Raw genomic sequence first — 461,373 nt, 5'->3', positions numbered from 1 at the left:
GGCAGCGTGACGGTCGCCATCTGTCCGCTGACAGGCTCGCGTGCGACCGCCAAATGCCCCAAAAAAGAAGCGAAGACCTTCCGCCCCGGCACCGAGCCCAAAGATTTTTGCACCTACCACCGGTAGATCTTTGGTCCTTTTTAAAATGACCGATCGTGTTTTTTTATGTGTTTGGTCCAAATTGTGGTACGTACCACAAATAGATCAACAAAATTGATAAAAATGCTGTAATATCACGTTCTGCGACAGTTTTTTAGGGGGTTAGCGACAGTGTTTTCGGGGTCTTGCAACAAGAAAAAACAGGGTCAGCGACAATAAATAGAAGCCCAGCCACAATTCCAAATCTTGTCTAAATCAGTGTCGCTGCCTGTCGCCCGGTTCAAATTCCAACAAAGCCCCAACATCGTCCATCATTCCCATCTGAAAATGGCGATCTCCGCAAACCCATCAACACCACCAACCGGACCACACTCCCCATTCGCCCATCCACGTCCATCTCGCCCAACACTCTTGGCGTGGACGTCCTGAGGCAGAAACACGTGCTCCCCTCCTGCCGGAGGAGGGGTGCCCAAAGGGCGGGGTGGAGGGAGTAGGGCGTGTGTCTTCCTGTCGGTCAGTGCTCAATGATGCCGCAGCAGGAACACCCGCCCTACCGGTTGGGTTTCCGCCTTTGATAGCTCGCAACCGTCTTTCCGCGTTGCGTGCCAAATTGCACGGCACTATTCAGGGTCCGGTTTAACGCTTATGTTGTCTAATCCTCGCCGCCAATGGATTCGTCCCGGATGACGAGTTTCTGGATCATTGCATTGAATCCGCGATGGGCCGTCGCTTTGTCGGATTTGAATTGTGATATTCTCGTCTTGTAAGGAGAGATACAGCCATGGCTATGAATAAGAATCTCTTTTCCGCCGCGATCGTCCTGCCTTTAGTGCTTGGTTTCGGGCTTGCGTGTTCGAACATCGGCGGCAATTCGACGTCGAATACGTCGAAACCTTCGCCTGAATCGACAAAACAGTCCGACTCAAAACTGGCGAAACTCGACTCGTATACGATCAAGGGTATCAAGTTCGCCTATTTCAAGATCCCTGCCGGACTGAAGGAGAACGAGCTGATCGATGTTGCACAGAAGCTGCATGAACAGGAACCGGACACGCAGCTGGTACTTGTCGACGACGACTCGGAACTGAAAGACTACATCAGCTACGTCAAGGCGATCAGCGGCCAGGGCGAGATCGACAAACCGATGCCCGCCGCATGGGCCGACAAACATATCGTCGCCAACGTTCAAAAGTATATGAGCGGCAAATTCGTCCTCTGCAAAGGAAACGGCTCGAGCGAGATCGCCGACCTCAAATGATCACTTCTAATTGAAACAACCGCCGGGGACAACGAAAGACCACGAAACGTCGGAGTCGGACCGCTGAGTTTCCGGATGATCTCCGGGAGCTTTTCGCGGGGCACTTACGTGAAGGAATTTTTGTGTGCCGCGTAAACAGTGTGTAATATTCCGCAGTCTGCTCCTTCCGCCATTCATATCATCCAATAATAATGCCCTTATGCGGCGGCACAGATGTTGCGGTTCCTATTGCAGGAGGATAAATATATGCGAGGTTCTGTACGCCATTATCATTTCCATTCTGTTCGTAGGCGGCATCACCGCACAGTCGGCACCGCCGTCGATCTTTGTTTACGAGTCCAGCCAAGGAGGCACGAAGGCCGAAGCGGCCGCCTCAAGCCTCGAGATGCAGATATTTGACGGATTGTTCAAGAAATATCCGTGTATGGATCTAGCGGACAAACAAGGCATCGTAGCGATGCTCGGGTATCAGCGCATGCAGGAGCTTTTGGGTACTGCCGAGCCTAACGAGGAACTTCTGCGGGAACTCGGCGGTGCCGTCGGGGCGAGATACGTAGTGAAAATAAATGCGACCCAACTTCCGAACGGTACCGTCTATCTTCAGGTCCTTGTTCTGGACACCGTTACAGGCAAAGCTGTTGCCCGGCGAGACGCCCCGCCGGCGACCGATCAGACCGTGAACTCAACGATCGAGACACTAAAGGCCCAGGCACTTGCGGATATGGCCAATTTCCTGCAGGGTAAATGCGACGAACATTGGACCGGTTACATAAGTTATGCCTACAGCTTTGATGAATCCAGCTCGAAGGGGGACGAGGGGACGCCGGGCAGCTCGGCAGTCGCCCAGACCAAATTCACGGAAAGCACTACCGCGAATGACACGTTGTACGTGATGCTGAGGGCGATGACGCTTGGCTCAACTGATCCCTCGAGGCCAAAAGCTCAGTTCACCAGAGAGTTTGAGTATCACCACACGTCGACCACCGAGACTCGGGAGCAGGTACGCTGCCGGCCTCGCGGAGCCAACAGTTACTTACGCACAACGACCGAGCGTCGGAGCGAGAAAATGGATGAGACGGGCAATGTAAAAGGCACCCTTACCGTGTCCGTCTATGTGTTTGAGACCGGCGAATACCAGATCCGCCTCGTCGACCGTCCCGATATCACTACTAAATGGACCCGTGAGGATTTTGAACAGCGTCCCGGCGGCTGCGAGGATCCGCCTCCGATGACCGCTACCAGCACGGGCGAGGACAGCGTTTTCGCCGGCCCTTACAAACGTGCCGGGGCCGACATCGCGGGCAAGGTCGATCCGAAGAAGCCTGACATACTCGCGGGCACATTAAAGTTAGGCAACAAGGATGTGGGGATCGAGACCGTCACATGGAATCTCCGCCGCGTACGGCCCAAGGGCCGGAACGAGAAATAAGATCGAGGCTGAAATCAACCCCGCGACGGGAAACCGGAGTCATATCGTGCGCACATCTGCGAACCACGCCGATATAATTGTATCGGCGTTTCGCACAATGATCTGCTGATCCACTGATCCTCAAATCACGCCTAAAGGCATAATTCTTAAATTTACTGATACTTTTTTGCGAAGTCCTACGCCTTTACGGTCGTAGGATTTTTTTTTATTTGAGGAAAGGATTATGCGAGCAATATATAAACGTGACGGTTTTGGGCGAAAGGCCTTGTGTGTTGTGTTCTTTACGAGCATGGTCTTGCAGAGTGTCAGCGTGTTCGGGCAGCGTAGGCCGGCGGGGCAGACGACCGCGGCGAACAAGCCGGCGGCGGGCAAGTGCAATGGTGCCTGGACGGGCAAGATCACCTATACGCGATCAGTCGATGAACGACACCAAGACGACCCAGCGTGTCAGCAACCGAGGCAAGGACACGCGCACGATGGAGATGCGTTACAACTACAAGGCGTCGGTCGCGGTGCTCGAATCGCCCGAGCGTAACGGCACAAATATCGGCAAGGCCAATATCGACCATACATTCGTAAGCAGCGACAAGACCGAGGCACGCGAAGAGAATTCGTGTGATCAGGGCAAGACGTGGCGGGTGATGTTCGGCGAGTTTGAATCAAAGAGCGAGGCTCGCGGTCAGGCTTCGGGCGTCGAAGCGAATGTCAGCGTCGGGGTCAACAGCGACGGCACGTATGCCGTCAGCGTCGGCCTTCCGCCGATACAGGGCATGCTGAAAGGCGAGGAAAAAGCTTCGTTCTCGGGCCAGTGTAAACCGAAAGAAGGCAAAACCCACACGATGCCTTCGACACCGACCAATATCGAAGGCAATTCGCTCACCTCGGACGGCCGCGACCGCGTTGATCCGAGCGATCCTAACCAATTGAGCGGCAGCTACACCTCGTCAGGGCCCGGATTCACCGAAACGATCACATGGAGCCTCAAGAAGTGCGGTGCCCCGCTGCGCATTACGGACCTGCAATTCGAGGATATGAAATTCCCGAATTGGAACGACTGGCACGCGATCTCAGAGCAAAAAGGCACCATCGACGGCAATCTCGTCAAGATCAAAGCCAAGGTCCTCAACGAATCAGGAGAAACGAAGTACGCGAATGTCCGATTTAAGGAAACCTACAAAGGCGACAAATGGGACGGTGCCCGGCCCGATGCCGAACTCAAGGACGCCGAAGTGGGCGTGAGGATCGACGCGAATTCGGAACAGACGGTCGAGCTGTTGTGGGATTCGAGCGGCTACTCGTGGTTCGATGACGGCCGCCCGCGATTGCTGCAGCGTGTCAAGGCCGAACTCGAGGAGAACAACAAAAAGATCGACGAGATGACCAAAAATCTCAAGGTCGCACCAAAACCGCTTGTTCTGGTCCACGGCCTTTGGAGCAACGCCCAGGCCTGGTCGAGCTGGCAAAATATCCTGACGACGTCACACTCGTACGATTGGAAGGCGTACGCCGTTGGCGAGAAACCGGAAAAGGGTTTGATGAATACGGGCGGCTCGTTCCTCTCGACGCAGAAGACAAATTCGATCGGCGAGAATGCACGTGAGCTCGAAAAATACATCAGATACGCTCAGGAAGACCGCAACGCGTGGCACGTCGACCTCGTCGCTCACTCGATGGGCGGGCTGATCTCGCGCTATTACATTTCGCAGATCATGGAACCGAACACCGCCGAAGATCCGCGGCCAAAGGTCTCGCATCTCGTCATGCTCGGAACGCCGAATATGGGCTCGCCATGTGCGGATGTGATGAACGTGGTGTTTGAAATGCTCGGCGATAACGTCGAGGCGATCCGACAGCTTCGGCAGGATCAGGTCGAGAACTTTAACCGAACGAATAAGGCCCGCAAAGGCGTCAAATTCTCGGTCCTGGCCGGCAATCCGCTGCCGACAATGTGTAAGCAGATCGTCTGGAACGACGGCGTCGTGCCGGTCGCATCGGCAAAATGGAAGATCAAGGACAATGCCGAATCAAAGAGCATTCACACCGATCTGACCGGAACGTCGGACTTCTCGGCGTTCGTCAAACCGCGGCTCGCGATCGGCCCGAAAGGCGACCATATGCCCGAGGCACCGGACGCGTCGCAGTACACGGGACAGTTAGAACCACCTGCGTTAGCGGGTGGTTTAAGCCGCGGGCCATCAGCCGGTCCGGTCGAAGAGACCGTCCCTTCGCTTGAATACGGTATGAGTTCGTTTGAGATGATGAACGTTCAACCACCCGCTGCCGCAGGTGGTACTGACTCGCCGTTTGCAAGGTCGGTAAAACTCGCGGCGAAGCAGTCTGTCGAGATCGACGTACCGGTTGCGGCTGCCGCGAATTTCGGTATCACCTTTATGGCCGATCCAAAGGTGTCGGTGGAGCTGATCGACAGTAGCGGTGCGGTCGTCGGCAAGAATCTCGCGTCGTCGCCAGAGGCCCGCGGTTGGTTTCGCTCGATCTTTTACGATAAACCAACGAACGCCGGAACGTGGAAACTGCGGCTGGCTAACGAAGGCGATCTCGAATATCGAGCGGTCGTCACCACTTGGGCCAACGCGCAGTAAATCGTCGCTGTTCGCATAACACAAAAGGAGGCGGCCCCTATTGGGATCGCCTCCTTTCGTCCGTTATAAGCAGTTCTTTCGAACCGAGCTATTTGATCTTCATATCCAGGCTTTTGACAAGGAAGCCGTAGATGTCGGCTTGTTGTTGGATCTGCAGAGCCGTTGGCAAACCTGCTCCGTGGCCGCCGCGGACCTGGATGCGGATCAGGATCGGCGCATCGCCTGCCTGAGCGTACTGCATCGCAGCTGTGTATTTGAAACTGTGAGCCGGATGCACACGGTCGTCGTGATCGGCGGTCGTGACGAAAGTCGGCGGATATTTCGTGCCGGGCTTTGCGTTGTGGTACGGCGAATACGCGTACATTACCTTGAAATCCTCAGCATTCGTCGGATCGCCATAGTCGCTGCGCCATGCCCAGCCGATGGTGAACTTATCAAATCTGATCATGTCCATCACGCCTACTTGCGGGATTGCGGCGCCGAACAATCCGGGATTCTGATTGAGCACGGCTCCGACGAGCAAGCCGCCGTTCGAGCCGCCTTGTATGGCAAGTTTCGGCGTCGAGGTGTATTTGTTCTCGATCAGCCATTTCCCTGCCCACGCGAAATCGTCGAATGTGTTCTGCTTGTTCAGACGCGAACCGCCACGCCACCAGTCTTTACCGTATTCGGCTCCGCCGCGGATACACGCTACGGCATAAACGCCGCCCATGTCGAGCCACGCAATTCGCGAAACTGAAAAGCCGGGAGTCTGAGAGATGTTGAATCCACCGTAACCGTAGAGCAGTGTTGGATTTTTTACCGTTGAGCTTGATTCCCTTTTTTATAGGTCAGGAACATCGGGACCTTGGTGCCGTCTTTGCTCGTGTAAAAGACCTGTTTGACCTCATATTTCGTTGGGTCCATTTTCACGCCGGCCGTGCGGAACATCTTGCTTTGGCCCGTTTTCATATCGTAACGATAGATCGTCGGCGGCGTGTTAAAGCTAGAGTAGGTGTAAAACGTCTCGCTGTCCGACCGCTTGCCGCCAAAGCCGCCGGCCGAACCGATGCCCGGCAGTTTTACGTCGCGGACGAAAGAACCATCGGTATTGTAGATCTTGATCGCGGTCGCGGCGTCCTTTAGATAATTCAGGACGAACTGGTTGTTGATGAACGAAACGTTGCCTAGCGTGTCGGCGGATTGCGGGATGATCTCTTTCCAGATCATCGAACGGTCGAGCACGTTTCGCGAAACAATGCGGCCGCGAGGTGCGTCTTTGTCGGTCTGGAAATAGAACGTCGAACCGTCGTTGCCGAGGAAATTCCAGCTATTTTCGAGATTTTCAATGAGCGGAATGAACGGAGCTTTCTCCATGGTCAGATTCTTGAAATAGACCATGTTCATTCGCTCGGTTCCCTTGCCGACGGTGATGAGCAGCCAGTTGCCGTCTTCGCTTACTTCGGCTCCGCTGAAATAATCGCCGTTGTCGGGGCGTTCGTAAACGACGTAATCTGCGGACTGCGGCGTGCCGAGTTTGTGGAAATAGACCTTTTGAAACTTCGTTGCCTGCTTGAGTTCCTGGCCTTTCTCGACCGGAGCATAGCTGCTATAAAAGAAGCCGCTGTTGTCCTTTAGCCAGGCCGAAACCCCTTGACGATTAGGTGCGAGCGTGTCGGGCAGGTCTTTGCCGGTCGTCGTATCGCGGACACGCCACGTCGTGCGGTCGCTGCCTGCTTCCGATACGCCGTAGGCCCAGAGCTTGCCGTCTTCGGTGAAATTCGAACCGTTCAGAGCGGCAGTTCCATCTGCACGAAGCTTGTTCGGATCGAAGAAAACCTCGCCGACATCATCGATCGATTTTGCACGATAGATGACGCTCTGGTTCTGCAGGCCGTCGTTTTTGGAATAGAGATAAAAGCCGTCAGCTATCTTGGACGGAGCACTGAAACGCTCGTAGTTCCACATCGCCGTGAGTTGATCCTTGATCTTTGCACGCTCGGGAATTCCGCCGAGATATGCATCGGTGATCTTGTTTTCAGCCGTGATCCAATCGTTCCACTCAGGCGTGTCCGATTCCTCCATCCAACGATACGGATCGGCGACGCTAACGCCGTGGAACATATCCACCTGATCGACGCGTCGCGGCTTAGGATACTCAAACTTCCCCTGTGCCGGCACACTCGCCGCCACAAACGCACAGACCAGCAACAAAGCAAAGCTTCTCTTTAACAACATATCTCGCAAATTCTCCTGTGTGAATAGATCTGCGATAAGTATAATCCGTGCGGTGTTGATTTCAAAAACGGGACGGAGTTCGGACGGTCTCGTCCGCATATGTGCAAAGCACGAGGAAGTTATCGCCGGAGGAACCGGCGATGCGGACAGGAGTGTCCGAACTCTGTGGCGATCCTCTAAAATACCGGCAGATTTGCGTCAGCTATGGATTCTTGCGTTGGTTCGTCGACACGCATGAGCGGTACGGGAAGCCACGTTTTGCTTTCGTAGAGAAGTTTTTCGGCCGCGTCGGCGTTCTGTGGGCGTGCGAGCAAGTAGCCCTGGCCGTAGTCGCAGCCGAGGTTTTGGAGCAGGTTGAGCTGCGTTTCGGTCTCGATGCCTTCGGCAATGACCCGCATTTTTAGGTTCTTGGCGAGCGAGATGATGGTTTGCAGGATCTCGCTGTTCTCGCCGTTCTCGCCGACGCTGTAGACGAACGAGCGGTCGATCTTGAGGCTGTCGAACGGCAGACGGTGCAGAATGCTGAGGCTCGAATATCCGGTGCCGAAATCGTCGATCGAGAGTTTTACACCAAGCTGTTTTAGGCGATTGAGAACATTGATCGTGTGATCGGCGTTTTCCATCGCGACGCTTTCGGTGATCTCGAGTTTGAGCGAAGACGGTGACAGCTTGGACATCTCGAGGGCGTGTTCGACGTCCGCGATCAGGTCGCCGTGCATCAGATGTTTGCCCGAGATATTTACGCTGACGATCATGTCCTTATATGCCGGACCGATCTTTTGCCAGCGGGCGAGCCGCGTGCAGGTCTCTTTCAAGATCCAGATCGTGATCGGGATGATGAGGCCGCTGTCTTCGGCGATCGGTATGAATTTGTTCGGCGGGACGTTGCCGAATTCGCTGTGGTTCCAGCGAAGCAACGCCTCGAAACCGAGCAGATGGCCATCCTGCAGGTCGACCAGCGGTTGATAATTCATCGACAGCTCGCCGCGGTCGATGGCATGGCGAAGGTCGTTTTCGGTGCGAATGCGCTCAAGGAACCGATACCTCAGTTCCTTAGTAAATATAGCTACGCCGTCCTCCTTTTCCTTGGCGTAGTGCATCGCGATGTCGGCGTCGCGGAGCACCTCTTCGGGCGTGTTGTATTCGGCATCGCACGGTGCGATTCCAATGTTTACACTAATCGAGATGCTATTACCGCTTAGTGAGAAAGGCTGCGAGATGCTGTCGTAGATTCGGCGTGCGACCTTTTGAGCTTTGCCGGTGGTCTTTACGTTGCGGAGGATTATGGCGAATTCGTCTCCGCCGATACGGGCGACCATGTCGTTCGGATTGAGCATCCGGACAAAACGCTTTGCCGCGATCATCAGCACCTTGTCGCCGATCGTATGGCCGAGGCTGTCGTTGATGTTCTTGAAACGGCTGATATCCAAAAACAATACGTGAAACGATTCGGACGGATCGCGTCTGTAATCGTTTATTAACCCTCGCAGCATATCGCCGAGGTGCTTGCGGTTCGGCAGACGGGTCAGCGAATCGTGCAATGCGGCATGTTGAAAATCTCGTTCGCTCTTTCGCAGGGCGATATTCGCGTTCTCTTCCTTTTCGAGAGTGATCTTTAGCTGGTCGGCATGCTTTTCGGCCTCGCGGCGGCGCTCGCGTTCCAACTCGGACTTTTGCCGTTCGGCTTCTTCGACCTGATCGATCGCATCGTTGATCTCGCCGATCGATTGCCGATAGCTGACATACATCAATATCAGGCCGACACATGCGATCCCGGTAACCAGCACATCGGCGTAGTTGATCAGCTTGAAAACCATGCCGGCCAGTGCAGCTCCGGTGAATTGGGTGAGCGAACTCGAAAGTCCCTGAGTTTTCCAGATCTGCCAAATACCGGCTCTTGATTTGATGTTTTGGTAAACCGATACAAGGATCGACGATCCAAAGAACTGCGTCAGAGCAAACAGCCCCATTACCGTCACTAATGCCCGCGTATCGCTTTTGTTTTTTTCAAACGCCGGCAGCAGTGAGGACGCGATCAGCACACCATAGCTGATGGCGGTCACGACAGCAGCAAGTGAAGAGTTGAACGGTACGATCCAACGGCCCGTGAGCCGGCCTTTGTGTTTAAGGTATAGGCAATTTGCCAGCGTTTCGACGAACGCGGTAAAGATCGCCATCTCGCCGCCATAGACCAGGAACGCGAGGAATACGATCGAATCCGAAAAACTGATCGAGAATTTTGATCGCGGGAGCGTGAGGCTCATTCGCGGTGCGATCAGAATCGCGAACGACATCAGCAGCACATATCCCCAGCCAAACGAATCGGCCGGGAGCGTAAATAAAGAAAGGCCAGTGGCAAGAATGCCAACGCCTATCACTATTACCTTTATGTGATCCAGTATCTGATTTCTTTCCATAGAGGCATGGCCGAATTCGGCCGCCGGGCGAGGTTGTGAGGTTATGGTCGGAATGAAGAGCCTTTGCTCAACCAACATAGTTTAACATTTTTGTTTCTCGTTTATCCACATATTTATTAGGCAAAAATAGGGCCGAGTGTATACGACGTATGCACCAACAGAGTGTGTATTTTGTATACAACCTCACAAGTTACTGTAAATGCGTATCTTACGGTTTTTTAGGTTATTAGTTGGATACTAGGTATGCAGTTTAATTTTTCAATATTTATCAGCTCGAACCTATGCGACAGGGTCTGTAACTGCTCTATCTAATGATGTTAGCGGAGTGCAAAAATATTTTTCCGGCATTGGCACGGCGATTGTAATAGAGAGGGCAGAACGGAACAAGGGGTTTCGAAAAAAAATTAAAAACTGAAAACTTAGGAGAAGAAAAATGAAAAACACAATCGCAGCATTCGCACTCACGGTCATCATGGCAGCATCGGCATTCGCAAACGGCGGCATCATCGTCAGCGACCTGAACGGAGACGCACCGAAAGATCCTTGCAAAGAAACCGTCAAAGTTGACTCAGGCATCATCGTCTCCGACATCATCGGAATCATCGTTTCGGATTTCACCGGAATAATCGTCTCGGACATCCGCACATCGACGACCGTCAACTGCGGCATCATCGTCAGCGACTAACCTCACAGACCACTTTCTAACCGGGGTGCCCCACCAGTGAAACAGCTCGCCGAGAGATCGACGGGCTGTTTTTCAATTGGATGTTGTCTGGGAACGGGGCGAGAGTTTTCGAAGGGTCTCGACGGCGTTGGGCAAGACCTCGAGCAAGCGGGCGATGTCGTCGGCGGTGTTGAATCTGCCGAGACTGAATCTGATCGCATTACGTGCAACATCGTCACCATGCCCGAGTGCACGAATGACCGCTGACGGTTCCAGCGAACCCGATGAACATGCAGAGCCGGTTGAAACCGCAATTCCCTGCATATCCAAATTTATAAGCAAACCCTCACCTTCGACGCCAAGGAACGAGATGTTTGCAATGTTCGGCAGACGTGATTCACGTTCGCCGTTGAAAACGAGGTCGGAGATCTTCTCGCCGATCTCGTTTTCTAATTTTTGACGGAGCGTCATCAGCCTTGCCGATTCATCGGCAAGGTTTTCTTTTCCCAATTCGGCGGCTTTGCCAAGAGCGACGATGTTGGGAACCGATTCGGTGCCGCCGCGTAGCCCTCGTTCCTGTCGGCCGCCGATATTCTGAGAGTGAAGCCGCGTTCCGCGACGCACGTATAGTGCTCCGACGCCCTTCGGAGCGTGTATCTTATGTCCCGAAAGCGAGAGAAGATCACAGCCGATCGACTCGACATCTATTTCGATCTTGCCTGCCGCCTGAACGGCATCGGTGTGAAACCAGATCTTTTTGCCGCTTTGTTTTAACTCGCGAATACGCCGGCCGATCTCTTCGACAGGCTGCAGAGTGCCGATCTCGTTGTTGGCGGTCATTATTGAGATGAGTATGGTCTCTTCGCGTATCGCGTTGATGACATCTTCGACGCGAACAATGCCATTTTTGTAAACAGGAAGATAAGTAACCTCGATTCCCTGCTTTTCAAGGTCTTCGCAGACGCTTTTGACGGCAGAGTGCTCGATCGCAGATGTAATTATGTGAGGGATCGAGTCGCCCTTATTTCCTTGCTGACCACTGACGAAGGCTTCGATGAGGCCGCGAATGGCGAGGTTATTCGATTCGGTTCCGCCGGACGTAAAGATTACCTCGTTCGGCCGCGAATTTATAAGTCCGGCAACCTGGTGACGAGCCTTGTCGACGGCACCGCGAGCTCTCTGACCGTAAAAATGGATGCTCGATGCATTGCCGAAATCTTCGGTCAAAAACGGCAGCATCGCCTCGACCACCACCGGATCGACCCGCGTTGTTGAGCTGTTATCCAAATATATCCGCCGAAACATACGCAGATTTTAACACAACAAAAAACGGGCCGCTCCGGAGAACGCGGCCCGTATCAGCTTCAGTCGGACGTTCCTAACGCAATTTCATCGACGGATCGCCGAAGAGCATCCACGTTTGCCGCACCTCTCCGTTGAAGACGAGGCCTTTTGCACGCAGATGGGCTTCGCCAAGTGTCTGTCCTGCGAGGAGCGAAATATGTATCTCGCGTGTCAACGTTTCGTAGGAATCCGGCAGTGTAGTGCCGCTTGAGGCCCAGACCGCCACGGCCCCGCCGTTCGGATTCTTCAGGAGAGCTTCCGAAATACTGTCGGTCGAAACGTGATGACTAAAGCCGTTAAGACACGTCAGTGTGAGGAAGACCGGCAAACGGCCTGTGTTTGTCAAAGCCTCGGCGTCGAATCTGGTGAAGATATTTCCTCTCCAGATCCCGGTCGAACCGTGTCCCGAATAGCTGACAAAACGCTGACCTGAGTCGATCGCCGCCAGAAGATCGGAGCGTACTGCGGCGTCGTTGGTACCATCGCGGATGAGTTCGACCGCCGTCATCGTTGGAGGAAGTGTCTGTCGAGCGGCCGCATTAACATTGGCAAAATCAAAGCCATCCGATCGGTCCGCAGCGAATACAGCTGAATTTGACGGCGATTGCTGTTCGTAGGCGATGATCTTGGCAACCATTGCACTCAGTTGACCCGCGGTTGCGGCCGGCAGGCGGCCGATCGCCATCTCTGCCACGCCGTCATTATTTAGATCACCAAACCATTCGTCGCTCGCAGTTTCCATCGAGAGCGTATCGACGAGCCGCGTCTGCAAATGGTCAGTGTCGCTGACATAGCCTTTTTGGTCGTAGCTCGCTTCGCCCGCAAACAAGACATATCTGGGCTTCGTCCGCCATGTCGCGAACGCATGTTCGATGAATTGCCGCACGGCATGTGACGATTTCGCCCCGAAACTATATTCGTCGTAAATATCGGCAATATCTACGAGTGCAGCTTTCAGCCCTTGTGCCTGCCGGCGAGCCGTTAGAGGCTGAACCGAATCGAAGAATTCGCGAGTAGTGATCACGACAAGGTCCGCTCCATTTAACGCTTTGATGTTAGATGCGAAGTTGGGCATTAATTTCGCAGCTGAAGCCATGTCTGTGATCGCGATCAACGATCTTGTGCCGCTGCCGACGGGCGTTGCAGTCGCGGTGAACGTTCGAACATCGCCGACCGTGCTTGCTTCGCGGGCCAAGCGGACGGGGAGCTCGACCGGTTCGGCGATATCCGTGACGTCATACATACGCATTCCCTTTCGCATGAACCCGCCAACCGTCACGCTCTGTCCGCCTGCTGCAGTAAATCTGAGAGAGCCGTTGACCGCCTTGAGCAGCCGCGGATACCGGATCTGTATCCGATCGACCACGCTGACGTCGCCTGAGCCTCCAAAGGACGTGAGCCTGATCGTGTTATCACCATTACGCAGCTGTTCCGGATCAACGCTTACGCGGGCCTCGCCCTTCAACAGATGAGTGAAATCGATCGCGCCGATCGATCGGCCGTTGAGTTCGACACGAACGTGATGCGGGGCCTTGGTGATGCCCTGCAGACGGACCAGGATCTCCGCCGGCATTCCGTCAGCGACATCCGGCAGATCGATCGTTTGATCGACGCCGGCTGAGGTTACGATCGCGCCGAAGAAATTCTCTTCTTCGCCGTTGAGCAAGTTCGAGATATATATCGAACGGTCCTTTCGTTCGACGGTGGACATAAATGCCGCGGCATTTGACGGCCCGCCTTCAAGATCGGCAAATTGCGTCCGTTTGCCGATCTCACCGGAAGCGACCACGTAATATACGCGGTCCGCAGTTTCCGGCATGTCGGCACCGACGCCGTAAAATTCGATCGAATCTGAGGGATCGAACCGCCCGTCCTCGCCGCCATTGACCGTGATCGGCTGTTCGATGCCATCAGCGAATATTCGGAGGAATCGAGGATCGCTTCCGGGCTCAAGTCCATTCGCAAACAGGTCTGAGCCTGAGACGCGATAATATCCCGCGTTTCGAATGAGTATCTTTGAACCCGAGAAACCGGACAGTGCATTCTGCACGGCAGACTGATGGTTAGTTGGTTTCGACGGCGACTTTGCCGTTTCGTCTGCATCGTTGGCAGTCCCGACGATCGCCGAGTTCAATTCACGAAATGTGGGAGAATTCGATACATCAGTCATCCGCCCTTGGGGGGAAGCCGCCGAAAACCCGGGCGATGTTTCACGCTCGCCGGCCAGATCGACCGATTCGATCGTGTACGCTGCGTCGGCTGGGGCTTCGGCGTCGAACCATCTGTAGTTCTGTTCGGCGCGAAGGCTGGCACTGGTCATGAGCGCCGAGCCGGCGACGAGATTCGGCGTGACAAGCACCCGTTTGCCGTCTGTCTCGCGATATACATTGAAACCAAGATTGTCGGTCTCAAGGCCTGTTTGCCATTCGACCAGATTGCCGCGGCCGGCGTAGTGCGTCGCCTTTCCTCCGTTGAATGCAACTGCCGTCGGAGCTAAAACCTGCTTGATGGCCGAAAATTCGGACGTGTCGTTTGTCGTCAGGTCGGTCGCCGTTGCGGAGATAAAACCGCCGATCGGTATCGGATTTGGTACCGAAAAATTTACGTTTCCTGCTCCATCCGTCGATACGTTAGTGCTCGTTATGAATGTCTTTCCTTCGCCGTATCCTGACGGATCGCCGGTGGTCGAGTTAAAGAACTCGATGCGAAACGTTCGGAATGGTGTTGAATTAAGCGATCCATCGATCACGGTGGTGACACTGTTCAAAACCGGAAAATTCTGTAGGTTGTTTGCCAGATCGATATCGCCGGGATCATTTTGCGTCGGTCCGTCGTCGCCGAGATCGATGCCAAATTGAGCATTGTCGTAGATCGAATTCTGTCGGATCATGTTGCCGATACCGCCTCCGTTTATCACGATACCGGTTCGTGTGCCGCCGGCGATGGTATTCGGAGCGGCGTTTGACGAAGCGTCTTCGCCGATCTTAACGTTTGACGAATCAGTCAAATATATCGAGTAGCCATTGCCAAGAAGTGATGTGCCTGCGGCATTGGTACCAAATTTATTGTTTGTGATGATACCGCCGTTCACGTTGCCAAGGAGAACTCCGTAGAACGAACCTGAAATTAGATTTGAGTCGATGACGACGCCGCTGCCGCTGCATGTAATGCCTATACCGTTGAACAAATAGTCATCACCATCGGCATTCGTACCGATGTAGTTGTTCTGGACCATTGTCGAGATACCGGTATTGGCGATCACAATACCGTTGTACGAACTCGCGACCTGTCCTGATATGACGTTTCGGTGTGCAGTCGTGCCTCCCCCGATCGTATTTTGCGGCGACTCGATCCGAACTCCGTAAACGTCATTCTGAAGATAGCCATTGCCGGTCGCGTCGGCTCCGATGTAGTTGCCGGCGATGACATTTGACAAGGTGGTCGTCCCGGCTATGCGAACACCGCCATTATTATTTCCCGAAATGATGTTCCTCTCTGCCGCGGTCAGGCCTCCAATGACATTGTTAGTTGTGACGTTTCCGACGACTCCGCCCTGTAGTATCTCGACACCGCGAAGCCCGTTTCCGAGATCGATCAAGCCGGTCAGATCGGTCCCGATCTTGTTCCCCGCGATCTGATTGGTGTTGGCACCGTCATTGAGGACGATGCCGCTGTTAAGGTTGCCCGAGATCACGTTTCCGGCGTTCGCTGCACTGCCGCCGATCATATTGGTGTTCGCCCGGTCAAACAGTGCAATGCCGTTCGAATTGGGAATTGCGGCATTTCCGTTGGCATTGAGGCCGACGATGTTGCCTTCGATGCGGTTGTTGTTGGCCAGAGCTGAGAGTTGGATTCCCGTCTGCAAGTTCCCTGATATGACGTTTCCGGCACCGGTTGCCGTTCCCCCAATAACATTCCCTGTTGTGCCGCCAGACTCGATATTGACCCCTGTTTGATTTTGTAATGACGAGAGGCCGTCGATTTTCGTACCGATGTAATTACCCTGGATGATGTTGTTTTTCGAACCGCTCTGCAGGCTTACGCCGTGAAGAGCATTGCCGGAGATGATGTTCCTTGCAGCGGCCGTCGTCCCGCCGACCGTATTGTTGTCAGCTCCCTGCATTAGAACGCCTTGCGAACCGTTGCCCATCGGGTTCATTCCGGTCGGATCAGTGCCGATCAGATTGCCTTGCACCAGATTATTGGTCGTCGGCGAACTGTTAAAGATCAAACGCACACCAAAGTTATTGTTCGAGATCACATTGCCCGCTCCGGCAGCAGTGCCGCCAACCGTGTTGTTTGTCGCGTCCTGAATAAACACACCATTTGCGTTACCGAGCGGCATGCCGGCACTCGTCAGGCCGATGTGGTTGCCGAGGATCTGATTTCCGCTTGAAAACGCTACGGCAATACCAAATTGAGGATGTCCGGCGATGTAATTCCTCGCACCGGCAGTGGTTCCGCCAACTGTATTGCTGCTCGCAAGGATTCGAACTCCGTCAGCCTGCGGCCGAGCCGCTCCAAAGAAATTGAAACCGATCATGTTCCCCTGGACGGCATTGTTAGATGCCCCGACGCCGCTTATCTGAACTCCGAACTGATTGTTTCCGGCGATCCAATTGCCTTCGCCGGACGCCGATCCGCCAACTATATTGTCAGCAACACCGGTAATTGCGACACCGTCGCGGTTGTTTCCGAGATCATTGACTTTTGAGATGTCAAGGCCGATCGTGTTGCCGCGAACAGCATTCGTCATCGCTCCGGAACCGGTAATATTTACTCCGTCAAATGTGTTTCCGGAGATCAGGTTGGAAGCACCGGACGCTCCGCCGCCGATAGTTGTGTTTATCGCCCCGAAAATGCGGACACCGTGGGACATGTTTGGCCTTGCGAAAGTACCATTGGGATCGGTACCGATGTAATTGCCCTGGATCTTATTACCGGGCGATTGAGCAACAATGTCTCCGAGAACCGATATCCCGCTGCCGTCGAGGTCGCCGAGAATGAGTTGGCCATTGGACGATATGACGTTTCGCACATTCGAGGACAGGCCGCCGATCGTGTTATTGCTCGATCGGAAAACGCTAATGCCGCTTTCGCCGTTCCCGACCGGATTTGAAAAATTATCGAGTCCGACGTAGTTGTTTTGGATAAAATTGTTGGATGCGGGTTCGGTCATTGCGACACCGAATCGCGTATTTCCGATGATTATATTGCGCGAGACCAGCGTCGAACCACCGACGAGAACGCCATTTGCAAAGATCGAAACTCCGAGCCTGTTGGCGAGGCCCGAACCGCCGATAAAGTTACCTTCGATCACGCTTCCGTTACCGGTTCCAACTTCGATCCCGGCATCGGTCCAACGAATGATGTTGAGTCCGCGGATCATCGAATTGACGGCGTTGACCGTCAGTCCGTCGCTGAAACCCCCAACGCTCGCGCCATTCAATGTGATGCAGATCGTCGCATTGCTGCCGATCGCAGCCGTGTTCGGCAAAGCTCCCGGCTGCGAATATCCGTTGATCGTCAATGTCTCAGTAATCACAGGCAGCGGCACCGCCGGCTGAATGTTCTGATAGCAGCCGCCCGGGATATTAAAGTCGATGTTGTTGGCTCCCGGCATCGCGTTCGCCTCCTCGATAGCGGCCCTCAGTGAACATCCGCCGCCGCCGTCGTCACAAAACCCGTCTCCCGGCACCAGATCACTTCCGTCCCCAACGGTATTGACGACCAACACCGAAAATGGTGCCGTCAAAGGCGAACCGTTTCCCTGAACGGACGGGATTATCTCCGTAAGGAACGCCGGTTCGGCGTCCGACGCCGCGATCACGCCCGGCATCATACCGGCGGTCAATATTAAGCCTGAGATAATTGAAAAATATCTAATGAACTTCAAATTATTTACGATCCTCATTTCAAACTCCTTTGAATTGTCTTATCCGTTGCGGTCATTGGACAGCGGTAAATCCGGCCAGCGGATTACCGTAAAAAGCATCGGTCTGCCAGGCGGCCGAGCTAAATTTACCGTCGGCCGGGCCAACGATCTTGATCGGGGTCAGCATTCTGATACCGCCGATCTTGTTGATCTTCACGATCCCGTTGTCGGCGATCGTTTTATCCGGACCGACCGTGAACTTCAACGAACGCGTCAGTTCGCCGTTTCGAAGTACCTTGATCTCATAGTCACCGGGATTTTTGTCGATAAAGAATGCATCGCGATAGGCATCAGGAATGGAGCCGCCGTTCGCCGTCCGGACGGTTGCGAAATAGAACGTCCGCAGCGTGTACCGGTACGGTCGTTCGTCGACGCCGTTGGTCAGAGTATCTTCGGTTGAGAGACTGCGATTTGAGGCTATCTGTTTGCCGTTGTAAAAGAGAAACGCCTCGATATTATCGTTATTTTCCGAGTTCTTGAACCAGATCTGGGCATTCATTATCGGACCATCCTCGTTGTCGACCGGATTCATCCAGAGCCATGCCATTGGCAGCCGCCAGTCTTCGTCGATATAGAATTCCTTTTTGCCGCGATACTCGGGGATCTTCTGGTCCGGAGCGTATGTCGATATCTTGTATTTACCCGAGAAGAGCACAGTATCCGCACCGGCGAGGGCATTCTTCAGCCGAATTTTGAAGCCGAAGGTCCCTGTTGTCGCGGTGATCGCCTTTTTCTCAAGTTGATCAAAATCCATATCTTCGGCATTTTTGACGTCTTCCCAGAAGTCGGCTTCGAGCGTCGGGGTCTGCATCCGCTGCGAAAACCAGAGTTTGCCGTCAGCCGTTTCAAAATCGACATAGATCTGACTGCCGGAAGCGACCGGGCCGTTGATCGCGAATCTGATCTTCGGTGCCCAACTCCAAGTGTCGTAGACCGGTTCGGCAGCCGTTGGCACTTTCCACCAGCGAAGGAACCGATGCGGTGTAACGACAACAGTTCGTTTCAGAATATTCGGGCCCTGGGCGTTTGCGGCAAGAAGCGGTCCCGAGGCCAAAACCAGAAATAAAACTGCGATGGAAGGTAAGTGTTTTGAATAGACGTTGTTTCTCATTTTGAAGTTTGTTCCTCTAATTCCAATGATCTCGGCGATAGGCATTCGACGACTTCGGCATCGATAAAGGCTGGTAACTCTCCTTGTTCGAGATCGCCAGGACCGCTAGTAAGTAGTTCGTGACAATGCGGACAACGCTGTTCGCGAATACCCTCGCCTTCCGTGAATTCGACCGACCGTTCGGTGTGGCGGATCGTGATCCGTTTTCGTCTGATGATCCTCATATGTGTTTTCGCCGGCGGCACTTCGGTCAGCACGACGATCTTCGCAGGGTAGCGATCGAGAAGTCGTTCCCAAACGGTGAAAAATCGTGTAACTTATGGTGAAATAGTTTGGTGAAAATACGTGAATTCCGACAGATCCGGCTAAGTGCTGTGTTTGTATAAGTATATGAAGGCGTCCGGTGTGAGATTTTATCGATTTGGCGAGTTTGAACTCGATGCTCGGCGGCGCGTTTTGACAAAGAACGGCGGTTTGGTCGACATTTCTGCCAAGAATTTTGATCTGCTATCGGCTCTGATCGAGAACGAAGGCAAACTTCTGACACACGACCAGTTGCTCGACATCGTCTGGGCCGGAACGTTCGTCGAACAATCAAGCTTAAAAAAGGGCATTTCCACGCTTCGCCACATTCTCGATGAATCGCCGGACGAAGGCCGCTTTATAAAGACAATTCCGAGGCAGGGATATAGCTTTGTCGCGGACGTAACGCGTGTCGAGAGCCCGGCGATCGCCGCTATCCGCCAGACTCAAACCGAGATCATCGTAGAAGAGACGGAGGAACTGATCGACGATGACGCAGAGACGGGCCGGAGACTGATAGGCCCGGTGTCGTCGGGGCGGCGATGGATAGTTCTTGCGGTCGGCCTCGGGATCTTGTTGATTGCCGTACTCGGCATTTCCAGGTTTTACACAGGCGGCACACGGGCACAGTTTTCAGTCGAGCGCGTTCGACAGGAGAAGCTGACCAACGACGGCAATTGCCCGGGGGCGATCTCGCAGGACGGCAACTATGTCGCATGCATGATGAGGTCCGGTACGACTGGCGTTGCTATCGAGATCAAACAGCTTGCGACCGGTTCGCGTCGTCGCCTGATCGAATACACAGACGCACATTTGTATGCACTCGCCTTTTCGCCGGACGGAAATTTTGTTTATTACGTTCTTGATGATACTGAAGAACCGGACCGGACCGGCCTTCATAAGATCTCGGTCTTCGGCGGCGATGACCGAAAGCTTTCAGACCGCGTCGGATCTGTGACGGTGGCACGTGACGGGCGCATTGCCTATACAAGGGCCGGCACGAACGTCGTCGAGGTCGTTGTTGGGGGTCCGAACGGCGAATCTCCGGCGGTTGTCGCCTCATTGCCATCGGAAATTCGGCTTTGGGATTTTAACTTTACGCCGGATGGCGGCTCACTGCTTTGTTCGATCCGCAAGCAAATCTCAGATCTGAAGAACATCTTTTATGTTTCCGAATTCACGATCACGGGCGGGGTTGAAAAACAAATTGTCCCCGACCGCGAAACACTTATTGTCTCTGCGGTTTGGCTGCCGGATAAATCGAGTTTGCTAATGGCGATCAGAGAGCCGAACGCCGACATTAAGCAAATTTGGCAATACACGCCGTCAACCGGCCAATATGTCCGAGTAACAAACGATAACAACTCCTATAAAAACATATCGATATTGCCTGACGGCAGATCGCTGGTGGCTCTAATGGAAAGCGCGAAGGCGTCGATCTGGATCTCAGACGACGAAGGCTTGAATTTTCATGAGTTGGAATCCGGGCCTCAGCATGTCGAACGGGTCTTTTGGCTGCCGGACGGGCGGATCGGTTATTCGACGACGGAAAACAGTTCCGAATTGGTAAGGGCCGTTTCGCTGGACGGCAGATCGAATACACGTTTGACCGAAGGCACCGACGGTCTCTGGATCCAGCCAAGCATGTCAGGTGATGGCAAGGCAGTTGTTTTCAATTCTACGCGATCCGGCCTGATCCAACTGTGGCGGGTTGGCATAGATGGAAAAGGATTAACTCAACTCACGAGTGCCCCGACGCCGATTTTCAATGGCGTTCAACTCTCGGATGGAACCGTGATCTATAAGACCCAGACCCCGGAATCTGGCTGGATATTATCGAAACGCGGCCCTGACGGTAATTCGACCAGGTTCAATGCGGATTCCCCCGATCTATGGGCCGTTTCGCCGGACGAGACGCAGATCGCTTTTTACGTTAACGATGCTGACATGAAAAAGCGGCGCATTTCGATTTATTCGATGACGACAGGTGCACTTATTCTGACCTTATTCCCGGAACTAATCGCAGTTCGAAGGATCTCATGGACACGTGACGGAAAAGCGATTTCATTCGACACCGTTGAAAATGGCTCCGGCGAGATAGCCATCCAACCGATAGACGGCACAAAGGTAAAGAAACTCACGAGTTTCCGCTCGGAGTCGCTCTTTTATCACGATTGGTCATTTGACGGTAAAAAGATCGCAGTAGTTAGGGGCAAGGTCTTTTCCGATACCGTGATGATAAAAACGGCCGCCACCAATTAACGAACATTACTAAGAATAAAGCGTATATCGTCTTAACGGGCTCTAAGCGATCACCGTTGTAACGGCAACGAACATTGCCGATTTCACGCGATTAGCGTAAATTAGAGAATGGTAGACTGCGTGCTGCAAAATCAAATTTTGCGGCACGCTGGCCGAGGAAAAAGTAATGGATTTTGCAACAAAAGAGATTTTTAAGAGATACGCAAGCATTTTGGTCGGACGTCCGATCTCGCCTGTGTTTCTCAATATTTTGGTCACGAGCGTCTGTGATATGCGCTGTACGCACTGTTTCTTTACGGAGGAACTCGACGACCGACCGCGTAAGAAATTGCAGATGAAGACCGACGAGATCGCCAAGATCTCAGAAACGCTTGGCGGAAACCTCGGCGTCCTTGTACTTGCCGGCGGCGAGCCTTTCACGCGTAAGGATCTGCCTCAGATCGTGCGTGCTTTCTACGAAAACAACAAACTCGATTCGGTCTATCTGATGTCGAACGGTCAGATCCATCCGCGTATCTTCCCTGACGTCGCTCAGATCATGGACGAATGTCCCAATCTGAACGTCAGCGTCGCCCTCGGCATCGACGGGATGAAAGACGCCCACGAAAAGATCCGCCGCAAAGAAGGCAGCTGGGACAAGGCCATTCACACTGCCCGCACTTTGCAGCAGATGAAGAAAGAGCAGTATCCCAAGCTCGACATTCAGACCTGCACCTGCGTGATGCATTCGAATGAGGACACCATCTTCGACTGGTACGATTTTCTGAAATACGACCTCAAACCGGACAAGGTGAATATCAACTATATTCGCCCGCCGTCAGCCGATCCGATCGAGCTGCAGTTTGACCACAATCGTTATATGCAGCTCTCGAACATGATCCTTGAGGACACTAAGAGTGCTGCTCTTAAAAACAATTACGGAGGCGAGTCCGGCTTTTTCAAGGCAGCAGTCGATATTTATATGCACGACCTCATCGCCAAAACGAAAGAGGAGAACAAGGCACAGCTCAAATGCTACGCCGGCAGTGCAGGTGCCGTGATCTACGACAACGGAGCCCTCTCGTCGTGTGAGAACAAGGCCGATGTGCTCAATTTGCGTGATTACGATTGGGATTTCCAGGCTGCCTGGAACACCGACATGATGGACGCCCGGCGTAAAGAGGCCGGTGCGGGCTGCTTCTGCACGCACGAATCGAACTGCTTCTATCCGTCGCTTCCGTTCAACGCCGGACATTTGGTCAAGATCAAGAAACTCGAAGGCCAGATGAAAAAAGCTTCGAAAGATGCAGGATTTTTGGCAGCGAAGGAAGTTGCGTTGAAAGCATAGGTCCTCAGCGGAATTAGATGTCGCAAACCACTCCAAAAATTCTCATAATCTCATCCGACACCGGCGGCGGGCATCGCAGCGCTGCGGCGGCTATCGCGGACGGGCTGAATAAATTTTGGAAGGGCTCATCGCCGGTGGTTCGCGTGATCAAGGCCGTCGAGGAATCGCACCACATCACCGAAAAACTCGTAAAGGTTTACAATTGGGTGCTCAAGAACAAGCAGCATTGGATGAAATATCTCTACTGGGCGATGAATAAGATCAGGCCGGAGACCCGAGAGTTTTTTCACAAACGCTGCGTCGGATACGTCCGCGATCAATTTGAAAAATGGTGCCCGCACGTGGTTGTCAGCGTACATCCGCTGACGCAGCATATCTTCGGACGCATATTGCGCGAATTGAGTCTGAGTGAGCAAGTGCCGCTCGTAACGGTCGTTACAGATCCGTGTTATGGATTTTGGAAAGGCTGGGCGTGCGATGACGTTTCACTCTATCTCGTCGCCAATGAAGACGCCCGCGACCAATTGCTCGATTACGGCGTTTCGCCCGAAAAGATAAAGATCTCGGGCATGCCGGTCAATCCTAAATTTCACGAGGTCGATGAGAAAGACGCTCAGGAAGCCCGCCGCATTTACGGCCTCGATCCTGACAAATTCACCGTATTCGTGAACGCCGGTTGGGTCGGCGGCGGCAATATTCCGCAGATATTCAAAGAGCTCGTTCGCGGCGAACTCGACGTCCAGGCCATTTTCCTGGCCGGCAAGAACGAAGAGCTTCGGCTCGAGGCCGAAGAGATCGCTCGAACGGCAAAATTTCCTGTCAAGGTCATCGGTTATTCAAATGAGATCGAAAAGCTGATGCAGTCCGCGAATGTCATGGTCTCAAAACTAGGCGGGTTGACGACCTTCGAGGCTCTTGCGTGCCGATTGCCGATAATCGCCGATGCTACGACCGAACCGATGCCGCAAGAGGCCGGCACTGTCCAACTCCTGCAGCGGCGAGGCGCCGGAATACTGCTTCATCGTTCTACCGACATTGTGCCGACGATCCAAAACCTCCTTTCGAACAACGGCGACTATTCTCGGATGAAGGCCGCAACGGCCGGAATGACGATACCCAATTCGACCGATTCTATTATCCGCGAGATCAATGCTCTGCTGCCGCATCCGTTTACCACGGCCCGTGCCGCCGCTTAAAGCATATCGATCATCACAATTTTGCTCACTAACGCTTGTCGATATCGGCTGATTTTATTAACCTTATCTACTTAGGTTTGCGATAGTTACTTACGGGAGAACACTGCTTGAGTCTTTTACTTGAAGGAAAACGTGCGTTTGTGTCGGGTGGAACCCGCGGCATCGGCGCCGCCATTTGCGAGGTTTTTGCCCGCGAAGGTGCGGACGTTGCATTCAATTATCATTCGAGCGACGCACTCGCTGACGAAGTACGCGCCAAGATCGAGGCACACGGCCGCAGGGCTTTGAGTTTCAAAGTGTCGGTCACCGACCGCTACGGTATGAAACACGTTGCCCGTGAGATAAAAGAGGCGTGGGGTTCGATCAACATCCTTGTAAATAACGCCGCTGTAAACAAACCTGACAATTTCGCCACGACGACGGATAAGAGTTGGGATTGGGTTGTCGATACCAATGTCAACAGCCTTTTTGCGGTCACTAAGCCTTTCTACAAACAAATGATCCGCGAACGAGCCGGGTCGATACTCAACATCACATCGGTCGGAGCGATCCGCTCATTGCCGACATCTGTTCATTACGCGACCTCAAAGGCCGCAATGATCGGCTTCACAAAGTGTCTCGCCCGCGAAGCCTCTAATTTTGGTATCTCCGTCAACGCCATCGCCGCAGGCATCTTCGACACCGACCTCGGTCAAACCTTACCGGAACGCCTGCTCCAAATGCACGATTTCTGGGTCGCCAAGGGCCGCCTCGGCCGACCCGAAGAACTTGCCGAATACGCCGCCTTTATGACCAGCGACCGCAACAGCTTCATGAGCGGCGAAGTCGTGATCGTCGACGGCGGAGCCATCACGTAACCCAATTTGAGTCTATTTAACAATTAGTTGCCGCCGTAGATAATCGAGTGCGGCCTGGCTTGATCGCCACCGGATGAGATACCTATCTCCAGGCAGGACGAGATGGACCGATTTAGTAATATTTCGGCCGGAATACCCAATATAGACCGTTCCGACGGGTTTATCGTCGCTCCCGCCATCGGGGCCGGCGATGCCGGTGATCGAGATCGCGTGGTCGGTTCCCGCGTATTCTCGCATTCCGGCGGCCATGGCTTCCGCACATTCGGCACTAACGGCTCCGTGCTGTTCGATGATCTCGGCGGGAACATTGAGCGTTCGCATTTTAGCCGCGTTCGAATAGGTCACCGCACCTTCCATAAAATAAGCGGACGAACCTGGAACGGACGTAACGCTGGCCGATCAAACCGCCGGTACAGCTTTCGGCGATGGAGACGGTCTCGCCGCGAGCGGTCAGCAGCGCCCCAACGATCTCTTCCATCGTCTCGCCGTTTGTCGAAAAGACCGCCTTGCCGAGTGCCGAGATGAGTTTATCAGCGACTTCGTCTGCGGTCCTTTGAGCATCCTCTGTCGAATCAGCCCGAGCGGCGACATGCAGTTCGACCTCGCTCTTATTGAACAGGATAGAAGTTTGAACCGACGGATACGATGTATAGATCGGAGCAGCGATCTCATCAACTGCCGATTCGCCGAGTCCCGAAACTCGAAGCAAACGCCGTCGAACATGCGTTTCACCGGCGATCGCTTTCAATCGCGGCAAAACGTGTTCATTGAACATCGGCTGATTCTCCCGGGGCGGGCCCGGTAAAATTACCAACAATTTACCGTCTATCTCAGCCAACATCCCAACGGCCGAGCCGTGCGGATTCGGCAGGATGTCGGCACCGTCGATCACATACGCCTGACGTTTGTTGATATCAGGCATCTCGCGGCCCCAGGCTTTGAAACGCTGCCGAAGGTGCTCCTCGATATCGTCGTGATATTTCAATTCACGACCGATCGCCGCCGCCGTGCAGACGCGGGTGATATCATCCTCCGTCGGCCCGAGCCCGCCGGTTGTGATCACGATATCAGAACGCCGCATCGCGTCCTTTACCGTTTCCTCCAGCCGTGCGCCGTCATCCCCAACGATCGTCTTTAGCATCACCTCAATGCCAATATCGTTGAGCTTCTCCGTCAGCCAAAGGCTGTTCGTGTCTGTCTTGGTCGGCGTCAAAAGCTCCGAACCAATTGCGATGATCTCTGCACTAAGCATAGGATTCTAACCGCGAAATACGCGAAAATAGCTAAAAATAGAAATCTTGATATTTCGTCCTTTCCGCATGTTTCGCGGTTGAAAATTGCTACTTGTATATCTCTACAACGGGCTTTCCGTTCACGTCGATGTATGCCCGGTACATGCCTTCGGAGTTGAACGAGATCGCCATGTTGCCAAATTTGTCCATCGCGATAACGCCTCCGTCACCGCCCAATGTCCCAACTTTTTTGATGACCGCATCAGCAGCGTTCTGAACCGGCAAACCGCGATATTCCATCATTGACGAGATATCTCGGGCGACGCCCAAGCGTATAAAATACTCGCCCCAGCCGGTCGCCGAAACGCCGCATGTATCATTGTTCGCATACGTTCCGGCTCCGATGATCGGCGCGTCCCCGACGCGTCCGTAACGTTTATTCGTCATTCCGCCGGTCGAAGTTCCTGCCGCGAGATTGCCGTCCTTATCGAGTGCGACCGCTCCGACGGTGCCGAATCGATTTTGCGGCTCCTGCGAAGCAGGCATTTCCGAGACGGTTCCCGGTTTCTTGACCGATTCCTTTTGTTTTTCCTGCTTCAACACCCGTTGCAGCCCGTCCCAACGGTCTTGCGTAAAGAAATATTTCTCATCTACGATCTCGATCTTCTGCTCTTTCGCGAACAGCTCGGCACCGTCGCCGGTCATCATTACGTGCGGCGACTTTTCCATGATCGCTCGAGCCAGCGTGATCGGGTTTTTGACATGCCGCAAACCTGCCGCCGAACCGGCGGCGAGCGATTTTCCGTTCATTATCGAAGAATCAAGCTCATTCTTGCCATCGTGCGTAAACACAGCACCTTTTCCGGCATTGAACAGCGGCGAATCTTCCATCATTCTGATCGCTAGTTCTACCGCATCGAGGCTCGATTTGCCGGATTGCAGTGCTTTGTAACCAGCCAGCACGACCTCGGCCAGCTTATCTCGATACGCTTTTTCCCTTTCCGGCGTCAACGAACCTTTAGTTATCACGCCCGCTCCGCCGTGAATGATGAACCCGAGCCTCGGCGACTGCGGCGATTGCAGCTGCTTGACCTCGCCAAAACTTCCTTTCTGCGAAAGAACGCCGAGCGGAAAAATGGTAAATGCGAACAACAAGATAACCGAGATAATTTTCTTCATCGATTGATACGCTCCGACATAATTCGTTGACCCAAAACAGATTATCATAAGGCCTTGTTTCCCTTCGCGGACTTTGCTTACTTTGCGGCTTTGCCGGAAAGTTCCCGGGTCGTTAAGACATCTACTAATGCCGCAACGAGATCTCGCCAAAGAACGCCTTGAATTCCTCGTTAGCCGTTAGCAGTTCAACCTCCTCGACCGCCCACGGCGAAATGTCCGTGTCCGGCGATGCCGCGTCTGCCCGAAACTCACTCCAATCTACCCATTTCAACGCCCCGACCTCGTCGGGATTCGGTCGCGGGAGTTTATCGGTGACGCCGACAAAGACCGGGCAGATCTCATTTTCGACAATGCCGTCTTTTTCGGCGCGATATCGAAAATCAGGCAGCATCAATTTCAGATCGACTCCGCTGATGCCGAGTTCGAATTTCAAACGCCGTTTCGCCGCATCAACGGTCCTTTCATGCAGCATGACGTGTCCGCAACACGAATTTGACCATACGCCCGGCCACGTTCTCTTGGTTAGGGCTCGTTGCTGAAGAAGCAGTTCTCCTTTGGAATTGAATAGGAATATCGAGAACGCGAGGTGCAGTCTTGTTTCGGCATGATGGACAAGCGGCTTCGCTTCAGTTGCCAGCGGCGTGCCCGCATCATCGACATACACGAGCATTTCGTCGAAGCGATAATGGTATTTGAACCAATATATTGCCAGCCAAATGACAATTGCCAGACCAATAACGGCCGGCCATACCATGCCGCCGAACGCTGCGATAGCGGTCCAAAAGAACACGATAAGAAAAGCACTCGACGCCAATTGCACCGGAACTCGGAGCAATGGTTTCGCACGCCGCAGGAAGAGCTCTATCACGATAGCGGCCAGCGAACCGGTGATCAGCCAGCCGACAAAATTAGATATCGGCACGCCGTAGAATCCGATATTTGCCGCATATTTCCAAAATCCTAGCCTGACAGCTCCGGGATCGAGCACGAGGTCGAAGCACGTCGCCACGGCCGCCGTTGCAAGGACGCGAACGACGATGTTGCCAAACAGCGTTCGCGAGACCGCGTATGCACCGATGATCAAGGGGGTCCATGCCAAAAACACCGTCCACGGCGTCAAACCAAATAATTTTGCACCCAAAAGCCCGGAATAGCCGAAATGACCATAGGGAAAGCCGGTGAAGATGGCCAATGTCTCGATCAACAATGCGTAAACGCCAAGAATTGCCCATAAAAGCGAAGCGTCACGCCACCCAAGCCATCGCCGAGTCGCCCAAAATGCCGGTATTGCGAACAGGACGACATTGAGCCCTGACAGCCAATGCGACCACGGCGGCAGCGGGACATTGACCATGAAAAAGGCCGACACTGCCAAAAGCAACAGCGTTGCGGCGATCAATATCTCTTTTGTTCTCTTCGGCGTAATCATTCGCATCGTTCGAAGTGCGAGACAAGCCCGCCTTCAGTACTGTGAGATCCTTACAAGTTTGATCTCGCTCGAGCGGCGTATCCATCGACGGTCAAGAAGGCGGGCTTGCCGCCGCTCTTACGCTATAATCAGACTATGCCCGATCTCAGATTTTTACTAAAGGCCAGCCGTCCGCGATTTTGGATCTATATCTTCGGCCCGTATCTGATCGGGCTGATCGCGGCCGTCGCTGACAAACGAGAACTGATCGACTGGCGGATCCTCGTTTTCGGTCTATTTTTCACGTTTCCCGCTAACCTCCTGATTTACGGCATCAACGACATCTTTGACTACGAGACCGACAAATTAAATCCAAAGAAAGCAGGCTACGAGGCACTCGTCACTCCCGAACGCCGCGGCGGGCTGATCGCGGCGATCGTCATAACGACAGCTCCTTTCCTTTTGATCGCCGCAACTCTCGGTCTACAGCCGATCATTGCCTTCGGAGCGTTTCTCTTCTATTCAATATTCTACTCGGCTCCGCCGATACGTGCGAAGGCTTGGCCGTTCCTCGATTCATTATTTAACGTTCTTTATATCATGCCCGGAGTTTTTGCGTTTGCGATGCTGACCGGCGATCAACCGCCTAATGCCGTATTCTTCGCCGGCGGCCTTTGGACGGCCGCAATGCATGCATATTCTGCAATTCCCGACATCGATGCCGACCGCGAAGCTAAATTGTCGACCATCGCGACCGTTCTCGGCTCGACAGGTACGCATCTGTTCTGCCTCGCCGCCTACATCGGCTCTGCGATCCTAACTTATCAATACCTCGGCAAAAGCGTGATCTGGATCGGCCTCTTGTATGTCGGAATTATGCTGGTTTCAATGATAAGCAAAGACAAAGATTCCGTATTTGGCATCTACCGCCGCTTTCCTTTGGTCAATGCGGGTGTTGGCTTCGCGATCTTTTGGTATTTAGCGATTTCGAAATTCTACTTGTGCTTTTTCATGCCCTGCCATCCCGGCCCATAGTGTAGATCACAAACTCTCCATCGGCCCGGCCGATCTTATGCCGTGAACACGCTTGAACGCCAGTTCCGCCGAGATCAGACAGATCTGAGTTCCAATGCCCGGATTAACTCCGGCACCGACGTAATACAAGCCTTTCACTTTCTTCGAGTAGTTCTTCGGACGAAAGATCGCGGTCTGCATTAGATTGTGAGCTAAACCTAGCGCTGAGCCTTTGAATGCGTTATAGTCAGCAGAAAAATTTTCGACCGTGTAAATTCGCTCGTATTCGAGTTTTTCCCGCAGGTTTGGCAGGTTCATCTCCGTTTCCATCAGCGACAAGACGCGATCGGCATAAGCTTCTTTTTCAAGTTCGGTGATCGTTAGATCGGACGCGATCGGCACCAGCACGAACAGATTCTCTTTGCCCTCAGGAGCAACGCTCGGGTCGGTCACGCTCGGTGCACAAACGTAAAGCGACGGTTCCTGCGGCAGGTTAGGATGTTTGTATATATCGTCGAAATTCTTCCGCCAATCCTCGCTGAACAGCAAATTGTGATGCACCAGGCTCGGAAGTTTTTCACTGACACCGAGATACATAATGAATGCTGACGGCGCCATCACGCGTTTGTTCCAGTAGCGTTCCTTGTGCGTCTGCCACTTCGGAGCGAGCATTTTCATCTCGGTGAACGCCATATCAGCGTTCGAGATAACGATGTCTGCATCATGGACCTCGCCATTTTCGAGCCTCACGCCTTTCGCGACGCCATTCTCGACCAGGATCTCGGCGACCGGCGAATTCGCGTACAGCTTCGCACCGTTCTTTTCCGCCATATTCGCTAGTGCCTTGATCAGCCCATAGAAGCCGCCCTGCGGATAAAACACGCCCTGGTTAAAATCCATGTGCGACATCAGGTTGTACAATGCCGGTGCTTCGTACGGCGATGTGCCGAGAAAGACCATCGTGTATTCCATTACCTGCCGCAGCTTTTGCGATTTGAAGAACCGCGACACGAACGTGTGCATCTTCGAAAAGACGGACAGCTTTTGGCCTTCGGTCGCGACACGTTTATTCAGAAAATCGAATATCGTGTCGTAATTCTTATACATGAAATGCTGCGTCGCGACCTCATATTGATATTCGGACTGAGCAAGATACTGACGCAATTTCTCGCCCGCACCGGGCTCGATCGCCTCAAATGTCGCGGCGTCGATCTCAATGTCTGAATGTATATCGAGCCGGTCCGAATCTTTGCGAAAGAAGATCCGGTATGAAGGGCCGAGCCGTTTGAGATCGAGATGATCTTCGACGCGTTCACCCATGAGGTTGAAGAAATGTTCGAACAGATCAGGAGCGAGGTACCACGACGGGCCCATGTCGAATTTGAAACCGCCCGATTCAAAGATATTTGCGCGTCCACCGAGATTTTCGTTCTTCTCAAAGACCGTGACGTCATAGCCCTTTTTAGCAAAAAGGCCGGCCGTTCCCAGCCCGCCGATCCCTGCTCCGATGATAATTACTTTCTGTCTCGGCATAAATTTACAGGATGAACAGGATGATCAGGATGAAAAGAGGTTGATGCCAATCAACCCTTTATCCTGCCCATCCTGTGTATCCTGTTTGAATTCTTCTCTAGCTCCAAACTACTCGTAAACACCCGCCAGAGCCAGCAGCGATAACCTTACCTTCTGACGAAAACCCGTCCGCACACGCTCACGATAGACATTGTAATCCGCACGCTCGATCTCGCCTAAGATGGCCTTGTAAAGCACATACGAGATCTTGACCGCCAGACGGCCTCGCCAATGGAGCAGTTTAATGCCCGGAAAAGCCTCCCGATAGACCTGTTTGTTTCGCTCGATCTGGAACTTCATAAAATCGACGAACCGCTGGTCATACACTTTCCGCCGCAGATCGACCGGCTCGAGGCCAAAACGTGCGAGTTCGTCCTCGGGCATGTAAACGCGGCCGAGTTCGTCAAAATCTTCGCGGATGTCGCGGAGGAAATTTGTCAATTGGAACGCGTAACCCAATTTTATCGCATGCGGAAACGCATCCGGCGTCGAAAAACCGACGATCCGCGTCACCATCAGCCCGATCACGCCGGCCGAGCCGTACATATATTCTTCGAGTTCGGCGTAATTTGCGTAAGATTTTTTGTCCTCGTCCATGAACATCGACTTGAGAAACGCCTCGCCCGTTTCAACATCGATGCCGTATTTGTTGAACGAATACACGATCGCCGCCATCACCGGATCGTCCGATGTTCCCGTCCGCATTGCCTCAAGCCAGGTTTGCCGCCAGGCTTCGAGTTGCTGCACACGCTCGTGCCTCGTTGAATTGCCCGGGTCGTCAACGATCTCGTCCGGAATACGCGCGAAAGCGTAGATCGCATAGATCCCGTCACGTGTCTCCCTCGGAAAGAACTGCGTCGCAAAATAGAAACTCGTCCCGTAACGACGCGTTATCGCCCGGCACTCAACGAGTCCGCGGCGGATCATGTCTGAATTTTCGGAAATGTGTTTCATGCTCGAAAACGAAAGCCAAAGATACAATTTGCTGTTGTTATAGTATTTTTCGAGCAAAAACGCGAGTTGGATTCAGCGAACGGTAATTTATTTCGACGACGCGAGGTAGTCGCGAACCATCTTCATATCTTCCCAAACCTCACGCTTCTTGTGCGGGTCGCGGAGCAGATATGCCGGATGAAACGTCGGCATCACCTTAGTGCCAAGATAGTCGTGAAAATGCCCCCGAAGCTTGCCGATCGGCACCTTGGTCTCAAGCAAATTCTGTGCAGCGGTCGCGCCGAGAACAACGATCACCTTGGGCCGAACCACAGCGATCTCGCGTTTTAGAAAGGGTTTGCATGCAATGGTCTCGTCCGCTTCCGGAGCCCGATTGCCCGGCGGACGGCAGCGGTTGATGTTGCCGATAAATACATCTTTCCGCGGAATTTGCAGGCCCTTTTCGATAATATCCGTCAGCAATTGCCCCGCACGCCCAACGAACGGAAACCCTTGCTCATCCTCATCCGCCCCCGGAGCTTCGCCGACGAACATCAGATCCGCATTGAAATTGCCCGTGCTATTGACCACTTTAGAACGCCCAAGGGTCGCGAGCTTACACCGCGTACAATCCGGCCCGATCCCAGCCCTAATTTGTTCGATCGTTTCGGTCGGCTCGGGCAATACGGACGCGACCACCGCGGCTAATTTGGTTGGTTGTTCTGTCACAATTATCTCTGCAGCAGGCACAGTATTCGATCCGCTTACTGCTTCGGTCGCCGGTTCATTATTAATTACCTCTGCCGCCGACTCAGGTTTCTTCGCGACAACCGGCGGCGTCACGGTCTGCGGCTTCTTCGACAAACTCGCCAGCGATGGCAGCGAAGCCAGCCTGGATTGCCCCGGCACACTCGGTTCCGCGGGCTTGGTCGATTGAATATTCGGGATCTCGACCTTCGGAATTTCAGATCTTACGCCTGGCTGGTTTTGAACCGGCACTGGCGGTTTGATGACGCCGGAATCTGAGATCGACCCAACGTCGGAAAGCTCAACATCCATCGCCTCAACGCCCAGTTCGCGCAAATAAAGCACTTGCTCACGCACGTCTGCGATAAGGTTGTTCAATTCAGAATTCGGCATTTATTACTTATTCAGTTAATTTTTGAACGCGGATCGAACGGATCCGGCGGATGGGAGCAGATAAATCCCCAAATATTTCTTAATTTCTGATCCGTCTTTATCCGCCTGATCCGCTAAATCCGCGTTCAATTATTCCGCAATAACAAGACCTCATCCAATATCCGATCCGCCATATCGCGTTTGGACATTAGCGGCAATTCGGTCTCGCCGGAACGCGTGATGATCGTCGCGATATTCGTGTCGGTGTTAAAACCCGCACCTTTCGCGGTGATGTCATTGGCAACGACCATGTCGAGTCCCTTTTTTTCCATCTTCGAACGCGCATAGCCGATGACGTCGTTTGTCTCGGCCGCAAAGCCGACGACCAGCAGCCCGTCATGCCGTTTTTGCGAAACACCGGCGAGAATATCAGGCGTCTTTTTTAATTCCAGCGTCATCGTGTCGCGGCCTTCTTTCTTGATCTTAGCGTCCGCCGCATTTGCAGGGGCGTAATCCGCAACCGCCGCAGCACCTATAAAAACGGTCGAGCCTTCGAGCTCGCCCATCACCGCCGTGTGCATCTCTTCCGCCGAAACACCGCGTAAAACCTTAACGTTCGCAGGCGGTTCGACCGTCGTCATCCCGGCAACCACCGTCACCTCAGCCCCACGCGCCGCCGCCGCCTCAGCAACGGCAAAGCCCATCTTCCCCGACGAATGATTAGAAATAAACCGAACCGGATCGATCGCCTCGCGAGTCCCGCCGACGGTGATCAATATCCTCTCGTTTGTTAGGTCTTCGGTCTTCGGTCTTTGGTCTTCGGTTTTTGTCTCCCCTTCTCCTCTTCTCCCCTTCTCCCCTTCTAAAAGCAGAAGAGCCTGGCTTACTATATTCTTAACATCTTCGAGTTTCCCCGTCCCCACAGTCTTACACGCCAATTCCCCCGACGCAGGTTCCACAAAATGCACGCCGTCCTTTCGCAGCTGCTCGACATTTCGCTGGGTCGCCGGCTGGTTCCACATTGTGGTATTCATCGCCGGAGCGATCATTACCGGGGCGTTCGAGGCGAGATATGTCGAGGACAGAAAATCGTCTGCCACGCCGTTGGCAAATTTGCCGATGATATTGGCGGTCGCCGGAACGATCAGCAGCAGGTCGATCTCCTGCGAAAAATTGATATGCGCGATCGGATCGGGATTCGCCGGATCGTAATCGTCAACGATCACATGAGCGTCCGTCAAAGCCCTAAACGTCAGCGGCTGCACAAACTCCGTCGCATGCCGCGTCATCGCAACCGACACCTCGCACCCCGCCTTCTGAAGTGCGCGCAAAACCTCCACCGCCTTATAAGCCGCGATCCCGCCCGTCACACCTAACCCAACGCGATATTTCATACGAATAAGAGTTTCCCACGAAATGCACAAAATAACACGAAAGGAGAATCGAACTCGACTAACTTAGCTGAACGAAGTTATCGCTAAATTGAAGCAAATGTGCTTCGAGCAATGAATTGAGGGAAATTTTGCATTTGTGGAACTGCCTGTCAAACTCTTCCAGATCGCCTTCCAATGCAGTTGCAACGAACTCCTCGACGGTTTCTGGATGATTTCTGTAAATGCTCGTCCATTGTTTGCCCGCTTCAATTAGGATCTTCATCTGACATTCGGCACCGAACAGTTCAAGAGCCTGAATCGTTTCCGGAAGCCGTTCAGTTCCCCAATTTTCAAAGTATTGAAGATGGCCTCCGTTTTCAACCTCGCTCTCATACCAGAAAACCAAATGCGCCGGACGCTGCTCCGCCGTTAGGACATCAAAGTCTTCGATTGCCAGAAGATCGATAAAATTATTCCATAGTAAATTTGGATCTTCGGCTAGTTGTTGATTTGTTATTGAACGAAGTATCACGGACTCTCGACCATTTTATATGAGTACTCTTGAGTACTCTTTTACACTTTAGCTATATTCGTGCATTTCGTGGGAAAATTATATCCGAATGAAACCACAAACCCTATCATCCGAGACCATCTTCAAAGGCCGCATCTTCGATCTTCGCGTGGACACTATCCGCGAGGGTGATGTTGAGTACAAGCGAGAGATCGTGGTGCATCAGGGCAGTGCTGTGATCGTGCCGGTATTTGAGGACGGGACAGTTGCTCTTGTGCGGCAGTATCGGCATGCGACCGGCGGTTACCAACTCGAACTCCCGGCCGGCTGTATCGAGCCCGGCGAAACATTTGAGCAGGCCGCGACCCGGGAACTCGAAGAAGAGACCGGTTTCCGTGCCGGCAAGATCGAAAAGCTAGCCGAATTCTACGTCTCGCCCGGCTTCCTGACTGAGAAAATGTATGTTTTCCTCGCTACCGAGCTAACGGAGTCTGTCCAAACCCTCGACGACGACGAGATCGTCGAGATGGTCCGCTTCACTCTCGTCGACGCCATACAAATGGTTCACGACGGACGCATCGAGGATGCCAAGACCATCGCCGGCATACTTCTTACTGCCGCCCGCTCTTCCTAGCTTATTCGACTGTGTCGAAACCGGTAGCGGCCACGCTGCGATGACCAGGCCGACGAATTCGGAGAATTTGATAATGTCGAGGTCGGCGAAGAAAAGGGTCCGGCGGTCCAAGATGTAGATTGTCGCCAGGGCGGTTTTGAGTGGAACCAGGGCAGTTTTTGGGTGTCGCCAGAGCCTCCGGGAGTGTCGCCAAAGTGCATTTTTGTATGTTTTGAGCGGTCATTCGCAGTTAAGCCTCGTGTTTGCAATGGTTTATCCGGTCGCACTAGCACCAAATGCGGCTGCAAAGTGATTCGTTCCTGTTATCAACGCCGGTTAGCAGTAATATTTCACCGTCGCCGTGTTCGCCATCGTGTTGCTTACGGATCAGGCCGTATAGCGCGATATCTTGCCGTTTGGGCTTGACCTCGCCGACGCATTTCGATATTCTATGCGTTCGCATTTTTGCGGAGATTTGTATCAGTGTGTGTGAATATGAGTACTACTTATTTTCCTAGCGGAAAAGGTTTAGCAGAAAATCGTAAATGGCTCGTGGTTGATGCCAAGGGCAAGACTGTCGGCCGCCTCGCGACCGAGGTCGCCCGCATCCTTTCGGGCAAGAATAATCCGGCCTGGACGCCGTTCCTTGATATGGGCGATCACTGTGTGGTCATCAACGCCCGTCACGCCGTATTTACGGGTGCCAAGGACGATCAGAAGATCTATTATCGCCACACGCTCTATCCGGGCGGTCTGCGTGAAACGTCGGTCAAGGAGATGTTCGAGAAGAAGCCTGAAAAGGTCATCGAACTCGCCGTCCGCGGCATGCTACCGAAAACAAAGCTCGGCAAGGCAATGGCTAAGAAACTCAAGGTGTACGCCGACGCAGAACATAAACACATCGCCCAGAAACCGGAGGCGAGAGAACTTTAAATATAGAATTAAGAATATCGAATATTGAATCGCAAGATTCCGTTATTCGAAATTCATCATTCATCGTTCGAAATTTGATATATGGCAGACATACAGTATTACGGCACCGGCCGCAGAAAGACCTCGACCGCACGCGTTTACCTTCGTCCGGGCAATGGCAACATCGTCATCAACCGCCGCGAATTCGACGCTTACTTCCCCAACGAAGCTCTGCGAATGATCATTCGCCAGCCGCTCCGTTTGACGGAGACGGCAGAGCAGTTCGACATTCTAGTAAACGTCGACGGCGGCGGCCAGGCCGGACAGGCAGGTGCTGTTCGCCACGGCATCACGCGTGCGTTGATGGAATTTAACGCTGACCTGCGTCCCGCTTTGAAGAAAGCAGGCCTCGTCACACGCGACCCGCGTCAGAAAGAACGTAAAAAATACGGTCAAAAAGGCGCCCGTGCGAGATTCCAGTTCTCGAAGAGATAATTAGAGTTCAGAGTGCAAGCTTTAGCTTGTTTCTCCATTGAGTGGATACAAGCTAAAGCTTGCACTCTGAACAAAATCCATCGACAAGACACTTTGGTTAAACACCGTCTTGCCGAGTACATAAACCAAGGAGATATAAAGTTTTGGCTACAGTAACGATGAAAGAGCTCCTCGAAGCAGGAGTTCATTTTGGTCACCAGGTCCGCCGTTGGAATCCGAAGATGAAAGAATACATCTTTGGCGAACGCAACGGCATTTATATTATTGACCTCCAGAAAACGCAAAAGCTTTTCCGCGACGCTCTCAACCACGTCACCGAATCGCTCACCGAACGTCCGAATCAGAAGGTCCTGTTCGTCGGCACCAAACGCCAGGCTCAGGACGCCATCAAAGAGGAAGCCGAACGCTGCGGGCAGTTCTACATCAACAACCGCTGGCTCGGCGGCCTTTTGACGAACTACGAGACCGTCAAAAAATCGATCAACAAGCTAAAAGAGATCGAAACGATGCGCGAAGACGGCCGTTTTGAGATGCTCACCAAAAAAGAGCGTCTCCAACTCGACCGCGAGCACGAAAAATTGATGAAGAATCTTGCCGGCATCAAAGACATGAACGGAATGCCCGACATGATGTTCGTAATTGATGTCCGCAAAGAAGATATCGCGATCAAAGAAGCAAACCGCCTCAACATCCCGATCGTAGCGGTCGTCGATACAAATTGCTCACCCGAGGGCATCGACCTCGTAATTCCGGGCAACGACGACGCTCTGCGTGCGATCAGATTGTTCGCTTCGCGTATCGCCGACGCCATCATCGAAGGCCGTCAGGTCGGAACCGAAGGCCGCACGGCTGAGATCGAAGCCGAAGAAGGCGGCGAGGAAGCTAACGCTCCTATCGTCGAATCTACGATCTCGATCCCCAAGCAGTTCCTCAGCGAAGATGACGTTGCCGAGATCGAATCGGTCGACATCCCTGAGGAAGTTGACGAGGACGACGAAGTAGAAGTAGTCGCCGAGACGGAAACTGTCGAAACCACGGAAGTCGAAGCTGCGGCGGTCGAACCTGTGGATGCCGAAGCTCCTGCGGTCGAAACAGCCGCTGCTGAAGCTCCTGCTGAGGCATCTGGATTGGTCGAAGAACCTGCGGCAGAAGTTCCGGCCGCCGAAGAAACGGCCGCGGCAACAACCGAAGAGAGCACAGAAGCGACAGCAAGCTAAGTAAATTTTTATCATTGATAGCGTAGCTCGTTTCCGTTCACAGCGAAATGGCTACGCTTTTTTACAAGCAGACATTATTATTTAGAGGTAGTTATGGCAGAAGTTACAGCAAGCGCAGTTAAATCGCTGCGTGAAAAATCAGGTGCAGGAATGGTCGATTGCAAAAACGCTCTCGTCGAAGCAAACGGCGACGAGAACGCAGCAATGGACATCCTTCGCAAAAAAGGCATGGCACAGGCCGGCAAGAAAGCCGGTCGTGTCACCGCTGAGGGTGCGGTCGGTTCGTACATTCACATGGGCGGCAAGGTCGGCGTACTCGTCGAGATCAATTGCGAAAGTGATTTCGTCTCACGCGGCGACGAGTTTCAACAGCTCGTCAAGGACGTTGCGATGCACATCGCGGCGACCGATCCGCGTTACACGAACCGCGACGAAGTTCCGGCAGCCGATCTCGATAAAGAACGCGAGATCCTGATGGAGCAGCTCAAAAATGACCCGAAGAACGCCAGCAAACCCGAAGATGTTCTCAATAAGATCATCGAAGGCCGCCTGAACAAATTTTATGAGGACAACGTTCTCGTCGATCAGGCGTTCGTCAAAGATCCTTCGAAGACGGTCGGCGAACTCGTTGCCGAAAAGATCGGTTCGATCAAAGAGAACATCTCGATCCGCCGCTTTTCACGTTTCAAAATGGGCGAAGGTATTGAGAAAAAGGCGGACGATTTCGCCGCCGAAGTCGCGTCGATGGTCGGCTAGTATCGTTTGGCGGTTGGCCGAGGGCAGTTACCAGTACATGAACTGTCTGCCTTCCGCTAACGGCCTACTGCCTACATACTTATGGAGCCTGCATACAAACGTATTCTGCTTAAGCTTTCGGGCGAAGCCCTTGTGGGTTCGCAGAACAACGGCATTGACACCAAGGTCGCTGCCGCTGTAGCGAAAGAGGTCAAGGCGGTCCATGATCTCGGCGTGGAGATCGCCATCGTCATTGGCGGCGGCAATATCTTTCGCGGCGTGTCAGAGTCGGCAGGAAACATGGATCGCGCGGCCGCCGATTATATCGGAATGCTCGCGACTGTGATGAATGCCGTTGTGCTGCAGGACTCATTGGAACAGCTGGATGTTTATACACGCGTGATGTCGGCGATAGATATCCCGCAGTTGGCCGAGCCCTTTATTCGCCGGCGTGCTGTCAGGCATCTTGAAAAGAAACGGGTCGTCATCTTTGCTGCCGGAACAGGAAACCCCTATTTTACGACCGATTCCGCTGCAGCCTTGAGGGCACTCGAGATCGAATCTGAGGTCATTCTCAAAGGTACTAAGGTCGATGGAATTTATTCCGCTGACCCGATGAAAGACCCGACAGCGACCAAATTTGACAAGATCTCGTATCAGGAAGTTCTCGAAAAACAACTAAAAGTGATGGATGCCTCGGCGATATCGCTTTGTATGGACAATAATTTGCCGATCATGGTCTTTAACATGCAGCGGTCCGAAAATATTATCAAAGCCGTTTGCGGCGACCTTTCGATCGGAACATTAGTGAGTAATTAATTATGAGCGCACAAGACGTAATTAAAGAGACCGGCCCAAAAATGGACCATGTGGTCGAAGATTTTAAGCGAAAGCTATCTAACATCCGCACGGGCCGTGCAACTGTCGGTCTGCTCGACGCGGTCGTCGTCGACTACTACGGCGTCCCGACGCCGCTCAATCAGATGGCATCTATCGCCGTTCCGGAGCCGCAAATGATGACGGTCCAACCGTGGGATGCGACCGCGATGGCTGGGATCGAAAAGGCGATCACTGCCGCCAATCTCGGACTTAACCCTTCGAATGACGGCAAGATCATTCGCCTGAGTATTCCCGCTCTTACCGAAGAACGCCGTAAGCAGTTCGCCAAACAGGTTCACGAGGTCGCCGAGGAACACCGAATTGCCGTCCGCAACGTACGTCACCAGTCCAATGATCTGCTCAAAAAGATGCTTAAGGACAGAGAGGTCTCCGAAGACGAAGAGCGCAGCGGCCTCGAAGACGTCCAGAAATTGACAAACACTTACATCGCCAAGATCGATGAGCTTTCCAAAAACAAAGAAGCTGAGATCATGGTCGTTTAATTTGCGATGGTACGTGTGATCCGTATTGTCCGGAATTGGATAGCAACGTCACATTTGGATTTTGAATCAGACCCTCCGAAACACTTCGGAGGGTTTTTCCATGCACCGAACTTTACTTTCCATCGTTCCTGAATTGGAGTATATTTGTACAAAATCTTCGCTCGGCCGCTTACGACAATGAACCGCATATACCAATTTACGATCTCGCTTGTTTTGCTCGCCGCTTTTATGACAAATGCCCTTCCCTGCGGGCCCGGATATATCTCGCCGGTCTTTGACCAGACCAAGGCTCCGGAGAATCCGTACGCAAATTATGCAGCGGGGCGATTGGGCATTATCAAGACAGGATTCAACCGTTCGATCCTCTTCGCGGCATATCGATATCTAAACGGCGGCAGTTTTTCGGCGGATGATCAACGCTTGCTCGTCGAACTGTGGAAAGCCGAAGTAGACCGTGATTATCCGCAGCAGGATGATGTCGGCGATGCGGTAAAGGCCTGGGTCGCACAGCGCAAGGTCGTCCTTGAAAAAGAGGAAAAGCCGCCGGAGATCTATGTCGAACGTTCGTATGGCGGCTATGACTTTTTTCCGAACTGCACCAAAAACGCATTCGAGGTAGCCGCGGAAACACTTTCAAATCGTATTTCAGAGCATGGTGCGACCGATTCGGCCGTCGCGAATTGGGTCGCCGCTCAGGATCAGGTCTTCAAGAATTGTGCCGCCGGAAAACAAGCACCCGACGATGCCCCGATGGGTGCCCCGGTCTGGCTTCAAAAAGATCGTGCGTACCAAAAGGCCGCCGCCGAGTTCTATTCGCTTGATTATGCGAATGCGAAGAAACATTTTGCCGAAATAGCTCAGGACACCGAATCGCCGTGGGCCGAGACAGCCGATTATCTTGTAGCCCGCACGCTCATCAGACGTGCCAGCCTTTCCCCGTCTGCTCAATCAGCGAAGCCCTATTATGAGGAAGCTGAGATCCATCTGGAACGCTTTGTTTCGAAGACCGGTAAATTTGCCGCGTCCGCAGACCGCATGCTCGGCCTGATCAAATACCGCCTGCACCCTAAGGAACGCGTCGGTGAGCTGGCCAAAACACTTTCGTACAGATCGGGAAACGACAATTTCAAGCAAGATCTGATCGATTACACGTGGCTGCTCGATAAATTTGAATCGGAAGCGATACAAGCTGAAGAAAAGCGAAAGATAGCTCTCGCTGCCGCGAAGGCCGGCAACACAAATACAGTACCGCCCGCCAATACCGAGACTGAGACCGAAAAGGTGCCGGATGACGGCATGCTGCAGATCAATCTCTATTCTGAGAGCTACGCTGAGTCATGGAGTTTTAAGGTCAAGCCCGAGGCGACCGATGCCGAATTGATCGCGGCCGCGGAAAAGGCAGTAGGCAAGCCATTGACCGATGCGATGAAAAAGAGCGTTCGCGAATCCAAACAGTTAGCATACGCCTCGCGGTTCAGCGACAGCCAGCGTTCAGACTACGAAGGCGGTTATTACACAGAAGAAGAACTGAATCTATCGGCACTGCCGGCTTTTTTGCGAAACGATGACCTGACCGATTGGCTTTTCACGTTTCAGACCCGAACGCCCGAAGCGTATCTGTATTCATTGAAGCGATTTCGCGAATCGGGATCGGAACTCTGGCTGATGACGGCGATCTCGAAGGCCGAAAGGAACTCGACCGATGTCGCACGCCTGCTCGAGGCCGCAAACAACACCAGCCGGACGTCAACCGGCTATCAGACTATCGGCTTTCATCAGGCACGCCTGCTCATCGATCTGGGCAAGACGGCAGAGGCCAAAACCTTGATCGATGACGTTCTGGCGATCGGCGATGATCTGCCGATTTCGACTCGCAACAACTTTCTCGATCAGCGAAGACGCATCACCGAATCGCTCGACGATTTTCTCAGATTTTCGCTGCGCAAACCGTACGCTTGGGATTTCAGCGGCGACGTCGGCAGCATCGATGAGCTGATCGCAAAGGAAAAGATGTACTACGACCCGGAGTATCACAAGGACGGACAAGAGGCCTATAACAAAGAGGTCGAAGACCGATATAAGGAACAGCGCGAATGGCAAAGCCGCGACATGCTCGATACCGCCGCTATCGACCTGATGAATCGCACTTTCCCTCAGCCGCTGCTCATCGAGGTCGAACGTTCAGAGGCTCTTCCTGATTATCTGCGTGCAAAATTTGTTGTTGCGATCTGGACGCGGGCATATTTACTTGACGACACCGCGACATTGCTCAAAATGACGCCCGAAATGGCCAAACATTTCCCGGATCTCGAACCGCAGCTCGAGAAGATAACGGCCGCGACGACCCAAGCTGCCCAAGACAGGGCAATTCTGTATTTCATTCTCAAAAATCCGCTATTGAGTCCTTATATCGAGGACGGCATCGGCAAATCTGATAATGAATTTGGCGATTGGGACTCGAACGACTGGTGGTGTTCGTCGTATCTTGAGGCTGACGAACCCGGCACCGACGCGTCCGAGGAGGTCGACCTTGGGTTCAAGCGTCTGCCTGCTCCTAAGTTCCTGACCGCTGCTCAGCGTCAGGCGGCTATCGCTGAGAGAAAGAAGCTGATCGCCCTCGGCGATGCACCTGAGATGCTCGGAAAACGCGTTATCGATTGGGCAAAGCGTTTTCCCACGGACAAACGCGTTCCCGAAGCACTTTATATAGTCCAGCGTGCAAACGGATGGACCAAATACGGTTGCGGAAGCAACGAAGACCTGCAAGCTCAGATCACGGCGATCATGAAAAAGAGCTTCCCGTCCAGCGAATGGACGCGAAAGCTCGAATCTGATGAATCAGAGAAAAGCCAGTAAAAACGGCTCTACTGGCTTTTCTTTTTATCTTCTTCTGCCTTGAATTTGTCGAGTTCTTTTTTGAATTCGCTGCAGTTCTTGGCAAGTTCGGTCTTGTCGTTCTTGTTCTTTTCGACACTGTCCTTGATCGACTGTTTGATCTTGTTCAGCACCATCTGCTTTCCGGCCTTAACTACAAAATTATCGTCCGGATTGTTCATCTCGGCGGTTAGCATGTCCATGACCTGGTCACATTCCGGAACGCCGATCTTTTCATCGCCGACAACAGTGTCAACGCCCTGATCCGTCAGAGATTTGTTCGACGACTGAGTGTTGCCGGTCTTTCCTTTGTCCGCGAACGGATTCATGCCGCAACCGAGCACCGCCGCAAACAGCAGTGTGCAAACCAAGAGTATCGCAAATTTGTTTTTCATATTCGTTTTTCCTGATCGAGTTACGCCTGATCGACGTTCAACGTTCACACTTTTTGCAGATTAGCATATTTTTCGATCAGCTTCTTTTGGCCGAAACCGGGAAAGCTAACGGTCAGCTTTGTATTATCCCCCGAACCCTCGCGTCTGAGCACGAGCCCGCGTCCATATTTAGCATGCATCACATGCGACCCAGGGATCAGCCCGCTTTTATTCTCAGATATGATACTCGACGCAGCAGGTGGTTCAGGCCTACGTTCCGGAACTTCTGGCGTCTGGGACCTCAAATTTGAAATCTCCGATATCGTCTTCCGGTACAGAGGCACGTTGCCGGAATTCTGAGAATCGGGCGGCTCGGCCCCTCGCTCCCCTTCTCCCCTTCTCCCCTTCTCCCCTTCTCCCCGTCTTCCTACGGGCGTGATGTCTTTCTTTTTAAAAAATTCCGCGATCGCTTCGGCATTGTTGTACGTCTTGCCCGTATAGACGTTCTTTGGCTTTTCCGGTGGGCTTTCGCCTCGCAGGGCACTCTGAGTGGCCTTCGCCGCCATTGTCGTCGTACTTCGGGCATATGAGAGCCAGGACGAACCCGGCGATAGATCTTCGATCAGTTCGAGCGGCATTTCGTTCAAGAATTGTGACGGCTCAGCCGCGATCTCCTCGCCGTAAACGCGCCGCCGCATCGAATGGGTCACGTACAAGATATTCTCCGCCCGCGTGATCGCCACATATGCCAGCCGACGCTCCTCTTCCAGTTCCTTCGGATCGTTGATCGAACGCGAATGCGGAAATATTCCGTCCTCCAAACCAACGAGAAATACGACCGGAAACTCCAGGCCCTTTCGACGAATGAACCGTCATCAGCGTCACCGGAGCATTTCCGTCGAATTTATCGGTGTCCGATGTCAGCGCCGCGTGGTCGATAAAATCACGCAACCCGTCGATCTCCTGCTTGTCGTAATCGACCGCAGCGTTGACGAGTTCTTCGAGATTCTCGAGCCTTGCTTCGGCCTCGTCCGAATTCTCGATCCGCAGCGAACTTGCATAACCTGTATCCTCGATCGCGGCAACCACGATGTCCGATACCGGCTTGTCCGCACCGTTCGATTCCGCAACCTTTTTGATCAGGTTTTCGATCACCTTGCGAAACGAACGCATCGCCTCTTTGGCCCTCGGCGTCAGGTTCACCTGCAAAGGTAGATCAGGATCGGTTATCGAGGCGATGGTCATCCAAAGCGACGACCCGGCGGCCTTTGCCTGCCGCTGCAGTTCATCAAGACTGGTCTTGCCGAGCCCTCGAGTCGGCGTATTTATGACGCGGAGCAAGGCTATATCATCGAATGGATTCATCGCGGGCGTGACATATGCGATCACATCCTTGACCTCGGCACGCTCGTAGAACGAAAATCCACCGACGATGTTGTATTCGATCCGCATCCGACGAAGCGATTCTTCGAACAGACGTGATTGCGCATTAGTGCGATACAGGACTGCGATCCGCGAATCGCCCCGCCGGCGTTGATGCTCTTCGATCTTTGACGCGACAAACCTTGCCTCGCTGTCGCCGTCGAATGCCTGATAGTAAAAGATGCGTTCGCCGCCGGGATTTGCGGTCCATAGCTTTTTCTTTTTTTGATTGATGTTCTTGTCGATGATCGCGTGGGCGACGTCGAGGATCGTCTGCGTCGATCTATAATTCTGCTCGAGCAAGATGACCTTTGCGTCCGGAAAATGCTCTTCGAACCCGAGAATATTACGAATATCAGCCTGCCTAAAACCGTAAATACTCTGAGCATCGTCTCCGACCACACAGATATTCTGTTGCTTTTCGGTCAAAAAGCTGATCAACGCAAATTGCAGTGCGTTTGTGTCCTGATATTCATCGACCAGAATGTACTTGTACCGCTCGTTATATTTCTGGCGTGTTTCGGGTGATATCCGCAGCAATTTCACGGTTTTGATCAGGAGATCATCAAAATCAAGTGCGTTAGCGGTATTCAGCCGCTGATCGTACATCTTAAAGACCTTCGCCATCGCCGCCCGTTTTTCATCACCGTATTCGATCTTGGACGCGAACATTTCCGAGTCTTCGCCGCGGTTCTTTCCGGCACTGATCGCGGCCCGAACGACGCGCGCGGATTGATCTGCTTTTCGTCGAGTCCGAGGTCCTTGATGCATGCCTTTACGACCTTGTTCGAGTCGTCGGTGTCATAGATCGTGAACGACTTTGTATAGCCCTCATCAAGCTTGTCGATATCCTGCCGCAGGATGCGCACGCATAGGCTGTGAAACGTCGAAATGAGCGGATTTGAGTTGAGTTTTTGATCCTTTATCAGCTCCGCAACACGCGAACGCATCTCGCCCGCGGCCTTATTCGTGAAGGTGACCGCCAAAATATTGTGCGGTGCAACCTGTTTTTCCGCAATAAGATACGCGATCCGCACCGTGATCACACGCGTCTTGCCCGAACCGGCACCTGCCAGTATCAAGAGCGGCCCGTCGGTCGTCTTAACGGCCTCGACCTGCTGAGGATTTAGGGAAGCTAAAATATCCATTAAAGAGTGGCTGTAATCGGCATTCTGATCATTTGATCAGAGACTGAATTTCCTTGAATTGTTCGTGCTTCGAGTCTCGCATTAGTTCGAACAATGCCATCTCGATCGAGGACGAGATCGCACCGCTCGCCAGCATTTTCGTGAGTCCGGCTTCCCTGTTGTACTCGAACCGTGTGCAAACACAGTCGGTCAAAACATGGACCTGAATCCCTTGATCGAGCAGGTCATGGACGGTCTGGTTTACGCAAACATGCGTTTCGAGCCCGCATATCACGGCCTGTTTGATGCCTAATTCACCTAGCTTTGCAGCGAACGCATCTGATCCGCACGAGCTGAATGCCGATTTTTCAAATACTTCGCCGGAATCAGCCATTACGAGTTTGATCTCTTCAGCCGTATGCCCGAGTCCTTTCGGATACTGTTCGGTCACTAAGACCGGCAAACCAAGAACCTGAAACCCGCGAACAACCGTCGCCGCCCGCGACGCGATCAATGCAAAATCAGGTATCGCATTGCGAAAGCCCTCCTGAATGTCGATGACGACGAGTGCCGTGTGCTTTGGGTCTAGAATGTTGGGATGCGGCATTGCTCTCTACACGTCGGATTCTACTTGTGCAGTTTCCGCATCGCGATCTTTAGCCTGCTTTCTCAGCTCTTTATCGCGCATTTCCTTTTTGTATGTTCTGAAAAAAATGTAAACCGCCGCGATCGAGAGGATCAATATCAAGATCATCATCGCGGCGACAAATATTACTTCAGATCGTCCGGTTCCGGGCATAGGTCGAGTTTTAAAGTTCAAAGTTCAAGGTTTCAAGTTCGAAATCCAACTCCCCGCAAACCTTGGAGTCTGTACCTCGGAATTTGAACGCTGAACTTCGAACTAGCTGGGTGCGTGACCTGCAGGAAAAGCGTTTTCGGCCTTTTGAAGAAGCCGGTCGCGGTAGTATTCGGGCAGGCGTTTTACGTTCTTGTCATGATCGGTCACGACGTGATTCGTTTCGCCTTCGGCTATCAGCACATCGTCTGACGAACGGTGAACCTCGTAAAAAAAGCGTAGGCTGCGGCTGCGGATCTCGCCGACCTTGGTGCGGATCGTTAATACGTCTTCGTAATAAGCGGGTGATTTGTGGCGAACGTAGGTTTCGGCGACGACCATCAGAGCGTCGTCCTGTTCTTCCATCTCTTTGTAGGAAAAGCCTCGGGCCCGGCACAGGTCGCTTCGGCCGGCCTCGAACCAGATAAGGTAATTGGCGTGATGCACAATGCCCATCTGGTCGGTTTCGGCATAGCGAACGCGAACCTCAGTTTCGTGCCAGCCGTCCATAGAATTTTTGGCTGGGAGACAGGGATTCGAACCCCGATAGGCAGATCCAGAGACTGCAGTCCTACCATTAGACGATCTCCCAGCGTAGTTATAATTTACGGGGCGGACAGGCCGATTGTCAAACAACGTACTTGCGGTAACTGTATTGACGTTAGACAATTAAAGTTTCGGGCGAAACGTAGGCTTCTGCCTACTGACTACCGACAACAGGCTACTGACCTATGAAGATGCAGACCGAGATACTCAATAACCGCCAGGCCTATCACGAATATTTCATTATTGAAAAATTCGAGGCCGGTGCCGCTTTGCTCGGCACTGAGGTCAAGAGCATTCAGGCCGGCCGAATTCAGCTCAAGGAATCGTACGTCCAGATCAAGGACGGCGAGGTTTGGCTGTTCGGGTCGCACATCTCGCATTATTCGCACGGCAATATCAATAACCACGACGTCCTGCGTCCGCGAAAGCTGCTGCTCCATCGTAAAGAGATCGAAAAGCTTGAAAAAGAGACCACGCAAAAGGGCATGACGCTCGTCATCACCAGCATTTATTGGAAAAACGGCCGGATAAAATTTGAGATCGGCGTCGCGAAGGGCAAGAAACTATACGACAAACGCGAGACCGAAATGAAGAAAGCGGTCGCGAAAGACACTGCCCAACAGTTGAAAGAAAGGCTTAGATAAGTTATAGATATTAAAGAGCTTTAATAGTTTTCAGACCATTTACATTGAGGTATCGATGAAATTTACGGGAATCTCGGGCAATTTTACCGAGGCTAGTGCAGATGCATTGGCCGTCACAGTTTTTAAGGGCGAAAAAGCAGCCAGCGGCATTCTTCACGATCTGGACAAACTGACCGGCGGCCTCGTCTCGTCGGTCATGAAGTCGGAGGAGTTCAAGGGCGATTCCGGACAGACCGCTTTGCTTCGGTTTGCTCCTAGCGGCAAGGTCAAGGCGAGCCGCGTTTTGCTGATCGGCGTCGGTGACAAGGCAGATTACAAAACGTCCTCAGTCGGTGTCGTCGCGGGAACGGCGACGCGATATCTGCGATCACGCAACATCAAGAGTTTTGCGCTCCTGGCCCGCAGCGAAGCCTCGGCTGCCGATGTGGCTCAGCAGGCTGTGTGCGGATTTATCACCAGCCAGTTCGACCTCGATAAATACAAGACCAAAGACAAGCAGAGCAAAACGGTCGACAGCCTTGTCGTCTGTGTTGACGACGCAAAGCCTGCCGATCTGAAGAACGGCATTGCCCGCGGCCAGGCGCTCGGCGAATCGATGAATCTGACCCGCGACCTCGCCAACGAGCCTGCCAACGTTCTGCCGCCGGCCGAAATGGCAAAACGAGCTCAGGCAATGGCAAAAGAGGTCGGACTCAAATGCGAGATCCTCGACGAAGCCAAGATGACCAAAATGGGCATGGGCTCGCTGATGAGCGTGACGCTCGGATCGTCCCAACCGGCGAAGATGATCGTGCTTCGCTACACACCTGTTAAGAGCACCGCCAAGAAAGGCGAAATGCTCGCTCTCGTCGGCAAGGGCATCACGTTCGACACCGGCGGCATCTCGCTCAAACCGGGCGAGAATATGGACGCGATGAAGTACGACATGTCCGGCGGAGCGACCGTCATCGGCGCAATGCGTGCGATCGCTCTGCTCAAACCGAGCGTTCCGGTCCTCGGCGTTATCGCCGCGGTCGAGAACATGCCTGACGGCGGGGCTTCGCGTCCGAGCGATGTTGTCACAGCAATGAACGGCAAGACCGTCGAGATACTCAATACCGACGCCGAAGGCCGCCTCGTGCTCGCCGACGCCGTCGCTTATGCCGAGAAACAGGGTGCGACCAGCATCATCGACATGGCAACGCTCACCGGAGCCGTGATCATCGCTCTCGGCGATCAAAATACCGGCCTGATGGGTAACGATCAGGGCCTCATGGACGAGATCATCGCCTGCGGCAAAGAGAACGGCGAAGGCTTTTGGCAGCTTCCGGTCAGTGCCGAATACAGCAAACAGATCAAATCGGACATCGCCGATATCAAAAACATCGGCCCTCGGGGCAAAGCCGGCACCATAATGGGCGCCGTCTTTATTCAGGAGTTCATCGACAAAGCCAAATGGGCCCACCTCGATATCGCCGGAACCGCATGGCTCGACAGCGGCAAACCCCACACATCCAAAGGCCCGACCGGCGTCGCCATCCGCACCCTGATCAGCCTCGTCGAAAAGTCGCAGTAGATGGAAATTACAATCGATTAAGCGGAAATTTTTAACCGTGAACAAAAGGGAAAGGCTGCCTAGAGAAGGCAGCCTTTTCAATTATCAAGAATCGCGATATCGCAGGTCTGATCTTAATTTTTACGCTTTCACTGGTATCCGCTTAACCAGACTCAGTGTTTTTTAAACGGATTTTTTACCGCTCAAGAATTCATCTCGCAGTTGTTTGATTGCTGTGCCTTTTCTTTCGCGGTTGTTTTCGCCGGATCCTGCTCCCATCATCCTTACCGACATTATATGGTGTGGCCCTTTTCGTTTTTCTCCGAATAATCGGATCAAGTCCATTCCAATCGTTCCATTGTGTTTTTCGTGCAGCCCGTTTGATCCTTGGGGTAGGGGTTGCAGTTGGCACAACGCCATTGCTTTCTTCGGTCGTGGTTGGTTGAAACGCGAACATTGAAACTACAAATGTGGCGATGATGGTTGCGATTATTGCTAAATTTACTCTTTTCATTTTTCTTTACTCCCTGTTCTCCACAAGCGTGCTGATACACTGCGATGTAAAAGACCGAATTGCTTGCCAGTCAGCACAAACCGCCATAGCGAAAAATATATCACGGATCATTGATTTAGCGGCAAATTCTGTATGTATTAACAAAATCAACCGGGGTCGAACATCAGCAGCGGTTTGGCCCGCTTTCGTGCGATTCTCTTTACATAGTCCTGTTTAGTCGAAGTCGATCTTTCCAAATTCTACCACCGCTATCGAAAACTTTTAGAAAATTCGCTGCGATTGGCGGCTGGGTGCGACGTGGGCTTGCGATGGGATGGTGGAGATCCTTATTTTGATGGGAATGTTGGGGGGCGATGGGATTTTCGTTGTGCCTGGATAGCAACAGCAGATCGGGCAGCCAGCGACAGTTTTTAGAACCCGTTCTGCGATTGTCGCTCGGGGTCTTTTTTATTGTCGCTGACCCCGTTTTTTACTGTCGCAAGCCCCCTAAAACATTGTCGCCATGCCCCCTAAAAACTGTCGCAGAACTCATCATTACGGCATTTTCTCCAATTTTGTTGATTTAATTGTGGTACGTACCACACTATTGTTGGTGAGGTAAAAAATACACGTTTCGTCTTCCCCCAAAAATCGATTATTAGTGGATAATAATTGACACGCGACCGACAATCTTGTCTAATCCTCTTATCCAAAACATCACCAACGGATAATGCACCGAAACCTAACAAATCTGATCATCGTGGCAGTCGTAATATTTTTTGTTACGGCATGCTTCTGCCGTTCGAACCGCGACCAGCCCAATGATCCGGGGACGACGGCAAACAAGGCGTCAGGCTCAACGCCGACACCGAACAGCGACAAGAAACCTTCGTCCTCGCCCGACACTTCGGCCGGAGATAAGGAGGACAAAGGCGATTTCACGGTCGATCACATCGCGGTCAAATCTTCGAAATACGTCGAGATCGATAAACAGGTCAAGTCCGAACGCTTACTCGAAAAGGCCGCAGACCAACTCAACAAGAACCTGATCCTGCCGTATGACCTCGAGCTTCGGACCGAAGAGTGCGGCCAGGCGAACGCGTTTTATGATTCGAACGATACATCGGTGACCGTCTGTTACGAGCTGATGGAGCATTTTTACGACACATTCCGCGGTACCGGAATGGCCGATGATAAGGCATACGATAAGATGTTTGACGCCGTCAGGTTTGTCTTCCTGCACGAGATAGGCCATGCTCTGACCGACACGTACAAACTGCCGATCACCGGCAACGAAGAGGATGCTGCGGATCGCTGTTCGGCGTTCATCAATCTGACCGAGCTTGGCGACGACGGCGTCAGGGCCGTTCTCGCAGCGGCCGATTCGTTCAAGATCGAGTCGAAACGACGAACTGCTGACAAGAGCGACCTCGCCGACGAACATCTGCTGCAGGAACAGCGGTTTTACAACTCGCTATGTATGATCTACGGATCAAATCCGTCGAAGTATTCGAACATCGTGACCGACGGATATCTGCCCAAGGCTCGAGCCGAACGCTGCGAATCAGAATTCACGCGTACCGCCGAAAGTTGGGCGACGCTGCTAAAACCCTGGCGTAAAGGCTGAGAACTTAACAACTAAGGAGAAAATATGAAACGAAACGTTATTACTGTCACATTTGCACTTTGTGCTCTCTTACTTGTCGGACTCGCGTGCGGCGGCAGCAGTGCCGCTGCGGACGAGAAACAGGCCGGGCCCGAATTCGTCGGAGCCTGGACATCGAAAGACGGCTCGTCGATCACCATTCGCTCCGACGGCAGTGCCGATTATAAGATCGGCGGGACGTCCGTCACCGGAGGCAAGGCCCTAGTGAGCGAAAAAGAAAAGACGCTCAGGATCGCCATGTTGGGCATGGGCTCGCCGATGAAGATCGACAAGGCACCCTAAAATGGCGAAATGACCATTGACGGCGTCGTTTATAAGAAATAGACGCGTTCAAAATTGGGATCAAAGACGGCTGCGGAGCCGTCTTTGATTTTTGCGTGTATGGACGCTAAACTCTTTATTTCAAACACCTATGAAAATCCACGAATATCAAGGCAAAGCCATCCTCAAAGAATACGGCGTTCCTGTTCCCCGCGGCATTGTCGCCCGCACGCCGGACGAAGCCGAAGCGGCCGCACGTGAACTCGGCACCGACGTTGTTGTTGTTAAGGCTCAGATCCACGCCGGAGGGCGAGGCAAGGGCGGCGGCGTAAAGATCGCCAGATCGCCCGCTGAGGCCCGCGAAATGGCATCTCAGATCCTCGGCATGACCCTCATAACGCATCAGACGGGACCTGAGGGCCGTATCGTCAAGACGCTCCTCATCGAAGAAGGATTGCCGATCGACCGCGAGTTCTATTTAGGTATCACGCTCGACCGCGTAACAGGCCGAAACGTCTTTATGGCGTCGTCCGCCGGCGGAATGGACATCGAAAAGGTCGCCGAAGAAACTCCCGAATTGATCCTCAAGGAAACGATCGATCCGGCCGTCGGGCTTCGTGGATTTCAGGCACGCAAGCTCGCTTTCGGCCTCGGCATTCCGGCGGAATTGATCGGCCAGGCTACGAAATTCATGCTCTCGCTCTACGATGCGTACGAGAAGATCGACGCGTCTTTGGTCGAGATCAATCCTTTCCTTTTGACCAAAGACAACCGCCTGATCGCTCTCGATGCCAAGGTGACCTTTGATGATAACGCTATGTTTCGGCATAAGGATTTCATCGAGCTCCGGGACCTCGACGAGGAAGAACCGCTCGAGATCGAAGCTTCAAAATACGACCTGAATTACATCAAGCTCGACGGTAATATCGGCTGCATGGTCAACGGAGCCGGCCTGGCAATGGCGACAATGGATATTATCAAGCTAGCAGGCGGTGAGCCTGCCAACTTCCTCGACGTAGGCGGCGGTGCCAGTCAGGAACGAGTCGAACAGGCATTCAAGATCCTGCTCGCCGATAAGAATGTAAAAGCCGTGCTGATCAACATTTTCGGCGGAATTGTCCGCTGCGATATGGTCGCCAACGGCGTCGTCGCAGCCTACAAGAACCTGGGGATGACGATACCTATCGTCGCCCGCCTCGAAGGCACCAACGTTGAAGAAGGCCGCCGCGTCCTACGAGAATCAGGCATCGGCATCCAAACCGCCGAAGGCATGCAGGACGCCGCCGAAAAGGTCGTTGCAGCCGCAGGGTAAGAATGCAATAGCCGCAAAAAGGCGCAAATAACGCAAAAGTAGAAATGGTCTTCTTTTGCGTTTTTTGCGCCTTTTTGCCGCCAATTCCTCCTAAACTCTTATGTAGATCTGCTTTCGATATAAAAGCCACATCAGGAAAAGCCAAAGCAAAATAAAGCTGATGGCATAGGCGAGAGACGCATCGATCGGATTGAAAATTGGGAGATAGATGTTATTCATTGTCCACCGGCCGAGCGAAATCGGCGTGCCTTCGGGGCCGGTGACGCGATAGGCAGCGATCATTCGGGCGAAGAAGCCGGTGAACACGAAAAGCGGCAGAGCATTGACACCGAAGATAACAAAGGGCTGAGCCCATTTTTTGTAACCTTGAATATCTATCAGCCAATAACAGAACCCGAGCACGAGTAATGCTAATCCAGATGTCGCGAGGACGTATGAACTCGTCCACAGTGCCTTGTTCATTGGGAAATAGCTGTTCCAGATAAGGCCGAGAGCTAGCAGAGCAAGGCCAAAGAAAAACATTCCGCTGGCCTTATTCAGTGCAGAATGCTGCATGATGAATGATGAATTCGGAGGCTGCGATTCATCATTCTGTATTCTGAATTCAGTATTTCGAATAAGCCACTTTCCGGTCAGTACTCCCGATATGCACGTCACGATCGCAGGGATCGTTGAGAGAATCCCTTCGGGATCAAAGACCTTTCCGCCCCGCCAGATGTGGTTTTCAGTCAGGATCAGGCGATCTAGATACGCGGCGAGATTGCACGCCTTGTCGCCGATGCTCGTCACTTCGCAGCCCGGAACAGGGATCGTGGTCATTATTAACCAATAACCGAGCAACATCACGGCGCCAATGCCTACCTGCTGTTTCCACGTCGTATGCAGAAATATGATGGACGTGATCAAATAAACGACCGCTATACGCTGCAGGACACCAAAAATACGCAGTGTTCCGTAGTTGTAGGGCACCACGTTATAACCCGCGAGGTTCATTCCCGCAATTCCGAGCAATGCCGCCACACACAATACGGCCGCTATCTTGAAATTTCGAAGCAGCAGAAAGAACAACGACGCCGTAAACGCCAGCCAGATCAGCATCTTTAGCGGATCGGGAGCATCTGTGGCCTGGAATTGAAAAAAAGGAACGATCGAGATCGCGGCCCCGAGCAGGTAGATCGAAATGGCCCGCTTACCAATCCGCCAATATGCGGAGACATCCGGTTTCTCGCCGACGCGTTTGCCCAGGCTAATTGCGATCGAAACACCAACGATGAAAATAAAGAAAGGAAATATCCAATCGGTCGGCGTCAGGCCGTGCCATTCGGCGTGTTCGAGCGGCCAATAGACCGGCGATCCGCCCGGATTATTGACAAGCACCATCCCCGCGATGGTCATACCGCGAAATACATCGAGGGAAACAAGTCTTTGGGTTCTTTCGATCATGTTCTGACTTTCGAGAGGACAAGAAATACTTGATGGCTATCAACGCAAATGACGCAGGTATTAGGAAAATAATCGGAAATTTCCTGATCCGCGCATGCTGCTCTGATCTGCGGCTAAAATATCCGTTACCAACCCTCGCGTTCACGCAGATGCGTGATATGAGCCGTGTGATGCAGCGAATGCCAAGCATAGAGAGCCAACGCACCTTCGAGCGGCCACTCGCCGGTTTCCGGATGGATAAATGTCTTTTGGTAGTCAGCATCCGTCATAGAATCGAGCAATGCCACCCAGCGAATGTGCAGCGAATCGATCATTCTAAGCGATATATCAATCGGTAATTTGCTATCGGCAAGCTCGGCCCAGCGATCTTCGTAATATGGCCTGATCGTCGGAGGTTCGTCCTCGGTAAGAGCAAGTTTGAATCGTGTCAACGAATTTGAGTGGCTGTCCGCAATGTGATGAACCGTCTGCCGAACCGTCCAACCGTCAGGACGATATTCAGTGTCTAGCTGGTCTTCATTAAGCCCCGCGACCGCAGCCGCCACTGCAGATTGTAGGTCTTTGATAATCTGAATACGAGCAGCCCTGGCGGCCGTCGAAACTTCGTAATCCCGATCAAATTCGCCGATCGGATAGCGTAGATCGTTTGTCATAGTACGTCGGTTACACAAGCCCGCACGATAGTACGGGCGAAACATTCAAGTTGGTTGGCTTAAACCACCCGCCACCGCAGTTGGGTCTGACTACCCGCCGATGTAATTCTCAAACCTGGTGAATTCCTTTAGGAACGCTAAACGCACGGTCCCGGTCGGCCCGTTACGCTGCTTGGAGATTATCAGCTCGGCGAGGCCCTTGTTTTCGTCCGTCTCGTTGTAATAATCCTCGCGGAAAATGAACGCCACGACATCGGCGTCCTGCTCGATACTTCCGGATTCGCGAAGGTCGCTCATCAGCGGTTTGGGCGGATTTCGTGCCTCCGGAGCTCGAGAAAGCTGCGATAGTGCTACGACAGGCACATTTAGCTCCTTTGCAAGAGCTTTTAGCTCACGCGAGATCTGCGACACTTCCTGCTGTCGCGATTCAGTGCGTTTTCCGCCGGACATTAGCTGCAGATAATCGACAACGACAAGGTCGAGGCCTTTTTGTTCCGCAGCGAGACGGCGGCATTTGGCACGCATTTCGAGCACCGAGATGCCGGGCGTGTCATCGATAAATAGCCTGGCGTCCGAGAGTACGCCGATCGCCTCTGCCAGCTTTTCCCATTCTTTTGTCATCAGATGGCCCGTGCGGAAACGGTGAGCATTGACGCGAGCCTCTGACGAGAGCATACGAGTTACGAGTTGCTCCTTAGACATTTCGAGCGAGAATACGGCAACGATCGCGTTGGAATTTAGAGCGGCGTTCTGTGCCAGATTCAGACAAAGGGCCGTTTTGCCCATCGAAGGACGAGCCGCGACGATGATGAGATCCGTACGCTGAAGCCCCGACGTGATCTCGTCTAGCTCGTAGTAACCAGTCGAAAGCCCAGTGATCCCTGCAGAACCGCCCTTTTCAGCGTGCTCTCGAACACGGACGATCACACGGTCGGCAACAGGTCCGATACGTGAGAAACTCTGCGATGTTCGAGCCTCGGCAATGGCGAAGATCTGTTGCTCGGCATGGTCGAGTATGTTCTCAGCATCGTCCTCTTCCGCTAGCGCTTCGCCCGTAATGGCGTTGCAGGTGCGGATAAGATTGCGGACGACCGATTTGTCGCGGACGACCTTGATATACTCTTCGACATTCGAAAAATGCGGCAGACCAAACGTGAGATTCGTGATCGTTGATGTTCCGCCGATCGATTCGAGCGAGCCTTCTTTTTTGAGTTCTTCGCCGATCAGAATAGGATCGATCTGCCTTTGTTTTTCAAAAAGAGCGATCATCGCCGCAAACACCCGGCGATTAAGCGGCGAGTAAAAATCCTCGGGCTTGAGATGCTCGACGGCTTGGGCAATAACTGAATTGTCGAGCAGGATCGCACCCAGAATGACGCGCTCACTTTCCTCGTTGCTGGGAAGTGGCTTTTCCAAATACTGTTCTCGCCGGGATTCGGGATATACGCTCGCCATCGGTTGAAAATGCTCCAAAAGAATCGAATATGAAGGCAAACGGGCCTGGGAGATTGCCGTTCACGCCAGAAAAAAGACCGCAAATTAGGAATTGCAGTCTCTAATATTACTCCCATCGAGAGACCCTGACAAAGAATCTGAAACGATTTTTCGTCAGTTCATTTCCGTCTCGTGAAAGTCCATCGCATCCATATCTTCGTCAGTATCTTCGGGCTTTCCAAACAGTTTGAGCCAGATGAACCCGATCGTCCCGGCGGTCAGTGATGCAAGCAGGATCGCCATTTTGGAGCCAGTTATTTCAATCGCATTTCCGGCGAAGGCGAGATTCGTTATGAAGATCGACATCGTAAATCCGATACCGCCGAGCAGTCCGGCGCCGAAAACGTGTTTCCAGTTCAGATCGAGCGGTAGCCGGCAGACGCCGAGCGTGACAACGATAAAGCAAAGCAGCGTTATCCCGAGCGGCTTGCCGAGGACAAGTCCCGCCATTATGCCGATCTCGTTTGGATTTGCGAGCGTCTTCAGTGATTCTGAGCCGATGATGATACCCGTATTAGCGAGGGCGAATATCGGTAAGATCACGAACGCAACAGGCGTGTGTAGAAAATGTTCGAGACGATGAGATGGAGATTCTTCGTCATCCTCTTTCGTAGAAAACGGTATCGCAAACCCAAGCAGCACACCGGCGATCGTCGCATGTACGCCCGATTTGAGCATTAGGTACCACATCAGAACACCGCCTATCAAATAAGGGACGAGCGAAAGAACTTTGAAGTAGCGATTGAGGACAATAAGGAAAGCCCATGTCAGCAACGATAACCCGAGGTAGATCGCCGACAATTTTGCCGTGTAAAATACTGCGATAACAATGATCGCACCTAGATCATCCATCACGGCAAGTGCCGTCAGAAAAACCTTGAGCGAAGCGGGAATCCGGCTGCCGATCAATGCCAGTACACCCAAAGCAAATGCAATATCCGTTGCCATCGGAATGCCCATTCCGGCTTGTGTTTCCAGACCGCGATTAAAAAAGAAGTGGATCAACGCCGGAACACAAATTCCACCGATTGCAGCAAAAATGGGCAATAGTGCGTTTTTTAGGCTCGAAAGTTCACCGTTGTAGAGTTCGCGTTCCAGTTCGAGGCCGATAAGCAGAAAAAAGACTGCCATCAAAGCATCGTTTATCCAATGCTCGATGCTGAGGCCGCCCAGATACATTTGCCACATGCCAAGGTAGCTCTCACCCAACGCCGAATTTGCCAGCGCTAGCGATATCAGCGTGCAGATAATAAGCACGATCCCGCTCGATCTTTCGGAATCGAAAAATGCTTTGAACGAATTGGAAAGTTTTCGTTGAACGACACTCATTATCGTGGCATTCTAAAGATTATAGCGACGTGAACGCGACTTAACGAATGCCGAATTTATATTCGACCGAAATAAAAAGCCCGAAACCTCGCGTTGACGAAGTTTCGGGCTTATTAACTATTCCCTAAATAACTATGCCGCAGCTTCGTCTTCGGAATTTTCGATTGCCGGTTCGTCAGTTGCGACTTCCTCGGCGACTATTTCTTCAACCACTGGTGCCGCTTCGACCGGAGTTTCGATTTTCGGCTCTTCGACCTTAACAGCTTCTTCCTTCACCGGCATTTCGCCGCCTTCGCCTGTTACACGGACAGGCACTGCGAGCGTGACTTCGCGATGAAGTTTGACGCTGACGGTATATTCGCCTGTTTCCTTGATCGCTTCCTTGAGGACGATCTTACGCCGGTCTATCTCGTAGCCTTTGGCGTTTAGAGCCTCGGCGATGTCCATTGACGTGACAGAACCAAAAAGCGTTCCGTGTTCACCGGACTTTCGTTCGAACGTAAGCGCGATGGTCGACATCTGCTCGAGTTGAGCTTCAGCAGTCGCTTTTTCGATCGCGGCCCGCTTTAAGAGAGCCGCACGTTCCTGTTCGATCTGTTTGACGTTACCTTTGGTTGCGAGCGTCGCAAACTTTTGCGGCAACAGATAGTTTCGAGCGTAGCCGGCCTTGACCTTCACGATCTCGCCGCGTCCGCCGACATGCTCGATATCTTCGCGTAATAAAATTGTTGTATTTGCCATGATAAATGTTCTCCTCGTCTTAGTCCGCGACAAACGGCAGCATTGCCATCGCTCTTGCACGTTTGATCGCCGTCGCGAGGCGGCGCTGATCTTTTGCAGAAATGCCCGAAATGCGTCTCGGCATGATCTTTCCGCGTTCAGGAACAAACTGCCTTAAATAATCGACATCTTTCCAGTCTAGATAATCAGGCACCATCTGCTTGGGACGGCGACGCTGATATCGACGCGGGCGATCGCCAATGACGTCTTCGCCGACACCGAGGCCGTCTCTGTCATTCATGATTTCCATTTCTCTTTCTCTTTCTGCCATAACTTTCTCCTTTCGCCAAGGGCGTTTATGCCTCGGCCGGTGCCTCCGCTGCTTCTTCCGTATTGCGGAATTTAGCCGTCTTCTTCGAATTGCGGGCTTCGCGCTTCGCCTTTATCGCTTCTGCCTTTTTGCGATCCTCGTCAACGCGGACAGTCATATACCGAATGATCATGTCATTAACGCGCATACGTCGTTCGAGTTCGAGAATTTCTTGGCCCGAACCATTGATCTCGAAAAGGACATAGTGTCCGGTTTCTTTCTTTTGGATAGGATACGCAAGATTGCGAATGCCGATATCATCCATACGAACGATCTCGCCGCCTTCTTTCTCGATCAATTTACCAACAGCTTCGTTTAGCTTCTCGATCTTTTCGCCTTCCGTTTCCGGATTGACGATGTACATTACTTCGTAAGTTCTCTTTGCCATTTATTTCCTTATCTCCTTTCGGCTTACCAACCTCATCTTCGAGAGATGAAGTAAGGATCTATCTCAAATCTGCAATTTGAGATCAGATATTTTAATTAAACTTGCCCATTGCAGCATCTACACCGTCAGTTATGATCGTGCGAACAGCATCGGCACCCGTTTCTAATATATTTTCAAGCGATTCGGTCTCTTTCTTTGAGAAATTTTCCAAAACGAATTTCGCCGCATCACGAATTGGATGTTCCGGCTGGATACCGATCCGCAAACGCGTAAACTCTTGTGTTTTCAAACGATCGATGATCGATCTCAGTCCATTCTGCCCGCCGTGACTCCCCTTGGGACGTATCCTGATGCTTCCAAACGGCAATGCCAGATCGTCAGAGATCACGACCAGTCTATCTATCGACCTCTCAGGCTTCGCGAGCAATCCGCCAACTGCTTCGCCGCTCAGATTCATATATGTCTGCGGCTTGGCGAGTTCGACCGTTCGTCCACCCAATTCCGACCTTCCGATCAAAGCTCGGGCTTCGCCGCGCTGTATCTGCGCCTGCAATTGGGTCGCGAGCAGATCGACGAGCATGAAACCGAGGTTGTGCCTCGTTTTTGCATACTCAGGACCCGGATTTCCGAGTCCCACGATCAACCAATTATGAGTTCCAGCTTCAGCCGGCATTTTTTTAACGCGAGCCAACTAATGTTGGAACTCAAAACGATAAAACTATTCGCCCTCAGGTTCAGCCGGAGCTTCACCAACGACCTCAGGTGCTGCACCTTCCTCGGTCTGAGGCTCAAGGACGTCTTCGCTGACCGTTACGATCGTGGCGATGACAGTTTCCGGTGCGTCGTGGATCTCGATACCAGCTCCGATTTTCAGATCGGAAACGTGGATCGATTCACCCGCGCCCAGATCCGTGATGTCGACGTCGATCGAATCAGGAGTGTTTGCTGGCTCGCAGAGCACTTTGATCTCACGCATCATTTGCGTGAGAACCGCACCCTCGTCCTGCAAACCAGCGGCATTGCCGGTCAAATGGATAGGCACAGTCATTTCGATCTTTTCGCCCTTTGCAAAACGGCGAAGATCGGCGTGTATCATGCGGCCATGTACAGCGTGGATCTGACGATCCTGAAAAATAACGTCGTTAATGCCTTCGCCTTCGATATCGAGCGAAAACACCGTGTTTACGCCGGTATCGGTTCGAAGGATCGCCGCAAGTTCGGCCAACGATGCCGCAGCAGCGACGCTCTCAGAGCCTCCGCCGTATACGACGACCGGAATCTTGCCATCGACGCGAAGCCGACGCGAGACATTCTTACCACGCGTTTCACGCTTTTCAGCCTTTATTACAAATTTATCTGCCATAACTTTACTCTCAACCTTAAATAAACAGTGAAGAGACACTAGTCTCATCGTGAATTGACTTGATCGCCGAGGCCAAAAGCCCGGCGACGCTCAAAACTTCGATCTTTCCGCCTTCGACAAGCGGCATTCCGTTGTCGCGAATCGGGATCGTGTTGGTCACGATCACCTTTTTCAAATACGAACCGCTGATATTCTCGACTGCTTTGCCGGACAATACGCCATGCGTAAAGCACGCCGAGATCTCGTTTGCACCGGCCTTGTGCAGTGCTTCGGCGACCTTACAGATCGTGCCTCCGGTGTCGCACATATCATCAATTATCAAACAATTTTTGCCGCGGACATCACCGACGATATTCATCACGTCAGCCTCGTTCGCACGCTCCCGGCGTTTGTCGCAAAGTGCTAGGCCGGCATCGAGACGCTTTGCATAAGCTCTTGCACGCTCGGCTCCACCCGTATCAGGAGCGACCACGATCAGATTTTCTATCGGATTGGTCTTAAAATAATCGACTACGATCGGAGCAGCATATAGGTGATCGACGGGAATATCAAAAAATCCTTGAATCTGCGAAGCGTGCAGATCGATCGTCAAAATTCGCTGTGCTCCGGCGGTCGTGAGCAAATTCGCAACCAACTTTGCTGCGATCGGCACACGCGGGCGATCTTTCTTATCCGAACGAGCATAGCCAAAATACGGGATTACTGCCGTTACACGCTCTGCCGATGCTCTGACAAATGTGTCGATCATGATCAACAGCTCCATCAGATGCCGATCGCTCGGCGGGCAAGTCGGCTGGACAATAAAAATATCGTGTCCGCGGACATTTTCGCCGATTTGGAAATTGAATTCGTCGTCCGAGAATCGCTCAGTCGACGCCTTTCCAAGCTCAATTCCGAGATTTCTGCAAATTTCTTCCGCTAGATCCCGGTGGGCGTTGCCCGAAAATATTTTGATCTTTCCCGTGACGCTCATAAAAACAAAAACGGACAACCTGCATTCAGGTTGTCCGTTTCGATATTCAGAATTGGCTGGGGCGGGAGGACTCGAACCTACGAATGCCGGATCCAAAGACCGGTGCCTTACCACTTGGCTACGCCCCAATGCGAATTTCTTTTATACGACGCGGAAACAACCTTACGCTTTGATCGAAAGCGCTTCGCGATACTGGTCTCGCGAAATAGTTGCTACAGCAAACTTTCGCCATGTCGATTCATGATCGAGGGCTTTTATAGCAGTTTGCCGTGTCTCTTGTTTGTCAAATATTGCGAAGACCGACGCCCCGCTGCCGCTCATCGCGGCGTTTACTGCACCGAGTTCAAGCAGAGTTTCTTTAACTCTCTTGATCTCGGGGTAAGCGTCAAAAACACTCACTTCAAAGTCGTTCTTCAATACCGAATGGTGCAAATCACATGATTCCGCTTCCGAACGGCAAACAGGAAGAATACGATTCAGGGCACCATTTGTCAAGGTCGCCGCATTCATTGCGGCAAATGCATCCCGCGTTGACACGAAAGCATTTGGCGTGACGATCAACATAAACGGTTCGTTAGCATCGGGGGCTTGCTCAATTAGCTCACCACGTCCCGTGCCGACCGCGGTTCCGCCGTGTATAAAAAACGGAACATCTGACCCGATGGAGGCCGCGATTTGGAGCAAAGCCCCCATATCCATCTCGATTTTCCATAATCTCCCCAGCCCGATCAATGCGACCGCCGCATTCGACGAACCACCACCTAGTCCGCCAGGAGATGGAATTTTTTTTTCAAGATGTATCGCGGCGCCCTTTTCGGTGCCGTACCAATCAAGAAGTGCTATTGCGGTCTTATAGATCAGATTCCGCTCATCAACGGGGACCGCCGCATCATCACAGGTCAATGTCAATTCGTCACTCTCAACGAACGAGATCGTATCATGCAGAGATACCGTTTGAAACACTGTGAAGAGTTCGTGAAATCCATCGTGACGCTTGCCAAGAACGCGCAATTTCCAATTTATCTTGGCGAACGACGGCAATGAGAAACCAATTGGCATCCCTTAAGCATAAAATAGAAATTCCGGATCCGCTATCTGGTGCGTATCCGGAATCAAAATCCCAAATCCTATCGATCTCAAAATGCAGATCTGAAATTTGAAATTCCCGCTATTTTCTTACCAAAAACACCTGCGTAAAATAGTACGAACCGTCCGCTGCGACCGCCACGCCAATTGCCGACTCCTTCCATTTGTCGTCGAGCAGATTGCGCATATGTGTAGGCGAATCGAGCCAGCCTTCGACGGCTTTGGCGATCGGGTCCTGATATCCGCGGTTGAATGCGATGTTCTCGCCGATCGCTCGCCAATTACCGAGACCGCTATCATCGGCACGGTCACTGACCATTTTTCCGTCAAGGCCGCGATGAGCGAAGAACTGAAATTCGGACATATTCTGGGAATGCCCACGTGCAACGTTAAAGAGATCCGTATTCCAGACGAGCGGCTGCAGCCCGCGTTCAAGGCGTTTTTGATTCAATATCTCAAATGCCGTCCGTTCGACTAAGCCGACATTCACGAGAACAGAGGACTTGACCTTGGATTCCCTTACCTTCACAACCCGCGGCCGCGACTTTCCCGAGGCTATTTCGTCGTCATCGTCGTCGGCCTCAAGTATTCCGGCCATGTCTAACTCAAGAGCAGTGTTTCGAATGCTCAGATTTGGACCGGACTGATTTTGCGATGGAAAAGTTTGGGCTAGAGATCCTATAGCCAGAATTGCCAACAGACCCAATATTAGGAAGAGACGCTTGTTCATTAATACCTCATTTCGGCAGCCGGACGTTCCTCGATGGACGGTTCCTGGCTTTGCGCATCCCAATCATCGGGACTTGCCTTTTCGTGTAAGGCGGTAAATCAAAAAAGATTTACCTATTTATGCAAATGCTCAATGCTACTTCTCTTCCAATAAATTTTCATTGGATAGTCTAAAATAGCGTTACTTATGATGACTGCGTCAATACTCGCAAAACGGGCCGACGTACCGGTCTTCACGGTGCGTTATTACACTCGAATCGGACTGTTAAAACCATCCCGCGATCTTCGGAATGGTTACAAGATCTACAAGCCCGCCGACAAAGACCGTCTAAAATTCATCTCTGCCGCCAAAGAATTGGGATTTACCCTGGCCGAGATCGAAGAAATACTAGGCCACGCGTCGCACGGTGATTCGCCGTGCCCGATGGTCCGCGATGTCGTCGAAAAGAGGATCGAAGAGAACAAAGAGAAGATACGTCAATTGAAGCGCCTACAATCGCAACTCGAATCAGCAGCTAAGATGTGGAGCAGCATGAAAAATTCAGAGCCTGACGGGCATTCTGTCTGTCAACTCATCGAGTCTGTTGCTGAGACCGAGAACAGCGCTTGACCTGACACTTGCTCATAGGTTGTACAATGGTTTCGGAGGCAATTTTATTATGCACAACGCACATATCGATCCAATTTGCGGCATGACCGTGAACCCCGAAACCGCAGCGGGCAAACTGGAACACAACGGCGAGGTTATTTATTTCTGCAGCAGCGGCTGTCATGAAAAATTTCGGTCTCAACTCCCCGCACTTCCAAGATCAGGATTTGTTGGCATTAGCCGGCGAGGGCCAACTGACGAAGAAATGCGGATCGACACCGAAGACACGCACATCGATCCGGTCTGCAAAATGCTCGTCCGGCCCTCGACAGCTGCAGCAACCCACGACCACGACGGTGAAACGTATTATTTTTGTGCCGTGGGCTGTAAGGACAAATTTGTCGCCGACCCGCAGCAATATCTCGATCCGCAGCAGACTGTCGAACAGCCGCTCGACGTTGAGTACACCTGCCCGATGCACCCTGAAATTGTGCAGATCGGCCCCGGTTCTTGCCCTAAATGCGGCATGGCTCTTGAGCCTAAGGAAATATCGCTCGACGATGGACCGGACCCCGAATATATCGACATGAAACGGCGGTTTCGCATTTCGGCGATCTTGACGATCCCTGTGTTCGTACTGGCAATGTCGGAAATGTTCGTCGACTTTAACGCTCTGTTCCCGGCTTGGCCGCACGGACGGGCGTCGACAATTTCGCTGTGGATACAGTTCGTTCTTGCGACACCGGTGGTCCTCTGGGGCGGATTCCCATTCTTTCAACGGGCAGTGGAGTCGGTCAAAAACGTGAGCCCGAATATGTTCACCCTCATCGGCATCGGGACGGGAGCGGCCTATTTACTGAGTTTGGGGGCACTCTTCCTATCCGATCTGTTTCCGCCGGCCATGCGTGACGCTCATACGGGCCTCGTGCCCGGATATTTTGAATCCGCAGCGGTTATCACGACGCTCGTTTTACTCGGACAGGTTCTAGAGTTGAAAGCTCGCTCGCAGACGTCGTCTGCGATCAAAGAGCTTCTCCGTCTCGCACCTGAAAATGCGACGGTCGTTCATGACGACGGTAAGGAGGAGACGATCGATCTGCGTCACGTTCACGCCGGACAGACTCTGCGAGTAAAAGCAAACGAAAAGGTCCCGACTGACGGCGAGATCATCGAAGGCGACACCTCGATCGACGAATCGATGGTCACCGGCGAATCAATGCCTGTCGAGAAATCGACAGGTGCCAAGGTCATCGGCGGCACGATAAACGGCAACCGCACATTTCTAATGCGTGCCGAAAAGGTCGGCAAAGACACGCTGCTCGCTCAGATCGTCCGCATGGTCGGCGAAGCCCAACGCTCCCGAGCCCCGATCCAACGCCTCGCCGATGTCGTATCAGCGTATTTCGTCCCGGCGGTAATAGTCGTCGCGATCCTCGCATTCGGCGTCTGGCTTGCTTTCGGAAGCCTCGCTTATGCGATCGTGGCTGCAGTTTCGGTCCTCATAATCGCCTGCCCATGTGCTCTCGGCCTCGCAACGCCGATGTCGATCATGGTCGGCACCGGCCACGGAGCGAAGAACGGTGTTTTGGTCAAAAAGGCAGAGGCTCTCGAAACGCTTGAAAAAGTAAATGTGATCGTCGTCGATAAGACCGGAACGCTAACGGAAGGAACGCCGACGCTCCAGAGCGTCCAGGTATATGATGGCTTCGATGAAGACGAGATACTTCGCTTTGCAGCAAGCGTTGAAACTTTGAGCGAGCATCCGCTGGCTGCCGCGATCGTCGCGGAAGCAAAAACGCGTACATTGGCGGTTGCATCGGTAGAGAACTTCCAAAGTATCACGGGCAAAGGCGTGGTCGGTTTGGTCGAAGGCAAACTGATCGAGATAGGAATTCCCGGCTCAACGCAAGGTCCGAACGACCTCGAAGGCCGTTCACAAAATGCGGTCGAGACAATGCGTTTGGCAGGACTTACCGTCATTTCGATTTTTGTCGATCGACAGCCCGCAGCGTTTTTCGGTATTGCCGACGCAATAAAACCATCGGCAAGATCTGCGATCGAGGAACTGCATCGTCAAAACATCGAGGTCGTAATGATGACCGGCGACAATCGCGTTACCGCCAAAGCAGTCGCAAAACAGGTTGGCATAGATCAATTTTTTGCCGAAGTAATGCCCGAAGACAAAGCGGCAAAGATCAGAGAATTGCAAACGGAGGGTAAGATCGTCGCAATGGCCGGGGACGGCGTTAATGACGCTCCGGCTTTGGCTCAGGCAGACGTTGGCATCGCCTTTGCCAGCGGCACCGACGTTGCGATCGAATCGGCCGATATTACGCTGTTAAAATCCGACCTCGACGGCATATTGCGTGCAAGAAATCTGAGCAAGGCAACAATGAGCAATATTCGTCAGAATCTCTTTTTTGCCTTCGCATACAACATGATCGGCGTCCCGATTGCGGCCGGTGTACTTTTTCCGGTCTTTGGGATTCTACTATCCCCGATGATCGCCAGTGCGGCAATGACCTTCAGTTCCGTATCGGTGATCACAAATGCGCTCAGGTTGAGAAAAACAAATTTAAAGTGATGACATAGATAAAATGGATAAGAAATGGCTTTATGGACCTCCGTTGTCCATTTCATCCCTGTTAACATCTTCTTATGGTAAAGCTAGCACTTGCAATTCACGGTGGGGCGGGAACAATACTGAGATCGCAGATGACGCCTGTTCTTGAATCGGAATATCGCGGCGGGCTCGAAAATGCGTTAAAAGCCGGATGGAACATTCTCGAAAATGGCGGCAGTTCGCTCGACGCGGTTGAGGCCGCGGTTTGTTCGCTTGAGGATTTTCCTCTTTTTAACGCCGGACGCGGTGCCGTTTTCACACACGAAGGCCAGGTCGAACTCGACGCAGCCATAATGGACGGCCACAACCTGAAAGCGGGTGCGGTAACGTTCGTCAAAAACATCAAGAACCCTGTAAAACTCGCACGCTTGATAATGGAAAACACCGAGCACATTCTACTCGCAGGCGAAGGTGCAAACCAATTCGCCGAGCAAATGGGCGTAAAGATCGAACCTGACGAATACTTCTTCACCGAACACCGCTGGCTCCAACTCCAGGAGGCCATGGCCGACGGCCGGGTTGAACTCGACCATTCAGTTGCAAAACCGATCGGAACTGTTGGAGCAGTCGCTTGCGACGCCCAAGCACGATTGGCTGCCGCCACATCGACGGGAGGTATGACCAACAAAAAGTTCGGCCGTGTCGGCGACACAGCGATAATCGGTGCAGGAACATACGCCGACGACACTTGCGCCGTCTCATGCACCGGGCACGGCGAATACTTCATGCTCGCCGCTACCGCTCATGACGTCGCCGCGAGAATGAAATACAAAGGATTAAATTTGTTTGAGGCCGCTCAGGAAGCGATCGACCATCTCACCGCAATAAACGGCGAAGGCGGACTGATCGCGGTTGATAATCGAGGGACTGTCACGCTTCCGTTCAACTCCGAAGGAATGTATCGAGGAAAGATCGAATCAAATAATAGCGCACCGCTGATCGAGATCTACAAATAACAATATATAAATGGGAGAGGGCACCGAATGGGTGCCCTCTCATTAAATAAACATCTTGCATTTATTTATTCCGGTACGACTCTAAATGACGAGATCTTGTCATTCCATCCATTCGACACAAGTGTCGAGATCCAGCCGGGACCTGGCACCGTGTAGGAACCGCCCTTGTAGTTAATGTCCTTGTAAACAATTAACTTGACGCCGGTACCGACTTTGATGGATGATATCCGGTCGTTCCAGTTCTTACCACCGCTACCTGTCGGATATGATCTCAGATCAGGTACGTCCCTAATGCCGTTAAACGACACTACGGCGCCCTTATAGTCAATATCCTCGTAGAAATAAACGCGATTTGCTGTTTGAGCTGACGCAATAAACGGTAATGACAGCCCAATAATGAGTGTGAACAAAATTGTCTTTGTGTACTTTTGCATCTTCTTGACCTCCCTATTCATCGTTAGATCAGGGGTCAAGTCCTACGCAATTCGTGTCCAACCGGATGGGCGAGGCATGAGTCCGCAGGACCTATGACCTCAACATAAGAATACTCTCTTTTGAATGTGCGTGCAATACGATCGCCGCCTACCAAATGGAGAAATTCCCCACGCATTTTTTCATTCTATGCGAACCTTTGATATCCGAACGACTCCTTCCACCTATCCTGTCTTTTCGTTTACCATGTCCCGATATTCCTGGACATAACTAATATCGTCCGGCACGCGGTCGGCAAGCGTGACCACCAGTTCGCCCTTGCGGCCGTATTTTATCGCGTGGTGTATCGCCGCACGTCCATCGGGAATGACTCGGACGGTGGGTGTTTTTTTGCTCTGTGCAATTCCTTCCTGCAAGAGCGTGTGAAGTTCCTCCGGGGTTCGACCACGGAGATAGTTGCCGGTCCGGATAACGATGCGTTCGAATGTGTCAGCCGCGATCTTGCCGAATTCACGAATATCGTCGTCGCGACGGTCGCCTGTTCCGTTCAAAACGACCGTATGATACTTATTAGGTAGTTTCGAGATAAAGTCAGCTAAGCCTCTGAGTCCAGCCGGGTTATGGGCGTAGTCCATGAGGACCGTAACGTCGCCGACCTCGACAAAATTCAAACGTCCCGGCGTTTGTGCGGTACCAGCGTTGAATGTCGTCAAACCAACCCGTAGATCCTCGATCGATACACCGTGAACAAAACACGCGAGCGTTGCCGCGAGCACATTCTGTACCATGAACTCGGCTCGTCCGCCATAGGTGAGCGGAATATTGGTCGCCTTTTCAATTCGTACCTTCCATTTGCCCTTGAGAATAGTGACATAGCCATTTTCGTAAACGCACGACACGCGGCCCCGTTCAGCCCGGCGCTTGATCACAGGATTGTTCTCATCCATCGAAAAGCAAACAACTTTGCCATCGACCAACTCTTTCATTTTGTAAACAAGGGGGTCTTCGGCATTCAATACGGCGTAACCCTTCTTGGAAACCGACCGCGGCACGACCGATTTTACGCGAGCGAGATCCTCGAGCGTATTTACGTCTTTCAGACCAAGGTGGTCTGCAGCGATATTCATAACAACACCGATGTCACAGTAGTCAAAGCCAAGCCCAGACCGGATAATACCGCCGCGGGCGGTTTCGAGTACCGCGACGTCAACCGTTGGATCTTTTAATACTAGCTGAGCAGAGACCGGCCCCGTATTGTCCCCGGCAGTGATCTGCTGGTTGCCGATATACGTTCCGTCAGTAGTAGTAAAACCAACCGTTCGTCCACTATTTTTGAGAATATGAGCGATCAAACGTGTCGTGGTTGTCTTTCCGTTCGTTCCGGTGATCGAAAAGATCGGAATACGAGCTGGAGTTCCCGGCGGGAAGAGCATATCGATGACGTGTTCTGCCACATTTCTGCCAATACCTTCGCTCGGGCTGAGATGCATGCGAAAGCCCGGAGCCGCATTCACCTCGATGATCCCGCCGCCATTCTCACCTAATGGCTCGCTTACATTCGGAGCAATAACATCAACACCTGCAACATCTAGCCCTATTATCTTCGCAATTCGCTCAAATAAAAATACATTCTCAGGATGCACCTCATCGGTGCGATCGATCGCCGTTCCGCCGGTCGAAATATTCGCTGTGGTTTTGAGAAGCAGCCGTTCGCCTTTTCTCAAAATCGACCCCAGCTCGTAGCCTGCCTTCCGTATACATCGCAAGGTCTGATTGTCTATATCGATCTGAGTCAGAACATTTTCGTGGCCATAACCACGCCGCGGATCTTCGTTTGTTTTGTCGATCAACTTTTGGATCGCACTTTTTCCGTCGCCTACAATATGGGCCGGTACGCGTTCAGCGACCGCGATGAGCCTGTTGTTCACAACCAAGGCACGAAAATCTTCGCCGATCAATTGTTTTTCGACGATGATAAAACGGGAATATTCTTTTGCCTTTTCCCACGCGATCTTCGCATCATCAAGCGACTTGATCCCGACCGTTGCTCCTTTGCCATGATTACCATCAAGTGGTTTAATCACAACAGGATAGCCAACACTTTCTAATGTATCTTCTAGGTCCTCGATATCACGAATTCGATATCCTTTCGGCACGGGTACACCCATGTCGCCGAGGAGCTTTTTGGTCGCGTGCTTATTTCCGGCGATATCGACCGAGATCATGTTTGTATTAACGGTAGTCGTCGCCTGTATGCGCTTCTGGTGGACTCCATAACCGAGTTGGACTAGAGACTGGTCATTTAGGCGAATGAACGGAATATCACGATTATCCGCTTCCTCGACAAGTGAACCTGTGGATGGCCCGAACCGCACATTCTCGCGAATCTCGCGCATTTCCTGAATGGCTTCTGCAATACCTTCTTTGATTCCTCCGAGGTCTTGGCCCTCCGCGAGATCAAGCCACAATCTAACGGCCGTCCTACCGGCAAATCGCCCCACCTCTTCTTCGAGATAGCTGTAAACAACGTTGTAAATTCCTTTTTCGCCGGTCTCGCGCGTCCGACCGTAGCCCGTGTCCATTCCCGCAAGTGTTTGCAATTCCAACGCGAAGTGCTCGATGGCATGCCCGGCCCAGGTACCTTCGACAACGCGTTTTAGAAATCCGCCCTCTTCGCCATAGCTACAGCCGTGCGATTGAAGCGAAGGCAGCACTTCGACCATACGATCGTAAAATCCCTTTATCTTGTTCGTTGGTTTTTTCTCATAAACGCCAATATCAAGGCGCATGATTATGAGCTTTTTCCAATACCCGCTCCAATAATTGGGGCCGCGAAGAGTACGTGTTTCGAGAATTTCCATAGTTCGTTTGCGAATCGCCGACTTTATTCAAGCTGGAAAGTTTAACCGAGATCAGGCAATAAGAATTCGTTTGTCGGCTGAATCGGATGACGGTCAAGATAGTTGTAGACAAGACCGTCACGTAATACATGAAACTGAACGCCACATATGCTAAATGCCTCTTTGTCAGCAACTTCGGCTATTTCGTTAAACGTGATCTCTGAACCGTCGACAATCGTCGCGGAGCCCTGGCCATAAACCTCAAGTATCCCTTGACCATCCAAAATAATGGCCGTATTCTCATCGATACCGATACCTAGATTGTATGGGTTATAAGCTACTGCCGTGATCAAACGGCTGATGCGCCCGCGCTCACTAAAGTGCTGATCGATTATAATATTTTTTAGGAATCCGAGTCCCGGTGAGAGCTTTACAGCGTCTTTGTGCGGATGCGAACTTGGCTCGCCGCGGACGATCATCGACGTACTCATCGCCGCCGCTCCGGCGCTCGTGCCGGCCATCACGACGTTCGTATCGCGAACCTTTTTCCGGAGTGCTTCGGCGAGTTTAGTTCCACCTAGCAGCGACACAAGCCGCATCTGATCGCCACCCGTCATGAAGACGCCGGTAACTCCGTTGGTCAACTTCTCGACATCCGCATGAACAATGTCCTGCCTTGACGTCGCTCGCAGTACACGCGGATTCGCGATTCCTAGATTCCTAAACGCCTGGGTATAAACGTCCGCCGCAAACTCCGGAAAGTCCGAAGCCACGGGCACGATCAACACCTCAGCCTTTTCACCGCCGGCCAGTTCGAGAAATTTTTTCAAGATACGCCGTTCGTTATATTTATCCTCTGCCCCACCGATCACGAGCAGATGCCCACCAATGATCTCGCGGTCATGCGATTCACTCATTTATTAAATTTTGCAGCTAAATTAAAGAAAACTTAACACTAAGTTATTGAAAAGTTTGGCGTTGGTCAAGAATGAGATGCGGATGAGGTTCCCGTGTGGATCTCCTGCAAGCTCCGCACCGTCACATGTTTCTGTGAGATCTTTGTCCCGATTGCTTCGACCAACGCCTCAGCACCAGTCATTGTCGTTACACACGGAACATTGAATTGCAGAGCGGCCTTGCGAATAGCCTTTTCATCGTAGAATGACGTCTTGCCAAGCGGCGTATTGATGATCAATGCGATCTCGCCTTGTTTGATCAGATCGGCTATGTTCGGACGGCCCTCGTTTACCTTGAAAACTGACTCACACGCTAAACCGACCTCGCGAAGTCGATTCGTCGTTCTATAAGTCGCAACAAGTCCGAAACCCATTTTGCTTAATCGGCGGGCGAGCACGACCGCTTGCCCTTTATCTGAACTATTTACCGAAATAAAAGCTTTCCCTTTCAGCGGCAAAGTGAGGCCAGCTCCCTCCATCGCTTTCCCGTAAGCCTCGCCAAACGTCGCCCCAACGCCCATTACTTCCCCGGTAGAATGCATTTCAGGCCCAAGGATAGGATCTACGCCTGCGAACTTCTTGAACGGGAAAACCGGGGATTTGACGAATATCTTAGGCACCGGCAAAACGTCCGGAAGATTAAAATCAGCGAGAGTTTTGTGGCCCGCCATGACAAGCGAAGCGATCTTTGCGATCGGTACGCCGGTAGCTTTCGCAACGAAGGGGACCGTTCGAGAAGCACGAGGATTGACCTCGATAACAAAAACGCGATCATCCTGGATCGCGAATTGAAGATTCATCAATCCGACAACCTTGAGGGCTTTTGCCAGAAGTTTTGTGTAATGCTGGATCGTTTCAAGGTGCTCGGAAGCGATCTTCTGCGCGGGCAAGACGCTGGACGAATCGCCCGAGTGAATTCCGGCTTCCTCAATGTGCCCTTGAATCCCGGCGATCACAACCGTCTCTGCATCGGCCAAGGCATCCACGTCGATCTCCGACGCACGCTCCAAAAACTTGTCGATCAAGATCGGTTTTTCGGGCGACGCATCAACTGCAGAACGCATATAGTCGTCCAATGATTCATCGTCATAGACGATCGCCATGGCCCGTCCCCCAAGTACAAAACTAGGCCTAACTACGACCGGATAACCTATTTTATTCGCAACAACTTTAGCCTCATCTGCTGAGGTAACACTTGAATTCTGTGGGCATGGAATTTTCAGTTCGTCCAACAACGCACCGAACCGCTTGCGGTCTTCCGCGAGATCGATCGAATCAGGTGATGTTCCGATTATCGGAACGCCCGCCGCGTATAAACGATCGGCAAGATTCAAGGGCGTCTGCCCCCCAAACTGCACGATTACGCCATCAGGATGCTCGACATCGACGATGTTCATTACATCTTCAAAGGTCAGCGGCTCGAAATACAAGCGGTCCGATGTGTCATAATCCGTTGAGACGGTTTCTGGGTTGCAATTGACCATGATCGTCTCAAAATTTGCAACATGTAGGGCGAAGCTCGCATGACAGCAGCAATAGTCAAATTCGATTCCCTGCCCAATTCGATTCGGCCCAGAACCTAAGATCATTATTTTCTTACGGTTAGATGGCTCAGCTTCACACTCTTGTTCATATGTTGAATAAAGATAAGGTGTAAACGATTCAAACTCGGCTCCGCAGGTATCAACACGTTTATATACGGGAGCGATACCATTCGATTTGCGATATTCGCGGATCTCGTTCTCAGATGTTCCGGTGAGGAAGAACAAGCGGCGGTCAGACAACCCGGACTCCTTAGCCGCTCGCAACAATTCCAACGACACGTCCGACATCGGTTTCGAGTCGATCTCGGCCTGCAATTCCATAACCTGAGACAACTGGTCCAGGAACCATGGATCAATCCTGCTTAATCGGTGAACCTCTTCGATCGACTTCCCATTCTGCAAGGCGTACGTTAGATACGAGAATCGCTGCGAGTTCGGGCGGGCCAACTTTCGCTCTAGTTCGGAATCGCTAACATCCTGTAAACGCAACGGTGTAACCGCCTCGAGTGAACGTAACCCCTTAAACAGAGATTCCTTAAAGGTCCTGCCGATCGCCATCACTTCGCCGACCGATTTCATCTGCGTTCCGAGTACATCTTCGGCTCCGGGGAATTTTTCGAACGCCCATTTCGGGATCTTAGTTACGACATAATCGATCGTCGGTTCGAATGACGCGGGAGTCTTTTTTGTGATGTCGTTAGGGATCTCGTCTAGCGTATAGCCGACGGCGAGTTTGGCAGCGATCTTAGCGATCGGAAATCCAGTGGCTTTCGACGCGAGAGCTGATGAACGCGACACCCGCGGATTCATCTCGATTATCCTCACATCACCGTTTGCGGGATTTACGGCAAATTGTATGTTAGATCCTCCCGTTTCGACACCTACTTTTCGAATGCATGCCTTCGACATGTCGCGCAAGTTTTGGTACTCGCGGTCGGTCAATGTTTGGGCCGGAGCGACGGTGATCGAATCGCCCGTGTGAACGCCCATCGGGTCAAAATTCTCGATCGAACAGATGATGACTACGTTATCATTAAGATCGCGCATCACCTCCAGCTCATATTCCTTCCAGCCGAGGATCGATTCTTCGACGAGTATCTGCGAATTTGGCGATGCCGCAAGGCCACCTCTCGCGATCTCTTCGAATTCTTCGGGGTTGTACGCCGTCCCGCCTCCTGTGCCGCCAAGCGTAAAGCTTGGTCGAACGATCGCCGGATACCCTGTCATCTCGACTATCTGCCGTGCTTCTTCCCACGTATGCGCAAATCCGCCACGCGGGCTCTGTATACCGATCTCGTCCATCGCGGCCTTGAACAATTCACGGTCTTCACCGACCTTGATCGCGCTTATGTTCGCCCCGATCAGTTTTACGCCGAATTTGTCGAGAATTCCCTGCTCGTGCAATTCTACTGAGAGATTCAATCCGGTCTGGCCGCCAACCGTCGGCAACAACGCATCCGGACGCTCTTTTTCAATAATTGCGGTGACAGTTTCGAGTGTCAGCGGCTCGATATAAGTGCAGTCGGCGATCTCGGGGTCGGTCATGATCGTTGCCGGATTTGAATTGACCAGCACGACCTCATATCCTTCTTGCTTGAGTGCCCGACAGGCCTGAGTTCCTGAATAATCAAATTCACAACCCTGCCCTATTACGATCGGACCCGAGCCGATGATCAGAATTTTGTGTATGTCTTCGCGTCTAGGCATCTTTTAAACTCTTCATTATACAAAAAAAGTGCGGTCTATCGAACCGCACTTTTCGAGTAAAGACAATTCCCAGTTAATAGGGAAATCTCGGAATATTGGGCACCTTGGGCACCTTCGGAATGTTTGTTACATTTGGAACGCCAACATTTCCCATACCTGGCATTGGAATCTTCCCGTTGAACACGTCGTTAAGCATACCCGCCAACCTTGGATCAAGCTTTTTGAGCCGGTCATTGATCTTTTTGGCTTCTTTCTTGTTTCCACTCGCGTTGTAAGCCTCGCCGAGCCTGAATAGTCCAAACAGGTTGTTACCATCGAGATCGGTTACTTGCTTAAAGATCGCTACCGCATTTGTAAGATCATTAAGCCCGCGATATCCGAGACCCAACTGATTTAATGCAAGCGTCCATCCTTTTCGGAGCCCGACAGCCGTATTCAGTACGCCAACCGCCAGTTGATATTCGCCGAGCCCGTTGTGCGTCGAACCTAGGTTGAGATATGCCGCATCGAGCTTCGGGTCCTGCTCGACTGCTTTTTGCAGAAATGTCTTTCCGACCGCATAATCGGCCTTTGCTCCTGCCTCATCTTTGTTTGCGGCCTTAGCCGTGCCGGAATTGTAATAGGCCCAACCAACATTCGAATTGTCCACAGCCGTCGGGCTCAATTCTCGGGCTGTCTGCAGCCTGGCCGCAGCCTTGTCCCATTCATTCGTCTTACCGAGGCAATAGCCCCATTCGCTATATAGATCCGCAGTCTTAATGCCATTCGAGGCCATAGCATATTCGGCATTTGCTTCAGGATAGCGCTCGAGCTGACGATACGTACTTGCCAGGTTCGCGTGAGCTTGATAGTTTTTCGGGTCGGCCTTTATCGCGCTTTGATAAAAAATCTCAGCATTCTTTAAATCGCCTGCATTGTAATAGGCAACACCGAGATCAAACGAAGCAGGTGCATAACCCGGCTCAGCCTCGATGGCCTTTTTATAGGCGGCAATAGACCTATCGTTTTGATCCAAACGCCCGAATGCCTGGCCACGATAATAGTTGGCGGCAGCATTTCGGTTGTCCAGTTCAAGAACACGGTCAAACGCGGCGATAGCCTCTTCGTTCTTATTCTGCTTGAAGAGTATAAGTCCCCGGAGTGTTCGAGTATCGACGGAATCCGACCCGCCGGCTTCACTCTTCTTCAAAGCGACTTCCGCCTTCGCGATGTCACCATTCTCAATGTAAGCAAGTCCTAATGTCGTTTGAAGTGCTGCAAGATCAGGATTGATAGCAATCGCCTTTTCGTAATTCGCGATCGCTTTGTCCTTCTGTCCCGATGAATCATAAACCGCTCCTAATTTGGCGTACGCAACGTCATTGGACTTGTCGTATTTGATCGCTTCTTCAAAAAGCGGGATCGCCGCCGTATTGTTCGTATCTCCTGCCACCGTAATGCCCTTTTCGGTCAAAGCATCGCTCAGACCGTTCATCGCACGTGTATTCTTAGGATTCTGAACTAGGGCCGAACGGAAGCTGGTGATCGCCTCATCATTTTGATCAGCGTCAAGAGCCTTCTCACCCTTGGCTGTCAATGTATTTGAGAGCTGTAGTTTTTTGTTTGCCGCCGCGATGATAGCCTTTTTACGTGCCAATGCAGCAGCGGCTTTGCGTTTTTTCGCCGCAGCGGCGATTTGGGCATTTGTACGGCCCGATCTGGCTCGGGCGGCTCCGCCGGCCGCTTCGCCGGAGGACGCGTACCCAATGCCCATTCGAGCCTGAGGAGCCTTTTTCGAACCGCGAAAAACAAACGCACTACCGCCACCTGAAATGCTCTCGGAGGCCACCATGTCTTGTCCGCGAACGATCGTCGCCGAAGGGAGCAGCGAAAATATCAACGCGAAAGAAACCACAAAAGTGATGAAGGAATTTGCTCGTCTCATATTAGAACCTCAAAGTTAAACAAAATTATACAAGAGTTATGACGAACGCGTAAGACTTTTTTGCACAAGCGTCAAAAACCGACAAAGATCGGTTCCGGCTCGAGGAGGATACCAAATCGGCTCTCGACCTCAGTCTGGATCTTTTCTTTGAGATTAACGATCTGTCCACTCGTAGCGTTGCCGCGATTGATCAATGCAAGTGTATGTTTTGACGAGATGGCGGCAGAGCCCAAAACAAAGCCCTTCTGAAACCCCGCGTTCTCGATCAACCATGCAGCCGGAATTTTTGCATTGTCGGCATCGACCGTAAAGCTCGGTACTCCAGGAAAAGACTTGCGGATCGCTGCAAGAATCTCGATGCCCACGATTGGATTTTTGAAGAACGACCCTGCACTTCGAGAATTGGGATCGTCCGCATCAAGCACCATCGACTTCGATCGGCGGATCGCCATAACAGCATCTCGCACTTCGGTGAGTGTCGGCGTTCGGTCGACAAAATAATCGCGGACATCCTTATATGCGATCTTTGGCTCACCGTTTTGTTTCAATGAGAACTTCACACTTAGGACAATATAATATCCTAAGTCGGTGGAGTTAAATATACTCCTTCTGTACGAGAAGCAGCAGTCTTCGTTACAAAGCTCACGGATAGCTAGACTATTCCGGTCGAGGCACCTCACCGAAACGATAGTTTCCGAAACCTCTTGCCCGTACGCACCGACGTTCTGCACGGGGGTTCCACCGACTTGGCCGGGAATACCGCTAAGACACTCGATGCCGGCTAAATTTCGTTCGACACAATTCGCCACAAAATCGTCCCAATCCTCGCCGGCTTGTACAGTCGCTGTAACACTTTCATCGGCTTTGCTGAACTCGACACCTTGGGTCGCGATGTGCATAACCATACCGTCAAACCCTTTGTCTGAAATCAACACATTGCTGCCGCCGCCAAGAACAAAAACGTCGAGACCTTTTTCATAAGCAAACCGCAAAGCATCGACAACGTCGTTTTCGTTATGAGCCTCGACGAAAAATCGCGCCCTGCCGCCGATCTTCATCGTGGTATAAGGCGCGAGGATTACGTTTTCCTGTATCGAGAGTTCCTTCACAAATATCTACTTATTTGCGAACCGCTCCGTTGGAAATTAATTCGAGCTGCGCGGCCAGATCTCCGCGGCCAAGTTTCACGAGCTTCTCGTAGCATTTTTTGGCATTTGCGGTGTTACCGTTTCGATATTCCGTTTCGCCGAGATTATAGTGAGCGGCCGCAAAGTTTTCGTCTCGGTCAACGGCCTTCTTAAAGTAGTTTATCGCTTCCTTGTAGTTCTTTTGCTGTCGATACGCGATTCCAAGTTCATTGAGTGCAAACACCCATTTCGGCTGTTTGGCGATCACTTTTGAGAGTGCATTCACCGCACCCGCAAAGTCACCAAGGTCGGTCAAAGTCATACCTAGATTAAGCAAAGGCCCCTCGACGTACGCCGGATTGGCGTCAATAGCTTTTTCGAGCATTGCCTTCGCTAATGCGAGCTTTGTCTGTTTGTCCGATTCACGCTTTTCGTAACCGTCTACGCGAGCTGCGTTGTAATATGCCCAACCGAGGTTGGCAAAATCCGCAGTGTTACCGCTGCCAAATTCGACCGACTTCTCCAATGCTCTGATCGCCTGCGGCCAAGCACATGCCTTTGCCTGCCTAAGATTTATCTGACATTGCTGGCCGATCACATATCCTAACTTGCTATAAATATCGGCAGCCTCGTTCTTGTCAAAATTCGGATCGCGGGTGATGAAGGTAATCGCCTGATTATAGCTTCCGGCGGCACCGTTGAAATCGCTCGACATTCGCTGAGAGTCGCCGAGTCCGACCAGGACGTCAACGTTATCATTTTTCAGCTTTCTGGCCTGGGTATAGGCCTTGACGGCTTCGACATAATTGTTGAGTTCATAGTATGCGTCCGCAAGACCTATCCATGCCTCTAGGTAATTCGGCTTCAGCTCGACGGCTTTTTGATATTCAGCGATCGCATCCTTTTCCCGGTCCAACCGAACATAAGCCTCACCTGATTGAAAGAAAACGTCGGCATTGGTAGGATCGAGAGCCTTGGCCTGCTGGAATGCGGCAAGAGCGTCCTGATTCCGGTTTTGCGACAGTCTAATCGATCCGAGGAATATTTGTGTTTCAGCGGATTCGGAGGCATTTGCCATCGCCTTTGTCAGCATTTCATCAGCCTTGGCAATCTCTCCGGTTTGAAAATAAAGAATGCCCAGCGGCACAAATATTTCAGTCAGTTTTGGGTTATTCGCCAATGCAGCCTCGAAACTCTTGATCGCCTCTTTCGATTGGTCTAGTTCCGAATAAACCTCGCCGAGGCCGAAATAAGCGGCCGAGTTCTTGGGATTGGTCTTGATCGCCTCAAGGAAATAACCCTTAGCGGTGCCAGCCTTGTCGGCCAATAGCAGTTCATTTCCCTTAGCAGCAAGAACCTCGCTCAAGCCTTCCTTAGCCTTTACATTTGCTGCGTCGAGGTCAACAGATTCACGGAAAAATTTCAGCGAGTTCTCAAGGTCATTATTATCGACATAATACTCACCAACACCCGCGAACAGCAGTGAGGCCCTTGCCGGAGCCATTGTCTTTATGTTCGTCGGCATTTTGTTGGGATCCACGACAGCCGCGCGCACGCGAATCGGTGTCGACTTGTTGATAGTATCGAATTGTTTTTTGATCTTTTTGGCCGACTCCAGCCGTTGTGCCTTGGTTCTCGTCGTTCTTGACGTCGAGAATCTACGAGAAGGCCGACCCGAACTTCGCAGAACAAAAACGCTTGAGCCCCCCGTTATATCACTCACAGGCACTAGGTCAGGCCCCTGAGCGAAGACAGGCGAGCATGTAAAGACAATTGTTGGGATCAACGAGAATGAAATTAAAGAACGCAGGGCTGACACTTTGTTGAACATTAGTATTCCTCGCTTTATGGGCGTCAAAACTTTCGACTCGGGGCGTAACAAATCATCTCGTTCGATGCCCGAACTATTAGTTGACGTTTACCGATGAGAATTTTGCGATTGTTCGACGTGGAACTTGCGCCGAAATCTTATCACGGATCTGTACCAAACCCACAAGCAAAGCTACTGACTCACATTCGACCGCCTAACCTTGATCAACGTCCGACGGATCATTCCAAATGGAAATCGTGTCGAAAATCGCCTGTAATTATCGTTGTATTGAAGAGAAGGCAAGAAACTCTGATAGTTATTGACAAGTCGCTCCATAACACGTTCATTCTTATGAATCGGAAAATCTCCAATCTCAATAACGAATGCGAAATTCGGCAGTGAATATGCTCGAAACGGCCGGGCATTGTCCTCAAGATACTTTACGGACGCCGCGATCCCGTTATATGTTATCTGCGAGTCGTGAAACATGATCGCCCCGTTTTCGGCAAGGACATCCAGACAAAAACGGAAATCACGGAGGACAGCTTCGTCGGTATGTTCGCCGTCGATGAAACAAAGGTCGATCTTTTCATCTACTTGTGTTGGTTTTATCTCGATCGTGTCGCCGTCGATGGTTGTCACTTTATCAGTCGGACCAACCTCTTTCAGCAATTCAAGCATCCGCTGTGTTGAATTATTCTGATAGACCCAATCGTAACCGCGGGCGTCAGGCTGTGTTTCAGGACGTTTGTCGATCGAATATACTCGTGCGCATTTTACGTCAAGTATGTACGGCTGAATGCTGCCGCCGAGATATGAACCTATCTCCAGGTAACTAAAACTACTTTTTAATTCACGAACGGCGAGTTGGCATGCGAGCAACGTCTGTTTGTCCGTATCAGTAGATTGGCTCGTTATCTTCTCAAAGAGCCCCGTGTCGAGGGCCGCGATCCGCTGATCAAAATCACTCATAATTGTGTTAATTTCAACCAGAATAATAACATATACATATTCGCCGCGCGGAATCGATATTAGAAAATCCAGGTCACGGTCGTGATCTGTTTCGCTTAACGATTGCGAACCATTCCTGAAGTCATACAACTCGATGTTAAATTTCCTTCCGCGACCACATCGGAACTGATTTTCAGTACGTGAGGATCAAATAAAAAACCATTGACCATAAGTCTAGATAGCAGATAGAATGTTAGTAGACCGCAGTGGCGACGACCGTTAGTTTTATCACGTTCGTGATCTTCGCAGTTGCCGATGCTCCCTTGGTCTCCTTATTATGCCGACCCGAATTGATGATCTGTTGCGAATGGCGATGAGCTTCGGCGCCTCCGACCTACACTTGCGTGCAGGTTCATTTCCCGTAATTCGGGTAACAGGTGAGCTAAAGCCGTTGTCCGGAGTCGCAAAAATGACTCAGGATGAGACTCTTGAGATGGCATTTTCGATGATGTCGAACCGGCAAAAGCAGCACTTCAAAGAAGTATTCGAGGTAGATATCGGGTATGGGGTCTCAGGCCTTGGTCGTTTTCGCGTCAATATCTTTCAACAAAGAAATTCGATCGGCATTGTCGCCCGCGTAATTTCCGGACACGATCCGTTCATTTGCCGAGCTTGGCCTTCCTCCGATCCTCAATAATATTGCCGAGGAAACTCGCGGCTTGATCCTAGTTACCGGCACGACCGGTTCCGGAAAATCTACGACGCTTTCAGCGATCGTTGATCACATCAATCAAAACCGTAATTGTCACATCGTAACTATCGAAGACCCGATCGAATACTTGCACAAAGATAAAGAATCCTTTGTGACTCAGCGTGAAGTAGATGTCGATACGCGTAGTTTCGCCGAAGCTCTTCGCGGCAGTTTGCGGCAGGATCCGGACGTGATTCTTGTTGGTGAAATGCGCGATCTTGAGACTATCGAAACGGCCTTGGTTGCCGCCGAAACAGGGCATCTTGTGCTTTCTACGCTCCACACGACCGATGCGTCGGAAACGCTAACCCGAATCATTTCAGCATTTCCGCCCTATCAGCAGCGATCCGTACGTATCCAGTTGGCCGGCCTTCTAAAGGCCGTTGTTTCGCAGCGTCTGATGAAATCAGTCAAGGGCAACAGCCGGATTCCGGCAGTCGAAGTTCTGATGTCAACACCGCTCATCCGCGATTATATACTGCACGAGGACAAGACGTCGGCGATTCGCGATGCGATCGCGGCGGGAACTTCACAGTATGGCATGCAGACGTTTGACCAGTCGCTATTTTATCTATATCAATCAGGTCTGATCTCTCTTGACGAGGCCCTTCGCGGATCACAAATCCTGACGAATTCCGTCTGCGTCTCGCCGGAATTCACAATACTACGACGATCGCCCGCGAGGAAATGGAACGCAGCGGCGGAGTCGGTCAGGTCGGCGATCTCATCACCCGCAACTAGCGAATTAACTGAATCACGCTAAAATATATATTCATCAACGTGTTTCGGCGAATAAGTCTTGACAGAAGGGCTTAATTGCGTGTAACTTTTAGGTTTACACAATCGAGCGGAAGGACCATTAGACCCACGCAATTTACGTTGCCCGCCGTTGCATTTAGCATTTCGAATGCACATTTAATGGTGAGCGATGCGATTTTGTTTGGTTGGGATTGATTGGAACAGTTGGTCGAAGGTGTAAATAGCTGTTTAGGCATTAGTTTATGCAGTGAATTAATAAATTAGGGAAGTTTAATTACCGGTAAATGACAAACGAGGTTACACAGGAAGTCGAAGAATCAACCGTCACTGATACTACGACTGAGAATACGGCGAACGCGACGGAAACATTGGCAGAAGCGCAATCAGCTCCGGCTGTTGCATTGGACGACGCTCAGGGCTCAGGAGACATCGATTTTGGTGCCATCCTGGAGCAGTTTGAGCAGGAGCAGACGGTATTTCATACGGGCGAACTTGTCGAAGGCAAGGTTGTCGGCGTGTCAGACCGCGGCATCCTGATCGACTTCGGCTACAAGAGCGAAGGCATCGCACCGGTCGAAGATTTCACCGGCGAAGATGGCCAACTCTCAGTCGCTGTGGGCGATGACGTCGAGGTCGTGCTCAAGAGCATGCACTCAGGCGACGGGCCGCCCGTCCTCTCTCGCGTCGATGCACTTGGCCGAAAGGCTTGGGATGACATCGAAAAAGCGTTCAATGAAGAGGCTACTGTCAAAGGTATTGTCGTCGACAAGACCAAAGGCGGTCTTCGCGTCGATATCAACGGAGTTGAAGCATTTTTGCCCGGCTCGCAGATCGATTCGCGTCCGATCTACAGCCTTGACCAGTACAAAGGCCAAGAGATCGAAGCCAAGATCATTAAATTCAGCCGCCGCCGTAACAACATCGTCCTGTCCCGAAAGGTATTGACCGACGAGGTCGTCAACGCTCAAAAGGCGGAAACGATGTCGAAGATCGATGTCGGCTACGTCATCGAAGGCACGATCAAGAACCTCACCGAATACGGTGCATTCGTCGATATCGGCGGCATCGACGGCCTGCTGCACGTCACAGATATGTCCTGGGGACGCCTCCACCATCCGGGCGACATGTTCAAGGTCAATGACCACATTCAAGTCAAGGTTCTCAAGTTGGAACGCGAACGCGACAAGATCTCGCTCGGTTACAAACAGCTTCAGCCCGATCCTTGGTCAACGGTGATCGAAGTTTATCCGGTCAACACAAAGCTTAAGGGCAAGGTTTCGTCCGTAACCGAATACGGTGTTTTTGTTGAACTCGAGGCCGGAGTCGAAGGACTCGTCCACGTTTCTGAAATATCGTGGTCACGACGATCGCAGAGCCCGAAACGACTGTTCAATCGCGGTGACGAGGTCGAAGTTCAAGTGCTTGGCGTCGATACTGTCGAAAAACGTATCAGCCTCGGAATGAAACAATTCCAGGAAAATCCCTGGGCGAATGTCGACCAGCGTTATCCGATCGGCACCAAGATCCACGGCCGCGTCCGCAACATTACTGATTTCGGTGCATTTGTCGAACTCGAAGAAGGTATCGACGGGCTCGTTCACGTATCGGATATCACGTGGGCCAAAAAGATCAAGCACCCGAAAGACGTGCTCAAGAAAGACCAGGAAGTTGATGCCATCGTGACCAGCATCGACAAACAGAATCAGCGTTTGTCGCTCTCGATGAAGGATCTCACGCCGAGTGCATGGGAAGGATTTGTCGCGACACATCGTGCGGGCGACACTGTCCGCGGCAAGGTCACGCGATTTACGAACTTCGGGGTGTTTGTCGAACTGGGCGAAGGACTCGAAGGGCTTTGTCACATCTCAGAGCTTTCTGATGATCGTGTCGATCGCCCAGAGTCGGTTGCCGAAATGGGACAGGAAATGGATTTCCGCATTCTGCGCATCGACCAGGCTGACCAGAAAATAGGCCTTTCACATCGTGCTGTTGGTAAGGAAGACGAGCCGATCGTCGATTCACGCATCTATTCATCCGAAGCGAAAGGCGGTATGGCCAGTTTGGGCGAGCTTGCTAAGTTGAACTTTGGCGGTGCAGCCGAAGAGGCTCCGGCGGAGATCGATCCTGAAGAAAAGAAACGGGCAAAGGCCGAGGCCAAAAAGATCAAGGCTGAGGAATTTGCAGCGAAAGAAGCTGAGGCTGCCGCGGCTGCCGAAATTGCAGCCCAGGAGCCCGCACCTGAGGCTCAGGCTGAAGAAATTGCGGATTCAGAAACGGCTGAAACGGAAGAAAGCACGGCTGCGGAAACCGAAACGGTGGATACTGCGACCGACGAAGCTCCGGAAACAGCAGCTATCGAAGAAGTTGCTGTTGAGGAAACAGTCGCTGAGCCCGAAGCGGCTGTCGCTGAAGAAATCGCCGCTGAAGACGTTGCCGCTGCGGAAGTAGTCGCTGAGCCCGAAGCGGCTGTCGCTGAAGAAGCCGCCGCTGAAGAAGCAGTCGCTGAACCTGAAGCTTCTGTCGCCGAAGAAGTCGCTGCTGAAGAAGCTCCGGCCGAGGAAACCACCGAAGAGGAAACTGAAAAACAGTCGGCCTAAATTTAAACTGACAACAAGGGAAATTGGGGCACATCGTCGTTGGAGAAGAACTGAAAAATGACAAAAGCTGATCTGGTTGAAAAAGTCGCGAAAGAAGCGGATATGACCAAAAAAGATGCGGAACAACTCGTCGAGATCATTTTCGATAGTATCACCGGTTCATTGAATAAGGGTGAGAAGATAGAACTTCGCGGTTTTGGCAGTTTTCGCGTCCGTGAACGCAATTCGCGAAAGGGCCGCAATCCGAAGACCGGTGAAGCTGTCGAAATTCCGGCAAAATGTGTTGCATATTTTAAGCCCGGCAAAGAGCTTAAGGAAATGATCAACAATATCTAGGTGAAAGCGTGGATGTACTCTGGAGTCCGTGGCGGTATGATTACATAACAGCGAGCAATGACGCCAACAAAGGCGGATGTGTTTTTTGTGGTATCTTGAACAACTCGGCCAGTGATGAAGAGAATTTTATTCTTCATCGGGCCGAGTTTAATTTTGTCATTCTCAACATTTATCCCTACACATCAGGACATCTGATGGTGCTCCCGTACGAACACATTGCATCGCCCGCGGACGCCGGCAAAGCGACCACCGACGAGATGATGGACCTCGTCAAGCATGCGGCCGCTGCAATAAGCGACATCTACCATTCTGATGGGATCAATATGGGAATGAACCTCGGCCGAGCTGCAGGCGCCGGTGTCGCTGACCATTATCACATGCATATCCTGCCGCGTTGGGTCGGCGATTCCAATTTCATGACCGCCATCGGCCAAACCCGGACGATCCCGGAAACGCTACAATCTACATACGACAAGCTGCAGGGACAATTTTAAAATATTCAACTGCAAAATATCCTAAAAGATGTAAAAGAAGGAATTTACTCCTGACTTTTTCGAATCGGTTCGCGATCAAATTTCTTCGACCGCCGACTCGATCTTTGGGATCACAATATAAGCCGCCAGCAGATTGATAAAGATCATGCCTGTGCAAATGATCGGCGGCAGGAAGGTGAAGACTGCCATCACCAGAAACACCACTCCGAATACAGCTACATTTATCGCTAGGATTCCCTTCATCAAGGTCGGTTCCGCATGTTTTATAAGGAGATAGCCGTTGGTCATTCCTGCAAATACGCATAAGAATGTGAAGCAAGAGCTGAGCGCAGTAAAAAGGTCGCCATACGTCGGCGAAAATCCAGCTCCGGCACTAATATGGTAGGTCGTGATCAGCGTTTGCAGTTGGGCCTCGGTGTCATTAGTTGGCGGAACCTTGATAAACAGGCTCAACGAATGTACTAACGCCGTTATGAACTGAAATAACACCGCAGCGGACAGCCAGAAAGTGTAGCGTTTCAACATTATTATCTTACCTATCTACTTAGCATTTGCCTCTGCCTTTTCAGGTTCATGGGTCCGGTCGATCGCCTCGTCCTCGATCTCGCCGCCGGGACTGATCGGTATGTCAGCCGGATTCGAGTATTTGGCGATACGTTCTTCTTTTTCAATTTCACTGCCGGCAAAATTAAACTGGCCCGAATTAGGCGGAATATAACCGGGATAATCGACTCGTGAATGATAGATCGCAACGAGCGATTTGATCATAGATTCGCGGATCTGGGTTAGTTCCCTGAGCGTCAGGTCGCATTCACCAAGTTGATCGTCAGCGAGGATCGCATCGATTATCTTGGTTACGATGAATCGAATATTTTCGGGATTCGGCTCAGCGAGAGAGCGGGCTGCCGCTTCGCAAGAATCCGCGATCATCATAATCGCAGCTTCTTTGAATTGAGGCTTTGGGCCGGGATAGCGAAAGTCGTTTTCCGATATTTCCGATTCGTCGCGAGCCTCAGCTTGAGCTTTCTTAAGGAAATAATGAAGTGTGCGTGTGCCGTGATGCTGTGGAATAAAATCGATTATCCGCTGCGGCAACCCCATTTCCTTAGCGAGCTTTGTACCGTAGGTTACGTGGCTGATGATTATCTTCGCACTCTGCGTCGGTTTGAGGCGGTCGTGCGGATTCTTCGATAATTGATTTTCAACGAAATGCTCCGGAGCCGCTGTCTTTCCGATGTCGTGATAAAGGGCACCGATACGAGCCAACAATCCGTTTCCTCCGACGACGCGGCAGGCTTCTTCGGCCAATTGTCCGACGGCATGCGAGTGCTGATTCGTTCCCGGAGCACGCAGGGCGAGTTGACCGAGGACCGGAAGATCGGCGTTTGAAAGTTCTAGCAGTTTAACGTCGGTCAGTATACCGAATGTATTCTCACATATCGGCAGAAGGACAGATGTAACCGCTGCCGTTATAATGCCGCTGGCAAGTCCGCACGCGATCGACAGCAATATCGTATTCAAGATGATCGGCTGCTGCGTAAATGCGATCAACGAGATCGCAAGTCCCGCGCCGCCGACTCCGACCAAAGCACCTGCGATCGTCACTGTTTGCCGATTGCGGTATCGCCCAATCCCGTATACGGCGATCGATGACACGATAGCTGCAAATACCGCAAATTCGAGACCTCGCGGAGCCAAGAAACCGGCGATCAGCGCATTCAAGAGTCCCGTAAACAAAGCTGTCGGCCGGTCGGCAAGGAGCGTCATCAGCAAACTGCCGGTCGCAAACGGAATGGCAAACGCCCATATCATCGGATCATTGAGTGGTGCCTTTTCATTCTGCAAGGCCGTGAACTCAGCAAGCCTGAACAACGCCGCGACCACTCCGGTCTGCACGATCACGACAAACCCGAGGAGTGCAAATGTCTTTCGCGGCGACAAAGCGAGACGCGGAACAATGCCGCGATTCTGGATAAATTTCCACGATACCCAGAACAACGCAGAGATCAACACTAAAAGTCCAAAAAAACGGTTCAACTGCCGATTCGAGTTGCTGTAATTGCGAACCGCAGCGATCTGAGACAGCATCTGCACCGTGATCTTTTCACCTTCATTCACGATCTTTTCGCCGCGTTTTAGAGTGACGTTGGGTAGTTGGGCACTATCGATCGCAGTTTGTCGTGCCGCCTCCGTAGCGACGCTGTCGAACGAAATGCTCGGCTCGAGAAGGATCTCCGTGGCCGTGTAAAATGCTTCTGATTCTTTTAGCGAAAAGCTCTTCACGCCGGCGATCTTGGTCTTCAGTTTGTCACGTGCGGTAGAAAGCGTGGTCCAATTGGTTTCAGGCATCGAAACGGAAGCTTGCTGGCCGGGCTTTGAGCGGTCAAATACGATCACCTCATTCTGAAGGTATTGCTTTTCCGAATCGTCATAAATATAACCTTCGCTGCTTTCGCGAAGTGCACTTTGGACTGCATCGGTTTCGTTGCGGCTGAAATTACGCGAAGCCAGAACTTTGCCAACCTCAGGTCCGCCGGCGCCGCTCCAATGGGTCTCGCTCTTTGAATCAGTGTTCGCCTGCTTGCCTTCCGTAAGCTCGCTGCCGTGCCGCTGGAGTTTCTCCCACGCCGAAACAAAACTGCGTACTGCTTGTTCAGCTTTGTTGGACTCGAAGCGGAAGATCGGCCTTACGCTGGCTCTCGCCTCCGCAATTTTTCGTTCCGCTTCCTCCGGATCTATGAAATAGATGTCCGCAGGCGATGTGATGCTTGCGCGTGCAATGTCGCCTTCTTTGTAAGTGGTTTCGTTTGACGAGTTCCACAACGGATTTTGGATCAGAAGCGTCGTGACAAGGCAAAGGACCGTAAATCCGAGCCAGAATTTATGCTCGTCGGAAAGCACCGAAAACGGTTTTGCGGCCGCCGCAAATACCTTTTCCCACCAGCGTGCAGCGGGCGATTTCAGATCTTTGATCCGTTTACTCATTCAAATCTCTTCTAACCGCGGAATATGCGAAAAATATCAAAAAAATCATCGCGAATGTTCATTGTCTGTCGCGGTTTGAAATTATCCAGGTGCCCCTGCCAGAGATTCTTCGCTCAATCCCTGAAAATTCGAATCCGGCACGACTATCATTTCCCCGATCGCATCTATCATCGGACGCAAAGATTCCCGGCGAATAGCTGAAATTGACACGCATCGTGCGTCGGTGTCAAGCGAAATTTGCCTCGTCAAGCTCGCGATCTCAGCCCGTTCGAGCAGGTCCGACTTATTCAATACGATCAGTTGCGGAATTTCGTTAAATTGCAGGTCGCCGATGATCTTGACGACCGATGCAATTTGCTGAGTAACTCGCGGGTGCGAAGCGTCGACAACATGCACCAAAAGGTCGCTGTCGGCGATCTCCTCAAGCGTCGCCCGGAATCCCGAAACTAGCGCCTCGGGCCGGTCGCGGATAAACCCGACGGTATCGTTTATGATCACTTCCTGATCGTACGGCAGCCGCAAACGCCGCGAAGTCGGGTCGAGCGTCGCGAACATCTTTTTTTCGGCATAGACCTCGCTTTGCGTCAATGAATTGAGCAGCGTTGATTTCCCGGCGTTGGTGTAACCGACCAGCGAGATGATCGGCAGATGTTTCTGAACGCGTTTCTTCCTGCGTTCCTGACGCTGGTGTCCGAGATTATCGACCTGCTTTTCGAGATTCGCAATGCGGTCGCGAACACGGCGGCGATCAGTCTCAAGCTTCGTCTCGCCCGGCCCGCGTCCGCCGATGCCGCCGGCTAGACGCGAAAACGCCGAATTTTGGCCGATCACGAGTCGTGGCAGCAGATACTTTAGCTGAGCAAGTTCGACCTGGAGTTTGCCTTCGCGGCTCTGAGCCCGTTGGGCAAAAATATCGAGGATCAACTGCGGACGGTCGATCACCTTTAGTTCGGTGGCGTCGCTGAGAGATCTGACCTGTGCCGGACTCAGTTCAGTATCAAACACTAGAATGTCAGCTCCTAAACGCATCGAGCGGATCAGCAGTTCGTCGAGTTTACCTTTTCCAAGCACGGTTTTCGGATCGATCTGCGGTCGGCGTTGGATGATGGTGTCGAGGATGACGACATCCGCTGATTCTGATAACTCTCTTAGTTCGGCAAGCGATTCGGCCGCGACATCGGTATCGCCGGTCGTTACGCCGACCAATATAGCGCGGTCACGGCCCGTTTGCCGGTTTCTCGCCGTCAGACGAATGCGTGCCATCTCGTCTTCGAGTGAATTGATCAATGAGGTGAAATCGGTGTCGATCTGCGACGGGATGTTTGGTTCGAGGAATTCGTAAGGAAGCGACTGGGCTTCGGCCTCGAGGCTTTCGGCGGCGGTCGGAACAAGGTGCGCGGAATATACCAATCCCGGCAGGCCGTCCTTTCGATCGACCTGGATGATCGACATCAGGTCGAGCCGGAGCAAAGCGAGATCGGTAAGATCGTCCTGCGTTAGTTTTTCACCGGCAAGATGCGTGTGAACGCATCTTAGGCCGCGAAAGCGGTCTTCGGACACGCGGGCACGTCCAAAATCGGGAAGCTCAATTCCCTTTGCCGTACCGACCATGACGTATTCGATCTGGCCCTTGCGGTTGATCAGCACGCCGATCTGACGGCCTGTCTCGTGCGAAAGCTCGGTCATCTGACGGGCCAATTCCGGCGAGATGACGGTATCAGCGGAAACCCGACGAGTACCCAATTTCTCGATCCGTCGAAGTTGGTTGTGTTTAAGGCCGCGTGTGAATCCGTGAACGATATTGATAAGGTACGTGTCCTCCAAGAACGTCTCAATTATAGCAAATATGCACCCTTAAGGCGTTCAAATGCCGCGTGTGATAAAATCCGTTAATACTATGGAAGACCTCGATATTGACCTGCCGAACGCCAAACTCGCGTACACCATCATTCAATCGCTCCTCGACGGCCATGAAGCCCTCAGTGACCTGCTAGTTCTAATGTCTCATGCTGTGGACGAGGATGTTCTGAAGGCAATGACGCTGACCGGCGAATGGGAAAAATATCTTGAATCTAAACGAAACATGGAGAATGTTGGCGCTCAGGTGGAAAAGCTAACCGAAGTTCTAAAAGCGTTGGAAAGCAAGAGTTAGAAAACAGTTATCAGCTGACAGCTATTAGCTAACCGCTGTATTTTATATGCCAGATCCAATTTTAGACCTGATCATCATCGGAGCCGGCCCCGCCGGGATTTCGGCGGCGTACGAAGCCAAGCAGTGTGGGCTGAGCTATGTCGTGATCGAGAAAGGCTTGATCGGGAATACGATCTATAACTATCCGGTCGGGCTGACCGTTTTTTCGACCGTAAATGAACTTGAGATCAACGAAGGCGAATTGAAACCGGCAAGGGAGAAGCCGACGCGTGAGGAACTGCTGTCGTACTATGTTCGCTTTGTGCTTGAACATGACCTAAATATCAAGACCGAAGAATCCGTAACCAATGTCACTGATATTACAAACGGGGTACAAGACGCTTTTTGGGTCGAAACATCCAAATATTCTTACATTGGCCTAAATGTGCTATTTGCAATTGGCTCAATGGATTACCCGCGGAAACTTAATGTAAACGGCGAAGATCTTCCTAAGGTCTACGATCATTTTCGCGAGACATATCCGTGGGTGAAAAAGCGGGCATTGATCGTCGGCGGCGGCAATTCGGCGGGCGAAGCGGCGTTGTTTTTGGCCCAGGAAGGTGCCGACACGACGCTTGCGATCTTTCGCGGCGACTGGGAGAACAACGATCCGAAACAGGGCTGTATCAAATATTGGGTCAAACAACCGCTTGAGAATGAACTTAAAGAAAACTGTCTTAAGTTATTCTTTTTAGGCAAGGTTATCGAGATCCGTGAAGATGAAGTAGAACTTGAAAGCGAGAACGGCGACCGTGTCATCTTGCCGAATGATGTTGTCTTTGTGCTGATCGGTTCTGACGCAGATCTTTCGATGATGAAAGGCCTCGGTGTAGAAACTACACAGGGTAAAGGCGGCGAGGTTCCGGTTTACGATCCGGAAACCTTCGAAACAAACGTCCCCGGCATTTATGTTGCGGGCCATTTCACAAACCACCGCCACATCAAAGGAGCGATCGACGCCCCGAAGTCACTGATCCCGCTGCTTAAGCAAAAGTTAACCGTCAAAAACTCTAAAAATGCCAAATAGAAAAGGCAGAAACGAAGATTCGTTCCTGCCTTTGTTTAGCGATCTTCGCCTATTTCGCGGTTAATTGCTATCCGGTTTCTTCGTTCGGATCATCACCCTGTTACTACCATTTCCGTTGAAACGATCCGCGATATCTGCGGGATTGATCTCATATGACGCGACATCGAACGTCTCTGCCGCCTTGTCGCCTATGGTTGTGGCCCAGCGATACGGCAGTTGGATGCCGCCGGTGCTGCGGTAATCGGTAAATCTGACTGTAAACTCTGCGGTTTCGGCCATTTCGTCCAATTTCTTCGTAAAGACCACAACGTCCTTCTCTTTCGAAGCGTCGCCCGTAGCCGCTTTACGCATCTTGATCACCTGCGGCATTTTATGGCCCGTATAGGTCATTGCAACCGGCAGGCTCGATGCCCGCGAAATGAGAAGTTTGTACGTCGCACCGCCAAATGTTGCATTTACGAGATCGCAAGCTATCCCATCGATCGACGTTTCGCCGCCATATGTGTACTCGACATCGATTCCCTGCGGAGCCGTCAACAGCAGAGAAAGTGTCGTCCGAAGCAGTTCGTTCTGCTTCATAGCTCCGTGATGAGCATCCGCCCCACCGGCAAGTCGGACATTGAAGGTCTTTCCGTCTTTCGACGTAAAGGTTGCATGGCCTTCGCCGCGGGCGGCGATCATTTTGTCAGCTTCGGCACCGGTCAATTCTTGGACAGTCCCGTCATCTTTCTTGATGACGATGCGTTTGACGTTTTCACCGGGCTTGCCGGGATGTGCGGCGATCATTTTATCGGCTTCGGCACCGGTCAGTTCCTGTGTTGTTCCGTCAGGACGTTTGATAACAACTCGCCGAACCGGGCCGTTACCGTTGTCCTCTTCGTTGACCATCACCTTCATCTGGCCTTTTGTGTCACCCTGGGGATCGACCGGTAAACCTTCGACCCTAAGCTTCGATTGTCCATTGGGGGCTCCCACAACGACCACGTCGATCTGTTTATCAATGATCGGTTCACCGCTAGCCGACTGGTCGCCGCTTCCGATCTTGACCATTCTCATCATCTTGTCCGGGAGCTGAAGTGCGATCTCAGTCTCGCCGACTTCGCCTTTATCACCGTGGACCGAACGCCCCTTTATCACCATACTGTTGATCTGTGCGATCGCGGCGTCACCGCCGATCGCGACACGTGCGCGACGCACAACGTCGAGAGCCTTTTCATCTGATTTGAATTTTGCTCCGGTCGTCTGGACGATCGAACCCAATCCCGCAAAAAACACCGCAACGCATAAAATAGAAAAAATGAATCGTTTCATAACTTGCCTCCACCAAAAGATATTCTTAGCGAACGAGCTAGAGAACTGATAATCACTCTTCAGGAGGAACAGTAGAAAATGACTTTTCGCTCGTTCGACATTTTTGATCATACGGCGGTCAAAAGCAAGAGTGATTAAGAGAACGCAAAGAATTTGTTAAGGATGTAAAATGTGGCGAAAAGTCATTGTTTGTCGCATTAGGATAGTTGCATAATGCAAATGACGGTTCGTAGTTCGTGGATCGTTGCGAGGAGCGATTCAGTTCTTTTGCAGCGATCAGCCAACCGCGAACAACGAACAAGGCTTTATGAGACGATCGTGGGTCACATATCTTTTGGTTGCGGGGCTGCTGATGCTGCTCGCGATATTAGGTGTGCTGCAATACCGCGGACTGACGCAGATCAACCGGACCGAGAGCGAAAAAGCACATCAACGCGTTCAGGAACAAGCAGATCGATTCGCGATGGACTTTAACCGCGAGATGCAGAATGCGTATTTCAATTTTCAAACGGACGCTGAAAGTTGGAAATCAAAAAACTGGGCTCCCTTTAACGAACGGCTCGATTATTGGCGGGAAAAGACGACGTATCCTGAGCTTATCGATGATTTTTATTTTTTCGAGGCAGATCCGCAATCCCCGCCGCTAAAATATGACAAGGCAACGCGGGCCTTTGTTCCGGCCGAATCTACGCCCGACCTGACGGTGATCCGAACACGAATTTCCGACGAAAAGAGTTTCCGTCCGGTCTTTGACGACATTTATACTCTCGCTTTGCCGATACACAGCGTCGGACCAAAGATGGAGCGGATCGTGATCCGTCCAGCCAACGGGCCTGCTCATGAGCGAATGACAATGCCGCCTCGATATGGCTTTCTCGCGATCAGGCTGAATGAAAAAACTATTAGGGAACGCGTCCTTCCTGATCTCGCGGCGAAGTATTTTGGAGACGGCGAGTACCGCGTTGCTGTGGGCGACAAGGCCGGAAACAATGTCTTTCAATCCATAAACGGAGAGAACCGCGACGCAAGCGCTCCGCTCTTAAATCTCGCGCCGGAAAATTTCATCCAATTTACAAATAAAAATATCCTCTCAGCTATCGACAGCGAACGCAAAGTAGCTCGAAGCGACGTGATGGTAAGTTCGCGGCTTGAAACGACAACACTCGTCGCCGGGCAACCGCTCGAATCCAAGCCCGAGACGTTCCAGATCGAAGTCAAAAAAGACGGCAAGCCGAAAACGGCTGTGTTTACCCGCACGTCGGCTGACGGCGGCAGCGATTCGCCATGGACGTTAGTGGTCCAACATTCGTCAGGCTCTCTCGATGCGTATTTGGCCTCGACGCTGAGGCAGAACCTGGCCATGGGATTCGGCATTTTGGCGTTACTTGCAGCTGCGGTTATTGCGATCATCTTTTCGGCTCACAGGGCAAAAATGCTGGCTCAGAGGCAGGTTGATTTTGTTTCTTCGGTTTCACACGAATTTCGTACGCCGCTCGCTGTGATCTACTCCGCCGGCGAGAACCTCGCCGACGGAGTAGCAAAAGAAGACGGCCAGGTTTCGCGTTATGGCGATCTGATCAAGGGCGAAGGCAAAAAGCTGTCGGGAATGGTCGAGCAGATACTCGATTTTGCCGGAGCGAACTCGGGACGCAAGCAATACAATTTTGTCCAAACAAATATCGCCGATGTCGTCGATGACGCTCTCGCGGAGTGCAATTCCCTGCTCGAAGGCAAAGAGATCAAGGTCGAGACTGACATCGCAGAGACGTTGCCGGCGATAAGAGGCGACCGCTCGGCTCTCAGTGGTGCGATCCAGAATCTGATCGTTAATTCAGTCAAATATGGCAACGGTGCGAATTGGCTTCGAGTTTCTGCCGAGAATGGCGGCGGCAATGTAAAGATCTCGGTCGAAGATCGCGGCATCGGCATTTCAAAGAGCGATCTGCGGCAGATATTCGAGCCATTCTATCGTTCCAAAACCGTCGTTGACGCCCAGATCCACGGGAATGGGCTTGGGCTGTCGCTCGTTCGGCAGATCGCAAAAGCGCATGGCGGGTGTGTGTACGCAACGAGCGAGGTTGGGATAGGAAGTAGGTTCACCCTCGAGATTCCGGCAAATGGCAATTAGCCACAGAGAACAACGAGACAAAGATTGAAAAAGTCTCATCCTTTTCTGTGAACTCTCTTGCGAAAAAATCTCTTATGAACATCCTTTTGGTCGAAGATGAAGAAGGTCTGATCATCACGCTGACCGACCGTCTGCGGAGTGAGGGTTTCGACGTGACCTCCGCGAACGACGGGAAATTAGGATTCGAAGCAGCCCTCGCGGGACATTTTGATCTGATAATTCTTGATGTGATGCTGCCGAAGAAAAACGGCTATGACGTCTGCCGCGATCTCCGGCAAAAGGGCATAAATACGCCAATCCTGATGCTAACAGCAAAGGGCGAGACCATCGACAAGGTATTAGGTTTAAAACTCGGAGCCGACGATTATCTGACCAAACCGTTCGAAGTGATCGAGTTGCTCGCCCGCGTTGAGGCTTTGCTCAGGCGTTCACCGCATCAGACCAATGGTGCGACCGCTGAGTCATTTAGATTTGGAAATATCGCGATCGATTTCAAACGAGCGGAAGTTACAAAACACAACGAACGTCTCGATCTCTCGGCGATGGAATTCAAACTGCTTCAGTATCTTATCGAAAATCGTGGCGACGTCCATTCACGCGACCAGCTATTAGACGCCGTCTGGGGCTACGACGCAATGCCGACTACGCGAACGGTCGATGTCCACGTCGCATGGCTGCGGCAGAAGATTGAAGAAAACCCGAGGCATCCGCACTATATTCAGACCGTACACGGCATGGGCTACAAGTTCATGGCCTAGTCTCGAACCTCATGAAGCATCCTCTGAAATCTCCCCGCATCCTCTTTCATCGTAATATTGTTAAAAAACACGTAGGAAAGTCGCTTTTTTGGCAGTAGCGAAACGAGTTCCATCAGCTCGTCGTCTTCGTACGTATATCGCCAGCGTGGAATGCCGTGGAGACGGTAGTAGCAACGATCCGGAGTGACCGTTTGACGTGAAAAAGGATCGACGCAGTGCCAAAGGCTGGCCTCGTCGCAGACTTCTTTTATAACATCGTCCTCCCATAATTTTCCACGCGGTTCCCAAGCGAAATTTAGCCCGCCGCGGTCAATATTGGAAAAGAACTGCTTGAGATTAAGTATGTTTTCCGGCAAAGGCTGAAATTTGGCCGGACACTGGAACAAGATCGTTCGGGCCCTAAGAGCTTTTGCACATTCGATAGTCAATTCGAGAGCTTCTCTGACGGTGTCTGTTGGTTTAAAGAATCCGGCTTCTTCCGTTTCTTTTTCCGTTAGCGGGCGTTTTAGGCGTCGATAGGTCGGGCTGCTCGATTCATGAGTGATCATTTGCCACGCCTTTAATGTGAATTCGAAATCGTCAGGGACCTCGGCCCTCCATTTTTCGAGGGTTTTGATCTGAGGCGGATCATAAAACGTATGCTGGATCTCGACCACCGGGAGAGAAGCGACATATTCGGGCCGTTTAGAACGGCCGAATCCGCACGTTCCGATCTTTATATTCTGTTCCACTACAATCCGAACGAATGCGGAACGACGTAGAGAACAACCGCCGCATAATGTATGATGCTGCCGAGCAGGATAAATACGTGAAAGATGGCATGATGGTGTTTGATGCTCGTCCACGGAAAGAAAACAACGCCAAGCGAATAAGCAACTCCGCCGGCGATCGTCAGTGCAACCGGCATCAACCCCAGAGCGTTAAATAGCGGTTGCACAGCGAACACACCTAGCCATCCCATTAGCAGATACGAGATGACGTTTATTGCAGGGAAACGGTCGCGTATCAAGAGTTTTACTAAGATACCAACTGCCGCAAAGCCCCAAATTCCTGCCATCAGGGACCTTCCCAGCGGATCGTCAATGATCACCATTCCAAACGGAGTATAGCTGCCCGCGATGAGCAGATAAATACAGCAATGATCTACAACCTGGAGATTTTTTTTAGCTCGATGGGACGTGGCACTGTGATAAAACGTCGAAGCTGCATAAAGCACCACGAGCGACAACCCATATACCACGCAGCTAAATAACGACCATCTGTCGCCGTTCAATCCAGCCAAAACTACCAGCACGGCGAGACCGATCACGCTCAACATAAGCCCGAAGCCATGTGTGATGGTGTTCGCCAGTTCTTCGATCGGTAAAACTTTGAGCTTTGCTTTGATCACAGATTATTCAACCTGTGTTCATATTATCAGAATAGCCGCTCTGAGAATGTAATAATTGCGTCGCCTTCGGCTAAAATTCCGAGTCCGCAGTCGATCGAAGCCGGCGAGCAACGCCCGAAGCGTACGCAGCTTCTTCGACCTTTGACGCTACAGCTTCACCGACCCGTCGGTCGAATACTGATGGAATGATGTAATCGGGATGGAGTTCGTCGGGGCCGATTATATCGGCGATCGCATTTGCCGCGGCGAGTTTCATTGCTTCATTGATTCGTGAGGCACGGCAATTTAGGGCTCCGCGAAATATACCGGGAAAGCAGAGAACGTTGTTGATCTGGTTTGGATAATCACTGCGTCCCGTCGCCATGACTGCGACGTGGCCCGCAGCGTCTTCAGGCATGATCTCCGGGGTTGGGTTCGCCATCGCGAAAATGATCGGGTCTTTTGCCATATTGGCGAGGTCTTTTTCGTCGATAATGCCCTGGGCCGAAAGACCGAAAAACACATCTGCTCCTTTGATCACGTCGTGGATCGTGCCGGTTTCGGCATCAGGATTGGTATTGCGGGCGTACCAATCTTTGACCCAATTCATATTTTCCTTGCGGCCCGGATAGATCGCACCTGTCGTGTCGCAGCCGATGATATTCTTTACGCCCGCGGCCATGACGATCTTAGAGCAGGCGACTCCCGCAGCTCCTATACCGTTGACAACTAGCTTGATGTCCTCCATCTTTTTGCCGACGATCTTGAGCGCGTTGATCAATGCAGCGAGAACGACGACGGCCGTTCCGTGTTGATCGTCGTGAAACACAGGAATATCAAGCTCCTCCTTTAATCTTTCCTCGATCTCAAAGCATCTAGGGGCAGAAATGTCCTCGAGATTGATACCGCCGAATGCGACAGAGATATTTTTGATCGTTTCGATGATCTCGTGCGGATCTTTTGTGTTCAGACAGATCGGAAATGCGTCCACCCCGCCAAATTCCTTGAAAAGCTGACACTTCCCTTCCATAACCGGCATCGCTGCTGCCGGGCCGATATCACCAAGGCCGAGAACTGCGGTTCCGTCCGAAACAACCGCAACCGTATTCTTTTTGATCGTAAGATTAAAGGCTTTCTCGGGGTCTTTCGCGATCGCTTCGCAAATGCGAGCAACTCCCGGCGTATAGGCCATCGAAAGGTCGCTGCGCGTCTTCAGCGGCATCTTTGACGTGACCTCGATCTTGCCGCCAAGGTGCATCAGGAACGTGCGGTCGCTTACGTTGACGACATCAACACCATCAATATCGCGGACAAAACTAACAATTTCTTGCGCATGGGTTTCGCTCGCCGCATTTACAGTAATGTCGCGGATCAGGAAATCTCTCCCGACGCTGACAATGTCAATGCCTTCGATATCGCCGCCGGCCTTTCCGATAGCGGTCGTGATCTCGCCGAGTTTGCCCGGTTGGTTATGTATTCTGACGCGAAGGGTAAGACTGTAACTGGCGTTCGGTGTTGGCTTGTGGTTCATAAAGCAGATGCCGCCTCTCAATACGGGCGCTGATCGCATTGCGAACTTAAAAGTATGACGAAAAAGACGGGCTAGGGCAAATTGGAGTGGTCAAACCATTGGCGAAACAAAGGGCAGATCAGTTACTGTCGCTCTTATGCCATTTACCGTCAATTCAGTGCCGACAGCCAGATGATCATAACGAACAAATGCAAGTGCAATATTTTTTTCTAACTTTGGCGAAAATGTGACCGACGTGACACGGCCGGCATTTTTCCCTTCGGCTGAGGTTAACTCGTGGCCCATCATGAATCCGGGCGCAAACGCTCTGGATTCTGACAAGATCACCCCTGTCAGCCGTTTGGCAACGTGCCCGCGAAAATGGATACGTGCAATGATCTCTTGTCCGATGTAGCAGCCTTTTTTGTACGAAATAAGGCCATCCATGCCTAGCTCGGGGACGATGGTCGTCTCGTCCATATCGACGCCATATTTTGCAATGCCGGATTCGATGCGGATAACCTCGTAGACGTCGTCGGAGATAGCGACGGCATTGGCGGCCAGCATTTCATCGCGAAAGACAGTGGAGTTATCGCTCTTAACAAACGCCGCCCTCTCGCCAATATTCACGCCGCCCGCTGACGCAGGAGGGTCTGACATGTTGAATAATTCGAAATATGAATAATTTGACGAGAGGTCCTCGACAAAAAATCGCCAGCGAAGGTAAATCGACATAAGTTGTTAAATACCTTTTCCCGTGTCGTTTCTTCGGTTTCAAATAAAAATCTATCGCCTTGCCTCAGCACTCTTACGACGGCAAGCAATCGTCCCTGAGCATTCGGAAATGCCGCAAGCATTATCTGTCCATCCACGAGCGTCTTCATGTCGTTAGATATCAAACCGTCGAGAAATTGGATGGCCTCTTTGCCCCAAACCGCTATCAGGCCGCGCTTCTGCTCGTAGGATCCAGTTCCGCCGCTGCGTATGTGGTTATAAATTTCCAGATCTTCTGTTTTCATTTCGTAGAGATAAGTTCACCGAATCGATAGTAAGCAAAAAGTGCGAAGTGTGACGCTTCACTTATCGTGTATCACCGATTCCGGATGTCTCAGTTCATTCTTTAGCAACAGCATTTGTTACAATACAATTTAACTCTATTACGTCGGACAGCATTTTACATAATGAATCAAATATCAGAATCAGTCGTCCTTGAATCGCTAAAGCAGATCATCGATCCAGATCTAAAAAAAGACATCGTCACACTCGGGTTCATTCACAACCTTGAGATCACAGACGGAAACGTCGCGTTCACCATCATGCTAACTACGCCGGCTTGCCCGGTAAAAGAGCAGATGGAAGCTCAGGCCATCAAGATCGTCAGCGGTCTCGAAGGCGTTACGAGCGTCAGCGTCAAAATGGACGCCGAAGTGCCGCAAGGACGAGGCATCGCTAATAATATAGCGATCGCCGGCGTAAAAAATATCATTGCCGTCTCAAGCGGCAAAGGCGGCGTTGGGAAATCCACTGTTGCCGTTAATATGGCGATCTCGCTCGCCAAAAATGGTGCAAAGGTCGGCATTATGGACGCCGACGTTTACGGGCCAAACGTGCCAATGATGCTCGGCAGCGGCTACACACAGCCCGATGTCGTTGATGGCAAACTAAAACCGATCGAGGCCCACGGCGTCAAAATGATCTCAATGGCAGTGCTCGTGCCGCCCGACAAACCGATGATCCTTCGCGGACCTATGCTGCACGGCGTAGTCCGGCAGTTTCTCTCGGACGTAAATTGGGGCGAGCTCGACTACCTCATAGTTGATATGCCGCCGGGAACAGGCGATGTGCAGCTTTCACTGGCTCAGCTCGTGCCTGTGCAAGGTGCAGTTTTGGTGACAACGCCGCAGGAAGTCTCGCTTTCGGACGTTCGCCGAGCAGTAAAAATGTTCGAGCAAGTCAACGTCCCGGTTCTGGGAATTATCGAAAACATGTCGTATTTTATCGCTCCCGACACCGGCAACAAATACGAAATTTTCGGCCGCGGCGGCGGGCAGAAACTGTGCGACGAATACGGACTCAATTTCCTCGGCGAGGTCCCAATGGGCATGGAGGTCCGCGAAGGCGGCGACAGCGGCGTTCCGGTCGTCGTATCCTTCCCAGAGTCGCTTCAATCAATCGCTTTCAACAAAGTCGCCGAAGAGGTCGCACGCCAGATCTCGATCGAGGCGATGAAGCCCGAACTAACAATTCTAACGCGAGCTCAATAGAGTGCCTTGTTTGATAGTTTACTTGTAATTTCCAACGGAAATCGCTAATATTTATTTTAATGTAAGGTTTCGCTTTTGCGGCCCCTCATATTTTGAAAACAGGAGATACCTAATAATATGTCAGCAGTTGCAGCACCGACCGTAGAATTGACCGTTACCGATCCAGCCGTTGAAGAGATCAAGAAATTTCTTTCGAGTGAAGACGATCTGCCGGAAACGGCCGGGCTTCGCGTACGTGTGGTTCCGGGCGGATGCTCGGGATTTCAGTACAGCCTTAACATTGAGGAAGAAAACAAGCCCGGCGATTTTGTGATGGACAAATCGGGTATTCGGCTGTTCGTCGATATGTTTTCGGCACAGTATCTCAACGGCATCACGATCGATCACACAACGAATATGATGGGGTCGGGCTTCACCTTCGAAAACCCGAACGCCACCGGCGGATGCGGTTGTGGAACGTCGTTCTCGGCTTAGTCTTACTTGGCACAAACCCGCACGTAGTAAGGGCGTAACACTCACATAGGATGTTACGCCCTTTCTACGTGTGGGCTTCTGCATTTTAACCAAGGCTTTTGCATTATTTTCGTATTTTGATGGAAGCACCTATCTATTCGGTGTGTCTTGAATCACACAGGACAACTCGGAAGGAAGAAAGGCGTAGGCAGGCGGCGGGGTTTACGAAAGCGGAGGTCGAAAGACCTCCGCCTCGGCGTGTCTTTAACTGCGTTTTATCATTTACTGCAATCATAATCCAAACCAGATGCATCCATACAAAACCGTTATGTTTGCATTATGCTAAGCAATCGGTCATAATATCGTTCGGGTCAAAATATCACGGTTCACAATTTGGGTCGTAACGTTTGGTCGAAATTGGCAAAATTTCGGGAATTGATATTGGTTTGGTTCTTTTTATATAGTAGGTGAGCCATTCACCCACTCTCTTCAGTCCCCCTTTTTTGCACATCAAAATATTGGAGAATAAGGTTTGAATAATTTAAAAAAGGTTCTATGTCTATCGGTGTGCGTCACGTTTGGCGCCGTATGTTTTACAGTTTCGGCAAATGCTCAGACGCGTGATCGCGTGGTCAAACCGACATCGAGCCAGCCAACCAACATGCCGCCCTCAGCGGCCGAACAGACAAGACCTCAACCGGCATCACGCCCGACACTGACCAATCCGATCATCGTCGTTAGCCCCGCACGAAGCGAAAGTAAACCACTAGTTACGCGAACATCATCATCGAAGGCAGTAAATTCGCCCGCCGCAATGGCATCAGCGGGTCGTTCTGTTTACGCCATGTCCACCTCGCTGAAGATCGACAACGCGATCAAATCGCGCTATGGCATTCGCTATGTTTACGGAACCGCCGGGCCAAACACATACGACTGTTCAGGATTCGTTTGGAGCGTATTCCAGGAAGCCGGAATTGATTTTACTCGCTCGAGTGCCCGCAGCATGTGGTCAATGTCTGATCCTGTTTACGGCGACGAGCGTTTCAAATACGGCACCCTCGTTTTCCTGAATAATTTCGGACACATGGGCATCGTAGCTGATGAAAATGGTTTTTATCACGCATCGTCGAGCAAAGGTATTACTTATTCACCGTTCGCCGGTTACTGGCAGAACCGCATTGTCGGGTTTGGCCGCCTGAAGCCGCAATATACCAACACGCAGTCCGGAAACCAGGACGATCGATAGTTTCGGATCACGAGATCAATAAAGCCCGGCACTCGCGAAATGCGAGACCGGGCTTTTGCTTTTCCACTTCACCTTACTAACTGATGAATCCGGGCCTGATCGACGGTTCCTTGCACTCATAAATGACGGCTATCTTGTCGATCGAAACATACGCGACCTTTTCCTCTTCGTCACGCAGATAAAGCACGCCGGAATTAACATCCATGACATCGCCGCGAAATGTTGCGTTCGTTCCGCAGGTAATATCTACCTTTTTGCCCATCAGACTTTTTAGCAATTCTTCCATATTTTTCACTATAACCTGTTATTCATCGCTGCGACACGGCCAGCCGCGGCCCATCGGCTCTCGACTCTCGCTATGTTTGCCTCCGGTTTCGCCTGTCTTGTCGAAAAGCTCAATGCCGACGCTATGATCGCAATGTCACGATCTGCCTCACTTACCTTCGCAGGCTTGTGCCTTTCATTAAAACGGGGAATAAAGCCGGTATCGAGCTTTCCGTCGATAAATTCCTGATCGCGCATTACGTCGCGGAAGAACGGCAACGTCGTCTTAATGCCGCCGACCTCGTATTCCTCTAGAGCCCGGCGCATACGGTCGATCGCCTCGGCCCGGTCTTTACCGTAAACCGCGAGTTTCGAGATCATAGGGTCATAATAGATCGAGACCTCAGCCCCCTCGTACACTCCGCCGTCATCACGAACACCAGGCCCCTGAGGCACTCGCAGCCGTGTGATCCTGCCAGGGCTAGGCATAAAATTGGCTTCCGGATCCTCGGCATAGACGCGGCATTCGATGGCGTGGCCTCGAATCTGTATGTCGTCCTGGGTGAACGACAGTTTTTCGCCCCACGCGACGCGTATCTGTTCCCGTACAAGATCGATGCCGGTGACGAGCTCGGTCACCGGATGCTCGACTTGGAGCCGCGTGTTCATTTCAAGAAAATAGAACGAGCGGTCGACGTCCGACACCAGAAACTCGACGGTTCCGGCACCAACATAATTAACGGCTTTCGCGACCTTGACTGCACATTCGCCCATTTCCTTTCGAAGCTCCGCCGAATTGATCGGCGATGGAGCTTCTTCGATCACTTTCTGGTGCCGTCGCTGGATCGAACACTCGCGCTCGCCCAAATAAACGTGATTGCCGTGCGTATCCGAAAAGACCTGTATCTCGATATGCCGCGGAGCAACGACAGCCTTTTCGACATACACTGCGTCGTCACCAAAACCGGCAAGAGCCTCAGATTGTGCACCTTCGAGTGCCGATCTCAATTCCGATTCGTCGAACACCAGCCGCATTCCCTTGCCGCCGCCGCCGGCCGAAGCCTTTAGCATCACCGGATAGCCGATCTCCGCCGATGTTGCCTTTGCCTCTTCAAAAGAACGCAGGGGCTCGGTCGTCCCAGGGACGATCGGCACATCGGCCTCGATCGCGATCTTTCGTGCCGACATCTTGCCGCCCAAGCCTTCCATCGCCTCAGGCGGTGGGCCGATGAATACGATCCCGGCGGCCGTTACATTGCGGACAAACTCGGCATTCTCCGACAAAAAACCATAGCCGGGGTGGATCGCTTCGACACCGGCCCATTTCGCCACTTCGATGATCTTTTCCCAGCGGAGATAGCTCTGAGCCGAAGGCGGCGGCCCGATGTGAAACGCCTCATCCGCCATGCGCACGTGCAATGCATCGCGGTCGGCATCCGAAAACACAGCCACTGTCGCGATATTCATCTCACGACAGGCACGTATCACACGACAGGCGATCTCGCCAAGATTAGCTATTAATATCTTCTTGAACATTTATTCAACGATCGAATCGTATTGATTCTTCGGATCGAACCTTATCCCGACCTTTGATCCGGGCACATAACGATCACCATTCAGCATCTGTTCGGACGTCAACTCATCAGCCGATTCGAAATCGACACCATTCAACGTGTAAACAAAGACGACAAGTTCGCGGCCTTCGCTGTCGGTCTTCGTATCGATAATAGAGCCGTCTGTAATGCGGCCATTAGCCAGCAAATTACGACGGCGTTCATCGGGATCGAACGGCTTCTTCCCAAATATCTTGTCAAAAACTCCCATTCTTAATCCAGAACAAGCGGCGGCTTTTCGTATTTCGCCCGAAGTTTATTGATCGCTGCGAGTACCGTGGGCCGTTGAATGATGCGTGCTTCCAGCGGACGTTTGCCCGGAATATCGACCATTATTAGGCCGAGCAAGATCGTCAACACACCCTGTCCCGGCACTCCCGGCAGTGAAAGTAAAATGCCTAGACAAATCAGGAAAACACCGAGAATATTCTTAGCGATCACTGCTCCCCAACGTACTAGCCACGGGCTATCCGGCAAAAAATCACGTTCGTGATGCGAACTAAAATAATGCGGTGGAATCTTAACCATCACGATACCTAGAGCGACAAAGCTGATCGTCAACGACACCAGAAAAACGACAACCCCAAGCAATACCCTTTGCCACGTCAGTGACTGCCAGAAACTGACCAACCAATCGATCAGTTGAACCCGGAACACAACAGCCGCCGATACTGCCAACACGACGACTAGAGCAGCTATGACGAACTCGGTCCAACTCACAGAATTCCAGAACCGACGCAATCGTTCGATCATTTTCCAGGCTCTCCCTCGATCCGCCGAAACTCTTTCCAGATATAGAACATACGGTGTACTAGTGTCCAGACCGAACCCACCGCGAGCACCCACAGAACCTGAGGCATGCGGTTAAAAGGAAAAAGTCCGAATCCCAATTCCAAGTTGAGAGTGCCCCGATGATGAGTAAGACAACACGTTCCGGCCGCTGCAGGAAACCGACATTTGCCTTTACGCCGAGGCTTTCGCTCCGTGCGGGCGCGTAGCTGACCATTACGGACGATATGAGGCCGACTCCGGCGAGAAAAACATTAAGGATCGAATGCTGAGGTGCGTTGCCCGCATAAAAGATCATTATGCCGAGAAATGACACCATATCTGAGAGCCGGTCGAGTGTTGAATCAAGAAAACTTCCGAATTTTGTGACGCGGCCGCTCAACCTGGCAACATTGCCGTCGAGCATATCAAAGAGGTTGGCAACTATCAGCACAATACCCGCCCAGAAAAACTCGCCGAGCCCGAACAACACGCCGCAGCCGATATTGATCGTTACGCCGATCCCCGTCAGGATATTTGGCGAAATTCCCGCAGACGCGAGTCCGCGCACCATCGCGTTGATGATCCGCATTGCCCCGCGTCCTATTTCTGCACCTAGCATTCAGCATTCAGCATTCAGCATCCAGCGAAAGCAATCCCGATGACTGCTTAGCGCTTATTGCTGAAGGCTTACTCCTTTTCGTGAATTGTCCTCAATCGGCTGATCTCAAAATTACGGAAACCCGTCGGCGTTCTTACTTTGATCTCGTCGCCTTCCTCTTTGCCCATAAGCGCTTGCCCGATCGGTGAAACAGTCGAGATCAGGCCTTTATCAGGATCGCTTTCTTCGGAGGTTACGAGCTTGTAAGTAACTTTTTCTTCCTTTTCAAGATCGAAAAGCACCAAGGTTGAACCATAGGCCGCACGATCGGTCGGGATCTTTGAAATATCGATCGATTCGATCTCCATCAACCGCTGCTGCAATTGACTGATCCTGACCTGAACCATTGTTTGTTTCTCTTTCGCGGCCTTATATTCCGCATTTTCACTTAGGTCTCCAAATTCGCGGGCGTGTTGTATCGCCTTTGGCAGGTCAAAATGTAACTGACGTTCCAGAACGTCCAGTTCCGCCTGCAATTTCTTCTTTATCGTTTCCATAGATCCTGTACTTTATGAGCCCAGCGTTCTAACCTCATACATCGCGGGTTCACCGAGCTTTGATTCCTTTGGTGCCGAAAACGAGATGCCGATATCACGTGCAGTTCGTACAAGCTGGCCGTCGATCGGAACGTTCTTTATATTTGCTATCGCCTCATGCAGCGGCACGGTGACGATCGTTCCTGCCTGCAGTGCAACCATCTTTCCGGTTTCGCCGCTGGCAAGAGCCCGCACCGCGCATGCTCCAAAATTCGTCCCGAGCATTCGGTCAAAAGCATTCGGGCTGCCGCCGCGCTGCAAATGTCCGAGCACAACGCATCGGGATTCTTTGTTGGTCATTGCCTCAATACGGCGTCGGATGTGTTCTCCGATACCGCCGAGCCGCAATTCCTGAGTGTCCGAGTACATCTCACCCTTTCCGACCTCCGTTGCACCCTCGGCGACCACGATATTCGTAAACCGCGAACCGCTCTGTTCGCGTGCCCGCACTTTCTGCACGATCGAATCGAACGAGAACGGAATTTCCGGTATCAGGATAATGTCAGCACTGCCGGCAAGTCCCGCGTGGAGTGCGATCCATCCCGTATTGCGGCCCATTACCTCGAGTATCATGACACGATCGTGCGACGCTGCCGTCGTGTGCAGCCGATCAAGAGCCTCGGTCGCGATATCGATCGCTGTCATAAATCCGAACGTTAATTCGGTCGCCGCGAGATCATTGTCGATCGTTTTGGGGACACCGATTACAGGAAATCCGCGTTTGTGAAACTGCTCAGCTATTGCAAGCGTTCCCTCGCCGCCGATAGCAACAAGTGCTTCGATCCCGAGAATGTCAAGATTCGCCAGTGCCTCGCCGATCGGCATTTGCGGAAAGCTGGGCTTGCCGTCGACCATCTTGACAAAACTACCGCGGTTCCGAGTACCGAGTATCGTGCCGCCGCGCGGCAGAATGCCGCTGACGCTCTTGGTATTCAATTTGTGCGTGTGCGTCTCACCGAGGATGCCTTCAAAGCTGTCCTCGATCCCGATGCAGCTCATTCCGAATTCGCCGATCGCCGTCCTGACGACTGCACGAATCGCGGCATTCAGGCCCGGAGCATCCCCGCCGCCGGTCAGTATTCCGATCTGTTTGTACATATAAAAAAACTATTTTGCCGCTCGAAAGAGACCGCCTGATTCGGTCAATTTCGCCGCTTCAGGCATCGATTCGATCGCCTTGGCCACCTGCGGATCTACCTCGAGCAGAACCTGTACGCCGGCCTCCGACGAATAATGCGCCGTCGCCAGTTCCTCGCGGATACGTGTTCTGGTGTGATCGAGTTGTGAGCTGACATTTTCTGCTGTTAGGCCGTAGACCTTATCGGCAGCAACAAAACTGCGAAATGCGTCGAGCATCTTGTCCGTCACCTGAAACTCATTCGGAGCCAAAACCTGTTTGAATGTCTGCTTCTCAGTTTTTAACGAGTCAAAACCTGCGACCTTGCCGGCCACCATCTGGCGTACAAAGAAGAACGCCGCCTCATTGATGCGCGAACGAAGCGGGCTCGGCTTTGTAGCCGCCACCTGGACATCAGGTTCGATCCCCCGTCCGCCATACAATACCCTTCCGTTTGGCAGTGTGACCGGACTGCCGGCCGGTTTCGGCGCAATGTCTTCGGTCGGTGTATCGGGCGAATCAGCGAGGTGTGAGTAATAATCGTAGATCGAACCGCTAGAATAATCACGCTGGAGCGAACGGCCGTACGGCGTGTAATAACGAGCGGTCGTAAGCGTCAACCCCGTACCGAACGGCAAGCGAAATACCCGCTGCACCAATCCCTTACCAAAGCTGTCGCTGCCGACGATCAATGCCCGATTGTAATCCTGTAATGCCCCGGCGACGATCTCCGACGCTGAGGCCGAGCCGCCGTTTATCATCACGACGATCGGAAACGTCTCTTTTGTTCCGCCGACGGTTTTGAGTTCGCGGGCGGCGGATGAGCGAGTTGATTTTACTGAAACGACGGTCTGCCCGGCCGGAACAAACTGGCTGACGATTCCAATGGCTTGTTCCAGAATTCCGCCGGGGTTGCCCCGCAGGTCCAGCACAAGCCCCTTCATACCTTGTTTTTTCAACTCCGCGATAGATGCTTTTACCTCTTCGGCAGAGGTCTGCTGAAAACCGCCGGTGAATCCGATATAGCCGACCGAATTGGGCAGCATGAAGTAATTGCGGACCGACGGCAGCGGCACGCCGCCGCGGACAATTTCAAAATCCTGGACCGCTGACCCGACCCGTTCAAGACTTACTTTAACCGTTGTTCCGCGTTCGCCGCGGACATTCTTAGATACTTCAGCGCTGGTCCATTCTGTCGCGTCTTTTCCGTCGACCGCCATAATTCGGTCGCCGTACCGCAAGCCGGACTTATCAGCCGGCGTGCCCGGTACCACCGATTGAATATAGACGCCGTTATGATGCTGCAAGATCGAGACGCCTATGCCGTAGAACTGCGAGGCTTGCTCCTCGTCCATCTTCCTTAACTCGGCTTGGCTAAAAAACGAGGAATGGGGATCAAGCGTCCAGAGCGTTGCCTGCATCGAGCTGTCGGTGATCCTCTCATGATCGACCTTGCCTGCATAATTCGCTTCGATGAGCCCCAACGCTTCATTATAATCGGCAGCTACACGTTCGGTCGTCACGCCGGCCTCCGCCGAAGTGCGAACGGGCATTTTGCCGAAGAATCCGCCGACTGCGGCTCCCACAGCGACCAACATCAATGCAATGACCGGGAATTTCTTGTCCATCGTCTACTCGTCCTAAACGTGAGATTATAGCATAAATGCCTCTTTGTTTTTGATGCAGTCGCGGCGTCAGGTTTGCAATTTACTTTTGTCCGCCAAAACTCTACTATTACCTTTTTGCTTGATGAGCATTGATCTATCAATCGTAGTGCCCGCATTTGACGAAGAGGCCCGCCCCGGCGTCACGATGACGAAAATTCTCGACTTTATCGATATCGATTCGATCAATGCCGAGTTGATCATCGTCGATGACGGCTCGGGCGACCAAACGGCCGAAGTGGCGCGCGAATCGGCCTCAGCGTTTCCCCGCATTGAAACCAATATCATTAGATACGAAGAGAATCGAGGTAAAGGTTTCGCCGTAAAGACCGGACTTTTAGCGGCGAAGTCAGATCTTGCCCTTTTCAGCGACGCCGACCTTTCGACGCCGATCGAGGAGATGGACAAACTGCTTGATCCGATCCGAAGCGGTGAATATGACGTCACATTTGGCTCGCGGGCCATCGACCGCAGCCTGATCGGCACACACCAACCGTGGCGTCGCGAACAGGGCGGCAAAGTGATGAACCTCATTATCCGCACAATGTCCGGCCTGCCTTTTGCCGACACGCAGTGCGGTTTCAAGGCATTTAACCTCGCCAAATTCCGGCCACTGCTCGATGTAATGCAGATCGACAGATTTGGATTTGACGTCGAATTTCTATTCGTCGCAAAGTATCACAATTTGAAGCTCGCCGAGATCCCCGTCCGTTGGAACGACGTCGCTGGTTCAAAGGTCAATGTCCTCCGCGACACGCGCCGTATGATCAGCGAACTAAACCAGATCCGGCGAAATGCTCGACAAGGCCTCTATGACCTAGAATAATTCACCACAGAGGCACGAAGGTCGCAGGGTTTGTTCTGCAAAGGTAAAGGAGTCGGCGTACTGTTTTGCTCTTTTTGCGGCTTTTCGCGGCAAATTCTTTTCCTCTCTCTGTGTCCTCCGTGCCTCTGTGGTAAATTCTTCTTATTATGGCCGCTAAGTTAAACGTCAACATCGATCACGTTGCAACTATTCGCGAAGCTCGCAAGACCATCGAGCCGAGCATCGTCACCGCCGCCGTCATCTGCGAACAGGCTGGTGCCAACGGCATTACGGTTCATCTTCGCGGCGACCGCCGCCACATTCAGGACCGTGATATCGAACTGCTGCGGGATGTCGTTACAACATATCTAAACGTCGAAATGGCCGCGACCGACGAGATGGTGTCGATCGCAACTCGAACAAAACCCGACGCCGTCTCTCGTCCCTGAAAGCCGAATGAGATCACGACCGAAGGCGGACTCGACGTTGCCGGTAATTTTGAGCCCGTTAGTTGGGCTGTTGGGCAATTGAAAGCTGCCGGGATCTTCGTAAGTATTTTTATTGACCCTGACCCGGCCCAGATCGACGCGGCTAAAAAGGCCGGTGCCCAGCAGGTCGAACTTTGTACCGCGGAATACGCGGAACTCACACTTTCAGCCAGAGCTGCCCACGGCGAAGGTGCCCAAAAGGCCGCCGCCGAGGTCAGCCGCATTCGCGAATCGTGCGTCCACGCGAGTTCGCTCGGCATGATCGTCGCCGCCGGTCACGGCCTCACTTACCGCAACGTCGCGGCCCTCGCCGCGATTCCCGAGATCACCGAATTCAACATCGGTCACAACATCATCTCGCGCGCCGTTTTTGTCGGATTGAACCAGGCAGTTAAAGAGATGATCGACGCTTGTCAGAACCGGGAGCGATAGCGACGTGGCTCTTCGCCCTCAAACAAGATCAAACATGAATAACAGCAAAATGTTCCTCGCAGTGGCGTTTGCCGTTGCTGCACAAATTACAATTGCGTCCGCGATAACGTTGCCGGAGATAGCTCTCATTTCAAGCGAAAGTTCGACGAGCTCGATTTTCTTCGACAAATGCGTTGCCGGCACCTGTGTGAACGGCAAAGGCACGATCGTCTATACAAATGGCGATGCCTACGACGGTGATTTCGTTAATAGCCAAGCGCATGGCAGCGGCACATATAGGACTAAAGCAGGCATTGTGTATGTCGGGCAATTTGCCAAGGGCACTTACACCGGCAAAGGCAAGATCACTTATCTGAACGGCGAAACGTACGAGGGCGGTTGGCTACTGAATCAGCGTAGCGGAAAAGGAAAGGCGATCTACCTCGATGGCGAGGTGTACGAAGGTGATTGGTTGCTGGACAAACGACATGGTATTGGACGCTGCGCTTACGCGAACGGCGACATCTATTACGGCAATTGGGTCAATAACAACAGAGACGGCAAGGCGACCTACTATTTCAAAGACGGTAGCTACTACATCGGCTTTTGGAAAAACAATTTGCAGCACGGCGAGGGGAAATATTACAACAAGAAAACGGACAATACGATAAGCGGAACATGGAAAGATGGCGTTTCTCCTAATGCACCGGCCCCAAAGCCAACTCCAAGCACAACCACGGGTCAGATGACCTTCGAGGGCGGAGCAAAATATGACGACGCGGTTCCGACTGCCAAGCCAATTGCCTCGACCACCACGAAATGCCTGTCCGGCAATTGCCTCAACGGCTTTGGGAAATACCTTTTTGCAAACGGAAACACTTACGAGGGCTATTTTGTAAATGGACGTGGAAGCGGCAAAGGTAAGGTCATTAATACGGACGGTTCGTCCTACGTCGGCGATTTCGTCAACGGCAAGATGGAAGGTCGCGGCATTTTCCTTTCCGCCAATGGAAATACCTACGACGGCGTCTGGACTAACAATGTTCGATCCGGCCAAGGAACCCAAACAGTAAAGAAAAGCGGCGAGGTTTATGTCGGACAATTCGCTAATGACAAACGTAACGGCAAGGGCAAGGTCACTTATACAAACGGCGACACCTATGACGGCGACTGGGTGAATAACCTCAGAGAAGGCCAGGCGACGTATACATTCAAAAACGGCAGCTACTACATCGGCGGATTCGTAAACGATAAGCAGCACGGCACCGGAAAGCAATTTAACAAGCTCGCCGGCATCACGATCGAAGGAATTTGGACCGATGGAAAATTCGTCAACACCGCCACGACAACTAAAGTAACACCGACCGCAACCGCAGTTAAACTCCCTATTGATGGTATCGCGACGCAATTACGCGAAACGTTGAACGGTAAATATGATTATTTAGATAGAAAGCCTCTCACGTATATATTGACCAATAAAAAGACGAAAGAGGTTTTACGTTACCGGATCGAATTTATCGAAGACGGCGGCAAGCTCGCTTTCCGTTGGAAAGAAAGCACGAAAAAAGAACAGTCCGAGAAACTCGTCATCACTGACGCAGCTTTATCTACGGCTAATAAATACGTCAACTTCTTCTCGACCAAAACCGCGATCGCACCCGACGGAGAGATCGCCTTCATCCTTAGTCAGAAGCTCCACAAAGAACTGAAAGATAGGAAGGAGATAAGTCTGAACCTCGGAAGCGGCGTCAAGCGTCTTACGTACATCATGCAGTTTACAGCCTCAAGCGGAACGTACACTGACAAAAACATAAAGGTTCTTCATTTCCACGCCGACGATCTAGCGACCAAAATCCAGATACTAGACGATCCGATATGCCCGCTGATCGTCAAGATCGAAACGGCGGAATACACGTTAACTCTAGTTTGAGGATCTTAATTGGAGAGAACTATTCCGCGCTCCGCAGGATCTTTTCCATCTTTTTGCCCTTCGCGAGCTCGTCGATGAGTTTGTCGAGCCAGCGGATCTTCTGCATTAGCGGGTCTTCGATGTTTTCCACACGGATGCCGCAGACGGTGCCTTTGATGAGCGGGGCGTTTAGGTTGAGCCGCGGGGCCTTGTCGAAGAAATCGCGAAAGCTGGTACGCGTCTCGATCTGCTTCGCGAGCCCGGCCTTCGTATATCCCGTCAGCCAGCGAATAACCTCGTCAACCTCTTCCTTCGTGCGGCCTTTCTTTTCGGCCTTCGCCACATAATGCGGATAAACCCCCGCAAAACTCATCGCAAAAACTCGTTCGTTTGTCATTTTGTCACCTCTCTCGAACCTTTTGGTGCTCTAAAGTGCACTCGTAATGCGTCCGCGAGCATGAATTATGGCGCCCCAACCTCCCCCCCCCACCCAGCAAACCGGACACCCGCACGCCGGCCCAAACCGCCCCCCGGCCCCGGGTGCGTGTTTGGTTTCCGGGGAAAACGCCCCCCCCCCCCGGGGGGGCCCCCCCCCCCCTTCGGTTCCTTTTTTTGAAAAATAATCTCTCCCCAAGCCCCCGCCACGGGCCAACGCCGCGGGGGCCACCTCCCCAATTCTTTTCAGTCCCCCGCTCCCCCGCCTCTAAACGGGGGACCCCCGGGGAGCCGCGGAAAAAACCGGAAATCCCCGCCAAACCCCCCCCCGCTCCCCCCCGGGGGGGGCGCCCCGTGTTCGCCTCTCTTTTCCCAAATACAAATGGCACCGGGAAACGCCCCCCCCCCTCGGGACCCCCCCACGTTGGGCCCCGCCCCCCCCTCCCCCCCCCCAGCACCCCCCGCCCCCGGAGGCCGCGGGGATGGACCCGGCCGCCGCCCCCGCCCGCGGCAGCGGCACCCCACGCGGGCCCGACCCCCCCCCGCCCCTGCCCCGGCCCCCCTCCCCCCCCCCGCGCTGGCCCGGACGCGCAAGACACCGCCCCAGCCCCAAGCGAACCGGGGGCCCGGGCGGAGAGACCCCCCCCCCGCCGGCTCCTCGCCCCCAGCGAAACTCCCCGGCCCCCGCCGGGCCAAACGAGAAGACCCCCCGGGCAGAGAAATTCCCGCGGGGGCGAGTTTTTAAAAGTTTTCCTCTTGTCTTTCATCAATCCTGAGCACGATTCCTGCCGTCCCGAGCACTCGGCATGGCGTCCCGAGCACGAATCTTGGCGTCATGAGCACGAATCTTCGCGTCGTGAGCACGAATCTTGGCGTCGTGAGCAGGAATCTTGCCGTCGTGAGCACGAATCATGGCGTCGTAAGCACATCTTTGTGCTTCGTATCGAACTTTTCATCCTTTATGAGCGACTTTCACCGCTTCGTTTCAAGTTTTTATGCCCTTGGTGAGCGATCGTTAGCGCTTCGTGAAGAACTTTTTGTGCTTCGGACGCGATTTGCGCCGCTTCGTGAGGCACTTTCACTGCTTCGTATCAAACTTTTCGGCCTTCGTACTCGATCTGTACCGCTTCGGACTCAAATTCTTTGGTCTACGACCGGTTGGGTACCTTGGTTACTTTTGGTTCAACTGGAGAGCCGTCCAGCTTCACAAGAATTGTGAAGCCACCCGTGGCCTTGTCGGAACACCCAATTTCAATGCACGTGAAATGAATCTCGTAATACCACTTCTTACGATCCGCCTGATGAAGATTTACAAAATCGACATCCCAGCCTTTCGTCTTTTTGATGAGTTTCTTGAGTTGAGCCTTCGCTATGTCTACTGCACGGACAATGGGAAGCGGCGGTTCGCCGTCAGATACATTCCATGAAGGGGTATCTTTGATAGCGTCTGTATTCAGTTCGTAACGGTACTCCTTTCCATCAAATTGGAAAGACGAACTCATCGAAAATCCGCGCAAGCCATCGGGAAACTCGCTATTAGCTTGCGCCAGGACAAATGATGTCGCAAAAAGACAGACCAGAATTGTCAGGATTGATTGGAATCTCATAGCTTTTTACCCCACACTTCACTCAACGCGGAACTGGACGACAAACTTACCCTTTACCATTTCCAGTGCACCCGTACTTGACCTCGCCGGCTTTGGTGACGTTGTACCAGAATTTTTGCATGTCCCAGGCGGCGGTGGGGCAGCGTTCCGCGCAGAGGCCGGAGTGGAGGCAGACCTCTTCGTCTTTGGACATGATGCGGCCGGTTTTGAGGCCGTCGGCGACGGAGATGTCTTGCCGTCCAAACATGCCGGAATTATACCTCAATTTGGCTATTTCAGGACAACTTTCAACGCCTGGCCGGTGAAGGACTTTTTGACTTTGGCGACCTCTTCGGGCGTGCCTGTGGCGACGACTTTGCCGCCGCCGGAGCCGCCTTCGGGGCCGAGGTCGATGATGTAATCGGCGGATTTGATGACGTCGAGGTTGTGTTCGATGACGATGACGGTGTTGCCGGTGTCGACGAGCTTTTGCAGGACCTCGAGCAGTTTGTGAACGTCGGCGAAGTGGAGGCCGGTCGTGGGTTCGTCGAGGATGTAGATGGTCTTTCCGGTCGCTCGTTTGCTCAATTCTTTGGCGAGTTTGATGCGTTGGGCCTCGCCGCCCGAGAGCGTGGTCGAAGACTGGCCGACCTTGATGTAGCCGAGGCCGACATCGAGCAGGGTTTGCAGCTTCTGTTTAATTGAAGGGATGTTTTCGAGCAGCGGCAGAGCGTCTTCGATGGTGGTGTCGAGGAGGTCGGCGATCGAGAGGCCTTTGAATTTGACGGCGAGCGTTTCGCGATTGTACCGGTGGCCGCGGCACACGTCGCAGGTGACGTACACGTCGGGCAGGAAGTTCATCTCGATGCGTTTCATGCCGCCGCCCTCGCACGCCTCGCAGCGTCCGCCTTTGACGTTAAACGAAAACCTGCCGGATTTATAGCCGCGAGTGCGAGATTCCGGAAGCATCGCGTACAACTCGCGAAGTGGCGTGAACAGCCCCGTAAACGTCGCCGGATTAGATCGCGGCGTGCGGCCGATCGGCTTTTGATCGATCTCGATGATCTTGTCCACGAGATCGAGGCCTTCGATCGAGTCGTGTTCGAGAGCTTCTCCCCCGACGGTAGATTTGTAAACGTGTTTGTAGAGTGCTGGATAGAGTATCTCTTCGACGAGCGTCGATTTGCCCGAGCCGGACACACCTGTCACAACAGTTAATAGCCCAAGCGGAAACTCGGCGTCGATGTTCTTGAGATTATAGCCTCGCGCTCCTAGGACCTTGATGCGTTTACCGTTCGGCAGGCGGCGAACGTCGGGAACGTCGATCTTTAGTTCCCCGCTCATGTATCGGCCGGTCATGGAGGTCTTGTTCTTCTTGATCTCCGCGGGCGTTCCGGTCGCGATGACCTCGCCACCGTGGGTTCCGGCGAGCGGGCCGAGATCGATGACGTAATCTGCGTGCTCAATTGTCTCTTCGTCATGCTCGACGACGAGAACCGTATTTCCAAGATCGCGAAGCGTATGCAATGTCTCCAGAAGCCGCTGATTATCACGAGGATGCAGCCCGATGCTTGGTTCGTCCAGAACATATAAAACACCGCGAAGCTGCGAACCGATCTGCGTCGCGAGCCTAATTCTCTGCCCTTCGCCGCCCGAAAGCGACGCCGACGAACGCGACAACGTCAGATATCCGAGGCCCACGGCATCGAGAAAACTCAAACGGTCGCGGATCTCTTTGAGGATCAATCCAGCGATCTTTTCATCGCGTGGACTGAGCTTAATGTCGGCAAATCGCTTTACAGAATCGGTGATCGGCTGCTCGGTGTAATCGGCGATGCCGAGGCCGTTGACCTTTACCGCAAGGCTTTCGGGCTGCAATCTCTGGCCGTGGCACAACGGACAGGGCATTGGGGCGATCAGCTCTTCGAGAGCGGCTTTTATCTTTTCAGACGGCGGATTTTCGATGCGTTCACGCATCGCACGCATCGCTCCGCTCCATTCGCGTTCGAATTTGTAATCTCCGTGACGAAACGTTAATCGCCGCTTCGTCCCGTAAAAGAACGCATCGCGTATCTCCTTTGGCAGCTCAGCGAAATCGGTGTCGAGGAATTGTTGAACGATGTCCGTCGTCTCACCATCGCGGTCACGCATTTTGCGTCCACGTTTCGCCGCAACAGCTTTGGATTTGGCTTTTTCCTCAACGACTTTCGGCGGTTCGAGCTTATCGCCGAAGGTAAACTTCTCGATGATCGCGAGCAAAGCGGATTGCAGAAACGTCGCACCCGCTTTATCGACACCGTTTAGAAAATTGACTTTCCCCGCCGGAACATCTTCGTCCGGCACTATCTTAGCGGCGTCGATCTCCATCACGGTTCCGATGCCCTGACAGCGTTTACACGCACCAAATGCGGAGTTGAACGAGAACGACCGCGGCTCGAGCGTCGCGATATTGATGCCGCAATCGACGCACGCCATCTTTTCGCTGTACAGCTTTTCGTCGCCGTCAATTATCGAAACGAGAACCGCTCCGCCCGTGAGTTTCAGTGCGGTTTTCACCGATTCGGACAGCCGTTCGCGAACGCCTTCCTTCATCAGCAGCCGATCGACGACGACCTCGATAGTGTGGTTTTTGCGCTTATCAAGGATGATCTCTTCATCCAGTTGGCGAAGTTCGCCGTCGATACGTGCCCGGTTAAAATCCTTTGAGAGCTTTTCGAGTTCCTTCTTAAATTCACCCTTGCGACCTCTCACGATAGGCGCAAGTATCATCACGCGTTCGCCTTCCGGATGATCGAGGATGCCAGCGACGATCTGGTCGAGCGATTGCCGCGTGATCGGAGCGTCGCATTGATGGCAATGCGGCTGCCCAATGGACGAGAACAGCAGCCGCATAAAATCGTAGATCTCAGTCACAGTTCCGACCGTCGAACGCGGGCTGCGCGAAACTGTTTTCTGTTCGATCGAGATCGCAGGGCTTAGGCCCTCTACCGAATCGACATCGGGCTTCTCTAGTTGATCTAGAAATTGACGAGCGTACGCCGACAACGATTCGACATACCGTCGCTGGCCTTCGGCATATATCGTGTCGAACGCCAGCGACGATTTGCCGCTTCCGGACAGCCCCGTGATCACGACAAATTTATCGCGCGGAATATCGACATCGATGTTCTTGAGGTTATGCTGGCGTGCCCCGCGGACACTAATTTGCTTGATACTCATCTAAGTGGCAAATTCGGCGCTTAGTCGAAACGAGTATTATAGCAGTCGCTAGGCAAACTTGAGAACTGCCCATAGTGAGATCGAGGCAATAATGATCCAGAGGATCGTACCCAGAAGAAACGGGCGGACTCCGACCTTTTTGAGCATCGCGACCGAGATACTGAGGCCGATCAGAAATAGCGTGACGGCGAATCCCGCTTTTGCGAGGTTGACGATGGCGTCAAATATGCTCGGCTGAATGATGACCGGAGCGAATGTCCGAATTGCGGCGGCTCCGACAAAAAGGAAGATGAACCACGGCACAGTTATCTTTGCCTTTGCGTCTTTTTCGCGAAACATGAACGCAAGGGCGAGGGCGAGAGGTGCGATGAATAGGGCCCGTGCCAGTTTAACGGTAGCGGCTACCGCGAGTGCGGCGGCCCCGTACGCGGACGATGCACCGACAACCGAACTCGTGTCCTGTATAGCCACTGCGCACCAAAGCCCAAACTGTTCCTGCGACATCCCTATCGAATGTCCGATAAACGGAAACGCGAACAGTGCGACGGCATTCAGGACGAATATCGTGCCAAGCGAGACGGACATCTCGTCATTCTCAGCCTTGATCGCCGGCCCGACAGCGGCGATGGCCGATCCGCCGCAAATTGCCGTGCCGACCGTGATCAATGTCGTGATACGCTTAGGCGTCGCGAGCAGTTTCCCAAACACGAACCCAAGTACCAACGCGCCGAAGACCACCGCCAGAATAAAAAGTATTCCACTCTGACCTGCTTTGACGATCGCCCCGAGATTCATCCCGAATCCAAGCATTACGACCGATGCCTGCAGCAAATACGTTGTCGGCTTGCCTTCGAGCTTCGGAAAAGGATTACCGAGCGTCAACGCAATCGCCAGGCCAAGCGTCAACGCCAAAAATGGCGAGCCCCACGGCGAAAGGACGAAGATCAGGACAAGAAAGAATAGGATCTTTGCGATGATCATACGAAGTGAACGAGTATAAAAGGAAAAAGGTGAAAAAGAAACTTGCCGCTTCCATTCACCTTTTCGATCAAACCCTAGGTGCTATTTCACCGCAATATTCCAAATACTTTTTTGAGAAGCGATGTCGTACGGCCTAGGGGGTCTTTGCGGATCTTCTTTTCTTCGTCGGCAATGAGGAGAAAAAGACCATCGAGGGCTTTTTGGGTGACGTAGCCGTCAAGGTCGGTGGCGTCTTTGCCCAGGAATTGGGCAGCGAAACCGGCTTTGCCGATCATAGCTTTGTATTTTTGTGTAACGCCGGTCTTGGCGGTGAACTCTTCGACTATCGGGCGAAACTTTTCACGCAGGGTCTCCTCGGAGGTGCGTCGAAAGAATTGCGTGGCTGAGTCTTGCTCTTTCGAGAACAAGATCTGCCGGGCGTCATCGAACGTCATCTTCCTGATCGAATCGACAAACACATCGACCGCGACGGGAACCGCTTTTTCAGCAGCTCGATTCATCGAAAGGACAAATTCATCAACGGCCCTTCCTTGACCGGCGACCCGAACGATCTTTTCGACCTTTTGCAGCGATTTGGGAAGCGGAATTTTAACGCGGACATTCTTAAAAAATCCGTCTTCTTTTCCAAGCGACTTGATCGCCGACCCGACGCCTTTAGACAAAGCCTCTTTGAGCCCGCCGGATATCTCGTTGTCGGAAACGTTCTTATTATTCTGCGCCGCAACGCTGAGCGTAAACGCCGCCATTACAAGTATTGCTGCGAGAATTTTCAACATTTTATTACCTTTGACCCATTTACTTTTGAATTACTTCGCCTTGCCTTGATTTGCTACGGCTTCTTGAGCCGCTTTGATCGCTTCGGCATCGCCGAGGTAGTAGCTTTTTATTGGCTTGAGATCGGCATCGAGTTCGTAGACAAGCGGCACGCCGGTCGGGATGTTTAGGTTGACGATCTCGTCGTCCGCGATGCCGTCCAGATATTTGACGAGAGCCCGCAAACTGTTGCCGTGAGCGGCGACTATCAAACGCTTGCCGCTTTTCACTTTTGGTGCGATCTCATTTTCCCAATACGGCACTACACGTTCAACCGTATCTTTAAGACATTCGGTCGCAGGAAACGGCCGAACGCCCGCATATCGCGGATCGTCACCCAAATAACGCTCGTCCGATGCGTCCAACTCAGGCGGCGGAATGTCATAGCTGCGGCGCCAGATCTTGACCTGTTCATCGCCATACTTTGCGGCCGTCTCTGCCTTGTCGAGTCCCTGCAAACCGCCATAATGCCGCTCGTTGAGTAACCACGATGTGGTCTGCGGCAGCCACATCAGATCCATCTCATCGAGGATCGTCCACAGCGTCCGAATGGCCCGTTTAAGCACCGACGTGTAGGCTTCGTCGAATGTAAATCCTTCGGCACGCAGCAATTCACCGGCTGCCTTTGCCTCAGATCTTCCCTTTTCGCTCAGGTCAACGTCGTACCAACCCGTAAACCGATTTTCCTTATTCCATTGGCTCTCGCCGTGACGAATCAAAACAATTCTGTACATAAATTTACTTTTTCAACTCTGTGATTTTTATTGATTTCACCAATCCCTCGAACTCAGCCGACAAATCGTTAACCGCAGGTTCGTCAACGAAACTAACCTGAAAAAAATAAGTATCGCGAGGAATCATATATGTCCGACTACGAACACGGTGCTTCGCCCCGCTCTGCGTCGTTATTGAAAACTCGGAGATGTGATAAACGGAAGCAACGTCCCCTATCCGTATTTCTGAGGGCTCGACAATATACTTTTGCTCACTGAATTCCTTAGCGATTCGTCTAAGTGCCGCCTCGGCTGCGGGCTTGAATGCCCGAAAAGTGATAGGCTCCGTCGTCTTCAACTTCAACACGCGGGCTTCGATCTTTGGGTTCATACCGTTGAACGAATCTGGCTTATACCGGACATATCCAAACAAGAGATGCTTGCCTTGATTCTGTTCCAAGAAGCGATTAAGGGAGCCCTCACTCATTTCGAGCCTCTTAAGACCGGCCGCAATCTCTTCTTTTCCAATTGAAAACCATCGCTCAGGTTGATTCATCACGAAACCGAATGGATTCGCCGGGATTAGGTCTTGCGAGACCACATTGGCCGCCGACAAGAGAAGTAGAAATAGTGAAAAGAACGCTCGCAACATTAATTTACGAATTCAACCGCTGTCCTACTTTAATTCGGAGCATCGAACTGTGTCAAAAGAATTTTCCGCACATCTCCAACCAAGTACAACGATCCCGTAACCAAAATGATCCCATCCTCAGGCGTCACCGTTTCTGCGATCGTCAACGCTTTCTCGACATTATCGGTCGCGAAGATGTTCGATCGGGAGATCTCAGACGGAATCTGCTCAAGCAATTCGTGATAGGTCAATGATCGCGAATTTTCCGGTTCGGTCAAGACGATCCTTTCCGCCAGCGGAAATAAGATCGACGCGATCTCAGCGATCTCTTTGTCACGCATTGCTCCGAAGACGATCGTTAGCGGCCGTTTTTCAAATTTCCTCAGATAATCGCCAAGTGCCTTTGCTCCGCCAACGTTATGTGCTCCGTCAAATAAATATTTGCCTGCATACTCAAGCCGTCCGGGATGCCTGGCGTTTTCAAGGCCCGCGACGATTGCTTCGTCACTGATATCAAAATGATCACGCAACGTGTGGGCAGCCAGTATCGCGACCTCGGCATTCTCGACCTGATGCTCGCCGAGCAGGCCAAGTCGCGGCAGGCCAAAGCCTTGTCCCAAAAACTCGGCGGTTGTCCGCTCCTTCGCCCCAACGGCCTTGCATCGATCGCGTATCACCTTCATCGCCACCCGCGACTGCTCGCAAACAACAACCTTAGAACCCGCGTGAATAATTGCGGCCTTTTCCGTAGCTATCGACTTAAGATCATTGCCAAGATATTCCTGATGATCGAGATCGATCCGAGTGATGGCCGCGATCTCCGCATTCGCTGCGGTCGTCGCGTCGAGCCGGCCGCCGAGCCCGGTTTCTAGGATGGCGAGTTCTACCTTTGCTTCGGAAAACGTAACGAGAGCTATCGCCGTCATTTGTTCAAAGAAGGTAGGCCGGTATTCGAGAGCGCCGTCGGCGAGTAGTTTCTCCGCAGTCTCGCGAACGACAGTTGCCAACCGAGCAAATTCGTCCTCACTTATATCCACACCATCAACCTTCACTCGCTCGGTGATCGAAACCAGATGCGGCGATGTATAAAGCCCCGTCCGAACACCGGCCTCGCGGCAGATCGAATCCAAAAACGCACAAACCGACCCCTTCCCGTTCGTCCCGGCGACCTGTACCTTCAGATATTCTTCGTGGGGTTTTCCGAGTGCGTCGAGCAGTGTACGGATGTTCTCGAGACCAAGCTTCATTGCAGAAACTTCGTTGCCGAGCGAAAGAAGATAATTTTGTGATTCTTCAAACGTCATGGACGTTTACGAGGCGATGCTCTTATTCATCATGAAATCCAGCATCCGAACGATGGTGTCTTTCATTTCGCGGCGGTCGACAACGATGTCGATCATGCCGTGTTCGAGGAGGAATTCGCTGCGTTGAAAGCCTTTGGGAAGCTTTTGGCGTATGGTTTGTTCGATGACGCGCGGGCCGGCAAAGCCGATGAGGGCCTTTGGTTCGGCGAGGATGACGTCGCCGAGCATCGCGAAACTCGCGGTTACACCGCCGGTTGTCGGGTCTGTCAGGACTGAGATGAATGGTAAACGCTCATCGTGGAGCCGGGCGAGTGCAGCAGAGATCTTGCCCATTTGCATCAGGCTGAGCGTGCCTTCCTGCATACGGGCTCCGCCCGAGGCTGCAAAAATAATGACCGCTCCGCGTTGGTCAACAGCATATTCGATCAATCTCGTGATCTTTTCGCCGACTGCCGAGCCCATCGAACCGCCGATGAACGACATGTCCATCGCACCTACGAACGTCAGATGCCCTCCTACCATTCCTTTGCCGGAGATTATTGCTTCCGGGAGACCTGACAATTCTTTGGCCTGTACGATTCGGTCTTTGTATGCTTTTGAGTCGGTAAAATTGAGCGGGTCGCCCGACGTCACTTCCTCGTCGAGCTTTTCGTATCGTCCATCGTCAAACAGATCTTTTAAGCGTCCTTCGGCCGGGTAGCGAAAATGATAATCGCAATGAGTGCAGACCTCGCTCGACTCTTTCAGTTCGCGCTTGTACAGAGCGTTGTCACACTCGGGGCATTTGACGAAAATGCCTTCGGTCCTGACGGTACGCTCTTCGTCCTCTTCCGGGCCTTCGATCTTCGGTTTGTCTCGGCGAAACCATGACATAATTAATACAATTTAACGAAAAATTAAGGTTAGCACACGGCCAATCGCAAGCAAAAGAGGTGCATCAGAATCCGTTGGTATGGATGCCCGTACTGTGCTAAATTTTAGGCAGTTCATTCAGGCCCATCACGTTGAGGATTATTTTTATGCGTTCACTTTTATTGTTCTTGCTGTTGACGGTCCCCGTGCTCTCAGCGAATGCGGCGATCAAAACATGGACCGGTGCCGGCGCTGATGCAAACTGGGGCACGAGTGCTAACTGGTCGCCGGCCGGTTCGCCCGTCGCGAATGACGATCTCGTCTTCCCTGCCGCCGCGCCGCAGCAATCCAACAATAACAACACTACGCTCTTCACGACGTATCGTTCGATCACCATCGAGGGCGGAACATACACGATCGGCGGCAATCCGCTTCGTTTGACCAGTGGGATCACGGTCAACTCCGGCACGCAAACACTAAACACCGCGATCACGCTCAGCGGCGCCCAGACTTTTACTTCCGCAAACGCCGCAACCGCTACGATCGTGATCTTGTCGGTCGGCCGCAACACCTTGACGATCGACGGCACCGGGGCACTCGGCATAGGCTTACTCTCGGGCAGCGGGAGAATTGTAAAGGCGGGAACCGGAGCAAGTTTGATCGCCGCGGCAACCGGATATAGCGGAGAAATAAACGTCAACGGCGGCATTTTGGTCAACGACGCTTCAACACCGTCGTCCTACGTCCTTATCAATACCGGAAACGCAAACCCGAATCCAAATTTGCCCAGCGGTTTTGGCGGAACGGGATCGGTCGGGATCGTTGACGTTTTTGTCGGTGCGATCAGCGCCGGAACACTCACTTCGCCGACCGGCGTTTTGAACATTAATGGAATTCTGCACATATATCCCGCCGGAACCTATGTTTGCAAGATCGCCGGGAGTTTACCCGGAGCGAACGGACACGATCAACTGAATGTTACCGGAACCGTGAACCTGGACAGCTCGACATTGATACCTTTGCCGTTCAACAATTTTCGCCCGGCGATCGGCGAGAGCCTCGTGATCATTCGCAATGACGGAACTGATGCTGTCATCGGCACGTTTCGCAATCTACCTGAGGGCGGTGTATTCTCGGGTGCACTGAACACCGCATACCAGATCACATATCAAGGCGGTGACGGTAATGACGTTGCCATCAAACGGATACCCAGGTCGCCGTTCGATTTTGACGCCGATGGCAAAACTGACGTTTCTACGGTCGATCAGCAAACTGCAACTTGGGACATAGATCAGAGCACCTCCGGACCACGCTCTGTCCAATTGGGTTTGCCCACTGACAAGATCGTTCCCGCCGACTACGACGGCGACAACAAAGCCGACATTGCCGTTTTCAGGAATGGCAGTTGGTTAGTGCTCGGCAGCATTTCAACGACCGTTGTGACAACTGCTTTTGGTTCACCGGGCGATATTCCGATCCCAAATGACTTCGACGGAGACGGACGTGCGGATTTTGCGGTATTTCGGCCATCGACCGGTATTTGGTATCAACTTCGATCGCTGGGAAATCAGTTCTACGCACAGCAATTTGGTGCGAATGGCGACATCCCGCAAATGGCGGACATTGACGGCGACGGACTCGGTGACCTGGCGGTCTACCGCCCGACCGGCGGCGAATGGCATTTCTGGCAAAGCGCCACCAACAGCTATCTCGCGTTTCCGTTCGGAATTTCGACCGACAAACCGGTCATCGCTGATTACGACGGTGATGGCAGATCAGATGTCGCGGTATTTCGAGGGACAGACGACTCGAACCTTCCGGATTTTTACATTTTGCTGACGAATGGCGGTGTTTATTACGGCTTGTCGTGGGGAATTACCGGCGACATTCCGGTCGTTGGTGACTACGACGGTGACGGCCGGGCCGATATCGGGATCTATCGCCCGGGCACAAATTTTTGGTACATACTTGGCTCGACTACCGGGCTCTCACAGCAGCAATGGGGAAATGGCCAAGTAAAGCCTATCCCAAGCGCGTACGTGCCTTAGGCTAGGATCTTTAACATTTGCGAATGGATCAGTCCGTTCGAAGCGCATATCGGCGGGGCGTAAATGCTGAACGGTGAACCGTCATAGTAGCTGACCTGGCCGCCGGCCTCTTCGATCAGCAACAGCCCGGCCGCTACGTCCCAGGCGTGGAGGCCTTCTTCCCAAAATCCGTCAAATCGTCCGCAGGCGACATATGCCATATCGATCGCCGCCGATCCGTCACGCCGGACCCCGCGTGACGACAGCAGCATCTCTGTCAGATGTCGTGCAAAATCCTCACGCTGTTTAATGTCATAAGGAAAGCCCGTGACGATCAGCGCATCACCGATTTTCTCGCAGCTCGACACCCTGATAGGTTTGTTATTGAGACTTGCCCCGCGGCCGCGTTCTGCGGCAAATAGCTCGTTTCGAGTCGGATCATACGTTACGCCGATCACGATCTCGCCGTTGTGTTCGAGGGCGAGCGTGACGCAAAACATGGATACCCGTGAGCGTAATTGGTCGTCCCGTCGAGCGGATCGATCACCCATTTCCACGTTGTGTCACCGCCAATGACAACTGCATCCCCCGATTCCTCAGCCAATATCGAATGCTTCGGATAATACGATTTGATCCGCTCGATGATCAGGGCCTCGCTGGCGAGGTCGGCCTCGGTCACGAGATTGATGTCGCCCTTTTTCTGCACCGCGATGCCGCGGTCAAATTTCTCGAGCAATAGGTGGCCGGCTTCTCGGGCCGTCTCAATAGCAAAATTTAGCATGGCGTATAGCAATAAGCGATAAGCAATTAGCGGTCCATTCTGACCTTTCGAATTAGTGAGGATAGCATTCGTTTGATCTCAATGACGTTTTCGAGGAGTTCGCGATACGTGACCTCGTCAACAATTTTTAAATCGAAAGCCAAAAGCAAATGATAGTCAACCTCGTTAACTGAACCGAACGCGATTTGCAGAAATCGTTGAAAGTCTCCATCGCTATCACGTCCACACCCTTCGGCGATATTGGCAGATATCGAAGAACTCGCTCGCCGAATTTGACTTGTCAAACCGAATAGCTCTTCCTTGGGGAAAGAGCGCGTAATTTCGTAAATCCGCAAAGTCAAACCATGAGATTTATGCCAAACACTCAAAGTCCGGAAATCCTTCATCGGCATAGATTATGTGCTCGACTCTTCGCTTATCGCGTATCGCTAATTGCTTGTCGCCTAGCCCTTCGTTCCGCGACGGCGAGGAACTCACGCACTTGTTCGTCCCAAAACGGCCACGTATGTCCGCCCGGATGCTCGCGATATTCGTGCGGGACTTTCTTTTCGTTCAACAAGGCAAGATATTCGCGGTTATTCTGGATGAGAAAATCCTCGGTCCCGCATGACTGATATATATACGGCAGAGCTTTGAGCCTATCAGGAGTCAGTTCACGGATCATCCGGAAGATATCATTGGACTTACGTGAATCGCCGTCCTCGGCTCCCATGATAACGTCAATTCCCTTGCCGATATTGCCGGCGGTTTTCTCAGTGAACGAGGGAGCTCCCAACGCCCCGCTGAACGAACCGACGAACGAAAACATCTCAGGGTATTTCAGCCCGAACTTCAAAGCACCATAGCCGCCCATCGATAGCCCGGCGACCATTCGATGATCGCGTTCAGCAAGTGTTCGATATTTTGCATCTATCTCGGGAATCAATTCCTTGACGATGTAGCTTTCGTATTTATCGTTGGCGGCCGTAACGCTGTCCGAGTACCAACCATTGTCGCCTTCGGGTGTGACGATGATGAAATCATGCTTTGCGGCGTACGCTACGAGACCGGTCTTGTCGATCCAATTGCTGTAGTGTCCGGTAAGCCCGTGCAACAAAAGAACGACTGGAAATCGTAGAGATGTTTGTTTTGGATCTGCATAACCCGTCGGCAATATGACGCGATACGGCATCTCACGAGCCATCATTTTGCTCTTTAGCTTTTCTTCGCTAAATCCGGTTTTGGCCGCCGACTGACCTATCGCCGCACACGCGAGCATTAGGACCAACCATACGATCCCAAAATATCTGCGTCTATCTGCGTTCATTTCTGGCTAATTCCTCCGGGCCTACCCAAATATCTTGCCAAAAAATCCGCCGCCTTTTTCGTTTTCCGTGATCTGAGCTAATTCACCGGGATCAAGCCACGCACCCGTGCATTTATTGCAAACGTCGATCTTGATCGATTCAAAATCGGTCTCGACCAGCGTACCGTCGCATTTCGGACATTTCAGCTCGGTCGCGACCGAAGTCTCTTCTGACATCTTCGCCTTCATCTTGGCGATCAGTTCCTGTTCTTTCTTGTAAAAATACTCATTCTCAAGGGCGTCGCCCCGCTTCTCCAGATCCATTGCCATAAATTCTCCTTGCTTTATTAGAAACTAATAATTAAGAGTGAAAACTATGGATCGAACTTATCCACAACTTTTCACTATCAACTTGTTCACTGTTAGCTTTTCACTAACTTTCAGTCTTATGAATAGAACGCACACGCTGTCGCGCCTTTTTCGAGCGGCGGATCGTGTTGCGGCGTTTAAGGCTGCTTTCAGCCCAATCGGAAACCTGTTTGAGCGGATGCCACTCAAAACTCTCGAGCGGTAATACCTCGCTCGAAGCGTCGCGCAATTTCAGCGTACTGAAAGCGACAAAGATGATCAACGCGTTGAAGAACGCACCCGATAAAACAACGAACCAGCCCGGCGCCAGCCCGACCGTCGCCCGTGAAAAGAAAATATCCCAAAAGATCTTGCGGTCCGCCTCGGTCGCTGTTGGAATGGGTGATGGATGTATATATACCTTCAGCGTCCACGACAATGCGAGCAGCACAAAGATCCACAGATAATTCGAACGCAGCCGCCGTCCGACCGCTTCCCATTCGCTGATCGTAAAATGCGGCGAGATCAGATCGGACGAGATATGCTCGGCCCACTCTTTGTCCGGAGCGACGGTCCGCTGCGACAGCATCGGGGCAAAATAGCCTGTTTCTAGAACACGCACGCGATTGGCCCAAACCTCGTAATAGCGGTATCGCCTTGCCTCCATGAACAGGAAGATCGAAACAAGCAGCGTATTGATCGGTATCGCAAAATGCGGATTGTCCGGCGAGCTAAAAACGAACGACAGCGTCGCACCGGCCGTGATCACGGCCCAGTTCGTCGTAGCATCAAGCCGTCCCCGCCAGATATTCGAACGCTGTATCTCGCCGCGGTAAAAATGCACCATCGCCGTGTTGAATTCGGCAGGTGCCAGCTTTTGGGCGATGGCTTCGGGTGTTGCTTTTGGTTTTTGGCTGCGCTTTTTTACTTCATCGGCGAAGGCGCGGAACGACGCCGGCACATTCGTGATGTGTATGTCGTCATCGACCAATTGGGTTCCGGATCGAACCTCGTCGTTCATAGCGTAATGTGCAGTTATGCTCTCGAAGGGGGCAAAAGCGTCAACATTATGTTTAACATTTTAGGTGTTCAGATGCAAGATTATCTCTGTTTCGCTACACTCAATTGCGATGAACGAACAAGATGAGAATTGGATGTACCGAGCGATCGGCATGGCCCGCGACGCAGCGAAGATGGGCGAAGTTCCGGTCGGTGCCATCATTATCGACGAAAACGGCGGAATTCTCGCAGCGGCGTCGAACCGCACGATCAAGAATATCGATCCGACCGCACATGCTGAGATCCTCGCCTTGCGGATCGCCGCGACCCGCATCGGCAACTATCGCCTTACCGGCACGACCGTCTATTCCACCATCGAACCCTGCGCGATGTGCGCGGGAGCCCTAGTAAATGCCCGCGTTGCCCGCCTCGTCTATGGAGCCGCAGACGAACGCTTCGGTGCCGTCGAATCAAAGTTCCGCGTTTGCGACAGCCCCGATCTAAACCACCGGATCGAGATAACCTCCGGCGTCCTCGCCGAAAACTGCCGCCGCCTAATGCAGGAATTCTTCCAGGCAAGGCGCAAGAGTTGATCACCGCGAAATAGACTAAAAGAGTGAAAGAAACTTCTTCTATTTTGTGTTTTTTTGGTGTCTTTTCGCGGTTAAACCTTTCTCTTCTTACCTAGCAACTTGAAATACCACCAACCAAACCTTTAGAATGGAACGTTCGCGGAGAGGTGCGAGAGTGGTTGAATCGGGCAGTCTCGAAAATTGTTGAGCCTTAACGGGTTCCGTGGGTTCGAATCCCACCCTCTCCGCCATTTGATATTTGAACGATCTTATTTTTGTTAGATGTAGCAGTTCTCGAAGTTTGAGAAAACCACAGGAGGAACGACTATGCCTTTACCAAAAAGATTGACCGCTGAGTTTCTTGGAACGCTCTGGCTCGTACTGGGTGGATGCGGAGCTGCCGTACTGGCTGCCGGCATCCCGAGCGTCGGCATCGGATACGCCGGTGTCTCGCTGGCATTCGGTTTGACCGTACTGACCGGTGCTTATGCCCTGGGGCATATATCCGGCGGGCATTTCAATCCGGCTGTTTCGTTCGGCCTCTGGGCCGGAAAACGGTTTGACGGTAAAGATCTGCTGCCGTACATAATTGCTCAGGTTCTGGGTGCGATCGCTGCAGCCGGGATCTTGTACCTGATCGCAAGCGGTAAGGCGGGTTTTAGCCTCAGCGGCGGATTTGCTTCGAACGGCTACGAGAGCCATTCGCCTACGCAGTATTCGATCGTTGCCGCGTTTGTTGCAGAGGTGGTGTTGACGTTCTTTTTTCTGATCGTCATTCTCGGCTCGACGCATCGAAAGGCTCCTGCAGGTTTTGCACCGATCGCCATCGGCCTTTGTCTGACGCTGATCCACCTGATCTCGATACCGGTGACAAACACGTCGGTCAATCCGGCCCGCAGCACGGGACCTGCGATCTTTGTCGCTATTTACAGCGATCCGTGGGCATTAAAACAGCTCTGGCTGTTTTGGGTCGCACCGATCCTGGGAGCATTGCTTGCCGGATTCTCGTACGGTTGGCTGGTCGGTGACGACGTAGCCGAGTCTGCAGAAGTGACCGAGGTCATAGTCGAAGAGATCATCGTCGAAGAAGAATAAAATAGAGTTCAAACGTAAAGTTTGCTCGTGGATATTTATCAATTCAATTTTCGGAAAGGTGCAAGAGCGGTTGAATTGGCTACATTGGAAATGTAGTGAACCTCAAAAGGGTTCCGTGGGTTCGAATCCCACCCTTTCCGCCAGATCGATTTTGGATTGGGGATTTTCGATTTTGGAGGCAAAAGAATGACCTGGTCATCTTGAAAATCCAAAATCCAAAATCTGAGATCCAAAATCCATATGGCCTCAGGCCCCGCACAATGATTGATCGTGAACTCCGCTAGGCGAGGAATCGAGCAACGGTAGCGAAACCAATTGTGTGTTGCGGTCAAGTCTGAGGCCGCCATTTTCTAGTCAAACCGCGAGCCGGAGTTTCAACCTCCGGCTCTTTCTGCGTCTCCACACAAGTATATTCTCACTAAGTGAGGTAACACACCGACACATCCATTCGCAGCGTTTAAACTCTGATTATAACTGTACAAACGCTTTGTGCTGCTATTGATTCACACACTTGCGCCGCTTCGGTAACTTAAGGACTAACAATGAAATACATAATGACTCGACTCGGACGCGGTCTAACGCGTTACCTCGGTTTTGGACTGGTATGCATCGCTTTCGGTGCGATCGGCGTTCACGCTGCCAGTTTGACCGTCAACACCACTGCGGACGCCGGCCCCGGCAGTCTTCGCCAGGCGATGCTCGACGCGACCGTCAACACCGAGGCAAACATTGTTACGTTCGCCGTACCGACGACCGATCCGGGATTCAATGCGGGCACGAATATGTTCACGATCTCGCTGCTCAGTCCGCTGCCCGACATTCCGCTTGCCGCGATGACCATCAATAATCTTCAATCTCAGGGAATTACTGTCAATGCCAACAACAGCTTTCGTGTCTTCACGCTCGTCAACAGCGCGGTCCTCACGATAAACAACCTGACGATCGCGGGAGGCTTTAGCTCGACCCTCGGCGGCGGTATTTTCATGGGCAACAGCGGCACTCTGACGCTCAACGGCTGCACCTTGCGGAATAACACCGCTTCGGCAAGCGGCGGCGGCATTTATATGGCGAATAGCGGCACGGTCACGCTCATCAATTCGACCATCCGGAACAACGCGGCCATCAATGGCGGTGCCGTCTATGTATTTGACAGCGGGACGATAAACGTCACCAACAGTACGATCAATGCCAATATCGCCAACAACGGCGGCAGCGGCGGCGGCATATATATCGGGACGAGCGGCACTATCAACGCGACGAACAGCACGTTCGACGGCAACTCGGCGTCGTTAAATGGCGGCGGCATTTACAGTACTTCAACGGCGGCGACGGCAACTCTGATCAACACCACCATCACGGGCAATACCGCAGCCAACGGCGGCGGATTTTACAACAGTGCGACCGCGACCCTGACCAACAACCTTATAGCTCTGAACACCGCATTTGACGGAAATGACGTCGTTGGCCGTGCCAGCCTCGGCCAAGGCATCACCGGCAGCTACAACCTGATCGGCAATGCCGACGGCAGCGAATGGACCGGTGCGAACAACCAGCTCGGCACGACCCAAAACCCTATCGACCCGCGTATCGGCGCCCTCAGAAACAACGGCGGGCCAACTGAAACGCGTGCGGTATTGACCCGCAGCCCTGCGATCGACCAAGGCAACAGCCCGACGGTTGCGAACGATCAGCGTGGTTCAATACGTCCCTACGACAACCTTTTTATTCAGAACGCTCCGGCGGGCAACGGCTCTGACATTGGTGCATTTGAACGCTCGTTCTCGCCGACGCCTTTCGATTTTGATGCCGACGGCAAAGCTGACCTTTCGATCTTTCGGCCATCTGCCGGCGAATGGTGGTTTCAGAAAAGCAGCGATGGCGGCAATTCGACCGTTAAATTCGGCACGGCGACTGACAAGCTCGTGCCTGCCGATTTTACTGCCGACGGCAAGACCGACGCCGCATTTTGGCGTCCGTCGACTGGCGAATGGTTCATTCTCCGCAGTGAGGACAACAGCTATTTCGCAACTCCGTTCGGCACCAATGGCGACGTTCCCGTACCTGCTGATTTTGATGGTGATGGAAAAGCCGACGTTGCGGTATTCCGTCCGTCCAATTCGACTTGGTACATCAACAGATCGTCCGGCGGCACGACCTTCGTGACATTCGGCACGAATGGCGACATACCGGTCACCGCTGATTATGACGGCGATTTCAAGTCTGACATCGCGGTCTACCGGCCTTCGTCGGGGCAGTGGTGGATACTGAACAGCTCGAATGGCAGTGTTAACGCTAACCAATTCGGAACGAGCACGGACAAGCCCATTAAGGGCGATTTCACCGGCGACGGCAAGGCTGACATCGCATTCTGGCGTCCGGCAACCGGCGAGTGGTTCGTTTTGAGGAGTGAAGGCCAGGGCTACTACGCTTTCCCGTTCGGCATTTCGACCGATTTGCCCGTTCCGGCCGACTACGATGGCGACGGCAAATTTGATGCTGCCATTTTCCGTCCTTCGACATCAACCTGGTTCGTCCAACGATCGACGGCAGGCACATTGATCCAACCCTTCGGCCAGAGCGGAGATATACCTGTTCCGAATGTCTACGTCCCGTAGTTCATGTTAGAACACCAAACAGAAAGCCGGGGCGGCTATCGCTCCTGCTTTTCCGTTTTTCTTCCGCCCTCACCTGCCGGCCAAGGGCATGTCTGACGCCAGCCCAAATTGAAAGTAGCTATAGCTATTTGTCGAGCTGTTGAGCACGTACCAGACGCCGCTGCGAAAGACCGCGATATCAGCTTTGCCGTCGCCGTCGTAGTCAGCCGCCACCGGTTTGTCCGTCGCGATTCCAAAACGCGTAATGCGTGTCGCGGTTCCCGAACGCTGATACCAGTTGCCTTCCGAATTACGATAGATATTCAGGTCGGCAACGCCATCGCCATCGTAGTCTCCGGTAATCGCTGTATCGGATGCAATACCGAATGTTTGGAACGTCAAATTTCCATCGGCGTTCGAACTTTTCTTTATCCACCAATCGCCGTTGCGATAGATGGCGATGTCGGTTTTGCCGTCGTTGTCATAATCGGCTGCGACAGGTTTGTCGCCGTTCTGCCCGAATGGCGTGACGACCGGCTGGCCATCGGTCGACCGCAATACGTACCACACGCCTGTCGTTGGTCGCCAAACCGACACGTCAGCCTTTTCGTCGCCGTCATAATCGCCAACCGTCGGCACATCGCCCGCAATACCAAATTGCACCGCCCACATTTGCCCGTCCGAACTGCGGTTAACATACCACGTTCCGCTGCGGTAAACAGCCTGATCCGTACGGCCGTCGCCGTCATAATCACCGGCCTGCGGAATGTCACCCGCCAGGCCGAATTTGACCGCGCTGAAACCGCCGCACGTACAATTCATGTACCATGTGCCGTCCGAAGGCCGAAATACCGACACGTCTTCTTTCCCGTCACCGTCAAAATCGCTATTCACCGCCGAAGCCTGGCCGCCGGTCGTATATCGCACGACCGCAAAATCAGCGCTCGTTGCAGCATTGTTCGATTCACCGACCGCGATGATCTTGCCGTCCGGTTGGATCGCCGCTCCATATGCTATGTCGACCGTCGTACCGAGATCCGTCATGACCTTGCCGCACGAACCGAAGGCCGTATCGAGCACACCGTTCACGGTGTAACGTGCGACCGCAAAATTACGATTGTTGCCCGTGAATGTAAAGCCAACGCCGACGATCCTCTTGTCGTTCTGCAGCAGCAGTTCGTGGATCTGCTCTTCGTTGTTCGTAAAATTGGTGAAGGTCTTGCCGCTCGTGCCGAATGTCGTGTCAAGCGTGCCGTCCGTGTTGTACCTGGCCAACGCAAAATCATTGTTCACCCCGACGCGGGCAAATCCTCCGATGACGATCTTTTCGTTTTGGATCACGACCGAACGAGCCTGAGCAAGTAGACCCATCTGAGTTATCACTTTGCCGTCGCCGCTAAAGCTGGTATCAAGCTGTCCGTTCGCCGTGAATCTGACGGCCGCAAAATCGTCACGAAAACTGCCTCCGCCCGCATCGAACCGGCTGGAACCTGCCGCAACGATACGATTTTCGCTATCGATCGCAATGTCCTGCAGAATGTCCGTGTTTCCGCCGACGGTCACGTTTTTGATGCCCTGTTCGCCGAATGTCGGATCGAGTTGGCCGTTCAGATCGAGCCGCGAGACCGAGAACATCGTCCCCGCCGTGCTGACATACCCACCAACAACGATCCGCTCGACACCGCCGATCGTTTGCATCGCGACGGTAACGGGAATATCCGTCGTCTGTGTCGGCGAATAGATGGTGACACCCTGATTGCCAAATGTCGTATCGATCAGCCCGTTTTGCAACAGCCGAACGACGAAATAATCTGCCCAGTTGGTCGGCTGTTGAAAATAGCCCGCGACCACGATTTTGCCGTCTGATTGCAGCGCGACGGCATTTGCGACCTCGCTCAGAGTTCCGAGCGAGAATGAGCTTTTGCCCTGATTGCCGAAAGCCGCATCAAGCGTGCCGTCCGCATTGTAACGCTGGACCACAAGATCCCACGTCGCGCCATTGACCGCTCCGCCGCCCACGACAACGATCTTGCCGTCAGGCTGTACCACCGCGTCCATTGCCTTTTCCGCACCGGCGACCGCCGACACATTTACACCGCCGCCGTTGAACGAACGGTCCAAATTTCCCTTCGCCGCCGACGCATCGACCGCGAGCAAACTCACCACTGCGAGCACCCCCATGAACAACATCACACCGCGAAATATTGAATTGATCGTATTTATTAATAAGTACATTTTCCTCGCTCCTTATGAAAGTAAAACTTCCTACACTCGATAAGGCGAGGTTCGCGGCAAATTGGTATCAGCCGAACAAGTATCGGACAGGTATTGCCGCGAAAACGCGGTTGCCCATTCAGCGGCAGCGAAATCGAACGGGACCAACCGCCGTTACCGACAAAAAAGCCGGAGTTGTAACGCTCCGGCTATTTTTACATTTCAGGCTCCGCGGCGGCTACGGGTAACGGACTATCAAATACTCGATCTCAAATTTCATCAAAGGTTTCAAATCGCCCACCTTCGAAGTGAACGAATTCGTAGTCAACGTCGGATCATCAAATTCGTAAGAACAGAACCTGACGGCCGGTTTCAACTACAACGCTCCATGTTTTTTTAACAACTCCGCGATCTCCTTATTCTTCGAATCGATCGCAAGTTGCAGCGGTGTCTTGCCGTCTTTGTTCTTTGCGTTAATGTCAGCTCCTTTTGCGATCAGCAATTCGACAGCCTCCTTATTAGAGTAAGAAACGGCATTATGAAGCAGGGTCCATTGATTGTTCGAAGGTGTCTTGATATCCGCACCTTTTTCGACCAGAAGCTTGAAAACTTGCATACATTTCGCTGCCCTGTAAGGCATGATCGACGCGATTGCTAAAGCTGTAAGAGCGGGCGTAGCATTTGTCTTATCTAATGCGTTAATATCTGCACCTTTCGTGATCAGCAGCTCAGCGACCGCGACGCTCCCAACATTCGCAGCAAAGTGTAGCGGCGTGATACCGTCCTTATCACGGGCGTTGATGTCTGCACCTTTGGCGATCAGCTGTTCAGCCGCGTCTTTTTGATCATTTATCGCAGCATTGTGGAGTGCGGTTTTTCCGGATTCATCTGGAAGGTTCACATTTGAACCGTCGGTGAGGGCTCCCTTTGCGATTAGCACCTCAGCCATGTTTTTTCGGTTGTTGATCTCAGCGGTCTGCAACGGAGTCAGGCCAGCCTTGTTCCTTGCGTTGATATCTGCCCCCTTCCCGATCAACAGATCGAACATTTCTCTTTTGTCACACTTCTCTTTGCTGCCGCAGTTGACGATCGCCGTATGCAAGGGTGTCGATCCACCGTTGTTTTTTGAGTTGATGTCAGCTCCTTTCAGGACCAGCAACTCGACCAATTCTCTTCTTTCACTGTAACTATGTCCGGAAACCGCCCGGTGGAGCGGTGTGTAGCCGTCATTGTCCCTGGCGTCGATCTCGGCTCGTACCCTGATCAACATTTCCACCAGTTCTATTCTGTTTTCAGATACTGCCTTGTGCAGTGGCGTTTCGCCTCGATTGTCTCTAACGTTGACATCTGCCCTGTTATTGATCAGAAACTCGGCAATATCGGACTTGTTTTCCGAGACCGCTCGATGCAATAGAGTTGATCCGTATTGATCTCGTTCGTTAACGTCTGCTCCGAGGCCGGTCAAAAATGCGACCTCGTCTTTACCATAAGCTCTTTGCAGACGCGTGTTGCCATACTTATCCTTTGACTTGATATCCGCACCTTTAGATATCAAGAATGCGGCCATTTCCTTTTTTCTGGCATTTATCGCCGCGTCTAACGGCGTACCTCCGCCTGTGTCTGCAGCAGTAATGTCTGCTCCTTTTGAGATCAAAAGTTCGGCAATGCCCGGATCGCCATAGTAAGCGATCTGGTGTAACGGAGACTTTCCGTGTTTGTCCTTTGCATTTACATCTGCCCCAAGGTCGATCAAAAGTTCAAATACTGACTTTTCAGTGTTTTGCGTCCACAAAGTGTTGCCATTTTTATTCCTTGCATTGACATCGGCTCCTTTTGAAACAAGGAGTTTTGCCACACCTTTGCGTTTTTGGCTGACCGCATTTTCGAGCGTTGAATTGCCGTAGCTGTCGACGGCCCGAACATTCGCCCCTTTCTCAATGAGCAAAGCAGCCACCTCCGCATGACCCATGAAGACGGCCGAGTGCAGAAGCGCGTCAATGCCGGAAATGTCCGCGCCTTGGTCGATCAGGAACCGGACGATTTCCGTATAGCCTCGATTTACGGCCAGTTCGAGCGGTGTGTCGTGCAGTTTGTCGTTGATGTTTATGTTTATGTCCGCACCTTGAGACAGCAGTGACTCGATCTCGGCAGTATCCCTTTTGTCGACCGCCCGGTGGAGAGCCGTTTTTCCATATGGATCCTTCTTGTCCAGCGGATTCGCGGGCCGATTTGGATCTTCGGTCAGTTCGACCGTGCATCGCGAGCCTCCGGAACCGGTCACGATCTGCCCGGGATTTTCGAGGATCGGTATATTTCTGGCGAATCGTGACTCAACGGTCTCGAGAACACGCGGCGGGTTCACCGAGATGATCTTTCCGGTCACATCGTTCACGATCTCCACCTCATAACCTGAGCTATAATCTATCCACCACGACCAAGTGTATCTGTAGCTGTCGCCATTAACTTCGACCGGTTCCCACAGGCTCCGTTGCTTATTCCAGGCTTGCCGGGTTTCGCCGCCCGACCCCGGATTCGGGGGATGTAGCTGGTGAAACGCAACGTCCTCGTTCTGAACCTCGATGCGGTCACCGACTTTCCGAAACCTGATAAGAAGGTTGTATTCACCAAAGGCACCCCACGTTTTGCCGGTCCTTGAGCAGTCGACCTCTTTTCGCTTTCCGTTGATAAGCAGATCGAAGACACGCTTAATACCCGTCTGCTTTTCACGCTTAAAGCTGATCTTGTTGATCAGGCTTCGCACCTCACCAGCGTCCGGTGACTCAGGCGATAGTTGAAGATACTTCCGAAAACTTCCGATCGCGTCGGTGTATTTCTCTGCGGCCTCCTGAACCTTGCCGAGATTAAAGAAGGCGTCGGCCCAATCCGGTGCGAGCACGGTTGCTTGCTTGAATTCGGTGATCGCAACACTAAGATCTTCGGGTGACTTGGCCGTCTCGACGGCCGCCATTCCGCGGTCGAAGTGGCGGCGGGCTTCGTTGGAAATATTCTGTCCGTCCGCGTACCCGTAAAGCGAAACAATGAACGTGAGTAACAGTACAAATTCGAGTTTTCTGATCATTTCACACCTCACTTCTTAGGCAGCGGCGGCAGTTGCATAGACTCACTCTCAATGACGTTTTTCTCGTATTTGGTCATTGCGTGACAGTTGAGAGGGTTCAACTCCAATTTGCAGTCAAAGCGTATGACTTGCAGACCGTATCGGCCGAGAGCACTAGTCATCGAGCCGGTTGTCCGGTCGTTCACGGACTGATAGATGGCGTCAACAACGAAATCGGGATCTGTCGATCGATCTTTCACCCATGCGGTATCTACCGTCTTGCCCATCGACATCGGCGGCGATGCGAATGCCCACGAAACCGCAGGCACAGGATCGCCGTTGTAGATAAACACAGTTACCTTAACGTTGTTCTTTCGAGCATATTCGTACCAAATCTTCGCCGAGGTCTCATTTATCTGCGGCCCGAACAATCGAACCTCTCTCGCCTTTGTGTCGCCGCTGCGAAGTGCAGCGAGACAGAGCATCGCTCCGTTGCTGTGGCAATCGAGCGTTTCAAAGTTCTTCCCCTTGAGGTCTTTGAACATCTCCTGATGCTGCCGCGAAAATTCACCATACGTCACGCTGTCAAACGCGACGCGTTCCGAAAGGTCCTTGAGCGGAGTGTTGTAGCTCGCCATCGATGTTACGAACGTATAAAGATCAGGTGTGAACGGCGGCCCTTCCTTGATGCAAGCCTCGGGATCAGGCTGTGCGGAGCAGTATTTGAGATGTTGTGCATAGACCTTACGCCTCATCAGTTCCTTGCATGCGGCGTCGCAATCGCCCATAGGGTGCTTGAAACCGTACGTCCACGTCGTGCCACCGACCAGTCCGTGACCGTCCGTTGGCGGTCGGCTCGTGTCTACCACCTTTCCGCCGCTGTTCATCGGCTCGAATCTGCTGGTCTGAAGTGCGAATAGAAAGTCGGACGCTTTGACGGTCGTATCCGTAATGCAGTTTCCCGCCGACGATATGGTCCCCGCCGGACACTGCTTCGCGGTCGTCGTTCCGGGTTTGAGTCCCAAATTATTATCGCTCGAAGTTCGACCAGACTTTAGGCTGGCGAGCAGATCGCGTTTTGACGCATCGAACGCCGCCTGTCGCTGTTTTCGTTCAGCTTCAGCCCTTGCTGCGGCGATCGCAGCAGAGTTGTCAACATAAACGCCCCCGGTGCCGGGATTCGGTGTTGGTCTCGAAACCGGCTCGCTTGGCCGATCGTTCGGCACACAAACAGGTTGGCTGGTCGAACTCGGACACCTACAAGTGTGCGTCGCCATATATCGAACGAGTTCCTGATCGCGCGTGTTCAGTTCCCAAGACCGAATTGTTCCTTGACAATCGATCGTTTGAGCCGCATCCGATGAAACGGCCAACACGACCGTTCCCGCAATGAACAAAGTCCTTGAGATCTTGGATATGTACCTTTTCATAACGTGCCCCCCTTGATCGATCTTCGACAAAGTTAGCTATTTTCCACGGTGTTTCATGAACTTTTTCGCGATCAAACGCTCGATCCGTGCCTTCGACACGGTTTACTCTTAACACGCGCAACTGCCGTACCAAATGCGGCATCCTTTGACACAAAAAAGCCGGAGTCTCTCAACTCCGGCTTTGATCCCAAATACGAAAACAGACCTACTGCAAATACACGCTCTGCGTCGGCACATCGCTGGCATTTCCAAATTGCAGGCCGGTAAATCCGGCGGTCGTTCTCAGCAAATACCAGATCCCGGTCGAGGGGCGGAACACACCCGGATCGGCCTTTCCGTCGCCATCGTAATCGGCGGCGACCGGCCTGTCCTCGGCGATGCCGAACGGAAAGATCGAATAGGCTCCACTGCTGCTATTGACGATGTACCAAACTCCGGTCGACGGTCGATAAACGGCAAAATCGGTCTTACTGTCGCCGTCGTAATCTGCCGGTGCCGGAATATCCGTCGCGATGCCCCAACGCGTCGCACGTTGAACATTATCAAAGCTGCTCCACCACCACCAATTGCCGTCTGACGGTCTATATATCGCCACGTCCGATCTGCCGTCACCGTCAAAATCTCCGATCAGCGGTTTGTCTCCCGGCACACCGAACGCTCGGTTCGACGCCGATCCGTTGGCACTGCTCGCCCTGACCCATTGGCTGCTCGAAGGCCTGAACAGTACATAATCCGCTCGGCCGTCGCCGTCGTAATCTGAAGGCATTGGTATGTCGCCGGCCAGGCCCCATCGAGCGTTGATCTGCTGACCGGTCGCCGAACTTAGATACCACCAGTCGCCATTTGACGGCCGGAATATTGCCACATCGGTCAGACCGTCACCGTCAAAATCAGCCGGCGCCGGAATATCGCCAGCGACGGCAAATATTGGCTGGAAAACTGTCGTATCACTGCTTCTGAGTATGTACCATTTATTCTCCGACGCCCTGAATACCGACACATCGGCCCGTCCGTCGCCGTCATAATCGAAAGGCGAAGGGCTGCTGAACGCTCCCGGCACGACCCTCGCCAAACCGCCTCTGACGATGGTGTCGATCCGCCAATAATCACCGCCGAGAATTGTCGTGCCGCCGGGCTCATTGAGCGATGCATACACTGTTCCGCCCGCACCTTTTTGGAAGAAAAGCTTGTCCACCTTACCGCTCGAATTAAGACGGACAAGGTTGTTTCGCGGCACGCCGCCCACCAAATTGAACAGGCCGCCGACAATGATGCTGCCGTCGCTTTGCACCGCAAGCGTATAGATCCTCAGATCGCTGTTCGCCGTAAACGTCGGAGCTGCGAACGTAGCATCGTTCGTACCATCAGCGTTGCGTTGGCCGATACCGCTATTTGCACCGTTGATAAAAAGATACCGGCCGTCAGGCTGGATATAGAGCCTTGCGATCGTCGGTGGGCTGCTCGGGTTGAACGCCGTGTCAAGCGTTCCGTTGGAATTAACACGAACGAAATTTGAGCGGTTAAAGCCGTCGACACCCGTAAAGCCGCCGCCGATGATTATCTTTCCGTCGCTCAACTGTTGGGCCGTATTGACCGTACCCGAAGTGATATTGGCGTTGAATGAAAGGTCGGTCGTGCCATCCGCGTTTAGCCGGGCGACGCGCGATCTGGCGTCACCGTTCAATGTTGAGAATGAACCTGCGATCAACAATTTTCCGTCCGTCTGAAAACTGACGCCGTTCACATTTGTAACGACCGGCGAAAATGTGTTGTCGAGCGAACCGTTCGAATTTATCCGGATCATTCCCGAAACGGCGGTGCCGTTGTACGTCGAAAATTGCCCGAACGCGATGATCTTTCCATCGGTCTGCAGAACGATGTCGGTCGGGGTTGAACTGAAACCCGTTCCCGGATCAAAGGTCGGGTCCGTCGTGCCATCCGGATCAATTCGCGCAAACGAAGGCCTTGCGGTCGTATTCATTTGACTGAATGTGCCGGCGACAATGATCTTTCCGTCGGTCTGCCGTGCGATCGCTTTGACGATGCCTATCGCCGCCGTGGACGAAGCGAAACTCTGATCCCACGATCCATTGATGTCCAGCCTGAAATAGTTCGTTCCCAGCGTCGATGTTCCAAAGAACACCGGCCTTTCAGAACCGTCGATCGCAAACTTATTGTTTACGCCGGTTATCGTAGGATCCATTACGAACGTACCGTCCTGCGAACCATCGGAATTCAAACGAAATATCCGCCCCGGATTACCTAGCCCGGACGACGCACCGATCAATATCTTCCCGTTTGAAAGCGGCCGAATCGTACCCACGGAAAAGAACGACGGACCGGAAAAACCCATATCGACGTTTCCGGCCGGCAATAAACGGACCAACTTAATGCGCGGAACGCCATTGACAGTGTCAAAATTTCCGCTGACCAATAAGTTGCCGTCACTCTGCACACTCAGGCTGCTGATCGACGTCTGGCTCGGTGAGCCGCCCATTGTCAGACTCGGAACTTCCCAGCTGTCGGCCGTCCCATTGGCATTGATTCGGCTAAGGGTCGCCGACGACGATGGGCCACTGTATGTCGTCCGGCCCAAATATATCTTTCCGTCCGGTGCGACCGCGAGACTGTTCAGATACGTCTGGATCAACTGGCCGGCTCCGATCGCGTAAGTCGTAAAAGTGCTGTCGATAGAACCGTCCGTATTCAAACGATATAGACTTCTCGATGAAAAACCTTGCTGCGATTCAAACCGTTCGACAAGTGTCTTATTGTCGGGCAGCACTGCCCAAATTATTGCGCTGCCGCCGCCGACCGGCGGAACCGCACCGGCGAATACCTGCCAATACGAACTGTCATGCGATCCGTCCGAATTTATCCGTGTAACCTGGCCCCGATTGGCGTCGTTCCTGCCTGACAGCAAGATCTTGCCGTCGTTCTGAACGGCGACCGATTCGATCGAACTTAACCCCTGACACGTGCAATAAGAAAATGAGGTGTCAACGCTGCCATCGGAATTGAGCCGTGCGACCTGTCCCTTTGCCAGTCCATTTACTGCGAGATAAGCACCCCAGATCAACATCTTGCCATCCGGCTGCAAAGCCTGGCCCATCGCTGAACCACCCTCGATCGGCCGCGACGTCACTGGATTGAACGCCGGATCTACTGTGGCGGCCGCGAACACCGAACTGCCGCTGAACAACAACGCGAACGCAAGGACTGCGAACGTCAAAACTCTCATTTTCTTAATATTGGATCGGGATCTCATGGTTCGATCTCCTAATAGGTACAAGCAGACAAACAATAGACGCTGAACTTTCCTAAATTATACGCCCATTTTCCCTCCAAAACCAATACTTTATGGCCCAATTCGACAATCTGACGGCCGCGGCGTTTCACCTCCTCAGAACACGCCCGGCTGGAACAAAGATGATCCGCAAAGATAGATCCTGACCGTCGAAGACATCACTAACGGCAAACAACCGGATCTCCGGCCGAATCTGGAAACCTACAAAAGACCTCAAAGACATGTCGCCAGGAGCAAAGATCAGGCCGCGTTAGGATTCGAATGATAGAATCTTGTCATGGAGGCGATACTCGTCGATACAAATAAAAGCGACTCAAAGCGTCATGGACGACGACTTGCTTACATCACGATCATTTGGAACTCGCTCGAAGGTATTATTGCCGTCGGTGCGGGAATTTTCGCAGGAAGTATCGCTCTCGTTGGGTTTGGTGTTGATTCCGTGATCGAGGTTTCGTCGGGTGCGATCATTCTTTGGCGGCTTGCTTCGGGCGAACACCGCGAACGTCTCGCTCAGCGGCTTGTCGGTGTCAGCTTTCTTGCACTCGCTGTCTATGTTGCGTTTGATGCGGTGAAATCGCTCTGGCTTCGTGAATTGCCCGAGACAACATACATCGGCATCAGTATCGCCGCACTTTCTCTCGTCGTGATGCCGTTCCTCGCGTATCAGAAACGTAAGGTCGCAGCCCAGCTGAACAGCGATGCAATGGCTGCCGATTCACGCCAAACCGATATTTGTGCATATCTCTCGGCAATTCTACTCGGCGGCCTTGTCCTCAACGCCGTTTTCGGCTGGTGGTGGGCCGATCCGCTCGCGGCACTAATAATGGTGCCAATGATCGCCAAAGAAGGCATCGACGCCCTACACGGCAAAACTTGCGACGATTGCCATTGCGGCTAAGGGTCCGTTACGTCGAAGTTATCCTTACTGGCAAGCGGCCCTATCTTGCTTCTGCGCCAAGCCGCGTCCCGGAGACACAAAATTATGGCATTTGTAGTTTAGTCTCCGATCAAGCCATTCCCCACTTTATCCTTTTGCCTTTATCCTTTATCCTTAAACAAATGTCGTATCAGGTCATAGCCCGAAAATGGCGGCCGCAGACCTTTGAAGAGGTCACGGGCCAGGAGATAATTACGCAGACGCTGCGTAACGCACTGGAATTTGACCGTTTGCACCACGCATATCTTTTCTCAGGTTCGCGAGGCGTCGGCAAGACCACGACCGCCCGCATTCTCGCCAAAGCCCTCAATTGCCATAAAACCACCGGCAAACCCAACCTGACACCGTGTTTACTCACCGACGCGGACATTTGTGCCTCTTGCATCGAGATCTCTGAAGGACGATCGATCGATGTGCTTGAGATCGATGCCGCATCGCACACCGGCATCGACGATGTTCGGGAAACTATCCTCGAAAGCATAAATTTTAATCCGGCACGCGATCGATATAAGGTATTTATCATCGACGAGGTCCATCAGCTCTCAAAACCGGCATTCAATGCCCTCCTCAAAACGCTAGAAGAACCGCCGGAGAACGTCGTTTTCATAATGGCGACGACCGAGCTGCACAAGGTGCCCGAGACGATACTGTCGCGGTGTCAGGAGTTCGAATTTCGCACTATCCCGCTGCCCAAGATATTCGACCGGCTCAAGCTCATCGCCGACGCCGAGAAGATCAATATCACCGACGACGCCCTCCGTGAACTAGCCCGTTCCGGCGAGGGTTCGATGCGTGACGCACAGAGTAATTTCGACCAGGTCATCAGCTTTTCGGGAGAGGAAATAACGTCCGAAAATGTCACCAAAGCCCTCGGTTTTGCCGGCGTTGAGACACTTTCGCTCGTGATCAAAGCTATTGCGGAAAAGGATGCGAAAGGCACGCTTGACGTCGTCGACGACCTCATCGGCCGCGGCCACGACCTCAGAAATTTCTGCCGCGATCTGCTCGGGCTTTTCCGCGACCTGCTCGTTTTCAAAGTCGCCGGTTCCGAATCGAAACTCTACGAATCAGCCCTGCTGTCGCCCGACGAGATGAAGGCTGCGAGCGAGCCTTTCACTGAGGCCGATCTGCTCCGTTTCTTCAATTCGCTCGCCGAGACCGAAACCAAACTGAAAGAAGCCTCGCACTCACGCCATATCCTCGAAATAGGCCTCATCCGCCTAATCGAAATGCGACGCGTCGTCGCCATCGAGGACATTCTCACTCGATTGTCTGCCCTCGAATCAGGAACGCCGCTCGCGGAAAAAAAAACTCTGATTCCTGATTCGCCGAAAACGGCGTTATCAGTTCCCGTTGCCGTGGTCGCGTCGGAGGCAACAAAACCGGAACCGGTCGCCGCCGATCCGCCGCCTGTCGTTCAGGAAACTGTTCCGCCGTTTCCGAATATCGAACCGTCCGCAGCGGCGGCACATCCATCTGTTGAGATCACAATTCCCTCTGCGATCTTCCATTCAGAGCCGCCCGAAGAGGCATCTGACCGAGACTTTTCACTGGACGAGCCGCCCGAGGACATGTCGTTCTATGACGCTCCGATCGATCTTCCGGATGAGCCGCCTGTCATCGTGCCAAAACACCGCGAGCGTGTGAACACCGCCGTTTCGATGCCAACGGCACGGCTCTCTTTACTTACCAGCGAGGAACTCGAACACTTCGACGATCCGCGTCTCGACAGCGGCTATGAGGACAAATTAACGCTGACGGGTGACGACCTTATGCCGCTCGCGACCACAAAGCAACTGGTCATCGACCTGTTCGGCGTCGAAGAAACGCTTCCAGTTCGCATAGCATCGGCCAACCGCACAGCCGCCGCGACGGCCCCAAGACGCGATATGTCGCACCTCATTCCCGACCTCGGACGCAGCGATAAGCCGGTCGAAATGCCGGTTCTATCGGCAGACCCGGATCCCGCCGAACTACTTAAATTCGCTGAGTCTCACCCAACGGTCCGCACCGCCATGCGCGTCTTTCGTGCAACCGTCATTGAGGCAAAACGCACATAATGCGAACATTGTAGTAGGTTCTGACGTAATACTCGCTTGATTGGGCATGATGAATTCACGCTTGATGAACAAAATTTGTTTGCCGGTTAAAACTAGACTCTTCCTCGCCGCCATCGTCGTATTTTTGGCCGCCTCGACCGGCCTTTCCCAGGAAAACCAACCGTGGTCCCAAAACGTGTCGCCGCTGCCGCCGCCCACCGGCTTCATCAATGACTATGCCGGCGTCATTGATCCCGCGACAAAACAGCAGCTCGAAACAAAGCTCAAGGCTTTCAAAGAATCAACGAATCCACCCGTCGAACTCGCCGTCGTCACCGTAAAGACAACCGGTGACCGTGCGATCTTCGATTACTCATTGGCCGTCGCCCGCGGCTGGAAGATCGGATCAAAATTGGACGACAACCCAAGCGCCCTCTTGATGATCGCGATCGATGACCGAAAATATTTCACCCAAGTCAGCAAAGACCTCGAAGATGAACTCTCGGATGGCACGGTCGGCAGTCTGCAGCGGCAATTCCTCGTCCCCGAGTTCAAAAAAGCCAATTACAGCAAAGGCATTTCCGACACACTCGACGCCTACATCGAGGCGATCAGAAACAAAGGCAACACGCCCGTAAATGCCAACCGAACAGCACCTACCACGGACACGAACAGCACGTCCGGCGTTAGCTTCGGAGGCATCTTCTGCTGCGCCGTAATAATATTGGTCATATTGCTTGTAATCTTCAGTCGGTCTAAAGGCGGCCCGTCAAAAGGCGATCGTGACCGTTGGGGAGGCGGGGGTTTTGGCGGAGGCGGAGGCGGCTCCGGAGGCGATATCGCGTCAGCGGTGATAGGTGGAATTATCGGATCGGCCCTTTCTGGCGGCGGTTCTTCAAGCTCGTCCAGTGATTGGGGCGGATCTTCGGGCGGGGGTTCGGATTGGGGCGGATTCGGCGGCGGTGGAGATTTTGGAGGCGGTGGGGCAGGAGGCGATTGGTAAACGATGCTTAATCAATTTTCGGCATTTATTGATGATCTGAGATCGACACATGGCGACAATCTTGCGTCGGTGATCCTCTATGGTTCGGCAGCTGCAGGCGACTTTATCGCGTCAAAATCGGATTATAATATCCTGATCGCCCTGAATAGGATCGGCACACAAGACTTGCGGAATGCACACGCCAGCGTCCGCGAGTGGCATAAAATGGGACATCCGGTTCCGGTCTATTTCACGGTTTCTGAGCTGCAAAATGCAGCTGACGTATTCCCCATCGAGTTTCATCAAATGACGGTCGCACACAAAGTTTTGTACGGCACCGATGTTCTCGCAGGGCTTGTCATTTCAGACCAGTTCCTGCGGCATCAGACCGAGTATGAGCTGCGCAGCAAGCTATTGTTGCTGCGGCGTCAATATATTCCGGCTTCCGTTTCGGCCGATGGTTTGAAGAGTTTGATGGCGGAAAGTCTGTCGAGCTTCTCGGCGTTGTTCCGAGCAGTGCTCATAATTCACGGTCTTGAGCCGCCCGCTACAAAGCATGAGATCGTCGCTTTGGCGGCAAAGCATTTAGGCATTGACGGAACGCCGTTTGAAAAAATATTTGATATCCGTGAGAATAAGTTCACGGAACAATTGGATGAGACGGCCGCGAACGCACTGTTCGGCGAATACATGGAGCAGATCGAAAAGGTCATCAATTCGGTCGACGCTGTCGGAAAGTAAGATCTTGAGATCAGGTTATTAGTTTTTCGATATTTAGGAGAACAAGAATGAAAAGAGCAATTTTATTATCAATGGTTCTATTCGCCGCTTTCGGACTAAGCGGCTGCAGCTACAACGATCTGACAGCTAAGCAGCAGCAGATCAAAGGTAAATGGGCCAACGTCGAAAGTGCGATGCAGAGACGAGCGGACCTCGTTCCGAATCTCGTCGATGTCGCCAAAATGACGGCAGTGCAGGAACAGGAGGTCTTCGGTCAGATCGCGGACGCCCGTTCCCGGTTGCTGAACGCACAACAAGCCGCACCTGCAGGTGCAGACGGTGACAAAACACCGGAGCAAAAGCAGGCTGTGATCGATGCGAATAATAGCTTTGGCGGTACGATCGGACGACTATTGAGTTTGCAGGAACAGTATCCCGCACTACGATCCAGCGAAGCGTTTATGAAAGTTCAGGACGAGCTCTCGGGCACCGAGAACCGTTTGAATACCGCGCGTATTGATTTCAATGATGCGGTGACCGCCTACAACACGACCCGCAACTCGTTCCCTGCCGTGCTGACTGCCGGCCTGCTAGGCTTTAAGGAAGAGCCGTTCTTCAAGGCTGAGGAAGGTGCAAAAACCGCTCCGAAGGTCGGAGATCCGAATTCACTGCGTAAGCCGGATGCTCCGGTCGCTCCCGTGGCTCCGGCAACCAAGTAACGGTCAAAACCCGCGGGAATTACACATCGAGCAATGGTCACAAGGCTTGTCAGGTTCAAACTGGCAGGCCTTTTCTTTTTGATAATGACTGAAAATACTATCGGCGATCGCCTCGGCGATATTGAGCTTGTCGAGACTGGGGTGGTTTAATTGAGAACTCGAAATTTCAGACCTCGAGTTTGAGACCTCAGAAGGGTTACCACTCTGCTCTATCTTGTCGAGCCGGTGATTGAGCTTTTCGATCGCTGCAAAAAGCGAGGCAAGTTCGTTCTTCGAGCTAGTTTGAATTTCAGTCATTTTCGCGTGACGTTTTGGATATCGATGCGGTTAATTTGATCATTTCGACACAATCGGTATTTATCGACTCAAAATATTTATCCTCAAGCCAGCCGCCTTCGTGAAGGAGAAACAACCAAAGCTCGGTATCTGAGGCCATTTGCATACCTTTGAACATCTCAGAGCCAAAGTTCCCGCGACTCTCGGCAACCGTCGCAGCCTTAACGTGCTTTGCTATAAACGTGCCGGAAACAAGCATTTGTTTGCTCAGCACAAACTCCTTCTTTTCTTCTGTCAGGTACTTGTAGAGCTTGACTATCCTCAGTGCAAATTGGATCGCCTTCTCCAACGCAATGCTTTTGGCCATGATTCTTTCAAAACTGTTAGACCCTAACAGTTGTCAGTTTTCTAGTTTGTAGTTAACAGTTCCTAACTGTTAACTGAGAACCTATGAACTATCAACTGTTAGATCGGAATGCTTGTTCGATTTCTCAGTTTCGAGCAGATCAACGTAATCCACCACCCCGACGATCGCCGAGTCAATTGCGGCTCCCGGCTTGCCGGTTGATGCAGTCGAGGCTGACCAGCCTTCTTGGGCGATGATCACAATGTCACCTTCGCCGGCACTTACCGAATCGAGAGCGATGCAGGTGTAGTCCATATCTTCGCCTTCGGGTGTGACCTGCCGGCAAAGCATCGCACGAGTTCCCTCGTAACGCTGGTTTTTCTGCGTAGCTACGACATTTCCGATGACTCTGGCAAGCAGCATTATCCTTGAAAAACGTGTGAGTCTGAATCGATTATCCCGACGATCGTACAATCGGTTGGCGTTTCGTCGCGTTTGAATGGGAATGATGCTTCCTTTCCGCGACACCAAAAAACTAATTCCCCTTCGCCCGCTCCGACGGCGTCAAGGGCGACGGTCGGCGAGCCTTTTGGTTTAAGGTCGGCGTCGAGCGTCTGCACGATCAGGAACTTTCGCCCTTCGAGAGCTTCGTTCTTGACGGTCGCGACAACCGTTCCGATGACGCGGGCGATCTGCATTTCCTATTTCTCTTTTCCGCGTTTCGATGCGAGTCGTGGCAATGCCTTAAACTCTTCTTCAACGATCTCCGTGATCATCGGAAGAATCTGTGGAAGCAAGAGTTTTTCAGCAATAGCCTGCGAATCCGCAAAAAGCTGCGGCATGGTTTCGATCACCTTCTGGCCGGTTGGTGACTTATAAAACTGGATCAGGTCCTTTAATTCCTGCTCGGAATAGAACTTGTCATAAAGTGGATAGATCGCCTCATCGATGTACTTTTTGAAATCAATAGCGGTCTTTATCCGTTCGCGAAACTTCGAGCTGATGCGTGCAAAAGTGGCGGCCTGTCCCCTTTTAAGCTCCGCTTTTTGCGTGGTAGTCAAACTTGGATTTGAGTCGATGGCCTGTGAGTAACCTATTGGAAATGTCGATTCCATCGATTTCAGAGTTTCATCGGTCATTTGCTCCATGAGGGTGTCCATCTTAAATATCAACACCATTTCGCCGATCAATTGCCGCTTCTCGGCTGAAATTGAAGGCTGGGCCGATGCCGATGCACATGTGATTATCAGAACAAAGAAAAGAGGCAATAGTCTGATACTCATAAAAACTCCCTTAATCTACAAAATCGATTTCATCTATCACGCCAATGATCGCTGAATCGACGGGGCAATCTTTGTTTCCTTCGGCGAGCCGGGCGGATGAACCGCTGACGACGATCACTTTTTCGTGAAAGCCAGCCCCGACCGTATCAACCGACACAACATAGCCGCTCTGGTCGGTGCCGTCGAGATTGATCGGCTTGACGATGAGCAGCTTTTTGCCGTGCAGACGTTCGTCTTTCTGCGTGGACACAACCGTGCCTAATATGCGGGCGATTATCATGTGGCAGTGGTCAGTTGTCAGAGGTCAGTTGTCGGCTCCAGAAAATCTGAACACCGGCCAATGACCATTGACCCCTATTTTTTGACGACAGGCAATGTTTCGTCAACACTTGAGTGCGGACGCGGTATGACGTGGACGCTGACGAGTTCGCCAACGCGTCTTGCGGCTGCCGCTCCGGCATCTGTTGCAGCCTTAACGGCGGCAACATCGCCTCGAACGATCGCGGTCACAAATCCGGCTCCGATCTTTTCGTAACCGACGAGTTGGACATTTGCAGCTTTGACCATTGCGTCAGACGCCTCGATCATTGCCACGAGCCCTTTAGTTTCAACCATTCCTAATGCTTCTTGCATGTAGTTTTACTCCTGAAATGTAATAGAAGATTACAATGTGTCCGATAAGTTTAACTCAAGTTGGCCGCCTTGCTCAAAAGCTCGATCAATTCTTCGCGGCTGAGTGAGATCTTTGTGCCGTTCGAGACAGTTTTTGCCGGATAACTTACGTCGAGGTTACAAACGATACCGGCTTCGTGCAAATAACCGCAAGCCTGACAGCGGGCGTTCGGGCCAAGGAAACCGGCCTTCTCCCTGATCTCTATCAGCTTTTCGACTGCTCCTTCGGGGAGGTCGTTGGCACCGCCGAGAGCTTTTGCCAGGATCGCGATCTTTGCGGTGTGCTCGAGTGTTTCGAGCCGGTCAAATGCCTGCCAGAGATGTTCACCATACGCGACAGCTCCGTGATTGGCCATTAAGAGAGCATTGTGATGCGGAACGTACGGCTTCATTGCCTCGGTCAATTCGTCGGTCGAAGGCGTTCCATAACCGGTCAGCGGCACACACCCAAGTGTCAAAACCACTTCGGAAAGTATTGGTTTATCGATCGCGAGCCCCGCAACAGCAAACGCCGTCCCATGAGCAGGATGGGCGTGACAGACCGCATGGATGTCCGGCCGCATCTTGTAGATCAACAGATGCATCGCGAGTTCTGACGAGGCACGGTTTTCATTTAACGGATTACCGTTGATATCCGTTAATGCCAGGCAATCTTCCGTCATTCGCCCTTTTGACGTCATGGTCGGCGTCGCAAGAACGGTATTTTCATCCAGCCGAATGCTGACATTACCATCGAACGCAACGACATAGCTCCGTTCGTAAAGCAGCTTGCCGACCTCAACGATCAGTTTTCTGGCTTGTGATTCGTCCATAAACAAGGAAACCACAGATTAACATACACCTGAGTGACACGTTAACCTGCGGTCTTAATTATCGGAAAATATTAGCGGTGTCGATGCGGAGCGGCCGGAGCGGCCGCGACAGGCGGCGGAACCGGCACCGAAAACTCAATATCGCCTTCCAAATTCACCGGAGTGTCCAATTTCGGAGCTTCCGACTTCATCCCTTCCAACTGCCTGCGAAGATCGCACTTCTCTTTGCGAAGTTGCTCGACCTCAACACGTAACGCACGGACCTCATTATGACGCCTCTCACGATGTCGGGAACCGAATTTTGGCAGCCCGATCGTTACAAAAAAGCTGGCGATGAAAAGGCCGGCTGCAAATGTCGCTACAAACGGTAAAAATCTTTTTATGAAACCTGTATACTGCATCGTGATCACCTCGAAAAATTAATTACTACTACTTACGTCGGTTACCCGATTTTGGATTCACGCCGTTTGCGGACGGCTGGCTAGCGAGAAAATATGACAGACTCTCAAGCGATGTCGTTAGATCGATCGACTTGATCTTGACATCCGAATCGGTCTTAAGCGGCACAGGAGCAAAATTCAAAACCGCTTTGATGCCCGCCTTTGCTACCATTTCGAGAGCCGCTTGAGCGGTCTCGGCAGGCACAGCAATGACGGCTACATCTATCTTATAACTTCGTGCAGCGGCAGCAAAGTTTTTTATGTCAAGAATCGCCACATCCCCAACTTTTTTTCCGATCTTTTTCGGATCAGCGTCAAAAAGTGCCGCGACTGTGAAATTCGCTTTTCGAAACCCGTAATAATCGGTCAGCGCAGTGCCCAGTCTGCCGGCACCAATAATTCCAACCTGATGCTCACGGTCGAGGCCAAGGATCTTGGTCAAATGATCTCGAAGCGTCTCAACATGATAACCAACACCGCGTGTCCCAAATTCGCCAAAATTGGCTAGATCTTTGCGGATCTGGGCCGAATTGAGATGAAACTTCTTCGCCAACTTCTCAGACGAGACCGACGCTTCGCCAGCCGCCGCGAGATCATTCAGACATCGCAAATATACGCTTAAACGCGTCGTTGTGAGCTCAGAGATCTTTTCGGCCTTAATCATGTGATAACTATCACAACAAATTGTGAAATCAAGCGCAAGCGTAGCGATAGTAATGATGACGGAAATGCTCCGATGCGTTGCCCAATTCGCGATTTTCCTTTACAATTCTCGTTTCAAGCGTGAAACAATGATCGCATATCTTTCCGGTAAACTATTAGAGAAGCAAGCAAATACGCTGATCGTCGATGTCGGCGGCGTCGGTTACGAAGTGTCGATACCGCTGTCAACATTTTACGAGATCGGCGACATCGGCAGCGACGTGCAGTTGAGGATCTACACGCATGTTCGCGAAGATGCGATCCAGCTATTCGGTTTCAAAACGAACCGCGAACGCGAGCTTTACCTTCGCCTGATCTCGGTCCAGGGCATCGGTGCAAAATCAGGCATCGCGATGTTGTCAGGCATGAGTGCGGACGAATTGATCCTCGCTCTCCGTACCGAAGACCTCGCAAAACTATCAACGATCCCCGGCGTGGGACGCAAAACGGCCGAGCGAATGGTGATCGAGCTTCGCGACAAGGTTGGCCAGACAAGCGTCGAGGGCACCTCGGCACTAGATGCAGCGACGACCGGTGCGACTCCGATGGACGATGTTTTCGAGGACGCACTGTCTGCTCTCGTTAATCTTGGCTATCAACGAAATGCTGCCGAAAAAGCACTACAGGTCGCCGCCAAGGAAGTGACCGATGCAACCGTGCAAAAACTGCTAAGGCGAAGTCTGCAAGTTTTAGCAAAGTAATGCAAAAGCCCGCACGTTAGTAAGGGCGATTCACTCAAGCTGAATGTTACGCCCTTACTAACGGGCGCGCCTTACGCAACAGATCATGCTCGAAATTGCCCGACAACTCCGCGACGACATCGCTCCTCTGGACCGGCGCGCGATCTTTGCACTTGTTTATGCGGCGGTCGGATTGACGTGCATCACGTACCTCAAAGACCCGAAATATCTGGCTGCGATCTTGTCGGGCACAAGATTCGATAGCGTCGGCGTCGAGGCAGTTTACCCGACGGCCAGCAATATCTACAGCCTGGTCTGGTGGGTCTTTATCTCGGTGGCCTTCTATTTCATCATTCCGGCCTTATTTGTCCGGTACGTACAGAAGCGAAAGCTCAGTGAGATCGGCCTGGCGTTATCGATCGAGAACGGCTTTTTCAAACTGCTCGTCGTATGCATCGCTATAATGCTGCCGCTCGTCTATTTGATGTCGCTGACCGGCAGCTTTTCGTCGAAGTATCCCTTTTTGCAGGTTTACAATGGCGATCCTTATCTGAGTTCGACGCTGCTGATCTGGGAAATGGTCTATTTCCTGCAGTTTTTCGGGCTCGAATTTTTCTTTCGCGGTTTTTTGGTTCACAGTCTCAAACCGTCGCTCGGTATCTATTCGATCTTCGCAATGATGGTGCCGTATTGCATGATCCATTTCCAAAAGCCGATGCCCGAGACGTTCGCGGCGATCTTCGCCGGCATCTTTCTCGGATGGCTCAGTTATAAGAACGGCAACATTTGGCTCGGGCTGGTGCTGCATTGCGCCGTCGCATTCACGATGGATATTTTGGCTTTGTACGCGAAGGGGCTATTATTCTAGGCAGTATTTAATATGCAGAGCAGTGAAGCAATCGATATTCGCTCGGGCGGCACGGATGAGGAAACTCAGTTCGATGCCAGTTTGCGCCCGGCGCAGCTCAGCGAATATATCGGCCAGCAGAAGGTGAAAGAGAACCTTCGTGTCTTTATGAAGGCAGCCCTCAAACGCCGCGAGGCTCTCGATCACATCTTGCTCACGGGCCCGCCGGGCGTTGGGAAAACGACGCTTTCAAATATTGTTGCCAACGAAATGGGTGCGTCGTTAAAAACAACGGCGGGACCGATCATCGAAAAGGCTGGCGACCTTGCTGCGATATTGACCAATCTCGAGGAAGGCGACGTGCTCTTCATCGACGAGATCCATCGCCTAAATCCGGCGATCGAAGAGATCCTCTATCCGGCGATGGAAGACTACAGCCTCGACATAATGATCGGTCAGGGCACTGCCGCTCGTTCGATCAAGCTCGAACTGCCCAAATTTACGCTCGTTGGAGCGACTACGCGGCCCGGAATGATCACGGCTCCATTAAGAGGCCGGTTCGGGATAATATTTCATCTGGATTTTTACAACGTCGACGATCTGCAAACGATCTGCGAACGTTCTGCCGGCATCCTCGACGTCGGTGTCGATGAACGCGGTTCGCACGAGATCGCCCGGCGAGGACGCGGAACGCCGCGTATCGTAAACCGTTTGCTACGCCGAGTGCGTGACTTTGCTGAGGTCGACCACGACGGGCATATTACCGAGATCGTCGCCGCCGACGCACTCAACCGGATGGAAGTAGACAGCTTCGGTCTCGACGAACGCGACGCCAAACTACTCAGAACCATCATCGAAAAATTCGACGGCGGCCCCGTCGGCCTCGGCACCCTCTCCGCCGCGATCAACGAAGAGCGCGATTCGATCGAGGAGATCATCGAGCCGTATCTCCTGCAGATCGGCTTTATCAACCGCACGCCCCGCGGCCGAATGGCGACCCGCCTCGCGTATGAGCATTTCGGTTTTGAACTCCCGCACCGCCGCGAAGAGCCAACGCTCTTTTCGTGATCATTCGCTTACCTTATCCAATTCGACGCCTTCTCGAACAACGGCGTTGACGTCGGCTCGCTTCCCGGAATTTCGGACAGTTTTGCCCTCATCAACGCTATGCGTGATAATGGAGGCATTATGTTAAATAGAATTGCCGCGATCGCGTTCGTTTTTTGTGTTTTTTCGATCAGTTCTGCCGCTCAAAATAAGTTTGAAGGTCATCGAGTGATCGTTGATGTTCCGACCAATCAAACGGCTACGGCGTGTGCGGTGCGATATGTGCCGCCTTCAACGACGATCACTGTTACCGACCTAAACTCGGCCACTCCGCTCAAGATAAACGCCTGCGGTGGTTCCGGCACGTCGCTGGTACAATCGAGCAGCGGAAGTGCGACATTTCGCTCCAATTCCGCTGACCAAAAATGGTGCTTCGAGGGTGAGGACAAGCGTTATCGGATATCTTTTGCGGGCGATAAGTTCTCCGGTCCGATCACCTACAATTGGATCGCCCACAATGACGAACGCACTCGCGGCTTTTACAATTTGCGGGACTTTGGGGCAGTCGGCGACGGGGTAACGGACGATACGATCGCTCTGAAGAGTGCGGTGGCATTCATCGCGTCACGCAACGGCGGCGTTCTTACAGTTCCCGAAGGCGACTATATCGTTTCCTCTCCCGTAGCCCTGCCTTCGGGATTGACGATCCAAGGGTCGAACGGTTTAGGCTCGAGGGCTCCGACAAGCGACCTGGCACGAAATAATCCTACGCGAATCACGCTCAAAGGTACCGGAGTTTCGCTTTTTCGAATCGGTGAATGCACCGAGAAGATCACCATCACCGATATTGAGCTCTATGCTCAAAACAATAACGGCACGACCGGCATAGAGGGCGTCGGAGCTTACAATTCGTCGCAGGATTTCAACGTCATCCGCGTGGCATTCAACAATTTTAATCGCGGGATAGACGTTCACGGCCTGCCTCAAACAAATCTTAATTGGCAGTTTGATTACGTGAACATCGAATCGTGCCGGTTTATCTACAACCGGGACGCAGGCATCTATACAAATCTGCGTAACACTGACTGGCGCATCAACGGCACGGTATTCATCAACCCTAAGAAGCAGCCCGGCCAGGATGCCGACTCGATGCATTTTGAACGTATGGGGGCGGTCGTCCTGACGGGAACATTTGGCGGCGGATTTCCGAATGCTCCGGGCGGCACCTTTCTCAACATACTCGACAGCGGCCAGACGACGATAATCGGCTCAGGTACGGAAGAGATGACCGCGTCGATCGTTTACAACGGCGTCGAAAATCCCAATGCCGGAGACTATTCGCATGCGATAAACATCGTCAATTCGGCGTTCGGCGACCCGATCATCTTCAAGGCCCGCCGGACCTTGGTATCGAGCGGCAGCAGCTATGGGCCGCGTACCTTTCAGATGGACGAACGTGTGCGTGTTTATTCGACAGGCGACCGGTTTTGTTACGACGGCAACATCCTGGGATGCCGCGGAGCCGTCAAGAACAATTTTGACCGAGCCACTGTCGTGTTTATGACCGGCCAGCCTTCGGAGGGATCGGTCACCGGACATCCGACGTTCTTCGGAACCGACGTCAAATTCGGAGCCGGAGTGCAGCTTCCGACCTTTCCGATCAGTGCCTTGCCCGTCGGCAGCCCGAACGGCAGCATGATCTACTGTACCGATTGCCGCCGTTCGACAACCCCATGCCAGGCCGGCGGAAACGGTGCCCCCGTAATGCGTGTCGCCGGGCAATGGAGTTGTTTGTAGCCTCCGCATCTTCCAGAACTGTAACTCGTCACGGACGGCGGAGAAACGCAATAATGCAGGAACGGCCCAGATTGCCGCCCATTTTCCAGAATCTTGTCAGGGTGATCCCATGAAACCGGTTTAAGGACAAATTCAAAAATGTGTTTTGACGGTTTCTTGGAAACCAGGAAATGATCTTTAAGGGTCGTAAATCCGATCTTATTAAGCTCTATTTCACATTTTCCATCAGGCAATTTCACCTCAACAACACCAAACTCGTCAGTCAGTAGCTTTTTTTGGATTTGCCGCACGCGACCCGAATTTGTACAGTCGAAAGCCGTGCACCCAATGGATCGGTGACTATTATCTTTATTCGAACTGTCGAATAACCCGAAAACTCAGTACTCGGATTTGGCATCGCCACTGTGAAACCCAGGAGAAAAATAATTAAGGTAATGGGGTAATTCATTAAAACTCCAGCACTTCCCAAAATAATCGGGTTGGCCTAAGTAGAACTCAGAATATCTGCCCTTCAAATCGCCGGCCCTGCCCTTTAAGAAAGAGGCATAACCAAGTCCGCCTGCTGTAGTTGAATCGAGCGTGTTCTTCACAACTATTCCGCTCGGATACTGCTGCTCGATCATCGCATCGCCGAGGTTGTAGGTGTATGTGATCGCACTATCCGTCGAGCGGAAAGAATCGCGGTGTCTGACCCCGTTCATTGCCTTTAACACACGCCCCACTCCGTCAAAGATCGTCCCGGTCGCAACTTCGTCCTCAGCCAGATCACCATCGCCGTCAGCATTTATTATCGGGCTGTAACTCGTCACGGACCGCTGAGAAACGCAATAAAGCAGGAACGACCCCTATCATCAAATTTAACTTTGTATTCGCTACGCTTGAACTGAGGTAAAGCTCGACGGCTCTTGAACTGAACCAATTAGCTGCCCGCTGGAACTGAATAGCGGCCGTTAAGTCTATCCGTGCAGGCACCAGACGAAAAGACCACTTCGATGATAACGGCATCCTGCCGAAATCTTGTATTCCCAAGATTATCGTGCTCACCTTTACCGAATAGAGCTTCCACATCCTTCTCGTCACTTTTCAATGGCGTCAACCCCTTCCACCCGTCGTCATCAAGATTTTGACACTGCACGTGTAGTACAGATACTAAAAGAACTAAAAATACGATCCTCATACCTATATGCTCCTATCCTAATGCTCCTTGAAAGCTATGTCAGGCCAGCGTTTTTGCGATCCTCATATTACACTTGACCATCGCCTGTTGCAAAAGAGCCTTTTTTCGACATTTCGAACGTGTTTTGTCCGGGCATTTTGTTCTTGACGGCCTATCACTGTCGTCCGTGTCGTCAAAGCGGTCGGATCCACCGGTCTCATCGGTGGCCGGCGGGCGGGGTTAGATGTTTGGGCTGTTCTTATGCGGCCGAGGCGATGTTTGGGCTTCGAATTTGATCGAATTCATCGGCTTGGTCAATTTCTTCGTTATCACCGTTTTTGTCGGAAAGCACAGAAAGGCCTTTTCGCTCGAACTCGGGCTCCGACAAGGCCAGCGACAGCTTTGATTCGTCCAAAAACGGATTGTCGCTGAGCCCTTTTTTATTGTCGCTGACCCCGTTTTTTACTGTCGCTAGCCCCCTAAAACACTGTCGCTAACCCCCCTTAAAAACTGTGGCAGAACGCGTTTTTTCGACATTTTCATCAATTTTGTTGATCAAATTGTGGTACGTACCACAATTCGAACACGGAGGTGAAAAATACACGATTGGTCTTCCCAAAAAACACTCCTCAACGCGGATCGACCGGCCCGTTCTGCCCGGGCAGATATACGAATACAAGTTCCGAGCCGTCGCCGCCACTAACACCTCGCACTTCTCAGACCGAGCCGTTATCTACGGTGCTCCTTAGATGGGTAGGCAAAAGAAATCCCGGCTTTGGTGATGATTCGCCAAAGCCGGGATCCTGTTTGAATGTTTCAACGCTTTGAAAAACGTTGCAATTGATACGGAGGTTATTCCTCGCCCTCGTCGTTATCAGCCGCCAATAGCGAGACGCTGGTGACGAGGTCGTCGTCGCCGGTTTTTATCAGCGTGACGCCCTGTGCCGAGCGGCCGGTCTCGCGGATCTTGTCAACGCCCAGGCGAATTAGTTTGGCCTGCTGCGTGATGATCATGATCTCGCTGTCGGGCTGGATCGGGAAGGCGGCGACGACCTTGCCGGTCTTGGCGGTGGTCTTCATATTGATAACGCCCTTTCCGCCGCGGCGCGTCAGGCGATAGCTGTCGACCGTCGTCTGCTTGCCGAAACCTTTCTCCGAAACGCTGAGCATCATCTCGGTTCCCGCCTGCGAGACCGCGCAAACGCTGACCACAAAATCGCCCGGGCGAAGGTTAACGCCGCGAACGCCGCGTGCGACACGCCCCATCGGACGCACGTCGCTCTCATTAAATCTCACCGCCATGCCGTCATGCGTCGCGATAAATATCTGACACTTGCCGTCCGTGCGAATAATGTCGAGCAGCTCGTCGCCTTCGTCGATGTTGATCGCATTGATGCCGCTCGCGCGGATGTTTTGATAGTCGGCGAGCGAAGATTTTTTGATAACGCCTTGTTTCGTGACCATCGTCAGATAAATTTCCTCGCTAAAATCTCGTACGGGCATGACCGCCACGAGTTTGCGCTCCTGCGAAAGCTGAACGAGATTCACCACTGCCTTTCCGCGAGCCGAAGTATCGCCTTCCGGGATCTCGTGCACCTTTATCTTTGAACACCTGCCCGTCGTCGGTAAAGATCATCAGGAAGTTGTGCGTCGAGGCGAGGAACAGATGCTCCACAAAATCCTCGTTCTTGGCCTTGGCCCCGAGTCGCCCTTTGCCGCCACGTCCTTGCTTGGTGTAAGCCGCGACCGGCGTGCGTTTGATATAGCCCGCGTTGGTCACAGTGATAGCGACCTCTTCGTCAGGAATGAGGTCCTCGATGCTAAGTTCGACGCCGGCGTCCACGATAACCGTCCGACGCGCGTCGCCGAATCGTTCGCGGATCTCTTCGAGCTCTTCGGTGATGACCTGACGCAGGACGCTCTCGTTCTGCAGAATGTTCTCGAGCTCTGCTATTAAACGGATGATCGACTCATACTCATCAAGGATCTTCTGCCGCTCAAGCGCCGACAGTCTCCGAAGTTGCAGATCTAAGATCGCCTGTGCCTGAATGTCCGAAAAGTCGAGCTGATTTACAACCTTCTCAAGTTCCTTGAGGAACGTCGCTTTCGGCTTGTCGCCCGTCACACCACGCCATGTGGCGATCTCTCCGGTCGTTGCGAGATTCGCCGTTAGCCAGGTCTTCGCTTCGTCAACGCTGCGGGAATTGCGGATCAACGGGATGATATAGTCGAGCGCGTCGATGGCCTTGTTCAAGCCCTCTAAGATATGCGCCCTGGCCTGAGCCTTGCGCAGTTCAAATTCCGTACGGCGGCGAACGACCTCGCGGCGAAACTCAACGAACGCCTCGATCATGTCCTTGAGCGTCAGCAATTTCGGCTGGCCATTGACGATGGCGATCGAAATGATACCGAACGACGACTGCATCGGCGTTAGTTTGTACAATTTGTTAAGAACGACCTGCGGCACGGCGTCGCGTTTAAGTTCGACAACTACGCGAATACCCTCGCGGTTCGATTCGTCACGGATCTCAGAGATGCCGTCGAGTTTCTTCTCATGGACAAGCTCTGCCATCTTTTCGATCAGCTTTGCTTTATTTACCTGATACGGCAGTTCCGTGATGACAACTGCATTCTTCGTCCGCTCGCCGCGTCCGATCTCGTCAACGACGGCCCGAGCACGCATTTGAATGATCCCTCGGCCGGTCTCATATGCCCGGTGGATCTCTTCGCGCCCATAGATAAAACCCGCCGTCGGAAAATCAGGCCCCGGAATGTGCTGAATGAGTTCGCTCAGCGTGATCTCAGGGTTCTTGATCAACGCGATCGTGGCGTTCAGGACCTCAGTCAGGTTGTGCGGCGGGATCTTGGTAGCCATGCCGACCGCAATTCCCTCGCTGCCGTTTACCAGCAGCAACGGTATCTTTGTAGGAAGCACTTTTGGCTCAGATAACGACTCGTCGTAGTTCGGTTGGAAATCAACCGTCTCTTTCTCGATATCGCCGAGAATGTCGCCGGTGATCCGAGCCATGCGGACCTCGGTATATCGCATCGCAGCGGCATTATCGCCGTCGATCGAACCGAAGTTCCCCTGACCGTCGACCAGCATATATCGCATCGAGAATTCCTGAGCCAAACGCACGACCGTGTCATATACGGCCGTATCGCCGTGCGGGTGATATTTACCTATGGTATCGCCAACAACACGTGCCGATTTTTTGTACGGCTTGTTGTACGTATTGCCAAGCTCGCTCATCGCCCACAATACGCGGCGGTGAACCGGCTTGAGACCGTCGCGAACGTCCGGCAGGGCACGGCCGATTATGACCGACATGGCGTAATCGAGATACGATCGGCGCATCTCGTCTTCGATATTTATCTGTGTGCGATCTAAGAGTGAATCCATTGTGATTATTTAACTTTAAGGAAACGAGCGAGCCCCAAATAAAGGCGTGCTTACTAAAAAACTGGAACAATGCCCGTCTTAACAATTTCTTAATTATACAGGCGTAGAGCCTGATTCGCAACCAAGGCGAAGTTCCCAAAGCGGCCCGTTTCTATGGCCGTCAGTCAAATAAAATGCATACTCCAGGCTCAGAACAGATGCGCGTCGCAGATCGCACAAATGCCGTTCCGGTTGTTGAAAAAGAGAACCGCCGAATACAGCGCATCTCGCTGCCGTTGCCTGTACGTATCGAGGTCAAGATCGACGCTAAGGTAAGTTGGAACGAGATCACCCGTTTGAGCGACATCTCGGCATTTGGTGCTGGGTTTACATTGAAACGGCCCGTCAAACGAGGACGCCTCGTGCTGCTGACTATTCCGATGCCCCGGCAGTTAAGGTGTTTTGACTATAGCGAACCGCAGTATAAGATCTGGGCATTGGTACGACGATGCATCGAGACGGGGCAGGTCCGTGCCGAGCCTTCGTATGCGATCGGCGTTGCTTTTACCGGCCAAAGACCGCCGGTTGACTATAGCGAACACCCTTCGCGGCTCTATGACATCAGCCATCGCGAACAGGAAGGCGAAGGATTTTGGCACTTGACTCCCGCTGACCTGATGGCGGATGACAGCGATCTGCCGAAGGATCTCCGCAAACAGACGCGTTTCTTTATCCCCGAATCGCTCAAACTTGAGATACTGGACGACGCCGGCAATGTAACCGCTTCGGAAACGACCGTGACCGAAAACCTGAGCCTCGGCGGAGCGGCCGTTTTCACACAATTTGAGTTGGATCCCGGGTCATTTTTACGTGTCACAAGCGAACGATTTGATGTTACAATAATATCGGTCGTCCGTGGCAAGCGTGTCGGCCCCGATGGTATCACCCGACTCCATCTGGAATTCATTGACCGTCACTTCCCGCTGCAGGGCATCGACTGATGCAAATGCGACACCACCCTCCTCAAATAAAACCCACAATTTATGAGCAGTTCAAATACGATCACATCTGAAAACAGACGCGTCCCTCGTGTCTCAACCGAATTAAAGACAATCGTTCAAGTAAAAGAAAGCCTTGAAGTAAGCTGGAAAGAAGTAACTGCGGTCACCACAGTTTCGCGAAACGGTGCCGGTTTTTCTCTTTCACGTAAATGCGAAGTGGGGCGGCTTGTTTCGCTCGTGCTTCCGATGCCAGATGAACTTCGAGCCTACAACAAGTACGACGAACTCTATCCTGTTCTCGGTCTCGTTCAGCATTGCAACCCGGTGACGGTCGATGGTGCGACCGTTTATCACGTCGGCGTAGGATTCATCGGCAAAGAGATACCCGAGAGCTTCAAAGAAAACCCAAAGCAGAACTATCGATTTTGCGGAATGAACGAGGATGGCCTTTGGGTCATCACCGAGGTGCAGACCGCATTTAAGGCGAGAAAGAACGCCCGCTTTTGGAAGTCGATCGAAGTCACGATCTCCCAAATGAAAAAGGGCAAAGGCGAATCCTCGAAAGAGACTGCAAAAACAAAGGACATCAGTGCCAAGGGGCTCTCCGTGCCCTGCTCGCTCGATATCGAGGTTGGTGACAAGGTCAAGGTCGCCAGCAAGGAATTTGATTTTTACGCGATCGCAGAAGTCCGAAACCGCAAGAAGAATAAGGACGAGAACCAGCCGCCCATGCTTCATCTGGAGTTTGTCGAGGAAGCATTCCCGATGCACAAAGTGTTATTCGAAAACGCGGCCTCGCCCGGGCTGAACTAGCTCTCTTGAGTTTCCGCCTCATTAATCTTATCCTGACAGACCGGAGCTTTGGCTCCGGTTTGTATTTGTGAAAGACGCGTTCAAATATCCATCGCCGGTCGTAATTTGGGTGCTGCTCAAGATCGCATACGTGATCAGCAAGAGTTGCTGGTTCATTCGATTTACAGGAAAGGATAACATTCCGCCCGCTGCTGACGGTGCTGTTCTTATCGCCTCTAATCATCAGACATATATCGATCCTGTGTGGATCTGTATACCGATGCAGCGGCGGTTTAGGTTCATGGCCTACGATAGGGCGTTCGAATGGAAATTCCTCGGTCCGCTCATCAAATATCTCGGCTCCTTTCCAGTAAAGCACCCGATCGACACCAGCAAACGGTTATTTAAAGAGTCAATTCGTTCTCTGAACGACGGATCGACACTTGTCATTTTTCCTGAGGGTGCGAGGGAGTTTGAGAGCGGTGAGTTCTTTGAATTCAAAAGCGGAGCTATGCACATCGCCTTGCGTGCAGGCGTGCCCGTGCTTCCGGTAACGATCCGCGGCGGCAATCATATCTGGCCTCAGGGACGTAAATATCCGCGGCTATTCAGGCGTGTCGAGATAATTTACCATCCGCTCTTGTTGGTTGATGAGACGCAGGATGCCGAGTATTGGACAGATCGATTGCGCGAGATCATTGAGGCTTCTTATCGGGCGGAATAGGCATCATTTCGGGCCGCTTTTGCTGGTTTCTTAAGATGGTCCGCAGCTTTCGCATCTGCTCAGGCGTCATGTTATTTGGATCAAATCCCGGCGGCAATTTCCTCATTCCCGGCTGCGGAGGATCCGGGCGTGAGACAAGAGTCCCGTCTTTAGTGATGATCGTGGTCGTGCCGTCGGCCGACTTCCTCATAGTGACGGGGCCTTGGCCGTCAGCATCAGGTGACGTGAAAACAAATTCATCCCCGCCAGCAGGCGTTTTTGGCGTGGCCTTGCCGGCCTTTGACGGATCTGCCGGTTTTTCGGCCGGATCGATTGCCTTTGGTTTTTCAGCTACGGCCGGGGCCTCGGTGATGGGTTCAGCTGCCGCGGCTGAATTTGAAGCACCGGTATTTGAGTTAACAAAAACCGATGCTGAGTTTGCGTTCGTCAGGTCGCCGGATGAGGTGTCAGAGGCCGGCGATGCGAATTGAGCCGTATTTGCCGCAGGAGCTGTGCCGAATATCTCGGGCTTCGTTACATACAATCCGGCTGCTGCCAAACCGCCGACGAGCAGCAGTCCGATGGCACTTGCGGCCGCCGCCCGGCTTTTTGGTCTTGGCGGCAGAGCAGCGGCTAGCGAACGTGCCTGCTCGGGTTCGGTCGTTACATTTCGAACCGACGTTACTTCCGACATAAAACCAGGCAAAACTTCGGTCTTCATGTCTGTTTGACGGATCGGCTCTGCCTGAGTACCCTCGGGCATGATCTTGGTCTGCTGAGCGAAAACGCGCGGATCGAGCGGCGGATTTATAACCGTTACGGGATCGGCGAGATAAGCATAATTCTCGCTCTCACGCAGCATCTGCCGCATTTCGGCTGCCGAAGCCGGACGTTCGCTGGCGTTGAGGTCCATCGCCTTGATCAACACGCCGGCGACGCCGCGAGGAACCTCGGGCCGCAGCGAGTTTGCAGGCACGAGCGGGTCGCTCTTTTGACTCAGAACAGCCATTGCCCGCGTCAGAGCGTCCTCGGGAGCAACGCCCGTCAACAAGTGATAAAGCGTTGCGGCGAGCGAATAGAGGTCGCTCCGCGGGTCTGTGCCTGTTCCCTGTATTTGCTCGAGAGATGCGTAATTTCGGGAATATCCAAAGATACTCTTGGCCGCCGTCTTATGGCTGGCATCGGTCGGGTTGCCTTTGGCGAGGCCGAAATCAAGCAGGATGATCTGGCCGCGTGATGTTAGTTTCAGGTTCTGCGGTTTGATGTCGCGGTGGACGACCGGCATTTCCTGCGTGTGCAGAAAATCAAGAGCATCGAGCAATTGGTCGGCCCAAGTGAGAACTTGTTCGACCTCGAACGGTGCCGCCTTTTCGTCAAGCACGTGCCCAAAATCCTCACCCGGAATATACTCCATTACGAGAAACAGGCCGTTGTCCTCTTCGAAATGATCGGTGACACGCGGCAGTGCTACGTGCTTTAGGCTATTGAGCAGTCGGGCTTCGCGTTCGATGGCTTTGCGGTAATGGTCGTCGTTGCAGAGTGTTTCTTTAATCGCGACCGTACTGCCAAAACGCTCGTCGGTCGCCACGTAGACCGCACCCATGCCGCCCTGGCCGATCTGCTTATCGATCCGGTACCGCTGCTGTAAAAATGTACCCGCTCCGATCATAAATCCCGGTCCTCAACCCCAATTTCGCCTATAATACTACAAAACCGCCAAGGCTAAACAAAAATACGGCAGGCATCTCGGCGAAGTTTCGTGAACACGAAAATTTGCACTTTGAACGCGTTTTTGGGGGTGAACCAAACGTGTATTTTTCGCCTCGGGTTTGAAATGTGGTACGTACCACAATTTTATCAACAAAATTGATGAAAATGTCGAAAAACGCGTTCTGCCACAGTTTTTAAGGGGGTTAGCGACAGTGTTTTAGGGGGCTAGCGACAGTAAAAACGGGGTCAGCGACAATAAACAAGACCCCTAGCGACAATCGTAAAACGGGTGTACAAAACTGTCGCCGGCCGCTGCTGCGGTCCAATTAAACCAAAGTCCCATCGCAGCCCAACATACCCATTCAAAAGTGCGATCTCCAACATCCCATCGGCCCCCACTACCCATCAGCTATGCATTTTCTTCTCGGGTTCAGAGTCGCTCCCGGTTCAGTTGACTCAATCAATGCTCAGTCTTGATCAAATAAAGAAAAGCGGACGATGGCGTCCGCGTTATGTCGATTTGATCGAACGTTTTTAGTTGTAGACCGACGATCCGACCTTGGCGAGGTTGTAGACGTCGGCGAGTGAGTTAAGTTCGTAGGTGACGCGGGACCAGTTCTTTTCGGTCGCAGTGCCGTAGCGGTAGTTCTTCATGTTGCGGTCGATGTCGCTGGCGATGTTGAGGCAGCGGCGGACCTCTTCTTTGTTTTCGATCCACGCGTCGCGGCGGTCGAATTCGCGTGAAAGTTCGTCGGTAGCGGATTCGAGATCGCGGGCACGCTTCATGAGCCAGTCTTCGCGGCTTGAGCCGTCGAGTTTGCTTCGGTCGAGCGACTTGTCAAAGTTTTTGGTGAAATTATCGACGCGATCCTCGACGCGGTTGATGATCGCCTTGACCTGAGCCTTGGACATTGCTCGGCCGCGTGATTCGCGGCGGTTACGCTGTGCACTACCGGTGTCGGCGAGGCCCAAAACCAACAGAATAGCTCCAAGACCGATGAATGCTCTCAATAAATTTGTTTTCATTGCTGTTTCTCCTTTTTTTGCCAAAAAATATAATTCCGTTCCGAAAATAAATCAAGCGAAACCATATCGCTTGTGTCATAAGACGAAGCCGAACGGCATTTGGCCGATAAAAAGGTGAGATTTCTCAGGAGAAAAATAATCTGTAAGTTATTACGCAAAAACGAGTTATGGGATACGTCAAGTAGGGTTTTGGCCTGGTGTTAAATCACGACGAATGGGTTATTTTATTTGAATTGTCCTTCATCGAGCCCTTACTAACGTGCGGGCTACCGACACTAACGGGTTTCGGTGAACCAATCTTCCGTCATGTCGCACCAGATGGCGAGGCCTTGCCAGGGGCCGAATTTGCGGTAGTGGCGGACGATCTTTTTGTCGTCGCACTTTTTGCCTTTGTTGTGCTTTTTGTAAAAACCGGCACGCAGCCAGCTGTCGAGGGCGAGGCCGTCATAGCGTCCGACGAGTTTGAGGAGGTTTTCGGCGGCGTAATCGCCGACGCCCTTGACCTTTTTCATCTCTTTTTTGAGATCGGCGGTTGGCAGTTCGGAGGTGAGCCAGCTTTCGGGATCGATGCGGCCCTCGGCTACCGAGACGGCGAGTTCGGCAAAATATTCGGAGCGGTAACCGGCACGGATGGTGTCCCGATAGAAAGTGCTATCGCGGCCAGCCATTGCATCCGCGGTCGGGAACGCTTTGCGGCCGCAGTTCGTCCGTTCCCCAAGTTCTTCGACGAGTTTGGTCGTCATATTTCGCGTGACGGCCCAGGTGCAATTGGTCGTGCAGATCGATTTGACGAGGTCTTCCCAGACAGTCGGCGAACGCAGCAAGCGGCCCGCATTTGCCTCGGCTGCCCAGACGACGTGCCCGGCCTTTTCGGCCGCGGCATAGAACGCGTCCATTTCGTCGTCGAGCCTGAGTATGTGCCGGACATCGCGAACGATCGCGTCGCGGTCAAACTTATCGGCATTTACATCGACCGAGAGGCCGCCGCTATTATCGCTGACGGTGACAAATACCGGTTCGCCTCCCGCCGAAACGAAGCTCAGCGTGCCTTTCTCTTCGTCGATAACGAACGGCAAAAGGTCGTACCAGCCGTGGCTGCGGATCGTATGTTTGAACGAAAAGCGGTTCGGGGTTACTATCTCTACTATTGGCATCACACAATTAATTTTGGTTTGCGACTGAAAGGATACAACAGTTCGCAACCGAGACCGTAAACGGAACACCTGTTTTGGAGGTAAAAAACGAAGATGCTCTCGATTCGCCCACACAGTTTCACGCTATCTCTCTTGTTCGGTCTGATAGCCCTCACGTTGTACGCATCACCCGCATATTGTAGGGATCTCAGCGTCCTGTTCGATTTTGACGGCGACGGAAAGACGGACATTTCGGTCTATCGGATGGGCGAATGGACGCCGACCAACCGCGGAACATCCTATTTCTATTATCTCAGCAGCCTCACCGGCGATATCGTCGCCCGTCCGTTCGGTGCCGGCGGCGACCGGCCGGCTGTTGCCGATTATGACATCGACGGAATGGCGGACCTTGCGGTCTTTCGTTCGTGGGACGACGCCCTCGAAAACCCGTGGGAAGCCAGTGACTATTGGATCAATCACAGCAGCACCGGCCACACTCAAGTAATTTATCATCTCGGCCACGGCACGATCGTGAACCGGAATTTTGTCGATACGCCTGCGCTCGAGCTCGGCGTTTACAATTACCGCGTCGAGGGCGACCCGCAGGACGGCTGTTACATACAGGGCTTTTTGCTGGCGGCGGGCGAGAATATCTATCAAAAGGACATTTCGGAAGATTGTTTCGATCCGGCTGTTTCGCGGGTGCCAGCTCTCGGCGATTACAATAACGACGGTTATTCGGACGCTGCCGTATTTGTCCGGAATCTTGCTGAGCGGCGACGTTCGCATTTTGAAATATGGCCGTCGCCGATGATCGCCGGCTATACGGAGCCGCCGATCGTCACGCCGTTCGATGCGGACTTTCCGACGCCGGGCGATTTCGATTGCGACGGAAAGACCGATCTCGCCGGCGGACGATTTGAGAACGGGCGTTTGATCTGGCGTATGAAATTCAGCTCGAACGGCACTTTGTGGACCGTTCCCTTCGGCATCGACGGCGATAAACCGGTCCCGGGCGACTATGACGGCGACTGCAAGTCCGACCCGGCCGTCTTCAGGCCAAGCACGGGTGTATGGTACATTTTCCGCAGTTCGGACTGGAACTGGGACGCCTATCAGTTCGGCATCGGAACGGACATCCCGATACCGCAGCCGAATGTGTTTTAATTCAAACTTTTTTCGGCCAAATCGCATCTTGCCGCGTCTTAGTTCGTAACGGAAACACCGCCATAATTGGAACAAATAATTTTGTTGAGATTTTTGGCGATCTGGTGTACGATATTCGTGTAAAACAACATTAAACGACGGCGCGTTCTATCTGTCCGTCTTGACGTTTTAAGCACATCACAATAGGAAGTCAGTTAGGAGGGATAGGTATGGTTAGCAGGACGTCTCGCTTCGTGCGGATAATTACTGCGGCTTTTGTCATAGCGATGGCTTCGGCCGTTTCGTTCGCACAGGACGATCCGGATCCGAATTCACCGCCGCCGATCTTGCTGAGCGAGAGCGGTTCGACGCGCGCTTTGGCGGTCGAGGACAACGGTTCAGGCAGTTATCGGGTTACAAAGATCAGATCCAGGGCTTTTGAGCCGAACGCTCGAATTGTGCTCTATCTGGCAAATCTAAGCCTTATGAAGGGCGAAGGAGCCGGAGCATTTCGCGTTTACGCGATCGATAAACGCGGACACCAATACCGCTTTCCGACCTTGAACCTTCAGCCTGTTACCGACGCCCGAAATGTCTGGGCATTGACCACCGTTTTGACCGATGAGATCGGCTATTGGCCGGCACCTGATGCTGACGGCGACATTGCAGTCTTCGTCACTTGGCGTGGGCTTGCGTCGAATACGGTCAAACTCGGCCTTGGCGAAATGGGCGGCGGCATTGGCGAGATCCCCAATGGGGTTCCCACGCCGGTCGGCACAAAGATCGCTAAAAACAGAACCTCCTCTGAAAATTTTGTCGGATACCGCTGGAGCAGCGACCGGATGAGGTTTCTCCAACAGGCGACATTCGGCCCGACCCAGACCCTAGACCAACGGCTTCGCCGTATCGGCTTGAGAACGTGGCTCGCCGAGCAGTTCGAGCTTGGCAACACTCCGATGCCGAAGGACGGTCTGCAGCCGGCAAACATCGGCACGAATCCGACTTGCGACGGCGGTGCGGACGATGTGCCGGCTCAGTGCGGCAGAGACGCGTATTCGATGTATAAACCGCAGACGTGGTTTATGAAAGAAGCGTATTACGGGCAGGCTCAGCTTCGTCTTCGTGTTTCGTGGGCTCTCGCCCAGATCTGGGTCACATCCGGCGTGGACGTGCAACAGGGTCGGCACATGGTCGAGTTCTTTGACATCCTGAACAAAAATGCCTTTGGTAATTATAAAGACATCATGACGCAGGTCACAAAGAACCCTGCGATGGGCACATACCTCGACATGGCCATCAGCACGCGAACCAATCCGAATGAGAATTATCCGCGTGAGATATTACAGCTATTTTCGACAGGCCTGTTCGTCCTCAAACCCGACGGCACGCTGCAGCTCGATGCTCAGAACAATCCGATCCCGACATACGATCAAAACGGCGTAAACAACCTGACAAAGATCATGACCGGCTGGTCGCTTTGTTCGGTTCCGGCAACTTGCCCAAATATCGTCGCCGGTACCCAGAATTACATCGACCCGATGATCCTCAATCCGGGACAGACCAACATCAACAACAACCGCCATGATCTGACGGCTAAGACCTTTACGCTGAACAGCTGGCCGACGACAAATTCATTGGTCATACCGGCTTGTACGAATTGTACGACCTTCCCAAATATCCTGAACTACGCCGAAGGTTCGCTGAGCCAAACGATCGACTATGTCTATCAACATCAGAATGTCGGCCCCTTCGTCAGCAAGATCCTCATACAGCATCTTGTAACGAGCGATCCGACGCCTGAATACGTCGGGCGTGTCGCAGCCGTCTTCAACTCGAATAAATCAAATCCTTCGCAGATGAAAGAGGTCATCAAGGCCATCCTGCTCGATCCCGAAGCACGCGGTGACGTCAAGACCGACCCGATGTTCGGCAAGCTCCGTGAGCCTGTCCAGTTTGCGACCAATGTTCTGAGAACACTCAACGTACGTGGTGCCGTGGTCGGAACTCAGAGCGACGGCTCATTCGGCGTGGTTGGATTTGGGCGGACGAACGGCCAGATCGGTGAATTCTACGGCATGGCACAAGCACCGTTCCTGCCGCCGACGGTTTTCAATTTTTATCCGCCTGATTATGTTGTGCCCGGAACCGCATTTCTCGGGCCTGAGTTTGCACTGTTGACGACGGGAACGTCGATCACCAGAACGAACTTCGTCAACCGAATCGTGATGAACGCGACACCGATCGCCGTTGCCGTACCTGACTTCCCTACCGGAACGGGCATCGACATCACGGATCTGATCCCTTTATCGACCGCCGACGCGACGGGCAATCTGCTGCTCGACGAACTAAATCGTCGAATGATGCATGGACAAATGTCCGCGGCGATGAAGAGCACGATACTCACGGCCGTCACGGCAGTTTCGGCTGCCGATCCGACGCTGCGAACACGGACGGCAATTTATTTGATCGCGACGTCGTCGCAATATCAGGTACAGAGGTGATAAATATGACAGAATCAAGACGCGATTTTTTGAAGAAATCCGGCGGCTGTGCCCTCGGAATGGTGTCGCTCGCGACGCAGATGCATCACCTCGGAACAATGAGTGCCATCGCTCAACGCTCGCTCGAGGTCAACGATGCCGCGACCAATTACAAAGCTCTGGTGCTTCTGTATTGGTCGGGCGGCAACGACGGCAACAACCTTATCGTACCTATGCATAACGATGCATCGGTCAGCAATTATGCGGCATATGCCGCTGCCCGCAGTGCTCAGGGATTAGCGTTGCCGACGACCGGCACCGGTGCCCTTTTGCCTATCACCGTCCCGCGTATGGGCGGCCTGGAATACGGACTGCATCCTTCGCTCGGGCCGGTTGCCGGCGGCATCAATAACGGTATCCACGACCTGTGGGGCCTAGGCAAACTCGCTGCGGTCGTCAACGTCGGCAACCTTGCCCGGCCGATGACAAAGGCACAGTATCAAAGCAATTCGGTGCTCAAGCCGTATCAGCTATTTTCTCACTCTGATCAGGTAAATCAGTCGCAGACGAGCATTTCCGGAACGCAGGCGTTCACCGGCTGGGGCGGACGAATCTCCGACCAGATGACCGGCGTTGGGCCGCTTATTCCGATGATCACTTCGATCGCGGGTGCCCAGTTATTTACCGCCGGCCAAACGACACTGCCTCTGGCGATCGCTGATTCGAACACGACGCTCGCGAACGTCTTGCATCCAGTCGGTTTCGGGACCAATCCGCCGACGGGCACGAATCTGGCTCGCTTTAACGCGTTCAATCAGCTTCGGCAGCACGATCTGCTTACTTCAAATCATCTCAAAGCCGCAAGTCATGTCACCGATCAGGCGATCGCGGCGGACAACGCTTTTCAGACGTCGCAGGAAACGGTCGTTCCGTTCCCGAATACGAGCATCGGGCGCCAGCTTCGTCAGGTGGCACGCCTGATCCGCAAACGTACTGACCTGTCGGTCACGCGGCAGATCTTTTATGTCCAGGTCGGCGGCTTTGACACGCATACCAATCAGTTGGCAGGACAGACGAATCTGTTCACGCAGGTAAGCCAGGCACTGCGCTCATTCTGGGATGAACTCGCCGCTATGACGGTCGTAGGCGGCGACAATATGCAGGAAGCCACCACCGTCTTTACGTTGTCCGATTTTAACCGGACGTTCAATCCGGCCGGAAGCGGCGGAACCGTCGGTTCGGATCACGCCTGGGGCAATCACATGCTCGTCATGGGCGGGGCGGTCAATGGCGGTAATTTCTACGGAAGCAAACGCCCCGACGGAACAGGTGATTATTTCCCGACAATGACCTTTGCCGGGCCTGATGACGTTGACTCCGGAGCAAATGCCCGCGGCCGCTGGCTGCCGACAACATCGGTCGATCAGTATGCGGCAAAACTTGCTCAATGGTTTGGACTTCCGCAGGATGCCGCGACGTTGAATGCTGTATTCCCGAATCTGCAGTATTTTTCAGGCGCAAATTCGGCTCTCGACTTTATGCAGCTGCCATAAAGAGATCTCGCCCAGTGGACTTTCCGGCGAGCCGATTTCGGCTCGCCTTTTTTAATATATTTGCGAGCGATCGTCTTTTGCACGTGTCGTCGATTGAGATTATCATTTAGGATGCTGTGAATCTACCGAACTACATAACACTTGGCCGTATCGTCGTCGTCCCTTTGCTGGTCGTCGTGATGCTGACGCCCACCGGGGAGACGTGGTTCGGATTCAGCAGCTATGCCCTCGCGATCGTTATTTTTCTGATCGCCGCGTTGACCGATATTGTTGACGGACAACTCGCACGCCGCCGAAATCAGGTCTCGACTCTGGGTAAATTCCTAGATCCGATAGCTGACAAACTACTTATTTCCGCCGCATTGATAGTGCTCGTTGAGAAGCATCTCGCGCCGTCGTGGGCCGTTTGTGTGATCATCGGACGTGAGTTCATTATCACGGGATTGCGCAGTGTTGCGGCGAGCGAAGGTATTGTCATTCAGGCCCAGAGCCTGGGGAAATTTAAGATGTGGGCTCAGTGTGTAGCCATCGTCGCCCTACTCGTAGCCGCGGCGAACGGCAGCGTGCCGGTGTCGAATTTCGGCATGGGCTATCCTGCATTCCTTTGGAATGTAGCCGAGGTCCAGACGGCATTCTCAAATCTCACGTCATTCTCGCTTACCTCCAACGACTGGAAGGTATTTGGCTACCTTGTCGGCCGCGGTGCTCTCTGGATCGCCGTGATCACCGCTGTCTGGTCGATGTATGGTTATTTTTCCTACTTCATACGCGAACGGAACCGAACAGCTCCGATCGACGACGAATCGCTCGCCAGTGATCTCGAGAACTAAAAAAGCGGGCAAGATCCGATCTCGCCCGCAGTTATTCATCTTATTGATCTCGACTACTACTGTACTTCGACCCAATCGCCTGTGTGGATCTCTTGGGCCGTTCGGGTTATGACCACTGTCGCGGTATGTTCTTTAACGTTGAGCACTACTGCTTCTCCGACGACCTGACGCAAGCCGATGGTTCGGCCGCGCTTGGCATCAAATGTTGTGACCACATGGCCGTCGGCCTTATCACCGCTTTTACGCGGGGTCTGATTTGAGATCTTTCCGCCGCGGTAAACATCGCTTTGGAATCCTTCGTCGCGTGCACTCGCCGTTTCGATTTCCGGAGTCTGCATCAAATTGCCCTTGCCCAACGGACGAAAGATCGTCAGATGATCGCCAACCTGCACATTGTTGTCGGCCCCAAGGTCAACGTAAACAATAAAATCTCGCGAAAGCATTTCTGCTCCGTCTCGTGACATTACGATGCGGCCCATCGCTTTGCCTGACGGGTCGCCGAACAGATCAAGCGGCGGACGCTTCTCGACAAGCGGGCTAGTTCGCTTTTCGGTCAGCTGGATCAGATCTCCGAGCAGGAAAGTGTCGCACGAGGCCTTAACGCGAACGACCGAGACTTCGTTCTTAACACGAACCACTTCGACCGCACCCACCTCTTGCACATAAAATCCGATGTCACCCTTTTTGGTCCAACGGCTCTCGACCTGCCCGCGGGGACGAACCACCGCGAAAACATCGCCGACATTCACGCCTTTGTTGGCTCCCATGTTGATGTAAAGAAAATCGTTCTGTTTGAAATTGTAGGCGTCAGCTTCGTTGTTCGATCCGACGATCTTGTTTGCCGTACTGATCCCATTCGACTGAATATAACCGGCACAATAAAGATTATTTCCGGCCGCAACACTTTTCGGGGCCCGTTCAGCACCGTAGTTAACTGTCGGCATCATTTTAGCCTGGCCAAAGCCCGCGGCTGTAAGCATTAAGAGAACAAAGCTGGAAAGCAGTAAACGCATGGTAAGTTGTTGAAAATTCACGATTTTCTCCTCTAATTTCTTGATGATCGATCGCCGCAGAAGGGCAGCGAAACATAGGATGGCAACGCCAACGGACACAAAATCCAATTGGCCTCAATTATTGTAGTATTTAAGACAGCAATTGGTCAACAAGTTTTTGCTGCGTTAAACTCAGATGTGATCTCAACCGTTCTCGCTTTAATTTGATAGCGCTGCCGTCTCGAATTGAGATCACTCACGGTCAGGCACGATTTGCACACGATTCCCTACATTTGCTAGTATCTTCGTTTGCGGTCAACGCCATGTTTACCGCAAATGCCGGTGTAGCTCAGTTGGTAGAGCAGTTGATTTGTAATCATCAGGTCGTAAGTTCGAGTCTTATCACCGGCTCCATTATTTTCAATAGTTAAGGGCAGCCTGAAGGCGGCCCTTTTTCTGTTTCGCTAAACAACACTTCCTGTACCGATCCAAGGGAACAAGTGCCGAAATCTCGCGTTCGATTGTTTACATTGTTGTAACACAAATGTAACATTTGAAAGTGTCCGCGAATAGATCTTGCGGCCGCACAAACACGAATTCATGCTTGCACGCTTCGCCTTGGCCGTCATTTTTTTTGCATTGAACGCGATCGCCGTTTTGGCGCAGGCCGACCTGCCGGTAAATGCCGGCGGTTCGTATGGTTACGAAGGTTATCATCCGTTTGTTGAGGGAAAGCCGTGGGGAGTGGTACTCGAAGGCTACTTCACTCGAAACAAGATCCTAATCGATCCGGCCAGTTATTTCTTACGAGTTGGATTGAACTACGATCTCAAAGGCGGCAATCGAATCTCGGGTGGGTATGCGGTGCAGTATTCGGAGCCGATCGACGCGGCGTCGGACCCATACAAGTTTCCGGAACATCGAATTTGGGAACAGTTTACCTGGAAACAAAAGTTTGGAAGCGGAAAGCGCCATCAGTTTGTCCAGCGATTCCGAATGGAACAACGTTGGATCGGGCGCAAGACAGCACCAGCATTCGACCGCATATCATCGTGGAACTTTGAGAATGCACTTCGTTATCAGGCAAAATTCATCACGCCGATAACTAAGAAGATATCGTTGAATATAAATGACGAGATCGCAGTTCGATTACCGCCACCGTCGGGACGGAAGTTTGTCGATTCGAACCAATTATATGCGGGCCTGATCTTCCCGCTTGATCAAAAACGACTCTGGCGGATCGAGGCAGGCTATTCACTGCAAACAATATTTAAGTCTTCGTCAACCGCTTCGGGCCTGAGGCGTATCAATCACGTTTTTTCGATCACGCTGAAATCTGATGCCCCGTTTCGAAAAAAGAACTGAGATACCCGCCGCTCGACAAACGTGATCCGAAGGGGCCCAATATCTGCATCCTAGCCCATTAGTAGCTAAATCCAAGGTGAATTTTCTGTCTTTGGTTAGTTTAACGAGGCATTCTTGCCAGCCGCTCTGAATTCCATCGTGCCGTCGTCGATGCGGCCGAAGCGCATCATTCGGAGGTCTTTAATGTAGTTTTGATGGAGCCGCCAAGGCGGTTTTGAACCCTGCGACGGCAAGGTGTCGAGTGCACGCAGAACGTAACCGGAATTGAAATCGAGGACCGGCTCGGGCGTTATCGACGGATCGCAGATCCTCGGTGTGCACTGGGCGTATCCGTGTTTGTCCATATATTTGAGCAGACGGCAAACGTATTCGGCGGTCAGGTCACATTTTAGCGTCCACGAGGCATTCGTGTAACCGAAAGCGGACGCGGCATTTGGGATGTCGCTATACATCATGCCCTTATATGCCATCGTTTTCGACATAACGACCGGTTTGCCATCGACGATCAACTGGAGACCCGCCATTAATTTCAGGACAAGTCCGGTCGCGGTTACGATAATGTCGGCCTGAAGCCGCTCCCCAGACTTCAGCAGCAATCCGGTCTCTGGGAGAGTGTCAATATGATCCGTAACGACTGACGCTTTGCCATCGCGGATCGAGCGAAATAGATCAGAATCGGGCACCAGGCAAAGACGCTGATCCCACGGATCATAGGTCGGTGTAAACTGCCCGAGATCATATTCTTCGCCGAGTTCCTTTTTCACCCCTTTCGAGATCAACCGCTTCATCGCCGACGGCCGTTTCCGCGATAGTGTGTATAGAAACAAGCCGATCAAAATATTTTTCCAACGCGAGAGTACATATGCCGCCTTTGCCGGCAGCACCGCACGCAAGAAATTCGCGATCTTATCCTCTGACGGCAGCGAAAGCACGTATGTGGGCGAACGCTGCAGCATCGTGACATGTGCCGCAGTCCCGGCCATTGCCGGAACAAGCGTAACGGCCGTGGCACCGCTGCCGATCACGACAACGCGTTTACCGGCATAGTCGATGTCATCGGACCATTTTTGCGGGTGGATGACCCTTCCGCGAAACTGCTCAACACCAGGCCATTCGGGCGTATAACCTTGATCGTAGTCATAATAACCGGTGCAAAGGTAGAGAAATCCGCAAGTCAAACTAACCGGCGTTCGATCAGGACCCGACTCGACCTCGACAGTCCATCGGGCATCGTCTGAAATCCATGACGCCTGTTTTACGCGGTGGTTATAGCGGACCTTGTTGTCCACAGCGAATTCTCGAGCCGTCTCATGGATATATTCAAGGATCGCGGGACCGTCGGCTATTGCCTTTGGGGCTTTCCATGGCCGCAGCCTGTACCCGAGCGTGAACATATCCGAGTCGGAACGAACGCCCGGATAGCGGAAAAGGTCCCAAGTGCCGCCCATTGCCTCACGCCCCTCCAGTATCACAAAGCTCTTATCGGGGCATTCGGTGCGCAATTGAGCCGCAGCACCAATTCCCGAGAGCCCCGCACCGACGATCAATACATCAAAATGTTCCATAAGATATGGTCTATCTTGCCACAAAATTGACACGTAAGAGTTCGGCGACACTCCAAGCCTGAGCGGCACAGCCGCGGGCCTTGTGTGGATGCTCGCCGTCGAATATCTCCGAGATCTGGCCAACCATAGTTCCGGAAATGTGAGCATCGAATCCCTCGAGGATCTGACTGATCCTCGCGTCTGCGATCGGATCCTTGGAATGGACCTTTCGAAACGCATCGACAAACGGGCCGATCAGCCAGCCCCATACCGTTCCTTGATGGTAGGCAGAGTCCCGCTCAATTGGCGACCCAACGTAAACAGGCACATAACGAGAGTCGAGCGGAGAAAGCGACCGCAGTCCGACGGGCGTCAGAAGCTCTGCCTCGACCTTATCAACGATCTTTCTCGCTCTTTCGGGGTCGACCATCGAATGCCGCAGACTTACCGCAAAGATCTGATTTGGCCTGACAGAGGGATCGCGTTCTACGCCATCGATCACATCATAAAGGCATTGAGCATCATCGTTCCAAAACTGTCCGTTAAAGCTCTCACGTGCGACCTCATCCATCTCCGAATACCTTGCCTGCTGGGCCGTATCACCGAATCGAACGGCAAGATCCGACATGATACACAGTGCGTTATACCAGAGTGCCTGTATTTCGACAGCTTTTCCTGTACGCGGGGTAATTACAAGATCGCCGATCTTTGCGTCCATCCAAGTGAGCTGAGTTCCCGGCTCACCGGCGTACAACAAACCATCGGTGTCGACATGAATGCCGTAACGCGTGCCGCGAACGTGCCAATCTATGATTGCCGCAAGCTTGTCGTAAAGTTTCACACGGACAAACTCAAAGTCGCCGGTGTTTTCCGTATAAGCCCGGATCGCCTCGAAGAACCAAAGTGTGGCGTCAACGGTATTGTAGTCGGGCGTTTCGCCGACATCGGGAAAGCGATTTGGAACCATCCCTTCGGAAATATGATTTGAGAACTCGGTCAAAATGCTCTTCGCGATCGCTGGCCGACCTGTAGAAAATGTCAGGCCCGGCAACGCGATCATAGTGTCGCGGCCCCAGTCAGAAAACCAGTGATACCCGGCGATGACGGTCTTGCCCGCGCCTCGGTCGACGATGAATTGATCCGCAGCCAGCACCAATTGACGAGATAGACTATCTTTTGCACCCGATCCGGCAATGATTGCGGCCCGCCGTTTCATCTCAGAGCGTCTCAAGATGTCGGCATCGGCTGCAACCCGCTGTTCGGTAGAAGCAATTACGACCGCAGGTTCAGTTAGATCAAATTTCAAACTAAATGGCTGGAACAGATCCTCGTGAAAATCAAATCCCCGTTCCCTCTCGATCTCATATTCGAGATCTTTGTACCAATAGCCTTGCTCCTCAACTTCAAACGCGTTGTGGGCAATATTGATACTCGGCATGTTTTCGACCGGCCGCACAGAAACTGCCCCATCGCCGATCTGAAAGCTCTTATCAAATCCGCCATGTTCGCTCCGCAAATGATGGTGATCGCGAAATGCTAGCAGCGGTCTTAGCTCGATCTCGATCTTCGATACAGAGATCTCAGGTTCGCCGGTCACTTTCCATTGGCAAACGGTCGTATTTTCACCGTTAACCATAAACACTGACTTTTCGATGACCGAACCGTTCACCTCATAGGTCCAAATTGGAAATGGATCGAGCCGAAGTTCGACCAGATATTTACAGCCGTCAGGATGGACCTTGCCGGGATATTGATTGCATGAAATTTCGAACCGTTCGCCATTGATGATCACAGTCTCTTCGAATTTAGACAGCATCACCACGCGGCCAAGCGGCGGCTGCGTTGCCGCAACAAGCAATCCGTGGTACCGCCGCGTGTTGGCCCCGGAAACGGTCGAAGACGCATAACCTCCGATGCCGTTGGTTTCAAGCCATTCCCTTGAAGAGGCCCTTTCGAAATCACTGCATATATCCTTTTTGAGAATGATCATTGTAAACTCTATTTTCCACCTTGTACGCACAGGTTGGCAACAACCCGTTTTGGCCGCCAAAAACGGATCACTCGCGGTCTATTTTGGTCAGATCGGGGACAGTTCTGAACGCTGCAGCCAATTGTCGGCCAAATATTGGGCATCCGGTGAGATCACGTGCAGTGTGTATGCCTGTCTAGACCGGTCGCTCGTGTTTGGACGGCTGTAATGCGGCAGCATTCCGTCGAGTACGATGCATGTACCCCTTTTAGCCTCAAGCGGGATCATATCCTCCAGGCAATACGGCGTTTCATCAATTACCTCAAACTCTGTGCCGCCGCCGGGTTTTCTTTTGAAGCGGGACCTCAGCGTTGTCCGGTGTCCGCCCGGCTTTGCCCAGAGGCAACCGTTCTCGATCGTTGCATCTTCCAATGCGAACCAAAACCCTACACACGACATTGGCTGAGTGTAAAGAAATGTTGAGTCCTGATGCGCATCCACTACTCCGCCGATCTCAGCGTACTTGAAAATGTGCATGCTCTGGATCAGAAGCGAACCGTTCAGTTCGAGGTCAACCGCAAGCTGCTTCATCTGTGGTGACCTTGAAAATCGCACATATTCGTGGTCAAGATCGTGAAGTGCATGGCCGATCTTGTTGAGCGAATGAAGTACGTCGCTCCTCAGTTTACCACCGGCATCGAACGCATCCTTCTCAAAAAAGAACGAGATGCGGCCGCTGGATTCGAGAAAATATTCGTCGCTCGTTCGTTCTTGTTCCGACGTTTGAAACACGGACGGGTGTCCGTCGTAATCAAATCCCGACGCGAGCTCCTCCGCCCGTGCGATCAATGCATCGCAATCTGCATCAGAATTAAACCCTTCGAGTACCAAAAACCCGTCGCGTCGAAATTTATCTAGCCGCTCGCCCATACCTAGCTAGTATTCATAAAACCCGCGTTCCCCGCAAGCATATTTATTCGACGATCGGCTTTTGATCTTTTCGTACACGTTTTGCGGCAAATTACCTTATTCTTAGGTATATGGATCGTGTTTCAGGATATGTACTTGCGGGCGGACAGAGTTCGAGGATGGGCGAAGACAAAGCACTGCTCAGTTTCCACGGACAAACTCTTATCGAGCGTGCCGCTGAAGCACTTGCATCGATCGCGGGATCTGTAACTATCGTCGGCCTCCGAAGCGATCACAGCGGTCGATTGGCAGTGATCCCTGATACTTACGAGGGACGCGGCTCGATCGTTGGGCTATACACGGCCCTCGCCGACTGCAAGACAGAACTCGCCGCCGTTCTGGCATGCGATCTGCCGTTCGTCGAGAGCGAACTTCTTACTCAGCTCGTCGCGGCGATCGGAGATCAAGATGCCGCCATTCCGAAGCAGCATGACGGCCACATCCAACCGCTATGCTCTGTCTATCGTGCGGAAAGATGTTTGCCTTACGTCGAAAAAATTATCACTTCTGACAATTGGCGCCTTCAACAACTGGGTGAAATGCTCGATGTCAGTATCGTAGAACCTAAGGGCGTCCGCTGGTCGACCAACGTTAACACGCCTGACGACCTCCGCCGGGCGAACGAGATAATTAGCTAAGGCTTTACTTTCTGCGTCCTGAACTTACGAAATCCAGTGTGATGGAGCATCACTTCGGAGATCCGCATCGTTCCGTCCGTATCATACAGAGCTAGCTCTATCACGGCACTGCCGCTGTAATCAGTCTTGGTTCCAAGTAATAGGTTTCGGCTCTCACGCCGGCTGCCGCCGGATGTGAGCAGACGAACCTTAAGAATTCCGGTTCGCCCGCTTGCCGCGTTCAAGAACCGATCGAGCTTTTCGGCTCGGACCATTGATCGAAACTCGGTATAGGCGGCCTTTTCCGCTGATGTCTCCGGTATCGGGTCCTGCTCGATCTTAAATGCAAGCAGATCCAGCTGCTTTTTAACGATCTTGATACTGGCGATGAGGCGGGCCGTTCCTTCGCTTCGCTGCTGCTTTGGCGGCATGTGATCGATCGCTTCCATCAGATAATCGACATATCCGGCGCTGGCCCGCAGACGGCTAACGGTTTGGTAGAACGAATTTGGATCGCCGATCCCAATATCATATTCCGGTACGAACTGCTCGGGATTGTAAATGATCTTGCCGCTCTGGCTACCAAGCAGTTTCCCGGCGATCACTGCATTTATTGACTTGGTATCGATCACGTTGATCGATTCGGAGATCGTAGTATCTGTGCGAAACAACGAGATCAGATCGGCCACGGATTTGACCGCCGCACCGGCGATTCCGGGCATACTTAACGCCGTGATCATACTGCCGCCGCTTCTGTCGATCGATTCAATGCCGACGACCTTCTCGACATCCTGTTTCTTGGCCTCCTCTTCGACGGCCTTGATCAGGGCTTCGTAATTGGCCAGCGCGAGTTTCGCTTCTTCGCGATACAGCCGGTAACGCGAGAGCGAAAGAAAGTCGGGCTCGTAGAACAGCACGATCCTGTCATAATTGCCCATAAACGGTTTGATCCTCGATTCGACGCGACCTGCGATCTCGTCGACGGCTTCGTAGCTGAGGGCGATCGTTTCGAGGATCGGTTCCTTATCGAGCTGAAAAGCCGTCTTGCCGCCGGTGTTGTCGCGGGTCGCACTGCTGGCTCCGGCAGCATCGGCGTAGGCCTTGAGGTATTTGGTGCGTGCCTCGAGCAGTTCGGTCTCCTTTTCGATGAGTTTTTTTTGCTCGTCAATTAGGTCGATCCTCGGGACGGGCGTCGGTGATGGAGTCGGTGTCTCACTCTGAGCAGAAGCGGAGATAGCAAAATAGATTATTGAGATCGTAACGAATAGAGCGCGTTTCATAATGATGCCTCCACGTAACTTGTGACACATTTTTTCAATTTCTTCAAGGACTATGAATCCATGGCCGACAATCTCGCGAGCTGTGGAAAACCACTGTGGAAATCGTTCGGGCTAAATATGACACAAACTATATTGTTATCAACGATCTACGGAGCAATAATTCATTTACAACATTAGGTAATTTATGTATGATGGACGATGAATTTGTGCAAATGCACATATTTAGCAACGTAAGACAACTGAATATCATCAATTTTTCGGTACGAAGCACGGCTCAAGTCACTGTTGGCCCCGCTCGCTCGCCCTTTGGAGGAAATATGTCAAATCGGCCCGGTCTTTTACGCATCATATGCTCACTTGTTCTGGTCTTATCGCTTTCGATGTTGGCATTTGCTGACACGATCAGGCTCAAGGACGGGAGCATTCTTAAAGGAAAGATCACTTCTTTTGCCGGCGGTAAATTTACCATAATGATCGGTGATGGCTCGCGCAGCCGTCAGATGACATATAACGCGTCAGAGATCGAATCGATCTCATTTGACTCACCGATCATGCCGAAAACCGGCGAGACCACGAACCGTAATGCTGTCTATAAACAGCCGGATAAACAGGTTGATCCGCCGCGTGTGATCACGTCGGACAACACGCGGACCACGCCGACCGCCCAACAGCCATCCAAAGCCGTAGCAAAGGCAAAACCAATATCGTGGAACATAAAGGTCCTCGCTGACAACACTGCCAATGGTTGGACGAACACAGGTTGGGTCGTCAAAAAGGGCCAACGGATCCACATCTCAGGGGATGGCAAGGTCTCACTTGGCGGAGGCAAAAGTTCACCCTCGTCCGGTGTCGGCGACCTTTCGGATCCCAACAAATTGCTTAAAAATGTTCCGACTGGTGCTCTGCTCGCGGTTATCGGCGATGATAATAACGATTTCATCTACGTCGGTGCGGACCGCGAATTCACTGCTACCCGCGACGGAGCCTTGTTCCTTGGAATCAACGAAGGCAACCTCGACGATAATTCGGGGGCTTTCGAAGTCAAGATCGAGGTCTACCCCGATGGCGGCGAATAGCCGGTAAAACGTATTTCTTCACTTGTCATTTTGGCCCGTGCATTTAGCCGCGGGCTTTCTCATTTTCGCACGTCATTTCGCTTGTGCATTTATTCACAAGAGGTATAGAATGGGGAGTAGTGGATCACATTTCCGTTACCGCTTGAAAACAAATGAATGACCCGCAATTTACGGGACGGCGCTTTTCATTCGACGAAGCCGGGCAAGTTTTTAGAGCAAACAATGGCAATGAAATAAGATTCGGCAAGACAGACCCAAGCAGTTTCAGCGGTACCGCCCATGTGGTTCGAAAGGAGCCATATGAACAGTCTGAGCCTACATACCGCCACCGCTCTCACATCGATCTTAATATCTCTGAGCCTCTTGCAGCCGGCAACTGCCCAGAACGATAACGTTGTTTTTGCAGCTGATACTGGAACCGGCAAGACGATCGGGACGAACATTCCGGCAAATCGCGGATCGATCGTCCGTCAGGCCCATTTGCCCAGACCGCAGCCCTCTACAGGCCTGACCATCAACGCGACCTTTGATGCGTCGATAATGACAAACCCAAATGCCGAGGCGATTCAAGCCTGTATTAACCGAGTGGTCGAAATGTACAGGACCCAATTTAAGGACGACGTTACAGTGTCGATACTGTTTCGATATTCGACCACTCAGCCGAATGGTTCGCCACTTGGATCCGGCAGCATCGGGGTTGCCAACTATGTCATATACTCCGTTCCCTGGAACTCGTACGTAGGAGGACTTCAAAGCGACGCAAAAACAACAGCGGACGTCACAGCCAACGCCAGTCTCCCCGGCAGTGCCCTCACTTCGTTGACATATGTCGCAAGCTCGAATGGGCGGGCGATCGGGCTTTCGACTCCCGGAACTATGACTGCCGGAGGGACAATTCCCGGCGGCACATTCGACGGGATTGTCACTCTGAACTCGGCCCAAGCTCTTTCCTTTACCCGTCCTGCCAATGGGAATTATGATGCTCAAAAGGTGTTGCAGCATGAGATCAATGAGATCCTGGGAATGGGTTCGTATATCAATATCTTTCCAAATGTCAGGCCAGCGGACATTTTCAGTTGGTCATCTCCGGGCACGCGAAACCTGACAACCAGCGGAAGTCGGTATTTTTCGATTGACGGAGGTGTCAGCAGAATAGTCGATTTTAACCAGGACCCCATGGGCGATCTAGGTGACTGGCTTAGCGGAAGCTGCCCCAATCCTGATCCATATGTTCAGAATTCATCTACTTGTCCGGGCGAATACGCTGACGTAATGGACTGGACACCGGAGGAAATAACTTTAGATGTTATCGGCTACGACAGCACCGCTCCGGTGTCGAAAACTCCATTCGACGTTGACGGCGACGGACGGACCGATCTTGCGATCTATCGTCCGGCTGCCGGCGAATGGTGGTATCTAAAAAGCAACAACGGTTCAAACGGTGCCGTTCAGTTTGGCACTTTGGATGACACTATCACGCCGGCGGACTTTACCGGAGACGGGCGGTTGGATCTGGCATTTTTTAGACCGGCGAGTGGGTTCTGGTATGTACTCAGGAGCGAAGACAGGACTTTCTTTGCGTTTCCGTTTGGAATGAACGGTGATGTGCCTCTGCCCGCCGATTATGATGGCGACCTCAAAGCGGATCCGACGATCTTTCGTCCTTCGACCGCAACTTGGTATATAAGCAATTCGTCCGGTGGTACCACCATACAACAATTCGGATTGACAACGGACGCGCCTGTCTCGTCAGACTTTGATGGTGATGGCAAAGCTGATATCGCTGTCTTTCGCAGAGCCGGCACGAATGGCGCCGAGTGGTGGGTACAAAAGAGCTCGGGAGGAGTCTTTGCCGCCCAATTCGGTACTGCATCCGACTATCCGGTACCGTCCGACTACACCGGTGATCGACAGGCCGATATTGCACTGTGGCGGCCATCGACCGGCGAGTGGTTCGTACTCCGCAGTCAGGACCTGACATATTATGCGTTTCCCTTTGGCACCTTTGGCGATAAGCCCGCTCCCGGTGACTATGATGGCGACGGAATGACCGATGCGGCGATATTTCGCCCCTCAACGTCAATATGGTATGTCAATCGGTCCACAGCAGGATATCTAATCCAACCGTTTGGTTCGACGGGTGACCAGCCGGTTCCGTCCGCGTACATCAAGTAGTTTAGTGTCATTTGGAATACTCTTTGGCCCGGCCATTCAAAGCCGGGCCATTTTCGTAGAAGCAGATGCGAGGAGTCTGAACACACCGATATTTCTTGATATTAACCAACCACAGGTGGACAATCGGTATCAAATATTTACGTCTCGTTATAAAGGATCCAATTATGTTCTTAGCCGTTTTTCGATTTGCTTTTGGTGTCACTTTGTTGATCGCTGTGCTGCTGTCGTCCGTCGCTCCGGTCACGCTTGCTCAATCAAAACCGCAAAGACCCGACACCCCCACAGGTGACGGTAAGAAGAACAATCGCCCGAAACAGCTTACCGAAGAAGAGAAGAAGGCAATCGAAGACGCTAAGAAGCGCGAAGAGGAAGAAAAGAACGCTATCATCGACGACACGGTCGAAAGGGTCGATACGAATCTTGTCAATGTTGATGCCGTCGTTATCAACAAGAAAACGGGTGGGATATTAACGGGGCTGAAAAAGGAAAACTTCGCTATCTTTGAGAACGGCGTCAAGCAAAGCATCAGCAGTTTCTCGACGCCCGAGGCTCCGATCACGGTGACTCTGGTCGTGGAGTACAGCAAATGGACCGAATTACTCGGGAGTGCGGCCGGCGGACGCTTTGAACCGGGCATCTATGAGGTGATAAAACCTGTCGCCTACTTTCTCTCCAATTTTATTAAGGCCCCGAACGACTACGCTTCGGTCATCGCGTTCGATATGCGTCCGACACCTATCACAGATTTTACAAATGACCCGCAGCAGCTGCGCAAGACCGTGGACATTTTGTTGAGAAATAATCCCGCCTTTCGCGAAAACAATTTGTGGGATGCGATCAAATTCACTTTGCTTGGCGGCAAGGGCGATTCTGTCGTTCTCGACCAAAGCGGCGATTATGATAAAGGAAAGCAGTCCGACTACAGCGGAATGGCCAATCTGAAAGCAAAACGAAAAGCAATCATTCTGGTCGCAAGCGGGATAGACACATTTAGCAAATCAAACTATGCCGAGGCTCGGCGGATCGTGCAAGAGGCCGGAGTTCCGGTTTATATAATTAGTACAGGGAATCTTTTTTACAAAAGATTCGAACAATACCTTGGACCTCTCGATGATATTAGCGGAACTCCCGGGAGACTTACTTTTCTCCAGGCACAAAATTCGATGAATACGATCGCTAAGGAGTCCGGCGGTAAGCACTTTCCAATGACATTTGAGGGCGAAGTCCCTGGTTATCTGCAGGAGATCAATGCGTTGATGCGTAATCAATACAGCCTCGCCTACGACCTTGCAGAAAAACGCCCGCCAGGCTCGCGCAACAAACTTGAAGTCAAGGTCGATGTTGACGGCGACGGAGTCTTCGATGATAAGGTATATCAGGTCCAGCACCGTCCGTATTACATTGCACCCGGAAAGCAAGAGAAGAAAAAGAAATAAAGCCAAACCCAGACAGTCTATCCTGCAACTCGGCGGAATTGTTTTGCTTTTATGTCAGGCTCGACAGGATCCACTTACTTCAGATCCGGAAATATTAACGAAACGCAACAGTGTAATGACAAGAGCGTTTAGCGCTAACCTCCACCTCACAAAACCTGCTATGCTCTAAGATTGTATTTATGAGCCGAAAGATCACAAAGAGTTACAAGAAGAAGTTAGCCGCGGAAGAAGGATATATCATCTCCCGCGGAGCCGAGCTTCGCATCGCTCTGTGTTATCCAAATACGCACGGAATCGGGATGGCCAATCTTGGTTTTCACACGATGTACGAACTGTTCAATGCGATTCCGGGCGTTGCATGCGAACGGGTGTTCTTGCCCGACACCGACGAACTTGCGGAATACGAAAAAAGCAACACGCCTCTGCTTTCGCTCGAAACTCAGAGCCGGGTCCGTGATTTCGATCTGGTCGCATTCTCGATCTCTTTCGAAACCGATTATTTGAACATGGCACGGATGCTCCAGCTTTCGGGCATTCCGGTTTGGTCAAAAGATCGAACGCATTTTGACCCGCTCGTCATTATGGGCGGTGCAGCATCGTTTCTCAACCCCGAGCCGATCGCCGATTTCACAGACGTTATTGCCGTGGGCGAAGGCGAAGTACTGGCTTACCAGCTGATCGATGCAATCATCGAAAATGACGGTAAGGACGAGATCCTGCTCGCCCTCGCCAAGATCGGCCGTGGTTTCTACGTGCCTTCGCTCTATGACGTGATCTACAACGATGACGGAACTGTCTTCGATTACGTTCCCAATGAAAAAGGCGTACCGAAACGGGTAGGCCGAGCGGTTGCCTCGGTTAATCCGAAAGAGGGAACGCTTCGGCGGGCACTCAAACGCGGCGAAACAGAACTCGCAGAGTTCCTTGTTAACCAAGACACATTTTGCCCCTCCACCGCGATCTGGTCACCTGAGGCCGAAATGGGTGATCGTTTGCTCGTCGAGATATCTCGCGGCTGTTCACAAGGTTGCAGATTCTGTTGGGCCGGATACAATTACTACCCGCCGCGTGTCGTGCCGGCAAAAGACATTCTCGCCAAGGCACGCGAATGGCGTCATAAGACGAATAAGATCGGCCTCGTCTCCACCGCGGTCTGCGATCATCCTGAAATTTCGACGATCCTTCGCGAACTTAGAGCGATGGACTATCGAATATCAGTATCCTCATTGAGGCTCGATCAGATCTCAGATGAACTTCTAGACGCACTTGTCGAATCTCGCGACCAGCAGATCGCTGTCGCACCCGAAACCGGCAGCGACCGTCTCCGCCGCGTCATCAATAAAAACCTGACCAACGACGAGATCGTTGATATTTGCGGGGCTGTCTTCGATCGTGGAATGCTTACCATCAAACTCTATATGATGGTCGGCCTGCCGACAGAGACGCAGGAAGATCTCGATGAGATGTTCGTGTTGGTTGAGAGAATAAAGGACCGCATGCTCGAAGCCGGAAAGAAATTTGGCCGTGCCGGCAAGATCATCCCGTCTCTCAACGGATTTGTGCCCAAGCCAAACACGCCGCTCCAATGGGACGCCATCTGTGACGAAAAAGAACTTAAAAAGCGCATCAAATACGTTTGCAAGGGCTTGAGCAAGATCCCGAATGTAGACGTCAGGTTCATGTCTGCCCGTATCGCCCACGAACAAGCCTTGTATTCGTCCGGTGACCGCACGGTTTCGAAGGTGATCGACACTGCCGCCAGAATGAAAGGCGATCTTGCCGGTGCAATCCGTCAAACCGGCATCGATCCAGCATTTCACACCTCACGTGACCGAAGTTACGAAGAATACCTGCCTTGGTCGATCATCGATTCGGGCTTGTCATTTGAGTTCTTGAAAACCGAACACGACAAAGCCCTCGAATCGCTGTCGAGTCTTCCTTGCCCTGCCGTCGAGAAATGCACTACGTGCGGTGTTTGTCCTTCGACTTGGCTCGCCGATGCACCGGAGGCACTCGTGCAGATCCAACCGCTAAAGATCCGACAAGCTCTCGCCGCTTCGCTCTAATTTATTGTTTCAGCAAGAATCCCGTTGGCGTCGCGGTATTATCAAATTGGTACTTGTACGTGTAAATGCCGAAAGGCAGTATCGACACATTTTTAGTGTAGGTAACTCGGGCCTGGATCACATTTCCCTGTTGAGTTACATTGAGCGTAGCGTCGGCGGGAGCCGAATTTACGACCATAGCCTTTTGTACCCGAGCCTTTACATTATCTACCGGATTGATCTTGCCGGGCATGGCAAGCCCCTGCAGCACCGCCGCAGACATGTCAGATTTGAGGCTTTCGGCCTCATACGCAACAGGAATGTAATTGATTCCGGCGTTCCCGGCTAGAATAAGTATCGTCAATACGATCGAAAACTTTACGCCGGCACTGCCACGTTCGCCGGAGCGGTCTTTCAAGGCTTTTCTCATCTTTGCACAACTCCCCAAAACGCAAATACTTCGATCACGTTTTGTCTAGAATTTCAGAAGTTGCTTGAGGGCTTTGGTGTGGGCAGATGTTGGAATGTCGTCGTCGTTAACGATGACCGGTTTGCCGATACCTTTCAGCAATACCATTTGCAGCGAACCTGCGGATCGTTTCTTGTCAAAACGAAATGCCTCAAACACTTCTTGCGAGTCGATATTGGTAAGCGACGGTAACGTACCGACGCTATGCACAACATCGTACAACAATTTTACATCTTTTTTGTCGCACAATGCAAGCGTTTTTGAAAGTTCCGCCGCATACAAGATACCGTATCCGACAGCCTCTCCGTGTTTGAAATACTTGTAATCGGTAACCTTTTCTAGGGCGTGAGCGAGAGTGTGGCCAAAATTGAGTATCTTTCGCGATCTCGAGTCGGTCCGTTTAGAAGATTCCCGCTCATCGCCGGCCACGATCGATACCTTGAACTCGACGTTTCGACAAATCAAATCTGAGTATTCAGATTTGAGATTGCTTTCTCTCTCGACGGGAACAAAGCGATCCAATGGATATTTTTTAAGAAATTCCGCCGTCTGATCGAACAACTTTCGCCCGCTCAATGCTCCGTGTTTTATGACCTCACAAAACCCGGCCGCCAGTTGCCTTGCCGGCAAGGTCGCAAGGACCGACGGATCGATCAAGACACCGCTCGGCTGATGAAACGCTCCGATCGTGTTTTTGCCAAACGCCGCGTTGACCCCTGTTTTTCCGCCGACCGACGAATCTACCATTGCGAGCAAAGTTGTCGGAATCTGCAAAAACCGAATTCCCCGCAGATAGATCGACGCCGCAAATCCCGCGAGATCGCCAACCACACCGCCGCCGAGAGCAACGACCGCGTCGGTTCGGGTCAGTCCGGAATCGCTGAAAAATGCAACGGCCTTTTCGACACTACGAAAGTTCTTATGCTCCTCGCCATCCTTCATCAGCCAACTCGAAACCGAATATCCGGCCTCCGCCAGGTTATCGGCGACAACTGATCCGTAAAGTTTGTAAACGGTTGGATTTGAAACGATAACTATCTTTGCGGCGTCCTTACCGAGACATTTACTTACCCATTTTCCGCATTCACGCAAATGCCCGTCACGGATCGATATTTGATACGACGATGCAGATCGCGGACATTCGATTGTTATGGTTTGGTCTTTCATTCGCTTTTGTCGAGCGATTCGTGATTTGGCAACAGAAAATCGGCCTCGACATCGAGCAAGACCTCGGGAAGTGATTCTTCGATCGCCTCGAGCATCGCGGCACGCGCCGGATGTTCGCCTCCCGCACCAAATGCCGTCGCCCGCTGCTCGATCGACGGCCACATCGCGTAACCGTAAAATAGCCCGTCATTTCCTCGATGAAGCCGGGATCCTAACGAGCCGTGATTTTCCCTGTAATACGAGGTGATCTCCGACCAGTGATCGATGAACTGCTGCTCGAGATCAGCTTTGATCTTCCAACGATATAGAGCGATCAGCATTTCTATCCTATATTCACCAAGATGACATTCGCGAGTCTTTTCGCCTGAGATTCGATCTCTGTTTGATCCTTACCCTCGATCATTACGCGCGCCAAGTTTTCGGTTCCGGAGTATCTCAATAGCAATCGTCCCTGGCCATGGAGTTCGCTCTCAATCTGTTTTGAGAGTTCGACGATTTCGGGAAGGTCACTGAACGGACGCTTTTCACGAACCTTTACATTTTTGAGTATCTGCGGATATTTAACAAAACCGCTGGTCGCCTCCGACAGCGATACTCCCAATTCGTTCACCGCGTGAAGCAGCAGTAGAGCGGTCATCATCCCGTCACCGACGAGGCTGATCTCGGGAAAAATGATGTGCCCAGACTGTTCGCCGCCGATCTCCGAGCGGGTCTCGAGCAGCTTTTCGAGAACGTATTTGTCACCGACGTCCGTTCGCAAAAGGTTGATATCTTTTGATCTAAGAGCCAATTCGAGCCCGATATTACTCATCACCGTGGCGACGACAGTTGAACTCGTTAGCTTGCCGTGAGCTTTCAGGTATTGAGCAACGATCCACAGCGTCGCATCACCATCGATGATCTCGCCGTGTTCATCGACGAATAAAGCACGGTCGGCATCACCGTCAAACGCCACGCCCAGATCGGCCTTCTCCTCAACGACTTTCTCTCGCAAACTGCCGATGTGCGTCGAACCGCAGTTCTCGTTGATATTTCGGCCGTCCGGTTCGCAATTGATCGAGACGACCTCGGCGCCAAGGTCGGTGAACAGCTTCGATGCAAGACCGGTGGACGCACCGTTGGCACAGTCAAGCACGATCCTCAGCCCGGCAGCCGAGAACTCACCGGCCGCTTCACGCAGATGTGAGAGATATGCATCGCCGAGCTCCGTCGAACGTGAGTCATCTATCTCGGGATCTTCGACGCAGCCGGCGGGTTCGGGGGACTCAAATACATCTGCCTCGATCAGGCGTTCAGTCATCTCGTCTATCTTTTTCCCGCTCGGTGTAAATACCTTTATTCCGTTGTCGTGATAGGGATTGTGCGACGCACTTATGACAACGCCGGCATCAAATTCGAATGAGCGCGTGAGAAATGCAACACCCGGCGTAGTGATCACGCCGGCCGATTCGCACTCCGCGCTTTCGCTCGCTGCTCCGGCGTGAAATGCCCGTTCGATCCAGCTGCCTGACTCACGCGTGTCGCGGCCGGTAATGAACCGAGGTGCTCGGCCGAGAGTTTCGGCGTATTGCCTAGCAAGCGAGGCTCCGACTTTCCTGACAGTGTTCGCGTCGAGTGGAAATTCGCCCGCAAGCCCGCGTATTCCATCTGTGCCAAAGAGCTGATCCATATACAGTTAACCGCGGCGCAGTTCCCGCGAAAAGCTTAGTTATACCTTAATGACCGCCGCGAAACAACCCGTCAAAGCCATAAGAATTGGTTGTAATATCAATAATATTTTCGAAAATGGTTGACAACCGTATGTCAATTGAGCGAATCTTATAGCTGCTGAAACTCTTCGAATCGACCAAAACCATCAGCCGCTCTCCTTTTCGTGAAATTATGAAAAACAGCCTGTTTCTTGCCGTCGCCGTTATCGCTGCCGCCGCAATTCCCTCGTTTGCACAGTCGAGCCAATTACAGCCCGTGCCCACGCCGTCACGTGTAGTTGTCACTAGCACGATACCTGCCGCGCAGCCGATGCGAACGCCAACACCGCAGTATCGTCCGGCGGCGACGCCGGCTTTGATGATCGTCGGGCAGCCGCAGCAGTCCAAGACAGTACTACAACAGCCCTCGACGGCAAGCAATCTGAATTACAAAGGACTCAGTTTCGCTCAGATCAAGGCGAAGATCGCCGAGGCCAAACGCCATTTGACGACAAAGCCGCTGACCATTGCATCCGTCGATTCGACCGTCCCAACGACACTTATTCGCGTAGCATTTTTTGATCAGAACACGCGGCAGATCGATTCGTATGTTTTAACAAAAGACCAATTTTTATTATCGGGCTCAGGCACGATGGTTCAGACGGCGGCGGGAAAACAGGTCCTATCGCGGACAATTCGCGGCAACGGCGTGAATACGCCGATAACGGTCACCGACACCGGCGGCCGAGAGCATCTCGCGTTGGTCGTCCAATATCCGCGTGAAAATCGCGGGGTTCTTCAGGAAATGGCGTATTACGTGTCGTCTCATCCTGGTCTCATCACACCTGAGGTCGTAAACGCGGGCAGATTTTATGTTCGTAATACGATCGACATTGCCCGCGAACAGCTCAAGAAGAAAGGCTACGGGATCGAGCCGAAGGTCGCTGATATTGCGGAACGCCTTTCGACCGTTGAGCACGTCGATCACCTGCGTTTCCGAACCGAACCCCACGCAAATATCTACAATGACATTTTCACGCTCTTCGCTTTGAATGAAGGCCAGACTTACCGCTATTCGGTCAGCTCGGCCGGAGCGGGCGGAATGGTACAGATGATACCGTCGACCTATCGGATGGTCCGTGCAAGATTTCCGCAGGCCAATCTAATGCCCGATTTTGTTGAAGGAATGCGTAACCACGTAAACGCTTCGCAGGCTATGCTGCTCTATATGCAAATGACCTGGAACGACCTGAAAGCAAGCCCGACCGTAGCAAATGCTTTGGCTACGGGAGTTGCAAAACAGGAATACCTAATGGCCGCCGGCTATAACTCAAATCCGGCAAAACTACCGGGCTATATCAATCGCGGCGGCGAATCTTGGACCTCGCTCATTCCGCGTGAGACAAAGATCTATCTTCAGATCTGGGATTCGCTCGAACGCACGGTTTCGCTGACTCCAAGAAAGCAGTAAGTTCGTCAGTGATCTTTGTAAAAAACTAAGCGGCCTCTGCGTTCGATAATTACCCAACGCAGAGGCCGCTTTACACTTGATCGATCCTCATTCTATTCGTCGGGCATCTCCGAAACCGGCGGCAGCTGCGAACCGATCCGTTCGACCTCGGCCCTTATTTCAACGTAATTTTTCGTCACCAGATTCTCGCCCGCAAAAAATGGATCGCCCGTGATCTCGATCAGTGCAAAAGGCGGAGGTGTGAACTCTATCATCTGCTCATACGAATCAAAATCGATCTTCGCGATATTCAACCCACGCGGCTCGCCGAGGTAAAAATCAAATGCCCACATAACTCGATCGAACTCGTGAAAGTACCGATTCTTGCGGATCTCACGGCCGCGAAACCGCTCAAATGCCGCGTACTCGGCGTCATTGAGATGTATCTCTGCGAGCTTGGTTACGGCCTGATCGCCGTCGTCCATCGCAAATCGTTGCTGCAGTATGCGGGTCCAGACGTTTGATGATGGATCGCGCATCAGACGCAGACGTATCCGCGTGTTTTCGATGTAGTTATCGAATATCTGCAGATGGCTGCTGGCGTGCGTGAGCGGATCGGGCAGGCTTTCGATCAGGAAAAGACGGTGAAATTCAGTTTGAGCAGTTTTGTTCATCTTTCTCAAATTTATTATACTCGTTGCTTCGCCAATTTTAGGAGAACGACCGACATGAAACTCAATATTTTAGCTATTTTTTCAATCATTATCTTTTCGATATTTATCGCCGCCTGCGGCAGTACGCCTGCAAACAATGCGGGGAACGGCAATGTCAATGCTCCAAAAGTTAACACCGCGAGCCCGGTAAATGCCGTTGCCGTGACTACGCCGACTCCGGCACAGACCACAAACGACGCACCGACGCTTTCGCCTGTTTACAAAGCTCTGTGCGACGCGCTGTTGAAGAAGGACGAGGTGGCTGTTCGAAAGGTCTATTCGGCTGACACGCTCACAAATTTTGCTCAGCAGATGAAAGAAAACAAGACCGCATCGCTGCTCAAATTTCTTGAGGACGACGTACCGACCGGTCCTTGCAGCACCAAGAATGAGGTCATCACGGGCGATAAAGCGGTCGCTGAGATCGTGAGCAATATCTACCCGAACGGATTCAAAGTCGTGTATGTCAAAGAGAACGGCGAGTGGAAAATGACCAATCAGAGCCCGACGTTCGACAACGTCAAACCCAGCGGTGCAAATCCGGCGGCGAAATAGTATTAAGAGTGCACCTATTCGCTTGCAATACACTACAAAAATGCTAGTATTTGCTCTTTGCCAAATGGCAATTAGGACATATACCGGAGTGTCCGAAAATACTAATAAAAAAGGAAAGAGAACAACAATGAGAACCAACGTAATTTTAACACTGAGCGTAGCGGCAACCGCTGCACTTTTTTCGGCTTGCGGAGCACCTGCCGCCAACAACACTAACGCTGTAAAGCCTGCGAACGCAGCACCTGCAACCGCGACCACGGCTAGCCCGGTGGCACCGGCAACCAAGGCTGATGCACCTGCGGCTGACGGCCAGGTCATCAAGATCGAAGAGGCCGGCATACAGATCACCGTGCCTAAAGGCTTCAAATTCAGCAAAGACGGCGAAGACACGATCGTGATGAGCGAAGACGAAGGCGTTGACGTTCGTTTTAGCGTTCCGAAAGACGGCGACTATGAAAAGCTGATGGCTGACGCCGGAGCTGAGATCGACAACTATCTCAAGAACGTCAAGATGGATTCGAAAGAAGGCCAAAAGCGTGACGTTAACGGTATGGAAGCCATTTCGCTGACAGGAACTGCCACGAATGATGGTGCTGATGTTGTGTGGAACCTCACCGTCATCAAGTCGCCGAAAAAACCGGTTCTTGCCAACATCTATGCTGACAAATCGAGCCTAGAAAAATACGCGGCTCAGACCAAGGCACTTCTCGATAGCGTCAAGAAGCTGTAAATTCATCTTCATCATTAATGAAGAAGGCTGTCCGATCCGGGCAGCCTTTTTTTTGTTTGATTGAGCGATCCCGGCCGCAGTAAGGGTTTGGTCTTTATCCGGTTCCGTTATATAAATTATGGATAGAGATCGATCGGGCATTCGGAGATCAATGAGTATGAAACACATCTATTTTGCCGTTGTCTTGTTGCTTGGGATATCATCGATCGGCTTTGGCCAGTATAAGAAAGGCAGCGTCGAGGACAAGCTGATCCGGATGGACAAGGCGTGGACGTTCGCCGAGCTTAAGGGCGACAAAAAGGCGGCCGCAGCCTACGTCGCTGACGATTACGTCGGCACCACCCAACGCGGCGAGATCGAGACCAAGGCCCAGTACCTCGCCGGGATCACCGCCAATTCCGACATGGTCAAGTCCGACGATTACAAGGTCACGATCCACGGCAGCACCGCGATAATGACGCACCGCGGCACTGTCGAGGGCGTCAGAAATATGCAATTCCGCAGCACACACATCTGGATGAAACGCAGCGGCAAATGGCAGATCGTCGCCCACCACGGCAGCCAAATATCACCGCCGATCGAATGATATTAGCCCGTGCCCGCTCATTTTCTTTCGTACTCTTTGCGATGTTTTATCGTGTTGTTGTGCAACGCTTTGCCGCGTGGTAACTTCAAAAGCGTTCTATGTCTACCACACTAAGGAAATATTGAAAATGAAAAGCAAGGTTTTAGGATTCGGAGCGGTTGCTCTGTTGGTTTTGGGAACTGTTTTCTCTGCGTTTGGACAGAGATCGGTCACTCTGTTCAGCGGGATGATCGGCGAGGCAAAGGTCGAGCTCGCCTTGACGCGTGACGGCGAAAACCTCACGGGCGACTATTACTATCGTAAGTCGGGCAGTGCGAACCGTTTGAAACTTAGCGGTAAGATCGGCGCGGACGGCAGCTTTACGCTGCAGGAGTCCACCGCGGCGGGCAAACAGACCGGCTCGTTAAAAGGTAAATGGAAAGAGGAAGCGAATGCGTCCGGCGCAATGCTCGAGGGCGAGTGGCTCAAACCGGGGCAAAAGGATGAGGGCCTTGGATTTTACGCGTGGCAGCAGATGATCGATTTCACGACGACCAAGATCACGACCCGCGAGATCAAAGAAGCGATGAAGCCCAAAAAAGCGACCCTTTCGGCCGAGTATCCCGAGTTGACCGGCAATGCTAACGCCGCCGGATTTAACGCTCTTGCCAAGGCCGAGGTAACGAAAGCTCTTGCGGGATTTCGAAAGGACATGAATTCGCTGACGGCCGCCGATGTCAAGATGATCGGTCCCGGTATGGGCAACTACATCGACGTCGGCTACGGGATCGAATACGCCGACGAAGATCTCATCAGCGTCAACTTTACCGAGAGCACATTCGAGGGCGGAGCCCATCCGAACAGCGGCACAACCACACTCACATACGATCTGAAAGCCGGCCGCCAGGTTAAGCTCGCCGACCTTTTTAAGCCCGGTGCGAAATACCTCGCCAAGATCGCCGACTATGCGACAAAAGATTTGCAAAACCGCAAAGACCCTGAGAGCGGCGAAAATATGGGCATCGCCCAGGACATCTGGCTCGACGGCGTCAAACCGACCGCCGACAATTACTCCAACTGGAACATCACCAAAAAAGGCCTCCTGATCACGTTCCCGGCCTACCAGGTCGCCGCCTACGCCTACGGCCCGCAGACCGTCATCGTCCCTTACTCGTATCTAAAGGACATCGCCAAGCCCGACGGAGCATTGGCAAAGTCGAAGTAGCAAGGACCATCTTCATCGGAAATAGAATTGGCGGCTGCGAATTAGTTTCGCAACCGCCTTTTCTTTGTCGTTCGACAGGTCAAATTGTAATGATTGCGGAGCTTTCCCCAATTCGTTGTAGTTCTTGAAAGACCGATCTTCGCGATAAGAGTGTGGAGCGAATTTAGGCGGATGGGTGTTTGGAGTCGATGGGTGCGAAGTGGAACGGCGATGGGATGTTGGAGATCGCACTTTTGAATGGGAATGTTGGACAGTGATGGGATTTTTCTTTGATCTGGACAACAACGGAGGCAACGGAAACCTGCGACAGTCTTTATGACGTGATTTTTGTATTGTCGCAAGACCGCTTTTTATTGTCGCAGACCCTGTATTTTACTGTCGCAAGCCCCCTAAAACACTGTCGCCAGGCCCCTTAAAAACTGTCGCAGAACGCATTGTTACGGCATTTTCGTCAATTTTGTTGATCAAATTGTGGTACGTACCACAATTTGAACGTGAGGTGAAAAACACACGTTTGGTCCACCCCCAAAAACGCACATTTCGGGACAAAAGCGGAGGCAATTGTCTACGGCTGGCAGTAAAGCCGGATGGCATAACGGATGGACAAAAAAAGAAAGCCGCTTCAGAGCATCGAAGCGGCTTTCTCATTCAGTACTCGGCCCCAAGTGGGCTAATTTGCGTTAGGCACTCGCCGACGCTGCATACGGCGGGAGGATGACCCTCGCGGCTTTTTCTTTCTTCGCACCCAAAGCCCAATCCGCCTGCATCAAGGTGTGGATGTCGCGGGTTCCTTCGTAGATGACGGCGGCCTTACAATTTCGCAGATAGCGTTCGACCGGATAGTCATTGGTGTAGCCGTTTGCACCGTGGACCTCGATCGCCATTGATGCGGCGGTCTCGCTGCGAATGGTAGCCTGCCATTTGGCGAGGCTCGCAGCACGCGCCGACGGTTTGCCTTCGTTCTTGAGATAGCCGCATTTCAGCCACAGCAGATGTGCCATCTGATAGTCGGCTTCCATGTTCGCGATCTTCTGTTTGACGAGCTGGAAATTGGCGATCGTCTGGCCCTGGACCTCACGTGTGTTGGCGTACGCGACCGAAGCGTCGCGTGCGGCACGGATAACGCCCGTAGCACCTGAGGCGACCGTATAACGGCCGTTCTCGAGGCTGAACATTGCGATCTTAAATCCTTCGCCTTCCTGGCCGAGCATATTCGCCGCCGGAACCCGAACGTCCTGCAGCGAGAAGTAGCCCGTGTTGCCGGCACGAATGCCGAGTTTGCCGTGCAGCGTGCCACTCGAAAATCCGGGCATGGTACGTTCCACAATAAAGCACGAAAGACCGCTGTGATCGCGGACCTTCTGCTTCTCAGGATCGGTCCAGCAGAAAAAGAGGAAATTGTCAGCGACGTCGGCGAGCGAGATCCACATCTTTTCGCCGTTCAATATCCAGTCGTCACCGTCGCGGCGTGCGTACGATTTCATGCCGACGACGTCGCTGCCGGCGTTCGGTTCGGTCAGTCCGAATGTGGCGAGTTTTTCGCCCTGGGCCTGCGGGACTAGGTATTTCTGCTTCTGCTCTTCGGTTCCCCACGAATATACGCTGAGGCTGTTGAGCCCGACGTGGACCGACATCGCCACACGCAGAAACGTATCGCATGCCTCGAGTTCCTCACAAACGAGGCCAAGTGCGACGTAGTCAAAACCGGCTCCGCCGTAATTTTCGGGAATACACACTCCCATAAGGCCAAGATCGGCCATCTTCTTAAATACCGACGGCTCGAAATAGGCCTTTTCGTCCCATTCCTTGATGTTTGGAGCAATTTCGCCCGCACAAAACTCGCGAACGGTGTTCTGCAATGCAATATGTTCTTCTGATAATTCAAAGTCGATCACGGTGTTTAATTTCCTCGCTTACTTAGGGTTGTATGATAGAATTTTCCTCGTAAATTCAAAGCATCAGTCTATCATTTCGATGATATTTCCGCTAAACGCTCGCGATTCATTCGCCTCACCTATGTCAATACGAAAGCTAATATTTACGGTCATTTGTGTCGCCGCGTTTGCTCAGTTTCTTGCCGCCCAGAACCGTTCGAACGAGCCCATCCCCAAAATGCCGAGACTGCTCTCGCAGCTCGAGCAGATGAACGTCCGCGAAGCATGGCTCAAGAAACGGCTCGACACACTGCTGCTGCCGATGATGCGAAAACACGGCATCGCGATGTGGATCGTCGTCAACGAAGAATTTAACAGCGATCCGGCGACCGAGTATATCGTGCCGCCGATGCCGATGGTCGGCAGCCGCGATTTCTTCATTTTTGCGGACACAGGCGAAAAGCTTGAGAAGATAGCGATCGTAAGATATTCCGAGGAGCGTCTGAAAAACCACTATCAGATGGTCAGCGTCTCGCGGGACAAACTAGGCGAAACTCTGCGAGCGACGATCGCTAAATACACTCCGAAAAACATCGCCCTCAATATGAGCGGACCGCGAGGCCAGCAGAACGGCCTATCACAGGCATCGTACAAGATGCTCGCTGAAACGCTCGGAGCCGAGACCGAAAAGAAATTTGTGCCGGCAGCGAATTTCCTTAGCGATTTTTTTGATACGAGGTTGCCTGAGGAACTCGAACACTACCGAGCGGCCGTCCTTGTAACCGACATTCTGACGCGGCGTGCATTCTCGAACGAGGTCATTACGCCCGGCAAGACGACTGTCGGCGATGTACGTTGGTGGTTTTTGCAGCAGATCAGCAACCTTGGGCTGACGACCTGGTTTCAGCCTGACCTGCGGATACAGCGTCGCTCAAAAGCGAGTACGACAAGCCAGCAGTTCCTCTCGGTCGCCGACGAAGCTACCGTTATCGAACGCGGAGACCTCATACATATCGATTGCGGCCTCAATTACATGGGACTGTCGACCGATTGGCAAAAACACGGCTATGTGCTGCAAAAGGGGGAACGTGACGTTCCGGCCGGAATGAAGACGGCTCTGGCAAATACGAACGCCCTGCAGGACGCGATATTTGCCGTTGCACGTGTCGGTATGACGGGAACTGAGGTTTACGACGCAGCAATGGCCGATATGAAACGCCGCAATATCGAGGCGATGATCTATTCGCATCCGATCGGCAATCACGGCCATGGGCTCGGAGCGTCGATCGATTTTCGCCGTGCGATCACCGGGTCTGAAGAACGGTTTCGGCTCGGCTCGTTCACCTCGATCGAGCTAAATACCTCGATGCCTCTAGCCGAATGGGCGGGCCAAAAGATAACGATCATGGCCGAAGACGACGCTGTGATGAGCGGAGCCGGCTATAAATTCATACGGCCGCGTCAGACGGAGTTTTATTTGATCAAATGACGATGATCGCCGTTAAGAAAGCACAAAACATCATCACGCGAGAAACCGGTTCGCTTGGCTCAGAACGCATCACGATCGCCAATGCGGTCGGACGCGTGCTGTCCGAGACGATCGTCGCGGACAGCGATCTGCCGCCGTTCGATCGCTCGCAGATGGATGGTTATGCGGTAGTTGCAAAAGACACTTTGAATGCTTCGGTCACGCTCGATCTCGTCGGCGAATCGGCCGCCGGACGCGGCTGGCATCACGAACTATTACGCGGCCAGGCCGTCGCGATCATGACCGGAGCACCCGTTCCAAAAGGTGCCGACGCGGTGCAAAAGATCGAACTGACTCGGCTGAACAATGAACGCTCTGTCGAAATACTCGAACCGACCGAAAAGGGCCGCTACATCATCCGCAAGGGAGATGAGATCAAAAAAGGCGAGACTATTTTCAGGGCGGGCGAGGTGGTCACCGAAAACATGATCGCCGCTATCGCCGCGTTTGGTTATGCAAAGGTCAAAGTCGCAAAGCAACCGCAAGTCGCCATACTCGGCACCGGCAGCGAGATCGTGGAAATAAGCAACAAGCCCGGACGCGATCAGATACGCAATTCAAATTCAGCAATGCTGGAGATATTGAGCCGCAAGTTTGGCGGATCGGCGACGATTCTGCCGATCGCGAAAGATGATATCTCAGACCTGAAATTCCATATTTCAAAAGCGGCAAAGCGAACGGATATTTTGGTGATCACCGGCGGCGTTTCGGTCGGGAAATACGACCACACGAAGACTGCACTTTCCGAGCTTGGGGCCGAGTTATTTTTTGAAAAGGTCAGGCTAAAGCCCGGTAAACCCGCGGTTTTTGCCCGCCTCGGCAAATGTTTGGTCTTCGGTTTGCCAGGTAATCCCGTTTCGGCGGCGGTCACGTTTCACTTGTTCGTACGGCAGGCGTTACTGCAAATGCAGAAAGCGGCCGACCCATCGGCAGACAACGGTTCTGCCGTCCTCGCAACCGACACCCGCGGGGCAAGGGAACGCGACACCTATCTGCCCGCCGGTCTTTCGACCAACGAATTGGGGCAGTTGATCGCACATCCGTTAAAATGGTCCGGGTCGTCTGATTTTGTCGGATTTTCGCGCGCCCGGGCATTGGTCCTTGTGCCGCAAGGCGCTGAATTGGCAAAAGGCTCGGTCGCCAAGATACTCTATCTTTAACAATGGAAATTCCATTCGCCATGGCCCATCCGGCCATATATGAGACCGTCGAGAGAATACTCGGCCCGATGCCTCGCGGCCGACTTCTCGACGTGCCCTCTGGGCGTGGGGCGTTGGCTGAGGGCTTGATCAAGATGGGATTTGAGGTGTCGTGTGCCGACCTTTATCCTGAGATATTCCAGCTCGAAAACGTCGAGATCCTTAAAGGTGACCTTGACGGCAAGCTGCCTTACAAGGACGATTCGTTCGATTATATCGTCTGCATCGAAGGACTCGAACACATCGAAAATCCGGCGAACGCGATACGCGAATTTTCGCGAGTGCTCAAGTCCGGCGGCACGCTGATCGCTTCGGTGCCGAATATTATGAACATCGAGGAACGGTTGCGTTGGCTTTTCTCCGGCTACACGTCACACTTCAAACCGCTGTCGAGTGATGTGCAGGCTGAGTATGTCGAGATCGTCGGTTCGATGGAGGAGATCGCGTTTCACATCAATCCGATCGGCTATTCCGAAATGCGGTACTTGCTTGAGAAGTCAGGACTCAGCGAATTCAAATTGCATTTGGATAAGGAAAAGAAAAATTCGTGGCGATTCCTGCCGCTGACGGCGTTGATTCGGCTTTCGACACGGTTCTCGTCCGAGGCAAAACGCCGACGCCGCTGGGCCAACGAGCTAAATAGTAACGAAGTCCTACTCGGCGGCAACACTCTGATATTCGAGGCAAAAAAACAATGAGCGAACTGTCACATTTTGACGATGCGGGTAAGATAAAAATGGTCGACGTCTCCGACAAAGAAACGACCACGCGCCGAGCCGTCGCGTCCGGAAAGGTTTTACTTAACTCTGAAACTCTTAAAACTCTGCAAACTTCCCGCAACCCAAAGGGCGATCCGCTCGAAATTGCCAGAATTGCGGGGATCATGGCCGCCAAACGCACTTCTGAGCTGATACCTCTTTGCCATCAGATCAATTTGTCTAAGGTCAATGTGACCGCTGAATTCAGCGAAAACGGCGTCAATATCACAGCCGAGGCTGTCACGAACGCTCAAACCGGCGTCGAAATGGAAGCCCTGACTGCGGTCTCGGTCGCAGCACTCACGATCTACGACATGTGCAAGGCCGTTCAGAAGGACATCGTGATCTCAGATATTAAGCTGGAATCGAAAACCGGTGGAAAGTCTGACTTTGTCAGTCGTCCGTAATCTATTGCATTGGTTAGAATCTTAGAACTGAGGACCCACGCTAACCGACTAAAGTTAGAGACATTCCACGAACTTTCGCATACAATAGTCGTATTCGCTTGTAGGAAAGTTAAGGAGTTTTTATGCCGATAAATTACAAGCTCGCCGAAGACGTCAAACCGCAATTTAAGCTGCTCATCGCGGCAACGGTCATGAGCATTGCCCTGTGGGCGATCGCGTGGTATTTTCCGATCTTTGGATATATCGCATATCCGCTGCAGCTTTTTGCGACGTTCATTCACGAGAGCAGCCACGCTCTGGCGGCGTTGATCACCGGAAATGCGGTCACGAGCCTGACGGTTTCGCCTGACACGAGCGTAGCGGTATGGTCGAGCGGTTCAGGGCTATCGGGGTTGTTCATCTCTAGTGCCGGATATCTCGTAGCGACGGCTTTTGGTACTGCATTGCTTGCATGGATCAGGTTTGGAAAATCGCCGCGAGCCGCGTTGTACTTTTCCGGTGGCCTTGTCGGAGCGATGACTATCGTTTTTGGGCTTATTCTGCCGTTTTGGACGTTTTTCTCGACTGCGACGGTCGTCGGAGTTGCCTTCACAGTGTTGTCCGGAGTGGTCTTGTCAGGCGGCCTCTTTGCCATTGCGCGATATGCACCGATACGCTGGGCGCATTTCGCACTCGCGGTTCTCTCGGTCCAGTGTTTGCTCAATGCGTTCTTTAGCTTAAAAGACCTCTTTGTCGTCACAGCCTCGTCCGATCAGCACACGGACGCCGCCAATATGGCCGCCGCGACCGGAATTCCCGGAATCGTTTGGGTGCTCGTCTGGTTCGTGATCTCGGTCGTAATGATCTCGCTCGGCCTCAGACTTTATGCGGTCGGCGGCAAAAATGCCGTGAGCGATTCTGTATTTGAGGATTAGAATGAAATTTCTTGGTGCGTTAACTCTCTCAGCTGTGATTGCGATAGCCGCGACCGCACAGGTCAAAACACCGGAGACTCCGGCAGTCAAAGCACCGTTCGAAAGCTCGCTCCAAGCGGTGGTTGTGACCACGAAAAGCTGGGACGCCATAACCGGAACAGCCCGTCTATTCGAGCGAAAAGACGCAAAGTCAAAATGGAAGGCCGTTGGTGATGAGTTCCCTGTCGTCGTCGGTTCAAAAGGCCTGGCTTGGGGCGACGAATCGCCCCGGCAAACCGCTGCAACGAAGGTCAAACAAGAAGGTGACGGCAACGCTCCGGCAGGGTTATTCCCGCTCACTTCGTCCTTCGGGACGAGCACGAAGCCGAGCGAACTTGAGCTTCCATACACCAAACTCGAGGAATATACGGAGTGTGTCGACGACACCCGATCGAACTTTTACAACCGCATCGTCAACCGCATGCAGGTTGGCAATTTTGATTGGAGATCATCGGAGAAAATGCTGTCGATCGGCGACCAATACGGGCTCGGCATATTTGTCGCGTACAATTCGTTTCCGGTCGTGAAAGGTAAAGGATCGTGTATTTTTATGCACGTCTGGAAAGATCAGAACACGGCGACCGACGGCTGTACGGCAATGGAACGCCGAAATGTCGAACGGATCGTGGCTTGGGCTTCGCTGACAAAGAATCCATATCTTGTTCAATTGACCGAAGAAGATCACAAGAAATACCAAAAACAGTGGAAACTGCCGAAAATCTAGTCAGGCTTGATACGCTCGTCACCGGCTCGCGGCTCGTGGTGCGTTCGAAAAAGGACTGGCGATTCGCGGCCGTGTCAAAAATGGACGAGGGCCTTGTAGTGCTCACCGTCGCCTCGCCGAGCGGCTATTCATATCGCCTCCGCCGCGACCCGGATACTGAGATACTTCTCGAAGGCACCATTCCCATCCTAAAATACGACGAAACCGACACCTGGCGTGACAATTTCGGTCAATACGATGTTCGCTGGTAAGTCCAAAGAATGCCAAAGCCCGAACGTCAGTAAGTGCGTTACACTCAACTCGAATGTTACGCCCTTACTAACATGCAGGCTTCTTCAACTCGCATCGATTTGGTAAAATACTCGTTTGCGTCAGGCTCGAATATCTTATCTATGCACGCTGCGAAAACAAAAGAGGAACAGATCGTCGTACGCGGTGCCCGCACGCATAACCTCAAGAATATCTCGGTCTCGTTCCCGGTCAACAAACTAACCGTCATTACCGGTGTTTCGGGCAGCGGCAAATCTTCGCTCGCATTCGACACGCTTTATGCCGAAGGACAACGGAGATACGTGGAATCGCTGTCGGCATACGCCCGTCAGTTTCTCGAACGGATGGACAAGCCGGACGTTGACGAGATCACAGGCATCTCACCTGCGATCGCGATCCGGCAAAAGAACGCGACAAAAAATCCCCGTTCGACCGTCGCCACGCAGACCGAGATCTACGACTATTTGCGGCTGCTATTCGCCCGTGCCGGCACCACGATCTGCCACGTCTGCCGCCGCGAGGTAAAAAAAGATTCGCCCGAATCCGCTGCCGACGAGATTCTCGCGTCGCTCGACGAAGGCACGCGCTTTTATGTCTTGTTTCCAATTCAAGAAGAAGTTTCCCGCGAACTTGTCCGCACCGCTCGCAAAGGTGTCAGAAGCACGCACGTAAGTAAGGGCTCGGCTGATAAAAAAAACCAAAACTTAAGCACCCAGGCGTTTCTCATTTCCCTGCTCCAGCAAGGCTTTTCCCGCCTCTTCCGCGACGGCGAAATGATCGAGCTGCAAAAGCCTGAGGATTACGCCTTCGATAATTTCGACAACACATACGTCCTCATCGACCGCCTAAAAGCGGCCCAAGACATTCGCCAACGCCTAGTGGATTCACTAGAAATATGTTTCCGCGAGGGCCACGCGGCGGTCATCGAAACGACCGACGGAAAGCCGTTAAAATTCTCCGACCGGTTTATCTGCAAATATGACGGCACGCGTTACGAAGAGCCTGAGCCGCACCTTTTCAGTTTTAATTCACCGTTTGGTGCGTGTCCGACTTGTCAGGGGTTTGGCAATACCATTGGGATCGATTACGGACTTGTGATTCCGAATCCGCTACTGTCGCTCAAGCAAGGTGCCATCGAGCCTTTCACGCGACCGACTCATGCCTGGGCACAGAAAGAGTTGGTGAAATACTGCGCGTCCGCAAATATCGACATGACCGAACCGTTCGCCGATCTGCCTGACTATCAGCAGAACTGCGTGATCTACGGCGACGAAGGCTGGCGCGGACTGAAAGGCTTTTTTACGTTTCTCGAAACAAAGAAATACAAGCTCCACGTCCGCGTATTCCTCGCCAAATATCGCGGCTACACGAAATGCCCTGATTGCGACGGCGAGCGTTTGCGCCAAGCCGCACGCGATGTAAAGATCGGGATGCGTTCGCTGCCGGAGATCATCGAGATGTCGATCGCCGATTCGCAAACCTTCTTCGACAAGCTCGAAATGGACAGCGAACGTTCGCAGATCGCCGATAAACTACTTCTTGAGATCCGCCGGCGTTTGAAATTTCTGGTCGAGGTCGGTCTTGATTATCTGACGCTCGGCCGCCTCGCGGCGACGCTTTCGGGCGGCGAAGCTCAACGTATACACCTCGCGACAAATCTCGGCTCGCTTCTCGTCGGCACGCTTTACGTCCTCGATGAACCCAGCATCGGCCTGCATCCGCGTGATAATTCGCGGCTCATCAAGATCCTCGAAAACCTACGCGACATCGGCAACACTTTGCTCGTTGTCGAGCACGACGAAGACACGATGCGTGCCGCCGATCATATCGTCGACATCGGCGTATTCGCGGGCGAATTCGGCGGAAATCTGGTGTTCGAAGGCGATTTCAAAGCGTTGTTAAAGAGCGAGACTTCTCTAACAGCAAAGTATCTTCGCGGCGATTCCGAAATAAAGGTGCCGCAGAAACGCCGCCCGATAACCAAAGAAAAGATCGAGATCATCGGTGCGCGCGAACACAATCTTCGCGATGTTTCGGTCGAGATTCCGCTCGAAATGCTGGTTTGCGTGACGGGCGTTTCGGGCTCGGGCAAATCGACGCTGGTCCACGACGTTCTCTACGCCGGCCTCAAGAAAAAACGCGGCGAGTGGAACAGCCATGTCGGATTTTTCAAGGAAATAAGGGGCGGTGAGAATATCGACGATATCATTCTCGTCGATCAATCGCCGATCGGACGGACACCGCGTTCGAACCCGGTGACGTACATCAAGGCGTACGACGCTATCCGCGAGGTCTTCGCCGCGACCAACGCCGCCAAGACAAAGGGCTACAACGCGTCGCATTTTTCGTTCAACGTCCCCGGCGGACGCTGCGAGATATGCCAAGGTTCAGGGACAGTAACGATCGAGATGCAGTTCCTCGCGGATGTCGAGTTGACGTGCGAAGATTGCCGCGGGATGCGGTTCAAGCAGGAGATCCTCGATATCAAACACAAGGGCAAGAACATCCATGAGGTCCTCAACATGACGATCCGCGAGGCCCTTCTCTTTTTCAAAGACGTCGCCAAACTGACCACCAAGCTCAAGGTCCTCGACTCGGTCGGCCTCGGCTACCTGCGTCTCGGCCAATCGGCCACAACGCTCTCCGGCGGCGAAGCCCAACGCGTCAAGCTCGCGTCGCATCTCGCACTAAAAACAAAATCGAGCACGCTCTTCATCTTCGACGAGCCGACCACCGGCTTGCATTTCGAGGACATCAACAAACTTCTGACCGCGTTCCGTGCACTCATCGACAACGGCGGCAGCATCCTTGTCATCGAGCACAACATGGACGTCATCAAAACCGCCGATTGGGTCATCGACCTCGGCCCCGAAGGCGGCACCGGCGGCGGACAGATCGTCGCAACGGGCACGCCTGAGGATGTTGCTACTGTGAAGGGATCTTTTACCGGGCAATATCTCAAAACCTACTTGAAATAGTCTGATGCCGGTTGCGGCGAGCCTATTTGAAGTTGCTTTTTGCGCAATGTTTGCCGAACGGGCATTCGCCGACTTGGACCCACTCGTAAAAGTCGTTAGTGTTGCCCTCGACCGCGTAGTAGACTTTTTTGATCGTCGGGAACTGCATCAGGGTTTTGTCGAACATTCCCCAATATTGGCCGCCGCCGCAGCTAGTGGTCGCGTTGCCCATTTGTACAGTCACGCGGCTAGTAAAATTGACGTATGCCGCTCCGTTTTTTACGTTAATGCTTTTGAGTATGCCGTCAGTCTCGGCAGCTGACATACCGCTGTAACCTTTCGCTTCTTCGGCTTTGGTCGGGCCCTTGAAAAGTTCAGTGAGTGCGGCTTTTGCAGTTGCTGTCGTCTTCGGTATCTTACGTGTGACCGGAAACACCTTGTTGCAATCGTCGATGTTCGGGTTTAACTTTTCATTAGACAGATAGACGTTGATCGTCATCGTCTTGGCGGTCTGTGCGAACATCGCTCCTGAAAAAATCAGTACCATCCACATCAAAAGCATCGTCTTCATAGTCTTCTAATCGTCTCCAAATGTTGCACGCCAGAGCGGAGCGATCTGCTCCATTACCTTGCAGTCGCAGTAGCCGCCATTTTCGTTGAGCCAGTTGGTGAGTTTTGGGAAATCGAGGCCGTTTTTCATCATGAACCGCATCGAGTGACGCAGGCTGTGATCGCACTCGGTCTCGTAGAGTTCGTCCTCGACGTAATCGAGCATCTGACTGACGGATTCTTGTCTCGCGGGCATCAGGTCCAAAAATGCCTCAAGCTGTTCACCGCTCATCTGCTCTAGATTTTCGATCTGTCTTTTACGTACAATTGCCATAATTTATAAATCCATTCACCTGTTTCGAATCAACGGTTATCTATTAAATTAAATGATAACTGATAGCTGCGAAAGCGCTCTTGATCAGTTGTCAGTTATCGTTTATCAGTTTTTTGGTATTTCCTTTCAGCAATGACCGGTATTCAATATCGGGACCTGCCCGGTACTCAAACATCGCCCGAGATCCATCGTTCCAGATAATTGGTCCAATGAAAGACCCAAGTCGCGTAAGCATTGGCAACGAACGACAGGCCGATCAGCGACCATTCGAGCGGCGTAAGGTGCCTTTTACCATTCTCTAACATGATGACAAAGATCCACGGCAGCAGCACCATCGCATATCGATAACCGAACTGCCATCCGCCCGAATTTCCGTGCGTCCAATGAAGAAAAGTGAGTATCACGATCGAAAACCACGACGCGAGTTTGAGCACTCTGTCGCGTGCACCCCTACGGAAGATCAGCAGCAGAAACGGGCTGCTAAAGAGAATTGACGAGCTGAATCCATCCGGCACGATGTAGGGGAAAGTCTCGCTCCAGTTCCACATTTTGAAAAGCATTTCCCACGCCTGTCGAAATAGGTACCATACAGAGAATATTCCGTGGTTGTACCATGGCTCATCCAAAACTCCCGGGATCCGCGAATAGCCAAAATCGGTGAATGAATGAAAACGTACGTAGTTATAGATCAACGTCGAGATGCCAAGCACGAAAGGTACTGCACAAAATAGGCTCAAGTCTCGAATCTTGAAAGGTGAAGCCCCCTGGAAGCCGGTCTTTACCGCTTCGGTGCCTGATCCCTTCTCTTCTTCTCCCAAACTCAATTTCTCCGGTTCTTCGGCACGGCACAATAGATACATGAACACCGGTGCGGTCAACAAATTCTCTGTCCGGTTACCAAATGCCAGTGCGAAGAAAAGACCGGCCAACAACGGCCTCCGGTCATAAACGGTAAAATAGATCGCCCCGAGCTGCCCGACCATCGCGAACCCAAGTGCCAGCTGCCACGCCCCCGCGAACGTCAGGTTCGTCCACATAAACGTGCCGAACAGGATCGCAAAGGTCAGAAGTATCCGGCGAGTCGCCGATGTGTCGTATTTTTCAGCGATGCTGAGCAGAAAATAACAGATAATTCCCGCCAGGATCGCCGCAACCCAGGCACCCGGCATCTGTGTCACTATCCCGGCTATCTTTAACGCCGCTTCCGGGATCATCGATACCACAGCACCAAGCGGAAAGACCGAGTACCATTCGCCCTCGAACGGCACAAACTCATTCAGCCACGGCGGCCGCTTTTCGGCAAATCCGATCGATCCGCGAAGAAAGTTCTCCGCAACGCGAAATGTGTAATCGTAATAACTCTGAGGATTGGGATTGGAAAAGAAGTAGACGGCCGCCGCCGCGACCGATAGCAGCCAACGCAATATGTGGCCGGCGAGCCACGAGTCCGGTCTCCCGACTCCTGATTCGAGTCTCGTTACGCCGCCCATATCTTCAATTTGAACTCATCGCCCGCCAAGTAGATCTCGGGTTTGCGGCCCGAAAAGCGGTTCGACTGCCGAAGGATCATCGGCAGGCCGCCGTGCGGGGCGTTGACTCCGTATTCGCGGCGAGTGAATATCGCCGCGATCTGCGGGTTTAGGCGTTGGGTGATGCCGTATCGGATGGCACGTGAAGCCGGCGGATTAAAGCCATTGGTCCGTCGTGGGTTAATAAATTCGATGGCGTTGTCGTAGATGTTGATCCTTGTTCGTATCTCACGCAGGGCGAGGTCGCGATGGACCAAGGCGTTGATGATCGCCTCTGAGATCGAGTAAAAGTGATAATTTGCCCGAGCCTGAACGACTGAATCTGTGACGAGTTCGAGTTTGCGTTTTGGCCGCTCCTTTCCGAGATCGGTGTAACGTTTGACGAACGCCATGATCGTCTCGTACTGCGAATGCAGATTTCCCTTGACCTCGATCGCCTCGATCAGCTGTGCAGAACCGTTCGAGCCTGAGAACCTGGCAACCGTCACATTCGAACGCGGCAGCAGTTCAGCCACGCGCTCGTCCTTGCCAAATAATAGAACAGCGGCGACCGTTGGGAAGAAATCGTCCACATTGCCGACCGCAAGCAGCAGGTCCTTGCGCAGAAAATCGCTGGTGTTGTACAGAGCGAGATTCGGGGCATTATCATCAAATCCGCTCGCAAATGACCACAGCAGAGCGTCGTCAAAATCATCCTCGGTCACCGTCTGCAAAGGTATATTCTCAAATCCGAGCGGCCTGATCTCGTCGAGCCAGCCAGATAATTCGTCACGCGAAACCTCGCGTTTCTCAGCACCGATCCGCAGATAAAAACGGCCGTCCTTTGTCCGGTATGGCCGCTTTTTGCCGTCGACGTCGAGAGCGACAATGCGTTTTCCGCTGTCAAATGCCATCGTGTCGATCATAGGAACAAGCGGCGGCACGATCTCTTCGCGGCAGATGCGTGCAAGCTCGGACTGAACCCATTCGGGATTCGAAACGCCCTCGATCCGGAGCTGGTCGTTGACGCCGAAAATGATCGTCCCGCCGTCTGTGTTCGCGAGCGCGACGATGCCCTGCGCGATCCGCTCCGAGTTCGACAGCTTGACCTTGAGCTCAAGGTACGTGTCCTCGCCTCCGCGGATCAGACGAAGCAGCTCGGACCGCGTTGTCTGTTGTGTTGGTTGATTTAAAAGATATTCCTGAAAGGTGCTGTCACCCGAAGACTCAAAACGCTGTGTATGACGAAATTTCCTTCGCGGCATCAGTGTTTGAACGTGCGATTTATGTAAAAGACGGCCACGTATCGCCGCCCGAATGCCGCATGTGGAACAGCATTACTGGTGTAAATTTTCAAACAATTCTATTGAAACACCGAAAGAGGGAAAAGTAAATCACCCTTGATTTATAGCGTGCGTTAGCGAGCGAAAGATGTCGCGGCCGTCGTTTGAGCCGAGGAGTTCTTCGCAGGCACGTTCGGGGTGGGGCATCATTCCCATGACATTGCGGTCGAGATTGCAAATGCCGGCGATGTTCGAACGAGCACCGTTTGGGTTTGACTCCGCGGTGACTTCACCGTTCTCGTCGCAGTAGCGAAAGACGATCTGGCCGTTCTCTTCGAGGTGTTGGTAAGTGACGTCGTCGCAGGTGTAATTGCCTTCGGCATGAGCGACCGGGATCGAAAGAACCTTCGTGGGATCTACCTCAGATGTAAACGGGGTGTTTGCATTCTCAACCCGCAGATTGACGTGCTTACAGATAAAATGGAGCCCAGCATTTCGCATTAGGACACCCGGAAGCAGGCCGGCCTCGCATAGGATCTGAAAGCCGTTGCAGATGCCGAAAACGAACTTGCCTTCGGCGGCAAATTCCTTGACGGACCGCATTACCGGCGAAAACCGAGCTAACGCGCCGGCGCGTAAATAATCGCCGTACGAAAAGCCTCCGGGCACGATGAGCGCGTCAAATTCGCTCAGATCGGTCTGTTGATGCCAGACAAAATCGACAGGCTGTCCAACATGCTTGGAGAGAACGTGATAAGCGTCGTGATCGCAGTTGGAACCGGGAAATACAATTACGCCAAACTTCACGCTTCCACCTCCACGCGAAAGTCTTCGATGACCGGATTTGCAAGAACGTCATTGGCGATCCGTTCGATGTTTGATTGGGCGACATCGAGCGGGATCGAGTCGTCGACCAACAGCTCAAAGTACTTGCCCTGGCGGATATCGCTAATGCCTTTATAGCCTAACGAGGCAACGCTGTGATGGATGGCTTTGCCCTGTGGATCGAGCACGCTGGGCTTGAGTGTGACGTAAACCTTTGCTTTCATATCGAGCTCCAAAATAAATTCTAGATTGTTACGCACTACGTTGTATAAATCAAAGTCTTATGGTAAATTTCACGTAAATTTCGCTTCATGCAATCGTTACAAATCAAAACCCTCTAAAGGAGAACACTTAAAATTATGCAAAACACTGATGGAAAATCCGCACTCGGACTTGATGCGAATGTCGCAGCCGGACTCGCTTACCTACCGATATGCGGTGTCAACCTAATAATGAGCATCATTATTCTCGTTACCGATAAGTCCAATAAACTCGCACGCTTCTCAGCATTCCAATCTCTACTGCTTATCGGCGTACTTATCGTTGGATACGTTGCGGGTATCGCGATCGTCGGTGTCGGAGCTGCCGCAGACTTTGGTCTTTTAGCGATACTTGGGGCTTTGGTATACATCGGTACATTCCTGATCTGGATAGTGGCTACGATCATATGCTGCATTCAAGGATTTATGGGCAAGATCTTCAAGCTGCCTATCATCGGCGGAATGGCTGATAACTGGTCAAACTAACACTTGGTTTTAGCAAAGGGCCTTTGTGTTCAGCCTTACGGGCTGTAGCAAGGGCCTGTTTTAATTTTGATGGAGAAAATAGTTATGAATGAATCAGGAAAATCGGCTTTCGGATTAGACGCAAATGTCGCGGCCGGCCTCGCATACGTTCCGGTCCTGTTTTGCCACTTGATCGTTAGTATTGGCGTACTTGCCACTGACAAGACCAACAAACTTCCACGCTTTCATGCTATTCAGTCGTTACTGCATTCGGCGATAATGGTCGTCGCTACCATCATCTTTGTGATCGCGGTCTTTGTGGTTATGGCGATAGTGGCAGTTTCGCAAATGCCGGCATTGGTAGTTCTGATCTTTCTGGTTTACATCGCTTTTTTGCTTTTCGTGCTCGTTTGGGTCATTGGACTTGTGATCGCTTGCATCAAAGGATTTCAGGGCCAGATCTTCAAGCTCCCGATCATCGGCAACATGGCCGATAAATGGTCGAATTAGTCAAATACCCGACCAAACACCGTTTCAACATTGCGCAGGTAATGTTTCAGATCAAAGACGCGGGCGATTTCATCAGCCGAAAGGTGCGAAGAGATGTCCGCGTCTTTCGTTACCAACTCAACATACACGCCGCCTTCGTCCCAGACCTTCATTGCGTTTCGCTGTGTCCAGGCGTAGGCGTCTTCGCGACTGATGCCTTTTTGCGTGAGAGCAAGCATTAGCTGGCCGCTGAATACAAGGCCGCGTGTTAGGTCGAGATTCTTGAGCATATTCTCGGGATAAACGATCAGCGTGTCGAGCAACGAAGTTGTTTTCGCGAGAATGTAATCGAGCGTTGCCGAGGAATCAGGCAACACGATACGCTCTGCCGAAGAGTGCGAGATGTCACGTTCGTGCCATAGTGCGACGTTTTCCAGGCCGACGATCGAATTCGCACGCACGGTCCTCGCCATTCCGCAGATACGCTCGGACAATATCGGATTCCGCTTATGCGGCATTGCCGAAGAGCCTTTCTGGCCGGTCTTGAATTTCTCCTGAGCCTCGCGAACCTCGGTCCGCTGCCAGTGCCGCACTTGCAAGGCGATCTTCTCCAGAGTCGAAGCGATTATCGCCAGCGTACACAGAAACTCGGCGTAACGGTCACGCTGAATGACCTGTGTCGAAACGTCCGCTGCCTTCAGACCCAAACGCTCACAAACACGCTCCTCCACGTCCGGCGCCAGATGAGCGAAAGCCCCGACGGCACCGCTGATCTTGCCGACAGCGATCTGTTCCTTCGCTTTCAACAGCCTCTCGCGGTTTCTCTGCGTTTCCGAATACCACAACGCCCACACCAGCCCAAACGAGGTCGGCTCGGCGTGTATCCCATGCGTCCGCCCGATCTGCGGCGTGTCTTTGAATTCGAACGCCCGCCGTTTTAACACCACGAGCAACGCATCCAGTTTCGCGAGCAGCAGATCGCAAGCGTCCTTCAACAACAAAGCGTTCGCAGTATCTACGACGTCGCTCGAAGTCAGCCCGTAATGCACAAACCTCGCCGCGTCGCCGATGTTCTCGGCCAGATTCGTGGTAAAAGCGATCACGTCATGGTCGGTCGTCTTCTCGATCTCATTGATCCGCTCAACCGTAAACGCCGCCTTGGCCTTGATCTGCTCCACAGCCTCAGCCGGTATGGTCCCGTCCTCAGCATGAACTTCGCACACGGCGATCTCAACATCCAGCCACTTCTGAAACTTATTCTCCAGCGACCAAACCGCACCCATCTCAGGCAATGTATATCTTTCGATCATAAATTTTTATGCCGGACTCTCTTCCGTAACCGCTTCGATCGGAACTTCTTTGTCGCCCAACACATCCTCAAAATAGACCATCTTAACTATCACGACGACCATTGCCAATAGCGGCGTTGCGAGGACCAGGCCGAGGCCGCCGATCATTGCTCCGAGGGCGAGTTGGAAGATGATGGTCAGCGCCGGTGCGAGTTCGACGGTTTCGCGTTCGATGATGGGCGTGACGACGTTCGACTCGATGACCTGCACGCCGCCGTAGAGCCCGAGCACGTACAACGCGCTGATCGGACTGTCGATGAACGCCAGCAGAATCGCCGGTATCGCCGACAGGATCGGCCCGAAATTTGGTATAAACGACAATAGCCCCGCGATCAGCCCGAGCGTGAGAGCGAGGGGCACACCCAATATCGACAACCCGATCCACGTGAGCACGCCGATAAACAGCATCGACGCTGCCTTCCCGATCAGCCACCAACGCAGCGTTTGGTAGATCGAACTAAGTATCTCACTAACACGTTCCCTTTTTTCTTTTGGAAACAACCGGATGATCCCGGCCGAGTAATATCGCGGTTCACTGGCAAGGTAGATAGCAAGAAGGATCGTGACCAAGACATTCCCAACGGCACCTACAGTCGACGAAAAGAATCCGCCGACACGCGACATCACGCTCGCCGCATCGAGCTTTGCCATTACATCGTCGGCACTCGGCAGTTGGGCGATCAGCGTCTGCCCCCAGCCAAACTGCGATAAATACTGCCCAGCATTCTGAGCCGATTTTGGAATTTCGACCCGTAGGACACGAACTTGTTCGGCCACACTAGGTGCAAGCACCGCGACTGCTCCGGCGACCACTAATAACAACAACACCGCGACGAGCATCACCAGCCAGCCTTCGCTGAGCGGAACCCACTTTCGCAGAATATCAGCGAGTCCGTGCAGAAATATTGCGAGCAGGGCCGCAGCGAAGATCAGCAAAATTACGTCGAACGTAAAATAGATCAGTGCTGATCCGAGTACGACCAGGCAAACCATCGCCACTACGATCATTACTCGGCTAATAAAACTTTTGCTGGTTTTCGGTGTTTCCGCCATTTTTGACGATCAGAACAAAATGCCGATTTCCGCCTGTGACTCGCTAGATCAACCCTTTCTTAATAAGCAGCTCGGCATTCAAGATCGCCGAACCCGCGGCTCCGCGGACGGTGTTGTGGCTAAGGCTGACGAAGCGATAGTCGAAGATGTTGTCCGGGAAAACGCGGCCGACGGTTATCGTCATTCCGTCGCCTGCGTCACGATCGAGACGCGTCTGAGGCCGCGAAGGTTCGTCTGTCACCTCGATAAAATGCTCGGGCGATGAATGGAGGTCGAGCGACGGGAATTCGCGCATCGCGGCGACCACATCTTCAAGGGTTGCTTTTTCCTTCAGATCGACCCGCACCGAGACCATGTGGCCGTCGATCACATTCACTCGAAAACACTGGGCGGAAACGGTGAAATCTGCGTGTTCGATGCTGCCGTTCTTCAGTGTTCCAAGGATCTTCTGGGCTTCGATCTCGACCTTTGGCTCTTCGCCGGCGATGTACGGAATCACGTTGTCCATGATATCCAGCGACGCCACACCCGGATATCCTGCACCGGAGATAGCCTGAAAAGTCGTCAGCACGACCGATTCGATGCCGAATTTTCGGTGCAATGCCGCGAGTGGTGGTGCGAATGAAATGACCGCACAGTTCGGATTGGTGACGATAAATCCTTTTGTGAAACCTCGGTTCACCTTTTGCTTTTCGATCAATCCGACGTGGTCGTGGTTGATCTCAGCGATCAGAAGCGGCACGTCCTCGTCCATGCGGTAGACGGATGAATTGGAGATGACAGGATAACCGGCACGAGCAAATGCCTCCTCGGTCTCGCGTGCGACATTGCCCGGCAGACTCGAAAACACGATGTCGCAGTCGAGCGGCGGCTCGATCGGCTGAACAATGATATCGCGAACGCTCGCCGGGATCTGGCCCGGCAGCTTCCACGCACACGCCTCAGCGTACCGCTTCTCCGCCGAACGGTCCGAAGCCGCCATCGCCGTGATCTCGAACTGCGGATGATCCTCCAAAAGCTGTGCGAAACGCTGTCCGACGGTGCCCGTAGCACCCAATATTCCTACGCGATAGACCTTTGCCATAATATTAACAAGGTCAGATTTTAGCCTAGTGTCGCCAAAACAGAAAGGACGAGCCGCAAATACAGCTCGCCCATCGTCGCCAAATCGCGGGTCAACTACGGTTCGGCGATGAAATCGACGCTTGTTAGATCGTCGGAAATTGATATCACACGATTCGGTTGAGCGAATGTGTAACGCTTCGAGTGGATCGAGAGCACCGCGGACTGTCCTGACTCGACATTGTCGAAACGATAGTAGCCGAACGACGAGCTTCGCGTCCGAACGACCGTTCCATCTGCTAACGAGAGTGACAGTATCGTGTTTTTGATCCCTTGACCATTCGCAGTTAGCACGCGTCCACTGACGCTGACGGTCGAAGAACTTGGCACCAGCGGTTTCGCGATCGCGAACGGCGAGAACGATGGAGTCAATGAACACAGCGTCGGATACACGTTGCCCGGAGCCGTTCGATCGACCCAAACGCCGGCCTCGAGGTGATAGACCTTAAGATCGGCAAATTCCGCAGGCGTGACGGTCGGCACCGCAAAGCAAACGGTCGCGTTACCGGTAAACGGTGCATTCGTCGAAATGTTAAACGCCAAGTGCAGCGCTTGACCAACAGGAAGCGGAGCCGGCAAAGCGGCTCCATCTATCGGCGTCTCGGTTGCAGTTCCGGTCGTTGCCACCGCAAAGTTGATCGTCGATGTGCCAAGCGTAGCGGTCGTCTGATTATTGATCGCCGCCGACTTGATCTTTGCCGATACGGCCCGCGTCGATGATCGATTTGACCTCGTCGTGAGTTATGGCTCGGTTATAGATCGAAACTTCATCGAGACGGCCTTGCCAATAGCCCATGACAGAGCTGCCGTTGTTGTAAGAACCGATTCGAAGCGGTGAACTATTCTGTCCGATACCGCTAATGCTGTTCGCCGAACCGGCGACCAACTGCCCAGCATCGGAGCCATTGATGAACAATCGGATCTCTTGCGTGGTTTGATCGAATGTGGCTGCAACATGTTTCCATTCATTTGCGGTCAAGAACGCCGCGGCACCGACGGTTCGAACACCTCTGTAAGTATTCGAGGAACCGTCGTAAACGTAGAATGTGATCGCTCCGCCTTCTTCCATATCGAGCGACCAACTCGCGGCACCGTTGCCGTTGTACTTCGAAGCTATCGTGCGATACCTCGGGGAAGGCGTATTCGGATCACCGCTCAAGGTCGTGGTGTTCACCCAAGCTTCGACCGAGATCGACGAGACGATGAACGACTCGCTTGCGGACGGAACCTCGACGTAGCGGTCGGTTCCATTCATGCTGAACGATTGTCCGGCGTAGTCGGTCAGATAAGTCGCCGTGCCGTTGAAAGTGCCGGTGCTATTGCCTTGCTGATTGCGAGTGTCGCCTTCGCCGGCATACCAGCCGATCAGTCCGCTAGGCGGCGTAACGCCTGGCACCGTTCGATCGGAATGCAGCGAGAGAGTGTAATTGCCCGTCGGCGAACCGCCGTTGCCCCAGTTTGAGGCAGAGATTATATAAGTTCCGGTTGCCGGAAGCGTGTAAAATCCGTAGCTGTTCGGGATACGTGCATCGTTCGCGGCTCCGCCAGTCGTGAACGTATAGATCGCGGTGTTAGCTTGATTGTGGAGAATAAGCGACTCGGCAAAATCACTTGAACTCAAGCGAATCAAAACGCGGTCGCCTACCGTCCCACTAAACGAAAACTGGTCGGTGTAGCGTCCACTGAGATCACAATCGCTGACGGCTAATGCCCCATTTAACGTCGTGCCATATGTTACCGGCGTGACCGTCGGGCAAGTTCCCATTCCCGTCTCCTGACCGATGAAGTGGCTTATCGCACCATTGATGAGAACGTCGCCGTACCGAAGTATCGACGTATTCGCTTCGACGGTATAATTAACAGTCCCGTTGCCGGTGCCGCTGGACGCACCGTTTATGGTCACCCAAGGGGCAATATTACTGCTCGCAGCCGCTGTCCATTGACAGCCCGGCTGCGTCGTAACGTTAAATGAACCACTGCCGCCAGCCGCAGTAAAATTGGCATTATCGGGGCTGAGCGAGAATGTGCATGAGTTTGCGCCTGTGAAATCAGCGTCGGTCATATCTGCCGCGAGTGTATTGTACGTCCGCGTTGGCGGCGTGAATGTGTGGTTCGCCAGCGTTGGCGTAACTATGTAATTCAAGCCGGATGGCAGATTTGCGAACGTGTAATTGCCATTCGCATCTGTCGTTGTCGAGGCATTTGTACCGCCCGATATGGTCACTGAGACGCCGCTCATATTGCTGGTTCCGTTATCTATGTTTCCTGAGATCGAATGCGTCGACCCGCAGCCTCCGGCCGACAACTGAATTCTGGCGATTGCTCCGCCGTAATGCTCGCCACCGTCATCTTTGAAGAATCTGAGAGCATTGGTCGCACTGATCACAGCATTGTTGCCGGTGTCGTTAAAGCTGAACTGCTCAACGCCATTCACGTAGCCTTTGACGATGCCGGCTGCCGTTCGCGTCAGTTTGATCTCAACGTAAACGCCCGGCGGAATGACAGGTCCGCCGTTGCCGCCCGGCAGGAAGATAAGCTGTCCGGATGTCACATATAGCCCCGAATCAGTCGTCCCGTCTTTGAAATCTAATATTCGGTTGTAGTTATAATTTTGATTCAAACGAGTAACAATCGTGATCTCGTACTGGTTCGAAGGGATCACGCCGGAAGTCGGACGCAATTCGACTGCATTGCCGCCGGTGTACGTCATTACACGCTCCGGCACACCGTTGACCGTCTCGGTCGCAAACGTCTGTCCCGTCCCAATATATGACAGTGCTAGTGCACCCGGAATAGTGCTGGTCAGGTCATCGTTGAACTGGTAATCTGCCGCATCGCAACCAAGCGTCGTACATTTGCCCACTGAGTCGGCATCGACGATCGATTGTATCTCGGGCGCCGAGAGAGCACGGTTGTAGATCGAGATCTCGTCTATCTTTCCTTGATTAGCTGCATCAGTTCCGTTGCTGAATGTGAGCGGCGAACTTGAATAGCCGACCGAGGCATTCGATGCTTGGCTGTCGACTTCGACGCCATTCACATACAATTTCATCTGGCCGCCCGCCAGTCTTGTGAACGCGATGTGATACCACTGTCCGGGCGTCGGATACAGCCCGTGAGACAGGCTATTGCCCAAATTTGCTCCATCCGTTGATTGAGCATTTAAAAGTCCGCCGTAAATGTACAGGCTGTACGAGCTGTAAGAAGGATCGGCAGATGGCTTGTTGAGCAGCGATCGAAATTCGTTCGAGTAGCCCGTAAAATTGAACCAGCCTTCGATCGTGAAGCTGTCCGGACGCAAGCTTGGTGAATCTGGAACGCTTACATTCGCGCTTGTGTCGCCAAAGTTGAACGCCTGACCGACTTTGCCCGATGCATATGTCACGCCGCCATTCGCAGTGCCGTTATTGGTGCCTTGCGAATCGTTGGCGTTGTTCTCAGCCTTAAATGTCGTGACCTGATTGGCCGGCGTTTCGGCACACTGAGGAGGCACGCATTTGCCTGCACTTCCGGCACTGTACATCGACGTGATCTCTGTCGGAGTCAATACTCGAGGATAAATGTCGAGTTCGTCGACCTTGCCTTTGAGATGACGGCCGCCGCCGCCCCAACGTCCGAGACGGAGAAACTGAGCTCCGTTATACGGAATCGTGCCAACGGTCGTGTCTTCACCAACGAGGGTGCCGTCGAGATAGACCTTGATCCCGGCCGTCGGATCGCGGATAACGGTCAGATGCTGCCATGTGTTTGGCGTCGGGACGAAAAAGACTTCGCCGCCCGAATTGTCTCCAAATGCATAGCGGTTTTCATTCGCCACGCGTTGCATCACCCAATTGGTTCCGCCGGTGTGGTTGTTATCTATTATGTTCGCAAATGTTGGCTGCTCGCTAAACGGAGCAACATTGATCCACATCGAAATTGAGAACGTCTGATAGTTAAACCAACTGCCGAGATCGACGCTGTCGTCCGCGCCGTCAAGGTTGATCGCCTGGCCAACTCTTCCCGCGACGTATGTAGGATTTCCTTGTGCTCCTGCGGGATGAAGATTAAACACATCGCTCGTGTTGCCTTGGAATCTATACCAACTTTGTAGGTCGGCCGGTGCAGTAACACATGCTCCATTCGGACATTTTCCTGCTCCGCCCGCCGTGTAAATGGATTGGATCTCAACCGCAGACATTGCACGGCCAAAGATCGAGACTTCGTCGATCTTGCCGTGGATCGAGCCGCCTGTATCATGACCAAGTATTAGCGGAGTATTCGCATACGCGATCGAGTTTGCTGTATCAGAATCGACCGCTTCTCCGTTAACATACAGTGTCTGCGAGCCGCCTTCCTGGCGTGTAAATGCGATGTGATACCACTGGCCGGGAATTGGTGCTAGTGAATAATTCAGCGAATTTCCAAGATCAACGCCATTTGTCGATGAAGCCGTAAGTAAGCCGCCATATATGTAGATCACGTATGAACTGTAAGACGGATCAGCGGAACTTTTGCCGATCAACTGCCGAAATTCATTGTTGTAACTTGAGAAATTGAACCAGCCTTCAACGGTGAAGTTCGTCGGTCGCATTGCTGCCGAATCAGGAACTTGAACGTGAGCATTACCGTCCGGGAGATCGAACGCTTGCCCGACCTTTCCTGCTGTGTATGTAACGCCATTGAATCCCGCACCATTGCCTGTTCCCTGCGAATCGTTTGCATTGCCCTCGCCGCGATACCAGGCTGTTTGGTCCGCAGGTGCTGAGACACACTGCCCCGTAGGACAAATGCCGGCAGTATTTGCGTTGAATACCGACTGTATCTCGGAGCCGGTCAATGCACGATCATAGATCGAGAGTTCGTCGATCTTGCCTTGAAGCGATGCATCGTATGAATTGCCGAACGTGAGCGGCGAGTTTGTGTATCCGACCGACGGATTCGATGCTTGACTGTCAACCGCGACGCCATTCACATAAAGCGTCATCTGGCCACCGGCCTGTCGTGTAAACGCAATGTGATACCACTGTCCCTCAACCGGATTTAGCGTATAGTACAAAGTATTGCCCAAATTTGACCCATCTGTTGACTGTGCATTGAGCGCTCCACCGTAGATGAAAAGATTGTATGAGCTGTACGACGGATCGGCAGACGGTTTGTTGAGCAGCATTCGAAATTCGTTCGAGTAGTTCGTAAAGTTGAACCAGCCTTCGATGGTGAAACTGTCTGGACGCAAGCTTGGCGAATCGGGAACGCTAACATTGGCTCCAGTGTCGCCAAAGTTGAACGATTGTCCTACCTTGCCGGCTGAATACGTGACTGTTCCATTCACTGAACCGTTGTTCGCACCTTGTGAATCAGTTGAGGTGTTTTCGCCCTTGAAGGTAGCTACTAGGCCCGTTGGCGCCGTTACGCATTGTGGCTCGTCATTGTCCGTGATCGTGCCGGTCGCATCGCCGTCGAGGACGGTGGCGTCAACGACTGAACTCAGGAATACGCTGAATGTCTCATTTGTCTCGTCCAAAGTGTCGCCTAGCACCGGGACGCTGACAACCTTTGCTGTTTCGCCAGCGATAAAGGTCACACTACTGCCCACCGACGTATAATCGACACCGCCAGTCGCAGTTTCGTCGTAGGACGAGAAGAAGACCGTAACGTCATTCACGTACGCCGTTGACAAGGTCACGTTGAAATTCGCGTTGACCGAGCCCGAATCTCCCTCGGTCACCGTAACATCGCTGATGGAAACTGTCGGCATCAAGGCCGCTGTGAAGTGTGCATTTGAAACGTTCTCGGACAACGCATTGTAATTACGATTTATTGGGTCAAAACTGTAGCCCGCGAGCGATGGTATTACGGTAAAGTTGCCGCCGCCGTTTAGACTTCCGAACGAGTAATCACCATTCGCGTTTGTCGTTGCCGTAGAGCTTTCATCGCCGCCGAGCGTGACAAGCACGTTTGCGAGGCCATTGCCGCCCGTCGTTACGCGTCCGCTGATGCCGTAACTCGACGGTGCGGTGCCCTCGACTATAACGAATGGCGATAGCGAACTGAGATTGTCGCTGCAGAAATTTGAGAGGCTGTTTCCGCTCGCGGTTCGGTCGATCCAATTGCCGCTTTCCAGATGCAGCAGCCGCAGGCCGCCCGCACCAATAGCCGAGAGAGCAGGCAAATTGAAACACACGCGAACGTCGTCCGCGTTTCCGTTTTGATACGCCGCCGTTGTCGAAATATTGTAAGCGAGGCCTGTGAAGGTCGTGTTCGGCGGAAGTGTGGGCATCAGGCCAAGGTCGATGCCGTTCTGCGAAATATAGCCACCTATTGTGACATTCGCAAAAGTTACGGTCGCATCTGAGATCTGCGTCGTGTCGTTTGTTCCGGCAAGGGTAGTCTTGGTCTTGATCTTTCCTGCAACACCTTCGTTGTAGACCGAAGCGATCTCATTTCCAGTGACCGCACGTTGGTAAATAGAAATCTCGTCGAGCATCCCATTGGCAAATTCGAATCTGTCGGACGGACTGGTGTTATAGCGCGCACCTAAAATTGCACCGGTGCTGCCGCCATTTAGCGCGTAGCCGGCACCAACGGATCTTGTTCCTACAGCAACACCGTCAAAATAGAAGGTGAATGCCGTCGTTGACCTGACGACCGCAAAGTGATGCCAAGTGTTCGGCCGAATAGCGATCTGATCCGACGAGAAATCCGAGTAGCTGCCGCTGCCGTTATGAACCGCAAGATTTATACGCTGACCGCAGCCCCAAGCACAAATGTCTCCGTAGCCCAATGACCAGAGATTATTTGGCCCATCGGACATAGCTCCCGCAGAGATTATGCGTTGGACGCCGGTGCCGCTCGGAGTGTTGATCCAGCCTTCGATCGCGAGATCGCCGGTGCCGAAATCCCATTTAGCATTGTCGGGGGTCGAGATATAGTCGCCGTTTCCATCGAGCTTGAACGCTTGTGCTACTTTGCCAACTCGATAGGTCGTATCGCCTTGTAACGTACCAACTATCGCCGACTCTTTCAGATCACGCGCGTCACCGTCGCCAGTGAACCAAGCGACCTGATTCGCCGTCGGATCGATCGGCGAAGGCTTGCATTTGCCGCTTTGCCCGGCATTGAAGAGCAATTGGACTTCGGGTGTTGTTAAGGCTCGATCATAGATCGAGGTTTCGTCAAGCACGCCGTTGAAAAAACCGCTAAACGGCACCTGCGAATTGCCCAGGTACAAGGGCGTGGTCCCGTAATCGATGGGGAATGTCGCGGTGCCTGCTCCTTCCAGCGTTCCATTAACAAAAAGTCTTATGTTCGTACCGTCGTGAGTTCCGACGACGTGATACCAAACGCCGGCTTGCATGACAGTTGTCGAATTCGCGAAATCTGTTCCGCCAACCGGACTGTTGAAACCGAGGCCAAGTCTATTGTCGGGATTCTTTACCAGACTATAACCGCCTTCAAACCCGCTTCCGGCAACACGCGAATTTTTCTTAAAAATAATATTTTGATAGCCCGACGGTGCACCTCCCGTTACCGTCGAGGTCAACGAATCGAATTTCACCCACGTTTCCAGAGTCAAATTCGCCGGCTTCAAATTTGCGTTGTCGGGAACTTCAACAAAATCGTTCACACCGTCGAACTTAAACCCTTGTCCGACTCTAGCGGTTTGAAAAACTGTTCCGTTTTGTAATGTGCCGTGATTATTCGATTTTGAATCAAGAGCGTTCTGCTCGCCCGCGAACCACGAAACGAGACCGCTCGGCGGTTCAACACAATTTGCCGGCGCACATTTGCCGTAGCTCCCCTGCTGGACTATGTCAAAGATCTCAGAACCCGATAATGCTCGTCCATAGACCGAAACTTCGTCCGCTTGGCCGTCAAGGAAAAACTGCGGATTGTTGTTTTCAAAATCAGCGCCGATAAGTAATGGGTGCGGCGGGTAGGCGTCATTGATCCCGTTGTAAAAGATCGGCAAACCTGCGGCACCCGAGAAGCTCTCGACGCCATTTACATACAGTTTTAACGTATTGGCGTTAGCTCCTGAATCATCTGTATTCAGTACCATCGCATAATGGTTCCAAGCACCGAGCGCAGGCACAAAACCTGTGTCATAGTACGTAAAAGTTCCATTGGTTTGGTAATATCCGATTCGAATATTTCCGGCGTCGAACCAGATCGCGTACGAGTTGAAATTGCTGATCTGAAGCGGTTTCGAGATAAGATGCGGGAGACCGCTGTGCGAGTTCATTTTGAACCAACCTTCGGCCGTTAGTTGATTCGCGGGCTTCTGCGCCGCATTGTCGTCGATGCGGACGTAGTCGCCGTTTCCGTCAAACGAGAACGCTCGGCCGACCTTGCCTTCCGTATAGGTCGCGTCACCAACCAGCGAAGCGTTGGTATTCACGCTCTGCACATCGACCGGCGAATTCTCTGCAGGAACGTTGACCTGCATATTTGCGGGCGCGGTCATACATGCGGTCACCGGCTCTCCGATCACTACGGCAAGTCCGGTGCCATCAGAATTCCAGGTTCCGTTGCCCCAGCCGAGCGAAAAATCGATCTTGTCGTCCGCTGCGACCGTCACCGTGAAGTTGAACGACTGTTGACCGTATCCGTTGATCACAATGTTGTTAAACGGCGCTATCACAGTTCCATTCTGGAGAATCCTGGCATCTCGGTACCCGCCGTTAGTGCCCTCGAAGACGCCGGTAACCTGATAAGTCCCACCGCTCGGCGCCGTCCACCGCAGGACTGACCGCTCGCCATTTTCTCCCGGATGCATATAGATCACGTCGGTAGGAGCGCGTAATGGGCCGCAGAAGAAGGTCGAGCCGCTAATGTTGCGGCCCATATGGGCACCGGTAGGGTTAGAGTTCGCCCAGCTTTGGAATCCGGTGCCCGGATTCGCGGTGCATGGGGTGAACGTGTTTGAATTCAAGTAGGGTTGGAAGATGTCGACTGATGGGCCGGCCGTATAGCCATACCTCCATATGTTTGTCGGAGCGTCCGGCGTCAAAGAAAACTCATTTACGGCATTGTATTCAGGCCCACCAAGTGCGGCCGGAGCAGTTTCGACCGTAGTTAGTTCACCGGAATCTTTACCGTTCGCAATGATCGCTTGTATCGCATTTGAGCTCCACGCAAAAGTTCCCGTAATAAACAACACCGTTAATATGATCGCCAAATAGAGTTTCGTTCTCATCACCTTTCTCCGTAGCCGCTAGGCCGCCGCTTACGGCAAAAATTTGCTATTTACCTAACGTGCGAAAACGGCGTGAAAATGGGCTCATTTTTTTGTAAAAAATGATTTGCTGTTTCGGAGGAACGGAATTATTCTGTGTTTCTAAATTTCTTATGTCGGAGCATTCGGACGGCGGTCCGATAACAAAGATCTTGAGCAGCTTGAGATCAGGCGGAGACGAGGCGTTCGAAGACTTGTTCCCGTTGGTCTACGATGAACTGCGCAAGATCGCGGGGGGCTATTTCAGCCGCGAACGCAGCGACCACACGCTTCAGCCGACGGCCCTGGTTCACGAGGCGTTTCTGCGGTTGTCAAAACAAAGCGCGATCGATTTTGAGAGCCGGACGCATTTCTTTGGCGTCGCTGCGAGATTGATGCGAGAGATCCTGATCGATCACGCACGTCGGCACAACAGCGAGAAACGCGGAGGCGAATCCAGAACGCGGATCACACTCGATGGAGCTGTCTATTTCGGCGACAAGAAACAGTTGGACGTGCTTGCTATCGACGAGGCGTTGACCATACTCGAATCACTCGACGAGCGCCAAGCTCGGATCGTGGAAATGAAATTTTTCGCCGGCCTCAATGTTGACGAGATCGCCGAAGTTCTTCAAATATCGCCCGCGACCGTAAAACGTGAATGGTCGAGTGCGAAACTGTTCCTTTCCCGAACACTTTCGACCGCAGCCTAAATTCCGACACTATGGACCGCGAACGCTGGCAAAAAGTAAAGCACATTCTCGAGGACGCGATCGAACTGCCGACCGAAGCCCGCAATGAGTTTGTCGCCAATGCCTGCGGAAGCGACGCCGAACTGGAATCTGAGGTCGTCTCGCTGCTTAACGAATCAACTGCCGCCGAGGCTCTCGAAACTCACGCTGTCGAACACGTCGCACCTCCCGAAGATAAGCTGCTAAACACGCAGATCGGAAACTATCGGCTCGACAAACTGATCGGTTCGGGCGGCATGGGACGTGTGTATTTAGCCAAACGTGCTGACGGCGCATTTGAGCAGAAGGTCGCTCTCAAACTGATACGCCGCGGGCTGTATTCCGACGAGATATTGCGGCGATTCGTGACTGAACGGCAGATACTTGCCAGTCTCGAACACCCAAACATCGCCCATCTGATCGACGGCGGCACCACGCCGGACGGCCTGCCGTTCCTGGTGATGGAATATGTCGAGGGCTCGCCGATCACGGAATTTGCGGACGCGAACGATCTCGACCTAAATGCTCGACTCGACCTTTTCCGCGAGGTCTGTGCGGCCGTTTCTTTTGCACATCAGAAACTCGTAATTCACCGCGACCTCAAGCCCGCGAACATTCTCATAACTCGCGACGGCAAAGCAAAGCTCCTCGATTTCGGCATTGCTAAGCTCGTGAAAACCGACGGCGTCGAGACGCGGACGCGGACGTTCGCGTTTACGCCGGACTACGCTTCGCCTGAGCAGATACGCGGCGAAAACCTCTCGACCGCGACCGATGTTTACAGCCTCGGCGTAATTTTGTACGAGCTGCTCACCGGCTCGCTGCCATTCAAGTTCGAAGACAAAAATATCGGCGAGATAGTTGCGACCGCCACAAACACAGTTCCGGCGGCACCCTCGCTCTCGGCACAACGATCGACCATCAACGATCAACGATCACTCAAAGGCGATCTCGACAATATCGTCCTCAAGGCTTTGCAGAAAGAGCCCGAACGCCGTTACACATCCGTCGAGCAGTTTTCCGAAGACATCGCCCGCCATCTCAAAGGGCTGCCGGTTTTCGCTCGGCCTGACACTTGGAAATATCGTGCCGAGAAATTCGCGGGACGCAATAAGCTCTTTGTCGGGGCGACGGCTCTTGCGTTTGCGATACTCGTCGCCGGAATTGCGACGACGGCGTATCAGGCCCGCATTGCAAACATCGAGCGTGCTAAGGCCGAGGCTCGTTTCAACGACGTGCGAACTCTCGCAAATTCATTCATGTTCGAGATAAACGAAGAGATCATGCGCAGCCCTGTGAAAGCTCGCGAACTGCTCGTCGCTCGTGCTCTCGAATACCTAGACAAACTCGCCGCTGAATCCGCCGGCAATATTGAACTCAAATCCGAACTTGCCTCGGCTTACGAACAGATCGGCGAGGTTCAATCGGAGCTATTCCGTCCTTTCGCGGGTAAAACCTCGGAGGCAGTTTTGAGCCAGCAAAAAGCTCTAAAGCTCCGGCATGAGATCTACGCCGAAAACCCTTCGGCGGAACATGCCACAAGCGTCTCCGCTAGCTACCAAAAGGTCGGCAACGTTCTACTAACAAGCGGTAAGATCGGTGAGGCTCGCGACAATTACCGTCAGTCGGTCGAGTTGCTAAAGCCGCTTGTCGCCGCGGAACCTGCGAAGACCGATACCCGCCGCCAGCTTGCCCGCAGCTACGCCGCTCTCGGCCAGTCTATCGTCCGGAGCGGCTCGCTCGGCGAAGCTCTTGCAAACTACCAAGCCTCGCTCGAGATCTTTCAAGAACTCTCGGTGGAGTCGCCGGACGACAACCGTGCCATACGCTCGGTCGGAATCGTCTTGTCGTACATCGGTTTCGTGAAGATGGAAATGGGGCAGTTGAACGAGGCTCTCGCGGATTACAAACAGTGGCTCGCGATCGAGAAACAACTTGTGATAAACGAGTCGAACAACATTGATTTCCGCCACGACCTCAGTAGCGCACACACGTGGCACGGCGTCGTTTTGAGCGAGCTTGGCAAGATTCCCGAGGCCCAAGACGATTTTCGCGAAGCGATCAAGATACAAAACGCGATATTCGCCGCCGACAGAGAAAGCGTCGGCGCAGCGTATTCGCTGGCCGATTGTCATCTGGAACTTGGCAAAGCGATGGCTCGCAACAAACTCGCTGACATTGCGATCGAAAATCTGACTATCGCTCTCAACAGCTACCGCAGCATTTTTGCCAAAGATAGCGAGAATCTAATGATGAAACATCGCATCGCGAACGCCCAGCGGTTTTTGGGCGACGCGTATGTGCAGAAAAACGACCTTGCTCGTGCGTCAGAGAATTACGAACAGGCCCACGCGGTCTTCGTCGAGATCACGAACTTCGATCCGCTAAACCTCGACTGGCAACAGGACCTCGCGATGACCTACACACGCCGCGGCGAGATCACCGCCGCAAAAAAAGACACCGCCGCCGCTCGTTCAAATTTCCAAAACGCACTGCCGATCTTCGAAAAACTAGCCTCAACGGTTCCCGACAACGCCACACGCCGCTCCGAACTCGACCATATTAAAAGGGTGCTTTTCGAACTAGATACCTAACGCCTTTTTCATCCTGCTGACGCCCTCGGCCATTTTCTCTTCGGTGTTGCAGAATGAAATGCGCAAGAAACCTTTGGCTTCCTGGCCGAAGGCGACACCTGGAACGGTCACGACGCGGTTTTGCAGGCATTTTTCAGCTACTTCGATATCGTCGCCAAGCGAGCGAACGTCGAGCATTGTGTAAAAAGCACCTTCCGGCGAGGTTGCATACAGGCCCATTTCCGTTTCGAACAATTTGACCAGAAATTCGCCGCGAGATCTGTACACTTCGCGAGCATGCTGTTTCGCAGCTTCGGCCTCCGGTGACCAACCAAGGAGAGAAGCCTTCTGCGTGATCGTCGAGGTACAAACTGTCGTAAAGCCATGCAGCACTTGAATCGCATCGATGATCTGCGGGTCGCTGCACGCCGCCCAACCGAGCCGCCAACCGGTCATCGAGAGCGATTTTGAAAGCCCGCTGACGATGATCGTACTATCGTAAAACTCACTCGCCGAATGCGGACGCTCGCCGAAATAGAGATCGCTGTATATTTCGTCCGAGATCAGCCAAATGCCCGTCCCGTCGAGTGCCGAGGCAATATCGCGGAGGTTTTGTTCGGTCAGGATCTTGCCGGTCGGATTCGAAGGCGAGATGACCACGGCTGCCTTTGTTTTATCCGTAATTTGAGATCTGAAATGTTCAATATCAAATCCAAAATCGTCATCCGCCGGCATTCGATAATAAACCGGCACGCCCTGTGCGATCCGTGTGCAGGCATCATAAGCCGGAAAACTTGGATCGGGCAGCAGCACTTCGTCGCCTTCGTCGATCACGCACATAAATGCGTCGGTCATCGCTTCCTGCGAGCCGCAGGTCACGACGACGCCCGTTCGAGGCAGATTCAGATGGGGATATTGCTCGGCGATCAGGTCACGTAATGCAGGAATTCCGGGGTGCGAAGTGTAGCCGTTCTGTTCGTCGCGGCTAATGCGGGCCGCCTCGTCACGCAGAAACTGCGGCGTCGGCAGATCAGGTTCGCCGAGACCGAAATTGATACTGTCGGGCAACGCCCGCTCAAAAAACTGACGAATGAGCGTCGGCTGCAAGCCCTGCATTCGTCGCGGCAATGTAAATCCTGTCGCTTTCTGTGCCGGCATCATTGCTTGTTTTCTTCCTCAATACCGTTATCTTCCAGATCTTCACGTATCTCGCCGACCTCGACGTTGAATTCGCCCTCGGCCTGAGCAAGCGGGTCGGCGTTTATGACACCGGCCAGCGACTCGATCTCGCCGATGATCTTTTGACCCAGGCCGGTAATATTCTCTTTGAATGTATGTTTGTTCTCTGTTTCGTTTTCGGCCATGTTTGGTTCCTCTGTATCTATCTTAGACAATTTCCCTGCTTAGTTGAAACGCGTGGATCCGGCGTAACAGTCAGGGTGGGACATCGATCATACTTCGTTCGGTGTAAACCTCTCTAAATACTACGGTTACACGCTTTGCACGGATCTCGCTGTCCCGCTTGTCCCGCCGTTGTCCCGCACTTGTCCCGCAGTCTGCAAACCTGCGTAAATATTGCGTTTACATCACTTACAGTCACATTTTGCGATCTGTGCGGCAAGTTTTCAAAAAAACGTAAGACGATATAAGACAGCTCGCAATCTACCGAAATTACAACCAGGAGTAATAGTCTCGGCGGTTCAAAGTCTATCACATTATTGCACACATATCAATAGATTTTATCTATGCAACAACTCCCAAGGTCAGCGGCGGGCCGCAAAATCAATAAAGCCGGTTCGCGGGTCGGCGGACAGAAGGCGGACATTGACCTTTTGGCCTACGTCAAGCCCTTGCTCGCCTTGTTCGATACGGCCGTCGACCGGCGGCCTTAGAATACGGGCGAAAGTGCCACTTGGCGTAATGCCGGTGACGATCGCCTCGAAATTCTCGCCAATGTGCCGCTGCATAACGGTCGCGGCGACGATCTTTCGCATCTTTCGCTCGACCTTTCGGGCTGCCTTTTCCTGGTTATTACAGTGGTTTGCGATGGATTCGATCTCTTCAGCCGAATACGGCGGCGGTTGAGCCGATATCACGGCTTTAACAAGCCGCTGGACGACGATATCAGTAAAACGGCGGTTCGGGGCTGTCGAGTGGGCATAGTCACGAACAGCAAGTCCAAAATGTCCGCCGGTGTCCTCGCCCGGCCGTTCAACTACGTATTCACCGCTGCCGATCAGTTTAACGACGGAAAGCGACAGATCGGGAAAATGCTCGGGGTCGGCGGCCCTGCGTTTCGCGAGAAACTCGGCAAGTGCCGGCTGGTCCGGTTCCGCCGGTAAATTCTCGCCGTATTCCGCGGCGATGCGGACGATGCCTTCCCATCGGGCCGGTGTTTTTACGACCCTTCGAAGCGAAACCGAGCCGTGAGCCTCAAGGAATTCGGCCATTTCGACGTTTGCCGCGACCATGAAATTCTCGATCAGTTTACGGGCAGAATTTGGTTGGACCGAGACAATGCCTCTGACCTCGCCATTCTCCATCACGGCCGAGGATTCGATAGATTCGAATTCGAGAGCTCCCTTTGCACGCCGATAGGCCGCAAGACGCTTGGCGGCCTCGCGCTGAAGTTCGATCTGGCCCTGCAATTCCGGCAGACGCTGCAGGTCTTCGGGCGCTTCTCCATCGTTGTCGAGAAAATCGCCGATCTTTTCGTACGATAGTTTCCCCTGATTGCGGACCAACGCCCTGTAGAATGTGCTTTCCGGCACATCGCCGTTTTCCTTGACGGTCATATCGGCAACGACCGCGAGCCGATCGAGGCCTTCGTTGAGCGAGGACATATCGGTCGAGAGCTCTTCAGGAAGCATCGGAAATATCATGCTCTCGGTGTAAACCGTCACCGTGTTTTGTGCGGCATGCATATCGATAGGCGAATACAACGGGACAAGGGCGTCAACGTCGGCGATACCCACAAGCACGCGAATATCGCCGTTCGGCAGCCTTTCGGCCCATTCGATCTGATCCAGATCGCGCGAACTCGCGTTGTCGATCGACGACCAAAGCAGCGAACGCAGATCCTTTATCGACGGATCGATATTAGGTTCACCCGCATTTTGAATGGCATTCATCTGATCTCGAACTGCTGCCGAGAATTCCGGCTCAAAGCCGTTGTCGATCATTGCCTGATGTGCTTTCTGCCGCAGCCAGCTTCCATGATTTTGATCGTTCATCTATTTTTCTTCACTATCTATTTGCTCCCACCCGTTTGCCCCTTTTTCGTAGGAACTCTGTTTCGAAAACTCAAATCCGACGCCGTGCGAATTACATTCGAATCGCTCAACATACAATTTCGGCCGGCAATAACGGATAAGATTAAATGAATTTGACTCGCCCCTTACCCTTGCCGATGCGGCGGTGCCTGCCTGAACGAGCAGTGCTGTTCGGCCTCCGGCGAGCTGATATCGAGCCGCAGTCGTGTCCGTATTACTGACGTGCAGGTGGCCCGCGAGAAATAGGTCCCCGCCAAGATCTGCGATCTGCGGCATCGCCCGTTTTGCCCTGCCCACGATCAGATTATCACTAAATCCCGCGGGAATATCGAACGGATGATGTGTCACGATCACCATCAGTGCCTCCGAATTATGGCCCGCCATCAACCTGCGAACATTCTTTACCTGTTCGTCGTTGATCCGCCCGCCCTTGAACGTGAGCGAGCGGGCCGTATTTACGCCAATGACCCCAAGTTCCTCGTCGAAATACGCCGGATTGAGATCGTCGCTGATGTAGCTTCGAAAGCGGTCGAGACCGCGAATGAAACGGTGGTAGACATTGTAGAGCGGGACGTCATGATTACCGGGCACAACGATCTGCGGCTGCGGCAGACGATCCAGGAATTGCCTCGCTTCGCGAAACTCACGGGGCTTTGCCCGCTGCGTCAGGTCGCCCGAAACCACTACAATGTCCGGTTCTAATTCACGGACCTTTTCGACAAGTCGGTCGACGACCGTCGGGTCGGCGGTTCCGAAATGAATATCCGAGAGATGGACGATCTTACGCATTTTCCTCCGTTTTGGCAGCAGGGACGATCACACGCAGGGCATGGGGCAATATTTTGTATCGCAGCGGCGTATCGACCAATTCAACCTCGCCGTCAAAGGCAACGTGCAGGCGTTGTCGCCTGGTCTGGATCGTCACGGACTCGGTCAAAACCTCTTCAAAATCCCGCCATTGTCTGACCGTGCCCGTGATCGTGCGAAGCAGCAGGGCGATCACGCCCAAACGCCCGCCGCGATGCAGAAAATATATGCTCAGCTTGCCCTTACCGAGCGCCGGACGGCGGCCAATATTATAGATCTCCATCTCGTATTCGTTGTTCCCGACAAAAACGAATGGCGTCTTGCGCAAGAACAACCTGCCGTTCACAAAGATCTCGACCTTCAAGAACGGCGACAGCCGGAACATACGTAACGTGGCCCAAAACGCAGCACTCCATTTGCCGCGGCCCAAACGATGCTGTTGCTGCTCACGCTTTCTGACCATCCGCGGATAAAGGCCGATGCTCGAATTGTTGATGAAAATGCGCCCGTTGACCTCGGCGAGATCGATCTCGGCGGTATGGCCGGCGGCTATGACACGGACGGCCCCGTCAATATCCTTCGGGATGCCAAGGTCCTTGGAGAAATTATTGAGCGTTCCGAGCGGAAGAACGCCAAAAGTTTTGCCCGAAGCCGCAACGATCGCAGCGACCGAACTGATCGTGCCGTCACCGCCCCCGGCCACTATTATCTCGGCATCGCTGTCAACTGCGGCATTTGTCAGCTCCGCGATCTGATCGCCCGACCTCGCGAGACGAATATTCGCCTCTATGCCGCACGCGGCGAACTGGTCCGCCAAAGACCGCTCGGTCTCGTCCTCGACAAAACTCCCGCCGCTGGCGTTAATGATTACTTCGATCGGCGGCATACGATAAAAGTTAACACATAGAGTTCTAAGCAACGTAACCTGCGGCACCTCGAAAACCGCAAAACATTGACTTGCCCCAAATATAAGCGATATGTTTAAGGGAAATAACGATCGGACCAAACCGTGCGTAACACACTATTGAATTATGAAAATCAGAAATAACTGCAAGCTCTTTCTAGCATTGGTTTCGATCTTTATATCGGCTGCGGTCGTGTTTGGTCAATCTGTCAACGTTATCGAACCGACCGGCGTCCGATCCACCGAACGACCGGCCGGCTGCGGCGACCAATGGGACACGACCTTTACGACCAACGGAGCAGATGATCAGGTAAACGCGATAGTTCCGGACGGGACAGGCGGCTTCTATATCGGTGGTGAATTCGACTCGGTTCAGGGTAGTCCCGCGGTAGGCATCGCCAGATGGAACGGGTCTTCTTGGACAGCTCTCGGTTCTGGTATCAACGGTCAAATTAACGCCATCGCGGTTTCCGGCAATGATGTTTACGTGGGCGGCGATTTTAACGTCGCGGTCACCGGCGGAATGGCAAGAAACGTCGCGAAATGGGACGGCAGCACATGGACGCCCCTCGGAGCCGGCCTCGGTGGCGGAACCCATACAGTCCGTTCTGTAGCAGTGTACGGCGGCGAAGTTTTCTTCGGCGGAAGTTTTAACACCGCCGACGGTTCCCCGGCGTCGGGCATCGTCAAATGGAACGGGACCGCTTATTCCGCCCTGCCAATTGCCGCCGGTGAGATCAGATCGCTCGTCGTGAACGGCGGCAATCTCTACGTCGGCGGAAACGTCGCACTAACTCCCGGACCGGGCATCGGCATCCTCAAATTCGACGGAACAACGTGGTCCGATTTCGGCACGGCAGCGAACACGATAATAACCTCGATCGCGTTCTCCGGTAATGATATGTATGTCGTCGGTGACATCCGGCTTACGGGACAGCAAAATTCCCACGTTGCCAAGTTTGACGGGACCGCGTGGACGCGGATGGGTTCATTCTCGAGCGGGATCATGAATGCGGTGGCGGTGAACAACGGCGAAGTCTACGCGGGCGGATCGATGGACGGCTTTAACAACATTGCACGATGGAATGGCACGAGTTGGTCAGCCCTCGGCTCGGGCATTAACGGCGGCACTAGCATCAGCGAACGCGTCATGGCCCTCGCGAGTATCGGCGGCACGCTTTACGTCGGCGGAAATTATACGACCGCAGGCGGACAGGGAGCTCGAAACATTTCAAAATACGCGTCCCTGATCTGGACGCCGTTCTCCGGGACTGGTTTAGATAGCGCCGCGAATGCGATCGCGGTCTCAGGTAACGATGTTTATGTCGGGGGCTCATTCACATCGGCCGGAACGATAACCGCAAACGGCATCGCAAAATGGAACAGCCTGACAAACACATGGACGACACTTGGTAGCGCGGGAACGCCATTGAGTATCAACGCGATCGCCGTCGCCGGCAGTAAAGTCTATGCCGGCGGCTCGTTTTCAAATATCAGCGGCACATCGGCAAATAACATTGCGGTTTGGAACGGTACTGCGTGGGCACCGCTAGGCACAGGAATAACCGGTGGTAATGGCAGAGTCAGCTTTATTATCGTTCGCGGAGATGACGTTTATGTCGGCGGAGACTTTGCTACGGCCGGAGGCGTTGCGGCGAATCGCGTCGCAAAATGGAACGGCACGGCTTGGAGCGGCTTAAATTCAAGTCATATCCCGACCGCCGTTACCGGAATGGCGTTTATGGGCGACGACCTTTATGTCACCACCGGTACCACGACCATCGCAAATCCGGCTTACTTTTCGAAATATGACGGGACAACCTGGACGATGCTCGGCGGTGCCCTCGGAGACCGCGGGGTTAGCTCGGTCGCGGTCATTGGTTCGGACGTTTATGTGGGCGGAGGGTTTGATTCGATCAACGGAGTGACCGTCAATCGCATTGCAAAGTGGAACGGCTCGTCCTGGTCCGCACTGGGCGGCGGCCTTCCCCCGGCAAGCTTTGGGATCGGCGGCCCCAGGCTCTCAGTTGCCGGAAATGACCTGATCGCAACCGGTGATTTCACGACGGCTACAGGCGGGCCGGCCAATCGGATCGCCAGATGGAACGGAACGGCCTGGACAGGCTTCGGCACCGGACTGAATGCAAACGGCAGTGCTGTCGTCGCTGCGGGCGGCGATATATTTGTCGGCGGACCATTCACGACCGCGGGCTGCAATCAGTCACCGTACTTTGCTCGTTGGCGTGAAAATGTATGGAACGGCGGCACCAGCCCTGACTGGCACACAGGCGCAAATTGGGGCAGCGGTACTGTTCCGGCCGCCAATTCGGGCATCAGCATCGGTGCGAACGACGTGTCGATCACGTCGGCAGATGTGACCGTGAGCAGTCTGATCGTCACGGGCGGCCGCAGCGTGATAATCGGTGCGGGACGCACGCTCACGGTGACCGGCAACCTAGACCTAAGCAGCGGTTCGATCGCGGGGCCGGGAACCTTGGTCGTAAACGACATTAGTTTGAACAACGGCAACATAACCGGACTCGCCGGAATGACCGTTAACGGAAACTTATATCTCACAAGCGGATCGATCGCGGGCAGCGGCCCTGTTGCGATTACGTCGTGTCGGATTTCCGCTCTCGTCGGCGGCAATTCCACCTCATTTATTAATTCGCCTCTTACGAGATGCGTGAACCGTTCCGGAACATTTCGGTTCCCCGTTGGCTCAAACGGTGTTTATGCCCCTGTTGAACTCTTAAATATCACGGGCACGGCCAACTTTACGGTCGAGCCAAAAACCGGTGCCTATTCAGGCACTGCGGCAGGACTTCCGTTAAATCGGCTCCAGCGTTGGTGGAATACGACCAACGGCGGTATTACCATGGCCGATCTTGTCTTCAATTATTCTGATCCTGAGGTCGTTGGCATCGAAGGCCGTTACAGGGCGTACCGCATCAACGGAGGACTTGGGGAACTCGTACCTACGATGCTGAATATTGCGACAAACCGGGCGACAGCAGCAGGCTTGACCTCATTCGGGGCATTTACGCTTGCCGAAGGACCGCCGACCTTTGAAACGCTAAAGGGCCGTATCACCACCCCGCAGAACCGGAAAGCAGACCGTGTGATCGTTACGTTGACCGATCAGTCAGGCAATGTTCGGTACGCTCTCACGAACCCGTTCGGTTATTATCGTTTCCTTAATGTGGAAACCTGGAAGACTTACATGATAAGGCTGCAGTCAAAGAAATATACATTTGCACAGCCGGAACGGACCTTGGAGTTTGTTGACAGCAACCCGGACGTTAACTTTGTCTCGACCGATCATTAACGAAGATAGTCTTCGAGCTTGGTCGAGGCATCGGTCTTGTCGTCGCGGTATTTGACGATGATCGGGCAATAGATCGAAAGTCCGTTCTCCTTGCCGAAACCGCTTGAGACCGCACGCGAACCCTGGACAACGACAGCTCCAGCAGGGATCTCGAGCGGTTTTTCGCCGTCAGATTTGATAACGCGGCCGTTTGGCAGGTCAAATACCGGTGTGGACCGTGTGAGTATTACGCCGCTGGCCAGAACAGCTCCTTCGCGGACTATCGTCCCTTCGTAAACACCCGTGTTCCCACCGACCAGAACGTCGTCCTCGATAATTACCGGCACGGCGCCAACCGGTTCGAGCACGCCGCCGATCTGGGCGGCCGCGGACAGGTGAACGCGTTTGCCGATCTGTGCACATGATCCGACAAGCGCATGGCTGTCGACCATAGTTCCCTCGTCAACGTAAGAACCGACGTTGATATAAGCCGGCGGCACGACCACGACACTCGGCGCCACATAGCTGCCGTCCCTGATCGCGGAGCCGCCCATCACGATCCTGACACCGTCCTCGAGCGTCATCGGGCGCAGCGGAAACGTATCTTTGTCAAAAAACTGCAGCGTCTCTGTCGGCTTGGACATCTCGACGATTTTGCCCATGCGGAATCCGAGCAGAATCCCCTGCTTGACCCACGCGTTCGCGTTCCATGTTCCGCCGGCGTCTTTCTCCGCAGAACGTATCTCGCCGCGCCGCAAGGCGGTCTTAAAATCCTCGTACACAGCGGTCATCGGTCGAAAACTCGGTCTGAGCGAACAGTGCAGTTATTTTTTCCTGTAGAGTCATGTCTTATTTTCTAAATTTATTGTAGATAAACGCCGCAACGGGCCAAATAACTATCTCGAGCGGTATCCAGATGTAGATCGCGAACTCGTCCAACTTCGCATATGCCGAATCGAAGCCGGAATCAACGAGATACCACATTGTCCCAAAGGCGGCGAGGTTCACCACCATTAGTATCGCGGCAACAGCAAAGTAACCGAACGCCGCGTGCTTCTTAACTCCGCCAGCTTTTACAGGGCCTCGAAAGTTGGCGACAAGTACACAGATGATACCGGCGACAAAAAATACCAAGGCCGACCAAAAGAAAACGACCAATGCCATCAGCCCGGAAAGATCAAGATCGAACATACTCAATTTATTCCCCGCCGGTCCGGCGGCACTCGGCTACGACGACAATTTGAGTCCGGCCATCACTTCGCGGAGTTTTTTCCTCGCGGCTTCGGACACAGGCACAAGCGGCAAGCGCAGGTTCTCTTCGAGCAAACCCATTTCCTTCATCACAAATTTGCATGGTGCGGGCGACGACTCGATAAAATTGGCCTCCATCAACGGCAGGATCTTGTAATGGATCCTGCGGGCGAAGTGAAACGAACCATTCAGTGCGTGTTCGACCATTTTTGCGGTTTCCTTTGGGATCTCGTTGGAGCAAACAGACACGAGGCCGTCAGCTCCGAGTGCGATCAGTGGGATCGTCGAAGCATCGTCGCCGGAAAATACCTTAAATCCTTTTGGACGGCCGTTAATTATGTGCGAAACCTGCGAAAAGTCGCCGGATGCTTCCTTTGTCGCGACGATGTTGTCGAATTTCTCAGCCAGACGCAGCGTGGTCTCGGCAGAGATGTTCGACGCTGTTCGCGACGGAACGTTGTACAGCATGATAGGAAAGCCCTTTACCGATCGAGCGATCTCGCTAAAGTGGGCGAACATTCCATCCTGCGTCGGTTTGTTGTAATACGGAGCGACGACAAGCGCCGCGTCGGCACCGGCTTCCCTCGCCCGGCGGGTAAAATCGATCGTCGCGGCGGTGTTGTTGCTGCCGGTTCCGGCGATTACGTGAGCCTTTAGACGCTTCGCGATCTCCACCGTCATTTTGATGACGTGCAGACGCTCGTCCGCCTCCATCGTCACGTTCTCGCCGGTCGTCCCGCACGGCACGAGCAATTTCACGCCGCTCTTCACTTGCCGTTCGACGAGTTTTTTAAAACACGCGTCATCGATCGAACCATCCTTCTTAAAAGGCGTAACAAGCGCCGTCGCACAACCTGTCAACCAATCACTTTTCATACTTGCCCCCATAGGATCGAGATAAGTATATTCCCAAGCACGCTATGGAACAAATTTACTTGTTCGTAAACGAAACGGTGCTATAATTCGCCTGTTCTGAACCAAACAAAACCTATGAAAATACTACTTATATCGTGCGTCGCCGTGGTATTGCTACTCGCGACCGATTCATTCGCTCAAAAGGCTTCGACAATGCGCGTCTGCGGCGATCCATCGGCTGCGTGCACAAAACGGGCCGTGTTCAAGGACGAAGACCTTCCGTTCGAATTTACCGGAAGCAATGTGGTGTCTGAGACGGCTCCGTTCTACGTGGTGATCGTCAAGAGCGTAAAGCTTGCCGAAGGCGCTGACTGCGAAAAGACGCCGGCGGATTTCGACCGTGAGAGCCTGCAGTGGAACTTTCTCAAGAACAAGGCATTCATTGCACGCGGATGCTATTCGATCCAAAACAATTTCTATACAAAGCTCGGAACCAATGTCATTGCCCTCGCCATCTATGCGGGCACGACCAAGGCCGAGGCCGACCTGTTCCTGAAAAAAGTGAAGTCCACCGAGTTCGTCGATGCGAGCGATGCGTATCTACTTCGGATCACGACGGGATTCAATGGTACTTAGTCGCGGTCGCTTTGTAAGCGTCTGTTTTTCATTTGTCCTGCTCGCGGGCTGCTCGTATAGTTACCGGCAGCCTGTCGGCTCGATCGTGCCGTCGCCGACGCCGGTGACTTCCAGAACATTGGCTGACAGATTTTCATTTCCTGTCGGCGACGGTGCGATCCTTACTCAGGCAAAAGATAACAAGGACGACTGGTACAACGCTCTCGAATTCGGAGAGAACGCACATCTCGGCGAAGATTGGAACAAGAATACCGGCGGCAACACCGACTGCGGCGAACCGGTTTATGCTGCTGCCAATGGCGTCGTCACTTATGCCGCCGACGCCGGAGTTGGCTGGGGAAATGTCATTATCGTCGAACACACACTGCCGTCCGGCGACAAGGTGCAGACGCTCTACGGCCACTTGATCGAGATACAAAAAAGCGTGGGCGAGGTAAAAATTCGTGAGCAAATAGGCAAAGTCGGCAACGCCAACGGCCGCTACCCGTGCCATCTGCACTTCGAGATCCGCACCGCCAATTGCCCCGACTGGAACAAAGCCGGCGGCGGCTACGCCAACGACAAAACGGGCTGGACCGACCCTTCGGACTTTATTTATGGACGCCGCTGAGAAACTTTTCTAGTTTCTGGGAATCAAGTAGTCCGTCCGTCCGCACGCCCGAGCAAATATCGAGTCCGTAAGGCCGGACCGAGTCGATGGCTTCGCGAACGTTGTCGGGATCGAGTCCGCCCGCGAGGAAAACGGGCTTGCCGCAGGTCTCGACGATCCGCCGCGACAACGACCAATCGTGCCGCCGCCCTGTTCCGCCAAGCTCTTTTATTTCTAATGACGGATTCCCGCTGTCAAGCAGTATCGCGTCCACAAACTCAGCCAGTTCGGCCGCTTCGTCCACCGACCGCTCGCCCGTCACATGCACGACCCGCACCAACTTCACATGCGGCAAGGCCTCGCGGATCGGCGCATAATCGCGTCCATGCAGTTCGTCGACGATCTGAATAGTATTCGTCTTAGTTCGCTGATGATGCTTGATAATTCCCTGCGGCGTCTGTTCGGACGTCAGTAAGAACGTTGCGATCGGCGGCGGCACGGACCTGGCAATGCGATAGATCAATTCATCAGCGATCGGCCCCGGCCCGGAAGGCATCTTCCCGACAAGCCCAATTGCGTCCGCCCCGGCATCTATCGCTAACGCAGCCTCGCTCTCGCTAGAAATACAGCAGATCTTTATTCGCGGCAAAGCCATAATCAAACAGGATCAACAGGACAGGCAGGATCAGAGATATCTTGTCCATCCTGTCTATCCTGTTTGAATGATTTCATCTAGAACATCGGTGAATTCGTAAAAGCCCGTCTTCCCGGCGATCCATTCGGCGGCCAAAACAGCACCGGACGCGAAGCCTTCGCGGGAGCGGGCGGTGTGTTCGAGCAGGATCTGGTCCGCCGCACCGTCGAAACCGACGCGGTGCGTGCCGGGAATGTTACCGGCCCGCGTGGCCGCGACTGCAATATCTTTGTTAAGGTGCTTCTCGACGATGCTCTTGATCTTGAGGGCAGTGCCCGAGGGCGAATCTAACTTACGGGAATGGTGTTGCTCTTCGATAAACGCCTCGTACTCGGGGAATTTAGCAAAAACCTCAGAGGCGTACTCCGCGATCTTGTAGAACAGGTTCACGCCGATCGAGAAATTGGCCCCGAACACCAAACTTCCGTTGCCGGCACTGACGACATGCTCGATCTCGCCTCGCTGTTCGTTCCAACCAGTCGTCCCCAAAACCACGGGAACCCTGGCCATCACGCAAGCCTCGACATTTCGCCTTACGGCCATCGCAACCGTAAAATCGATCGCCGCGTCGCAGCCCTTCAACTTTGCCGCAACCTCGCCGGGAAACGAATTCGCGTCCTCGTCATCAATGATCACCCCGATCTCATGCCCGCGCCCAGCCGCAACGCGCTCGATCAGCTTCCCCATCGCTCCGTAACCTATTAAAGCAATCTTCATATCTGTAGTTTTGAAAAAGGATCAGGAAGAAACTTAACCGCAGATGAACGCGGATGAACACAGATAAGAAAAAAAAGGAATGCCCAACGGTTTCATATATCGGCGTTTATCTGCGTCCATCTGCGGTTAATTCCTTTTTACTTCCTCGCGAACATGTCACTATGCGGTCAAAAGTCTTTTCACCAACGCCACGTACAATTCGACCGCCGTTTCGAGGTCTTTTTTTAACACGAACTCGTCTTTCGTGTGAGCCACAAGTATCGACCCAGGCCCGAGCAAGAGCGGCTGACCCCATATGCCCAGGTGCGGGATGTCGGTGGTGAAACGCACGACCTTTTGTTTGAATCCATCGACCGCCAGCATTTTGACCGGCAGGCTGTAAGACATGATCTCGAGTTCGCCACGATCGCGGATGAGATTTTCGAGGGCGTCGCGGATCGGTTCCATCGGTGTCGTTAGGCGAATGAGAATTCCACATTCCGCGTGCGGCGGAATGACGTTAAGAGCGATGCCGCCGTCGAGCGTTGCGAGATTGACCGTCGTCTCGCCAAAGAACTCGTCGTTTGGAAATTTCGTATGCCGAACGTCCTCAAGTATATCCAGCAACTTTTCGATCGCGGAATCGCCCATCTCAGGATAGGCCGAATGCGCGGCTTTGCCGCTTGTCTTTATTTTTGCCCGAAACGCTCCCTTTGAACCTATCGCGAGGTCGTTGTCGGTCGGTTCGCCGTTGATCAGATACTCGCACTTCGCCGCCAAAGGATGGTCATTCGCGACCTTCGCTCCGGTCGACGCACGTTCTTCCTCGACCGTGTAGAGCAATCCGATATCCTCGATCCCATCTCGACGCAGCAATTCGGCGGCCGTGATCTGCGCTGCAATTATGCCCTTCGCGTCGCACGAACCGCGGCCATATATCTTCTCGTCGTCCTCCGCCGGAGCAATAAACGGCGGCACCGTATCCATATGCGTCGAAAGCCAAACGCGAGGCGTGTCGTTCAAATAGGCGATGATGTTGTTTTGAGTGTCGGTGACTTTTTGTAACTCTACTGTCCACCCGAGCGACTCGAGATGATCACGCAGCCAAAATCCAACAGCTTCCTCATCGCCGGAAATGGACGGGATCGACATCAGTTGTTTTGTTAGTTGAAACAGCTCCATCATGTTCTTTTCTTCAAACCTATTGTGTAATTACGAATTACTAATTATTCATAAGACTGAAGAACTGCATATGCAGCTTCTTGATCACGTCCGCAACTTCATCTTCTTTGATCACAAATGTCAGGTTCACACTCGAGGCCCCATGCGAGATGAGTGCAACGTTAACGTCTTTGATCGTCGAGAAAACCTTAGATGCCAAACCGGTCGAAGCTCGGAGTCCTTCGCCGACGACGCAGATGACGGCGTAGCCGGGATCGACCTCGACGTCGCCAAGGCGTTCGAGTTCAGTCACGATCTTGTCTAGTTCGGCGGTGTTGTCGAGCGTGAGGGCGATCGAAACCTCTGAGGTCGAGATGACATCGATCACGGTTCGAAACCGCTCGAACACCTGAAACACCGCGCTCATAAATCCGTAGCTGCCGAGCATTCGAGCCGACGAGATGCGCAAGATGGTGATGTTTTTCTTGTGGGCGATCGATTTGATCTTGTTCGGAGCCTCGGCACTGTCGGCACGCACCATCGTGCCGATCTCGTCTGGTTCAAATGTGTTGCAAACGCGAACCGGTATTGAATTATCCACAGCCGGCTTGATCGTTTTGGGGTGCAAAACCTTGGCACCGAAGTAGGCAAGTTCCGCAGCTTCTTCGTAGCTCAAGACCGGGATCGTCCTGGCCGAGTCGCAAATGCGCGGGTCGCACGTCATCACGCCTGTCACGTCGGTCCAGATCTGTAGCTCGTTCGCACCCAAAGCAGCGGCGACAATCGCGGCCGAATAATCCGAGCCGCCACGACCCAAAGTGGTCGTTTCGCCGCCGCGATTTGCCGCGATGAAGCCGCCCATGATCGGCACTTCGCCGGCGGCGATCAGCGGTTCGAGTTCGAGCCTGACGAGCTCGTTGGTCTCGTCGATCAGCGGTTGAGCGGCACCGTATTCGTCGTCGGTGACGATCAAACGGCGTGCATCGACCTGCCTCGTGTTCAGACCCTTGGCTTTCAAAACCTCCGCCAACAGCCGCGACGAAAGCTGTTCGCCGTACGAAACGATCGCGTCCTTGAGCATTGACAGCGGCAGCGAACGCCGGGAAACGCGGATCAGCAGATCAGCAAGCTCGCCGCGGGCGAATTCCAACTCGCCGTTAAATGCATTCGGAGTTCCGTCAGGGATGAATTGCCTGGAAACCTCGACGTGGCGGTCAAAATGCGGTTCGAGCGTGGCGATTGCTTCGGCGAAATCGCCTTTCTTTGCTACCTCGAATGCAGAAAGCAGAGCATCCGTCACCTTCGTCATCGCCGAAACGACTACGACCGGATGTCGTGCTATCTGCGTGGAAACGATATGAAAAACGCGCTCAAAGGCAGCCACGTCGCCGACCGACGTACCGCCGAATTTCATTACTGTTGGGCCTTGGCTGCTCAATGCGTTCAAATCGAATGAATCTAATCCAGCTAAGAAATATTCTACGATAGATTCGGCCGTTTCGCTTTCGCAACCGAGAAAAAAGCATTTGCGACCTTAAAAGGCGACAACCTCAGCTTGGCCGACACGGCCGATCGTCTGATATCCGAACAACTCAATGTCGGGCGTCAGATAGCCGTCTTTCACGGGCTCTTCGCGAACCAAATCGGTGCTCAGGTATTTTTTGTTGTCGTCGGAAAAAACGGTCGCGACTATCGCGTCAGCGCCGAGCTTTTCGAGGGCCATCAGGGCACCGAGGAAGTTCGCACCTGACGAAATGCCGACCGCCAAACCGAGATCGGCCGCCAGCTTTTGTGCCATTAAGATCGAATCGCCGTCGGAAACGGTTATGATCTCATCGAGCTTTGGCAGATCGCAGATCGCGGGGATAAATTCGTCGGAGATGCCCTGAATGCGGTGGCTGCCGACATTGTGGCCGACCGTTAACGTCGGTGATTCGGCGGGCTCGAGCGGGTGCATTTTGATGTCAGGGTTCTTTTCGCGAAGGAAAGCGGCCGTGCCCATTATCGTTCCGCCGGTTCCGACGCCTGCGACGAACGCATCCGGCTCAAAGCCGACCTTCTTCAACTGTGCCCAGATCTCGGGCCCGGTCGTCAGGTAATGAGCCTCAGCGTTCGAAAGATTTGAGAATTGATGCGGCAGGAAAACTCGTCGATGTTCGTATTTGAATGCATCCGCAAGCTCGATGCTGCCTACAAATCCGCCCTGTTCGTGGCTGACGAGCGTTACGTCCGCTCCGTAGCTCTTGATCAGCGAGATCCGCTCTTTGCTCATCCAATCAGGCATAAAAACATGCACCGGATTGCCGAATGCATGGCCGATCGCCGCGAAGGAAATACCCGTATTGCCGCTCGTCGCCTCGGCGATGATGTCGCCTTTGCGGATCTGTTCGTCGCGGTAGGCTGAGCAGATGATGTGTAGGGCCATTCGGTCCTTGATGCTCCCCGTCAGATTAAGGTGTTCGGCCTTGGCAAAGATCGTCCGGCGTTTGCCTTTGTAGTGGAAATGGACGGCGAGAAGCGGCGTATTGCCGATCAGATTTTCGACATAGCTCGAACTCGACGGGACGGCACTGAAATGATTTTGATATTCGGCAAGGCTTGAGGTATTCATATGGTTACTCGCACAAAAATGCTCGTAATAACTGCATATCACGCCGCGACAGCCTTCTCTGTGCTAAATGTCACAATTTGCGATCTAGCCGCAAAGAACAGCACCGCCGTTGATGTTTAGAATTTCGCCTGTGATGTGCCGCGACCAATCGGAAAGCAAAAAACAGATCGAAAGAGCGATGTCATCGGTCGTCGCGATGCGTTTTAGCGGTATCGAATCGATTACGCTTTGTTCGTAAACTTTGTCTTCAAAAACGGGCCGAACCATCGCGGTCTCGATCCAGCCGGGAGCGACCGCGTTGACGCGGATCTTTGGGCAAAGTTCACTCGCGAGGGCCTTTGTAAACGATATCTGGCCGCCCTTTGACGCGGCATAATTCGAATAGCCAGCCTCACCGCGTTGTCCGGCGGTCGATGAGACCATCACGATCGCCGCGGATGGTTGCTTTTTCATCGCCGGAACGCACGCCTTTGTCATCGCCCAGGCCGATTTTAGGTTGGTGTTGATGACCTTGTTCCAAAGCTCTTCGGACATGTCCTCGATCGCGGCACCATCCCAGACCCCGGCATTGCAAACGAGGAGATCGATGCGTCCAAAGCTCTCGAGCGTTTGCTTGGCGATCTCCTGAGCACCTGAAAACTCCGAAACGTCTGCCCTGACCGAGATCGCACCTACGCCTTTTTTCTTGCACATCTCGACCGTCTCAAAAGCCTCGGCGTCGTTGCTCAAATAATTGACCACAACATTTGCCCCGGCCTCTGCTAGCCGTAGGGCCGTCGCACGTCCAACGCCTCGCGAAGCGCCTGTCACGATCGCTGTTTTACCGGCAAAAAGGTTATTAGGAAGCTGAATTGTCGAATCTACCTGGCTCATATAGGTGAAATCTCAGATGCAAAGTTCGATATTAATCCCCGCTTTAAGATGAAATTCTCCGGCTATTGTTTGTGTATGAATTTATCTGCGGAATTGGCAGATTGCAAATCGCGCGAGTTTTGCGATGGCTGGAGATACAATTACTACCAAACATAAAATTACGCTTACAGACGTTGCGGCCGTTTCAATGGTAGCCGTGTTTCTGTATCTGCTGCTTTTCAAACTACCGTTCGCTCCATTCTATCTCGAGGACGACCATCTCATATTTCTCGACAATGCCGCCAGGATGTTGGGCGGCGAGCGTTTATATGCCGACTTTTTCCAGTTCTCTTTCCCGGGCGGGCAAGTGTTCTATTTGGTGCTGTTCGCGATATTTGGGGTCAAGTATTGGCTGCTGAATTCTGCTATCATCGCGGCTTGGTCGCTCACATTCTGGTTCGCCCTGCGCATTTCAAAGCGCCTGATCGACGGCCCGCTCGCTTATATGCCGCCGATGCTGTTCGCTTTTTTGGGGCTGCGGTGGTTCGGTCTTGACGGTTCGCACCGGTCGCTAAGCCCGATATTTGTTTGGGCGGCGTTGCTTCTGCTGCTTAAGGCACGAACACCGATCTTCCTTGCGATCGCCGGATCATTGTGTGCGGCATCTGCATTTTTCACCCAGCAACGCGGCCTCGTCGCTGCGGCCGCGATGGTCGTCTTTGTCGCCGTCGATAATTATTCTCGTTCTGCGTCGTTCAAGAAAACGGTAAAGGATGTCGCGATCATTGGCACGTCGTTTGGGTTAACACTCGCCGCCCTTTGCTCATATTTCATCGTGACGGTCGGCCTCGGCAACTTTCTCGCTTCGACGCTCGAATATCCTTCGAAATATTATCACTACGATCCGTCGAACAACCCCGGCGTCTTCCTTCGGCACCTTAGATACGCGTTCAGTTCCGAAGCGATGACGCTCGAATTTGTGCCTGCGCTGTTTTACGCTTTCGGCGTCCCGCTCGCATTGATTACATTCTTCGCCGTGTTTCTGCATTACCGAAAACAGCACGACTGGGAATTTTGGCGGGTTCCAATGCTGGTCGCGATCCTTGGGCTGTTTCTCGTTCTCTCGACGACCGCCCCGAGTCAGGTTCGCTATTTCCCTATCGCCATACCGTCACTTGTGCTGATGTTTTGGCTGGTGGACTTTTCCGGCGTACTCAAACGGTATCAGTTACTACTCGTCCGCGCGGCATGTTTGTGCTTGATCGCGGTATCGGTTTTCTTTGTAATCAAGGTTCAGCGTCGTGCTGATTACAAAGAGCTCACGACGGCTCGCGGCACCGTGATCTACGCCCAAAGCGATGCGATGGAACGCTACTCATTCCTGAACGAACACACTAAGCCCGGCGATTTTGTATTCGAGACACCTTTCCCTTATGTTTATTTCATGCTCGATCTGCGAAACGCATCGCGTTTTTCGCAGTTCGTTCCGTCAGAATACACGCGGCCAGAGCAAGTTTCCGCTGCGGTCAATGACCTCGAAACTACGCGTCCGCGCTATATTCTATGGAGCAGTAAAAATAACAAACCCGACGCCGAACGCCAAAAAGGCGACAATCTCGGGCCGCTCTCGAACTACATTTTGGAAACGTATGTGCCCGTCGACATGACAGACCGTACCGACAAACCCTCGATCGAGATCTGGCAGCGAAAGGGCATCGGCCTCGAACCTTAGTAATGCAAAATATTCTCGAAGATCAGCCTATCGCCTGGACACCGACGCCCGACGTAATCGAACGGGCGCAGCTTACAAAGTTCATGAAGCAAGTCGGCGTGACGACGTGGGACGAACTTTATGCGTATTCGATCAACGATGTCGAGATGTTCACCGCCGAGGTTTTGCGTTTTCTCGACATAAAATTCGATCCGCCATACGAAAAGCTGCTCGACACTTCAGACGGAATCGAATTCCCAAAATGGTGCCAAGGCGGCGGCCTAAACATTACCGAAATGTGCCTCGATCGCTGGCAGACAGACGAGATGAAAGACCATCCCGCGGTTATTTCCGACGACGAAAGTGGACGACCGCTTTCTACAAGTTACGAAGTACTTCTGGAGGAAGTTGAAGAAATCGCTTCTGGGTTGAGAGCCCTCGGCTTTGTAAAAGGTGATGCGATCGGTGTCCACTTGCCGATGATGCTCGAGACAGTCACTTCTCTTCTCGCCATCGGTCGAATCGGCTGTATTGCGGTTCCGGTATTTTCGGGTTATGGTGTCGAAGCGATAGCGAGCCGGCTCAATGCGGTGAAAGCGGTTGGCCTCATCACTTGTGATGGTTTTATGAGGCGGGGCAAAGTTTTCAACGCGTTGGACGTTGCTGTCGAGGCCGTGTCGCTTTGCTCCACCATCAAACATGTCCTTGTTTGCAATCGGACGATCCAACTTACGTGTCCATTTCCGTCCGATAAATTCATAGAGTTCGATGACTTAATTACCTTGGGCGAAAATTTCGAGACACGACCACTCGAACCAACCTCCGCCGAAGATCCGCTTATTATCCTCTACACCTCCGGCACGACCGGCAAGCCGAAGGGCATTGCTCATACCCATGCGAGTTTTCCGATCAAGGCGGCTCAGGATATGGCGTTTGGGACGGACGTCGGTAAGGACACGCGGATATCGTGGTACACCGACATCGGCTGGATGATGGGGCCGTGGCTGATCTACGGGGCGTTGATAAACGGTGCGACGATCTGTATTTACGACGGGGCACCTGACTATCCGGAGCCCGACCGAATGTGGGAGTTTTGTGCCAAACACAAGGTGGAAATACTTGGCATTTCACCGACGTTGATAAGGGCATTGTCGAACTGCGGCGACGAACTTCCAAAGAAGCACGATCTAAGTTCCCTGCGTGCATTTGCCTCGACCGGCGAGCCGTGGAATCCGGCTCCGTGGTGGTGGCTTTTCGAAAAGGTCGGCGACAGCAAACTCCCGATCATCAACTACAGCGGCGGCACCGAGATCTCCGGCGGCATCGTGATGGGCAACCCGCTCCTGCCGCTCAAGCCGTGCTCGTTCCCCGCTCCGTGTCCGGGGATGGACGTCGATATTCTCGATGACGAAGGCAATTCCGTCGGCCCAGGAAAGGTCGGCGAACTCGTCATCAAACAACCCTGGATCGGCATGGCACGCGGATTTTGGCAGGAGAAAGAACGCTATCTCGACACGTATTGGCGGCGTTTCAAAGATATTTGGGTCCACGGCGATTTTGCGATGCGGGACAAGGACAACCACTGGTTCATCCTCGGCCGCAGCGACGACACGCTAAAGGTCGCGGGAAAACGCGTCGGCCCCGCCGAGGTCGAAAGTTTATTGGTCGCTCATTCGCTCGTCACCGAAGCCGCCGTCATCGGCGTCCCCGACGAAGTAAAAGGCACCGCGATGGTAGCATTCGTAGTGCAAAATGATGAATACAGAATATCGAATATCGAATCGACGGAAAATGAAGATCCGACATTCGAAATTCGAAATTCGAAATTCGAAATTGAGCTAAAGGCTCTAGTCGCCAAAGACATGGGCAAACCGCTTGCTCCATCAAAGATCCATTTCGTTTCGGCTCTGCCAAAGACGCGAAATGCCAAGGTAATGCGGCGCGTGATCCGCTCGGCTTACCTCGGCGAAGATCCGGGCGACCTCTCGGCACTCGAAAACCCGCGATCCGTGAAAGAAATTCAACAGCTGCGCAAGTAACAAGTCCTGCGATAGGTTTGTTACAATCCGACCTAATGGCGAAAGCGAAGCAAGTCCCTGCTATTAGCGATGCCGCCGATCCGTTTCGATGGGCAGCGGACGTGCTGCTGCTTCGATTTGACGAGGTCGTGAACTTCGGCGGAGCCGTGACTGTCGAGTGGAACGTCAATGCGGTCCACGACATGCGGGTTGCTCTCCGCCGCCTTCGAAGTGCCTTGCGGGATCTCAGCCCGATGATCGACGGTAAGTCGATAAGGCGTATCAAAGCGGCTCTCAAGAAGATCGCCGCAACTCTCGGCAAAGTTCGCGATCTGGATGTTGCGATCATCGCCATGGAGGGCCTATCAGTCGAAACCCGGAATGACCCAAACAAGACGGGCATCGACGCACTCATCGCCAAACTCAGAATCCAACGCGAAAACGGCCATGCCGGTATTCGGAAGACGTTCAAGTCGATCTCGGTCGAAGGTCTGCGAAACGGCTTTTTGCAGCAGATCGAAGGCCCGCGTTGCCGAAGGCATCTTTCCCGGCCCGCGGATCTTTTTGAGGTAGGCCGAAGTGTTATCGACACCCGACTCGATCTACTCTGTTCCGCTAGCAATGCACTTTTTACGCCGTTTGACGGGGCTCGGCTGCACGAATTGCGGATCGCTGCAAAGCGGCTTCGATACGCCCTCGAGCTTTTTGAGTCCGGATGGCCTGATAAGTACGGGGGATTCGTGAAAGAGATATCCAAGCTGCAAGCCCACCTCGGCGAAGTGCACGATTGCGATCTGTGGATCGACAAACTCTCGAGACGCCTTACTGAAAAAGACTCTCGAAAGATGGCAAAGTCACCGATCTCGACGGCCGCAGCGTGGCTTTTATCCAAATTTGTCGAGAAACGCGGAAGAGAATACGGCAAAGCTCTCGGCCTCTGGCTCGAATGGACCGCGAATGACTTTGTCGAACGTCTCCGAACACGGACCGCTGCACTCTAATTTGATGGTCGAATGCCTATTTCTAACGGCCGCGTCGTCCAAATGGTAACGCCTTACGCTTCGATTCGGACCCAAACGCTGCTGAATGCCGCGTTACCGGTCAGCTCATCGATCATGGCCTCGTCCGTCAGGTCGTTGATTGAAACGCCTGAATGTTCGGCGGCAGTGTCCAGTTTTACCCCTTTTCGGCCATGTCCGTATCCGTGCGGTATCGAGACCACGCCGGGGGCGATGTTGGGGGTGACCTCTACCGGCAGCTCGATCGAACCGACACGTGAATTCACATTCACGATCTGACCGTTTTCTAGTGACAGCTCTTTCGCATCCGCATCATTTATCATCAACGTGCAGCGATTCTTTCCTTTCATCAGCGTATCGCTATTGTGCAGCCACGAATTGCAGTCGCGCAGGTGGCGGCGGCCGATAAGGGCGAAAGGAAATTCGAGGTTTTTTGCGATCACAGCACTCTTTTTCAATCTATTCACATCTGCAACAAGCGACGCCGGTGCGATGTCGATCCTTTTATTTGCGGTCAACAGCCTTTCGGGCAAGCACGCCTGTAATTCGCCCAGATCGATGCCGTGCGGCGACTGCTTTAATTTGTCGAGCGGCATCTGATATTTGCCGAACTGCAAACCCAAACTCAATTTCAGCTCCGGCGGTTCGGGTCTATACGATTCCAGAGTACCAGTCAGCCGAGCGGTCAATTCCTGAAATATCTGCCAATCATAGCGAGCGGTCTCGGCCTTTTCGAACAGCGGACCGGAATATTTCGCCGTATTTCTGACGGCAAAGGTGTTAAAGACCACGTCGTAATGCGAACTTTCGAGATTGGTCACGGGCGGCAGGATGGTATTGGCGTGCCGCGTCGTCTCGTTTATGTAGAAGTCGATAGACACCATAAAATCGAGACCTTCGAGGGCACGGTCGAGTTGTCCGCCGTTCGGCGTGGACAGCACGGGATTTCCGCAGCTTGTTACAAGTGCCTTGATCTGGCCTTCGCCTTCGGTCTGCATTTCCTCGGCAAGAGCGGAGACCGGCAGTTCGCCCATAAATTCCGGTCGTTTCCTGACGCGGCTTTGCCAACGATCATGAATGCTGCCGCCCTTTGCCACCTGCAAAAGGTCGAACGCCGGTGCGGTGAACATCGCTCCGCCCGCACGGTCGAAATTACCGGTCAGGATATTGATCGCATTGATCAGCCATTGGCAAAGCCCGCCGAAAGCCTGCGTCGAAAGCCCGATGCGGCCATAGCAAACCGCACTTACGGCACTTGCAAATTCACGGGTCAATCGAACGATCTCCGCCGCCGGTATGCCTGTCATTTCTTCGGCCATTTCGGTTGAAAAGTCGTTCGAAACCGATCTGAGCGCTTCGATGCCGTCGGTAAAGTCATCCAACCTGTCGAGATCGATCAATCCCTCGCTAAAGAGTGTGTGAACCATAGCGAGCAGCAGGCACGCATCCGATGACGGTCTTATAAAAAAATGCTCATCCGCTACACGCGTCGTTTCGGTTCGTCGCGGATCGATCAACACGACCTTGCCTCCGCGTTTCTTGATCGCATTAAGGCGGTTGATGATGTCCGGCGAGGTCATCAGGCTGCCGTTCGACGCGAGCGGATTCGCTCCGAGAATTAGAAAATACTCCGTGCGGTCGATGTCCGGGATCGGGATCAAAAACGGATGACCAAGCATTGTCCAACTCGCGAAATGATGCGGCAATTGATCGACAGAAGTCGCCGAATAGTTGTTCTTCGTTCCGAGAGCTTTGAGCAGATCGCGGCTGTTGAGCATCGTGCCGAGATTATGGACCGTTGGATTGCCCTGATAAACGGCGACTGCATCGCGTCCGTATTTCGTCTGTGTCGCCGCCAATCGCGCTGCCGTTTCGTCAAATGCCTCGGTCCAACCGATCTCACGCCAGCCGTCCGCGGTCCGTTTAACGGGCATTCGCAGGCGGTTCGGGTCTTCGTAAATGTCGCGTAAGGCCAAGGCCTTCGGACAGATATGCCCACGCGAAAACGGATCGAGTTTGTCGCCCGTGATCGAGACGATCGCACCTTGCTCATGCGTGATCTCGATCCCGCAAATGGCTTCGCAAAGGTTGCAGTTACGATAGTGCTTTTCTTCCATCCGAACCTCGAATCACTGATCTTGCGTCTTGTCCCCTGAAAATGCCGGAAATCGCGGGATCCAACATTTGACGCTTCGCTTATATTCTTGATATGGAGCACCAAAGCGTCGAGCCAGGTCGTCCTCTTCGAGCGGGCGAAATATCAACTGCCAGACCAATGAACCCATCAACGCATATAGTGTGACAAGGGGCGAGCCTAGAAACAGTGCGACTGCTAAACCTTGCCCGACGCCGGAAACCGCCATCGGATTTCGAACAAACGCATAAGGGCCGCGAATAACCAGGTGTTTAGCGTGGTCGAGCGGCAGCGGCGTTCCCTTGCCGATCTTTGACATGACGATCGCCCCCCAAACGCCGAGCGAACTGATCGCCACAAACAGCACCGCGGCGAGCGGCCTCTGCAATGTAAACTGCAATCGCACTATACCGAGTTTGTCCTCGACGATAGCTATCAAATAGGGAAAAACAATTAGAATGACCGACCAAACGACGACGATCTGAGTCATTGTTTTGAACAATATCCAATTGGTCGAGTTTTCGGCCGCCTGGCGAAACATGGCCTTTTCAAATGAAAGACCTACTGCAAATACGCCGCTCCAGATCATCGCCGGAAACATCATGGTCACACCGAGCCAGCCGGCGTCGGTCATCCATGCAAAAGCGAGACAATAGACCGCCGCGTAGCTTACGGCTCCCGCAACAAACCACGACGCGATCCGCGAATACTCATGATCGCGCCAAGACAGAAACCCGGCCGCCAATGATCCGATACCTAAAAACGAGAGATCGGCCAGCCAAAACGCCATGAGCGACGTTTCCGATGACTTCTCTAATAAAAAATACTGCCGCGTCGATGGAACAAAAGAGAGCGTCGCCCACCAGGCGATGACAGCTATACCTTGTACCACAAAATAGATCGCGGCTGAATGTCGGACTTTCATAGAGCTTTAAGCCTGTGACTTTTGGCGACGGAAAAGAGAATTTTCGTTCATTACGCTAACTGAGATAGTATCGTACTAAGAACAAAGAAATTGCAGACATCAGTAACCACATCCATCCGTTTGGCGGCAATTGTATTCGCATAATGACAGAAATCAAAGCGATCAGCGAAAAGAACCTGCCAGCGATATGCCGCGAACTCGCCAGTTCGGACGAGCGTCTTGCCTATGTTCACAGCACTTACGGTACGCCGCCGTTGTGGGCACGGCCGACCGGTTATGCGACTTTGCTGAACATCATTCTTGAGCAGCAAGTGTCGCTAGCCTCGGCGAAGGCGTGTTTTGACAAACTCGCCGCTCATCTGGGCGACGTCACGCCCGATCGATTCTTAACTATCAGTGATGCCGATCTCAAAACTATCGGTTTTAGCCATCAAAAAACTACCTACGCACGCCATCTGTCCGAAGCGGTCATCGAGAAGCACATCGATCTCGATTCCATTCATTCCCTGCCCGATGACAAGGTCAAAGCCGAACTCGTCAAACTCAAAGGCATCGGCACCTGGACGGCGGATGTTTACCTGCTGATGGCGATGCTTCGGCCCGATGTCATGCCTCGCGGCGACATAGCTCTGCATTCCGCATATCAGAAATTGACAGAAGCCGACAACCGGCCCGGTTCGGACGACTTCATCGAAATTGCCGAACGCTGGCGGCCGTTCCGCTCCGTCGCGGCTAGGCTCCTTTGGCATTATTACTTGAGCGAACGCCGTGCAAGGAAATCAACCCCATAGAAACATAGGGCACATAGACTGACTTAAACCGCTCATCGTCCTAATGAACTATGTGTTCTAGTTTCTATGTGGTAAAAATAGTTCGATGAGGATCCTCGATGTCGGATGCGGAGCGAATAAGGCCGAAGGTGCGATTGGCCTTGATAACAATCCGCGTACCAACGCCGATATTATCCACGACCTTGGCGAATTGCCGTACCCGTTTCCCGACAACGAATTTGACCTTGTCGTTTCCAATCACGTCGTCGAACACGTGCCTGACGTGATGGCTTTTATCACCGAATTGTATCGCGTCACTCGAAACGGCGGCCGCATCAAATTGCTGACTCCGCATTACACAAATCCCGACTGGGCCAATGATCCTACCCATCGGAACCATATCAATTCATACACTTTCAACACATTTCTCGCCGACCGTCAGGTGTTCGATTTTTACACCGACGTTCAGTTAAAGCCGATATCATGCCATGTTTCGCTGCTGAATCTGTGGCGAATGTTGGGCATACAGTTTATCGTCAATCTCGATCAAAAAGCCCCGAAGTTCCGTTTCCTTCGCAAATTCTGGGAGCATTACCTGAGCTATATCATCCGCGGCAAAGAGTTGCGGTTCGAGTTCGAGGTCGTTAAGCCGGAGAATTAACCAATGAGTACACAGAGACCACTGAGATTTCTTATACAACTTTGCTATCGACCTATTATCTCCAAATCTCTGTGATCTCTGTGGCAAAAACATTCCAGCAAACTATTTCCGAACTTTGAAGCATCTGTTATCGTTAGGATACTTGCGATTTTCGTCATCTGAGGTTTTATGATCAAAACAAAAGTTCTTACATTTCTTACCGTCGCCGCGTTCGTGTTGAACCTTAGCGGACTCGCCCTTGCAGACACGCGGAGGACGAAAAAGAAGGTCCGCCAGTCGAACGCGCTTGTCTCGATGCTGCCGGCTTCCGACGGTGTTGCGACGTTTGACGTCAAACGGTTCTTCAACGACGCGATGCCAAAGGTTTTGTCGGCAAATCAGCCGATGATCGCTAAGATCATGAGCCACATCAGCCAGATCGAAAGCAAAACAGGCATCGATCTCAGAAAGTTTGAGCAGGTCGCCGCAGGCATCAACATGAAGATCGGCACAGCCAACAAGCTATCGGCTGATCCGGTCGTTATTGCCCGAGGCAGTTTCAGCTCCGATGCTCTGATCTCAACCGCCAAGACCGCCGCCGAAGGCGAATTTCGCGAAGAAAAATTCGGTGACCGGAATGTGATCATTTTTGCCGCCAAGGACGAGGTAAAAAAGAATGTTCCGACCGCCTCAGTTCCGGTCAGTTCGGACGTTGTGAACTCGGTGATCGACGGAATGCCGAATGAGATCGCGGTCACTTCACTTGACAGCACGACGCTCGTGATCGGCTCGCCCGAACGCGTTCGTCAGACACTTGATCGAACCACATCGGTCGCTTTGGAGATCAGCTCTCTGCTTTCAAACAGCGAAACCGCGGTCTGCACATTCGCAATGCGAGTGCCGGACCGTATGGCATCGATCGTTGATCTTGACAAGGATGAGCTTGGCGAAAATATCAATTCGATCAAATATCTGTCAGGCTCGATGTCGGTCAACACGTCCGGAGCAGTCGTCTCGATGATGGCCCGCACAGCACGGGCAGACCAGGCAAAGGCTCTTTATGACACCCTGAGCGGCCTCAAAATGATCGGTGAAGGATTCCTCGGCGGATCGAAAAAAGCCGAGCATAAAGTAATGGCAAGAATGCTGAAAGCGACGACCGTAACGAATCGCGGCAACGACATTTCCCTCGTTATCACCGTTCCTCAAGAAGACATCAATATGCTGGTCGCTACAATAAAGTAGTTTTCAAGCAATTCTCGTTCATACAAAAATGCTGTCCCGAGACTCTTGGTTTCGGGATCGCATTTTTTTGTGCTTGATATGAGATCTACTGCAGGTCGGAACTATCGCCGGTAACTGCGGCGTTGAAATCCCTGATCGCGTTGGCGTTCGAATTGTTCGAGGTCGCGATTGAATTTTCGGTCATCGCCCAGGAGCGGGAAGAGCTGCAGGTCCTGCGACAAATAAGCCGCACGGAGTTCGACCGGACGCGGGCCGGCTTTGATCACACGAACTTTTCCGCCGCGCACTTCTTCGATCCACGCAGCAAATTCGTCGGCACGGCCGACCGTTGCGGACAGCAGCAGCAGGCGAATACGCGGCGGCGAGAGGATGATCGCCTCCTCCCAAACGTGGCCGCGGTCCTCGTCGGCAAGATAATGTGCCTCATCCAAAATGACAAAATCGGCACGGACATTAAATCCTTCGCGAAGCGAGTCAAACAGTTGGTTGCGGTATATCTTGGTCGTACCGACGATGAGCGGGGCGTCGGTGTTCTCCTTGCGGTCGCCGGTCAGGATGCCGACGTTTTCGGATCCGAATTCGAGCGAAAATTCGGCATATTTCGAGTTTGTCAGTGCCTTTAGCGGCGTTGTGTACCAGGCACGTTGGTTGGCGGCGAGGATGCGGCGGATCTCTTCGCGGGCGATCCAGGTTTTGCCGCTGCCGGTCGGTGCGGTTACTAGAACGTCCTGTGTTTCAATGGCGGCAAGAGCCTCGAGCTGAAAATCGTCAGGCTTGAACGGCTTGTTCTCAGGAACGCCGATCCCGGACAGAAGCCGCTCGACGGCGTTGATCTGACGCGGCGTTTGCGGCACGACCACACGGGCGGAACTTTCGCGTGCAGGAAATCGTTTGTCCTTACGTTCTCTATTGGGACGCGAATGGCGTTTTCCGCTGCGATTGTTGTTACGGGAGCGTGGCATATTTCGAATGTTAAGGTTTGAGCAAGGCAATGTCGAACGTTCTGTTGTTGTTTAAGGTTGAAAGACAGATGTTTGTCAAACGAACGCTCAACAAACAATGCGTCTTTCTGTGCATTCTCAGCATGGAAAAGGGTCGATGAAATGAGTTCCACGCAGAGCTCGCGGAGGTTTTCGCAGAGGCCGGAGAGAGCGACATAAAGATCGCTTAGATTTTCTTTCCAAAGGACGCACGTTGGTGATAAAATACTCAATTGCCTCGCAACCTTTGGTGCGGGGCAAAGCGTCTAACCGACAGGGCAAGCATTATCGGCCGTTAGACTAGACGATTTTATACTTTTTATATGTTTGAGCAGTCATTATACGAACAGGAACCGATACAGCAACCGCAGGCCGACGCCGCCGTCGAGCCCGTGCAGGAAGGCGATCTGTTCAGCACATACGAGATCAAAAGCTGGTCTCCATCTCCCCGTTTGTACAAAATTTTGGGCGCTTCGGCAGCGGTTAATCTGTTGGCGCTGCTGGTATTTGCACAGACCTCTGTTCTGACGATGAAGGGCTGCGACAGCCCGCTCGTTGGCAGCGTTTGTCAGGTTCTGGATACGGTGTATGTCGGAGCGATGCTATTCGGCACCGAACGCGAGTTTGCCGATGTCGCATACGAAAAGACAGAGATCGACAACGCGACGCTGGTCTTTACCGAACTTCCGCCCGAGAGCGAAAAGCTCCGCTATCCGTCCGATTATTTCCAGATCGCAAATCCGGTACAGTATCAGGCGATGCTTGATCAACAGAATGGCGTCGGGCTCGAACCGGGCTATTTGGCACCCGGAATTCCGGCCGGAATACCGCCTAATTCGCCATACAAGCCGGGCGGCAGCATCTTTGACACGCAGCCCAACATCCCGAAGCGTAACAACAACGTCACGGATCTGAGCAAACTGCCGAAAGACCTCGACGACAACGATGTCGCCGGCACCGGCCCGACGACAAAGGTCAAGAAGCCGAAAGTAACCACCGAAAACCCTGAAGCTAACAAGTTGAACCCTGACGGGACCGTCAAGGGTTTCCCCGGGATGAAGCCGACGACCGACCCGAACACACAGGCCGCGACCGATCCACAGGACGAGGCAAAGCCTGATCAGTTTGGGATCTTCATTAACAAGCGTCCGATCAAGGACAAGGCAAAAGATACTGTCGCCAAGGTCGAGGCCAATGAGGTCAAGCTCGATACTGCATTTAAGATCAGTGTCACCGGAACCCTTGGGATCGGCAAGGACGGCAAGACGATCATCCTCAAGAACGCGAAAGAGCAACAGGCTCCCGGTGTCAAGAACGACCCCAAAATGTCGAAACTCGTTCGCGAGTGGATCGCCGCCGTTGGGGATGCCGGATGGTATGCTTATGCATTGACAAAAGAAGATCGCGAGGAGCTCGCGAAAAAGAAACCGAAAGAAAGGAAAGTCATTATTTCAATCGAACAGAACGACGCTGAGTTTCTCGCTTCGATCAGGACCGAACAGGCAGACGAAAATATAGCTAAGACTCTTTCGAGCGGCCTCAATGGTACGTTTGGGATCGCCGGAATGACCGCTGACGAAGAGATCGTGAAGTTTCTCAAGGCCGCGTCCTCCACAGCTGAAGGCAACGCGGTGATCTTAAGTGTCCGAATGCCGACCCCCCAGGTACAGGACATGATCAAGAAGAAACTTGCCGAGCAGAAAACCGAACCCAATCAACCCAATGGCAACGCCATCGTGCGTCCCGGCGACAACACGGCAAAAAAATAAGCATTGACCACTCGTAAGAATCAAAACTCGATCCTCGTCCTCGCGACACTAGGCGTTTATCTCGGCCTGGTGCTCGTCGGCGCGACGCCGCAGATCCTTGCACAGGCGGCGATGACGAAGCAGTTCAACGTCAAGGATGAGATCGAGGTCAATGATGATCTGGATAAGAAGCCGGACGACTGTGAGAAACTGGCCGCAAAGTTGCGAGAAAAGCAACAGCGGCATCCGGTTTCCGAGACAACTTTCTATTCATATTCTAGTGCGTTCTCTGAATTAACATCTGCACTTTCACAATTAAAATCACCGCCGTTCTCGCTAACCGGTAATGCCTTTGGAGACGTTGGATTGCCGACCAGTGTTGCTGTTTATGTTGACAATGCCCGGCCGCGACTCATTTCTGGAAAGGCAAAGCACAAACTCGAAACCAGCTTATTGGCGTTGGCTCGGCTGTTTCCGGCGGCTAGTGTCGACAGTCGAGAGCGATTCCAGTTTGCCCTTTCCCTTGATGACAAAGGGCTGGTCTCAACAGTTAGAATACTGCGCCAAAACGATGCTGAGGCTCACCAGGCGTTCATCGCATACGATTCTTTGGCGGATCTTTGGCGTTGCATACCCAAAAGCACTTCCGACGCATTAGTCTCAAAAAATACTCAGATCAGTTGGGAAAATAACCAAGTTATCGTCATCACCCGCCTTCCCCGTGCGGGTCTCGATTCGCTGCTTGCGGCAAACGCAAAGTAGCGGCGGATCTACAAGATCATTCATCTCCGATCTCGCCATTTTTAATAGGTTTTTACGACTAAGAGTTGCGTGTGCGCGTCCTATCGGGCAAGCTTTAATGTTTGCTGGCTCTTGTCAGAACCCTTTGCGTTAGGGGAGGGCACGGGCGTTGAGAGACGAGGACATTCGAGCCGCCCGCTAACGCAGGCGGTTCTGACATACGGCACGCACCGCAACCAAACACGAGGAAATCATGGCTGTTAACAGTTTTGCAGATAAGTTAGTAAAGAAAATTTTTGGATCGAGCAGCGACGTTTTTTTAAAGAACGTTAAGCCGGTCGTGGTTCAGATTCAGGCTTGGGAACCGGCGATGGAAAAGATGTCGGATGCCGAACTGCAGGCACAGACGCCTAAGTTCAAAGAGATCATACAGAATGCTCTCAACGGTATCGACGAAAAGGACGAACGCCGCAAGGCCGAGCAGGCGATATTGAACGAGATCCTGCCCGAGGCATTTGCGACCGTCCGTGAGGCATCGAAACGCGTCACCGGAATGCGGCACTTTGACGTACAGATGATCGGCGGCGTGGCACTGCACCAAGGCCGCATTGCTGAGATGCGGACAGGTGAAGGTAAAACGCTCGTCGCGACATTGCCCTCGTACCTCAACGGCCTGACCGGACGCGGCGTTCACGTCGTAACGGTCAACGATTACCTCGCGTCACGCGACGCGGAATGGATGGGCCGCATTCACAAATTCCTCGGCCTGACAGTCGGCTGTATCCAAAACGATATGGACGACGTCGAGCGCAAGGACGCCTACGCTTGTTCGATCACTTACGGCACAAATAACGAATTCGGCTTTGATTATCTGCGGGATAATATGAAGTTCGACGTCGATTCGCTGGTCCAGCCGGATCATTACTTCGCGATCATCGACGAGGTCGACTCGATCCTCATCGACGAAGCTCGCACGCCGCTCATCATCTCAGGTGCTTCAGACGAAGCGACCGACAAATATTACACGGCAAATCAGATCATCCCGCAGTTCGAGCTGGGCCATAAAGACGAAGAGACCAAGGTAACTACCGGAGATTATCTGCTCGACGAGAAAAATCACTCGTCGGTGTTGACTGAGGCCGGCGTCACCAAGGCTGAGCGTCTGCTCGGCGTTTCAAATCTTTACGATCCGGGCAACATGGACCTGCTCCATTGTGTCGAACAGGCTCTGAAAGCTCACACGCTTTACAAGAAAGACCACCATTACGTCGTTCAGGACGGCGAAGTCATCATCGTAGACGATTTCACGGGTCGTTTGATGGCCGGACGGCGTTGGTCCGATGGTCTGCACCAGGCGGTCGAAGCAAAAGAAGGAGTAAAGATCGAACGCGAGAACCAAACGCTCGCTACGATCACGCTGCAGAATTACTTTAGAATGTACGAAAAACTCGGCGGCATGACAGGAACTGCTGAGACCGAGGCCGAGGAATTCCAGACCGTTTATTCGCTCGACGTCGTACAAATACCGACCAATCAGCCGATGGTTCGCATCGATTCGCCGGACATGATCTATCGCACGCTGCCCGAAAAATGGGACGCGGTGGTCGAGGAAATTCAGGAGTTGCATGCCAAGGGACAGCCCGTGCTCGTTGGTACGGTCTCGGTTGAAAACTCCGAACAGGTCGCCGCCAAACTAAAGGCCATCGGCGTGCCGCACAAGGTCCTGAACGCCAAATATCACGAACAGGAAGCCGAGATCATCGCTCAAGCAGGCCGCAAAGGTGCCGTCACGATCGCAACCAACATGGCCGGCCGCGGTACCGACATCCTGCTTGGCGGCAATCCCGATTCGCTCGCTCGCGAGTATCTCAAGCGAATGGAGATCAACCCGGACGAGGCGACCGAAGAACAGTTCGAAGAGCAGCTGCGAAAGGCAAAGGCGGTCGTTGCCGAAGAACATAAGGCGGTAACGGCCGTCGGCGGACTGCACATCCTGGGCACCGAGCGTCACGAATCACGCCGCATCGATAATCAGCTTCGCGGTCGTGCCGGCCGTCAGGGCGACCCAGGCAGCTCGCGATTCGTGTTGTCGCTCGAAGACGACCTGATGCGCATCTTTGCGGGCGATAAGGTCCGCTCGATGATGGAATGGCTCGGCATGGAAAAGGGTGTCGCTATCGAATCGAAGACCGTTTCGAAACAGATCGAACGTGCCCAGAAGGCCGTCGAGGCACGCAATTTTGAAACGCGTAAACACGTTCTCAAATACGACGACGTGATGAACCGCCAGCGTGAAACTATCTACAGTCTGCGTCGGCAGTTGATGTTCGAGCCCGAACATCGCGAATATCTGTTGGGCGAGACCGGCGTCGCCCGCGACCTGCTCGCCGATCTGACAGACAGTTTTTTGCCGCTGACCATAGCCCCGGATCAGTGGGATGTCTCGACCTACGCGGCTGAGATCGAGAGCATTTATGCGATCGATCCGGCACGTGATGCAGGCGTTGACTTTAAAAAGATGAAGCCAAGTGAGATCGAAGAAGCGATCTGGAAAAAGGCTTCGGCAGAGTACGCTGCGAAAGAAAAAATGGCCGGCGGCGAATCGCTTCGGGCTTACGAGCGTTACATCATGCTGAACATCATCGACAGCCAGTGGAAAGATCACCTGCTCTCGATCGACCATGTAAAACAGGGCATCGGACTGGTCGGCTACGGGCAGAAAGATCCGCTCGTCGAGTATAAAAAGCAGTCGTTCGATATGTTTCAGGACATGCTCGACCGCATCGACACGAACACCGTCAAGTCTCTGTTCCACCTCGAGATCGTCAACCGCGACGAGCAAGAAGAGGTCGAACGCCTCGAACGTCTCGAACGCCAACGAGCTAACCGCCAGGCCGCCGGCATGGCCTTCACCGGAGCCATGGGCACTGCCGAAGCCGCCGGAGCCGAAGCCGCCAGGCACACACCGTTCGTCCGCGACCAACCCAAGGTCAAACCGAACGACCCGTGCTATTGCGGATCCGGCAAGAAATTCAAAAAATGCCACGGAGCAGGAGCCTAGGGCGGAGGCCCGCACGTAAGTAAGGGCGTATCATTCAACTAACGTAAGAGAAAGCAAGGTCGGAACTGTTCCGGCCTTGTTTTTTTATTGCAAGACTCTTGAAACTCTTCCGTTCTCGAATTGGAATGAAATTATCCGAGATCTATCGCGGCCGAAAGTCGCAACGGAGGGGAAAAATGAAAAAGTCAGCTGCTATCGGAACGGTCGTCTTGATGGCCGGAATTATTGCATACTCGTATACCAATCTTAGTTCGATCGATGCGGTCCATGGTCAACTGACCAGCACGGCATCGAAACCGCGAAAGACGATGAAGCCTTTCACGTCGGATGCCGAAATGAAAGAGCACTTTAAGAACTTTACCGAAAACCGTCGGCAGCGTGAGCAACTGGTAATGACCGACTCTGGCTCGTCCAATTCGACGGCCGGTGCACCAATGCCGCAGGTCGTTTCCTCAAAACCAGCAACCGCCGAATCAAAATCGAAATCCGGCGGAAAGGACGACGATTCGATCACAAATACTCAGACCGCGGGCGTTGACGAAGGCGGTATTGTTAAGGTCCACGGCAATCATTTGGTGATATTGCGTCGCGGGCGTTTGTTTACGGTCAAGGTCGGCGGCGATGCTCTCAAACCCGTTTCGTCCGTCAAGGCATATCCGCCGGGCATCGATCCGTCGGGCGACTGGTACGACGAAATGCTAGTGTCGGGCAACACTATCGTGGTCATCGGCTACAGCTACGGACGCGGCGGGACGGAGATCAATCTGTTCGACATCAACAAAAGCGGCGGACTCGCGTATCGTTCGACCTATCATCTGCGTTCGAACGACTACTACTCGTCGCGAAACTACGCCAGCCGTCTGATCGGCGACAAACTCGTGTTCTACACGCCGCAATATCTCGCCTATTACAACGACGCGAACCAGCAATTCCCTGCCCTACGTAAATGGCACAAAGGTGCAAAGCCCGACGAATTCGCCCCCGTCGTCTCGGCGACAAACATCTATCGTGCGGAGCGTCCTATCGAAAAGAGCTCTGTCGGTGCTCTGCACACCGTCACCGTATGCGATCTCGCTTCGCGTGATATGAAGTGTCAGGGCACTGCGGTTCTCGGCTCGGCCGGACGCGTGTCCTATGTGTCGCAGTCGTCCGTTTATGTCTGGACGACCGATTACAACTATCGCAGCGGCAAATCTGAGTCGGAATCGATGCTCTACAAAATGCCGCTCGACGGTTCGGCACCGCAGGCTTTGGGCGTTGCGGGTGCCCCGATCGATCAGTTTTCGTTCCTTGAGAGCGAAGGCGAGCAGCTAAACGTCCTAGTTCGCGGCGACGGACGCGGCGAAGCTATGTGGGGCAGCGAATATTCGATCGGCGACACGTCGCTGTTTCGCGTGAAGGCCGATGCCTTTGCCGACGGCAGCACCAACGCGTCGGTCGAAAACTACCGCTCGCTGCCCAAGGTCGAAGGCTACACGTTCCAAAACCGCTTCGTTGGCGACTATATGCTCTACGGCAGCGGCAATGGCTGGGGCGGCCAGGTGAACAAAACCTCGACACCGCTCTACGCCGTCAATTGGAAGACCGCGAACCTCAGCTATCTCAATCTACAGCACAGCGTAGATCGCATCGAACAGCTCGGTGACGCAGCAGTCGTCGTCGGAATAAACGCCAGCGACCTCTATTTCACCCCGATCAAACTCGGCGACCGCCCCGACGTGAAAAATCCGTACATCCGCAAGAACGCCTCGCAAGGCGAGCTTCGCAGCCACGGTTTCTTCTACAAACCGCAGGACGAGAACACCGGCCTGTTGGGGCTGCCCATCGCCCGCGAAGGCCGCAGCGGCTACAAACATCTGATCGAAGACAGCGCAGCGATCCTATTTCTCAGGAACGAAAACCTGCAATTCGACCAGATCGGCGAACTCGGGGCCGAGAACACTTCATCAAACGACGGCTGCAAAGCGAGCTGCGTCGATTGGTACGGCAACGCCCGCCCGATCTTCCTAAAAGGCCGCATCTTCGCCCTCCTCGGCTACGAACTGGTCGAAGGCCGCCTAGACGACAACCGCCTCCGCGAAACCCGCCGAGTAAACTACTCGCCCCGCAACTATCTACCCAGATATTCCGGTGAGGACGATACTGAGGAATAGAGAACGCAGGTGAATCGGTTGAAAAAGGCGGCTCAGGCCGCCTTTTTCAATTTGTCTTCGGTGCGGCTAATTTCTTCGGACTTCCCTGCCCGCTGATCTGGCGGTTGCCGGCGACCTTCTCCATTTGGGTCATTGCACGAAGCATATTTTCGCCGAGGACTTTTTTGATCTCGGTTTCGGTGTAGCCGCGTTTTAGCAATTCGTAGGTGACGAGGACGAGGTCTTCGGCGCCATTCATTCCTGCGGGGAGAAACGGGACGCCGTCGTAGTCGCTGCCGATGCCGATGTTATCGACTGTGCCTGTCACTTGCTTAATATGGTCGATGTGATCGACGATGCGGGTGTACGGCGCGACGTAGATCGGGTTGTCGGCGAGCAGTTTGCGTTCGGCTTCGTTATACGCCTGGGTATCGTCCTTGTACTTTTCCCGCAAGGCGTCGATTTGCGTTTTTAACTTGGCCGAGCGGTCGTTTTCCTCTTTATTTGTGCGGGCGTCGAGGAAGGACGGGTAGAAATTGATCATGATGACGCCGCCGTTCTTGGCAACTCGTTTGAGCACATCGTCGGGGACATTTCGCGTGTGATCGTTGACGCCGCGGGCGTTCGAGTGCGAGGCGATGATCGGAGCCGTCGAGATGTCGAGCACGTCGTGCATCACTTTTTCGGAGACGTGAGAGATGTCGATGAACATGCCAAGGCCGTTCATCTCGCGGACGACCTCTTTGCCAAAATCGGTGAGGCCGTTGTGTTTGATATCGCGATGAGCGTCCGCCCAGTCGTGTGCCACGTTGTGTGTGAGCGTCATATACCGGATGCCGAGACGGTAGAAATCACGCAGAGCGTACAGCGAATTTTCGATCGCATAGCCGCCTTCGATACCCATCAGAGCGCAGACCTTGCCGGCCTTTTTAGCACGGCGAATTTCGGCTGCGGTCGTACACATAGTCAGCGCTTGCGGATGCTTCTCAGCTTCGCGGTAGGTTGCATCGATGAGGTCCATCGCCCGGCGCATCGCTCCGCCGGTCTTGAGCGTCGCACCCGACACATAGATCGAGAAAAATTCGCCCGTAATGCCGCTCGCCTTGAGCCGACCAAGATCGGTATGAAACGGGTCGCCGTCGCGATGATATTTTCCGATCGAATTGGAGGCAAGGTCAAAATCCTCATCGACCATCGGGCTCGTGATGTCGTTATGGCCGTCGATCACGATCGCCTTTTGTGGATCTTCAATGCCTTTGCCCAAATCGCCGGATCGGCGTCTTTAGGCATCGTTTGAGCAAACGAAACGGCGGAAAATGACAGCAGCAGCAGGACGGAGATCAGCTTTTTCATATATTTATTTACGGGCGAGATAGCGATAAGTTTAGCGTGTTTTTCCCGTATCAGAAAGCTCTAGCCCAGCAGCGGGAAGAACTGCCCGTCGATCTTTTCGCCCGGAGCTATCGTCGGAACTCCGGCGAGCAGCGGTTCGTCGCTATCCGACATGACGCCGTCGCGAAAGACGTTGATCACCGCCGCTCGACGCGGCCTCGGCGAGCGATTCTCGTAACTGCCATGTACCGTCATCGAATGATGAAAACTCACTTGTCCTGCTTTTAGCTCGATAGCGACGGGTTTGAACGTAGACTTTTGCTCATCACTGAGATGTTCAAAAATCGACTCCATATCGTCCGACAAACCGCCTCTCGGTAGCAGCGGCCAGCGATGGGATCCCGGAATATAATGGACACAGCCATTCTCGACAGTTGAATCGTCGAGCCCGATCCAGCAAGTGATGTGTGCGTTCGGAACCGTACGGGTCCAATATGAATAGTCCTGATGCCAGGCGACAACTGCACCGTCATTCGCGGGCTTTACAAAGACCTGATCGTGCCAAAATCGAGGCTGGCCGCCCAACAACTGCCGAAAACACGCTGCTAGGCGAGGCAAGAATATCAGATCGTGAAACGCCTCCGACACACGCCATGCCCCGAGAGCGTGAAAAAGCACTTTTGACGGGTCGCTCGACTCGTTTTGATTGTATTCGTAAAATCGCGGATCGCCACTCATTTCCGGCGACATAATTTCACTGAGTTCGGTTCGTAGAATGTCGATCTGAGGTCTCGACAAAAGATCGATCTCCGCTAAATATCCATTTTCGTTAAAAAACCCGACTTGGGCCGGCGTCAATGCATTCGAAACAACGTCACCAAATTGAGCAAATTCTGCGTTCAACTGTTTGTGAAAGTTGGAGAGGTCGATGTTCATTGTTGCCGGGCCAAAACGTTAAACACGTTTGAAAAAAAAGATGGTAAACCGCGTGCCCGAAATGCTATCATTATTTTTGGCGGATCGCCCGGCCGCTCAACACCGTCGACACCAAATCCTCCAGAGCACCGCAGTATCAGCTTATTCCCGGCAGACAAAGACCGCAACCCGGCGAGCCTGAACGGAGCGTTCAATTTCGGATATTACCCTACTTTCCGGCCTGTATGGCAAACAAAAAGGCATCAGACAAACGAAATCGCCCTCGAGCCAATGAAATGGTCGTGACCGCTCACGACGATCTTAGCGAGCGATCGGGGGAAAATACGTTCAGGCATTTTATCGAAAACCTGCCGGTGATGTTCTATGCCGTCGAGCCTGAACCGCCGCACACTCCGCTCTACATCAGCCATACTTTCGAAAAATTTGGATATCCGCTCGACGAATGGAAGACGAACCCTAATATTTGGAACCAGGTTATCCACGAGGATGACCGCAAATGGGTGCTTGACGGCACCCGCTCGGCGATGAAGCTGGGCGAAGGCATTGACTACGAATATCGTGTGATCGGCCGGGACGGCACCTTGTTTTGGGTTCGCGACCGGAGCTGCTTCATCAAGGACAAGGATGGCAAGACGCTCTGCTGGCAGGGCGTTATCCTGGACGTTACTGAGCGAAAGCTGGCGGTCGAAGGCCTGCAAAAACGCGAGAAGCTCTATCGCACACTGGCTCGTACGATTCCGCAGACGGCGGTTCTGCTATTCGACCATGAATTCCGTTACACACTCGCCGATGGCGAACAATTAAAGAATCACGAATGGACCACCGAACTATTCGAAGGGAAAACCCTATTCGAGGTGTTTCCGCCCGATATCTCCAATGAATGGAAAGGTTATTACGAACGTGCGTTGGCGGGCGAATCGGTCGTGCTTCAGTTTGACAACGACGAGAGCGCGTTTCAGGTCAATGTGATGCCGGTTCGCGATGACGACGATGAGATATTTGCCGGAATGGTGATGTGGCATAACATTACCGAACGCAAACGCGCCAACGACGCTTTGCAGGAGAGCGAAAAGCGATACCGCGAACTGTTTGAAAATGCGAATGACATCATCTACGTCCATGATCTGCAGGGCAATTATATTTCGATAAACGAAGCCGGCGAACGGATCTTCGGCTACACGCGCGAAGAGGCCCTCTCAATGAACATGGTTCAGATCGCCGCCCCCGAACACCTCTCGGTACTGAAACGAAACCTGCAGAAGAAGGTCCGCGGCAAATCGAAACAGACATCGTACGAGGTCGATTGTATAAAAAAGGACGGCACCCGCATCACGCTCGAGGTCAACAGCAGCATGATCGAGAAGGAGGGCGTGCCGATCGCAGTTCAGGGCATTGGGCGCGACATTACCGACAGGAAATTAGCCGAAGAGGCGAGCCGCAAGAACGAAGAGCGATACCGCGACCTGTTTGAAAATGCCAACGACCTGATCTACACGCACGACCTCGAGGGCAATTTCACCTCGCTCAATCGTGCCGGCGAAAGGATCACCGGCTATAGCCGCAGCGAGGCGATCGGCATGAACGTGTCCAAGGTCGTCGCTCCCGAGTTCCTTGATGCCGCGAGAACAATGACGGCCCGCAAGATGGAGGACGACGTTCCGACGACCTACGAACTCGAGATCATCGCCAAGGACGGCCGTCGCGTGACGCTCGAACTCAGCACGAGATTGATCGTGTCGAACGGTATGCCTGTCGGAGTTCAGGGCATCGGCCGCGACATAACCGAACGGCGCGAAGCCGAAGTCTCGCTGCACAATACGATCTCGCTGTTCGCATCGACATTCGAATCGACAGCTGACGGGATCGTCGTGATGAGTCTCGACCGTGAGATCGTGACCTGCAATAGAAAGTTTGTCGAAATGTGGGGCGTCGACGAAAAGCTGATCGAGAGCCGCGACGGCCGCAAGCTCGGTAAATTTGTCGCCAAACAGTTGAAGAATCAAGACGATTTTGCCCGCCAGCTCGAAGAGGTCTACTCAGACCCAATGGCGGTCGCAACAGGCATTCTCGAGCTTAAGGACGGACGCATCTTCGAACGCTATTCACAGCCGCAGTTCCTCGAAGGCAAGCCCGTTGGCCGCGTCGCATGTTTTCGCGACATCACCGAACGCAGCCAGGCCGAGGAAAAACTCAGGCATTATGCATTGCATGACACTCTGACCAATTTGCCGAACCGCGTTGAGTTCATGAACCATCTTCGACAAGCGGTCGAACGTGCCGATGGTAACCCGCACGCCAGATTTGCCGTGCTTTTTCTTGACCTCGACCGGTTCAAGGTCATCAACGACAGCCTCGGGCATGCAACGGGCGACAAACTGCTCATCGCGATCGCCGAACGGCTCAGATCGTGTGTTCGGCCCGGTGATGTGGTCGCTCGTTTAGGCGGCGACGAGTTCGTCATACTATTGAACCGCAGCGGCGACATAAACGAGGTTGTCGGCGTCGCGGACCGGCTTCAGCACAGGATATCGCAGCCCTTCCGCATCGATAATTACGAGGTATTCACGACGGCGAGTATCGGCATTATCATGTCCGGGACGACGCGCAGGGCTCCGGAAGACTTTCTCAGGGATGCTGATGCCGCGATGTACCGTGCAAAGGAATCGGGCAAGGCGCGTTACGAGATATTTGACCGCGACATGCATGTCCGCAACATGAATCTGCTCCAGGTCGAGACCGATCTGAGGCATGCCGTCGATCGCAAGGAGTTTGAGGTCTTGTATCAACCGATCGTTTCGCTCGAAACGGGCTCGATCAGGGAGTTTGAGGCGTTGATCAGGTGGCGTCATCCCGTGCACGGGCTGGTCGCACCGAACGAATTCGTCCACGTGGCCGAGGAAACGGGGCTGATAATCCCGATCGGCAAATGGATACTCGAGGAATCGTGCCGCCAGATCGTCAAATGGCAGGCGAACTTTGCTTATCCCTTGTCGATCAGCGTAAACCTCTCGGCGAAGCAGCTGATGCACCCTGACCTGACTGCGCAAGTGGCGGCGATACTTGCCGAAACGCAATTGAATCCCCGACAGCTCAAATTGGAGGTCACCGAGACCAATGTCATGGAGCACAGCGAGCGGTCGCTGGCCGTGTTGAGCGTACTCGACGCTCTCGGCATCTCGCTCTCGACCGACGATTTCGGCACGGGCTATTCGTCGCTCTCATATCTGCAGCGATTTCCCTTTGACCGGCTCAAGATCGACCGTTCGTTCGTCGACAAGATGTCTGAGGGCGAAAAGAGTATCGCGATCGTCAAGACGATATTGATGCTCGGCGAGAATCTCGGCATCGAGGTCGTCGCCGAAGGCATTGAGACAGAGGAGCAGCTCTTAACGCTGCGTTCGCTCGGCTGCCGGCTGGGCCAGGGATACTTGTTCTCGCGTCCCGTCGAGGCGTCAGTGATCGAAGAAATGCTGCGCGACGCCGCCGCCGGCACGCCATCGAACAGCCGCGACCTGTTCCCGAACAACGCACAGTTGATCGAGGTCCCCGAGATCCAATAGCCGTCCCGTAAGAACTTACCGTGCCTCCGGATTGAGCCGGAGGATAAGCACATCGAAATAAACAAGGCTTTAGCCAAATCTCCGTTAAGCGGATCTTGGCTAAAGCCTTTTTGATCTAAGTACCGCAACCTCCGGCCAAAGCCGAAGGCAGCAGATACCAACTCACCCTACGGCCCAGGCGGCGGTTCGATGACGACAGGATCGCAATTCCCTTCAGGCGACATCAATGCCTTGTTCACCTGGAGGTAAAAGTCCTTGATCTTTTCGTCGCTCGCATCTTTTTCAAAGACCTTTAGATACGATTTTTTGCCGGCGACAAACATTATCGGCTCGTCCCTTGACGGTGACCTCGTGTCGAAGACCCAATCATAGAAATGGACAAAGTCGTTGTAGCCGATGCGGTTCTTACAATCGTTGTCGAACTTCAGTGTCAAGCTCGGGACATTCGCCTTGTACTTGCGGGGTTTGGCGTCAAGCGGATCGCTGGATGTCATGGTGAGTGCTTCGCCGTCTTTCAAGTCAAATTCGATGGTGAACCCCTTCGTTACCGGATCGATCCAGTCGCGGGCACCTAGCTCATTGTAACCGCGGTAGTAGTAGTCCGTGGCCATCATCGACGAATGCTTAACTACGCCGAACGGAACCTTGACATGGACCCATTGGCAGTTGTTGTGGCTTTTCGGAGCGACAACAAGGAATCCTTGCCCGGTGAATCCGCGGCCGTGCAGCCTCGCGTCGTTCATATTCATGAAATACGGAAGCTCATCAATACCCCACTCAGCCCTTTGCACGGTGCCCGAGGCTGTAAAATCTATCGTGATGGGATAGTTTGTCTTGGCGAGAGGTTCGGGCGGGTTAGCCATCGTTGGATCCGTGAATTTCAGGTTATGACACGTCTCTGTGACGAAGATCAAATTCCAAACATCGTTCTTCAGATACAAGATGACGCTTCCTTTCACGTCGATCTTTACGTTCATTGCCATTTCTTTCTCCTATAAAAAGTTAAGACCGTTCGCCGCCGAGAGGCGTTCCGGGGGCGGCGAGTTTGGGGGCTTCCCGGCAAGGCTGTGAGGTGTTGCCTGCGGCTTGCTGCAACTCCGTGGCGAGTCGGCGAGGGTCTGTGGAGACTCCCAGCGACTTGCCGGCGGCTTGCACAGGCCGCATCCCGTATCACGGCGTAGTGATGACAACGTAAATCGGGGAGTAGTTTCCCACACTTTGGTTCTTTTTGACCAGAACGCCGCGGTATTCGCGTTGTTCCGGATCGTCGGGAGGCACATTCGGCTCCTCGTGGACTCCGGGCGACGACGTATAGATCCCCGCGAGCATCCATGAGGTCTCGCCCTTGCGGCGAAACTCCGCACGCATCGCGTCTTGCCCTTGCTTCGAGAACGAGATCTCGACGCGGCTGTTCGACAACGCTTTCAGCTTCAATTCTGCCGTCAAATTCTCCGGCGATATCGGGTTAAAGCCCGTATCGACGAGCCCGAGCTGTTCGCCGATGGTCTCGTTGTAGCCCGCCGACGATTTGATGCGTTTGATTATCGCCTTTGCGGTGTCTTCGAGGCCGTTAATAAAAGGCTGCGGCGGATTTATTATGGGAAATATAGGAGCTGTCGGTGCCGGAGCGAGCGGATCGCCCTTGAGGATCGACCGCTTAAAGGTCGTAAAGGCTTCGCGTTGGTCGCCGATCTCCTGACCAACGGTGAGCATGTACTGGTAGTTCGACGCCTGCTTGACGAAGAAGTCCACATCCGCCGCGGCAAGTCCGAGTTGCCCGTTCACCGTCGGCAACACGGTCGCAATTGTTTGAAATAGTAGGTTTATATTGGCTTCGTCCTGTGGAAAGGGTTTGTCTGCCATGTTCTTTTTCTCCTTTGAGTTGAAATATAGAAGCAGCCATTTGTACGGCTTCTATGTGTTAATGAGAAAAAGTGCAAAAACCTTTCAACTTTTTTTCAAAAGTTCGAAAAAAAGTTATTTTGACTCTGCAATAAACTCTGCTGCCGTGACAGAGGACTCTGTTGCCGTGACAGAGGACTCTGTAGCCGTAACAGAGACCTCTGTAGCCGTAACAGAGGGCTCTGCTGCCGTGACACAGGACTCTGTTGCCGTGACAGAGGTCTTTGCTGCCGCAACAGAGGTTGCCGCGAAGGCTGCAGAAGTTGCCGGTAAGTCGTTTGAGGGTTGTGATGACGTATTCAAGGGCATTTCTAACATACGTTGCCCCCGGCTTAAGCCGGAGGATAGGTGTTACGACATAAAAAAGGCTTTAGCCGAATCTCCGCTGGATGGGATTAGGCTAAAGCCGAAGCAAGATAACTCAGCAAACCTCCGGCTTAAGCCGGAGGCAACTGATCAGACGCTGTACGCCTACCGTGGTTTCGCGTTTTTGACGTATTTATCGAACCATTGGACCATTTCGTAGAGTGTGTGTTCCGTTGATTCCTGGGCGACGTAGCCGTGCGACTCGAACGGGAGCATCACGAGCCTTGCGGTGCCTCCGAGGCCGCTGATGGCGGCGTAGAGGCGCTCGGATTGGATCGGGAATGTGCCCTGGTTGTTGTCGGCTTCGCCGTGGATCATCAGGATCGGCTCGTTTATCTTGTTCGCGTAGAAGAACGGCGAGACCTTGGTGTAAACATCGGTCGCCTCCCAGAAGTTGCGCCTCTCGGATTGGAATCCGAAGGGCGTCAGCGTCCTGTTATACGCTCCGCTGCGGGCGATACCGGCGCGAAAGATGTCGCTGTGGGCCAGCAAATTGGCGGTCATGAACGCTCCGTAGCTGTGTCCGCCCACGCCCACGCGGTCGCGGTCGACGACGCCCATTTCGACGCCCTTGTCCACCGCAGCCTGAGCCGACGCCACGACCTGCTTGACGAATGTATCGTTGACAGTGAGCGGATCTCCGACGATCGGCATCGTCGTATCGTCCAAGATGGCATAGCCCTGCATTAAAAAGAACAGATGCGAGATGCCGCCCATCTGCGTGAACCGAGCTGTCGAGCCTGACACCTGTCCGGCGGTCGAATTATCGGTAAACTCGAGCGGATATGCCCAAACCAGCGTCGGAAGCCGCGTTCCCGGCTTGTAGCCCGGCGGCAAATAGAGCGTGAACGAGAGATCGACGCCGTCGTCGCGCTTGTATTTGACCAATTGTTTCGTAATGCCGCGAAGCTGCGGGGCGTTGTCCTTGAAATCCGTGATCTTTCGGTCATAGACCGCGAGGCAATTGGTGTTCGGCGGGCAGCGTTGGTGCATGTACAGGTTCGGCGGGTCCGTCGGCGACTCACGGCGGGTTATGAACTGCGTGCCGTCGTCGTTGACCATCGCGACAAAGCTCTCGTATGAGCCTTTTTCGCTGCGGAATATCTCGTTCGTCTCGAGCGTTTTGATGTTCATACGCCGGAAGAACGGCCTGTCGCCGTCGGGCGAGGCTCCGACGCCCTGCATAAAGATCTCGTCGCCGTTCTGCGCAATGACCGTGACGCCGGACGGCAGCATCTTGGTCACCGGCTGGCCGATGTCGTTGTAGCGGTCGCGGATGTTGAGTTCGGATATCAATTTTACGTTCGACGCATCCCTGAAATCAGTCGCGAATATCCTGCGACGCTGCGTGTCGCGGTCGTAATCGTAATAGAGCATCAGTCCGTTGCGTTCGCCGAAGGCACGGCCCTGATAACGCTGCTTGATCTGGACGACCTCGGACGCTTCGGTGTTGAACGGCATCGCGATCCGCATCAATTTATCCCTGTGCTCGGCCTTTGTCCGCGGATCTCCGCCGTCGAGTGCCTCGGCCCACATCAGCGTCGCGGGCTCGGTCGGCACCCAATTGACGGCACGCGGCCCGACCGGGACGCCCTGGGCCGGCAAATTGTCCTGCAAGGGCAATTTTGCGATCTGCTTGACGATGGTTCCCGTCATATCCCACAGTTCGAGCGATCGCGGGAAGCGGTTGAAGGGAAATTGGTACGAGAACGGCCTCTCGATACGCGATACCGAGACGTAACGGCCGTTCGGCGAGAAGTCTGCACTGTCGTAAATGCCCGGCGAACCGATCGGCACAACGAGGCCCTTTGTCGAGATCATCGCGATCTGCGACGTGCAGTAATATTCGAACAATTTTTCGTCATTCGGGCTCTTCAGCAAGTCCTGAAAAGTCGCGACAGCACCGGTGCGGCCCGACGTTTCCTGAATGTTGGGCTCGGTCGGCACGACGTTCTGATACGCCGGGGCGGCGCCGCGTCCTGTCGGCACGAGCGTGGCCGAAAGCGTCTCGTTGTCTTCCCATGCAAAGCCGCCAAAGGCCGTGTTTATCATTCCGACGTCCAATTTCTTGGCTTTCGCGGTTGCTGTATCGACGATCCAGAGCTCGATTCCCTTGTCCGTGATGTTGCCCGCCGCGAGATGCTTTCCGTCCGGCGACCATTGGGGCGAGATCAGCTTGACGCCGGCCGGCAGTACGACCGCGCGTTCCTTGCCGTCCTCGATGCTCTTTAGTTTCAAGCTGACGAAGTATTGCTGGCGGTGTGCGCCGTTCGTGTTCGGGTTGATCCGAAGCCCCGCGATCCTCAGCATCGGCTGCGCCAACTCGGCGATCGGCGGATATCGCAGCGGCTCAGCGAGCGCGATCATGTTCCGCGTCGGCGAAACGATCGCCGACGGCGTTGCCGGGGCATTTAAGACATCCAATATCTCTTTCGGCGGCTTTTTATAGCTGCCCTGAGCGAGCGTAAACACGGGGAGAAACAGTAAAAACGCGAGCGTCAAAAGTTTTTTGTTCATAGATTTGTACCGTAATTCGTTCTATTTTTTCATCGCCGTGATGATGACCTTGGCGATGTTGGGGATGATGTCGAATTCGTTGGCGTGGTTCTCGGTGAAGACGACGAGGACGAATTTTGAGCCGTCAGCAAGCTCGATATAGGCTGCGTCGTGCCGCATTTTGCTGGTCCAGCCCGCTTTTGACCAGAGCTTGGCGTCCGTCAGCTTTTCGTCGATAAGCGCTTTGCCTACGAAGTTCACGGCCTGGCTGTTGCCGGGCTTGGCAAAAGGATCGCGTCTCAGCAGCGACATCATCGCGTCGGTCCGTGCCTTCGGAACGATATTGCCCGAGACGATCTCGGCCATCAGTCGCGCGGTCGCATCCGTGGTCAGCATGTTGCGGTTCTCGCCCTTGTATTTACGCGACTGCTGCTCGATGCCGTAGGCGTCCTCACAGAATGTCTTTTGGTTCACATTGATATTCGTGTAGCCCATCGAGGCAAACCAGCGGTTGACACGGTTGCGTTTCGTCTGCCACGCCTCGAATTGCTTCTGCGGCAGTTCGGCACCGCTCGACGTTGAGCTGAGCACGTCGAGAATATAGCCCGTCGCGTCATTCGACGAGTCAACGATCATGTCTTTTAAGCCGCGCTCAAGCTCGGGCGACATTTTGATCTTGCCGTCTTCCAATTGCCGCTCAAGCGCCGCCATGTAGAACATCTTGACCACGCTCGCCGTGTACATCTGATCGTTACCGCGAAAGCTCGCCGACCTGTACTGCAGCGGATCCGACATGTCGATGACCGTTGCCGAGATATCTTCCCTCTTAAGCCCCTTGGCCGCGAAGATATTTATCGTGGATTCGATCGTTAAATTGAGGACATCACTCATTCCCGAATCGGCAACAATCCGCGGCGGCTTGTATGACTTCGGTTTTAAGATCTCGCCGCTCATCTGCGCCTTGGCCGAGAACGTCGATAAACATACAGCGGCAACAAAAAAGAACGCAGCAATTGGTCGTTTCATTGTATAAACCTCGTGAACCTTTACGTCGATGATATTTCAGAGTATAAACGAAGGGCAGCGGAAAATTCCATTTTTCCGGCAGTTATACAAATCTTTACATAAATGAGCGAAGAGAAACTAGAACGCAGCCTGGGCCGCTACGATATGACGGCCATCGTCATCAACACGATCATAGGCGCCGGCATCTTTGGGCTGCCCGCGAAGGTCTTTGCTCAGATCGGTTCATACTCGCTGCTGGCCTTTATTCTGTGTGCGGTGATCGTCGGGCTCGTGGTGTTTTGCTACGCTGAGGTCGCAAGCCGCTTTAGTGCGACCGGCGGGCCTTATCTTTACGCGAAAGAGGCGTTCGGCAGCGCGGTCGGGTTTGAGGTCGGATGGCTCTATTGGGTCGTGCGCGTAGCGACATTTGCTGCCAATTGTAACCTGCTCGTCACTTACCTCGGCGTCTTTGTGCCGGGGGCGAACGAAGGCTATTTGCGCGTCCTTTTTGTCACACTCATCGTTGCGATAATTGCTGTTGTCAACCTGATAGGTATTCGCGAATCCGCGACGGTGACGAATATCTTCACCTTCGGCAAGCTTTTGCCGCTGGTCATCTTTGTCGCCATAGGTGCGTTTTTTGTCTCTCCGGCGAACTTCACTTTCGACATTGTACCCGAGTATTCTGCCTTCTCAAGTGCAGTTTTGCTGTTGATCTACGCGTTCGTTGGCTTTGAGGCAAGCGTCGTCATCGCCGGCGAGACTAAGGATCCCGGACGCTCGGTTCCCTTCGGCCTCATCGCCGGCATCGGCATCGTAACGGTGCTCTATATCGCCATTCAGATCGTCGCTATCGGCACGCTGCCGGGCCTCGCGGCATCGGAACGGCCGATCGCTGACGCTGCGGCGAGCTTTCTCGGGCCGTTCGGCGCAGCATTTATTACAGTAGGCGTTCTGTTATCGATATTCGGCAATCTGAATGTCGGCGTGCTGAGTTCGACGAGGCTTTTATTTGCTATGGCCGAGCAACGCGACCTGCCCTCTGCACTGGACAAGACCCATTCTCGCTTCAAGACGCCATACGTTTCGATAATCCTGACCTCGGTCGTCATACTCGTGCTCACAATTCAGTCGTCATTCCTCACCGCAGTCGCGATGGCCACGATCACGAGGCTGTTGGTATACGCGACGACTTGCGTCGCGTTGCCGATATTTCGTCGGCGGGCCGATATGCCTGCGGCTCCGTTCGCCGTGCCGTTTGGGGTTGTCGCTTCGCTTCTGTCGATCGCGCTGATCATCTGGCTGCTCACGAATGTTGATTTTGCAAAAGAAGGCTTAGCCATACTCGTCGCCGGCGCAGTCGGCATCGTCATATTTCTTGCCAACAAGTACTTCGGTTCGCGAACAGAGAACGTATAATTAGCCGTAATGAACGAGGCGGCGGACAATAAATGTCGAGTTTGCGGCGAAGAGGTCTCGCCGAAGCTTGATCGCGTTTCGGCCGGGACCGGCGAATCGTTCGAGATCCTCATCTGCTCAGCTTGCGGCCACGGCCGGACCTCTCCGCAGCCCACGGATCTAGATAAATACTACTCCGGCTATTACGGAGGGCGGCACGGATTCACGGCACGATTTCGCGCCATGAGTAGGGCGAGGATCTTGAATCACTGTTTTAATCGGATCGCGGGTAGGTCTGTTTTGGATGTTGGCTGCGGTGACGGCGATTTTATGCTCGCGGCTCGTGGATCGGGATGGGTGGTCGTCGGCACTGAGCGAAGCGAACAGATCGGTGAAATAACGGGATTGGATGTTCTGCCCGATCTCATCGCCGTTCAGAAGGTCTTTGGCGATGCATCGTTCGACGCAATAACATGTTGGCACACGCTTGAACACTTCGACGATCCGGCGGCGACGCTCGACGAAATAGGTAAATTGATAAAGACTGACGGCGTTCTGCTCATCGCGGTTCCCAATTTTGGCGGCTGGCAATCGCGGTTTTTTGGCAGGCATTGGCTGCATCTCGACGTGCCTCGGCACCTGTCGCACTTCACTTCGGATTCGTTGGATCAGCTTTTTTCGAAACATGGATTCAAGGTGGAACGGTCTTGGCACAGCGAATTCGAATACGACGTTCTTGGCTGGTCGCAGAGCGGTTTGAATGCGATCTTTCCGACGCCGAATGCGTTTTTCCATCTGTTGTCAGGAAAACCGACAAAGATCGGTTCATTTTCTAAGATCGTCAATTTCGCACTCGGCAGTTTGTTTTCGGCAGTTTCGCTGCCGTTTGTTCTTTTCGGTTCACTTGCCCGAAAAGGCGGCACTTTGGTCGTCAAAGCCGTCAAGGTCGACAACAGCACACAGATTTGAGCAAAATAGCCGTATGTCAGAAAGTTCCGGATTCTTTACTGAAAACAGATCGCGTCTTCTCATAGTTCTCGCTCTGACGATCTCTTGTTTCGCGGTCTATGGCCAGGTCATCGGTTTTGACTTCATCAATATCGACGATCGCGCATATATCTATGAGAATAAGGCTGTTCTCAGCGGTCTCAATTCGCGTTCCATCTGGTGGGCGATCACGGCCTTCTATTCAGGGAACTGGCATCCGGTCACTTGGCTGACGCATATGCTCGACGTTTCGCTCTTTGGCCCCAATGCCGGGCCAATGCACGTCACGAACGTGGTCTTTCACACAATTGACGCAATTCTCGCCTTCTTAGTCTTCAAAAAGATGACGGGAAGGATTTGGGAAAGTTCGATCGTTGCGTTCCTTTTCGCACTGCATCCCGCCCATGTCGAATCAGTGGCCTGGATCGCTGAACGCCGCGATGTATTGAGCACATTTTTCTGGCTGCTGACGATGTTGGCCTACTTTAAGTATGTCGAGATGAAAAGACTGCCCGATGAAGACGGCGGGATTTTCAAAATGCCCGTGTTTTGGAATGCCTTGGGGTTGATCCTGTTCGCGTGTGCCCTAATGTCGAAAGCGATGCCGGTTACGCTGCCGTTCGTGCTTCTACTCTGTGATTATTGGGCATTAGAGCGTCTGAACAGAGTGCGCGATCTATGGCCGCTCGTCAGGGAAAAGCTCCCGTACTTTGCGTTGACTGTTGCGTCTTGTGTCGTTACCTTTTACACGCAATCGACGGCCGGTGCTACAGTTTCGCTCAATGTGATGTCGTTCGGCGACCGTCTGACGAATGTTGTTCTATCATACGCCAAGTACATTATAATGATGTTCTACCCCGTGAATCTCGGCCTCTGGTACCCATTTGACGAAAAAATCGATCTGCTTAAGGTGATCGGGGCACTCGCTCTTTTGGTCGTGATAACTACGTTTTGCTGGCATCAACGGAAAGAACGCCGCTACCTGATGATGGGCTGGCTGTGGTTCCTTGGAACACTGGTTCCAGTCATCGGCCTGGTCCAGATCGGTATGCAGAGTCTGGCCGACCGATACACGTATGTGCCGTATTTCGGCCTGTTCGTGATGCTCGCATGGGGCATTGGTGACCTGGTAAGGCACTTCAAAGTGAACGAAAAAATAACAGCTTTTGTAGCTATAACGGTTATGATCACACTCGGGATTTTGACCTTCGTACAGGTCTCAAGATGGAAGAATAGCGAAACGCTCTACACGCACACGCTGTCATTCACGAGCAAGAATTACTTCCTGATGAGTAATCTGTGCCTGTATTACATCAACAACACTGACAAACCGACCGCTGAACGGCGCTGTACTGAACTTCTGGAAGCAACGCCGCCATCGGCCGAGACATATAATATTTTGGGGATGCTTCGTACGAACATTGGCAAGTTTGACGAAGCTGCATCGCTTTTAGAGCGCGGGTTACAAATGAACCCGAATTGGGCGATCCTATATTTGAATTATTCGGTCGCACTTTCAAAACAAGGCAAGATCGAGGAGGCCGAAAAGGCACTATTAAAAGCAAAGTCGATGAACGATGGCAGCATAAGCCGTCAGTCAGCCGCACGGGCCTGCAATGATTTTGCGGCGTTGGCCGAGAAAAGAGGCCAGATCGACAAAGCGAAGGACTTTTACTATCAGGCAACACAACTCGACCCTGAGTTTGCGGACGCCGCCGCAAATTTCAAAAGGATCAACGGTGGAAATTGACAGATCGAGGAATTTGAAATGAAAAGAACTCTGATACTGCTGGCTTTTACACTCCTATTTTCAACCGCTGCTGCTGCTCAACGGATCGAAGACGGCAGCCGAAGCACTATCGGCTATATTTCGGCAAGCGGCACCGTCGAGAATGGCAGCAGATCTACGATCGGCTACATCCTGGACAGCGGCCGCATAGAAAACGGCAGCCGTTCGACGATCGGCTATATTACAAAAGAGGGCCGAGTTGAGAATGCCAGCCGCAGCACAATCGGCTACATCAGCGACAGCGGCACGGTCGAGAACGGCAGCCGTTCGACGATCGGCTATGTCACATCTAGCGGCCGTGTTGAAAATAGCTCGCGGAGCACGATCGGCTATGCAGAGGGAGTTGATCAGCGTCACGCGGCGTTGTTTTTCTTCTTTTTCTTTATGCCAAAGAAATAGCAATTACTTGAATACGCCGCCGCCGAGAACGTTCTCGCGCAAATAATTTATCGTATCCTGCAGCGTTTCCTGCGGATCGCGTGGTGCGAAACCTAATTCTTCTTCGGCCTTGGTCGAATCAAAATACCAAAAATACTCTGCCTGCTCGACCTCATTCGGCATCACGGGTGACGCTTTGCCCCAATTTTTATAAATTGAGCTGATAAAGCTAGAGCCGGCCATCGCCAGCTTTTTCGGCACCTTCAACATCGGAGATGATACGCCGGACAATCGCTCGAGACGTCCGAAAAACTGCTCAAAGGTCATATTGGCTGCACCAAGAAGGTATTTTTCCTGATGTCGGCCTTTTTCGACGGCCGAAATGAAAGCCGCGGCCGCATCGCGAGCGTCAACGAAATTTAAACCGCCGCTCGGACAATATGGTATCTTTCGACCGAGAAAATCAAGCACCGGTTTGGTCGAACTCAATCGCTCGTCATCCGGTCCGAGCAATAATGACGGATTCATTATCACCAACTTCTGCCCCGGGGAATTGAAATTTTCTAACGCTGCACGTTCTTGGTAATATTTCGATGCGTAATATGCCCAGCTCGTCAAACTTTCGATCGGCTGCGGGTAGGTCTCATCTACTGGCTGTTCATCTTCGTTGACGGCGATAGTACCGCTCGACGACGCCAGCACCATTGTCTGGACGCCGGCTTCGGTTGCAGCTTCGCACAGCAATCGCGTGCCTTCGAGATGTATCTTGTTCATCGACGCAGCATCGTCGTTGTCACGAGACACTTTTCCCGCCAGGTGAAAGATCGCTGACACATTCTTACAGGCCTTTGCAACATCGTCGCGATCGGTCACCGAGCCTTCGACGGCCTTAACGCCCGCGTCTTTCATCCACTCCGGTACTCGGGACGCCATCACTTTCAGATTCGTCTCGCCATATGCGAGAAAATTTCGAACGATGTGCGTGCCTAAAAATCCGGTCCCGCCGGTGATGAGTATCCGCTTCTCTGACCTTTCGGATTTTGCTGGTGCTTTTGTCTTCGCCATAAGTTCTATTTCCAAGTCTTCCGGATCGGATGTGCCTCGGTATTGAACACGATACCCGTAAAATCCAGCGTCTTTTCGGGTGCAAACAACAGATAGAAGTACTTGAACGTCTCTGCCAGCACAAAGCTGTGCATGTAATCGGTCTTTTCTTTTGTTTCGACGTTCTTAAGCCCAGCATAGGCAACGTCAGTGCGGCAGTGTTTTACAAAATCCTCAAACATCTGTTTGCCCATCGCGAGGTATTTCGAATCTCGCGTGTACTGATAAAGAATGTACGTCGATTCAACGATCTCGGGCCGCAGAGGATAGCCGCCGTGCTCGACCTTGCCGGTCTTGTAATTATATACCTCAGGTTCGACACCGTGAACATTCCACATTTTGAACATAGAATCCTGCAGCATTTTTGCCCGATTCAAGTCGCCATCCATTGCGAGCAGTCCCGGGAAAAATGCATCGAGGGCACCGGTCGTTGTTGCGGTCCGCTTGCCGGTGTTCATATCTGCGTGGCCGTACCATAGATCGCCCGTTTTTGTAGCACCAGTGCGATTTATCTTGCTCAGGTCATCACTTTCATCAGCCAAATAAGAATGGACCTTGGAAATCGCGTCCTCCCACATGTTGCGGCAATCCTGATCGTTGAAAAGGACCGCCGCCTTGAGCAGATACTCGTAATACGAATCGATCTCTGCGGAAACGTGGCTGTCCGTATTTGTCCATTTGCCTGTTTCGACATTGATATTGGTGCCGACCAAACCGATGGGTGAGCGTCGCTTGTAAGTTTCAATAAGTGCCCGCTTCGCCTTCTCGTAATAGATCGGCTTGTTCGTTAGTTTGCTCAATGTGCCAAATTCGATCAGCAGCGTGCCGGTTTCCGCAGGATTCGAAACCTCGCCGCTCGTCTTGCCTGTTTTCAGGTTTACGTTCTTGTACGGCAATCTGGTCGGCGAATTGAAAACAGGCAGCAGACGCGTGCCCAGGTCGTCCGCGAGAGCAAGCAAACGTTTGTCGCCCGTCATCTGATAGCTCGAAAGCAGCCCGCCCAAGATCCGTATCGTGATCTCAAAATTCTGAACAGAGATATCCTGATCAAAGGAAAGATTTTTGACGATGTATTCGCGTGTTTCGTCGGCTTCCTTCTTGAAACCTAGCAAATACAATGAGTCCAACGAATCGACCGGCGTCATCAATATCGACTGGCCATACCAATCACGGCAAGTTTTCGATATCGGTTTCAGATCATCATGACCCCAGCAATGCTTCTTATAGCCATTCCACGCATGGAGAAACTCCGCTTTGACCTTGTCGGCCATCTGTTTTTTGTCGGTTTGCTGGCAAAGGCCCGAGAAAGCCAACCCACAGATTATTGAAAGAGTGATGAGCAGTTTTCTAAACATTCTATTTTTGAATTATGGTCGGCTCGCCAAAACCCAATTCTTTGAGTCGCGGAAGCTGTGTCTTCGCGTCGCCGGCGACGAACCAGAACATTCTTTCAGCGTTTAGATATTTCGCCGAAAGCTCCTTTATCTTGTTGACCGTCATGCCTTTGACTATCTGTTCACGGCCTTTGACGTAGTCGTATTTCCAGCCGTATTTGCTGATATTCTCGAGCATATTGAGCTTTGCACCTGCCGTCTCAAATGCTCGGGCGTTGCTCTTTATCAGGAAGCTCTGAGTCGTTTCGAGATCCTTATCTGAGTAATTCTTACCAAACTCCTCCACGATCTTCTTGATCAACGCAAGCGATTCGAACGTCACATTGCTCCGCACGCCGCTGCCGATCACAAATGGCCCCGGACTCGTACTGCCGGTGAATTGCGAGGTAATTCCGTAGGTGTAGCCCTTTGTTTCGCGGAGTTCCTGCGTCAATTGCGACGCAAAACCGCCGCCTCCAAGAATATAGTTCGTCACGACTGCGGGATAGTAATCGGCATCCGTCGCCGCCAGGGCCGGATAACCGATCCGCAATACCGACTGCTTGGCATCCGGAATGTCATAAAAATATAACTGCGATCTCGACGGTGCAGCGGGCGTCCGGTAAACAGGGATCTTGACTGCTCCGCCTTTCCAACGTTTATTCAACGAATTGAGCGAGCCGACGATCTTTGCACTACCGAGAGATCCGACGACGTGGACTCGTGCCATCTTTGGCGACATCGCCTTGGCGTAGAATGCTTTTAGGTCATCGACCGTGATCGCATTTACCGATTCGACCGTTCCCAAAATATTGCGGCTGCGAATATTGTCCTTTCCATAGACAATTTCATTAAATTTCTGCCCTGCGATAGCATTCGGATTGGCCTGCTGCTGACGGATCGCACTCAGCGTGCTTTGTTTAAGCAGATCGAATTCTTTTACGTCCCAACGCGGTTCGAGCAGTATTTCCTCTACCAGAGTGAGCGTTGCGTCGTAATTCTTAGCAAGCGTAGTTACGCCGATCCGAACATCCTCGGTTCCCGCGTTCACGTTGATAGCGGCTCCAAGTTGTTGTATTGCCTCTTCAAGTTCCTGAGGTGTCCTTTTCGCGGTTCCCTGCGTCATCAGTCGTGCCATCAAATTGGCTGCTCCAACCTTGTTAATGTCGTCAAGGAGTTGGCCGCCGTCAACCACGATCTCAAACTGTACGAGCGGAACCTCTTGATTTTCGATCCCATAGACTCGTATTCCGTTCGAGAGTTTGTCCTCCCAAATTGTCGGAATTTTGACCTCCGGACTCGGTCCGTACGGCGGCTCGATACTGCGGTCGAATGACGAAGGCGTCCGTTCATACTTGGCGGCTGCTGTCGGATCGACTTCTTGTTCGGCCCCGGCAACGATCTTTTCCTCTACAACTTCTGCCTTTTTGGAGCCGTCGAGAGCTAAAGCGGCTTTTCCTTTGGGAACAAAGCTTGTTGCAACGTAATTCTTACCCTTTATGTACTTTTCATAAACCCGCATCACGTCGGCAGGCGTGACGGCAAGGATATTTTTGATGTCCTTCTCGATACAGCCCGGATCGCCAGCGAAGATATTGCACTGGGCAAGCTGCGCTCCTTTGCCCAAAACATTTGAAAGCGATGCATAAAACTGTGTCTCCTGGCCTGCCTTGATCCGATTAAGGTCCTTTTCGGCGATACCTTCTTTCTCAAATCGAACAAATGCTTCGGCCGCCGCGGCAGCAACTTCGTCGAGGTCTTTGTCTGAAAACGCCCTGACGGACAACTCGAAATTACCAGCGAGTTCAGACGTATAGTTGCCGGTATTCACATTTGGAGCAAGCTTATTTTCTTCGACCAAGACCTTGTAGAACGGCGCCTTTTTCCCGCGTGAAAGGTAGTTTGCCAGTACGTCCAATGCGTATGAGTCAGGATTGTATTCCTCGACAGTGGGCCATGCCATTGTAAGCTCAGGCACATTTGCGAAGTTGTCCTCGTGATAAAACTTGACCGTTTCGGCAACGACGCCCGGCCGTTTCGGTTGTGGCTTGATGTCTTCACTGCCGCGTTTGATCTCGCTGAAATACTTTTCGACCCATTTTTTCGCCTGCACGGTATCAAAATCGCCGGCAATCACAAGCGTCACGTTATTGGGCACGTACCATCGGCGGAAGAATTCCTTTACGTCTTCCAGCTTGGCGTTATCGAGGTCTTCGAGCGAACCGATGATCTGCCAATTGTACGGATGGTCCGCTGGAAACATTGCCTTGTCAACGACATACGACGTGTGCCCGTATGGATTATTATCAACGCTCTGGCGCTTTTCGTTTTTTACGACCTGCTTTTCTTTGGCAAGGACGTCGTCTGTCACCGTATTGATGAACCAACCAAGCTTGTCGGCTTCGGCCCAGAGCATTTTCTCAAGTGCGTCTTTCGGAACTGTCTGAAGATAGTTCGTCTTGTCGCGGCTTGTCGAACCGTTCGCTCCGGAACCGCCGATCCTCGCTGACATTTTGTCGAGTCCGCCTTTGCCCAAATTCTCCGACTCAAGGAACAAAAGGTGTTCAAATAAATGCGCAAATCCCGTGCGTCCCGCCTTTTCACGGGCAGATCCGACATGAGCCGTGATCGAAACTGCGACGACAGGATCGCTGCGGTCAACATGAAAGATCACATCAAGGCCATTCGGCAAGGTGAATTTCTCGTAATCGACTTTTAGTGTCTGTCCCTGGACCAAACACACGACGAACAGAAGATAAGTTAATGGCAGCAAAGCCTTTACGTATTTCATAAGTAATAAAAACAACTCCTGGTTTGGCTATTTATACACCAATTTGGGCTGTTTGGTTTCTTAAATCTGCAGCGAAGACACGCTTGGAGTTGTCGGCAGCCACAGATCGATCTAGTTATCTATCACAGGCTCCAGTTTACGCGTACGGCGGCGTTCGGCCTTCCATTGTTTTCGCAGTGTTTCGACGTCAAATTTTGTCCGCGTGCCGTCTCGCAAATTTTCGATGTCGTGCTGAACGCGGGCGGCAATCAGGCGATACGCCTCCGTATTCGGCACGCCCTCGACCATTTTTGCGAGTTCATCATACTCGAGGAACCGGCCGACCTTGGCTCCGATCTTTGCACCGATACTTCGGCTCTTCGGGATGACCATTCCCTTCGGGAACGCCTCGTAAGTGCCCCAGATATATATCGGCAGTATCCCGATCTTCTGATTAAGAGCGAGATAGCCGATGATCGGCTTGAATTCAGCGATCTGCCCCGACTCCTGCCGGCCGCCCTCGGGGAAGATAAGTGCGTTGTAGCCTTCGTTTAGGATCTGTGTGACGTGACGCAGGGATTGACGCAAGCTTCCCGTTCTTTCGATGGGGACAAGCGTCGTGAAGTTGTTCATATACGCCCGCTTGTATTTAGTATCAAACCAATAATCCGCCGCCGCGACCGCCACCGTCTGCTCGGCAACGTCCTTTCCAAGAGCCTTTTTGACAAGCCCGGTATCCAAATGCGACGTATGATTCGGAGCGACGATGAAATTGGCGTGCTGAGGCACATTTGATTCACCTTCGATCGATGTGTCGAGTACGTTGGAATAAAGAGTTTCCTGAGCAAGATCGACAACGGCATTGCCGACGCGTCGGACGATCGAGGGAATGAATATTTCTTCCTCTTCCTTTTTCTCTTCAGCCTTTGGTTCGTCGGCAAGCTTTTTCGACTTATCGACGCGTTGAACGGCCGTCAACAATTCGCGGACCGATTGCACTTCATTTAATGTATCAGGCGATAAGATACGTCCTCCGGCGTCTTCGACGGCAGCTTGCAGTTCGACGAACATCAGCGAATCAAAGCCAAGATCGGCGAGTTTATCCTCGACCGCGATGTCCGATAGCGGTCTGTTCGAAACGCTCGCGACGACCTTGCGGATCCAAACCATATTGTCATCACCCTTGGCTTCGACGACGGTCTTCGTCTTCGATCTGGATCGTTCCTCCAGCGTTTGCAGCATTTCGACGACCTCGGGACGCTTAACCTTTCGAGTAGCGGTCCGCGGCAATTCAAACGGCGTGATGTGTAAGACCTTGACGCGTTTGAAAAACGCCAGCCCTGCCGACACCTCGCGAAAATGCGTCTCGATCTGCTTATTTACGTCGCTCCGCGACAAGGCGATGTCATGTTCATAATCCGGCACGACGAGAGCTGCGATCTTTTCGCCGCCGTCCTCATCCTGCAGCCCGACAACGCTCATTTCTTTGATATAAGCGGACTTACCGTAGTGGTCCTCTATCTCGTCGGGGTAAATGTTCTTGCCGTTCGAATCGATAATGACATCTTTTGAGCGTCCGACAATAAAGAGATTTCCGTCCTCATCGAGCCGGCCAAGATCACCGGTCTTGAGCCATCGGTCGGTCATCACGGCATCGGTCGCCTTTTCGTTGTTGTAATAACCGACCATCACATTCTGGCCCCGAGCTATCACCTCACCCACGCCATTCTCGTCCGGTGATTCGATCTTGACCTCAACGCCGGGCAACGGCTTACCAACACTGCCTCGAAGCAACTTATTTCCCGGTCTGGCGACCGTTAGAACTGGCGACGACTCGGTCAAACCGTAACCCTCAAGCACTGTAAACCCAAGCCCGTGCAGGTCCTTTTGTACTTTTTCGCTCAATGCCGAACCGCCCGAGATAAGATAGCGCATTTTCCCGCCCATGCCCTGATGTATCGGGAAAAACACGATCGGGCCCAAATTGAATGGTGTGTTATCGCGGATCCAGGCGTTGAACTCGATCACGTTGTCGGCGAGATCGGCGATCCAATCACCGCGTTCCCGCAATCGCGTTTTGATCCGCCGATGCAGCATTTCCCATAATGCCGGAACGCCGACAAGGCCGGTGACGTGACTGTTTTCGATCGTTCGAGCAAGATCTTCGGCAGTAAGCTCATTCAAATAAGTGATCTGCGTGCCATTTGAGAACGGCGTCAGGAATCCTGCCGAAAACTCGAATGTATGATGCATCGGCAGAACCGACAAAACTCCGTCGGTAATGTCCATATCGAGCACCGACGACAGCATCGAGATCATATTGACGAAATTCTTATGCGACAGCATCACCGCTTTTGGCGTACCGGTCGTCCCCGATGTAAAGATCAGCGAAGCAATGGCGTTCGAATGTATCTTTGCCGGAAGCAACGCATTTCGTTTCGCTTCCTCAGTCTCCGATTGGATCTCAAATACCTCGTCGAACGTCCAAACGATAGGGCTCCCCTCCTTACGAAGGAGGGGTGGCGGCGTTTCGCCGACGGGGTGGTTCTCACCCGCGGCAAAGGCCTGGTCGAGTGACGTTTGCAAATCCGGATTCTCCGCCGCTAATTTCGGCGAAATAACAATAGCCGAAGCCTCGCCGGCCTTTGCAAACGCCACGATCTCGTCCACTGTCGAGGCCGGATCGATCGGGATCGCGGTCGCTCCGGTTTTGAGGATGCCGAAATACGTCATTCCCCATTCGGGCATGTTGTTCGAAAATAAGATCACGCGGCTGCCGTTTGCAATGCCGTTTTTCGCAAAATAACCGGCGGCTCGAAGCGTAAGTTCGTTGACGTCTTCGTACGTGTATTGCTCTTTGCGGCCATCGCGTTCGATTCGCATCGCAACTCGCGTCGGGAATCGCTTGACCGACGTGTCGAACAGATCGAGCAGATCTTTGTACGTGTACGAACGCTTTTCGACCGCCTTCAGCTCTTCCTCAAGTGTCGGAAGCACCCATTTTCGCATTCCGGGAAAATGGACGTTTAGCCAATAGTCATACCAGTCGAGTTTTTCCGGATACCATGGCAATAGAGCCTTTTCCTTCTCGCGGATCAGCGAATGAAGTGCCCGGACATTATCCGACCGGTACAAATACTCGTTGTCGATCATGAACGGTTTGAACATCGCAAACGCATCCATCGTCTCTTTTGTCGTCTGTTCAAACGATTCGACTGATTTTTTGAGATCCGAAACAATATTCCCAATACGCCCGCCGCCCCAACGCGGATTTGCCTTATCTAGCAGTCTGTCGGCACCGTTTGCCAGCTTATTGAGCATAGGTGCGGACGCGAGTTGGTATGTACGATTCGTCACCGTCTGCGTCTCAACCATTCCTGCGAGCTTGTTGGTGAGCTTGTTGCCGGTCTCCTTTTCCTCAAAGTGTCTGCGTTTGTACAACCCGACGAGCTCGACGATACGCTTCATATCGTTCGGATTCGAGTCGCCCGACGAAGCCTGGAAAACAAGCGGCGGTTTCGGATCGACCAGCGCGTTCATCGTCGCCGCAAGTATCGCTCCCGACACCATATCGACAGGAATAACGTCAAGGATAAGCTTTTCGTTAACCGGAATAATCGGCTGCCCGCGAAGCGCGATCAGTATAAGCGGCGCGGTGGTCGTAAAGCCTTCGTTCCAGCCCGCGAACGGATACGCTTGCGACGACTCAACGATCGAAGGCCGCACCAGAACCTTTACAATATCGTCCTGCGACGCGATGATCTGTTCGGCGAGCGACTTCGAATATGTATAAATATTCGTCCAGCCCCAATACTCGGCCCGCTCCGCACCAAGCTCGGTAGTGCGCTCGCGGATCCACATTTTGCGTTCGCGGAAAATGGCAGATTTCAGATCGGCCTCGTCATCCGGATCGCGGCCTTCCTCGATAAACCGGTTGCGAGCCTGCTCGCGAAACTTAGCGTGCTGTACAGCGTCATCTGCCTCTTGCCTCGCTTGTTCGGACAAACGGGCGCAGTCCTCGACCTCGCGATTTACGTCAAACACGGTTCCGACCAACTCATTCTTTCGAGGAAAATACCCGACAACCGGCTCATTCTCCCAGATCGGCCCCGACCGCTTGCCGGCCACAAAACACGTCGACACATGCACCAGCCGCGGCTTTTTCATCATCCTTGCCATCTTGATGATGTTGTTCGAACCGTTGATATTCGTCCGCAAAGCCGATTCAAGCGGAGGGTTGAACGTCACATTTCCGGCACCATTTACAATGATGTCGGTATCACGCATTATCTTCTTCGCGTCCTTCTCATCGAGCCCGAGATACTCATTCCCGACATCGCCATTGACCGGCACGACCTTGGACTTAATAAAATCGTCAAACCCGTCGCCATACTTCTCACGCAGCGGATCAAATGTCGGTGAAGTCACGATCGACGTCCAAAACCGTATCTTCGACTCCGCCGCATCCCGAGCCCGCACGGTCGCATAGACCTTCCCGATATCCGGAAAATTATGCAGCAGCATCGACAACGTAACCTTCCCCACAAAGCCCGTCCCGCCGATAAAGAAGATCTTCTTTCCCTTAAATATTTCTGTTGGTGATAGTTTCATTGCTAACTAATCCGTAACATTACACAACCCAATGATCGGCTGATGCAGCATGGTGATCTCGGCGGAGCGGCCCATGTAGCTGCGGGCCATGGCGATGGCTTCGGTTAGGTTGTCGGCGCGTTCCCAGCCGAGCATTTCGGGGACGTGGGCGTTTTCGGCTCCGGCGACGATGACGTGGCCGATGTGCTGGCGGCCATTTTCGCCCCAGTACCACATGAAAAACGGATGCGCCCCGTGATAAGCGTTGCCGCGGCGGTACATCTCGATGTATGCCGGATTGGTCGCGAATTCTCGTTCGTATTTTTCGCGCAGGTAGAACGCATCCCGCGATTCGGGCAGCAAACGGTGGAAAAACTCGATATACGCGGGATGGAAATTATGGTCAAACTCGTCAAAACACGGATGCGTAATGATCATCACGCCGCCTTTCCTGAGCAAAGGCTTGTTCCGATACATGTTGAAGTGATACCCGAGAGCCATCACTTGCACCAGCAAAGGGTTGAGCGCCGAATAGACGTTGTACGGCGAAATATCCGGGATGCCCGAGATCAAAATGTCGCACTGGCCTTTGACCGGGATCTCGTATTGCTGATAATTCTTCCCCAGAATTTTCTCGTGTACAGGCTCCGTCTTTCCGGCGTAACAGGCTATCAGCTCATATTGAGCCGGAATCGCATGCAGCATTTTGCGACGAGCGGCACGCGGCATTTTTGAGAAAGTGTTGGCCATCACCTCCCATTTCATGCGGTCGGCGAAACTGAATTCGTCTTCGTTCCGCGTCAAAATGTCGTAGCCTTCGGGGAACATCTTGTTGTTGATCGCGGTCTCGATATGAAAGACCTTGCATTGCTCGTCGACCAATTTCCCAAGCCGCACGACCTTGTGATTCAGCTCCGAAGCCGGCGGGTCCATATACGAATGCGAGTCGCGGATCGTCTGCGGTTCGTGGTGAGCACGGAGGGATTCGTAATCGCACAGCCCTACCGCGACCGATTTGTGGCCGCCGTCCATCGGGACGAGATTGATGTTCAGATAAATGAGCAGGTCGCTCTCGATCGCACGTTTATTGACCCGCAGCGGCTCGTTGTGCCGCGTGACGCCAAGCGTGACGAGATTATCGTCGTCCTCGGCATCGTGGTTGTAATAGCGGGCGGGGTAATATTCGTTGTAGATATCGGTGCCAACCATCCGCTTCATTTCCCAAGCCGTCATCTTGCGGTGCAGCGAATTTGCGATGATCAGATGCACATCATCAACACCGTTCGCACCGCACATATCCAGCACGACCTCAAGCATTGTCTGCCTCAGATCAGGCGTCTGCATCGGCGGCAGCGGCAGCGAGATGTCGTCCATCGCGATCGTCACACGCATCCCCGGCTCGAGCAAAGCATAAAGCGGCTCCATCTCGATCGGATGATTTACCGCATAGCGAATAGCCGCCTCACGGTTAGGCAACCCCTTGATCGGCGGATTCGGATAAATAACCCGCGTCCCGACCGGAATGTCGTTCAAGATAAAATCCTCGCCAAACGGCATGATCCGCGGCGCGGAATCTTTGTCGATGTAAACGATAGATTCGTGTGTTTTTCGTCGTAATTGTAGAGCCATAAAATTCTCTTTTTATCCGTGACTATCTATGTAAATCTGTGGCAAAAAATTCTACTTCAAATCCAGAATCGCCCAATCGTGCTGCAGAGCCGTCTGTTTCAGACGAAAGTCCGGACAAACCGCAACCGGATGGCCGACGATCGACAGCATTGGAAGATCAGATATCGAATCGGAATACGCGTACGAATCGGACAGATTGATGTTTTCGCGTTCGGCGTATTCGCGGATCCATTTGGCTTTCGTGGCCGAGGCCATGACAGGCGGGAGGACGCGGCCGGTGGCGTAGCCGTTGACGAATTCGAGGCGGTTGGCGACGTAATCGTCGATGCCGAGATGATCCATCAGGCGGTCAATGGTGAAATCAAGAGCTCCGGTGAGCAACACCTGCCGCTGGCCGATCTTTTTGCCCTGGGCTATCAGGCTTGCCGTGCCTGGGAATATTGCGGGTTTCAAGACCTCTTCGAATAGTTCGTCAGAGAAATACCGCAAACGATCCTGCGAAAGCCCTGCGTAGCTTCTAAAGAAAACCTCGTTAAATACATTTCGCGAATACAGATCGGTGATTCCGAAAAACGGCAGCTTGGCGAGCGTGCCGACGCTCTTTTTCGCCGTCTGCCACAGGCCCTGTTGGCGTTTGGCGTAAAATGCGAGGGTATGGACGAGGTTGGTGCTGACCAATGTCCCTTCGAGATCATAGAATGCTGCAGGCGTAGCGTTTTTATTCATTCCGGCTTTGTGATAATATCGGGCTCTTATTTGAAGCAAATATTAACATTTATTGTCGGTTTTCGATAGGCGTCGCAAGGGAAGTTACGAATTAATTACAAAATGTAATTACATTGTAGGCACAGATTTCCATAAAATATGAGACGAGCGATCTTTCCGGGTTCATTTGACCCGCTGACCAATGGACATCTCGACATCATCAAACGTTCGTCGCCGCTTTTTGATGAGATCGTCGTCGCCGTGCTCAATAATGTCGACAAGCATCCTATGTTCTCTGTCGAAGAACGCTGCCAGATGCTCCGCGAGATATTGCCGACGGTCGAGACCGACGGTTGCAGGATGCTGGTTGAGAGCTTCTCCGGGCTGACTGCAGATTTTGCCAAGCGTTCGGGAGCCACGGCCATCGTTCGCGGCATCCGTGCCGTCAGCGATTACGAATACGAACTCCGCATGGCACTGATGAACCGCCGCCTCGAACCAACGATCGAAACGGTCTTTCTCATGGCGGGCGAAGAATATTCTTATGTTTCCTCAACTCTGATGAAACAGGTCTTCGAACTGGGCGGTCGTGTTGAAGGACTGATCCCGGAACTTGTCGAAGAGCGAATGCGTGCCAAGCTGGGAAAATAGAAATTTAAAACGCAGAGACCGCAAAGCACGCTGAGAAAAATTGATTTAGTAATTTCTATATCCTCCTCTGCGTTCTCAGCGATCTCTGCGTTAAAATCTTCCTTATGACTTTCCCCGTTTCTGAAAATGTCGCCAAGATGCAAGGCTCTTCAACATTGATCGCTGCTCAGATGGCGAATGAATTGCGAGCGAGCGGTGTTGATGTCATCGATCTTTCGGTCGGCGAGCCCGATTTCGACACACCTGATTTTATCAAACAATACGCGGTCGAAGGCCTAGCCAAGGGACTTACTAAATACACAGCAACGGCAGGCACGATCGAATTCCGGAAATCGATCGTTGATTTCTACGCTGCAAGGTTTAAGACCGATCTCAAGCAGAATCAGATCGCTGCGTCGTGCGGCGGAAAGCAGGCGCTGTTCAATGCCGCGTGTTCTTTGTTGAATCCGGGCGACGATGTTTTGATCCCAAAACCATATTGGGTCACATTCCCTGAGATCGTCACGTTTTGCCGATCGAACAGCGTCTTTATCGAGACGGAACAAACCGAATTCATCTTAACGGCCGATCAGGTCGCAGCCGCGATCACGCCAAAGACCAAATTGCTGATCATCAATTCCCCCAGCAACCCATCGGGACGCGTCGTGCCGCCCGCCGAGATGCGAAAGATCGTTGAGGTATGCGCCGCTCGAAATATATACGTCCTGACCGACGAATGTTATCTATTTTTCGCATATCCGCCGGCCGAACCATTTTCGCTTGCAACGCTACCGCCGGAATTAAGACAATTCGTGTGTGTGGCCGGCAGCTTCTCTAAGACCTATGCGATGACCGGCTGGCGGATCGGTTATACGATCGCTAACCCGGAATGGACCGCCGCGATAGTAAAACTGCAGAGCCATTCGGCCACGCATCCGACGTCATTCGTCCAATACGCCTGTGCCAAGGCCCTCGGCAATATCGAAGGAACCATGTATGCGGTAAACGCCATGACCGCCGAATATGAACGCCGCAAAAACTGGTTCGTGCCGGCATTGAACGAGATCAAAGGCTTCAAATGCCCAATGCCCGAAGGCGCTTTTTATGCCTTTGTGGATGTGCGCGAAATGCTCGGCGACGATCTTGCAAGTTCGGCGGATGTCGCCGCACTGCTGCTGAAAGAGGCACATATCGTCGTGACTGACGGTGCAGGCTTTGGGGCGGACGGTTTCTTGCGATTCTCGTATGCGACCTCGATGGAAAATCTCGAAAGGGCTATCACCGCAATGAAGGCAATGTTCAACGGATGATCATCACTCTTCGTTTGATACAACCGCCGTATCACAAATAAAGCACGAAACTGAATCCAGCCTCGTTTTGTGCTTTTTCATGTATCTTAGCGCTTATTGTTTTTAGACTCCGCCGGTCATCATCAGGCCGATATCTTCGACCGAGGTGACTTTCGGGTCGACCTCGCCTACGATCTTGCCTTCGCGAATGACGAGCAACCGGTCGGCCAGCGCAGTGACCTCTTCCAATTCCGCCGAGACAAGGAGGACAGCCGAACCGGCATCGCGGAGTTCGATAAGTTTGCGGTGGATAAATTCGATCGCACCGATATCCACACCGCGTGTCGGCTGCGAAACTAGCAGCAGCTTTGGATCGAGCTCAAATTCGCGTCCGATGATCAGCTTTTGCTGATTACCGCCCGAGAGTGATTTGGCTGAAAGCGTCGGATCGCCCGGGCGAACGTCAAAGTTCTTAATTATCTCGCTGACTCGCTTATTGATCGCTGAGTTGTTCATCATGCCGCCGGACGACACCGGAGGACGATAGTGCACGCCCAGGATCGAGTTTTCAGCAAGATCTGAGTGAAGCAGCAACCCGCGTTTGTGGCGATCCTCCGGAATGTGGGCTATACCTAGCTCTTTTAATTGGCGGGCAGATTGATTCGTTATGTCTTTGCCGTCAAATTCGACGTTCCCGCCTGTTGCTTTTGTAAGTCCTGACAACGCCTCGATCAGTTCTGTCTGCCCGTTGCCCTCGATTCCGGCTATGCCGACGATCTCGCCTGCACGCACCGAGAACGATACGCCTTTCACCGCCGGCCCGTTCTTTCCGCTGACGGACAAACCCTTGACTTCCAAAACCGTTCCATCGGGTGTCGCGTCTGATTTATCAACGCGCAGTAAAACATCCCGCCCGACTATCATTCGTGCCAGGTCCTTTGCACTCGTTTCCGCCGTCCTGACATTGCCGACTGACTTTCCGTCACGCATCACAGTTACCTCGTCGGATATTGCCAGAACCTCATCGAGTTTGTGGGTGATGATGATGACGGTTTTGCCCTGTTCTTTCATGCGGCGGAGGATACCGAAGAATTCCTCGACCTCCTGCGGCGAAAGCACGGCGGTCGGCTCATCGAGGATCAGCAATTCCGCGTTTCGATATAGTGCCTTGAGCAGCTCAACCCGTTGCTGCTGGCCGACCGAGAGATCTTCTATATACGCCTTTGGATCTACTCCGAGCCGCAATTCATTTGAAAGGGCAAGAATGTCGCGGTTAGCCTTGTCGAGATCGAGATTGGTCGCTGTTCCAGTCTCTGCCCCAAGCACGATATTCTCAGCCGCCGTCATCGTATCGACCAGCATAAAATGCTGGTGCACCATGCCGATGCCAAGGGCGATCGCGTCATGCGGACTTTTGATCGACACGACATTCCCATTGACCACTATCTGGCCGCTGTCCGCTTTATAGAAGCCGTAAGCGATCCGCATGATCGTCGATTTCCCGGCCCCGTTCTCGCCGACGATCGCGTGGATCGTTCCCTTATGAACAGTTATCGAAACATCGTTATTTGCCGTGACGTTTCCGAATGTTTTTGTGATATTTCGTAGTTCAAGCATGATCTATTTCGCCATTGCATCCGTCACCTTGATCTCGCCGGCGACGATCTTTCGTTTTGCTTCTTCTGTCTTTTGGATCACATCAGCCGGGATCAGTGCTTCGTTGTTCTTGTCCATTGCATAGGCGACGCCATCCTTGTCGAGGCCGAACGTATGAAATCCGCCCTTGAATTGACCGCCGAGCACTTCCTTGACGACATCGTAAACCGCGTTATCGACGCGCTTGACCATCGAGGTGAGTACAAATCCGGGCTTGACGCCGTTTTGATTTGAATCGACCCCGATCACAAAACGGTTGGCTTCGCCTTGATCGTTAAGACCAAACTGTTCGACCGCGTCAAAAGCCCCAAGCCCCGAGTTGCCGGCAGCCGTAAAGATCACGTCCGCTCCTTTCTCTATCTGTGCGAGCGAAAGTTCTTTTCCTTTACCGGGATTATTCCAGGCACTATCGCTGACGCCGCAATAGTTGCGTATCACCCTCATTTTGGGATTAACGGAAAGAGCACCTTCTTCGTAACCTTGGGCAAAACGATGGATGAGCGGAATGTCCATGCCACCCAAGAAGCCCAGAACGCCGGTCTTCGATTTTGACGCAGCGATCATCCCGACCAGATACGAACCTTCGTGTTCCCGAAAAACCAGTGATGCGACATTTTTCATCGGAGTTTTGCCGTCCGCCTCAAAGATAACGCCGTCGACGATCGCAAACTTAACATCCGGATAGTCTGAGGCGACTCTCTGCAAGATCGGCCCTTGGGCGAAACCAACACCAATGATCAGATCAAACTTCTTTTCGGCGAATGCACGCATGGCCGGTTCGATCGAGGTCGGATTGCCCGGTTCTACGTCGTACAGACAGATTCCAAGTTCTTTTTCCGCACGCTGAACGCCTTCCCAGGCCGCCGCATTGAACGAACGGTCGTTCTTGCCGCCAATGTCAAAAACGATGCCGACCTTTGCCGTGCAGCCTTCGCGGCGAGCCTCTGTCCGCGTAACGCACGACGATGCTAACGCAGCGGCCGCCAATAAAACAATGAATATCGCCGATGTCCGAAACTTCATAAATGGCTACACCCTCGCTCGTATAAGCTTTCGAATTTTTGGAATTTCCGCAGATATTTTATACGCATTATGCAGTTTTTCGCTAATGAGCTTTGCATCCGCCGCAGTTCTAGTGAGAACAATGCCTAGAATGTCGCCCTTTTTCACTTTCGAACCGATCTTTGTTGACAATTCGTAGCCAACTGCATGATCGACAGTGTCCTCTGCCTTGACACGTCCGCCGCCGATGTCGCGAACGGCTTGGCCAACTGAGAGTGCATCGATCTCAGCAACATAACCGCCCGATGGCGAAATGATCTCGTGTTTGCGCAAACCCTTTGTCAGGAGCTTTTCCGGCTTGTCGCAGATCGAGGGATCGCCTCCTTGCAGTTCGATGTTCTGCCGAAAACGTTCAAGCGCCGCACCCGAATTGAGCACTTGTTCGATCCTTGCTCTTGCATCTTTCAGCGTCGCGGCCATCCGAGTTTGCACGAGCATATTTGCCGTAAGTTCGATCGACAGGTCAAGCGTCGGCGTCATTGCCTCGTCGGTTTCGCCCCGTAGTATTTTCAGGCATTCGAATGTTTCGAGAGCGTTGCCGACGTATTTTCCGAGCGGTTCGCTCATATCAGTAACAAGCGCCTCGGTATTAACGCCGAACGAGATGCCGGTTTTGCACAGCGCCTCTGCAAGCTGCTTAGATCTGGCAAATTCTGTGATAAACGCACCTGAGCCCGTCTTTACATCAAGCACCAAAGCGTCTAACCCTTCTGCGAGTTTCTTCGACATTATCGACGCCACGATCAGCGGGATGGTCGGCACGGTCGCGGTCGCGTCACGCAGTGCATAGATCTTTTTATCGGCCGGAGCAATGTCTTTTGTCTGACCGGCAAGAGCCATCCCGCATGTCTTGAGGATCTTCTTAAACTTTGGAAATGACAGGTTTACATTAAATCCGGGAATCGCCTCGAGCTTATCAAGTGTCCCGCCCGTATGCCCGAGCCCACGTCCAGAGATCATCGGAACCGCAATGCCGCACGCCGCGGCAATAGGTGCAATGACCAGCGAGGTCTTATCACCGACGCCGCCGGTCGAGTGTTTGTCGGCTTTCGGTGCGTCAATGTCAGAGAAATCCATTACCGTGCCGGATTCGAGCATCGCACGCGTGATCGCATCCTGTTCACGCTGGTTCATCCCGCCCATGAACATCGCCATCACAAGCGCAGATATCTGATAATCCGCCCACGAACCGTCGCAAACGCCGTCGATGAACAGCCCGATCTCAACGTCCGAAAGGATCTTTCCGTCCCGCTTTTTCGCAATTATTTCCTGTGGCCGCATAGTGTTACGACAATCTTAACAGAGAAGGAGAGGATTTTTACGGCAGATGAGTGCAGATGAACACCGATTTGAACAAGATCTTTGATATCCGCATTTATCTGCGGTTAAAATTTGTTGGAAACTAAGACAACCGCCTCGGCCCGAACCGCCTGCCGTTCGCCCACGGCATCGACCGCTTCGCCGGTCTTTGCTTTAACGCTCACACTTTCCATCTCGACGCCGAGAGCTCCAGCCAGATTTGCTCGCATTTTATCGATGTGAGGACGAAGCTTTGGCGATTCGAGATCTACGACCGAATCAAAATTGACTATCGAATAGCCCTTTTCCCTGATCAATTCGACTGCATACCTTACAAACTGCGAGCTTTCTACATTCCGCCAGCGTTCGTCCGTGTTCGGAAAATGCGTACCAATATCGCCGAGAGCAAGAGCACCAAGCACCGCGTCAACCGCCGCATGCATCAGCACATCCGCATCCGAATGCCCATCCGCACCGAGGTCCGACTCTATCTCAACGCCGCCGATGACGAGCAGTCGTCCGGCAACCAGCCGATGAATATCTGTTCCAAATCCGATCCTAAACATAGTTAAAGACGTTCCGGAATAAGTCATAACGGTTCAGCGAATGGGACCAAGTTATGACTTATCATCCATACCAAAGCCGATTAATATCCGGCTTCAGCTGTAATTACCGACTCGGCAAATAACAGATCGTCCGGCTTAGTTATCTTGATGTTGCGAGAACTTCCTTCAACAATTGATATCTTAATGCCCAGTTTCTCGACTAGATAACACTCATCGGTCACCGAATCATTTAGATCAGCCCCTTCGAATGCCCGTTTTAACAGGTCGTATCGAAATGCCTGCGGCGTCAACGCCCGGCGCAAGCTGTTGCGGTCGACCGTACCCGCGATGTGGCCATCGTCTATCTTTTTTATAGTGTCCGTCACCTCCGCAACCAGACATGCAGCCCCTGACTCAAGAGCTTTTTCCACCGTCCGGGCGATCTCACGGGATGTGACCAGCGGTCTTGCACCGTCGTGGACAGCGACGAACTCGGTGGATGGATCAACTGCGTCGAGACCGTTTCGGACAGACTCGGTCCGGCTCGCTCCGCCCGAGACGATCTTTTTTAGCTTTTTAATTTCAGACCTGAAATTTGAGATCTGGAATTGCTCTATTCCGGACTCAGATAATACAAGCACGATCTCGTCGATCGCGTCGCAAGCCTCAAATCGCTCGATCGTATGGATGATAACGGGTTTGCCGCAGAGAACGGCAAATTGCTTTGGTATGGCGGAACCAAATCGGCTTCCGCTGCCGGCAGCCACGATAATGGCGGTATTCACCTAGTCAATTTCCTCAATGATCGTCGTCTGTCTCAATTCACGTGTGGCTTTGCGAAATCCCATAGAACGCGAATCGTGTATGCCGACGTGGCTGTCGCCGTTCTCTTCTTTTTCTTCCCAGAGGCGGCCGAATATCATCTTGCCGGCGGTGGTTTGCAGAACGCTGGTGACGGCAATATCAGCAGTCTTACCGATCAGTTTGCGGGCATTATCGACCACGACCATAGTGCCGTCATCGAGATAAGCGACACCCTGATTGTATTCCTTGCCCTCTTTCAGGACGAAAACACGCATCGCTTCGCCAGGCAGAACGACCGGTTTGAGAGCGTTCGCCAGTTCATTTATGTTGAGAACAGAAACGCCGCGAAGCTCCGAGACCTTATTGAGATTGAAATCGTTCGTCACGATGACGGCGTCCAGCTGTTTGCCGAGCTCGATCAACTTAAGATCGACCTCTTTGACGTTGGGAAAATCCGTCTCAACCAGTTGGATATCCAGATTGCTGTTGTTACGCAGCCGCTGAAGCATGTCGAGTCCGCGGCGTCCGCGTTGGCGTTTTGACGAATCCGCCGAGTCAGCGACCTGCTGCAATTCAGCCAGAATAAAATGAGGAATTATCAGCGTGCCGCCGAGAAACCCGGTCTCCGAAACGTCGGCGATACGCCCATCGATGATCACCGATGTGTCTAAGATCTTGTAATCCCGCTTCACGTTCTTATCGCTAAAAACGCCGCCGAGAGCTGCGAGATCAATAAAATCACCTTTTGCCGCACCGACCATCAAGCCGATATAGCCCATAAAGAACGCGAGTGCGATCGTGAGAAAGGTCTTGAGTTCGCCCGGGACGGTATTGATATCCTGGCTGCTGATGAGCATCCCGATCAGATATGCACCGATGATCCCACCGATAGAACCGATAGCCGCCCCGATCAAAGTTTTGAGCGAAGCTCGTCGGGCCCGCACCTCAAACCCTATGATCATCAGACCGACGATCAATCCAAAAGCAGCTGAAACTAGCTGTTTCGAACGCACACTATCGCCGAAGATGTCAGCCAAATGGCTGCTCTTCGACAGTGGATTCAGAAAGTACCCGACTATGCCGAGCAGCAATACAAATCCAACTCTGATAATGATGACATCTGCTTTCATCGTCTGAAATCTTACCACGAAATTTCGCGTTTCCATAAATTGGCCGATGTAGGTAGATACGCTGATTCGGCCCTTTATTCTCGAAACAAAAGCGCCAAAGGCTGAACAGATTAATTCACGAACTGTTTCAGATATAACACTGCCGTCCGCACTCGCAATCTGTGTTAAAATGTTCTCTGGCCATTTGAAATGCTCCGGAATGGATGGAAAACGTTCGGCGGGTTTTCGGGTTGAGATCGGCAAATTCCTGCGGGACAGTGGGACAAGATTGCGAATACAATGTAACCCTATTTAATGCAATAGGTTAGCCAACCCGAATATTGTCCCGACTTGTCCCGGTTTGGGAACAATTAGTGAATGTCTGGCTTTTTTTTGGTGAAAACACCCATTGAAATTTGGATTACTTGGAGACAAATCGGCCGAAACAGCTTGCCGTGAACTTAGGCGGCGGCATCGACTGTTGTATCCTGACTTTCTAAAAAGATGGCAAAGCAACCGACAACAATTTGGGCCTGTCAGAACTGCGGCGGGCAATCGCGAAAATGGCTCGGGCAATGCCCCGAATGCGGCGAGTGGAACACGCTCGTCGAGGAACGATTTCGGCCTGCGGCTGAGGCAAAGGCAGCAACCGGATTTGGAAAATCGTTTCGCGAAACAGCACCGATCCCCTATGACAATATCGAATCACAGGACGACGCCCGCACCTCGACCGGCATCGACGAACTAGACCGCGTCCTCGGCGGCGGCATCGTCGCGGGCTCACTCGTTCTGATCGGTGGCGCTCCGGGAATCGGGAAATCGACGATCGTTATCCAAATGGCCGATAAACTCGGCCGCAGCGGCGGCAAGGTCCTCTACGTTTCCGGCGAAGAATCGGAACGCCAAATAAAGATGCGCGGCGAACGCCTCGGACTCACGGCCGACAATCTCTTTCTACTGCCCGAGACCAATCTACAGACGATCATCGCGGAGACCGACAAACTGCGGCCCGATTTTGTCATCGTCGATTCGATCCAGACCGTTTTCAGCGAACGTATCGAGTCGGCTCCCGGCAGCGTTTCGCAGGTTCGCGATGTGGCGGCGCAGTTTATGATATTCGCTAAACAAACCGGAACGCCAGTCTTCCTCACCGGACACGTCACAAAAGAAGGCTCGATCGCCGGCCCGAAAACGCTCGAACACATCGTCGACACCGTCCTCTATTTCGAAGGCGACCGCCACCACAATCACCGCATCATTCGCGCGACCAAGAACCGCTTTGGTGCGGCAAACGAGATCGGCGTTTTCGAGATGACCAACGCGGGCCTGGTTCCGGTAGGTAACCCGTCCGAACTTTTTCTACAGGAACGCCCCGAGAACGCGACCGGCTCGGTCGTCACCGTCTGTATGGAAGGCACCCGGCCGATGCTGGTCGAGGTACAGGCCTTGGTAAGCAGTACAAAATTTGGCACGGCACGGCGAATGACACAGGGATTCGACCACAATCGAGCGTCGCTGCTGATCGCCGTTTTAGAGAAACAGGTCGGCCTGCAACTCGCTGGCGACGACGTTTTCGTCAACATCGCGGGCGGAATGGAGATCGACGAACCCGCCGCCGACCTTGGCATCATCGCCGCCATCGCGTCGAGTTTCCGAAACATCCAGGTCCCGCCCGAAACCGCCGTCTTCGGCGAAGTCGGCCTCACGGGCGAAGTCCGCGGCGTCCTCCAGGCCCAAGCCCGGGCCCGCGAAGCTCAGGTTTTAGGATTTAAGAAACTGATATTGCCAGAATCGAATAAGAAAGGTCTCGAGAAACTATTGGGAATACGTGTTGTCGGTGTGAAGAATTTAGAACAGGCGATGGACGAGCTGTTTTAGCCGAAACAAAACGATTCATAAGTCGTATTAAAATGACTATGAAGTTCAACCATATACTCACTGCATTTATTCTCTCGATGGCCGTTTGCGTGTCCGTTTCGCAGGCGCAAAGCAAGGACGACCACGCACTCAAAGCGATCGTCAGCCAAATGGTAACTGCCCAAACCGAATACGACGCCAAGACCATCGACAGCATCCTTACGGCTGATTACATCGAGATCTCGCCGGTCGGCGAATTTGATCCGCGGGAAAAGGTCCTCGGTTTTTACTCGCCGGAGGCAAAGGCTGCGGCGGCGAAAGTAAAGACTTCCGTCGAGGCGGCCGAGCACTCGATCCGCAATTACGGCAAATTGGCTATCGTCATCGTGCGGCTCAATTACACAATGACGACCGACGGCAAACCGATGCCGCCGCGTAGCATTCGAGCAACGTATGTTTTGAAAAAGGACAGAGATTTGTGGAAAATAGCCTCGGCTCAATATACGGGAATTCGACCGCCGCAGCCGCCAAAGCCGCAATAAACGGCTATTCCGGAGCCATGATGTGTTCGAGGATGCTGTCGCGTTTCTGCCGTATGTCGGTCACACGTGGGCTTGGTTGTTCGGCCACGAATGAGGGCGGCGTGTGAAACGGATCGATCTGGAGCGGCACGCCCTCTTCGTCGAGGCGATGGGCGATGATATTTGAAATCAGCGATTGTTCGAACTGCGAAACGTCGGTGAACCGGACGCCGATGCCCGTATCTTCGAAACGGTATAAGGCTTTGCATGCCAGCGGGAGAAAGTTGCCATTGGGCAGCGGGATCTCCATACGAAATTCATCGCCGATGTAGATATTTTCTTCCCAGCCTGTAAAGCAGCCGCCGATCGAGATCTGCTGGAGCCGCGTCTCTTGTTTTTCGCCGTTCTTGTTGAATATCCATGCTGGTATATCGAGCGAGAACCGAACATGTTGTCTTTGGCTGATGGACATTTTGTGCAGGTTACGAAGTGTCGCTAAACGATAACCACTTTTAGTTTAACGATTATCAGTGGTTTGACGCAATAGATATCTTGACCCGCAGCCGGATCACTTTGAAACTATTATTAGCATCAAGCGATTTCTCAGCGTACTCGGCGTCTTTCTTTGCATTCTCTGCTTGGAAAGACCTTACCAAGAATTCCGCGCAGAGCACACGGGGGGCCTCGCAGAGACCGGAGTGAGGCTGCTTGTCAAAACTCAACAAAAAAACCGCCCTCGAAAGAGCGGTTTTCATGATCTTTGAAAACTATATCTAGTTGTTTGCGGCTTCGGTTTTCGCGCAATGCGTATCAAACGTTTCGATCAATGCCTGAGCGATCACCATCGGATTGCGGCCTTCGAGGTCGCGGCGTTCGAACATCTGCACGAGCTTGCCGTCTTGAATAAAGCCGATCGCCGGCGATGACGGTGCATAACCTGTAAAATGCTCACGTGCCGTGTCGGTGGCGTCAATGTCGGCACCCGCAAACACGGTGATGGCTCGGTCAGGTTTGTTCTCCGAATTCTGCAGGGCCATCGCGATGCCCGGACGGACTCCGCCAGCAGCGCAGCCGCAGACCGAATTGACGACGACCATCAATGTGCCTTTTGTGTTTTCTATGGCTTCGACCACTGCTTCACTGGTTTTTGCTTCTTCGATCCCGAGTTCCGCGAGCTCAGCACGCATTCCGTAGATCATCATTTCTGGGTATGGCATATATTTCCTCTGTTTTCAGTATCAAAGCATCAGGCTTAATACCTGACCTTTTTTCAAGTATCGGTTATAGGTCAGATCGAGTCAAGTTGTCCACCCAACTAATACCGCAGTTTGCCCTATTTTCGCTTATTTTCTACTATCTATCTAATGGCGTTCGAAATTGAGAAGAAGTACAAGATCGACAAGAAACTTCTGGTCGAATTGACGGCAAAACTAGGTGAGATCGGGGCGATGTTCGCGTACGAAACGTTTGAGGAGAATTATCTGCATCGAGGCGGGGTCTTAGACGAACGCGGAGCCGTACTCAGGCTCCGCAAGACGCCCGAAAAGACGGTACTGACGTACAAAGAAAAGGTCGGCAGTCAGGCCGCTTTTAAGCACCAGATCGAACACGAGACGATCGTCCAGGACGTTGACGCAATTGAGGCGATCATCGAACGGCTTGGATATGTACTTTCGGTAGTTTACGAAAAGCACCGCAAGGCATGGCACCTCGGGAACACAGAGGTCGTGTTGGATGAGCTGCCTTTCGGTTATTACATGGAGATCGAAGGAGCTATCGAGGACATTCTTGCTACGGAGAAACTACTAGGCATTGAACACCTGGAAAATGAATCCCGCGGTTATCCGCGGCTAACGGCAAAGTTCGGCAAGCAGATCGGGACCGTAATGGAAGCACGCTTTGAAAAGACCCAGACGGCCTAACCAGCAATTTCCTGACCGACAAACGACATCTGCGAATCAAAACCTCCGCCCGTCCTCTGTGCGTGCCGTCTGTATGTACCGTCACTTCGAAGCGTGCGGACATTGATCACATCGCGCAAATATGCCGCCAAAAGCGTGTCCTTCAGATAGGTTTTGATCTCGGGATCAAGTATCGGCGTCAGAACTTCGACACGCCTGTCCATATTCCGGTGCATCAGATCGGCACTGCCGATGAATATTTCGGGCGCTCCACCGTTGGCAAACCAGAAAACGCGGCTGTGTTCGAGAAACCTCCCGATCACAGACCTAACACGGATATTCTCCGACAGACCTTTTATTCCCGGACGAAGCGTACATATCCCGCGAACGATCAGATCTATTTCAACACCGACCTTTGATGCTTCATACAGCTCATTGATCAATTCAACGTCCGTCAGGCTGTTGACCTTGATGACGATACTTGCTTCTTTTTTCGCCAGTTTGTTCTTTCTCTCACGGCGGATCAGCTCGATCAAACGCTGACGCAAATGCAGCGGGGCAACGAGAAGTCGCTGATATTTGTCCTGTTGCGAATAGCCGGTAAGGAAGTTGAAAAGGTTCGATGCGTCGGCTGTGATCTCTTCGTCCGCCGTTAGGATGCCGAGATCAGTGTAGATCCGCGACGTGAATGGATTGTAGTTACCGGTCGCGAGATGGACGTAACGAACGAGTTTGTCCTTTTCCCGTCGGATCACCAGCAGGACTTTCGAGTGTGTTTTGAGGGTGCTGATGCCGTAAACGACGTGAACGCCTTCGTTCTCGAGCCGCCGTGCCCATTCGATGTTGTTCTCTTCGTCAAACCGTGCCTTTAGTTCGACGAGAGCGGTCACTTGTTTGCCTAAACGGCTTGCACGTATCAGAGAACTCACGATCGGCGAGTCCTTTCCGGCACGATAAAGACATATCTTGATCGCCTGAACGCTCGGATCTTCGGCCGCCTCCGCGACAAAATCTGTCACGGCATTGAACGACGTATACGGATGATGCAGCAATACATCTTGCCGCTTGATCGCCTCGAAAATGTTCTTCCGTCCCTGAAACGCCGACACCTGCATCGAATGTATGGGCTTATCTTTGAGGTCGGGCCGGTCGAGCGAATATAACTGCATCAAGTCTGGTATATCGACAAACCCGTCGATGCGTTCGACATCGTCGTCGCTCAATCCAATGCCGGTCGTTAGCAGTTTGAGCATCTTCTCCGGCATCGATGTTGAAACTTCGAGTCGCACGGCAAAACGGTCGCGGCGGCGCTGCAATTCGCGTTCGAGCGTTCGCATCAGGTCACCGGCTTCATCTTCACGAAGCTCGATATCTGCGTCCCGAGTCACTCGAAATAGGAACGCCTCGCTCGTTTTCATGTTCGGGAACAGTTCAGACACGTTTGCCGCGATCACCTCTTCGAGCAATGCATAGCGGCCTTTCTTCTCATTGATCGGTATCAAACGCGGCACCGAAGGCGGCAGTTTGATTCGCCCGAATCGCTTTTGCTTAAAGAGATATCTTAGATTTGGCTGCGTCAGTGCCCGGTTCGGCTCAATTATCAGCCCCAGGTTCAGGCTCAGGTTTGAAATATAGGGAAACGGATGACTGGAATCGACAGATTGCGGCGTCAGAATAGGAAAAAGATTGTCGCGAAAATACTTATCAAGCGTCTTTCGCTCACGGGCTGTAAGCGACGAATAGGCCTCGATCGAGATTCCAGCTTTCTGCAGGGCCGGAAATACGTTTTCGCCGAGGTAAGACACTTGCCGCTTGAGCATTGGCCTCAGACGTTTGTAGATCTCGCGGAGCTGTTCGGAAGCCGACATGCCATCGGGTGAGAGCTCCCCGACGCTTTCGGCGATCTGCTCTTTGAGTCCGGCGACGCGAATCATGAAGAACTCGTCCAAGTTGGTCGAAAAGATCGAAAGGAACTTCAGCCTCTCAAGCACGGGCAGCGTGTCGTCAGTCGCTTCATCCAACACGTGGCGGTTGAATTCGAGCCAACTCAATTCGCGATTGAACAGCGGATTGCCGTCAAACTCAGGCACATTTTGCTTTAATGATTCTGCCAATTGGATCTCTTTATTCTGGTTTTCCGTTGAAAGCGTCATAACAAGCGGCCTAAATTATAAAACAGCCGCAAGCGATGACAAAGAAAATCGATGTTACATTTTTGGGCGGATCGCTACTGCAAAATACGCACCTTAGTTCCGACCGGCACCGCATTGAACAATTCGGTGATCTCTTCATCTTTTAGAGCGACGCAGCCGTCGGTCCAGTCGTTATCAATTCCGCCGCCGTGAATGTAGATTTCTCCGCCCAGCGCAGTCTTTTGCAGCGGCATTCCTTTCTCCGCGATGGCCTTTTGTATCGCCTCCGCTTCTTCGGCGGTTATCAAACTCTTTGCAAGCCCGCGTTTCGCATCGTCCGGAGCCGGATAGCTAATGCCGAGCGAGAGATGAAAACGGCTCTCAGCATTCTTGGTGAACACATAAAACTCGCCCTCAGGCGTCCGCCCGTCGCCCTCGACCTCTTTGTCGCCGGTCGGTGCAAAACCCAGGACCATCTTGTATTTTTTTACGAGTCGCGTGCCGTCAAACAGCTCCAACGTCCGCTTTGATTTTTTGACCACGATCAGCGGATCTTTGATATCTGAAATTTGAGATCTCAGATTTGAAATTTGTGTTTGCGACATAAGCGATGATGTCAGAACAGCGAGAATAAGTATGATCCTGGTCGGTTTCATTAGAGTCTATCGCTCGATGGTGATGACACGCGGCTCATCACCGTCGCCTTCGATATTGACACGAATGACCGGATTTGAAAACGAAGATCTTCTAAGCCGGTCCGCCCATTCGATGATTGTCACGGCATTTCCATCTTCCAATATCTCGTCAAGTCCGACGGCGGCTGCGGCGTCTATCTTGCCCTCCAAACGCCAGAGATCGATATGATACACGTCCACGCGTTCAGTCTTATACAGATTGACCAGCGTAAAACTCGGACTTGTGACCTCGTCGATATCATAGTCCAAAGCATTCAAAATGCCCTTCGTTAAAAGCGTCTTACCTGCACCAAGACCGCCACACAACAAGATGAGATCGCCGCCCGCGAGCGACGCTCCGAGCCGCTCGCCTACGACAAATGTGTCGTCGGAGCTTTTCGAGATTATTTTCTTCTCGTCCATCACAAAATTAACATAATATACAGGATGACCAGCGAACATCCTCTTCATTCATCCTGCACATCCTGTCCATACTGTTCTAATTTCCAGCCAACCCATCAAAGGCTTCGGTCAAGCATTCCCGAACATCCGATGCCGTCATCACGCGTTTGCCGTATTTCTTTTCGGCAATATCGCCCGCAGTTCCTGCGACATAAACGGCCGCGACGACGGTTTCAAATATATCTATATTCATCCCTGCGGCTTGAGCGACAAAGCCCGCGAGAATGCCGGCGAGTGTATCGCCGTTCCCTGCCTTACCAAGCCCCGAATTCCCCGTCGGATTAACAACAACACGCCCGTCCGGTGCACCGATCAAAACCCGCTCGCCTTTGAGAACAAGGATCACGTTGTTAGCAACGGCATATTGGCGAACAGCAGCAACACGGTCGTTGATAGCAATTTTGTCGTCCGTCCCCAAAAGTCGTAGAAACTCGCCCTCGTGCGGCGTTAGGATCAGTTCTCTCTGGCTCCCCTCCTTACCAAGGAGGGGTGGCGGCGTTTCGCCGACGGGGTGGTTCTCTCCTCGCTCAGGATTCGAGTACCATAACGCTCCAGCATCGACAATAACCGGTGTCGTTCGCTCCTCCACGATCTTACGGAACATCGCCTCGTTAGCGGTGTTATTCGCATCGAGGCCGCAGCCGATCAAAATCGCATCAGCGGCGAAGTCAATTTCACCGCCATCCTCGAACGGCCGAACGATCAGATCAGGCAAAGCCCTCGCCGCAACCTCGCTCCGAATCTCCGCGGGAACCGCCAACGTCACCAACCCGACACCCGACCTAACGGCCGCATTCCCCGCCAAAACCGCCGCACCAGAATAACTCTCAGAACCGGCGATCACGAGAGCGTGACCGCGTTTATTCTTGTAGGAATCATTAGTAAAGCGTGTGTTTCTCAACCATCTTGCAGCGTCATCCTGCTCCGCGAGAAAAGCTGTGAAGTTTGATCTTCGATCAATTCGGGCGGCGACCCTATGTTCGCAACAGTTAACTCGCCATTATTCCGTGCGGTAGGCAATATTACGTTCGCGGCCTTTGGCGCCGTAAAGGTGACTGTGCAGTCGGCCGGAAAAACCGGCCCGATGATCTCTGCTTTGTCCGAATCGAGGCCCGATGGAATGTCGATAGACACGAACAACTGCTTGAAACGATTCCGTTGTCGGGTGACACGTTCAATAAAGTTTCCGACAGCCCCAGTTATAGGTCGCGAAAGTCCCGTTCCGAACAATGCATCAACCACAACATCGTCATTCTGATGGATCTCGTCGAGGCCTGATAGATCACTGCCTTCAGAAAGAAACAGACAATTCTCATTTGGGCCGTTCGTTCTTTCGGGATCACTAAACTTCTTGAGAGCCTCGAAATTGATCCGTGCGTCGCCCTTTGTTTCAGAGACAGTTCCAAGGAGACTAACGAAGCAGTTCGCTCCCTGGGTCCACAAGATCCTCGCCAATGCAGCTCCGTCTCCGCCATTATTCCCGGGACCGCAGAAGAAGACAATTCGCCTGTCCCGTACCGAACCGCCGAGTTTGTCGGTAATGACGCGTGCGACGGCATGGGCGGCATTTTCCATCAGAACGATCGACGGAATACCGTACCTCTCGGTCGTCAGACGATCGACGGTGCGCATTTGATCGGCTGTCAGGACTTTCTGCATAAGACAATATTGCCCACGAAAATCACGAAAGTCACGAAACCAACGGATTTATTTTTGTTTCTTTTGTGAATTTCGCGGGGAAAGAAAAAAACCGCATTGTCTAGCAAACAATGCGGCTGAAGGTTTGATTTGGAGATTTGTGAATAGACTTCGAGCCGTGTCACCGTGAGAAAATGTTTGCCACTGTGCTTTTACACGCTTTGCTTCCGTTCACTCTATAGAAAGGTTGATTCGCTTCTCACTTCCAAAAAATCGACGATATTGAGTTTTGAGCTTCCTCAAGTGATTGTCGGTAACCGCAAAAATGCTTGAAAACGTCTCGCGATTTGTGATACGATGTATTATAGATGCAACGCTGCCTGTAAGACACGGTCTTACGTATTTTTGAAAATTAGCGGGACAAGCTATGAAAATGGCTGTAACTATTCTTTTTATTAGAGTTATCTTTCCCACAACGGTGCGGGACAGACCCGGGACAGCCCGGGACAAAGATCTCGCTTTAATGCTGTAACTTGCCTGTTATCAGCGAGGTACAAACCAACCACCGAAGACGCTGTCCCACGGTTGCGATTGATATTTGACAATTTATTTCGGCGAAAGATGTTCGGGAATGGGAGTTCCCCTGAATTGGTGATCCCGGCTGGATTCGAACCAGCGACCTTCCACTTAGGAGGCGGACGCTCTATCCAACTGAGCTACGGGACCAGAAAAAAAGATCGGGAGCAACGGAGACAAGAGATTGGATAACATCTCTCGTCTCTAGTCTCACGAATCGTATTTTATTAGCGATCTGACGTCATAGCCGTCAAATTTAGCACGTCCGCCGAGGAAATTCAGTTCCACAACAAACAGCAATCCTGCTACGGTACCGCCGACGCTTTCGACAAGATCGCAAACAGCACGAGCGGTGCCGCCCGTGGCGAGCAGATCGTCGACGATCAATACTCGATGGCCTTCGCCGACTGCGTCCTTGTGCATTTCGAGCGTGTCCTGGCCGTACTCAAGGTCATACGATACCGCAACCTTTTCAGCCGGCAGCTTTTTGGGCTTACGGACCGGAATAAAGCCTGTTCCGAGCTGATAGGCAAGCGGCGTGGCGAAAATGAACCCGCGAGACTCGACGCCGATGATGGTATCGATATCCATTCCGCGGCATGCCTCGGTCAATGCATCGATCGTTCCTTCGAGGCCCTCCGGATCTTTGAGCAATGTCGTAATGTCGTAAAAGTTAATGCCCGGTTTCGGAAAATCGGGCACTTCGCGAATGAGTTTTCTCAGGTTTTCCATTTAATTGTTCTTTATCTCTCTATCCTAAACGCCGAGTACAGACCACTCGGTTCCAATACCAATTCCTCGATCTCACCGACCCGCGAATGTGTAGGGCCGGCAGCAAGATCTAAGCGAAACGCATTTACCGCCGATTCCCGGCCTTCGATCAGAGCCTCGACACGTCCGTCGGGGAGGTTCTTTATATAACCTCTGATCTGATGTCTGGCCGCCGCACGTTGGGCGAAGAATCTGTATCCTACACCTTGAACCTCGCCGCTGATGATGAACTTTCGTGCGATCATCCGAGTGCGTCGAGGCATTCCATCAGGGGCCGCTGGCGACAAGTATAAACAGGCATTCCTCTTACGGTGTACCGGCTCGCGGCCGTCTGCCTTAGTTCCTCGGCCAGAGCCAAAAAATCACGCGGCTCATCAGTTTCGAACGATATGAGATATTCCTGGTCGCTAAACCCGAACGCATGTGTCATGTGGATCCGAATATTCGGAAATTTCTTTCCGACCATAAAATTCTCTTCTATCATCGCTTCGCGTTCCGCCGCAGGCATATCGAGCCAGTCCTTATGCTTCGCGCACGGATAAACAAAATGATACTTGGCCGCACCGGCATGGACCCTCGTTCTATCAGCCGCCTCGCCATCGACGAACATCATCCTTTTCGTTGTCGAAAGATAATTGTCAGTCATTTCCAGATAGCTTCCGAGATTTGTCCGGTAAAGATCTGCAGTCATTTCCTGGATCAGATCGAGCGATGTTCCGATCCGCCAAAACATCAGATCTGCTTTCGAATCAAACCCGACAAGCGAATAACTATAGAGTAAAAAATCTTTGCGAAACTTCTCAAATACACTCTGAAATTCGCTCTTAAAGACCAGTTTAGTATCCCCGTTTAGCTTTCGCCATTCGGGACTGACCCGAAAGAACATAAAGTTGACAAACTGCTTTTCAACTGCCGGAAGTTCGGTAACTTCGCCTGGCTCAGGCACCAGCCGCAAGCCGCTCTCACTTGAATCTTTTTGAAAATTGACTACTTCCATATGGGTGAATTCGGTTTCGGAGTCAACGTCTTCGCTCGCCACAACAATGGATTATTGTGTCAACTTTCGTTGGCAAAGTCCAAATCTGAAGTTCTAAACGTGAGACTGATATGTATTTACAAATGAAGAAATAGGTGTCAGAATTGCACCAATGTTCCGCCCCTACATACTGATACTCCTAATGACTGCGGTCTGCGGTATGACGCAAGCTCAACAGCGTCCGCTGCTTACCGACGATATCGATATTACGCCGGCCGGATCGATCGAGATCGGAGCAGGAGTCGATTTTCTGCAGAATGCCAAGTTCCCCCTTTCCGGCATTAAAGGAGACCTGACGCGCGTCGGCGATATTCGCATCCGTACCGGGTTGGCACCAAACGTCGAGATGCAGATCGAGGGAGTATTGCAGAATTTTGTGGCGATCAATTCGCAAACACCTTCGCCAATTCCGTTGTCGTTGACCGGCAATTCGACCAATGACTTTGACGATCTAATTGTCTCAGCGAAGATCAAACTAAGAAGCGAGACCAAGAATCTCCCGGCGATCGGCTTGAAATTTGGATTCCAAATGCCGAATTCTGATCAGGCTCGCGGAATCGGAACTAATCAGATAAACATTTTCAGCAAGGTGATTATTCAGAAGAAATTCGGCAGTGTTCTCAACCGCACCGCTAAGTTCAATTTGTTTGGCAATATAGGGCTCGGGTTGATGACTGCTCCGCTTGACGCCTTCACGCAAAATGACGTGATACTCTATGGCGTCGCCGGGATCTACCGCGTCAATGACCGAATAAATATCGTGAGCGAGATCAACGGACGGCAAAACACTCGTAATAATGGAGCTCCGATCGGAACGGAAAGCGTCGGACAATTTCGCGTCGGCACACAGATCAGGGCGTCGGGATTACGTTTTGACGCCGCAGCGGCTTTTGGACTTACGAGATATAGTCCGCGTTCCGGCATTATATTCGGCGTAACTTACCAGTCGCCCTCTATATTCACACCTGCTCGATAGCTCAGATATTTATCGGGGAATTTCCTTTGCCAATATTCGGTGACGTACGAATAGCTTCGGTTACGAATTGTTTTGCCTTTCTCACCGATTCGATCAGTTCAAAACCCAAAGCCAAATTCGCCGCGATCGCCGCCGACAAAGTGCAGCCGGTGCCATGTGTTGCGGTGGTTTCGATGAATTCCGCCACCAGCACCTCATGCCTTTCACCCAAAAAAAGGTGGTCGATCGCAAGCCTTGCTCCGTTTCCGCCTGTTTCCTCATTGATCGTGCTTTCGAAACGGTGGCCGCCCTTGATCAGCACATTCCTCGCTCCTGCCGACTGCATCTTCCGAGCCGCCGCGCGAATATCGGATTCTGACTTGATAACCATTTCTGAGATCCTCTCGGCCTCAGGGATGTTGGGTGTGATCAGGTCGGCGATCGGAAACAGGCCGGCGATCAAAGCCCGCAAAGCCTCATCTCTGATCAGATCAAACCCTGAGGTCGAACGAACGACCGGATCAACCACGATGTTCTTCATTCCGGATGTCGTGATCAGATGTACAGCTTCAGCGATAACCTCAAGTGTCGGAAGCATGCCGGTTTTCACTGCATCGATGTTGTAATCGTCAATGATCGGCTGAACCTGGCCGCGGAGTGTCGCCGCTGTTTGATGTTCAGCACCGTACACTCCAACTGTATTCTGGAAGGTCAGCGACGTTACTGCTGCCGCCGGAAAACAACCAAACGCTCGAAATGTTTTGATATCTGCAATGACGCCCGCTCCGCCCGACGGGTCGAGGCCGGCGATGGTGAGGCAAACTCTTGGCGTATTGGACATAGTTATTTCATTCCAACCTTTTTCATTATATCTGAAAGCGATCTTGGATCATTCAGCGATCGAATCGCCGCAAAGCCGGCGGCTCCGGCGTCGACGACGCTTCTAAAATTAGACGCATCGATGCCGCCGAGTGCGAGCACGGGCAAAGAACCTGCGGCATGAACGATCTTGCTCAACTCGCCAACCCCTATCGGGTGCGGCTTATTAGGTGTCGCAAATATTGGCCCCAACACTGCAAAGTCGGCGCCGGCCGCCGCTGCGGAAACAACGTCTTCGGCTAAGTGTGCAGAAACCCCGACCACGAATCCCGCTCCGAATGACGCACGTACGACCTCTGCGGTTAGCGATCTCGATGTCAAATGCACGCCGTCAGCTCCGGCCGCTGCCGCAATATCGGCACGGTCATTCACAAGCAGCCGTGCATCGCTTCCAGATACGATCTCGACCAACTCCAGAGTAAGCTCATAAAGGTTTCGCGCGGAAATATTTTTTTCGCGAATTTGGATGAGGGAGACGCCTGCGTCGACAGCGCATTTAACGGCGGCGTTTATCTCAAGCCTTGTGATTTGAATGTTATCGTCCGTCGCAACACCGGACGTGATCATATACACGAGCGGACGATTCGAAGAAAGTGTCACTTCGCTTCTTTCTTCTCGTCGATCTGAAGCATTCGCACACTTTGATTAAAGTGAGCGATCTCCCAAAAGGCGATGAGCAAATTGAGCACCCCAAGCCCGGTTACAGCACCTCGGAACCAAGTCGAAGCAACAGCTTTCTGGATCGACGGCAACCCGGTCTTTGTGGATACGAACGCGAGTAGATAATTGTCAGCCCACGGCCCAAAGAGCGTGTCCCAAGGCGCGAGGATCAGGTAGAAGCCCAGCAGAAAGCAGAGGATAATAAAAAAAATGACGGTCAGGCGTTCCACCATACCGTCAGATTATAGACTATCGGGTCGGAGCGGCAAACCCTAGTGAGTGACCAGCATGTTCTTGACGCGAACCGCCACATCGCGAAAATCTACATTTTCAGCATATATTTGTTCAAAATACAGAGCAGCACTCTCGATCGCTCCTTCCGCTTCGTATGCCATAGCGAGTTCGTACCATAGACCCTGCTTTTCGTCATCTTTCAATTCGGCAGTTTCGAGTGCCCGGTTAAACCATGTAACAGCATGGTTCGCCATTGAATTCTGCATGAAGCAATGACCGAGTAAATTGGCACATTGGAAGAATCTGCGTGTGCCGTCTGATGGACTGACGAGACCAATGGCGTCTTGAAATTCGGCGATCGCCTGCTCTGTTAATCCCATCTCCTGATATGCAATAGCGGTGTGATAATGCGTTTCGAAGTCGTCATCGGTGGGAAGATCGTTTTCTTCGAGCCCAAATTCGGACCTTATTTCCTCTATACCGAGCGATCTGGCCTCGACCAATGCTGGAATATCCGAGTCGGCCGTTAGCCTGGTGCGAAGTTGATCTATTTCACGGCGTTTGCCAAATTGGTTTTCGAGCTCTTTCAGGGCCTTCTCGGCGAGTTCGGCATAATCGTTCTCGATGTAGAAAGTAATGCTGTCGAGTTCCTTCTGTAATTTGCCCTCGGCGGCCATCGGCAGATCTTCGACGTTGGCGTCGCCTTCAACCTCGGTTGTTTTAGCCTCCGCGTCCCTCGGTTCATTTGCGGATTCACCGTTGTCGCTGGCAACCTGATCAATATCGCCAATTTCGTCAGGTACAACGACCTCGGTAACCACAGAATCATCAACGAATTGCGCTTTTAACAATTCTTCATCGACGATCTGATCAGTGAAACCATATTGCTCGTTGATCTCTGAAAGCCGGTCACTATATGCGGTCTCAAACGGCCTAATGACGACCAAATGGGCAAGAGCGAATCGTTCATCCTCGACTTCAGCGGAACGGTTTGCGGCCTTTGCCAGGCGGTCAAGCGCAATTCGGAAGGATTCTTCCTCTTTCACCCATGAAGCGTATCGGACAAGCAATCTGAGGGCAGCGACATGAAAGGCATCACGGTCGAGGATCTCGTTGATCCATCGTTTGCATTCATCACCCTGCCCGGCAGCAAGCAGATATTCACTGCTCATCGAGAGAATACGCGCGGCCGAATCGAGGTCGTTCGTATTCAGATATATTCGGATCAGGTCTAGGAGTTTTGGGTAATTCGCCGGTTCGAGCTCGACGAGTTTGATGACGGCTTTTTCCGCCCCGGAGGCGTTATTCGAATCAATGTGGCAATCGATCAGCAAATAGAGCACATCACGGTTGTACGGCTCGTTTTCGAGTATCTCCTCGAGCAGGCTTACTGCCTTTCCGACGCGGCCGATCGCAGAATGAGCATTCACTAAGCCTGACAGTATTCGCAGGTCGTTCGGCCTTATGTCATGGCCTTTCATCATTGCCCGTATCGCCTCTTCGTGACTGCCTTTTCGTACGAGGCGAGCACCGGCTTCGGCAAATGCCTCGGCTGCGTCGTCCCGCTGACCTTCGCGAAGATATGATTCGGCCAGGCTTAAACATACTTCCGTGTTATTCGGATCAAGCAGAGCGATTTGTTTCCACATCGCAAGGGCTTCGAGTCTCCGGCCGTGCTTTTCATAATGTTCGGCCAGTGTAGTGTAATGCGCTCGAGCCTCGTTCAGAGAGCCCTTGATGGTGTAAAGCTCCGCGAGCTTGGTCGAAACCTCGATCGAATCGGGTTGGAGGCGTGAGATCTTGTTGTATATTGCGATCGCCTTCTGAGCAAAGCCCTGAGTGTTGTAATGCTCGGCTACCTTCATATAACAATCTATCGCTTCGCGTTTTTCCGAATTCTTTGTGTGGAGATCGCCCAGCATATTAAGCGTCGCGACATCCCGCGGATCGTTATCAACAACTGCGCGATATTCCGCTATCGCTGCTCGTATTTTGCCTTGGGCGACGTAGCGCTCAGCGTTTCTCATCGCCTTTGATTTATCGAAGCTCATTTTAGATTTAAACCGGCACTAACGGCAGATCGAACATCATGCCTAACGGTCAAAGAATGGGGTATAACAGGCAAAACACAGATAAACCTGTGCAATTAAATCTAGCATTCCGACAACGCTAATGTCAACAAAATTAAACATTATTTAACATAGCATCGCAGACTTTCAAATTCGTCGGCTTTGATTTTTCAGTTTCGTTTACATAGTCTGTATCTTTAGCCGCAAACGGCCAACGGAGTTTATGCAAGCTGTCATACTAGCCGGCGGAAAAGGCACACGCCTGAGGCCGCTGACCGTCTACACCCCAAAACCGATCGTTCCGGTGATGAACCGTGCATTTCTGCTGTACCAGATCGAGATATTGCGTCGCGCCGGCATAACGGACATTACGCTGTCGCTGAGTTACCAACCGGACAAGATCGAGCTTGTTCTCGGTGACGGATCTGATTTTGGCGTCAATTTGAGATTTATCACCGAACCAAATCCTCTCGGCACCGGAGGAGCCTACCGTTTTGCGGCCGACGCAATTCGTGAAACGACCGTCGTATTGAACGGCGACATCCTGACAGATATTGACATTGCAACGGTGCTCGACTTTCATCGCTCAAAAGGTTCCGAAGCAACTCTTGTTCTCTCTCCGGTCGACGACCCAAGCCGATACGGCCTGGTTCAAACTGGCGATAACGGCGAAATCGTTCGTTTTCTTGAAAAGCCGAAAGCCGAAGACCTCGCTGGACTCGATGTAAATACAATTAACGCAGGTATTTACATCCTCGAGCCGACGATCCTTGATCTGATCAAGATCGGTGAGAACCATTCGTTCGAGTACGAGATCTTCCCGAAGATCCTTGAACAGAAGACGCCGTTCTATGCCTATGTTATGAACGGCGAATATTGGCGGGATATCGGCACACCTTCCAGCTATTTAGATGCACACCATGAATTTCTTGACGGCACGATAAAGGGTTTTGATATCGACCGTTCCGGAACTTCGGATATTGCGACGGCGGCCATTGTCGATCCAAATTCTGTTATCGGCGAGGGATGCGTGATCAAGCCGAACGCCCGTGTTACAAATTCGGTGATCGGGCCCGGTGTACATATCGAAGAGAAAGCTGTGGTCGAAAACTCGGTCGTTTGGGCACATACACGGATCGCGACCGCCGCCGAGATCAATAATGCTATCGTTGGCCGCAGTTGTCACATTGGGAGAAATGCCATTGTGACTGCCGGTACAGTCCTCGGCGACAAAACGTCATTGACCGATTACACAAGGGTCTAAAGTATGCCCGAACTACCCGAGGTCGAACACGTATCGCGTTCGCTGAATTCGTTGGTCCGAGGCAGCACCATCATTTCGGCACGCCTTCTCCGCGAACGTCTGGCGCCCGACATTACGCCCGATCAGTTCGCCGCGTTTCTCCGCTCGGCGTCGATCAATTTCATTCATCGCCGAGGCAAACACATCTTGTTCGATCTCAGCAGCGACAGAACGCTGATCGTACACTTGCGAATGAGCGGCCGGTTTTCGCTTCTGACGGCTGAGGTCGAGGATCCCAAGTTCACATGCCGTCTTTCACTTTGCGGATGACACTCGATTGGTGTTCGACGACCAGCGGCATTTCGGACTAATGAAAGTGGTCGAGACCGCTACTCTCTTTGACGCGAGGGAACTGGCTAAACTCGCACCCGAGCCGTTCTCCGGCGATTTCACGATTGCATATCTTCGTTCAGCACTTAAAACAACAAAACGAACACTGAAGGAATTTCTCCTCGATCAAACGAAGGTTTGCGGCCTCGGCAACATCTACGCATCCGAAGCAATGTTCGCCGCACGTATCGATCCCGCACCGCGGCTGATAAGGTCTCGGCAGTCAAGGCCGCGAGATTGCACGAAAGCATCAGGGCTGTTTTGAGTGAGGCTATCGAACATTCACTTCGCAAGCCGGTCGATCCGCGGGATATCGACGGCGGTTATTTTGACGGTGCAGCGGAACGAGGCTGGTTGGTGTATGATCGTGAGAAAGATCCTTGTATAGATTGCAAAAGGCCGATAGTTAGGATAAAACAAGGTGGTCGTTCGACCTTCTTTTGCCGCCACTGTCAGCGAAAATGATCGCGGCAAACTCAGTTGGCAGCATGAGCATCATTGAACGTGAAAGTTTTTAAACAAATATGAACATGAAGAAATCGTTGATGGCACTTTTTTCGGTCGCTGTATTGCTAGCGGCTTCGACCGTCTCGTTCGCCTGCGCGTGCTGCGCTGATCGCGGACAATATTTGGTGTATACCAGCACTCCTGATGCATATACCGTGGGCCTATTGAAGGACATGCGAATGGAATCGGGCGTGGAGCTATTCATGACCGAAGGCGAGGAAGATATCAAAGGGATCGGCGATCTCGGTTGGGAAAACCTAAGCCTTGTTGACGCATTTACGAACAACACTTGGAAGATCACGATCAAGTCGGCCGCCGGCAAGACCGGGACCATTAATCTACCGCGGCCCGCGAAGATGACCGCTAAAAAGATCGACATTCACGATAAAGATGACGGTGATCCGGTCGTTTATAAGGAATTCGTCTTCGAGGGGACCGTCGGCACCGGGAGCGGAGTTTTTAAGAGCGGCATCGTCCGGCCGACCAAATACACGCTGATTTTTCAGGGCCGCGGGAACAATTGCGATAACGCCGAAGATTTTACCCATTGGCGGCTCCAGGTAGCAGGTCCCAAAGCCGGCTATTCATTTTTCGGCAAGATGAAGAAGTCTGGTGAGTAGCTGCCCGGCTGATACTTGACAGCTTTCACTAAAAGCGACATTATCGTCTTTACACCCGTGGTGAGTTATGCGACTTGCGGCCACGTAAAATAATACGCTAAACAGCTTGTGGACAAATCGATTTCGAAAAGTCTCGCTGTTTTGGCGGGACTTTTTGTTTTAGGTTTCGATCATATGAAGAATTTTCGCGATCTGCTCGATTCTGAAGGCGTTTACGTTTTTGACGGTGCGATGGGAACACGCCTCTACGACAAAGGTGTTTACATTAATCGCAGCTATGACGAACTAAATATCACGGCTCCCGATCTCGTTCGCGAGGTGCACGAAGAGTACGTCGCCGCGGGTGCCGACATCATCGAGACCAACTCGTTCGGAGCGACCCGCCACAAACTCCAGCCTTACGGCCTCGAGAGTAAATTACGCGAGATCAATATTGCTGCCGCCAACCTCGCCCGCGAGGCAGCCGGCGACAAAGCTTACGTAGCAGGTGCGATCGGGCCGTTGGGGCTTCGTGTCGAACCTTTCGGGCCGACATCATTTGACGAGGCGAAGGAGATGTTCAAGGAGCAGGCCGAGGCATTGCTCGAGGGCGGCGTGGATCTATTCATACTCGAAACGTTTTCCGAACTGCCATTGATCGAGCAGGCGATCCGGGCTGTCCGCGAGGTCAGTGACCTGCCGATCGTCGCTCAAATGACGATCCAAATGGACGGAAAGACCATATACGGCGACACACCGGAACACTTTACCCAAAAACTCGACGAACTCGGTGTCGATGTAATCGGGCTTAATTGCGGTATGGGCCCGAACCATTTGCTTAACGCACTTGAAAAGATGCGTTCGGTAACGGCAAAACCGCTTTCTGCACAGCCAAATGCCGGACTGCCGCGTGATGTACAGGGCCGGCAATTTTACATGGGTTCGCCCGAATACATGGCCGAATTTTCACGCCGATTCGTTCAGGTCGGAGCAAAATTTGTCGGTGGATGCTGCGGCACAACGCCAACGCATATTAAATTGATCGCCGACGGCATTCGCTCGATCAGTCCGCGGGTGTCGGCAAGCTCGGTCATAAAGAGCGCACCCGTAACGGTCTGGGAACTAAAGCCCGAGGACGTGCAGGTGGTCGATCCGCTTGATCGGTCGCGATGGTCCGCAAAGATCGCTCGAGGCGAATTTGTCACGTCGGTCGAAGTTTTGCCGCCTAAAGGCTGTGACGCTCAGAAGACCCTCGATTCGATCCGATTATTGAAAGAAAAGGGTGTCGACGGCGTAAATATTCCAGACGGGCCGCGAGCCCAGACGCGCATGTCTGCTCAGGCGACCGCGGTTTTGGTCGAACGAGAGATCGGTATCGAGGCCGTACTTCATTACTGCTGTCGCGACCGCAACCTGCTCGGCATGATGTCGGACCTTCTTGGTGCCGCTGCTCTGGGTCTGCACAATTTGCTCCTCATCACCGGAGATCCTCCGAAGATGGGCCCGTATCCTGATGCGACCGCTGTATTTGATATTGACGCTATCGGCCTCACCAACATGGTCAATAAACTCAACCACGGCCTCGATCTCGGCAACAATCCGATCGGCAAGCCGACTGCTTTTTCGATAGGCGTTGGCGTAAATCCTGGTGCCGTGAATATGGACGAAGAGATCAAACGCTTCGAATGGAAAGTCGAGGCTGGTGCCGAATACGCGATCACACAGCCGGTATTTGACACTGAACAACTCAAGCGTTTTCTCGGCATGATCGAACATGTCCGCATACCGATCATTGCCGGTATCTGGCCGCTGGTGAGTTTTCGCAACGCCGAGTTTCTCCATAACGAGGTCCCCGGCGTCGAGGTCACTCCGGAGATTCTCGAACGCATGCGTATTGCGTCAGACGTCAGCAAGGAGGCTGCCCGCGACGAAGGTATTGCGATAGCACGTGAATCGCTGCTTGCGGTCCGCAATGACATTCAGGGCGTACAGGTCTCAGCTCCATTCGGAAATGTGAAATATGCCTTGCAGGTATTTGAGGCACTCGAAGAGTTCAAGACCGCATAAAAATGGTCCCGGCAACCAGATCGCCGGGACCACGCCTGAATTTCAAACAAATTAGCGCGAGTCGAACCTTGCAATTGGAAAGTCCGGATTCACTCCCCACTGCGTTACTTGGGTCGAATTGCTAAAACTCCCCAAAACCCAAAAATGACTCGCTGCACCGGCTGCTGCACCCTGACGGAAAACCGCGACGTCCGTTCGGGCATCACCATCGTAGTCGCCCTGTACCGGAAAGTCGGACGTGATTCCCCATGGTTGAACACGAACGGTTCCCGTTCCGCTCTGCAATATCCACCAAAACATTGGGGTCGTGGACGTTGCACCGGTGCGGGCGACAGCGTAGTCAAACTTCCCGTCACCGTCATAGTCGCCGGGCAAAATATAATCGGACACGAAATTGCCAAACTGTCGATATGTTATGCCTCCGTCCGAACTTCGTTTGACGATAAAACTATTCGTCGGCGTCAATGCACCGGCACGATATACTGCCACATCATATTTACCGTCACCGTCATAATCGCCCGGGATCGGGAAATCCTGATCGTTGGCAGTCCCACCGGTCGTACCAAACAACTCGGTCTGTACGGTTCCATTAGAACTGCGGCGTATATACCATGTTGATGGAGCTCCAGCCGATGCACCCCGTCTGAATACCGCCGGGTCGGTAATGCCGTCACCGTCAAAATCTCGGGCACATACAATATCTCCTCCAATACCCCAGGCAAAATATCTTACGGTAAAATCAGATGATTTTATTATCCAAAACTCGCTCTGTGCTCCGATAGCGTTTGCCCGAAACAGGGCAAAATCATCTCTCCCATCCCCATCGTAATCTCCCGGTGCAGGATAATCGGTCTGGGAGTTGCCCCACGTGCCAAAGATCTGTGTTCCGGTCGTGCTGTTATAATTCCAAAATGTTATCGGTCTCGGGCTGCCCGCCGCCGGAAATCGAAGTACGCTGAAATCCTGGCGTCCGTCGCCGTCAAAATCGACCGGCCGCTTCTTGCCGAGTTGGCCGCGGATCTCGCCGCCGGGAAACGCTGATGTGTGGATATTGACGTACATTCCGTTAGCTCTAAGCGTCGCGATCTGGGGTGCCGTTATTGCAGAGGTCCCGGTTATGGTGCCCGACGTGCCGCCGACCACCGGGAAAGCAATAGCCACTGGCCCGTTTACGCCTAGTGCTGCGGAATGAATATGTCCGGCATTTTGGGCAGCCGAGAGCCCGTTATAGACCACCGTGTAATTGATCGTCAGCGTCGATTCATTTAGAAAGACCCGGGCATAGCCGGTCGCAGAAGTGGCGACCGCAGGATTCTCTTGGGCACCATTAAGATACGCGAAGAAAGTCTCGGCTCGAGCGGCTCCTGAAAATGCCAGCACCGCGACCGCGATCAATATCGATAAATTCAGTTTCTTATTCATTTTCTCCCCTCAATACGTTAAATACATCAAATTGCACTATCCGCTGATTTCCAACGCTCCAGTACATCCACAAACCCGCAACCGGGCTCAAATTTTCAGAAAAGATTTCTCCGTGAATGATATTTCTCAACTCGGTGAAAAGTCAATACAATTCTGCCGCAATTGTCGCCTAGCAACTGATGCTTCGACGCAAATAACCGAAAGGATTCATTTTCGATGTCACTGAATATTTATTGAGAATGTTTATCGAGAGGTTTATGGGATCAAGATGATCTTACCTAGAGCTTTGCTCGCCATCACTTCGCGATGCGAACGAGGGGCGTCAGAGAGTGAAATTGCCTCGCGAATAAATGGATCCAATGAGCCGGTGCTCAAGCCGTCGAAGATCGCCGCATGGATATCGTCTCGTTCATCCTGCATCGAATTGAACAGCGACATTCCATAGATCGTAGCGTCCTTGGTCATCGCGAGCCGCGGCGTGAACTCGATACTACCGCGATTCCCAACGACGACGATCCGCCCAAACATCGCGAGGACGCGGAAATCGTTTTCAAGATTCACGTTCGCCAGCATCTCGACAATTATATCGACGCCTTTGCCGCCCGTAACTTCATTGATCGAATCGTAATGAGATTCATCAGTGTGATCGAAAACATGATCCGCACCATTCTGAGCCGCGAGCTCGCGTCCAGCGTCAGAACTAGCCGTACCGATAACCGTTAACCCCGCACTCTTAGCCCATTGCACCGCCGCAAGGCCCACGCCGCCCGATGCTCCGTGTATCAATACCGTCTCACCGGACTTAGCCGCTGCCTTCTGAAAAAGCGCTCGATAGCTCGTCGCATATGGAGTCCAAACGCCAGCCCCCTGCTCAAAGGTCACATTGTCCGGCAACCGCCCAATTTGTGATTCTTCGCAAAGCGAATATGCCGCATACGTTCCGGTTAGCGAATCGGCAGTGTACACGCGATCACCCACTTCCCATTTAGTCACGCCGTCGCCGACCGCTTCCACAACGCCGGCAGCATCCTTGCCCGGCGTATATGGCAATTTCGGAGCATGAGCGTGAATTCCGGTGCGTAGATAGGTATCGACAGGATTAACGCCCGCCGCCTCGATCTTTATCAGCACCTGTGAGCCCGTCCGCGCAGGAACGGCGACTTCCTCGACCTTCATCACCTCAGGATCACCAAATTCACGCACAACGATCGCTTTCATAAGAAGAGTTTACCCACAAAACACACAAAAGGCACGAGACGGGGTTTCGTGCCTTTCTGTCAGTAGTGCGGAATGAGCTGCGTCTCATCATTGCGTGCGATTCATGGGATTTCTCCTGTAGCGTTGTTAGTTAGTCCTGTCGATTACCCAATATTGACCTTTGTCCTCGGTCGATGCTTTTCGCATTTCGATGTAGTACTTAAAGAAAGTAACTGCCTCGAGCGATTTTCCGTCGCCAAGAAACTCAGTCGTGAGCCTGAAATATTCACCTGCGACAGGGATCATCTTCCATTTCTGACCCGAAAAATTGCCCGTCTGCGCCATTTTTACGAATTCTTTCTTTGCTCCATCAACGTCCAATGATCGATTCTTCTTATCGGCTTCGTGCAATTTCGTAGTGAGCGTGAAGAGGTTTTTGCCGGCGGGCTTCATCAGCCAGATCTGGTTGCCGAATTTCCCTGCTTTGCCCATCTTCATCTTGTCGATAAACTCACCTTGGTAAACCGCGTCGAGTGCAAATCCATCGCCATAACGCTTATTGACGATGTAATAACCGCCGCCTTTCGCCGCGATCCGCTTCCAGAGCTGTCCTTCTTTGTTGCCCGAATCGCGCATTCGGAGGAATCGTAGGGTTTCCTTGAAATGCGATAAGTGCTTTCGAGTCGCCGAGCCAGTTGTTGGTTATCTGAAAGTTGTCGCCCTCGATGTTCGTGATCGCCCAAAGCTGGCCGTCGTCTTCTGCCGATTCGTTTATACCGACGTTGAAATCGACCTTGTCGTCAATGACCTCGAGCGATTCAGCGTCGCCGGTCTCGCGATTGACGAATCGATACGAGTCTTCGACGCCCGAGTCAGGCGTGATCTGCCACAACTGAGCTTTGTCACTGTCCGAGTTATTTACAAAGAGCTTGCCGTTCTGCGGATCGAGTTCGACGACCTTTTTCTCTTCGCCTTTATGTCTGTCGCCGAGCGTGTACGAACGGTTCGCTTGCTTAATGACCAAGAAATTCATCGCAATCAAGGCTCCGCCAAACAGCACAAGCGGAACCAAAATGATCACCATTGCCCAACGCAACGCTTTTGATTTCTTCTTCGGCACATCGGCGGCAGGAACCGGCTGTTGGGGATATTGCGGCTGCGAAGGTTGCTGCTGATAATACTGCTGCTGCTGTGGCGGCGGAACCTGTTGCTGCGGCGGCATTTGCCCTTGTGGAGGCGGCATCTGCTGTTGTGGCGGCGGCACCTGTTGCTGCGGCGGCGGAACCGCTTGCTGCTGATACTGCGGCTGCACCGGTTGCTGTTGTTCAGGCGGCGGCTGATGTGGCGGCCGCGACTGACTTGGGTAATACAAAGTCGGGTTCTCTGACGCCAGAGTTCCAGCACCAGGGTCCGGCATTTTACTTCCACATTCAGCGCAGAACCTATTGGCTCCTAGGTTTGGTACTTTACAATTTGGACAGATCATAGTCTTTCGTAATTCTTGTCAAGTTTGTTCAGATCGGCTGACACAACATCTACATTTGATCCTTCAACGTCTTCGGTTTCGCTGTCTTCTTCTTGTTCCGTTCCCAAGGCTCCGTGTTGTAGAAGTTGTACGTATCCGGATTGAACAGGTCCGAGGCGGCCTGGCACCCAGTCGACGTGATGACGCCGCCGAGCAGAAGAAATGTGATCAGAATACTCTTGGTTTTTCGTTTGAAGTTCATATTTGGCCTTTTCATTATTGGAATGTATTCGTGTTGCCCGAAGAATCGGTCACATCAAGCACCGAATTGCCGAGGCGCAGCTTGTATGTGAACACATCAACATTTCCCGACACGGTTAAAGTCAACTTTCCGGGCGTTAGCGAAAAGGTTCCGCTATCGATTCGACCACCGGGGTGGATCTCATTGTACGCACCGTTCCATCCCGAACTGGATTTTCTTACCGACGTGAACTGAAATTGATGGCCTGGATTGGCGATGTTTGTCCAAGTACGCGATGCGAGAATATTGCCATCGTTCTGAATGGTGGTGTTGGTCTTGCCCTTGGTCATCGTGACCTTAGTAGGACCGTCGTCCATCTCTATCTGATTGCCGCCGTTTGAGACCTTGTACGCAACGATGGCGTTGATGCTTGCTGCATAAACTTTCAATTCGATAGTTTTGTTCGGCAGAACAACGTAGTCGCCAATGACCGCGCTCGAAGCGTCGGTTATCTTCCCTTCAAACTTTTGGTCTTTTTTTGTAGCGTACCCGAACGTCCAGTTAAAGAAGCTTCCGCTGGAATTTACGTCCCAGGTTCCTTCGAACGGATTGGACGATTTTGCCGGTGCCGCCGGCCCCGCCGGTGGAATTGCCAGCCGGATTGTTCTGAAGCACAACAACATCCTTCGAGTTTTCTTCGGTCATCGTGTCTGACGCCGGATCCGACCGCGAAGCACGTTGTTTCTTCTCGCCCGGGCAGCCGGTAAGCGGCAATACTATTGCGAATGCAAACAGCGAAAGCAGGAAATTTCGCATAACATTTTTGTCGTTCGTTTTCATTTTTCGTTTCTCCTCAATTCTCTGATCTCTACTACTGCTCACGCTGCTCGATCCGCGGCGGAGTCGCCCTGGGCTGCGGCAGATTTTCGTTTGGAACTTCTGGTTTCGGGGCAGGCGTAGGTTGCGGTTTTGGACGCGAACCGGCACGCACCATCTTCGATGTGATTCCCTTGTTGCCGAGGAAGGTTAGCGATTGCCCGTCTGCCGAGACCGTGACTTGCAGCGTTTTGTTCTCGACGCCGCCCGAGAAAAACTTGATCGCGTCTTCGCGAGAAACGACGTATTTCGCCGGCGCCTCCTGCCTATCGTTGACGAAGAAAGTATAGGTGCCGACAAACGTCTCGCCTTCGGCCTTAGGCTGTCCGAATTCGAATGCGACGTAATCGTCCGTTACGGTCGTCGTTTCCCAACGCCCGACGATCGCTTTCGCCTTTCTCTCGATCTCAGCGATCAACTCGTTCTCATCGCCCGAGCCAACATCCGCCGCCGACGCAGTCTGCTGAGCCAACACTCCATCTTCGACCGCTTCCTCTTCAGTCGCCTCGACCAAGTCGGCTGAATCCGGATCGACCGGCCGCTCGCCCGGATCGGACTCGAGATTTGGCTTGTCGCGCTTTACGACCTTGAGCTGCTTTTTCGGGGCGTCCTTGCCGGGATCGAAAAAGACTGAAAGCTCGCGACAGCCCGAAAGGCCCGCCAATAACGCAGCAACCAAAAGCAATTTGGCTATAGTGCCTGTTCTTTGTTTGAACTTTGATCTAAACATATTCACTTTGTGACCGATGGCAAAAGTCGCTTCCCACTCTCACCCATTTTTCTATTCGCCCGATAGAGAGCGAAACTACGCAAAATTGATCTTTTTAAACTAAGAACATTTGCTTAAACAGCTATCCCGCTTGCCGCCGCAGATCATCTCCTGGTCGTCAAATTGCCGATATTCAGCCATACATCTGTCGAATACCTGGTCGCATTTCTTGTTGCAGTTTACGGGCTTCTTTGTCGGTTTTGGCGCAGGCGGCGGCGTAGTTGCTGCAACTGTGACATCTGGTGTCGAGGTCGGAGCGGCGGCGGCCGGACTACTCGCACTAGGCACACTACTTACCGTCGGCGTCGCTGGCGATACGGCAGTTGACGAATTCGAAGCATTCTTAACTCGCGGAGTCGGTGCCGCCTCATTGTTTGCTGAGTTTGAACCTCTCAAAAATATGAATGCTACTAATCCGCCAATCACCAGCAGAGCCAATAAACCGCCGCCGATCACTAGTCCTTTGGATCCTGAGCGTACTGGCGCCGGCTGAGGCCGTGCCCCCCCGGCTAAAGGTGTTTGGAGGCCGCAACTGACACAAAACTTTGCAGTGTCAGGATTCTGAGTTCCACATTCTGGACAAAACATAAATAGTCTCCGCTAACTAGACGCCGCCGTTAAGCGTTGAAGATTAATTCGTATTGGCAGTAATTGTTCGTTTGATTCGATCGGTGCCCATCTAACCTCAACCGGCACCGGAAGTCGCCTGCCTAGCCGCAACTGATAAACTGAGTAGAAACATAACCAAAACCTCTTCTATATTTGATTCTGGTCCAATCATTTCCATAGCTATCTTGGACCACGTTGTAGGCCAATATCTGTGTTCCGATCTTCAAACTACCTATTACTCTGCCGCCCGGAGTTGATCGGACGCGAAGCGGCCGATCATCATTACCTGTTACAACGCAGTTATCTTGAAATAGCGGCGTTGATGTTAAGCTCGGGCTTGCTGATGTCGTTTGCGGCAAAAGGGCAGTACCGAATAACATAGCCAAGGCGACCGATGCGGTTATCGAAATTCTCTTCTTCATTATTAGTTCTCCTTAGTTCTTTTTTTGGTTACATGTTAATTGCGGCTGCGACACTGATAGATGTCACCTACAAGTTGTGTCATCCATCAATATCTCGCCTTTGATCCATTTTGTGCCGACCTTGGCTTTGACCACGATCAGGCCCTGGTGCATTTCGGGGATCGTCCACGAGAGTGCTGTGCCTTTCTTAAGCCTAATGGTCTTTTCGGTTGCCGAAACGAAAAACTTGGCATTGCTCTTCGAAACCCTGCAACTTGCAAAATTCGATCCGAATGCTTCGACACTTTCCGCATTCGTCGATTGATTAAAAAATATCGAGACTAGAATTACGGCGATGATCGAAAGTAATTTTGTTTTCTTCATGTTTCTTTCTTATTGACACTTAATTTCTGAATTCCGACCAGGTCCACAAACACCCCGATCGCGTTCTCATGAAGGAGGCCTTTAGATCGAGCCAAAGCCCACAGGTGCTAAGACTTAATTTTACACCGCGAGTGTGACCCTATCGTGGTGTGCGTTTCGGGTCATCAAGTTTTGCTATTAGACTGCAAGCTTCCGTCTTCCCATCCGCCGTCGTAAAATGATAAAAATCTGCATCCGGTGTCGGTTGCCATTTCACTAGATAACCCTTTTGGAAAGGTTTGTTGAAATCATTGACCAGAGTAACAGTAGCGTCATAGTAATTAACATCACGATATCTCGCTTTCCAACGTTCTCTAAAATCGCGACCAACGTCAATTGTAAGAGTGCATATGGTCTGGGCACCACGATCCACAGTCGCTTTCCCCCGTTGTACTCCAAAGCCTGAAACTAATTCTATCCCCCTTTTTAGGCGTGACACCTGCACAATTATCGTCAACCTTCCCGGGTCTTTCGTGAGCTGAAATGCTACCGCTGAAGACCATCATCAAACCAAACACCATCGTTAAGAACACGACTTTTTTCATTTTATTTTTCTCCATTGTCACTCTTCAATTCATTCCGCGGGCTCTAAAGCTATTGCCAGCGACGGCAAACAGATCATCAATGCTCCCGATTCCGCTTCGGTAGAATGTGCCGCGCCCGTTTCGACGACCTGGAAAATTCGACTTTGTTTGATGCCCAACAAAACGGCGGCTTGGGCGATCGCCAACATCGCTTCTCCGCATTCCGCACAAGTTGTCTGCTCACCCGTAGGCGTCTGACGAATGACGAATCTCCGCTTGGTGATAGTCAGTTCTTCAAAATTCCGTTTGATTTCCATACTTGCGTCTTATCGAAAACAGATCCGTTTGTCGGCGATGAGGACGAATTTATGATCTATGGAAAAAAATGTCTGGATTTTTTTTGGATTTATTTTGGATTTTTTGCGGATTGTGATTAAATACCAACGAAAATCAGGAATTATGGCTGGCGGCAATTTTCAAAGAGTAAACGAACTCTACCAATTTGGTGGGTTTCGCCTTGACGCAGCGGAGCGTCGGTTGTGGCGAGAGGACGAGGCTGTGCAGCTTGTTCCAAAGCAGTTTGACCTGCTACTTTTTTTCGTCGTGAATGCCGGCCGAGTAACGAAGAAAAATGAGATCCTCGACGCCGTCTGGCCCGATACATTTGTCGAAGAGACTACGTTAGCTCGAAATGTTTCGTGGCTCAGGAAGTTGCTCGAGACCGACGGCAGCGGCAAACAATTGATCGAAACCGTGCCAAAGGTTGGCTATCGCTTTACGCCCGAGGTCACGGAAGCCGACCAAAACGACTTACTGATCGTCGAGGAACAAACTGTTCGCTATTTCCGCAGCGAAGAGACGATCTCGCAGACGCCAACTCCAACCCGTCGTTTCTCGCCCGTATTTGCAGCAACGATGATCGGCCTTGTATTCGCCGTATTGGCGGTCAGCGGATATGGCGTTTACCGAAGCGTGGCGACTGCTCCGTCGACCAAAGCTCCGGATCGGCGGTCTTTGGTCGCAGCAGCATCCCATCAAAACGTCGTAAAGATCGGTTCGATCGTCAACCTGCAAAACCGCTATCCGAACGATGGTTCGTACCTCGACGCTTGGGGATCTGTTTGGAGTAAACCGGAGTTTAGACAAGTTCCGACCGAGACGATGTTCGTGTCCACCCACATCGAACCAAACCGTGACAGCGGTTCAGGAAGTTGGCAAATCGTCTCAGCGAACGGAAAGAGTGTCGGCGAGACACTCGTTGTTGGCGACCGTATCCATTTAAGGAATATGTACCCTAACGCTGGTTATCTCGATGCCTGTGGTTGGACCGAGCATTTGCGTGCATTTGAAAAGTTTGTCGATCAGACAGGTGCGATATTTACGACGAGATCGCCTAATCGAGACAATGGAACAGGAGTTTGGATCATTCGTTCTGCCACCCAAGCCGAAGGATCGCTGATACTTGAAGGTGACAGTATCGCCATCGAAAGCAGCTATTTCATCAATGACAACGGCAAAAACCGTGTCTCGGGCTTTCTTAATGTTGCCGGGAAAGTGAGCGATATTCCGTCTTTCGCGGATCACAATGGCTCGAAATTGGTCTTCACCAAAAGCATCTCGTACAACGAGCCGATTCCCGACATCTGGACCATTACCAAAAGCAACGCCTTTCCTGAATAAAGGTCAAAACTCTGTATCTGATGTCAAACGACCGCGGCGGGCGACGCTCGCCAAAAAACAAAAGGCACGAAACGTGATCTCCGTTTCGTGCCTTTCTTTGTCAGGTTTTTGCGTCTATTCTACCGTCACTGATTTCGCCAGATTTCTCGGTTGATCGACATCGCAGCCGCGGCGAACCGCGATGTGGTACGAAAGCAACTGCAACGGGACGATCGAAAGGATCGGGCCGAGTAGATCACTCGTTTCGGGTATCTCTATTACGTGGTTCGAGACTTTGCTGCTCATAGTGTCTCCCTCGGTCAATACAGAAACGATGATGCCGTCACGCGATTTGACCTCGACGATGTTCGAGTGTGTTTTCTCATAACGCAGTTCGCTCGCCGCATTTCCCTTTTCCCGCGTATTTACGATCACGACGGGCAATTTTTCGTCGATAAGTGCGTTCGGGCCGTGCTTCATCTCGCCCGCAGGATAGCCTTCGGCGTGGATGTAGCTTATCTCCTTTAACTTCAATGCACCTTCGAGAGCGACAGGGAAATTGATGCCGCGGCCTAAGTATAAGAAATCCTGTACGCGGAAAAACTCTTTCGATAGTTCCTCGATCGAATCAGCGTCGTTCAAAAGCTGTTCGATCTTCAGCGGCAATTCAGCGAGGTCCTGAGCAAGCTTTTTCGCTCGCGTTTCGTCGATACGCCCGCGAACATCTCCAAAATGCATAGCAAACAGATACAAAGCGACCATCTGTGCGGTAAAAGCCTTGGTCGAGGCCACACCGATCTCAGGCCCGGCGTGCGTCAGGATGGTGCCGTCAGCTTCGCGGGTGATCATCGAGCCTTGAACATTGCAGATAGCGAGTATCTTACATCCCGCCTGTTTCGCCTCGCGCATGGCGGCGATGGTGTCGGCAGTCTCGCCCGACTGCGAGATGACAATGATCAGATCGGTCTCGCTCAGAACCGGTTCTCGGTAACGAAATTCCGAAGCGTAATCGACCTCGACCGGCACGCGTGCCAGCGATTCGATCATATATTTCCCGGCAAGTCCCGCATGCCACGAAGTTCCGCACGCTGCGATCTTGACCGACGTAACGCCCCTCAGATCATCATCCGAAATATCCATCGGATCGAGATAAACTTTGCCCGTATCAAGCGAAACACGCCCCTGCGAGGTATCACGAACCGCACGCGGCTGCTCGTATATCTCCTTGAGCATAAAGTGCTTAAAGCCGCCTTTCTCAGCCTGGATCGGATCCCAAGTGATCCGCTGCTGCTCAGGCTCGACAATATTTCCGTCAAAATCCGTAACGCGAACCGAGTCTTTCGTCAAAATTGCGATCTCGCGGTCACCGAGAAAAAATACGTCACGCGTGTGGGCGAGAATAGGCGGGATATCCGACGCAACAAAAAATTCGCCGTCACCCAGACCAATAACGACCGGCGGGCCTTCGCGAACCGAAACGATCATATCCGGCTCATCGACCGAGATGATAGACAGGGCAAAAATTCCCTTCAATTCTTTGACGGTTTTTCGGACAGCAAGTTCGAGCGACAAACCTTCGTTGTCGATATAATGCCCGATCAGGTGAGCAACGACCTCGGTATCAGTCTCGGTATAGAACTTATGACCGTTTTCCTGCAAACGCTCCTTTAGCGTCAGATAATTTTCGATAATACCGTTGTGAACCACCACGACCTTGCCCGATTGGTCACGATGCGGATGAGCATTTTCCTCAGTCGGCCGTCCGTGGGTCGCCCAACGCGTATGCCCGATCCCGTAATTCCCGTCCAGCGGATTCAGCCGTATCGCTTCCTCAAGATTTCGCAGTTTCCCCTCGGCCCGCCGCAGCGAAAGATGATGGTCATCATCCACAACCGCGATTCCCGCCGAGTCATACCCGCGATACTCCAGCTTACGCAAACCGTCGATGATCAACGGCACAACCTGTTTATTCCCAACGTATCCAACAATTCCGCACATAAATTTCTAATCGTCTATCTTCGAAAGGTCTCTTATGGATCTGGCCGGAGCACCGACGGCTAATTTATTCGCCGGTATATCTTTTGTCACCACACTTCCTGCACCAGTGACCGCTCCATCGCCGACGGTGACAGGTGCGACGAGCATCGTGTCCGAACCGATCTTGACTCGGCTGCCGATGTGGGTCTCGTGCTTGTTTTTGCCGTCGTAATTGCACGTGATCGTTCCGGCACCGATGTTTGTTTTTTCGCCAATGGTGGCATCACCGAGGTAGGTCAAGTGGCTGGCCTTTGATCCCTTTCCTAGCCTTGTTTTCTTTAGTTCGACAAAATTGCCGACCTTCGAGCCCTCTTCCATTACCGCTTTGCCGCGAAGATGAGCCATTGGGCCGACGGTGCAGTTTTCACCGATCTGGGAATCAGTTATCACACAGTTTTCGAGTATCTCGACGCCGCTCGCGATATTTGAATTTGTGATTCGCGTTCCGGAGCGTAACGAACATTTTTCACCTATGACGCTATCGCCCTCGATCGTGACATTCGGATAAATTACCGTGTCCCGGCCGACGGACGCTCCGGCGGATATATAAACACTCTTTGGATCGATGAATGTCACGCCGCTTTCCAGCATAAGACGCGAAATGGTGCTCTTTCTGATCGTCTTTTCCATTCCCGCGAGTTGACGGCGGTCGTTGACGCCTTCGATCTCGTGTTCATCGTTGTGTAGGAAGATCGCGACATCATCGCCCTGCTCACAAAGGATCTGCGGCACATCGGTAAGATAATATTCGCCCTGAGCGTTGTTGTTTTGAACATTAGCAAGTGCAGCAAAAAGCTTTCTGGCATTAAAGCAATATATGCCCGAGTTGATCTCTTCTATCTCCAGCTGATCGTCCGAAGCGTCCTTCTGCTCGACAATGCGTTCAAACGAACCATTCTCGTCCCGCAGAACACGGCCGTAACCGCTTGGGTCTTCCAATCTTACGGTCAAAACCGTACACGCTGCACCTTTGCCGCGAAACCTATGATGCAATTTGACGAGTTCGGTCAAGGTCTCGCTCCTTATCATCGGAACATCGCCGGAAAGCACAAGCAAAGTAGAATCTGAATCCGCCAGGAATTCACGAGCAGCATTGACGGCGTCGCCGGTGCCCAACATCTGCTTTTGCCAGGCAAATGCGGCCGACGAATCATCAAGTTCATTCAAAACCGCAGCCCTTACATCTTCGCCCTGATGCCCAACAACAACATATATCTTCGCCGGACCGAGCGTTGCCGCTGTTCGGCAGACGTGATCGATCAGAGGCCTGCCATCGAGTTTGTGCAGGACCTTCGCCAGGTCGGATTTCATTCGCGTGCCCAAACCGGCAGCGAGAATTAAGATATTGAGATCAGTATTCACTATTAGATTTTACCGGGATTACACGGATAAGCACGATAGATCCAAGTCGCCTACGAAGCAATATCTTGTAAATCCTGTATATCCTGTTTCAATTTTCTTACGCAACACTAGCCGTCTCCCGAGGCTGCAGAGCACAAAGCAGAGCCACCTGCGCAAGGCGTTCCGGGTCGTGGCGGACCATTTCACCGTCGCTCAACAGATTACCATAAACGATCTCCGAACCCTCGATCGTCTCGGGCGTTATCGACCCGTGAACTCCGATCTGTTCGGCCCCTTCGTCAGCATATTTTTCCATCTGCGATTCGCTGATCGGATGATCGTTTACCACAACGTAGTCAAACTCGATCTGCGGGGCATACTCGCGAAATAATTCGATGTGATGCCTCGCAGAAAATCCGTCCGTCTCGCCCGGCTGCGTCATAAGATTACAAATGAACATCTTTACGGCCTTAGACTCGGCGATCGCGTCGGCCACGCCATCAACCAATATCGGCGGCAATAAACTAGTAAATAATGAACCGGGTCCGACAGAGATCACGTCAGCATTTTTGATTGCAGCTAGAGCGTCAGGTAGCGGTTGGCAATTGGCAGGCTCAAGAAATAGCCGTTTGATCATACTTCCGACAAGGCCGATCTTCGTCTCGCCTCGGATTATCTTGCCGTCCGAGAGTTCCGCGGCAAGACGTACGTCGGCGTCTGTCGCAGGGTAGATATGTCCTTTGCTGGCAAGGATCTCTGACGACAATTTCACAGCTTCAGCAAAGTCGCCTGTTATCTCTGAGAGAGCCGCGAGAAAAATGTTGCCGAATACATGTCCGCCAAGATCACCGTCACCTCGAAACCTATGTTTGAACAATTTCGAAAGCGTTTGAGAGTCTTCTGACAGTGCGACCATGCAATTGCGAATATCACCCGGCGGCAGCATATTCAGCTCATCGCGCAATCGTCCCGAACTTCCCCCGTCGTCCGTCACCGCGACTATCGCTGACAGATCTTCGAGCCAGATCGGTTCCGTCTCTCCCGCATTTACAAAACGCTTGAGCCCGGAAAGCAGTGTCGACAGACCATTGCCGCCGCCGATGGCAACAAAGTTCAGGCCCTTTGTATTATTGGAGAAGAGGTGATGCTTCATGGCAACGGGTATCACAACCCGATAACTAGGCGAGTTTGACGGTCGAATATAATAAACGTGCTACAAGCCGACGAGCGCTGTCGGTCAAATCGATACTAGCATTTTTCGATATCTGGCATCAATCAAATTTATGGACCTCAGTAATTCTCTTCGGTCGCTTCGTGAATGTTGGTGAACTTCACGTGGTCGCCCGTTAAGACCATCCCAATCCGATCAACGCTGAAAAACTTTCGGAGTTCCGGGAGTACAAGCAAAGCTAAATTCACAAAAATGAACATCGGTCCCAAAAAAACCTTGTCGCGGCCAACGTTGTTGTGCTAAGTTTATAGACGGATAGCAAATTACGTTATCCGTCCGCATTGCCGTTAAAAATTCACCAGCAATAAACTTTCCCCGGCTTTGTCGATCAGGCCGGAAGATCAAATGGCAGAGACGCCCTTCATAATACAAGAACACCAATTTTCGAGGATCAAGCATATCCTCGCTCGCCTCTGCGTCGAATGCGCAGCCCGTGTCGTAATGCTTGTCGATCGCGATGGCCAACCGATCGCCCACCACGGCGAGATCGGCGATATGGATACGACCAGTTTTTCGAGCCTCGCGGCCGGCAATGTCGCTGCGACGAGCAGCATGGCAAAGCTGATCGGCGAAGACACATTTCCGGCGGTCGTCCATGAGGGCGAACGCGAGAGCATTTATATTAGTGTCATCGGCCGAAGCCTGCTTGTGATAGTATTTGACGAGCGATCTACGCTCGGACTTGTAAAAATTAGATCAAAACGCGCGAGCCATGACGTAGCTGCGCTGCTCGACGAAGCCACGCAGGATTCGGCGAATTTTCGTATCAACCAGAATTCGTTCTTTTCGGAGATCACAGACGAGGATATTGACAGCCTCTTTAGTTGATTATGACTTTCATCAATTACGCATCGCGGGAAATAAATTGCAAGATCGTATATTACGGTCCGGGACTGTGCGGCAAGACGACGAATCTCCAGTATATTTATGATTCGACGGCACCGCAGGCAAAAGGCAAATTGATCAGCCTTGCGACCGAGACAGACCGAACGCTTTTCTTTGATTTTATGCCGCTCGAACTGGGTACTGTTCGCGGATTTAAGACGCGTTTTCACCTTTACACAGTCCCCGGCCAAGTCTATTACGACGCTTCGCGAAAGTTGATCCTCAAAGGCGTCGACGGCGTCGTTTTCGTCGCCGACAGTCAGGAAGAGCGTATGGACGCCAACATCGAATCGCTGTACAACCTCGAAGAGAATCTCGGCTCGCAGGGCTATGACCTCGCTCAGATCCCATACGTGCTGCAGCTCAACAAACGCGACCTGCCAAACGTCACGCCGATCGAAGAACTTTCCGGCGAACTCATCCGCAAAGGCGAGCCCGTTTTCGAAGCTGTCGCCACCAACGGCACCGGCGTTTTCGACACACTCAAGGCCGTCGCAAAACAAGTGCTCACAGAACTAAGAAAGGGCTAGTTTCCTTTGATCTTCTCCATTTCAAAAGGCCGGGCGATCCCTGGCCTTTTTTTGATTTAAAGATCAGAATGCCGCATGGTATTGGGAATATCTCGCGACCACAGTGAATATCTTCGCGGCGATCGTTCGTGCGTATCGCATGCCCTTAAAGATCGGAGTAAAATGTAGGATTTTCAACATATTACTTGTGCTCGGCTGGCATAAATATTGCGTGTTTCATAGTGTTATGGATGTTCCAAAATAGGTTTGTCATGGACATTCATTTTGCCCGCGTTTCTAGGCAAAAAGGAGGCAATTATGAGACGGAACACAATAAGCTCACTTCTGCCGTTAGGTATTTTGCTCGCAGTCGGTTTGGCGTGTAACGGACTACCTACGATCCAGACCCAGCAGTCAGCACCACCGCCGGCAGCCACGCCGGCTCCTCAGGCGACCGCGGCTCCACAGGCAACGCCGGACCAGGATAATGCGATCCTGTTACAGAAGCTCGCCGAGCTTGAAAAAAAGATCGACGACCAGAAAAAGGCGGGGAAAACAGTCGCTCCACCGGTGATAAACTCCCGGGGAACGACGGCGTGGGTCAATTCGCCCGGCGACGGCTTTCTCGCATTGAGAAGCGATCCGAACTCGAATATAGGCTACCGGATCTTACAGATCCCGCACGGAGCGAATGTTCGCGTTCTCAGCTGCCAGGGCTACTCGCAAAATATCGGCGGCCGAACCGGACGCTGGTGCCGAGTCAGCTACGGCGGTACTACCGGCTGGGCTTTCGATGGCTGGCTGGTCTATTGATCCTATTTTATAAACAAACAATGCCTCGGCACTAGAAAAGGCTCGATCTGTGTTTTATTGCCGATCGAGCCTTCTTCTCCAAAATAATATGATGGTCAATCCCAAAAATCCCCAACGGTTATTCCGCTTCTGGTCTGCCCGGCTTTGACCTTGACAACGATCGGTGCTTTCGACGTACACTCGACGCTCATACCGCACTTTACGAATTCGTTATAGTATCCCTTATGGCCCGGCATCTCGCTAGTTTTTGCATAGATGTAGTACGAAGCTGCCGGAAGCGAGACTGAGTATGACGCCGCTCGATAGTTAAGCCTAAATGCGATCTTTGCGGCCGTTAGTTTTGCGGCACGATCGTTCGAGCAGTATGTCGGCTCGGCGTACAGTGAGGTCACCGTAACGCAAAGCACCATATCGGTGGGAATCCCGTCGCTCGGATAGGTCAGTTTTCCGGTGATCTTCCCTGACTGAGCAGCGGCAGATATCGAAAACCCAATTAAAAGTGCTGTAATTAAGATCAGTTTTTTCATACATTTGTCCTCCAATGATTTCTAAAGCCCTTTGATCGTCACCATTCCCTTTCCACCGCTTGCGGCATTTTGTGCCCATGTCGAAGGTTCGGAATCGATCACGGTATAAGTTCCCGGCGGCAATTCGATCTTGCGATTAACTTCCCAATAGACCCGATTTCTGACGCTGGCCACCCATGGGCCGTAAATCTTTCCATTCTGATCCCTGAGTCCGATCGTTCCGCCATTCGATCCTTTTCCACCATTCCAATGGTATGTCATTATCTGAGAGATAGTTGTCGCAGACTTGACCGCAAAGTTCGGCGGCGTACCGCCATTTTGGACGGCGTAGTCGTTTCCGGTTGTGAACAGTTGTTTTGGCTGTCCGGCCGGGGCCGCATCTCCGACCTTCGGAGTCCCAACTCCTTTCGCTTTCAAACTGCCTCCGACGACCCAACCGTGCGGGCCGTAGTTGGCGTTTTGTTCCATCAGGCTGATCGAAAAGCTGCCGGTTGCTCCGGTTGTGACCGGCACCGACAACGAGAATGACTTGTTCAGCTTTTCGCCTTTTTGAGCAATGTAGCCGTATTCCTTTTTCTCTTTTCCTACTGCAACCGAAACGACGATCTCGTAATAGTCCATCGAGCCCGGGCCGCTCGAAGGATTATCGCTTACAGCCTTGCCCGAAACGGTCAGCATATTACCCTTTAGTTCCCCGGTATACTGCCTACCGGCGACGTTTCCGCGATCTCCGCCTGTTGGCGGATCAAGCCTGGCACCTGTGATCGTATAACTAAGATGTCCCCAATATCCGGGCAGTTCAAGAGTCAGGCTTGTTGAATCAGCTGGGCCCGAAGGCTTTGTCGATGGTGTTGGAGTCGAAACGACCCTCGCCGTTTTATCCGGTACATAGTTGAATGGAAGGTATGTCAATGCAAACTCGATCCGATCCATTTCACGCCCTGTTTTTGCATCCCGGATCTTGTCGTTCATCCAACGCAGATCGCCATATCGCCAGTAAAACTTTCGTTCCCAGGCCGCCAGCAGATCCGCCTGGCGCTTACGTTCGGTTTCCATCTTCTCCCTCAAAGCGCGGATCTCAGCTACGTCACCCGGATCGACAGCTTTTCCGGCAAGCGCACCGTACGCTGCCATTAGCGCATCGTTAAATTTCGCCTTGATCTGAGCCTCAAGCGGGGCCTCGACGCGTCGGCTTTCCTTATATTGATTGTACAAACGCCACGCCTGTGCCTCATCTGCATCGCGAGGTGTAAATGTCCCCTGAGCGGAAACAGTCAGCACTGCGGCAGCCAATAGCAGTATCGTAAATATCGTCTTGATCTTCATATTCTCACCTCATCTTTGATACGCCACCCACTGCGCTGCCCAGATCCACAGTACCGGAAACGTAATAGGTAAATCCTTCCGGATTGCCGCCCGAGATACTGACATCGATGGTCAAACTTCCGTCGTTTTCGGCCGGAACCATTGATGCAGAAAACGAAACGCTTCCGCCATTGGTTGAGATCTTGCGGGTTTCGGCAATGATGCTCCTTCCGGACGCCGTTTTCACAATCACATTTGCAGTGTAGTCATAATAAGAAATGCCGCCCTTTCCCGTAATTTCGATCTTGACCGTGAGCGGACCGCCGCCGATCATTGCGGCTCTGAAACCGGTGCCGTTGTTTCGCCAGCCCGGCTTGTCTTCGGTCGTGAATCCGGAAACCGGCGCAAGCGTTACGCGAATATGCGACCAACTCTCGGCATTTCCCTTTTCAGCGACCCCGGCGTCTTTACTCGTAACCATTGTGGAAGGAACGACGCCCTTTTTGTAATTGAACGGAAAATAGGTAAGAGCAAACTCGATCCGGTCCATTTCGCGGCCTGTCTTGACATCGCGAACCCGGTCGGCCATCCAGCGAAGATCCCCATATCGCCAATAGAATTTCTTTTCCCAAGCGGGCTCAAGTTCTGCCTGTCGTTTGCGTTCCAGATTCAGTGTCACCGTCATCGCCTGAGCTTGGGCAAGCGCCTCGCGATCGGTGCCCAGAATGCCGAATTGCCCGTAAGTGGCCATGATCGAATCGCTGAATTTCTGCTTGATCTGTGACTCAAGCATTGACTCGATCTTTTTGCTGTCTTTGTATTGCTGGTAGATGGTCCAGGCTTCTTGCTCATCCGCGTCCCGCGGCGTATAAGTACTCTGGGCTGAAATTACCAAACATGCCGTTGCCGCTATCAATACTAAATATGCTGCTTTGAAGATCATGATCTCACCTCCTTATCGCTGGGCCTTCGCGATCTATTTCTGTGCGCCGGAAATCAAAAACGACCGCGTCCAAGCCGGCGGTGCCGGCACACGGCCCGCGTTTACCATCTTCTGCCATTTCTCGTCGGTAAGACGGTCGGCCGCCGGATGGATGAATTCGTAATAGCTGAAAACTGCTCCGCGCGTAAGTACCAGTCTCCCCTCGACCGGAACGATCACCAGTATCTCGTTGGCATTCCCGACGGCTTCTTCAAGCACCTCGTCTCCGCCGGTGTGAACGTCGGCGATGCATGCCATCTCTTTGTCAGCCTCGTTGACGAGTTCCCAAGTGTCCGGATTTCCGGTCATTACCGACAGCGTCATATACTCGAGCGTGCCGCCGATCGCCCGGATCGATTGATACTCGTCCTCGGTCAGTTTTTCGTTCCGCAGTTCTTTTTCCGAGATGGTTTTAAGATTGGAGATCAATTCCTCGAACGTCTCGAAGCGTCCTTCGAGTTCCTCGGGCATCAGCTTACGGTCGTTCAGACCTTGGCGCGATCTGCGGGTCAGATCTAACATCTGCGACCAGAACTTGACGTTGGGCTCTACGTAACCTTTATAAGGAGCCGGTTCGCTGCCGTCGCCCATTTCCGCTCCGCTCTGTTTGCCGTATAGGATCGTGTCGTGACGAAGCTGAGCCCACGATGCGAGCGATGTATTGAGCGACTTGTCTGTCCAAGCCTGATTCTGCATGAACGACGGATAGCCCGGCGGAACCGGTTCGTTAAGCGTTTTGAGTGCTCCGAGCCATCTCCAATAAAGGTTGGATGTCCAGACCTCAGGCATAACCGCGCTGAACTGCTGCAAAAGTTTCGCCCGTTCTGCTCGATATGCCTCCCAGTTTTGCGGATTGTAAACCCGCGGATTTGCATCGAGAATGCTCGCGGCACGTTCGCTGCCTAGCACTGCCATTACATCGAGTCCGGCGGGAAATACACGTTTGATCGGCACCGACAGTTTTTGCAGGATCTCGCTGTCGGGAATGTACCGCTGGCCCATGAACCGGAACTGCGTGTTCGGGTCCGGAGCGATGGTCTTGCCGGGCTCGATCAGCCGCCGGTATTGTATCTGCGCCGGCCGCAGAAGCTGGGCGGCTTCGACGAACCGCTCAAATTTCTCAGCGTCCGCAAACGAAGAGACCGCGGCATTCGCGCCGAATGTCTTGTCCATCGCCGATTTCCATTCTGCCGGCGTCAGGTCGTCCGACGTGCCGACATAGAACGCGGTCGGCTCGTAGATCGCTTCCCAATCACTGATCAGGTTGGTCCGGTAGAGCGACCGTGTCAGCAGCAGGCTCTGACGGATCGTTTCGTCGGCTCTGCCCGTATTCGAGCGAAGTGCGAACGGAGCGAGGCCGTACCACATCATTACGCGAAAGTATCTTTGCAGAGTCTCGCTTCGGGTGTAATGTCCGCGGGGCACGAACAGAGAATAGTCGATCTCATACGGAAATATCGCCCCGACCTTCATGCCCGCGTGATCGTCGATAAGGTCCATTTCGAGACGGATCAGGTTTTCCGCCTGGGCCGGCACCTTTGGCTGGAGCCCAAGGTTGCGGGCAGCGACGGCAAAATAGACGACGTTCTTGAGCGCAGCTTCTCTTAACCCACTGTCCTCCGCCTCGTTCCAAATCTTTACGGAATCGGCCAGCATTCCCTCAGTCAAACGAACGAGAACCGGCGTCAGTGCCTGCTCCTCGACTGTCCGAAGAGTGAAATCAAAAAAAATGTGATACAGATGCAGCACCGAGTCCGTTGTGACGAACGACGGGATGTCCTTGTAGTCGTTGTCCTCGTAGATGTGGAAGAGCTGCTTCGACTTGGTTGGTGAAACAGCAAACAGGTGCTTCGCGAGCATTGCCCGTTTAGCCGCAGTGACCGGCATCTTGCGGTTAAAGTGCTTTAAATTAGACACCTCGGCGAGCGTAGCCGAGACCTTATACGGTTTGACCTTTGCATTTTGTGCATTTGCGCTCAGCAAACTGAGGGCCAACACTACGGCCGCTAGAATCCCCGTCTTCAATTTATCGCTTTTCATAACTAACTCCTTCATTGATCGAACGGCAGAACGACCGTTCCGCCATCCGCCAGTATCGAGATGCGGCCTTTGCCTGCATCCAAAATTGCTGCATTTGCCCATTCGCCCTTGCGCCGAACGAGCGTAAAACCAAAGCTGTCCCAACGGTAGATCGCGGCGCCTTTCCGTCCATCTCGTGCGGTTTCGATCGCCAGGAGCTCGTTGCCCGGACCGTCGTCAAGATCGGCAAATAGGAAATCGGTAAATGGCCGTCCGAGCGATGAGCCGAGCCACTTCGGAAATACCTCATCGCCCGACCAGCCGTAGATAAACAGGCAATTGTGCGGCTTTGGAAAAAATTTGGTCGATTTGAAAACGGCGATCGTGATCTCGAGTTTGCCGTCGCCGTCCACGTCGGCGATCTGCAGCTTCCAGGGTTTCCATTTACCAGGAACACCTGACCAAACGGCCTCGCCGCCTCGCATTATCCGCAGCGTCATTTCGCGTTCGCTATCCAGGTCGATCCGCTCGATCCTGCCGTCGCGGTCGAGATCGGAATCGATAACAGCCCTTAACGACGACGCCTGCGACGGAAAAGACCCAACAATGATAAGCACCGCGACCAACGCCGCCTCAACGAAATGGTGTTTTCTAAGATCGAACATATCTCTCCTGTCATCGCAGCCCCGTAGTTATCAGCAGCTGCGATCCATCAAAGATAACTCGCGGATACCGGTTCGGATCGCCGGCGACGCCGTTCCATATCTTCGTTGTGATCACCTGGCCATTACGTCCCGCTGTGAATTTGACGCGGCCGCTGGCGTCCATCGTGACGCTCACATTTCTCTTCTCGCCCGCACCGATCTTATTTGACGGGCCGAACGTATCGCCTTGAGCGAAGATATGCGTCGGCATATTCGAGCGGTTCTCGATGATCGCGACTACGGCCATTTCGCCGCCGGTCTGGTTCGGTGTATTTTTCACCGGAGGCGTATTGGTCGCCGATCCGCCATACGGATAGCCTTTGACCACAGCAAATCCACGGCCCCCGCTTTGAGAGTTATGCGACCAGGTTTCGGGCGACGAAACCACGATCGTGTACGTTCCTGCGGGCAAAACAACATTTGGCCGCACCTCCCAATACGCGTTTGGAACACCACCTTGACCCGGCGTACCGTTAGCTCGCCATCCGCCAAACCGCTGACCGGAATCGTTGTAGACCCCGATCGATCCGGGCGTGGCACCGCGAGCATTGTTCCAGTGGTATGTCTGGATATAGGTCAGGACCCATGGGCCTTTGACCACAAACGTGGTTTCGGCGGTCGGGCCATTGCTGACGCCATAAATATTGCCGTTGTTCAGCACCTGGGTCTCCTTGCCGGACGGTGTTTTCACAGGCACTTGTTTTGGAACGGGCGTTGGTGTGGGCTTTGCTCCAGGCAGCTTGATCGTTCCGACGCCCGGGATCTTGATCTCGGTCGGTATCTCAAATGGCTTCTTCGGCGTCTTTTGGGGGGTCGGTGTTGGTTTTGGTTTGGTCGTCACCGGCGTCGATTTGGGAGTTGGAATTGGCTTCGGCGTCGGTTTTGGCGTCGGCAAAGGTGTCGCCTTTGGAGTCGGAGTCGGTTTCGGCTTTGGTGCCAATGCTGCCTTTAGCCGATCGCGATTTGCGACTGCCTGACTATTTCCGGGATCGAGTTGAACGGCTTTTTCATAGTCTTTGAGCGCGTTCTTGAGGTCATTTCCCTGTTCACGGCATTCGCCATGGCCGTTGTACGCCGGACTGTTTCGCGGATCAAGTGAGATTGCCTTTTCATAATCCGGTATTGCCAACTGGCAGCTGCCGCTCGCCTGATATGCCATTCCGCGGGCGAGATAAGCACCGGCATTTCTGGGTTCGAGATTGATGATCTTTGTATAGACATCGATCAGACCCTGATAATTATTGGTTCTCACATAGATCGCTGCAAGTGCCTTAAGGGCGTCCATATTTCGCGGTTCGATGATCACGACACTTTGATAATCGCTGATCGCACCGCTGTTGTCGCCAATTGACTCGCGGGCCTTTGCACGTGCCATATGCCATGCTGCAACACCGGACTTAAGTTCGATTCCCTTGTCATAATCCTTCAATGCCCCCTTTGTATCGCCTATCGCGAGTTTAGAATTGCCCCGTTTGATGTACGTCTCAGCATTGTTCGGGTCGGCCTTGATAGCTGAATCATAGGCCTTGATCGCACCTTTGTGATCGCCGGATTGCTGCAGCGAATCGCCTTTCGCAAGAGCACTGTCGCCTTTCGCTCCTTTTTCTCCGCGGGCAAGACGGTCGGCAATGATCTGCCGATACTTTTGAGCATCGGCATGAGTCGGAGCGATCTTGAGGATCTCGTCCGCCGTGACTAGTCCTTGCTGCAGCTGCTTTTTATCAAATTTTACCGCTTCGGCTGCGGTCTTGACCTGAATGAGCAATGCATTGATACGGTCGCGGCGAGCAAGAGCCTGCGTCTTTAGATTTTCGGCGATCTTTGGTTCTGGATCGGTCGTAAAGTTCCAATAGACATCGAAATTCTTCCACATCTCGTCTACATCCTTGAGCACTCCATCGAAATCGCCCGCGTTCAGTTTCGCCTCTGCTTGTTTGAGTATTCCGCGCCGGCGTTCCTTTTCGGTTTCATGTTCGCGTGCCCAATCTTCGTAGCGTTTAAGTTCGGCCTCGCTTGGAGCCGTCAATTGGAATTTCGTTCGCACTTGCGGTGCGAGGACAAGTGCCTTCTTGAAATCTCGCGCCTCGTTCGCCAACCGAACTGCACCGATCGCCTCTTTGACCTCCGCGTCGTGACGTCCCCATTTGTCGTTGATTTCCTTGTCGAGATCCGTCACCGGTTTATAAAGAGGATGCAGTGCCTTCGCAGCATTGAGTGCGGTCGATGCATCGACAAACTTGTTCTGAGTGAGCAGTGCTTTCGCCTTTGTGATCGCAGCCTGAACTGCGGTACGTTCCTTTTTCCACTTCGCGGAGAGCGACTTGGCTTCCCTATTTGTTGGGTCGCCGGCTTCGGCTTCGCCGACGAGTGTTATGCCCTCGTCAAGTAGGCCTTTACGGACCAGGTCTTTCGCCTTGATCAACTTATCCGCGGCTTCTTTTTTCTTCGCCGCCCCTGAATTGGCGGCCGCAGCCTTCGTCTTTGCTGTTTTGATATCGAGTGCCGAAACCGTAACCGAGAAACTCGCGGTGCCCTTACCGAGCAGCACGCCGTTCTTGTCCTTGGCTTCGACTGTAAGTTCGGCGGTTCCTGTCTCGTGTCGTGAGACCGTTATCTCCTGGGCAATGTTGTTGCCGATGGTCGTGCCTTCGTTAGCTGTCCAATTCCAACGTATATCGCTCGGTGCTCCGGGTTCCACGATCGTGGCTTTTACGCGGACCATTTCGTCCGCACAATAGACATTTTTCTCAACGGTGACGAGACCGACGCCCTCACGCCAGATCTGCGGTTTGAGGCCGCCGCTGCCGAGGACCTCCGTTTTCACGGTGAACATCGTCGGCGAGTATGTTCCGGTGATCTCGGCGATCGTATCGCCCCAATGCGGAACTCTCGCCCGGACGTTCAATTGAACAGGCTTGGCATCTTTTAGTGTAAATCCGATCTCGCTGGCGTTATCTTTGTATTCCATCCGGTTGGATGACGGAGGATCGGTCCAAACAAAGTCGATCATAGACGGGTCAATCGCGGGTTTTCGCGGCGGGTCTTCGGTGATGACGGCTCGGATCTCCTGGCCGGCCTTGCCCTCGCCCTCTGCCGGAGTGAAGGTAAATATGTACTTTGGAGCCTTAACCTCAATTTCCTGCTGGGGAGTTTCCGTAACGGTTCGCGTTCGGCCTTCCTCCGTAACCATGATCTCGGCCCAGACCTTGATCTTGCCCATTCGGTCAAATCTGGCATTTGTGGTCGGCCCGCCCGTCGTGGGCGGAAGGAACGTGATGGCGGGTTCCGATTGCCAAATGACCTTTATCGAGGACGAATCACCCTCATTCACAGGGTCAGGGATACATATAGCTCCTGGCTTACTCACACATCCCCTTCCAAAGGCCGCACCGAGTTTGTCCATGCCCGCGACTTTCGCTGTGAGCGGAATTTCAGCACCATAGAGCAGCGGTCCATTTACTTTTTCGAGCGTTGCGGTGACGCCGCCCACCTCATATTCGAGGCTCGCCTTTCCAAGCGATCCGGTCTTACCTGCAACTGATACGGACAGTTTATATTTGCCGATCTTGTTGCCGCGGATCGTGACCTTGCTCGTTGATTTGAGTTCGGATGGTTCGCCTTCAAATGTTCCGCTCCAACTGTATGTCAGCGGCTTTTCATGTGGTTTGAGTGCGTCTACTACAGCTTCGACCGTTGTTGTTTCGCCAACTTTGAGAGGTGTCACCGTCGCTGGAACAAACTTAACGCGTGAGGCAAGGATGGTCGTTCCGCAAACCAATGAGCCATCGGCCTCATACGTAATATTCGGCACTTGTCCCGAGACTCCGGGCTCACGTTTCCACAAGCACGATGTCTCGATCTCATTTGTCCCTCCGGTTACCGCTCCGACCGAACCTTTGTAAAAGTGGAGCGATCCGCTGACCGGGATCACCGCCTTGATACCGCTGGTCGTTCCCGGTTCGGTATGCGATTCGAGAACATCCATCATCGTTTTCGGAGATCTGCCCTCGGCCCAGACGTTGATCGCACGCGACGACCTGTTCGTTACTCGTGCCATCACGGTTTCGGGTGTTGCTTCAGGAGTTGGAGTTGTGCCGGGCGTCGGCGAAGGTGACGGTGTTGGAGTTGGCGTTGGCGTCGCTCCGGGCGATGGTGAAGGTGTAGGTGTCGGTGTCGCCTTGCCCTCGACATCAAACTTCAGCTCCTTTCTAAGCAGCAGCGTAGATTTCCCGTCCGCTCCCTCAACGAGAAGTTCGCAGGTTACAGTCGAGGCACCGCTCTTTGGTGCCGTCACAGCCGTCCGCGAACGGTCAAAGTTGTCCACCTTGCAATTTGTGCACGCCCAGTTGTAATGAAATCGCGGCTTGCCGCCAAAGAACCTCTCGGGAATATTCGCCGTAATACCGGCGATCGCCTGCGGCTTTGGCTGCGGAGGTGTCAACTCCAATATGAGAAAGTCGTTCGGTACCGCAACGCTCATCGTCACGGCGAGCGAACCTTTCGCCCGGTCCGTGCCGCCGCGGGTTAGGACGACCGTTAGTTTGACGGGCTCAGGGCTGTACGGAGCGTAATTCGTTTTCAGATTTCGATCATCCGGTGTGAATCGGCCATTGCCCGACGTGAACCAACGGATCGTCAGTTTGCCCTCGGTCATTTGCGTGGTGAGTTCAGGATCGCTGAATTTGAGTTCTAGCGAGGTCGATCTGTCGAGGGTGAGCGTTTCGCTGCCTTTTACGATCTGAGCGCCTTTATCCAGCTGAGCTTGAAAAGCGGCACTGACGGCGTAGAGCTTTTTCACTTTTTCGACCGCAGAGGTATACTCCGTAAAATACGCGGAGCCTTGCTCGGCCGTTTCCTTGTCAGATTCATCCAGTGCTGCTCGCCACGGAAATACAACGTCGCCGAGAATTCCGAATGCCTCTTTGTCCACAGGGTCGCCAACCAGCGGCTCACTGCCTTTGGCGATCGTGATGTCGCGAGTGATGCGGGCAAGAGCGGAGGCAAATCCCTTTCTTGATTGCTCCGATTTTCGCTCGTCTTCGACCGGATCGCCGGTCCATTTGAATTGGAGAACCAACACGCGATCCCAACCGGTCTTCAACGCAATATTCGTTTTGACGCTCCGTTGCCAATTCCAGATACGCATATAGGCGGCATATGCTTCGGACCAGACGGCTCCGCGTTTCATATCGCGTTCTTCCTGAGTGTCCGAACGGACCGAGTTTCCGGCTTCTTCGGCACCCTTTTTAACGACCGCAGAGAGTTTGACCTCGAGTGGTTTGCCGCGAAGCTGCTCGAGCTTTTCCTGCAGTTTGTCGAGTTTTGCTTCGGTCTCGTTGGCGGCGGCAAGCGTCGCACGCTTGGTCTCGGCCATTTCGATGAGCTGTGCGATCATCACCTTGTCCTTGACGATCTCACGGCGATCGGTGATCTTCTTTTTCAGAAGGCTAAAGACTTTGCACCATCGCTCCTGGCTTTTTTCACAAACGGTTTCAAATCCGAATAGCCAACGGCTATAGCCAACCGATGACGCGAATATACCGTCCGCGGCAAGTGCCTCAGATCGATTGATCGCGTTCATCTGCTGCTCGGCAGCCTGCCGTAACTGCTGTGTGACCGGATCCTCGGGAATGAACGCCTTGTCGAGCAGATCGGTGCTTACCGCTGAAAGATCGTTCATCAGGAATTCCTTTCCAGTATGCCGATAGCGCAACGATTTGGCCTCGAAAAAGAATTTTGCGAGTGCCTCGCGTTCGACGAGCGTTCCGCCGGGCAGGTTGAGCCGAACGAACTTTGGCCGCTCGCCGGTGGTGTCAAAATCGCTGTTATATACCAGGAAGTCAACCAGTCCCTGTTGCTGCATCTGAATCTTGTACGCCGCACCAAGGTCGATCGACAATACCAGGACATCGCCCACGAGAGCGATCGGCCACGCCGGCGACAGGTATAGAGCGTCTTTGATAAAAAGGACGAGAACGGTCTTGTCCATTCCCTCGGTGAACAGCAGCTTGACCTCGGCACCGCCCGGCACGAAATCCATGATGCCGAACGCGGCCGAACTCAGATCTTCCTGGAAATTACCTTTTGCCCACGATTCGTACATTGCCTTAAGGCAAGCGGCTCCACCACCGGCCACCATCGCTGCCAGCACAACCTTTTTTGCAGCAGGATTTTTGGCCATTTTCATAAAGAAATTGTCGCCGAGATCGTTCCCGAGCATTTCTTCGATGGTGGCGAGGGTCTTTGCCTCGGCAGTATTCGCTTTTTTCGCACGGCGGGCGATCACTTGCTGAAGGCGGGCGAGTCGGCCCTCTGCCTTGACGAGCATGTCGATGAAGGCCTCGCGAGTTCCGCCGGATGCGATCCATTGGTCGAGTGCCTCGACGAGGTCCTTACTCTGTTGAAAACTCGTATAGAGTGCACTATATAGTTCCTTATTCTCACCGGCCATCGACTTGAGCTTGGCGATCATTTCGGTCTCGGGAATGTCGATAACGCGGTCGCGCATCAAGGCAAAACCGGTAGTCAGTTCGTTCATCATTCGCCGCACCTCGGGGTTTGACGCGACGGATTTGCCCGAAACCTCGGCAACGGCAATTACCGGGGCAAGCTTTTGCGGGATCTCTTTGAATGCGAGGTCGATGTTCTGCGCACGCAGCGTGTTAAGCCAGGAAAGTTCCTCGGCAGTCAGATTGGGTCGTAACTTGAGTTCGCTGCGCAGCTTGGTCAGCTTGGCGATATCCGCCGCCGTGACGGACGCCGCTTCGCCGGCAACGTTACGCATCGCACCTGATTCACTAAGGGCGAAACGCTGCCGCAGTACATATTTGACCTTTTCGGAATCGGGTAAATTTGCCCAACCGGCGTGCGTTTGAACGATCTGTCGTTCGCAGCTGCCGACGACGGTCAAAGCTCCAAACTTTTGCACTGTCGCCCGAACGGCACTGTCATCCATCAGATCGGCGAGCATCTTGCTCTTTTTTGCCTCGACAAACTGCCGCAAAGGCCTCGCCGTCATTGCCATCGATTCGCCGCTGCGCTCGGCGATAACGGCTCCTTTGTCGAGCATTTCGCCTTTGATACTGGCGATACCCGATTCGCCGAGAAATTTGTCAGGTTCGAGTAGTTCGATGGCTGTCAGATCTATACCGCGGATATTCTTGAGCGAGCCGAGATCCATTCCCTTAACCTTGAGTTTGGCGAGGCCCTGATTCTCAAGAATGCCGTTGAGCATCCGTGCAGCTTCTTCCGCCTTGGTACCGACAAACGAGATGTCGTCATCCGAAAAGAACATTCGGTAGCCCGTGCCGCCGTCGCCCGTGCCGCGGATCTGCAAATAACGTTTGCCGGACGAACCGGTGCGGATCACGGCTTCGAGATCTTTGCCGTAGGCATTCAAGACTTCCTGAACGGCATTATCAACTTGCGCATATCGCCGCTTGTCGAGCGTTTCCCTGACGACAGACTCGAATGCCGAGGGGCCGGCCGTGTATTTCGTACCGGCCGCACGCAACTTTGCGATCAGATCGGACTCGCCGTCTTTCGACATTATGTTCAGTTCCCGCATCAAGCGATCGACAACGGCCTCGTCAGCGCTTCCGTCCTTTGCCCATTGGGCAAGCAGCCGCTCGATCTCGTCCTGCTGCGGAACGAAAACGCCCGAAAACGCAGCCGAATATGCCGAGTCCGACGGATCGGCCAACAGACGCACGTTGATCGAATCGGCCAACGACTTAGGGAACAGGTCGTGAGCAAAATAAGTACCTTGGCTTAAGTGATACGAACTAGAAATTAGAAGAATAGTGAATGCGGCGGCAAGATAACGAAGGTGTTTCATGACGAACTCCCGGCCCGGAGGCGGAGTCCCGCATGCGGGCGCCGTTAAAAGAAGTGAAAGCTTGAGTAAGCTATCAAATATCTAATCTGACTATGAGCAAATCACGTGCCGCCAATTGCAGTGAACGCATATCTAAATAGCCCATAAATACGCCTCTTTGATGCGATCGGGTTTGCACCGGCTGAGACGATCAAGAATATTCCACAACATGATCGAAAAATTTCGCAATAGTTCAGCTTTATGTTAATATTTCTGGTCTTTCGGATTCAAAAGATCATTTCTTAACAAAACTGAAGCAGTGCAAAAATAGGAGAATACAAATGCAGCATTTCAGGTCGTTAGGTTTCACATTATGCGGATTGGCAATTTTTTTATTGGTCAGTATCGGGACCGCGTCGGGACAGACAAAACCGAAACTAGCGGTTATCGAGTTTAAGAATAAGGCGGACAATCAGTGGTGGTACCACGGCGGAGCCGAGGCAGCCCAGGATGTTTTTATCACAGAGTTGGTCAAGTCTGGCAAGTTCACGGTCATAGACCGCGAACAGCTCGAGGAGATCATGCAGGCGAGAAATCTCACCTTAAGCGGCGAATTGGATAAGAAAATGGCTGTCAGGGTTGGTAAAGCTCTTGGAGTCAGGTACCTGCTAACGGGTGCGGTTACCGAATATGGAGTTAACGAAACGGGTTCAGAAAAGGGTTCCGGGATCGGGAATCTGCCGGGCACCTCTGCCGGAAAACGTAAGTTTGTAGCGGCGTTAACCTCACGGCTGATCGATACGTCAACCGGCGAAGTCGTTTGGGCGGACCAGGCCAGAGCTGAGGAGTCATCTGTGAAAGTATCTGTCGGCGGCTTTGGCGGCGGCGTGGACGACGAGAGGATGTTCGACAAGGTCATGAAACCGGTCATCGTAGAACTCGTCTCCAACCTCAAGGCCGCAAACCCTGTAAAATGATCGGGGCAACCGGCTGAATAAGCGGCGATCCTCAGACAGCACAAGAAACGAGGCAAGAACATATCGTTCTTGCCTCGTTTCTTATTTGTGCGCTTTTTATGCCTTTTTCGGCGAAATCGCTTGAATTAAATGGCGGAGCCGACGGGGCTCGAACCCGCGACCTCCAACGTGACAGGCTGGCGTTCTAACCAACTGAACTACGACTCCGCAAGAGTGGTGGGCACGAAGGGACTCGAACCCCTAACTTCCTCCTTGTAAGGGAGGCTGTCTACCAATTGACGTACGTGCCCGAGATCTATGAATAATAACTTTTATTGCACGCGTACCCGATGAATTTTCAAAAAAACGCGCTCATTTCCAAAAAATGAGCGAACCGTAATCGTACGAAAATCACGGGCCCTAGTCAAGTTCGGCCCCGTAGTTTCCGCTCAGCGGCCTCAGCGGCACTACTACTGCTTGTACTTATCGGCCTCGTCGAGGGCCGCTCCGACATCATCTTCGAGTTCAGCCAACAGGTCGCGGGCTTCGACGGCCTTTTGCTCGAGGGCTGCGGCTTCCTGGCGGGCCTGATAAGCCTCTTGGCGGGCTTCGAGGAGGTCGTCCTTCGCCTCTTGGGTGTCTTGGACGGCTTCTTTCATTTCGGCAAATGCAAGTCTGGCCTCTTCCTCTGCCTTCCTGGCCTCATTCTCTGCCCGGTCGCGGCGTGTCTCAGAATCAGTTGCTAGGTCCTTGGACATAACGGCCATCAGGCCGAACATCTGCAACGCGACGGCGAGATACGTCATGATGCTGGCCCACCATGTGAGGTCATCTTTCTTTTTCTCCAATTCCTTGATCCGAGATTCTTTGGCTTGCTGGTTGGCGATGAACTGATCGTTCAGTTCCTTCAGGTACGGACTGAGCTCGTTCATGATCTCGTCAGTGCTCAGTTCCGACATCGATGCGGGGTCGGCGACGTCGGCCGACCTTTGGATCAGTCTTCCGAGCTCGGTCGTTGGTTTGGACATTTGGGAAATTACCGTGTCGGCCTCCTTTTGGATCCGGTCAACCTCCGCTGCGTTCCCTTCGTCACGAGCTTTTTTTAATCTGGTCAAAAATTCGAGTGCAACAGCATCACGCTCACTGGTCGCTTTGATGACATCCACCGCTGACAGGTCGTTTATCGCAAACAGCATTCGATCGAGGTACGACTGAAGCAGATAGATAGAATCTTCGTTCGCCGCCTTTGCCGCTTCGCCGGTGGACATTCTGGAGAGGTTATTGAGCATTATGAACTGCCCGTAAATGACATCCGCCCGCTTCATCTCAGTCGCCTGAGTAGTGAGAGCGGTCGTAAGTCTTGTCAGCTCAGCCTCAGTGTCCTTGAGCCTGTCATTTACGCTCGACAACACAAACACACTGATCACTACCGAGATCAGCGAAATGGTAAAACCAAACAAGACCCAGCTTCTTGACGAGATACCTGCCATAAACTCTTCTTTTCCTCATGAGAACCGATCGACGACCTATTTGCACGAACGGCTATATGATAATCCCGATTGCCTGTCAATTGCTCCGGCATCGGGCATAGAAAAAACGCGGCCGTTGCCGCGTTCTTCACTATCTGATCTGACCGGATGACCACGGAATGGATCAATTCCGAGGCTGCATGGTCGGTTTTGCGTCGGTCGTATTCGTACCGTTGTCGCTGTACGACAGGATAGTTCCGCCAAATCCTACGATCCAGCCTTTGCTGCCGTAGAAATAGACCTTTTCGAGCCGGTGTTTGACGCGGGAATTGACGTCGTCCCACTGAATTCCGCCGTTGCGGGTCCTAATGATCGTTCCGTCGTCTCCGACTGCCCATCCTTCGCGTGAATTGCTGAAGAATACGTCGTTCAGATTGGCTTCGACGCCGGATTCCTGCACACGCCACAGGCGTCCGCCGCCGGTCGTCGCGACGATCGCGCCGCCGTTGCCGACCGCCCATCCGAGTTTGTCGCCCTCGAAAAAGATCGAGTTGAACTTCGAATCGTTATTGCCGATCAGCGTTGCCTTGTCCCACATCAGGCCGTTGTCTTCCGTGAACAATATCGTCCCGCCGGCACCGACGATGACGCCGTTCGAACCGCTGCCGTAGGCACCGTCGAGCAGCAGGAAATGGATCGCCGATTTGCTCGCTTTCCAGGTCTTGCCGTCTTCCTGCAGTTTGAAGAAGATGCCGCCTTCGCCAAACGCGGTGCCCCAGCCTTTCGAGTTGAAAAGCAGCTTGGTAACACGTTGGCGTCCTGCATCCTCAAATTCTATGCGTTCCCACGTTCTGCCTCCGTCGGAGGTCTTTCTAAGGTATGATGTCGCGTTCTGGCCGCGTGTGAAGACGTTGCGTTCGCACAAGATCCAACCGTTATCCTCGTCGGTGAAATGGACCTGGCGAAACGTATCGGTCGTAAACTTTGGCACTTGTGCCCAAGTCGTGCCGCCGTCGGTCGTCGACAAGATAACGCCGTCCGTACCGACAATCCAGCCTGTACTTTCCGAGACGAACTGAATGTCCCGCAGCCAAGCAAAGCTGTTCGTCCGCTGCTTCACCCAATCGGCATTCACCGTCTGAAAGCAAAGCACGAGAACCACGAACACTAAAAATTTGAACGACTTTCTCATTCTCTTTCTGACCACTGACCACTGACAACTGTTAGAACGGGCTGCCGAACAGCATTCTCACCGAACTCGCTCGACCGATATATTCCAGGACCTTTTCGAAGCTGAATCCCTTGCCTGGCACGAAGACCTGATCGCCCGGATTTAGAAATACCATTTCCGCCTTGCCGCTTTCCATATCCGCGAGGCTGACAACGCGTCGGCTGAGCTTGCCCTGCGGTGTGTAGCTGACGATGACGGTCTTTTTCCTGTCCCCGCCCTTGGCAACGCCGCCGGCGTCGATGACGGCTTCGTATACGCTGATCTTGCGGTCCATGATGCGAACGCCGGGCGTCGTGACCTTGCCCATCACGCTATAGCGGATCGACATCGCTTTATCGAGCGTGACCGAAACTTTCGGGTCGATGATATATTCGTCCAGCTTTTTGGTGATCTCGGCGGCGACCTGCTCGACAGTTTTGCCGGCAACAAGCACACCTTCGCGGATCAACGGATATGATATGCGGGCGGTCGGCGGCACAGTGACGCCGATTTTGCAATAGTCCGGGCACTGGCCGAAAACTTCGACCGTGATCACATCGTTCGGACCGAGCCGATATTCTTTTAGATAGTTGTTGTAGTAATTGTAAACTTCCTTCGCTTCAGGCGAATCGACCGCCGGATCGTCCTCAGATACTGCGGCTGTTCCGGGCGTCGGCGTCGCGATGACCATCGGGTCGGATTTCGCCGTATCGTTCTTTGCGAAATTCGCCGTATCCTGGGCGAGGACCGCCGCCGCGGCCACGGCCAGCAGCAATGAAATATTTACTATCGATCTAACTACTTTCATATCAATTTCTCCGTCCGCTAATAAAACGCACATTAGTGCGAAAAATCCATTTTTTTGACGCGGCGTGTTACCGGCCGCCTTTACCGAACAGCACTGTTTTCACCGTCTCAAAAACGATGACCAGATCCAGTGTCAGGCTTTGATTCTTGATGTAATACAGGTCGTACTGCAGCTTTTGTATCGCGTCGGCGACCGAGGCTCCGTACGGATATTTGATCTGTGCCCAGCCCGTCAGGCCGGGTGCGACCAAGTGACGATGTTCATAGAACGAGATCTCGGTCGCGAGCTGCTTGACGAAATGCGGACGCTCAGGCCGCGGACCGACAAAGTTCATCTCGCCCTTCAGAATATTCCCGAACTGCGGTATCTCATCGACGCGGATCTTGCGTATTACCTTTCCGACACGCGTCGTCCGGTCGTCGTTATCTACTGCCCATACGGGCTTTCCGTCCGATTCGGCATCCGTCCGCATCGAGCGGAATTTGATCACATTAAAAATGTGGCCGTTCTTGCCGACGCGTTCCTGTTTGTAAAAGACCGGTCCGCGAGACTCGAGTTTTATCAGTATTGCCGTCAATACGCCGACCGGAAACGAAACGATCAGTCCAACGAGAGCCAACAGCCGATGCATCATCTCGCGAAAAACCGCCTTGACGCGTGAATCCCGCCGCCGGCCTGCAAATATCAGCCACGAAGGCCGCAGCATATCAACGTGGACCTTGCCCGTGATGCGTTCGAAGAATGACGTACATTCTTCAATAGAAACATCTCCCGCAAGGCTCATCCTGAGCAGAGCTTCCGTCGGAAAGGCACCGCGGCGTTCGCGAACGGCGATCACGACGCGATCGATCTTTTCGTTGATGATGACGGATTCGAGATCGGGGCCTTTTCCGAGAATTACCGACTTCCCGAGCTTCTCCATCGGTTTTGCACCGTTCTCTGAGATAAATCCGACGATGCGGTATCCGGCATCGCGTCGATCCCAGACAGCTTCGGCAGTGTCGAGAGCGGTCTTGCCCGTGCCGACGACGAGTATCTTTTCGCCGATCTCCGGATGGCCCGTCAGACTGTGGATCGCGATCCGCCAGCCAAGCAATAGAGCCAGGACCAGCGGAACCGAAATGATCGACACACCGCGGCCGATCATCAGCGGCGGAGCAAAATAGAACAATAACGCGAGCAAAGCCCACGCAATGCCCAACGCCTGCACCAGCCGCAACAGCAGCTCCCGGCGGTTGGTCATCACAATGTAGTCGTAAAGGTCGTAGAAATAGAGGTTTAACAGGCAGACCGAGGTCGCGAGGCCGATCTTGACCCAGCCGTTCCGTTCACTCAATTCGTTTACCGAACCATCGATGCCAAGCCGCAAATAAAGCGCGAGAATGACGCCGCCATATATGATCGCGGCGTCGGCTGTGATCAGCCAAAATTTTCTCGGACTAAACCGTGAGGCACCCATTTCTGTCGTTTACGGACCGACCTGTTCATTCAAACGTTTGTAGTTGTAATAACCGTAGTTATAATGCGATTCGTCCATCACGTCTTCGCTCTGATTGAGAACGACTCCGAGCATCCGATCCTTGGGCAAAGGTTCGAGAATGCGTTCGAGGGCTCCGTATTTTGTGCGGTTTGCCCGCACCACTAGAATCGCTCCGTCAGCGTGATTGATCAGCACGGTCGCATCGGTAAAGATGCCGAGTGGCGGTGCGTCGATGATCACGTAATCAAACATTTCGCGAGCTTCGCGCAATATTTCTTTGAATTTCGGCCCCGAGATCAGCTCGGCCACATCCTGGCGGGCTTCGCCGCCCGGCAAAAGATGTAGTCCTGAAGGCTCAAGCCTGATGATCGATTCCTTGAGCGTCGCTGTTCCGGCAAGCACATCCGACAAACCTCGGTCGGTCTCGATACCCATATAATCGGCAAGGCTCGGCATACGCAGATCACTGTCGATGATCAAGGCCCGCACGCCATCGGTCTGTGCGAGCAGCCACGAGAGATTGATCGACGTCACCGATTTACCTTCGCTGGGATTGACGCTGGCGACGACGATGGTCTTGAGATCGTTTCGCTGTCCTTTGTGCAGGACGTGCGTTCGCAGAGATCTATATTCCTCGCAATACGATGAATTCGGCTGAGTGATCGCCACGAGGCGAGGCTCAACGCGCTCGGGGTCAACCTGCCAGCTGACAAAGTCAGGCAGCGGCTTGACGACCGAGCGCGTTGGGCTGTCGACGTTCAAATTTGCCCCGGCAGTTATGCCCGTTTCCAAATCAGGGAGTGCCGTCCCGAAGTTAGATTCCGGCTGCCCATTGAACGTCGATACTGGAGTACCGATGGCGAATTCAGGTGCGACAAGGTCCGCCGGTACATATGCCCGTCGAACGTCACCGTTGAATGGCACAACCGTCGCTGTACCCTCACCATTCGGTTGCTCAGATCTTTTCTTTTGTAATGCTTGTAAGATGCTCATGGCTTTCTTTAAGTCTTAGGTCTTTGGCCTTTGGTCTTCGGTCTTTGGTCTTGATCGAAGACCAAAGTCCCAAGACCGAAAACCGACATTCTTAGTAAAATCCGCCCAATTCACCGATCTCGAGATGTATGTCATCGTCGATGTCGTCGAATTTGAATTCGCTTGGCTTCGCCTGACCGTTCGAATGGCCATTTCCATTCCCGTTGCCATTCCCGTTGCCATTCCCGTTGGGGTACGAACGCTGGCTGTTGTTCCACAGCTCTTCGCGTGCTTCGGCCGTCAGTACGCCCGGAGCCTTGAAATCAGACATCGGAGCAGCCTGTTCGCGTTTTTCCATAGGCGGAATGAGGTCGAGATTTTCAGCGACTTCCTCGATCACACTGCGGCCGATCATACGTTCACCGGCGGCATACGCCGTGAGCATTGCGTTGTCGCAGAGATTGTTGATGTTGCGCGGTATTCCCTCCGAGCAGCGGTAGATATAATCGATCGCCTCGGCCGAAAAGATCTTCGGCTGACCCGAACCTGCGATCAGCAGACGTTCGGTAATGTAACGTTCGACCTCCTCGACATTCGGGAACGAGTGCATATTGCACCGCAGAGCAACGCGCTGTTTGAGCTGACGAAGATTTGCCTGATTCAGCTTGTCGCGGAGTTCCTGCTGGCCGGTCAGGACGATCTGGAGATGTTTGGCATTGTCCGACTCGAAATTGAGCAGCAGGCGGATCTCTTCGAGTACATAATCTGAAAGTTCGTGGGCCTCGTCGATGATGATCACGGTCCTGAGGCCTCGGCGATGGCGTTCTTCGAGGACCTTGCCCATTGTGTTGAGCAGCTCGGATTTATTCGTCCAGTCCTTGATGCCGAGCATCTGCGTGACGTGGTGGTAGAATTCCTCGACCGAAAGCCGAGGATTGAAAACATACGCCGCGAGCACTGACGAATCGAGGCGTCTAAGTATCCATCTCAGAGCCGTGGTCTTGCCTGTTCCGACCTCGCCGGTCAGCACGATCAGGCCCTTGGCATTTTCAAGCCCGTAATAAAGGCTCGCCAGAACTTCGTTGTAGCTCGGCGTGAACACGATAAACCGCGGATCCGGCGTCAGTGTGAACGGAAAATCATCTAAGCCAAAAAATTCTTTATACATAACATAATTACCTCTTTGTTCAGAGTTACGCCTTTAAGCGTGAAATAACCACAGAGTTCTCACCCGACTTTTAACCGACCAACCTGTCGAATAACCTCGTTGCCTGCAGGATCAAAATGATCACGGGAATGACGCCTACCGCAGCTATTGCAGCCGCCGTAAGTTTCAGCCAGCCCGAACGCTTGATCCATTGTTTCTCCGCTTTCGAAAGCAGCGGCGGAACCGATGCAAGAACCGGCAGACCGGTGTAATGCTTGGCATCCTCGATACTCTGGATCTTGAAAAATCGCGGAACTTCGGAAAATGCCGCAAGTATCAAACCGATCAACAACCCGACACCGGAACCGACCAGCGTCAGCAAGAATCGTTTCGGTGCGACCGGCGATTGCGGGACATTTGCAGGGTCCTGCACACGGATCGTCTCGCCCTGGGCATTCGTTTCGACACCGACAACGGTTTCGGCCTCGTTCTTTTTCTTCAGGATCTCGTCATAAGTCTGCTTTGCCGATTGATACTGGGCAGTGACGCCCTCGAGTGCTACCTTTACGCCCGGTACCGCATTTATGCGTGTCTCAAGAGCAATGACAGCCGCTGCGTTCTGTCTGATCTCGTTATCCTTGGCCGCAAGCTGCGATTCGATCTGGCCGATCTGAGCCTGGATCCGCTGATTTTCCAGTTCGAGTGACCGTTTCTGGAGTTCCGCCTTTCGTCCGCTTGACTGAGTTGCCGTAGCGACACGTTTGTCAGCATTTTTTCTCAGCCCTTCAAATTCTTCGTTCACACGAGCGATCTCGCTCTGTTTTGCGACCACTGCGGGGTGCTTTTCTTTGTAAACTTTAAGCAGATTGTCGAGCTGAGCATTTAGATCGGCACGGCGTTTGATCAATTCTCCGTACGCCGGCGAACTCTCAGGATCGGCTATCGATCGGACAGTGTCCTGTGTTTCTTTTTGCCCAAAATCCTCGATCAACGACATCTGACGGTTGTTTGCACCGATCGAATCGCTTAAACGTCCGCGTTCGTTCATGAGCGATTCTTTTTCCTTCATGATGTTCGCTTCGCGGTCCCGCAAGCCCCCGAGCTGTGCGACCAATCCCTGTTCCGATTCCGGAAGTGTCGCGACATTCTGCGTCATGATCTCGAGACGCTGGCGTTCCAGTTCGTCCATGGCCGTCTTCTTTTCGGCAAGCTGCCGCTCGAACAGGTCCTTGGTCGATTCAGCTATCTCTGTCTGTGTTTGTACCTGTGCGTTGACGTATTTGCTTGCGAGTTCGGCAGTCACATTTCGCGTCGCTTGTGGGTCGCGGTCGCGATATCTGATGCGAAACGCAGCGATCTTTTCACTGCCCGAGTCCTCGAGATCGACCTTGATATTCTTATACATCTTCTCAATGACGAGTTCCATCGGCATTCCCGATTGGCGTTCGGCCTTGTACAGGTCATATTTCTGAACCATCGGCTCGAGCGACGAACGGCTCAGCACTTCCTGGTTTATAGTCTGCAGACGCTGCGAAAGGTCTTCGTTGGTGAGCGATGCGACAAGGTTCGACGAGATGGTCGGTGGTTTGACCGTCAACAGTGAAGTCGATTCGTAGATCGCGGGCAGCTTGTAAACGACATAGCCGATGGCCGCCGTAAACGTGATGATCGGTAGGATGATCATCCATTTCTGCCGCTTCAGTATGCCGATCAGTTCGCCGGCCGTTCTTTGTCTAAATTCAACGTTCATCGTTTCTACCCTTAATCAAAGATCTCGGTGATGCTAATCGCTATCGTCCGCGTAATGCTTTTCCTCGTTTCGCCGGCCCAGGGCCCAACGCATGATCCCGGCGATGGAAATGAGGCTGACGCCGACGACCAGCACTCCGGCCGATTCCGATATTCCGGCCAACAAGGGCCAGTCGGCGACATCCGCAATTTCAAATCCAAATAAGATCATCATGGTCTATAGGCTCGCCAAAACTCTCTTTGCATCTGCCACTTCCTGCTGGCTGAGTTCGTTCGCAGACCTAAGCGAGGTTTCGACCTCGCGGCGTGCCGATGCCTTATCACCTGCCATCGATAATGCTGTTGCCAGCCTGACGCGGTAACCGGCGGTTTCGGGCCGCCCCGATCTTTCGTCAAGTGCGATCGCCTTGCGAAGCTGCTCAACGGCCGGCGAATACAATCCCTTTTTCAGATAGACCCAACCGAGCGTGTCATAGAAACCGGCCACCGTCTGATCTTTTGCAACCGCCGCAGACGCGAGCTGCAACGCTTCATCGAGATTCCCGCCGTTCTCGGCGATCAGCCACGCCAGATTGTTGGCGGCGATCGGCGAATCAGGTGCGATGTCGAGTGCCTGGCGGTAGTGCTTTTCAGCCTCGGCAGTGTTACTTCGCGAATCTTCGAGAATGCCGAGCAGGGTATAAACAGGCGCCGACGGCTTCATTGCAACGACTTTCTGATATTGTGCGATCGCTTCGCCTGTTTGGTTACGTCCGACCAGCAACGCCGCGAACGACGAGTATGCCGGCAGATAATTCGGATCGAGCGACATCGCCTGCATCAATTCACTTTCCTGAGACGCCGCGTTCTTTTCTGCGGCGAAAACCTGCGAATTGAGATAATGCAATGCAGCCAGCACATCGCCGCGGCCGGCGTTGCGGGTGATCAGTTCACCGAGTTTTGCGTGTGCCTGATCGGTGCGTTTCATTTGGATCGAGATCGTCACGATCCCGCTCATCGCGTCAAAATTCGCAGCGTCTGCGACAAGTGCCTTTTCGTAATACTCGAGCGCCTTCGCCCCGTCGCGTCGAGCCGTACAGACCTTGGCAAGATTGACCATTGCTGACGAAGATGCCGGCGTCATCGCAAGTACGCGTTCGAGATCGACGTGCGCGTCAATGAGTTTTCCGAGTTCGAGAAATGCGAGGCCTCGCGATGTCAGTCCTTTGATCTGCAGATCGTGCAGTGCATTGACGCCGTTGTAAGCGTCCGGGGTGGCGGCATTTACCTTCGATAACAGTTCATTTGCCTGCTTCAGCGCGTTTTCCGGTTCGCCGGCTGAGAATGCGGCCTGGATCTTCAACAGGCCAACCCGCAGATATTTTGGATGATAGCGTTCGATATCGGCGATGAAGGCACGCGCCTGATCGATCTGTCCGATCGCGATTTTCGCTTGGGAAATGTAGTAAAGGGCGTCACGCTGGCTCGGCTGTTTTTTGAGAATGTCTTCGAGATCTTTGACCGCCAGGTCCGCTTTGCTTTCCTGCAGGTACATCCGTGCCCGCAGCATCAGAGCCTCGATATCGCTGTCATTGATCTTGAACAACGCCTCGAGCTGCTCGGTTACCTTGGCAGTGTCTTTCTGGTCAAGATAGATCTGGCCCAAGCGATATCGGGCACGAACGTAATCCGGGGCGTCAGCAACGATCGCGGTCAGAACCTCGATCGCCTCGCTCTGACGGCTTGTCGTCGCGTAAAAATCGGCTAAGACCAGACGGCTTTCGGGGCTGTTTTCCTGAATTGTGACAAGGTTCTTGAATTCCGCTTCTGCCTTCTCGTTCTGTTTGGTCGCCACAAAGAAATCCGCGATCGCCTCGTGAGCCTCGATATTTCCTTGTTCGGCGGCTATCGCCTTTGTAAACTGAGCTTCCGCCTCGGTGTTTCGATTCGCGTAGGTCAGGAACCGTCCGTATTCGACATAGCCGATCGCACCGTTCGGATTCATCTCAATGCCTTTTCGAATAGCCGCTTCGGCTTCGGGAACCTTTTCACGCGAAACGTAATATCGCGAGAGGCTCAAGTAGGTCTCAATTCGACGCGGATCGATCTCGATCGCCTCGTTGACCTTAGCGACCACTTCGTTTTCGGGCCGGTTCTGCGTAGCAAGTATCGAGGCCTTCAGAATATGGCCTTCGACAAAGCTCGGATCTGCCTCCACGACAGCTTTCTGCAGATCTTCGGCTTCGGTGATAAGCGGCGGCCGGATGAGCAGATAATAGTTGCCTAATTTTGATTTCGCTTCGAGGTTGGTCCCATCGAGGTCTACGGCCTTTCGCAGTTCGTCGAGGGCTTCGTTGAATTGACCGAGGTTCTCATACGCACGTGCCAATCCCCAATGCGCCTTTGCCGAGTCGCTGTCCGATTCGGCAGCCGAGCGGAACTGCATCAGAGCATCGTGAAACTTACGTTTCGCCAGATACTCTTCGCCCTTTGCCAGAAACTTGGCGGTGGAACCGCCGCAGGCGAACAACAATGATCCTATCGTGATTAAAAGGAAGACACGCGCAATACGCGTAATAGATTTGGGGCACTCTCGGTAGATCATATTTTTCGATCATCTCGCGTCCGTCGAACCGTCCGATCGCAAATTCACCGGGGCAGGCAAACTACATTCGAAAAATTCCGCGATGTTTGTTCATTGCGTGAGGCAAATCCCGCAGCAAACGTAAACAACAATGATTTCAATAACTTAAAAGCCGGGGAATCCCGAACTTTTATCGGCATTTGAGAAAAACGCCCAATCGAGTGCTGATTTCAGATTTTTTGGAGTTTTATTGAATGCAGACACAAAAAAACTCCGCCGAAGCGGAGTCTTTCGTCAAATGATCTTGACCGCAGAGGTATTACGGCTTGCCTTTGCCCTTGCCGCCGTCGTTTGGTTTTCCGTTATCCTTTCCGTCCTTGTCCTGCTTGACCGGCTTCGAGTCCGGCCGGTCGGGCTTTCCCGGCTTCGACGGCTGGTTCGGATTGATGCCCGGGGTCTCGTTCTTACGGTCGTTCTTTGACGGATCGGCCTTTTGATCGTTATCGGGCTTTATGCCTTTATCATCATCTTTTCCGCCCTTATCTTTCTTGTCGGAATTGTCATCTTTATCGGCCTTGACGGCTTTTACAACGCGCGGATTGACCTTGTAAAATTCCTCCTGCTCTTTTGTCGGTTTTACCAATCTGGCCTTGATCTGGCCGAGATGCAGGCCGTTGTTCGGCGATTTGATCTTGATCTTGCTGATCCAAACCGGATTTGCCGTGTAAACAAATATCGGCTGAGGATAGAGCCGCTCGATTCGAGTGCGGTAATACGGCGTATCGACCACCTGATATGTCTGATACTGCGGCGGATAATTGCCATAGTAATACGGTGATCGATAAGACTCCGTTCGGTTGCCGAACAGCATCGAGACCAACCCGATCGTGCGGTCAGCCCAGTTCGTTTCGTAGTAATTGTTGTCGCCGTAGATCTGATCATTGCCCCTTACAAGGACACGGGCACCGGACCAATTTGGACTGTCGCGATAAAGCACGATCTGTGCGATCTCTTGTATCAGATCGGGGCCGAAACGGCTGAACAGAGACAAGCCGCGTGAATTGTCGTCACGGTCCTGATATTCCTGCACACCGATGTAATCGACATAGCCGTCACCGTTCAGATCGAGGTTATTTATGCCGTCGTTCGCATTGAGGTACGATTCAAACTCCTCCGGGCTGTTCGAACGCTCAAACAAATTCCCGACCCTTTGCAGATCGAGATTGTCCTTAGCCCAATAATCATCGAGGTCACCGTTTTGCGGAACGTTATTTATGATCGGATCAGTACTCACCGTCTGCTGCGGCTGGCTGGATGTGCAAGCCGACAAAAACATACTGATCGCTAATATTGTTATTGATATTTTAATAAAACTCATGATCTCACTCTCCTAAGCAAATTCGCTGCTTCCCGACACACTGATTCACCATAAGTAATACCGTATTGCACCGCGTCTGTATGTGCTCGACCACACATTCCCCAAGTTAGCTAACGAGCCATTGCGCGCAGAAACGCCGGTCAAACCGGCGTTTCTGAGGCTGAATTCTCATTCGAGCATTTCCGGCTCGGCCACCAGATCGACGTTGTCCAGTTCGTCCATGACCATTATCGTTCGCGGCACGAACACGAACCGCTTTGAGGCGACGCTGATGACGTAATTTTCGCCGACCGGCACCTCGTCAAAACGGTAGTAACCGAACGTACCGGTCCGGGCCGTCCGTGTGCCGCCAAATTGATCGGTCAGTTGGACGATCGCGTTCAGCACACCGCTTCCATTGTTGGTCAAGACCCTTCCCGATATCGATACGCTGGCTGCGGTCGGGCCAAAGTCGGCGATGGTGAACGGCGACAAACTCGTGAGGCCGTAGGTGCAGAGGATCGGGTTCACTCCCGGGACCTGTGTCCGGTTGACCCAAATTCCGTTTTCAAGATGCAGAATGCGCAGATTTCTATAAACGGACGAAAGTGCCGGCAGGTTAAAACATATCGACGGATCGCCGCTCCATATTGCCGAAGTGGCAATATCGTAGGTCAGATTCGTGGGCGTCGCACCCATTGGCAGCGGCGGAAGTTTCGCCGGGTCCAACGGGATCTGCTGCGTCACACCGTCGGTCAGGATCACCGGAAGCGTCAACGTTGCATCGCCCAACTGAATTCCCGGCACATCAAATGTCCTTTGCCGTGTCGTGCCGCGTGGTTCCGCAAGTGTATTTGCCGGCGTATACTCCGTTCGCAGTTTTCCGGCGAGTCCGGCATTGTAGATACTCGTGACCTCAGCCGGCGCTATTGCACGGTTGAAAAAGTCTATCTCGTCCATCTGGCCGTCAAACGCCGGGCCTCCGTAATTTGTCGTGTGGCCAAATCGCAGCGGATTTGCCGTCGCAATAATTGAGCTGCGCGGACACGTGCCCTTGAGGACGCCGTCAATGTAAAGGCTGACCTGGGACGTCGTCGATGACATCGCGATATGGTGCCAAGTATTTGGCGTGACCGAGGCGTCGGAATCGAGATTGAAACCCCAACCGTTTACCCCGACGAGCCTGATCATGTTGTCATTCAGACGTATGTCCCAACCCTCGCCGCTATCCGGGAGCGATTTGCCGACAAGATACGTATTGGCTCCGGAATTTCTCGATCTCATCCAAAGATCCACCGAAAATTCGGCCGTGCCCGGATCGAACGGCGCTCCGTTGCCCGCCACCTCAACATAGTGGCCAGCTACGCCGTCAAAGTTAAACGCCTGACCGACCTTGGCGACGGAGTAGAAGGGGCCATAAGCCTGCACGCCGTCGTGATCGTATTGCGTCTGGTCGCGGGCGTCACCGTCGCCGCCCCACCATGCGACAAGGCCACTCGGCGGTGCGGCTGCTGTCGGCTTGCATATACCCGAACTCCCAGCATTGACGACCGCTTGAATCTCGGCCAGGGTCAAAGCCCGGTCAAAGACCATAGGCTCGTCGATCGATCCCAGAAAACGGGCGTTTCCATTGTCGTCATCGCTGATCCGTAGCGTAGAGATTGAATCAGCAACCGTTTTCGGGCCGACGTTTATGGAACCCCTTTGGCGATCACCTTAGAGCATTATGGTGCGGACAGAAAAAAGCCCCCTCCCCCCCCCCGGGCCCCGGCCCCCCCCCCCCGCGGGCGGGGGGTGGGGCCCCCCCCCCCCCCCCCGGGGTGGAGCGGGCGGGGGGGGGGGGCGGGGCCGGTTATCACCAATTGATATCCATTGTTGCCGCGGTGGCCGCCAATCTTTGAGATTCCGCCTTGACGGATCCATGGCCTGTAGATCATCCGGATCGCACTAGTGATCGAAACCGGTGGTCACCACTGTCCCGCGACCGCCCCAGAAAACCGGAACGCCGATCTAGACCCCCCCCCCCCCGGCACAAGCCATTTGATGTAGTTGGAGATTGCCCACGGGGCCCAATATGTTGGCGGCTTCATGGAGCCGATCGTCAGCGTCTGGGTCGTCACATTGAGAGGCACACCGGATTTGGTCCAGCTCTGAGCAAGCGATCCGTTTACATACAATTTGACGTTGTCGGCTGGTCCGTATGTACCGTCCCATGTCAACGCGATGTGGTTCCACTGTCCACGGTGCGAGTTCGGCCGGTCGACAATTATCCGCCATATGTCCCGATAGAGCCAGATCAATACTCCGGCGATTTGTAAACCGTATGAGGATATCGGTTCCGAACCGTTGTAGTCCGCCTTTGAAAAGATCGTACCGTACCCCACGGTTCGCTGCTTTACCCACGCCTCCAACGTTAATCCGCTGGTCAGACTGAGAGACGCCGAGTCGGCAATATAATCATCGACCCGTCAAAACTAAATGCCTGACCCACAAGTCCCGGAGCATAGGTCGCACTATTCATCAATGCTGCGTTATTTCTTCCCAGTCGGTCTAACGTGTTGTTTTCGCCGGCCCACATTGACACCATCCCGCTTGGTGCGGGAACGCAGATCGGTGCGGCGGTCGTGAATGAAAGCACAGATCCGAACGAGGTGCCCTCTGTGTTGGTCGCGATCGCACAGTAATAGTAGATCGTCTCGCTCGTCAGGCCGGTGATCGCTTGCGAATAGGAGACCGGCGTCGTGCCGGAACCAAGCGTCGCTCCGCCGCTTGTCGGTGCCCGTATGCCAAAGGTGTCGTTGCACGTGCCCGGGCTGATCGTGCTGTATCGGAACCACGCCGTCGTGGCCCCGCCGCCCGGATTTGCCGAACCGTTCAATGTTGCCGTCGTGGCCGTCATCGCAGTCGCGTCAAGCGTCGTCACGGCCGGTGCATTCGCCGGCGTACTGAACGAAAGCACCTAACGCAGTGCCTCTTGTACCTAACGAGTTCCTCGCGATCGCACAGAAGTAATACGTTGTTGCCGGGGACAACCCGACGATCGTGAACGAATATCCCACGGTCGAACCGCCTGACCCCATATACACATCCATTATGCTCGAATTTGGTTCTCGTGTGCCGAACGTGTCATTGCACGTTCCCGGATCGGAAGTGCTGTATCTAAAATATCCGAAAGCAGCGTCGAGATTCGGATTGGCAGCCCGTTCAAGTCAGCCAAGCTGGATGTAATACTCGACGCGGCGAGGGTACTAACTGTAGGCGGAGCCGGAGTCGTAAATGAGAGTATCGAACCCTAACGATGTGCCGACCGTGTTGGTAGAGCGATCGCACAGAAATAGTATGTCGTCCCCGTCGAGGGCCCGGATATCGCCTGCAAATACGCGACCGGTGTTGAGCCGGAACCAGCACCGATCCGCCGCTTGTCGGTGCCCGCGTGCCGAAGGTGTCATTGCACGTGCCTGGGCTTACGGTGCTGTAGCGGAACCAGCCGGTCGTCGCAGCTCCGCCCGGATTTGCCGATGCGTTCAAGGTTGCGGTCGTGCCTGAAATAGAACTTGCCGCATTGGTCGTAGCGACCGGTGCCGCCGCCGGCGTACTGAACGAAAGTATCGTGCCAAATCTCGTACCTAACGAGTTCCGCGCGATCGCACAGTAGTAATAAGTTGAGCCTGCGGTCAAACCGCTGACCAACGAAGAGTACGGCACTGTGGCGGCTCCTGAGCCGATATCGATATCGGAAATACTTGAGAGTGGTGCCCGTATGCCAAAGTATCATTGCAGGTTCCAGGATCGGATAGGCTGTAACGAAAATATCCGAACGCTGGATCGCGATTCGGATTTGCCGCACCGTTCAAGGTAGCCCCGCCTGATGTGATATTCGTCGCGGCGTTGGTCGTGACCGTCGGCGGAGCAGGTGTCGTAAATGAGAGCAGAGTTCCGAATGACGTGCCTGCGGCATTAGAGGCGATCGCACAGAAATAGTAGGTCGTACCTGTCACAAGGCCTGATAAGGCCTGGGCGAAGTTCTGCGGCGATGTGCCCGAACCGAGGGCCGATCCGCCGCTTGTCGGTGCCCGCGTGCCGAAGCTGTCGTTGCAGATGCCCGGATTCGTGCTCGCATAGCGGAACCAGCCGGTCGTACTCAGTCCGTTCGGGTTAGCGTTACCATTTAAGGTCGCCGTAGTACTGCCAACACTCGTCGCCGCCGAAGTGGTGACCGTCGGCGGTGCCAAGGTCGTAAATGAGAGTACCGAGCCAAATGATACCCCTTCGGCATTACTGGCAATGGCACAGAAATAATAGGTCGTACCTGTGACCAGTCCCGAAATGGCCTGAGCGTAATTCTGGGGCGTTGTGCCCGCACCGAGAGCCGAGCCGCCGCTCGACGGTGCCCGTGTGCCAAAGCTGTCGTTGCACGTCCCGGGGCTGATCGTGCTGTACCTAAACCACCCGGTCGTACTTGCGCCGTTCGGGTTTGCGACACCGTTCAATGTCGCCGACGTGATCAGGATGCTGTTGGCCGGCGATGTAGTGACCGTCGGCGGAGAAGGTGTCGTAAATGAGAGAACAGACCCGAACCCCATTCCTTCGGCATTAAAAGCCATTGCACAAAAATAATAGGTCGAACCTGCCGCGAGGCCCGTTATGGTCTGAGAGAAACTCTGCGGCGATGTGCCCGATCCCAGAGCTACGCCGCTGCTCGCCGGAACACGCGTGCCGAAGCTATCGTTGCACGTGCTGGGGCTGGCCGCACTGTAGCGGAACCAACCGAGCGTGCTAGCTCCGTTCGGGTCCGCCACACCGTTCAACGTGGCTGTCGAGCCTGTCACTGAAGTAGCGGCATTGGTCGTTACCGATGGTGCGACGATTAGCTCAAACTGGGCCGTTACCGTGATCGCCGTGGTCATTGACACGATGCAAGTTCCGGTTCCCGAGCAGCCCCCGCCGCTCCAGCCCATAAAGACCGATGTGCTATCGGCAGCCGCCGTAAGCGTAACGCTTGTCAGCGCCGTATAGGTCGCAGAGCAGTTTGCTCCGCAGGCGATCCCCGACGGCGAGCTGGTGACCGTTCCGGTTCCCGTTCCGGTCTTCGAAACGGTTAGCAGATACTGGTTCCTGGTGAAATTCGCGTTTACGCTGAGGTTCTGTGACATCGTCACAATGCAGGTTGGCAAGGTCCCGGCGCAAGCACCGGTCCAGCCGGCAAATTGCGAAGTGCTGTCTGGCGTTGCCGTAATGGCAACCATTTGTCCCTCGTCGTAGGTCGCCGTACAATTTGCTCCGCAATTTATCGCTCCGACATCGGCCGTCACGGTCCCGCCGCCTGTGCCCGACTTGCTCACGCTCAGTTGATAAGTTACGAACGGTGCATTCGCTGCCCCAAGATCCGTAAATGTGTCAACGACAAACGCATCCCACGTTGCCTGCGGACCAGGTGCATTCGGCGGCACCGTATCGCGGCCGATCAATTCCCGTACTGAGTCCAAAAACGGAAAGGCCGCAGAGTTCGAACGCTCGGCGGCCATAAGGAGAATTGTTGACGTGACTATTGCGTAAATTATGATCCGGCTGATGCGGGATCTTGACGAAGTATTAGGACTTAACATGGCGTTCACACCTCCACCCGATTTCGCTCCGTTCCGGGCAAAAGGTGTATGGGAAACGCTGCTTCGTGCCGCGAAGTAGTGCACGATTTGCCGAGATCCAAATAGACCACAGACCACGGCGATTATGATCCTAATTCGAGACTATACCTCGCTCAGTCGTATTCAGTGACGCAGGTCACCAATTCCAAGAGCGCGGTCATCAGTTCCGGCCCGCAACGGATCGGTAAACGACAGGCTCGGCTCGGTCGTATTTTGGCAGGAGATTTAGTATCTCCTGATACTTTTGAAGGATTTGTTTCTATTTCGGCGATCGCTCGATCATTGCCTTGAATTCGCTTCCAGCCTTCCATTCGGGCCGTTTTTCAGCTTGGGCAATATTGTATCCGGCGATCAGCAGCCACCCGGCATCGTCGGCAGCACCGGATAGATCCCATTCGGGCCCCACTTCATCGGAAACCCGATGGTAATCATGGTCCGCGTAATCGTTCCACATCTTCCCGCCAAAGTCGGCGGGTCGGCCTATATATTCGAAACCACCAAAAGCAAAGAATGCAGGAACCCCGCCTCTCGCAAATTCGACATTGTCCGAACCGAAATATAATCCGTTATTGTCCATCGACTCGTTGGGAAAGGTTCTACCCTGCAATTCTGCGGCGTTTCCAAAATACTCATCCAGCGTCGAATACCCATAACCGCTGCTGTTAACCTCCTTTGTCCGGCCCCAGACATTGCCACCGTCAATATTAATGTTGGCGATCGTCTTCGCAAGCGGATACAGCGGATTTTGGACATAGTATCGTGAACCGAGCCAGCCTTTTTCTTCGGCGGTGGTCGCGATGAAAAGTATCGAGCGTTTGGGAGCCTGCGTGAGTTTGGCAATGCCGCGGGCGATCGCCAGCATTTCGGCCGTGCCGATGGCGTTGTCGATCGCCCCGTTGAATATTTGATCTCCTTTTCGGCTTTTGTCGATCCCGAGATGATCCCAATGTGCTGTATAGATCAGATACTCATTTTTCAACACAGGGTCTGAACCCTCGATCCGCGCGACGACGTTTTGGCTAACGATACGTCTTAATTTGCTTGTCGTTGTGATGTTTGCCCGGGCACCGATCGAAACCGGTTTGAAACCCTTGAGCTGTGCCGAACTTTGCAATTCTTCAAGGTCAAGGCCGGAAGCCGCAAACAAACGCCGGGCAGCACCTATGGTAACAAGCCCGGTCAGAGCCAGAGCCCTTTTTGCCGACATTTTCGGCTCTAACGCAAATCCTTCGAGCAAGGCAAATGTTTTGAAGATCGAATAATTCGGCGACTTTTCCGGATCGGTGATGAAAAGTACAGCAGCCGCTCCCTTATTCGTGGCGAGCTCTTTCTTGTACTCCATTGTTGAGTAGAACGTCCGAAGTTCGCCCTTAAAGAAAGTGCCGTCCTGCTTTGCCGGATCGTTCTTGTCCGCGGCAGATGGTTCGCCGCCAAGGATGATGACCAGTTTGCCCCGAACGTCAACACCCTTGTAATCGTCCCAACCATACTCAGGAGCGTCGATCCCGTAACCGCCAAAAACAACCTCGGCATTCGGGATGGAAACGCGGGGCAGCAGCCGCGGAAACTCGTGAACGAAATCGTCGGGGAAATTGAGCGCATGCTCCTTTCCATGGGCTTTGAGATCTATCCGCGGCTGTGTTCGGTATCCGACCAGAGGCACACTTTGGATAAAGGATCGATTTGGATTTCCGGGCTTGAGGCCGGCACGTTTGAATTCGTTGACAAGGTAATTGACCGTTAGTGTCTCGCCGGTTGTCCCAACATTACGGCCCTCGAACCTATTCGAAGCAAGTATCCGTACGCTTGCTAATATTTCGTCAGCCCGAATGCTCTCGAGCGCGGGTTTGAGAACGGTCAGTATATCTCTTGGATCGCTCGTTTCCTGACTCGTGACAGGCAAAGCGGCAGCTATTAACGAGACCAAAAGCAAGATGATCCGAGTTTTCTCCGAGAATAATTTCATGGAGACAATAGTAGTTCAAAAGGCATCGTCCGTCGATATGCATTCCTTGCTTCTTTGGGGCATCGACCGGCGGTCAGATCGCAGATTTTCGCGTTTGCCGTGCCAAACGAGTTTGTCGGCGAACTCAGAACGGTCGATTTCACCGTTCTCGTCTGCGGATCGATGTTCGGTTCATAGGCATCTGTCCATTTTGCGGGGATAAAATGTAGGATGAGATCTAAATTTGTCGGAATCGCCGACTCAGTCGGATCTGTCGGTTTGATCATTATTGTCGGAAGGCAGAGAAAGTCGCTTTTCGCTCCAATTCAGGCTCCGACAAGGCCAGCGACAGTTTGCTGTGCCCGTTTTACGATTGTCGCTGGGGGTCTTTCTTATTGTCGCTGACCCTGTTTTTTATTGTCGCTAGCCCCCTAAAACATTGTCGCTAACCCCCTCAAAAACTGTGGCAGAACGCATTTTTACGACATTTTCATCAATTTTGTTGATAAAATTGTGGTACGTACCACAATTTGAACTTGAGGCGAAAAATACACGTTTGGTCTTCCCCCAAAAACGCGCTTATTCGGGCACGAATGGCGGTAATTGTTCGGCGAGTTTTGCTGCGAGATCGGCGACGGCCTTGAGCGAAGCTTCTTCCTCATGGCCGACGTCGGTCATTACGCGGACCATTGCTCCGTCGCTGCGGCGGCGTGTGACGCTGTCGACGACGGTGTTGAGTTTGTCGAAGTATTCGCTCGATTCGGTCCGGCCGCGGCCCTCGTACCAATACAGCATCACCTGATGATAGATACCGTTGCGCAGCGTGTATCGATTGGCGGTGAACGAGCGGCCGTCAGCCATTTTGACCTCGACCTTTTGCGGCTCGCTCAGCACCCAACCTGCTCCGGGCAGGCAATTCTGCGGGCTGTGATACGTCGCACCGGTCCGCTGCGAGGCGTAATAACCAACGTAGATATTCGCGATACGCCCGTCGGCCAGTGTGTACTCGCGCATCGTGTAGTCGGTCGTCTTCAGCAAATTCTCGACCTCGGGCTCGAACTTGATCTCGTCACCCTTTTGCCGCCAATCGCCGAGCGTCTGCGACAGCTCGGACAACGCCTGCCGCGGCGGTGCGAACTCGCTGCGATAAGCGAACCAATTGACCAAAAGACCGCCTACAACAAAGACGACCAAAAGCGGCAGGGGCCGCGATCTGTTTGTTATGACTGCGGGCGGATCGATCATACCGCCGGTCTCCTTCGCATCACCGAACAGCCTCGTGACCACAAAATTAAGGGCGATCAACAGCGCCAACGCGACGATATAAACCAGCCATCCCGAGGCGTCGTGCCATGTCCCTTCGGATGCCGATTTGCCGTAATAGAAGGTCAGGATACCGGTAGCCGAAACGCGTGCCGCATTCGTCAAGACCGCGATCGGTACGGCCGCGGCCATCAGTATTATGGTACGTACCACATCTCTGCCCGAGAACAGCCCGAACCGCAATTTCCCGTCCGTATCGGTCCGGGTGAAGTAGCCCAGGATCAACGCCAGCGTGACCAGGGTCATCAGCGACCTGATCCCGCTGCAGGCCTCGACGACCTCGAGCGAGATGGTCTGCGTCGCCCCACGCGGAAGGATGTCGATGATATTCCCTTTCCTCAGCGTCGGCACTTCGAATAAGCGAATGCCCCAAACTGCCATCTGTGACGCCCACATTTGCAGCGGTATCGCGATCTGATTGAATATGATCTGAGGTATCGGTATCGAGAGCAATAGCAATGCCGCCGGAGCCGCAAGCAGCACCAAAATTCGCCTGCCGCAAAAATAGACCACCGTAGCGATAAGGGCGGCAACAAATGCGATCCTCTGAGTAAACAGTTCTGCGCCGACAGTTCCGGCCAGCAGCAGCATGATCGCAGCCGCGGCCAAACCGCCGCCCAAGATCACCGAAGGCCCCGTAATTGCTCGCTGCAAACGGTCACGTTCGCTCCAAATAATAAAGGCGATCACAAACGGGACCAGCAGGCCGTGCGAATAATTTTCGTCCGACCACCAATCGCGGCCGAGCTTTACGAGCACACTCGCAAACAAGAATACGAGAGCCGCGGCGATCAATACCGGCGTCAGAAGGTGATTTTGTTTTGTGGTCGTTTCGGCCATCTTTACAAGTGGAAATAAAACGCCGAATGGCCTGAGGATTCCGAACTTAGCTCGTCCGATCGAGTATGTGGCCGGCGATATCGCAGAGCAGATCAGCCCGAGGACCCAGCGGTTCGAGTGATGCGACGGCTCGTTTGTGGACATCGGCCGCCATCTGCGAAGCAGCCTCGAAACCGTATTTTCCGGGGTATGTAGCCTTTGATGCCGCAGCGTCTTTACCTGCTGTTTTGCCCAGGACATCGCTGGTTTGGGTCACATCCAACAGGTCGTCCGTGATCTGAAACAGCAGCCCGAGCTGGTCGGCAAATTCATTGATCACTTCGATTTTGGATTCATCTGCGGCCGCGATCATCGCACCGGCACGAGCCGAAAAACTGATCAACGCCCCGGTCTTTAGATTGTGTATGCGTTCGATGTCGGCGTTCTAACCGCTGCCCTCGGCCTCAAGATCGAACTGCTGTCCGGCGACCATGCCGTCCGGCGTACCGGTTGCCGACGCGAGCCCGACGACAAGCCTAAGCCTAATGACCACGGGCAATTTCTCATCCTCCGCGATCGTCTTGAACGCCAATGTTTGCAGTGCATCGCCCGCGAGAATGGCGGTCGCCTCGTCGTATTTGATGTGACATGTCTCCTTGCCGCGACGCATATTGTCGTCATCCATTGCCGGGAGGTCGTCATGAATGAGCGAAAATGTATGGATCATCTCGATAGCCGCGGCGATACTCAACAGCTTCTCATCTGAGACACCGAACGCCCTTCCGACCGCGATCGCAAGTGCCGGCCGAAACCGTTTACCGCCCGCAAACACGCTCCAACGCATCGCCTCATGAAGCCGCGTCGGCTCAACTTCGGCGGCCGGCAAAAGACGGTCCAACTCTGCGTCGACGAGCTGCGATATCTCTATATAAAATGATGCGGTGTCAGGCATTTACGAAAATTATCTGCTATCGGTCGGGTTAATTCAATTATTCGCAAGACCCAGCAAAATTGAATCCAAATGGCTCTCGTCGAGATCGTAGGTCTCATTGCAGAAGCCGCAATTCATCACCGCTCCTTTGTCCTCGGCCTTCATCGAAGCGACTTCGGCCTTGCCAAGTGCCGCGATCATCGACGCCGCTCGTTCGACCGAGCAGGTACACTTGAAAGAAACGTCCTTTTCGTCGAGGATCTCAAAATCGATCACCCCGAGAACAAGCTTGAGCAGGTCTTCAGGCGTCGCACCTTCTTTGATGACCGAAGTAAGATGCGGTGCGTGTGCGACCGTATCTTCGATCATCGTTACGATGTGATCGTTGACGCCGGGCATCATCTGGATCATCACGCCGCCGGACGCCGTGACGAATGGCTCGGTATTTTGCAGCAAGACCCCAAGCATTACAGCCGACGGGATCTGTTCCGATTTCGCCAGATAAAACGCAAAATCCTCCGCGATCTCGCCCGATGTGATAGGCACGGAACCAATATATGGCTCCCGATGAAGCCCGAGTTCAAAGCCCGACTCACGCATCACGTGAAACATCCCGCCTCCAACAATGCCGCTGACGTCGAACTTTCCGTCGGGCTTCGACGGCAGTTCGGCGGTCGGGTTTCGAACGTACCCGCGAACGTGACCGAGGTTGTTGGATTCGACAATGATACCGCCAACAGGGCCGTCGGCGTCGATCCGGACCGTCAAACGGTCAAATTCCTTTAAACTTGCTCCGAGCAATGCCGCACCCGTCAACATTCGCCCTAGTGCGGCGGATGCGGTCGGTGCAGTTTCGTGCCGGCGAATCGCCTCGGCGACGGTGTCCGTCGTGACCGCTGCAATAAGCCGTATAGTGCCGTCTGCGGCTGTTCCGTGAACCAATCTATCCATAATAATAGTTTCGAAATTGAAAACTGTTTCGTCAAACCTCGTAACCTAAACAATTACTTTAACTTAAGCCCTCTGTTGTTGTGAACATTGAAATTAACACTATATGTTGTGGAAAAAATGTGTTGACATCTATAATTTTCTTGTTTAGACTTCACTCACTTGAGGATGAAATATAGCTGCAATTCTCAAGCTCAAACGGTAAACAATTCCGGGTTCTTCGCATTCCAAAATACTATTTCCAATGTTAAAATAGTATTACATCAACTATTCGTGTCCACGCTTCTTGCGCGTGAGGAGAATCACCAAGTTATGAGAACAGTCTTTGAATCTGTCGGCGGCGGAATTTCCGCTAATCAAGCAAATTCTAACGGAACTGGTACTGCAAAGGGCCGTCAATTCGCTCCGCTTGGCCTCAACGCTCAAAAGGTCGTCTCAAAACGCTATTCTCTGAAAGATGAAAACGGCGAACCTCTTGAGACCTGGTCCGACATCGTCCGCCGTGTCGTTGGCCACGTATCTAGGGCCGAGACCGATCCGGTCAAACAGAATCAGTTTTATAATGACATGACCTCGGTCATGCTCGCTCGCGAATTCGTACCTAATACGCCGTGCCTCGTCAACGCCGGGAAACCCAAGGGCCAGCTCGCTGCGTGCTTCGTGCTCAACGTCCCCGATTCGATCGAGGGTATCATGGAACACGCCCAAAATGTCGCTATTATTCATCAGACCGGCGGCGGAACCGGGATGACATATGAGTTTCTTCGGCCGGCAGGTGCGATGGTCAATTCGACGCGCGGCGTCGCTTCCGGGCCGGTCAGCTTCATGAATATCGTCAACCAAACGACAGAGGTCGTTAAGCAGGGCGGCGTCCGTCGCGGTGCTAATATGGGCATTTTGGCGATCACGCATCCTGACATTCTGCGGTTCATCCACGCCAAGAACGACCAGACCAGTCTGACGAACTTCAATATCTCGGTTACGGTGACCGATCTCTTTATGGATGCCGTCGATAGCGGCGTTTGGTTCCAGACCGAATTTAAAGGCGAACCGTGGACACAAGCTGTATTCGACACCGTGACCGGGGCCGATTATGTAGTTTATCGCCGTCCCGACGGTTCGACAGCGACATTTGCGGATAAACTCGCGTTCGAGACCGCCGATCTGACCGATTGCATCATCGAAGAACCGCCGATGCCCGGTATGGTCTTCGCACCCGACATCTGGAACCGCATCATCGCATCGGCCCACAAATATGCCGAGCCCGGCATCATCTTTATCGACGAGGTCAATCGTCACAACCACATGATGGCGTCAATGGGCCCTATCTATGCGTGTAATCCGTGCGGCGAACAGCAATTGCACTTCAACAATTCGTGCAACCTCGGCTCGATCGACGTTGCAAAATTCTTCACGAGAACTACTGACGGTGAAGGTATAGTCGATTGGGAACGCCTGTCGAGCGCGACGCATCTCTGTACGCAATTTCTCGACAACGTCGTTGATGCCGGCTACTTTCCGCTGCCGGAGATCGATGATGTGGTCAAACGCACGCGGCCGGTTGGACTCGGAATAATGGGCTTTGCCGATCTTTGTCTTAAACTCGGCATTACCTACGGCAGCGATGAATCGATCGCGTTGATGGAACGTGTCATGGGCTTTATCCGCCGCGAAGCGTGGATGGCATCACTTCGCCTAGGCCGCGAAAAGGGCGTTTTCCCCGAACTCGAACCAAACCGCGACGCCTATGCACGATTTATATATGACGAAATCGGCATTCCGCGTGACATTCCATTGACCCCGCGAAACTATGAAGTAACGACCATCGCCCCGACCGGCACGATCTCGCTCGTCGCCGAAACGTCGTCCGGCATTGAACCCAATTTCTCGTGGGCGTACGTGCGTCAGGACACTATCGGGACCCGCACCTACGTGCATTCACCGGCAGCCGAAGCTCTCGGCCTAACGGTCGATCAGACCAACGAAGAATCGATCAAAGCCGCTGCCGAATACGTCGTCGAACACGAACACGAACTGCCGCCGCATTTTATCTCTGCAATGGCGATCAAATCGATCGAACACGTAAAAGTGCTGGCCGCCGCTCAAAAGCACGTCGACAATGCGATCTCAAAGACCTGCAACGGTGCCAAAGACGACACCGTCGAATCGGTCGACGAACTCTATCATCTTGCTCGAAAACTCGGCTGCAAAGCCGTCAGCTACTACCGCGACGGCAGCCGCGAAGGGCAGGTTCTCAACTCAATGAAATCCGCCGGAACGCAGGCTGCCAGCCTGCAGGACTCGGAAGTGAGAGATGGGATCAACGGATTTGACGCAGAAGGCCAGACGCAGGCCGGCAGCTTGCGTTCCGACGATGGTGTTCGTTCAGGCGAGCGGATCGAGCGTCCCCGCGAACTTCAAGGCTCGACCTGGCGAATTCCGTTCGAGGGACAGAACCTCTACGTGACCGTAAATCACGATGGCGTCGGCATCCGCGAGATCTTTTGCGCGGGGCCGATCAGCCCCGGCGTTGGTTTACTTGCGTCGAAGATGCTTCGCGGCGGATTTGACGCACACGAGGTCGCCCACAGCCTGAATAAGGTGACCGCCACCCACGCCGTCTGGTTCAACGAACGTCTGCTGACATCGCCCGAACAGGCTGTCGCTGAATGCCTTCTCTTGATCGATCGCCGTCTAAAGAACCTGCCCGAGTCCGCCCGAGCGATCGGCAAATCTATGGGCACGGAATCCAACATGTCCACCCTGATCAGCGATTGCCCCGAATGCGGCGGCCAACTAGAACACGCCTCCGGCTGCGACTCATGCCGCGACTGCGGATATTCAAAATGCAAATAGTCTAGGTTAGCCTAGATAAAAACAATAGAATGCGGAGTTAACATAAGTTGGTCCGCATTCTATTTTTGTCGTTTCTATTATCGAACAAAAGCATTCGGAAGCGGGATATCGCCGATTTGGCCGAACTGCTGGATAAGTGTTCCGGCGGTCGAGCGTTGGGCGAACCACGTTGAGTTCGACGGGCGGAAGACGGCGGCGTCATACTTTCCGTCACCGTCGTAGTCGCCGGGCACCGGCAGATCAGAGGCAATTCCGAACGGGAACGCAAAGTAGCTGTTATTCTCGCTTCGCAAAATATACCAATCGCCGGTCGCAGGACGCCAGAACGCTACATCGGCCTTGCCGTCGCCGGTATAGTCGCCCGATACTGCCTTGTCCGTCGCCGTGCCGAACTCGAACGCGACAGTTCCCGCACTGCTCCTGGCAAGCCACCATTGGCCGAGGCTCGGCCGGTATATCGCGATGTCGGCCTTGGCGTCGCCGTCGTAGTCAGCCGGAACCGGAAGGTCGCCCGCGATGCCGAATTGCTGTATGGCCGTGCCGCCGCCTGAATTGGCGATGAACCAAGTGCTGTTCGAAGGTCGGAACACAGCCGGATCGGACCGGCCGTCGGCGTCATAGTCAGCAGGTACAGGAACGTCGCCGCCGGAACCGAATGGAAATGCGAAGAACGAAAAGTCGTCGCTCCTCAGCACATACCAGAAACCGGTCGAAGGACGAAAGAAGGCGATGTCCGTCTTGTTGTCGCCAGTGAAATCCGACGGAACGATGACATCGGTCGCAGTCCCGAACTGCACAGCTCCATTTCCGCCGTTCGATGATCTAGACCACCACCACTCGCCGCCGGAACCGCCGTTCGGACGGTAAATACTCACATCTGACTTATTGTCGCCGTCAAAATCGAAAACTGTACCTAAATTTGAAGAGCTGAAGATCGAGAAACTGAATGCAGGCGTCACCGAAAAACCGTTCGCAGCGGCCGCATCCGTAATGTACCATCGCCCGTAAAACGTCCGGCCGACCAATGCCAGATCATTCCGGATAGAGAGTTTGACGCTGCCCCAACCGCCTCCGTTTCCGGTGCCGGCAAGGTCAATCGTCACCCGTGCGAATGAACCGGTCGAAGGTACAGCCGAACCAACTCCGGGGTCGTTCGAATCGATAACCAGAACCGCAGGTGCTCCGCCGAGCCCGCGGGAAACTGCGACTGTAAAACTTGGATTTCCAAGCAGCGGCGGCTCGATCGCGGTTGGAATCGGAACGATCGCTCCCGCCCCGGCCCGTCCGATTCCTGTAATTACAGGCACACGGACCGACTCAGTATATAATCGCGGCCGATCAAACGGGGCTCTCTCGTTGGCGACTCGAGGGTCGGTCAGTGGACGCCGCATAAATGCGGCGAGGTCGGAACGCTGCTGATTCGTAAGGTTTAATGGATGAATTAGGTCGGGGTCAATATTCGGAGCACTAAAATCGCCGCCGCGGCGGTAGAGTTCGATCACGTCCTCAAGATTCTCTTTCCGGCCGTTATGAAAAAACGGTCCTCTAAGGGAAACATTTCTCAGCGTAGGTGTCTTGAATCGGCCATTGTCTTCTACCAGTCCAGTGACGGCTCCTCGACCAATATCCTCGTTCTGCGGCCGAACGCCGATATTGTGGTAATTATTATCACTGAGCAATGGCCCGCCGTGACAGGCATTGCAGTTCATATCGACAAATACTGTCTGACCGTCCTGTTCCTCCAAGGTAAGCGGCTGGATATTCTGAATAGCGAGGTCGAGCGGCGTTCGATCAGAGAAGAGAGTGCGTTCGTGTGTTGCGACCGCCATTGCGATCCTCGAAGGAGTCACTTCGGGAGTTCCGAAAGCCTCTTGAAAAAGCTGCGGGTATGTCCGGTTTGCGATCCACGACTTAAGTCCGTTTGGAAGCCTTGTTGCCAGAGCAAGCGGTTTCGACGATTCGATCTGTGATGCGACTTGCAGCCACGTGCGGCCGCCATGTGCCATTTCGGCCGAAGAAAGAGGCGGTCCGGCGGACTGACTCTCAAGGCTTGCCCATTCGGTCAGAAGCACGGAATTGGTGATCTGATCCCGAAAAATATCCGTCGCACGACCATCCCAGAACAGGCCTTGGCGGGTATATGCCCCGTTCAGATAAGTCGGCGATTTGCGGCCGGTCACTTGGGGATTGATGCCGAAGAGCGGGATCGAAGTATAGGTGCCGTTAATATTGTTTTGAGGTACGCCCGGCGAACCCGAAATGTCGTCGCCTGTGTTGAACGTATTGTCCGGTCCCGCATTGGTCGAACGGCTATCTCCTATCACCGTGCGCGGATCGCTGCCCCCGGCCGCAGGTCGGTGACAGGTGCCGCAGGAAACTGTCTTTGTTGATGACAGTTGCTCATCCCAGAAGATCGTCTTGCCCAGATATGCTTTTGCGGCGGTAATAGGGTTGCCCGTTGGTGCATTCGGCGGTTCAAGCAGCCCGAATGGGCTTGGCTGGACCGTTCCAACCGCCCGCCTTCCCTGGTCAGCAAGACTTAGTTCACTGACTGTGCCGCCATTTTCGGCCCGGACCCAATAAAAATAATTTGTTCCCGCAGACGGCGGGGTATCGAAAAAGTAGTTTGCCGCTGTCGTGCCTACGTCCGCAGCTCCGCCGGCATTATTCACAGTATTTCGGAAAATTCGATACAGCGTCGCACCGCGAACGGTATCCCAATGGATCTGGATCTTTTCAACATAGCTGTTGTCGGAGGCATCAACATTTGTCGGCGAACCGATAGCCTCAGACAGCATGCGGCCGCTTACCTTGTCAGGCTTAAGAGGCATAAGAAAGAAAGCGATCCCAAGCACCGCAAACACTGACAAAGTGACCAATTTAACTCGATTCATCGAAGGTAAGCTCCAATCTTTCAGATCTCAATAAATGCCTTTTCCCGAAAGGGGTTGCGAACGAACAAGTATATCAAAATCAATATGGCGAATAAAATGCACTTGCGGATGCGTCCGGGCTGTCAGGCGAAGTTTGTTGCCTACCATTTTTCCGTTAGAATCTGACCTATGAAACTCACCTCTAGGTTCACCATTCTCGTCCTTTTGGCAACGGTATGCTTCGCCACCACCGTTACGCGAGTCACCTCTGCTCATGATGATGCGAGTATTAGGGCTTCGGAAACGCCGACTCCTTCGCCGAAGGTAAATCCGGCACCAAAACCAACCTCGATCCCAGTCGCGACGCCGAGTCCGACTCCAGCAACGGTCCAGACCGTTGCGGATCTACAATCGACGATCAGGCAGCGACTTTTCTCGCCAGAGGTTCGCCGAGGTCGCATCGGAATCAAGATCGCGTCGCTCAATTCGGGCAAGATCCTATTCGAAAACGACGCTGACAAATACTTCATGCCGGCGTCAAACATGAAGAATTTCACCGTTGCGACTGCGATCGAGCGGCTAACGCCGGACTTCCGGTTCGTTACCTCAGTGCGGGCAGCGGCCTTGCCGGATGCTGACGGAACGTTGAAGGGCGATCTCGTCGTAATCGGCGGAGGCGATATCTCGATCTCAACGGCGTTCTCAAATAGCGACTATTACAAGGGAATTGACGATCTTGCCGAGAAGATAGGTAATGCCGGGGTAAAGAAGATCGAAGGTGATATCGTCGGCGACGAGAGTTATTTCAAGGGATTTAGAATTCCTGACACGTGGGAATGGGACGACCTGCAATCGTATTATGGAGCTGAAATATCGGCGTTGCCGCTGAATGATAATGCGGTCGATATCAGCGTTATGCCCGGATCACGCGGAAATCAGTGTATTGCCAGGATCTCGCCGATGAACCAGATAATGCGAATCGTTAATCGATGCGTTACTGGACAGTCGGGGACGAAGCGAAACCTCCGAGTGTTCAAACAGATCGATCAAAATGTCGTTGAGGTCAGCGGCACAATGCCGACAGGCGATAATACGTATCAGGCATCGATCACGATAACGCGACCGGCAGAGTTGTTCGTTGCCATATTAAAAGAACGCTTGCAAAAGAGAGGAATTACAGTCACCGGCCGCTCGCGAACATTGGCTAATGGTGAACGGGCGTTTCCCTTTTCGAACGGTGCTTCAATATCCATCGAAGTCACAAAACTCGAATCGCCGCCTCTCTCGCTGATCGCAGCAAAGACTATGAAGCCGAGCCAAAATATGTACACCGAAACTATCCTGTGGACGCTCGGCGAAGAGGTCGGCAGGAAAAACGGCGGTTCCGGCAATAGTTCGAACCTCGGGCTCAGCGTAGTAAAGGGCTTCCTCAAGCAGATCGGCGTGCCTGACGACGGTATCGTTCAATGGGATGGCAGCGGGCTTTCGCGGCACAACCTGATCACGCCATCGGCCGTCGTTACCCTTTACACGTACATGGCAAAGCAGAGCAAATACTCGCAAGCCTGGCGTGACAGCCTGACGATCGGCGGGGTTGACGGCACGCTGCGAAACCGTTTCAAAGGCACCGCCGCACAAGGAAATATGCGTGGCAAGACCGGCACGATCGACCAGGTCTCGGCTCTCTCCGGCTACGTGACCACTGCCGGAGGCGAGCAACTCGTTGTTTCACTTGTAGTCAACGGAGTGCCAACACCCGGAGCACGAGTGGCACTGATCGATGAAATCGTCGTTAAGCTTGCGAATTTTAACGGCAAGATCGATCAGTAAGGCATTGAGCAAAAGGCGTGAAGAGCGAAGGCGTTTTCCGGTTTCCCATTTGAGAACCCGCAGCATTATCGGTTCGCAAATAGCCCTGATGAAAGGGGGTCGCGACGTGAAATTGAATTTATAAACAACGTTCGACGTGCCGTCTTCGAGATCCAAATGCCGGATACTTGCCGCAAACGTCTGGAAAAAGCTCGTCGGCTCTAACATCCTAACGGCCGCCACCTTGCCCTTTTCAAACGTCACGTATTCGGTACGGATCGCAATACTCCCCAATATCCGCCGCCCGCGGCACACCGTAACGACGCCTTTATCCGCGACGCTAAACTCCGGCTCGACGTACGCCTCACTCAAAAGTGTGTCCCATTCCAGCCGCCGTTTGTAATCGTGAATGATCTCAAACACCTCAGCGGCGGCGATCGGCATTATTTCTTCGACGGTTCCAATCGGCATGCTGATCCAAGTCCAAGTTTACGTTAGCTTCGGAGAACGTTCAGTATCTTTTCGTGGATCGCACCGAATCCGCCGTTCGACATAATGGCCAGAACATCGCCGTCCTTTAATTCAGGGGCGAGATGCGAAACGATCGCGTCCGCGTCGGCTAGGGTCATGGCATTATTTCCGTCGGAGACAATGTTGGCGACGAGGCGGCCGACGTTCATTACATCGCCGTAGGTTTTGGCGTCTTCGGGATTGAAGACCCCGGCAATAATGACCTGGTCGGCGTGCGAAAAGGCCGCTCGATACTTTTCCTCGAATATCGACAAACGCGACGAGCGGGAACGCGGTTCGAAGATGGCGATCAGGCGGTTGTTGGTGTATCTCTGACGCAATGCTTTTAATGTTTCATCAACTGCCGTTGGATGATGGGCAAAGTCGTCGATGACCGTGACGCCGCGTTCGACGCCGCGGATCTCCATTCGGCGTTTGACCGATTTGAAGGTGTCAAAAGCCTCCTGAATCTTCTCTTTCGAAAGGCCCCAAGTGTCGGCGGCGATGATCACAGCGAGGCAGTTTCGGACGTTGAATTCGCCGATCATATTGGTCGTGAATTCGGCCCAATTCTCCCCGCTGCAATAGACCTGAAATCGCGTTCCATCACTCGTAAATTCAATATCACGAGCCTGCCATTTCGCATCTTCGGAGAGCCCAAACGTTTCGACCGTCGTGTAAAGCTTACCTTTCATCTGGTCAAGCACCTCAACAACGACGGGCGAGTCGATGCCGCAGATGAGGCGGCCGTTGCCGGGGACGAGATTCATCAGACGCGAGAACTGCCACTTGATGGCGTCGATGTCCTTGTAGATGTCGGCGTGGTCAAACTCGATATTATTGACGATCGCGATCTCAGGCAGATAGGACATAAACTTCGGCTTTTTGTCGAAAAATGCCGTGTCGTATTCGTCGCCCTCGATGACAAAATAGTCGCTGTCCGTGACCCGGAAGCTCTGTCCAAAATTCTGCACGACACCGCCAACTAAAAATGTCGGATCAAGCCCGCCGACCTCGCAGATCCAGGCCGCGATGCTGGTCGTCGTTGTCTTGCCGTGCGTTCCGGCGACGACCAGAGATCGGCGTCCTCGGATGAACTCTTCACGCACAACCTCGGCCTGTGAACGGTACAAAAGCTTGCGGTTGAGCACTTCTTCGAGCTCAGGATTGCCCCGCATTATCGTATTGCCGACGACGGTGCAATCCCGCGGGGTGTCAACATTCTCAGCTTTGTAGCCCGACATTATCTCGATGCCCAACGCCTCGAGTTGCGTTGACATCGGCGGATAGACGTTCTGGTCCGAGCCGGTCACCTTGTGCCCACGAGCCTGGAGCATCCCGGCCAAACTCGCCATCGCCGTTCCGCATATTCCGATCAAGTGATAGTGCATAATTCGCAAAAGACAATAGTTTAATCAAGCGACTTCGATTTGGCGAATTTGAGTGTCAAGATCGCGTTTTCAGGGGAAGACCAAATGTGTTTTTTTCACCTCAAGTTCAAATTGTGGTACGTACCACAATTTTATCAACAAAAAATGAAGAAAATGCCGTAAAAGTTCTTTCTGCCACAGTTTTTAAGGGGCCAGCGACAATGTTTTAGGGGGGCTGCGACAGTAAAAAACGGCCCCAGTGACAATAAAAAAGGGCTCAGCGACAATCCGTTTTTGGACGAATCAAGACTGTCGCTGGCCTTGCCGGAGCCTGAATTCGAGCGAAACGAGTTTTCTCTGCCTTCGGGCGAGAACGATCAGAACGACAACATTGACTGAGCAGATGAGATAGATGAAGTTTCGCTTCAGATCCTCACTTCATCCGCACAAAATCGGCCCAAATATCCACGCTGGTCCGCTGCCCGCGGACGAGAACAACCATAACGATCGATTCGACGCCGCCGATCACCGCGACCGAGCCTGTTGCCGCAGGATACGGCTCCACCGGGAGAGAGTATTTGTTTTTGAAACGATGTTTCGATAAAGTTTTGGTCCATCCTGGATCAGGAACGGACTCCGGGACTTTTAGCATCTGACATCAGCGGCGTCGAGCGTTTATAGAAGGTCAAAGAATTAACATTCTATCTTCTGTGCAGCGGGTGACGCGCCGGTGCCGAGCGCGCTTGTAAGATAGGAAACAGGCCGCGAATCAGCACGGATAAAACGGATAGGAACTAAATTCTTCTCTGAGCTATCCGTTTGATCTGTGGCTGATCTCTTTGCGTAGGTTGGCGAGCCACCCCGTCAGCCGCTTCGGTTGACGGGGTGGAATCGACCTACTTCCCTAACAACTCATTCGCCAAGCGGTCGGCGTCGTAGACCTTTCTGAGGGCTTCGAGGATGCCGGCGGAGTGAACGCCGACGGCTCGGGAGCCTTCGTTCTCTTCGATGTACCAGTAGCGGTTCGAGAGTTTTTGGTTGTTGCTGTCGAAGTTGAGGCCGACGATCTCGCCGGCACGATTGATGACCGGCGAACCGCTGTTGCCGCCGATGGTGTCGGCTGAGTAGACGAAGTTGAGCGGCGTTGATAGATCGATCTTATCCTTGCGGCTGACAAGCGAATTGGGCAGGTCGAACGGGGATTTTCCGTTGAAACTCAGCCATCGGTCGTAGAGGCCGAAGAAGGTCGTTTTGTACGGCACGAGAGTGGTGTCTTCGTCATAGCCGAGGACCTTGCCGTATTCGATGCGGAGCGTCGAATTGGCATCGGGCGGCATCGTCTTGCCGTAGACGGCGAAGCGGGCCTGTGCGATCTTGGTGCCGTTGGCGGTCTCGACGTTGGAGATGTTGGCCTCGTTCCATGCACGCAGTTCGCGGGCGATCGGCTCGATACGGCGTGCGAGAGTGACCATCGGGTCGGTCGAAGCTGTTACGGCTGCGGCTCCGCCATCGATCAATGCTTTCCGGGCGGCCGGATCGATGAGCTTTGTCTCACGAACTGCACGGCCGGCGACCTCGGCCGGATCGGCTTCACCCAATGCGGCTTTTACAAAAGGATCGTTCACGCCCAGTACTTTGACGGCTTCTTCGAGCCATGACGTCAACGCGGCTTCCTCCATTTCACGATAGATCGGTGCGGGCGAGGCGAGCGAGGCGTTAAAACCGGCCAGACGCGTATCGCGGAATTCGGGATAACGAGTGTCGTTCGGTTTGGCGACCTCGATGTGGTAGGTCACGATCTGCTGGGCGATCGACGCCAACCTCGACGCGGAAATATTTGAGAATGCGAGCCGATTTGCCATTGCAGGCAGCTTGGCATAGGCATCGCCAATGTTCTTCCAAGCAGGTGCGTACTGTTTGTCGAGGTCAGGCTTGGCGGCGAGTTTGTCGCGAAGATCCTTTTCCTCGGCGACCTTGCGGGCGAAGTTTCGCGGATTCAAGAGGCCGTCCTGCTGGGCTTCGAGACGTTTTAACGAATTGGCAAAGCCGCGCATTCCGGGGTTTGCCTGCCGAAGCTGCTCCTCGCCTTTTTTCGAGTAAGTTTCGAGTGCCTTGCGGCGGAGTTCCCAGACCTTTTTCTGCAAAGGGTTGCCGATATCGCGTTGGTAAGTAAGCTGCGAAACCGTCAAAAGACGTGCGGTCGAGCCGGGATAGCCGGAGACGAGAATGAATTCGCCGTCAGCGGCACCTTTCTCCGACCATTTGAAATAGTTCGGCGTCGCGGCTGGCTTGTCGTTCTCGTATGCACGCAGAAACGTGAAATCGAGATCGTGACGCGGATAGACGAAGTTGTCGTAATCGCCGCCGAAAAACGCCGCCTGTTCCTCGGGAGCCATGACGAGACGAACGTCGCGGTAGATCTTATTCTTATAAAGCCAATATTCGCCGCCGCTGTAAAACGACACGACCTGACAGTTCAAACCGCCGGAGGTCGCGGTGCAGTCCTTCTCGATCGCCGAGATCTCAGTCGAGCGTTTAGCCGCCATCTCGGCATCGGTCTTGCCTACCTTGGCCGCGTTGTGGACACGGTCGGTCACGTTATCAAATGACACGAGCACAGCGGCACTCGCATCGGGGATCTTGATCTCGTCAGCCTGCGTTTTGGCATAGAATCCCGTCTTGAGCAGGTCGCGTTCCTTGCTCGAAACGCGTTCGATATAACCGGCGGCGACGTGATGATTGGTCGCGATAAGGCCATTCGGCGAAACGAATCCGGCCGAGGAATTATTCACCTTTGGCGACGCGAGCCGGACGTTATCGAGCCATTCTTTTGTCGGCTCGAAGTTGTAGCGTTCCTTCCACTGCTTGAGCGGAAGATTGTCGAATGTCCACATGCCTTCGTCGGCGAAGATCGAAATATTCAGAGCAAAGCAGAAAAATAAAATTGCAGCAGTAAAGCGTTTCATAGTGTTTATTTGATGCCGGCGATGCGAGCGAACGGCAATTTTTTTGTCGTCTTAAAGTAATCGAAACCAAACATACTGTTGTTCTCGTCCTTCATTTCGGGTGTCGGTTCCTTTGGTTTTTTGGTCGTGAGATCCAGGTATTTTCTTGTTTTTCCGATGCGGCGGCCGGATCTATTGAAGTAGAAATTTGTTTGAACGATATAGTCACCCATGAATGTTCGCATTTCGGACTCGACTTTTGCGAGGGTGCCGTCCGGGCGAAAATAGTGAAATGTGTAGTTTGCCCAGTCGCCGGACGGACTAAAATCGGTGAAGTTAACCCCCACGAACTTGCCGCCTTGTTTCCAGCAATATGCTATCGAATAGGTCTCAGACTTTTCTCGAAATTTTTCTAGAGCCTTTTCAGATCCAAAACGTTTCCATTTGCTCTTTGTCTGTTCAGGATCGGCAGTATCGGCGAAAATGATCTTATGACGGTCATTACCCAAAGAAAGTTTCTTGATCGTTTTGACGTAAGTGTCTATCGAACGCACCGAATTGGTATTTTGTGCGTTGGCAAAAAGTGCCAACGCAAACAAAATTACGGTTGTCGAGGGAATTTTTTTCATCTTGAGAAAGTCGATAACAAAAATATAGCCAAAGGAGCAAATTCTCAATCAGCATATCGCGCGAGAAACAACTTGCCTTCCGGTTCGATCAAACCGAGCTTTATGCGATTTAACCAACCGCTACGGCCTAGAACATTCCGGTCGAAAAGATTACTTTCTGCGAAATAAACTGTCGAAGTGATTTCGATGCCTAAAACATTAAGAACGACTTCATGTCCGAAAGCCCTAAATGAGCCCGTCGCCGTGCCGATCATAACAGGAGTGCCGGTCTCGATCTCAATATCTAGTGCGTTTCCGTGAAGTCTTCGAAATATACAAAAACTTGAGCCAGTATCTATCTTGGCTCGCAACTCTTCGGTTTTCCCACCGAAGATCATCGTTACCGGTACGTTGATCCCGATCTCGAAGAGGTTGTAATCATGGGAAACGTCAAATTCAACTGATTCGCTCATCTCTACCAGCCGCCAAAGGGCAATTCATTTGCGTTTATTCGCTCAATAAACGGACTCTCTATTCCTTTAGCCCTCGCTTCATCAAATACTTTCTTTCCGTCGAGGCCATGAGCGATTAGCTGATCGCCATACAGACAAACCCATTGTCCGTCGTACTCATCTTTATGGGTTCTGATCCAATGTTCAGCCTTCTTAAATCGAGCAATGGATTCATCAAGCTCGGTTCTCGTGGCGCCGTTCGATTTTGGTTCAGTCCGACCAGATTCGATTAGTTCAAGAAATCTATCGCGGTCTGACTGCGGCAAAGCTTTGACCGTTTCTGCTAATTGTTCAACTGATTGAATCATTTGCTCACCTCAAACGATATTTTACCATCGTTTTTGCTAACTCAGAACACCTTTCAGCTTGTCCATCGCTCCTTCGAGGACGGTGTCTTCGCGGGCGATGCAGATGCGGACGAAGGCGTCCCAGTCGTCGCTGTCGGCGAACGCGGAGCCCGGTGTCATTCCGACTCCGGCATCGCGCATGAGCATTTCGTTAAAGGCGATCGCGTCATTGAATTGTTCCGGGATGCGTGCCCACAGATAGAATGCCGAGCCTGAGTTGTAGATGTCAAAACCGAGGCCCGTCAATATCTCGGATGTAAACGCGCGTTTGCCGTCAAATTTGTCGCGGAGCTGCGGGTAATATGCATCGTCCGCCATCAAAACCTCAGACAATGCTGCCTGCAGCGGCGTCGCGGGGCAGACGTAGATGACGTTGGCGGCATTGTTGATCGGTTGAATAAGCTCGCCCTTGCCGTAGGCGTAGCCGAGACGCCAGCCGGAGATGTTCCACGATTTAGAAAATGAATTTACGGTGATCGTGCGCTCCCACATGTCCGGCAAACTCGCTATCGGCGTGTGCGGGTTTTCGCCGGTGACGTAGTGCTCGTAAACTTCGTCTGAGACGACCATCAGGTCGAGTTCTTTGGCGACGTCGGCGATAGCTTCGAGTTCGGTCTGGGACATCACCTTGCCGCTCGGATTTGCGGGCGTACAGACAATGATCATCTTAAGCGGAAATTCGCTGCGATCCCGCAGCTCCTTGCAGCGAGCAAACAGTGCGTCTTTCTCGAATGTCAACTTTTCGTCAAGTTCGAACGTCTCAGTTTTGGAGCCGAAATCATCGAGTATCCGGCGGTGATACGGATAATACGGTTCGAAAACAAGCGCCGACCTGCCGCGAAGGTAGCTTTGAGCGACTCCGATCAACGCACCTGTACCGCCGTTGGTGATCATCACCTCGAACGGCCGTGCGTCCACATCGACGGTGATGTTGTTGTATTTGGCGATCTTGGCGGCGACGGCCTTTCGCAGGCCTTCGTGGCCTTCGCTGCCGCCGTAATGATTTTGGCTGGCGGCGATGATGCGCGCGGCTTCGGCGGCGAGCTGCGGGTCGATAGGCAGTTCTGATTGCCCTTGTACAAGATTGCCGCTCGGCGGCACAAGCCTAGTAATTGCGCGGATATCCGGCTTGACTTTCATAAGTTTCGGTTCTGACATAATGTAATAAAAATAGCAGTTTTTGAGCGATATTTCTAAATGCCTTACGACAACGCCAACAAAAATGTAACTTCCCTGCCGCCATCACAGCTGCCGAGTTTTATCGGCGGCCACCTGCCGGCATTCTGGCGCGACCGGACGGCGTTTTTAACACGGCAAGCCGAACTCGGCGATGTAACATTTTTGAGAATGGGCCCACAGCCGGTCTTTTTCTTAAATCATCCTGATCTGATCCGAGATCTGTTTGTCGTGAACGCCGATAAATTTGAAAAAGGCCGTGCATTGAAACGGGCCAAGGTTCTGCTCGGCGAGGGCCTTTTGACCAGCGAACGCGAAGCGCATCTGCGTCAACGGCGGATGATACAGCCTGCGTTTCACCGCATAAGGATCGCTGAATACTCCCGTTCGATGGTCGAGTATGCCGAGCAGATGGCCGCCAGTTGGCAAGACGGCGAGACCCGCGACATCGACAAAGAGATGATGCATCTGACGCTGCAGATCGTCGCCAAAACGCTCTTCAACGCAGAGGTCGAGGACGACGCGGATGAGATCGGGGCGGCGATGACGACGATGGTCGAGCTGTTCAATTTTCTGCTGCTTCCATTCTCAGAATGGCTCGAAAAGCTCCCGATCCCGCACTCGATCAGATTCAAACGGGCAAAAAAGAAACTTGACGAGGTCATTTACGGCATCATCAACGAACGACGAAGGACAGGCGAAGACAAGGGCGATCTGCTCTCGATGCTGCTGATGGCTCAGGACGAAGACGACGGCGGAACGATGACGGACCAACAGGTCCGCGACGAAGCATTGACGCTCTTTCTCGCCGGTCACGAGACGACCGCGAACGCATTGACGTGGACCTGGTATCTGCTGTCGCAAAATCCTGAGGCCGAGGCGAAACTGCATGCCGAGCTCGTTTCGGCGTTCGCGGAAGGCGGAAACCTGAGCGGTAGCGAGGGTGTTCTCTCGGCATCGGATACTAGTATTGACGCTAAGAACACACTCGCTACCGGTCGTGTCTCAGCCTTCCGAACACCAACTATCAACGACATCCCGAACCTCAAATTCACTGAGGCCGTCCTCGCCGAATCGATGCGGCTCTATCCGCCCGCATGGGCGATCGGGCGAAATGTGATCGCGGCCCACGATTTCGGCGGCTTTACGGCCAAGCCCGGCACGCTGATCCTGACCAGTCCGTTCATCACACATCGCGACGCAAGATTTTTTGACGATCCGCTCGAATTCCGCCCCGAACGCTGGGAAACAATGAGCGTCAAAGAAGCCGGCAATCGAAACATCTACTTCCCCTTCGGCGGCGGCGGCCGTCGATGCATCGGCGAAAGCTTCGCCTGGACCGAAGGAATTTTGCTCATCGCGACCATTGCCCGAAAATGGAAATTATCGCTCGATCAAGGTCAAAAGATCGGCCTCAATCCGCAGATCACGCTACGGCCGAAGTTTGGAATGCGGATGACCTGTCAGAGCCGAGAGCGGTAGCGACCAGGTTCCTATTTTCATACGCAAACCAAAACCTGGTCGCTACCGTTGCCGGTCCTGACTTTTGCTTACGAACACATTCCCTTTCACCCAAAACCGCCACGGTTTTTCCGCGTCTTCCCCGGCGTAGGAGATGCCGATGCGTTTGCCGACGGCGATGTCATCGTCGATGAATGTTTGGTAATCTTCGAGCCAGAGTTTTTTGCCTAGGAGGTCTTCTCCGTTTAGTGTTTTGTCGATATTGAGCGCGATGCAGAGTTTTCCCGGTCCGGAGGTCAGATTGCGGTCTTTCATTACACCGCGACGCTCATACATGTTTTCTATGCCTTCGACCGGTTCGACAGCGCGGATGAGGACGACGTGCGGGTGGTTTGCAGGTCCGGTGACGACGTTTAGCTGGTAGTACATGCCGTAGATAAAGAAGACGTACGCGTGGCCGCCCTTGAGATATGTCGCTTCGTTTCGCGGCGTGCGGCGACCGGCGTAGCTGTGAGCCGCTCGGTCGGTGATGCCAAGGTAGGCTTCGGTCTCGACGATCATGCCCGAGACGCGTCGGCCGCTCTCGTCGGGGACGACGATCAGTTTGCCGAGCAGATCTCGGGCAATAGATAGTGTGTCTTCGCTCAGATAGAACCTTCGCGGCAGTTTCTTTCCCATAACGGCTTTCTGCTCGATTCTAGCAATTTCAATATCGCCCGGCATACGTTCAGGCGTTGAGAACATCAAATAGGAGATAGTTTGCGTACGTAAGAATTGATAAAATGCCAAAAGCTAAACATAGCCGCATGTATATGAAACCGATTTCTTTGATCTTTGTATTGATTTTTTTTGCTTTGACAGCCGCAGCTCAAAAGCCGACGGACATTATCGCGACCGCGACCGGACATACGATCAAGCTGAGCGACCTCTCGCCTGAGGTCCAGAAAGCGGTGGCAGATCTGCCGGTATCGATGGCTAAACAGCGGACCGACCTGTTAAACCAGATGATCTATCAACGCCTGCTTGATCTAGAGGCAAAGGCTCAGAATATTTCCGTCGGACAATTGATAGTCAAGGAAAAGAAAAAGGTCGCCGATCCGCCCGAGGCCACGATCAAGGCGGTTTACGAAGCAAACCGCACCGCTCTCGGTGATAAGACACTCGAACAGGCCCGCAAGACGATCGTCACTTTTTTACGCAGCGAACCGGAATCGAAAGTGATCTCGGCGATGTATGAGGCGTTGAAAACAAAATATAAGGCCGTTATTGGAAAAGATATCAACACGCCCAATCTCGGCAGCTTTGAGACGATCGCGACCCTCAACGGCAAGACCGTGTCGGCACAGGAATACGACGAATTTGCCCGTGTCACACTTTACGAACTACGTGCCGAGATCGCCGATGCCGTTATTGAAAATGCGACCGAAGTACTTTTCAGTGCCCTTTCCATAGATGAGGCCAAGGCCCTCGGCATCGATTCGTCCGCATTTATCGCTCAAGAAGTCACCGACAAGATGAAAGATTACACGGACGTGGAGCGCGAAGGCCTGCTCGACGCTTTGCAAGCAAAGCTCTTTGCAAAATACAAGGCAAAGATCGTGTATACGGCGCCCGAGCCGGTGGTGCAGATCATTTCGGTCGATGACGATCCGTCAGTCGGGGCCGCGACAGCGCCGGTGACGATCGTTATGTTCAGCGATTTTCAGTGTTCGGCGTGTGCCGCGACGCATCCGCTATTAAAGAAAGCGATATCAGCCTTTCCCGGGAAGATCAGATTCGTCGTGCGCGATTATCCGCTCGAGAGCATTCATGAGAACGGTTTTCGTGCCGCGTTGGCAGCAAATGCGGCAAACTCTCAAGGCAAATTTGCCGAATATACCGAAATTCTATATGCCAATCAGGATAAGCTCGACGATGCCTCGCTCAAGAAATACGCCGCCGGTCTGGGTTTGAATGTAACTCAATTTGAGTTAGACTTTAACTCCGAAAAGACGGCGGCCGAGGTTCGTAAAGATATGGCCGACGGCAATGCCTACGGTATCAATTCGACACCGACGATCTACACTAACGGCGTCAAGGCACGGGACCTAACGGTCGAGGGATTCAAAGCTGCGATCGAACGTGTACTTAAGAAATAATGCCTCCAACCTGTCTAAATATATGCGTTTATTGATCTTGACTATTTCGCTCGGCTTGTCGCTCGCATGCAGTTCGCCTGCGAATAATACAAAACCTAACGCTAACACTCCTGCCCCCAAGACTCCTCAGGCGGCTCTACCCGTGTACGGATACGAAGTTGTAAATGTGTACCCGCACGACCAGAAGGCGTTTACGCAGGGCCTTATCTTTCACAACGGGTTTCTTTATGAAAGCACCGGCCAGGAAGGAAGGTCGTCGGTCCGAAAGGTTGAGATAGCGTCCGGAAAGGTCCTGCAGAAATGGGACCTTCCTCGCGAGGATTTTGGCGAAGGTATCACGCTTTTGGGCGACAAGATCTACATGCTCACCTGGCGAGGCGGCCTCGGGCGCGTGCTGGATGTGAACGATTTCAAATTGATAAAGGAATTCAGCTATCTGGGGGAAGGTTGGGGCATCACGACGGACGGAACTAACCTTTTTGTCTCACAGGGCACTCATGTCATCAAGGTAATGGATCCTGAGACCTTCGCAACTGTCAGGACGATCCCAGTGATGCGCGAGGACGGCAGGCCGTTGATGAAGCTCAATGAACTGGAATTCGTCAAAGGTGAGATCTGGGCCAATATCTGGCATTCGGAAGATCCTGAGACCTTAGGTAAACCAAATCACATCGCTCGTATCGACCCTGCGACAGGCAAATTGACCGGTTGGATCGATCTCTCTGGGATTTCGCCCGATGACCAGCCAAAGACAAACGATCCGTACGATTCGAAAGCTGAGAATACGCTCAACGGTATTGCGTACGATGCAACAGGCGACCGCCTTTTCGTCACCGGCAAAAATTGGAAAAAGATTTACGAGATCAAGATCACCGGGCCGAAAGCTTAATGACCGACAAGGACGCACAATTTATGAAGCGGGCCATCGAACTCGCCCGTGCCGGCATGGACAATAATGACGGCGGGCCGTTCGGGTGTGTCGTGGTCAAAGACGGCAAGGTCGTCGGCGAAGGCAACAACCGCGTCACTTCGACCAACGACCCAACGGCTCACGCCGAGGTCGTCGCGATCCGCGAGGCATGTAGAACGCTCAATACGTTTCAATTGGATGGCTGCTCGATCTACACTTCGTGCGAACCGTGCCCGATGTGCCTTGGAGCGATCTATTGGGCACGTCCGTCTCAGGTATTCTATGCCTGTACTCGAGAAGACGCGGCCGCCGTTGGCTTTGACGATGATTTCATTTACGACGAAGTTTCGTTGCCCAACCAAGATCGCGAACGCGTAATGATAAACCTTCTCCGCGACGAAGGCGTTGCCCTATTTCAGGCCTGGGACGCGAAGGCTGACAAGATCGAGTATTAACTTATTACATTTCACCTATCACTTATGACTTATTCCGGATACTTTCCGAAATAAGTGGTACGAGATAAGTCCGGAACCATTTTGGCAAATTTCATTCTCAACAACGAAGAAATTTCGACCGATCAGCCGACAGGCTCGACGGTCCTCGATTTTGTGCGTTATCACAAGGATCTAAAAGGCACTAAGATCGGCTGCCGCGAGGGCGATTGCGGTGCCTGTACTATTTTGGTGGGCGAACTCGTCGATGGTAAGGTGCGTTATCGGTCGATGACCTCATGCCTGATGCCGCTCGCCAACGCCGCAGGTAAGCACATCGTCACCATCGAAGGCATTAACCCCGAAAACCGCGGCCTCACACCGATCCAGCAGGCAATGGTTGATGAAAACGGCACGCAATGCGGATTCTGCACGGTCGGATTTGTGATGTCGCTGACCGGATTTTGTATTGACGAACAAGCAAAGACGCCTGACAATGCCATCTCGTCGATTGACGGAAATATCTGCCGCTGTACAGGCTACAAGTCGATCGAACGAGCGGCTATGAAACTGACCGATCGTGAGGAAGGAGAAACAGCTCTAGCATCATCAATTGCCGACGGAGTAGTCCCTGAATATTTTGATGGTATTGCGAATCGACTAGCAGGTATTGACTCATTTGATCGAATACAAGGTTCGGACCCTTTATGTGTAGTTAGTGGTGGAACTGACTTATACGTCCAAAGACCAGAGGCCATGGCAGAGTCTGCGCCAACCTCGCTGTTTTTTGATAATGGGCTCCGTGGTGTTCGCGATTTTGGTCACTATATCGAGATCGGAGCTTCAACGACAGTGACCGATCTCTTGCAGTCACCAGAAATGTGGTCGGTTTTTGGCCTGAACCTGTTCAAGTACCTATCACTCGTTTCATCCACACCGATCCGCAACATGGCGACCTTGGCCGGCAACTTCGTCAATGCATCCCCAATCGGCGATATGACGGTTTTCTTTCTCGCACTTGATACCGAGATCGATCTTTGCACAAGCCCGCACGTTAGTAAGGGCGAATCGCGAACTCTCGCATTGAAAGACTTTTATTTGGGCTACAAACAACTAGCAAAATCGCCCGAGGAATATATCACCGCGATCCGTTTCAAAAAACCAACCGGCGATTTCCGCTTCAATTTCGAAAAGGTCTGCAAACGCACGTATCTCGACATCGCCACCGTAAACACCGCGATCTCATTAGAGATCGAGTCAAAGCCCGGTGCGGCGTGGATCCCGCCCGTTCTTCGCGGCGAGTTGCCAGACGCTTCGGAATCTAGCGAGATCGATTACGTAATTGCAGCCGCCCACGTAACTGCCGGCGGCGTCTCGCCGATACCGTTGTATCTGCGAAAAACATCAGACTTTCTCGTGGGCAAAACCGTAAACGAAGAAACGATCGCAGCCGCAAACGAGATCATCCAGTCCGAAACATCACCGATCTCTGACGTGCGCGGAACGGAACAATATAAACGACTGCTATTAAGGCAGCTTTTCCGGGCACATTTTATAGAACTTTTTGCCACAGAGGCCACACAGACCACCGAGTGAAAACTACTTCTTCTCAGTGATCTCCATGAACTCTGTGGCCAAAATATGAAAAACATCGACTCAACATCACACGTTCGCGGCGAGTCCGTTTATTTGGATGACATTCCGGTTGTCCGAGGTACGCTGTATGCGTGTGTGTTTGATTCGCCGGTTGCTCATGGGAGATTGTTGAGCGTTGATACGAGCGAGGCCGAACGAAGCGAAGGCGTGGTTCGCGTTATCCTTGCAAAAGATATCATCGGCGAAAACGAGATTGGTGGCATTGTGCAGGACGAGCCGCTGTTGGCGGATGCTGAAGTCCATTTCTGCGGCATGCCGATCGCGATCGTGGTGGCGACGAGCGAAGAGCTTGCTCGCAAGGCCGCGAAAAAGATCACGGCCGAGATCGATCCGCTTGAGGTCGTGACCGACCCGCGAACTGCCGCTGCGAATGGCGATCTGATAGTGGCGCCGAAGAAGTTCGTGCTCGGTGATACCGAGAACGCGTTTGCGAATTGTGCTCACGTTTTCGAAGGCAAGACCGAGCAGAACGGGCAGGAGCATCTGTATATTGAGACGCAGGGTGCGTATGCCGTGCCGACCGAGAATGGCGGGATGAAGGTGTATTCTTCGACACAGGGGCCGACAGCTGTGCAGCGGGCGGTTTGTCGTGTGACGGGGCTGGCGATGCATGAGGTCGAGGTCGATGTGCAGCGGTTGGGCGGCGGATTCGGCGGAAAGGAAGATCAGGCGAACGCTTGGGCCGGCGTCGTCGCGGTCGCCTCGCAATTGACCAAACGTCCCGTAAAATATGCCCTTCATCGCATGGAAGACATGCGAATGACGGGCAAGCGGCACCCGTATTCCGCGGATTACAAGATCGGACTCGACGCCGATCTCAAGATCGTCTCCTATGAGGCCGCGTTTTACCAGAACGCCGGAGCCTCGTGCGACCTTTCGCCGCCGGTGCTCGAACGCACGCTCTTTCACTGCACCAACAGCTATTTCATTCCAAACGTCACGGCGACCGCGTATTGCTGCCGCACAAATCTGCCGCCGAACACGGCATTTCGCGGCTTCGGCGGGCCGCAGGGAATGTTCGTGATCGAATCGGCAATTGCACACGCTGCGGAAAAGCTTGGTGTTTCAGCGAGCGAAATTCAACGTCGCAATCTGCTCGAATCGGGCGACGAGTTCCCATACGGCCAGATCGCCGAGAGCGAAGCAACGACATCGTGGTCGCAGGCCGATGCGAAATTTGATTTTGCCGCATTGCGGCGAGAAGCGGACGAATTCAACGCCTCGTCAAAATATTTTCGCAAAGGTGTTGCGGCGATGCCCGTCTGTTTTGGCATCTCATTTACCAAAACGCCGATGAATCAGGCGCGTTCGCTCGTGCATGTTTATACCGACGGCAGCGTCGCCGTCTCGACCGGTGCCGTCGAAATGGGCCAGGGTGTGAACACCAAAATGGCACAGGTTGCTGCAAAGGTCTTTGGCATGGAGATCGGCAATGTCCGCGTTCACACGACCAATACATTACGGATCGCAAATACGTCGCCAACTGCCGCTTCTGCGGCCGCGGATCTCAACGGAAAAGCGACGCAGATCGCGTGTGAGACGATCAGAAAACGGTTGTTCGAAGTGGCTCTCCCGCTCGTTGAGGCATCGAGCGTCGATGAGCTTTCGATTCGCGACGGCTTTGTCCACCGTAACGGCGAACGCACATCGCTCGACTGGAAAACGCTAGTGATGGACGCTCACCTGCAGCGTGTAAATCTAAGCGAACACTCGCACTACGCCACGCCGGGAATCGGTTTTGACTGGTCAACGGCAAAAGGCCATCCGTTCGCATATCACGTTTACGGCACAGCGATCGTCGGCGTGACGGTCGATTGCCTTCGCGGGCGATACGAGGTCGATTATGTTAAATGCTGTCACGATTTCGGCACTTCTATGAACACCGCTGTCGATCTAGGGCAGATCGAAGGCGGCATCGTCCAGGGCCTCGGATGGGTCACGATGGAAGAGGTCGTTTACGATGAAAAAGGCAAGCTCCGGTCGAACGCTCTCTCGACCTATAAGGTGCCCGACATTTATTCCGTACCAAAAGACATTTCGGTTGTCGCTCTCGAAACGACGCGCGACAATCTCGCCATCTTCAACTCAAAAGCCGTCGGCGAACCGCCGCTAATGTACGGCATCGGCGCGTATTTCGCGATACGAAATGCGGTAATGGCATATACCGATCGCTCGCCAGAATTTGACCTTCCATTCACGCCGGAGAAGGTGTTGATGAATCTGCATGCTGATGACTGATTCAAACAGGATATATACGATGCACATGATCATCTTTTGCCCGTCAATCCTGCTAATCCGGTATATCCTGTTTTAAATTGCCTCGGCATCCACACGGCCTTACGGTAAACTTTTCATCGATGAATAAGGAATTTGAGTTTTGGCAATTCATCGCCTCTCATCTAAAAGATGGCGAGCGGGTGATGTTGCTCGTTGTTGCGACAAGCAGCGGCAGCAGTCCGGGTCGATCTGGTTATAAGATGGCCGTTTCGGCGGACGGCGAATTGTGCGGCAGCATAGGCGGCGGCGTGATGGAGGTGAATCTCGTCGAGCAAAGCCGAGGCCTCTTGTCAGATCCGGGAGGAACGGCGAATGGGTTCCCCGCAGCGACTTTAGTAGAACAGGTTCACCAAAAGAACTCAACAGATCCGAGCGGCATGATCTGTTCAGGAAAGCAGACGGTCATTCTCAAACGACTTACATCTGACGACGCTGCCACGATCGACTCGATAGCCGCGAATCTGCTCCAACGAAATACAGCCGCATTTGAGATTTCAAACGTGAAATTTCAAATTGTCGAGAATGAAACTGACCGATCGCGACGTCGTTTCTCAAGAACAAGCGAATCCGAATTCGTATATACCGAAACTCTTGGCACAGAAAACAGACTCTTTATCATCGGCGGCGGACATTGTGCGTTGGCGTTGAGCGAACTGATGTCGAAACTAGATTTTCGTATCAGCATCTTCGACGACCGGCCCGATCTGAATACGATCGAGAAGAACGAGTTTGCCGACGAGATCACTATCGTTGACGGTTACGAAAATATCGGCAATCACATTCCTGGTGGCGACAACGTTTACGTCGTCGTGATGACCCTCGGTTACAGGTACGACGAGATCGTCATCCGCTCGCTTTTTTCTCACAATTTCAAATATTTCGGCGTTCTTGGCAGCCGAGCAAAAATGAATGCGTTGATGACAGGCCTCGAAAAAGAAGGGTTCGACACAGAAAAACTCGCCCAAATTCATACCCCGATCGGCCTGCCGATCAACAGCCGAACGCCCGAGGAGATCGCCGTTTCGATCGCGGCGGAGTTAATAAAAATAAAAAATCAGTAGCGCGGGAACATTATCCTCGATCCGGTGTCTAATCCATCAGCGGTTGGCACCGGCTACACAGGAGGATAATAAAATGTTTGATAAATTGATCGAATCTGAACCAGTCGGTGCGGAGTTCAAAAGCCGCCGAAACTATTTTCTCACCTCGACCGCCGTCGTTGGGATATTGTTTATCTCGGCAGTAGTCATTAGTATCTACGCCTCGGATTACGGTATCGGCAATGCACATCTCGACCTGACGGAAATGATCGCACCGGTCGAAATGGCCGCTGTCGCCCCTGAACCACCGAAGCCTCGCGTTCCGACGGCCCCGACGCAGGCCAAGAGCGTGCTGCCCACGCGAACGGTGAATATGGCCCGTGTTGACGAGCCGACCATTGTGCCGACGACGGTCTCGACAGCTCGCAACACAGATGTCGCACGGCCCGACGGCCGATTCCAGATCAGTACCGTCAATACCGATCCAGTGGGCCCGCCCGCCGGTGAACCAGTAGTAAACCGTCCGACCGGCCCAAGCGGCCCCAGCCTCGTGGCAGATGATGGCCCGGTGGCAGAAACGCCTAGACCGGAACCTCCGCCGGTTGTCGCCAAAAAGCCCGAACCGCCACGCGGCCCGGTATCCGGCGGTGTCGTTAATGGCAACGCGACAAGCCTGCCCAAGCCGATCTATTCTGCCGCTGCCAAAGCTGTCGGAGCACAAGGCCAGGTTAAAGTGCAGGTTTTGATAGATGAATCGGGACACGTCGTCTCGGCAAGCGCGGTCAGCGGACATCCGCTCTTGAAACCCGACGCCGAACGAGCGGCAAGAAACGCTCGATTCACGCCGACACGGCTATCAGGGATAGCGGTCAAGGTCACGGGCGTTATCATTTACAACTTTACTCGGTAAGGTATTGAACGCGGATAAAGCGGAGAACGCGGATCTATAAGATCCGCGTTCTGTTTTTATCTCGATAGCATCTCGACGAGTCCTTCCGTGTCGACATCGTAGACCGGTACTTTGAATTGAGATTTGAGAGTTTCGTAGCTCATTCCGTCGAGGAAGATCGGCTCATCCGATTTGATGGTAGTGCGAGGTATGACAACGAAATCTCCGACGACCTTGTCCTTCATCGTCACGAGATCCTGCCCCGTCAGCAATCCCGCCACAGAGACATCACCGCCGAAATAGCCGTTTGGAACGGCCATCACGGTGAGTCTCGCCCCCGTTTGAGCGTTATATTTGTCGATCTGTTCGCGGAGGACCGGAGCGAACATCTCGCCGGTGAGAAAGGTACCATGATCGGACATTGGCCCTTGGTCTTTGGCCTTAGGTTTTTGACCTTTCGGCAACATCGCTGAGCTATGGGTCCGTACATTCTTCAAACTCTGTGTCTCAGCGTCTCGGCGGTTCAACAACCTCTCGAACGCATTCACGAATGACCTTATCATACCGACACCGTCTTCGATCTGCGGGTAATTGCCGTAATGTCGACGCGACGGTATCTCGGCTCCGGCCTTTAAATAGATCTCGTCACCGAGGAACGCAAACGTGACGCCGAGCGTTTTTCGAAACTCTTTCTGCAGTTTTTCGACCTCTTTGATCGTCCGTTGGCAAAACTCGGGCGTGACACGGGTCAAACGCTTGTCGGTGTTGTAGCGTGTGAGCGCAACTGGAACGACGGCGGTCGAAACCACCTTTGGATAATGAGAAGCAAGGTCACGCAAAGTCTTTTCGAGGATGGGCCCGTCATTGATCTCGGGGCAAAGCACGACCTGAGCGTGCAGTTCGATATCGTTGTCCAGCAAACGCTGTAGTTTGTCTGAAATGTCGGCCCGCGATTCGTCAACACCGAGCAAATACGCACGAGTTTTGAGATCGGTCGCATGTACCGACACGTATTGCGGCGACAAACGCTGCTCTACGATGCGGTTCATCTCGTCTTCGGTGATAGAGCTGAGAGTTGTGTAATTGCCGTAGAGAAACGAGAGGCGAATGTCTTCGTCGCGGACAAAGAGTGACGGACGAGCGTCGTCGGGGTTGCCTTTGCAGAAGCAGAAGATACACTCGTTCGCACACTGCCGCGGAACTATCTGCTCAAACATCAGGCCAAAATCTTCGCCTTCGTCGCGGTCAAATTCGATGTCGTGAGTCTCGCCGTTGGTCTTTTTGACTTGAAATATCAGCTCGGTCTCGCCCGCTGTCTGAAAACGAAAATCGAGATAATCACGCACAGGCCGTCCGTTGACCTTAACGATCCGGTCATTTGGCTCGAGTTCCAGTTCCTCCGCCAGACTCTCGGCCGTGACCTCGGTAATGATCACGCCCGGGCGGCGAAGCTGTGTAACTGCTGGTGTAACGGCAAATTCGTACATCTAAGATAAGTCAGCCACGAATTACACTGATAACACAAACGAAAAAATAATTCGTGATATTCGTGTAATTCGTGGCTTAAAAGTGCTGACGCGTTTAGGCTGCAGCCGCTTTCAGATCGATAAGAGTATCAAGCGACGTATATTCGCGATCTTGCGACGTCGCGACAGCCTCGTAAGTAAGCTTGCCCGCGTATGTATTAACGCCTTCTGCAAGACCTGCATCGTCCTTGATCGCTTGTTCAAAGCCCTTATTCGCAAGGTCGAGAGCATACGGCAGCGTTGCGTTGGTCAAAGCAAATGTCGAAGTTCTCGGCACCGCACCGGGCATATTTGCGACGCAATAATGCAGGACGCCTTCTTCGTAATAGGTCGGATTCGAGTGCGTAGTGGCATGTGTAGTCTCAAAGCATCCGCCCTGATCGACAGCAACGTCAACGAGAACTGCACCTTGCGGGATCAAATGCAGCATGTCGCGAGTTACCAGTTTCGGAGCCGCCGCACCGACCACAAGAACTGCACCAATCACGAGGTCGGCATGCGAGATCGCCTCTTCGATCTGGTAACGCGACGAAGCGAGCGTCTGAACTTTCGAGAGGAAAATATCGTCGAGCTGACGCAGACGGTCGAGATCGCGATCGATGATCGTGACCTTGGCTCCCAAACCAACCGCCATTTTCGCAGCCTCGGTTCCAACGATACCGCCGCCGATAATGACGACATTTGCCGCCGGAACTCCGGGAACGCCGCCGAGCAAAATGCCGCGGCCGCCGTTCATTTTCTCTAGATAAGTCGCACCGACCTGCACGGACATACGGCCTGCAACCTCTGACATCGGGATCAGCAGCGGCAAACGTTTGCCCTGCGTAATGGTCTCGTATGCGACGCCAGTGACCTTGCGGTCCATCATCTGCTTGGTCAATTCCAATTCAGGAGCAAGATGCAAATACGTGAAAAGCACTTGATTCTCGCGCATTCGCGGATATTCAGGTGCGACCGGCTCTTTGACCTTGACGATCATATCGCCTGCCTGCCAGACCTCGTCCGCGGTGTCGAGCAACTGGCCGCCGGCCTTCACATACTGCTCATCCTTAAACCCCGAGCCCTCGCCCGCCGTCTTTTGAACAAAAACAGTATGCCCCGCGTGTGACAATGCCTGAACACCCGCCGGCGTCAAACCAACGCGGTACTCGTTATCCTTAATTTCCTTCGGCAATCCGATCTTCATAAATAATCTCTCCAAAAAATAAAATCCCGATAACTAAATCCTATAAGTAAATAAGTTTACGATGTTTCTTTGAAATATTAAAACTTTGAGTTCCATCTTTAGCGGGAATTTATATCGCTCCCATCGACGCCATCACCGCCCGGATCTCGCCATAGCTGTAATCTTCGCCCAAATATTCCTTGATCGGCGAAAGGGCGTTGCCGTCGCTGAATTTCAAGATTGCGGCACGTATCGGATCGACCTTTTCGAGCGAGACAAATTGATCCAGAGCGATCTCACCGGTCGCAACAAAGCGAGACAGGTGATTTTCGATCGTGCTTACGGAAAGATTGCGTTCCTTCGCGATCGCCGAGATCGATTTCCCGTCCCGAAAGAGATCGAGAGAAACATGATATGTGTCTTTCCCAAGCACATCGCGTTTTGTCCGTTTTCGCGGCTCGCGTTTTGTCACTCTCAAATCGATGCGCGAGGTCAGGCTGTTGGCGAGGCAATATTTTCTGATCTCAGCGAGAAAATCGGCTCCGTACTTATCGAATTTGAGATCCCCGACCCCCGAGATCTTTCGCATCTCCCAGTCGCTTTGCGGCAGATATGTTGACATTTCGATAAGTGTGGCATCCGAGAAAACAACGTATGGCGGCACGTTTTCGTGCTTTGCAAAATTTGCTCTTAATCGCCGCAGATCGTCGAACAACGCCTGAATATATGGATGAGAAACGTCCGCGACGAGCTTTGTTTTCTTCGCTTCCTTGACCTTAACCTTGATGAGATCGACCGGAGTTTTTCCGGCCAACACGTCCATGCTTGTTTCGGTTAGGACGATGACCGGATATTCACCGTCGGTTTGTGCGAGGTAGCCCTGAGCGATCAGGTCTTTGAAATAGCTGAACCAACTGTCCTTCGAAATATCGGCACCGACGCCGTAGGTTTTAATGTTCTTGTGTTCGTCGCGGATAGTCTTCGCCTGCGAACCACGCAGGAAATCGATGAGATAGCTCATACCGAACCGCTGATCCGTCCGATAAACTGCGCTGAGCGCTTTCTGAGCGATGACGGTGCCATCAAAACGTTCGACGACCGTCGTGCAATTGTCACAATTGCCGCAATCTTCTGTTGATTCTTCGGAAAAGTAATTGAGCAAAAAACGCCTTCGGCACGTCGTCAGTTCGCCAAATTTACCCATCAGATCGAGCTTTTTGAGCATGATCGCGGACTGCACAGCGTTCCCTTCGACGGCGGCAAAGCGTTTGAGTTTGATCACATCAGCCCAGCTGAAGAAGAGCAGGGCATCGCTCTGCAGACCATCACGTCCGGCACGTCCCGTTTCCTGATAATAGCTCTCGACATTCTTCGGCAGATCCATGTGGACGACGAATCGCACGTTCGATTTGTCGATGCCCATGCCAAATGCGATCGTTGCGACGATGATCTTGGTCTCATCTTTCAGAAAAGATTCCTGATGTTTGTCGCGCGTCTGTTTATCGAGTCCGGCGTGATACGACAGTGCACTAAATCCCTCGTCACGCAGATCAGCTGCGAGCGAATCCACAGAACTGCGGCTCAGGCAATAGATAATACCGCTCTCGTCCTTTCGTTTTTCTAGATGATCAAGCAGTTGGCTATACGAGTTTCGCTTTGGCTCGACGCCGTAGTAGATGTTCGGGCGGTTAAAGCTCGAAAGAAAAAGCTCGGCGTTTGGGATGTTAAGCCGTTCGAAGATGTCTTTGCGAACGAGTTTGTCAGCGGTCGCGGTCAGAGCGATAAGCGGAATCGTTGGGAACTCTTTCTTGAGGGTAGCCAGCCGCAAATATTCCGGTCGAAAATCGTGCCCCCAACTCGAAATACAGTGCGCCTCGTCGATCGCGAACAGCGAAATATTGATCTCACGGAGAAACTCGAGGAACTGATCGCCGCTCTGCAGCAAACGTTCGGGAGCGACATAGAGCAGTTTTAATTTCCCGCTTCGAACATCCTGAAATACATCAACCTGCTCTCGCGAAGACTGAGTCGAATTCAAGAACGCCGCTTCGACACCGTTGCTTCTTAACGCGTCAACTTGGTCCTTCATTAAAGCGATCAGCGGAGAAATAACAACGGTCAATCCATCGAGCATCAACGCCGGTATCTGATAACACAACGACTTCCCTCCGCCAGTAGGCATCAGCACAACACAATCGTTGAGCGCAAATACAGCCCCGATCGCCGATTCCTGATTCATCCGGAATTCGTCGTACCCGAAGCGATGTTTTAGTATTTCTCTGGCTTCGATGATGCTCATTAATATCTTTTGAACGCAGATAGAACGGATTGAGCGGATAAGAGCGGAACTAAGAGATCTTATCCGTTTTTATCCGCTCAATCCGCCTGATCCGCGTTCAAGTTCCCTTTAGTGAGAAACTCTTTATCGGTTTTATCTAAATCTCAACCGCATCGATCTGAGCTTTCTGCAATTTGCCGGAGTAGTCAACATACAGCGATTTCCACTCGGTGAAAATGTCGAGAACCTGTGTTCCGGCTTCGCGGTGGCCGTTTCCGGTGCCTTTTGTGCCGCCGAACGGCAGATGAACTTCGGCTCCGATCGTTGCTGAGTTTACGTAGCAGATGCCAGTGTATAGTTCCTGCATCGCGTAGAAAGCCTGATTGACGTCCTGCGTGTAGATGGCCGACGAGAGTCCATATTGAACCCCATTGACGATGTCGATGGCTTCGTCGAGGGTCGAGAACGGGACGACGCTCGTGACCGGGCCGAAGATCTCTTCCTGCTCGATCCGCATTCCGCGTTTTACGTCTGTGAAAACCGTCGGTTCAATGAAATAGCCGTTTTTATACGCACCTTTCGTCAGACGGTTTCCGCCGCATGCGAGAGTCGCTTTGTCATGATTTTTGCCGATCTCGATGTAGCCATGGATCTTGTCCATCGCACGTTCGTTGATAACCGGCCCGACCTCGGTCTTTGGATCGAGGCCGTTGCCGACCCGAAGCTGCTTGACCTTTGCGACCAGCTTTTCGCAGAACTTTTTGTAGATCTTCTTGTGAACGATGAGCCGCGAAGATGCCGTACAACGCTGACCGCTCGTCCCGAATGCTCCCCACAGGGAGCCTTCGACGGCGTTGTCGACATCGGCATCGTCCATGACGATGATTGCGTTCTTGCCGCCCATTTCAAGGCTGACGATCTTGTTGTCACGGGCACATTGCTCGGCGATGATTCGCCCGGTTTTGGTCGAACCGGTGAATGATACCAACCTCACGTCGTCGTGGCCGACGAGGGCTTCGCCAGCCTTGCCAAATCCGTTGACAACATTAACGACACCTGCCGGAATACCGGCCTCTTCGCATGATTTGACGAGATTGATCGTCGAAAGCGGCACGTCTTCGCCTGATTTGATCACGACGGTGTTACCGCACACAAGAGCAGGGATCAGCTTCCACGAAGGTATCGCCATCGGGAAATTGAACGGCGTGATAAGACCGCAGATACCAACCGGCTGGCGAACGCACGCCGCAAATTTATTCGGCATCTCTGCCGGCGTCGTAAATCCGTGCAAGCGTCGGCCTTCGCCCGCGGTGTAGTAGGTGCAATCGATCGCTTCCTGCACATCGCCGCCCGCTTCCTTGAGCACCTTACCCATTTCGCGGGTCATTTGCTGTGTAAACGTTTCTTTATTCTTGCGTAGGATCTCGCCAAGCGTAAAAAGTATCTCAGCCCTTTTCGGTGCTGGTGTGCGACGCCAGCGGGTCGCGGCGTTCTTTGCGGCCTCGACGGCAGCGTTTACGTCGTCGGCATTAGAAGCAGGAAAACGGCCGATCACATCCGTCGTATCAGCCGGATTTACGTTATCAAACCATTCGCCCGAAGAAGACGCAACCCACTCGCCGCCGATATAATTCTTGTACTTTTTGACTGTTGTTTTGGACATAATTTCTTAGTTTAAAGTCCAAAGCCAAAAGTCCAAAGTCAATAACATAACTTTGGACCTCAGACCTTGGAGTTTGGATAAAACTACCTAACCGTAAACTGTACGATCTTCAACTGTGTTCCCTGAAGCTGCGGAGTGAATGAGAGCACATGAAGGACAACGGCGTCGCCAACTTTCAGTTTACCGACGGCATCGCTGAATGATTTGAGATCAGTGACTGCCGTGCGGTTCATCTTGACGATCAGGTCGCCTTCGCCGAGGGCGGCATTACCGAGCGAGTTTTTGACATCGGCGATGTAGCTTGCGGGATTGATGTCGGTTACGACGAGGCCTTTCTCGGTCGTGAACCCGTATTTCTCAGCAAGCGGCTTGGTCAACGATGTAACGGTCAGACCAAACGGCTTTTCTTCTTTCACACCATCTAGCGGCAATTTACGGCGCTCGCCGTCATCGACAGCGGCACGGTTATTTGACGGGCGTTCGCCAAGTTTGATCGTTGTCGTATTTGATTCGAGTTTCTCTCCGATCTCACGCAGATACTGAATATTGATCGTCTGTTCGGGCGGCGTAGCGGCAACCCTTGAGATCAGATCTGCGGCGGACTCGATCGTCTGTCCGTTGAATTGAGTGATAATATCGCCCGCTTGCAATCCGGCCAACGCTGCCGCACTTTGCTTGTCACGAATATCTGTAACGATCGCACCTTTCGCGTCCTTTAGCCCGTAAACCCTAGCAAATTCGGTCTTTACCGAATCGAGATACGCTCCGAGATAGCCGCGGCGGACCTTGCCGTTCTTGAGGATCTGGTTATACACATACGACGCTTCTTCAGAAGGCAAAGCAAACCCGACGCCGCTATTCTCGCCTGAAGAGGTCGCGATCTGCGAATTGACACCGATCACGTCACCCTCAAGGTTCACCAGCGGGCCGCCCGAATTTCCTGGGTTTATTGCTGCGTCCGTTTGGATAAATTTCTGAAACGCTGAGGCATACGGCGTCTCGCGCTTCTTTTGCGAAATTATTCCGGCGGTCACTGTCTTGGTCAATCCGAACGGAGAACCGACGGCAAGCACCCAATCACCAACCTCGGCGCTTGCCGAACTGCCGAATTTGACGAATGGCAATTCACGCGGAGCGTCGATCTTGATAACGGCAATATCGGTTTCGATATCCGTACCGATCACCTTAGCAATGTATTCCTCGCCGGAATCGAGTCTCACCGTGATCCTTGCCGCACGTGCGATAACATGATTATTTGTCACTATGTACCCGCTCTTATCGACGATGAATCCGCTGCCGACGCCGTAAACCGGACGCTGCTGCAATTGCCGGCGAAAAAATTCCATTACTTCGTCCGACGCTCCGGGCTGCGGTGTCGCACTGGCGATCGGGTTGTTCACGGAGCTTTTTGTGTCGATACTGACGACGGCGGGTTCGACGCGTTTAGCGACCGTGGCGAATGAACTTGCTACATTGCCGGGCTGAGCGGCAGCGTTCCCGGCGGCGATGGCGATCGCAAGGATCGTGATCGCGAAGATCTGCTTCATCAAACGACGGCCGTGACGCGGTGAATTGTTAATGAACATAAATGCTTCTCCTAAAAATCAGGTTATCGGCAAAATCTTGCCAAATTATAGCAAAAACTATGTGCTTTTCGTTCGATGCAAAAACTACGGCGCTAGCAGTATCTTAAGTGCTCCCTTTTCTGCAGCTCGGCTCATCGCAGCGATTCCATCGGCTAGGCGAAATTCGTCATCGATCATATCGGAGACGTCGATCGAGCCGTTTGCCAATAGGTGAATCGCCGGAGCGAATCTGCCGCAGCGTGATCCGACGATCGTTATTTCATCAACAACTATTCGCGACGCTTGCCACACCGGAGCTCCGTGAAAAGTTGATTTGAGAACGATCTTGCCGCGAGGTTTGACCAAATCTACGGCTGTCGCAAAGCCTGATTCGGAGCCGCTGGCTTCGACAACGACGTCGAAAGAGCGATGCAGCGACTGTGACACTTCGTCGAGCATAACTACGTTGGAACCATGCTTTTCGGCGATGTCGAGTTTGTTTCGGTGTTTGCCGATCTGCGTAACGTGCGGCGTTTTGATAGCCATTGTCATTGAACATAACAGCCCGAGTTTGCCGTCGCCGATAACCGCGACATTTGTTTCAGGGCCGATGTCTACTTGTTCGGTGATCCCGTAGGCAGCGGCTAGGGGTTCGGCGAAGACGGCTTGTTCGTCGGAGACATTATCGGGAACCTCGATCAGATTGCGCGATGGAAGATTCAGGAAATTCGGCGTGGGCGCCGTCTCTGCCGACTATTCCAAGCACAGTTCGCGTCGGGCAATGCCTCGGATCGCCGCCGAGACACAAATCGCACACTCCGCAGCCTGCATTTATCTCGCCGACAACGCGTTTACCGACGAGATTCGGCTCGTCATCTGCCTTTTCAACGATCCCGACGAATTCGTGGCCGATCGTCCCTTGAAAACCGGCGTAGCCTCGCACGATCTCAAGGTCAGTATTGCAAATGCCGGACATCGATACGCGAACAAGTGATTCGGTCTCGCGGTGAGGCGTGGGAATCTCCGCAAGTTCCAGCGTGTTGCCAAAAAATCTAAGTGCTTTCATCAAAATGGTTTAGCGGGTGTAATAGACCTTTAGGTCACGCTCGGATGTTATCAGCCAGCGGCGGTCGAACTTACGGTATTTCAACTGGCTCCGCACTTTACCGGACGAAATGCTGTTGCCGCTAAACGTCCATTCCTTGTCAAAAACTGCCGTCGCGGTTTGCCCGTCAGGACCGGCCGTGACGGTCATATTGGACACGTTAACCTGCATCGAATTGTAGATCGCGAACGCCCGTGCCTTGTCCGCTTTTACGGTGCCAAAACTAACACCGGACTTTGTATAATAATCGACCGTATCAGCGTAGTTGCTCATATAGCCGCTCAAATTTCGCGATTCGAGGGCGGATTTCCAGCCGTAGACCTGTTTTGAGACCTCACTTTTGATCGCTGGTTCGTCGATCACCGGCGGTGTCGGGTTGATAGTGGGCGTAGGGAAATTTGTGTCCATTGCCGTCGGCGTCGGCGAAGGTGCCGGCGTCGCGGTTGGCGAAGAATTCGCATTGAACGCATTTGGCGTGTTGCCATTCATGTTGGTTTCGGCGTTAGTGATGACCGGCCGATCTTTGTTTAGAAAATAAAAGTAACCTGCCACGCCGACCACTCCGAACAACAAGACCATTCCCAATGCCGTAAGGATGACAGCAAGTGCCGTATTGCTCGTTTTCGGCTGCTGTTGAGGCGGCACAAATTTACCGACGCTCGTCACTTGGCTGTCCATGAATCGCGGATCCGTAGAGATGCGGCTCGGACGGACGCTAGTGAGGACTTCAGTATCTTCTAGAATCACAGTCGGCATGTCAGTTTCACGTGCCGCGGCCAATAGCGTGCCGTCGTCCAAACAAAATGAGAGGGTATCGTCGGCGTAATTTACGTTGCATTTTGGACAAACTTTCATGGCGGATCACGGACGGACAGGATCATCAAAATTAGATGACCGTGATGGTAATGCTGAATTTAACTAAGTTCGAACAGCGGTTGGAAACCGAAATGTAGTTGTCGCCGCTGCCCGTGATCGTTCTCATCGAACTTCCGCCGCCGCGTATCGAAATACACGAACCGCCGCCGGTGATCGACGCGGAAAGTGATTGACCCGCACGGCACGCTAAAACCAGCGAGCGGCTGTCGCCCGGATTTATCTGACCTGAAAACGATGTAGTGTACGCTCCGCGGGCGAATTTGAGCCTCGATGTCGCAGGATACGAAGCCCGTTCGGGCGGAGGCGTCGGCGTTGCCTCGGGGGTTGAAGTCGGCGTCGGCTTTGGCGTCAAAGGTGTCTGCGTGGCGGTCGGTGAGGATGTCGGCGTCGGACTAATCGTCACGAGTGAGTTAGATCCATTCATGTTCTTCGGCGGCTGATTGCTCGCGGCACTGCCGGAATTCATGTAAACCAAAAGTGCGCCGATGCTGACGATAGCAAACAGCAGCAGCATTCCGCCCGCGGTCAAGCCGACGGCAAGTGCGGTATTACTTTTCTTTGTATCCGTCGGCTGCGGAAACGGCTGGCCCGCGAGCGAACCGACACGTGTCACCTGGCTGTCCATAAATCGCGGATCGGCGATCTGTGCTGGGCGAACGCTGGTCACCAATTTAGTGTTCGTATAAACCTCGGTCGGCGAATTCGACGGATTCGAATCCATTAGCGGTGTTCCGTCCTGAAGGCAGAACGCAAGCGTTTCATCCAAATAGACCGCGGTGCATTTTGGACATTGTTTCATTTAACGCCGTTACCTCGCTGGGATGAACTCTTGAATCATAAACCCGCCCGATCTCGATTGTAAACACCAAACTAAGCGGGAAACGAAAATTTACTTTTTGCGTTGCGGTCATTATACTTTCACACATCAGACAAATAAACTTTTCGTGAGGGTTTGATTTACTAAATTATGTATAAGATCTTTTTTCTGACTGTTGCGTTGGCGATAATGGCGATCGGATTTGCATGCAGCGGCGGCACTGCCCCTGCCGGATCCAGCGGCGATTCGCCGACCGAGGCTTACAAGCGGCTGTACGCTGCCGTTAAGAGCAAAGACACCGAAGCTATCAAGGCTCAAATGACCACAAAATCGCACGATTTTGCTAAAATGGCATCCGAGCGTAATAACACCCCGATCGAAAAGGTTTTCGAGAACGGATTTACCGCAACGACATTCGCCGAAAAACTGCCTGAGATCCGCGACCAACGTATCAAGGACAACTTCGGCTCGGTCGAAGTCTGGAATTCAAAGGACAGCCGCTGGGAAGATCTGCCGTTCGTAAACGACAACGGCACGTGGAAATTTGCCATCGGCGAACTATTTGCCGGCTCATTCACTTCGCCGGGCAAAGGCCGCGATACGCTCGAAAAAGAAGCCGCAAATGCCGCAAACGGCGGTCCCGTTGCAGGAGCACCGACAAATACGATAACCGTGAATACAAATGGTGTGGTCCCGATCGTCCCTAAACCCGCCCCGAGCGTGAAAGCAAAATGATCGACGCAGCGTCGATACGCGATATAATTGAAGTTTACACAAAGCACGGCTGGATCCTCCGCCGTGTTTTGCTTTCCGTCTCTATGCGGAGATCTCTGTGTCCTGATCTCATCGATCTGTTTGGGGAAGCTTCCCTGCATGATTCCGATCTCGATGCTGCCTGGTTCTCGCGGGCGACGAAAGACGACGGCACCGCATGGGAGATCAGACATTTAAGCACCGCACCGTTCGCTCTGCTCGTTGTTGTGAAAGACGAGGCGAGTGAACTAGAAAACGCTCTTCTCGATACTGAATTTCACCTTCGTGAGACCGTTACCAAAAAGATCACGGGACATTAAGGCCGTGTCTGATTCCTTCTTGACAAGAGCCGAAGCGAATAGCACACTTGAGTGATTGAAATGATGATGAAAGATCTGGGCAAAAGGGTGGCGACAGTTTGGGAAGGCCTTCGACCCGTCACTAAAAAACTGATCGTCGGAGCCCTCGAATCCGGCACCGCCGCTCCCGCACAATCACGCAAATTCTTTTACGATGCCCACGCAGATTGGGAAGTCAGCCGACTGCTCAGTGCTTTGGACGAGCAGTCAAATACTCCTGCGATCCGCAAAGATGCTATCAAACTGACCGAGATCGAGGCACTCGCAAACACGTGTGTACGTGTGCTTGAGGAGCAAACCGCATCGGCCGAAGTTTTTATTCAACTCGCGACTCGGGCCATCAAGGACAACGATTATGATCGTCTCGATAACCTCGCCGACCGTTTGGCTGAGCGTTTTTCAGCCGGTGAGATCGCAGAGATCGTTCGACAGACCGAACTGCCGCAGATCCGTGCGATCGCCTACGAAACTCTTGCGATGCTGCCTATTCCCGTCATAATGCCGCTGCTCGATGATCCGCTCTACGCCGGAATTGCCGCCGGAGCGTTGGAGCAGAAGGCTTACGAATTTGATTCCGACGAAGCCCGCGACCTGCTCGACCAATTCGACGCGGCAAACCAGGTCGGCGACGAATGATAGGAATTGTTGACCGTGAAAAACACAAAAGGCACGAAAGTCTCAGAAATGACTTTCGTGCCTTTTAGCGTTTATAACGGTTTACTTTATCAACTCACTGCAAGAGCATCCGTCCGAGGTTCTTTCAAACGCGTCGGATACATTGGGAATTTTGCTGTAAGTTCAGCAACGTCTCTTCGCACCCTTGCCATTACTTCTTCTGATTCGGGTTCGTGAATTACTGCAGCGATCATCGCGCCGATCTCACGCATCTCGCCCTCTTTCATTCCGCGGGTCGTAAGTGCGGGAGTTCCGAGTCTTATGCCGGACGCGATGAACGGCTTGTTGGTATCGAACGGAATGGTGTTCTTATTAACGGTGATGTCCACATCGCCGAGGGCCTTTTCGGCTTCCTTGCCGGTGATGCCTTTGCCGTCCATAAAGACGTCGACGAGCATCAGATGATTGTCCGTACCGCCGGATACGATCCTTAGTCCGGAATTGCCTAGCGTTTCGGCGAGCACATGAGCGTTGTCGATGACCTGCTGCTGATAAGCCTTGAAATCACCGCGAAGAGCCTCGCCGAACGCCACGGCCTTCGCCGCAATAATGTGCATTAGCGGCCCGCCCTGAACGCCCGGAAACACACTGCGATTAATATCAGCCGCAAATTCCTCGCGGCACAGTATCAAACCGCCGCGCGGCCCTCGCAAGGTCTTATGCGTCGTCGTCGTGACAAATTCGCAATGCGGCACCGCCGACGGATGCAGGCCAACAGCGACGAGTCCGGCGATGTGGGCAATGTCCGCCATTACCTTTGCACCGACACTGCGTGCGATCTCGCCGATCCGTTCGAAATCGATCGTTCGCGGATATGCGGAAGCGCCGCAGATAAGCAACTTCGGCCGCGACTCTTCGGCCTTTTTCTGCAGTTCGTCGTAATCGATCTGTTCGGTTTCGCGATTGACGCCGTAGTCGGCGACCTTGTAATTGATACCCGAAAAATTGAGCGGATGCCCATGAGTAAGATGTCCCCCGTGGGCAAGGCTCATCCCCAAGATCGTGTCGCCATGGTCAAGCGCCGTCATCAGCACCGCCATGTTCGCCTGTGCCCCGGAATGCGGCTGAACATTTGCGTGTTCCGCCCCAAATAGCTCCTTCGCACGGTCGATTGCAAGGTTTTCTACGACATCCACGAATTCGCAGCCGCCGTAATAACGCTTCGCCGGATAGCCCTCGGCGTACTTGTTCGTCATCACCGAGCCCATCGCCTCAAGCACCGCCTCGGAGACAAAATTCTCCGACGCGATCAACTCAAGGCCATCCGTCTGCCGCCGAACCTCATCGTCGATCGCATTGCTAACAATGGGGTCCGCATCTGCTATATTTGATGTAAAAAAATTGTTCATGGTGTTATCGGTCACTTAAGATTAGTCTTACTAAATTCATGGGATTTGGTCTGGAACTGTATTTATACATTCGTCAATCGTCATTCCATGCATATGAAAGAATACAAACTCTTGTAGATTTTTTGTCGAATAATTCTCCGGAGCAAGACGTTGCAAAATCGCCTTCTCAGCTTCGTACATTCCTCCAACCGCGAGGAACCGCTCCTCAATCGTTCGCGTCATCCATAATTGTTGAAGTTGGCTTTCAGCCTCGCTGAGACTCATAGTATCGACAAAACCGGCTATTGATTTCATTCGGCGAATTCCGATCTAAAGCGGCTACTGCACCTTCATATTACCAAAAGAATTCCCTTAGCGGCACTTCGTGTTTTAACATAAGAGATGCTTCCTTCAACGCTCGTTTGGCCCGCCAATGTGTTTGAGTAAACGAGGAGATCATTACCTGCTCAACTTTCATGGCTTCGTCGTTCGAAATCTTGAACGCTGATTGAAACAGCAAGAATAATGCCTCGGCCCGTGACGGAAGGGGAGAAACCGACGCGGCAAGGGCAACTGCTTCCATCAACGATTTGCGTGCCTGATCCTGATATCCACGTTCAGCGAGTGCAGCGACTTCCCATGCACGAACCGCAGATCTCTGGTAGTCGTCTTTTGTTTTGGTGGCGGACTTCGCCGCGTGACGCGAGAAACGCAACGGATTGTCAGCCCATCGTGTCAAATGCGACCACGCTTGTGCCTGAAACCATGGGTCAACTATTTTCTTCGAGATTTCGACTCCCTTCTCGGAGTCGGTCTTAGCAAGTTTTGCAACTTCGTCGCGATATATGGTCGGAGTCATGAAAATAACCTAAATCAAAACTGCGGATTCAACATGGTCGAGAATTGTCCCTCATTGAGGACGGCAACTCCAAGATTCTCCGCCTTCGTCAATTTCGAGCCCGCGTCGCTGCCGGCGACAACGTAGTCGGTCTTTTTGCTGACGGATGATGAGACGCGGCCGCCGCGGTCTTCGATCAGTTTTGCGGCTTCGTCGCGGGTGTAGTTATCAAGTTTGCCGGTTAGGACAAAGGTTTTGCCGACAAAGCGTTCGTCGAGCATGGCGGTCGATGCAGCATCGGTTTCGGTCTGAACGCCGACTGCCTTGAGTCTCTCGACGAGATCGATATTTCGCTCATCGCGAAACCACGCGTATACGCTCTCGGCAACCGCAAGACCGATCTCAGGGATGTCATCGAGTTCCTCGACACTTGCCTCCGCAACTCGGTCGATCGAGCGAAAATGCTTGGCGAGGATCTTTGCATAGCGTTCGCCGACATGGCGGATGTCGATGCCGTAGAGCAGTCGCTGAAGCCCGCGAGACTTGCTTGCTTCGATCTGATCGATCAGATTGGTTCCCGATTTTTCGGCCATGCGATCGAGCGAAGCTATTTGTTCGACGGTCAGGGTATATAGATCGGCAACATCTTTGATCGAGCCGTTGTCCACCAGCGTTTCGACCAGGACTTCGCCCAAACCTTCGATATCCATCGCCTTTCGCGAGGCAAAATACAAAACTCGCGCCTTTACCTTCGCGGGACAAATGTCGTTGACACAGCGGCGAACAGCCTCGCCTGCCGGACGAACAGCATCTGATCCACAGACCGGACACGTTCTCGGAAACTCAAATTCCGTCTCGCTTCCATCCCGTTTCGATGCCACGACCGACAAGACTTGCGGGATGATCTCGCCGCTTTTTTCGATCAACACATAATCGCCGATCTTGAGGTCGAGGCGCTTGATCTCATCCTCGTTATGGAGCGAAGCACGTGCGACGGTCGTGCCTGCAAGCAGCGTCGGTTCAAGATGAGCGACCGGTGTCAAGGCTCCGGTGCGGCCAACCTGAATGCCGATGCCGAGCAGACGCGTCGTAGCTTGGCGAGCCGGATATTTGTACGCGATCGCCCATCGCGGGGCTTTTGTCGTCGTGCCGAATTCGTCCTGCAACGCTGTCGAATTGACCTTTACGACCACACCGTCGATCTCGTAATCGAGCCCGTCGCGGACCGTTTCCATCTCGGCAATAAACGCCGCGAGTTGGTCAAAATCGGCACAGACGCGGCGATGCGGATTTACATTAAATCCATTACGGCCGCACCATTCAAAGATCTCGGCATGCGTCGCAAACATCTTTGACGAACCGGTAAACGCATCGTACGGAAACATATCCAGCCGCCGTGACGCCACAACTGCCGAATCGAGCATCCGCAGCGTTCCCGAAGCGCAATTCCGAGGATTGGCAAACGTCTTTTCGCCCTGCATCTCAAGCTCGGCATTGATCTTGGCGAACTGCGACCTCGACAAAAACACCTCGCCTCGAACCTCTGCGTGTGCCGGTGCATCAACCTTTAGTTTCAGTGGAATAGAACGAATGGTCTTAACATTCTGCGTCACCTCGTCGCCCTGCGAACCGTCTCCACGCGTCGCACCCGTGACCAAAATGCCGCGTTCGTAATGCAGCGAGACCGAAAGGCCGTCGATCTTTAGCTCGGCCACATAATCGAGTTTCCTACCTTCGGCGAGTCTCTCGCACCGCTCGGTGAAAGCCTTGAGATCGTCAAGGCTATAAGAGTTATCGAGCGACATCAGGGGCACCGTATGCACAAATGGCTTCAGACTCGTCGCTTTCCCTCCGACCCGCTGAGTCGGGCTGTCAGGAGTTACAAGTTCCGGATGCTCGCTCTCGAGTGCCTTTAAACGCTCAAGCAGCTGATCGAATTCAAAGTCCGAGATCTCCGGAGTATCCTGAATGTAATACAGGTCACTGTGCCGGTTGATCCCGGCACGCAGATGTTCGATCTCATTTTGGATTTCAGCGCTCATAGACTCATAAATTCGGCGATCAACCGGTGAAAATGATGTGTTCCCTGCTCGCGTGTCGGCGAATAGCGGCCCCGCGAATAAAAACGCGATCGAATTCCCCGTTGCACGCTCTCGACCACCGCCTCGTCTTCAATTTCGACACCGTGCAGGTCGGCTCCTGCTCCCTTTTCAAGTAACGACTCGTCGCTAACGTAAGTCAGAAATTCGACGACAGTTTTCGACGGCGTCACCGGGCGAACCACATTTAACGAGATTCCCCACGGATAGAAATTGAACATCAAGTTGGGAAAAATAAACAGATATCGAGCTGCGACCTCGCCCGCATTGTCATAGCCCGTCTGCAAACTCGAATATCGAAACGTCTCGGTCGTGTATGTGCCGTAATCGACGACGGCGTTCAATGCCTGATGAACATACGGAATATGAAAACCCTCAAGGTAATTCTCGCAATACAGCGCCCAGTGTGCGTTCACCTGATATTCGCGGGTCGATGTCAACCGCAATGCGTTCGAATCATAATTGTCATCGGCGAATCTCGCCGCGGCGTCATCGACGAACGATTCGAACGGCTCAACGGGATCGAGCGATGCGAAAATGAACCCCTGCCTTTCGGCAAATGCCAACTTCCACAGATCATCGCTCTCACACGGAAAATCTGTAACGCTCTCGAACTCCGGCATCGACAAAAACTTGCCGTCCAGCGAGAACCGTCGACCATGATAGCCGCAGCGGATCAGATCGGCTTTGCATGGCTCTTCGACCAGGATCTTGCCGCGATGCGTGCAAACATTTGAAAGGCATTTGAGCGAATCGTCCGAATTCACGAGCAGTACCGGCTCGTCCAAGAATCCCGGTAATATCGTCGCGGGTCTCAAACTTTCAACTTCGTCTTTCCTGCCCAGAAACTGCCATGTTCGTGAGAATATCTTTGCTTTCGACAATTCAAAATAGGCCGCGTCCGTATAGAATTCAGACCCAAGCGTTTTCGCCTTTCGGATATCGGGATCGACAAAGAATATTGACATCGCTTAGTCGTTGTAAAGCAAATAGGCAGGCCGTACGTCGTCACGCCTAAATCCGCGGCCTACCATGCCTGATGCAAATACTGTCAGAAACTCGCCACGAATTCTCAGCTGTTCGGCCAGCGCCGCCGCAGGATCGTCCTTAACCAAACCGACCCAATCGGGCACGACCTCAATGACAGCCGACGGCTCTCTAGGTTCAACGAACTTTTCTCCTCGGGCCAATGCCTCCACCTTAGGTCTTTGGAGATGCCACTCGGCGAACAACCGGTCGCTCGCCAGGCCAAATTCCTCACCTTTCATGTCCGGTGCAGTGCCGTAATCCGTGCCGTAGAAGTTCACCTTTAATTCGTGTACAGCCGCACCTAGTTTCTCGAGATTAAAATAGGCATTCCGAGCCTTTATCGGTTCGAATGTCCACTTGATATATCTGACGCCTTCTGCGAGCGCCCGCGTTCGCTGCGCCCATTTTAGCTTTGCACCGATCCCGTGGCTTTGATACTCCGATCTCACGCCGGTCATATGCGAATAAAATGCGGGCTCGCCCCGCAAGAACGCCGGCACACTCAAAACGAATCCAGCCAAACGCACGCCGTCATACGCCCCGAGCGTAAAGCCGCCTGCGTTCTTTGTCACGACAAAATGCCTCACGGGCGACAGTTCGACCTCAGGCAGGGCAAAAACATCGCGTTGAAGCTGTACACACTCAGCCAACGCATCGAGCGTGGAACATTCGCGGATCTCCAAAGTTTTTCCCATTTTGATATGCGTACGGCGTCTTCAAATGCTATCAAATCGCCGCTCGAAACGCTAAAAATAGTTCTTAACTTTTGACCGCACAATTTGTTATCATCTATGGAGGCTCCCTACGCTTCTCCACCACACCTTATTTGTATTCGATGACCCCTCAATCTGCACTCGAACTTTCGGGAAACTTTCTCGCTCACCCGTCCGCCGAACTTGTCGCTGAAATTGCACAGGCACGGCTGACCGGGAGCCTGCGCGTATCCGACCGTGACCGCAAGTGCATTTTGTATTTCAAATCAGGCGTGATCGCCTTCGCAGTCTCCAATGCACGTTCCTCGCGGCTATTCGACATGATGCTGGTGCGGAAGCGTCTGACCCGCGACGACCTCGCCCAGATCCCCAATTTCACAAATGACTTTGAGTTTGCGGCGTTCCTCCGGGAAAAGAACTTTTTGACAAAGGAAGAGTGCGACGAGCTCTTTGTCGAACAGATCAAGGCGATCGTGATCGACGTTATGAGTTGGACCTCCGGTGATTGGAGCTTTACATCGCTCGCTCGATTACGGGACGGGCTCGCATTTAATATCGATACGACCGAGCTCCTCATCGATTATGGCCGCTGTTTGCCTGTTCAGACGATCCTTGGGCGGTTTCGAAGCCTTGACGAGACGTTTCGGCGGACCCAATGGGACGGCTCGCAGCTCGATCTAATTCAGCCTGAACTGGTCATCCTCTCAAGGTTCAGCGACAACGAGATCAAGGCCCGTGACCTGATCGCTGACCGCACTCTGCCGGAGCCGGTCACCATCAAATCGCTTTACACGCTTTGGCTCGGCGGCCTGCTAATTAGGGATGATTGGAATCCGGCATTTACCGAGGTCTCGATCCACAATATCCGCGAGGCTAAGCTCGAACTGAAACGCGAGGCCATTCGTCACGGAGTGACATCCGAGCCGGTGAAGCCCGAGGCTCCCAAACCTGTCGCTGTCGAACCAAAGACCGAAGAGGTCAAGATCACGGTCGAAGAGTATCTGACGCGGGCCGAAAGTGCCGAGACGTTTTACGACATGCTCGGCGTCGATCACAAAGCGGCGATCTCCGATATCAAACGGGCGTATTTCTCGCTCGCCAAGGTATTTCACCCCGACCATTTCCACAAAGAAGATGCAGCTCTGCTTCGCCGTGTGCAAAATGCCTTCACACAGCTTGCTCATGCACATGAAACGCTGAAGAAAGAGGAAACGCGGGAGCACTACGACTTCAAGATCCGCAAAGAGCTAGCGGAGAAGGAGAAGCTTAAATCAGCCGGAACATACGACGAACTGACGACGCAGATGAAACAGGCGAACGAGAGCTTCGAACGCGGTTTCAGCCTCCTGATGGACGGCGACAACGAATCTGCGATCCAGTTCCTCGCCCGTGCCGCTCATTTCGCACCAAAGAACGCCCGCTACCACGCCTACTACGGCAAAGCCCTCTCGTCCGATGAAAAACAGAGGCATAAGGCCGAGTCTGAGATGCAGACCGCCGTCAAACTCGATGGCCACAACCCGACGTACCGTCTGATCCTCGCTGAGTTCTTTATCCAAATGAACCTGCTCAAACGTGCCGAAGGTGAACTGAACCGCCTCCTCGCCATCTTCCCCAGCAACCGCGAAGCCCGCGACCTCCTCGACTGTCTGCAAAAGTAGCTGAACGAAAAAAAGCTTGCAAAAGGGGCGTTTCGGCGTATAATCGTTTCCGTTAACCGAACAACTTACGGAGGAACGATGATACGTACAAAACTGTACCTCTCAGCCGTACTCGCATTGGCTGCATTAGGCGTGTCCGCAATTGCTCAGACACCGGCGTTTACTTTCCAGGGACGTTTGACTGACAGTACCCTGCCCGCCAATGGAACCTATCAGATGCAGTTCACGGTTTACGATGAGTTGGTAGGCGGAACGGCGGTCGGCTCGACCATCACAAATCTTTCAGTCGTTGCAGCTAACGGTGTATTCACCGTCGTGCTCGACTATTCTCCGCAGACTCCATTCGCATCAGGTGACAAACGCTGGATCGAGATCGCCGTCAAGAAGCCCGCCGACGCCGGATATACGACGCTCGCACCAAGACAGTTGGTCACGAGTGCTCCATATGCGACCAAGAGCCTAAGCTCTGCCGATTCGGACAAACTCGGCGGCCTGGCGGCGAATACCTATTTGCAGACGAACGGCAACGGCTCGGGCCTGACCAATCTCAATGGTGCAAACATCACTAACAACACCATAACCAATGCGGCACTTTCGCCTGCGGTGACGGTTGCCGCTACGACCCATTCTAATCTGTTGGGCTCGCTCCGATGGGATCTGCTGAGAAGTCAAACCAACTTCGCGGTTGGCAACAGCCCCCGTGCCATTGCTTTTGACGGTGCAAATATTTGGGTGGCCAATTATGACAGCGACACGGTGACAAAGCTCCGGGCCAGTGACGGCGTGGTCTTAGGAACCTTCAATGTCTCGGACAGGCCTCAGGGACTGGTGTTTGACGGAACAAATATCTGGGTCGCCACCAATTTCGGCCACCTGACAAAACTCCGAGCCTCGGATGGTGCGAACCAGGGCAACTTCTTGTTCGGCACCGGCTGTTACGGAGTAGCCTTTGACGGCGAATACATCTGGGCCACCAATTGCGGCGTAAACAATGTCTTAAAAGTTCGTGCCGCCGACGGTCAACTGAACAATACATTCAGTTTTGGTGACGGCCCCCGCGGAGTAGCGTTTGACGGTAAAAATATCTGGGTGTCCCATATAACGATCAACAGTGTGGCGAAGGTGCAAATATCGGACGGCACCGTGATCGGGTCGTTCCTACCTTCAGGTGACGTATTGAATATCGCCTTCGATGGGGACAGCATATGGGCAGTTAATGACAATTTGGTCTCTCCGAACGTACTAAAGCGTCGAGCGAGCGACACCTCGAACCTCGGAACTTTCAACGTAGGTCCTCGCCCTGTCGCGGTGGCATTTGACGGCACAAATGTCTGGGTCGTGAATCAAGACGCGAACAATGTGACAAAACTGCGGGCTAGTAACGGCGAGGTATTGGGTACTTTTGCGGTCGGCACGGCACCTATGGGCATCGCGTTTGATGGCGCAAATATCTGGGTAACGAATAGCGGCAGCGGCAACGTGACACGACTGTCGGCGTTTCCCTAAAGCGAGTCAGTTGGAGACGATCTGGCAGCTCCTTAAAGAATTCTCTCAACATTAGCGAACAAAGCTTCGCGGGTATATTGGTGGTTTTAGGAAGGTGACATATGAACACTCAGGTTTGTGCACTACGTACAAAGCTGCGCGGAATGACGGTTTGTTTGATCGCATTACTGGCCTTTGCTGCGACATCATTGGGCCAAACACCGGCGTTTACGTTTCAAGGGCGCTTGACGGACAGCGCGTTGCCTGCGGGCGGGACCTATCAGATGCAGTTCACTGTGTATGATGCCGTATCGGGAGGGGCTGTGGTCGGATCGACGATCACGAATACATCGGTGACAGTAGCCAACGGAGCATTCACTGTTCAGCTCGACTATTCGCCGCAGACCCCATTCGCGAGCGGAGCCGACCGCTGGATCGAGATCGCGGTCAAAAAGCCGGCTGAGGGATCATTTACGACAATGACACCGAGACAAATGGTAACGACATCTCCCTACGCGACCAAGAGCCTTAGCTCTGCGGATTCGGACAGCCTCGGCGGCCTTGCGGCGAACACTTACCTCCAAACCAACGGCAACGGCTCCGCATTGACCAACCTCAACGGTGCAAGTATCACGAGCAACACCGTACCAGCAGCCGCACTCGCGGCGGATGTCTTCCCAAACCAGCAAAACCTAAAGCTGCTCGGCCAGCGTCGCTGGGATCTGCTCGGGCAGCGGGTGACTGTTGGCACGTCTCCCCAAGATGTCACGTTTGACGGCGCAAATATCTGGGTGACGAATCAAGGCAGCAACAATTTGACCAAGCTGCGTGCAAGCGACGGCGCGGTTCAGGGGACGTTTGCGGTGGGCTCGAATCCCTACGGAATCGCATTTGACGGAGCAAATATCTGGGTTGCGAATCAAGGCGGCAACAATGTGACAAAACTTCGTGCGAGCGACGGCGTTGTTCAAGGGACGTTTACAGTCGGCAATTTGCCCTTCGGCGTCGCTTTTGATGGCGCAAATATCTGGGTGTCGAATGCGATCGGCAACAGCGTAACAAAACTGCGTGCAAGCGATGGCGCCCTTCTTGGGACTTTTGCGGTTGGCACTGGTCCCAATGGAGTTGCTTTTGACGGTGCAAATATCTGGGTAACAAATACGTTCTCTAACAATGTAACAAAGCTGCGGGCAAGCGACGGTGCGGTTCTTGGGACGTTTGCGGTCGGCTCTAATCCTCAGGGGGTAGCGTTTGACGGTGCTAATATCTGGGTGGCGAATGGCAGTAGCGACAATGTGACAAAGCTGCGCGGCAGCGATGGCGCTCTTCAAGGTACGTTTGCGGTCGGCGATAATCCCGAGGGCGTTGCTTTTGACGGTGCAAATATCTGGGTGGGAAACAGTAGCAGCAATAACCTGACAAAACTGCGAGCAACCGATGGCTTAATTCTCGGGACGTTTGCGGTCGGCTCTAATCCCCACGGAGTCGGGTTCGACGGCGCAAATATGTGGGTGGCGAATGGCGTCAGCAACAATGTCATAAAACTGCCGATCTTCAAATGATGTGTCACCCGGATGACTTCCCGATCGAATAAAGTTCTGGGAACAACAATGCCTGGAGCAATGATCCGGACCGCAACTCGATTAGCAACATGCCGCCGAAGCAGTGAACCGAAAAAGGAGAATTGACGATGTACAAAACAGCTAAAATAAAGGAAAGTTTCGCAATAGCTGCCATGCTGACGATCATTTGTTGGAATGTCAATGCCCAGATCGCTACGGGCGGGACGTACGCACTCGAGCAGTCCGTGATCGCCAACGGCGGCGGGAACAGTACGGCGGGCAACTATGCCGTCGAAAGCACGGCCGGACAATCGGCAGCCGGAACTAACGGCTCGGGCGGGATGTATTCGCTGCGTGGCGGATTCTGGAATCCTCTGCCAGGGCCGACGGCGGCAAATGTGACGATCAGCGGCCGTGTCCTCCGCAACGACGGCATCGGAATCCGAAACGTCCGCGTCACCATCACCGGAAACTCATTGACATCGCCGCGTACGGCGTTGACATCGAGCTTCGGCCATTTCACATTTGACGAGATCGAGGCCGGCCAGTCTTACGTCATCTCCGTTACGAGCAAGCGATACGGCTTTGCCCAGCCTGGTCAGATCATCTCAGTCACGGACAATGTGACCGACCTGTTGTTCACCTCGACGTGGCAGAATTGACGTGACTCTTCGACTTTAAACTTTGAACTTTGAACTTTGAACTTTGAACTCTTAGACTAAGAGCGTGCAGAGCATACTCGCTGAAAAACCGAAGTTCGATGAAAAACTGATCTCGTTGTCACGCGAAGCCGACTTGTTCGAAGGCTATAGCGCCGGGCACTCGGTGCGGATCGCCGAGATCGTCGATTCGCTCGGCCTGGTCTTCAATTTCGAACCGCACGACCGACTGCTTCTCCAGCAGGCCGCTCTCGTCCGCAACGTCGGCGAGATGCAAATGAACCGTGACTATATTCGTTCGGGAAGCGTTCTCAGCCCCGAAGAACGCCTCGACCTCGAACGCCATCCGGTCATCGGCGAACAAGCCGCCGCAAAAATGGGACTTTCACGCGGAGTCCAGCTCATTGTCCGATGGCACCATGAATGGTGGAACGGCTCGGGTTACCCTGACGGCCTCGAAGGCGAACAGATCCCGCTCGCCGCCCGCATTCTCCGCGTCGCCGACACATATTCAGCTCTTGTAGCCGACCGCCCGTTTCGCGGTGCTTTAACTGACGAAAACGCCCGCAAATATCTTATCGAATGGGCCGCCATCGAATTCGACCCGACAGTGGTCAAGGCTTTCCTTGCTCTTCCGGCCGCTGTCGAAACAGTTGCCGAGGTTGAAACTTATGCACGCTCATCCTAAGAATTCACCAAAAAGCTGGCTCGCGTTTGAGCTGAATGTACTCAGGCGGATGAAGTTTGAATCCGCGGCTCTGCCGTTCACGCCTGATCCGGCCATCGGTGCATACCTAAAGCGTTGGAATGTGCGAGTGGCGGCCAACGATCCGCTGCAGTCGGCGTGGACGCGAAGCGTTGCTCAAATTCTGAACACAGGCGACAAATTGTCCTCGGACGAGGTCAATGTGGTGCTGGAGGATGCCTACGTGCCGGGCTGGCGATTGCAGAATCAGGCTCTGACCACATGGTTTTCCGAAACTGATGCTTGGTGGTTCGATAATGTAAGGCGCAATATCGACAAGCTTTCAACGCCGGTCGCACGTGCTATCGCTTCGTCGATCGCTATGGCCGCCGGGCAATATGTGATGTCGTTTACAGATGACACCCGTGAATTCCGTCAGCCACTCTCCAACGTCTATCGCCGCCTTTGGTCGATCGAGCCTGAGCCATTCAATAACGGCAGCAACAACACCGTTCACAACAAACTCGCTGATGAATTTGTTGTGGAGAGTTTCACTGACCTCTTGTTCTTGCGGCTTCCGGCCGCACATGTGACCGGCTTGCGGTCAAATCTTGGACGAAATGCGTGGCGCGAGGAATGGCTTCGCGGAGGCAGTGATTTCTGGGACGATCTCGAATCTGCTCATTCCGGTCGTTTAGGAACTGCAACCGAGACGAAATCGCAATACCTGAGGCTTCTCGACGAAATGCTCAAAAAGGCATCGCACATCAAACACTGGGCCGTCGCCCACGTCGAGGCCGGCTTCATCACGACCCAAGACATCGTCGATACAATATCCAGGATCCGTCGCGTTGATACGGTATACACCAAAGATTTTTCCGAATTAACGGGCACAAAAGCAGTGATCATCACTGCCTGAGTCTGAACCGCCCGCTTACGCTTGCGGTTCAGATTTCCTTTCCCTCACAAACCAAACTACGCCCGCAGCTGCCGACAATATCCCCGATATCACGACTAGCGTTTGCGGAGTGATGAAATACATCGCTTCGGCAGCAGCGTAGCTCATCAGGCCGAAGACAGTCATTTCGGCACCGCGATCGAGCGTCGAAATGCGTCCGCGAATGTGGTCGGGCAGGCTCCGTTGGAACATCGTCTCCTGCACAGCATATTCCACGCCGACGATCGCCCTCGATACAAATACCACCAGCGATAACATAAGCAGTGATGGCACGAACGCCCCGAGTGCGAATAATAACCCGTGAATGATCAGCGTCCAGCCAATAAATCCGTAATTACGTTCTTTTCGGTCAAGATATATTGACGTGCGGTGCGCGATAAGCATCCCAAATGTCAGCCCAAATCCCGTAGCCGTCCATAAAATCGCCACGGCAATGTCCGGATTCCAGCCTTCAATGACGGCGAAATGAACGCCGCCGAGCCTCTCGTAAATTATATTGATCGCCCCACCGCCGGTGGCCCAGATGACGTTCATTATTAAGATCGTCAAGGCGAAACGGTTTGTAAGCGTGTAATGAAACCCTTCGCGAAGCTCCGTCATAAACGACGGCCGGTCACCTCTCGACGCCATGTGCTTTGCCGTTTGTGCATCGCGCGTGGCCTCCTCCGGGATAAGCCAAACGGTATAAGCAGAGATAAGAAATGATGCAGCGTTGATCAGGAACGCCGCCTGATATCCGAACATCGCCGCCGCCCAGCCGCCAAGTGCCGAACCGATCGCCATCAATAAGAACCGTGTTGAGAACAACAACGCCGTACCAGCGAGCAAGCCTTCTTTCCCTGTGAGATTAGGAGCCGCCGCATTTTTCGCACCGTCGAAAAACGCTCCGGCCGTGTGCAGCACCACAGTCGCGACGTACGCTATCCACAGATCGTTGGCGTCCGTCACAAGCAGGAATAAAAGAGCGACAAAAGCACGTATCAGATCGGTCGCGATCATCACCGTCCGACGCGAAAACCTGTCAACAAAAGTCCCTGCGATCGGCGACATCAGCGCAAATGGCAGCAGACGTGCAAGAAAGAAAAGACCCGCCGCCATTGGCGAAGCCCCCGAAACCATGCGCACCAATCCCAACCCGGCAATAAAATTGAACCAGTTCCCAAGCTCCGATATAAACTGCCCGGCCAGCAAATTGCGAAAATTCCGATTCCCGCCGATCAACTGTCCATACGTCAGCGACACCATCTAGATAGAATAAACTCTCGCGGTTCGTTTGTCAGAACCGAGAGTGTGGCGACCGGGTTCTTGCCACCATCCTCTCGAATTCAGTTGACCAATACACACCTTTGAATTAGGCAACGGCTATTAGCTTCTCGGAAATCCACTAAAAACGGACGGTTACCCCAGCCTGAATCAGTCTGGGACTCGAGGGTAGAATGCCGCGGGAACGGTCGACAATAAATGTACGGTCGAAGAGATTCTTTCCGGTTACGAACAGGGTCGATCTCCACTTTTCGATCCGGTAGTTGACCGTGGCATTCCAATAGGTCTGGGCGGCGATTGCACCACGTTGACCGTTTGCGGTCGGATTGATAGTATTCAGGTCGTCCGAGAATTGTCTGTCCATATAAACATTCTCTACAAAAGCATTGAATCCCTTCGGATGCGAATAACCGAAGTTGGTCGTCAAGAGCTTCTCAGGCGAATAGGGAAGTCGATTTCCGGTTACCGACATTGCTGCCGCAACCGAGCTAAATCTCACCCCACGGAATTCTGCTATCGGAAGCCAAGTTAAGGCAGTTAGAACATAAAAATTATGGGCTGATCCCAGGACGGCTCCCGAGTCGATCTGGGCGACGAACTCCATTCCTTGCTGAAGCGTTCGCCCACCATTCGTCAACGTCGCTCCAACACCTCCGGCCAGGCTGGCCGGCACTATCTGGTTCTCATAATCCATACGAAAGAACGTGCTTTCTAACCGAATACCGCGAAACGGCAGTGTCCGGACACCAAATTCGTAGTTCCAACTCAACTCAGGATCGAGTTCGATGACGCCTCCCGTATTGGATATGATGTCCTCATTTCGCGGCGGCGAGAAGCCTCGATGCACACCGGCAAAGACCGTCGTCCGCGGCAGCCCGGAGTAGGCGATGCCAATACCCGGTATGAAAGCTCCGACAGAGGTTTTGCCGACTCCTGACGGAATCATAAGTAGGTTGCTGCGTTCAATATCGATTTTCTCGAATCTTATTCCGGGCGTGACGGCCAAGTCACCTAACACGAACCGATTCTGAACAAATCCGGAATACGCAAACGTTTTTCGTTTATTATTCTCGCTCACAACACCATCGCGGCTTGTCGGCAGTTCTCCATTCTTCTGAATCCGATCCTGACTTTCCCAGTGCACCCGCACGCCGGTCTGCAACTCACCACGAAAGGCGGATCCCGCGTCATAGTTCAGGGTAAACCTCGGCGAGATCCCATAAGTCCCGTATTCGCGAAGGCGGCCCTCATTCCCGCATGTTGTGTTTAGGTCATTCAAATTCAGACAATCGGGATCCACATTAAGCCGATTGGGACGCTGTCCGGAGTTCGATGATTGACGCCACCAATGACGTTTGAAGAAGTTCGCATACCCGCTGGTTATCAAAGTTGCTCTCGATGACAAAACTGACGCATGCGAGACCGAAGTGCCGAAACGATCGCCGTAAAAGAAATCGTTTTTGAATATGTTTCCACGCCGATCTGCGGCGAATTCCGCCTCGGTCAGGCCGGAATAGGTCACGTTCGAATTCTCGCCGTAATAGCTGAACTTAAAGGTGAGCGAATTCCGCTGGTTGATCATCTGAACTACCTTTGTCGAAAGGTCATTTAGCTTAGAGTTAATAAATGGTCTTGAGCCGTCTCCCCGCTTGCGTGCGAAGCTTGCGACGATCCCGGTCTTTCCGACTGTTCCGCTGCCAAGAAAGCTGCCGTTGAAAAAACTTCGATTCCCTCCGGTCAGCCTTAGCGTAAAAGTGGGCTTTTCGGTCGGGTTCGGTGTCAGGTAGTTGATCACGCCGCCAACGGTCTGCGGGCCGTACGCGATCTGGCCGGATCCCTTTAGCACCTCGATCGATTCAAACCGCTCGATCGGCGGATGATAATACGATGCATTATCGCCGTACGGAGCGTAGGATACGGGCAAGCCATCCTCGAGTAGTAAAACCTTGCTTGAACGCGTCGGGTTAAGCCCGCGAATTCCAATGTTCGGCCTCAATCCGAATCCCTCTTCATCGCGAATATTGACGCCGGATACTCTACGAAGAGCCTCAGAAAAATTGAAGAAACGTGCATTTGCCAGCGTTTCGCGGTCTATTCTTTCAATGGATCCCGGGACTTCATCCAGACTCTCGCGCGAACCTGCTAGGTAGCTCGATGTCACAGACACGTCGGCCGCTAGAGGCATAGGAGACACTATTAACTGGAGCGGACCCAGCTCATTGGGGTTAAACACCTTATATGTGTCAGCAAACGACTCTGCCTTGACCAAAATGGCGTAGGACGACGATGCCGACGCAGCGAAGGAGAATTTACCCGCTTGATCTGTCGAGGTACGCAACTCTTCTGCGTTTGGTTTTCTACTCAAATGGATGACTGCTCCGGCCACTGCGTGTCCATTAATATCCACAACCTGGCCAGAGATCACGCGATCCTGCTGACCAAAAATGGTAACCGCAAAAGCAACAAATAAAATAGAAATGACTGCGAACGACGTTCCTCGTCGACGGACGCCTGGGATAACTCTCATAAGAACAACCACCTTATTGAAATTGACTTTCAATTTCGGAAGTTTATCAGCCCGCGATTCCGGTGTCAAAAACGGACCCTCATTTTCTTGTTCGGATCTTATTCGATAGCGCAGAGAAAGGCCGCCTTTTCAGACGGCCTCAATAGCTTATTTTGATTTGGCTCTACCTCCCGCTAAAATTCGGTGGGCGTTTTTCGAAAAATGCTGCGACGCCTTCTTTGAAATCGTCAGACTTCCCCGATTCGATCTGGCATTCGTGTTCGAGGGCAAGTTGGTCGTTGAGGCTATTTGAGAACGAAGCGTTGAGCATTCGTTTGATGCGTCCGACCGAACCTGTTGGAGCTTTCGAGAGCTTTTCGGCAAACATTGCGGCAGTTACCGCGAGATCATCGACGGGCACGACACGGTTGATCATTCCGATCTGGAGAGCTCTTTCTGCTGTGACGGTTTCCCCGGTCATAAACAACTCTGCAGCGAATTTTTCACCGATCGCTCGCGGCAGGAAGTAGGTGCCGCCGCAATCAGGCGAGAGACCGATCCTGACGAAAGCTTCATTGAAGGTCGCGTTGTCAGCTGCGACGACGAGGTCGCATGCCAGCGCAAAATTAGTTCCCGCACCGGCACAGACGCCGTTAACTGAGGCGATGAACGGTATCGGCGTTTCGCGGATCAATTTGATAACATCGTGCAAAGCAGCGAGCGGATCTTCGAGAAACGCCTCGATCCTACCTTCTCGCTTCCACATTGACTGCATCTCACGCAGGTCGCCGCCGGAACAAAATGCCCGGCCATTTCCCGTGAGCACGACCGCACGAGCATCATCATTGATCGCTTGCCTGATCGCCGCACCAAGATCGAGCGTCAATTGCAGTGACAAAGCATTCAACGCCTCGGGCCGGTTCATTGCAACGGTCGCTACCGTGCCATCGAGAGAATAGACAACTGTTTCTAATTCCATATGAACTACTCCGCCGCAAAAAGACAAACTAAGCACAGAACGAATCACCTTTCCGACTCTGTGAAGTTTATGCCTTTTCGCACCAAATTAATTTATGCATGCCTAGCCCGCGAGCGGCTGGCTTGATGACAGTCCTTACACAGGACCGAGCGGCCTACCTTTGGTTGGAACGGCACCGTATCGTGCTTCCCGCAGTTGTCACAGACGATCTCAAAACGCGTAGAGGCATCCTCGCGAATCGCCGCTTTTTTCGAACGGCACTTTGAGCAACGCTGCGGCGGCATCATATTCCGCTGGTAAAACAGCTCCTGCTCCTTCTCAGTAAAGAGAAAGATCTCGCGGCATTGTACACAAGGTATTTCGGTATCGGGCATCGTTGGCACTTCCTGAAGATCAGATTTGGGTTTGTACAGCAAGTCTAACACATGGCCGGTTAGCGGCTCAGTTCGGCGATGTGGTTTTTGACCGTCTGCCCGAGCGTGTCTAAATTGTATCCACCCTCGAGACAAGATACGACACGGCCGCCGCAAACATCATCTGCCCATTGCATCACCGAACGCGTCATCGACCCAAAATCGGGATCCGCCAAACGCAATTGACCAAGCGGATCGGTCAAATGAGCATCAAACCCGGCCGAAATTATGATAAGGTCGGGCTTGAATTTTGACGAGATGTCCTCTAAAGCTCCCTCGAACATACGTGTTTGCTCGCCAGCGATCGTATTAGCCTTCACCGGAATGTTCATAGTCTTGCCGAGCCCTCGACCAAAACCGGTTTCGCCTTTAGCACCTGTTCCCGGATACCACGGATATTGGTGCATTGAGAAAAAATAGACGCTCGGGTCATCATAGAAAATTCCCTGCGTGCCATTGCCGTGGTGTACATCCCAATCCAGAATCGCGACATTGTCGATCTCTTTGTAATTGTTTTGGGCGTATCGTGCCGCGACCGCGACATTATTGAATATGCAAAACCCCATCGCGTTCTCTGCCGAAGCGTGATGGCCCGGCGGACGTACCGCGACAAACGCATTTCGAGCATCGGTCTGCATCACGGCATCGACACCGGCGATCGCTCCTCCCGCAGCGAACATGGACGCCTCAAATGATGTCATCGAGATCACCGTATCGGGATCCAAACGCTCCACGCCGTGTTCAAATGCACCTTCGACACGCTTATAATGCTGCACCGTATGAGCCGCCTGGATCAGCCCTTTCGAAGCCTTTTCCGGAATGATCTCGTCGAGGCTCTGCCAAAATTCCGGATCTTCCTTCAATGCATCCATCACCGCGTCATACCGAAGTGAGGTCTCCGGATGGCCGACACCAGTATTGTGTTTTTGGTAGATCGGATGGTGAACAATTGCGGTTTTCATACTAATATTTAGCCACAGATTAACACATATGATCTTGTGAAGTGCTGATCGTCAGCCACTTTTCATCCGTACATATTTGTGGTGCCATCACCCTTTCTGTCGAACATTGGTTCGATGTTATAGTTCAAATAATATGCCGGACATTCAAATAATTCGAGCTATCGATTCGCACACCGGCGGCGAACCGACACGCGTTGTCATTGATGGCTTTCCCGATCTTGGCGACGGGACGATGACCGATCGACTTGAGAACTTTCGAAGCGACCATGACAAGCTGCGTTCCGCTATAGTTCGCGAGCCACGGGGCCACGAGGCTGTAGTCGGAGCCTTATTATGCGCACCGGTCGATCGAGAAGCGGCAGCCGGTGTTATTTTCTTTAACAATGTCGGCTATCTCGGTATGTGCGGCCACGGTACTATCGGGCTTGTCAAAACACTCGAATACATGGGCCAGATCTCGACCGGTACGCACAAGATCGAAACGCCGGTCGGCACTATCGAAACAGCCTTAGACAGTAACGGCCTGGTAACTATCACGAACGTACCTAGCTACAGGCATTCACAAGATGTTGCTGTCGATGTAGACGGTTACGGGACCGTGTTCGGCGATATCGCTTATGGCGGCAACTGGTTCTTCCTGATCGAGAAGCATTGGCTGGACTTGGAACTAAACGAACTTGCAGAGCTATCGAAATTTTCATCGGCCGTTCGCGAGGCCTTACTAAAGAATGGCATTACCGGCAAAAACGGTGCTGAGATCGACCACATCGAACTCTTTTCGCCTACGCCAAACGCTGACAGCCGCAATTTTGTGCTTTGCCCGGGCATCGAGTATGACCGCAGTCCTTGCGGCACCGGAACGAGTGCCAAACTTGCTTGCCTCTACGCTGACGGTAAACTCAAGATGGGCGAAATTTGGCGTCAGGAAAGCATTATCGGCAGCATTTTTGAGGGCTCCGTGAATGTTGCGGACGGCAAAATAATTCCGTCGATCCGCGGTTCGGCATTCGTAACGGCCGAGATCGAACTTATCCTGAACGAGGCTGACCCTTTTTGTTACGGCATCGGAACAAAATGACATATGATGTTGCGATCATCGGCGGCGGCATCATAGGAGCAGCATGTGCTGCAAGTCTTTCGGCTGCGGGCTTGAGTGTAGTGATCATTGAGTCGACCGGGATCGCCTCGGGCTCGACTTCGGCCGGTATGGGCCACATTGTGGTCATGGATGACTCTACGGCTCAACTTGCGTTGACGCAATATTCGCAGAGATTGTGGAACAGCCTCGCACCCGAACTGCCAAAACTAAGCGAATTCGACAATTGCGGGACGATATGGATCGCAGCCGATGACGAAGAGATGCGGGAGGTTCATCGAAAGAATATCCTTTACAGCTCTCATGGCGTCGCTTCGGAGATACTCGACGAACAGTCTCTTGCCCAGGCCGAACCCAATCTTCGCAACGGCCTCACGGGTGGCCTTTTGGTACGCGGTGACAGCGTTGTTTACCAGCTATTTGCGACTCGATATTTGATCGATAAAGCTAAGCGTAGGGGTGCGGTTTTGAATATTGGAACAAAAGCCGTTGAGATTAGAGAGGGCGGCGTTACACTTGCGGATGGCTCACAAACTGCCGCGGGACGTATTGTCAACGCCGCAGGTGCGGACGCTGCCGAACTTTCCCCCGAACTCAAGATCGCCAAACGAAAAGGCCATCTCGCTATTACAGAACGCTATCAGGCTTTTGCCCGGCACCAACTGATCGAACTCGGTTATCTCAAGTCGGCACACGGTAACGAAGCCGATTCCGTCGCTTTCAACGTCCAACCAAGAAGCACGGGCCAGGTCTTACTCGGCTCGTCGCGGCAAAACGGTGCCGAGGACAGCGAGATCGATTACGCAATATTGCGTCGAATGACTTCGAGGGCGTTTGAATACATGCCGAAACTGCGAGAGCTTTCGATAACACGTGTTTGGACCGGCTTTCGCCCCGCGACACCGGACAATCTGCCCTTTATAGGCATGCTGCCAGGCCGTGAGAATGTTTATGTTGCCGCCGGACACGAGGGGCTCGGCATTACGACATCGCTCGGCACCGCAGAATTGATCGCCGACGCAATTCTCGGACGGCCATCCGCAATTCCTGTCGAACCATATTCACCTTCGAGGAGTTTCGACGAACATTGATCACGCTTAACGTCAACAAAAATGAAGTAATCGTTGAGGATGGATGCACGGTCGCCGCCGCAGTATTTGCCGCCGGATGCGATGGTTTTCATCGATCGGTTAGTGGTGAAGTTCGCGGGCCGCTTTGTGGAATGGGCGTTTGTTTCGAATGCCGCGTAACGATCGACGGCATCCGACTCAGTCGAAGCTGCAATATACTCGCCGCCGATGGAATGGAGGTCATGACGGATGAGTAGATTGGCAACTGACATCCTGATCGTCGGCGGCGGCCCGGCCGGCCTTGCGGCTGCCGCCGCTGCATCGGAAACTGCAGGTAAATGCATTACCGTCGTCGATGACAATCCGAACCTCGGCGGCCAGATATGGAAAGCCTCGCTCGGCAGATTCAGGTCGGCTGAAGCCCGAAATCTGATCGACGCGTTATCAACGGGCAAGGTCCACATCGTCAACCATGCTCAGGTTTTTGGCTCGCTGAACACCTGCACCTTGCTCGCTGAAACGCCCGAAGGTTCACTCGAATTGGAATTTGAGAAACTAATAATCGCAACCGGAGCCCGAGAAATGTTCCTTCCGTTCAGCGGTTGGACCTTGCCGAACGTCTGCGGTGCCGGAGGACTCCAGGCTCTCGTAAAAGGCGGGCTTAAGATCGAAAATAGACGCGTCGTCGTCGCCGGCACCGGAGCGTTGCTGCTCGTGGTTGCCGAATTTCTAAAAACGAAAGGAGCAAATGTTGTCGCGATCGCCGAGCAGGCTCCGGTTGCCAAGATCAACAGATTTGCTCTCGGACTTTGGCGTTCGCCGACCAAGATCCTTCAGGCCATCGATCTGAAACGAAAACTGTTCGACATTCCATATCTGACCGATTGCTGGGTAAAGTCGGCTGGCGGCGAATCCAACCTGACGACTGTCGAACTAACTCGTCGAGGCAAAAACTGGACGGTCGAATGCGATTATTTAGCCTGTGGCTTTCATCTTGTGCCAAACACGGAGCTCGCCGCGGTTCTTGGCTGCAGAATCGAAGAAGGCTTTGTATCAGTCAACGAATATCAAGAGACCTCGATCGAGAACATATTTTGTGCAGGCGAACCGACCGGGATCGGCGGGGTCGAGGCATCTTTGATCGAGGGAAAGATCGCGGGCTTAACGGCCTGTGGCGAAACCGAAAAGGCCAGTCGTTTGTTTACTCGACGTGGAAAGGCTCGCCGATTTGGCGATACGCTGAATAAGACGTTTGCATTGAGGGAAGAACTCAAATTGCTTCCCAATGCTGATACGATCGTTTGCCGCTGTGAAGATATCGATTACGGCCGTTTGACGGAGTTTTCCAATTTTCGCGATGCCAAACTGCAAACACGATGCGGAATGGGACCGTGTCAGGGCCGTATCTGCGGGACGGCAACAAATTTTTTGTTCGGCTGGAAGCCAGGCTCCGTGCGGCCGCCGATATTTCCGGTTAAAATGGAGAACCTATGACTATGAATTGGACGGGTGTCATGCCCGCGATCACCACATGTTTTGACGAGAACCTGGATATCGACCACGACTTCACAGCAAAGCACGTCAGATGGCTTGTCGATAACGGCTGCACGGGCATCGTGACCAACGGCAGTCTAGGCGAAGGCGGGACACTTTCTATCAGCGAAAAGATCGCGTTATGGAAAACCTGTGTCGACGCTGTCGGCGATCGGGTGCCCATAGTTGCGGCGATCGCCTCGATGACGACCTCCGATGCATGTGCTCAGGCCGTCGAAGCCGAATCAGCGGGCTGTTCGGGACTCATGGTCCTACCGCCGTATGTGTATCGCGGCGATTGGCGAGAGATGAAACAGCACATCGTTTCGGTCTGCCGTGCAACGCCGCTTTCGTGCATGCTCTACAACAATCCTGTCGCATACGGTACTGACTTTTTGCCCGAACACGTCGCCGAACTTGCGGCAGAATTGCCAAATCTCCACGCAGTAAAAGAATCGAGTACTGACGTCCGACGCATAACCGCGGTCAGGGCTCTGATCGGTGATCGGTTAAAGGTATTTGTCGGAGTCGATGATTGCATTGTCGAAGGCATCAACGCCGGAGCGACCGGTTGGATCGCGGGACTCGTTAGTGCATTTCCAAAGGAATCGGTCGATCTTTATCGTTCGGCAATGAACGGTGACAACGAAAGTGCCCGCGTGATCTACGAATGGTTCCTGCCGCTGCTAAGGCTGGACACGGTGCCGAAGTTCGTTCAGCTTATCAAACTCGTTCAGGAAAAGGTCGGCTGGGGCTCTGCCCGCGTTCGTCCGCCGCGGTTAGAACTCGTCGGCGAAGAGCTCGCGGAAACATTAAAGATCATCGACACAGCCATCGCAACTCGGCCTTAGGCACATATGAACCACGAACTTACCGGCCTCTCGATCATTGGCTCAAGCCGCGGAAAATCTGACGGCAGTACTTTCCACGCATTCGATCCGCACACTGGATCTGCTGTCGAACCTTCGTTTTACTCGGCGTCCATTTCTGAACTTGAATATGCCGCAGAACTTGCCGAGATGGCTCGCATTCCGTTCGGCAACTCTTCGGGATTGGAACGTGCCGAATTCCTTCGGGCGATCGCTGACAATATCGAGGCACTCGGCGAGACACTTATCGAGCGAGCATCACTCGAAACCGGTCTTCCGAATGCCCGTTTTTTTGGCGAACGAGGACGGACGTGCGGCCAACTCCGAATGTTCGCAGACCTTTTAGACGAAGGTTCTTGGGTCGATGCCCGTGTCGATCACGCAATTCCGGATCGACAGCCGATCCCCAAACCGGACATCCGCTCGATGCTTCGCCCGCTGGGTCCGGTTGCTGTTTTTTGTGCGAGCAACTTCCCTCTCGCGTATTCAGTGGCCGGCGGCGATACGGCATCGGCACTCGCTGCGGGGTGTCCGGTGATAGTGAACGCCCATATTGCCCATCCGGGCACCGCCGAACTTGTCGGGGCCGCGATCGCAAAAGCCGTTAAAGACCGCTCAATGCCCGAAGGCGTTTTCAGCCTGTTGTTTTCCGATGGTTATGAGGTCGGCCAGGCTCTTGTCAAGCATCAAGCAATCAAGGCCGTCGGATTTACCGGTTCCCGGCGCGGCGGACGTGCACTAATGGATATCGCCGCTGCCCGGCCTGAGCCGATCCCGGTTTATACCGAAATGAGTTCCGTCAACCCTACGTTCTTCCTGCCAAGTGCAATTCGCGAACGCAACAAAGCACTCGTCGACGGTCTGCATGCATCGGTTACCGGCGGCGTTGGTCAATTTTGCACAAAGCCGGGGTTGGTCTTTTTGCCCGAGACCGCCGATACGCAAACCTTTATCTCAAATTTCCAAACTCAGATATCAAATACTCCGCCTGCTCCTCTCTTAACTGATGGAATACGAAAAAGCTACAATGATGCGAGTGAGGTTCGTAGGAATCAGGTCAATGACTTTTCGGCAAACATGGAATCGGCTCTAGACGGCTTTTCTGTTAATCCATCTGTTTTTGAAACAACCGCGAAAGAATTTCTGAATCAACCCGAACTTAGCGATGAGATATTCGGCCCGACGACCCTTTTGATCAAATCGCAAGACAAAGAAGATCTGTTGGCGATCGCTCGCTCACTCGAAGGCCAACTTACCGCATCTATCCACGGCAGCGACGAAGATCTTGTCGAATACGCCGACCTGCTCGCGATCCTCGAAACAAAGGTCGGGCGTCTGATATTCAACGGCTTTTCGACCGGCGTCGAGGTTTGCCCATCGATGGTCCACGGAGGGCCATATCCGGCGACGTCTGATTCACGCTCGACCGCGGTTGGTTCGCGTGCCATCACGCGGTTTTCCAGATTGGTCTGTTTTCAAAACTTCCCGGACGGTGCACTTCCCGACGAATTGAAAGAGCACAATCCTCTCGGTATCTGGCGAATGACCGACGGCGAATTTCAACGGTGACGACGCCTATTCAGATTCGAAACCCGAGAGTTTTAGAACAAAATCAGGCACGGTCGGTTCGTCCGACAAGACATTACCCTTGCCGCGTCCGAGCGCCCAGCGATGCAGCCATGAGATGCCTGCTCCGCCAATGAAAGTGTCGGGGAGTTTGTAGGCGTCATCTTTGAGAGCCGTTTCAAGATCGATAAACTTATAACCACGCCGCACGAACATCACCGCCAAGTCGTCAAAATAGTCAGAATTGATGAAATTCGCGTGTATAAGCAGCGTCTGCGACACTTCCCGGCCAAACAGCTTCACAGATTGCCTTTCCCAATAATCGAGCTTCGCTTCCATATACGGAACATAAGCGTCGCCGACCTGCTTCATCAACTTTTTATCTTTACGGTCATACGCGATATCGTACGCCCTCGAGAAGATGTAATCGGCGTTGTCAAACGTGATCGGAGCCACCGTATAACCGTGTTCCAAAAGAAAAGCATCGAACTTTTCTTTGATCTCCATTGTCCGCCCGGTCTGTAAGAACGGATGCCGAAAATACCGCATCTCGCGGCCCTTTGATCTTAACAAGTCCTTTGTTATCGTCTCGCCCTTAAGCAAGTCGGCCTCGTATTCGGCAAGTTCGATCCTGTTCAGGCTTGGATGCGAGAATGTGTGATTGCCTAGTTCCAGACCGGCATCGATCCATTGACGCAAAAGGTCGATCTGCTTTTCGTCGCGTTTGTCCTTGGCGTAGAGTTTGTTCTCGTTGACGAAACCGATCGCCGGAACCTTGGCTTTCTTAATGTGCCCGAGCAGCTTCTTAGTGATCTGTCGGCGATTCTTAAGATCGCCGCGGGTCGAGACTACCGGCAGATCGTCGATCGTCACAGCAACCGTCTGCAGCTGTGCTTGTGCCGCAACGGCCAGCGATGTAAGTAATAGAAGTAATACGGCTTTCATCACTTTGCAAAGACACTCTCAAAATCGGCAAATCCCTTAAACTCCAGAGCATTACCGCTCGGGTCGAGAAAGAACATCGTCGCCTGTTCGCCGACCTCGCCCGCGAAACGGATCTTCGGCTCGATGATAAACTTCACGCCCTTTTTTGTTAGTCTATCTGCAAGCTTCCTCCAGTCATCCATTTGCAGCACGATCCCAAAATGCGGCACCGGCACATTGTCGGCGTCAACATGATTGCTCACTTTGACACCGGCTGATCCCGGTGCAAGGTGCGTCACGATCTGGTGACCGTAGAGGTCAAAATCGATCCAGCGTTCACTGCTGCGGCCTTCGGGGCATTCCAAAACTCCGCCGTAAAACTCGCGTGCAGCGTCGAGATCGTGAACCGGGAATGCGAGATGAAATAGATTTTTCATTATTTATGCTAACCTTTTTCTAATGTCGGAAAACGTCAAGAAATTCATCGCTGCACTTGCAGCAAGCCTTGAAAACAGCACATTTGTTAAGCTTACACTCGGCAATTATAAGGGCGTCGACAAGCATCTGCAAAAGCTGCTTGTGCGGCTCGTGAACACCAAAAAAGGCACGCGGCTTTTCTTTCTTTATCGAGGCGACACGCGTGACACCGCCAAGAACTTTGACCACAAGACCGGCGTCGCCCTGATCGGCGAGGCACTCGAAACCGGTTTTCACAGCGGACATCTTTTTACGACCGCGAACGACTATCAGCTCGACATTGGCAAAAAAGGTAAATCTCGGTTAAACATAGCACAACCAACATTTAAGACCGCTCCGCCGCTCGAACATGACCGCGAAAAGGCCGCTCAGATCGACCCGAACAGTTCGTATCTAAAGCTCCTCGGCATCTCCGACGATACGGGCCGAGTCCGCGACCGCGAGCAGAATAAATGGCGGCAGATCAACAAATTTGTCGAGGTCCTAGCGAGCCTTGTCGATAAATCCGAGCTTAAAGAGCGAAAGCAACTACGCATCGTCGACATGGGCTCTGGCAAGGGCTACCTGACCTTTGCTGCGTACGATTATTTCAAGAATATCCGCGAGGTCGATGTTCAGATCACCGGCGTCGATACAAAACGCGAACTCGTCGATCTGTGCAACGGCATCGCCGCCGCGTCGCAATTCGACGGCCTCAACTTTGTTGTCGGCACCATTGGCGAATTCGATGTCGGCAGCGTCGATATTCTCATCGCCCTTCACGCCTGCAACACTGCTACGGACGACGCGATCTACAAAGGCATCACGGCCAATGCCGATCTCATCGTCATGGCCCCGTGCTGCCATCAGGAAATTCGCCCGCAAATAAAGCCGCCCGCGATGCTGCGCGACGTCCTAAAACACGGCGTCATGCTCGAACGCACAGCCGAGACCATTACGGACGGCCTGCGGTCGCTGCTTCTCGAACGCAGCGGATACGCAACCAAACTCTTCGAATTTGTCTCCACGGAGCACACGCCAAAGAACAACATGCTCGTCGGAACGCGTTTGAAAAAGCCGTTAGATCCTAAGCAGTTTGAGGACGAGATCGAGGCGATAAAAGATCACTTCGGCATCCGCGAACACCACCTCGAGAAAATCTTGAGGCTAGGAATTGAAACCACAGATTGAGACGGGTAAACACTGATTTTCCCTGTTTTATCTGCGGCTATCTGTGTTAACCTGTGGTTAATTTTTCCTATGCAATCAAAAGCAAAGTCACCCGAAGCATACATCGAAGGTCTACCTGAGGAGCGTCAGGCCGTGATCGCGGCGATGCGGGATGCGATAACACGAAACATCCCACCGGGCTTCGAGGAAGAAATGGGCTATGGCCATTTCGGATGGGTCGTGCCGCACCACGTTTATCCTCCGGGCTATCACTGCGACCCAAAGGCACCGCTGCCGTTTATCGGTATCGGCTCACAGAAGAACCACATCGCCCTATATCACATGGGCATCTACAGCGATCCGTCGCTGCTCGCGTGGTTTCAGTCCGAATGGCCCAAACACTCGGACCGAAAATTGGACATGGGCAAGTCGTGTATTCGGTTCAAAAAACCGGAGCACGTGCCGGTCGCACTGATCGGCGAACTTGCATCGAAAATGACTCCGTCCGAGTGGATCGATCTTTATGAAAAGAACATGAAACGCTGACGTATACCTTCCGATCGTAGGTGCCAAAAGGTGTCCCACTTGTCCCACAACTGTCCCACCCACTAGCGGGACGGGTAAACTATCGCATCTATTAGAGTTGCAGTATGTTTTTGTGCTTTTCCCACGATTTTTCAAAAAAAATAGGAAATTGCTGCAAAAACTGTAGTCCTTGCGAATAATATGTTTACAAGGATTTCGGGCGCCGCTAAAAATCGGGCGTTGATGTCACAGAATGTCACAAAGTTTCAAAGAACTTTAGGGGTTTCCGAAGGCCGATTCGTGAAAAACGGTCAAGGGAAACACACCTTTTACCTGACCATTTTATCATATCGTGTCAAATGCGGTCGCTTAATTTATGTATGCAACGGCATTGCACTTGACCAATCGCACTTCTGGCTCTATGATTAAGGATTGCGTCATTCACACGCATCGCTTATATACGGCGAAGGAAGTGATAATTATGAAACCAGAAATACACCCTAACTACACCGAAATCTCAGTGATCTGTGCCTGCGGCAGCACGTTTCAGACACGCTCGACGATGAAGGACGACCTCCACATCGAAATATGTTCGGCTTGCCATCCGTTCTTTACCGGTAAGCAGAAACTGGTCGACACGGCCGGACGCGTTGACCGCTTTAACAAGCGTTACGCCCGCGGTGCCGCTGAGGCTGCTAAATAATTGACAGCAATTACTGACAGATATTAGCTAATACAAACTGACGCCGACCTTTAGCGCCGTGTACTCAAGGTGTGTAACAACACACCCAAGGCAGGTGAAAAAAGGCCGGCGTTAGTTATTTATACAGATAGTATGGAAAAGGTCTTTGCGATCGACTGGCAGTCAATGTTCGTGCCGACCGAATCCATGCTCGAGATACTCATCCGCGGGACGATCATGTATCTCGCGATGTATCTTCTGCTTCGGATCTTCCGGCGTCAGTCGGGAGCGGTCGGGATCGCCGATCTATTAGTAATTGTCGTTATAGCCGACGCCGCTCAAAACGGAATGGCCGGCGATTCTAAATCGATCACCGAGGCGTTGATCTTGATAACGACGATCGTCCTGTGGGATTTTTTCTTTGATTGGCTCGGCTTTAAGTCGGTAATGGTCGGCAGAATACTCGAACCGAAACCACTGCTGATGATCGAGAACGGAAAGATCTTGAGGGAGAATCTTGAGAAAGAATTTATGACCGACGACGAGTTGATGAGCCAACTCAGACAGCAAGGACTCGAAAACGCCGATTCGGTCAAAAAATGTTATCTCGAAAGCAACGGCCACTTCAGTGTAATACTGGAGCCGAATAAACAAAAAGGCAACTAAAACGGGCATTTGACCGTCAATTAGACGTTATGAAAAATAGCTGGACAGCACGAAAACTCAAGTTCATCCACACCGTCTTTGCCCTCGAACGCGACCTCATCGTCGGCGGGCAGGCGGTGATGGAAGGCGTTATGATGCGAACTCCGTCAGCTTACGCGATCGCTTGCCGCCGCACTGACGGTTCGATCGTCACTACGGCTGAGAGTTTGCCGAAATGGAGCGATAAGTACAAATGGCTCAATACGCCGGTGCTGCGCGGCGGTGCGACGCTGATCCAATCGATGGCATTGGGCGTCAAGGCCCTGAATTTTTCGGCACGTATTTACGAAGAAGATCTCAAGGCTCAAGAAGAACTCGAAAAAGCCAAAGCCGGCGAAACTCAGACCGCATATGTTGACGGTACTGAGGATGAAAATTTTCTCAAGGCTCCGGTCAAGGTCGTGATGCCTGAAGAGACAAAGAAAAAATCGAACATGGGCCAATCGGCCGGTGCCGCCGGCTCGATCATTTTTGCCCTTGGATTTAACATTCTGCTGTTTATCGTTGCTCCGCTGGTTTTGACGAATGTGCTTTTCATCGGTCTCGGCTGGGCTGAGGCACCGGCATTGCTCGCTGATGCCGGCTGGCTCGAGACTATCAAGGCTTATGTTTGGAAAATAAAGCTCGATTCTTTCGGCACTTGGATCTCATTCAACCTGATCGATGGCCTGATCCGAATGGTGTTCTTTATCATTATGATCTTCTCGATGTCTTTCTTGAAAGACATACGACGCGTTTTTGAATACCATGGCGCCGAGCACAAAACGGTCTTCACATGGGAAAAAGGCCTCGAATTGACTCCTGAGAACGCGACGACAATGCGTCGTCAGCACCCGCGTTGCGGAACATCGTTCCTGATGGTGGTTATGCTGGTCGCGATCGTACTGTTTTCGGTGATCAATTTTGAAGCAACGTGGCTGAACCTGGTCGTTCGGATCGCCTTGATGCCGCTCGTCGCGGGACTTTCGTACGAAGTAATTCGATATGCCGCAAAGAAAGAATCTAGTGCGGTATTCAAATTCATGACGCTGCCCGGCCTTTGGCTTCAGAACATTACGACCCAAGAGCCCGACAAAGAACAGTTGGAAGTCGCGATCAAGGCGCTCGACGAATCATTGAAACTTGAGCCTACGGACGTCGAGCACGCACCAGTCTTCCAGCGTGAACTAGAAGTAGTGGTTTAAAGATTTGAACCGCAGAGCCGCGAAGACGCAGAGAATTCAAAAGGAATTACTCCGCGTCTCCGCGTCTCTGCGATAGAGAAATGTATGTTTGAAAAACTTGCACAAATTGAAAAAAGCTACGACGAACTGACCGAACAGATCTCGCAGCCGGAGTTTATGTCCGATATGACGGCATATGCACGGTTGATGAAACAGCATCGCTCGCTCGGTGAGATCGTCGAAAAATACCGCGAGGTCCGTAAAATGCAGGAAGACCTGCAGGGTGCCAAAGATCTGGCCGAAATGGCCGACGACGACGAAATGCGTGAAATGGCGGCACTTGAGATAGCCGAGATCGAAGAAAAACTGCCGGCGGCTGAAGAGGCTCTCAAACTGTTACTAGTGCCGAAAGATCCGAATGATGAGAAGAATGTAATTCTCGAGATCCGAGCCGGGACAGGCGGAGACGAAGCCACTCTTTTTGCAGCCGAGATCTTGCGAATGTACGCCCGTTACGCCGAACGCCAGGGCTGGAAGATGGATGTGCTCGAAGCGTCGGACAACGGTGTCGGCGGCATCAAGGACGCGACCGCCGTCATCGAAGGCGACAACGTCTATTCGAAGATGCGTTTCGAATCAGGCGTCCATCGCGTCCAACGCGTTCCGCAAACCGAAACACAGGGCCGCATTCACACGTCCGCGATCACCGTTGCCGTTCTGCCCGAAGCCGAAGAGGTCGACGTGCAAGTTGACCCGAAGGACCTTCGCGTCGATTATTTTTGTTCATCTGGCCCCGGCGGGCAGTCGGTAAATACGACTTATTCTGCCGTTCGCCTAACGCACTTGCCGACAAATGTCGTCGTTTCGATGCAGGACGAAAAATCGCAGATCAAGAACAAAGAAAAGGCTATGCGCATCCTGCGTGCCCGCCTGCAGGAACTCGAAGAACAGCGTCAGCACGACGAACTCTCGGCCGAACGTAAATCAATGGTCGGCAGCGGCGACCGCTCAGAAAAGATCCGCACTTACAATTTCAAAGAGAACCGCGTTACCGATCACCGCATTCACCTTACGGTCCATCAACTCGAACTAGTAATGGAAGGCCAGATCGACGAATTCGTTGACGCCTTGCGTACCCATTACCAAACCGAAAAGCTGAAGGCCGAGGCCGCGGCTGCATAAATTTGGGTGGGCGAATGTTCTTTTTCGGCACTTTTCCTTTATACTCTTGCCTTTGCAAGTATGGCCCAACCAACACGACTATATCTCATTCGACACGGTCAGTCAGCCGGGAACGCCGAGGGGCGTTTTGGCGGACATGGGCCGACGCCTTTGTCTGAGTTGGGACAGCAGCAGGCCGAGAAAACGGCAAAGATGCTTGCGAAAGAAGGTGTTTCGGCGATCTATTCGAGTGATCTCGATCGCGCCGTACAAACTGCGGAACCCCTGGCAAGACTCTTGAATTTGCCGATACACGCGACGCCGGCTTTTCGCGAACGCCATGTCGGCGTGCTCGAAGGCCTCACATTTGACGAGTCTAAGGCTGAATATCCGAAAGATTACTACGCCCTCGTCAACCGCAACATCAACCACATCATTTCAGGCGGCGAGAGTTATCGCCATCTGCTCCGGCGTGCGACGACCAAACTCAACGAAGTGATCCGTTCCCATCCGAGCGAAAGGATCGCCATCTTTTCGCACACAGGAGCGATCTGCTATCTGACGCTTTATCTTTTGGGAGCGATCCACCGCGGCACAAAATCGACCCCTTGGCTGATCACGTCCAATTGCGGCATCAACCGCTTTGAGATCCGCAGCAGATCGAACATTCGCGTCCTCGCACTTAACGACACCCGTCATCTGACGGCCGCAACCGGCAATGATGCATTCGCCGCCCGATGATGTGCTTTCATGCTTGTGAGTACAGTTCCCAAACATCCAAAAATTTGAATAAATTTCATAATTTCCTTTCGACATAGTGCCTTCACATTAAGTATAACTGCAGCCCGATGAACCGCCGCTGACAACCAATCTTCCAGATTCAAGCATTTTAGGGCATTACGGTGAGTTTTTGTCGTCTTGACAACGCGTTCAATTCTTCGCAGGTCCATCGGACTCGGAGGAACGGCATTTGCCTCTAACTCTGACGTCTAGCCAATGACCAGATTTTCAAATGCGTTCGACGGGCGTGATACACATTGCGTTTCATCAAATTTTGATAGGTTATCGGCACATCCAGTTCTATTTTTCTTGATTTTTTAGGAGGATCAGATGAGAAAAGATTTTAGGTCAATTTTCACAATGCTTGCTGTAATTTTGAGCTTCGCGTTTACCGCCGTTGCTCAGGAAACGACAGGCAGCATGGAAATTACCGCCAAAGATTCGGCCGGTGCTATTGTGCCCAACGTGACCATCACCGTCGCGGCTTCGGGAACGTCAGCCGGCTTCAAGCGAACAGTTACGACCAACGACAGCGGATTTGCCCGAGTATTGCAGATTCCCCCGGGAACCTATACCGTGACGTCCGCCGCCGTTTCAGGCTTTGTTGAAAGAACATTGCCCAACATAGGCGTCAGCCTTGGTAAAGTGGCGATCGTTAATCTTGAATTGAGTACAACGGTAGCTGCAGATGTCACGGTAAGCGCGGATGATGTATCGCCCGTCGATACGTCCGACACCAAGATCCAGACCACTATCAGTGCGGCTACAGCCGAACTGCTTCCCAAAGGGATCAGCTTCTCGAGCATCCTGAAAGTTTCACCTGCGACCCGCGTTGAGCCGCTCAGCGGCGGTTTCCAGATCGATGGAGCCAGCGGTTCGGAGAACGTATTCGTTATTGACGGCCAGGAAGTATCGAATGTCCGAACAGGTACACTCGATGCGACCAGCGACCTTCCGTTCTCTCTTGTCCAGGAAGTTCAGATCAAGTCGAGCGGATTTGAAGCTGAGTACGGCGGTGCAACCGGCGGCGTTGTCAACCTTGTGACCAAGGGCGGCAGCAACCAGTGGCGCGGTGAGTTCGGCTCACAATTCCGTCCGGGTGCTCTCCAAACTCGCGGCCGCGATATTTTGATCCAAAATATTATTGGTACCGGAGAAGCAGAATACTACGGTCAACGACGCGACAAGTCATTGGGTTTCTTCCCTTCGGCGAGCATTGGCGGACCGATCCTGAAGGACAAGGTATGGTTCTTTGGCAGCTACACGCCACAGATCTTCTCGCGTGAAAGGACGCTCAACTATCTCCATCCGCGTCTCCGAACTCCATCCGGAACGACTGATACATATAAGAGCAAATCGACGTTTGAGTACATGTTCTTAAAGATCGATGCTCAGCCGATCAGCAAGCTTCGATTGAGTGCCGCGTATACGCATAACCCGTATCATACTCTGGGCTCTATCCCGTCCTACGGTACTGAAGTTACTGCGTGTTCAAATACCGAGCCGCCGACACCAACCGTTTGTTCACTTCCGACCAACGGTACTGGATTGACCGGTTCTGCTTACACAGCGCAAACCGGAGGACGACAGAACACTCAGAGTCTCTCGTTAAATGGTGTTTGGAATCCGCTTAACAATCTTGTCATCGGTGCCCGCGGCGGCCACTATTTCTTGAATGAAAAGGCGGGAAGCTATGGTATTACTGACATCACGATCCCGCGAATCACATGCAGCACCTCCAGCATACCTGGAATCAATAATCCTGCCGGTGAGTTCCCTGTCGGTTTCGGCTGCGTTAGAGGATATTCGAATAACCTCGCAGTTGAACAGAACACCGTTTACGACGTTACGACCCGAAACACTTTCGACGCTGACGCGACCGTGCTTTTCAGCGGCGGCGGCCGGCATGAACTTAAAGGCGGATACCAGTACAACGGTATTTCGAACAGTGTTCAGACCCAGCTTCGTCCGCAGATCGTTCTTCGACGCGGTTGGACCGTCGGAAACTATTCCGGCGTGACTGCTCTGCCGCCTACTGCAGGTTACGTCGGTGCCGGATTGCTTCGCATCTACGGCGAATTTGGCGATGTAAGCAGCAAGAACGAAGGCATTTACATTCAGGACAAATGGCAGCCTTGGAGCCGTTTGACTCTAAACCTCGGTCTACGTACGGAACGCGAAGACGTGCCTAGCTTCACGCCAGGAGCTCCGGGCATCAAGTTTGACTTCCAGGATAAGTTTGCACCGCGTTTGGGTGCAGCGTTCGATTTGACCGGCGACGGCAAAACCAAGGTTTCCGCGTTCTACGGTTGGTTCTATGACCGTTTCAAATACGAACTTCCGCGTGGATCATTCGGCGGTGCCTATTACCACGATTTCTTTTACGAGATCTTGCCGGGAGATACGCTTGCGACATTCACGGTTGCTAATATCTTAGGACCGAACCCGACCGGCGTTATCGGCGGCATCTGTCCTACCAACACGAACGTTCCGGTCTACGGACGCGTCCGCTGTGATAAGGATTACCGCGTTCCCTCAAATACCGCTCTCGGTATCGAGTTTGGCGCGATCGATCCTAATATCAAGGCTTTCCGTCAGAGCGAGATCACGTTCACATTCGAACGCGACCTCGGCCGCAAATTGACCTTTGCCGGACGTTATTCGCTCAAGAGCGTCGACCGAACCGTTGAAGACGCAGGATTCTACACTTCGACCGGCAGCGAAGCCTATGTGATCGGAAACCCGGGCGAAGGCCTTTATGCCCAGATCGCTGCTGCCAACGGTCTGTTGGCTCTCAAACCGAAACGCCGTTATGACGCTCTCGAGTTTAGGCTCGACAGAAGATTTGCGGACAATTGGTTCTTCAACATGAACTACACATGGTCACGTTTGGTCGGCAACTACTCGGGTCTTGCCAGCTCGGACGAAGATGGCCGTGTGAGCCCTAACGTAAACCGTTTCTTTGACCTTCCGCATGCCGGTTACACAGTTGCAGGCGGCCCGGACAATGGTGTTTTGCCAACGGATCGCACGCACGCGTTCAAGTTCTACGGTGCGTACAATTTCGATTGGGACAAGCTCATCAAGATGGGCAAGGGCAACGAAACAATGCTTTCGATGTTTACTACGCTGCAAAGCGGAACGCCTGTGACTACGACAGTCGATATTTTGAATATCGACACGATCGTACTTGAAAGACGTGGAGATCTTGGACGTACAGAAATGTTCACCCAAACTGACATGGCTCTCCGACACAGCGTTAAATTTGGCCGTGACAATCGATTCAAGATCGTCCTCGAGGCGGATGTGATCAACATCTTCAACGAATCGAACGAACTGAGCCGGAATAATCTGATCAGCATATTCAACTATGATCTGACCGATCCGGCTTTTGGTCTCGTCACCATCGCCGAATCGACCCAGCCAAATGCTTACAGTCTTGCAATGGGCCGGTTCCAGCGTAACGGTTCGCCGCAATTATTGGCGGAGGCAAAGCTTGCGTCAAATCGTATTTCGGCACCGTTGTACAATCTGACCAATCTGTTTCAGGGTGGCCGCGAAGTCCGTATGGGCTTCCGCTTCATCTTCTAAACACTGGCCTTTTTAGACAATTCGATCGAGGCTGCCCTAAAGGGCAGCCTCTTTTTTTTGCGCGGCCCACATGGATGGCTTTCTTGGGCGACACTGCCTTGATCTGTGAGATCTGACTTAAATACCCGTTTGCTCGGACACTGTATGGTCAGGAAACAACACACGGAATTAAAAACACACAATAAGCACAGAACAATGTCGCGTACTGTAAGGAGGCCAAATGCTGATATGAAAATTGGTTAGAAGACAAACAGAAGTCCCGGATCTGTTCCAAGTCGGAACGCATCCGGGACTTTTTTGAGTTCAGGATATTTTAGTTTGACTTCGCCTTTTCTTCGTAACTGACTATAAGCTGCTTGATCCTTTCGGCATCCTTGGTGTCAGGCTGTTTTTTGAGAAAGAGTTTGAGTTCACGTGCCGCATCGGCATAGCGCTTCATTTCGTTCCCGTACATCAAGGCAAGATGCCAGTTGACCATCGGCATTGTGTCTTTTGACAGATCCTTTGCTTTCAAAAGACTCTTTTCAGATTCGGGAAACTGCTTTTTAGATTTATAGACAACGCCGGCCAGCAATAAGGCTTCGGTCGATCCGGCGTACAGTTCCAACGCTTTCTTTACTGCAGGGAGAGCTTCGTCATAGTAGTCTAATGCGTTTAGCGAATATGCGAGCCCGTACCAGGAACGATAGCTCCGCGGATTGACGTCGACTGCGATCTGAAGCAGCGTGACAGACACCGGGAACTGTTTGATCCTGATGCATTCCATCCCGAAACGTTCGAGAGCGGCAAAATATTTTGGAAACGCCTCAATGGCGGCTTTCAGGCCGGCAAGACCCTCTTTCTCCTTCTTCTCATTCAGGTCGGCAACAGCCTTTTCATATAGAGCTTTGGCGTTTGCCGGAACGTCCTGAGCAAAGACCGCGGCCGTGATGCCGGCAAAATCCTTTCGGATCCTCATTCGAAAATCGAGCTGCTTATGCTCCATTCCTGATTGGCTAACGGAACCGTCCTGCGCCTGACGCGTGAAATTGACGATCTCTTCGGATTGAGTTTGTTCTTCGTATTCGGGATCCAGCGGACGCACACGCACGCTGAATCGGCCGGCTCTCAAATTCGAGAAAAAATACCGTCCTGATCCGTCCGTTTTAGTGTAAGCGATCGAACTGCCATAGTCGTTCAACAACTCAACAGTGGCATCGTACAACGGTTTATTCTCGTATCCAGTAACTTGTCCGGTAACGGTATTACCCTGCTGAGCAAATACAGCACTACCGGAAACAGCCAAAAGCAGGAGAGCGAAAATAAGCGATATCACTGAAGAAGATGTGGTCTTTATCGGGTTCATAGTTGTTATTTCCTTGTCGTCAAGGCTTCGAAGCAGATCTGATAATTATAGCTATTTTGATGCCGCGAGCAACCGATAAGCTGCCTTCGCGGCCGTAGCGGCGTCGCCGACCGCTCCATTTATCGTCGGCGCAGATGGATTAGAAATATCGCCGACGGCGAATACAAACGGGATATTCGTCATGCATGTTCGACCAGTTATGACATAGCCGCGGTCGTCGAGATCTATTTCGTGCGGCAAGATATTACTGTTTGGCATGACGCCGACCCGAATGAGAAGAGCGTCGGCTCGCATCGTCGATGTTTCGCGCGTGCGTAGATCTGTGTATTCGATCGCTTCGACCGCGTCGCCGCCTGTGATCTTTGACAATTCGACGCCTCCAATTATCTTCACGTTCGGGGCGTTTTGAACAATAGATGTAAATTCGCTGCGGGCCGAAAATGTATTACTTCGATGAAGCAGCGTGACCTGTCGGGCATGCTCGGACAGCATCACCGCATTTTCGAATGCCGCATCGCCTCCGCCGACGATCACGACATCCTTGCCTTTGACGATTTCACGCGAAGCGGCCCCCGATTCCAGGATCCCGCGGCCGGAAAATTCTGTTTCGCCCGCGATCCCGAGCCGGCGGCGGCTCACACCGGTTGCGATGAAAATGGCCCGTCCCGAAACGATCGCCCCGTCCGCCAATTGGACTGTGAGTCCGTGCGGATCGATCGAAACGACTTCGGCCGGCGAACTTATTAATGTCCTGGTTTCGGACAACCGGCCGGCAAAAATATCACGAAGCTCTATGCCATTTTTTGTATTGATGCCGACATAATTCGTGATCGGATCATGGATCTTTGACAGCTGGCCTCCGAGGCTCTTCCCCTTTTCGAGAACGATCGACGTTAGCCCGAGATCGGCGCACCAGACCGCCGCCGCCATTCCGGCGGGGCCGCCGCCGATAATGATAACGTCAAATATTTTCGGGCTGTGCTCCATGTTTTGCTGCTAGTTTTTGTCAACGAATACTGACGTTTTTTGTCACTTTTGGGCAAATGAATCGCCGTCGATCGTGTTGAGCCTCGGTCATGAATTGACTCTAACACTAGTATTTTAGGAGGTAATCGGTGATAAGACAAAGAACCGCGTTGATCGATGTCCGTGGCATCGGTCTTGCGTTTGAGCCCAGAGAGTAATTGGGCGCACCGATGTCAGGAGCGTCTGACCGACCATCGACCTAACTCCGACCGAACCCTTCGCTAAATTATGAGATTAGAATTCGAATCAACCGTATCCTCACCTATCGTCGCCGAAAACAAATTTACTGATAGCACTGATATCAGCAACCTGCTAAAACAAGGCGTTTCCGCCGCCCAGAGCGGCGACCGCCCAATGGCGCGAACTCTACTGAGCCGCGTCACTGATGCGGATCCGAACTGCGTTGACGCCTGGTTATGGCTCGCCTCGATAAGCGAATATCCCGAAGAGCTACTTGTGTTTCTCAAGCGGGTCCTCGATATCGAACCTGGAAACGAACGCGCACTTGCCTGGGAAACAGCGACCCGCTCGCTGCTCGCAAAAACGCATGTTCAACGAGGTGCGATTGCCGCTGAAGAGGGCAACCGTGATTTTGCTTTGCAATGCTTCGATGAAGCCATCGCAAACGATGAACAGTGTGAATCGGCTTGGTACTGGAAAGCGACTCTGACTGATGATGAGGCACGTAAGCTCGATCTTTTCGCACGCGTGCTTTCGATCGATCCCGATCACGAAGATACCAAGGATGCAGTTCGAGCGATCGAACAAGCTCGGGCGTCAGCCAAAATGCATGATGCGAAGAAGGCAGCCTCAGAAGGTGATGTGCAATCCGCCGCAAACCTGCTGTCAGAGATAAATGCCGCGGAGCCCGAAAATTGCGAAGCGTGGGTCTTGCGGGCACATATTGTCCCCTCACTCGAAGAAAAATTTGATGCCTATGAACGGATCCTCCAGATAGATCCATCGAATGCATTCGCTCAATACGGCCACAATTTCCTTGCCGAACTCGCTGAATCCGTGAGGCCGGTTGAGGCTGTGGAGACGAAGGAACCGGTGGAGCAACGCGTCACTGCAGATCCACAGTCCGCAATGTTCGAATCTGAAGCTCCGGAAACGGAACAGTCAGTCGAATTGGAACAGAGAGATGATATGGTCCCAATGTCCTTCTCCGAAGGAGATGCAGAAGATCACTCTTTCGTACAAGAGGATCAGTCCTCCGAAGATCTCTGGTCCGCACCGGCTGTCGAATTTGAGGCGGCCGAGGAACTAAACGCAGACGGATCAAATGATGCCGAAGGAATCGTCACAGATCTCGCCGTTCCTGCCGAACAGCCCGAGATAGGATCCGACCGGGACAATTTCGTCGAGGCCGCTTCCTTAGATGTTGTCGACAGCATCGATCAATCTTCGGAAGTGGAAAAGGAAGTCGAGCCTTTGAGCATGGTCGCCGAAGAGGCAGCCCGCGAGGCAGACCAATACGCCTCACCGACCGCTGAAACGATGGAATTTCGTGCTGATGAACACGAATTCGAAGAGATCGTCGCTGATGAAGAACCATCAGAGATGATCGACGTTACAGACGCTCCTTCATTCGAAGAAGCAGTCGCTTTCGCTCCGGCTTCACCCTGGGATACTCTTTCGCTGGAAGAGCCGTTCGTTCAATTCGAGCCTGCGGCGGAACAGCTGCCTTCATTCGAACCGGCCGCAGCTGAAGCAACGAATGGCTGCCCGTTTTGCGAGTCGCCGATCGATCGGCAAGCGTTCTCGTGTTCCAGCTGTAATGCCGTACTTTCGCTTTCCGATCTGGAATCGCTGCTTGCTGCCAATTCGGTCGATTTTGATGCGATACACGGCTCTGTCGCCAGAATGGAAGCCGAGTGGAATTCACGCGAATTCTCAGGGGACGAACTCAAAACGCTGGGAATCGGCCAATTCAATCTTGGGAATTTCGACCTCGGATTCGCATACATCCAGGAAGCATATCGTAAGGATCCAAACGACGTAATTCTCGCGGGCCAGGTCAATGCACTGGCGATCCGTCTCGACGAGATCCGTCGGCAAAATGAGATAAAAGAATCGATGCCGAAAGGCAAGACGATCCTCGTCGTTGACGACAGCGCAACGGTTAGAAAGCTCATTTCAAG

The 461,373-nt window shown here is 52.8% G+C and carries 384 protein-coding genes, 8 tRNA genes, 1 other RNA gene, 9 pseudogenes and 1 riboswitch (2 of these 403 cut by a window edge); of the genes and pseudogenes, 161 read left to right on the top strand and 241 right to left on the bottom strand.

Features of this window, described 5'->3' with window-relative positions:
• The 4 genes from IPK01_11285 to IPK01_11270 all read left to right on the top strand — a co-directional run.
• A protein-coding gene (locus IPK01_11285; GenBank protein ID MBK7934058.1) for a PBP1A family penicillin-binding protein crosses the window boundary here: on the top strand, nucleotides 1-126 show its 3' end. The gene continues 2,649 nt to the left of window position 1, outside the view; only the last 126 of its 2,775 coding nucleotides appear in the window; its start codon lies off the left edge, out of view; its stop codon occupies nucleotides 124-126.
• Nucleotides 127-886: 760 nt separating this feature from the next.
• On the top strand, nucleotides 887-1,357 hold the full coding sequence (locus IPK01_11280) for a hypothetical protein (protein ID MBK7934057.1): 471 nt from the start codon (nucleotides 887-889) through the stop codon (nucleotides 1,355-1,357).
• Between the two features lie 199 nt (nucleotides 1,358-1,556).
• Nucleotides 1,557-2,786 (top strand): hypothetical protein, encoded by a 1,230-nt coding sequence (locus tag IPK01_11275; protein MBK7934056.1) that lies wholly within the window; start codon nucleotides 1,557-1,559, stop codon nucleotides 2,784-2,786.
• A gap of 419 nt (nucleotides 2,787-3,205) precedes the next feature.
• Nucleotides 3,206-5,386 carry an alpha/beta hydrolase gene (locus tag IPK01_11270; GenBank protein ID MBK7934055.1) on the top strand — a complete coding sequence of 727 codons (2,181 nt, stop codon included), beginning with the start codon at nucleotides 3,206-3,208 and terminating at the stop codon, nucleotides 5,384-5,386.
• Nucleotides 5,387-5,474: 88 nt separating this feature from the next.
• Here IPK01_11270 and IPK01_11265 read toward each other — a convergent pair.
• Nucleotides 5,475-7,603, bottom strand: a pseudogene (locus IPK01_11265) (S9 family peptidase).
• A 176-nt stretch (nucleotides 7,604-7,779) separates the two neighbouring features.
• Nucleotides 7,780-10,020, bottom strand: coding sequence for an EAL domain-containing protein (locus IPK01_11260; GenBank protein MBK7934054.1), 2,241 nt, complete (start codon nucleotides 10,018-10,020; stop codon nucleotides 7,780-7,782).
• A gap of 433 nt (nucleotides 10,021-10,453) precedes the next feature.
• Between IPK01_11260 and IPK01_11255 the strand changes: the two genes are divergently transcribed.
• Nucleotides 10,454-10,705: a hypothetical protein gene (locus IPK01_11255; protein MBK7934053.1), complete on the top strand. Its 252-nt coding sequence runs from the start codon at nucleotides 10,454-10,456 to the stop codon at nucleotides 10,703-10,705.
• Between the two features lie 72 nt (nucleotides 10,706-10,777).
• Here IPK01_11255 and IPK01_11250 read toward each other — a convergent pair whose 3' ends face one another.
• From IPK01_11250 to IPK01_11235, 4 genes are all read right to left on the bottom strand, one after another.
• A complete protein-coding gene (locus IPK01_11250) occupies nucleotides 10,778-11,989 on the bottom strand; it encodes a cysteine desulfurase (GenBank protein MBK7934052.1) in 1,212 nt (403 codons plus the stop codon).
• 73 nt (nucleotides 11,990-12,062) lie between these two features.
• Nucleotides 12,063-17,942 (bottom strand): hypothetical protein, encoded by a 5,880-nt coding sequence (locus tag IPK01_11245; protein ID MBK7934051.1) that lies wholly within the window; start codon nucleotides 17,940-17,942, stop codon nucleotides 12,063-12,065.
• 34 nt (nucleotides 17,943-17,976) lie between these two features.
• Nucleotides 17,977-19,074: a hypothetical protein gene (locus IPK01_11240; protein MBK7934050.1), complete on the bottom strand. Its 1,098-nt coding sequence runs from the start codon at nucleotides 19,072-19,074 to the stop codon at nucleotides 17,977-17,979.
• The gene (locus IPK01_11235) at nucleotides 19,071-19,298 is read right to left on the bottom strand and encodes a hypothetical protein (GenBank protein ID MBK7934049.1); all 228 of its coding nucleotides are present in this window, start codon (nucleotides 19,296-19,298) and stop codon (nucleotides 19,071-19,073) included. The genes IPK01_11240 and IPK01_11235 overlap by 4 nt, the downstream gene beginning before the upstream one ends.
• Nucleotides 19,299-19,464: 166 nt before the next feature.
• Between IPK01_11235 and IPK01_11230 the strand changes: the two genes are divergently transcribed.
• From IPK01_11230 to IPK01_11215, 4 genes are all read left to right on the top strand, one after another.
• Complete coding sequence (locus tag IPK01_11230) at nucleotides 19,465-21,639, top strand: winged helix-turn-helix domain-containing protein (protein ID MBK7934048.1); 2,175 nt, start codon at nucleotides 19,465-19,467, stop codon at nucleotides 21,637-21,639.
• A 166-nt stretch (nucleotides 21,640-21,805) separates the two neighbouring features.
• Nucleotides 21,806-22,966, top strand: a complete 1,161-nt coding sequence (locus tag IPK01_11225) for a radical SAM protein (protein ID MBK7934047.1) — start codon at nucleotides 21,806-21,808, stop codon at nucleotides 22,964-22,966.
• Nucleotides 22,967-22,983: 17 nt separating this feature from the next.
• Nucleotides 22,984-24,162 carry a hypothetical protein gene (locus IPK01_11220; GenBank protein MBK7934046.1) on the top strand — a complete coding sequence of 393 codons (1,179 nt, stop codon included), beginning with the start codon at nucleotides 22,984-22,986 and terminating at the stop codon, nucleotides 24,160-24,162.
• Between the two features lie 107 nt (nucleotides 24,163-24,269).
• Nucleotides 24,270-25,019 (top strand): SDR family oxidoreductase, encoded by a 750-nt coding sequence (locus IPK01_11215; protein MBK7934045.1) that lies wholly within the window; start codon nucleotides 24,270-24,272, stop codon nucleotides 25,017-25,019.
• Between the two features lie 12 nt (nucleotides 25,020-25,031).
• Here IPK01_11215 and IPK01_11210 read toward each other — a convergent pair.
• The 3 genes and pseudogenes from IPK01_11210 to idi form a co-directional block, all read right to left on the bottom strand.
• Nucleotides 25,032-26,271, bottom strand: a pseudogene (locus tag IPK01_11210) (competence/damage-inducible protein A).
• 88 nt (nucleotides 26,272-26,359) lie between these two features.
• Complete coding sequence (locus tag IPK01_11205; GenBank protein ID MBK7934044.1) at nucleotides 26,360-27,430, bottom strand: isoaspartyl peptidase/L-asparaginase; 1,071 nt, start codon at nucleotides 27,428-27,430, stop codon at nucleotides 26,360-26,362.
• 124 nt (nucleotides 27,431-27,554) lie between these two features.
• Nucleotides 27,555-28,865, bottom strand: a complete 1,311-nt coding sequence (gene idi / locus IPK01_11200; GenBank protein MBK7934043.1) for an isopentenyl-diphosphate Delta-isomerase — start codon at nucleotides 28,863-28,865, stop codon at nucleotides 27,555-27,557.
• 129 nt (nucleotides 28,866-28,994) lie between these two features.
• Between idi and IPK01_11195 the strand changes: the two genes are divergently transcribed.
• The gene (locus IPK01_11195) at nucleotides 28,995-29,873 is read left to right on the top strand and encodes a prenyltransferase (GenBank protein MBK7934042.1); all 879 of its coding nucleotides are present in this window, start codon (nucleotides 28,995-28,997) and stop codon (nucleotides 29,871-29,873) included.
• Between the two features lie 6 nt (nucleotides 29,874-29,879).
• Here IPK01_11195 and crtI read toward each other — a convergent pair whose 3' ends face one another.
• The 5 genes from crtI to IPK01_11170 form a co-directional block, all read right to left on the bottom strand.
• A complete protein-coding gene (crtI, locus tag IPK01_11190; protein MBK7934041.1) occupies nucleotides 29,880-31,385 on the bottom strand; it encodes a phytoene desaturase in 1,506 nt (501 codons plus the stop codon).
• 108 nt (nucleotides 31,386-31,493) lie between these two features.
• Nucleotides 31,494-32,378, bottom strand: coding sequence for a phytoene/squalene synthase family protein (locus IPK01_11185; protein MBK7934040.1), 885 nt, complete (start codon nucleotides 32,376-32,378; stop codon nucleotides 31,494-31,496).
• 87 nt (nucleotides 32,379-32,465) lie between these two features.
• Nucleotides 32,466-33,416, bottom strand: coding sequence for a uracil-DNA glycosylase (locus tag IPK01_11180; protein MBK7934039.1), 951 nt, complete (start codon nucleotides 33,414-33,416; stop codon nucleotides 32,466-32,468).
• Nucleotides 33,417-33,622: 206 nt separating this feature from the next.
• Nucleotides 33,623-34,870, bottom strand: a complete 1,248-nt coding sequence (gene coaBC, locus IPK01_11175; GenBank protein MBK7934038.1) for a bifunctional phosphopantothenoylcysteine decarboxylase/phosphopantothenate--cysteine ligase CoaBC — start codon at nucleotides 34,868-34,870, stop codon at nucleotides 33,623-33,625.
• Nucleotides 34,871-34,928: 58 nt separating this feature from the next.
• A complete protein-coding gene (locus tag IPK01_11170) occupies nucleotides 34,929-35,381 on the bottom strand; it encodes a DUF4375 domain-containing protein (protein MBK7934037.1) in 453 nt (150 codons plus the stop codon).
• Between the two features lie 88 nt (nucleotides 35,382-35,469).
• Between IPK01_11170 and IPK01_11165 the strand changes: the two genes are divergently transcribed.
• Nucleotides 35,470-35,994, top strand: a complete 525-nt coding sequence (locus tag IPK01_11165; protein MBK7934036.1) for an NUDIX hydrolase — start codon at nucleotides 35,470-35,472, stop codon at nucleotides 35,992-35,994.
• A 265-nt stretch (nucleotides 35,995-36,259) separates the two neighbouring features.
• Here the strand turns inward: IPK01_11165 and IPK01_11160 are convergent, their stop codons facing one another.
• Nucleotides 36,260-36,436 (bottom strand): hypothetical protein, encoded by a 177-nt coding sequence (locus IPK01_11160; GenBank protein ID MBK7934035.1) that lies wholly within the window; start codon nucleotides 36,434-36,436, stop codon nucleotides 36,260-36,262.
• Nucleotides 36,437-36,468: 32 nt separating this feature from the next.
• Here IPK01_11160 and rplM point away from each other — a divergent pair, with 32 nt between their 5' ends.
• The 7 genes from rplM to IPK01_11125 all read left to right on the top strand — a co-directional run bounded on the left by rplM (nucleotide 36,469) and on the right by IPK01_11125 (nucleotide 43,570).
• Nucleotides 36,469-36,906: a 50S ribosomal protein L13 gene (rplM, locus tag IPK01_11155; GenBank protein ID MBK7934034.1), complete on the top strand. Its 438-nt coding sequence runs from the start codon at nucleotides 36,469-36,471 to the stop codon at nucleotides 36,904-36,906.
• A gap of 81 nt (nucleotides 36,907-36,987) precedes the next feature.
• Entirely contained in the window at nucleotides 36,988-37,380 is a 393-nt protein-coding gene (gene rpsI / locus IPK01_11150) for a 30S ribosomal protein S9 (protein MBK7934033.1), read from the top strand.
• A gap of 143 nt (nucleotides 37,381-37,523) precedes the next feature.
• Complete coding sequence (rpsB, locus tag IPK01_11145) at nucleotides 37,524-38,597, top strand: 30S ribosomal protein S2 (GenBank protein MBK7934032.1); 1,074 nt, start codon at nucleotides 37,524-37,526, stop codon at nucleotides 38,595-38,597.
• Between the two features lie 93 nt (nucleotides 38,598-38,690).
• Nucleotides 38,691-39,353 (top strand): translation elongation factor Ts, encoded by a 663-nt coding sequence (tsf, locus tag IPK01_11140; protein MBK7934031.1) that lies wholly within the window; start codon nucleotides 38,691-38,693, stop codon nucleotides 39,351-39,353.
• A gap of 81 nt (nucleotides 39,354-39,434) precedes the next feature.
• Complete coding sequence (locus IPK01_11135; GenBank protein ID MBK7934030.1) at nucleotides 39,435-40,151, top strand: UMP kinase; 717 nt, start codon at nucleotides 39,435-39,437, stop codon at nucleotides 40,149-40,151.
• A 2-nt stretch (nucleotides 40,152-40,153) separates the two neighbouring features.
• A complete protein-coding gene (gene frr / locus IPK01_11130) occupies nucleotides 40,154-40,714 on the top strand; it encodes a ribosome recycling factor (GenBank protein MBK7934029.1) in 561 nt (186 codons plus the stop codon).
• A 177-nt stretch (nucleotides 40,715-40,891) separates the two neighbouring features.
• Nucleotides 40,892-43,570 (top strand): hypothetical protein, encoded by a 2,679-nt coding sequence (locus IPK01_11125; GenBank protein MBK7934028.1) that lies wholly within the window; start codon nucleotides 40,892-40,894, stop codon nucleotides 43,568-43,570.
• 8 nt (nucleotides 43,571-43,578) lie between these two features.
• Here IPK01_11125 and IPK01_11120 read toward each other — a convergent pair whose 3' ends face one another.
• The 8 genes from IPK01_11120 to IPK01_11085 form a co-directional block, all read right to left on the bottom strand.
• The gene (locus IPK01_11120; protein MBK7934027.1) at nucleotides 43,579-43,983 is read right to left on the bottom strand and encodes a hypothetical protein; all 405 of its coding nucleotides are present in this window, start codon (nucleotides 43,981-43,983) and stop codon (nucleotides 43,579-43,581) included.
• Between the two features lie 44 nt (nucleotides 43,984-44,027).
• A complete protein-coding gene (locus IPK01_11115) occupies nucleotides 44,028-44,660 on the bottom strand; it encodes a hypothetical protein (protein MBK7934026.1) in 633 nt (210 codons plus the stop codon).
• Nucleotides 44,623-46,056, bottom strand: a complete 1,434-nt coding sequence (locus tag IPK01_11110) for a UvrD-helicase domain-containing protein (GenBank protein MBK7934025.1) — start codon at nucleotides 46,054-46,056, stop codon at nucleotides 44,623-44,625. The genes IPK01_11115 and IPK01_11110 overlap by 38 nt, the downstream gene beginning before the upstream one ends.
• Entirely contained in the window at nucleotides 45,975-46,532 is a 558-nt protein-coding gene (locus IPK01_11105) for a UvrD-helicase domain-containing protein (protein MBK7934024.1), read from the bottom strand. Before IPK01_11105 ends, IPK01_11110 begins: the two co-directional genes overlap by 82 nt.
• Nucleotides 46,533-46,560: 28 nt before the next feature.
• Nucleotides 46,561-47,118 (bottom strand): hydrolase, encoded by a 558-nt coding sequence (locus tag IPK01_11100; GenBank protein ID MBK7934023.1) that lies wholly within the window; start codon nucleotides 47,116-47,118, stop codon nucleotides 46,561-46,563.
• 6 nt (nucleotides 47,119-47,124) lie between these two features.
• On the bottom strand, nucleotides 47,125-47,310 hold the full coding sequence (locus IPK01_11095; GenBank protein ID MBK7934022.1) for a hypothetical protein: 186 nt from the start codon (nucleotides 47,308-47,310) through the stop codon (nucleotides 47,125-47,127).
• Between the two features lie 102 nt (nucleotides 47,311-47,412).
• Nucleotides 47,413-47,856, bottom strand: a complete 444-nt coding sequence (locus IPK01_11090; protein ID MBK7934021.1) for an acyl-CoA thioesterase — start codon at nucleotides 47,854-47,856, stop codon at nucleotides 47,413-47,415.
• Nucleotides 47,857-47,864: 8 nt separating this feature from the next.
• Nucleotides 47,865-47,938 (bottom strand) — tRNA-Gln (locus tag IPK01_11085).
• A gap of 139 nt (nucleotides 47,939-48,077) precedes the next feature.
• Here IPK01_11085 and smpB point away from each other — a divergent pair.
• The 5 genes from smpB to sucC all read left to right on the top strand — a co-directional run bounded on the left by smpB (nucleotide 48,078) and on the right by sucC (nucleotide 53,802).
• Entirely contained in the window at nucleotides 48,078-48,536 is a 459-nt protein-coding gene (gene smpB / locus IPK01_11080; protein MBK7934020.1) for an SsrA-binding protein SmpB, read from the top strand.
• A gap of 55 nt (nucleotides 48,537-48,591) precedes the next feature.
• Nucleotides 48,592-50,091 (top strand): leucyl aminopeptidase, encoded by a 1,500-nt coding sequence (locus IPK01_11075; GenBank protein ID MBK7934019.1) that lies wholly within the window; start codon nucleotides 48,592-48,594, stop codon nucleotides 50,089-50,091.
• A 1,202-nt stretch (nucleotides 50,092-51,293) separates the two neighbouring features.
• Nucleotides 51,294-52,190: a hypothetical protein gene (locus IPK01_11070; protein MBK7934018.1), complete on the top strand. Its 897-nt coding sequence runs from the start codon at nucleotides 51,294-51,296 to the stop codon at nucleotides 52,188-52,190.
• Nucleotides 52,191-52,214: 24 nt separating this feature from the next.
• Nucleotides 52,215-52,511, top strand: a complete 297-nt coding sequence (locus IPK01_11065; protein MBK7934017.1) for a hypothetical protein — start codon at nucleotides 52,215-52,217, stop codon at nucleotides 52,509-52,511.
• Nucleotides 52,512-52,641: 130 nt separating this feature from the next.
• Complete coding sequence (gene sucC / locus IPK01_11060) at nucleotides 52,642-53,802, top strand: ADP-forming succinate--CoA ligase subunit beta (GenBank protein ID MBK7934016.1); 1,161 nt, start codon at nucleotides 52,642-52,644, stop codon at nucleotides 53,800-53,802.
• 90 nt (nucleotides 53,803-53,892) lie between these two features.
• On the opposite strand, the gene IPK01_11055 is transcribed toward sucC, so the two are convergent.
• From IPK01_11055 to IPK01_10995, 13 genes are all read right to left on the bottom strand, one after another.
• On the bottom strand, nucleotides 53,893-55,245 hold the full coding sequence (locus tag IPK01_11055) for a DUF1624 domain-containing protein (GenBank protein ID MBK7934015.1): 1,353 nt from the start codon (nucleotides 55,243-55,245) through the stop codon (nucleotides 53,893-53,895).
• Between the two features lie 125 nt (nucleotides 55,246-55,370).
• Nucleotides 55,371-55,898 carry a bacillithiol transferase BstA gene (gene bstA / locus IPK01_11050; protein ID MBK7934014.1) on the bottom strand — a complete coding sequence of 176 codons (528 nt, stop codon included), beginning with the start codon at nucleotides 55,896-55,898 and terminating at the stop codon, nucleotides 55,371-55,373.
• Between the two features lie 90 nt (nucleotides 55,899-55,988).
• A complete protein-coding gene (gene dnaB / locus IPK01_11045; GenBank protein MBK7934013.1) occupies nucleotides 55,989-57,353 on the bottom strand; it encodes a replicative DNA helicase in 1,365 nt (454 codons plus the stop codon).
• 153 nt (nucleotides 57,354-57,506) lie between these two features.
• Nucleotides 57,507-58,721 carry a Na+/H+ antiporter NhaA gene (gene nhaA / locus IPK01_11040; GenBank protein ID MBK7934012.1) on the bottom strand — a complete coding sequence of 405 codons (1,215 nt, stop codon included), beginning with the start codon at nucleotides 58,719-58,721 and terminating at the stop codon, nucleotides 57,507-57,509.
• Between the two features lie 132 nt (nucleotides 58,722-58,853).
• Nucleotides 58,854-59,462: a 50S ribosomal protein L9 gene (locus tag IPK01_11035; protein ID MBK7934011.1), complete on the bottom strand. Its 609-nt coding sequence runs from the start codon at nucleotides 59,460-59,462 to the stop codon at nucleotides 58,854-58,856.
• Nucleotides 59,463-59,481: 19 nt separating this feature from the next.
• Nucleotides 59,482-59,658, bottom strand: a complete 177-nt coding sequence (locus tag IPK01_11030) for a 30S ribosomal protein S18 (GenBank protein MBK7934010.1) — start codon at nucleotides 59,656-59,658, stop codon at nucleotides 59,482-59,484.
• A gap of 139 nt (nucleotides 59,659-59,797) precedes the next feature.
• Nucleotides 59,798-60,199, bottom strand: a complete 402-nt coding sequence (gene rpsF / locus IPK01_11025; protein MBK7934009.1) for a 30S ribosomal protein S6 — start codon at nucleotides 60,197-60,199, stop codon at nucleotides 59,798-59,800.
• A gap of 91 nt (nucleotides 60,200-60,290) precedes the next feature.
• A complete protein-coding gene (locus IPK01_11020) occupies nucleotides 60,291-60,872 on the bottom strand; it encodes an aminoacyl-tRNA hydrolase (GenBank protein MBK7934008.1) in 582 nt (193 codons plus the stop codon).
• Nucleotides 60,873-60,917: 45 nt separating this feature from the next.
• Nucleotides 60,918-61,562, bottom strand: a complete 645-nt coding sequence (locus IPK01_11015) for a 50S ribosomal protein L25 (GenBank protein ID MBK7934007.1) — start codon at nucleotides 61,560-61,562, stop codon at nucleotides 60,918-60,920.
• Between the two features lie 16 nt (nucleotides 61,563-61,578).
• Complete coding sequence (locus IPK01_11010) at nucleotides 61,579-62,535, bottom strand: ribose-phosphate pyrophosphokinase (GenBank protein MBK7934006.1); 957 nt, start codon at nucleotides 62,533-62,535, stop codon at nucleotides 61,579-61,581.
• A gap of 53 nt (nucleotides 62,536-62,588) precedes the next feature.
• Nucleotides 62,589-62,663 (bottom strand) — tRNA-Gln (locus IPK01_11005).
• Nucleotides 62,664-62,697: 34 nt separating this feature from the next.
• Entirely contained in the window at nucleotides 62,698-63,594 is an 897-nt protein-coding gene (ispE, locus tag IPK01_11000) for a 4-(cytidine 5'-diphospho)-2-C-methyl-D-erythritol kinase (protein MBK7934005.1), read from the bottom strand.
• Between the two features lie 109 nt (nucleotides 63,595-63,703).
• Nucleotides 63,704-64,351 (bottom strand): CAP domain-containing protein, encoded by a 648-nt coding sequence (locus IPK01_10995; protein MBK7934004.1) that lies wholly within the window; start codon nucleotides 64,349-64,351, stop codon nucleotides 63,704-63,706.
• A gap of 189 nt (nucleotides 64,352-64,540) precedes the next feature.
• On the opposite strand from IPK01_10995, the gene IPK01_10990 reads away from it, so the two are divergent.
• From IPK01_10990 to IPK01_10980, 3 genes are all read left to right on the top strand, one after another.
• Nucleotides 64,541-64,960, top strand: coding sequence for a MerR family DNA-binding protein (locus IPK01_10990; protein MBK7934003.1), 420 nt, complete (start codon nucleotides 64,541-64,543; stop codon nucleotides 64,958-64,960).
• A 49-nt stretch (nucleotides 64,961-65,009) separates the two neighbouring features.
• Nucleotides 65,010-67,523, top strand: a complete 2,514-nt coding sequence (locus IPK01_10985) for a heavy metal translocating P-type ATPase (GenBank protein MBK7934002.1) — start codon at nucleotides 65,010-65,012, stop codon at nucleotides 67,521-67,523.
• A gap of 74 nt (nucleotides 67,524-67,597) precedes the next feature.
• On the top strand, nucleotides 67,598-68,518 hold the full coding sequence (locus tag IPK01_10980; GenBank protein ID MBK7934001.1) for an isoaspartyl peptidase/L-asparaginase: 921 nt from the start codon (nucleotides 67,598-67,600) through the stop codon (nucleotides 68,516-68,518).
• Nucleotides 68,519-68,583: 65 nt separating this feature from the next.
• On the opposite strand, the gene IPK01_10975 is transcribed toward IPK01_10980, so the two are convergent.
• The 8 genes from IPK01_10975 to IPK01_10940 form a co-directional block, all read right to left on the bottom strand.
• Nucleotides 68,584-68,952 carry a peptidase inhibitor family I36 protein gene (locus tag IPK01_10975; protein MBK7934000.1) on the bottom strand — a complete coding sequence of 123 codons (369 nt, stop codon included), beginning with the start codon at nucleotides 68,950-68,952 and terminating at the stop codon, nucleotides 68,584-68,586.
• A gap of 222 nt (nucleotides 68,953-69,174) precedes the next feature.
• Nucleotides 69,175-71,811, bottom strand: coding sequence for a cyanophycin synthetase (gene cphA / locus IPK01_10970; GenBank protein MBK7933999.1), 2,637 nt, complete (start codon nucleotides 71,809-71,811; stop codon nucleotides 69,175-69,177).
• 41 nt (nucleotides 71,812-71,852) lie between these two features.
• Complete coding sequence (locus IPK01_10965) at nucleotides 71,853-72,707, bottom strand: cyanophycinase (GenBank protein ID MBK7933998.1); 855 nt, start codon at nucleotides 72,705-72,707, stop codon at nucleotides 71,853-71,855.
• 65 nt (nucleotides 72,708-72,772) lie between these two features.
• Entirely contained in the window at nucleotides 72,773-75,997 is a 3,225-nt protein-coding gene (carB, locus tag IPK01_10960; protein MBK7933997.1) for a carbamoyl-phosphate synthase large subunit, read from the bottom strand.
• 73 nt (nucleotides 75,998-76,070) lie between these two features.
• Nucleotides 76,071-77,921 carry a tetratricopeptide repeat protein gene (locus tag IPK01_10955; protein ID MBK7933996.1) on the bottom strand — a complete coding sequence of 617 codons (1,851 nt, stop codon included), beginning with the start codon at nucleotides 77,919-77,921 and terminating at the stop codon, nucleotides 76,071-76,073.
• 71 nt (nucleotides 77,922-77,992) lie between these two features.
• Nucleotides 77,993-78,979: a UDP-N-acetylmuramate dehydrogenase gene (locus tag IPK01_10950; protein ID MBK7933995.1), complete on the bottom strand. Its 987-nt coding sequence runs from the start codon at nucleotides 78,977-78,979 to the stop codon at nucleotides 77,993-77,995.
• 61 nt (nucleotides 78,980-79,040) lie between these two features.
• Nucleotides 79,041-80,573, bottom strand: a complete 1,533-nt coding sequence (locus IPK01_10945; GenBank protein MBK7933994.1) for a tetratricopeptide repeat protein — start codon at nucleotides 80,571-80,573, stop codon at nucleotides 79,041-79,043.
• Nucleotides 80,574-81,050: 477 nt separating this feature from the next.
• The gene (locus IPK01_10940) at nucleotides 81,051-81,830 is read right to left on the bottom strand and encodes a class I SAM-dependent methyltransferase (protein MBK7933993.1); all 780 of its coding nucleotides are present in this window, start codon (nucleotides 81,828-81,830) and stop codon (nucleotides 81,051-81,053) included.
• Nucleotides 81,831-82,146: 316 nt separating this feature from the next.
• On the opposite strand from IPK01_10940, the pseudogene IPK01_10935 reads away from it, so the two are divergent.
• The 4 genes and pseudogenes from IPK01_10935 to IPK01_10920 all read left to right on the top strand — a co-directional run bounded on the left by IPK01_10935 (nucleotide 82,147) and on the right by IPK01_10920 (nucleotide 86,746).
• Nucleotides 82,147-83,301 (top strand): annotated as a pseudogene (locus tag IPK01_10935) (type IV pilus twitching motility protein PilT).
• A 302-nt stretch (nucleotides 83,302-83,603) separates the two neighbouring features.
• Nucleotides 83,604-85,916: a 30S ribosomal protein S1 gene (locus IPK01_10930; GenBank protein MBK7933992.1), complete on the top strand. Its 2,313-nt coding sequence runs from the start codon at nucleotides 83,604-83,606 to the stop codon at nucleotides 85,914-85,916.
• A 57-nt stretch (nucleotides 85,917-85,973) separates the two neighbouring features.
• The gene (locus tag IPK01_10925; GenBank protein ID MBK7933991.1) at nucleotides 85,974-86,252 is read left to right on the top strand and encodes an integration host factor subunit beta; all 279 of its coding nucleotides are present in this window, start codon (nucleotides 85,974-85,976) and stop codon (nucleotides 86,250-86,252) included.
• A gap of 8 nt (nucleotides 86,253-86,260) precedes the next feature.
• A complete protein-coding gene (locus tag IPK01_10920) occupies nucleotides 86,261-86,746 on the top strand; it encodes an HIT domain-containing protein (protein ID MBK7933990.1) in 486 nt (161 codons plus the stop codon).
• 75 nt (nucleotides 86,747-86,821) lie between these two features.
• Here IPK01_10920 and IPK01_10915 read toward each other — a convergent pair whose 3' ends face one another.
• From IPK01_10915 to hflX, 3 genes are all read right to left on the bottom strand, one after another.
• Nucleotides 86,822-87,271 carry a hypothetical protein gene (locus IPK01_10915; protein MBK7933989.1) on the bottom strand — a complete coding sequence of 150 codons (450 nt, stop codon included), beginning with the start codon at nucleotides 87,269-87,271 and terminating at the stop codon, nucleotides 86,822-86,824.
• 15 nt (nucleotides 87,272-87,286) lie between these two features.
• Nucleotides 87,287-89,731: an HDIG domain-containing protein gene (locus tag IPK01_10910; GenBank protein ID MBK7933988.1), complete on the bottom strand. Its 2,445-nt coding sequence runs from the start codon at nucleotides 89,729-89,731 to the stop codon at nucleotides 87,287-87,289.
• 81 nt (nucleotides 89,732-89,812) lie between these two features.
• Complete coding sequence (hflX, locus tag IPK01_10905) at nucleotides 89,813-91,537, bottom strand: GTPase HflX (GenBank protein MBK7933987.1); 1,725 nt, start codon at nucleotides 91,535-91,537, stop codon at nucleotides 89,813-89,815.
• A 91-nt stretch (nucleotides 91,538-91,628) separates the two neighbouring features.
• Between hflX and IPK01_10900 the strand changes: the two genes are divergently transcribed.
• Nucleotides 91,629-91,883 carry a hypothetical protein gene (locus IPK01_10900; protein MBK7933986.1) on the top strand — a complete coding sequence of 85 codons (255 nt, stop codon included), beginning with the start codon at nucleotides 91,629-91,631 and terminating at the stop codon, nucleotides 91,881-91,883.
• Nucleotides 91,884-91,929: 46 nt separating this feature from the next.
• Nucleotides 91,930-92,949 carry an NAD(P)-binding domain-containing protein gene (locus IPK01_10895; protein MBK7933985.1) on the top strand — a complete coding sequence of 340 codons (1,020 nt, stop codon included), beginning with the start codon at nucleotides 91,930-91,932 and terminating at the stop codon, nucleotides 92,947-92,949.
• A 60-nt stretch (nucleotides 92,950-93,009) separates the two neighbouring features.
• Here the strand turns inward: IPK01_10895 and IPK01_10890 are convergent, their stop codons facing one another.
• Nucleotides 93,010-94,260 (bottom strand): hypothetical protein, encoded by a 1,251-nt coding sequence (locus IPK01_10890; GenBank protein ID MBK7933984.1) that lies wholly within the window; start codon nucleotides 94,258-94,260, stop codon nucleotides 93,010-93,012.
• 307 nt (nucleotides 94,261-94,567) lie between these two features.
• Here IPK01_10890 and IPK01_10885 point away from each other — a divergent pair, with 307 nt between their 5' ends.
• Both IPK01_10885 and IPK01_10880 read left to right on the top strand, forming a co-directional pair.
• Nucleotides 94,568-96,388, top strand: a complete 1,821-nt coding sequence (locus IPK01_10885; protein ID MBK7933983.1) for a HAMP domain-containing histidine kinase — start codon at nucleotides 94,568-94,570, stop codon at nucleotides 96,386-96,388.
• A gap of 74 nt (nucleotides 96,389-96,462) precedes the next feature.
• Nucleotides 96,463-97,146, top strand: a complete 684-nt coding sequence (locus tag IPK01_10880; GenBank protein MBK7933982.1) for a response regulator transcription factor — start codon at nucleotides 96,463-96,465, stop codon at nucleotides 97,144-97,146.
• Here IPK01_10880 and IPK01_10875 read toward each other — a convergent pair.
• The 5 genes from IPK01_10875 to IPK01_10855 form a co-directional block, all read right to left on the bottom strand.
• The gene (locus IPK01_10875) at nucleotides 97,143-97,877 is read right to left on the bottom strand and encodes a DUF72 domain-containing protein (protein ID MBK7933981.1); all 735 of its coding nucleotides are present in this window, start codon (nucleotides 97,875-97,877) and stop codon (nucleotides 97,143-97,145) included. The genes IPK01_10880 and IPK01_10875 overlap by 4 nt on opposite strands.
• A complete protein-coding gene (locus IPK01_10870) occupies nucleotides 97,877-98,536 on the bottom strand; it encodes a hemolysin III family protein (protein ID MBK7933980.1) in 660 nt (219 codons plus the stop codon). The genes IPK01_10875 and IPK01_10870 overlap by 1 nt, the downstream gene beginning before the upstream one ends.
• Nucleotides 98,537-98,606: 70 nt before the next feature.
• Nucleotides 98,607-100,046 carry an NAD-dependent malic enzyme gene (locus IPK01_10865; protein ID MBK7933979.1) on the bottom strand — a complete coding sequence of 480 codons (1,440 nt, stop codon included), beginning with the start codon at nucleotides 100,044-100,046 and terminating at the stop codon, nucleotides 98,607-98,609.
• Between the two features lie 90 nt (nucleotides 100,047-100,136).
• On the bottom strand, nucleotides 100,137-100,685 hold the full coding sequence (locus IPK01_10860) for a hypothetical protein (GenBank protein ID MBK7933978.1): 549 nt from the start codon (nucleotides 100,683-100,685) through the stop codon (nucleotides 100,137-100,139).
• Nucleotides 100,652-101,044, bottom strand: coding sequence for a hypothetical protein (locus IPK01_10855; GenBank protein ID MBK7933977.1), 393 nt, complete (start codon nucleotides 101,042-101,044; stop codon nucleotides 100,652-100,654). The genes IPK01_10860 and IPK01_10855 overlap by 34 nt, the downstream gene beginning before the upstream one ends.
• Before the next feature lie 162 nt (nucleotides 101,045-101,206).
• Here IPK01_10855 and IPK01_10850 point away from each other — a divergent pair, with 162 nt between their 5' ends.
• The 3 genes from IPK01_10850 (at nucleotide 101,207) to IPK01_10840 (ending at nucleotide 103,988) form a co-directional block, all read left to right on the top strand.
• Nucleotides 101,207-102,289: an Mrp/NBP35 family ATP-binding protein gene (locus IPK01_10850; protein ID MBK7933976.1), complete on the top strand. Its 1,083-nt coding sequence runs from the start codon at nucleotides 101,207-101,209 to the stop codon at nucleotides 102,287-102,289.
• A 117-nt stretch (nucleotides 102,290-102,406) separates the two neighbouring features.
• On the top strand, nucleotides 102,407-102,763 hold the full coding sequence (locus IPK01_10845; GenBank protein MBK7933975.1) for an iron-sulfur cluster assembly accessory protein: 357 nt from the start codon (nucleotides 102,407-102,409) through the stop codon (nucleotides 102,761-102,763).
• A 511-nt stretch (nucleotides 102,764-103,274) separates the two neighbouring features.
• Nucleotides 103,275-103,988 (top strand): C40 family peptidase, encoded by a 714-nt coding sequence (locus IPK01_10840; GenBank protein MBK7933974.1) that lies wholly within the window; start codon nucleotides 103,275-103,277, stop codon nucleotides 103,986-103,988.
• Nucleotides 103,989-104,064: 76 nt separating this feature from the next.
• Here IPK01_10840 and IPK01_10835 read toward each other — a convergent pair whose 3' ends face one another.
• The 8 genes from IPK01_10835 to IPK01_10800 form a co-directional block, all read right to left on the bottom strand.
• Nucleotides 104,065-104,274, bottom strand: a complete 210-nt coding sequence (locus IPK01_10835) for a hypothetical protein (protein ID MBK7933973.1) — start codon at nucleotides 104,272-104,274, stop codon at nucleotides 104,065-104,067.
• Nucleotides 104,275-104,282: 8 nt separating this feature from the next.
• Entirely contained in the window at nucleotides 104,283-105,788 is a 1,506-nt protein-coding gene (accC, locus tag IPK01_10830; protein ID MBK7933972.1) for an acetyl-CoA carboxylase biotin carboxylase subunit, read from the bottom strand.
• Nucleotides 105,789-106,076 (bottom strand): hypothetical protein, encoded by a 288-nt coding sequence (locus IPK01_10825; GenBank protein ID MBK7933971.1) that lies wholly within the window; start codon nucleotides 106,074-106,076, stop codon nucleotides 105,789-105,791. It lies immediately after the preceding gene.
• A 2-nt stretch (nucleotides 106,077-106,078) separates the two neighbouring features.
• Entirely contained in the window at nucleotides 106,079-106,618 is a 540-nt protein-coding gene (locus IPK01_10820) for a hypothetical protein (GenBank protein ID MBK7933970.1), read from the bottom strand.
• Between the two features lie 58 nt (nucleotides 106,619-106,676).
• Entirely contained in the window at nucleotides 106,677-107,225 is a 549-nt protein-coding gene (locus IPK01_10815) for a CDP-alcohol phosphatidyltransferase family protein (GenBank protein MBK7933969.1), read from the bottom strand.
• 98 nt (nucleotides 107,226-107,323) lie between these two features.
• Entirely contained in the window at nucleotides 107,324-107,791 is a 468-nt protein-coding gene (locus IPK01_10810) for a transcription elongation factor GreA (protein MBK7933968.1), read from the bottom strand.
• A gap of 12 nt (nucleotides 107,792-107,803) precedes the next feature.
• Nucleotides 107,804-108,928, bottom strand: a complete 1,125-nt coding sequence (locus tag IPK01_10805) for a 6-phosphofructokinase (protein MBK7933967.1) — start codon at nucleotides 108,926-108,928, stop codon at nucleotides 107,804-107,806.
• Nucleotides 108,929-108,937: 9 nt separating this feature from the next.
• On the bottom strand, nucleotides 108,938-110,575 hold the full coding sequence (locus IPK01_10800; GenBank protein ID MBK7933966.1) for a S41 family peptidase: 1,638 nt from the start codon (nucleotides 110,573-110,575) through the stop codon (nucleotides 108,938-108,940).
• 121 nt (nucleotides 110,576-110,696) lie between these two features.
• Between IPK01_10800 and IPK01_10795 the strand changes: the two genes are divergently transcribed.
• The 3 genes and pseudogenes from IPK01_10795 to IPK01_10785 all read left to right on the top strand — a co-directional run bounded on the left by IPK01_10795 (nucleotide 110,697) and on the right by IPK01_10785 (nucleotide 114,245).
• A complete protein-coding gene (locus tag IPK01_10795; protein ID MBK7933965.1) occupies nucleotides 110,697-111,437 on the top strand; it encodes a glycosyltransferase family 2 protein in 741 nt (246 codons plus the stop codon).
• A 146-nt stretch (nucleotides 111,438-111,583) separates the two neighbouring features.
• Nucleotides 111,584-112,336, top strand: a pseudogene (locus tag IPK01_10790) (pyridoxine 5'-phosphate synthase).
• Nucleotides 112,337-112,370: 34 nt separating this feature from the next.
• Nucleotides 112,371-114,245 (top strand): hypothetical protein, encoded by a 1,875-nt coding sequence (locus IPK01_10785; protein MBK7933964.1) that lies wholly within the window; start codon nucleotides 112,371-112,373, stop codon nucleotides 114,243-114,245.
• Between the two features lie 19 nt (nucleotides 114,246-114,264).
• Here IPK01_10785 and IPK01_10780 read toward each other — a convergent pair whose 3' ends face one another.
• The 10 genes and pseudogenes from IPK01_10780 to IPK01_10735 all read right to left on the bottom strand — a co-directional run bounded on the left by IPK01_10780 (nucleotide 114,265) and on the right by IPK01_10735 (nucleotide 124,779).
• Nucleotides 114,265-114,621 carry a DUF2200 domain-containing protein gene (locus IPK01_10780; GenBank protein ID MBK7933963.1) on the bottom strand — a complete coding sequence of 119 codons (357 nt, stop codon included), beginning with the start codon at nucleotides 114,619-114,621 and terminating at the stop codon, nucleotides 114,265-114,267.
• 1,186 nt (nucleotides 114,622-115,807) lie between these two features.
• Entirely contained in the window at nucleotides 115,808-116,266 is a 459-nt protein-coding gene (locus IPK01_10775; GenBank protein MBK7933962.1) for a hypothetical protein, read from the bottom strand.
• Between the two features lie 46 nt (nucleotides 116,267-116,312).
• Nucleotides 116,313-116,501: pseudogene (locus IPK01_10770) on the bottom strand (hypothetical protein).
• A gap of 35 nt (nucleotides 116,502-116,536) precedes the next feature.
• Nucleotides 116,537-119,464, bottom strand: a complete 2,928-nt coding sequence (gene uvrA / locus IPK01_10765) for an excinuclease ABC subunit UvrA (protein ID MBK7933961.1) — start codon at nucleotides 119,462-119,464, stop codon at nucleotides 116,537-116,539.
• A gap of 48 nt (nucleotides 119,465-119,512) precedes the next feature.
• Nucleotides 119,513-120,445 carry a putative sulfate exporter family transporter gene (locus IPK01_10760; protein ID MBK7933960.1) on the bottom strand — a complete coding sequence of 311 codons (933 nt, stop codon included), beginning with the start codon at nucleotides 120,443-120,445 and terminating at the stop codon, nucleotides 119,513-119,515.
• An 86-nt stretch (nucleotides 120,446-120,531) separates the two neighbouring features.
• On the bottom strand, nucleotides 120,532-121,221 hold the full coding sequence (locus tag IPK01_10755) for a DUF4197 domain-containing protein (GenBank protein ID MBK7933959.1): 690 nt from the start codon (nucleotides 121,219-121,221) through the stop codon (nucleotides 120,532-120,534).
• 30 nt (nucleotides 121,222-121,251) lie between these two features.
• Nucleotides 121,252-121,992: a 2,3-diphosphoglycerate-dependent phosphoglycerate mutase gene (gene gpmA / locus IPK01_10750; GenBank protein MBK7933958.1), complete on the bottom strand. Its 741-nt coding sequence runs from the start codon at nucleotides 121,990-121,992 to the stop codon at nucleotides 121,252-121,254.
• A gap of 4 nt (nucleotides 121,993-121,996) precedes the next feature.
• Nucleotides 121,997-122,527 (bottom strand): hypothetical protein, encoded by a 531-nt coding sequence (locus tag IPK01_10745; protein MBK7933957.1) that lies wholly within the window; start codon nucleotides 122,525-122,527, stop codon nucleotides 121,997-121,999.
• 125 nt (nucleotides 122,528-122,652) lie between these two features.
• Entirely contained in the window at nucleotides 122,653-123,906 is a 1,254-nt protein-coding gene (locus IPK01_10740) for a bifunctional folylpolyglutamate synthase/dihydrofolate synthase (protein ID MBK7933956.1), read from the bottom strand.
• A gap of 6 nt (nucleotides 123,907-123,912) precedes the next feature.
• Complete coding sequence (locus IPK01_10735; GenBank protein ID MBK7933955.1) at nucleotides 123,913-124,779, bottom strand: acetyl-CoA carboxylase carboxyltransferase subunit beta; 867 nt, start codon at nucleotides 124,777-124,779, stop codon at nucleotides 123,913-123,915.
• A gap of 146 nt (nucleotides 124,780-124,925) precedes the next feature.
• Between IPK01_10735 and IPK01_10730 the strand changes: the two genes are divergently transcribed.
• Complete coding sequence (locus IPK01_10730; GenBank protein MBK7933954.1) at nucleotides 124,926-126,806, top strand: VCBS repeat-containing protein; 1,881 nt, start codon at nucleotides 124,926-124,928, stop codon at nucleotides 126,804-126,806.
• Here the strand turns inward: IPK01_10730 and IPK01_10725 are convergent.
• The 5 genes and pseudogenes from IPK01_10725 to IPK01_10705 form a co-directional block, all read right to left on the bottom strand.
• A pseudogene (locus IPK01_10725) lies at nucleotides 126,803-127,566 on the bottom strand (inositol monophosphatase). The gene IPK01_10730 and the pseudogene IPK01_10725 sit on opposite strands and share 4 nt — an antisense overlap.
• Nucleotides 127,567-127,592: 26 nt before the next feature.
• Complete coding sequence (locus IPK01_10720) at nucleotides 127,593-127,952, bottom strand: four helix bundle protein (protein ID MBK7933953.1); 360 nt, start codon at nucleotides 127,950-127,952, stop codon at nucleotides 127,593-127,595.
• 29 nt (nucleotides 127,953-127,981) lie between these two features.
• Nucleotides 127,982-128,872, bottom strand: coding sequence for an esterase family protein (locus IPK01_10715; protein ID MBK7933952.1), 891 nt, complete (start codon nucleotides 128,870-128,872; stop codon nucleotides 127,982-127,984).
• 21 nt (nucleotides 128,873-128,893) lie between these two features.
• Nucleotides 128,894-129,181 carry a zf-TFIIB domain-containing protein gene (locus IPK01_10710; protein MBK7933951.1) on the bottom strand — a complete coding sequence of 96 codons (288 nt, stop codon included), beginning with the start codon at nucleotides 129,179-129,181 and terminating at the stop codon, nucleotides 128,894-128,896.
• Nucleotides 129,182-129,284: 103 nt separating this feature from the next.
• Nucleotides 129,285-130,220, bottom strand: coding sequence for a DUF2270 domain-containing protein (locus tag IPK01_10705; GenBank protein MBK7933950.1), 936 nt, complete (start codon nucleotides 130,218-130,220; stop codon nucleotides 129,285-129,287).
• 109 nt (nucleotides 130,221-130,329) lie between these two features.
• Here IPK01_10705 and IPK01_10700 point away from each other — a divergent pair, with 109 nt between their 5' ends.
• The 6 genes from IPK01_10700 (at nucleotide 130,330) to IPK01_10675 (ending at nucleotide 134,480) form a co-directional block, all read left to right on the top strand.
• Entirely contained in the window at nucleotides 130,330-130,791 is a 462-nt protein-coding gene (locus tag IPK01_10700) for a nucleoside deaminase (GenBank protein MBK7933949.1), read from the top strand.
• A gap of 140 nt (nucleotides 130,792-130,931) precedes the next feature.
• A tRNA-Ser gene (locus tag IPK01_10695) sits at nucleotides 130,932-131,021 on the top strand.
• A gap of 76 nt (nucleotides 131,022-131,097) precedes the next feature.
• Nucleotides 131,098-131,865: an aquaporin Z gene (aqpZ, locus tag IPK01_10690; GenBank protein ID MBK7933948.1), complete on the top strand. Its 768-nt coding sequence runs from the start codon at nucleotides 131,098-131,100 to the stop codon at nucleotides 131,863-131,865.
• A gap of 52 nt (nucleotides 131,866-131,917) precedes the next feature.
• Nucleotides 131,918-132,008, top strand: a tRNA-Ser gene (locus tag IPK01_10685).
• Between the two features lie 101 nt (nucleotides 132,009-132,109).
• Nucleotides 132,110-132,208, top strand: an RNA gene (gene ffs / locus IPK01_10680) — signal recognition particle sRNA small type.
• Between the two features lie 199 nt (nucleotides 132,209-132,407).
• Nucleotides 132,408-134,480 (top strand): VCBS repeat-containing protein, encoded by a 2,073-nt coding sequence (locus IPK01_10675; protein MBK7933947.1) that lies wholly within the window; start codon nucleotides 132,408-132,410, stop codon nucleotides 134,478-134,480.
• A gap of 69 nt (nucleotides 134,481-134,549) precedes the next feature.
• Here the strand turns inward: IPK01_10675 and IPK01_10670 are convergent, their stop codons facing one another.
• Complete coding sequence (locus IPK01_10670) at nucleotides 134,550-136,694, bottom strand: hypothetical protein (protein ID MBK7933946.1); 2,145 nt, start codon at nucleotides 136,692-136,694, stop codon at nucleotides 134,550-134,552.
• A 14-nt stretch (nucleotides 136,695-136,708) separates the two neighbouring features.
• On the opposite strand from IPK01_10670, the gene IPK01_10665 reads away from it, so the two are divergent.
• The gene (locus IPK01_10665) at nucleotides 136,709-136,921 is read left to right on the top strand and encodes a hypothetical protein (GenBank protein MBK7933945.1); all 213 of its coding nucleotides are present in this window, start codon (nucleotides 136,709-136,711) and stop codon (nucleotides 136,919-136,921) included.
• A gap of 128 nt (nucleotides 136,922-137,049) precedes the next feature.
• On the opposite strand, the gene IPK01_10660 is transcribed toward IPK01_10665, so the two are convergent.
• The 3 genes from IPK01_10660 to IPK01_10650 all read right to left on the bottom strand — a co-directional run bounded on the left by IPK01_10660 (nucleotide 137,050) and on the right by IPK01_10650 (nucleotide 144,402).
• Nucleotides 137,050-139,752: an ankyrin repeat domain-containing protein gene (locus IPK01_10660; protein MBK7933944.1), complete on the bottom strand. Its 2,703-nt coding sequence runs from the start codon at nucleotides 139,750-139,752 to the stop codon at nucleotides 137,050-137,052.
• Nucleotides 139,753-139,760: 8 nt separating this feature from the next.
• Entirely contained in the window at nucleotides 139,761-141,161 is a 1,401-nt protein-coding gene (locus IPK01_10655) for a hypothetical protein (GenBank protein MBK7933943.1), read from the bottom strand.
• A gap of 205 nt (nucleotides 141,162-141,366) precedes the next feature.
• Nucleotides 141,367-144,402 (bottom strand): VCBS repeat-containing protein, encoded by a 3,036-nt coding sequence (locus IPK01_10650; GenBank protein ID MBK7933942.1) that lies wholly within the window; start codon nucleotides 144,400-144,402, stop codon nucleotides 141,367-141,369.
• Nucleotides 144,403-144,745: 343 nt separating this feature from the next.
• Between IPK01_10650 and IPK01_10645 the strand changes: the two genes are divergently transcribed.
• From IPK01_10645 to IPK01_10625, 5 genes are all read left to right on the top strand, one after another.
• Nucleotides 144,746-145,366 (top strand): cation transporter, encoded by a 621-nt coding sequence (locus tag IPK01_10645; protein MBK7933941.1) that lies wholly within the window; start codon nucleotides 144,746-144,748, stop codon nucleotides 145,364-145,366.
• Nucleotides 145,367-145,527: 161 nt separating this feature from the next.
• Nucleotides 145,528-147,465, top strand: coding sequence for a DNA polymerase III subunit gamma/tau (gene dnaX, locus IPK01_10640; GenBank protein MBK7933940.1), 1,938 nt, complete (start codon nucleotides 145,528-145,530; stop codon nucleotides 147,463-147,465).
• Nucleotides 147,466-147,529: 64 nt separating this feature from the next.
• The gene (locus IPK01_10635; GenBank protein MBK7933939.1) at nucleotides 147,530-148,447 is read left to right on the top strand and encodes a TPM domain-containing protein; all 918 of its coding nucleotides are present in this window, start codon (nucleotides 147,530-147,532) and stop codon (nucleotides 148,445-148,447) included.
• A gap of 3 nt (nucleotides 148,448-148,450) precedes the next feature.
• Complete coding sequence (locus IPK01_10630; GenBank protein ID MBK7933938.1) at nucleotides 148,451-149,167, top strand: hypothetical protein; 717 nt, start codon at nucleotides 148,451-148,453, stop codon at nucleotides 149,165-149,167.
• 47 nt (nucleotides 149,168-149,214) lie between these two features.
• Nucleotides 149,215-149,865, top strand: a complete 651-nt coding sequence (locus tag IPK01_10625) for a LemA family protein (protein ID MBK7933937.1) — start codon at nucleotides 149,215-149,217, stop codon at nucleotides 149,863-149,865.
• Between the two features lie 3 nt (nucleotides 149,866-149,868).
• Here IPK01_10625 and IPK01_10620 read toward each other — a convergent pair whose 3' ends face one another.
• The 10 genes from IPK01_10620 to IPK01_10575 all read right to left on the bottom strand — a co-directional run bounded on the left by IPK01_10620 (nucleotide 149,869) and on the right by IPK01_10575 (nucleotide 154,358).
• Nucleotides 149,869-150,162, bottom strand: a complete 294-nt coding sequence (locus IPK01_10620; protein MBK7933936.1) for a hypothetical protein — start codon at nucleotides 150,160-150,162, stop codon at nucleotides 149,869-149,871.
• On the bottom strand, nucleotides 150,155-150,508 hold the full coding sequence (locus IPK01_10615; GenBank protein MBK7933935.1) for a four helix bundle protein: 354 nt from the start codon (nucleotides 150,506-150,508) through the stop codon (nucleotides 150,155-150,157). Before IPK01_10615 ends, IPK01_10620 begins: the two co-directional genes overlap by 8 nt.
• Nucleotides 150,509-150,589: 81 nt before the next feature.
• Nucleotides 150,590-150,910 carry a EutN/CcmL family microcompartment protein gene (locus IPK01_10610; GenBank protein MBK7933934.1) on the bottom strand — a complete coding sequence of 107 codons (321 nt, stop codon included), beginning with the start codon at nucleotides 150,908-150,910 and terminating at the stop codon, nucleotides 150,590-150,592.
• Complete coding sequence (locus IPK01_10605; GenBank protein MBK7933933.1) at nucleotides 150,910-151,185, bottom strand: EutN/CcmL family microcompartment protein; 276 nt, start codon at nucleotides 151,183-151,185, stop codon at nucleotides 150,910-150,912. The genes IPK01_10610 and IPK01_10605 overlap by 1 nt, the downstream gene beginning before the upstream one ends.
• Nucleotides 151,186-151,188: 3 nt before the next feature.
• Entirely contained in the window at nucleotides 151,189-151,770 is a 582-nt protein-coding gene (locus IPK01_10600) for a DUF2059 domain-containing protein (GenBank protein ID MBK7933932.1), read from the bottom strand.
• Between the two features lie 10 nt (nucleotides 151,771-151,780).
• Nucleotides 151,781-152,050: a EutN/CcmL family microcompartment protein gene (locus IPK01_10595; protein MBK7933931.1), complete on the bottom strand. Its 270-nt coding sequence runs from the start codon at nucleotides 152,048-152,050 to the stop codon at nucleotides 151,781-151,783.
• Between the two features lie 74 nt (nucleotides 152,051-152,124).
• On the bottom strand, nucleotides 152,125-152,403 hold the full coding sequence (eutM, locus tag IPK01_10590) for an ethanolamine utilization microcompartment protein EutM (protein MBK7933930.1): 279 nt from the start codon (nucleotides 152,401-152,403) through the stop codon (nucleotides 152,125-152,127).
• 50 nt (nucleotides 152,404-152,453) lie between these two features.
• Nucleotides 152,454-153,254, bottom strand: coding sequence for a class II aldolase/adducin family protein (locus IPK01_10585; protein MBK7933929.1), 801 nt, complete (start codon nucleotides 153,252-153,254; stop codon nucleotides 152,454-152,456).
• A 71-nt stretch (nucleotides 153,255-153,325) separates the two neighbouring features.
• The gene (locus tag IPK01_10580; GenBank protein ID MBK7933928.1) at nucleotides 153,326-153,655 is read right to left on the bottom strand and encodes a hypothetical protein; all 330 of its coding nucleotides are present in this window, start codon (nucleotides 153,653-153,655) and stop codon (nucleotides 153,326-153,328) included.
• Nucleotides 153,656-153,683: 28 nt separating this feature from the next.
• On the bottom strand, nucleotides 153,684-154,358 hold the full coding sequence (locus IPK01_10575) for a redox-sensing transcriptional repressor Rex (GenBank protein ID MBK7933927.1): 675 nt from the start codon (nucleotides 154,356-154,358) through the stop codon (nucleotides 153,684-153,686).
• Nucleotides 154,359-154,485: 127 nt separating this feature from the next.
• On the opposite strand from IPK01_10575, the gene ruvA reads away from it, so the two are divergent.
• From ruvA to IPK01_10555, 4 genes are all read left to right on the top strand, one after another.
• On the top strand, nucleotides 154,486-155,097 hold the full coding sequence (ruvA, locus tag IPK01_10570; protein ID MBK7933926.1) for a Holliday junction branch migration protein RuvA: 612 nt from the start codon (nucleotides 154,486-154,488) through the stop codon (nucleotides 155,095-155,097).
• An 85-nt stretch (nucleotides 155,098-155,182) separates the two neighbouring features.
• Complete coding sequence (locus tag IPK01_10565) at nucleotides 155,183-155,944, top strand: CPBP family intramembrane metalloprotease (GenBank protein ID MBK7933925.1); 762 nt, start codon at nucleotides 155,183-155,185, stop codon at nucleotides 155,942-155,944.
• Between the two features lie 12 nt (nucleotides 155,945-155,956).
• Nucleotides 155,957-156,991, top strand: coding sequence for a Holliday junction branch migration DNA helicase RuvB (gene ruvB / locus IPK01_10560; protein ID MBK7933924.1), 1,035 nt, complete (start codon nucleotides 155,957-155,959; stop codon nucleotides 156,989-156,991).
• A gap of 120 nt (nucleotides 156,992-157,111) precedes the next feature.
• Nucleotides 157,112-158,767: a hypothetical protein gene (locus IPK01_10555; GenBank protein MBK7933923.1), complete on the top strand. Its 1,656-nt coding sequence runs from the start codon at nucleotides 157,112-157,114 to the stop codon at nucleotides 158,765-158,767.
• Nucleotides 158,768-159,144: 377 nt separating this feature from the next.
• Here the strand turns inward: IPK01_10555 and IPK01_10550 are convergent, their stop codons facing one another.
• Nucleotides 159,145-159,576 carry a hypothetical protein gene (locus tag IPK01_10550; protein ID MBK7933922.1) on the bottom strand — a complete coding sequence of 144 codons (432 nt, stop codon included), beginning with the start codon at nucleotides 159,574-159,576 and terminating at the stop codon, nucleotides 159,145-159,147.
• Between the two features lie 591 nt (nucleotides 159,577-160,167).
• Between IPK01_10550 and IPK01_10545 the strand changes: the two genes are divergently transcribed.
• The gene (locus IPK01_10545) at nucleotides 160,168-160,329 is read left to right on the top strand and encodes a hypothetical protein (GenBank protein MBK7933921.1); all 162 of its coding nucleotides are present in this window, start codon (nucleotides 160,168-160,170) and stop codon (nucleotides 160,327-160,329) included.
• A gap of 446 nt (nucleotides 160,330-160,775) precedes the next feature.
• Here the strand turns inward: IPK01_10545 and gyrA are convergent.
• Nucleotides 160,776-163,326 (bottom strand): annotated as a pseudogene (gyrA, locus tag IPK01_10540) (DNA gyrase subunit A).
• Between the two features lie 173 nt (nucleotides 163,327-163,499).
• Here gyrA and IPK01_10535 point away from each other — a divergent pair.
• The 3 genes from IPK01_10535 to IPK01_10525 all read left to right on the top strand — a co-directional run bounded on the left by IPK01_10535 (nucleotide 163,500) and on the right by IPK01_10525 (nucleotide 165,822).
• Complete coding sequence (locus IPK01_10535) at nucleotides 163,500-164,306, top strand: PilZ domain-containing protein (protein MBK7933920.1); 807 nt, start codon at nucleotides 163,500-163,502, stop codon at nucleotides 164,304-164,306.
• 42 nt (nucleotides 164,307-164,348) lie between these two features.
• Nucleotides 164,349-165,119, top strand: coding sequence for a PilZ domain-containing protein (locus IPK01_10530; GenBank protein MBK7933919.1), 771 nt, complete (start codon nucleotides 164,349-164,351; stop codon nucleotides 165,117-165,119).
• A 67-nt stretch (nucleotides 165,120-165,186) separates the two neighbouring features.
• Nucleotides 165,187-165,822 (top strand): 1-acyl-sn-glycerol-3-phosphate acyltransferase, encoded by a 636-nt coding sequence (locus IPK01_10525; protein MBK7933918.1) that lies wholly within the window; start codon nucleotides 165,187-165,189, stop codon nucleotides 165,820-165,822.
• Here IPK01_10525 and IPK01_10520 read toward each other — a convergent pair.
• The 3 genes from IPK01_10520 to IPK01_10510 form a co-directional block, all read right to left on the bottom strand.
• On the bottom strand, nucleotides 165,794-167,470 hold the full coding sequence (locus tag IPK01_10520) for a protein kinase (protein MBK7933917.1): 1,677 nt from the start codon (nucleotides 167,468-167,470) through the stop codon (nucleotides 165,794-165,796). The genes IPK01_10525 and IPK01_10520 overlap by 29 nt on opposite strands.
• A 575-nt stretch (nucleotides 167,471-168,045) precedes the next feature.
• The gene (locus IPK01_10515) at nucleotides 168,046-168,537 is read right to left on the bottom strand and encodes a hypothetical protein (GenBank protein ID MBK7933916.1); all 492 of its coding nucleotides are present in this window, start codon (nucleotides 168,535-168,537) and stop codon (nucleotides 168,046-168,048) included.
• 275 nt (nucleotides 168,538-168,812) lie between these two features.
• Nucleotides 168,813-169,691, bottom strand: a complete 879-nt coding sequence (locus tag IPK01_10510; protein ID MBK7933915.1) for a Fe-S cluster assembly protein HesB — start codon at nucleotides 169,689-169,691, stop codon at nucleotides 168,813-168,815.
• A gap of 93 nt (nucleotides 169,692-169,784) precedes the next feature.
• Between IPK01_10510 and IPK01_10505 the strand changes: the two genes are divergently transcribed.
• The 4 genes from IPK01_10505 (at nucleotide 169,785) to pgsA (ending at nucleotide 175,679) form a co-directional block, all read left to right on the top strand.
• On the top strand, nucleotides 169,785-170,837 hold the full coding sequence (locus IPK01_10505; protein ID MBK7933914.1) for a hypothetical protein: 1,053 nt from the start codon (nucleotides 169,785-169,787) through the stop codon (nucleotides 170,835-170,837).
• Between the two features lie 209 nt (nucleotides 170,838-171,046).
• The gene (locus tag IPK01_10500) at nucleotides 171,047-173,317 is read left to right on the top strand and encodes a DUF1800 family protein (GenBank protein ID MBK7933913.1); all 2,271 of its coding nucleotides are present in this window, start codon (nucleotides 171,047-171,049) and stop codon (nucleotides 173,315-173,317) included.
• A gap of 5 nt (nucleotides 173,318-173,322) precedes the next feature.
• A complete protein-coding gene (locus IPK01_10495; GenBank protein MBK7933912.1) occupies nucleotides 173,323-174,849 on the top strand; it encodes a DUF1501 domain-containing protein in 1,527 nt (508 codons plus the stop codon).
• A 116-nt stretch (nucleotides 174,850-174,965) separates the two neighbouring features.
• Nucleotides 174,966-175,679 carry a CDP-diacylglycerol--glycerol-3-phosphate 3-phosphatidyltransferase gene (gene pgsA / locus IPK01_10490; GenBank protein MBK7933911.1) on the top strand — a complete coding sequence of 238 codons (714 nt, stop codon included), beginning with the start codon at nucleotides 174,966-174,968 and terminating at the stop codon, nucleotides 175,677-175,679.
• 56 nt (nucleotides 175,680-175,735) lie between these two features.
• On the opposite strand, the gene IPK01_10485 is transcribed toward pgsA, so the two are convergent.
• Nucleotides 175,736-176,713, bottom strand: coding sequence for a hypothetical protein (locus tag IPK01_10485; GenBank protein MBK7933910.1), 978 nt, complete (start codon nucleotides 176,711-176,713; stop codon nucleotides 175,736-175,738).
• 296 nt (nucleotides 176,714-177,009) lie between these two features.
• On the opposite strand from IPK01_10485, the gene IPK01_10480 reads away from it, so the two are divergent.
• Together IPK01_10480 and IPK01_10475 are read left to right on the top strand one after the other, a co-directional pair.
• Nucleotides 177,010-177,085, top strand: a tRNA-Thr gene (locus tag IPK01_10480).
• 162 nt (nucleotides 177,086-177,247) lie between these two features.
• Complete coding sequence (locus tag IPK01_10475; protein ID MBK7933909.1) at nucleotides 177,248-178,036, top strand: DUF2490 domain-containing protein; 789 nt, start codon at nucleotides 177,248-177,250, stop codon at nucleotides 178,034-178,036.
• Between the two features lie 95 nt (nucleotides 178,037-178,131).
• Here IPK01_10475 and IPK01_10470 read toward each other — a convergent pair whose 3' ends face one another.
• The 3 genes from IPK01_10470 to IPK01_10460 form a co-directional block, all read right to left on the bottom strand.
• Nucleotides 178,132-179,601, bottom strand: a complete 1,470-nt coding sequence (locus IPK01_10470) for an NAD(P)/FAD-dependent oxidoreductase (protein MBK7933908.1) — start codon at nucleotides 179,599-179,601, stop codon at nucleotides 178,132-178,134.
• 10 nt (nucleotides 179,602-179,611) lie between these two features.
• Nucleotides 179,612-181,570, bottom strand: coding sequence for a glycogen debranching enzyme N-terminal domain-containing protein (locus IPK01_10465; GenBank protein MBK7933907.1), 1,959 nt, complete (start codon nucleotides 181,568-181,570; stop codon nucleotides 179,612-179,614).
• Between the two features lie 87 nt (nucleotides 181,571-181,657).
• On the bottom strand, nucleotides 181,658-182,479 hold the full coding sequence (locus tag IPK01_10460; protein ID MBK7933906.1) for a phytanoyl-CoA dioxygenase family protein: 822 nt from the start codon (nucleotides 182,477-182,479) through the stop codon (nucleotides 181,658-181,660).
• Nucleotides 182,480-182,589: 110 nt separating this feature from the next.
• Here IPK01_10460 and IPK01_10455 point away from each other — a divergent pair, with 110 nt between their 5' ends.
• A complete protein-coding gene (locus tag IPK01_10455) occupies nucleotides 182,590-183,156 on the top strand; it encodes a molybdenum cofactor guanylyltransferase (GenBank protein MBK7933905.1) in 567 nt (188 codons plus the stop codon).
• Here IPK01_10455 and IPK01_10450 read toward each other — a convergent pair.
• Nucleotides 183,153-184,415, bottom strand: coding sequence for a hypothetical protein (locus IPK01_10450; GenBank protein MBK7933904.1), 1,263 nt, complete (start codon nucleotides 184,413-184,415; stop codon nucleotides 183,153-183,155). The two genes, IPK01_10455 and IPK01_10450, sit on opposite strands and share 4 nt — an antisense overlap.
• Nucleotides 184,416-184,732: 317 nt before the next feature.
• On the opposite strand from IPK01_10450, the gene IPK01_10445 reads away from it, so the two are divergent.
• The 4 genes from IPK01_10445 to IPK01_10430 all read left to right on the top strand — a co-directional run bounded on the left by IPK01_10445 (nucleotide 184,733) and on the right by IPK01_10430 (nucleotide 191,168).
• The gene (locus tag IPK01_10445; GenBank protein ID MBK7933903.1) at nucleotides 184,733-185,491 is read left to right on the top strand and encodes a hypothetical protein; all 759 of its coding nucleotides are present in this window, start codon (nucleotides 184,733-184,735) and stop codon (nucleotides 185,489-185,491) included.
• A 300-nt stretch (nucleotides 185,492-185,791) separates the two neighbouring features.
• On the top strand, nucleotides 185,792-187,666 hold the full coding sequence (locus IPK01_10440) for a VCBS repeat-containing protein (protein MBK7933902.1): 1,875 nt from the start codon (nucleotides 185,792-185,794) through the stop codon (nucleotides 187,664-187,666).
• Nucleotides 187,667-187,830: 164 nt separating this feature from the next.
• Nucleotides 187,831-189,102: a VWA domain-containing protein gene (locus IPK01_10435; protein ID MBK7933901.1), complete on the top strand. Its 1,272-nt coding sequence runs from the start codon at nucleotides 187,831-187,833 to the stop codon at nucleotides 189,100-189,102.
• 179 nt (nucleotides 189,103-189,281) lie between these two features.
• The gene (locus IPK01_10430; protein MBK7933900.1) at nucleotides 189,282-191,168 is read left to right on the top strand and encodes a radical SAM protein; all 1,887 of its coding nucleotides are present in this window, start codon (nucleotides 189,282-189,284) and stop codon (nucleotides 191,166-191,168) included.
• Nucleotide 191,169: 1 nt separating this feature from the next.
• Here the strand turns inward: IPK01_10430 and IPK01_10425 are convergent, their stop codons facing one another.
• From IPK01_10425 to glmM, 4 genes are read right to left on the bottom strand one after another with little or no spacing between them, the layout of a single operon-like run.
• Nucleotides 191,170-191,577 carry a hypothetical protein gene (locus IPK01_10425; protein MBK7933899.1) on the bottom strand — a complete coding sequence of 136 codons (408 nt, stop codon included), beginning with the start codon at nucleotides 191,575-191,577 and terminating at the stop codon, nucleotides 191,170-191,172.
• 45 nt (nucleotides 191,578-191,622) lie between these two features.
• Nucleotides 191,623-192,783 carry a 3-dehydroquinate synthase gene (gene aroB / locus IPK01_10420; GenBank protein ID MBK7933898.1) on the bottom strand — a complete coding sequence of 387 codons (1,161 nt, stop codon included), beginning with the start codon at nucleotides 192,781-192,783 and terminating at the stop codon, nucleotides 191,623-191,625.
• Nucleotides 192,780-193,103 (bottom strand): antibiotic biosynthesis monooxygenase, encoded by a 324-nt coding sequence (locus IPK01_10415; GenBank protein ID MBK7933897.1) that lies wholly within the window; start codon nucleotides 193,101-193,103, stop codon nucleotides 192,780-192,782. The genes aroB and IPK01_10415 overlap by 4 nt, the downstream gene beginning before the upstream one ends.
• Nucleotides 193,104-193,105: 2 nt before the next feature.
• On the bottom strand, nucleotides 193,106-194,452 hold the full coding sequence (gene glmM, locus IPK01_10410) for a phosphoglucosamine mutase (GenBank protein ID MBK7933896.1): 1,347 nt from the start codon (nucleotides 194,450-194,452) through the stop codon (nucleotides 193,106-193,108).
• A 212-nt stretch (nucleotides 194,453-194,664) separates the two neighbouring features.
• Between glmM and IPK01_10405 the strand changes: the two genes are divergently transcribed.
• Complete coding sequence (locus IPK01_10405; protein ID MBK7933895.1) at nucleotides 194,665-195,942, top strand: hypothetical protein; 1,278 nt, start codon at nucleotides 194,665-194,667, stop codon at nucleotides 195,940-195,942.
• 92 nt (nucleotides 195,943-196,034) lie between these two features.
• On the opposite strand, the gene IPK01_10400 is transcribed toward IPK01_10405, so the two are convergent.
• Complete coding sequence (locus IPK01_10400) at nucleotides 196,035-196,604, bottom strand: hypothetical protein (protein MBK7933894.1); 570 nt, start codon at nucleotides 196,602-196,604, stop codon at nucleotides 196,035-196,037.
• Nucleotides 196,605-196,649: 45 nt separating this feature from the next.
• On the opposite strand from IPK01_10400, the gene IPK01_10395 reads away from it, so the two are divergent.
• From IPK01_10395 to IPK01_10380, 4 genes are all read left to right on the top strand, one after another.
• Nucleotides 196,650-197,189, top strand: coding sequence for a hypothetical protein (locus IPK01_10395; GenBank protein ID MBK7933893.1), 540 nt, complete (start codon nucleotides 196,650-196,652; stop codon nucleotides 197,187-197,189).
• A 127-nt stretch (nucleotides 197,190-197,316) separates the two neighbouring features.
• The gene (locus IPK01_10390; GenBank protein MBK7933892.1) at nucleotides 197,317-197,919 is read left to right on the top strand and encodes a hypothetical protein; all 603 of its coding nucleotides are present in this window, start codon (nucleotides 197,317-197,319) and stop codon (nucleotides 197,917-197,919) included.
• A 157-nt stretch (nucleotides 197,920-198,076) separates the two neighbouring features.
• Complete coding sequence (locus IPK01_10385; GenBank protein ID MBK7933891.1) at nucleotides 198,077-198,505, top strand: DUF4440 domain-containing protein; 429 nt, start codon at nucleotides 198,077-198,079, stop codon at nucleotides 198,503-198,505.
• A 127-nt stretch (nucleotides 198,506-198,632) separates the two neighbouring features.
• Entirely contained in the window at nucleotides 198,633-199,709 is a 1,077-nt protein-coding gene (locus IPK01_10380; GenBank protein MBK7933890.1) for a DUF3298 and DUF4163 domain-containing protein, read from the top strand.
• A gap of 680 nt (nucleotides 199,710-200,389) precedes the next feature.
• On the opposite strand, the gene IPK01_10375 is transcribed toward IPK01_10380, so the two are convergent.
• Nucleotides 200,390-201,601 (bottom strand): acyl-CoA dehydrogenase family protein, encoded by a 1,212-nt coding sequence (locus IPK01_10375; GenBank protein ID MBK7933889.1) that lies wholly within the window; start codon nucleotides 201,599-201,601, stop codon nucleotides 200,390-200,392.
• A gap of 124 nt (nucleotides 201,602-201,725) precedes the next feature.
• On the opposite strand from IPK01_10375, the gene IPK01_10370 reads away from it, so the two are divergent.
• The 8 genes from IPK01_10370 to uvrA (IPK01_10335) all read left to right on the top strand — a co-directional run bounded on the left by IPK01_10370 (nucleotide 201,726) and on the right by uvrA (IPK01_10335) (nucleotide 210,400).
• A complete protein-coding gene (locus tag IPK01_10370) occupies nucleotides 201,726-203,072 on the top strand; it encodes a M24 family metallopeptidase (protein MBK7933888.1) in 1,347 nt (448 codons plus the stop codon).
• Nucleotides 203,069-204,271, top strand: a complete 1,203-nt coding sequence (locus IPK01_10365; GenBank protein ID MBK7933887.1) for a molybdopterin molybdotransferase MoeA — start codon at nucleotides 203,069-203,071, stop codon at nucleotides 204,269-204,271. The genes IPK01_10370 and IPK01_10365 overlap by 4 nt, the downstream gene beginning before the upstream one ends.
• 2 nt (nucleotides 204,272-204,273) lie before the next feature.
• Nucleotides 204,274-205,008 (top strand): class I SAM-dependent methyltransferase, encoded by a 735-nt coding sequence (locus IPK01_10360; protein ID MBK7933886.1) that lies wholly within the window; start codon nucleotides 204,274-204,276, stop codon nucleotides 205,006-205,008.
• Nucleotides 205,005-205,475: a cyclic pyranopterin monophosphate synthase MoaC gene (moaC, locus tag IPK01_10355; protein ID MBK7933885.1), complete on the top strand. Its 471-nt coding sequence runs from the start codon at nucleotides 205,005-205,007 to the stop codon at nucleotides 205,473-205,475. Before IPK01_10360 ends, moaC begins: the two co-directional genes overlap by 4 nt.
• A 122-nt stretch (nucleotides 205,476-205,597) precedes the next feature.
• Nucleotides 205,598-206,389: a M50 family metallopeptidase gene (locus IPK01_10350; GenBank protein MBK7933884.1), complete on the top strand. Its 792-nt coding sequence runs from the start codon at nucleotides 205,598-205,600 to the stop codon at nucleotides 206,387-206,389.
• Nucleotide 206,390: 1 nt separating this feature from the next.
• Entirely contained in the window at nucleotides 206,391-207,152 is a 762-nt protein-coding gene (locus IPK01_10345; protein MBK7933883.1) for a L,D-transpeptidase family protein, read from the top strand.
• Nucleotides 207,131-207,403, top strand: a complete 273-nt coding sequence (locus IPK01_10340) for a hypothetical protein (protein MBK7933882.1) — start codon at nucleotides 207,131-207,133, stop codon at nucleotides 207,401-207,403. The genes IPK01_10345 and IPK01_10340 overlap by 22 nt, the downstream gene beginning before the upstream one ends.
• 141 nt (nucleotides 207,404-207,544) lie before the next feature.
• Nucleotides 207,545-210,400, top strand: a complete 2,856-nt coding sequence (gene uvrA, locus IPK01_10335) for an excinuclease ABC subunit UvrA (GenBank protein MBK7933881.1) — start codon at nucleotides 207,545-207,547, stop codon at nucleotides 210,398-210,400.
• A 22-nt stretch (nucleotides 210,401-210,422) separates the two neighbouring features.
• Here the strand turns inward: uvrA (IPK01_10335) and IPK01_10330 are convergent, their stop codons facing one another.
• The 6 genes from IPK01_10330 to purS all read right to left on the bottom strand — a co-directional run bounded on the left by IPK01_10330 (nucleotide 210,423) and on the right by purS (nucleotide 215,102).
• Entirely contained in the window at nucleotides 210,423-210,950 is a 528-nt protein-coding gene (locus IPK01_10330; protein MBK7933880.1) for a GerMN domain-containing protein, read from the bottom strand.
• A gap of 6 nt (nucleotides 210,951-210,956) precedes the next feature.
• On the bottom strand, nucleotides 210,957-211,262 hold the full coding sequence (locus IPK01_10325; protein ID MBK7933879.1) for a DUF2695 domain-containing protein: 306 nt from the start codon (nucleotides 211,260-211,262) through the stop codon (nucleotides 210,957-210,959).
• Between the two features lie 167 nt (nucleotides 211,263-211,429).
• On the bottom strand, nucleotides 211,430-212,752 hold the full coding sequence (locus tag IPK01_10320; protein MBK7933878.1) for a hypothetical protein: 1,323 nt from the start codon (nucleotides 212,750-212,752) through the stop codon (nucleotides 211,430-211,432).
• Nucleotides 212,740-214,035 carry a putative DNA binding domain-containing protein gene (locus tag IPK01_10315; GenBank protein ID MBK7933877.1) on the bottom strand — a complete coding sequence of 432 codons (1,296 nt, stop codon included), beginning with the start codon at nucleotides 214,033-214,035 and terminating at the stop codon, nucleotides 212,740-212,742. Before IPK01_10315 ends, IPK01_10320 begins: the two co-directional genes overlap by 13 nt.
• 129 nt (nucleotides 214,036-214,164) lie before the next feature.
• Nucleotides 214,165-214,860 carry a phosphoribosylformylglycinamidine synthase subunit PurQ gene (purQ, locus tag IPK01_10310; protein ID MBK7933876.1) on the bottom strand — a complete coding sequence of 232 codons (696 nt, stop codon included), beginning with the start codon at nucleotides 214,858-214,860 and terminating at the stop codon, nucleotides 214,165-214,167.
• Nucleotides 214,857-215,102, bottom strand: coding sequence for a phosphoribosylformylglycinamidine synthase subunit PurS (purS, locus tag IPK01_10305; protein MBK7933875.1), 246 nt, complete (start codon nucleotides 215,100-215,102; stop codon nucleotides 214,857-214,859). The genes purQ and purS overlap by 4 nt, the downstream gene beginning before the upstream one ends.
• Nucleotides 215,103-215,237: 135 nt before the next feature.
• Here purS and IPK01_10300 point away from each other — a divergent pair, with 135 nt between their 5' ends.
• Nucleotides 215,238-215,624 carry a hypothetical protein gene (locus tag IPK01_10300; protein MBK7933874.1) on the top strand — a complete coding sequence of 129 codons (387 nt, stop codon included), beginning with the start codon at nucleotides 215,238-215,240 and terminating at the stop codon, nucleotides 215,622-215,624.
• A gap of 84 nt (nucleotides 215,625-215,708) precedes the next feature.
• A complete protein-coding gene (locus IPK01_10295; GenBank protein MBK7933873.1) occupies nucleotides 215,709-216,113 on the top strand; it encodes a hypothetical protein in 405 nt (134 codons plus the stop codon).
• Here the strand turns inward: IPK01_10295 and IPK01_10290 are convergent.
• The 5 genes from IPK01_10290 to IPK01_10270 form a co-directional block, all read right to left on the bottom strand.
• Nucleotides 216,110-217,402: an adenylosuccinate lyase gene (locus tag IPK01_10290; protein ID MBK7933872.1), complete on the bottom strand. Its 1,293-nt coding sequence runs from the start codon at nucleotides 217,400-217,402 to the stop codon at nucleotides 216,110-216,112. The two genes, IPK01_10295 and IPK01_10290, sit on opposite strands and share 4 nt — an antisense overlap.
• 6 nt (nucleotides 217,403-217,408) lie before the next feature.
• On the bottom strand, nucleotides 217,409-218,449 hold the full coding sequence (locus IPK01_10285) for an AI-2E family transporter (GenBank protein ID MBK7933871.1): 1,041 nt from the start codon (nucleotides 218,447-218,449) through the stop codon (nucleotides 217,409-217,411).
• A gap of 88 nt (nucleotides 218,450-218,537) precedes the next feature.
• Nucleotides 218,538-219,578: an aspartate-semialdehyde dehydrogenase gene (gene asd, locus IPK01_10280; protein ID MBK7933870.1), complete on the bottom strand. Its 1,041-nt coding sequence runs from the start codon at nucleotides 219,576-219,578 to the stop codon at nucleotides 218,538-218,540.
• A 95-nt stretch (nucleotides 219,579-219,673) separates the two neighbouring features.
• Nucleotides 219,674-220,243, bottom strand: a complete 570-nt coding sequence (locus tag IPK01_10275) for a hypothetical protein (GenBank protein ID MBK7933869.1) — start codon at nucleotides 220,241-220,243, stop codon at nucleotides 219,674-219,676.
• A 43-nt stretch (nucleotides 220,244-220,286) separates the two neighbouring features.
• The gene (locus IPK01_10270) at nucleotides 220,287-228,794 is read right to left on the bottom strand and encodes a hypothetical protein (protein ID MBK7933868.1); all 8,508 of its coding nucleotides are present in this window, start codon (nucleotides 228,792-228,794) and stop codon (nucleotides 220,287-220,289) included.
• Between the two features lie 152 nt (nucleotides 228,795-228,946).
• Between IPK01_10270 and IPK01_10265 the strand changes: the two genes are divergently transcribed.
• Both IPK01_10265 and IPK01_10260 read left to right on the top strand, forming a co-directional pair.
• Nucleotides 228,947-229,525 (top strand): sigma-70 family RNA polymerase sigma factor, encoded by a 579-nt coding sequence (locus tag IPK01_10265; protein ID MBK7933867.1) that lies wholly within the window; start codon nucleotides 228,947-228,949, stop codon nucleotides 229,523-229,525.
• 11 nt (nucleotides 229,526-229,536) lie between these two features.
• Nucleotides 229,537-232,137 (top strand): protein kinase, encoded by a 2,601-nt coding sequence (locus IPK01_10260; protein ID MBK7933866.1) that lies wholly within the window; start codon nucleotides 229,537-229,539, stop codon nucleotides 232,135-232,137.
• Here IPK01_10260 and IPK01_10255 read toward each other — a convergent pair.
• From IPK01_10255 to IPK01_10235, 5 genes are all read right to left on the bottom strand, one after another.
• Entirely contained in the window at nucleotides 232,126-233,277 is a 1,152-nt protein-coding gene (locus IPK01_10255; GenBank protein MBK7933865.1) for a pyridoxal phosphate-dependent aminotransferase, read from the bottom strand. The two genes, IPK01_10260 and IPK01_10255, sit on opposite strands and share 12 nt — an antisense overlap.
• Nucleotides 233,274-233,480 carry a hypothetical protein gene (locus IPK01_10250; protein ID MBK7933864.1) on the bottom strand — a complete coding sequence of 69 codons (207 nt, stop codon included), beginning with the start codon at nucleotides 233,478-233,480 and terminating at the stop codon, nucleotides 233,274-233,276. The genes IPK01_10255 and IPK01_10250 overlap by 4 nt, the downstream gene beginning before the upstream one ends.
• A 399-nt stretch (nucleotides 233,481-233,879) precedes the next feature.
• Nucleotides 233,880-235,298 (bottom strand): RNB domain-containing ribonuclease, encoded by a 1,419-nt coding sequence (locus tag IPK01_10245; GenBank protein MBK7933863.1) that lies wholly within the window; start codon nucleotides 235,296-235,298, stop codon nucleotides 233,880-233,882.
• A 51-nt stretch (nucleotides 235,299-235,349) separates the two neighbouring features.
• Nucleotides 235,350-236,177 carry a metallophosphoesterase gene (locus IPK01_10240; protein ID MBK7933862.1) on the bottom strand — a complete coding sequence of 276 codons (828 nt, stop codon included), beginning with the start codon at nucleotides 236,175-236,177 and terminating at the stop codon, nucleotides 235,350-235,352.
• The gene (locus IPK01_10235) at nucleotides 236,170-237,081 is read right to left on the bottom strand and encodes a sphingosine kinase (GenBank protein ID MBK7933861.1); all 912 of its coding nucleotides are present in this window, start codon (nucleotides 237,079-237,081) and stop codon (nucleotides 236,170-236,172) included. The genes IPK01_10240 and IPK01_10235 overlap by 8 nt, the downstream gene beginning before the upstream one ends.
• 145 nt (nucleotides 237,082-237,226) lie before the next feature.
• On the opposite strand from IPK01_10235, the gene IPK01_10230 reads away from it, so the two are divergent.
• Nucleotides 237,227-240,427, top strand: coding sequence for a hypothetical protein (locus tag IPK01_10230; GenBank protein ID MBK7933860.1), 3,201 nt, complete (start codon nucleotides 237,227-237,229; stop codon nucleotides 240,425-240,427).
• On the opposite strand, the gene IPK01_10225 is transcribed toward IPK01_10230, so the two are convergent.
• Genes IPK01_10225 through IPK01_10215 form a run of 3 tightly spaced genes read right to left on the bottom strand, consistent with a single transcriptional unit; the run spans nucleotide 240,424 to nucleotide 242,533 of the window.
• Nucleotides 240,424-241,197, bottom strand: a complete 774-nt coding sequence (locus IPK01_10225; protein MBK7933859.1) for a 2,3,4,5-tetrahydropyridine-2,6-dicarboxylate N-succinyltransferase — start codon at nucleotides 241,195-241,197, stop codon at nucleotides 240,424-240,426. The two genes, IPK01_10230 and IPK01_10225, sit on opposite strands and share 4 nt — an antisense overlap.
• A gap of 58 nt (nucleotides 241,198-241,255) precedes the next feature.
• Nucleotides 241,256-241,597 (bottom strand): hypothetical protein, encoded by a 342-nt coding sequence (locus IPK01_10220; GenBank protein MBK7933858.1) that lies wholly within the window; start codon nucleotides 241,595-241,597, stop codon nucleotides 241,256-241,258.
• 36 nt (nucleotides 241,598-241,633) lie between these two features.
• Nucleotides 241,634-242,533 (bottom strand): 4-hydroxy-tetrahydrodipicolinate synthase, encoded by a 900-nt coding sequence (locus tag IPK01_10215; protein ID MBK7933857.1) that lies wholly within the window; start codon nucleotides 242,531-242,533, stop codon nucleotides 241,634-241,636.
• Nucleotides 242,534-242,647: 114 nt separating this feature from the next.
• Here IPK01_10215 and IPK01_10210 point away from each other — a divergent pair, with 114 nt between their 5' ends.
• Together IPK01_10210 and IPK01_10205 are read left to right on the top strand one after the other, a co-directional pair.
• On the top strand, nucleotides 242,648-243,148 hold the full coding sequence (locus IPK01_10210) for a hypothetical protein (protein MBK7933856.1): 501 nt from the start codon (nucleotides 242,648-242,650) through the stop codon (nucleotides 243,146-243,148).
• The gene (locus tag IPK01_10205; protein MBK7933855.1) at nucleotides 243,138-243,758 is read left to right on the top strand and encodes a M23 family metallopeptidase; all 621 of its coding nucleotides are present in this window, start codon (nucleotides 243,138-243,140) and stop codon (nucleotides 243,756-243,758) included. The genes IPK01_10210 and IPK01_10205 overlap by 11 nt, the downstream gene beginning before the upstream one ends.
• Here the strand turns inward: IPK01_10205 and IPK01_10200 are convergent.
• The 6 genes from IPK01_10200 to IPK01_10175 form a co-directional block, all read right to left on the bottom strand.
• The gene (locus IPK01_10200; protein MBK7933854.1) at nucleotides 243,739-244,392 is read right to left on the bottom strand and encodes a phosphoribosylanthranilate isomerase; all 654 of its coding nucleotides are present in this window, start codon (nucleotides 244,390-244,392) and stop codon (nucleotides 243,739-243,741) included. The genes IPK01_10205 and IPK01_10200 overlap by 20 nt on opposite strands.
• A gap of 54 nt (nucleotides 244,393-244,446) precedes the next feature.
• Nucleotides 244,447-245,148, bottom strand: a complete 702-nt coding sequence (locus IPK01_10195) for a 4-hydroxy-tetrahydrodipicolinate reductase (GenBank protein MBK7933853.1) — start codon at nucleotides 245,146-245,148, stop codon at nucleotides 244,447-244,449.
• Nucleotides 245,149-245,307: 159 nt separating this feature from the next.
• A complete protein-coding gene (locus tag IPK01_10190) occupies nucleotides 245,308-246,309 on the bottom strand; it encodes a M20/M25/M40 family metallo-hydrolase (GenBank protein ID MBK7933852.1) in 1,002 nt (333 codons plus the stop codon).
• 40 nt (nucleotides 246,310-246,349) lie between these two features.
• A complete protein-coding gene (gene lysC, locus IPK01_10185; protein ID MBK7933851.1) occupies nucleotides 246,350-247,702 on the bottom strand; it encodes a lysine-sensitive aspartokinase 3 in 1,353 nt (450 codons plus the stop codon).
• Between the two features lie 120 nt (nucleotides 247,703-247,822).
• On the bottom strand, nucleotides 247,823-248,899 hold the full coding sequence (locus tag IPK01_10180) for a PLP-dependent cysteine synthase family protein (GenBank protein MBK7933850.1): 1,077 nt from the start codon (nucleotides 248,897-248,899) through the stop codon (nucleotides 247,823-247,825).
• An 84-nt stretch (nucleotides 248,900-248,983) separates the two neighbouring features.
• A complete protein-coding gene (locus IPK01_10175; protein ID MBK7933849.1) occupies nucleotides 248,984-249,772 on the bottom strand; it encodes a 3-oxoacyl-ACP reductase FabG in 789 nt (262 codons plus the stop codon).
• A 124-nt stretch (nucleotides 249,773-249,896) separates the two neighbouring features.
• Between IPK01_10175 and IPK01_10170 the strand changes: the two genes are divergently transcribed.
• Genes IPK01_10170 through IPK01_10160 form a run of 3 tightly spaced genes read left to right on the top strand, consistent with a single transcriptional unit; the run spans nucleotide 249,897 to nucleotide 254,481 of the window.
• Nucleotides 249,897-251,483: a hypothetical protein gene (locus IPK01_10170; protein ID MBK7933848.1), complete on the top strand. Its 1,587-nt coding sequence runs from the start codon at nucleotides 249,897-249,899 to the stop codon at nucleotides 251,481-251,483.
• 2 nt (nucleotides 251,484-251,485) lie between these two features.
• The gene (locus tag IPK01_10165; protein ID MBK7933847.1) at nucleotides 251,486-253,501 is read left to right on the top strand and encodes an AMP-binding protein; all 2,016 of its coding nucleotides are present in this window, start codon (nucleotides 251,486-251,488) and stop codon (nucleotides 253,499-253,501) included.
• Between the two features lie 35 nt (nucleotides 253,502-253,536).
• Complete coding sequence (locus IPK01_10160) at nucleotides 253,537-254,481, top strand: CHAD domain-containing protein (GenBank protein ID MBK7933846.1); 945 nt, start codon at nucleotides 253,537-253,539, stop codon at nucleotides 254,479-254,481.
• Nucleotides 254,482-254,534: 53 nt separating this feature from the next.
• Here IPK01_10160 and IPK01_10155 read toward each other — a convergent pair whose 3' ends face one another.
• Nucleotides 254,535-256,616 carry a molybdopterin-dependent oxidoreductase gene (locus tag IPK01_10155; protein MBK7933845.1) on the bottom strand — a complete coding sequence of 694 codons (2,082 nt, stop codon included), beginning with the start codon at nucleotides 256,614-256,616 and terminating at the stop codon, nucleotides 254,535-254,537.
• 12 nt (nucleotides 256,617-256,628) lie between these two features.
• Entirely contained in the window at nucleotides 256,629-257,558 is a 930-nt protein-coding gene (locus IPK01_10150) for an isoprenylcysteine carboxylmethyltransferase family protein (GenBank protein MBK7933844.1), read from the bottom strand.
• A 143-nt stretch (nucleotides 257,559-257,701) separates the two neighbouring features.
• Between IPK01_10150 and IPK01_10145 the strand changes: the two genes are divergently transcribed.
• The 3 genes from IPK01_10145 to IPK01_10135 all read left to right on the top strand — a co-directional run bounded on the left by IPK01_10145 (nucleotide 257,702) and on the right by IPK01_10135 (nucleotide 260,213).
• A complete protein-coding gene (locus IPK01_10145) occupies nucleotides 257,702-258,349 on the top strand; it encodes a DNA-3-methyladenine glycosylase 2 family protein (GenBank protein MBK7933843.1) in 648 nt (215 codons plus the stop codon).
• A gap of 85 nt (nucleotides 258,350-258,434) precedes the next feature.
• The gene (locus tag IPK01_10140; protein ID MBK7933842.1) at nucleotides 258,435-258,989 is read left to right on the top strand and encodes a methyltransferase domain-containing protein; all 555 of its coding nucleotides are present in this window, start codon (nucleotides 258,435-258,437) and stop codon (nucleotides 258,987-258,989) included.
• A gap of 168 nt (nucleotides 258,990-259,157) precedes the next feature.
• A complete protein-coding gene (locus IPK01_10135) occupies nucleotides 259,158-260,213 on the top strand; it encodes a hypothetical protein (GenBank protein MBK7933841.1) in 1,056 nt (351 codons plus the stop codon).
• Between the two features lie 101 nt (nucleotides 260,214-260,314).
• Here IPK01_10135 and IPK01_10130 read toward each other — a convergent pair whose 3' ends face one another.
• On the bottom strand, nucleotides 260,315-261,175 hold the full coding sequence (locus IPK01_10130) for a DEAD/DEAH box helicase (GenBank protein MBK7933840.1): 861 nt from the start codon (nucleotides 261,173-261,175) through the stop codon (nucleotides 260,315-260,317).
• Between the two features lie 341 nt (nucleotides 261,176-261,516).
• Here IPK01_10130 and IPK01_10125 point away from each other — a divergent pair, with 341 nt between their 5' ends.
• From IPK01_10125 to IPK01_10105, 5 genes are all read left to right on the top strand, one after another.
• A complete protein-coding gene (locus IPK01_10125) occupies nucleotides 261,517-262,962 on the top strand; it encodes a hypothetical protein (protein MBK7933839.1) in 1,446 nt (481 codons plus the stop codon).
• Between the two features lie 3 nt (nucleotides 262,963-262,965).
• Nucleotides 262,966-263,703, top strand: a complete 738-nt coding sequence (locus IPK01_10120; GenBank protein MBK7933838.1) for a hypothetical protein — start codon at nucleotides 262,966-262,968, stop codon at nucleotides 263,701-263,703.
• A 232-nt stretch (nucleotides 263,704-263,935) separates the two neighbouring features.
• Entirely contained in the window at nucleotides 263,936-266,743 is a 2,808-nt protein-coding gene (gene secA / locus IPK01_10115) for a preprotein translocase subunit SecA (GenBank protein ID MBK7933837.1), read from the top strand.
• 76 nt (nucleotides 266,744-266,819) lie between these two features.
• Nucleotides 266,820-266,993: a hypothetical protein gene (locus tag IPK01_10110; GenBank protein ID MBK7933836.1), complete on the top strand. Its 174-nt coding sequence runs from the start codon at nucleotides 266,820-266,822 to the stop codon at nucleotides 266,991-266,993.
• Nucleotides 266,920-268,896, top strand: a complete 1,977-nt coding sequence (locus tag IPK01_10105) for a beta-propeller domain-containing protein (protein ID MBK7933835.1) — start codon at nucleotides 266,920-266,922, stop codon at nucleotides 268,894-268,896. The genes IPK01_10110 and IPK01_10105 overlap by 74 nt, the downstream gene beginning before the upstream one ends.
• Nucleotides 268,897-268,942: 46 nt before the next feature.
• Here the strand turns inward: IPK01_10105 and IPK01_10100 are convergent, their stop codons facing one another.
• Both IPK01_10100 and IPK01_10095 read right to left on the bottom strand, forming a co-directional pair.
• Nucleotides 268,943-270,139: a membrane dipeptidase gene (locus tag IPK01_10100; GenBank protein ID MBK7933834.1), complete on the bottom strand. Its 1,197-nt coding sequence runs from the start codon at nucleotides 270,137-270,139 to the stop codon at nucleotides 268,943-268,945.
• 149 nt (nucleotides 270,140-270,288) lie between these two features.
• Entirely contained in the window at nucleotides 270,289-271,143 is an 855-nt protein-coding gene (locus IPK01_10095; GenBank protein ID MBK7933833.1) for a phytanoyl-CoA dioxygenase family protein, read from the bottom strand.
• 224 nt (nucleotides 271,144-271,367) lie between these two features.
• Between IPK01_10095 and IPK01_10090 the strand changes: the two genes are divergently transcribed.
• Nucleotides 271,368-274,703 (top strand): PAS domain S-box protein, encoded by a 3,336-nt coding sequence (locus IPK01_10090; GenBank protein MBK7933832.1) that lies wholly within the window; start codon nucleotides 271,368-271,370, stop codon nucleotides 274,701-274,703.
• Between the two features lie 167 nt (nucleotides 274,704-274,870).
• Here the strand turns inward: IPK01_10090 and IPK01_10085 are convergent, their stop codons facing one another.
• Both IPK01_10085 and IPK01_10080 read right to left on the bottom strand, forming a co-directional pair.
• Complete coding sequence (locus IPK01_10085; GenBank protein ID MBK7933831.1) at nucleotides 274,871-275,686, bottom strand: hypothetical protein; 816 nt, start codon at nucleotides 275,684-275,686, stop codon at nucleotides 274,871-274,873.
• 187 nt (nucleotides 275,687-275,873) lie between these two features.
• A complete protein-coding gene (locus tag IPK01_10080; GenBank protein ID MBK7933830.1) occupies nucleotides 275,874-276,566 on the bottom strand; it encodes a hypothetical protein in 693 nt (230 codons plus the stop codon).
• Here IPK01_10080 and IPK01_10075 point away from each other — a divergent pair.
• Entirely contained in the window at nucleotides 276,565-277,131 is a 567-nt protein-coding gene (locus IPK01_10075; protein ID MBK7933829.1) for a hypothetical protein, read from the top strand. The two genes, IPK01_10080 and IPK01_10075, sit on opposite strands and share 2 nt — an antisense overlap.
• Here the strand turns inward: IPK01_10075 and IPK01_10070 are convergent.
• Nucleotides 277,077-279,488, bottom strand: a complete 2,412-nt coding sequence (locus IPK01_10070; protein MBK7933828.1) for a S9 family peptidase — start codon at nucleotides 279,486-279,488, stop codon at nucleotides 277,077-277,079. The two genes, IPK01_10075 and IPK01_10070, sit on opposite strands and share 55 nt — an antisense overlap.
• 21 nt (nucleotides 279,489-279,509) lie before the next feature.
• Nucleotides 279,510-280,493, bottom strand: a complete 984-nt coding sequence (locus IPK01_10065; protein ID MBK7933827.1) for a serine hydrolase — start codon at nucleotides 280,491-280,493, stop codon at nucleotides 279,510-279,512.
• A 102-nt stretch (nucleotides 280,494-280,595) separates the two neighbouring features.
• On the opposite strand from IPK01_10065, the gene IPK01_10060 reads away from it, so the two are divergent.
• From IPK01_10060 to IPK01_10045, 4 genes are read left to right on the top strand one after another with little or no spacing between them, the layout of a single operon-like run.
• Nucleotides 280,596-281,891 carry an amino acid permease gene (locus IPK01_10060; protein MBK7933826.1) on the top strand — a complete coding sequence of 432 codons (1,296 nt, stop codon included), beginning with the start codon at nucleotides 280,596-280,598 and terminating at the stop codon, nucleotides 281,889-281,891.
• A 9-nt stretch (nucleotides 281,892-281,900) separates the two neighbouring features.
• The gene (locus IPK01_10055; protein ID MBK7933825.1) at nucleotides 281,901-282,839 is read left to right on the top strand and encodes a class I SAM-dependent methyltransferase; all 939 of its coding nucleotides are present in this window, start codon (nucleotides 281,901-281,903) and stop codon (nucleotides 282,837-282,839) included.
• A gap of 13 nt (nucleotides 282,840-282,852) precedes the next feature.
• Nucleotides 282,853-284,607: a tetratricopeptide repeat protein gene (locus tag IPK01_10050; GenBank protein MBK7933824.1), complete on the top strand. Its 1,755-nt coding sequence runs from the start codon at nucleotides 282,853-282,855 to the stop codon at nucleotides 284,605-284,607.
• Nucleotides 284,608-284,625: 18 nt separating this feature from the next.
• The gene (locus IPK01_10045; GenBank protein MBK7933823.1) at nucleotides 284,626-285,045 is read left to right on the top strand and encodes a hypothetical protein; all 420 of its coding nucleotides are present in this window, start codon (nucleotides 284,626-284,628) and stop codon (nucleotides 285,043-285,045) included.
• 3 nt (nucleotides 285,046-285,048) lie between these two features.
• Here IPK01_10045 and IPK01_10040 read toward each other — a convergent pair whose 3' ends face one another.
• The 6 genes from IPK01_10040 to IPK01_10015 form a co-directional block, all read right to left on the bottom strand.
• On the bottom strand, nucleotides 285,049-286,089 hold the full coding sequence (locus IPK01_10040; GenBank protein ID MBK7933822.1) for an NAD-dependent epimerase/dehydratase family protein: 1,041 nt from the start codon (nucleotides 286,087-286,089) through the stop codon (nucleotides 285,049-285,051).
• 5 nt (nucleotides 286,090-286,094) lie between these two features.
• Nucleotides 286,095-287,483: a glycoside hydrolase family 47 protein gene (locus IPK01_10035; protein ID MBK7933821.1), complete on the bottom strand. Its 1,389-nt coding sequence runs from the start codon at nucleotides 287,481-287,483 to the stop codon at nucleotides 286,095-286,097.
• 1 nt (nucleotide 287,484) lies between these two features.
• A complete protein-coding gene (locus IPK01_10030) occupies nucleotides 287,485-290,292 on the bottom strand; it encodes an insulinase family protein (protein ID MBK7933820.1) in 2,808 nt (935 codons plus the stop codon).
• Between the two features lie 111 nt (nucleotides 290,293-290,403).
• Nucleotides 290,404-294,882 carry an AMP-binding protein gene (locus tag IPK01_10025; GenBank protein ID MBK7933819.1) on the bottom strand — a complete coding sequence of 1,493 codons (4,479 nt, stop codon included), beginning with the start codon at nucleotides 294,880-294,882 and terminating at the stop codon, nucleotides 290,404-290,406.
• 6 nt (nucleotides 294,883-294,888) lie between these two features.
• Nucleotides 294,889-296,490 carry a DUF2088 domain-containing protein gene (locus IPK01_10020; GenBank protein ID MBK7933818.1) on the bottom strand — a complete coding sequence of 534 codons (1,602 nt, stop codon included), beginning with the start codon at nucleotides 296,488-296,490 and terminating at the stop codon, nucleotides 294,889-294,891.
• Between the two features lie 51 nt (nucleotides 296,491-296,541).
• Entirely contained in the window at nucleotides 296,542-297,216 is a 675-nt protein-coding gene (locus IPK01_10015) for an HAD-IB family hydrolase (GenBank protein MBK7933817.1), read from the bottom strand.
• 138 nt (nucleotides 297,217-297,354) lie between these two features.
• Here IPK01_10015 and coaD point away from each other — a divergent pair, with 138 nt between their 5' ends.
• Nucleotides 297,355-297,846 (top strand): pantetheine-phosphate adenylyltransferase, encoded by a 492-nt coding sequence (gene coaD, locus IPK01_10010; protein ID MBK7933816.1) that lies wholly within the window; start codon nucleotides 297,355-297,357, stop codon nucleotides 297,844-297,846.
• 104 nt (nucleotides 297,847-297,950) lie between these two features.
• Nucleotides 297,951-299,135: a pyridoxal phosphate-dependent aminotransferase gene (locus IPK01_10005; protein ID MBK7933815.1), complete on the top strand. Its 1,185-nt coding sequence runs from the start codon at nucleotides 297,951-297,953 to the stop codon at nucleotides 299,133-299,135.
• A gap of 102 nt (nucleotides 299,136-299,237) precedes the next feature.
• Here IPK01_10005 and IPK01_10000 read toward each other — a convergent pair whose 3' ends face one another.
• The 6 genes from IPK01_10000 to IPK01_09975 all read right to left on the bottom strand — a co-directional run bounded on the left by IPK01_10000 (nucleotide 299,238) and on the right by IPK01_09975 (nucleotide 305,610).
• Entirely contained in the window at nucleotides 299,238-300,731 is a 1,494-nt protein-coding gene (locus IPK01_10000; GenBank protein ID MBK7933814.1) for an ABC transporter ATP-binding protein, read from the bottom strand.
• 3 nt (nucleotides 300,732-300,734) lie between these two features.
• Nucleotides 300,735-301,793, bottom strand: a complete 1,059-nt coding sequence (locus tag IPK01_09995) for a BMP family ABC transporter substrate-binding protein (protein MBK7933813.1) — start codon at nucleotides 301,791-301,793, stop codon at nucleotides 300,735-300,737.
• Between the two features lie 6 nt (nucleotides 301,794-301,799).
• Nucleotides 301,800-303,113 carry a thymidine phosphorylase gene (locus IPK01_09990; GenBank protein MBK7933812.1) on the bottom strand — a complete coding sequence of 438 codons (1,314 nt, stop codon included), beginning with the start codon at nucleotides 303,111-303,113 and terminating at the stop codon, nucleotides 301,800-301,802.
• 104 nt (nucleotides 303,114-303,217) lie between these two features.
• Nucleotides 303,218-303,697, bottom strand: a complete 480-nt coding sequence (locus IPK01_09985; protein MBK7933811.1) for a 2-C-methyl-D-erythritol 2,4-cyclodiphosphate synthase — start codon at nucleotides 303,695-303,697, stop codon at nucleotides 303,218-303,220.
• A gap of 80 nt (nucleotides 303,698-303,777) precedes the next feature.
• The gene (ispD, locus tag IPK01_09980; GenBank protein ID MBK7933810.1) at nucleotides 303,778-304,461 is read right to left on the bottom strand and encodes a 2-C-methyl-D-erythritol 4-phosphate cytidylyltransferase; all 684 of its coding nucleotides are present in this window, start codon (nucleotides 304,459-304,461) and stop codon (nucleotides 303,778-303,780) included.
• A complete protein-coding gene (locus tag IPK01_09975; protein ID MBK7933809.1) occupies nucleotides 304,462-305,610 on the bottom strand; it encodes a TRAM domain-containing protein in 1,149 nt (382 codons plus the stop codon).
• Nucleotides 305,611-306,093: 483 nt separating this feature from the next.
• On the opposite strand from IPK01_09975, the gene radA reads away from it, so the two are divergent.
• Nucleotides 306,094-307,467, top strand: a complete 1,374-nt coding sequence (gene radA / locus IPK01_09970; GenBank protein ID MBK7933808.1) for a DNA repair protein RadA — start codon at nucleotides 306,094-306,096, stop codon at nucleotides 307,465-307,467.
• 38 nt (nucleotides 307,468-307,505) lie between these two features.
• Nucleotides 307,506-307,988 carry a nuclear transport factor 2 family protein gene (locus IPK01_09965; protein MBK7933807.1) on the top strand — a complete coding sequence of 161 codons (483 nt, stop codon included), beginning with the start codon at nucleotides 307,506-307,508 and terminating at the stop codon, nucleotides 307,986-307,988.
• Nucleotides 307,989-307,992: 4 nt separating this feature from the next.
• On the opposite strand, the gene IPK01_09960 is transcribed toward IPK01_09965, so the two are convergent.
• Nucleotides 307,993-308,439: a PilZ domain-containing protein gene (locus IPK01_09960; GenBank protein MBK7933806.1), complete on the bottom strand. Its 447-nt coding sequence runs from the start codon at nucleotides 308,437-308,439 to the stop codon at nucleotides 307,993-307,995.
• A gap of 301 nt (nucleotides 308,440-308,740) precedes the next feature.
• Nucleotides 308,741-309,184 (bottom strand): BrxA/BrxB family bacilliredoxin, encoded by a 444-nt coding sequence (locus tag IPK01_09955; protein ID MBK7933805.1) that lies wholly within the window; start codon nucleotides 309,182-309,184, stop codon nucleotides 308,741-308,743.
• Nucleotides 309,185-309,331: 147 nt separating this feature from the next.
• On the opposite strand from IPK01_09955, the gene IPK01_09950 reads away from it, so the two are divergent.
• A complete protein-coding gene (locus IPK01_09950; protein ID MBK7933804.1) occupies nucleotides 309,332-309,889 on the top strand; it encodes a class IV adenylate cyclase in 558 nt (185 codons plus the stop codon).
• Here the strand turns inward: IPK01_09950 and ppk1 are convergent.
• The 9 genes from ppk1 to IPK01_09905 all read right to left on the bottom strand — a co-directional run bounded on the left by ppk1 (nucleotide 309,886) and on the right by IPK01_09905 (nucleotide 317,118).
• The gene (ppk1, locus tag IPK01_09945) at nucleotides 309,886-312,021 is read right to left on the bottom strand and encodes a polyphosphate kinase 1 (protein MBK7933803.1); all 2,136 of its coding nucleotides are present in this window, start codon (nucleotides 312,019-312,021) and stop codon (nucleotides 309,886-309,888) included. The two genes, IPK01_09950 and ppk1, sit on opposite strands and share 4 nt — an antisense overlap.
• 74 nt (nucleotides 312,022-312,095) lie before the next feature.
• The gene (locus tag IPK01_09940) at nucleotides 312,096-312,656 is read right to left on the bottom strand and encodes a L,D-transpeptidase family protein (protein ID MBK7933802.1); all 561 of its coding nucleotides are present in this window, start codon (nucleotides 312,654-312,656) and stop codon (nucleotides 312,096-312,098) included.
• A gap of 6 nt (nucleotides 312,657-312,662) precedes the next feature.
• Nucleotides 312,663-313,097: a tRNA (adenosine(37)-N6)-threonylcarbamoyltransferase complex ATPase subunit type 1 TsaE gene (gene tsaE, locus IPK01_09935; GenBank protein MBK7933801.1), complete on the bottom strand. Its 435-nt coding sequence runs from the start codon at nucleotides 313,095-313,097 to the stop codon at nucleotides 312,663-312,665.
• Between the two features lie 76 nt (nucleotides 313,098-313,173).
• Entirely contained in the window at nucleotides 313,174-314,037 is an 864-nt protein-coding gene (locus IPK01_09930; protein ID MBK7933800.1) for an NAD(P)H-hydrate dehydratase, read from the bottom strand.
• On the bottom strand, nucleotides 314,034-314,795 hold the full coding sequence (locus IPK01_09925; protein MBK7933799.1) for an NAD(P)H-hydrate epimerase: 762 nt from the start codon (nucleotides 314,793-314,795) through the stop codon (nucleotides 314,034-314,036). Before IPK01_09925 ends, IPK01_09930 begins: the two co-directional genes overlap by 4 nt.
• Before the next feature lie 628 nt (nucleotides 314,796-315,423).
• Nucleotides 315,424-315,500 (bottom strand) — tRNA-Arg (locus IPK01_09920).
• A 60-nt stretch (nucleotides 315,501-315,560) separates the two neighbouring features.
• Nucleotides 315,561-316,082, bottom strand: a complete 522-nt coding sequence (locus IPK01_09915; GenBank protein MBK7933798.1) for an adenine phosphoribosyltransferase — start codon at nucleotides 316,080-316,082, stop codon at nucleotides 315,561-315,563.
• An 11-nt stretch (nucleotides 316,083-316,093) separates the two neighbouring features.
• On the bottom strand, nucleotides 316,094-316,384 hold the full coding sequence (locus IPK01_09910) for an acylphosphatase (protein ID MBK7933797.1): 291 nt from the start codon (nucleotides 316,382-316,384) through the stop codon (nucleotides 316,094-316,096).
• Nucleotides 316,363-317,118, bottom strand: coding sequence for a chlorite dismutase family protein (locus IPK01_09905; protein ID MBK7933796.1), 756 nt, complete (start codon nucleotides 317,116-317,118; stop codon nucleotides 316,363-316,365). Before IPK01_09905 ends, IPK01_09910 begins: the two co-directional genes overlap by 22 nt.
• Nucleotides 317,119-317,269: 151 nt before the next feature.
• On the opposite strand from IPK01_09905, the gene IPK01_09900 reads away from it, so the two are divergent.
• On the top strand, nucleotides 317,270-318,133 hold the full coding sequence (locus IPK01_09900) for a hypothetical protein (protein ID MBK7933795.1): 864 nt from the start codon (nucleotides 317,270-317,272) through the stop codon (nucleotides 318,131-318,133).
• Nucleotide 318,134: 1 nt separating this feature from the next.
• On the opposite strand, the gene thiD is transcribed toward IPK01_09900, so the two are convergent.
• Genes thiD through IPK01_09880 form a run of 4 tightly spaced genes read right to left on the bottom strand, consistent with a single transcriptional unit; the run spans nucleotide 318,135 to nucleotide 321,936 of the window.
• On the bottom strand, nucleotides 318,135-318,953 hold the full coding sequence (thiD, locus tag IPK01_09895; protein MBK7933794.1) for a bifunctional hydroxymethylpyrimidine kinase/phosphomethylpyrimidine kinase: 819 nt from the start codon (nucleotides 318,951-318,953) through the stop codon (nucleotides 318,135-318,137).
• Between the two features lie 2 nt (nucleotides 318,954-318,955).
• Nucleotides 318,956-319,591, bottom strand: coding sequence for a thiamine phosphate synthase (locus IPK01_09890; GenBank protein MBK7933793.1), 636 nt, complete (start codon nucleotides 319,589-319,591; stop codon nucleotides 318,956-318,958).
• Nucleotides 319,588-319,884 (bottom strand): hypothetical protein, encoded by a 297-nt coding sequence (locus tag IPK01_09885; GenBank protein MBK7933792.1) that lies wholly within the window; start codon nucleotides 319,882-319,884, stop codon nucleotides 319,588-319,590. Before IPK01_09885 ends, IPK01_09890 begins: the two co-directional genes overlap by 4 nt.
• A 39-nt stretch (nucleotides 319,885-319,923) precedes the next feature.
• Nucleotides 319,924-321,936, bottom strand: coding sequence for a tetratricopeptide repeat protein (locus tag IPK01_09880; GenBank protein ID MBK7933791.1), 2,013 nt, complete (start codon nucleotides 321,934-321,936; stop codon nucleotides 319,924-319,926).
• Nucleotides 321,937-322,177: 241 nt separating this feature from the next.
• On the opposite strand from IPK01_09880, the gene IPK01_09875 reads away from it, so the two are divergent.
• The 6 genes from IPK01_09875 to IPK01_09850 all read left to right on the top strand — a co-directional run bounded on the left by IPK01_09875 (nucleotide 322,178) and on the right by IPK01_09850 (nucleotide 326,760).
• Nucleotides 322,178-323,218: an NDP-sugar synthase gene (locus IPK01_09875; protein MBK7933790.1), complete on the top strand. Its 1,041-nt coding sequence runs from the start codon at nucleotides 322,178-322,180 to the stop codon at nucleotides 323,216-323,218.
• A 3-nt stretch (nucleotides 323,219-323,221) separates the two neighbouring features.
• Nucleotides 323,222-323,527, top strand: a complete 306-nt coding sequence (locus IPK01_09870; protein ID MBK7933789.1) for a hypothetical protein — start codon at nucleotides 323,222-323,224, stop codon at nucleotides 323,525-323,527.
• Nucleotides 323,528-323,534: 7 nt separating this feature from the next.
• Nucleotides 323,535-323,852: a hypothetical protein gene (locus IPK01_09865; GenBank protein MBK7933788.1), complete on the top strand. Its 318-nt coding sequence runs from the start codon at nucleotides 323,535-323,537 to the stop codon at nucleotides 323,850-323,852.
• The gene (locus IPK01_09860) at nucleotides 323,849-324,052 is read left to right on the top strand and encodes a hypothetical protein (GenBank protein MBK7933787.1); all 204 of its coding nucleotides are present in this window, start codon (nucleotides 323,849-323,851) and stop codon (nucleotides 324,050-324,052) included. Before IPK01_09865 ends, IPK01_09860 begins: the two co-directional genes overlap by 4 nt.
• A gap of 59 nt (nucleotides 324,053-324,111) precedes the next feature.
• Complete coding sequence (locus tag IPK01_09855; GenBank protein ID MBK7933786.1) at nucleotides 324,112-324,714, top strand: hypothetical protein; 603 nt, start codon at nucleotides 324,112-324,114, stop codon at nucleotides 324,712-324,714.
• Between the two features lie 47 nt (nucleotides 324,715-324,761).
• Nucleotides 324,762-324,836, top strand: a riboswitch (SAM riboswitch).
• Between the two features lie 52 nt (nucleotides 324,837-324,888).
• A complete protein-coding gene (locus IPK01_09850) occupies nucleotides 324,889-326,760 on the top strand; it encodes a bifunctional homocysteine S-methyltransferase/methylenetetrahydrofolate reductase (protein MBK7933785.1) in 1,872 nt (623 codons plus the stop codon).
• A 51-nt stretch (nucleotides 326,761-326,811) separates the two neighbouring features.
• Here IPK01_09850 and IPK01_09845 read toward each other — a convergent pair whose 3' ends face one another.
• The 12 genes from IPK01_09845 to IPK01_09790 form a co-directional block, all read right to left on the bottom strand.
• On the bottom strand, nucleotides 326,812-328,182 hold the full coding sequence (locus IPK01_09845) for a CHRD domain-containing protein (protein ID MBK7933784.1): 1,371 nt from the start codon (nucleotides 328,180-328,182) through the stop codon (nucleotides 326,812-326,814).
• A 255-nt stretch (nucleotides 328,183-328,437) separates the two neighbouring features.
• Entirely contained in the window at nucleotides 328,438-329,400 is a 963-nt protein-coding gene (locus IPK01_09840; GenBank protein MBK7933783.1) for an NADPH:quinone reductase, read from the bottom strand.
• A 126-nt stretch (nucleotides 329,401-329,526) separates the two neighbouring features.
• A complete protein-coding gene (locus IPK01_09835; GenBank protein MBK7933782.1) occupies nucleotides 329,527-330,015 on the bottom strand; it encodes an RICIN domain-containing protein in 489 nt (162 codons plus the stop codon).
• Nucleotides 329,936-330,796: an RICIN domain-containing protein gene (locus IPK01_09830; protein MBK7933781.1), complete on the bottom strand. Its 861-nt coding sequence runs from the start codon at nucleotides 330,794-330,796 to the stop codon at nucleotides 329,936-329,938. The genes IPK01_09835 and IPK01_09830 overlap by 80 nt, the downstream gene beginning before the upstream one ends.
• Before the next feature lie 118 nt (nucleotides 330,797-330,914).
• The gene (locus IPK01_09825) at nucleotides 330,915-331,121 is read right to left on the bottom strand and encodes a hypothetical protein (GenBank protein ID MBK7933780.1); all 207 of its coding nucleotides are present in this window, start codon (nucleotides 331,119-331,121) and stop codon (nucleotides 330,915-330,917) included.
• On the bottom strand, nucleotides 331,121-331,534 hold the full coding sequence (locus tag IPK01_09820; GenBank protein MBK7933779.1) for a hypothetical protein: 414 nt from the start codon (nucleotides 331,532-331,534) through the stop codon (nucleotides 331,121-331,123). Before IPK01_09820 ends, IPK01_09825 begins: the two co-directional genes overlap by 1 nt.
• 112 nt (nucleotides 331,535-331,646) lie before the next feature.
• Nucleotides 331,647-331,925: a hypothetical protein gene (locus tag IPK01_09815; protein ID MBK7933778.1), complete on the bottom strand. Its 279-nt coding sequence runs from the start codon at nucleotides 331,923-331,925 to the stop codon at nucleotides 331,647-331,649.
• Between the two features lie 31 nt (nucleotides 331,926-331,956).
• The gene (locus IPK01_09810; GenBank protein ID MBK7933777.1) at nucleotides 331,957-332,691 is read right to left on the bottom strand and encodes a hypothetical protein; all 735 of its coding nucleotides are present in this window, start codon (nucleotides 332,689-332,691) and stop codon (nucleotides 331,957-331,959) included.
• A 99-nt stretch (nucleotides 332,692-332,790) separates the two neighbouring features.
• Complete coding sequence (locus tag IPK01_09805) at nucleotides 332,791-333,318, bottom strand: zinc ribbon domain-containing protein (GenBank protein MBK7933776.1); 528 nt, start codon at nucleotides 333,316-333,318, stop codon at nucleotides 332,791-332,793.
• Nucleotides 333,319-333,440: 122 nt separating this feature from the next.
• The gene (locus tag IPK01_09800; protein MBK7933775.1) at nucleotides 333,441-333,761 is read right to left on the bottom strand and encodes a hypothetical protein; all 321 of its coding nucleotides are present in this window, start codon (nucleotides 333,759-333,761) and stop codon (nucleotides 333,441-333,443) included.
• Nucleotides 333,762-333,824: 63 nt separating this feature from the next.
• Nucleotides 333,825-334,124, bottom strand: a complete 300-nt coding sequence (locus tag IPK01_09795; protein MBK7933774.1) for a hypothetical protein — start codon at nucleotides 334,122-334,124, stop codon at nucleotides 333,825-333,827.
• Nucleotides 334,125-334,737: 613 nt separating this feature from the next.
• On the bottom strand, nucleotides 334,738-335,004 hold the full coding sequence (locus IPK01_09790; protein MBK7933773.1) for a hypothetical protein: 267 nt from the start codon (nucleotides 335,002-335,004) through the stop codon (nucleotides 334,738-334,740).
• A gap of 142 nt (nucleotides 335,005-335,146) precedes the next feature.
• On the opposite strand from IPK01_09790, the gene IPK01_09785 reads away from it, so the two are divergent.
• Nucleotides 335,147-336,367 carry a transcriptional regulator gene (locus tag IPK01_09785; protein MBK7933772.1) on the top strand — a complete coding sequence of 407 codons (1,221 nt, stop codon included), beginning with the start codon at nucleotides 335,147-335,149 and terminating at the stop codon, nucleotides 336,365-336,367.
• Between the two features lie 114 nt (nucleotides 336,368-336,481).
• On the opposite strand, the gene glmS is transcribed toward IPK01_09785, so the two are convergent.
• The 3 genes from glmS to yvcK all read right to left on the bottom strand — a co-directional run bounded on the left by glmS (nucleotide 336,482) and on the right by yvcK (nucleotide 340,877).
• The gene (glmS, locus tag IPK01_09780; protein ID MBK7933771.1) at nucleotides 336,482-338,344 is read right to left on the bottom strand and encodes a glutamine--fructose-6-phosphate transaminase (isomerizing); all 1,863 of its coding nucleotides are present in this window, start codon (nucleotides 338,342-338,344) and stop codon (nucleotides 336,482-336,484) included.
• Between the two features lie 6 nt (nucleotides 338,345-338,350).
• Nucleotides 338,351-339,694 (bottom strand): bifunctional UDP-N-acetylglucosamine diphosphorylase/glucosamine-1-phosphate N-acetyltransferase GlmU, encoded by a 1,344-nt coding sequence (gene glmU / locus IPK01_09775; GenBank protein MBK7933770.1) that lies wholly within the window; start codon nucleotides 339,692-339,694, stop codon nucleotides 338,351-338,353.
• Between the two features lie 148 nt (nucleotides 339,695-339,842).
• Complete coding sequence (yvcK, locus tag IPK01_09770) at nucleotides 339,843-340,877, bottom strand: uridine diphosphate-N-acetylglucosamine-binding protein YvcK (GenBank protein MBK7933769.1); 1,035 nt, start codon at nucleotides 340,875-340,877, stop codon at nucleotides 339,843-339,845.
• A 423-nt stretch (nucleotides 340,878-341,300) separates the two neighbouring features.
• On the opposite strand from yvcK, the gene IPK01_09765 reads away from it, so the two are divergent.
• The 3 genes from IPK01_09765 to IPK01_09755 all read left to right on the top strand — a co-directional run bounded on the left by IPK01_09765 (nucleotide 341,301) and on the right by IPK01_09755 (nucleotide 343,162).
• Entirely contained in the window at nucleotides 341,301-341,783 is a 483-nt protein-coding gene (locus tag IPK01_09765) for a roadblock/LC7 domain-containing protein (GenBank protein ID MBK7933768.1), read from the top strand.
• A 2-nt stretch (nucleotides 341,784-341,785) separates the two neighbouring features.
• Nucleotides 341,786-342,370, top strand: a complete 585-nt coding sequence (locus tag IPK01_09760; protein MBK7933767.1) for a GTPase domain-containing protein — start codon at nucleotides 341,786-341,788, stop codon at nucleotides 342,368-342,370.
• A 297-nt stretch (nucleotides 342,371-342,667) separates the two neighbouring features.
• A complete protein-coding gene (locus IPK01_09755) occupies nucleotides 342,668-343,162 on the top strand; it encodes an SH3 domain-containing protein (protein ID MBK7933766.1) in 495 nt (164 codons plus the stop codon).
• A gap of 95 nt (nucleotides 343,163-343,257) precedes the next feature.
• On the opposite strand, the gene IPK01_09750 is transcribed toward IPK01_09755, so the two are convergent.
• Genes IPK01_09750 through IPK01_09725 form a run of 6 tightly spaced genes read right to left on the bottom strand, consistent with a single transcriptional unit; the run spans nucleotide 343,258 to nucleotide 356,536 of the window.
• Nucleotides 343,258-343,689: a hypothetical protein gene (locus IPK01_09750; GenBank protein MBK7933765.1), complete on the bottom strand. Its 432-nt coding sequence runs from the start codon at nucleotides 343,687-343,689 to the stop codon at nucleotides 343,258-343,260.
• A 21-nt stretch (nucleotides 343,690-343,710) separates the two neighbouring features.
• Nucleotides 343,711-345,015: a hypothetical protein gene (locus IPK01_09745; protein ID MBK7933764.1), complete on the bottom strand. Its 1,305-nt coding sequence runs from the start codon at nucleotides 345,013-345,015 to the stop codon at nucleotides 343,711-343,713.
• Nucleotides 345,016-345,019: 4 nt separating this feature from the next.
• A complete protein-coding gene (locus IPK01_09740; protein MBK7933763.1) occupies nucleotides 345,020-345,937 on the bottom strand; it encodes a hypothetical protein in 918 nt (305 codons plus the stop codon).
• A gap of 33 nt (nucleotides 345,938-345,970) precedes the next feature.
• Nucleotides 345,971-348,016: a DUF3160 domain-containing protein gene (locus IPK01_09735; protein MBK7933762.1), complete on the bottom strand. Its 2,046-nt coding sequence runs from the start codon at nucleotides 348,014-348,016 to the stop codon at nucleotides 345,971-345,973.
• An 11-nt stretch (nucleotides 348,017-348,027) separates the two neighbouring features.
• Entirely contained in the window at nucleotides 348,028-348,660 is a 633-nt protein-coding gene (locus IPK01_09730; GenBank protein MBK7933761.1) for a hypothetical protein, read from the bottom strand.
• A 10-nt stretch (nucleotides 348,661-348,670) separates the two neighbouring features.
• Nucleotides 348,671-356,536, bottom strand: coding sequence for a tetratricopeptide repeat protein (locus IPK01_09725; protein ID MBK7933760.1), 7,866 nt, complete (start codon nucleotides 356,534-356,536; stop codon nucleotides 348,671-348,673).
• 320 nt (nucleotides 356,537-356,856) lie between these two features.
• On the opposite strand from IPK01_09725, the gene IPK01_09720 reads away from it, so the two are divergent.
• Nucleotides 356,857-357,492, top strand: coding sequence for a hypothetical protein (locus IPK01_09720; GenBank protein MBK7933759.1), 636 nt, complete (start codon nucleotides 356,857-356,859; stop codon nucleotides 357,490-357,492).
• A 130-nt stretch (nucleotides 357,493-357,622) separates the two neighbouring features.
• On the opposite strand, the gene IPK01_09715 is transcribed toward IPK01_09720, so the two are convergent.
• The 15 genes from IPK01_09715 to IPK01_09645 all read right to left on the bottom strand — a co-directional run bounded on the left by IPK01_09715 (nucleotide 357,623) and on the right by IPK01_09645 (nucleotide 373,185).
• A tRNA-Asp gene (locus IPK01_09715) sits at nucleotides 357,623-357,699 on the bottom strand.
• Nucleotides 357,700-357,706: 7 nt separating this feature from the next.
• A tRNA-Val gene (locus tag IPK01_09710) sits at nucleotides 357,707-357,782 on the bottom strand.
• A gap of 159 nt (nucleotides 357,783-357,941) precedes the next feature.
• Nucleotides 357,942-358,961: a hypothetical protein gene (locus tag IPK01_09705; GenBank protein MBK7933758.1), complete on the bottom strand. Its 1,020-nt coding sequence runs from the start codon at nucleotides 358,959-358,961 to the stop codon at nucleotides 357,942-357,944.
• Nucleotides 358,962-359,124: 163 nt separating this feature from the next.
• On the bottom strand, nucleotides 359,125-360,132 hold the full coding sequence (locus IPK01_09700; GenBank protein MBK7933757.1) for a hypothetical protein: 1,008 nt from the start codon (nucleotides 360,130-360,132) through the stop codon (nucleotides 359,125-359,127).
• A 31-nt stretch (nucleotides 360,133-360,163) separates the two neighbouring features.
• Nucleotides 360,164-360,958, bottom strand: a complete 795-nt coding sequence (locus IPK01_09695) for a polysaccharide export protein (GenBank protein ID MBK7933756.1) — start codon at nucleotides 360,956-360,958, stop codon at nucleotides 360,164-360,166.
• Nucleotides 360,959-361,025: 67 nt separating this feature from the next.
• On the bottom strand, nucleotides 361,026-362,417 hold the full coding sequence (locus IPK01_09690; GenBank protein MBK7933755.1) for a TIGR03013 family PEP-CTERM/XrtA system glycosyltransferase: 1,392 nt from the start codon (nucleotides 362,415-362,417) through the stop codon (nucleotides 361,026-361,028).
• 9 nt (nucleotides 362,418-362,426) lie between these two features.
• On the bottom strand, nucleotides 362,427-363,431 hold the full coding sequence (locus tag IPK01_09685) for a CpsD/CapB family tyrosine-protein kinase (GenBank protein ID MBK7933754.1): 1,005 nt from the start codon (nucleotides 363,429-363,431) through the stop codon (nucleotides 362,427-362,429).
• Nucleotides 363,432-363,522: 91 nt separating this feature from the next.
• Nucleotides 363,523-364,578, bottom strand: a complete 1,056-nt coding sequence (locus tag IPK01_09680) for an AAA family ATPase (GenBank protein MBK7933753.1) — start codon at nucleotides 364,576-364,578, stop codon at nucleotides 363,523-363,525.
• 70 nt (nucleotides 364,579-364,648) lie between these two features.
• Complete coding sequence (locus tag IPK01_09675) at nucleotides 364,649-366,307, bottom strand: hypothetical protein (GenBank protein ID MBK7933752.1); 1,659 nt, start codon at nucleotides 366,305-366,307, stop codon at nucleotides 364,649-364,651.
• Nucleotides 366,308-366,340: 33 nt separating this feature from the next.
• Nucleotides 366,341-366,520: a hypothetical protein gene (locus IPK01_09670; protein MBK7933751.1), complete on the bottom strand. Its 180-nt coding sequence runs from the start codon at nucleotides 366,518-366,520 to the stop codon at nucleotides 366,341-366,343.
• 3 nt (nucleotides 366,521-366,523) lie between these two features.
• Nucleotides 366,524-368,818 (bottom strand): tetratricopeptide repeat protein, encoded by a 2,295-nt coding sequence (locus IPK01_09665; protein MBK7933750.1) that lies wholly within the window; start codon nucleotides 368,816-368,818, stop codon nucleotides 366,524-366,526.
• 370 nt (nucleotides 368,819-369,188) lie between these two features.
• Complete coding sequence (locus IPK01_09660; GenBank protein ID MBK7933749.1) at nucleotides 369,189-370,247, bottom strand: hypothetical protein; 1,059 nt, start codon at nucleotides 370,245-370,247, stop codon at nucleotides 369,189-369,191.
• 168 nt (nucleotides 370,248-370,415) lie between these two features.
• Nucleotides 370,416-371,819 carry a carboxypeptidase regulatory-like domain-containing protein gene (locus IPK01_09655; GenBank protein ID MBK7933748.1) on the bottom strand — a complete coding sequence of 468 codons (1,404 nt, stop codon included), beginning with the start codon at nucleotides 371,817-371,819 and terminating at the stop codon, nucleotides 370,416-370,418.
• A gap of 374 nt (nucleotides 371,820-372,193) precedes the next feature.
• Nucleotides 372,194-372,679 carry a hypothetical protein gene (locus tag IPK01_09650; protein MBK7933747.1) on the bottom strand — a complete coding sequence of 162 codons (486 nt, stop codon included), beginning with the start codon at nucleotides 372,677-372,679 and terminating at the stop codon, nucleotides 372,194-372,196.
• Nucleotides 372,652-373,185, bottom strand: a complete 534-nt coding sequence (locus IPK01_09645; protein MBK7933746.1) for a hypothetical protein — start codon at nucleotides 373,183-373,185, stop codon at nucleotides 372,652-372,654. Before IPK01_09645 ends, IPK01_09650 begins: the two co-directional genes overlap by 28 nt.
• Nucleotides 373,186-373,268: 83 nt before the next feature.
• Here IPK01_09645 and IPK01_09640 point away from each other — a divergent pair, with 83 nt between their 5' ends.
• Entirely contained in the window at nucleotides 373,269-373,454 is a 186-nt protein-coding gene (locus IPK01_09640; GenBank protein ID MBK7933745.1) for a hypothetical protein, read from the top strand.
• Nucleotides 373,455-373,900: 446 nt separating this feature from the next.
• Here IPK01_09640 and IPK01_09635 read toward each other — a convergent pair whose 3' ends face one another.
• The 6 genes and pseudogenes from IPK01_09635 to hslO form a co-directional block, all read right to left on the bottom strand.
• Nucleotides 373,901-375,832, bottom strand: a complete 1,932-nt coding sequence (locus IPK01_09635) for a hypothetical protein (GenBank protein MBK7933744.1) — start codon at nucleotides 375,830-375,832, stop codon at nucleotides 373,901-373,903.
• A 298-nt stretch (nucleotides 375,833-376,130) separates the two neighbouring features.
• Complete coding sequence (locus tag IPK01_09630; GenBank protein MBK7933743.1) at nucleotides 376,131-377,837, bottom strand: M28 family peptidase; 1,707 nt, start codon at nucleotides 377,835-377,837, stop codon at nucleotides 376,131-376,133.
• Nucleotides 377,834-378,103 (bottom strand): hypothetical protein, encoded by a 270-nt coding sequence (locus IPK01_09625; protein ID MBK7933742.1) that lies wholly within the window; start codon nucleotides 378,101-378,103, stop codon nucleotides 377,834-377,836. Before IPK01_09625 ends, IPK01_09630 begins: the two co-directional genes overlap by 4 nt.
• 292 nt (nucleotides 378,104-378,395) lie before the next feature.
• Nucleotides 378,396-380,123 (bottom strand): EpsI family protein, encoded by a 1,728-nt coding sequence (gene epsI / locus IPK01_09620; protein ID MBK7933741.1) that lies wholly within the window; start codon nucleotides 380,121-380,123, stop codon nucleotides 378,396-378,398.
• Nucleotides 380,026-380,910: pseudogene (locus tag IPK01_09615) on the bottom strand (polyprenyl synthetase family protein). The gene epsI and the pseudogene IPK01_09615 overlap by 98 nt, the downstream one beginning before the upstream one ends.
• 33 nt (nucleotides 380,911-380,943) lie before the next feature.
• Nucleotides 380,944-381,840, bottom strand: coding sequence for an Hsp33 family molecular chaperone HslO (gene hslO, locus IPK01_09610; protein ID MBK7933740.1), 897 nt, complete (start codon nucleotides 381,838-381,840; stop codon nucleotides 380,944-380,946).
• A gap of 309 nt (nucleotides 381,841-382,149) precedes the next feature.
• Between hslO and IPK01_09605 the strand changes: the two genes are divergently transcribed.
• The gene (locus IPK01_09605) at nucleotides 382,150-384,693 is read left to right on the top strand and encodes an adenosylcobalamin-dependent ribonucleoside-diphosphate reductase (protein MBK7933739.1); all 2,544 of its coding nucleotides are present in this window, start codon (nucleotides 382,150-382,152) and stop codon (nucleotides 384,691-384,693) included.
• Nucleotides 384,694-384,770: 77 nt separating this feature from the next.
• On the opposite strand, the gene IPK01_09600 is transcribed toward IPK01_09605, so the two are convergent.
• Nucleotides 384,771-387,587, bottom strand: coding sequence for a hypothetical protein (locus IPK01_09600; GenBank protein MBK7933738.1), 2,817 nt, complete (start codon nucleotides 387,585-387,587; stop codon nucleotides 384,771-384,773).
• Between the two features lie 168 nt (nucleotides 387,588-387,755).
• On the opposite strand from IPK01_09600, the gene dacB reads away from it, so the two are divergent.
• Nucleotides 387,756-389,396 carry a D-alanyl-D-alanine carboxypeptidase/D-alanyl-D-alanine-endopeptidase gene (dacB, locus tag IPK01_09595; GenBank protein ID MBK7933737.1) on the top strand — a complete coding sequence of 547 codons (1,641 nt, stop codon included), beginning with the start codon at nucleotides 387,756-387,758 and terminating at the stop codon, nucleotides 389,394-389,396.
• On the opposite strand, the gene IPK01_09590 is transcribed toward dacB, so the two are convergent.
• The 7 genes from IPK01_09590 to IPK01_09560 form a co-directional block, all read right to left on the bottom strand.
• Nucleotides 389,295-389,846 (bottom strand): hypothetical protein, encoded by a 552-nt coding sequence (locus IPK01_09590; GenBank protein MBK7933736.1) that lies wholly within the window; start codon nucleotides 389,844-389,846, stop codon nucleotides 389,295-389,297. The genes dacB and IPK01_09590 overlap by 102 nt on opposite strands.
• A gap of 23 nt (nucleotides 389,847-389,869) precedes the next feature.
• The gene (gene mpl, locus IPK01_09585) at nucleotides 389,870-391,276 is read right to left on the bottom strand and encodes a UDP-N-acetylmuramate:L-alanyl-gamma-D-glutamyl-meso-diaminopimelate ligase (protein MBK7933735.1); all 1,407 of its coding nucleotides are present in this window, start codon (nucleotides 391,274-391,276) and stop codon (nucleotides 389,870-389,872) included.
• A gap of 875 nt (nucleotides 391,277-392,151) precedes the next feature.
• Nucleotides 392,152-394,221 (bottom strand): S46 family peptidase, encoded by a 2,070-nt coding sequence (locus IPK01_09580; GenBank protein MBK7933734.1) that lies wholly within the window; start codon nucleotides 394,219-394,221, stop codon nucleotides 392,152-392,154.
• 5 nt (nucleotides 394,222-394,226) lie between these two features.
• The gene (locus IPK01_09575; protein ID MBK7933733.1) at nucleotides 394,227-394,829 is read right to left on the bottom strand and encodes a hypothetical protein; all 603 of its coding nucleotides are present in this window, start codon (nucleotides 394,827-394,829) and stop codon (nucleotides 394,227-394,229) included.
• 44 nt (nucleotides 394,830-394,873) lie between these two features.
• Nucleotides 394,874-395,281 (bottom strand): hypothetical protein, encoded by a 408-nt coding sequence (locus IPK01_09570; protein ID MBK7933732.1) that lies wholly within the window; start codon nucleotides 395,279-395,281, stop codon nucleotides 394,874-394,876.
• Between the two features lie 2 nt (nucleotides 395,282-395,283).
• Complete coding sequence (locus IPK01_09565; protein MBK7933731.1) at nucleotides 395,284-395,628, bottom strand: hypothetical protein; 345 nt, start codon at nucleotides 395,626-395,628, stop codon at nucleotides 395,284-395,286.
• Between the two features lie 36 nt (nucleotides 395,629-395,664).
• Nucleotides 395,665-396,825 (bottom strand): pyridoxal phosphate-dependent aminotransferase, encoded by a 1,161-nt coding sequence (locus IPK01_09560; protein ID MBK7933730.1) that lies wholly within the window; start codon nucleotides 396,823-396,825, stop codon nucleotides 395,665-395,667.
• Between the two features lie 39 nt (nucleotides 396,826-396,864).
• Between IPK01_09560 and IPK01_09555 the strand changes: the two genes are divergently transcribed.
• Entirely contained in the window at nucleotides 396,865-398,325 is a 1,461-nt protein-coding gene (locus IPK01_09555; GenBank protein MBK7933729.1) for a cytochrome P450, read from the top strand.
• Between the two features lie 42 nt (nucleotides 398,326-398,367).
• Here IPK01_09555 and IPK01_09550 read toward each other — a convergent pair whose 3' ends face one another.
• Nucleotides 398,368-399,027 (bottom strand): DNA-3-methyladenine glycosylase, encoded by a 660-nt coding sequence (locus IPK01_09550; GenBank protein ID MBK7933728.1) that lies wholly within the window; start codon nucleotides 399,025-399,027, stop codon nucleotides 398,368-398,370.
• 89 nt (nucleotides 399,028-399,116) lie between these two features.
• Here IPK01_09550 and IPK01_09545 point away from each other — a divergent pair, with 89 nt between their 5' ends.
• The 7 genes from IPK01_09545 to IPK01_09515 all read left to right on the top strand — a co-directional run bounded on the left by IPK01_09545 (nucleotide 399,117) and on the right by IPK01_09515 (nucleotide 407,666).
• Nucleotides 399,117-400,442, top strand: coding sequence for a thioredoxin domain-containing protein (locus tag IPK01_09545; protein ID MBK7933727.1), 1,326 nt, complete (start codon nucleotides 399,117-399,119; stop codon nucleotides 400,440-400,442).
• Between the two features lie 22 nt (nucleotides 400,443-400,464).
• Nucleotides 400,465-401,331 (top strand): glutaminyl-peptide cyclotransferase, encoded by an 867-nt coding sequence (locus tag IPK01_09540; protein MBK7933726.1) that lies wholly within the window; start codon nucleotides 400,465-400,467, stop codon nucleotides 401,329-401,331.
• Nucleotides 401,331-401,807: a nucleoside deaminase gene (locus IPK01_09535; GenBank protein ID MBK7933725.1), complete on the top strand. Its 477-nt coding sequence runs from the start codon at nucleotides 401,331-401,333 to the stop codon at nucleotides 401,805-401,807. Before IPK01_09540 ends, IPK01_09535 begins: the two co-directional genes overlap by 1 nt.
• 81 nt (nucleotides 401,808-401,888) lie before the next feature.
• Nucleotides 401,889-403,379, top strand: coding sequence for an FAD binding domain-containing protein (locus tag IPK01_09530; GenBank protein MBK7933724.1), 1,491 nt, complete (start codon nucleotides 401,889-401,891; stop codon nucleotides 403,377-403,379).
• A 45-nt stretch (nucleotides 403,380-403,424) separates the two neighbouring features.
• Entirely contained in the window at nucleotides 403,425-405,677 is a 2,253-nt protein-coding gene (locus tag IPK01_09525) for a molybdopterin-dependent oxidoreductase (protein ID MBK7933723.1), read from the top strand.
• A 119-nt stretch (nucleotides 405,678-405,796) separates the two neighbouring features.
• A complete protein-coding gene (locus IPK01_09520; protein ID MBK7933722.1) occupies nucleotides 405,797-406,777 on the top strand; it encodes an XdhC family protein in 981 nt (326 codons plus the stop codon).
• A 73-nt stretch (nucleotides 406,778-406,850) separates the two neighbouring features.
• On the top strand, nucleotides 406,851-407,666 hold the full coding sequence (locus IPK01_09515) for a TonB family protein (protein MBK7933721.1): 816 nt from the start codon (nucleotides 406,851-406,853) through the stop codon (nucleotides 407,664-407,666).
• Between the two features lie 56 nt (nucleotides 407,667-407,722).
• On the opposite strand, the gene IPK01_09510 is transcribed toward IPK01_09515, so the two are convergent.
• From IPK01_09510 to IPK01_09475, 8 genes and pseudogenes are all read right to left on the bottom strand, one after another.
• Entirely contained in the window at nucleotides 407,723-409,132 is a 1,410-nt protein-coding gene (locus tag IPK01_09510; GenBank protein ID MBK7933720.1) for a DUF512 domain-containing protein, read from the bottom strand.
• A gap of 94 nt (nucleotides 409,133-409,226) precedes the next feature.
• Nucleotides 409,227-410,357 (bottom strand): alanine dehydrogenase, encoded by a 1,131-nt coding sequence (ald, locus tag IPK01_09505; GenBank protein MBK7933719.1) that lies wholly within the window; start codon nucleotides 410,355-410,357, stop codon nucleotides 409,227-409,229.
• Between the two features lie 109 nt (nucleotides 410,358-410,466).
• Nucleotides 410,467-412,635: a DNA helicase RecQ gene (gene recQ / locus IPK01_09500; protein ID MBK7933718.1), complete on the bottom strand. Its 2,169-nt coding sequence runs from the start codon at nucleotides 412,633-412,635 to the stop codon at nucleotides 410,467-410,469.
• 136 nt (nucleotides 412,636-412,771) lie between these two features.
• Nucleotides 412,772-414,277 (bottom strand): aldehyde dehydrogenase family protein, encoded by a 1,506-nt coding sequence (locus tag IPK01_09495; GenBank protein MBK7933717.1) that lies wholly within the window; start codon nucleotides 414,275-414,277, stop codon nucleotides 412,772-412,774.
• 83 nt (nucleotides 414,278-414,360) lie between these two features.
• Entirely contained in the window at nucleotides 414,361-415,863 is a 1,503-nt protein-coding gene (locus IPK01_09490) for a trypsin-like peptidase domain-containing protein (protein ID MBK7933716.1), read from the bottom strand.
• An 84-nt stretch (nucleotides 415,864-415,947) separates the two neighbouring features.
• Nucleotides 415,948-416,908 (bottom strand): annotated as a pseudogene (locus IPK01_09485) (alcohol dehydrogenase catalytic domain-containing protein).
• Nucleotides 416,909-416,917: 9 nt separating this feature from the next.
• Nucleotides 416,918-417,802, bottom strand: coding sequence for a hypothetical protein (locus IPK01_09480; protein MBK7933715.1), 885 nt, complete (start codon nucleotides 417,800-417,802; stop codon nucleotides 416,918-416,920).
• A gap of 31 nt (nucleotides 417,803-417,833) precedes the next feature.
• Nucleotides 417,834-418,622: a hypothetical protein gene (locus tag IPK01_09475; protein MBK7933714.1), complete on the bottom strand. Its 789-nt coding sequence runs from the start codon at nucleotides 418,620-418,622 to the stop codon at nucleotides 417,834-417,836.
• A 168-nt stretch (nucleotides 418,623-418,790) separates the two neighbouring features.
• Between IPK01_09475 and IPK01_09470 the strand changes: the two genes are divergently transcribed.
• From IPK01_09470 to IPK01_09460, 3 genes are read left to right on the top strand one after another with little or no spacing between them, the layout of a single operon-like run.
• Nucleotides 418,791-419,375 (top strand): hypothetical protein, encoded by a 585-nt coding sequence (locus tag IPK01_09470; protein MBK7933713.1) that lies wholly within the window; start codon nucleotides 418,791-418,793, stop codon nucleotides 419,373-419,375.
• Nucleotides 419,372-419,713, top strand: coding sequence for a hypothetical protein (locus IPK01_09465; protein ID MBK7933712.1), 342 nt, complete (start codon nucleotides 419,372-419,374; stop codon nucleotides 419,711-419,713). The genes IPK01_09470 and IPK01_09465 overlap by 4 nt, the downstream gene beginning before the upstream one ends.
• 60 nt (nucleotides 419,714-419,773) lie before the next feature.
• Nucleotides 419,774-420,388 (top strand): hypothetical protein, encoded by a 615-nt coding sequence (locus IPK01_09460; GenBank protein MBK7933711.1) that lies wholly within the window; start codon nucleotides 419,774-419,776, stop codon nucleotides 420,386-420,388.
• 89 nt (nucleotides 420,389-420,477) lie between these two features.
• Here IPK01_09460 and IPK01_09455 read toward each other — a convergent pair whose 3' ends face one another.
• The 6 genes from IPK01_09455 to IPK01_09430 are packed head-to-tail and all read right to left on the bottom strand — an operon-like array spanning nucleotide 420,478 to nucleotide 426,416.
• Nucleotides 420,478-421,776 carry a serine hydroxymethyltransferase gene (locus tag IPK01_09455; protein MBK7933710.1) on the bottom strand — a complete coding sequence of 433 codons (1,299 nt, stop codon included), beginning with the start codon at nucleotides 421,774-421,776 and terminating at the stop codon, nucleotides 420,478-420,480.
• 36 nt (nucleotides 421,777-421,812) lie between these two features.
• Nucleotides 421,813-422,070: a hypothetical protein gene (locus IPK01_09450; GenBank protein MBK7933709.1), complete on the bottom strand. Its 258-nt coding sequence runs from the start codon at nucleotides 422,068-422,070 to the stop codon at nucleotides 421,813-421,815.
• Between the two features lie 40 nt (nucleotides 422,071-422,110).
• Complete coding sequence (locus IPK01_09445) at nucleotides 422,111-422,614, bottom strand: hypothetical protein (GenBank protein ID MBK7933708.1); 504 nt, start codon at nucleotides 422,612-422,614, stop codon at nucleotides 422,111-422,113.
• Nucleotides 422,615-422,628: 14 nt separating this feature from the next.
• Nucleotides 422,629-424,635, bottom strand: coding sequence for an NAD-dependent DNA ligase LigA (ligA, locus tag IPK01_09440; GenBank protein MBK7933707.1), 2,007 nt, complete (start codon nucleotides 424,633-424,635; stop codon nucleotides 422,629-422,631).
• The gene (locus IPK01_09435; protein MBK7933706.1) at nucleotides 424,632-425,660 is read right to left on the bottom strand and encodes an aromatic ring-hydroxylating dioxygenase subunit alpha; all 1,029 of its coding nucleotides are present in this window, start codon (nucleotides 425,658-425,660) and stop codon (nucleotides 424,632-424,634) included. The genes ligA and IPK01_09435 overlap by 4 nt, the downstream gene beginning before the upstream one ends.
• Nucleotides 425,661-425,663: 3 nt before the next feature.
• Entirely contained in the window at nucleotides 425,664-426,416 is a 753-nt protein-coding gene (locus IPK01_09430) for a hypothetical protein (GenBank protein ID MBK7933705.1), read from the bottom strand.
• 140 nt (nucleotides 426,417-426,556) lie between these two features.
• Here IPK01_09430 and IPK01_09425 point away from each other — a divergent pair, with 140 nt between their 5' ends.
• From IPK01_09425 to IPK01_09400, 6 genes are all read left to right on the top strand, one after another.
• Nucleotides 426,557-428,095 (top strand): DnaJ domain-containing protein, encoded by a 1,539-nt coding sequence (locus IPK01_09425; protein ID MBK7933704.1) that lies wholly within the window; start codon nucleotides 426,557-426,559, stop codon nucleotides 428,093-428,095.
• A 78-nt stretch (nucleotides 428,096-428,173) separates the two neighbouring features.
• A complete protein-coding gene (locus IPK01_09420; protein MBK7933703.1) occupies nucleotides 428,174-429,601 on the top strand; it encodes a hypothetical protein in 1,428 nt (475 codons plus the stop codon).
• A gap of 101 nt (nucleotides 429,602-429,702) precedes the next feature.
• Nucleotides 429,703-431,142, top strand: a complete 1,440-nt coding sequence (locus IPK01_09415) for a hypothetical protein (protein ID MBK7933702.1) — start codon at nucleotides 429,703-429,705, stop codon at nucleotides 431,140-431,142.
• A gap of 128 nt (nucleotides 431,143-431,270) precedes the next feature.
• Entirely contained in the window at nucleotides 431,271-431,804 is a 534-nt protein-coding gene (locus IPK01_09410) for a carboxypeptidase regulatory-like domain-containing protein (protein MBK7933701.1), read from the top strand.
• Between the two features lie 64 nt (nucleotides 431,805-431,868).
• Nucleotides 431,869-432,489: an HD domain-containing protein gene (locus tag IPK01_09405; GenBank protein MBK7933700.1), complete on the top strand. Its 621-nt coding sequence runs from the start codon at nucleotides 431,869-431,871 to the stop codon at nucleotides 432,487-432,489.
• Entirely contained in the window at nucleotides 432,473-433,405 is a 933-nt protein-coding gene (locus tag IPK01_09400; protein ID MBK7933699.1) for a hypothetical protein, read from the top strand. Before IPK01_09405 ends, IPK01_09400 begins: the two co-directional genes overlap by 17 nt.
• Before the next feature lie 15 nt (nucleotides 433,406-433,420).
• Here IPK01_09400 and IPK01_09395 read toward each other — a convergent pair whose 3' ends face one another.
• The 5 genes from IPK01_09395 to IPK01_09375 form a co-directional block, all read right to left on the bottom strand.
• Nucleotides 433,421-434,689, bottom strand: a complete 1,269-nt coding sequence (locus tag IPK01_09395) for an MFS transporter (protein ID MBK7933698.1) — start codon at nucleotides 434,687-434,689, stop codon at nucleotides 433,421-433,423.
• A gap of 139 nt (nucleotides 434,690-434,828) precedes the next feature.
• Nucleotides 434,829-437,234 carry a TonB-dependent receptor plug domain-containing protein gene (locus tag IPK01_09390; protein MBK7933697.1) on the bottom strand — a complete coding sequence of 802 codons (2,406 nt, stop codon included), beginning with the start codon at nucleotides 437,232-437,234 and terminating at the stop codon, nucleotides 434,829-434,831.
• A 163-nt stretch (nucleotides 437,235-437,397) separates the two neighbouring features.
• Nucleotides 437,398-438,192, bottom strand: a complete 795-nt coding sequence (locus IPK01_09385; protein ID MBK7933696.1) for an enoyl-CoA hydratase/isomerase family protein — start codon at nucleotides 438,190-438,192, stop codon at nucleotides 437,398-437,400.
• 92 nt (nucleotides 438,193-438,284) lie between these two features.
• On the bottom strand, nucleotides 438,285-438,566 hold the full coding sequence (locus tag IPK01_09380; protein MBK7933695.1) for a zinc-ribbon domain containing protein: 282 nt from the start codon (nucleotides 438,564-438,566) through the stop codon (nucleotides 438,285-438,287).
• A 59-nt stretch (nucleotides 438,567-438,625) separates the two neighbouring features.
• Nucleotides 438,626-439,567, bottom strand: coding sequence for a histone deacetylase (locus tag IPK01_09375; protein ID MBK7933694.1), 942 nt, complete (start codon nucleotides 439,565-439,567; stop codon nucleotides 438,626-438,628).
• Between the two features lie 133 nt (nucleotides 439,568-439,700).
• Between IPK01_09375 and IPK01_09370 the strand changes: the two genes are divergently transcribed.
• From IPK01_09370 to IPK01_09345, 6 genes are read left to right on the top strand one after another with little or no spacing between them, the layout of a single operon-like run.
• Nucleotides 439,701-440,645 carry a 4-hydroxyproline epimerase gene (locus tag IPK01_09370; protein ID MBK7933693.1) on the top strand — a complete coding sequence of 315 codons (945 nt, stop codon included), beginning with the start codon at nucleotides 439,701-439,703 and terminating at the stop codon, nucleotides 440,643-440,645.
• Nucleotides 440,642-441,754, top strand: coding sequence for an FAD-binding oxidoreductase (locus IPK01_09365; GenBank protein MBK7933692.1), 1,113 nt, complete (start codon nucleotides 440,642-440,644; stop codon nucleotides 441,752-441,754). The genes IPK01_09370 and IPK01_09365 overlap by 4 nt, the downstream gene beginning before the upstream one ends.
• Nucleotides 441,754-441,990 (top strand): (2Fe-2S)-binding protein, encoded by a 237-nt coding sequence (locus tag IPK01_09360; protein MBK7933691.1) that lies wholly within the window; start codon nucleotides 441,754-441,756, stop codon nucleotides 441,988-441,990. Before IPK01_09365 ends, IPK01_09360 begins: the two co-directional genes overlap by 1 nt.
• Nucleotides 441,983-443,227, top strand: a complete 1,245-nt coding sequence (locus IPK01_09355; protein ID MBK7933690.1) for an FAD-dependent oxidoreductase — start codon at nucleotides 441,983-441,985, stop codon at nucleotides 443,225-443,227. Before IPK01_09360 ends, IPK01_09355 begins: the two co-directional genes overlap by 8 nt.
• Before the next feature lie 2 nt (nucleotides 443,228-443,229).
• Nucleotides 443,230-444,117, top strand: a complete 888-nt coding sequence (locus tag IPK01_09350; GenBank protein ID MBK7933689.1) for a dihydrodipicolinate synthase family protein — start codon at nucleotides 443,230-443,232, stop codon at nucleotides 444,115-444,117.
• A gap of 6 nt (nucleotides 444,118-444,123) precedes the next feature.
• Complete coding sequence (locus tag IPK01_09345) at nucleotides 444,124-445,704, top strand: aldehyde dehydrogenase (NADP(+)) (GenBank protein MBK7933688.1); 1,581 nt, start codon at nucleotides 444,124-444,126, stop codon at nucleotides 445,702-445,704.
• Between the two features lie 6 nt (nucleotides 445,705-445,710).
• Here IPK01_09345 and IPK01_09340 read toward each other — a convergent pair whose 3' ends face one another.
• Both IPK01_09340 and IPK01_09335 read right to left on the bottom strand, forming a co-directional pair.
• Nucleotides 445,711-446,646, bottom strand: a complete 936-nt coding sequence (locus IPK01_09340) for a polysaccharide deacetylase family protein (protein ID MBK7933687.1) — start codon at nucleotides 446,644-446,646, stop codon at nucleotides 445,711-445,713.
• On the bottom strand, nucleotides 446,646-447,062 hold the full coding sequence (locus IPK01_09335) for a VOC family protein (protein ID MBK7933686.1): 417 nt from the start codon (nucleotides 447,060-447,062) through the stop codon (nucleotides 446,646-446,648). Before IPK01_09335 ends, IPK01_09340 begins: the two co-directional genes overlap by 1 nt.
• Nucleotides 447,063-447,084: 22 nt before the next feature.
• Between IPK01_09335 and IPK01_09330 the strand changes: the two genes are divergently transcribed.
• From IPK01_09330 to IPK01_09295, 8 genes are all read left to right on the top strand, one after another.
• The gene (locus tag IPK01_09330; GenBank protein ID MBK7933685.1) at nucleotides 447,085-448,272 is read left to right on the top strand and encodes an SAM-dependent methyltransferase; all 1,188 of its coding nucleotides are present in this window, start codon (nucleotides 447,085-447,087) and stop codon (nucleotides 448,270-448,272) included.
• A 69-nt stretch (nucleotides 448,273-448,341) separates the two neighbouring features.
• Nucleotides 448,342-448,797 carry a DUF1801 domain-containing protein gene (locus IPK01_09325; GenBank protein ID MBK7933684.1) on the top strand — a complete coding sequence of 152 codons (456 nt, stop codon included), beginning with the start codon at nucleotides 448,342-448,344 and terminating at the stop codon, nucleotides 448,795-448,797.
• Between the two features lie 460 nt (nucleotides 448,798-449,257).
• On the top strand, nucleotides 449,258-449,479 hold the full coding sequence (rpmE, locus tag IPK01_09320; protein MBK7933683.1) for a 50S ribosomal protein L31: 222 nt from the start codon (nucleotides 449,258-449,260) through the stop codon (nucleotides 449,477-449,479).
• 132 nt (nucleotides 449,480-449,611) lie between these two features.
• Nucleotides 449,612-450,124, top strand: a complete 513-nt coding sequence (locus tag IPK01_09315) for a DUF421 domain-containing protein (GenBank protein ID MBK7933682.1) — start codon at nucleotides 449,612-449,614, stop codon at nucleotides 450,122-450,124.
• Nucleotides 450,125-450,153: 29 nt separating this feature from the next.
• Nucleotides 450,154-451,347, top strand: a complete 1,194-nt coding sequence (locus IPK01_09310) for a DUF1385 domain-containing protein (protein ID MBK7933681.1) — start codon at nucleotides 450,154-450,156, stop codon at nucleotides 451,345-451,347.
• Between the two features lie 84 nt (nucleotides 451,348-451,431).
• The gene (gene prfA, locus IPK01_09305) at nucleotides 451,432-452,508 is read left to right on the top strand and encodes a peptide chain release factor 1 (GenBank protein ID MBK7933680.1); all 1,077 of its coding nucleotides are present in this window, start codon (nucleotides 451,432-451,434) and stop codon (nucleotides 452,506-452,508) included.
• Between the two features lie 60 nt (nucleotides 452,509-452,568).
• On the top strand, nucleotides 452,569-453,228 hold the full coding sequence (locus IPK01_09300) for a histidine phosphatase family protein (GenBank protein MBK7933679.1): 660 nt from the start codon (nucleotides 452,569-452,571) through the stop codon (nucleotides 453,226-453,228).
• Between the two features lie 369 nt (nucleotides 453,229-453,597).
• A complete protein-coding gene (locus IPK01_09295) occupies nucleotides 453,598-456,858 on the top strand; it encodes a TonB-dependent receptor (GenBank protein ID MBK7933678.1) in 3,261 nt (1,086 codons plus the stop codon).
• A gap of 313 nt (nucleotides 456,859-457,171) precedes the next feature.
• Here IPK01_09295 and IPK01_09290 read toward each other — a convergent pair whose 3' ends face one another.
• Together IPK01_09290 and IPK01_09285 are read right to left on the bottom strand one after the other, a co-directional pair.
• Complete coding sequence (locus IPK01_09290) at nucleotides 457,172-458,203, bottom strand: carboxypeptidase regulatory-like domain-containing protein (GenBank protein ID MBK7933677.1); 1,032 nt, start codon at nucleotides 458,201-458,203, stop codon at nucleotides 457,172-457,174.
• Between the two features lie 51 nt (nucleotides 458,204-458,254).
• Nucleotides 458,255-459,190, bottom strand: coding sequence for an FAD-dependent oxidoreductase (locus IPK01_09285; GenBank protein MBK7933676.1), 936 nt, complete (start codon nucleotides 459,188-459,190; stop codon nucleotides 458,255-458,257).
• A gap of 2,118 nt (nucleotides 459,191-461,308) precedes the next feature.
• Between IPK01_09285 and IPK01_09280 the strand changes: the two genes are divergently transcribed.
• On the top strand, nucleotides 461,309-461,373 hold the 5' end (the start) of the coding sequence (locus tag IPK01_09280; GenBank protein ID MBK7933675.1) for a response regulator. 328 nt of this gene lie beyond the right edge of the window; 65 of the gene's 393 nt are visible here — the first part of the coding sequence; the start codon lies at nucleotides 461,309-461,311; the stop codon falls past the right edge of the window.

The sequence above is a fragment of the Acidobacteriota bacterium genome, from assembly GCA_016713675.1.
Classification (GTDB): domain Bacteria; phylum Acidobacteriota; class Blastocatellia; order Pyrinomonadales; family Pyrinomonadaceae; genus OLB17.
This window is presented reverse-complemented; position numbering and strand designations above follow the sequence as displayed.

Coding starts and splice junctions, on each gene's coding strand:
- IPK01_11280 (MBK7934057.1), top strand. CDS start 887: ATGAATAAGAATCTCTTTTCCGCCGCGATCGTCCTGCCTTTAGTGCTT.
- IPK01_11275 (MBK7934056.1), top strand. CDS start 1,557: ATGCGGCGGCACAGATGTTGCGGTTCCTATTGCAGGAGGATAAATATA.
- IPK01_11270 (MBK7934055.1), top strand. CDS start 3,206: ATGAACGACACCAAGACGACCCAGCGTGTCAGCAACCGAGGCAAGGAC.
- IPK01_11260 (MBK7934054.1), bottom strand. CDS start 10,020: ATGGAAAGAAATCAGATACTGGATCACATAAAGGTAATAGTGATAGGC.
- IPK01_11255 (MBK7934053.1), top strand. CDS start 10,454: ATGAAAAACACAATCGCAGCATTCGCACTCACGGTCATCATGGCAGCA.
- IPK01_11250 (MBK7934052.1), bottom strand. CDS start 11,989: ATGTTTCGGCGGATATATTTGGATAACAGCTCAACAACGCGGGTCGAT.
- IPK01_11245 (MBK7934051.1), bottom strand. CDS start 17,942: ATGAGGATCGTAAATAATTTGAAGTTCATTAGATATTTTTCAATTATC.
- IPK01_11240 (MBK7934050.1), bottom strand. CDS start 19,074: ATGAGAAACAACGTCTATTCAAAACACTTACCTTCCATCGCAGTTTTA.
- IPK01_11235 (MBK7934049.1), bottom strand. CDS start 19,298: ATGAGGATCATCAGACGAAAACGGATCACGATCCGCCACACCGAACGG.
- IPK01_11230 (MBK7934048.1), top strand. CDS start 19,465: ATGAAGGCGTCCGGTGTGAGATTTTATCGATTTGGCGAGTTTGAACTC.
- IPK01_11225 (MBK7934047.1), top strand. CDS start 21,806: ATGGATTTTGCAACAAAAGAGATTTTTAAGAGATACGCAAGCATTTTG.
- IPK01_11220 (MBK7934046.1), top strand. CDS start 22,984: ATGTCGCAAACCACTCCAAAAATTCTCATAATCTCATCCGACACCGGC.
- IPK01_11205 (MBK7934044.1), bottom strand. CDS start 27,430: ATGAAGAAAATTATCTCGGTTATCTTGTTGTTCGCATTTACCATTTTT.
- idi (MBK7934043.1), bottom strand. CDS start 28,865: ATGCGAATGATTACGCCGAAGAGAACAAAAGAGATATTGATCGCCGCA.
- IPK01_11195 (MBK7934042.1), top strand. CDS start 28,995: ATGCCCGATCTCAGATTTTTACTAAAGGCCAGCCGTCCGCGATTTTGG.
- crtI (MBK7934041.1), bottom strand. CDS start 31,385: ATGCCGAGACAGAAAGTAATTATCATCGGAGCAGGGATCGGCGGGCTG.
- IPK01_11185 (MBK7934040.1), bottom strand. CDS start 32,378: ATGAAACACATTTCCGAAAATTCAGACATGATCCGCCGCGGACTCGTT.
- IPK01_11180 (MBK7934039.1), bottom strand. CDS start 33,416: ATGGATGTTGAGCTTTCCGACGTTGGGTCGATCTCAGATTCCGGCGTC.
- coaBC (MBK7934038.1), bottom strand. CDS start 34,870: ATGAAATATCGCGTTGGGTTAGGTGTGACGGGCGGGATCGCGGCTTAT.
- IPK01_11165 (MBK7934036.1), top strand. CDS start 35,470: ATGAAACCACAAACCCTATCATCCGAGACCATCTTCAAAGGCCGCATC.
- IPK01_11160 (MBK7934035.1), bottom strand. CDS start 36,436: ATGCGAACGCATAGAATATCGAAATGCGTCGGCGAGGTCAAGCCCAAA.
- rplM (MBK7934034.1), top strand. CDS start 36,469: ATGAGTACTACTTATTTTCCTAGCGGAAAAGGTTTAGCAGAAAATCGT.
- rpsI (MBK7934033.1), top strand. CDS start 36,988: ATGGCAGACATACAGTATTACGGCACCGGCCGCAGAAAGACCTCGACC.
- tsf (MBK7934031.1), top strand. CDS start 38,691: ATGGCAGAAGTTACAGCAAGCGCAGTTAAATCGCTGCGTGAAAAATCA.
- IPK01_11135 (MBK7934030.1), top strand. CDS start 39,435: ATGGAGCCTGCATACAAACGTATTCTGCTTAAGCTTTCGGGCGAAGCC.
- frr (MBK7934029.1), top strand. CDS start 40,154: ATGAGCGCACAAGACGTAATTAAAGAGACCGGCCCAAAAATGGACCAT.
- IPK01_11125 (MBK7934028.1), top strand. CDS start 40,892: ATGAACCGCATATACCAATTTACGATCTCGCTTGTTTTGCTCGCCGCT.
- IPK01_11120 (MBK7934027.1), bottom strand. CDS start 43,983: ATGAAAAACAAATTTGCGATACTCTTGGTTTGCACACTGCTGTTTGCG.
- IPK01_11115 (MBK7934026.1), bottom strand. CDS start 44,660: ATGCGGCGGCGCGTTTACGGCGAGGAGATCGCGGCTGAGCCGTCACAA.
- IPK01_11110 (MBK7934025.1), bottom strand. CDS start 46,056: ATGTTCGCGTCCAAGATCGAATACGGTGATGAAAAACGGGCGGCGATG.
- IPK01_11105 (MBK7934024.1), bottom strand. CDS start 46,532: ATGGATATTTTAGCTTCCCTAAATCCTCAGCAGGTCGAGGCCGTTAAG.
- IPK01_11100 (MBK7934023.1), bottom strand. CDS start 47,118: ATGCCGCATCCCAACATTCTAGACCCAAAGCACACGGCACTCGTCGTC.
- IPK01_11095 (MBK7934022.1), bottom strand. CDS start 47,310: ATGCCCGGAACCGGACGATCTGAAGTAATATTTGTCGCCGCGATGATG.
- IPK01_11090 (MBK7934021.1), bottom strand. CDS start 47,856: ATGGACGGCTGGCACGAAACTGAGGTTCGCGTTCGCTATGCCGAAACC.
- smpB (MBK7934020.1), top strand. CDS start 48,078: ATGAAGATGCAGACCGAGATACTCAATAACCGCCAGGCCTATCACGAA.
- IPK01_11075 (MBK7934019.1), top strand. CDS start 48,592: ATGAAATTTACGGGAATCTCGGGCAATTTTACCGAGGCTAGTGCAGAT.
- IPK01_11070 (MBK7934018.1), top strand. CDS start 51,294: ATGCACCGAAACCTAACAAATCTGATCATCGTGGCAGTCGTAATATTT.
- IPK01_11065 (MBK7934017.1), top strand. CDS start 52,215: ATGAAACGAAACGTTATTACTGTCACATTTGCACTTTGTGCTCTCTTA.
- sucC (MBK7934016.1), top strand. CDS start 52,642: ATGAAAATCCACGAATATCAAGGCAAAGCCATCCTCAAAGAATACGGC.
- IPK01_11055 (MBK7934015.1), bottom strand. CDS start 55,245: ATGATCGAAAGAACCCAAAGACTTGTTTCCCTCGATGTATTTCGCGGT.
- bstA (MBK7934014.1), bottom strand. CDS start 55,898: ATGACAAACGATCTACGCTATCCGATCGGCGAATTTGATCGGGATTAC.
- dnaB (MBK7934013.1), bottom strand. CDS start 57,353: ATGGCGAGCGTATATCCCGAATCCCGGCGAGAACAGTATTTGGAAAAG.
- nhaA (MBK7934012.1), bottom strand. CDS start 58,721: ATGAGTGTCGTTCAACGAAAACTTTCCAATTCGTTCAAAGCATTTTTC.
- IPK01_11035 (MBK7934011.1), bottom strand. CDS start 59,462: ATGGCAAATACAACAATTTTATTACGCGAAGATATCGAGCATGTCGGC.
- IPK01_11030 (MBK7934010.1), bottom strand. CDS start 59,658: ATGGTGCCTGATTATCTAGACTGGAAAGATGTCGATTATTTAAGGCAG.
- rpsF (MBK7934009.1), bottom strand. CDS start 60,199: ATGGCAAAGAGAACTTACGAAGTAATGTACATCGTCAATCCGGAAACG.
- IPK01_11020 (MBK7934008.1), bottom strand. CDS start 60,872: ATGCCGGCTGAAGCTGGAACTCATAATTGGTTGATCGTGGGACTCGGA.
- IPK01_11015 (MBK7934007.1), bottom strand. CDS start 61,562: ATGGCAGATAAATTTGTAATAAAGGCTGAAAAGCGTGAAACGCGTGGT.
- IPK01_11010 (MBK7934006.1), bottom strand. CDS start 62,535: ATGAGCGTCACGGGAAAGATCAAAATATTTTCGGGCAACGCCCACCGG.
- ispE (MBK7934005.1), bottom strand. CDS start 63,594: ATGCCAATTGGTTTCTCATTGCCGTCGTTCGCCAAGATAAATTGGAAA.
- IPK01_10995 (MBK7934004.1), bottom strand. CDS start 64,351: ATGAACAAGCGTCTCTTCCTAATATTGGGTCTGTTGGCAATTCTGGCT.
- IPK01_10990 (MBK7934003.1), top strand. CDS start 64,541: ATGACTGCGTCAATACTCGCAAAACGGGCCGACGTACCGGTCTTCACG.
- IPK01_10985 (MBK7934002.1), top strand. CDS start 65,010: ATGCACAACGCACATATCGATCCAATTTGCGGCATGACCGTGAACCCC.
- IPK01_10980 (MBK7934001.1), top strand. CDS start 67,598: ATGGTAAAGCTAGCACTTGCAATTCACGGTGGGGCGGGAACAATACTG.
- IPK01_10975 (MBK7934000.1), bottom strand. CDS start 68,952: ATGCAAAAGTACACAAAGACAATTTTGTTCACACTCATTATTGGGCTG.
- cphA (MBK7933999.1), bottom strand. CDS start 71,811: ATGGAAATTCTCGAAACACGTACTCTTCGCGGCCCCAATTATTGGAGC.
- IPK01_10965 (MBK7933998.1), bottom strand. CDS start 72,707: ATGAGTGAATCGCATGACCGCGAGATCATTGGTGGGCATCTGCTCGTG.
- carB (MBK7933997.1), bottom strand. CDS start 75,997: ATGCCTAGACGCGAAGACATACACAAAATTCTGATCATCGGCTCGGGT.
- IPK01_10955 (MBK7933996.1), bottom strand. CDS start 77,921: ATGAGACGAGCAAATTCCTTCATCACTTTTGTGGTTTCTTTCGCGTTG.
- IPK01_10950 (MBK7933995.1), bottom strand. CDS start 78,979: ATGAAGATCGGCGGCAGGGCGCGATTTTTCGTCGAGGCTCATAACGAA.
- IPK01_10945 (MBK7933994.1), bottom strand. CDS start 80,573: ATGCCGACGAACATAAAGACAATGGCTCCGGCAAGGGCCTCACTGCTG.
- IPK01_10940 (MBK7933993.1), bottom strand. CDS start 81,830: ATGAGTGATTTTGATCAGCGGATCGCGGCCCTCGACACGGGGCTCTTT.
- IPK01_10930 (MBK7933992.1), top strand. CDS start 83,604: ATGACAAACGAGGTTACACAGGAAGTCGAAGAATCAACCGTCACTGAT.
- IPK01_10925 (MBK7933991.1), top strand. CDS start 85,974: ATGACAAAAGCTGATCTGGTTGAAAAAGTCGCGAAAGAAGCGGATATG.
- IPK01_10915 (MBK7933989.1), bottom strand. CDS start 87,271: ATGTTGAAACGCTACACTTTCTGGCTGTCCGCTGCGGTGTTATTTCAG.
- IPK01_10910 (MBK7933988.1), bottom strand. CDS start 89,731: ATGAGTAAACGGATCAAAGATCTGAAATCGCCCGCTGCACGCTGGTGG.
- IPK01_10900 (MBK7933986.1), top strand. CDS start 91,629: ATGGAAGACCTCGATATTGACCTGCCGAACGCCAAACTCGCGTACACC.
- IPK01_10895 (MBK7933985.1), top strand. CDS start 91,930: ATGCCAGATCCAATTTTAGACCTGATCATCATCGGAGCCGGCCCCGCC.
- IPK01_10890 (MBK7933984.1), bottom strand. CDS start 94,260: ATGAAACGATTCATTTTTTCTATTTTATGCGTTGCGGTGTTTTTTGCG.
- IPK01_10885 (MBK7933983.1), top strand. CDS start 94,568: ATGAGACGATCGTGGGTCACATATCTTTTGGTTGCGGGGCTGCTGATG.
- IPK01_10880 (MBK7933982.1), top strand. CDS start 96,463: ATGAACATCCTTTTGGTCGAAGATGAAGAAGGTCTGATCATCACGCTG.
- IPK01_10865 (MBK7933979.1), bottom strand. CDS start 100,046: ATGAACCACAAGCCAACACCGAACGCCAGTTACAGTCTTACCCTTCGC.
- IPK01_10860 (MBK7933978.1), bottom strand. CDS start 100,685: ATGTCAGACCCTCCTGCGTCAGCGGGCGGCGTGAATATTGGCGAGAGG.
- IPK01_10855 (MBK7933977.1), bottom strand. CDS start 101,044: ATGAAAACAGAAGATCTGGAAATTTATAACCACATACGCAGCGGCGGA.
- IPK01_10850 (MBK7933976.1), top strand. CDS start 101,207: ATGAATCAAATATCAGAATCAGTCGTCCTTGAATCGCTAAAGCAGATC.
- IPK01_10845 (MBK7933975.1), top strand. CDS start 102,407: ATGTCAGCAGTTGCAGCACCGACCGTAGAATTGACCGTTACCGATCCA.
- IPK01_10835 (MBK7933973.1), bottom strand. CDS start 104,274: ATGGAAGAATTGCTAAAAAGTCTGATGGGCAAAAAGGTAGATATTACC.
- accC (MBK7933972.1), bottom strand. CDS start 105,788: ATGTTCAAGAAGATATTAATAGCTAATCTTGGCGAGATCGCCTGTCGT.
- IPK01_10825 (MBK7933971.1), bottom strand. CDS start 106,076: ATGGGAGTTTTTGACAAGATATTTGGGAAGAAGCCGTTCGATCCCGAT.
- IPK01_10820 (MBK7933970.1), bottom strand. CDS start 106,618: ATGATCGAACGATTGCGTCGGTTCTGGAATTCTGTGAGTTGGACCGAG.
- IPK01_10815 (MBK7933969.1), bottom strand. CDS start 107,225: ATGCGGATCATCAACGCGATGGTGCGCGGACTCGCGTCTGCGGGAATT.
- IPK01_10810 (MBK7933968.1), bottom strand. CDS start 107,791: ATGGAAACGATAAAGAAGAAATTGCAGGCGGAACTGGACGTTCTGGAA.
- IPK01_10805 (MBK7933967.1), bottom strand. CDS start 108,928: ATGTACAAACAGATCGGAATACTGACCGGCGGCGGGGATGCTCCGGGC.
- IPK01_10800 (MBK7933966.1), bottom strand. CDS start 110,575: ATGGACAAGAAATTCCCGGTCATTGCATTGATGTTGGTCGCTGTGGGA.
- IPK01_10795 (MBK7933965.1), top strand. CDS start 110,697: ATGAGCATTGATCTATCAATCGTAGTGCCCGCATTTGACGAAGAGGCC.
- IPK01_10785 (MBK7933964.1), top strand. CDS start 112,371: ATGAATAACAGCAAAATGTTCCTCGCAGTGGCGTTTGCCGTTGCTGCA.
- IPK01_10780 (MBK7933963.1), bottom strand. CDS start 114,621: ATGACAAACGAACGAGTTTTTGCGATGAGTTTTGCGGGGGTTTATCCG.
- IPK01_10775 (MBK7933962.1), bottom strand. CDS start 116,266: ATGAGATTCCAATCAATCCTGACAATTCTGGTCTGTCTTTTTGCGACA.
- uvrA (MBK7933961.1), bottom strand. CDS start 119,464: ATGAGTATCAAGCAAATTAGTGTCCGCGGGGCACGCCAGCATAACCTC.
- IPK01_10760 (MBK7933960.1), bottom strand. CDS start 120,445: ATGATCATCGCAAAGATCCTATTCTTTCTTGTCCTGATCTTCGTCCTT.
- IPK01_10755 (MBK7933959.1), bottom strand. CDS start 121,221: ATGTTGAAAATTCTCGCAGCAATACTTGTAATGGCGGCGTTTACGCTC.
- gpmA (MBK7933958.1), bottom strand. CDS start 121,992: ATGTACAGAATTGTTTTGATTCGTCACGGCGAGAGCCAATGGAATAAG.
- IPK01_10745 (MBK7933957.1), bottom strand. CDS start 122,527: ATGAATCAACCTGAGCGATGGTTTTCAATTGGAAAAGAAGAGATTGCG.
- IPK01_10740 (MBK7933956.1), bottom strand. CDS start 123,906: ATGACGTTTGAAGAATCACAAAATTATCTTCTTTCGCTCGGCAACGAA.
- IPK01_10735 (MBK7933955.1), bottom strand. CDS start 124,779: ATGTCATGGTTTCGCCGAGACAAACCGAAGATCGAAGGCCCGGAAGAG.
- IPK01_10730 (MBK7933954.1), top strand. CDS start 124,926: ATGCGTTCACTTTTATTGTTCTTGCTGTTGACGGTCCCCGTGCTCTCA.
- IPK01_10720 (MBK7933953.1), bottom strand. CDS start 127,952: ATGAAGGATTTCCGGACTTTGAGTGTTTGGCATAAATCTCATGGTTTG.
- IPK01_10715 (MBK7933952.1), bottom strand. CDS start 128,872: ATGAACGCAGATAGACGCAGATATTTTGGGATCGTATGGTTGGTCCTA.
- IPK01_10710 (MBK7933951.1), bottom strand. CDS start 129,181: ATGGCAATGGATCTGGAGAAGCGGGGCGACGCCCTTGAGAATGAGTAT.
- IPK01_10705 (MBK7933950.1), bottom strand. CDS start 130,220: ATGAACGACGAGGTTCGATCCGGAACCCAATTGGTCGATGACGACATA.
- IPK01_10700 (MBK7933949.1), top strand. CDS start 130,330: ATGAACGAACAAGATGAGAATTGGATGTACCGAGCGATCGGCATGGCC.
- aqpZ (MBK7933948.1), top strand. CDS start 131,098: ATGCCTTTACCAAAAAGATTGACCGCTGAGTTTCTTGGAACGCTCTGG.
- IPK01_10675 (MBK7933947.1), top strand. CDS start 132,408: ATGAAATACATAATGACTCGACTCGGACGCGGTCTAACGCGTTACCTC.
- IPK01_10670 (MBK7933946.1), bottom strand. CDS start 136,694: ATGTACTTATTAATAAATACGATCAATTCAATATTTCGCGGTGTGATG.
- IPK01_10665 (MBK7933945.1), top strand. CDS start 136,709: ATGAAAGTAAAACTTCCTACACTCGATAAGGCGAGGTTCGCGGCAAAT.
- IPK01_10660 (MBK7933944.1), bottom strand. CDS start 139,752: ATGATCAGAAAACTCGAATTTGTACTGTTACTCACGTTCATTGTTTCG.
- IPK01_10655 (MBK7933943.1), bottom strand. CDS start 141,161: ATGAAAAGGTACATATCCAAGATCTCAAGGACTTTGTTCATTGCGGGA.
- IPK01_10650 (MBK7933942.1), bottom strand. CDS start 144,402: ATGAGAGTTTTGACGTTCGCAGTCCTTGCGTTCGCGTTGTTGTTCAGC.
- IPK01_10645 (MBK7933941.1), top strand. CDS start 144,746: ATGGAGGCGATACTCGTCGATACAAATAAAAGCGACTCAAAGCGTCAT.
- dnaX (MBK7933940.1), top strand. CDS start 145,528: ATGTCGTATCAGGTCATAGCCCGAAAATGGCGGCCGCAGACCTTTGAA.
- IPK01_10635 (MBK7933939.1), top strand. CDS start 147,530: ATGAACAAAATTTGTTTGCCGGTTAAAACTAGACTCTTCCTCGCCGCC.
- IPK01_10630 (MBK7933938.1), top strand. CDS start 148,451: ATGCTTAATCAATTTTCGGCATTTATTGATGATCTGAGATCGACACAT.
- IPK01_10625 (MBK7933937.1), top strand. CDS start 149,215: ATGAAAAGAGCAATTTTATTATCAATGGTTCTATTCGCCGCTTTCGGA.
- IPK01_10620 (MBK7933936.1), bottom strand. CDS start 150,162: ATGACTGAAATTCAAACTAGCTCGAAGAACGAACTTGCCTCGCTTTTT.
- IPK01_10615 (MBK7933935.1), bottom strand. CDS start 150,508: ATGGCCAAAAGCATTGCGTTGGAGAAGGCGATCCAATTTGCACTGAGG.
- IPK01_10610 (MBK7933934.1), bottom strand. CDS start 150,910: ATGCTGCTTGCCAGAGTCATCGGAAATGTCGTAGCTACGCAGAAAAAC.
- IPK01_10605 (MBK7933933.1), bottom strand. CDS start 151,185: ATGCAGATCGCCCGCGTCATCGGAACGGTTGTCGCGACCGTCAAGAAC.
- IPK01_10600 (MBK7933932.1), bottom strand. CDS start 151,770: ATGAGTATCAGACTATTGCCTCTTTTCTTTGTTCTGATAATCACATGT.
- IPK01_10595 (MBK7933931.1), bottom strand. CDS start 152,050: ATGATAATCGCCCGCATATTAGGCACGGTTGTGTCCACGCAGAAAGAC.
- eutM (MBK7933930.1), bottom strand. CDS start 152,403: ATGCAAGAAGCATTAGGAATGGTTGAAACTAAAGGGCTCGTGGCAATG.
- IPK01_10585 (MBK7933929.1), bottom strand. CDS start 153,254: ATGGACGAATCACAAGCCAGAAAACTGATCGTTGAGGTCGGCAAGCTG.
- IPK01_10580 (MBK7933928.1), bottom strand. CDS start 153,655: ATGCAGTATACAGGTTTCATAAAAAGATTTTTACCGTTTGTAGCGACA.
- IPK01_10575 (MBK7933927.1), bottom strand. CDS start 154,358: ATGATTAAGGCCGAAAAGATCTCTGAGCTCACAACGACGCGTTTAAGC.
- ruvA (MBK7933926.1), top strand. CDS start 154,486: ATGATCGCATATCTTTCCGGTAAACTATTAGAGAAGCAAGCAAATACG.
- IPK01_10565 (MBK7933925.1), top strand. CDS start 155,183: ATGCTCGAAATTGCCCGACAACTCCGCGACGACATCGCTCCTCTGGAC.
- ruvB (MBK7933924.1), top strand. CDS start 155,957: ATGCAGAGCAGTGAAGCAATCGATATTCGCTCGGGCGGCACGGATGAG.
- IPK01_10555 (MBK7933923.1), top strand. CDS start 157,112: ATGTTAAATAGAATTGCCGCGATCGCGTTCGTTTTTTGTGTTTTTTCG.
- IPK01_10545 (MBK7933921.1), top strand. CDS start 160,168: ATGTTTGGGCTGTTCTTATGCGGCCGAGGCGATGTTTGGGCTTCGAAT.
- IPK01_10535 (MBK7933920.1), top strand. CDS start 163,500: ATGCATACTCCAGGCTCAGAACAGATGCGCGTCGCAGATCGCACAAAT.
- IPK01_10530 (MBK7933919.1), top strand. CDS start 164,349: ATGAGCAGTTCAAATACGATCACATCTGAAAACAGACGCGTCCCTCGT.
- IPK01_10520 (MBK7933917.1), bottom strand. CDS start 167,470: ATGATCGGAGCGGGTACATTTTTACAGCAGCGGTACCGGATCGATAAG.
- IPK01_10515 (MBK7933916.1), bottom strand. CDS start 168,537: ATGAAAACAAATTTATTGAGAGCATTCATCGGTCTTGGAGCTATTCTG.
- IPK01_10510 (MBK7933915.1), bottom strand. CDS start 169,691: ATGCCAATAGTAGAGATAGTAACCCCGAACCGCTTTTCGTTCAAACAT.
- IPK01_10505 (MBK7933914.1), top strand. CDS start 169,785: ATGCTCTCGATTCGCCCACACAGTTTCACGCTATCTCTCTTGTTCGGT.
- IPK01_10500 (MBK7933913.1), top strand. CDS start 171,047: ATGGTTAGCAGGACGTCTCGCTTCGTGCGGATAATTACTGCGGCTTTT.
- IPK01_10495 (MBK7933912.1), top strand. CDS start 173,323: ATGACAGAATCAAGACGCGATTTTTTGAAGAAATCCGGCGGCTGTGCC.
- IPK01_10470 (MBK7933908.1), bottom strand. CDS start 179,601: ATGGAACATTTTGATGTATTGATCGTCGGTGCGGGGCTCTCGGGAATT.
- IPK01_10465 (MBK7933907.1), bottom strand. CDS start 181,570: ATGATCATTCTCAAAAAGGATATATGCAGTGATTTCGAAAGGGCCTCT.
- IPK01_10460 (MBK7933906.1), bottom strand. CDS start 182,479: ATGGGCGAGCGGCTAGATAAATTTCGACGCGACGGGTTTTTGGTACTC.
- IPK01_10455 (MBK7933905.1), top strand. CDS start 182,590: ATGGATCGTGTTTCAGGATATGTACTTGCGGGCGGACAGAGTTCGAGG.
- IPK01_10450 (MBK7933904.1), bottom strand. CDS start 184,415: ATGAAACGCGCTCTATTCGTTACGATCTCAATAATCTATTTTGCTATC.
- IPK01_10445 (MBK7933903.1), top strand. CDS start 184,733: ATGTCAAATCGGCCCGGTCTTTTACGCATCATATGCTCACTTGTTCTG.
- IPK01_10440 (MBK7933902.1), top strand. CDS start 185,792: ATGAACAGTCTGAGCCTACATACCGCCACCGCTCTCACATCGATCTTA.
- IPK01_10435 (MBK7933901.1), top strand. CDS start 187,831: ATGTTCTTAGCCGTTTTTCGATTTGCTTTTGGTGTCACTTTGTTGATC.
- IPK01_10430 (MBK7933900.1), top strand. CDS start 189,282: ATGAGCCGAAAGATCACAAAGAGTTACAAGAAGAAGTTAGCCGCGGAA.
- IPK01_10425 (MBK7933899.1), bottom strand. CDS start 191,577: ATGAGAAAAGCCTTGAAAGACCGCTCCGGCGAACGTGGCAGTGCCGGC.
- aroB (MBK7933898.1), bottom strand. CDS start 192,783: ATGAAAGACCAAACCATAACAATCGAATGTCCGCGATCTGCATCGTCG.
- IPK01_10415 (MBK7933897.1), bottom strand. CDS start 193,103: ATGCTGATCGCTCTATATCGTTGGAAGATCAAAGCTGATCTCGAGCAG.
- glmM (MBK7933896.1), bottom strand. CDS start 194,452: ATGGATCAGCTCTTTGGCACAGATGGAATACGCGGGCTTGCGGGCGAA.
- IPK01_10405 (MBK7933895.1), top strand. CDS start 194,665: ATGAAAAACAGCCTGTTTCTTGCCGTCGCCGTTATCGCTGCCGCCGCA.
- IPK01_10395 (MBK7933893.1), top strand. CDS start 196,650: ATGAAACTCAATATTTTAGCTATTTTTTCAATCATTATCTTTTCGATA.
- IPK01_10390 (MBK7933892.1), top strand. CDS start 197,317: ATGAGAACCAACGTAATTTTAACACTGAGCGTAGCGGCAACCGCTGCA.
- IPK01_10385 (MBK7933891.1), top strand. CDS start 198,077: ATGAAACACATCTATTTTGCCGTTGTCTTGTTGCTTGGGATATCATCG.
- IPK01_10380 (MBK7933890.1), top strand. CDS start 198,633: ATGAAAAGCAAGGTTTTAGGATTCGGAGCGGTTGCTCTGTTGGTTTTG.
- IPK01_10370 (MBK7933888.1), top strand. CDS start 201,726: ATGTCAATACGAAAGCTAATATTTACGGTCATTTGTGTCGCCGCGTTT.
- IPK01_10365 (MBK7933887.1), top strand. CDS start 203,069: ATGACGATGATCGCCGTTAAGAAAGCACAAAACATCATCACGCGAGAA.
- IPK01_10360 (MBK7933886.1), top strand. CDS start 204,274: ATGGAAATTCCATTCGCCATGGCCCATCCGGCCATATATGAGACCGTC.
- moaC (MBK7933885.1), top strand. CDS start 205,005: ATGAGCGAACTGTCACATTTTGACGATGCGGGTAAGATAAAAATGGTC.
- IPK01_10350 (MBK7933884.1), top strand. CDS start 205,598: ATGCCGATAAATTACAAGCTCGCCGAAGACGTCAAACCGCAATTTAAG.
- IPK01_10345 (MBK7933883.1), top strand. CDS start 206,391: ATGAAATTTCTTGGTGCGTTAACTCTCTCAGCTGTGATTGCGATAGCC.
- uvrA (MBK7933881.1), top strand. CDS start 207,545: ATGCACGCTGCGAAAACAAAAGAGGAACAGATCGTCGTACGCGGTGCC.
- IPK01_10330 (MBK7933880.1), bottom strand. CDS start 210,950: ATGAAGACGATGCTTTTGATGTGGATGGTACTGATTTTTTCAGGAGCG.
- IPK01_10325 (MBK7933879.1), bottom strand. CDS start 211,262: ATGGCAATTGTACGTAAAAGACAGATCGAAAATCTAGAGCAGATGAGC.
- IPK01_10320 (MBK7933878.1), bottom strand. CDS start 212,752: ATGGGCGGCGTAACGAGACTCGAATCAGGAGTCGGGAGACCGGACTCG.
- IPK01_10315 (MBK7933877.1), bottom strand. CDS start 214,035: ATGCCGCGAAGGAAATTTCGTCATACACAGCGTTTTGAGTCTTCGGGT.
- purS (MBK7933875.1), bottom strand. CDS start 215,102: ATGAAAGCAAAGGTTTACGTCACACTCAAGCCCAGCGTGCTCGATCCA.
- IPK01_10300 (MBK7933874.1), top strand. CDS start 215,238: ATGCAAAACACTGATGGAAAATCCGCACTCGGACTTGATGCGAATGTC.
- IPK01_10295 (MBK7933873.1), top strand. CDS start 215,709: ATGAATGAATCAGGAAAATCGGCTTTCGGATTAGACGCAAATGTCGCG.
- IPK01_10290 (MBK7933872.1), bottom strand. CDS start 217,402: ATGATCGAAAGATATACATTGCCTGAGATGGGTGCGGTTTGGTCGCTG.
- IPK01_10285 (MBK7933871.1), bottom strand. CDS start 218,449: ATGATCGTAGTGGCGATGGTTTGCCTGGTCGTACTCGGATCAGCACTG.
- asd (MBK7933870.1), bottom strand. CDS start 219,578: ATGGCAAAGGTCTATCGCGTAGGAATATTGGGTGCTACGGGCACCGTC.
- IPK01_10270 (MBK7933868.1), bottom strand. CDS start 228,794: ATGAGAACGAAACTCTATTTGGCGATCATATTAACGGTGTTGTTTATT.
- IPK01_10265 (MBK7933867.1), top strand. CDS start 228,947: ATGTCGGAGCATTCGGACGGCGGTCCGATAACAAAGATCTTGAGCAGC.
- IPK01_10260 (MBK7933866.1), top strand. CDS start 229,537: ATGGACCGCGAACGCTGGCAAAAAGTAAAGCACATTCTCGAGGACGCG.
- IPK01_10255 (MBK7933865.1), bottom strand. CDS start 233,277: ATGATGCCGGCACAGAAAGCGACAGGATTTACATTGCCGCGACGAATG.
- IPK01_10250 (MBK7933864.1), bottom strand. CDS start 233,480: ATGGCCGAAAACGAAACAGAGAACAAACATACATTCAAAGAGAATATT.
- IPK01_10245 (MBK7933863.1), bottom strand. CDS start 235,298: ATGATCGACAACGGCTTTGAGCCGGAATTCTCGGCAGCAGTTCGAGAT.
- IPK01_10240 (MBK7933862.1), bottom strand. CDS start 236,177: ATGCGTAAGATCGTCCATCTCTCGGATATTCATTTCGGAACCGCCGAC.
- IPK01_10235 (MBK7933861.1), bottom strand. CDS start 237,081: ATGCCGCCGATCGAAGTAATCATTAACGCCAGCGGCGGGAGTTTTGTC.
- IPK01_10230 (MBK7933860.1), top strand. CDS start 237,227: ATGAAAATCAGAAATAACTGCAAGCTCTTTCTAGCATTGGTTTCGATC.
- IPK01_10225 (MBK7933859.1), bottom strand. CDS start 241,197: ATGACCGCTGTGTACGAGGATTTTAAGACCGCCTTGCGGCGCGGCGAG.
- IPK01_10220 (MBK7933858.1), bottom strand. CDS start 241,597: ATGTTCGATCTTGATCTTTCCGGGCTGATGGCATTGGTCGTTTTCTTT.
- IPK01_10215 (MBK7933857.1), bottom strand. CDS start 242,533: ATGAAAAGTGATTGGTTGACAGGTTGTGCGACGGCGCTTGTTACGCCT.
- IPK01_10210 (MBK7933856.1), top strand. CDS start 242,648: ATGAAAATACTACTTATATCGTGCGTCGCCGTGGTATTGCTACTCGCG.
- IPK01_10205 (MBK7933855.1), top strand. CDS start 243,138: ATGGTACTTAGTCGCGGTCGCTTTGTAAGCGTCTGTTTTTCATTTGTC.
- IPK01_10200 (MBK7933854.1), bottom strand. CDS start 244,392: ATGGCTTTGCCGCGAATAAAGATCTGCTGTATTTCTAGCGAGAGCGAG.
- IPK01_10195 (MBK7933853.1), bottom strand. CDS start 245,148: ATGAAGATTGCTTTAATAGGTTACGGAGCGATGGGGAAGCTGATCGAG.
- IPK01_10190 (MBK7933852.1), bottom strand. CDS start 246,309: ATGGAGCTGTTTCAACTAACAAAACAACTGATGTCGATCCCGTCCATT.
- lysC (MBK7933851.1), bottom strand. CDS start 247,702: ATGAAATTCGGCGGTACGTCGGTCGGCGACGTGGCTGCCTTTGAGCGC.
- IPK01_10180 (MBK7933850.1), bottom strand. CDS start 248,899: ATGAATACCTCAAGCCTTGCCGAATATCAAAATCATTTCAGTGCCGTC.
- IPK01_10175 (MBK7933849.1), bottom strand. CDS start 249,772: ATGAGCCAGGTAGATTCGACAATTCAGCTTCCTAATAACCTTTTTGCC.
- IPK01_10170 (MBK7933848.1), top strand. CDS start 249,897: ATGGCTGGAGATACAATTACTACCAAACATAAAATTACGCTTACAGAC.
- IPK01_10165 (MBK7933847.1), top strand. CDS start 251,486: ATGCAAAATATTCTCGAAGATCAGCCTATCGCCTGGACACCGACGCCC.
- IPK01_10160 (MBK7933846.1), top strand. CDS start 253,537: ATGGCGAAAGCGAAGCAAGTCCCTGCTATTAGCGATGCCGCCGATCCG.
- IPK01_10155 (MBK7933845.1), bottom strand. CDS start 256,616: ATGGAAGAAAAGCACTATCGTAACTGCAACCTTTGCGAAGCCATTTGC.
- IPK01_10150 (MBK7933844.1), bottom strand. CDS start 257,558: ATGAAAGTCCGACATTCAGCCGCGATCTATTTTGTGGTACAAGGTATA.
- IPK01_10145 (MBK7933843.1), top strand. CDS start 257,702: ATGACAGAAATCAAAGCGATCAGCGAAAAGAACCTGCCAGCGATATGC.
- IPK01_10140 (MBK7933842.1), top strand. CDS start 258,435: ATGAGGATCCTCGATGTCGGATGCGGAGCGAATAAGGCCGAAGGTGCG.
- IPK01_10135 (MBK7933841.1), top strand. CDS start 259,158: ATGATCAAAACAAAAGTTCTTACATTTCTTACCGTCGCCGCGTTCGTG.
- IPK01_10130 (MBK7933840.1), bottom strand. CDS start 261,175: ATGCCACGCTCCCGTAACAACAATCGCAGCGGAAAACGCCATTCGCGT.
- IPK01_10125 (MBK7933839.1), top strand. CDS start 261,517: ATGTTTGAGCAGTCATTATACGAACAGGAACCGATACAGCAACCGCAG.
- secA (MBK7933837.1), top strand. CDS start 263,936: ATGGCTGTTAACAGTTTTGCAGATAAGTTAGTAAAGAAAATTTTTGGA.
- IPK01_10105 (MBK7933835.1), top strand. CDS start 266,920: ATGAAAAAGTCAGCTGCTATCGGAACGGTCGTCTTGATGGCCGGAATT.
- IPK01_10095 (MBK7933833.1), bottom strand. CDS start 271,143: ATGAACATCGACCTCTCCAACTTTCACAAACAGTTGAACGCAGAATTT.
- IPK01_10090 (MBK7933832.1), top strand. CDS start 271,368: ATGGCAAACAAAAAGGCATCAGACAAACGAAATCGCCCTCGAGCCAAT.
- IPK01_10085 (MBK7933831.1), bottom strand. CDS start 275,686: ATGGCAATGAACGTAAAGATCGACGTGAAAGGAAGCGTCATCTTGTAT.
- IPK01_10075 (MBK7933829.1), top strand. CDS start 276,565: ATGTTCTTTTTCTCCTTTGAGTTGAAATATAGAAGCAGCCATTTGTAC.
- IPK01_10080 (MBK7933830.1), bottom strand. CDS start 276,566: ATGGCAGACAAACCCTTTCCACAGGACGAAGCCAATATAAACCTACTA.
- IPK01_10070 (MBK7933828.1), bottom strand. CDS start 279,488: ATGAACAAAAAACTTTTGACGCTCGCGTTTTTACTGTTTCTCCCCGTG.
- IPK01_10065 (MBK7933827.1), bottom strand. CDS start 280,493: ATGAAACGACCAATTGCTGCGTTCTTTTTTGTTGCCGCTGTATGTTTA.
- IPK01_10060 (MBK7933826.1), top strand. CDS start 280,596: ATGAGCGAAGAGAAACTAGAACGCAGCCTGGGCCGCTACGATATGACG.
- IPK01_10055 (MBK7933825.1), top strand. CDS start 281,901: ATGAACGAGGCGGCGGACAATAAATGTCGAGTTTGCGGCGAAGAGGTC.
- IPK01_10050 (MBK7933824.1), top strand. CDS start 282,853: ATGTCAGAAAGTTCCGGATTCTTTACTGAAAACAGATCGCGTCTTCTC.
- IPK01_10045 (MBK7933823.1), top strand. CDS start 284,626: ATGAAAAGAACTCTGATACTGCTGGCTTTTACACTCCTATTTTCAACC.
- IPK01_10040 (MBK7933822.1), bottom strand. CDS start 286,089: ATGGCGAAGACAAAAGCACCAGCAAAATCCGAAAGGTCAGAGAAGCGG.
- IPK01_10035 (MBK7933821.1), bottom strand. CDS start 287,483: ATGTTTAGAAAACTGCTCATCACTCTTTCAATAATCTGTGGGTTGGCT.
- IPK01_10030 (MBK7933820.1), bottom strand. CDS start 290,292: ATGAAATACGTAAAGGCTTTGCTGCCATTAACTTATCTTCTGTTCGTC.
- IPK01_10025 (MBK7933819.1), bottom strand. CDS start 294,882: ATGAAACTATCACCAACAGAAATATTTAAGGGAAAGAAGATCTTCTTT.
- IPK01_10020 (MBK7933818.1), bottom strand. CDS start 296,490: ATGGCTCTACAATTACGACGAAAAACACACGAATCTATCGTTTACATC.
- IPK01_10015 (MBK7933817.1), bottom strand. CDS start 297,216: ATGAATAAAAACGCTACGCCTGCAGCATTCTATGATCTCGAAGGGACA.
- coaD (MBK7933816.1), top strand. CDS start 297,355: ATGAGACGAGCGATCTTTCCGGGTTCATTTGACCCGCTGACCAATGGA.
- IPK01_10005 (MBK7933815.1), top strand. CDS start 297,951: ATGACTTTCCCCGTTTCTGAAAATGTCGCCAAGATGCAAGGCTCTTCA.
- IPK01_10000 (MBK7933814.1), bottom strand. CDS start 300,731: ATGCTTGAACTACGAAATATCACAAAAACATTCGGAAACGTCACGGCA.
- IPK01_09995 (MBK7933813.1), bottom strand. CDS start 301,793: ATGAAGTTTCGGACATCGGCGATATTCATTGTTTTATTGGCGGCCGCT.
- IPK01_09990 (MBK7933812.1), bottom strand. CDS start 303,113: ATGCGGCCACAGGAAATAATTGCGAAAAAGCGGGACGGAAAGATCCTT.
- IPK01_09985 (MBK7933811.1), bottom strand. CDS start 303,697: ATGTTTAGGATCGGATTTGGAACAGATATTCATCGGCTGGTTGCCGGA.
- IPK01_09975 (MBK7933809.1), bottom strand. CDS start 305,610: ATGAAAGCAGATGTCATCATTATCAGAGTTGGATTTGTATTGCTGCTC.
- radA (MBK7933808.1), top strand. CDS start 306,094: ATGGCAAAGCAACCGACAACAATTTGGGCCTGTCAGAACTGCGGCGGG.
- IPK01_09965 (MBK7933807.1), top strand. CDS start 307,506: ATGAAGTTCAACCATATACTCACTGCATTTATTCTCTCGATGGCCGTT.
- IPK01_09960 (MBK7933806.1), bottom strand. CDS start 308,439: ATGTCCATCAGCCAAAGACAACATGTTCGGTTCTCGCTCGATATACCA.
- IPK01_09955 (MBK7933805.1), bottom strand. CDS start 309,184: ATGCCATACCCAGAAATGATGATCTACGGAATGCGTGCTGAGCTCGCG.
- IPK01_09950 (MBK7933804.1), top strand. CDS start 309,332: ATGGCGTTCGAAATTGAGAAGAAGTACAAGATCGACAAGAAACTTCTG.
- ppk1 (MBK7933803.1), bottom strand. CDS start 312,021: ATGACGCTTTCAACGGAAAACCAGAATAAAGAGATCCAATTGGCAGAA.
- IPK01_09940 (MBK7933802.1), bottom strand. CDS start 312,656: ATGAAACCGACCAGGATCATACTTATTCTCGCTGTTCTGACATCATCG.
- tsaE (MBK7933801.1), bottom strand. CDS start 313,097: ATGGACGAGAAGAAAATAATCTCGAAAAGCTCCGACGACACATTTGTC.
- IPK01_09925 (MBK7933799.1), bottom strand. CDS start 314,795: ATGCAGAAAGTCCTGACAGCCGATCAAATGCGCACCGTCGATCGTCTG.
- IPK01_09915 (MBK7933798.1), bottom strand. CDS start 316,082: ATGGAAAACCTGAGAAAACTCATTCGCGAAGTGCCCGATTTTCCGAAA.
- IPK01_09910 (MBK7933797.1), bottom strand. CDS start 316,384: ATGCCTCGACGCACTCGGATGATCGCACGAAAGTTCATCATCAGCGGC.
- IPK01_09905 (MBK7933796.1), bottom strand. CDS start 317,118: ATGGAAGTAGTCAATTTTCAAAAAGATTCAAGTGAGAGCGGCTTGCGG.
- IPK01_09900 (MBK7933795.1), top strand. CDS start 317,270: ATGTTCCGCCCCTACATACTGATACTCCTAATGACTGCGGTCTGCGGT.
- thiD (MBK7933794.1), bottom strand. CDS start 318,953: ATGTCCAATACGCCAAGAGTTTGCCTCACCATCGCCGGCCTCGACCCG.
- IPK01_09885 (MBK7933792.1), bottom strand. CDS start 319,884: ATGGTGGAACGCCTGACCGTCATTTTTTTTATTATCCTCTGCTTTCTG.
- IPK01_09880 (MBK7933791.1), bottom strand. CDS start 321,936: ATGAGCTTCGATAAATCAAAGGCGATGAGAAACGCTGAGCGCTACGTC.
- IPK01_09875 (MBK7933790.1), top strand. CDS start 322,178: ATGCAAGCTGTCATACTAGCCGGCGGAAAAGGCACACGCCTGAGGCCG.
- IPK01_09870 (MBK7933789.1), top strand. CDS start 323,222: ATGCCCGAACTACCCGAGGTCGAACACGTATCGCGTTCGCTGAATTCG.
- IPK01_09855 (MBK7933786.1), top strand. CDS start 324,112: ATGAACATGAAGAAATCGTTGATGGCACTTTTTTCGGTCGCTGTATTG.
- IPK01_09850 (MBK7933785.1), top strand. CDS start 324,889: ATGAAGAATTTTCGCGATCTGCTCGATTCTGAAGGCGTTTACGTTTTT.
- IPK01_09845 (MBK7933784.1), bottom strand. CDS start 328,182: ATGAATAAGAAACTGAATTTATCGATATTGATCGCGGTCGCGGTGCTG.
- IPK01_09840 (MBK7933783.1), bottom strand. CDS start 329,400: ATGAAAGCGATCGTTGTGCGTGAATTTGGTGATCCTGAGGTGATGAAG.
- IPK01_09835 (MBK7933782.1), bottom strand. CDS start 330,015: ATGCGCGATTCGGGCAACAAAGAAGGACAGCTCTGGAAGCGGATCGCG.
- IPK01_09830 (MBK7933781.1), bottom strand. CDS start 330,796: ATGCCGGACCCTGGTGCTGGAACTCTGGCGTCAGAGAACCCGACTTTG.
- IPK01_09825 (MBK7933780.1), bottom strand. CDS start 331,121: ATGAAAAGGCCAAATATGAACTTCAAACGAAAAACCAAGAGTATTCTG.
- IPK01_09815 (MBK7933778.1), bottom strand. CDS start 331,925: ATGAAAACGAACGACAAAAATGTTATGCGAAATTTCCTGCTTTCGCTG.
- IPK01_09810 (MBK7933777.1), bottom strand. CDS start 332,691: ATGTTTAGATCAAAGTTCAAACAAAGAACAGGCACTATAGCCAAATTG.
- IPK01_09805 (MBK7933776.1), bottom strand. CDS start 333,318: ATGTTTTGTCCAGAATGTGGAACTCAGAATCCTGACACTGCAAAGTTT.
- IPK01_09800 (MBK7933775.1), bottom strand. CDS start 333,761: ATGAAGAAGAGAATTTCGATAACCGCATCGGTCGCCTTGGCTATGTTA.
- IPK01_09795 (MBK7933774.1), bottom strand. CDS start 334,124: ATGAAGAAAACAAAATTACTTTCGATCATCGCCGTAATTCTAGTCTCG.
- IPK01_09790 (MBK7933773.1), bottom strand. CDS start 335,004: ATGGAAATCAAACGGAATTTTGAAGAACTGACTATCACCAAGCGGAGA.
- IPK01_09785 (MBK7933772.1), top strand. CDS start 335,147: ATGGCTGGCGGCAATTTTCAAAGAGTAAACGAACTCTACCAATTTGGT.
- glmS (MBK7933771.1), bottom strand. CDS start 338,344: ATGTGCGGAATTGTTGGATACGTTGGGAATAAACAGGTTGTGCCGTTG.
- glmU (MBK7933770.1), bottom strand. CDS start 339,694: ATGAAATCCGACCTGGCGAAGGTCCTGCACAAACTCGATGGCAGGCCT.
- yvcK (MBK7933769.1), bottom strand. CDS start 340,877: ATGAAGCATCACCTCTTCTCCAATAATACAAAGGGCCTGAACTTTGTT.
- IPK01_09765 (MBK7933768.1), top strand. CDS start 341,301: ATGGCAGAGACGCCCTTCATAATACAAGAACACCAATTTTCGAGGATC.
- IPK01_09760 (MBK7933767.1), top strand. CDS start 341,786: ATGACTTTCATCAATTACGCATCGCGGGAAATAAATTGCAAGATCGTA.
- IPK01_09755 (MBK7933766.1), top strand. CDS start 342,668: ATGAGACGGAACACAATAAGCTCACTTCTGCCGTTAGGTATTTTGCTC.
- IPK01_09750 (MBK7933765.1), bottom strand. CDS start 343,689: ATGAAAAAACTGATCTTAATTACAGCACTTTTAATTGGGTTTTCGATA.
- IPK01_09745 (MBK7933764.1), bottom strand. CDS start 345,015: ATGAAGATCAAGACGATATTTACGATACTGCTATTGGCTGCCGCAGTG.
- IPK01_09740 (MBK7933763.1), bottom strand. CDS start 345,937: ATGATCTTCAAAGCAGCATATTTAGTATTGATAGCGGCAACGGCATGT.
- IPK01_09735 (MBK7933762.1), bottom strand. CDS start 348,016: ATGAAAAGCGATAAATTGAAGACGGGGATTCTAGCGGCCGTAGTGTTG.
- IPK01_09730 (MBK7933761.1), bottom strand. CDS start 348,660: ATGTTCGATCTTAGAAAACACCATTTCGTTGAGGCGGCGTTGGTCGCG.
- IPK01_09725 (MBK7933760.1), bottom strand. CDS start 356,536: ATGAAACACCTTCGTTATCTTGCCGCCGCATTCACTATTCTTCTAATT.
- IPK01_09720 (MBK7933759.1), top strand. CDS start 356,857: ATGCAGCATTTCAGGTCGTTAGGTTTCACATTATGCGGATTGGCAATT.
- IPK01_09705 (MBK7933758.1), bottom strand. CDS start 358,961: ATGGCAGGTATCTCGTCAAGAAGCTGGGTCTTGTTTGGTTTTACCATT.
- IPK01_09700 (MBK7933757.1), bottom strand. CDS start 360,132: ATGAGAAAGTCGTTCAAATTTTTAGTGTTCGTGGTTCTCGTGCTTTGC.
- IPK01_09695 (MBK7933756.1), bottom strand. CDS start 360,958: ATGAAAGTAGTTAGATCGATAGTAAATATTTCATTGCTGCTGGCCGTG.
- IPK01_09690 (MBK7933755.1), bottom strand. CDS start 362,417: ATGGGTGCCTCACGGTTTAGTCCGAGAAAATTTTGGCTGATCACAGCC.
- IPK01_09685 (MBK7933754.1), bottom strand. CDS start 363,431: ATGAGCATCTTACAAGCATTACAAAAGAAAAGATCTGAGCAACCGAAT.
- IPK01_09680 (MBK7933753.1), bottom strand. CDS start 364,578: ATGTATAAAGAATTTTTTGGCTTAGATGATTTTCCGTTCACACTGACG.
- IPK01_09675 (MBK7933752.1), bottom strand. CDS start 366,307: ATGAACGTTGAATTTAGACAAAGAACGGCCGGCGAACTGATCGGCATA.
- IPK01_09670 (MBK7933751.1), bottom strand. CDS start 366,520: ATGATGATCTTATTTGGATTTGAAATTGCGGATGTCGCCGACTGGCCC.
- IPK01_09660 (MBK7933749.1), bottom strand. CDS start 370,247: ATGAGTTTTATTAAAATATCAATAACAATATTAGCGATCAGTATGTTT.
- IPK01_09655 (MBK7933748.1), bottom strand. CDS start 371,819: ATGGTCTTTGACCGGGCTTTGACCCTGGCCGAGATTCAAGCGGTCGTC.
- IPK01_09635 (MBK7933744.1), bottom strand. CDS start 375,832: ATGTTAAGTCCTAATACTTCGTCAAGATCCCGCATCAGCCGGATCATA.
- IPK01_09630 (MBK7933743.1), bottom strand. CDS start 377,837: ATGAAATTATTCTCGGAGAAAACTCGGATCATCTTGCTTTTGGTCTCG.
- IPK01_09625 (MBK7933742.1), bottom strand. CDS start 378,103: ATGATCAAACCGACAGATCCGACTGAGTCGGCGATTCCGACAAATTTA.
- epsI (MBK7933741.1), bottom strand. CDS start 380,123: ATGTCCACAAACGAGCCGTCGCATCACTCGAACCGCTGGGTCCTCGGG.
- hslO (MBK7933740.1), bottom strand. CDS start 381,840: ATGGATAGATTGGTTCACGGAACAGCCGCAGACGGCACTATACGGCTT.
- IPK01_09605 (MBK7933739.1), top strand. CDS start 382,150: ATGAGAACAGTCTTTGAATCTGTCGGCGGCGGAATTTCCGCTAATCAA.
- IPK01_09600 (MBK7933738.1), bottom strand. CDS start 387,587: ATGAATCGAGTTAAATTGGTCACTTTGTCAGTGTTTGCGGTGCTTGGG.
- dacB (MBK7933737.1), top strand. CDS start 387,756: ATGAAACTCACCTCTAGGTTCACCATTCTCGTCCTTTTGGCAACGGTA.
- IPK01_09590 (MBK7933736.1), bottom strand. CDS start 389,846: ATGCCGATTGGAACCGTCGAAGAAATAATGCCGATCGCCGCCGCTGAG.
- mpl (MBK7933735.1), bottom strand. CDS start 391,276: ATGCACTATCACTTGATCGGAATATGCGGAACGGCGATGGCGAGTTTG.
- IPK01_09580 (MBK7933734.1), bottom strand. CDS start 394,221: ATGAAACGCTTTACTGCTGCAATTTTATTTTTCTGCTTTGCTCTGAAT.
- IPK01_09575 (MBK7933733.1), bottom strand. CDS start 394,829: ATGAAAAAAATTCCCTCGACAACCGTAATTTTGTTTGCGTTGGCACTT.
- IPK01_09570 (MBK7933732.1), bottom strand. CDS start 395,281: ATGAGCGAATCAGTTGAATTTGACGTTTCCCATGATTACAACCTCTTC.
- IPK01_09565 (MBK7933731.1), bottom strand. CDS start 395,628: ATGATTCAATCAGTTGAACAATTAGCAGAAACGGTCAAAGCTTTGCCG.
- IPK01_09560 (MBK7933730.1), bottom strand. CDS start 396,825: ATGTCAGAACCGAAACTTATGAAAGTCAAGCCGGATATCCGCGCAATT.
- IPK01_09555 (MBK7933729.1), top strand. CDS start 396,865: ATGCCTTACGACAACGCCAACAAAAATGTAACTTCCCTGCCGCCATCA.
- IPK01_09550 (MBK7933728.1), bottom strand. CDS start 399,027: ATGCCGGGCGATATTGAAATTGCTAGAATCGAGCAGAAAGCCGTTATG.
- IPK01_09545 (MBK7933727.1), top strand. CDS start 399,117: ATGAAACCGATTTCTTTGATCTTTGTATTGATTTTTTTTGCTTTGACA.
- IPK01_09540 (MBK7933726.1), top strand. CDS start 400,465: ATGCGTTTATTGATCTTGACTATTTCGCTCGGCTTGTCGCTCGCATGC.
- IPK01_09535 (MBK7933725.1), top strand. CDS start 401,331: ATGACCGACAAGGACGCACAATTTATGAAGCGGGCCATCGAACTCGCC.
- IPK01_09525 (MBK7933723.1), top strand. CDS start 403,425: ATGAAAAACATCGACTCAACATCACACGTTCGCGGCGAGTCCGTTTAT.
- IPK01_09520 (MBK7933722.1), top strand. CDS start 405,797: ATGAATAAGGAATTTGAGTTTTGGCAATTCATCGCCTCTCATCTAAAA.
- IPK01_09515 (MBK7933721.1), top strand. CDS start 406,851: ATGTTTGATAAATTGATCGAATCTGAACCAGTCGGTGCGGAGTTCAAA.
- IPK01_09510 (MBK7933720.1), bottom strand. CDS start 409,132: ATGTACGAATTTGCCGTTACACCAGCAGTTACACAGCTTCGCCGCCCG.
- ald (MBK7933719.1), bottom strand. CDS start 410,357: ATGAAGATCGGATTGCCGAAGGAAATTAAGGATAACGAGTACCGCGTT.
- recQ (MBK7933718.1), bottom strand. CDS start 412,635: ATGAGCATCATCGAAGCCAGAGAAATACTAAAACATCGCTTCGGGTAC.
- IPK01_09495 (MBK7933717.1), bottom strand. CDS start 414,277: ATGTCCAAAACAACAGTCAAAAAGTACAAGAATTATATCGGCGGCGAG.
- IPK01_09490 (MBK7933716.1), bottom strand. CDS start 415,863: ATGTTCATTAACAATTCACCGCGTCACGGCCGTCGTTTGATGAAGCAG.
- IPK01_09480 (MBK7933715.1), bottom strand. CDS start 417,802: ATGAAAGTTTGTCCAAAATGCAACGTAAATTACGCCGACGATACCCTC.
- IPK01_09475 (MBK7933714.1), bottom strand. CDS start 418,622: ATGAAACAATGTCCAAAATGCACCGCGGTCTATTTGGATGAAACGCTT.
- IPK01_09470 (MBK7933713.1), top strand. CDS start 418,791: ATGTATAAGATCTTTTTTCTGACTGTTGCGTTGGCGATAATGGCGATC.
- IPK01_09465 (MBK7933712.1), top strand. CDS start 419,372: ATGATCGACGCAGCGTCGATACGCGATATAATTGAAGTTTACACAAAG.
- IPK01_09460 (MBK7933711.1), top strand. CDS start 419,774: ATGATGATGAAAGATCTGGGCAAAAGGGTGGCGACAGTTTGGGAAGGC.
- IPK01_09455 (MBK7933710.1), bottom strand. CDS start 421,776: ATGAACAATTTTTTTACATCAAATATAGCAGATGCGGACCCCATTGTT.
- IPK01_09450 (MBK7933709.1), bottom strand. CDS start 422,070: ATGAAATCAATAGCCGGTTTTGTCGATACTATGAGTCTCAGCGAGGCT.
- IPK01_09445 (MBK7933708.1), bottom strand. CDS start 422,614: ATGACTCCGACCATATATCGCGACGAAGTTGCAAAACTTGCTAAGACC.
- ligA (MBK7933707.1), bottom strand. CDS start 424,635: ATGAGCGCTGAAATCCAAAATGAGATCGAACATCTGCGTGCCGGGATC.
- IPK01_09435 (MBK7933706.1), bottom strand. CDS start 425,660: ATGTCAATATTCTTTGTCGATCCCGATATCCGAAAGGCGAAAACGCTT.
- IPK01_09430 (MBK7933705.1), bottom strand. CDS start 426,416: ATGGGAAAAACTTTGGAGATCCGCGAATGTTCCACGCTCGATGCGTTG.
- IPK01_09425 (MBK7933704.1), top strand. CDS start 426,557: ATGACCCCTCAATCTGCACTCGAACTTTCGGGAAACTTTCTCGCTCAC.
- IPK01_09420 (MBK7933703.1), top strand. CDS start 428,174: ATGATACGTACAAAACTGTACCTCTCAGCCGTACTCGCATTGGCTGCA.
- IPK01_09415 (MBK7933702.1), top strand. CDS start 429,703: ATGAACACTCAGGTTTGTGCACTACGTACAAAGCTGCGCGGAATGACG.
- IPK01_09410 (MBK7933701.1), top strand. CDS start 431,271: ATGTACAAAACAGCTAAAATAAAGGAAAGTTTCGCAATAGCTGCCATG.
- IPK01_09400 (MBK7933699.1), top strand. CDS start 432,473: ATGCACGCTCATCCTAAGAATTCACCAAAAAGCTGGCTCGCGTTTGAG.
- IPK01_09395 (MBK7933698.1), bottom strand. CDS start 434,689: ATGGTGTCGCTGACGTATGGACAGTTGATCGGCGGGAATCGGAATTTT.
- IPK01_09390 (MBK7933697.1), bottom strand. CDS start 437,234: ATGAGAGTTATCCCAGGCGTCCGTCGACGAGGAACGTCGTTCGCAGTC.
- IPK01_09385 (MBK7933696.1), bottom strand. CDS start 438,192: ATGGAATTAGAAACAGTTGTCTATTCTCTCGATGGCACGGTAGCGACC.
- IPK01_09380 (MBK7933695.1), bottom strand. CDS start 438,566: ATGCCCGATACCGAAATACCTTGTGTACAATGCCGCGAGATCTTTCTC.
- IPK01_09375 (MBK7933694.1), bottom strand. CDS start 439,567: ATGAAAACCGCAATTGTTCACCATCCGATCTACCAAAAACACAATACT.
- IPK01_09370 (MBK7933693.1), top strand. CDS start 439,701: ATGCCGGACATTCAAATAATTCGAGCTATCGATTCGCACACCGGCGGC.
- IPK01_09365 (MBK7933692.1), top strand. CDS start 440,642: ATGACATATGATGTTGCGATCATCGGCGGCGGCATCATAGGAGCAGCA.
- IPK01_09355 (MBK7933690.1), top strand. CDS start 441,983: ATGAGTAGATTGGCAACTGACATCCTGATCGTCGGCGGCGGCCCGGCC.
- IPK01_09350 (MBK7933689.1), top strand. CDS start 443,230: ATGAATTGGACGGGTGTCATGCCCGCGATCACCACATGTTTTGACGAG.
- IPK01_09345 (MBK7933688.1), top strand. CDS start 444,124: ATGAACCACGAACTTACCGGCCTCTCGATCATTGGCTCAAGCCGCGGA.
- IPK01_09340 (MBK7933687.1), bottom strand. CDS start 446,646: ATGAAAGCCGTATTACTTCTATTACTTACATCGCTGGCCGTTGCGGCA.
- IPK01_09335 (MBK7933686.1), bottom strand. CDS start 447,062: ATGAAAAATCTATTTCATCTCGCATTCCCGGTTCACGATCTCGACGCT.
- IPK01_09330 (MBK7933685.1), top strand. CDS start 447,085: ATGTCGGAAAACGTCAAGAAATTCATCGCTGCACTTGCAGCAAGCCTT.
- IPK01_09325 (MBK7933684.1), top strand. CDS start 448,342: ATGCAATCAAAAGCAAAGTCACCCGAAGCATACATCGAAGGTCTACCT.
- rpmE (MBK7933683.1), top strand. CDS start 449,258: ATGAAACCAGAAATACACCCTAACTACACCGAAATCTCAGTGATCTGT.
- IPK01_09315 (MBK7933682.1), top strand. CDS start 449,612: ATGGAAAAGGTCTTTGCGATCGACTGGCAGTCAATGTTCGTGCCGACC.
- IPK01_09310 (MBK7933681.1), top strand. CDS start 450,154: ATGAAAAATAGCTGGACAGCACGAAAACTCAAGTTCATCCACACCGTC.
- prfA (MBK7933680.1), top strand. CDS start 451,432: ATGTTTGAAAAACTTGCACAAATTGAAAAAAGCTACGACGAACTGACC.
- IPK01_09300 (MBK7933679.1), top strand. CDS start 452,569: ATGGCCCAACCAACACGACTATATCTCATTCGACACGGTCAGTCAGCC.
- IPK01_09295 (MBK7933678.1), top strand. CDS start 453,598: ATGAGAAAAGATTTTAGGTCAATTTTCACAATGCTTGCTGTAATTTTG.
- IPK01_09290 (MBK7933677.1), bottom strand. CDS start 458,203: ATGAACCCGATAAAGACCACATCTTCTTCAGTGATATCGCTTATTTTC.
- IPK01_09285 (MBK7933676.1), bottom strand. CDS start 459,190: ATGGAGCACAGCCCGAAAATATTTGACGTTATCATTATCGGCGGCGGC.